The following is a 447,582-nucleotide window of genomic DNA, read 5'->3' on the forward strand; positions in this document are numbered from 1 at the left end:
GTGCACCGAGCCCCGTCATGCCCAACGCCAATCCGCCGGCGCCAGCCAGCAGCCGGCGGCGGCTCACTCGAAATCGTGCTGCCATGGGCAGACCCTCCTTTGCCTTATGCGTGTTTCTTCCCAATTTTCGTCGCCCGCATGTACATCGCACGCAGGCTGATCTTGTCGTTCAGGGCGTGAGGCGCTCGACGAGCCTGCGATCCTCGACCTCGAATCCGCCGCCATAGACGTCCGACACCATGAAATGCGCGCCGAGGATTTCCGGTTCGAGCTCGGCAATCGGATCGTACGCGCTGGCGTGCAGCGTCATTGAGGCACGGCCCGGCACTGGCTTGGAGTATTTCAGCGGCGTGCGGCGATAGGCGATGTCCGCATAGGCCGTGCCGAGCCGCTCGGGATGCGGCAGACGGCGCACATGGATCTCGCCGGCCGGCAGCTCGTCGCCGTCGACGATGCGGACGACCGGCGCAGACGGATCCGGCGTGAAGGCGAAATCGGCGAGCGGAATGCCGCGGCGGCGGACCCATCCAGTGATCGATCCATCGGCATGCTCGTCGAACGCGTAATGCGCATCCTTCTTGGTGTAGCCGAACACCTCGCGCCCGGCGCAGATCCCCATGGGATCGCTGCAATACATGAAGATGTGCGTCTCGGTGAACAGCCCCTTGTAGCGCACGGGCACCGAGATCATCAGGTCGAACATCTCGCCCGCGTGCACGGCGAGGGAATGGCCAGGCGAACGCATGAAACGAAAGGCCACGCGGTCGCTGGCGATCTCGAACGGCGTCTCTGCGAGCAAGGTCGCGACCTTGCCGGGCGCGACACGGGTCATGATCTCGACGGTGCGCAAGGTGCAGCCCCACTCCACCGGATAAGCCGGCGAATAGGGCGGATTGACCCCGCTATTCGGCTTGAGCTGGTACTGCCCGAACATGCGTCCGCGCGGGTCGTCGGGATCGGTGACCACAGCCATGGGGCCGCTTCCTCTGATTTATATATGATTTGTAAATTTCATATATGAAATTTAGGTCGAGTCAAGTTGCCTTCCAAGCTGCGGTTCCTTGGGTCTACCGAATCGATTGGCGCTGCGGCGCGAAAATCCTTAACGTCGGGCCTGACCCCGAAATGCCGAATCGTTTGCTATGCCGCCTGCGGAACAACTGCTCAACGCGCCTGAATTCACCGTCTCCGAACTGTCCCTGTCCCTGAAGCGGACGGTCGAGGACGCCTTCGGCCATGTCCGCGTCCGCGGCGAGATCTCCGGCTTCCGCGGGGCGCATTCCTCCGGCCATTGCTATTTCGCGCTCAAGGACGAGAGCGCCAAGATCGAGGCGGTGATCTGGAAGGGCGTGCACAGCCGCATGCGCTTCAAGCCCCAGGAGGGGCTCGAGGTGATCGCCACCGGCAAGCTGACGACCTATCCCGGCTCCTCGAAATACCAGATCGTGATCGAGGCGCTGGAGCCGGCCGGCATCGGCGCGCTGATGGCGCTGATGGAGGAGCGCAAAAAGAAGCTCGCCGCCGAGGGCCTGTTTGACGAGGCGCGCAAGCAGCTCCTGCCGTGGCTGCCGGAGGTGATCGGCGTCGTGACCTCGCCGACCGGCGCCGTCATCCGCGACATCCTGCATCGGCTGGAGGACCGTTTTCCCCGCCGCGTGCTGGTGTGGCCGGTCAAGGTGCAGGGCGACGGCTCGGCCGAGCAGGTCGCGGCCGCGATCCGCGGCTTCAACGCGCTCTCCGAGGGCGGCCGGATTCCGCGGCCCGATGTGCTCATCGTCGCGCGCGGCGGCGGCTCGCTGGAGGACCTCTGGTCGTTCAACGAGGAGATCGTGGTGCGCGCCGCCGCCGAGAGCATGATCCCGCTGATCTCGGCGGTGGGGCACGAGACCGACATCACGCTGATCGATTTCGTCGCCGACAAGCGCGCGCCGACGCCGACGGCGGCGGCCGAGATGGCGGTGCCGGTGCGCAGCGACCTGTTCGTCGAGGTGGGCGATCTCGGCCGCCGCACCCGCGCCTATTGGCAACGCGCCCAGGAGAGCCGCCGCAGCGAGCTGCGTGCCGCGGCGCGCGCGCTGCCGGCGGCTGGCGATCTCCTGGCGATCCCGCGGCAGCGGCTGGATTCGGCGGGCGCTTCCCTGCCCCGCTGCCTCAAGGCCAACACGCATGCGCATTTCCGCAGGTTCACCGCCGCAAGCGCGAAGCTGACGCTGCGGGTGCTGCACGGCCAGATCTCGCAGGCCGATCATCGCCTCACCGTGTGCGGCGAACGGCTTGGTCTCTCCACGCGCTCGCTGCTGCGGCAGCGGCGCGACCGCTTTGCGGGACTGGAGGTGCGGCTGCGGGCCTCAAAACTTGCGAATGCGCAGGCGCAGCGCAACGCGATTGCCCGCCAGCGCGAGCGCACGCATCGTCTGACTGAGCGGGCAGAGCGCGCGCTTGTCACGCTGCTGCACCGGCTCGAGGCGCGGGTCGAGAACAGCGGCAAGCTGCTCTCCGCGCTGTCCTATCGCAGCGTGCTCGCGCGCGGCTTTGCGCTGGTGCGCGACGAGGCCGGCCATCCCGTGCATGCGGCGGATGCGATCGGCCCCGGCGCACGGGTCGAGATCGAGTTCGCGGACGGCCGTGTCGGCGCAACGGCGGATGCGGATCGCCCGGCGCCCGCGGAGAGGCGCGCGCCGGCGCAGCCGAAGCCGGCTGCGGAGACCAAGCCGGCACTGAAGCGCGTGGCCAAGCCGGTGGATCAGGGCAGCTTGTTCTGAGGGGGGAGGACAGGCTCTATCCGCGTCATTGCGAGGAGCCCTTGCGACGAAGCAATCCAGACTGCTTCCGCGGAGGGATTCTGGATTGCTTCGCTGCGCTCGCAATGACGATGTGGCGACAGCGCGTCTCCCATTCAAATCTACTTCAGCGACACGACAATCCCGCCTCGATCGTGGTCCAGAAGCCGCAATGGTCCGGCGCGCGATGGGAGGCGTGGGCCTCGAACAGCAGGATCGCGACGGTGAAGACGACCAGGGCGGACGCGAAGAGCGTGATGCGGCCATGCATGTGAGATGCGTTTAATCGACATCGTGGTCGAATGATGGCGCGGCCATGCGCATCCGAGCCGCCATCACCGCGCCAGCCATTGCGCGACGTCCTTCTGCGAGGCGGCGCGGGCTTCGGCATCACCGTGCTCGGGCGCGGCAGCGGCGTGCAGCGGCGCGCCGGCGCGGTCGAAATCGTGATCGGCGCCGGGATAGACCACGATGCGCGCCAACGCGCTGCGGCCGCGCGCCCCGTCCACCATCTGGCGGCAGGCCGGGGGCGACGACACCTCGTCATCGGCGCCGATCAAGACCAGCGTCGGCACCCGCGTGCTCCAGCCGAGGCCCGCCGCGATCCGGCAATCCGGATAGAACGCGATGGCGGCGCGGAAATCCGGACCGGGATCGCGCCCCGCGCTCTGCGGACGCACGGCCCAGAGCAGCGCGCTCGCACCATTGGCCCAGCCGATCAGGCTGACGCGGTCCCGCGCCACGAAAGGCTGCTGCATCAGCCAGGCGCGCGCGGCCGCGATATCGGCGACGCGTTCGCGCCGCGCCTTGACGTGCATCTCCTTGACGCGGCATTGCGGGCCGAGCTCGCGCGAGCCGTAGCTGTCGGGCAGCAGCACGGCATTGCCGGCCTTGAGCAGGCGTTCAGCCCAATCGCGATAGCGCGGCAGCACGGGATCGGAATGGCTACCCAGCCCGCCGCAGCCGTGCAGCGCGATCACGGCCGGGAACGGCCCCTCGCCCGCGGGCTTGTAGAGCTGCGCATGGAGCACCCCGGAGGCGAGCGGAATTTCGACCGGCTGCGGCGCCGGGGCGGCGTGCGCGGCCGACATCAGCAGCGTCAGGAACAAAGCGGCGAGGCGAAGGCGCATCGGACCCTGCGGCAGGAGCTGCCGGAACCGGCGCCCCTTCGACCGAAGCCTTATCATGCGAAAACGGCGGCAAATCATCACGAACCGGTGGGTTTAACGGGCGGACAAGCCACCCCATCTATGCTACATCCCGTCCAACACATCGTGCCTTCCACGGCGTTCCTGGAGAGGCCCCCACGGAGACTTTCGACCGTGCTGAACAAGTTCGGCCCCTCGGGCCATGGCGAAGCGCAGGTGCAATATCTCGACGGCGATTTCCGCGTGATCTCGCCGGGGACTTTCGTGCGCTGCGCGATCACCGACGTCCGCATCCCGCTCGACGAGCTGAAGTACTGGAGCGTCGATCTGCAGGAGGCCTATGCCACGCCCACCGCGGTGCTGCAGCGGCATTTTCCCGGCGCGCTGAAACAGCCGTGATCCTTCGGCCCTCGCAACTCTCGTAAGGCGGGTAAAACCGGCAGACCTATAATGCTGGCGGTAACAATTGCAGGGTGCAATTCCATCTGACTTCTCCTGGATGCGGCTTCATTCAATAAGATTGCGGCCATGAATGCCGGCTGAATGTTCGCCGATATCTAAAATTGTCAGGCTTCCATTGGGGCCCATTTAAGCCGGCCTGCACCACACTGCCTCGGGATAAAGTGGCAATCGGGCAGGAAGCATGGACCTCCGGAGAACTTTCAGCCGCTCGTTCGGTGCACCTTCGAGCGCAAAGGATCATTTGCTCGAACAGTTCATCCGCGACGAGCAGGGCAGCTACGTGCTCATTTCTGCGCTGCTCATGCCGGTCCTGGTCGGCACCGCCGGCCTCGGAACGGAAGTGGGCTGGTGGTACTACAAGCACAAGAACATGCAGAGCGTTGCAGATTCCGGCGCCGTCAGCGCTGCGACGGCTGCCAGTGCAGGCGGCGACCCCCGGTCCGAAGCCAAGGCGGTCGCGGCAAATTATGGTTACACCGACGGCGCGAACGACGTCACTGTTACGGTGAACCAGCCACCGAAAACAGGCAGTCAGGCGTCGAACGCGCAGGCCATCGAAGTCATCGTCAGTCAACCGCAGCGTCGGCTGCTATCGGCCTTGTTCGGCTCGGACCGCGTACCAATCACCGCGCGCTCGGTCGCCCTGCCCAATTCCGGGACGGGCTGCGTCCTTGCGCTCAACAGGAGCGCAAGCCCCGCCGTCAACGTCAGCGGCGGCAACCAGCTCAACCTGATCAAGTGCAATCTCTACAGCAACTCGAGCGCAAGCCCCTCGCTCAACGTCGCCGGCAGCGCCTCGGTCGCGGCGAACCAGGTCGGCGTGGTTGGCGACGTCTCCGGCGCGAGCAGCATCACGGCGGCCAACGGCATCAAGACGCACATCACGCCTGTCGCCGATCCCTATGCCGACGTCTCTCCGCCGACGCGGCCGAGCTGCAGCAATGCCAAGATCACGGTCAACGCCAACGGAAAGACGAACTCGCTCGACCCCGGCTGCTACATGGGCAGCATCACGGTCAACGCCGGCGCAGTCCTGAACCTCAATCCAGGCATCTATTATCTGGATGGCGCCAGCTTGAGCGTCGCCGGAAATGCCACCATCACCGGCAGCGGCGTCACCCTGGTGTTCACGGGCTCCGGCAGCGACTGGGGCACCGCCTCGATCGGCAGCAACGCGACCGTCGACCTGACCGGGCCGACCAGCGGCCCGACAAAGGGCATCGTCATGTATGGCGACCGCAACATGCCGGCCGGGACTAATTTCAATCTCACCGGCGGTGCTACGCAGAATTTCGGCGGTGCCATCTACCTGCCAAAGGCCAATCTCAGCTTCAGCGGCGGCAACGGCACCAGCACATCCTGCACCAAGATCATCGCGGATACGCTGACGTTCAGCGGCACGTCGAACCTGCAGGTCAATTGCACCGCGCTCGGCACCGCGACGATCGGTTCGCAGACCGCGCAGCTCGTCGAATGAGGTTTGGAGCGATGCAGATCCGGAGTTTCTCATTTAAGCTTGGCCGTCGATTGCTCGGTTCTCTGGCGCGGCATGTGCGAATCGCTGCCGGCGATCAACGGGGCGTCGCGGCAGCCGAATTCGCCATCCTGGTTCCCCTGCTGTCCCTGATGGTCGTCTCGGTCACGGACATCGGGCTTGCCCTCTATCGCAAGATGCAGGTCGAAAATGCCGCGCAAGCGGGAGCCCAGTACGCGATTGCGCGCGGCTTCGACACGAGCGGCATCGCGAACGCCGTCGCAAGTGCCACCAGCGCGACGAACATCACCGCTTCACCTCCGCCGGTCCAGTTCTGCGGATGTCCGACGAGTGCGGGCGTGAGCGCCACCAGCTGCGGAACGGTCTGCACCGGCGGTGCGCCGGCCGGAACATATACTACGGTCTCGGCGCAAGCGACGTACTATACGATCATCGATTATCAGATCGTGGCGGCCACCTACACATACACCGCGCAGTCCACCACGAGGCTGCAGTGAAGCTCACCGCATTATGGCGGGACACGCGCGGCACCACAGCGCTGGAATTTGCGCTGACCGCTCCCGTGTTCTTCCTGTTCATATTCGGGATCATCGAATGCGGGCTGCTGTTCTGGACTCAGCTCGGAATCCAGCATGGCAGCGAAATGGCCGCGCGCTGCGCGAGCGTCAACAACACGCTCTGTCCGAGCAGCAGCGCGATCACGACCTACGCTGCCCAGCAGGCCTACGGCCTCACGCTCCCGCCGGGGACATTCACCTTTGCCACGGCCGCATGCGGCAACCAGGTCAGCGCGAGCTATTCATTCGAGTTTCCGCAGATCATCAACCTGTCTCCGATCACGCTGACCGCGCGAGCCTGCTTCCCGAGTTGAGGTCGCCGACAGAAAAATGGATTCTGCCATGCCAATCGCTTGCGTTCTACATTCCTTGCAGCCGTGGGTGAGTCGTTTCGCCCTGTGGTTGGATTCTTTGTTGCGATTCCGCGCCCTAGAGTTGTTTGATGAAGTTCTGCTGAAACAAAGCACTGCTATAGTGCAGGTTAGGTAATTGGCCCTGTTCTTTTTATCGCACAGACGATCAGGTCAACCAAACAGCCATCGAGCGTTGGAATTGGCGCGGTCTGTGAACGGGCTCATATCGAAGAGCCATCTGACGGGCGACGATCACCTTGAAAATTCGCGGTGGAATATCTGCAAATCGACAATCAAGCGATGGGGGTGATCATGCCCGCCATTTTCGACCTGCTCTATCGTGAATATTGCCGCGCCCGTCTCGCTGAGATGCGCAAACAGCTTCTGATCGCAGCTGAGCGCGCTGAAGCTGTCGCAGCGGATCATTATGCCGCGACGCTGAGTGACGATGAGAGAACGGACCCGCACCGCAAGACCGGTCTCGGCCTGCCGAATTGAAGCGGCTTCAAGACCGGCGATCACTCCCGCGTAGCAGTGACCAAGCAATTGGCAACAGTTTGGGAGACGGCAATGAATACACCCGAATGCTACACCGTCGTCGTCGCCTGCATGTCGTGCCTCACCATCATCGGATTGATGGCCGCCGGCGCGTGGTGAGCATGGCTCGTTGCAGACATGATTCCGACTTCGACATGAGTACAGCCGCCGCGTCGTCCGACGGCGGCGGCTGCACTTTGGATCCGCAGATCAGCTTCCCGGCGGCGAATACGACAGGTTTCGCGACCAGGGCAGAGACGTTGCCTCACGTTGCGCGATCAGCGCGCACTGAACCTTCGCTCGCGCGCTCTGTATAGATGATCGCTGATCAATTGCCGCAGCTTCGCCAGGTCATCGAACTCGAGCTGAACGGCGAACGGCACGATGCCGTCAGGCACGCCTGCGCGGCCGCGCAAGCGTGCAAGATCCTTTTCCGTGGTCACCAGCGTGAGCTGTTCGCGCTGCGCCTCGGCTGCGAGCGCTGCGATCTCGCCGTCCGAAAACATGTGGTGGTCGGCGAAGGCGCGCGTGCGAACGACGTCGATCCCGCTCGCACGCAGGGTGCGGAAGAAACGCTCGGGATCGCCGATGCCGGCGAAGGCGAACACCCGCTTGCCGAGCAGCTGCGCGAGCGAGGCCGCATCCGGCTTCAGGCGCGCGCGCAGCTCGGGCTTGTTCCGCTTCGCGATCTCCGCCGCGACATCGTTGGCGGCATTGCCGTCGCCGATCAGCACCAGCGCATCGGTGCGCGCGAGCTGCACCGCGAGCGGTGCGCGCAGGGGCCCTGCGGGAAACACCGCGCCGTTGCCAAGGCCGCGCTCACCGTCGATCACGATCAGCGAGGCGTCCTTGAACAGGCGCGGATTCTGGAAGCCGTCATCCATCAGGATCACGGTGGCGCCTTGCGACTTCGCCAGCGCGACGCCGTCGAGGCGGTCGCGCGCGACCACGACCGGGACGTCGCGCGCCATCATCATGGGTTCGTCGCCGACGTCGGACGCATCGTGACGCTCGCGGTCGACCATCACCGGCCCCTTCAGGCGCCCGCCATAGCCGCGGCTGAGCACGACCGGCGTCTCGCCGAGCTCGCGCAAGAGCTTGGTCAACACCAGCACCGTCGGCGTCTTGCCGGCACCGCCGACATGGTAGTTGCCGACACAGATCACGGGGATGCCGGCGTCCACGCCCTGGCGCAGCATGCGCCGTGCAGTGATCGCGCCGTAAAGCGCACCGAGCGGCCATAGCGCGTACGATTGAAGGGAGCGTGGCCGGTACCAAAAGGCCGGCTCACGCATTGGCGGCCCCCATCTCGATTCGCAATTGCAGCAGATACGGCTCGAGCGCGGTCATGGTGCGATCGAGCGCACCGCCAAGCTGCTCGACCACGCCCGCGCCTGCGCGCTGCATCTTGTCGCGCATGGTGGGATCGGCCAGCAACTGGCCGAGCTGCTTGACCAGCGCCTCCTGCGTGTCGGCTTGCCGCGCCCCGCCGCTGGTATCGAGCGCTTCATAGACGTCGGCGAAGTTGAACACGTGCGGACCGTGGACGATCGCGGCGCCCAGCTTGATCGCCTCGATCGGGTTCTGCCCGCCATGGTGGATCAGCGATCCGCCCATGAACACGATTCCCGAGAGCCGATAGAACAGGCCGAGCTCGCCCATGGTGTCGGCGACATAGACGTCGGTCGTCGCGGTCGGCAGCTCCTCGCGCGAGCGCAAGCTGGGCTTCAGGCCCGACGCCGTGACGAGGCCTGCAATCGATGAGCCGCGATCCGGGTGCCGCGGCACGATCACGGTGAGAAGCTGCGGGAAGAAGCCGACCAGGCTGCGATGCGCCGCGACCAGCATCTCGTCCTCGCCCGGATGGGTCGAGGCCGCGACGATGATCGGACGCCCGCGCGTCATCGCCATCAGCCGTTCGAGCTTGGCGGGGTCGGCCGGCGGCGCGGGCACGTCGAGCTTGAGATTGCCCGTCGTCGCGACGTCGCGGCCGCCGAGCGCGGCAAAGCGCTCGGCATCTTTCTTCGACTGCGCAAGACAGATGTCGAACCGCGACAGCAGCGCCGAGATGGTGCCGTGCATGCGGCGCCAGCGCGGGAAGGAACGCGGCGACATCCGCCCGTTGATCAGCACCATCGGCACCCGGCGCGCCGCGCCGGCGAGGATCAGGTTCGGCCACAAATCGGATTCAATGAACAGCGCCAGCGACGGCTTCCAATGATCGAGGAAGCGCGCGACGTAGCGAGGCGAGTCATACGGCACGTATTGATGGATGACGTCGGGGGGAAAGCGTTTTGCGACGACCGCGGCCGAGGTGACCGTGCCCGAGGTGAGCAGGATGCGCAGATTGAGATCGCGCAGGCGCTCGATCAGGGCGGCCGCCGCCAGGACCTCGCCGACGCTGGCACCATGAATCCAGACCAACGGGCCGTGCGGCCGCACGTCGGCGGACAGGCCGCGCCGCTCGCCGACGCGGGCGGGATCCTCCTTGCCCTGTTTCAGCCGCCGCTTGATCAGCGCCGGCGCGAGCGGCACCAGGCCGGCGGCCAGGCGCCGGTACATCCGCAGCGTGATCGGCAGCGCAATCGGCAGCGACTTAGGCATCTTCCGGTCCCGGGCGGCCGAGCTGCGCATGGGCGCGACGAGTCGCCTCGTTCAACGTGTCTTCCAGCTCCTGCCGCAACGTCTCCATCATAGCGGCGTCGGCATCTGCGGGAACGTGGATTTCCTTGATGCCGACCACTGCGCCTCGCCCGAACGGCAAATTGATCGTGGTGCGGTCCCAGTTCTTGAGCCGGACGAAGCGGCTGGTCGCCATCGCGAAAGGCATGATCGGCCGTCCCGATTCCCGTGCCAGCATGATAATGCCGAGCCCGGCCACGCGCGAGCGCTTGGGGACATCGGCGGTCAGCGCGACATTACAACCGGCCTGAAGGGTCCGCACCATTTCCTTGAAGGCGCCGACGCCACCTTTGCGGTGAAACGCGCCGCCATGGTCGCCGGAACCGCGGATTGTGCCGATCCCGAGCCGCTCGGCGGCGATCGCATTGAACTCGCCGTCGCGGTGCCGGGAGATCAGCACCTTGGCCTGATAGGAGACCTTGTTCCGGTCCTTGATGAAGGGCGTGAGGAAATGCTGGCCGTGCCAGAACGCGAAGATCGCAGGGAGCTGCGGCTCGACTCGCTCGTAAATGTCGGGCGGATCGAACGTGAAACTGTTGGTCCGCCAAACCAGACGCAGATATTCGGCCGCCAGGACCCCGACGGCACGCTGAAACCAGCTGCTTCGCAGCGTATTGCGAAGCAGTTTCTTCAACGCGCCGGTTCTTGATTCGGATCGAGCAGCCGATGCAGGTGGACGATGAAGTAGCGCATCTGCGCGTTGTCGACCGTGCTCTGCGCCTTGGCCCGCCAGGCGGCGTGGGCGGTGGCATAGTTCGGATACAGGCCAACGATGTCGACCTCGTCCAGATTCTTGAATGTGTTGTGCTCGAGATCGACGAGCTCGCCGCCGATGACGAGGTGGAGCAGTTGTTGCGGGGCACTATCTGGCATGAGTTCTGTTCCTAACGGGCTGCCCGGCAAAGCAGTGTTCGAGAAGCACCACGAATGCGCCTTAGGCTATCGGACGGTTGCGAAAATGCGCGACAATGCCCGCATGACGTTCGCGTCCCGCTGCCACCAGCACCCCGTGCGCCACTTCCCGGCGGTTATAGAGGATGGGTTCTCCGGAGAGGTCGCTCATCCTACCATCCGCTTCCTGCACGATCAAATCGGCCGCCGCAAGATCCCAATCATGGCTGTTGCCGCCCGCAAATGCCGCATCCAGCGCGCCATCGGCGACCCGGCACAGCCGCAGCGCCAGCGAGCCGATCCGCCGGTGCAGCTTGATCTCGCCGAGTGACGGCTTCAGCCGCTCGACCAGCGGCTTCGGGCCGGCGACGCGGGCGAAGTCGAGTTCGGATCCGCCTGTCGCGCGCACCGGTTTGTCGTTGAGCGTCGTGCCCTTGCCGCGCACCGCGAAGAAGAATTCGTCGCTGGCCGGGGCGAATACGGCGGCGAGCACCGGCGAAGCGTCCGCCACCAGCGCCACGCTGACGCACCATTCGTCATGGCCGCCGAGATAATTGCGCGTGCCGTCGATGGGATCGACGATCCAGGTCAGCCGCCGCGACAGCCGCGCCGCATCGTCGGCGCTCTCCTCGGACAGCCAGCCATATTCGGGCGTCGCAGCACGCAGGCGCGATTCGAGCAGATCGTTGACGGCGATGTCGGCCTCCGACACCGGCGAGGACGCGCCCTTGGTCCACTTCCTCAGCTCGGTGCGGAACATCGACTGCGCCAGCGCGCCCGCCTCCCGCACCGTGTCCTTCAGCAGCGCCGCGTCGCGGGTCAGGAGGGTGTGGTCGAGAGAATGCGCGTCAGCGTCCGCCAAGCGTCAAACCCTCGATGCGCACCGTCGGCGCATTGATGCCGTAGCGGAATTCGAGATTGTTCGCAGGCTGCATCGACCTGAAGATCTCGAACAGATGGCCGGCGATCGTCACCTCGCTGACGGGATAGGTGATCTCGCCGTTCTCGATCCAGAAGCCGGAGGCGCCGCGGCTGTAATCGCCGGTGACGCCGTTGACGCCGGAGCCGATCAGGTCGGTGACGTAGAAGCCCTGCTTGATGTCGGCGATCAGCTCGGCCGGCGTTGCAGAGCCGGGCTCGAGATGCAGATTGTACGGCCCCGGCGAAGGCGAGGAGGACACGCCGCGATGGGCGTGACCGGTGGTGGTGAGGCCGAGCTCGCGCGCGGTGGCACAGTCGAGCAGCCAAGTCGTCAACACGCCGTCGTCGACCAGCGCGGTCCGCTTCACCGCGACGCCTTCGGCATCGAAGGTCTGCGAGCGCAGCCCGCGCTTGCGCAGGGGATCGTCGATGATGCGGATGTTCTTCGCAAACAGCTGCTGGCCGAGCTTGTCCTTCAGGAAGCTGGTCTTGCGCGCGATCGAGGCGCCGTTGATGGCGCCGACGAGATGGCCGACCAGCGAGCCGGCGACGCGCGGATCGAACACCACCGGGACCTTGCAGGTCTCGACCTTGCGCGGATTGTAGCGCGCCACGGTGCGCTCGCCGGCGGAGCGGCCGACGACCTCCGGCGACAGCAGATCGGCGCCATGCGGCGCCGAGGTGAAGTCGTAGTCGCGCTCCATGCCGGTGCCTTCGCCCGATATGGCGGTGGCGGAGATGCCCTGGCTGGAGCGCAGATAGGAGCCGTGGAAGCCGGTCGAGGTGACGAGCACCATGCCGCCGATGCCGGATGAGGCCGAGGCGCCGCCGGACTTGGTCACGCCCTTGACGCCGAGCGCGGCAGCTTCGGCCGCGAGCGCGCGGCGCTCGAGCTCGGTCGTCGTGGGCACGGCGGGATCGAGCAGGTCGAGATCGGGAAAGTCGCGCGCGAGCAGCGCGGGATCGGCAAGGCCGACATATTTGTCGTCGGGCGCGACGCGCGCCATCGCAACCGCACGCTCGGCGAGCTTGGTGACGGCATCGCCGCTGACGTCGTTGGTGGAGACCACCGCCTGACGCTGACCGACCAGCACGCGCAGACCGACATCGTCGCCCTCGGACCGCTCGGATTCCTCGACGCGTCCGTCGCGGACCTCGACGCCCTGCGAGACACCGCGCACCGCAACCGCGTCGGCCGCATCCGCGCCGGCGCGCTTGGCCGCCTCGACCAGCCGCTGCGCGAGATCGGAGAGCGCGGACTGATCGAACAGGTCGCGATTGGCGGAAGGCGAAAGCGTCGGGCTTGGTGAAGAGTTCACGAACGAAATCCTGTTGGGGCGGGGTTCGGGACCGGAACCCACAGATGTGCCCTGATAGCGCGGACTTCAAGCATTTTCAGCCCGCCAAAAGCTCAGATTCGCGACGTCGGCGCAACGTCTCGTCAATCATGCACGCCAAGGTCTTGTCAATCATGAGGAGCGAGTGACGGTGGGTTAACCAGCCTTTTTAAGCGGTTTCGGACCGCCCGGCGCTAAGGTCCTCGCATCGACCGGGAACATAATCCTGGCGGGGAGAACGAAGCCGTGAGGCGTCAAACAGCAACATGCGGGGTCCACCCCGCCGGGTCGAGCCGCTCCCTGCGGCTCGACCCTCTTTCCCTTCCGGTCCGCTTCGATGCGCATGATCCGCGCGCCGACGGACATGTCAGGCAGATCGAGCTTCATCGCGAGCGTGTCGTGCTGCGCCGTGCCGTGCGCGGCATGCAGATGGCGATCAACGTGCGCGTCGCCGACTTCACCGGCGTTGCGCTCCGCGGCAATGACGAGACGCAGACGCTCGTCCTCGTGCATCGCGATCCTTCGCTGTCCATCCCGCTACTGATCAGCGCGGACGCGGACGAGATCGCGCAGGCCTGGGCGATCTGGAGCGAGATCTTTGCGCTGCCGCAGCTCGACGAAGGCGCGCGCAAACCCGCACCGCGCCGCCGCCGCGCCAATGCGATCCGCGCCCGCCGTCCGAAATTCTTGATGCGCCGGCGCACCGCAATGGCGCGCGAGCTGCCGGTTCATCAGGGCGAGCGCGAGATCATCGCGAGGAATTAGGCGGCAATCACAGGTGTCGTAGGGTGGGTTAGCCCGAAGGGCGTAACCCACCTATTGCTTTCCCCTCGGATAGAAGTTGGTGGATTACGCTTCGCTAATCCACCCTACGCATTTTCGCGTCACGCCGCTCGCATCATCGCGTCCGCGAGCAATCCCGCAAACAGCAACAGGCCCGCATGCTTGTTCGACTTGAACAGGCGAAGGCAGAGCGCGCCATCGGCGATATTTAGCCGCACGATCTGCCACACCAGATGCGCGGCGAAGGCGGCAAGCCCAAGCCAGGCCGGCCAGCGCGCTTCGCCAGATGCCAGCGCGACGCCGATCAGCATCACCGCGAGCCCGTAGAACAGGACCAGCGCCTGGCGCGTATGCGCGCCGAACAGGCGCGCGGTCGACTTGATGCCGATCAACGCGTCGTCCTCAGTGTCCTGATGCGCGTAGATGGTGTCATAGCCGATCACCCAGGAGATCGCGCCGGCATAGAGCACGAGCGCGGTGGCGTCGATGCGGCCGAAGGTGACGGCAAACCCCATCAACGCGCCCCAGGAGAAGGCGAGCCCGAGCACGATCTGCGGCCACCAGGTGATGCGCTTCATGAAGGGATAGATCGCGACGATCAGGAGTGAGGCGATGCCCGTTGCAATCGCGAAGCGGTTGAACTGCAGCAGCACCGCAAGACCGACCAGCGCCTGCGCGACCATGAAGACCAGCGCCTGCCTGGTGGTCACCTGCCCCGACGGCAGCGGCCGCGAGCGCGTGCGCTCGACCTTGCCGTCGAGGTCGCGATCGGTGATGTCGTTCCAGGTGCAGCCGGCCCCGCGCATGACGAAAGCGCCGATGAAGAACAGCACGATGGTGAGCGGCAGGCCGCGAACGTCATGCGCCATGCCGGCGGCCAGCGCCGCCGACCACCAGCATGGCATCAGGAGAAGCCAGGAGCCGATCGGGCGATCGAAGCGGGACAGGCGCAGGTAAGGCCGCGCCCAATGCGGCGCGAGCGTATCGACCCAGTTGCCGGTGGAATCGGCAACGCGGGCGGATGTATCGCTCATCGGGTCAGGACGTTGCCGTTGAGCGTATCGAAGGTGCTGCCGCCCTTCTTGCCGGCGTTAGCCTCGGGCGCGGAGCCAGAGCCCAGCACCTCGCTCAGCGACGGACCGGCCGGACCGCGCGGCTGGTTCTGCATCTGTTGCGCGACGTTGCAGACCTTCGTCGCCATGGCCTCGGTGTTCTTGTGACCTTCCTTCAGCTGCGCACCGATCTGGGGCGGGATTCCGCATTTGGCGGCATTGGTCTCGATGTACTTGATCATCTTGACTTCAGCCTGGCTGAAATTGCGGATCAGCTTGCAGGCCTCGTCCGGTTGCGCGCGACGATCGCTCGCGGCCTTGATCAGCTTGCCGCGCTTCTCGGCTTCCTCGCGCAGCGGAATGAATGCCTTCATGCAGTCCTCGCCGGGACCGGCCTGCGTCGGGGGAGCCGCGCTGAAGGCGCCGGCGCCACCGATCGGGGCAGCACCGTTCACGGGAAAGGACGATTGCGGCGCCGCACCGAGCGAAGCAGCGGGTGCCGAACCGTTAACCGGAGGAAATGGGGAATTGGCGGCAGGCTGGTTGGGCAGCGGCGCCGGGAACGCGCTTTGCGCAGACGCGCCCGCAGCACCCATGACCACCATGGCGGCAGTGATCGGAACCATCAAATGGCGGATCATCAAGACAGTCTCTCCGGCAGGAGCTTACGGGTTCAGGGCTTCCCAATTGAAGCGCGACCAGCATGTTCGCGTTTTTACGATTCCCGCCGGCGCTTAACAACCCGTGGAATAGGGCGAGAGCGCGGCGCTGGGACGCACCAGTTCGGCAATATTTACCCCCGAAATGGCGCCTTTCGGTTAAGAACGGCCGGTAATCGGATCCCAAGCGATGCCTTCCCACGATTTTCGCGCCCCCCGCCTGTTCGTCGATGCCCCCCTGGCCCAGGACGCCAGGGTGCCGCTCGACCGCGACCAGAGCAACTATCTCGGCAATGTGCTGCGGCTGGCGGCCGGGGCCGAGGTCCTGGCCTTCAACGGCAGGGATGGCGAGTGGCAGGCCGCCATCGAGGGCCGCAAGCGGCCGGACGGCCTCGTGATCCTGCAGCAGACCCGGCCCCAGGACCATCTCGCCGACCTCACTTACGTCTTTGCCCCGCTCAAACATGCCCGGCTGGACTACATGGTGCAGAAGGCCATCGAGATGGGCGCCGCCGCCCTGCAGCCGGTGCTGACCCGGTTCACCCAGGCGTCCCGGGTGAACACCGAGCGGATGCGCGCCAATGTGGTCGAGGCGGCCGAACAATGCGGCATCCTCAGCATCGCCAGCGTGGCCGAGCCGGTGCCGCTGGAGCGCTTCCTGAGCCAGCGGCCCGCCGACCGCCTGCTGATCTTCTGCGACGAGGCGGCGGAGGTCCAGAATCCCATTCAGAACCTGCAAGGCGCGCGCGAGGTCGGACGCGGTATCGACGTGCTGATCGGCCCCGAGGGCGGTTTTGCCGAGGAAGAGCGGGCGCTGTTGCTGCGCCAGCCCAAAATCCTGCGGCTGGCGCTCGGCCCCCGCATCATGCGGGCGGACACCGCCGCGGTCGCCGCCCTGGCGCTGGTGCAAGCGGTGCTGGGGGATTGGAGCGGAAAGGCCAGCTAACTTCGTCAGCGGTGCAAACGCATGGCGTCGTCATGCCCGGGCTTGTCCCGGGCATCCACGTCCTTTGCGCCGGAGGGCAAGGCGTGGACGGCCGGGACAAGCCCGGCCATGACGAATGAGCCACCCGTTAAGCGATTGATCCTTTGGAGGTCGAAACCGCTGTCGGGCCATGCTAAGGGCTGCGCCAATTCGCCTCCCCTTGCCTGCCCGGTTCCGCCGGGCGATGGACCGCAGAGATGACCGCGACTGCCACCTCAAATGCTGCCGGCTCCGCCGCCTGGGCGGATACGCTGCTCTTGTCGTTTGCGCAGGCCGGCTATGTGAGGGCCGAACCCGCCATCCTGCAGCCGGCCGAGCCGTTCCTGGACCTCTCCGGCGAGGACATCCGCAAGAGCCTGTACCTGACCACCGACCTCTCCGGCGAGGAGCTCTGCCTGCGCCCGGACCTGACCATTCCTGTCGCGCGCGACTATCTGGCCTCGGGGCGCGCCGGCCAGCCGGCGGGGTTCAGCTATCTCGGTCCGGTGTTCCGCTACCGTAGCGGCCAGGCCCGTGAATTCCTACAGGCCGGCATCGAATCGTTCGCCCGTCAGGATCGCGCCGCGGCCGATGCCGAGATGCTGGCGCTGGGGCTGGAGGCGACGGCCGCCTTCGGCGTCCGCGACGTCGAGATCCGCACGGGCGATGTCGCCTTGTTCAATGCGCTGCTCGACGCCCTCAATCTCTATCCGGTCTGGCGGCGCCGCCTGGTCAAGGATTTCAACCGCAAGATCAGCCTGGAGCAGGATCTGGAGCGGCTGGCGGCCGCGACCACCGCGACGCGCAGCGAGTATGAGGGCGTGCTGGCGGCCCTTGCCGGCTCCGACCGCAAGGCGGCGCTCGCCTTCGTCACCGATCTGATGTCGATCGCCGGTACCACCAACGTCGGCGGCCGCACCACGGCCGAGATCGCCGATCGCTTCCTTGAGCAATCGACGCTGAAGGGCGGCGCGCTGCCGCGCGAGGCCATTGCCGTGCTCAAGCGCTTCCTGTCGATATCGGGCAATCCAGACGACGCCATCGCCGAGCTGCGCGCACTCACGACGGACGCGAAGCTCGATCTCGCATCTGCTATCGATCAGTTCGAGAGCCGGGTCGGCTTCATGGCCGCGCGCGGCATCAACGTGAGGCAGATTCGTTTCTCGACCGCGTTCGGGCGCGGGCTCGATTATTACACCGGCTTCGAGTTCGAGCTGCATCAAAGCGGCAACGGCACCGAGCCGCTGGTCGCCGGCGGCCGCTACGACGGGCTGATGACCCAGCTCGGATCAGCTGAGCCGATTCCGGCGGTCGGCTTCTCGGTCTGGGTGGAGGCGCTGAACCGGATCGGCCGCAAGGTGGGAGCGTAAAATCATGAGCGCGCCATTCGTTCTGGCCGTTCCCTCCAAGGGCCGCCTGCAGGAGAACACTGAGGCCTTCTTTGCCCGTGCCGGCCTCAAACTGTCGAAGGCCGGCGGCGCCCGCGACTACCGCGGCACCATCGCAGGCCTCGACAATGTCGAGGTCGCCTATCTCTCGGCGAGCGAGATCGCCGCGCAATTGTCGCGCGGCTTCGCGCATCTCGGCGTCACCGGCGAAGACCTGGTGCGCGAGAACATCGCCGATGCCGACAAGCGCGTGTCGCTGATCGACGGGCTCGGCTTCGGCTATGCCGACGTCGTCGTCGCGGTGCCGCAGGCCTGGATCGACGTCCGCACCATGGCCGACCTTGACGACGTCACCACCGGCTTCCGCGAGCAGCATCACATGCGGATGCGGGTCGCGACCAAATTCGTCAACCTCACCCGCGGCTTCTTCCAGGCTCACGGCATCAGCGATTACCGCATCGTCGAGAGCGCGGGCGCCACCGAAGGGGCGCCCGCGGCCGGCAGCGCCGAGCTGATCGTCGACATCACCACGACCGGCGCGACGCTTGCGGCCAACGGCCTGCGGGTGCTCGACGACGGCGTGATCCTGCGCAGCCAGGCCAATCTGGTGGCCGCCAAGGAGGCCGACTGGTCGCCGCAGGCGCGCGAGACGGCGCGTGTCATCCTCGATCACATCGCAGCGCGGGCGCGGGCCAACAAGTACCGCGAAGTCCGCACCCGCTTCCGGCAATGCGATGCCGCCCTGCTCGGGGAAGCCCACAGCCGGTTCGGCGTGGAGGCCCCGTTCGGCGGTCCGACCTCGTCAGGCATGCTGACCCTGCACTGCCCACCGGGGCAGCTCTACGCGCTGGCGAGCTTCCTGCGCGAGCATGGCGCCGAGACCGTCTCGGTGGTGTCGCTCGACTACGTGTTCGACCGCGAGAATCCGCTGTTCGCCAGGCTGGAGGCGTTCCTGCGGCGGTGAGCCCAAGGTTTGTTCAGCTTTGCGACAGCAAACGGCAGCTACCATATGCGGTTGAGAAGACCTAAACACCTCTGGAACCTTGATCGATGACGCTGGGCTCTGACGTATCCGGCATGACGACCACCGCAGCCAGCGCCGCCGCGAAGGGGCTGTCGATCGTCATCCCCGTCTACAACGAGGCGGCTGGCCTTGCCGGCCTGCATCAGCGCATCTGCGAGCTCGCCAAGACCCTGCGGCAGCGCTATCGCCTGTCTTGCGAAGTCGTCTATGTCGACGACGGCAGCAAGGATGCGACGCTGTCGATCGCGCGGTCATTGCCGGCCGACGCCATCGACGTCCAGGTGGTGTCGCTGTCGCGCAATTTCGGCAAGGAGGCCGCGCTGATGGCGGGCCTCGACCATGCCCGCCTCGGCGCGGTGATGTTCATGGACGGCGACGGCCAGCATCCGCCGGCGCTGGTCGAACAGCTGGTGCGGCACTGGATCGATGACGGCTATGACGTCGTCTATACCGCCAAGGCGCATCGCGACAACGAGTCCTTCCTGCGCCGGGTCGCGGTGCACGGCTTCTACGCGCTGATCAATTGGGGCGCCCGTCAGAAGATTCCGGAGGACGCCGGCGATTTCCGCCTGCTGTCGCCGCGCGCGGTCGCGGCGCTGAGGCAGCTGCCGGAACGCAACCGCTTCTTCAAGGGCCTCGCCAGCTGGATCGGTTTCCGCCAGATCCGCGTCGACTACGAGCCCGCAGCGCGTGCCCATGGCGTCACCACTTTCAACGCCGCGAGCCTGCTTGGCCTGTCGATCGAGGGCCTGACGTCCTTTTCAGTGGCGCCCTTGCGCTTCGCCAGCCTGCTCGGCGTCATTCTCGCAGGAGGCGCCTTCCTGTTCGGCCTTTCGATCCTCTGGGAGGTGTTCACGACCGGCAAGCAGGTGCCCGGCTATCCTTCGCTCGTGATCGGACTGATGACGATCGGCGGCGTGCAGCTCATCATGATCGGCATCGTCGGCGAATATATCGGCAAGATCCTCTCCGAGCTGAAGGCGCGGCCGATCTACTTCGTCGCCGAGCACAGTGAGAAGCATTCCGAGGCTGATGATGCCGCGAGCAGGACGGCAGCCGAATGAGCGTGGCCGCGAGCCCGCGGCGGATCTGGCTCTGCGCCGACGATTACGGCATCAGCCCGGGCGTCAACCGCGCCATCCGCGACCTGATCGAACGCGGCCGCCTCAATGCGACCTCGGTGATGATGGTGGGACCCGCGATCGCGCGCGGCGACGTCGAGGCGCTGCAGGCTTCGGCAACGCAAAGCCCGCGATGCGCGATCGGATTGCACGTGACGCTGTCGGCGCCGTTCCGGCCGCTCACCATGCATTTCCGCCCCTTGGACGGCGACATGTTCTTCGCCTTTCCCAAGCTGCTGCGCGCCGGACTGATGCGCCGGCTCGACCGTGAATTCATCCGCAACGAGGTGAAGGCACAGCTGGCCGCCTTCATGGACGCGTTCGGACGCACCCCCGACTTCGTCGACGGTCACCAGCATGTGCAGCTCTTCCCGCAGGTGCGCGACGGCTTTGTCGATGCGGTCAGCGAAGTCGCGCCGAACTCCTGGGTGCGTCAGGGCGGCCGCGACCTGCCGCTGCGGCAGCGGCTGGCCTCCCCCAAGGCCATGGTGCTCGATATCCTCAGCGCGCAATTCCGCCGCCGCGCCGGCAGCGCCGGCCTCAGCTTCAACCCCGGCTTCGCCGGCGCCTATGATTTCACGCGCGCCGCCGATTTCGGCGCGCTGATGCGGCAATTCCTGGAAGGTCTCCCCGACGGCGGCCTCGTGATGTGCCATCCCGGCTTTGTCGATGATGTCCTTACCGGCCTCGATCCGATGACCGACGTCCGCGAGCGCGAGCACGCCTATCTCGCGGGCGATGCCTTCGCGCGCCTGCTGGCCGACAGCAACGTGACATTGGAGTGATATGTTGTCCTCATGGACAATCGAGACCGCCCTTTTCCAGAGCTACCAGGCTGGCGTTTCACGCTGACGGAGACGTCTTTCGGCGTTTACCGGGCCGAAGGCTTCCACGAGGACGGTCGCTCCGTTAGCCGCATGGGTCACGACGTCCCACTTCTGATGAAGGAAACCGCCGAAGACGCGAGGAATCTGCCGAAGCGGCGAGGCAGCTTGTCGCATACCGAAATTTAATCCGGCCGGCACTGTTGGGGCCATAATGGAACCCTACATCTCCTCTCGCGCTTGGTTTGGCGCGAAGGAGACAGATCATGACGCCGCAGGAACGCCAGCTCGTCGACGACCTTTTTGACCGGCTTTCTAAGCTGGAGAATGCACAGCGCGATCCCGATGCGATCGCCGCGATCTCCGACGGGCTGCGCAAGGCGCCCGGCGCCATCTACGCGCTGGTGCAGACCACGCTGGTCCAGGACGAAGCGCTGAAGCGCGCCAATGCCCGCATCCAGGAGCTGGAAGCGGCCCACGCGCCCGAGCAGGCGCAGTCCGGCGGCTTCCTCGACACCATGCGCGACACATTGTTTGGCGGCGGCCCGTCCCGCGGCTCGGTGCCGAATGTGCCGCAGCGTGAGCAGCGTCCGGCTTGGAACACCGGCCAGGCGATGCCGCAAGGCCAGCCGGGTTACGGCGCGCCGCCTTACGGACAGGCTTACGGCCAAGGTCCGGGTCAGGGCGCTCCGCCGATCGGCGGTGGCGGCGGCTCGTTCCTCGGCACGGCGGCGGCAGCCGCGGCCGGCGTCGTCGGCGGCTCGCTGCTGCTCTCGAGCATCCGCGGCATGATGGGCGGATCGCACCAGCAGGGTTTTGGCGACAGCAACGCGCTCGGCGACCGCAGCGCTGGTGGAAGTCCTTGGGGCGGCGGCGATCAGTCCGGCGGCTCGCTGGCGCGCGAGGCCGGCCTCGATGACATTGGCTCGAACCGGGAATCCCGCCAGGGCTTCTTCGACCAGGCGTCGAACGAGCGCGACAACTACGACCAGAACTACGGCAACGATCACGACGACAGCTTCGACACGGCCGACAACAGCGATTTCGGCGGCGACGACGACGGCGGCAGCGATTACGCGTAGGCCATTCGACCGACAGATGTGGAACGGCCGCCTCCGGGCGGCCGATTTCTGTTCAAGCAGAGCTCAACGCACTTCTGCTCTGCCACCACACGCCATGATGCCATTCGATATAATATGACTAGTGCGTGCGTTGTCGGACAGCACCGTGCAGAACGTCACGAGGTGCGCCTGACTTCACCATGCCGGGCGAAATCGTCCTCCGACACACGCCGCCGTAGACTCCCGGATTTCCAAATTTGGACATGGGTGTTCAATTGGAAGAACACACTGCTTATGCCACACATCGTGGCTGCCTCTCTTGGCTACAGTCGGGGGTTTTAAGAATGAGTTCACTTCAACAGCGCATCGCGACCCTGAGCGACGTCACGACCCATCTCATCACCGAATTGTACGAGTTGGAGGGACTGCACGAGCGCCTCAGGAAGGCAGAGCTGTCGGTGCGGCGGCTGAACCGCTCGGCTCGCGCACCGCATTCGGCTTCATCAGCTCGTCCTCGCCGCGCCGCTGTCCCTCGTCGCGGGTCGAGGCACCGTCAGCGGACGTAGGACTATTCAGGCACACGTTTGGCGGCGGCAGCGTCCCTTCGACGCCGCGCATTTCGAGCCGACGCGGCACCCGGACTTGATCGCTCCATCGAGCGCATGACGCTTCACATCACCACGACCTTGGTGCCGACATTGACGCGGCCGTAGAGGTCGATGACGTCCTCGTTGCGCATGCGGATGCAGCCGGAGGAGACGTTGGTGCCGATGGTCCAGGGCTCGTTGGAGCCGTGGATGCGATAGAGCGTCGATCCCAGATACATCGCACGGGCACCGAGCGGATTTTCTGGGCCGCCTTCCATGTGCCTGGGCAGATCGGGCCGGCGCGCGAGCATTTCCGCCGGCGGCGTCCAGTCCGGCCATTCGCGCTTGGCGGTGATCGATTTCACGCCGGACCAGGTGAAGCCGGGACGGCCGACGCCGATGCCGTAGCGCAATGCCCGGCCGTTGCCCTCGACGAGATAGAGGAACTTGTTCGGCGTATCGACCACGATCGTGCCGGGACTTTCCTTGCCGCTATAGTCAACGAGTTGTTTCTCGAATTTCGGATCGAACGGACGCTGCCGCGGATCGACCGCCTCCTGCTGCAGAGACGCGCCCTGCTGATATCCGCCTTGTTGATACCCACCTTGCATCTGCGGCTCGCCCATCGGCGGCAGGCGCCGCTGGTCGTAATAGCCCGGCTGCTGCTGATACACCGGCCGCTCCGGCGCGTAGGCCGGGCCGCGGCCGGGGCCATCGCCGAACAGGAATTCGATGAAGCCGCCGCCCATGTCGGAATGGGACGCCACGCGCACCGGCGCCGGCGGCACGCGCGGCTGGTACAGCACCGCGGGCGGATCGTTCGGCACGCTGTTGTCGAAGGCGCCCGCGTCGTTCGCGCCGGCCATGAAGGTGCAAGCGCTGCCGAGCAGCGCGACAGACATTTTCTTGAACATCGACGTACTCTGTACTGTTTCGTCTAGATCACATGCGTCGTGGAGAGCCGGTGGCTGATCCGCGCTCTTCGACGTGGTCAATAAAAAGCAAAAGCCGTTTTGTTTGGTAAACGGACAGCGCGTTTGGATTCACCACGTCGCGAGCGCGCCTGCAATTTGGCGATCAGCGTTTATTTTCGATGAACGCCGCGCGGTGATGGTTAATCGCTTCTTTGCGCCGCGTCGCGCGCGGCCGATCAGCAGTTCCTGCTGTGAACTTCGTGTTAAATCGCTTCTGCCTACAAAGACGCGTGAGTGAGGTGGGGGGAGTATCCTGATGGCTGTTCACCGCAAGCGTTTTCGCGTCGAAGATATCGTCGGTGGCGAGATGCCCATTGTAGACGTAACCGAAGAGGCACTCCCGATGCATAGCGAGATCATGGCCGAGCTGCGCGCGATCCGCGCCCAGATGGCGAAGGGCATCGTCGCGGCCCCGCTGTCCGGCAGCGCTGCCATGGCGGCGATCGACGCCTCGACCGCGCACGAGCTTGCCGAAGCGCGCACCATGCTCGATACCTACCGGGCGCAGATCGAGCAGTGCGAGAAGCTGAAGGTCGAGCTCGACCTCATCCACGACGCCATCGACCGCACCAAGCGCGAGATCGCGACGCTGCACGGCAAGAGCTTCGACGGCGGCGAGATGGCCAAGGTCAACGGCGAGCTCGGCGCGGTGGTCGGCGGCACCGAGCAGGCGACCCAGCAGATCCTCGAAGCCGCGGAATCGATCGACCAGGCCGCCAGCGCGATGTCGAAGGTGGACTCGATCGATCAGCAGAAGCGCCTTGCCGACGACATCCAGGAACGCGTCATCTCGATCTTCGAAGCCTGCAACTTCCAGGACCTGACCGGCCAGCGCATCAGCAAGGTCATGGGCACGATGAAGTTCATCGAGCAGCACATCAACGCGATGATGGAGATCTGGGGCGGCGTCGACGCGATCAAGTCCCATGTGCCCGCGCAGGTCGACAACCGCAGCGAGGACGAGAAGCTCCTCAACGGCCCCAAGCTCGCCGGCGACGTCGGCCACGCCTCGCAGGACGACATCGACGCGCTGTTCGACTGAGCGGCGACGACATCGGAATAACAAAACGCCGGCCTTGGGCCGGCGTTTTTTGTTTTGGCCGGTGCAGATCGTGAACTCTTCTTCCCTTCTCCCCTTGTGGGAGAAGGTGGCGCGAAGCGCCGGATGAGGGTTCTCTCGACTCGCAAGACCGTTCGTGAGGAGATAGACCCCTCACCCGTCTCGCCGCTACGCGGCGAGCCACCCTCTCCCAAGGGGAGAGGGTAAGAGACCGTCACGCCCTCGGCGCGCAGCGGACGTAGACCATGTTGCCGTAGCGGGTGCCGGCGTCCTTGTCGATGAAGCGGGTGATCATGACGCGACCGTCGAAGGAGACGATTTCGCGGTCCTGATCGCCGGGGGTCGGGCCGGCCGGCCCGATGTAGTTCTTGCCGCTCGGCGAGCCCTTCAGCCGCAGCTCCTGCGGCGTCGCCTGGTCGGCGAGATGCATGATCACGCCACCGGAGGAACCGGCGGTGATCACGTAGGGGTTCCTGCATTGCTCGCGCGCCATCTTCTCGGTGCGGGCGCGATCGGCCGGGTTCTGGAACGAGGCGAGGCCCCAGCGGCCGACGATCTCGTCGGCGCGGATGGTGGCGGGCATTTCCGGAGCGACGCCAGGTTCGGCATCGGGCGGCGGCGGGGACGACGTGAGGGACGGCAGGTTGAAGCCGCCGCCGCAGGCGCCCAGCAGCAGCGCCAGACAAGAGGCGGCCGCCAGATTGGCAACCGTGCGCGCGTGAGCCGAACTGATCATGGCATTCCCCCGAACAAGACCATGGCCGCACCCCTCCCGCAGCCAAGCGCAAAACCGCTGCCGGAGCAATGACGTCGTTCTTTACGCCGACGCCCCGAGCGAGTTTCCAATGCCACCATCCTATATCCGCCTCAACAATCGCTTAACCACCTTTGCTTGACAGGATCGCGGCCAAGCCATATTTCCGGACCCACTATTAGCACTCGGAAAGCCCGATTGCTAAGCGCGCCGTTTGATCCTCGACGAGAGGGGGACGGAAGCGCCGCCCCACCGACCCCACTACTTCCGAAGCGAGCCTCCAAAGGGAAACGTCATGGCTAAATCCAAATTTCGTCCGCTGCATGACCGTGTCGTGGTCAAACGTATCGACGCCGAGGAAAAGACCAAGGGCGGCATCATCATTCCGGACACGGCCAAGGAAAAGCCGTCCCAGGGCGAGATCGTCGCCGTCGGCCCCGGCGGCCGCGACGAGACCGGCAAGCTGATCCCGATCGACCTCAAGGTCGGCGACCGCGTGCTGTTCGGCAAGTGGTCGGGCACCGAGGTCAAGATCGACAACGAAGAGCTCCTGATCATGAAGGAGTCGGACATCATGGGCGTGCTGGCCTAAGGCCGTCCGCCTGAACAGCCGCTGAATGTCATGCCCGGATCCAGGCGATCCGGGCATCCATCGTTCCGCCGCACGGCACAAGACAACACACATCACATAACACGAGGGATTGCAGACCATGGCTGCCAAAGACGTCAAGTTTTCCGGAGACGCGCGCGATCGCATGCTGCGCGGCGTCGACGTTCTCGCCAACGCCGTCAAGGTGACGCTCGGCCCGAAGGGCCGCAACGTCGTCATCGAGAAGAGCTTCGGCGCCCCCCGCATCACCAAGGACGGCGTCACGGTCGCCAAGGAGATCGAGCTCGAGGACAAGTTCGAGAACATGGGCGCCCAGATGGTGCGTGAGGTCGCCTCCAAGACCAACGACCTCGCCGGCGACGGCACCACCACCGCGACCGTGCTGGCCCAGGCCATCGTGCGCGAAGGCGCCAAGGCGGTCGCCGCCGGCATGAACCCGATGGATCTCAAGCGCGGCATCGACACCGCGGTTGCCGCCGTCATCAAGGACATCGAGAAGCGCGCCAAGCCGGTCGCCGCCTCCTCCGAGGTCGCCCAGGTCGGCACCATCTCGGCCAACGGCGATGCCGCCATCGGCAAGATGATCGCCCAGGCGATGCAGAAGGTCGGCAACGAGGGCGTCATCACCGTCGAGGAGAACAAGTCGCTCGAGACCGAGGTTGATATCGTCGAGGGCATGAAGTTCGACCGCGGCTATCTCAGCCCCTACTTCGTCACCAATGCCGAGAAGATGACCGCCGAGCTCGAGGACGCCTACATCCTCCTGCACGAGAAGAAGCTCTCGGGCCTGCAGGCCATGCTGCCGGTGCTGGAAGCCGTGGTGCAGTCGGGCAAGCCGCTCGTCATCATCGCCGAGGACGTCGAGGGCGAGGCGCTGGCCACCCTGGTCGTCAACCGGCTCCGCGGCGGCCTCAAGGTCGCGGCCGTCAAGGCTCCGGGCTTCGGCGATCGCCGCAAGGCCATGCTGCAGGACATCGCGATCCTGACCGGCGGCCAGCTGATCTCCGAGGAGCTCGGCATCAAGCTCGAGAACGTCACGGTGAAGATGCTCGGCCGCGCCAAGAAGGTGGTGATCGACAAGGAGAACACCACGATCGTCAACGGCGCCGGCAAGAAGCCCGACATCGAGGCCCGCGTCGGCCAGATCAAGGCCCAGATCGAGGAGACCACCTCGGATTACGACCGCGAGAAGCTCCAGGAGCGCCTCGCCAAGCTCGCCGGCGGCGTCGCGGTGATCCGCGTCGGCGGCGCCACTGAGATCGAGGTCAAGGAGAAGAAGGACCGCGTCGAGGACGCGCTCAACGCCACCCGCGCCGCGGTTCAGGAAGGCATCGTCCCGGGCGGCGGCGTCGCGCTGCTCCGCGCCAAGAAGGCGGTCGGCCGTCTCACCAACGCCAATGACGACGTCCAGGCCGGCATCAACATCGTGCTGAAGGCGCTGGAAGCCCCGATCCGCCAGATCTCCGAGAACGCCGGCGTGGAAGGCTCGATCGTGGTCGGCAAGATCCTGGAGAACAAGTCCGAGACCTTCGGCTTCGACGCCCAGAACGAGGACTATGTCGACATGGTCGAGAAGGGCATCATCGATCCCGCCAAGGTGGTGCGCACCGCGCTGCAGGACGCCTCTTCCGTGGCCGGCCTCTTGGTGACTACCGAAGCCATGGTCGCCGAGATGCCGAAGAAGGAAGCTCCGCCCGCGATGCCCCCCGGCGGCGGCATGGGCGGCTTCTAAGCCTTCCGTTCCGTGACAGAGTTGCGAAGGCCGCCTCCGGGCGGCCTTCTTTTTTGCCGACCCTGCCCGTTTCGCTTTCCGATTCAACCAGCGGCCAAAACCCACTACGGTGGCGCGCCGATTCTGATTGTTTGGGCATGATCCTAGAGACCGCTTCACGCTTTCCGGATCATGGCCGTTGCGCGAGGATGTCATCGATGCGTGCGCTTCTGGTTTGCTCCACGGCCGTTCTGGCCCTGCTCGCCGTTCCGCCGCAGGCCTCCGCCCAGATGAAGCTGTCGCCGAAGGCGACCGCGCCGGGGGGAACCGAGACGCGCTATTTCACCGCGATGGACGGGCTGATGGACGGCAATGCCGACGTGATCCTGAAGGAGACGCGCCAGGGCAAGACGCTGACCGCGGCGGTGCTCGACGTCTGCTACCCCATCGCGAAGAACTCCGACCGCAAGGACCGCTTCGTCGTCAACCTCCAGGTCGCCGGCCAGACGCTGACCGGAACGACGCAGAGCATCAGTGAGAAGTCGCCGGTCAGCGTCAAGCTGACGCGCAAGCAGTCCGGCGACATGTTCGAATTCCGCGGCCAGATCGCGGTCGGCCAGGCGGTGACCGAAGTGACCTCGCCGGACAATTCCGATCTCAGCGAAAAGGAATTCCTGGACAGTCAGGCCTCCGACGACGGCATCACGCCGCAGCCGAAGGATTTCACCGACGTCTCGCCGGAAGCGATCGCGGTCAAGGTCAAGCTCGACGCCGCGACCGACTTCCTGAAGAGCCTGAAGGGCCAGGAGGTCGAGGTGACGCTGGCGAGCCTCAATGTCGGCTGCGACGCGCTGCGCGCGGGCGAGCAGACCATCACCATGTCGGTCGATCCCGAGCGCGCCGGCGCGCTGCTGGCGAAGTTCAAGGCAATGCCGGGCGTCACCGCCGCAGGCTGGACCGCGGGCATGACCGAGATGGACCGCACCATCCGCTTCCCTGCGGCCGACTGGCGCGAGGGCGACAAGATCAACAAGGGCAAGCTTGCAACGGCGGTGGCGAGCGTGCTGAGCAGGACGCTCGCGGCAAAGCCGGTCACGCAAAACTTCAACCCGGCCACCGGCAGGCTCAAGCTGGTGTTCAAGCGGCCGAACCAGGACTTCCCGGCGCTCGAGCTCACCGACACGATCGAGGTTGCAGGCCTGGTCTCGCCCGACAAGCCGGGCACCACCGACAAGCTCATGCTCTGGATCGGCAGCCCGGCGACCACGACGGCCGACGAGGGCAGCGGTGCCAGGCTCAATCTGTCCGACGATGCCAGCCTCGACGAAGAAGGCGATCTGCCCGACGACAACGGCTCGATCGAGGCGCTCGTCAAGGAGCTGAAGGGCCAGCGCTGGGACGCCGACAAGTCGGTGTGGAAGTAGGCTGAGACAGCCACCGCTGTCATCGCCCGGCTTGACCGGGCGATCCAGTACTCCGAGACAGCAGCGATGGAATCGATAGGCTGCGGCGTACTGGATTCCCCGCCTTCGCGGGGAATGACAGAGGCCTAATTCCCCGTCGTCCTGAAGCGCAGCGGCTTCGGGCCGATCAGCGTCAGCACGTCGCCCTGGCGCTTCCAGGTCTCGACGCTGCCGAGGGCTGCGACGAGCTCGTCGTCGGCCTGCGCTCTCGCCGGCGGACAGTTGCGGTTCTGGATCTGGCCGGGCACGAAGATCACGGTGTTGCCGGCGACCGAGAACTGGCCCTTGCCGCCCTTGCACCAGAGCTCCAGCACGACCTCGCCATTGTCGCCGATCTCGATGTTGGGAATCCGCTTCGAGCCTGCCTGCGGCAACGCCTCCAGCGTCATCTCGGTGCCGAACGGAAACCCCTCCTGAGCACGCGCGAGTGTGGACATCGCGAACATTGCAACCGCCGCACACACCAATCGCTGGAACGAAACCATGAGACCTCTCGACCGACCTGACTTGCCGCACCTTCTATGAGACGGCGGGGGCGTTGAGAAGGTTCGCGCATGGTCGATGCAGGCGCACCGGCATGGCGAAGCCCGGGGCGCCTTCGAAGACCACGCCGAACGAGAAAGCGATCGGCAGCCAGTTGCAGCCGCGGCGCGAAGTTCTCGCGCATCGGCGGTTCCCGTCCGCTCACAAGGTCGCGAAATCCCGGAGCACCCTGCCCCGCACCGGCGGGCACCATGCTAGGGTTGCTGGCTGCGACAATCCAACGCAAATTGCAGAACTTGCGACTTTCGTCTAAGCGCGCCCATTTCCGCCATCGCCTCAGCTATTTGGCTCTGGGCATCGTGCACATCCCCTGAGGAGATCCAGCTCTGTGAACAACATCCGCGCCACGCTCGCGATCGTCTGGCGAATCGCCATCCCTTATTTCCGATCAGAGGACAAATGGGCCGGCCGCGGCCTGCTCGCCGCGGTGATCGTGATCGAACTGCTGCTGGTCGCCATCGATGTGCTCGTGAACCAATGGTACAGCCGCTTCTACAATTATCTCCAGGAGCGCGACTGGAACGGCTTCGTCTGGGAGCTGGGCGTCTTCACACTGCTCGCGAGCGCCAGCGTCGCGCTTTCCGTCTACCAGCTCTATCTCAATCAGTGGCTCCAGATTCGCTGGCGGCAATGGCTGACGCGTCACTATCTGGGCGAATGGCTGAATAGCGCGACCCACTATCGGATGCAGCTCAAGGGCGATGCGGCCGACAACCCGGACCAACGCATCACCGACGACGTCAGGAGTTTCGTCGAGCAGACTCTCAATATCGGCATCGGGCTGCTCTCCTCGATCGTCACGCTGCTCTCGTTCGTGGTCATTCTGTGGGGGCTGTCGAACGCGGCACCGCTGCATATCTCCGGCCTCGACTTTCCCATCCCCGGCTATTTGGTGTGGGCGGCGCTCGTCTACGCGATCTTCGGCACCGCGCTCACGCACTGGATCGGTTCGCCTCTCGTCAATCTCAACTTCGAGCAGCAGCGCTACGAGGCCGACTTCCGCTTCAACCTCGTCCGCGTGCGCGAGAACTCCGAACAGATCGCACTGCTCAAGGGCGAAGGCGCCGAACGCGAACGACTGCTGCACCGCTACGGCTATGTCGTCGGCAATTGGTACGCGATCATGAGCCGGACCAAGCGTCTGACTGCTTTCACGGCGAGCTATTCCCAAGCCGCCGTGATCTTCCCCTTCATCCTCACCGCGCCTGCCTATTTTGCCGGTAAGATTCAACTTGGAGGGATGGTGCAGACCGGCTCCGCCTTCGGCAGCGTGCAGAAGGCCCTGTCCTTCTTCGTGAGCGCCTACCGATCCCTGGCCGAATGGCGTGCGGTGGTTGCCCGTCTCGATGGCTTCGAGATGTCGGTCGCCTCGGCGGTCAATCTGCCGGCGCATGAGCCTGCCATCGCGCTGGAAGTCGCTGGCCGCCATATCGACCTCGAGCAGCTCTGCGTGAACCTGCCCAACGGCACGCCGCTGGTGGCCGCCAAGGCCTTCACCATTCAGGCCTCGGAGCGCGTGCTGGTGACCGGACCGTCCGGCTCCGGCAAGTCCACGCTGTTCCGGGCCATCGCCGGCATCTGGCCGTTCGGCACCGGCACGGTTGTGGTCCCGGAAAAGGCAAAGCTGATGATGCTGCCGCAGCGGCCCTATTTCTCGGTCGGTGTGTTGCGCGATGCCGTGGTCTATCCGGCAGCGCCGGGCGCGTTCGACGCCGCGCAGGTCCGCGAGGCCCTGATCGCGGTCGGGCTGCCCGATCTCGCCGAGCGGCTGGACGAGGACGGCCACTGGAACAGGATGCTCTCGCTCGGCGAGCAGCAGCGTCTCGGGCTAGCGCGCGCGCTGCTGCATGCGCCGGACTATCTGTTCCTGGACGAAGCCACCGCCTCGCTCGACGAGCCGTCGGAAGCCCGGCTCTACCGGCTGCTGGCGGAGAGACTGCCGCAGGCCACCATCGTCTCGATCGGCCACCGCTCGACGCTGGATGCCTTCCACACCCGCAAGGTGGCGCTGGTGAAGGACGGTGCGATCCACGTCGTCGGCGGCGAGCGGACTGCGGCGGAGCCGAGCGCCGCGCGCTGAGGCGAGCGCTGGGTAGCCGCTGATCATTAAGTTCGAGTCGTCACTCCATACATGCGTCAAGCCCGGCCATGACGGCGTGGAGAAAAGCAAAAGGGCGGCAGGTTGCCCTGCCGCCCTCGCGAAGTCGTTTCGGAAAGAAGCTTACTTCAGATTGCTCATCGCCGTCAGGTCGAACGAGAGCTTGGCCACGCCGGCCGCGCTGCACCAGTTGGAGCCGAAGCCGCCCGGGTTGATGGGGGTGAAGCTTCCGGTGAACTTCGCGGTGTGATCGCTGGTCAAGGCGTTGCAGTCGCCCTTGTTCAGGTCGGTGTCGTGATAGCGCAGATCGAGCGTGAACACCTTGTAGGTGAAGCCGACGCCGACGTTCCAGGTATTATAGCTCGGCTCCTTGATGCCGTTCGCATAAACCGGATCGCCCGCGATGCCGTAGAAGATGTCGGAAGTGCCGAACCACTGCCGGCCGAACTCACCCGACACGTACATGCCGACGCCGCTGGCACCGAAGATTGTGCTCGGGGCGGTCCACTTGGCCGTGATCGAGGCGTAATTGCCCCAGGCGCCGAGGTTCAGGAAGTTCGGCGAGTAGTACTCGTTGAAGCCGACCGTCCACTGGTCGTTGATGACGACGTTCAGCTTGGCGTAGGCTTCGAAGAAGCTGGCGTCCTTCTTGGCGAAGTTGCCGTTGATCGGAAGGCCGATTGCGCCCTGCGAGTAGTCGATGTCGCCGCCACAATTGCCCTGAGCCAATGTGTACTGCGAGCCGAAGCATTGTCCGCCCGGATAGAGGTAGCCCCAGAGACCGAAGTCGAAGGCGAACATGCCGAAGGTCGGGCGGATACCGCCGTAGAAGTCGACTTCCGCCGCAGCGCGGTTCGGGAAGGAGATGCTCGAGGCGGACGTACCGACGTAGAGCTGCAAGTCCTTGGTGACGTTGTAGCGAGGCTCGAAATAGGCCGTGACGGCCGGCTTATGGTTCGACTGGGTGATGCCGCGGAAGACGTAATCGCTCATGATGCCGCCGCCGAAGGCGATATCCCAAGGATCGAACGCCGGGGGCGGCGGGGCCTTCAATGCCTTCACGCGCAGATCTGCCGCGAACGCCGAACCCGTCGTCACCATTGCCAGCGCCGTTGCCAACAAAGCCACTTTTTTCATTTCGATCCCCATCTACCCGTTCTTACTTAGCAGTCGCCCCCGGAAGCCCCCCGGGGCATGCGGCCTACCTGCAAAATTGCGTCACTGCGGCAATTTGGATCGATGGACAGGAACCGTGAAGCAAAAAGCACGGGCATCTGCCGACTTTTTAGGCGTTTTGACGAATTCACGAAAGGTTGTCAGGCTGTGTGGCTTCTCGATCACATTATTTGCATTCCAAGGTGCAGTGCAGACCCGTGTAAACCCGGGGATCGCCAGGCGGCGTGACACCTTCGCTACGAATCAGGGTGGGCCCGGAGCGCCAGCCGCCAAGGGCGGCTTCCGCGATGCAAAAAGGCCGCAGCACCGGGGGGTGCCGCGGCCTTCTCGTTACAATCCCAAGTAACAATCCCGAGTAACAGTCCCGAGTGACAGTCCGAAGGCGATGAGAGACCGCCTTCCTACCCCTGCCCCTCGGCCGGCGCCGCTTCCGCAGAAGACGAAGGCATCGCCCAGCTTGTCTCGGCGGGCGCGGGAGTCTCCGCCGGTGCCGACGGCTTCGGAGCAGGCGCTGCCTTCGCCTTCTTCGGTGCCGCCTTCTTCGCGGCCTTCTTCGGAGCAGCCTTCTTGGCCGCCGACTTCTTTGCAGTCGTCTTGGCAGCCTTCTTCGGGGCGGCCTTCTTGGCAGATTTCTTGGCAGACTTCTTGGCGGTCTTCTTGGCCGCCTTCTTCTTCGTCGCCTTCTTCGCGGACTTCTTCGCCGCTACGGCCTTCTTGGCCTTCTTGGCCTTCTTGGCCTTTTTGGCCTTCTTGCTTTTCTTCTTCTTCGCTTTCGCCATCGTGGTCCTCCTGTTGCCGCCGAACAATGCTTGATCGGGCGTCTTCAGTCGTCACCTCGGGAGGACAGTTCGGGCTCCTGAAAGCTCAAACCTGCGCGTTCAGTGCCGGCCGCGCCCCGCCCGTCGCCCAATCGAGAAGCTCAATCGTGTGTACGACCGGAACTGACGTGCCACTGGCAATCTGCACCATGCAGCCGATATTGCCCGCGGCAATCATGTCCGGCTTGACGCTCGCGATGTTGGCGACCTTACGATCACGCAACCGACCCGCAAGCTCGGGCTGGAGAATGTTGTAGGTCCCCGCCGAACCGCAACACAAATGGCTCTCGGGCACATCTTTCACCACGAATCCATTCTTGGAAAGCAATTCTTTCGGAAGCCCTGTGATTTTCTGTCCATGCTGCAACGAACACGCGGAGTGATAGGCGACGACGATGTCGTCCGCTCGCGCCGCGGTCGCAAGCTCGAGGCCGGCGACGTATTCGGTGATGTCCTTGGCGAGCGCCGAGACCCTCGCAGCATCGGCCGCGAACGCTGTGTCCTCGCGCAGGAGATAGCCGTAATCCTTGATCACCGTGCCGCAGCCGGAGGTCGTCACCAGGATGGCATCGAGCCCCTCGCCGGCCATTTCCTTCCGCCACGCCGCGACGTTGGCGCGAGCCCGCGCCAGCGCATCCTCGTCGTTGCCGAGGTGATGGGTCAGCGCGCCACAGCACTGCTCGTCCCTGACAAGGACGACCTCGATGCCGTGGCGGGTCAGGAGACTGATGGCGGCCTGGTTGATGCGCGGCGCCAGCACCTGCTGGGCGCAGCCCTGGAGCAGTGCCACACGGCCGCGCTTCTTGCCCAGCGCCGCGAACACGCTGCCGGCGGCGGGCCCTGCGGGCGGCAGCCGGTCCGGCGCCAGCGCCAGCATCGCCTTGATGCGCTGGATCAAGCCCGGCGTCGCCGCAGGCCGGGGTGTCGGCAGCAAGACGCCGAGCGGACGGACGAGCCGCGCCAGCCACATACTGACGCGAAAGCGCTGCGGGTCCGGCAGGACGAAGGCCAGCACCTGGCGCAGCAGCCGCTCGGTCAGCGGCCGCCGATAGCGCTGCTCGATTTGCACCCGGGCCTGATCGACCAGGTGCATGTAGTTCACGCCCGAGGGGCAGGTCGTCATGCAGGCAAGGCACGACAGGCAACGGTCGATATGCTTGACCACGTCGGCGGTCGGCGCCTGGTCCTTCTCCAGCATCTCCTTGATCAGATAGATGCGGCCGCGCGGGCTATCGAGCTCGTCGCCGAGCAGCACATAGGTCGGGCAGGTTGCGGTGCAGAAGCCGCAATGGACGCAGGCGCGCAGGATCTTGTCGGCTTCCGCGATATCGGGGTCGGCGAGCTGCGCGAGTGAGAATTCGGTCTTCATCAGCCAGCGCTCCGCGTGAGCCGCCCCCGGTTGAGAATGATCTTCGGATCGAAGCTGGCGCGCACCCGCTCGCTCAGCGCGGCAATCCCCGGCGCCTGCGGATGGAACACGTCGACCTCGCGCCTGACATCATCAGTCGCCCGGATCAGCGTGGCATGCCCGCCGGCCGCGTTCGCGTGCGCACGCACCGCCGGGGCATGCGCGTCCGGCTTCGGCGGGAGCGCCGCCCAGATCAGGCCGCCGCCCCAATCGTAGATCACATCGCCCCCCGTCTCGCGCGCCAGCTGCGTGCCCAGCGCCGCGCCCGAGGCCGGCGGGCAGACGATCCGCCAGACCGGCCAGGCGCCGAGCGCGCCGCTCGCCGCGAACGGCAGCACGTCGCGGATCGCGCTCCACAGGGCCGCGGATGCCACGTCCTCGATCAGCGTCGCGGTTCCAAACGGCGCCAGCAATTGGCGCAGCGAGCCGGCGCGGTGCGCAGCGGACGCGGTGATGCCCTCGAGCCGCAGCACGGTCAGCGCCTCGGCCTCGCCTTGGCCCGCAATGTCGCCCAGCCCCTCGGTCCCGGCCCGGAGTGCGGATTTCGGCAGATGCGCGGCGGCGGAGACGTCGAAGGGCGAGCCCAGCGCCGCAGTCATGGCCTTGTTGGCGGCGGCATCATCTAACCCGCGCAGCAACAGCGTCCGCTCGGCCTCGGGCTTGGGCATCACCTTGAGCGTGACCTCGGTCATCACCGACAGCGTGCCCCAGGACCCCGCCAGCAGCTTGCAGAGGTCGTAGCCGGTGACGTTCTTCACCACCTTGCCGCCGGTCTTGAAGCTGTCGCCGAAACCCGAGACGGCATGCGCGCCGAGCAGGTGGTCGCGCGCTCCGCCCGCCCGGATCCGCCGCGGCCCGGCGAGCCCTGCCGCGATCATGCCGCCGATGGTGCCTGTTGCCGTCGTGCCGAGCAGCGGGGCGGTGTTTACAGGCTCGAAGGCGAATTGCTGGTTCTTGGCGTCGATCAGCGCCAACACGTCGGCCAGCGGCGCGCCGGCCTGGAGCGTGATGATGAGCTCGTTCGGCTCGTAGGCGGTGACGGCATTGAGTGCGGAGACGTCGAGCACGGCGTTGGTCGCCATGGCGTGGCCGATGCCGCGCTTACCGCCATGGCCGATGATCTCGAGCGGCTGCTCGCTCGCGATCGCCGCGCGCACCACCTCTTCGACGTCTTTAGCGTCTCTGACCTTGAGCGTATCCACGGGAAAAGGCGGTAGCGAAATTCGCGCAGGAAATCAATTCGACCCGCGACGGAACGCTGGGCCGCGGCGACATTCGCACTACGATCTTCATCGAACCATTGCCGCCCAGAGCCGCGCTATCGAATGGAGCATTCTCAAGGAGCTCCATCATGACCGAACAGGCAATGAATCAAGAGGCCGGCCACCCGGCCATCGGCGGCGGACTTCTCGTCGTGGCGCAATGGGAAGCAAAGGCCGAAGAGGTCGACCGGGTTGCTGAAATCCTGCGCGGCTTCCTCCCTCAGGCGCAGCGCGAGCCAGGCGTCAAGCTGTTCCTGATCTCGCGCGCCAAGGACAATCCGGCCCAGTTCCTGTTCTACGAGTTGTTCCGCGACGAAGACGCCTTTAGGGCGCACCAGGAGAGCGCGCATTTCAAGAGCTACATCGCGGAACAGGCGCTGCCGCTGCTAACCAGGCGCGAACGCGCGCAATACGCCCTGCTGTGAATGATCTGCTTCCTCCTTGCGAGCCAGGGCGATCGCCTATGACTCGCAGCGGCGGGCTGCGTGCAAGCTGGGGCTGGATCAAGCCCCGGCCTTGCACGTGATCCCGCCGTCGACAACGAGCTCGATGCCCGTCACGTATTTCGACTCGTCCGAGGCCAGGAACAGCGCGGCGTTGGCGACGTCGAATGCATCGCCCATATGGCCCATCGGCACCTGGGCGTCGCGCGCGCGCCACATCGCCTCGACATCGCCCTTGGCGTAGCTGGCGGCGAGGCCGGCGGAGTGCTCGACCATCGGCGTCTTCATCAGGCCGGGCAGGATCGCGTTGACCCGGACGTGATGGCGCGCGAACTCGATCGCTGTGGTGCGCGTCATCTGGTTCATCGCCGCTTTCGAGGCGCCGTAGGTAACGTAGGAGATGCCCATGTGGCGGATCGAGGCGATCGAGGAGATGTTGATGATCGAACCGCCGCCCTGCTTCACCATGACGGGAACGACGTGCTTCATGGCGAGATAGGCGCTCTTGAGGTTGACGCTGAAGACGCGGTCCCAGCTGTCTTCGCTCACCTCGACGACACTGCCCATCTCGGCGATGCCGACATTGTTGTCGAGCACGTCGATGCGGCCATAGGCCTTGAGGCACGCCGCGACCATCGCCTCGATCTCGGCAGGCCGCGACACGTCGGCCGTGAACGCAATCGCCTTGCCGCCCTCGCCGCTGATGATCCTGGCGGTCTCCTCGGCCGCGGCACCGTTGCGATCGACGCAGAACACCTGCGCGCCCTCGCGCGCAAAGGTCACCGCGGTCGCCTTGCCGTTACCCCAGCCTGGACCGATCGAGCCGGCCCCCACCACCATCGCAACCTTGCCCTTGAGCCGATCCATCGCGTGTCTCCCGTGTTGTTGTTCTTGTAGCTCGGATGGAGCGCAGCGCAATCCGGGGCAGTGGTCCCGGATTACGCTTCCGCTCCATCCGGGCTACGGTTCTTTGCAGACGCTCAACGTGGTCACGTTAGCACCAATGGAATGCCCGACAATCGCCGACAATGTCCGGCACGTCCCGTCATGGCAGAGCAGCCATTCGCCGGCCGCGCCGGAATTGCCGAGCACCAATTCCGGCATCGGCGCACGCTGCGGCCGCCATCGAAACCAGCCGTCGACCAGCCGCGCTTCGGCCGGCGGCTCCATGCCGGGGCCGGTGCCCTTGACGCGGGCCTGCACCAGTTCGAGGCCGGCGGGCGTGAGGCGCCAGTCTTCCTGCCATTCGACCTTCGCGATCGAATGCGTCCAGACAAGCGTGAACGCGGACAGCGTCAGCGCCTTCACACCGCCCGCTGTCGCAAGACAGAGGCTCACACCGCCTCGACCGGCGCCGGCGGACGCTGCCGCCATTGCCACAGCACCAGCGCGGCGGCGAGCACGAAGCCCGCGCTGTCGCTGAAGGGGAATTCGCCGAGCAGGCAGAACGCGGCGCCGAGCGCGACCAGGCGCTCGATCAACGTCAGCCGCGTGAACAGGAAGCCGATCGCGGCCATGCCGAACAGGCCGATCGCCACCAGCGCCTTCAAGCTCGCCAGCGCCACCGCGCCGTAGAAGCCGAGCTTGGCCGCCATGGGATCGCCGGCCTGCAGCATCAAGGCCGGCGAATAGACGAAGATGAAGGGAATGACGTAGCCGGCGAGCGCGATGCGCATCGCCTCCCAGCCGATCTTGTCCGGGTTCTCCTTGGCGATCGGCGCCGCCGCAAGCGCGGCGAGCGCCACCGGCGGCGAGAGGTCGGCCATGATGCCGTAATAGAATGCGAACATGTGGCTCGCGATCAAGGGCACGCCGAGCTTGGCCAGCGCGGGAGCTGCGAGCGCGGCGGTGATGATGTAGGTCGGGATGGTCGGAATGCCGGTGCCGAGCAGGATCGACAGCAGCATGGTCATGACCAGCGCCAGGAACAGGCTCTTCTCGCCGAGCCCGATCACCCAGCCGCCGAAGATGGTGCCGACGCCGGTCTGCGACATCATGCCGATGATGACGCCGACGATCGCGCAGGCCATGCCGACGGTGATGGCGGATTTTGCGCTCTCGGCCAGCGCATCGCGGCAGGCGCGCAACGCCGCGAAGCCGCCGCGTACGAACGCCGTGATCACGATCAGGCCGACCACGACGGTCGCGACCGGCACGATCTGGAGGCCGTCGCGCGACAATGCCGCGACGACGAGCGCGAGCCCGACCCAGAAGATGGTCCGGATCACGTTCGAGGAGGCGCCCGTCGTGATGGCGGTGCCGAGGATCAGCGTCACCGTGAGCGCAAGGCCCATGCTGCCGGCATAGAGCGGCGTAAAACCCTCGAACAGCATGTAGACCAGCGCCGCGAGCGGCAGCACGAGGTACCAGCGCGTCACCAGCGCCTTCCAGGCGCTCGGGATCTCCGAGCGCTTCATGCCGACCAGGCCGTGCTTGCCGGCTTCCAAATGCACCATCCAGAACGCGGAGGCGAAATAGAGGATCGCGGGGATCGCGGCGGCCTTGACGATCTCCGAATATTGCACGCCGAGCGTCTCGGCCATGATGAAGGCGACCGCGCCCATCACCGGCGGCATGATCTGGCCGCCCATCGAGGCCGTCGCCTCGACGCCCGCCGCGAAGGCGCGGCGGTAGCCGAACCTGATCATCAGCGGGATCGTGAACTGGCCGACGGTGACGACGTTGGCGACGCCCGAGCCGGAGATGGTCCCCATCATGCCCGAGGCGAACACCGCGACCTTGGCAGGTCCGCCGCGGGTGCGGCCGAACAGGCCGAGCGAGACGTCGGTGAACAGCTGGATCATGCCGGCGCGCTCCAGGAACGAGCCGAACAGGATGAACAGGAAGATGTAGGTCGCGGAGACGTAGACCGGCACGCCGTAAAAGCCTTCGGTGCCGAACGACAAATGCGTGACGATCTGGTCGAAATCATAGCCGCGATGGTTGAGCGGCGACGGCAGGTACTGACCGAAGAACCAATAGACGAGACACGCACCGCACATCAGCGGCAGCGCCGCGCCCATCAGCCGCCGCGTGCCCTCGAAGATCAGCACCGCGAGTAGGGTGCCGACGGCGAGATCGAGCCTGGTCGGATCGCCATCGCGCGCGATCAGGTCGGCATAGAATATCCATTGGTAGAGACCGCAGTAGAAGCCGGCGGCGCCGATCGCCCAGCCCAGCGCACGGCCGAAATTGCTCTTCGCGGTGAAGTTGGCGATCAGGCCGAAGGTCAGCAGCAGCAGGAATCCGACATGGACGCCGCGCACCACCTGGCTCGGCAGATAGTTGAAGGCGGCGACGTAGAGCTGGAAGATTGCGAACGCGATGCCGATCCAGTAGGCGAGCCGGCCCCACCAGCCCGGGCCGAAGCCTTCTGGGAAGCCATGCTCGAAATTGTCGAACTCGACCTTGACCTTGTCTGGCGCGATCTCAGTCCCCTCTGCCTTTTCCAGCATCTCAGCCCATCCCCAATCGTCGAGCGCTTGTAGCATTGGCACGGTATGTCCCGAGCCGTCATGCCCGGGCTTGTCCCGGGCATCCACGAAACTTCCATGCACAGCCGCAGAACGTGGATGGCCGGGACAAGCCCGGCCATGACGTCCGACGACAGGAGCTGATTACTTGATCAGCCCCTTTTCCTTGTAATAGCGGATCGCGCCGGGGTGCAGCGGGACCGGGCTGCCGGTGGCGGCGGTCTCGAGCTTGATCTCCTTGCCGGCCGCGTGCGCAGTGACAAGTTCGGGCAGCGATTCATAGACCAGCTTGGTCATCTGATAGGCGAGATCGTCCGAGACGGCGGAGCTGGTGACCAGATAATTGATCACGGCCGCAGTCGGCACGTCCTTGTCCTGGCCGGTATAGGTGTTGGCCGGAATAGTCGCCGCCACGAAGGGCGGGCCGATCTTGTCGACGGTCTCCTTCGGCACCGACACCACCGTGATCGGGCTCGAGGTCGAGAGGTCCTTCAGCGAGGCGACACCGAGCCCGGCCGATTGCAGCGTGGCGTTGAGCTGCCGGTTCTTCATGAGATCGACGGATTCGGCGAACGGCAGATATTCGACCTTGCCGAGCTCCTTGTAGCTCATGCCGGCAGCGGCCAGGATCGCGCGGGAGTTCAGCTCGGTGCCCGACTTCGGTGCACCGACCGACAGGCTCTTGCCCTTGAGATCGGCGAGCGTCTTGATGCCGCTGTCGGCGGTCGCGACGATCTGGATGTAGTTCGGGTAGATCGCGCCGATGGTGCGGAGCTTGTCGAGTTTGGTCTTGAAGCCCGCCTCCTCCTCGCCCTCCCAGGCGGCTTTCAGCGAGTCGCCCAGCGTGAACGCCAGCTCGCCGCGGCCCTGCTGCAGCAGGATCAGGTTCTCGACCGACGCCTTGGTGGCCTGCACCTGCGTCTTCACGTTCGGAATCTTTTCGCCGTAGATCTTTCCGATCGCGACCCCGAGCGGATAGTAGACGCCGGAGGTGCCGCCGGTCAGCACGTTGATGAAGGATTGCGCCTGGGCGCAAGGTGCCGACGCCGCCAGAGCCAGAGCCGCGGCCGCGCCGAAAATCGTCCGTTTCATGGTTGTTGTTCTCCCCAAACCGGCGGCGAAATTGGCCGGACGAGGGATGCGGGTCAACCCATCCAAAAGGCAAAACAGGACTGCGGCAAAGGGCCGTTCCCGCTGGGTTTTTGGGAACCGGACGGTGCGGCGAGGTGGCGCAGCGGGACTGGAGTCGCGTTAGGTTCGAGTCGGAGCGGCTTGCTCGGTCACCTCTCCCGCTTGCGGGAGAGGTCGCGCCGAAGGCGCGGGTGAGGGTTTTCTCCTCTAGGGGATTGTCCCGATGCGGAGACACCTCTCCCCAGCCCTCCCCCGTAGGCGGGGCAGGGAGCGCACCGTCTACGCAGTGGCTATCGAGCGCTCGCTCACTGGAACGTCATGTCCAGGCATTTGGAGATGTCGGAGCCGAGGCCGGAGGAGATGGTGATGCAGCCGCGCACCTTCTGCGCGCCGACGTCGGCGGCCCAGACCGAATAGCCGCCGGGGCCGAAGAACGAATTGGTGTTCGGCGGCTCGGTCTCGGTGGCGTCGAAATCGTACTTGCCGTCGGTCTCGAAAATGCGCGGTTTCTTGGTGCAGCCGCCGTCGGTCTGGACGTTGATGACTTCCTTGTTGTCGCGGGTCAGCGCCAGGGAGACCTGGCAGCGGAAATATTCCGAGGTCCTGGTGTTGAAGAGATAGGTGTAGGACTTGCAGGTCGCCGTGTTCAGCTTGCCCGGGGCAAGGCCGCGGCTGCACGAAATCCGCTGGTTGTGGCTGAGCCGGTAGTCATCGGCTTGGGCGGCCGGCGCCAGCGCCGTGAGCAACAGCGCGGCAGCCGAGCAGGCTTTGACGACTAGGTTCATTCGAATCATCCCCACCAATATTTTTGTCGAGTTGCGTTCTAAACGGAAAGCGGAACATAGTCGCGAGGGGACGGAGGGAAAATCACAAACTGCTGGGCAAGACGTGATGCGCTGCGGCGCTATCGCAAGTTGACCGGGACGCATCGTTCGTGATTTGTTCAATCATGGAATGTCCCGATCTTGGGAGGATGGGATGACGGCATTTTCAATCAAGACATTTGCAATCGCAGCCGCCCTCGGCGCATTGGCAGCGCCCGCATTGGCGCAAACCGCAGCGACGCCCTGGGAGCTGAAGACCGACACCGGCTACGCCTACGACAGGGAAGGCAAGACCTATTCCTACAAGATGGGGACCAGCAACGCCGGCGAGCTCTTGAAGGGCGCCAAGAAGGTGCCCAAGGGCACGCTGTTCTTCATCGGCCAGAACGGCCAGCTCTACATGCGCACCGGCCCGTATCTGGAGGGTGACGGCAAGTTCAAGTTCGGGCCGGATCAGTAGGGGCCGCGCTCGCAGGCGACAGAGCGTAGGGTGGGCAAAGGCGCGTTAGCGCCGTGCCCACCATCTCATATCGTCGAATCAACAATGGTGGGCACGCTTCGCTTTGCCCACCTGCGCCAGCGTCCTAGAACGCCCCTGCCAATTCCCTTGCGCCGGCTTTGCCGCTGTTCACGTCCATGCGCTCGTCGGTGACGGCCAGCAGCTTCGCCACCGTGTTGTGGCGGATCGCGACCGGGTTGCGCTCATAGCCGCCGCGCTGGAAGAAATTCGAGGTCGGCACCCGCTCGCGCAGCGCCTGCGGCATCGTCACCATGTCAAGGCCGGTGCCGTCGCCGGTGAGGTTCATCATCTCGAGCTCGGCCGCCGACAGCGGGCGCGAGTGTCCCTTGGCGCGGGCGAAATGCACCGAAGTCAGCAGCTTGTGGGTCTGCAGCATCGGTCCGATGTCAACGTCGAGCACCATCGCATGCATGGCCCAGCCCTGCGGGGTGGCGCCCATCTTCTCGTGCTCCGACCAGGTATCGGGCACCGACTTCGCGTGCGCCACCATCTTCTTCAGGACAGTGAGCTTGTGCTCGAGCGCATGCCGCGCCGGTCCAGATGTGCGCGTCACCTTCTCGGACAGCGCGCGGATCAGTTCATGGCCCTGCTCGGCGAGCAGCTCGACGCTGTTGGTGGTGAGCAGCTGGTTGTAGCCCATCGCAGTCGAGATCGCGCGCTTGCCGCCATGCTCGATGCCCGCCTGCACGTCGTAACTGCCGGTGCCGCCGGTCTCGAACGAATAGACCCGCACCGCCTGCTCGCGCGTCAGGCCATGGGCCAGAGCGTAGCGCGCATAGGCGCGCTTGAACTCGAGCTCGCTGGACGGGCGTTGCGGCGTGAACTGGTAGAGTTCCTGCGCCGCACGCAGGAAATCGGCGACCACGGGGATCGGTCTTCTCGCGGGGCGATCCGGCGTTTCCTCCGGCTCCGGATTCACCGGCTTCTTCGGCCCGGTATAGAGCGGCGGATGCTCCAGCACGTAGTCATCGAGCGTGATCTGCTGCCCATTGCGCCGCTTGGCGTTGCGGGCCTTCCGCTTCTCCGAGATCTGGCTCCAATAGGCGCCGGCCTCGGCATCGAAGGCGGCGCGCGCGGCCTGATATTCCGCGAGCTTGCGGCGATATTCGAGCACGGCCGGCGAAGCCCCCGCGCCTTGCGCGAAAAACTGCGACAGCAGCTGGGCGTTGGCATTGCGAACGGCGGGCGACAGCGCGTCGGCCTCGGCGCCGCGCGCCGCAGGCGAGATCAGGACGAGCGCGAGCGGAACCAGCGCCAATTTATTTCGAATCGAATGATGCATGCTGCCTTCTTAGCAGGCATCCGGTAACCGTCGCGTTAACGCGCCGTTTACCATCGTCACGTCCAGGCGAATACCGGCTGTTCCAGGTCGGTGACGCGGGTGTGCCGCCCCGCCAGCACCTCGCGGAACTGGTAGATCAGCGCCGCGGTCGGGGCATGGATCAGGCTCATCTGGTGATGGAAGCGGATCACGCGGCGGCTGCTCTCGGGGATCTCAGTGAAATCGAAGGCATCGTCGCGCTCGATCGTGGCCAGCGCGATGCGATGAACGGAGGCGACCTCATCCGGGTTCGGGCGGATCGCAGCACTGTCGGCCGCCCAGACCACGACCGGCGTGATCAGATAGCCCGAGCGCGTCGGATAATCGTCGAGCAGGCCGAGCACCGCATCGGCTGACAGCGCGAGTGCGAGCTCTTCGTCGAGCTCGCGCAGCGCCGCCTCGACCGGCGTCTCGCCGGCATCGCAGCGTCCGCCGGGCAGCGCCCATTGGCCGCGATGGGCGCGCAGGTGCGAGGCGCGCCTGGTGAGCAGGAAGGCGGTGTCGCCACCGTCGTCGGATTCGGTCAGCGCCAGCACGACCGCGGCGCGCTTCAGCGCCGACGGCTCGGCTGTGACGGGCAGCCGCGCGAAGGCCGCGCAGGCCTCTGCGATATTCCGTCTGGTGGCATCGTCGAACGTTCTCATGATGCTTGACTACACCAGGACTGCATCTGATGAAACGAGGAGACATCGCGTTGCAAGGACGAACGACGACATGACCAGCAAGGCCGCCGCAAGGTTGAAATCAGAGGGCTGGAGCATCCTGGAGACCACGGGCTTCCTGCATCTGATCGGCCCGTTGTGGGAGCGCAAGGTCGACGGCCATTACGAGTTCGCGCTCGCGACCGAGGACAAGCACCACAACCGCCGCGGCATGGTCCAGGGCGGCGTGATGATGACGTTCGCCGATCGCACCTGCGGCATGACGGCCCGTTACGTCTCCGGCAAGGAGTACTTGGCGACGGTGCAGCTCGACACCCATTTCGTCGAGGCCGGCCAGATCGGCGACACCCTGATCTCCCGCCCGCGCGTGGTGCGCTCGACCCGCAGCCTGATCTTCATGAGCACCGAGGTGACCGTGGACGACCGCTGCATCGTGATGGCGAACGGCGTGTTCAAGATCTTGAAGGGGCCGGGGTAGCGGGCGATCAGGCCGGCGCTGCTGCGCGCCACACCCGCAGCCGTCATTCCCCGCGAAGGCGGGGAATCCAGTACGTCGCGGCCCCTCGATCGATCACGACTGTCTCGGCGTACTGGATCGCCCGCCTTCGCGGGCGATGACACTGAATGTGAGGCGCAAACGTGCCCCACCGTCATTGCGAGCGCAGCGAAGCAATCCAGCATCCCTCCGCGGACACATCTCTGGATTGCTTCGCTGCGCTCGCTATGACGGACTTTGCTGGCTATGCTGCCGTCCACCAACATCGAGGACTCGCCCATGCAATACCGCCAGCTCGGCCGCAGCGGCCTCAAGGTCTCGCCGATTTGCCTGGGCACCATGATGTTCGGCGGGCCGACCGATGAGGCCACGTCGAAGCGGATCATCGACAAGGCACGCGATTCCGGGATCAATTTCATCGACACAGCGGACGCTTATTCCAAAGGCGCCTCCGAGGAGGTCGTCGGCCGCGCCATCGCGCGCAATCGTGGTGCCTGGGTGCTTGCCACAAAGCTCGCAAACCCCATGGGGGACGATCCCAATCGCGGCGGGCTGTCGCGGCGCTGGGTGTTGCAGGCGGCGGACGAGAGCTTGATGCGGCTCGGCACCGATCACATCGACATCTACTATCTGCACAAGGAAGACCATGCCACGCCGTTGGAGGAGACGGTGCGCGCCATGAGCGACCTGATCCACGCCGGCAAGGTGCGCTATTTCGGCGTCTCCAACTACCGCGCCTGGCGCGTCGCCGAGATCTGCAACATCTGCGACCGGCTCGGCATCGACCGGCCCGCGGTGAGCCAGCCTTATTACAACGCCATGAACCGCATGCCGGAGGTCGAGCACTTTCCGGCCTGCGCCTATTACGGTCTCGGCATCGTGCCCTACAGCCCGCTTGCGCGCGGCGTGCTCACCGGCAAGTACAGGGTGGATGCAGCGCCCGACAAGGAGACGCGCGCGGGGCGCAACGACACCCGCATGATGCAGACCGAATGGCGGCCGGAATCGCTCCAGCTTGCGCAGGAGATCAAGGCTCACGCCGAGACGAAAGGCATCACCGCCGGCCAGTTCGCGGTCGGCTGGGTGCTCAACTCCGCCTTCGTCTCGTCGGTGATCGCCGGTCCCCGCACCGAGGAGCAATGGGACGGCTACATCAGCGCGCTCGATTATCGTTTCACCGCGGAGGACGAGGCGCTGATCGACCGCCTGGTGACGCCAGGCCATCCCTCGACGCCAGGCTACAATGATCCGGCCTATCCGATCGAAGGCCGCCGCGCGCGGACGGCGTGAGGGGGGCCTTCGATGGCGCTTCAAGACCGCTACGGCCTGCCGCTCTCCACCACCTCGCACGAGGCAGCATCCGCCTATCGCGACGGCGTCGACCTCATGCTCGCGGGCTGGACCGGCACGGCGGAGATGCTGGAGCGCGCGATCGCGGCCGACCCTGATTTCGCGCTGGCCCACATCGCCCGCGGCCGCGTTCATGCATTCTACCAGCAGGGCGATCTCGCGCGGCAAAAGGCGGCACGCGCGCGCGAGCTCGTGGCCGGGCGCGGCAGCGAGCGCGAGCGCTCGCATGTCGAGACGCTGGCGCTCGCGATCGAGGGCCGGCTGCCGGAGGCGATCGCATCGACGCTGAAGCATATCGACGCATGGCCCCGCGACGCATTGGTGCTGTCGCTGCCGCTTGGCGCGTTCGGCCTGTTCGCCTTCTCAGGCATGGCCGATCACGACCGCGCCCGGCACGAGCTCTGCGAACGCGTCGCCCCACATTACGGCGAGGACTGGTGGTTCCTCACCATGTCCGGCTGGGCGATGACGGAGAATGGCGACGTCGCGCGCGGCCGCGCCGTCACCGAGCGCGGCTTCCATCTGCGCCGGGAAAATGCCCACGCCGCGCACGCGGTGCTGCATGCGATGTTCGAGGATGGATCGACCGAGGACGCCGATCGTCTCGTCGACGAATGGCTGCCGGCTTATGACCGCTCCGGAATCCTCCACGGCCATATCCGTTGGCATCAGGCGCTCGGCGCGCTCGAGCATGGCGATGCGGCGCGGGCGCTCGCGATCTATGCCGACGTGCTTCGGCCCACTGCCACGCAGGCGCCGCCGCTCAACGTCATCACCGACAGCGCTTCGCTGCTGTGGCGCCTGTCGATGTACGGTCATGCGGTACCGAAGGCGCTGTGGCAGGAAGCCGACGCCGCCGCGCAAAAACTGTTTCCGAAATCGAGTCTGTCCTTTGCCGACGTCCACATGGCGCTATTCGCAGCCGCGACGCAGAATCGCGAAGCGCTCGCCGCCCGCCTTGCGGCGATCGAGCAGCGGCTGGCCGACGGCAAGCTGCCGGCGGGCCCTGTGGTGCCGGCGATCTTCCGCGCACTCGCGGCTTTCGCCGATGAGGATTACCGGACTTGCGTGCAGATGCTCGCGCCGGTGCTCGGCGCAGTCGTGCGCATCGGCGGCAGCCACGCCCAGCGCGAGCTGATCGAGGACACCTATATCGTCGCGCTCATGCGCAGCGGTGAGCTGCCCCGCGCCCGCGCCGTGCTGGACGCCCGCCTCCACCGCCGCCCCTCCTTCCGCGACAGGCGCTGGCAGGCGGCGATGGGTTAGGTTATTGTTTGAGCATGAGCCTTTCGGAAAACCGCTACGCACTTTTCCGGATCATGCCACGAAAAAAACACCGCCCTGATGGCATGTGCCCGCCGGGACGGATCGGGCGATTTGGACGAATCGCCCTCGGGGTTGACGCGGTGATATTCCAGACGGGATTTGCAGCACAAACGGGATCGCAACCAACTTGCGGTTCGATGGTTACGGTGCGGAACTCTTCCGCCATGGCCCCCTGGCTCATGAGCCCGACGACGCGCCTTCGCCGATTGGTCCTCGCCGCGTTGCTCGTGATCGCGGCAAGTCCTTGTTTTGCCGAGACTTCCAAACCCGTTCCGGTCAACAATCCGCCCGCGCAGCCGAACGCCTTCATCGATCTCCTGGCGCTGATGTCCGGCCACTGCAAGACGTTCAGAGTCGCCGGCCGCACCTTGCCGTGCAAGACGGTGGCCTATGCCCATGGCGACACGGGACGGGTCAATTTCGCGGTCGCGGTCGACGATCCCTCCGATGACAGCCACGTGGTGTCGTTCTCCGGCGAGAACGGCAAGCGCGCCGACGACAATTCCTACGAGCTGCGGATCGACCGCGTGCTGCTCAACTCCAAGAACCGCCCCAAGGTCGACGGCCTGCCCGTGCCCGCCGAGCAGACCTCGACCGGCATCTGCCGGCAGACCGGCAACTTCGCCGCCAGAAAGGTGAAAGACGTCACCTGCTCGGCGACCGATAGCGAGGGCCGCAAATACGAGCTGCTGTTCGTCTCCGACGGCACCCCGGTCAGCGTGCGCCGCATCCGTCAGTCGGCCCCGTCGATCCAGGACCCGTTCAAGTAGGTCCGTGTCCGCTGGCGTCAACGTGTACGATCGCGCTGATGCCACGGAGCCCTGGCACTGCGCTCAGCTATCACGGTCGTACATTCATCGCAGACAGGATGCGATCCTCGCTGCGCTCTCCGAGCGACACCGCTTTCCTAATCCGCATCCGTGCCAGTTGCGAAAATCTACATGCGCCACTCTCGTGTCCCGGACTCGCACCGCATCGTCGAAGAGAAGCTGCGCCGCGTTCGGGGCGCGAGTCGCAGGCCATGCCTCTTCATGCGACGATAGATCGCGCGGCCTTCGCTCGTTCACAAACGTTAACGTGCGTTCATCGGGGAACTGAAAATCTGCGTCGTTTCGACGCCCGCAGTGGCTGGAACGCGCGGGATACTCATGTGTTGTCACACGACCTTCAACTGGAGTGATGACATGAAATATCTCATTGCCGCGATCGCCCTTGGTGCTGCGGCGTTGGCCGGTGGATCGGCGAGCGCGGCCGGCAATACAAGTGCCAAGCAGACCGCGCAGGAAAGCCAGACCACCGACATCAGCGCGCACCGCAGGCATTACCGCCACCATCATCATTGGCGGCATCATCACGGCTATTACCGGCCGTATTACAGGAGCTACGGTTATTACCCGCGGCACCACGGCTATTACGGCGGCGGGCCCTACGGCTATTACGGCGGAGGCCCCGGCGTGACGTTCAGCTTCGGCGGCGGCCGCTGGTAAGATCTGGAGAGACACGCGACGAGAGGCCCGCATCAGATGCGGGCCTCTTTTCATTGTCCCCGAAGGATCATGTCCGCCGTCTCCAGGCCGCTCGCCAGTGCCGCCTCGACCGTGCCCATGTCGCGGCCGCGATAGAGCGCTTCACCGGAAAACAGCACCAAGCCGTCGCCGCGCGCGAGGATCGCCTGTGCCGCGCGCGTGCGCGGCGTCGCCCACGAATAGGCGCCGCGCGCGAACGGATCATGCGCCCAGTTAGTCGCGGCGGACGCCACCAGCTCGCGCACGATGTGATCGCGCGGCAGGCCGAAGATTGCGGCGAGCGAGCCGAGCCCGGCATCGATCAATGCTCGCGCGTCGAGGCTTTCCAGCTCGGCCGTGCGGGGGCCACCGAACCAGCCCGTCAGCACGGGATGCTGGTCCGGATAGCGCGTCCACCAGACCGGGATCGCCTCATCCGACAGCAGGAAGGTCATGTCCGCAAGGTCTTCCTTGCGCTCGCGCCACCATGGCCGCGCGAAGCGCAGCAGGATCTTGATGACGTTGCCAAAGCCGATGTCGTCGACAGCAGCCAGCTTGGCACGCGCGCCTGCCGGTAGCGCGATCTCGCGCAGCAGCGGCAGCGGCACGGTGAGGATCATGCGGTCGCAGGCGTGCACGTCGCCGCCGGCGCAGCGAACGATCACCGCGCCGCCCTCCTCCGCAATCGCCGACACAACGCTGCCGAGGCGGATGGTGACGCCCTGCCTGCGGCAGTCGGCCGCCAGGAAATCGATCATCGCGCCGTAGCCGCCTTCGATGCGCGCCTGCGGAGCGTGCCCGCCGTCCATCCATTCCGCGCGCAGCGCCAGCGTGGAGGCGCGTTCGGGATCGGCCGCGTCATAGCCTTCGACCATCCGCTCGATCGAATGGCGCAGCGGCGCGTAATTGTCGCCTGCAAAATGCCGGCGCAGGAAGTCGGCGACCGTGAGGTCGTCCTTCAAGTCCGCCAGCTTGGCCTGAAGCTCCGCTTCATGGGGATCGTCGCGCTCGCGCGTGAGCTTCGTCCCGTCAAAGCGCCACTGCTCGCCTTCCATCTCCTGAAGCGACAGGCCGGCTTCGCGCAGCAATGCGCGTGTGACCGGCGCCTCGCCATGGACGAACTCGGCGCCGCCGTCGGCGGCATAGCCGAACTGCGAGGCCGGCAGCGGATGAATGCGGCCGCCGCAGCGCTGGCGCGCCTCCAGGATCGTCACCTTGCTGCCGGCACGCGCCAGCTCGCGCGCCGCCATCAGGCCGGCCGCGCCGGCGCCGACGATGACGATGTGCTCGGACGGATCGGACATGGCCGCGCCTTACCGGCTCACGGCTTGCGGGTCGTTCTGGATCAGATAGCGCAGCAGCAGGACGCCGCCGCCGAGCTCGCGCGTGCTCTCCAGCGTCATCGCGGCGATCGGCGCGCGCCGGTCGCTGTCCGCCTCGGTGGAATCGAACACGAACGGGGCGCCCTTTGCGCCGTCGATCGCAGGGCTGAGGATCAGGTTGAATTCGTCGATGAGGCCGGCGCGCAGGAACGCGCCGTTGGCAACGCCGCCGCCCTCGACCAGCAGGCGCTTCACGCCGAGCTCGCGGCTGAGAATGTCCAGCGTCAGTGCGAGGTCGATCTCGGATTTGCCGGCAAAGATGTAGGACACGCCCTCGCTGCGGAGGCCAGCGAGATGCGAATCCGGGACGTTCTCGGTCAGCACGACGACGATCGGATCGCCGCCGATCTCCGCGCGCCCCCAGCCGATCTTGCCCTCTGCATCGAGCACGACGCCATAGGTCTTCGCGTCGCGCCGGGCGAACCAGTTTTCGCGCGGAAATTTCGCGTCTGTCGAGGGATAGGGCCTGCCCTTGGCGAACTCCGAACCCGTGACGCGGCCGATCACCCAAGCATCGCCGCCGAGCTCATCGTGGATCTTCTCGAACCAGTCCGTGCCCGCGCCCTTCGGACGCCAGCGGCTGGGATGCGTGCGCCCGTCGAGGCTGGAGTGCATCAGGCAGATGACATACGGTTTCATGCAATCCTCAGGGCAGCGCTCAGGCCGCGGGTCCACCGCGCGCGGCACGATCGTTCACGATCGCCGCCAGCGGGTTGAGCTTGGGTGGCGCTATGAGCTGGAGCGTGTTGGTGTCGTGGTGATTGAACGGCGCGCCGCGCACGAACAACTCGGTCTGAATCAGATAGGTCCAGCTGCCGTCCTCGTTGAAGGTGATGTCGCAGCGATAAGCATCGGTGCGAAAGGCCTGCTCCAGAAAATCGGTCGAGCAGATCCCGTAGGCGGTGTCGCCGCGCTTGGCAGTGACCGAGATCGTCTTGTCGTCGGGCCCGGCCTTGCCCGAGGCCAGCAGCACCTGCCCGCGCGGGATCGCCAGGGTCTGCATGATCAGCCCGGTCGCCGGCTCCCACAGCCAGTAGCCGACCTGGTCGTGGAAGGTAATGTCTTCCTCGGGCGTGTTGATGTGGATGTGGTACCGCAGCCCGTACAGCAGCTGCGGCCCGTTGGCCTGCGGATCGATCGGATCCATGCGGATGTGCTCGATGAAGGTCCGCCGCTCCGGCCCTTCGGCCTTCGGATTGATGTCGATGCCCTTGTCCGCCTGCCAGGTGCCGGCAAGACGCCGAAGCGGGCCGAGATTGGTCAGGCCGTCGGGCGAGACGTCCTCGGGTTCGGTGAAGATATCGGCGGGAATGGGGAGCATGGCGGCCTCGCGGGGGTGCAGAGACCAGCCATAACACGGGCAGGCGGCGGCCTGAATTCAACTGTTAGCGGCACAGCGTCGGAGGCATTCGAGCCATGCGAGGATGCGCATTGCATCCCGCGCCCGCCTCTGGCGCTGCAGCCGGGCCGGTTGACGAAGACGTCGAGGCTGGCGCGTCCCCGCGACCGCTTCAAGCCGCTTCCGACACCGATCTCGCACGCTGCTCGAGCACGCCGATCGTCGCGACCAGATTGTCGCGTCGGGCGCGAAGGTTGGCCGCGAGAAGCGGGTAGGTCGGCTGAACCGGGTCGAACACCCCGGCGCGCGCCTCTTCCTCGAGAATGTCGGTATTAATCAGCCGAACGCGCCACCATAAATCGGCGATCAACGCGTCGAGCCGGAGTTCGTCAGCAGCACCAGAACGGGACACTTCCTGCATCACTTGCCTCAACCTGAAACGGCCTCTCCACCGAGGCCCGGGCTTGGATCAGGACTGAGCAAGGGGAGTGCCAGGACGGGCGGGCGCAGCTTCCGAACCGGCAATTGAGGAACGCTCTTCGGCCCAAGGGGCTCTAGTGGCGGGGTATGATGAAAACGCCTGAGGCATTGACCTCACGCCACCCGCCGTTTCCGGCGCGCCGTGGGGGCTTGCCAGGAGAGGCTTGCAAGCGGCACGGGCTTGCTGAAGTGAAATCCCTGGCCGAGCGGGATGCCGAGTGATTGGAGCCGTCTGACCTGTTCGGAGGACTCGACCCCCTCGGCGACGATCGACAGCTTCAGCGTCTTTGCCAGCTGCACGATGGATTTCAGCACGGCGACGGTCTCGCAGCGATCGATCCTGTCGATGAAGGATTTGTCGATCTTGACCTTGTCGAAAGGAAACGCCGTCAAATAGGACAACGACGAGTATCCGACACCGAAATCGTCGAGGGCAATGGAGACGCCGAGCGCCTTGAGGCGCTGGAGCGTCCTGAGGTTCTCCTCGGTGTCGGCGAGAAAAACGCTCTCGGTGATCTCGAGCTCGAGCCGGGTCTGCGGAAGCCCGCTCTGCGTCAACGCAAAGGTCACGGTGTCGACGAGATTGGCGCTGGCAAATTGCAGGGCGGAGAGATTGACAGCGACCTTGATGTCGCCCGGCATGCTCATCGCATCGCGGCAGGCCCTGGCGAGCACCTGGTGGCCGAGCTCGACGATCAGTCCCCCCGCCTCGGCAACCGCAATGAACTCCGCCGGAGGGACGTAGCCCCTGGTGGCGTGATGCCAGCGCGCCAGGGCCTCGACCGATTTTACCCGACCAGTGCCGAGCTCGATCACAGGCTGATAAAACAGCTCTATCTCCTCACGCCAGATCGCTTCACGCAGCTCGATCTCGAGCACGTTGCGTTGATCCGCTTCCGCCTTGAGCTCCGGTGAATAGACGTGGAAGCAGTTTCTGCCGGCATTCTTTGACCTGTAGAGCGCAAGGTCGGCGTTGCGAAGGATCTCGTCGACCCGCGTGCCGTGCTCGGGCACGAGCGCAAGGCCAATGCTACAGCCGCTCACGACGGGGTGGCCATCGATGTGAAAGGGTTCGGCAATGGCCTCGACCAGCCGCGCGGCCAGGCTTTCAGCGCCGTCGCGCATCGCGGCCCCGCCGGGTGCGACGATGACGGCAAATTCATCGCCGCCGATTCGCGCCGCCGTATCGGCATCACGGATCTGCGCCTTGATCCGGTCGGCAACCTGCTTCAGCAACGCGTCGCCGCATTGGTGGCCGAGCGCATCATTGACCGACTTGAACTTGTCGAGATCGAGCAGGAGTACGGCGAACGCGGGCTCCGGCCGGCGCGGGCGGGCCAGCGCCTCGTCGATGCGCTCCTTGAACAGGTTGCGATTGGCAAGGCCGGTCAGGCTGTCGTAATGCGCGAGCCGCTCAATGCGGTCCGCCGACGCCTTGCGCTCGGTGATGTCCTCATGCGTGGCAACCCAGCCGCCGCCCTCGCGCCGGCCGTAAGAGATGTAGACGACCCGTCCGTCCGGAAACTGCACGGTGTTCGAGATCTGCTCCGACTGGGCGAGCCGGTTCTTCAAATCGACGAGGTACGCTTCGACGTCGAGCACGGCGGTCTGCTTCGCGAACACCTCCCGGAAGTCCATGCCGATCCGGATGTCTTCCGGCACGAGGTTGTAAAGTTCGAGCCATTGCCGGTTGAACGCGATCAGACGGTCGCGGCCATCGAACATGCTCAAGCCCTGGGGAAGGTTCCTGAGCGCATCCTCGAACTTGCTGGCAAGATCGCGCCGCTCACGGTGGGCGCGATCCAGCGCCTGCTGCCGCCGCCAATGGAATGTCGTCGCGGCGAGGATGATGAACGTGAGCAGCAGCGCGCCGCCGAGATAGACCTTCTGCCTGAAAGCGGAGCGGGAATAGATCTCCTGCTCCGAAATGCCGACGGTGAAGATGAGCGGAAATGCGCGCGACCTGCGCGCCGTGATCAGTCGGTCGCTGCGGTCCGGCCGGTTCTCGTTCCAATATTGCGCATGGAAGCCGTCGCCCAGTTCGCGCTCGACGCGGCTCGGCGCGCTTTGTCCCAGCACGGAGCCCTGGTCCACGCCCCGGGCGGCGAGCACGACGTAGCTCGCGTTCCTGAGCATCAGCGTTCCTCCGACGCCGAGCTTTGCAGTGTCGTAGAACCTGCCGACGACGTCGACGCTGATCGAGCCGACGACCACGCCGACCCGATTGCCGGCGAGGTCGAACAGCTTTCTCGCGAGCTGTATCGTCCACTTTTTGGACGCGCGGCCCAGCACCGGCTTCGCCACGTAAAGGCGATCGTCGACCTGAGACATGGTTTGAATGAAGTGTTCGCGATCACCGAGATAGAGCGGCGGACCGGAATAGCCCGCCGTCGTCTCGATCATGTATCCGTCCGATCCGATCAGAGCGAACTGGACCACATCGCCGGTGGCGATGCGGGCTTTGTCGGACCAGAACTTCAGGCGGAAGGCCCGCGGATCCTGAGCGTAAAGTGCCCGTACCACCAGCAACGACTGATCCACGCGCTCGAAGATGCGCTCGGTGTTCTCCTCGAACAATTCGGCGACGCTGTTGCCGTGCGACCGCGCCTGCTGCATCGCATCCATCCGCTCAGAGGCGGTGATTGCGAAATAGCCGATCCAGACTAGCGGCAGAAAGAACAATGCGATCTGCAGCGGACCATTCCGCAGGATCGCTCTTCCGGCTTTGCGGACTGCCCCTGCGGGAATCACGACGCGCACCCCCGCTTCGGCCGCCAGGGCAGAACTGCGTTCGCCCGCAGTATTGGCATCGCCTTGTCTCCGCCTCGACTGCACAGGGGCACCCGCGGCTCGAAGCCGGCGCGGTGCTGTTCATGGCGCAAAGCTAACTGAAACAGCCTTAAGCTTTTGTTGGGGCAAAGCTCAATTCTTCAGCTCAAAGCCTCCGTATCATCACGGAGGTCGGCTGGTATTGGGCGATCAGGCACATCGCCATGTCGCAAGCGGCACATTTTAACCGTCTTTGGACCGTTTTTCACATCGCGCGCGCAAGGACGATCGTGCCGGACAGGATGAGGAGCGCGCCTGCCGCATAACTCAACCGTTGGCCGAACGGCAGCAGCTTCTCGGCGGCGACATAGAGCGCGATGCCGATGATCCAGGCCAGGTTCATCACGCCGCCGACGAACAGCAATACCATCAGAAACCAGCAGCAGCCGACGCAGTAGCTGCCGTGGCGAAGTCCCATCCGGAATGCGCCGCGCGTGCCGGGCCGCCAATGCCGGCTGAGAAACAACAGCGGACTGTCGCAGTAACGGAGGCAGGCCTGTTTGAGCGGCGTGAACTGATAGAGCCCTGCCGCAATCAGCACGCCGCCGCCCAGAATCGCGCTGGTGCTTGCCATCGCCATCGACAGCAACCCGAAGCGTTCGAATGCTGCTTGCACCAGGACCGCAGCGAGACTGAACCCGGCCCACGTCACGAGATAACCGGCGAGAAAGATCCAGCTATCGATTGCGGCGCGGGAGGCAGTCTCCTGCCTTCGCTTGACCGTCGCATACAAGAGAACGGTGGGCACCGCACTCGGCGCCATCATCGCGACCATCATCACCCACCACATCACGAACAGCAGCGCGCCATAGAACGGCGTCCACGGCATCGACGCCATGTCCGGCATGTCGGCCATCATCTCGGTGTCCATGCCGGCGCCCGCAGCGAGATAGGCCCAGGCGAGCGCGACCACTGCGGCGGTCCCGATCGCGACGATCAGCCGGTCGCGGTGGAGCAAGTGTTCGAGTATCGAGCGCTCCTGCATCGACTTGTCCATGGCGACGAGGAGCTGACACCGAGATCTCGTGTCGGTGTCAGCGCCGCATCATGCCGCAACGCCCTTGGGCGTCTGCACGACATTGGCGAGCGAGCTATGCGTAGCGCGGGTCTCGAACCGGATCGCGCCGGTCGAGCGGATGTCGGCGGATGCGACCTCGGCCGCCCGATGTTCGAACCCTTCGGGCATGACCACCTGGATGCGGTGCGGATCACCGGTCACCGGATTCTTGATCGGCTCGACATCGGTCTCGAGCACGCCCTTGGCGACGAGTCTTGCGACGCGTCCGTCCTTGTCGAAGGAGAACTCGAACGGCACAAACACGGGATCATGGATCTTGGTGACGATCATGCTGACGATCTGGAACAGCGTGCCTTCGGCCGAATGCTTACCGGAGAAGATATCGAACAACGCCTGTCGCTGCTCCGCCGTGGCGCGTTCGTCGATGATGGGCTGGATTGTCCCGTTGCCCTCATGCAGCGGCCCGGGGAAATCGACCGTGATCGCAAAGCAGAGACCATCGAGCCTGGTCCCTTCGAAATGTCCCTTGGCGATCCGCATGGCGACCAATCCCTTGCAATAGCCTTGGGTCGGCCGTGCGTTGAAATCGCAGGGGCAGCCGAACGCACAGGTGCAGTTCTTCATCCATTCGCCTTCGAGACGCCAGTCCGATGCAGCCATGGCACATCTCCTGATGTGAGCGGGGACGCGGCAGCCGTTGGATTTGTTCAGCGTTCTTGTCGAAGCAATGCGAAAAGGCGCGAGCGGGATCGAGATCCGATCAGAAGGCCGGCATCGCAGAAATAGTCTGGTGGCGAGCTGCCGTTTACTGTCGGAGGATCATATCAGCGGCGGCCGGCTGCGTATAGCGGACGAGGGTCGTGGCTCGGGGGCAGCTACAGCTCGGGGGATGTCCGACGTCCGGGGCGTGGTGCGCAGGGGCGGGATGCGCTCTCCGACGCTCTTGTAATTGAAATATCGAGAGAATTTCTAGCAAGCAACAAGAACGTATTGGCATGAGTGAGCACGTCCGGCTTTCCCTTCGGATTCCAGAGGATGCCAAATTGGTGAAGCCGCGCCGTGAGGAACGAGAACTGCCGAAACCGATCGAGGCCGCCATGGGCTTCGATCGCCAGTTGCTGAAGATTGGCATCGATCTCTTCCCTCACTCGTCCAGGAAGGTTCGGCAATGGGCGACGAACCTCGCTGGATACTGGAACAGCGCGCCGTGGCCGGAGTCCGGATAGAGAACGAGCTGGGCGTTCTTCATAGCCTTGAACATGTTGTAGGCGTTGATGCTCGGAAACATCGTGTCGTCGCTGCCGTGCACGATGAGCGTAGGCTGCGCGATGGCGCCGAGCGTCGCTTCGCCTTCATGCTTCCTGGCGCACCAGCCAATGATTGCCTTCGCCTGCGCGTTGCTGACATCCTCGCCGCTGTCCGGATCACGATCCTCCTTGCGCATCGTTGCGCGGGCGACGAAAGCGCGGCCGGCGCGCTGACTTTCTTCGGAGGGTGTGAAGAACAGGGGCAACCGCACATCCGTCCCGCTTTGAGCGAAGGCTTCGTCGACTACGGCGAGCAGATGTTCCTCGCCCCCGCGCGGTGCAGCGCCGGCGATGATGAGCTTGCGGATCAAGCCGGGGTGCTGCACGGCAAGCACTTGGGTGAGCATGCCGCCGAGGGAGAAGCCGAGGAGGTCAACCTTTGGCAGATCAAGGCCTCGTATGAATGTCTCGGCATCCGAGGCCATCTGCTCCACCGTGTCGGGCGTCCGGCCGGTCGAGGTGCCTATGCCGAGATTGTTGAACGCAATGACGGGCCGCGTTTCAGCAAGGCTATTCACCACTGCCGGATCCCAGGCATCCATCGTCCCGGTGAAGTGCTGCAGCAGGATGAGCGGCGTCCCGGCCGTCGGGCCGAGCCGCCGGAAGGCGAAGCGCACATCGCCGACGTTCAAAGATTCTGTTCTAGCGGTTTCGAGCGACATGGTTGCTCCTTTGTGAGTTGCATTGCTTGATGCGGAGTCGATCCTGATGATTGGCGGCGCATCTACATGGTGAGGACGATGCGAAAGCGGGCTTCGCCCGCCATCATCTTGCGATACGCTTCGGGCGCGCGTTCTAGCGGCATCGTCTCGATCATGGCGGCAACGCCAGCGAGCGAGCTAAACCGCAAGGTGGCATCGGCGGTCGCTGGATCGCCGGTCAAGGCGCCTTCGATCGAACGCTCGCCGAACAGGAGGTCGGACGTCGCGATCTCCGCAGGTTCGGGAGATGCGCCGAGCGCGATGATCCGGCCGCGCGGCCGAAGCCCCTTCACCGCGTCTGCCACAGCTCTACCACCTGACGCGGTGATGACGACGAGCTGCGCGCCGCCGAGATCCTGCAGCGCGGAAGCAACCGCGACGCTCGAGCTGTCGACATAATGGTGGGCGCCAAGCTTTCCGGCGAGACCACCTTTGTCCGGTCCGCGCCCAATCGCCACGACCTCGAAGCCCATGCGCCGGGCGAACTGCACGGCGAGGTGCCCGAGGCCGCCAATGCCGATCACGGCGACCAGATCGCCGGCGCGAGCGGGAGAGTTGCGGAGCGCGCTGAAGGTCGTCAGTCCGGCGCAGAGCAGCGGAGCGGCGTCTTCCGAGGCGAGCCCATCGGGAATCGACACGAGGCCACTTGAGCGCGCGAGCATGTACTGCGCGTAGCCCCCGTCATGATGAACGCCGGTGAACTCCTGGTTCCGGCAATTGACGAGATCGCCGCCGCGGCACTCTGCACAGTGTCCGCAACTGCCTCCGAGGAAGCCGATGCCGACGCGCTGCCCGAGCGTCCAACCCTCGACGTTGCTGCCGACCGCGTCGATCACGCCTACAGCCTCGTGGCCCGGCACGCGCGGCCATTGGATCGGAAAAGCCCCTTCGACGGTCGCGGCGTCGGAGTGGCAGACACCGCAGGCCTCGACGCGAAGGCGGACCTGCCCGGGGCCGGGATCGACAAGCGGCTTTTGCGTCAGTTCGAGCTGTCCCGGCGCGACGGCCTGAACAGCGCTGTATGTCGTCGGATCGCTCGACATGAAAGCTCCAAGGTCTGAAAACCTGTCGGAGCGCTACCAGCGGCCTGCCCAAGCCGACAGGACGTAGATGCCATCATTCCGGCCATGCATGGCGAAACATCGCTGGAACGACCATCTAGGCGATTAGCAACCGTCGCGGAGAAAGCATGAAGATCGGCCTCGTCCTTTGCCCGAGTTTCCAACCCGTCTGCTTCGGAGCCGTCGCAGCGTTCGACGTGGCCAACAAGCAGGCCGGCGAGAAGGTCTATGACGTGCGCGTCCTCTCGGAGGAAGGAGGACTGGTCGCCTCGTCATCCGGCATGCAGGTCATGACGGACCCAATCGACGATGCTCGCTATGACACGCTGATCGTCGCCGCGGGCCTGGAGATACCGACCTCGTCGCCGGGATTGGTCCGGCTGCTTCGCGCTGCTGCTCGCGACGCGCGCCGCGTCGCCGCCATCTGCCTGAGCTCGTTCGTCCTGGGAGATGCGGGCTTGCTGAACGGCCGGCGCGCCACCACGCATTGGCGTTACGCGCAGGCGCTGCAGGACCGTTTCCCCAGCTGCGAGGTCGACATGGACAAGATCTTCATCGCGGACGGACCGATATGGACGTCAGCCGGCATGACCGCGGGAACGGACCTGGTCGTGGGCATGATCGAGCGCGACCACGGCTCCGATATTGCCCGTTCGGTCGCGAAGGGCATGGTCATGTACCATCGCCGCTCAGGCGGACAGTCCCAGCATTCCACTTTGCTGGACCTCGGCGCGAATGAAGATCGGGTCCAGCGCGTGCTGAACTACGCTCGTCAGAACCTTGCCGAAAACCTCACCGTTGACGAGCTTGCCGAGGCCGCGTGCCTCAGCCCCCGGCAGTTCACGCGGCTGTTTCGGGCGGAAACCGGCACCACGCCCGCAAAGGCGGTCGAAGCGTTGCGCGTCGAAGCCGCGAAGTTGATGCTGGAACAAAGCCGGTTGCCGATCGAGGTCATCGCTCGCGAGGTGGGATTCGCGAACCGGGAGCGGATGCGTCTGGCGTTTGCGCGCGTGCTTGGGGAGGTCCCCAGAGCCATCCGCAATGATGCCGGACCGCTGGCCGCACTATGATCGACGCGCGACCACGGCAATGCGTGTGAGAAGGCGGCCCATGTCGGATCAATCGTCAAAGGCCACCGGCTTCTCATGCCGTCGAGTTTGGATTCCAAAGGCTCATCGCTAGCTGAGACGGATGTTGGAGAGATCGATCGAAACGACGAGGGGCTCGGTGCTGAAGCTGCCGTCTGGCTGGCGGGAATAGATCCGGCGTTTCGTCGGGAATTTGATGCCCGAGACTTCCGTGTAGTCTTCGATGATATGCGCGCCGGGCGTGTTGCCGGAGATCTCGACGTTGTAGTCGTGGCGCTTCAGCAGCCCCTCACCGTCGAAATAGAGCGTCTGCACGGTGCTGTGCGTCGCGATCTCTGCCGGAAATCGCACCGCAAGGCGGCGCCAGTCTCCGCTGTCGGTCGGCCAGGGCTCCAGTTCCTCGGTCTCAAGTCTCGGCCAGGCAAGCAGGAACGGCATGTTCAGATAGGTCCACATCGCGCAGCCGGCGAAGTAGGCGAGTTGCAGTTCAGTCCACGGCGTTTGCAACTCATGGCCGGCAAAGCTCGCGCGCGGCTCAAGCAGCTCTTCGAGAACCGTTCCGTTGTCTGCTTCCAGAGCCACCCGGCTCGGCTCAAAGCGCGAGCGGCGATGGTCAGCGCCGAACGGAGCGTGTGACGCCCACTGCCTCTTCAGACCCACGGTGACGTTGGTCCGCTCGAGGGTGACTGCCTGTCCCTTCAAGGACCACAGGACGCCGCCCTGCACAAGATCGGCCGACACCTGCTCGAACTGCCGCCACCGATCGAGGCCTCCATGGGCTTCGATGGCTATATCCTTGAGTTGCTTCATGGTTGGGCTCCTGCGGAAGCCGCGCGGGATCGCGCAGCCTTTAGCGGGAGCCTAGGCGGTCGGCCAAGCCTGCCGAACGACTTAGATGCCTTGATTCCAGACGCCGCCGCGCGCCGGGTTTTCCAGATGCCTCTTGGCAAGCTCCAGGAAGAGAAAAGAAAAACGCGAGCGCGCTTCGCGCCGGTAATCTGGCAAGCGCTATCGTACGAGATCGTGCTTCAGTGTGGAAAAGCGTAGATTGGTGCCCAGGGGCGGAATCGAACCACCGACACTGCGATTTTCAGTCGCATGCTCTACCAACTGAGCTACCTGGGCGTGCTCCAAGAGAGGGGCCAAAGCCCATCGAGCGGGCGGTTTATAGTGGGCTCGGAGCGGCCTGTCCACCCGGCTTCGCGAAGTGGCTGCGCCGGGCGCGGCCCTTCTGTGCACAAGATCGGGCGGGGTTGCTGCGGCTGCTGCTCGGCGCTTCAGCGAGGCAATTAAAGCTTTGATACAGCTCGATTATTCGACGTCGTCGGTTTCGTCGTCGCGGCCGGGGATGACGTAGGAGCCCTTCAGCCAGCGGTTCAGGTCGACGTCGCGACAGCGCGAGGAGCAGAACGGACGGGTGGCCTGCGTCTGCGGCTTGCCGCAGATCGGGCAGGTTTTGAGCGGGCCGGTGGGCTTGTTGACCTGGTCGTCCATGGATGTCGGCAGCTTACACGGGGTGACGGGGTTCAAGAGCCTGCCCGGAAACGGGTTCCCGGTGCAGCTGCGCATGCGCCGCTGGTCGGACCCGGCGGGGCCATTCTACTGTGCATGGGGTTGTTTTCGAGGTTTTTGTCGGCGCGGCCCTTGGGCTCACTTGGGCTCACACCGCGATGGTATTGAGCCAGCCGAAGCGGATCGGAAAGCCCTCGCCGCCGAGCAGCGTCGTGGTCTCGTACAGCGGCAGGCCGACGACGTTGGTGTAGGACCCCACCATCTTGACCACGAAGGATCCGGCGATGCCCTGCACGGCGTAGCCGCCGGCTTTGCCGCGCCATTCGCCGGAGCCGATATAGGCCTGGATGTCGTCCTCGGACAGGCGCTTGAAGCGCACGCGCGTCTCGACCAGACGCTGGCGGAAAGCCTCGCGCGGCGTGACCAGGCAGATCGCGGTGTAGACGCGGTGGTTGCGGCCCGACAGCAGCCGCAGGCACTGCGCGGCCTCGTCGACCAGATTGGCCTTGGGCAGGATGCGGCGGCCGACCGCCACCACCGTGTCGGCGGCGAGGATGAAGGCGCCGCGCAACTCGTCGTCGAGCTGCACCGACTTCAGCGCAGCGTCGGCCTTGGCCCTCGCCAGCCGGTTGGCGCAGGCGCGCGGCAGCTCGCCCCGCCTCGGCGTCTCGTCGACGTCGGCCGGCCGGAGCGCATCCGGCTCGATGCCGGCCTGGTTGAGCAGCGACAGCCGACGCGGCGAGCCGGAGGCAAGTACGAATTTGGGGCGGCCAAGCATCAGGTGATTTGGAAGATGAGGCAGGGGTGAATTGCGCGCGGAACCTATCGGAAGGGGGCCGGTTTCACAACCCGGGAACCGGAGTTTGGTGATTCGAGGTATCCGCCACGGCTGTGCCTGCTCTCTGTGACGCGGGTGTTACGGCGGGCTGATGCTACCCGCTCGCCGCGCCGACCTTGGCGAAGCGCCGCCGGATGCGCATCAGGAGCTGATCGCAGACCTCGCGATAGGCAGCCAGCTTCTGGTCGCGGCTGCCTTCGATGGTGGTGGGATCCTGCGTCGGCCAGTATTCGACCTCGGCCGCGAGCGTTCGCGTCAGCTCCAGCGCCTTGTGATGCGCCTCGGGCGAGAGCGTGATGATGAGGTCGAAATTCAGTCCCTCCCAATCCTCCAGCTCCTCGAAGGTCTGCGGCTTGTGGCCGGAGATGTCCTGGCCGAGCTCGCCCATCACGGCCACGGCGAAGGGATCGAGCTCGCCCTTCTTGGTGCCGGCCGACTTCACATAGAGCCCTTGCGGAAACATGTGCTGCAACAGGCTCGCGGCCATCGGCGAGCGCACGCTGTTCATCGCACAGGCGAACAGCACCGACTGAGGATCGCGTGCGCGTGGCGGATCCGCCATCGCGCTCAGCCCTTCCAGTGCAGGACTGTAATGAGCGTGAACAGCCGGCGCGAGGTCTCGAAGTCGACCCGCACCTTGCCTTTCAGCCGCTCCTGGAGCGTGCGCGATCCCTCGTCGTGGATGCCGCGGCGGCCCATGTCGATGGCCTCGATCTTGTCGGGAGTCGCGGTGCGGATCGCCTGGTAATAGCTGTCGCAGATCATGAAATAGTCTTTCACGATCCGCCGGAACGGCGTCAGCGACAACAGATGCGCGACCACGGGCGTGCCGTCCTCGCGGCGGATGTCGAACATCAGCCGGTTGCCGGTGATGCCGATATGCAGCGTGAACGGGCCCTTGCCGTCCGCGCCCTCGGGCGCAAACAGGTTCTGCTCGATCAGATCGTAGATCGCGATCGCCCGCTCGTGCTCGATGTCGGGCCCGGAACGGCCAATCGATTCCTCGTCGAGCGTGACGCCGACGATGCGATTAGTTGAGTCGTCCTGTGCGGGCGGCTTTGTCATGACAGATTGAGGCGCAATCCAATCGAGCGGGAATGGGCGTCCAGCCCCTCCGCCTTGCCGAGCGTCATCGCGGCAGGTCCCAGCGCACGCAATTGGTCGGGCCCGCATTTCAGGATCGAGGTGCGCTTCATGAAGTCGTGCACCGAGAGGCCGGAGGAAAACCGCGCCGAGCGCGCCGTCGGCAGCACGTGATTGGAGCCGCCGACGTAATCGCCGATCGCTTCGGGCGTGTGCGGCCCGAGGAACACCGCGCCGGCATTGCGGATCTTCGCCGCGAGCGCGTCGGGATCGACGGTCATGATCTCGAGATGCTCGGCCGCGATGGCGTCCGCGAGCGGGATGGCCTCGCCCAGGTTCTTCACCATGATGACGGCGCCGAAATCGGCCCAGGACGCGCTGGCGATCGCGGCGCGTGGCAGCGTCTTCAGCTGCGCCTCGACCGCCTTTTCGACGTCGGCGGCAAGGCGCGCCGAGTCCGTGATCAGGATCGACTGCGCGCTGGAATCGTGCTCGGCCTGCGCCAAGAGGTCAGCGGCGATCCAATCGGCGTTGCCGGTGTCGTCGGCAATGACGAGCACCTCCGAGGGGCCGGCGATCATGTCGATGCCGACCTTGCCGAACACCAGCCGTTTCGCGGCAGCGACATAGGCATTGCCCGGGCCGACAATCTTGGCGACCGGCGCGATGGTCGCGGTGCCATGCGCCAGCGCGGCCACCGCCTGCGCACCGCCGACACGGTAGATCTCGGTGACGCCGCCGAGATGGGCGGCCGCCAGGACCAGCGGATTGAGCTTGCCGTCCGGCGAGGGCACCACCATCACGAGGCGCGACACGCCGGCGACTTTCGCCGGCACGGCATTCATCAGCACCGAGGACGGATAGGCCGCCGTGCCGCCGGGGACGTAGAGGCCGGCGGATTCGATCGCGGTGTAGCGCCAACCAAGCTCGACGCCGAGCGGGTCGGTGAAGCGCTCGTCTTTCGGCAGTTGACGGCGGTGATAGGTCTCGATGCGGTCGCGCGCGAGCTTGAGTGCATCCAGCGTCGCAGGCTCGCAGGCCTTCACGGCGGCCTCGATCTCGGCGGCGGAGACGCGCAAGGAGGATGCGTCCAGCTTCAGGCGGTCGAACTTGGCCGTCGCCTCGAGCAGGGCGGCATCGCCACGCTTGGCCACGTCGTCGACGATCGCGCGCGCGGCGGCCTCGACATCGGCCGAAGCCTCGCGCTTGGCGGCGAGGAAGGCTGCGAATCGCTGGTCGAAATCGGCGCTGCTGCGGTCGAGGCGAACGGGCATGTTTCGCTTGGCTTCCGGCTGGTCTTGAGGGGCGGATCGGCGCACCAGGTCCCCTGCTCAATGGCGCGGCGGGGAAGCTGCGTCAACCCTCGGCAGATGCCATCCCAGCCAGGGCCCATTCGGCTGGTATACGGCCTCTTCAGCCCTCCCCCTGGACTCCAGTGCCCAGCGTGTCGGCCCCGAGGTCGGTCAGCTCGCATTCCAGACACTCGACGTCCAGGCGGATGGCGCCGCCCTGGGCGAACAAAAGCAGGGCGCTGCCGCCGGGCTCCTCGGCGCGGCCGTCCCGGGGGTGAAATTCAATGCCGACGAGATTCAGGATCTTGTCCGGCGCGGCGAGGTCAATGTTGCGCGACTTGCAGGCGAGCACACGGTCGAAACGGAGCGCTGCGACCAGCCGGCGCGGCTCGGTCTCGCCCTCCAAGGTCTGCTCCCAGTCCAGCCGGCTCATTCCGACCACAAGCCGTTTCTCGCCCTGCCGCCAAATGATATCGGAAGCCTGGACGCGGGCGTCCTGGACATGGGTCGAGATCACGGCGAGGTCGTCGGCGTCGAGAGCGATCAGTTTGAGCTGGGGCGACATCGCCGCGCCTCTCCTTGAGTGGACGGGCTCAACGCGCACGAGCCCCGAAATTTCCACACACAAGTTAAGCCCTCGTCCGGCTCGCCGCTACGCGGCGAGCCACCCATTCCCACAACAAGGGAGGGTGAGAGTCGTGAAACCTCACTCCCTGAAGAACGCCAGGAGATCCGCGTTGATCGTCTCGGCATGCGTGGTCGGCATGCCGTGGGGGAATCCCTTATAGGTCTTCAGGACGCCTTTCTTGAGCAGCTTGGCCGAGAGCGGCGCCGAGTCCGCGTATGGCACGATCTGGTCGTCGTCGCCATGCATCACCAGAACCGGCACGTTGATCTTCTTCAGATCCTCAGTGAAATCGGTTTGCGAGAACGCGACGATGCCGTCGTAATGCGCTTTCGCGCCACCCATCATGCCCTGGCGCCACCAGTTCTCGATCACCGCTTCCAGCGGTTTTGCGCCGGGGCGGTTGTAGCCGTAGAACGGGCCGGCGGCGATGTCGCGGTAGAAGGCCGAGCGGCCGGCGGCAAGCTGGGCCTGGAAATCGTCGAACACGCTCTTCGGCAGGCCGCCGGGATTGGCTGCGGTCTGCACCATCAGCGGCGGCACCGCCGAGAGGATCGCGGCCTTCGCGACGCGACTCTCGCCGTGACGGGCGATGTAGTGCACGACCTCGCCGCCGCCGGTGGAATGGCCGACATGGAGGGCGTTCTTGAGGTCGAGATGCGCGGTGAGCGCGGCGAGATCGTCGGCATAATGATCCATGTCGTGGCCGTCGGCGACCTGCGCCGAGCGGCCGTGGCCGCGGCGGTCATGGGCGATGACGCGATAGCCGCGCGTGACGAAGTACATCATCTGCGCGTCCCAATCGTCCGAGGACAGCGGCCAGCCATGGCTGAACACGATCGGCTGGCCCGAGCCCCAGTCCTTGTAGAAGATCTCGACGCCGTCTTTGGTGGTGATGGTGGGCATGGTGGGGCTCCTTTCAATGAGAGACGTCATTCCGGGACGCGCGTCAGCGCGAACCCGGAATCTGGAGATTGATAAATCGGGATTCTCTGGTGCGCGATTGCGCACCAGAGTTTATCGCTGTGCGATGGCCGGAATGACGAGAGGGGCCAATCAGGCAAACGCCAGGGGCTTGTAGCGGCGCCAGGCGCCGATGGTCAGCACGACGAAGAACACCAGCACGATGCCCTGCACCACGGCGAAGACCGGCCCCGATGGCGGCGCCGGGGGCACGGCGGGCGCGAGCGCGGCAAGTGCGGGCACCTTGAGGAACGACTGGATCACCAGCACGAAGACGTTGAAATATAGCGAGATCATCGCGGTGACGATGTAGACCGGGCGCCAGACGCCGCCGAGCTTCATGCCGTAGAGCGCGAAACAGGCAATCGCGAGCAGCACCAGCGAGATGATGCCGATGATGTGCGAGGGCAGCAGCTCCTTGAATGGAAACAGGAAACCAGTCGCGCTGGTGAGAATGGTGAACAGCAGGAAGATCGCAGTCAGGCCCGGCATCGACTTCGAGCCAAGCAGGCCGAACATCACGACAAGCCCGGCGACGATGGCAATCAGGCTGATGATGACATGGATCAGCGTAAGGGCGGGCAGGCTTAGGCCAAGCACCATGACATCTCTCCTACTCTCGGCGTTGAGGTGACGAGAATAGTATTACGGTCCTCATCGGATTACCACCTGCGTTGTCGTCACATGCATGAGCGCAGCCATGCGTCATCGTGCGAAATCGAAAAACGCATGGCTGAACTTTTTGCAGCGCTGTCACAAACGACGGCAGGCTTTCGACGAAAGTTGAATCGAACTCACACGTTCTTGGTATCGAAGATCAGGATGTCGGCACCGCCGCTGGCGAATTTCGGCACGTCGGCGCCGGTCGCCTTGCCTTCCGGGCTGGCAAAGGCGGCCTGAACGTCGGCCACGCTGTCGAAGGTGAGGATGGCGACGAGATGGATTCCGGAAGGGCCTGCGGGAGATGCGACCGGCCCTTTGCTGACGGCGTAGTTCTTCAGGCCGGGAAGTTTCTTGGCGAGTGGAATGTGCGTCTCGGCATAGTACTTGTCGAAGGCGGCAGCATCCTTGGGTGTCTTGTAGAGCACGACGACTTCAGCCATTTGGTCCTCCCGTTGAATCGTTGTTTTTTCCGCGCGCGATTTGCCTCGCGACGAGGGGATAGTCACGCATTGCGCAGCAAGATGACAAGCCGGATTTGGCTTGCCATTGCCTTGCCTTGTCCTTGACTAAAGCGCCGGTTTTGCGGCGTCGCCGAGATAGCCATGCAGGGAGGCAACGACCTGCGCGCCCTCGCCGATGGCGCCGCCGACGCGCTTGACCGAGCCGGAGCGGACGTCGCCGACGGCGTAGACGCCGGGCACGGAGGTCTCCAGCGGCGCCACCAGCTTGCCCTGGTTCTGCTCCGACTGCGCGCCCGTGACGACGAAGCCGCCGCGATCGAGCGTCACGCCGCAACCGTCGAGCCAGGACGTGGCGGGATCGGCGCCGACGAACAGGAAGAGATTGCGGATGTCGGCGGAATCCTCGTCATCCGACAGCCGGCTCTTCCAGCGGATGCGCCGCAGCAGCGAGGCCTCGTCGCCCTCGAGCGCGGTGATCTCGGTGTTGAACATCAGTTCGATGTTCGGGGTCGCTTCGATGCGCTCGATGAGATAGCGCGACATGCTGGCGCCAAGGCCGCCGCCGCGGATGATCATCAGCACTTTTTTCGCATGGCCCGACAGGAACACGGCCGCTTGGCCGGCCGAATTGCCGGCGCCGACCAGAGCCACCTCCTCGCCGGCGCAGAGCCGCGCCTCCACGGGCGATGCCCAGTACCAGACGCCGCGGCCCTCGAACTTCTCGAGGTTGGCAATATCGGGACGGCGATAGCGCGCGCCGCTGGCGACCACCACCGAACGGGAGCGCAAGGTTTCGCCGCAATCCAGCGCCAGCGCGAAGGTGCCGTTGACGCGCGAGCAATCCAGCGAGCTCACCGACATCGGAATCATGATGTCGGCGCCGAACTTCTGCGCCTGCGTGAAGGCGCGGCCCGCCAGCGCCTGGCCGGAGATGCCGGTCGGGAAGCCCAGATAGTTCTCGATGCGCGCGCTGGCGCCGGCTTGGCCGCCGAAGGCGCGGGTGTCGACGACCGCGACCGACAGACCTTCGGACGCAGCGTAGACCGCAGTCGCGAGCCCCGCCGGCCCGCAGCCGACGATGGCGACATCGTAGATACGGTCGTCCTTAGCCCCGCCGATCATGCCGATGGCGCGGCCGAGCTCGGTCTCGCTGGGATTGCGCAGCACCGTGCCGCCGGCCGTGACGACGAGCGGCCAATCCTCCGGCTTCGGCGAATAGCGCGCGATCAGTTCGGCGGCGTCATGCTCGCTCTCGGGATCGAGCAGATGATGCGGCTGGCCATTGCGGGTGAGAAAGCCCTGCAGGCGCACCACGCCGGCGGAGTTCGAGGGCCCGATCAGCACGGGGCCGCCGATGCCGCCCTGGATCAGATTGACCCGGCGCAGGATCAGCGCGCGCATGATGCGCTCGCCAAGCTCGGCTTCGGCCACCAGCAGCGCGCGCAGCCGGTCCGGCGGGACGAGCAGCACCTCGACATTGCCTTCGGCGCGGCCGTCGACCAGCGCCGGCCTGCCCGAGAGCTGGCCAAGCTCGGCCAGGAATTGCCCCGGCCCCTGATCGATCACGGGCGTGACGTGGCCGAGACCATCGCGCTGGGTGATGGCGACGTGGCCCGCCAGCACCACGAACATGCCGGGCCCGGGCTTGCCGGTCTCGAACAGCAATTCGCCGTCCGCGTAGGTGCGGATTTCGCCGAAGTGCCTGATCCGTTCGATCTCGGCGGGCGTCAGCGCCGGAAAGGTCTGCTCGGGGCGCGTGAACCGCAACAGCTGCGCATCACGGTCGGTTCGTTGTGTTTCGTCCTGCCCCATGGCCACTGCATGCACTCCAAAATCTCCAGCCGCCGGCGTTCAACGAGAGGTCTTACCGGCGGCCCCCTCATTTAGGGAACCATCGTCGTTCTGCGAGGGGTCGGTGCTTGCGGCGCGTTCGCGCGCCTGCAACTTCCGCCGCTTCAGGTTTTCGCGCAGCGCCGATTTCAGCCGGTCGTCCCGGGACGCCCTCGGCTGCCTCGCGCTCTTGTCAGTCTCGTCGCCCATCGCGGCTCCATCACAGCAACCGGCCACAGGATGCCATCGAAGTGTGGCAGCTCAAGAGGGTGAGGCGATAGGACCCTTGCGAAACGCGAGATGGATCGAATCCGGCTCCCCGGCCAACTGACCAGTTGGGCAGGGATATCAGACCCCGAATCGGCATGAAGGCGGTCAGTCCGGACGAAAACGGGCATTTTGGCGCCGATATCGGCCCGATTTTCTCGTTTTGGCGGGGCTAGCAAGCTTGCGCAGGAGGGGGGCTTGTGGCAGATATCGGCCCGCTTGGTAGGCCCCTCGGGCGGCCGATTCTTGTCCCAGCACATGCTGCCGTAGCTCAGTGGTAGAGCACTCCATTGGTAATGGAGAGGTCGACAGTTCAATCCTGTCTGGCAGCACCAGCTTTCCTCACCGACGCGAGCCGCGTTGAACCAAGCCTTGTTGAACCAAGCCTTGTGCCTGGCCAGCGCGCCCGCAACACCCATGGATGCGATCGTGATCACACGCTCCCTGCCCTATGAAGGACTGCTCCACGAGATCGTCGAGCACAATGGCGTGCTCTATCTCGGCGGCATCGTCCCTGAAGATGCCGGGCTCGACATGGCCGGCCAGGCCGAGGATGTGCTGCGCCAGTTGAAGACCCTGCTCGAGGGGGCCGGCTCCGATCTGTCCTGCGTTCTGCAGGTGACGATCTTCGTGGCCGACCTCACTGAGAAGGCCGCGTTCAACCAGGTGTGGAAGCGCTATTTCACCGCGGAGCATCTGCCGGCGCGTGCCGCGATCGGCGTTGCGGATCTCGGCCCGGGCGTCAAGCTGGAGCTGACGGCGATCGCCGCGCGCCGCTGATCCTCACGGGCGAGAAGAGCAAGTTCGGTCGTTTCGTCAGTCTTCCACACATGGCTTGGCATTCTCGCGGCCCGAAACGCCCGAGTTTTGCTCGTTTCCTTGTCCCTCTTCTATGAAGAGGGCGCAGGGAAGGCCGGGTGCCGGCTGGCACCCACGGTCCGCTGTGCGACAGCACACGCAGAAAACTGCACAGCGGCATACAGGTGAAGCCCAACACACGGCCTTCCCTGCGCAGTGGTTTGACGGCTTATGCCTGCTCTCCCCGGAGCCGAGTTCCTTCTGGCCTCCGTCACCTCGCGAATTGACGATGCCTCAAGGCCCGGTTGAGCCCAGATGCATCTCCGCAAGGCTTGACCGTAGCAACGACGGTCAGGACCACACGGTTTTGCCGTACGCAGCTTCCGGCTCCGCCAAGAGGCTTCGCCGGATGTTGGCGCCGTCCGTTCCACACGCTGTGAGACCTCACGAGGTTCATCTCGCCCTGGTCCCGCCCCGCGTGCCCGACGCAGCCGCGTCCACCGCACCCTGGCCCTCGTTCGTGACGACGTACGATCGCCCCTCTCCCTGGGCGGGATGAGCGATGGATACTGCAATTCCGAATTTCGGTAAAGTGGAATATATTTGCGAGAAGGGATTGACGGGGGCTGCGCGGGAGAGGCGGTGTTTTGCCCGACGGGCCAGAAGCGTTGCGATCGGTGTCCTTCCGGTTGCGCCTCTTCGAAAGGTTGCGGCCACACGGCACGTTGACCCCTCATTTCATGGTGCTAGTCTTTTCGCTCGCGACCTGTCCGGGAGGACACGATGGGATGGTTCGACCGCCTGTTTGGAAGGATGTCGGAGCCGACGATTCCTCTTCTTGCGAGATTTCGGCGGAAATCAAAAGCACCGACCGATCCTGATCTTTTGAAAATCGCCAAGGACCGGAAGGGACATGTTTCCCGCAGAGCCGTCAGGGACGAGTATAATCGGCTGGTCCTGGAGAAGTACGCGCACGACAAGTCGTGATGCGCGTCGAGGATCTCAGTAGCCCGTAGGATGGGTAGAGCGAAGCGAAACCCATCTGCTCCTTGTCGAGCCACGAAACGTGATGGATTTCGCAAGGGCTCTACCCATCCTACGCACTGCGCACCATCAATGGTCGCCATTCATTTGCAGTGCTGCGAAGCGGTCGTCCGAACGGCGCAACCGCCGGCATAGCTCGCGATTGATGTTCTGCAGAACGATCACGTAGGCGTGGATGTCGGCCTTGTAGCAGGCATAGAGCTTTTGGGCCGTCAGCTCGTACAGCACGGTCGGCGCCTCCGCGATAACAGTGGCGGAGCGGTTCTGCATTTCGATCAGCGTCATCTCGCCGAAGAAATCGCCAGGCTCCAAACGCGATATCGGGATGACCCTGCCCGCATGCGTGCGTTTGCTCACCGCCAGCCGGCCGGACTTGACGATGAACATCGAACGTCCCGGCTCGCCCTCGGCCACAACGGTCGCGTCGGCTTCGAAGCGGCGCTCGACCAGCATCGAGATCAAGAGGTCGAGGCCTGCCTCCGAAAGCCCGCCGAAGAACGGCGTCGCCAGCAGAAACGCTTTCAGATCGGGGGACGTGACGAGCATTGCGCGAGGTTACGCCCGGTCGAAGGCTGCGGCAAGCTAAGCGGTGCAGCCAGGTTCCGTCATTGCGAGCGTAGCGAAGCAATCCAGGAATGTGTCCGCGGAAACAGTCTGGATTGCTTCGTCGCAAGGGCTCCTCGCAATGACGCGGCGAGAGATTTCACCTCTCGACTCTGGACCACTGCCGCGCGCAGCGAAACCCATCAGACTCGTGCGGTGGCGAAGATGATGGGTTTCGCAAGTGCTCTATCCATCCTACGGGCCGCACAGTGCGAGCTATTTGGGCCGGCGCCCCGTGATCGCGTGCGCGCGCGCAGTGCAGGTGATGCGACCGTCCGCATGCGCCGGCAGGCCCGCACGCACCCGCGCTATGAGCGTCTCGACGTCTGCGGGCCTCATGGCGGCAACGGAAGGCCGGAGCGCGGGGGACTTCAGACTGATTGCCCAGAAGTCGTCGAAACCTGAAAACGTCCGTTGCACCGTAATCTCTCGCGTTTGCACGTCCTCGAGACCTGCTCCTCGCCACAGGTCCCGCAACGCTTCCATGCGAGAGGCGTCCATCCGCGGCGGGCGCGTTGCCGGAATGCCCATCGCCTTCATCTCGTCGTAGATCGGGTCGAGCGGAAAGCCGCCGCCCAACATGTCCCACATATACGTCATGACCGCACCGCCGGGGACAACGACCCGCACCATTTCGCTGACGCCCCTGGCGGGATCCGGAACGAATACGAGAACCAACGCCATCACGGCCGCGTCGAAGCTGGCGTCGGCGAAAGGAAGTGCCATCGCATCGCCCTGGTGAAACTTTGCCACGCGCGCCGCAGGTCGTGTGCGCGCAAAAGCGAGCTGCTCTGCCGAGGGGTCAATGCCCTGGACCTCGGCGGGGCTGCAGCGCTCGACCAGGAGTTCAGTGAAGGCGCCGTTGCCGCAGCCGATGTCGATCCAACGCAAGCCTGCAGGAGGTGCCAGCCAATCAAGGAATATCTCGCCTGCGAACCGGCTCCAGATTCCCATCATCTGCTCGTAGGCGGCACCGTCGTCGAAGCGAATGGTCTGCTCTGCCATGTCGAGATCCTCCCGGCCCGATGACGATGCTTGGCGCGCGCCATTCTGCGCACAAGAGATGGGACTGGGGAAGTCCCCAGGTTATCGCAGATGACTCGTACCAGCGGCCAGCGCGCACGCCTCGTCCTTCGAGACGGCGCTGACGCGCCTCCTCAGGATGAGGCTAATCAGCATCAGTGCTCGTTGAAATTTGCTGCCGCGCACTCCACCCTCATCCTGAGGAGCCCGCCCAAAGCGGGCGTCTCGAAGGATGGCCGCGGGGAAAACTCCCAAATGCGATAGCCCCCTGGGGAAGTCCTGGAGCTGACCAGATCCGCCGGATTATTGCCGTGCGACATTCTCCCCGCGCGGCGCCTGTCGCTTCCGCCACACCTGCAGGTCAATCATGACTTTCACGGCCGCCGCGAGGACGAGCGCACAGAGTGCCACCTTGGAGATCGTCTCCATCGTCCCCTCGATCAGCAGGCAATGGACCACGCTGCCTGCGACGATGACGATGGCGAGGGGAATATGGATGATGCGCCAGGTTCGCGGCCGCAATCCCAACCGCCTTCGCAGCAGAGCCAGGAACGCAACCGCGAAGATGGCCCACATCGCGATCACGCCGAAGGGAGAGAACGGCGTCGGCGATGAGAAGGTCAGTGCGTCCACCATGTCGGGCGGGCTGGTGATCCAGAGGCCGGCGACGTGGATCAGAATCGCGACAGCAAGCGCGCCGCCGATCCAGTGATGGGCGCGCCTGCCGCGATAGGCCGACAATCGCGGCAGGTAGCCGCCGATCAGCAAGGGCTGCACGAGCACGAGACCGAGGGCGATGATCCCGGCGAAGCCGGCGATAATGTAGACAGGATCGCGCCATGCCAGCTGCTCGCTGGCCGCAGCAAGCGCAACCGGCACGCCGATCGCCAAGCCAAGGGCGCCCCAGATCAGGGGCGCCCGGGCCGATCTCCATCGCGTCATTTGCAAGTCGGGTTCAAGCCGGCTGCAGCACGAAGTGCGCCTCCAGGCTGGTCTCCTTGGCGCTCCGCATCACCGGCCGCAGGAAGACGGTCTTGAACTCGCCGCTGTCATAGGCGAGGTGGCCGTGCGGCTGGCCGAAGATCGGAATGATCTGCGGCATCTCCAGCCGGAACCTGCCGTCCTTGTCGGTGAGCGTTGCGCCGTGGCTCTGCGGCTCGTGCTCCCGCCCTTCGACGGTGTGCGCCCAGATCTGGATGCGCTGCCCGGCCAGCGGAGCCCCGTCGCCGGCGCGGCGCACGGTGCCGCTCATCCAGAAACCGCCCTTGCCGATCCGCTCCACGATCGCCGCGCCCTTGCGGTAATTGTTCGCGCCGCCCGACATCGACTCGGTCGGTGCGAGGCCGCTCGCACGGGCGGGCAGCAGGACGCCGGAAGCGCCGGTTGCCAGAAGGCCCGTTGCGAGGACGGAGCCGCCGGCAGCGAGGAGGTTGCGGCGGGTGAAGACGACCGTGGTCATGTCAGTTCCTCCTGGCAGCAGCGCAGCTGCTTCCCGCAAGCTACAATACCAGGTGTAAAACGCCCAGTTGGCGCGAGGGGCGCCAGGGCCTGCAATAACAGTGTTGTGAACGGCCGTCTTCGCGGCGTGCATCTCTCAGATGAACTGACAAGAGGGGCCCGCAAGTGCTCTACCTATTCGGCGCGCTGCCACTACATGTGTGTCCTGCAAGCGCGCACCGTCACGCGGCCCCTCCACACCGGCAGCCCTCCCATGATCCCCTTCTCCGTGCTCGACCTCGCCCCCATCTGCCAGGGCGGCGACGCGTCGCAGGCGTTCCGCAATTCGCTCGATCTGGCCCGGCATGCCGAGACGTGGGGCTTCAAGCGGTTCTGGCTGGCCGAGCATCACAACATGACGGGCATCGCCAGCGCGGCGACGTCGGTAGTGATTGGCCACATCGCGGGCGGAACGAAAACGATCCGCGTCGGCTCCGGCGGGATCATGCTGCCGAACCACTCGCCGCTCGTCATCGCCGAGCAGTTCGGCACGCTGGAATCGCTCTATCCCGGGCGGATCGATCTCGGGCTCGGCCGGGCGCCGGGCACCGACCAGTTCACCGCGCGGGCGCTGCGGCGCGACCTCGCCACCACGTCCGAGAACTTTCCGCATGACGTGCTGGAGCTGCAGGCGCTGCTCGGCGACGTGCAGCCGAACCAGGCGATCCGCGCCGTGCCCGGCATGGGGACCAAGGTACCGCTGTGGATCTTGGGATCGAGCACCTTTGGCGCGCAGCTCGCGGCAATGCTCGGCCTGCCCTTCGCGTTCGCCTCGCATTTCGCGCCGCAGATGATGATGCCGGCGCTGCGCGAATATCGTGCGCGCTTCGAGCCCTCGGCGCAGCTCGACAAGCCCTATGCGATGATCGGCGTCAACGTGTTCGCGGCCGACAGCGATGAAGAGGCACAGCGGATGTTCTCCTCGCTGCAGCAGCAATTCATCAACCTGCGCCGCGGCACGCCGGGGCCGCTGCCGCCGCCGGTGGAGGACATGGACGCGTTGTGGTCGCCGGCCGAGAAGGCCGGCGTTGCGCAAGCGCTGTCGTGCTCAGCGGTCGGGTCGCCCGATGTGGTCGAAGCGAAGCTGAAGGCGCTGATCACTGAAACCGGCGCGGACGAATTGATGACGACGGGGCAGATCTACGACCACACGGCACGGCTGCGCTCGTTCGAGATCGCCGCGGAGGTGCGGGATAGGCTCGCGAAGCAGCCGGTGGGGTGAGGGCCCGATTGTCGCGGCGATGAAGGTGCGCTCCCTTCCCCGCTTGCGGGGGAGGGTTGGGGAGAGGGTGTCTCCGCAATGGGACAATCCCCTAGAGGAAAGAGCCCTCACCCCGACCCTCTCCCGCACGCGGGAGAGGGAGCGCACCGCGCGCGTGGCGAGCTGCTCAGCCCAATCCTCTCATGCCCTAATCCGCAAAGCCGAACAGCTTGGCCGGATTGTGCACCAGGATCTTCTCCAGCTCCGCCTGGTCGGGCGCGTAACGGTACATCAGCTCTAACAGATCGGCATCGTTCGGCGGCTGCTTCACCGAGACCGGATGCGGCCAGTCGCTGGCCCAGACGCAGCGGTCGGGAGCGGCCTCGATATAGGCGCGCGCGATCGGGATCACGTCGTCGTAAGGCGCGCCGGTCTTCGAGGTCTTCTCGCCGAGCGAGAGCATCACCCAGAAATTGCCCTTGGCGAGCAGCTCCAGCATCTTGCGCAGATTCGGATCGTTCCTGCCGGTGTCGGGGTCGGGGCGCGCCATGTGGTCGATCAGCACGGGCACGTCGAGATCTTCGTATTTGGCGACGCTCGACATGATGCCGTCCTTCTCGGGCTGGATCTTGACGTACCAGCCGAGCTCGCGGATGCGGGCGATGGCGCGGGCGAAATCGGCGTCCGACAGCACGGCGCCGAGCTCCTGGCGGAAGCTGAAGCGCGCGCCGCGCACGCCGGCATCATGCAGTTTTGCGAGATAGGCGTCGCTGGCTTCCGCGAACACCAGCGCATTGGCGCAGCCGCGATAGTTCGGGCCCATCGCGGCAAGGCCGTCGAGCACGACGGCATGGTCCGCGCCGTAGGTCGTGGTCTGCACGATGATGCCGCGCTCGATGCCGAGCGTCTTGTGCATGCGCAGCGCCGCTTCCCAGGTCGCGGTCGGCATCCGATAGGCGGCGCCGGGACGCTCAGGATATTTCTCGATCGGCCCCAGCACGTGGAACTGGCTGTCGATGGTCTTCGGCGGCGGCGTCTTGCTTGGACGGCGCGGGTTGGGGTCGAACGGCAGATACATCGGCATGCAAGCGCTCCCTCAGTCGATCACGGCGGTGAAGTCGCACTGCACCAGCGCGCCGCCGTCCATGTTGTCCATCGGCAGCGCGTGGCGCGCGGGCCGCGAATGCTCGTCCGGAAACATTTTTAGCCATTCGACATTGACCGGGCCGCGCTGCGTGCGGTCCTTCAGCCACACCGTCATCTTGATGATGTCGGAGGTCGAGCCGCCGGCGGCCTCCACCGTCGCCTTCATATGCGCGAACATGTTGGCGCATTGGGCGTCGAGACTCTCGGGCATCGCATTGGTCGCGGGATCGCGGCCGAGGATGACGCCGGACATCACGAGATTGCCGATGCGGCAGGCGTTCGGAATCGGGTTGACGTGCTTGAAGCCGCCGATGTGGATGCTCTTGCGCCGCGTTTGACCACTCATGTTGCGCTCCCTTTTATTGTTGCTTCAGACGAACTGGCATGACACCGAGCCGAAGGCGCCGTAATCGGCATGGAAGGTGTCGCCGCGGCGGATGTCGACGGGCCGCGTGAACGATCCCGCCAGCACGACCTCGCCGGCCTTGAGATGCTCGTCATGCGGCGCGAGGCGGTTGGCGAGCCAGGCGATGCCGTTGGCGGGGTGATTGAGCACGCCGGCGGCAAGGCCGGTCTCCTCGACCTCGCCGTTGCGGAACAGCAATGCGCCGATCCAGCGCAGATCCGCATCCATCGGGCGGATCGGCCGGCCGCCGAGCACCAGCGCGGCATTGGCCGCGTTGTCCGAGATCGTGTCCATCACCTTGCGCGTCTTGCCGGTCTCCGGATCGACGCGGTGCATGCGCGTCTCCAGAATCTCCAGCGCCGGCGTGACGTAGTCGGTGGCGTTGAGCACGTCGAAAATGGTGCAATCGGGCCCGCGCAGCGGCGCCTTCAGCACGAAGGCGAGCTCGACCTCGATCCTCGGCGCGTGGAAGCGGTCGAACGGAACAGGCGTGGCATCAGCGTAGAACATATCGGCGAACAGCACGCCATAGTCGGGCTCGTTGATTCCGACCGCGTTCTGCATCGCCTTCGAGGTCAGGCCGATCTTGTGGCCCTTGATGATGCGGCCGCGGCCGAGCTGGAGTTTCGTCCAGGCGCGCTGGACCGCGTAGGCATCCTCGATGCTGAACTCCGGATAGTCCTTGGTGAACATCGGGATCAGCGTCTTGGTTCGCTCGGCTTCATCGAGCCGGGCGGCGAGGCGTTCGATCGTGGTGGAATCCAGCATCGTTTTACTGCTCCGCCGCCACGGTGTTGCGCAGCACGCCGATGCGGCTGGACTCGACCTCGACGACGTCGCCGTCCCTGAGCCAGCGTGGCGGATCGAACCGGGCGCCCGCGCCGGTCGGTGTGCCCGTCACGATCATGTCGCCAGGCTTGAGGGTCGCGAAGGTCGAGAGATAGGAAATCAGGAAATCGAACGGGAACATCAGCCGTTCCGTCGTGTCCTGCTGCCGCACCTCGCCGTTGACGCGCGTAGTGATGTCGTGAGGCCCGCGCGGGTCGAGCTCGTCAGACGTCACGATCCACGGGCCGATGCTGCCGGAGCGATCAAAATTCTTGCCCTGCGTGACGTTGAACTTGCCGTGGCGCAGCCAATCGCGGATCGTGCCCTCGTTGCACAGTGTCATGCCGAAGATGTGCGACCACGCTTTTTCGCGCGGAATGTGGCGGCCGCCCTGCCCGACCACGATGACGAGCTCGCCTTCATAGTCGAGCTGGTCCGAAACCTTCGGCTTCTCGATCGGCTGGCCGGAGCCCGTCATCGAGGACATGCTGCGCACGAACAGGCTGGGATATTTGGGCAGGTCGGAATTGTCTTTATACTCCGCATTGCGCTCGGCGTAATTGACGCCGATGCACCAGAGCTTCTCCGGCGCCAGCACCGGCGGCAACAGGACGAGCTTGTCCAGCGCATGATCCGGCTTTTGCCCCGCGACGGCCTCCTGCGCTTCGGCGAGTGCGTTGGCCGCGATCAGCGCCTTGACGTCCGAATAGTCGCGGCCGATGCGCCTGGTCAGATCGACCACGCCGCCGTCCACGGCCGCGCCGTAGCGCGCCTCGCCGTCCAGCAGATAGCTCAGCAGTCGCATTGTATGTCCTCCGATGATCTTGGGGCGGCGGCCGGCGATGAGGCCCGCACGCTCAGTCTTTCGACTTGGGAGTCTGGAACACGCTGCCCAGCGTCACGATCTCGCCGAGGCGGGCGTAGCGCGGCCCGCCGATGCGCGCGATCGGGTCGAGCGCCCTGGTCTCGACCTTACCGTCGTTGACGAGACCGTCGCGCAAATGGAACAGCACGACCTCGCCGACGATGAGCCGGCTCTTGGCGTCACCGAATTCGAGGCACTGCCGGAATCGGCACTCCATCGCGACCGGCGCGGCGGCAAGCCGCGGCACCTTGATGCGCTCGCTCGCGAGCGTCTCCAGGCCGAGATGCTCGACCTCGCTGATTTCAGGCGGATGCTCGACGGAGCTGTCGTGCACGGCATTCATCAGCGGCGTATCCGCGATGTGGATCACATATTCCTCGGTATCGAGGATGTTGTGCGCGGTGTCCTTGTAGTCGGCGCCCTTGCGGCCCACGCTGATGGCGAGCATCGGCGGCTTCTGCGAGACGAAGGTGAAGGCGCTGAACGGAGCGAGATTGAGCACGCCCGTAGCTGACAAGCTCGTCACCCAGGCGATCGGGCGCGGCACCACGATGCCGGTCATCAGGCGGTAGATGCGCTCGGCGCCGAGCTCGGTCGGATCGATCCGCATCGATCAGTCCGCCCTGATATTGGCCTTGCGCACCACCGGAATCCACTTGGCGTCCTCGCGCTCGAGATAGGCCCTGAATTCGGCCGGCGTCATCGGCGTGGCTTCGCCGCCGAGCTTTTCGAACTTGTCGACCACGGCGGGGTCTTTGAGAATCGCGACCAGCGTCTCGTGCAGCTTCTCGACGATGGGCGCAGGCGTGCCAGCGGGCGCGAACAGGCCGGTGAAGGTCTGGCCGTCGAAGTCCTTGTAGCCGAGCTCGGCGAAGGTCGGCACGTCGGGCAGCGATTTCAATCGATGCGGTGAGGTGACGGCGAGCGCGCGGAACAGGCCGGCCTTGATGTGCTGGAGGCTGACCGTGAGCTGGTCGAAGGCGAACTGCACCTGACCGCCCAGGAGATCGTTGATGGCCGGCGCATTGCCGCGATAATGCGCCGTGACCCATTGCAGGCCGAGATTCGACTGCATCAGCTCGCTGAGCAGATGGTTGGTGGTGCCGGGACCGGGCGAGGCCATGGTCAGCTTGCCGGGCTCGCGCTTGGCGAGGTCGAGAAACTCCTTGAGCGTGGTCGCCTGCACCGTGGGATGAACCTCGAGCACCAGCGGCGTCATCGAGATCGTCGAGATCGGGAGAAAGTCCTTCTTCCAATTGTAGGCGTCGCGCTTGTTGATCTCGGTCGCGAACAGCACCGGGCCGTTGGCGCCGACGAACAGCGTGTAGCCGTCGGGCGCCGATTTCGCGAAGGCTTCGCCCGCGATCATGCCGCCGGCGCCGGCCTTGTTCTCGATGACGAAGGGTTGGCCGAGCTTTTCCTGGAGCTTGTCGGCGACGATGCGCGCGGCGCTGTCGACATTGCCGCCGGCGGGATAGGGCACGATCAGCTTGACGTTGCGCGCCGGCCATTGCTGGCCGGAGGCGGGTCCCGCCAACATTGCGGCTGCTGCAGCGATGGCAATCCAGATTAATCTCATGTTAACCTCCCGGCGGCGCTTCCAATTCCATATCGGGCGCAGACTTTCGTGCATGGCATCCCGATCGGAGCGCAATCTCCAGATGCGCGCTTGCCCTGTCGAGCGAATTGTGGCGTTCTTGTCCATATTATGGACAAACGACGCGCAACGAAATCCACCCGCAGCGCCGTGGAGCCGCGACATGGCGCGCAGGCGATCCGGCGCGCGCTCGCGGTGCTGCGCATCCTGGCCGCAGGGCGCGAGGACGGTGTGCCATTGGCAGAGGTGGTCCGCACCACCGGCCTCACCCGCCCGACCGTGCATCGCATCGTCCACGTGCTGATCGAGGAAGGCATCGTCGAGCGGCACGGCAGGAGTGGCCGCTACGCGATCGGCAACCAGGTACCGGAACTGGCGCTGGCGCGTCCCCGGCCCTCGCGGCTGCTGGTCGCCGCAAATCCGTCGCTGCAGCGCGCGTCCGCCGCGATCGGCGACACGCTGTTCCTGACGGTGCGCACCGGCAACGACACGCTCTGCGTCGATCGCCGGATCGGCGTCTACCCGATCCAGGTGCTGTCGATCGAGGTCGGCGCGCGCCGGCCGCTCGGCGTCTCCAGCGCCGGCGTTGCCATTCTCGCCGCAATGCCGGCGCAGGAGGCGCGAAAGATCGTCGCGGCGAACGAGAAGCGGTTCGAGGCCTACCGGACCGACGTCGCGACCGTGCTCGGCGAGGTCACCGCCGCCAGGCGGCTGGGATATGGCATGAGAGAGATCGGACTGGTGCAGGGGACGAAATCGATCTCGACCTGGATCAAGACGCCGGACGGGCAACCGGCTGCAGCGATGACGGTCTCCGCCGTTCGCACGAGGCTCGGGCCAAGGCGCGAGCAGGAGGTCGCGGAGATCCTGCTGCGGGAGGCGCGGATGATCGAGCAGGCGATCGGGGGGTGAAGCGCGGACGGCGCCTCTTCGCCTCTCCCCGCTTGCGGGGAGAGGCCGGAATTTGCGCAGCAAATTCCGGGTGAGGGGGAGCCTCCGCGAGTCCAGCTGCCACCATCTTCGTGGAGAGAGCCCCTCACCCCAACCCTCTCCCCGTAAGAACGGGGCGAGGGAGCGCACCGCCGGCGCGGCTGGAGCTCGCTTCAAACCCAGCGCTGTCAATGGGCTGACGTACCGCTCCGTTTTGTGGCACAACGGCCGCCATCGCCGACCGATCAACGAGGCCACGCATGCCCGCGCCGAAACCGCCTGCCTTCGAGACCCTGAGCCTGCATGCGGGCCAGCATCCGGATCCCACGACCGGCGCCCGGGCGGTGCCGATCTACCAGACCACGTCCTACGTGTTCCAGGATTCCGATCACGCCGCCGCGCTGTTCAATCTGGAGCGCGCCGGCCACATCTATACGCGCATCTCCAATCCGACCACCGGCGTGCTGGAGGAGCGGCTTGCGGCGCTGGAAGGCGGCGTCGGCGCGATCTGCACGGCGAGCGGCCAGGCGGCGCTGCACCTCGCCATCGCCACGCTGCTCAATGCCGGCGACCACATCGTGGCGTCGAGCTCGCTCTATGGCGGCACCATCAATTTGTTGGCGCACACGCTGCCCCGCTTCGGCATCACCACGACGTTTGTGAAACCACGCGATCTCGACGCATTCCGCGCGGCGATCAAACCGAACACGAAGCTCGTGATCGGCGAGACCATCGGCAACCCCGGCCTCGAGGTGCTCGACATCCCGAAGGTTGCGGCGATCGCGCATGAGGCCAAGATTCCGCTTCTGATCGACAACACCTTCGCCACGCCCTATCTCAGCCGTCCGATCGAGCTCGGCGCCGACATCGTGATGCATTCGGCGACCAAATGGATCGGCGGCCACGGCATCGCGATCGGCGGCGCCATCGTCGACGGCGGCCGCTTCGACTGGCGCTCCTCCGGCAAGTTCGGCGTGCTGACCGAGCCCTATGGCGGCTATCACGGCATCGTCTTCGACGAGCAGTTCGGCACCGCCGCTTTCATCATGCGCGCCCGCACGGAAGGCCTGCGCGATTTCGGCGCCTGCCTGTCGCCGACCAACGCGTTTCAGCTGCTCCAGGGCGTCGAGACGCTCGGCGTGCGCATGGACCGGCATATGCAGAACACGCATCTGGTGCTGGAGGCGCTGAAGTCCAACAAGGCCGTGGACTGGGTGCTGCACCCGTCGCTCGAGGATCATACGGACTACCAGCTTGCCAAGACGCTGCTGCCGCGCGGTGCCGGCTCGATCGTCTCCTTCGGCATCAAGGGCGGCCGGCCTGCCGGACGCAAGTTCATCGAGAGCTTACGCATGATCAGCCATCTCGCCAATGTCGGCGACGCCAAGACGCTGGTGATCCATCCGGCCTCGACCACGCATCAGCAGATGGATGCCGAGCAGCTCAAGGCGGCCGGCATCGGCGAAGAGCTGGTGCGGCTCTCGGTCGGCATCGAGACCGCAAGCGACATCATCGACGACCTCAACCAAGCGCTGCGCATCTCGCAAAAGGCCTGACACCATGAAGCTCTCCGTCAACGGCACCGATGTGTTTGTCGCAACCGGCGGCCGCGACTTCGACAAGTCCCTGCCCGCGGTCGTCTTCATCCACGGCGCCGGCTTCGACCATTCGACCTGGGCGTTGCATACGCGCTGGTTCGCCCATCACGGCTTTGCCGTGCTGGCGCCCGACCTGCCCGGCCACGGCCGCTCTACTGGGCCTTCGCTCGGCAGCATCGCCGAGATGGCCGACTGGACGGCGGCGCTGCTCGATGCGGCGGGCGCCGCAAAGGCGCATCTGATCGGTCACTCCATGGGCTCGCTGATCTCGCTGGAGACCGCCGCGCGACATCCCGACAAGGTGTCAGCGCTGAGCCTGATCGGCACCGCCGCGACCATGACGGTGGGTCCGGATCTGTTGAAAGCCGCCGAAGCCAACTCGCAGGATGCCAACGACATGGTCTCGATCTGGGGCCTCGGCTTCAACGCGGAGCTCGGCGGCAGCCTGGCGCCGGGCCTGTGGATGCATGGCGGCGCGCAGGCGGTGCTCAGGGCATGCGAGCCGGGCGTGCTGTTCAGGGATCTGTCGGCCTGCAACTCCTATACGAATGCGCTTGCCGCTGCGGCGACCGTGAAGGTGCCGACGACGCTCATCCTCGGCGAGCGGGACATGATGACGCCGGCGAAGGCCGGCAAGGCGCTCGCCGCGGCGATCCCGCATGCAAAGACCGTCGTGGTGCCCGGCGCCGGCCACATGATCATGGCCGAGCGGCCGGACGAGCTGCTGGCGGCGCTGAGGAACTAAAGTTGTCTACGCATGATCTTTCCGGAAAACCGCTTCGCACTTTTCCGGATCATGCTTTAGGCGGATCAATCTTCCGTCTTGCGCGTTGCGGTCAGACATCCCTCTCACTCAAGAAGGGAACTGGACCATGCCGAGACAGGAAGTCATTCGCAAAGCCAGGCAAGACAAGCGCGCCGGCAAGTCGGCCAGCACGCAGGCCGGCGAATTCGTCAAGGACGAGATCGACAGGATCCGGAAAGGCAAGCACGGTGCACGCTCGACCAAGCAGGCCATCGCGATCGGCCTCTCCGAAGCGCGTCGCGCCGGTGTCGATCTGCCGCCACCGCGCAAGGGAAGCACTAAGAAGTCGACGCGCCGTAGTGCCAAGTACGCTTACGAAGTCGGCCAGGGCAAACGCACGCCGAAGCGGAGGCCAAAAGTATCGCGCGCCGCCACGAACGCTCTGAAGAAGGAACCGCGATCGACCGCATCGCGCAGTGCGCTGTCGAAACAGGCCAAGCGAGCCGCAAGCCGCCGAACCGCAGCGTCCCGTTCAGCCGCCGCGCGCAAGGCAAGCCACACCAAGGGCGCCAAGGTGCGCTCCGCCGCCGCGAAGAAGGCGGCGCGCACCAGGGCGCGCCGCCAGAGCTGATCAGCTCAGGCGGCGTCAGGCGGATTCATCTGGCGCGGTCAGAAGTGGTCGGCACCACACCGCGGGCGTCTGTGGGGTGGACAAAGCGAGGCGTGCCCACGATTTCTTCGCTGCGTTGGGCAGGTCGTGGGCACGGCGCAAATGCGCCTTTGCCCACCCTACGATTCCGTCGATCGTGGAAAGAGACGGCTCACTCACCACATCGTCGCGGCGGCGCGCTCCGGCCAGATGCGGTCGTATTCCGCGCCGCCGACTTTGTTGTCGCTCATCTCCGCAAGAATCTGCCCCGGTGTCGGCAGCGTCTTCGGATCGACGCGCTTGTCGGGATTCCAGAGATCGGCGCGGACGATGGCGCGGGCGCACTGGAAGTAGATCTCGTCCACGTTCATCACCATGACGCTACGCGGCGCCTTACCTTCGACCTTGAACGAGGCCAGCAGCTCCGGATCGATCGACAGATGCGCGCGGCCGTTGGCCCGCACCGCATTGCCCGAGCCGGGGATCAGGAACATCAGCGACACGCGCGGGTCGCGCACGATATTGCGCAAGGAATCGACCCGGTTGTTGCCACGGCGGTCGGGCAGCATCAGCGTCTTGGGGTCGTGGATGCGGACAAAGCCGGGCAGATCGCCGCGCGGCGAGCAGTCGATGCCTTCGGGCCCGATGGTGGCGAGCGCGGCGAACGGCGCCTTCTCGATGAAGATGCGGTAGAGCGGGGTGACGTGGTCGGCAACTTTGACGGTCGAGGCATCGTTCGTGACGCCGTAGATGGCCTCCAGCTGCTCGACCGTTTCAATCACCGTCATTCCACTCTCTCCGTGTTATTGCCCGCAACTAATCTTGCCAGCCTTGATTCCTGATCACGCGCACGAGCTGGCGGCTGTGATAGTCGGCGCTGCCGGCATTGAGGATGGTGACATCGGCGTGTGCCGAGGCGTCATCGACGCTGCGCGACAGCCGCTCGGCGATGTTGCCATCGCTTTTCCGGGCGCGCGCGGCAAGCCGCTGCGCCAATACGTCCGGCGGCGCCGTGATCGCGACCACCACGACGTTGGCATAGGCGCGGCGCAAGGCAGCGATCACGGTGCGTGAGACGTTGGCAACGATGGTGCGGCCCGCGCGGACGTCGTCGTTGATCTCGAGCGGCAGTGCATAGGAATGCCCATGCGCCTCCCAGTGCACGGCAAAGTCGCCGTGCTCGCACGCGCGGCGGAATTCGTCGGGACTGACCGCGATATTGTCTTCATCGGCCGAGGACGCACGCGTCACGATGCGGCGCGGGAAGACGATGTCGGGATCGTCGCTGCAAGCCGCCTGGGCCAGCCGCAGCAAGGTATCCTTGCCGGCGCCGCTGGGGCCGACCACGAGCACGAGCCGGCCGGGGCCGATCGCACCCGTCTCGCCTTCGCCCGTGGCCGCCATCTCGCTCATGCGACGCGGTGTCCTTCGCGCCAGACGCTGCGGACCACGGGAACGTGGCCTGCGACATGGACGCGGATCAGATCGGCGCGCTTGCCGGTCGCGACCTCGCCGCGGTCGGTGAGGCCGACCGCTTCGGCGGGCGCTTTCGTCACGGTGCGGACCGCGGCCGGAAGGCTGATCGCGGGCACATGCTCGGGCAATTGCAACGCGGCCATCAAAAGGCTCGACGGGATGTAGTCCGACGACAGGATGTCGAGCAGGCCCTCGCGGGCGAGATCGACCGCGGCGATGTTGCCGGAGTGCGAGCCGCCGCGCACCACGTTCGGCGCGCCCATCAGGATGTCGATGCCGGCCTGGTGCAGGCCGCGCGCGGCCTCAAGCGTGGTCGGGAATTCCGCGACGGAGACGCGGTCGCGCACGGCGTCCGCGACGTTCTCCTCGGTGGTGTCGTCGTGGCTCGCCAGCGGAATGTTGTACTCATGCGCCAGCGCTACGATCTCGCGCATGTTGGCCGCGGCGTAGAGCCTCTGATACTCGAAGCGCTTTGCGAATAATTCGTCGAGCTCGGCATCGGTCTTGCCGCCGCCCTTGCCGCGGTAATAGTCGCGCAGCTTGACCTCGTCGCGAAACTGGCGTTGGCCCGGCGTGTGGTCCATCAGCGACATCAGCTTGACGTCGGGACGGTCGATCAGCTCCTTGGCCTCCTCGACCACGCTTGGCATCGGGATCTCGCAGCGCAGATGCAGGAAGTGATCGGCGCGCAGCAGGTTGGCCTCGCGCGCGGTGGTGATCGCGGCGGCGAGCACGCCGGCGCGGCCATCGACCTCCTCGGCGCCGTCCTCGCGCCAGACCCGGAGCGAATCGAACACGGTGGTGATGCCCGAGGTCGCGAGCTGGCCGTCATAGGAGATGACGGCGGCGACAGGATTCCAGAACACTTTTGGCCGCGGTACGTAATGCGCCTCGAGATGGTCGGTGTGGAGTTCGATCAGGCCGGGCATGATCAGATCGCCGCCGGCATCCTCGGCACCCGCGGGCGCCCTCCCCTCGCCGATCTCCGCAATGCGGCCGTCGGCAAGCGCGAGCCAGCCCTGCTCGATCACCCGGTCAGCCAGCACGATCCTGGCGTTGGCGATCACGGATTCCTTCTTCATTTCCCCATTCCTTCAGGCCGCGGCGGCAAAGCCGGTGACGTCGACGATGCGGTCGGCAATCAAATGACGGATTTCGTCGTCATGGACAATGGCGACCATGGCGACGCCCTGACGTTTCTTTTCAGCGACCAGCTCGACCACCACGGCGCGATTGGCCGCATCGAGCGAGGCGGTCGGCTCGTCCAGCAGAAGGATCGGCAGGTCGGAGATGAAGCCACGGGCGATGTTCACGCGCTGCTGCTCGCCGCCGGAGAAGGTCGCGGGGGGAAGCTGCCAGAGCCGTTCGGGGATGTTGAGACGATGCAGCAGCTCGCCGGCGCGCGCCTGTGCGTCTGCCCGGCTCATGCCATTCGCGATCAGCGGCTCCCCGACGACGTCGATGGTGGCGACGCGCGGCACCGCGCGCAGGAACTGGCTGACATAGCCGATGGTGGAGCGGCGGATGTTGAGCACCTGGCGTGGCTCGGCGGTGGCAAGATCGACCACTTTGCCGCGATGGCGGATGCCGATGCAGCCGCTATCGCAGCGATAATTGCCGAAGATCATCTTCAGGATCGACGACTTGCCGGCGCCCGACGGCCCCGACAGCACGACGCACTCGCCTGGATTGACCTGGAAGGTCACGCCACGCACGACAGGCAGCTCGATGCCGCCCTGCAGGTGCATCGTAAAGGTCTTGCCGGCGTCAGTGATGTCGATCATGGCGGTCATTGGAAAGCTCATATCGTAAAGTTCATGGCGGCAGGATCGAGGAGACGAGGAGCTGGGTATAGGGCTCGCGCGGGTCGTCGAGCACCTGGTCCGTGAGACCGGTCTCGATGACGCGGCCGCCTTTCATCACCATCACGCGGTGCGACAAGAGGCGCGCCACCGCGAGATCGTGGGTGACGATGATGACGGCGAGGTTCAGCTCGGCGACGAGGCTGCGCAAGAGATCGAGCAGGCGCGCCTGCACCGATACGTCAAGGCCGCCGGTCGGCTCGTCCATGAACACGAGCCGCGGCTCGGTAACGAGGTTGCGGGCGATCTGGAGGCGCTGGCGCATGCCGCCGGAATAGGTGCGCGGCGCATCGTCGATGCGCGCGACGTCGATCTCGACGCGCGTCAGCCAATCCGACGCGGTCTCACGGATGCGGCCGTAGTGATTCCACCCCACCGCCATCAGCCGCTCGCCGACATTGGCGCCGGCCGAGACTGCCATGCGCAGGCCCTGCGCGGGGTCTTGATGCACAAAGCCCCAATCGGTGCGGAACAGGAAGCGGCGCTCGGCCTCGCCGAGCGTCGTGAGATCGCGGGTGACGCCATCACGCATCCGATAGGACACATGGCCTGCACTCGGCGCGAGCTGGCCCGACAGCATTTGCAGCAGCGTCGACTTGCCCGAGCCGGATTCGCCGACGATCGCCAACACCTCGCCGGGATAGAGCGAGAACGACACGTCGCGACAGGCATTGATGCGGCCGAACGACTTGCTGAGGGATTTTGCGACCAGCAGCGGCTCGTCGTTCTCGACCAGATTCTGATCAGCCATTCGCGGCCTCCTGCGCCTTATCCTTGTACGGCGCGGCACTGAGGCTGCCGTGATGGCCGGCGGCCTGGCGGCCCTCGCAATAATCGGTATCCGAGCACACGAACATGCGCCCGCCCTTGTCGTCGGTCACGATCTCGTCGAGATAGGAATTCTCCGCGCCACAGAGCGCGCAGGGCGCGTTGAAGCGGTAGGGCTCGAACGGGTGATCCTCGAAATCGAGCGACACCACCTGGGTGTAGGGCGGGATGGCGTAGATGCGCTTCTCGCGGCCGGCGCCGAACAATTGCAGCGCCGGGGAATTGTCCATCTTGGGATTGTCGAATTTCGGCGTCGGCGACGGGTCCATCACATAGCGCGCGTTGACCTTCACCGGGTAGGCATAGGCCGTGGCGATGTGGCCGAAGCGTGCGATGTCCTCGTAGAGCTTCACATGCATCAGGCCGTATTCGGCGAGCGCGTGCATGCGCCGCGTCTCGGTCTCGCGCGGCTCGAGAAAGCGCAACGGCTCGGGGATCGGCACCTGATAGACCAGCACCTGGTTCTCGTTCAGCGCCGTCTCGGGGATGCGGTGACGGGTCTGGATCACGGTTGCCTCGTCCGTCGCCGTCGTGGTCGCAACGCCCGCGGTCTTGGCGAAGAATTTGCGGATCGAGATCGCGTTGGTGGTGTCGTCGGAGCCCTGGTCGATCACCTTCAGCACGTCCTGCGGCCCCAGGATCGCGGCCGTGACCTGCACGCCGCCGGTGCCCCAGCCATAGGGCATCGGCATTTCCCGGCTGGCGAACGGCACCTGATAGCCGGGGATGGCGATCGCCTTCAGGATCGCGCGGCGGATCATGCGCTTGGTCTGCTCGTCGAGATAGGCGAAATTGTAGGCGGGCGCGTTCATTCCGCGGCCTCCTTCATGGCATCGGGCGCATTGGCATCGGCGAACTCCTGACGCAGCTTTCGGAGCAGGCCGAGCTCGGACTGGAAGTCGACATAGTGCGGCAGCTTCAGGTGCTCGACGAAGCCGGTCGCCTGGACGTTGTCCGAATGCGACATCACGAACTCCTCGTCCTGCGCCGGTGCGAGCGCCTCCTCGCCGAGCTCACGGGCGCGCAATGCGCGGTCGACCAGCGCCATCGACATGGTCTTGCGTTCGCTCTGGCCGAAGGCGAGGCCATAGCCGCGGGTGAAGCACGGCGCCTCGGTCGCCGAGCCCTTGAACTGGTTGACCATCTGGCACTCGGTGAGCTCGATCGCACCGAGCGGCACGGCGAAGCCGACGTCTTCCGCGACGAATTCGACCTCGACCTCGCCGAAGCGGATCTCGCCGACGAAGGGATGGTTGCGGCCGTAGCCGCGCTGGGTGGAATAGCCCATCGCGAGCAGAAAGCCTTCGTCACCGCGCGCGAGGTTTTGCAGGCGCAAATCACGGTCCGCGGGGAAATTCAGCGGCTCGCGGGTGAGATCGCCGACGCTGGCGCCGTCCTCGGCTTCCGGCGATGATTCGATCAGCCCGTCGCGCCCGAGAATGTCTGTCACGCGCGGCGTCGGCGCGGTGGAGGCTTCGGCCGCAGCCGGCCTCTCCGGCACAAAACCTTGGGCGAGCGATGGATCGAGCAGGCGGTGCGTGTAGTCGAAGGTCGGCCCCAGGATCTGGCCGCCGGGAATGTCCTTGAAGGTCGCCGACACCCGCCGCTGCACCCGCATGGTGCCGGTGTCGACCGGCTCGCTGGCACCAAGCCGCGGCAGCGTGGCCCGGAAGGCGCGAACCAGGAAGATCGCCTCGATTAAATCGCCGCGCGCCTGCTTGATCGCAAGCGACGCGAGCTCGCGGTCATAGAGCGAGCCTTCGCTCATGACGCGATCGACGGCCAGGCCGAGCTGCTCCGAGATCTGCTCGAGCGTGATTTCCGCAACGCTCTGGTCGCCGCGCCGCTTATGCGCGAGCAGGCGATGGGCGTTCTCGATGGCGCGTTCGCCGCCTTTGACTGCGACATACATGCTTCTAGCTTCCCTTGCTCACGACGCGCGTGGTGCGGGGGATCGCGACCACAGCGTCATCGGCGACCAGCACCACATCGATGCCGCGCGGAAACAGCGCCTCGTTGATATGCAGGCGCTCGAACAGGTCGAAAGGCTTGATCGACGCCTGCAGCGTGGCGACACCGTCAATGCCGGGGCCGCGCAGTTCGAAGCTGCGCCCGGCGGCGAGGCTGTCGACCTGGATGACCACCGTGGTCGAACGGTCCGGATACTCGCTGGTGCCGAACGCGAAGCGCTCGAGCGCAGGCAAGGCGCCGCCGTCACTGATGAGCGCGAAGGAAGCGATCGACGAATCCTGCACGACCGGCGCGCCGGTGTGGAACTTCAGCCACTTCGTCACGTCCGAGCTTTCCGCCATCCGCGCATCGAGCCAGAGCGGCGTGTCGTGATCGAACAGCGTCAGCGCGATCGCTGCGGTGCCGCGCATCATCGGCCCTGGCGCCCCCGCCATCGGCACGATGCGCTGGACCGAGCCCGGCCGCGCCATGGCGTCCATGACCGAGCGAAAGGTCGATTGCGCCGACAGCACCTTGTCGGCGAAACCGGGCGGCAGCTCCGCAATCGTGGTCATGATCTCACCCCTCACCGCGCACCATGGTGTAGAAATCAACCTTCGTCGCGGCGGCCGCTGCCGCCGCCTGCTTGCGCCTGACCATAAGCTGCTCGCGCAACGGCGCGATAACGTCGCGCTCCACCGCTCCGCCGAAATCGCGGGACTGCACCAGCGCATCGCACAGCGCGATCAGCCGCGCCTTCTCACCGTCGCGGCCGAGCGTGTAGCCGAACCCGACCTCGCCGCTCGCAAGCCGCACCGCGGCGCGCGACACCGTCGCTTCGCCGAGATTGAACGGCGCGCCGTCGCCGCCGACCCGGCCGCGCAGCATGACGAGGCCGTTCTCCGGCGAGCGCAGATCGTGGTGATCCGGGAGAGACAAGTTGCGGAGGCGAGCGGCGATCTCGCCCGCCTCCGCGTGCGCCAGCACCGCCATTGCGGCCTTGCGCTGGGCTTGCTGGTCGTTGTGCTGGGTCACCTGGTCCACCGAGCTTTTTGACAGAACTTGCCGCGTCGAAGTTGTCTATGATAATAGACAACTTCATACGGACGCGCCATGACTGTTTCGTGACAATGCTGTGATTTCTGGAGTAGGTTTCCCGCGACATGAGCATGCAGGACACAGCCTCCTCGGGCGTCGCGCTATGGCGCCTCGTGGCCGATGGCATCGAGCGCGGCATCGCCGACGGCCGCTTTGCGGCCGGCGACAAATTGCCGGGCGAGATGGAGATCGCCGAAACCTATCGCGTCAACCGCCACACCGTGCGGCGCGCGTTGGCAGCCCTCGCCGAGCGCGGCCTGGTGCGCGCCGAGCGCGGCAGCGGAACCTATGTCGAGGCGCAAAAGCTCGCTTATCCCTTGCGCTCGCGCACGCGCTTCTCCGAGATCGTCGGCGCCGATGGCCGCGAACCGCATGGCCGGCTGATCGAGGCGACCGATGACGTTGCGACGCGCGAGCTCGCACGAGAGCTGGGAGTGAAGACCGGCGCGCCGCTGGTGCGGATCGAGGCGATTCGCCTCGCCGACCGCACGCCGATCTGTGTTTCCACCACCTGGCTATCGGCGGAGCGGTTTCCGGAGGCGGGCGCCGTGTTCGCGGCAACGCGCTCGATGACGAAGCTGCTGGAGCATTTTGGCGTGCGCGACTATCGCCGCGGTGCGACGCGAATCACCGCGGGGATCGTCGACGCGAGCGACGCCGCACGGCTCGACCTGGCGCTGGGGCGGCCGATCCTGGTGGTCGACGCCACCGACCATGATCTCATGGGCAAGCCGCTGGTGACGAAGCACTCGCGCTTTGCGGCAGAGCGGGTGGAGTTTTTGGTGGAGAACGCTTAGATCAGAGCGTTTTCCAGCGAAGCCTGCCCTCGGACTTGATCCGGGGTGGAAACGATTTGCGTCGAGAAAACGCGTCAAAACAAAAATCAGAGCTCCGTTCCGATCCAATCGGAACGGATAAGACTGCAGCACGACGTTAGGCGACCGTCCGCTTGCCGATGATCGCGAAGCGCAGCTTGCCGGAAATCCAGTCGATCGACGATACAGTTACCAGGATCAGCAGGATCAGAAACGATACCTTCTGCCATTCCAGCACCCGGATCTGTTCGGCAAGCTGAAGGCCAATGCCGCCAGCGCCAACGATTCCGATGATCGTCGCCGATCGCGTATTCGACTCGAAATAGTAGAGCACCTGGCTCAGCAAGACCGGGAATACCTGCGGCAGCAATCCGAAGCGGACGCTGTGGAGATGGTTGCCGCCCGATGACCGAACGCCTTCCGCGGGGTTCTTGTCGGCGACCTCGATCGCTTCCGAGAACAGCTTGCCGAACGTTCCGAAATCGCTGCAGATCACGGCCAGGATGCCGGCAAACGGCCCCAGCCCCACGACGCCGACCCAGATCAGTGCCCAGATCAAAGTGTCGACTCCCCGGATGGTATCGAGGCCACGACGCGTCAATAGGCGGATGATCCGGTTTGCAACCACGTTGCGCGCCGCCAGCAGGGATACCGGCAGCGCGAGCAGCGCGCCGCCAAGGGTGCCGAGAAACGCGATCGACACCGTCTCTCCGAGCGCATGCAGATATTTCAGAACCTCCGCCCAAGAACCCGGGCTGGGCGGCAACATGAGCTGGACGAATTCGCCCAGCCTGACCATGCCCTGGGAGAGCCGATTAAAGGGAATATCGAGCTGGACGATCCCGAACAGGAACAGCCCGACCGTCCCGCCGACGAGTATTGCGATCCTTCCCCGCTGCCACCAATCGGTCCGGAAGACGTCGGGATACCGTTCGGCAATGCCGGCCCGGTTTTCAAAACTGAAGGAGCTCATCGGGTGCTTCCCTCCAGCCCGAGCAGGCGGTGTCGCAACCGTTCCGTCAGGAAGTCGATCAACATGACGGTAAGGACGATGAGCAGCAGGATGGCGCTGACGTCGGTGAAGTAGAACTTGCGAACCGCCTCGATCAGATCCTGGCCGATCCCGCCGGCGCCGACGAAGCCCATCACGGCCGCGCCACGCACGTTGATCTCGAACCTGAGCAAGGCATAGCTCACGAAGTTCGAGAGGACCTGAGGCAACGCGCCGAACCGAACAACCTGAACCCAGCTGCCCCCGCTTGCCGCCACCCCTTCGACCGGCTTGCTGTCGATGTTCTCGACAACCTCGGCGAATTGCTTGCCCAACGCTCCGGCCGTATGGATTGCAATCGCCAGAACGCCCGGCAGCGGCCCGAGACCAAAGGCCAGCACGAAGATCAGGGCAAACACGATCTCCGGCACGGTCCTGAAAAACTCCAGAACGCGCCGGGTGACGAAAACAGTCGTTCCTGATTTCACGAGATTGGCCGAGGCGAGGAAGCAAAGCGCGAAACCGCACAGCGCACCCGAGAGGGTGCCCATATAGGCTATCAGCAACGTATCCCCGAGAAGCCGTGCCCAGCGCGGCAATCCCCACAGCCAGTCCGCCAAATCGCTCCATGCGGTCGCGAACGAAAATTTGGGTGCGATGCTGACGAAATAGGCCGGGAAGCGCCAGAAGTTCTCGACAAAATTTCCGAGACTGACCTCGCCCATCCAGCCCGCGGCAATGGCAACGGCGATCAGGACGGCGGCACCGAGCCATACGCGCCGGCGCTTGGCGGCAATTGCAGCCGCATAGCGATCGGCAAGCTCACGCAGCCTGGCTTCCGGAAATTCGGGAACTGCTGTTCGCATGGGATGTTCGGAAGAGCCGACGGGCAGATCTTGCAATCTGCCCGCCTTGTCCAACCCTTCGTTTCCCTCAGGATTTCTGCTTACGAATGCTGTCGACAAACTTGGTCAGTTCGATCACGGCCTCATACGCCTTGTGGTCGACCTCGACGTAGGGCAATTGCTTCCCCTCATAGATCTTGTCGAAAGCCGCCTTGTCCTTCACCGCAATTTCCAGCACGGCTTTCTTGATCGCCGCCTTGAGGTCGTCAGGCAGGCTGCTGAGATAGGCCATCGGCGAGTTCACAATCTGCTCGGACTTCATGATGATCTTGAAATCAGCGGCCTTCGCCATGCCCTTCCGTTCCATCCGGAGCAGGTTCGATTCCTTCTCGTCGTTCCACCAGTTGAACGCCGCGTCGCAGGTGCCCTGGGAAAGCCCGATCACCGCGTTTTCATGGCTCCCCGAATAGACCACCTTGGCGAAGAACTTTTCCGGGTCGATGCCCATCTTGTTCATCGCGAAACGCGGCACGTTGTTGCCGGAAGTCGAATTGGGATCGACGAGGCAGAGGTTCTTGCCTTGCAGGTCCTTAATGTCCTTGTAGCTCGAATCGCTTTTGACATAGAGAACCGAGTAATAGCCTTTGGTGCCGTCGCCGTTCACCTCGATCGCGAACGGTTCGACCTTCGCGCCAATGATGTAGGCACGCGCGTAGGACGCCGGGCCGTACATCGCAATGTGAATGTTTCCTGCACGCTGACCTTCGATCACCGCGGCGTAGTCATTGGCGATGCGCAGCGTGACCTTCGTTCCAAGCTCGCGGGACAGGTACTCCGTCAAAGGCGTCCAGCGGTTGGTGGTGCCGGAGGCATTCTCGTCGGGGACTTTTGCGAAGATCAACTCAGGATATCTCGCCTTCCAGTCCTGCGCCGCAGCGGCTGAAACTGAAAATGCCAGGGCCGCCGCAGCGGCAACGATCGTACGACGGTCTATCATGACGTCTCCCATTTCAAGGTTGTGAAACTGTCGAGTTCCGGCTCTGCGCTAGGCTCGATTTAAAGAAGCAGCGATCAGGCCACGGCAACCGTGCGGAGGGCAGGAACTGCTGTGCCGACCGATGCATCCGCGGGCGCAACATCCATGACTTCATTCGCCTCGAGATCGTACAGCTCGCGCGCGATATGATCGGTCAAGGCCGCCGGCGCGCCGTCGAACACCACGCGTCCGGCCGCCATGCCGATCAGGCGGTCGCAATAGCTGCGGGCGAGATCGAGCGAATGCAGGTTGCAGAGCACGGTGATACCGAAATGCTTGTTGATGCGCAGAAGCGCATCCATCACGATCTTGGTGTTGCGGGGATCGAGCGAGGCGATCGGCTCGTCGGCAAGGATAATGTCGGGCTGCTGAACCAGCGCCCGCGCGATCGCCACGCGCTGCTGCTGACCGCCCGAGAGCTGGTCGGCGCGCTGGGCCGCGATGGCAGCCATGTCGAACTGCTCGAGCGCCGACATCGCGATGGCCTTGTCTTCTTCGGGCCAAAGCTGCAGCAGCGACCGCCATGTCGGCACCGTCGACAGCCGCCCCATCAGCACATTGGTGAGGACGTCGAGCCGGCCGACGAGGTTGAACTGCTGAAAAATCATCGCCGACCGCGCACGCCACTGCCGCAGCTCCTTGCCGCGCAGCGCGGTGACGTCGACGCCTTCGAACAGGATGCGGCCTTCGGAGGGCTCGGTGAGGCGGTTGATGGACCGCAGCAATGTCGACTTGCCGGCGCCGGATCGCCCGATCACCCCGACGAAGCCGCCAGGGGAAACTTGAAACGAAGCATCGTCCACAGCGGCCTTCGCGCCGAAGCGACACGTCAGGCCTTCAACCACCAGCATCGAGGGGCTCCAGAGTAGCTGGAGCCAACCGCTAACGCCCGTGGTTAACACTTGTGTGACAAGGCTGCTGCAGTGCGGCCATCCTACGCACGTCATCCCCTGTCATCTCATTGTCACGACACCGTCATCCGGTCGCTCGAAGAAAGACTCCCGCCCTCGCACTTCGGATGCAACATGGCCAAAGCTCTTTCGGTTCAGCCGACCGTCGATCCCTCGGCCAAGCTGCATGAGACCAGGCTTGGCGCCTACACCGAAGTCGGCGCGCGCACGATCCTGCATGAAGTCGCGATGGGCGATTATTCCTATGTCGTGAACGATGCGCAGATCACCTACGCCACCATCGGAAAGTTCTGCTCGATCGCGGCGATGACCCGCATCAATCCCGGCAACCATCCGATGCATCGCGCCACTCAGGCGCATTTCACTTACCGATCCAGCGCCTATTTCGAAGGTGAGAGCGACGATCTCGAGTTCTTCGACTGGCGCCGCCGGCATCACGTTCATATCGGCCATGACGTCTGGATCGGCCATGGCGCGATCGTGCTGCCGGGCCGCAACATCGGCACCGGCGCGGTGATCGCCGCCGGCGCGATCGTCACCAAGGACGTGCCGGCCTACAGCATCGTCGCCGGCAATCCGGCCCGCATCGTGCGGCGGCGATTCTCGGAGGAGATCGCCGGACGGCTCGCAAGGCTTGCCTGGTGGGACTGGGATCACGACAAGTTGCGCGAGGCGCTGCCCAATTTCCGCAAGCTCGGGATTGAAGATTTCCTCTCAGCATACGAAGCAAAAGCGAGCTCACTCGCCAATTCTCCTGCCAGCAAACGAAGCGCGGTCGCGTGACAGACATATTCATCGAAGGCGGCCGGGCCCTGATCGGCGCCGAGCTCGTCGAAACCTCCCTTCTCGTCTCCGGAACAGACATTGCAGAGGTCGATGCTTCTCGCGGCCGGGCGCGGCTGGCACTGGATGCCCGTGACCTGCTGGTGCTGCCCGGCATCGTCGATCTGCATGGCGATGCCTTCGAGCGGCAGATGATGCCGCGCGCCGGCGTCGACTTTCCGATCGACGTCGCGCTCGCCGACAGCGACCGCCAGGCGATCAGCAACGGCATCACCACCGTGTTTCACGCCACGACCTGCTCGTGGGAGCCGGGCCTGCGAAGCGCCGACAATGCGCGCGGCCTGATGGAGGCGATCGAGCGGCAGCGTCCGCAGTTCGCTGCCGACACCCGCTTCCACCTGCGGCACGAGACCTTCAATCTCGATGCCGAAGCGGAGATCGCAGAGTGGCTCAGCGAGGGCCGCGTCGACCTGTTCGCCTTCAACGATCATATGGACGGCGTCGTTGCCGACATCTCCAACCCACGCAAGCGCAACCGCATGGTGGAGCGCACCGGTCTGTCGAGCGAAGAATTCGACCGGCTGGTCGAGCGCGTGGTCTCGCGCGCCGACGAGGTGCCCGCCTCGGTGTCACGCCTGGCCGCCGCGGCCCGCGGGGCCGAGGTGCGGATGCTCTCGCACGACGATTCGAGCCCGGCGATGCGCCGGGACTTTCGCGAGCTCGGCGCCTTGATCGCGGAGTTTCCGATCAACGAGGAGACGGCGCAGGCTGCGGCCAGCCACGGCGATGCCATCGTCTATGGCGCGCCGAACGTCGTGCGCGGCGGCAGCCACACCGGCTGGACCAGGGCCTCCGACATGATCGCCAAGGGGCTCTGCTCGGTGCTGGCGTCTGACTATTATTATCCCGCGCAGCTGCTCGCCGCGTTCCGCCTGGCCGCCGATGGCGTGGTGCCTCTGGCTCAGGCCTGGGATCTGGTCTCCGCCGGCCCGGCGCGGGCAACCGGCCTCACCGATCGCGGCCTGCTCGCGGAGGGACGCCGCGCTGACATTCTCCTCGTCGACGACAACGTGAAGCTGCGGCCGCGGCTGATCGCGGTGATCTCAGGCGGCAGGCTCGTGCATCTCACCGACGCGACGCGGCTGCTCACCGCAGTGGCGGCGCCGCGCGAGACTGTCGTCGCGGCGTAAATTGGTTATGCTGAGGCAATGACAGGTTTCCCCCGCTACGCGATCTATCATGCCGCAGGCCGCGACAGCGCCCTCTCCCGCTTCGGCGCCGAGCTGCTCGGCTATGACGCCTACAGCGGCGGCGAGATTTCGTTTCCAGAGCAGGCGCTGCACGCCGCGCCCGACTGGCGCGAGGTCAGCGCCGATCCTCGCAAATACGGCTTTCACGCCACGCTGAAGGCGCCGATGGCGCTGGCGCCTGGCAAGACCGAAGCCGAGCTGCTGGCCGCCTGCGCGGCCTTCGCGGGCAGGACACGTCCGATCCCGGCGATCCGACCAGTGGTCGATGCCATCAGCGGCTTCATTGCCGTTATTCCGGCCGAGCCGATGGAAGCGCTCCAGCAACTTGCCGCTGATTGCGTTCGCGAGTTCGACCCGTTTCGCGCCGCGCTGACGGCGGAAGATCGCGCTCGGCGCAAGCCGGAGAAGCTCAGCGAGCGGCAGCGCGATTATCTCGACCGCTGGGGCTATCCTTACGTGATGGAAGAATTCCGCTTCCACATGACGCTGACGGGGCGGCTGGATGCGGAGCGGCGCGGGCCGATCCTTCAGATGCTGCGAACACGGTTTGCGGCGCTGGGGATCGAGACGCTCGCGATCGATCGCATTGCGCTGTTCAGGCAGGATGATGCCAAGGCGCGGTTTCGCATCATCGGCGAGTGGGCTTTGGTGCGGTAGACCTCAGCGCGAGGCCGCAAGATTGAAAGCGAGCGCCACTGCGCCAACCAGAACGAGGCTGGTCGCCCAGACTGCATCCAGGTTGAACCAGCTTCGCGAGACGAACCTCAGTCCCAGATGGCGGTAGACCAGCCACGCCAGACATCCGCCGGCGCCGACCATGGCGGCAACGTGCACCAGCGACACCAGCACCGCCATCCCGAGATTTGCCGTCATCAGCGCGCCCGCCGCCTGATGGCCGGCATCGAGCTCGAAGGCCTGGCAGAGCCCGAGATAGATCGGCACGAGCATCAGGGCAGCGCCGTGAGCGATGGCGACGGCAAATGACCAGAGCACCAATTGCGTCGGCGGAATTCGTGCCAGCGCGCGCGGATGACGCCGGTCGATCAGCCGGTAGACGCCAAAGCCGATGACGAGAAGACTCGCACCGATCTGGATTGGACGCTGCCATTCGGCCAGTACGAGCAGGAAGGCGAACGGCAGCAGCACGAGAAGTGTTGCCAGGAGGTGCCCGGCCGCCAGAGCCCACAATGCACGGAAGAGCGCGAGGGGGCTCTTGTCCATGAGCCCGGCCGAAACGGCGAGCGGCCATCCCATTCCCGGATTGACCCCGTGGTAGAGACCGCTCGCAACAAGCGCGAGCCACAGCCAGCCAAGGGCCGGGCTCGCCTGCGTCCCATCTAGACCGACGGGTAGCAAAATGAGTCCGTCGAACAATCGCCGCCCTCGAGCCTGATCTGGTGCGCACGATATCCGTCGGGGAAGCTCACGAAATAGTCCTTGTCGAGTTCGAGGCCGCCGTTCCGACCGACATTGGCCATGACTTCCACACCCGGAACCCCGTCGGGATAGAACTGGTCGTCCCAGGTGGAATAGAGCGAATTGGTCCAGTACACGCGCCGGCCGTCGCGGCTGATCTCGACCATCTGCGGACCCGCCGCAAAGGGCTTGCCGTTCGGATGGGGCGTGCGGCGCGCGATGCCGCCGATGTGGACCGAGCCCGCAAGCTTCGGCTTTCTGGGATCGCTGACGTCGTACTGGCGCATCTCACCCGTGCCCCAGCACGAGACATAGAGAAACCGGTCGTCCATCGACAGGTCGATGTCCGTCACCAGCGGCGGCACGGCGCCAAATCCCTGCAGCAGCGGCGGCAGCTTCTCCTTGGGCGCGGGTTCGGGAGGGATCGTCGCCGTTTTCTCGGCATGGAATTTTCCGCCCTCGCGCCACCAGGTCCAGATCGACGCTTCGAGGTTGGTGGTGTCGACCACGACACCGACGAAGCCGTACTCGCGAACCGGATCGTGCGCGGGGCGCACCTCCAGCGCCATCTGATGATTGGCGCCGAGGTCGATGGTCTGGACGTTGCGACGGGCGCGAAGGTCCCAGAAGTGGAGGCGATGGCCATATTTGTTCGCAAGCAGATCTTCCGGGACGATCCCGTTCTCGAACTGCGGCGGTAACGCCCATTCGCTCGTCACCATGTAATCGCGCGGCAGATTCCACCAGAAATCATAATGCAGCGTTTGCGGGCCACGGTCGATCTCCCATCGTCCAAGAACTTCGAACGTCTCGCAATCCATGATGAAGACGCCCGGAGGTCCGTTGGTGCCGTCCTTGCCGCCGCCACCCAGCGTGCTCACGTAAATGCCGTCCGGCCCGCAATGGATCGTGTGCGGTCGCGAGTAGCCGGTCTTCTTGAAGACCTCCTCTGGCTCGATGATCTTGTGGATCTTGGCCTTCGTCGGATCGGGCTTGGTATCGATCACGTAGATCCGCGACGAGCGCAGCCCCGGGATGATGAGATAGCGCCGCTCGATGAAGGCGTGTCCGGCGAGCGGCGACAGGGCGGAGGAGCAAGCATTCCAGCCGAAATGGTGAAACTCATCACCCTTGTTGGGCATCGTTACGGTGTGGACGATCTGGCTATAGGTCGGCGATCCCGGCTTGACGTCGATGACCGCGAGAGCATCCGGCTTTGAGAAATCCGGACTGAGCAGCAAGGTGTAAGCAAAATTCTCCGCAGGCGCTTCCATCGCAAGCTTGGGCGATGCGTGAAAGGTAGGATCCGGCCTCATCGTCATGGCACTGCCTCCCTGTTCTGTCGGTTTGCACCAACCTGGCTCGGGATAGTGGCAAAAGAAGAGCTGTTGCGAGATGTCCTGGGAATCTCCGCACGGCCGGTTGGCGCGCGTACATTATGCCATCGCGGGGCCATGGGGAACGGCCCGGCACGCGCTAATTCGACGCCTTCAGGCGAAATGGGCATCCCTCGTTCATTTCGAGCGAGGGCGCACAAGTCGCTCCTCGCAGCCTTCGTAGGGTGGGCAAAGGCGCAAAGCGCCGTGCCCACCGCTCTTCCCGCGGGCGCGCAAGTTGGTGGGTACGCTTCGCTTTGCCCACCCTACGACAGGTTCACGCAATGACGGGGGAGAGAATTACTTCCCCCACCTGAGCGCCAACGCGTCGCGCTCCTTGGCGAGCTCCAATAGCCCGGCGCGCGTCGCCGGATGCAGCGGCTGCAGCGGATGGCGCACCGCCTCCGACTTGATCACGCCGCCGGCCTGCATCATCACCTTGCAGGCGATCAGGCCGCATTGGCGGTTCTCGTAATTGATCAGCGGCAGCCAGCGCTCATAGGCGGCCTTCGCCTTTTCGCGATCGCCCGCGAAATAGGGATCGATGATCTGGCGGATGCCGTCGGGATAGCCGCCGCCGGTCATGGCGCCGGTGGCGCCGGCGTCGAGATCGGCGAGCAGCGTGATCGCCTCCTCGCCGTCCCAGGGGCCCTCGATGTCCTTGCCGCCCGCCTCGATCAGGCTGCGGAGCTTCGAGGCCGCGCCCGGCACCTCGATCTTGAAATAGCGGATGTTGGAAAACTCGCGCGACAGCCGCGCGAGCAACTCGACCGACAGCGGCGTGCCGGCAACCGGCGCGTCCTGGATCATGATCGGGATGTTGATCGCGCCGGAGAGCACCTTGAAGAATTCGACGATGCCTTTCTCGGGGACGCGGAAGGTCGCGCCGTGATAGGGCGGCATCACCATCACCATGGCGGCGCCGGCCGCCTCCGCCTGCTTGCTGCGCGCGGCGCATACGGCCGAGCTGAAATGGGTGGTGGTGACGATCACGGGAACCCGGCCGGCCACATGGTCCAGCACCGCATGCATCACCGTGTCGCGCTCGGCATCGGTGAGCACGAACTGCTCGGAGAAATTGGCGAGGATGCAAATGCCGTGCGAGCCGGCGTCGATCATGAAATCGATGCAGCGGCGCTGACCCTCGAGGTCGAGCTCGCCGCGCTCGTCGAAGATGGTGGGCGCGACCGGGAACACGCCGCGATAGGGGCGTTGGGCCTTGTGTGGGGTGACCGGCATCGAACTCTCCATCCCTGATGTGTCTTGCGTCTGCCGCCGCGCCCGTGGGAGCGAGGCGGCACAGATGTACCCGCAGTGCCGAGCTGCGGCAATGCCCGCGCGACGTCCGATGGAAAGAGTACGAAAATCAGGCGCTCTTCACGGCGCCCAGGAAACCCTCGACCGCGACGCGAAGACGATCGGCATCCGCCGACATCTTCTTGACGGACTCCGACAGCACCGTGCCGGCGTTGCCGGTCTCCTGGTTGAGCCTGGCGACGCTGCCGATGGTATCGGTGACCTCGCGGGTGCCCTGGGCCGCCTGCTGGAAGTTGCGCGAGATCTCCGTCGTGGCCGCGCGCTGCTGTTCGACCGCGGCGGCAATCGCCGTCATCTTCTCGTCGATGCCGCCGATGGCGCCGCCGATCAACCGGATCGCGGCGACCGCCTGGCCGGTCGCGCCTTGGATCTCCTCGACCTGGCGCGAGATCTCTTCCGTCGCCGTCGCGGTCTGCGCCGCAAGGCTCTTGACCTCGCCTGCAACCACCGCGAAGCCGCGGCCGGCCTCGCCGGCGCGCGCGGCTTCGATGGTGGCGTTCAATGCCAGCAGATTGGTCTGGGCCGCGATCGCGTTGATCATCTTCACGACCTCGCCGATGCGACTGGCCGTCTGATCGAGAATCTCGACCGTCGCGTTGGTCTGCTCGGCCTGCGCCACGGCCTCGCGGGCCTCGCGCGCGCTCGACTGCACCTGCGCGGAGATCTCGCCCACGGATGCGGAGAGCTCCTCGGTCGCGGCGGCGATGGTCTCGAGATTGTTGGTGGCCTGCTCGGCTGCCGAGGAGACCGCCGCGGTCTGGCTGCTCGATTCCGAGACCAGCGAGCGCACGCCGCTCGCGGTGGCGTCGAGCTCCCGCGTCGAGGCCGCGACGCTCTGGATGACCGCCTGCACCGTGTCGTCGAAGCTGCGGCAGGCGGCGTCGACGGTGCCGGAGCGGGCGAGCTGAAGCGCCTGCTGCGATTCGCGTTCCTTACCCAGCCGCTCCGCGGTCGCCGCGCTCTCGCGCAGGCTTTCGAGCGCAGCCGCCATGGTGCCGAACTCGTCGGGATGTCGCGATTGCGGCACCGGCGTCGCATAGTCGCGGGCGCCGATGCGGGCGATGGCGTCGAGGATGGCGCGCACCGGGCGCATCAGCCGGTTGCGCACCACAAACACGCCCGCGACAGTCACGGCCAGTGCAAGCAGGAAGCCGAAGGATTGCACGATGAGATTGGTGAGGGCCTTAGCCTGAACCGCCTCCGCGTGCGCGATCGACAGGTCGAGCGCCTTGCTCGCGACCGCGACGATGGAGGCGAACGGAGCCTGGCACAACGCGTTCCATTCCGCGGCGGGCATCGCGGGCCGGCCGCTGCCGTCGAAGCCCTTGGTGATCTCGCCGATCTGCTTGAGGGCGCCGTCAGTCTTGGCCCTCGCCTCCTTGGCCGTGTTGACGAGGTCGGCCGGCACGTCAGGCGCAGCCAGCAGCTCCTCCATGCCGGTCCAGCCGGCGGTGACGACGCCGTTCCATCCGGCCACGGTCTGCTTCTGGGCATCGTCGAGCGGCTTGCTGGCGTTGACGTTCGGCCGCAGGGTCGAGCACTGGATGCCGTAGCGGTCGCGCACCTGCCAGGCGAGGCGGCGGGCCTGGATCATGCGGGCGATGTAAGGATCGTTCATCCAGGCGCGGTTCGACACCGCGGTGGATGCGAGATTGGCGGTCTCGATCACCTTGGTGACCGCATCGTACCAGGGCGCGGTCCGCTCCAGCTTGCGCTCGGCGCGCGGCAGCTTGGCCTCGTCGTAGAACAACTGGAATTTTGGCGCGGCCTCGCTCCAGCGCTGCTTCAGCGTGCTGGCGAGTTCGTCGCGGCGGGCGAATTCGACGGTGGGGAGCGCCGCGCTGATGGCGTCGAAGCCGGCCTGTTCCGCCTTCTCGGCAATGCCGAGCTTGGCGCGCGGGTCGTCCTCGCCGAGCAGGGCGCTCTGGGCATCGCCACGGTTGCTGCGCAGGGCAACCACGCCATGGAAGATCGACTTGTCGGCATTCGCGAGCCGCTCGGTCTCCAGACTGTCGCTATAGCGGCCGAAAGCCCCGACCATCTGGATGGCCGTGCTGGTCAGCGCGCCGGCCGCCAGCAGCGTCATCAGGACCAGGAGGAGCGTGCTTACCGATTTCTTAAAAATGGACATGGGTCGAGGGATCTAACTCTCAGGAGAGGCCCACCTTGCACCGCCACGTGCCAATGTTTCGTTAAGGTTTGAGTTGAATCGAAGCGATCCAACCTGCACGCATTCGGAATACTATCCTATTCTGGTGAAATCCGGCGGGCGGCGCTCCGCAAACGCCGTAAACGCCTCGCGCGCTTCGGCGGTGCGCAGGCGCTGCGCAAACTGCTCGCCTTCGGCCTGCATCTGCGCGACCAGCGCCTCGCCGTTGCGCATCAGCCGCTTGGTCGCGATGAGGGCCCCGGCCGGCTGGCGGGCGAGACGCTGCGCCAGCGCAAGCGCTTCGGCATCGAGCCTATCGAGCGGCACCACACGGTTGGCGAGTCCCCATTCCAGCGCCGACCTGGCCGGCACGGTTTCGCCAAGCGCGAACATCTCGTAGGCGCGGGCATAGCCGATGCGCGCCGGCATCAACAGGCTGGAGGCGGCTTCAGGCACCAGCGCGAGGCTGACGAACGGCGTCGACAATTGCGCGTTGTCGGCGAGCACGACGAGGTCGCAATGCAGCAGCATCGTGGTGCCGACGCCGACGGCACGGCCCTGCACGGCCGCGACCAGCGGCCGGGTGCAACGCGCCAGCGACTGGATAAAGCGCACCACGTTGCGGCTGCCTTCGGACTTGCCGGCCGCGACCGCCGCAAACTCGCCGACGTCGTTGCCGGCGGTGAACATGTCGCCCTCGCCGCGGATCAGAATCACGCGGGCGGACGGGTCGAACTCGGCGGATTCGATCGCGTCGGCGAGCTTGCCGTACATCGCATCCGTCAGCGCGTTCTTCTTGTCGGGACGTGCCAGCGTGAGGGTGAGGATTCCGCCGCTATTCTCGATCCGGACGTGCTCGGTCATTAGTCTGCTCCGTGTTATTCGTCTGAACGTCTTGGAAACTTGTCCTGAATGCTCGTCAGCCAGCGTGCGACGATGTCGATTTCCGCGGCCGTGAAACCTTCCGTCAGCGCCGCATTGACCTCCGCCGCGCTAGTCTTGGCCTGCGCCAGCGCGGTGCGCCCCTTCGGCGTCAGCCAGATGCGAAAGGCGCGGCCGTCCTCGCGATCGGCCCGCCGCTCGACCAGCTTCGCAGCCACCGTCCGGTCGACGAGACCCGAAATGCCGGCCGGTCCCATGTCGAGCGCCGCCCCAGCCTCGCCCATCAGCGCGCCATCCTGCTTGCCGAGAATGAACAGCAACCCCGCCTGCGCCGGCGTCACCGCGCTCTCGGGCCGCGCCGCCATCCAGCGCTGCAGCCGGCGCTGGGCGACACTCAGCAAGTAGATCAGCCGATGGTGCTGCGCGCCGGCGCCGTTATTTCGCATGCGAAATAGATAGTGAAACGCAGGCGCGTTGTCAAACGGGCCCTCTTGGTTACGGCGCGCAGGTGAAGCTCGCCGCTTCCGTCACCGGGCCGCTCTTGTAGTGCGGCCAGGCCGGCCAGCGGCACAGCGGCAGCGCGCGCGTCGCGGCAAACGACGGCGCCTCGACCTTCTGCTCCCTGACCTCTAAGTCGCCGGGCGCTTTGCCATTCTCGACCCAGTCGACCAGAACGCTCAGCATATCGACATTGGCGGGCGCGCCGGAGCCGACATGGTCGACGCCGGGCGCGGTGTAGAGGCGCGCGAACTCCGCGGTCTCGGCCTTGCCCATCTTGCGCTCGACGCTCTCGAAGTAGCGGATGCCGGCATAGGGGCTTTGGGCGTAGTCGGCCATGTGCTCGAGCACGATCAGCCGGCCGCCCCGCGCCCGGAACCGACTGAGATCGGGATCGGTGGAATCCATCAGGCTGGACACTTCGAGCAGCCGCGCCTTGTGCTCTTCCACCTTGTAGGTGGTGACGTCGAGCTTCGGATCGCGCGCGAAGACATATTGGATGCCGCCGGCGCCGTAGATCCAGGCGATGCCGTTGTTCGGCGCGGGCGGCTGCGCCGGCGGCGCGGTGCCGAGCCACCAGGAGACCCAGCCGCCGGTCGGCCCGACCGCGGGGATGTCCTCGCCGGAGACGCCCCAGCCCGGATAATCGTCGAGGCCATTGGCGAGCGCGAAGGGGAATTTATAGGTGGAGTGCAGCGTGTTCACCGCCTTGATCTGTGCATCGGTGAGACACTGGTCACCGCTCTTGCCGGCCGCGCAGCGCAGCGTCTCGACCTTGAAGGCGGCCTTGCAGCCGACGGGATCCTGCACCAGCGCATCGTCGGAGCCGTCGGGCTTGTCGCAAGCCGCGCGCACGGCCTCGCCTACGAGCTTGACCTGCGCCGGGTTGATCCAGCCCTCGCCCATGGTGACGAGACCCGAGCGCGTACCGGCATGCTGCAGTCCGACCCAGTTGATCACGGGCACGCGGGCGAAGATTCCGTCGAAATCATCGGGATAGCGCTGCGCCATGGCGAGGCCTTCGCGGCCGCCCTCTGACGAGCCCATGAAGTACAGCTTCTCCGGCTTCCTGCCGTAGGCACGCTGCATCAGCCCGACCGCAGCGTCGCGCACCTTCTTGTAGGCGCGATGGGCGAAATTCTCGAACGCTTCGTCGTTGAGCGCAAAGACCTGCGGCGGCTCGCCCTGATTGGTCTCGTGGCCAGAGTCGGTGCCGTAGGTGACGAAGCCGCGCGCCAGCGGCGAGGGCCTGTCGAAGGGATAGGCCGGCGGCAGGGCAAGGCCCGTGATCAGCACACCGTTGAAGCCGCCGCCGCCATATTGCAGCGAGCGCCCGTTCCATTCGACGGGGAGGTTGACCTGGAATTTGATCGGGGGCGCCTTGGGATCGGTGGGATCGATATGGCCGAGCACCTTGCAGAAGCGCGGATTGGCCGGCGTGATGCGTGCCGATGGCGTCGGCCCGCGCTCGGCCACGGCCAATTGCGACGGCGCCTGCAGGGTCGCGGAATCGATCTTCACGGCGTCAGCGCCGCCGACGAGGCCTTTGCAGACGGTCTCGGCGTCTTCGGCCAGCGTTGCCGCTGAGGCACCACTCGCGCTCATTGCGGCCGCAGTGCCCACCAGCCATGCACACAGCTTCGCTCTGTTGCGCTTCATCGTTTCCACCCGGCTTGTCCTGTTGCGTTCGGCACTTGGCCGCATTCAATGCAACCTTCGCCCGTCCGTCAATCGCTGACGCCGGCTTTCCGTCAGAACGAGCCCAGCGCAGTGCCCAGGGCGATCACCGCCAGCAGCGCCAGGAGCGAGGTCACGATACCGACCATGACGATATCGAAATAGCTGTCGCGATGGGTCAGGCCGCAGATCGCGAGCAGGCTGACCACCGCACCGTTATGCGGCAGGATGTCCAGCGTTCCCGCGCCGATCACCGCCACGCGATGCATCAGCGCAAGGTCGATGCCGTGGCGCGCGGCAAGTTCGACATAGGTCGGGCCGAGAGCATCGAGGGCGATGGTCAGGCCGCCCGACGCCGACCCGGTCAGCGCGGCCAGGATGTTGGTCGCGACGGCGAGCGAGACCAGCGGTCCCCCTTCGATCGCCAGCACCCAGTCGCGCACGATCGTGAACGCCGGCAGCGAGGCCACGACGGCGCCGAAGCCGACGAGGCTGGCGACGCTGAACGCAGGCAGGACCGACGCATTGGCCCCGGCGTCCATGGTCCGGCGCAGCACCGGCAGGCGCGCCCAGTTCAGCGCGATGGTCGTGACGATGGCGGCAGCCAGCGCCACCGCGACCGACCACACGCCTGCGACCGCCGCAAGCGTCGTGTCGCCAAAGCGCCGCTCGGCGAGATAGCTGACATCGAGCCGCGGCAGCACCACCAGCGACATCAACAGGTTGACGGTCACGACAACGACGAGCGGCGCCATGGCGTTCAGCACGGGCGACGGCCGCTCGCTGCGATGACCGTGCTGTAGCTCCGCCGGATCGAACTCGCGGGCAGTCGTCGCGCGCTCGCGCACGAGCTCGTCAGCAGCGGCCTGCTCGATCGCGCCCTCGGCGTCGTCGCCATAGCCTTCCCCGGCGCGGCGCGCCGCAGCTTCGGCGCGATGCAGCCACCACAATCCCGCGCCGAGCATGATGAGCGAGCCGACGATGCCGAGGCCCGGCGCGGCAAACGGCGTCGTGCCGAAGAACGGCATCGGAATCGCATTCTGGATCGACGGCGTGCCAGGTAGGGCCGACATGGTGAAGGTCGACGTTCCCAGCACGATCGCGGCCGGGATCAGACGACGCGGAATCGAAGCGCCACGAAACAGCGAGCGGGCCATTGGAACGATGACGAAGAACGCAACGAACAGGCTGACACCACCATAGGTGACCAGCGCGCCGGCGAGCACGACCGCCGGGATCACGCGGCGTTCGCCGAGGCGTTCCGCCATGAAGCCGGCGACCGACGTCACCGCGCCACTGTCGTCCATCAACTTGCCGAAGACGGCACCAAGCAGAAAGATCGGAAAGAACTGCGCCAGAAATTCCGCCGCGTTCACCATGAACACCTGGGTCAGGTTCGCGAGCAGCGGCTCACCGCCGAACAACGCAGCAATGAGTGCGGCGAACGGCGCGAGCAGCAGGACGCTCCAACCGCGGAAGGCGAATAGGACGAGCAGACCGAGTCCGACGAGGAGGCCGAGGAGACCCATGCCTCAGCACTCCGACAGCAGGACATCGAGATCGGCGGTCGAGCGGCGGCCGATCTCCGCGCCGTGCTCGGCGAGGAAGTTGTCCGCGGCCATGCGTCCCTCGGCGCGCAGCATCGAGACGAACTCCCACTCCGCGTTGAGCTTCGAGGAGGCCCCGAACTTCGCCAGCATGTCGCTCTTGATCCGGTGCGTGCGCATCTTCGCCCAGCGCGCGCCCTCGCCGCTGCCCGGATCGGCCGCCTGGCGCAGCAGCGCGATCATGCGCAGCTCCTTCATCAGCGGCGAGTTGAAGGAGATTTCGTTGAGACGGTTGAGGATCTCCGCAGCCGTCCGCGGTTGCTCCGGCCGCTCGGTCGGATTGATCTGGACGAGAATGGTGTCATGCGCGTCGCTTTCGCGGACCAGCGGCGTGATGGTCGGGTTGCCGGCATAGCCGCCGTCCCAATAGGGCTCGCCGTCGATCTCGATCGCGCGGAACATGGTTGGAAGACAGGCCGATGCCAGCAGCACGTCGGCCGTGATCTCCGCGTTGCGGAAGATACGTCCGCGCCCGGTGCGTACCCGGGTCGCGGTGATGAATAGCTGGATCGGCGAGCGCACGAGCCGTTCGAAATCGATGCTCTCGGCCAGCACCGCGCGCAGCGGATTGTAACCGGTAGGATTGAGGTCGTAGGGCGAGAGCACACGCGACATCAAATCGGTGAGGATGTAGAACGGCGACGTATCGAGGGTCCAGCGCCCCATCAAGCGGTCGAGCGGAGAGCGCTGTAGCGGGCTGAAGGCCGCGGCCTTCGAGATACGACGCCAGTATCGGTCGAGCGCCTCACGCGCCCCCTCGGCGCCGCCGGCCGTCCACCCGTCCGCCAGGACCGCCGCATTCATCGCGCCTGCGGAGGTTCCGGAGATCGCGGCGATCTCCAGCCATTTCTCTTCCAGAAGACGGTCGAGCACACCCCAGGAGAAGGCGCCATGCGAACCGCCGCCCTGCAGCGCGAGATCAATCAGTACGGCGTCCCGTTCCATGGCGGACACTCACGCAACTGAAGCTCAAATTCGACGTGATTGGAACACGTCGAATTCGACCGCAGTGTGGGAGCACCGGCCGCAAGATGCAACCGGAACGTGGGCGGTTTAGTGCTCAAATACCAGCCGTGCCCCGACCGTTCCCTCGAGGCCGCGGATCTGCCGCAGCAGCTCGCCGGAATCCTGACCGCCGAGATCGGCGTCGAGCACGACGTAGCCGAGGTCGCCGGCGGTCTCCAGATATTGCGCGGCGATGTTGATGTCGCGCTGAAGGAAGACCTCGTTCAGCCGCCGCAACATGCCGGGCACGTTGCGATGGACATGGCTGAAGCGTGCACCGGAGGGACGAAGATGCAGCTGCACCTCCGGGAAGTTGACCGCGCCCATCGTCGAGCCGGTAATGAAATAGTCGACCAGTTTTCGCGCGACCTCGCCGCCGATGCGCTCCTGCGCCTCCTCAGTCGACCCACCGATATGGGGGGTGAGGATGACGTTCTCGATGCCCTGAATGGGACTATTGAAACGATCGGCATTCGACGAAGGCTCGACGGGAAAGACGTCGACGGCCGCACCGGCGAGATGACCGTCGCGCAAGGCACGCGCCAGCGCATCGAGATCGACCACGGTGCCGCGGCTGTTGTTGATCAGAAACGAGCCCGGCTTCATCGCCCGCAGCTCCCTCTCGCCGATCATGCCCGCAGTCTCCGGCGTCTCCGGCACGTGCAGGCTGACGACGTCGCTCTGCGCCAGCAGATCTTCCAGCTTCTCGACCGGCTCGGTGTTGCCGTGGCGAAGCTTGTCGGTGCGGTCGAAATAGATCACGCGCATGCCCATGGCTTCGGCCAACGTCGAAAGCTGCGAGCCGATATTGCCGTAGCCGACGATGCCGAGCGTGCGGCCGCGCACCTCACGGCTGCCCGCCGCCGACTTGTCCCAGCCCCCCGCGTGGGCCGACACCGAACGCGGAAAGATCCGCCGCAGCAGCATCACGATCTCGCCGATGACGAGCTCGGCGACGCTGCGCGTGTTGGAGAACGGGGCGTTGAAGACGGGAATACCGCGCTTGCGCGCCGCCGAAAGATCGACCTGGTTGGTGCCGACGCTGAAGCAGCCGACCGCGAGAAGCTGGCCGGCCGCCCCCAGCACCTCATTGGTGATCTGCGTGCGCGAACGGATGCCGAGCAGCGACACGCCTTCGAGCGCGCGCCGCAGATCCGCGCCGTCCAGCGCCTTGGTCAGCCGCTCGACATTGGTGAAGCCCGCGCCCCTAAAAAGGTCGACAGCGCTATCATTGACGCCTTCGAGCAGCAGCGCCTTGGCGCTTCGCTCAGGGCTTTGGCCTGGGGCGGACATGGCATCTCCGTAGATGGCAGCTTTGCCTTCGCACATAGACCGCGGGCGGTGCGCAGCACAATAGGGAACGGATACGGGGAGAAGACGGCCGGAGCTGAGGATGCGCTTGGCATCCCAGAGCTCGGTCAAATCACATAGAACCCGTGCGTGCCGTCGCGGCGGAGCTGCTCGACGAGGCCGTATTCCCAATCGAGATAGGCCTGCATCGCGGATTCGGCCACATCGGTGCCTTCATAGGGCCGGCGATAGCGGTGGGCCGGGTCGGGCTTCGGCAAGACCTGCGGTGGACCGATTTCCAGCGCGCAATCATAGCCGCCCTCGAGCACATAGACTTCCCAACCCATCTGCGCCAGCCAGGACGCCGTCATGTCGGCGCGGACGCATCTGTCATCGGTCAGGACGATGCGCGCGCCGCGCACGGGCGCGGCCATGTCGGTTTCCTGCACGAGCTGGCCGCCGGGATAATGGCGGAAGCCGGGAAGATGCCCGGCCGCATAGTCCTCGGCACCGCGCACGTCGAAGCGATACAGCGTGCGATGGGTTTCTGCGACCAGCGCCGCCATCTCGTTCGCTCCGATATGGCGGACACCGGCGCGATAGGCGACGTCGCGGGCATTGGCCGGGCCGCCCTCGAACGGGCCGATCGCGCCGCGCCTGTCGGCGCCGTGATTGAGCCCGTGCCGCGCCAGGGTCCAGCCGATGGTGCCGTTGCGCAGCGCCCGCACCTTGTTGGGCACGCCGGCATTGATCAGCGACTGGGTGCCGATGATGGAGCGGGTGCGGCCGGCGCAATTGACGATGATCGTGGTTTCAGGGTCGGGCGCGGCCTGGCCTGCCCGCAGCACCAGCTCCGCGCCGGGCACGCTGACCGAGCCCGGGATGTTCATGGTCGCATATTCGTCGAAGCGGCGGACGTCGAAGATGGCGATGTTGGCCTTCTCCGCGATCAGCTTTGCCACCTCGTCGGCGCTGAGCGAAGGCGTGTGGCGACGCGACTCGACCAGCTCACCGAAGGCCTTGGAATACGAGTTGACGTCCTCGAAAACCTCGAAGCCCGCATCGCGCCACGCCTTCAGCCCGCCCTCGAGTGCGCTGACATTGCTATAGCCGAGTGCAGCCAGACGCTCGGCGCCGGTCGCAACCAGCCCCTCGCCGTCATCATAAAGCACGATCGCAACGTCCTTGCGCGGCAGCCGCACCTCGGCCTCGATCGCGATCCGGTCGGCGGCCATGTTGGCGGCGAACAGCGGATGGCCGGTGGCAAAGGCAGCCTCGTATCTGAGATCGAGCAGCGCGATCTCTTCGCGCAGGAGCAGGGCGCGGCGGATATCGGCGGGGGTGACGGTCGGAAGCTTCATGGCGAAAACCTGACAAGGACGTGCCACGGGCTTTTGAACGATTGTCGAGGTGTTGGCTAGCCTCTTCGGCTGCAACTCACTCGCCCGGAACGAGCCGCCCAAGCGGCGGCTGCGCCGGGCGCCGCAGCTTGCGGCGCGACAGATAGAGCAAAATGCCGGTGACCGAGAACAGCGGCATCAGTGCCGCAGCAATCATGAAGGCGAGCTTGCCGGGCCAGCCCAGGACCGCGCCGCGATGGATATCGAGCACGTTGGCGATGATCTTCTCGCCGAACGTCTTGTCGGCGTAACGTTCGGCGGAGGCGACCTGACCGGTGACGGCATCGATGCGGAATTCATCGCGCTTGGTGTCGAGCGTCGAATCCTTCCCCCACGACCGGATCCGTATCACCGTGCCGGGGCTGGGCGGCAGCGTCAGCAGAGCCCTGGCAAAGCGGTCGCCCTCCTCACGCCGGAACGTCGTCCATGCCAGGTCGAACCCGATCGGCTGAGCCGGCTCGGAACGAGCCGCCGCACGCGGCGCCTTCGCGGACATTCTTGGCTGCATCTTCGCGGCAGAGACTTCTGGACGCGACAGCAGCCAGACGACGCCGTCCTTGTACCAGTCGAACGAATACCACAGGCCCGTGAGCGTCATCACCAGATAGACCGGAAGAACCCAGGTGCCGATCACCGCATGCAGCGAGCGATGCAGCCCGCGTCCGCCGAGACCGAGATTGGGCTTGAGCCACATCTTCACGCTGCGCACGCGGCGGGGCCAGCGCAGCACGAGGCCCGAGACCAGCATGACGATCAGGCCGAGCGCGGCCACACCGGTGATCTGGCGTCCCCAGCCCTTGGCATCGCCAGGGATCAGCAGCCAGCGATGCAGCTTCCGAACCGTCGCGAAGAACGCCTCGCCGCGCGGCGCACCCAGCACGCGCGCATCATAGGGGTCGACATAGAGCGAATTCGGCCGCTCGCCCTGCTCGTCGCGCGCGAAGCGGACCCGCACGGCCGCAGTCGGATCGCTCGACAACATGACGGCCGAGACCTGACTGAAATTTTGCCCCGCCCCCAGCCGCGCGACCAGCTCGTCCGGCATCAGCGCCGGCATCTCGCGTGGCACGACATGCATGATGCCCTCGTTGAGATGATCGACGATCTCGTCCTCGAAACTCATGATCGCGCCGGTCAGCGCGATCAAGGCTAGCAGCAGCGCGAGCACCAGGCCTGCGATGGAATGGACCTGGAGCAGGACAGTTTTGATCATGTGCCCCAGCCGCGCGGCCATGGCTAGAACTTCACCGTCGCCGAGAGAGACACCCGGCGCGCGTCGCCGATAGCGACGTTTAAATTATTCACGGCTGAGGGATAGTAGACCGTGTCGAACAGGTTCTTGACGTTCACCTGGTACACCACCGGAAACTGCTCGTGTTTCGTCTCGTAAGTCGCAAAGAGGTCTGCGACGACATAGGACGGCAGGAAGAAGCTGTTGATCGAATCGCCGGGGCGGTCGCCAACATAGCGCGCCCCGCCGCCGAGACGGAGCTGGCCGGGCAATGCGGTGCCGAAGTCGTAGACCAGATAGAGCGAAGCGGTGTTCAAGGCGACGTTTTGCAGCTTCTTGCCGAGCAACGTCAGATCCTCGGAGGCCGTCACGCGGGCGTCGGTATAGCCATAGCTCCCAATCAATGCCCAATCGTCGGTGAGCCTGCCGGTGACGTCGATTTCGAGGCCGCGCGAATGAGCGCGGCCGACGGTGTGAAGCTCCACCACGCCCGCGCTGTTCGTCTTCGTCGTTTGCACATTCTTCTTGTCGAGGTCGTAGAATGCGACGGTCCCGGAGATCCGCTGGTTGATGTCGAACTTCACGCCGGTCTCGTACGACACACCCTCCTCGGGCGCGACCCTGGAGTCGATCACCACGCCGATCGGCGCAATCGTCGAATTCGGCTTCAGCGATTCGGTGTAGCTCGCATAAAGCGAGATCTGGTCGGTCAGCTTGAAAATCGCGCCGCCAAGCGGGAGCACCTTGTCTTGCGACACGTTTGTGTTGGTGTTGAACGGCTTTCCGCGTCCGGCGATCTGATCGTAGTCCATATAGCGCACACCACCGACCAGTGCGAACCGCTCGGTCAGATGCAGCGTGTCCTGGAAGAACAGCGACCACTGGCCAAGCTTGTCGGTCTGGGCGCTGTCGGGGTTCGACACCCTGGTTCCAGGCCCGATCAGCCCATAGACAGGATCGTAGACGTTGAAGGCGGGAGTTGTCTGCCGGATTAAGACGTCGCGATAGATCGTGCGATACTGACCGTCGCCGCCGAATAGCACCTCGTTGCGCATGTCGCCGAGCCAGAAGCCGCCCGAGACATAGGATGTCCCATAGCTGACATTGCTCAGCGAGCTTCCCGTGCCGTCGTTGCTGCGCGTCTCGACGCCGGTCGTGAAATTGATGCCGGTGATGCGGAGCTGGTTGGCGCTGAAGGTTTCGGTGTTGTAGCTGTAGCCTGCGTAGAGCTTCCAATCCTGGTTGAAGCGGTGCTCGACCGAAGCCTGGATCAGATCGGACGTGCCCCAGGTGTTGTTGAAAGGCTCATCCAGTCGGCGCGTAGCGGGCACGGCCAGCGGCGCCTTCGTCACCGGATTGAACGCGGTGCCGCGGTCGAACGGATAGATGAACTCGCGGTGCTCGTAGTTCAGCTGCACCGTGGTGTCCTGGCCGTACCACGCGAGCGAGGGCGCAACCAGCATCTCGCGGTGACGACCGAAACTCCGCCAATAATCCTCGCTGACGCCGTAGCCGATGAAACGATAGGCGAGCCCCTGGTCGCCGATCGGGCCGGTGACGTCGAGCAGGCCGTCGGCGCCGGTCTTGGAGGCACTGAAGGCCGAGCCGAGCAGCGTGACCGAGCCGTGCTGATAGAGCTCGGGCCGCTTGCTGATGGTGTTGACGATGCCGCCGGGATCCATGATGCCGTAGAGCAGCGAGGCCGGACCTTTCAGCACCTCGACGCTTTCGACCGCAGGATTGAGACTGCGGCCCTGCACCAGCGGCATGCCGTTGCGCATGATCGAGCCGTCGCGGTTGTCGCCGAAGCCACGGCGGATCACCGCGTCCTGGCTGCCGGCGAGCGTGTTGGTCTGGGTGAGGCCGGAGACGTTGCTCAGCGCGTCGTCGATGTTGCGCGGGAGCTGGTCCTTCAGCACCTGCGCGGGCACGACGTTGACGGCCTGCGAGGTGTCGAGCGGCGAGGCGCCGCTGCGCAGCGTGGTCGCGCTCGGCATCGCGCGGTAGCCGAGCTTTGCGGCTTCCTGTGCGGCGGCTACGGCAGCGGCGCGCTCCGACAGCGTCGGCGCCGCGGGTGCGGGATTGCGGCTGGGCTGGCGGCGCGCCGCCGTTTGCGCGCGGCGTGACGACTGCTCCGATGCACGTGCCGGCTTCGGTCGTGGCGCCGGCGCCTCCACCGTCACCGGCGGCAGAGCCGATTGCGCCTGTGCGCTCGTCGTGATGGAGGGATATTCGATGAGCAGCACCGCTGCTCCCATGAGAAGACCTGCACGGCTCTTGCCGGCACGAGTTCGATGGCCGTTGTCACGTTGGCCATCCACGAAGGCACGCACTTTCATTCCACTTCAAGTCAGGAGCATTGAAGTGTGCGCCTGTAACAGCCGCCGCGATCGAGGAGAACCGTAGCCGGGCTTGAATCGCTCTAGTGTTGAATTGTTCTAAGAGGAGGCGGATGCTGAACATCAATCATGAATTGCCGGTGCACCGCGCATGACACGCTGCACGCGAAATCGTGGCCCGATATTTCACGATCACGCGATGGCGGGAGCGATCAACTCGTCGAGCTTCCGCTTGAACGCACTGCCGTCCGACAAAGCGCGGAGCGGCGGACGCACGCGCAACCAACCTGCATCGCCAGTCTGCGCCGCAAGGATCGCCTTCAGCGTTGCGACAAGGGAGGGCGTCTTCAGCACGACGTCGACCGCCGCCTGCATGCGCGCTTCGACGTTCTTGCCGTCAACCATCGCCTTGACCAGCTCCGGCGCAATGTTGGCCATGCCGCAGATGGTGCCGGCGCCGCCCGCAGCGATCGCGCGGGCGATGTCGGGTTCGTTGCCGACGGTGATGGCGAGCTCGGGCGCGGCGGCACGGAATGCCTGGAACTGCTTGAAGTCGCCGCTGGAGTCCTTCAGACCGGCAACCACTTGGCCGTAGCGCTTGCGCAGGCTTGCGGCGACTGTCGTCGGGATCGCAACGCCCGAGACTTGCGGAATGTGGTAGAGCGAGGCGCGCAGGCGATCGTCGGCAACACCGTCGATGACGGCCGCAAAGGCGTCCTCGATGCCTTCATGCGTGACACTCCGATCGAAATAGGGCGGCAGCAGCAACACGTGGCGCAGGCCGAGGCCGAGCACGGCGCGCGTCAGCGAAATGCTGTCGGTGATGGCCGGAAAGCCGCCGCCGATTCCGATGCGCTCCGCCGCGACCCCGGCCTTGAGCATCGCTTCGATCGTCGCAATCCGTTCGGCGGCGTTGAATGAGGTCCCCTCGCCGGTGGTGCCGAACAGCACGACGCCGTCGACGCCCTTGCCGAAGAGGTGCTTGGCGTGAGAGGCGAGCTTGGCGGCGTCCACACTGCCGTCCGTCGCCAGCGGCGTCGCCGACGCCACCCAGAACCCGCAAATTGCCTCGGCCATCACACCACCTTTTGCTGCCGCACCCGGCCAAGCCGCTGATCTCCAACGATCTTTCGCGCTTGCCGAGACCTTGTTTTCACTTTACTGTTGCTCTTGTACCTTACATACAACATTGGTGCAAATCCTCCGCGCCATGTGCGCGGCCAGATCTTGAGGAGGTCTCGCATGGACATGGTGACCCCCACCGGACGCCCCGACCAATTGCTCGGCGCGTTGCGCGACAGGCTCGGCGCGGCGGCGGTGCTTGTTGGCACAGATGTGCCGGCGCGCAATTGCAAGGACTGGAGCGCGAGCCTGCCGCAGAAGCCGCGCGCGGTGATCCGCCCCGTCGATGCGCAGGGCGTTGCCGACGCGATTACGACTTGCCGGCAGGCGCATTTGCCGTTCGTGCCGCAGGGCGGACTGACCGGACTGTGCCGCGGCGCTTCGCCCGAAGCGGGCTGGGTCGCGATCTCGCTGGAGCGCATGACCGGCATCGAGGAGATCGATCGCGCCTCGATGACGATGACGGTGAAAGCCGGCACGCCGCTGGAGACGATCCAGAAGACGGCCGACGAAGCCGGCTTCTTCTTTCCGCTCGATCTCGGCTCGCGCGGCTCCTGCGCGATCGGCGGCAATCTCTCGACCAACGCCGGCGGCAACCGCGTGATCCGTTACGGCATGACGCGCGAGCTGGTGCTTGGTCTCGAAGTGGTGCTGCCGGACGGCACCATCATCACCAGCCTCAACAAGCTGATGAAGAACAATGCAGGCTATGATCTGAAGCATCTGTTCATCGGCTCGGAAGGCACCCTCGGCATCATCACCCGCGTGGTGCTAAAACTCTTCCCGAAGCCGCGCTCGACCATGGCCGCGCTGTGCGCGTTGAAGGATTATGCCGCGGTGATGGCGCTGCTCGACGCGGCGCGCTCAGGGCTCGGCCCGCTGCTGTCCGCCTTCGAGGTGATGTGGCCGGATTATTGGGATGTGATCACGAATCGCGCCGGCGTGAAGCCGCCGGTCGCCCCAGGCCATGGTCTCTACGTGCTGGTGGAAGCGCAGGGCACCGACGAGAGCATCGATGCGCCGCGTTTCCAGAGCTGGCTCGAGGAGCTGATGGAGCGCGGGCTGCTGGCGGATGCCGCTGTCGCGCAATCGCTGGCGCAGACGCAGAGCTTCTGGCGCGTGCGCGACATCTGCGCCGAATTCGGTCAGGTTCTGGGGCCGCACATCTCCTACGACATCGGCCTTGCGGTGGCACGGATGGACGAGTTCGTCACACGCTGCAAGGCGGCGCTCGCTTCAGGCATCAAGGGTTGCGAGAGTGTCTATTACGGCCATATCGGCGACGGCAATCTGCATCTCGTCGCCTGGGTCACCGGCCTTTCCGTCGCGCAGCAGCCGAAGGAGGAGATGGACGCGATCATCTACGGTCTGGTCCGCGAGCTCGGCGGCAGCGTCTCCGCCGAGCACGGCATCGGCACGTTGAAGAAGCAATGGCTGGGCCATGCGAGGAGCGAGGCCGAGATCGCGCTGATGCGCACGCTCAAGGCTGCGCTCGACCCCGATCACCTGCTCAATCCCGGCAAGGTGATCTGAACGCACCATGCGATCGCTCAAGCTCGATACGCCGAAGTCGCTGTCGCAGCGGGTGATGCTGCGGCTGCGCCAGGCCATCATCGACGGCGAGTTCGCGTTAGGCGCTGCCATCTCCGAGGAGATGGTGGCCAATTCCTTCGGCGTCAGCCGCACACCGGTGCGCGAGGCCATGGGCCAGCTGCAGGCGCAGGGACTCGTGGTGATCCGACCCCAGGTCGGCAGCTTCGTCTTCACGCCGAGCGCGGACGACATCCATGCGCTCTGCACCTTCCGCATTGCGCTCGAGCCCAAGGCCGCCGAGCTCGCCTTCCGCAATGACCGCGACGGCGCGATTGCGTCCATGAGCGCGGCGATCGCGGCGATGGAGCCGGCCGTCGCGGCAAAGGACAACATCGCCTATGGCCGCGCCGACACCGCTTTTCACGAGGCGCTGTTCGCCCATTGCGGCAACCGCTATCTCGCCGAATCCTATCAGCTCGTCTCCGGCCGCGTCGCCGCGCTGCGCACCAATCTGACCTCGCCGATCGACGTGCGCACCCGCACGTCCTTCGACGAGCACCGCAAGCTGCTCGATCTGTTCGCGCGCGGCGAGTTCGCCGCCTTCGAAGGCCTGATGACGACGCACATCACGAATTCGGGAATGGTCTATGCCACGGCGCTGAAGGTGGATTGAGCGCGTCTACCGCTCCTCCTTCGATCCCGGCCTGTCCAGAAAATCCAGCGCGGTGTTGATCTGCTCGAGCTGGTGCTCGATTCGGTCGCGATCCTCCACCGATGGCGCCTGTTCGAGCTGTTCCACCAGCTTCTGCTTCCGCATCAGCAAGTTCTCTATGACCGTACCCACGATTCCCCCATCGCCAGAGGCGACGTCACGGACGCCGAGACGATGGAGGCGCGCGCAACCCGGGCCCGCGTCGAACCCTCCATTTGAATGTTGCTGGGAGCGATTGGTTCCTCCGGCGCCGTGCCGGATCGCACTACTTCTTGGTGATGTTCCAGTAGACCGGGACCGCTCCCTTTACGAGGCCGTCAACGTTGCTGCGTACCGCCCGCACCAGATAGAGCTGTGCAGCCGGCCAATACGGCACATAGTCGACGGCGCGGAGCTGGAGGTCGGCTGCGATCTTCTTTTTCTGCTCGGGATCTGTCGCCAACGCGAATTCGTTGCGCAGCTTTTCGATCTGCTCGTCGCAAGGCCAGCCGAACCAGGCCTTGTCGCAGTTTGCGCGCAGCCCAAGGTGGCCGACCGGCTCGAACATGTCGGCGCCCGTCGGTCCCGACATGAACAGTGACCAGCCGCCCTTGTCGACGGTTTCCTTGGACGCGCGCCGTCCAACCAGCGTGCCCCAGTCCATCGCCTGAGGTTCGACCTTGAGGCCGATCTGACGCATCAACTGCTCGGCAACGAGGCTGAACGTATTCGTGGGCCCGCTTTCGGTCGCATGCAGCACCACGACCGGCGTACCGTCATAACCGCTCTCGGCAATCAGCTTCTTGGCCTTTTCGATATCGGGCTTGGTCCAGCCGGCGGCCGTGAAATAGGGTGACGAGCACATGTAGAAGCTCGGGCAGCTCTTGTAGAGCTTGGGGTCGCTGACATAGGCTCGCGCGAACTTGTCCTGGTCGATCATGTAGCTGATCGCCTGCCGGACCTTTGGATTGTTGAACGGCGGGACCGAAATGTTCATGCGGAACACCATCTGCATGCCGAGCGTGTCCTGCGGCATCGTCTTGATGTCGGGATTGCCGGCAAGCGTCGGCAGGAAGTCCGGCGGCACCTCCTCGAAAATGTCGATCTCGCCGGCCTGGAGTGCATTGAGCGCGGTCTGCGCATCCGGGATGTAATGCCATTCGACCCGGTCGACCTTGGCGAGCTTGCCGCCGGCAAGCCCGCTCGCCGGCTCCGCGCGCGACTTGTAGGACGGGCTCTTGACGTAAACGACCTTGGAGCCCGGAACCCACTCGTCCTTCTTCATGATGAAGGGACCCGAGCCGGTCGCATCCGTGATGGCGGTGTCCGCCGGCGTCGCGGCGATCCCCTTCGGCATGATGAAGGGCACATTGGAGCTCGGCTTGGAGAGCGCCTCGATCACCAGCCCCCACGGGCGCTTGAGCTTCAGTTCGAAGGATTTTTCGTCCTTGACCGTCAGGCTGTCGCTGACGGAGGCAAGCTGTTGGCCAAGGCCATCGCGCTGCCACCAGCGCTTCAGCGATACGACCGCATCCTCCGCGGTGACCGGCTGGCCGTTGCTGAAGGTCAGGCCGCCGCGCAGCGTGAAGGTGTAGGTGAGTTGATCGCTGCCGACCGCAAAGGACTCCAGCATCTGCGGCTGCGCGACGAGCTTCTCGTCCAGTGAGAACAGCGTGTCGTACACCATATAGCCGTGGTTACGAACCATATAGTCGGACGTGATCACGGGATCGATCTGCTTGAGATCGCCGAAGGGGCGGATCTTGAGCACCGTCTCCGCAACGGCAGGCGATATTGCACCCAGCCAGCCTGCCGCCATCATGACCGCAAATATTCCGTTCGGCGATCTCATTTGATACTCCTCCCGTTTTCTGTTTCTAGGCAACTGCGTCGGGGGCTACGGCCGGGCCCGGACCCGGCGCGCCGAAGCGTGGCAGCGATCCTGCGTGATGACAGGCGACGGCATGGCCGGGCGTGACTTCAGTCATCGCCGGCGCCGCTTGCGCGCAAATGTCCGTCGCGAACGGACAGCGCGTGCGAAAGCGGCATCCGGACGGCAGCGAAGCGGCACTCGGCACCTCGCCTTCGAGAGCCGCGCGGCGGCGCCGGTTGCGCGGGTGGACCGCAGGGACGGAATCGATCAACGCCCGCGTATACGGATGCGCCGGTGCAGCGAATACGGCCTTCGCCGGCCCCTGCTCGACGATGGCGCCGAGATACATCACCGCCACGTCGTCCGCGAGATAGCGCACCACGGCGAGATCATGCGAGATGAACAGATAGGAGATCCCGATCTCGCGCTGGACATCCTTCAGGAGATTCAGGATCTGGGCGCGGATCGACACGTCCAGCGCCGCGACCGCCTCGTCCGCGACGATCAGCGCGGGATCCGCCGCGAGCGCCCGCGCGATGCCGAGGCGCTGCCGCTGTCCGCCCGACAGATGATGCGGCAGACGTGCGCGAAAATGTTGGGGCAGTCCGACCTGGTCGAACAGACGCGCGACCTTCCGCCGTCGCGACACCGCATCGCCGATGCCGAAATTCTGCAAGGGCTCTTCGACGATCTCCGCCGCGGTCATGCGCGAGTTGAGGCAGGCGAAGGGATCCTGGAACACCATCTGCACCTGCTGGCGCTTCCTGCGCAGCGTCTCGCCGGAGAGATTGCCGAAGTCCTCGCCATTGATGTGGACCGAGCCGGCCGTCGGCCGCAACAGGCGCACGACCATGCGGCCGATCGTGGTCTTGCCGCAGCCGCTTTCACCAACGAGGCAGAAGGTACGTCCGCGCGCGACGACGAAGCTGACGTCGTCGACGGCGCGAAGATCGCGCCGGCCGAACAATCCGAACGGCCCCTGCCGTGAGGTGAAGATCTGGGTCAGACCTGAGACCTCGAGGACGGCGCTCATGCCGGCACCATCGCGCCGGCCTTGCCCAGCCAGCATGCCGTCAGGTGCTCGTCAGCGCCCGACAACAACGGCGGCTCCGAGTGACACACCGGCATCGCCGCGCCGCAGCGCTGGCGAAAGGCGCAGCCCGTGCCGAGCGAGACCGGGCTCGGCACGCTGCCGGGAATCTCGACGAGACGATCGCGGATGCCGCTGTTGAGCTGGCCGATCGCCCCAAGCAGGCCGCGCGTATAGGGATGGGCCGCGGCATCGAAGATGCCGTTGACGCCGGCCTGCTCGACGATGCTGCCGGCGTAGAGCACGACGACCCGGTCGGCCATTTCCGCGACGACCCCGAGATCGTGCGTGATCAGGAGCACGGACGTGCCGAACTCGCGACGCAGATCGTCGATCAGGGTCAAGACCTGGGCCTGGATGGTGACGTCGAGCGCGGTGGTCGGCTCGTCGGCGATCAGCAATGCAGGGCGCAGGGCGAGCGCCATCGCGATCATCACGCGCTGCCGCATGCCACCGGAAAGCTGGTGCGGAAATTCGGAGGCCCGCCGCCGCGCATCCGGAATGCGGACGAGATCGAGCAATCCGACCGCCTGCCGCCGCGCGTCCGCCTCGGACACGCCACGATGCTCGACGATCACCTCCGCGATCTGCTCGCCTACCCGCAGCAGCGGATTGAGCGACGTCATCGGCTCCTGAAACACCATGGCGAGACGGTCGCCCCGGAGCTTGCGCAGTTCCTCGGCGCCGAGCGTGACGAGATCGCGCCCCTCGAAGAGGATGCGGCCGGAAGCGACCTGCATGACGCTTTGGTCGAGCAGGCCGATGATGGAGAGCGCGGTCAGGCTCTTGCCACAGCCGCTCTCGCCGACGAGGCACAGCGTTTCACCGGGGTCGATTGCAAACGAGACGTTGCGGACGAGCGGGACCGGGGCGCCCCGCGTGTTGAGCGTGATGGAAAGGTTCTCGACGCAGAGCAGCGGCGCGCTCATCGCATCTCGCCTCCCACAAAGCTCGGATCGAGCAGGTCGCGAAGCACATCTCCGAGCAGGTTGGCGGCGAGCACCGTCATCGCCAGCATCAAGGCTGGGAAGCCGAGAATCCACGGCGCGATCTGCAGGAACTGCCGTCCCTCCGACATCATGTTGCCCCAGCTCGGCACGTCGGGCGGCGTGCCTGCACCGAGAAACGACAGGATCGATTCCAGGATCATCGCGGAGGCAAAGACGTAGGTCGACTGCACCATGATCGGCCCGGCAGCGCCGGGCAGGATGTGACGATGCAGGATGGTCACGGTACGCCCGCCACAAGTGATGGCGGCCTCGACATAGACGCGTTCGCGCAAGCTGAGAACGCTGGCGCGCACCACGCGCGCCATGCGGGGAATTTCCGGGAGGCTGATCGCCGTGACGATCACGATGGGCGAAGCGCCAATCAGCGCCACGAGTGCGATCGCGAGCAGGATCGCGGGGATCGCCATCACCGCATCCATCGCGCGCATTACGATCTTGTCGACGCTGCGGAAATAACCGGCGATGACACCGATGCACACGCCGATCAGCGTGGTGAGAACCGCAACGGCAATGCCGACCGACAGCGAAACCCGCGTTCCCACCAGCGCGCGGGCAAACACGGAACGTCCGACTTGATCGGTGCCGAAGGGCTCCGCCGGCGACGGCGGCTGAAGCCGGTTCAGCGGGTCCAGCGCAGCGGGATCCGCGGTGATCCACGGGCTCACGACGGCCGTCACGCCAAAGGCGAGCAGCAGAACGCAACTCAGAGCCAGTATGGGCTGGCGAACCGGCAGGCTCGCGATCTGCGCAAACCGGTTGACACCGATGTGCGGCGCATCGAGCCCTTCAGCTGCGTGGGTCATCGCCATCGGCTCGTCCTGCATCAGTACCGGATCCGCGGATCGACGACAGCGTAGAGAATGTCGACCACGAGATTGACGACGACATAGACGAAGGCGAACAGCAGGATCAGGGCTTGCACCACCGGATAGTCGCGCCGGAGAATGGAGTCTGCGGTCAGCCGGCCGAGGCCGGGAATGGAAAACACGGTCTCGGTAACGACGACGCCGCCAAGCAGCGCGGCAAATCCGATGCCGACGACCGTGATGATCGGGACTGCGGCATTGCTGAGCACGTGCCGTACGATGATTTTGCGGGCCGCGAGCCCCTTGGCATGGGCGGTGCGGACATAATCTTCGCGCAGCACCTCCAGCACCGCAGCGCGCGTCACCCTCGCGATCAAGGCGATATAGAGGAAGCTCAGCGAGATCGCGGGCAGCACGAGCGAATGCAGGCAGGCCAGCACGCCCTGCGACAGCGGCTTATAGCCCTGCACCGGAAACCAGTGCAGGCCGAGTGCGAGCGTATAGACAAGCGCGAAAGCGACGACGAAGACCGGCAATGAGAAGCCGAGCACCGCCCCCGCCATGGTCAGGCGCGCGACGAGCCCCCTCGGACGATAGGCGGCGACGAGGCCGAGCGGCACGGCGACGACGACCGCGATCGTGATCGTCATGAGAGAGAGAAGCAGCGTCGGCTCGATCCGCTGGGCGACGAGCTGCGAGACCGGGATGCGGCTGAACAGCGACAGGCCGAAATCGCCGCTCAGGATGCGGCCGGCCCATGCGAGGAAACGCGGCAGCAGCGGCAGATTGAGTCCGAGCGCCTGGCGCACCGCCTCCACCTGTGGCGGCGAGGCGAAGTCACCGGCGATCAGCACGGCGGGATCACCCGGCACGAGGCTGAGCAGCAGAAAGACGAATACCGCGACGGCGAGCAGCACGGGGATGGCCGCGAACAGCCGACCGACCACATAGCCGGTCATGCCGAGCGCCTGCAAATGCAGACCGGCGATCGCCGGACGCCATCCAGCCCACGCACCATTGCCTCCCTAGTCTTAGTTAAACGTTTTTCTAATGAAGCACGGAAGCTGGTCTATCGCAACGGTATTGTACTCTTCTCATGCTCTTTTGGCTTGCCTCCAGTCAATCCAACCAATACAAAAACGTTTAACAGGAGAATGGTTGATGCCGGCAGGGCCATTGCCCACTATCCACGAGGTCGCCCGGCTCGCCGGTGTCTCCGTGGCCACCGTGTCGAAGACGCTCAACCGGTCGGGCAAGGTCAGCGAGCTCCTCCAGGCGCGCGTCAATGCGGCAGCACGCAAGCTTGGCTATGCACCGCATGCCAGCGCCCGCAGCCTGCGCAGCGGCGCCACGCGCATCCTCGGGCTGCTCGTGGCGGATCTCGCCAATCCCTACTTCCTGAAGCTCGTCGAAAGCATCGAGTGGCTGTCGAGCGCCGCGGGCTATTCCGTCATTCTCTGCAACAGTGCCGAAGACCCCGGGCGCGAAGAGCGGCATCTTGCCATGCTGCTGTCGCAGCGCGCCGACGGCGTCATCGTCATCCCAACCCGGCGCGGCTGGAGCGGACGCCAGGCCGCGCTGGCGGACTTGCCGATGCCGGGCATTCTGGTGGACCGACGCATCGAGGGGCTCGACCTCGATTCGGTCACGACCGACAACGTTGCGCTGGGACGGCTCGCGGCCGAACATCTCGACGATCTCGGCCATCGCCGCATCGCCGTGATCATGGGATCGCCCGAGCATCAGATCGCGCGCCACCGCCTCGATGGCCTCAGAAGCGGCCTGGCCTCGCGCGGCACCACCCTCGACGAACGGCTGATCGAGAAGGACAATTTCTCCGAGGCCGCCGGCCATGCCGCCGCAATGCGGCTCCTGCGGCATGCGCAGCGACCGACCGCGATCTTCGCCACCAACAATCATCTTTCGCTCGGACTGCTTCGTGCCATTGCCGAGAGCGGGCTCACCATTCCCGACGACCTCTCCGTCATCGCGGTTGACGAGCCTCCGTGGGCCGGCCTGGTGCGGCCGGGCATGACCATCGTGACGCAGCCGTCCGAGGCGATTGCCCAAACCACGGTCTCGACCCTGCTGTCGCGAGTTTCGGAGGGACGTTCCGGCGTCGAGGGAGAGGCGAGATCGATCCAGCTTCAGCCGGCGCTGGTGGTGCGCGGGTCCACCGCCGCGATCCGGACATAGAGATGAGTGATGCGCCCGGCCTTGCGCCTTCCACCGGCATTCTTGCGCTGTCCGCCGTCGACGCCATTGCCGAGATTCGCAAAGGCCATCTGTCGCCGCTCGACGTGGTCGATGCCGCGATCGACAGGATCGAAGCGACGGATGCGGGAATCAACGCGATTCCGGTTCGCTGCTTCGAGGCCGCACGGGGTGAAGCACGGCGGCTTATGCAGAAAAAGGCGGCCGGTGAGGACTGGCCCCTGCTCTGCGGACTTCCGCTCGCGGTCAAGGACAACACCGATGTCGCAGGCGTGCCGACCAGCGGCGGCAGCGCGCTGACGGCCCGCGGCGCCCCCGAGATATCGACTCCCGCGATCGATCGTCTCCAGCGCAATGGCGCCATCGTCGTGGGCAAGAGCAATCTGTCGGAGCTCGGCGGCGCCAACACCACCAACGCGCTGTTCGGCGCGACGCGCAATCCGTTCTTTCCTGCGCTGACCGCGGGCGGCTCCTCCGGCGGATCGGCAGCGGCGCTGGCCGCGCATCAGGTCTATCTCGCCCATGGCAACGATGTCGGCGGCAGCCTGCGCACGCCGGCCGCATTTTGCGGTGTTGCGGGGCTGAGGCCCACACCGGGCCTCGTGCCGAGAAAGCCGCTCTCCGATCCGTTCGACACCGTTTTCGTCGAGGGACCGATGGCGCGGACGATTCCCGATCTTGCCTTGATGCTGGATGCGATGGCCGGCTTCCATCCGCCCGATCTGTTGTCGCGCGAGCATCCCGCATCGTTCCGCAACGCCGCCGCACGACCCGGATGGGCGGGGCGCATAGCGGTGTCCGAGGATCTCGGCCTGCTGCCGGTCGATCACGACATTCGTTCCGCCTTCCGCGGCGCGATCGACCGGCTCCAACCCGCAGGCTGCAGGATGAGCGAGACCGCCCCTGATCTCGCCGGGCTGCCGCGCGTGATCCGCGCGCTACGTGGTCTCGCCTATCTTGCCACCTGGAGCAGACTTTGGCCGCAATCGCGCGCGGCCTTCACGCCCGAGGTGGCAGGCGACATCGCCCATGGTGAAAGCCTCTCCGCAACAGACATCGCGGCCGCGATAGAGCAGCGCGCGGCCATCTATCAGCGCATGCAGGACTTCTTCGGCGACATCGACGTCCTGATCTGCCCGACCGTGCAGGTCGCGCCCTTTCCGGTCGAGATCATGTGGCCGGCCGAGATCGAGGGGACCGCGTCGAAGATCTACATCGACTGGATCATGATCACCTATGTCTGGTCGATCCTCGGCTGCCCTGCGCTGGCGGTGCCCGCCGGCCGCGATGGAGCCGGCATGCCCGTCTCCTTGCAGATCGTCGGCCCACCGCACAGCGAGGAGCGCCTGATCTCCTTCGCGGCGCGGATCGAGCAGGCGTTTTCCTCGCCATCCTGAGGGAAAGGCGATGTCCCGCGGAACCTGATCTTTCACGCGCCCGTCGGTTGAATTCATCGCCTCGGAGCCCTATGCGTAGGCGCCATGGACACCCAGATGATCACCGCCGAAAAGCCGCTGATGGCCCAGGCGCGCCCGCGCAAGCCGGCGCCGTTCCTCCCCATGAGCCGCGCCGAGATGAACGCGCTCGGCTGGGACGCCTGCGACATCGTGCTGGTGACTGGGGATGCCTATGTCGACCATCCGAGCTTCGGCATGGCGATCATCGGCCGGCTGCTGGAGGCGCAAGGCTTTCGGGTCGGCATCATCGCGCAGCCGGACTGGCATTCGGCGGAGCCGTTCAAGGCGCTCGGCAAGCCAAGAGTGTTCTTCGGCGTCACCGGCGGCAACATGGATTCCATGGTGAACCGCTACACCGCCGACCGGCGCATCCGCAGCGATGACGCCTATACGGCGGGCGGCGAAGGCGGCAAGCGGCCGGACCGCTGCACCATCGTCTACGCCCAGCGCTGCCGCGAGGCGTTCAAGGACACCCCGATCGTGCTCGGCGGCATCGAGGCCTCGCTGCGCCGGATCGCGCATTACGATTACTGGTCCGACAAGGTGCGCCGCTCGGTGCTGGCGGACGCCAAGGCGGACTTGCTGCTCTACGGCAACGCCGAGCGTGCCGTGGTCGAAGTGGCGCACCGGCTCGCGGCTGGCGAAGCGCCGCGCGAGCTCGACGACATCAGGGGCGTGGGGCTGTTCCGCAAGGTCCCGGACGATTACGCCGAGCTGCACGCCGACGATCTCGAGTCCGCCGACGAGGGCGCATCGCGCCAGAAGGGCTTAACCGTGATCCGCCTGCCGGCGCTGGAGCAGGTCGAGCAGGACAAGGAAGCCTATGCGCGCGCCTCGCGCGTGCTGCATCGGGAGAGCAATCCCGGCAATGCGCGGCCGCTGGTGCAGCGCCATGGCGACCGCGACCTCTGGCTCAATCCGCCGCCGATCCCGCTCACGACGGAAGAGATGGACGCGGTCTACGATCTGCCTTACGCGCGCGCGCCGCACCCGTCCTATGGCGATGCCCGCATCCCCGCCTGGGAGATGATCAAGTTCTCGGTGACGATCATGCGCGGCTGCTTCGGCGGCTGCACCTTCTGCTCGATCACCGAGCATGAGGGCCGCATCATCCAGAACCGCTCGGAAGGCTCGATCCTGCGCGAGATCGAGCGCATCCGCGACAAGACGCCGGGCTTCACCGGCGTCATCTCGGACATCGGCGGCCCCACCGCCAACATGTACCGGATGGCGTGCAAGGACCCGAAGGTCGAGGCGGCATGCCGCCGGCCGTCCTGCGTCTTCCCCGAGATCTGCCCGAACCTCAACACCTCGCATGACGATCTGATCCGGCTCTATCGCAAGGTGCGCGAGACCAAAGGCATCAAGAAGGTGATGGTCGCCTCCGGCGTGCGCTACGACCTCGCCGTCGAGAGCCCCGAATACATCAAGGAGCTCGTCACCCATCACGTCGGCGGTTACCTGAAGATCGCCCCTGAACATACCGAGCGCGGCCCGCTCGACAAGATGATGAAGCCGGGCATCGGCGCCTACAACAAGTTCAAGCGCATGTTCGACGAGGCGGCCGAGCGCGCCGGCAAGAAATATTATCTGATCCCCTATTTCATCGCGGCACATCCGGGCACGACCGACGAGGACATGATGAACCTCGCGCTGTGGCTGAAGAAGAACCGCTACCGCGCCGACCAGGTGCAGACCTTCCTGCCTTCGCCGATGGCGACCGCGACCGCGATGTACCACACGGGCGTCAACCCCTTGCGCGGCGTGCGCCACGGCGGCAGCGACAAGGTCGAGGCGATCAAGGGCCTGCGCCAGCGGCGCCTGCACAAGGCATTCCTGCGCTACCACGACCCCGACAATTGGCCGCTGCTGCGCGAAGCCTTGATCGAGATGGGCCGCCGCGACCTGATCGGCTCGCAGCCGCACCAGCTCGTGCCTGCGCACCAGCCTCCCGGCACCGGCAAGGCCGCCGGCACCAAGCGGCCAATGCGGCCCGGCGGCAAGACGCAGCGGTTCACGACCAAGGGCCTGCGGGTGATGAAGTAGCGGGCGTGAGCCGGATCTGGCACGGTTTGGTGTGGCGTCTTCGCGTCGGCAAGACGAAAGCTCGAAAACAACCCCATGCACAGTAGCCGGGGGTAGCAAGATCAACGGCTTACGAGCGCGATGAGATCGGCGCGAACATCGACCGCAAATCGAGGCATGATCGGCCCGGGGAAACGGTCAATTTCCGTTTTTGCGAAATTCGCTTGATCGTCGGGCAAAACAGGCGTATGATGCCACCATCGCGGAACGTGGATGAGACGAACCCGTCCTGCTGCTCCGTATCGATAGCTTGAGCTCACCGCGCCGCGCCCGAATTTCTCCGGCTTGGCTTGCAGGTTCGCCACGAGCGCCCTGTTGCCCGTCCTCAACGCGCTGACGACGCAGCGGCCGCTGTGGCACAGCCTGACGCAAGGCGACTGGGTGTTCGCCGGCATCGACGTGACGTGCTGGGCACTCGCACTGCTCCATGTTGTTCTGGCTGTTCGCACCGCCCGGAACCGATCAATTGTGCAATCGAAGCGCATGCCGCAGGTGCCGGTCGCCATTGCTTCCAGCGGTGCGGCGGAATGATCCATCTACTTGCCCTTGGGCTGTGTCTGGCGGGCTTTGCTGCGCTGGCTTTCGCCACGCACCGCCAGCAGCGCAATATTTTCGGCACGGCGCTGCCGCGGGTGACGACCTATGGACTTCGCGCTGCCGGTGCAGGGGTGCTGCTGCTGTCGCTCGGCATCCTCGTGGCCGCAAAGAGCTGGAGCGTGGGCCTCGTGATGTTCAGCGGTCATACCATGATGGCTGCCGCCATCGTGTTTTGTGCGCTGATCGGGTGGGGAAGACTGGCTGCCCGCACGGCGCGACGTCGACAGAATGATGCTCGCGCCCGCTCCATCACTCGACGTTGAAGGTATTCGTTTCGTGATCAAGCTGGCCAGAAACGGTCGTGGATGCGGCAAATAGATGGTCGTGACTTTGTCTGCTTCTGGTCCAAGCTGACCTTGCCGCGCTGCCCGCCTAGCGTCAGCTTTTGACCCGAAGCGGACATCCGCATCGCCCTGTATCATGCTCTTCTTTACCGGCACACGAGCGAAAGCGTAATTTCCTAGGGGCTTGCGCATTCATTGAGTGTCCCCGCTTTGGGGATTCATCGTTAATCAACCCGAAAGTGTCGCTTGCTTGTTTACCGGTCGCGATTAGACTTTTCCGCCATGACGCCCCGCCGCTGGATCATTGTCATCGCTGCGTTCATTCTCATGATGGTGATATCTGCGGGCATTCTGCGTACTGCCCTGCATTTTTGGCATCAGTGGCAACTCGCAAGCCTCGTGAATGGACCTCCGCCTAGCGACGAGGTCCTGACGACTGACGATTCGCTGACGGCCCTTAACAAGCGCGCCAGTCAGGCCGAGCGCTCACATGAGTACCAGCGTGCGGTTGACCTTTACACTCAAGGATTGGAGGAGAGCTCGTATGGCGCCGACGCTCGCCGCGCCCTGCTGCGCCAGCGGGCCTTCGCCTATGAGAATTTGAAACAGTACGACCGCGCTGAGGCCGACTACAACGCGTCCTTGCAGATCGAGCCGCTTGATCCCTCCTTCTATGCCAAGCGCGGCTTCTATCTTATCAGGCGCGGACGTTACGACGATGCGCTAGCCGATTTCCGCCAGGGTGGGGAACTTGTTCCTAGCGACGGCACCTTCCCGTTCGGCGAAGGCGAAGTCTATGCAAAGCTCGGGCAGCATGAAAAATCGGTCGAACGGTACAGCGAAGCGATACGATGGACACCTCAAGCCGGGCGCTATTATCGCGAGCGCGGAAGTGCCTACAACCGTCTCGGCAAGTTCAAGGAGGCCAAGACCGACTATGACAAGGCTCTGGCTCTCGCTCGCGGCTATATCCAGCGCGAAGCTGCCGACTCCAATCTTGGACGCGGCTACGCGTCGTTGCGTCTCGGTCACTATCAAGACGCGATCGCCGATTTCGACGCGGTGTTGAGGGTCATGCCGCGATCGAGCGCTGCGCTGGCGTGGCGCGGTACAGCTTACCAGAGCCTTGGCAAGAGCAATGAAGCGGTTGCCGACTTCAAGGCGGCGCTGGCGATTGATCCAAAGAACGCGAATGCAATGGACGGACTCAAGTCGTTCGGCGTGCCGGCGCCCTAGGCTTCATATCGGCGCCGGTTTGGCTCGCTCTCGTCGGACATATGTCCGGCTTTGGCCCGTAGCCGTCCTCCCGAGCGTCGCCCTCCGAGGACCGCTTTTGACCCGGAGCGGAAGTCGGCCCTCTTGGCCTATTCAATGGCATAAGGGTTGAGCTTCGGAACGCCCTGCTTCCAATTCACCCATTCTTCCGCGTCACGGAGGGACACAAAGTCGGCAACACGTCTCCTTGTGGCCCATCGGCGAAGATGCGCGTCGGCCCACGGAGGTCCGCTCGTTGCGGCAGAGCGGACGAGATTTGCTGAACTTCAGTTCTTCATGTTTCGGCCCGAAGCGGAAGGTAGCGAGCGGTCGCCAATGGCGTGGCATTCCCCGAACTTGTCGTCCTTACTGTCCATCAGGTCCCGGCCTGGAATCTTCTATCCGGGCCTTGAGCCGAAAGAAACTCTCGGCCAGGATCCTGTTTTCCGCCGTCTGCAGTCCTTGATTGAGGTAGGACATATGATCCTCGCCCTCGAGCGATTTCGGATCGCTGGTAAATCCCCGCGCGTGGGGACGCGCGAGAGCCGGCGGACGCATGACTTACTATCATCAAGCTTTGGCGTGCTCGCGAGACTGGGTGTTGTTCTCCAAGGAGTTGGGAGCGAAGTCAGCTTGCAGTGAGACCGATAGCTCGGCCTGAAGATAAGGCTCGGCGTTCTCCTGCCGAGCCTTCTTCCTATTTGTCTATCCGTCGATTCCGCTCTCGAAAAAGACAAGACGATCTTTACCTATTTAGCGGCTATCACACGGCAAACGGCCCGTGTTTCTCGGTCGTAGTGACCCGGCTGTTTCAGGACAGCTGCACAGCGCCGCAACACCCGCTGCTGCTCTGCGACCTCCAATGTCGCGAAGGCTGTGCCGACGTTGGCAGGATTGAGGCCTGCCAATCCAGAGCTGTTGTTTGCATTGGCAACGCCACTATTTGAAATGCCCACGGCTCCCGCGGCACCAGGACCAATGCCAACAGTGCCAAGCCCGCCGGTGCCGATCCCCCCAGTACCTACGCTGCCAGAACCGACACCAACTCCCGCGCCTGCCCCACCAACTCCTGCAACACTCGCACCTGCGCCAGCTCCCGCCGCGCCTCCGCCGACACCCAGGCCCCCCGTAGCGCCAATTCCGCCAACTCCGGCGCCCGCTCCAGCACCGACGCCAGCACTGCCCACTCCGACGCCAGCACCCGCGCCGACACCACCAACTCCGGCGCCAACGCCGGCACCCACGCCACCATCGCCCACTCCGGCGCCGGCACCCGCGCCAACGCCGCCAACCCCGGCACCAACACCGGCGCCGACGCCACCGCTACCCACTCCCGCACCAGCACCTGCACCGACACCTCCAACACCGGCGCCAACACCCGCGCCCACCTGGGCTTGCACGAGTGGTGCTGCTGCGGACAATGCAACGCAGAGCGTGGCCGCATAGAAAAGCTTCATTCGCATACACGCCTCCATGAATTCCCGGCGCCCGCAAAGGGACGCCTGCAACAAGATTCTTGTCCAGGAGGAAGCGATGATTTGTCGGCCCGTTCCTCAACCGGCTCCAAGTAGGTTAACGGGACGAAAAGAGCATTCTGAGAATTTTGCGATTGCGGAATCAGCGCGCAGTCGCGAGGCTATCGAGTTCGCAATTCATCTCGTCGCTTGTGGGGAAGCGTTCGGTGGCTTACGCGCGGTTTCGTAAGCTCCGCTTTATGGCCCGTGTTAGACCACAGCTCGGGCGCCGCGAGGTCAGCTGTCGGGCGTTGACCCGCCAAAGTTATGACCGGTCAAGGCAGCCTTTGACCCAAAGCAGACACCAAGGTCATTCGATTCATCATTGAACAACCATCTACTAAAACTCTGTGGGCTCGTAGTGGATGATGCTAAAACGCTCAGCACTTATCCTGCCTTTCAAGGGCGGATGAGAGCAATGTATAGGCGGCTTTGGATTATCTTGTTGCTGATGATCGGGATGACCTTATTCGCGGGGTATGTCGGCCTCATCTTTCTGCCGTCCCTGTTGTATGTGTGGCTGGTTGCCGCATGGGCGTTCGCCTCGCCTGTAGTTGTTGTCGCGCCTGTATTGGTTGGGGCGCAAATCGCATGGCCAGCGACTTGCGTTGCGCTTCCGGTAGCTGCGATGGTCATTCGGCCCGCAAGAGCGTGGGCGCCCGCCCTTCTTTCTGTCATTGGTGCAGGATCAGGGTTGATCTGCGGAAAATTATTAGGGCGCACGGTGGGCTACGGGAGGACGGAAGACTTGCTTTGGGCCTGCGTCTTTTCAGGCGCCTTCTTGGGAGCCCTATTTGGATATGTAATGTGGAGGCTCGATCGGCTAAGCCCGATCGAAGTTGAGGCGGGGGGAAGCTTGCAGACGACAATAAGAGCAAACTGGCTAAATATAGCTCTGCCCGTTGTCTTTATAGTGGTCGCCCTAAGTTACTTGGTGCTCAGCGAGCCGACCGTCCAACCATTTTTAGACAGCAACGGTATAAAACGCTGCACCGAAGAAGGAGGGAAATTATCGCCGCGTGAAGCTGGCCTGGGCTTTAGATGCGTTCATCCTCAAAGAAACGGGTCAACGAATGCCTCGAACTAATTCACTGACGCTTTTGCTTGCGTTGGCAGCAGTCCTTGATCCGCTCATCGCTTCTGCGCAGGAGCAGGGCTGTCTCGGAATCGAGTGCCGCCGACATGCCCATTTTCTCACCTGCGATAGGCCGCGGGATGGAGCTACCGGACTTTCGGCGCGTGTGGTCGCGGTATCAAGAGAATGCTCGAACCAAATACTCTCGATGCAGATCGATGATGCGAAAGCGCAGGCTCTGCCGCCGATCATCGAAGTCGATCTTGGCGGTTGCATTTCCTTTACTGGTCAAGTCGGCGATTTAATCCAGGTCGCCTTATATGAGCGACCTAGTCCCGATAGGAAGCGGTATCACTTCGCCTGCAAGGTTTGGTAGGTCAGCTTCTGGCCCTAAGCGGCGGTTGAAAGATGTCTGCTAGTCCGCCGCTGTCGGGATACAAGCGGACATCTCAAGTCCGGGCCGAAAATGGTGCGATTGACCCGAAGCCGACTCTTCGTGATCATCGCCTCCAGTTCGCTTGGAAATGCCTGCGTCAGTCGATCGATACATTTAGAATGGAAGCGGTTAGCCTTTACGAGATCTGGCGTCGCGTATAGGTTGTGCAAATCCAACATTTAGCGGGATTCGGATGTGCGTGCCTTGTGGTCTTCGGCTTTGATGGCACTGATTGTCGCAGAAATTCTTCTTTTCGCAGCCCAGCCCGATTGCGGCGACGGGCATGTGCCCGTGCCTGGATTGTCGGGATGGCATTGTAGGCTGAAAGGCGATGGTCCGAGACCCTGAGGTCGTGAACCACCTAGTCTCCCAAAGGCGGACCGAACGTCCGCCACGGTGGTCGACTTCGTTAGGCTTTGACCCAAAGCGCTCTCGGTCGAGAGGTGGATAACCACCTTACGCAACCACATAAGTCACACATCCGCAGCGCGAGACCAGATGCCGAAAGGTAAGAAGAAGTTCTGACCATGCACATGCACCTGCGCTTTTCGTCAGCAACTGAATTGCATCAGGTTCAAATTGGGCGAATGCGACCAGAAGCGATTCCGGGGACATTTACTGACCCTAACGCCAGATTTGGACATATCAGGCGCCCATTGCCCGTAGCGAAAAAGAAGCCGCCGCGCACTCAGGACGACGATCCAGCCTAGGTGATCTCTGCCCGATAGAGGATTACCCGAGTCGATTATTGACCCGAACCGGACATCGACCTGAGCGGGATGTCTACATCGAACGACAAACACTGCACCCTCGGCTAAATTATCATCCCTTACCGGCACTTCAGGTCGTGATATTGAGACCACGGGCGCCGTGAGGCGGCGGCTGTTTGAAAGGAAAGCTATGTATAGTCCTTCTCAACAACTCATTCACCTGGGCCTTGGCTTCATGGTCTCCCAAGCCTTGCGCGTTGCGACAGATCTCAACGTTGCGGATCGCTTGGTCGCCGGAGAGCGGAGCGTCGACGATCTGGCGGAGGAAACGCATTGTCACTGCGATGCGCTCTATAGGATTATGCGGCTTCTCGCCGCCGAGGGGGTCTTTAGCGAAACCTCGGCCCGCCGTTTCCAACTCACCGAATTGGGCGCAGCCTTGCTTTCCGACGCGCCCTCAAGTCCCCGCGACCTGATCCGAATGATGAACAGGGAGCCCTATCTCGCCTTCGCTCAGCTCACTCATTCAGTGCAAACGGGTTTGCCGACGTTCGAAACCGTATTTGGAAAGCCCAGGTTCGATTGGCTGGCGGACCATCCGGACGCGGCTTCGCTATTCCAGCAGGCGATGATCGCGCTTAGCCAAGGCGCCAATGAAGCTGTAGCAGAGGCGTGTGATTTTGGTGCGTTTTCTCAGATTGTCGATGTCGGCGGCGGCCATGGACAGCTGCTTTCGGAGATCCTAAAGAGACACCCTCACCTTTCCGGCATATTATTTGACCTACCGGCCGGGGTTGAGGCAGCGCGGGCTGAGCGGCAAGTTTCCCGCCCCAGACCTCGTTCGTGGCCGGCAATTTCTTCAACGCCGTTCCAGCCGGTGCGGACGTCTATATCATGAAAAAGGTCATTCACGATTGGAATGACGAGCAAGCGGTACGCATCCTGCGCAATTGCCGAGAGGTAATGAAACCCCACGGACGAGTGTTAATTGCGGAGACTATTATTCCCCCGGGAAACGAACGAAATACGATCAAGCTAATCGATGCGAACATGCTTGTCGTTACGGGGGGCGTCGAGCGAACCGAGAGCGAATTTGCCGCTTTGCTTGCCGCCGCAGGTCTGCGGCTTGAGCGGGTCATTTCGACCGCCCGGGCGATCTCAGTTCTTGAGGCAAGCCGAGCCTGAAGTCTTCGAAAAAGCATCGGGTCATACATGCGCAACGAACCTTTAGATCGTCGAAACCTCTGCATGTCAGCTTTTGCCCCATCGCTGCGGCATCCCGCGACCGAGGATATGTCGGCTGTCAAGGGTAGACCGGGCCTAACCTAAGCCGGGCCAGATCGCCGCGATTGACCCATCGCGGCCTCCGTGTTGCCAAGGAGGGGATTTGCCATCGGCAGCGTTGGAGAAGATGAGCTGGCCGGTGCCAGCCGGCCCGGAACCCTTTCAATAGTATTTTCTTGAACAGATGGATCGAGGCTCGATCGTCGGTGGAATCCGACAAAAAATGAGCTCCGTAGACGTCGTTGTTCCCTGCTTCAGGTATGGGCACTTCCTGCGAGAGTGCGTCGAGAGCGTTTTGACGCAATCCGGTCCCGAATTGCGCGTGCTCATCATCGATGATGCGTCACCTGACAATACCGCGGAAGTTGCGCAAGAGTTACGGTCCGATTCCCGCGTCGATTACCGCAGGCACATCTCGAATCAAGGTCTCATCGCGACCGCCAACGAAGGCATTGCCTGGGCGAGCGCCGACTATATGCTTCTGCTGTCTGCGGACGACTACCTGCTGCCCGGTGCCCTGTCGAGATCGGTCGATCTGATGGACAATCACCCTTCTGTCGCTTTCACCTTCGGAGGCGCGGTTGTTCTAGACCAGCGCGGGGATCATCCATTCTACAGAAGCTATTATGGAACGGAAGTGGATCTCCGAACGCGCATCTTGTCCGGACTCGAGTTCATCACTCTTAGTCGTGCACAATGTATTGTGGTGTCACCGACCGTCGTAGTTCGCACGAGCCTGCAGAAAAAACTGGGCGGGTATCTAGCAGACTTGCCCTACGCCTCCGACATGGAAATGTGGTTGCGGCTCGCCGCACATGGCGACGTCGGATTCATTGGTGCGGACCAGGCCGTGTATCGATACCACTCACTCAACATGTCGAGTGAGCCTTCACCGGAGCTAAACCTGCTCCAACGCAAGGCGGCTATCGAACATTTCCTGAATGGCGGCGCCGCGATGCTGACAAACGATCTCAGGAACTGGTTGACCCGCCAATTGGCACTTGACGCGATCGTCCGCGCAAGCATTGCCTTCAACGAAGGAGCGATAGACACCTCAGCACGCCTTGCCGAACTTGCGTTGAGTATTGACCCAAGCGTTCAACATTCACGTCGTTGGTGGTTTCTTGCCTGCAAGAAGGTGCTTGGATTGCGAGGATGGCAGCTGGTGCGGCCTTCAGTTGAGTTGTTCAGATCCATCTTCCGGAACGAGCGGCGCTGAGTAGCCGAGCTCGCCGCGACGCATAGGCTGCCCGCTAGAGCCATTGGCGCATTTTCCGCTTCTGGCCCGTAGCCGAAGGTTCCGGTGGCTGTCGGCGCGTCGGTTGCGGGGTGTAGCGCGGAAGCCGCTGAGATCGGATCCCATTGCCAGCATGTGCGCCCATGGCCGACCCACGAGCGTCCTCCGCCAGGAGCCGCTTGTGGCCCAAGAGGGACATATCGGGTTGCGAAGCAGAATGCCTGCTCTCGTTCACCACATTTAAACCTTAAGATGGTACGAAGAGTGCTCACCCACAGGTCGCAGGAACATGCGAACAGCCTTCCTACAGAAGCCGTCATTGGACTTCGGGCAATGAAGGCCTGGCAGACCAGCTGCATCGTGGCTGTTCTCGCATCCGCGGGACTTTATCTGGCCGCGGGTAACAGACCGGCCGCGACGTTGCCCGATGTTCTGCCGGAAGCGGCAGCGAGCATACCGGCTGGGGCGAGCATGGCGGCTCCTGCGAGCGTGGTGACGCCTGCCATGTACGCAGAGGCAGCCGCCAGACTTTCGGCAGCGCTTCGGGAAGAAAGAGCAGAGCCGGGCGCGGTGATGTCAACAGCTCCGGCGCCGCCACGCACCGAAGCCGAGATCGTCGATCAACCCGTCGCGCCGAAATTGGCGTCGTTGGGACAGGATGTCGTCCAATCGCTGCCGCCGGAACGCGATGCGTCCAACATTGCGCCGAAAGCGGCGCCGACGCAGGATTTCCGTCATCTGGCCTACTACGTCTGGTCCGAACTGCCGCCTGCCGAGAAACCGGCGGAGATCGTCCTGCGTGCGTTCAGGGACATTCCGCTGGGAACGCCGACCGAAGAAATCAAGCGCGCTGCCGACGCGTTTGGTCTCGATTTCAATTTCATGATGGCGGTTGCCAAGATCGAATCCGGTTTCAACCCCAATCAACGCACCGGGTCCTATATCGGGCTGTTTCAGCTGAGCTATTATGAGTTCGGAAAGTTCGGCTTCGGGCAAATTCGCAGTCCGCGGGATAACGCCGTCGCCGCCGCCTACAAGATCATTACCGAGGGCGTCCTGTTCGAGTGGATCACCCACCGTAAGCCGGACATGAGCGATCTCTACCTGATTCATCAGCAGGGCTGGGAAGGGGCCGCCGAGCACATCAGCCGGCCCGCTCGCGCCGCGTGGAAATCGATGTGCGCCACCAGCGAAGGCAAGGAGAAGGGTGAGCGGTGGTGCAAACGCGCGATTTGGGGCAATGCACTTCCGGCCTTCAAGCGCACCTGGAAATCGGTCGACAACGTGACGTCAGAAGCGTTCGTCGGCATGTGGCGCGGCCGGGTCGCCGAATTCTACACGAAATATGTGGCGACTGCTGCGGCGGCGGCAAACCAATAAGTCGGTCGTCGGCAGCGCCGCGCATGCTTGCTTGTCTTTAGCGCAACTCGCCGGCCGTCGGCCTTTACCCAGGGTGTGTTGGGCCCTCACCTGAACGGGCTATTGAGCCGTGTAAACGCAACGAAACCCGATATAGACCGCGTGAAAGTCGGCCGATTTCCACTGTACGGCTGACGCTTTTGTCTTGTCCGCACCATACCACCACGACCCGCCGGCCGTCAGTGCCTCATCGCCCCGCCGATCCGCGAGCCATTCCCAGACATTGCCACCCATGTCGTACAGACCGTTGACACCCCGCTTGGTGGTACCCACGGCTGCATGCCGCGGCCAGCGATCTCTACCGGATGTGTTCATGCCGTCAGGTCTGTCGCCGACAGGATAAGGATAGGTGCGTCCATTTACGAAATCGTCGGTAGGATTCGCACGCGTTTCGGTATAGGCGGCTCTTTCCCATTCTTCCAGGGTCGGCAAGCGTCCGCCCACGGCTAAGCAGTAGTCACGAGCTTCGTTCCACGACACATGCACCGCCGGCTCATCTTCGCCGCCTGGTTCTCCGAACGGAGTCGCCCATGTCCAGCCGCTGCGACGGATCCAGCCGTCCGCGAATTCGTGTCCGCCTCCTTCCTGTTCGGCCGCGGTCTTCAGAGCTTTGTCAGCAGCGAAATTGCGAAACTGGCCGATCGTGACCTCGGTCCGGTCGATGGCAAACTTGCCCAGATTCTCGCGTTGGGCAGGCTCGGCGAATGCAACGCCGGTAACGGCCATCAAGCCACATCGCAAAGCAATCGAGCGCCATTTCATGTATGAACTTCTCCTGTATTGCTAGGTGAGAAGGGCAGGCGTCGACCCTGCGCGCCTGCCATTCATCGATCAACTCATGCGCTGACGCAATGCCGCCTGCGAACGGCGGATGACGCCCTGGTACATGCTCTGCTTGTCAGGATACCATTGCATCGACGAGAGATTGGCGAAGCCGGGAATGCTTTCCATATGCCGTGCCATCCGCTGCCGCATGGATTGATCCGGCTGAGGACCGCGCAGCGCGCCGACATTCTCGGCCGCGTGATCCGGGTTCGATGTCGCGGCAAGAACGGTCGTCACCGCCGGATGGCCCATGACCCATTTGATGAAGAACTGCGACCAGTTCTCCGCAGCGATATCGCGGGCAAAATCGGGCAGCGGCCGGCCCTCGACGATCTTGTGCAAGCGGCCTTTTTCCAGCGGCATATTTGTGAGCACGCCGACGCCCTTGTCGCTCGCCGCGCGAAGGACGCGCTCCTCGGCGTGACGATTGAAGATCGAATAGTTGACCTGGATGATGTCCACCAGATCCTTGTCGATCAAGCCTGCGAGAATGTTGTGATAGTCATTCTCGTGGACCGAGGCGCCGACATAGCGAATCCTGCCCTCTCTCTTCCATACGCGCAGCAGTGGCACGATCGCGTCGACATTGACCAGGCTGTGGCAGTGGAGCACGTCGATCTTGTCGCGCCACAGCCGAAGCCTCGATTGCTCCATGCTGGCCAGGGCGTGGCTTTCGTCGGCCAGGTAGTCGCCGGTCGACCAGATCTTGTTGCTGATGAACATCTGGTCCGTCACGCCCATCGCGCTGAGAAATCCACCGACGCTGACCTCGCCGGTACCGTAGAGCGGCGATGTATCGATCACCCGGACGCCGGCATCGATATATTTCCTGGTGACCTCTCGCAGCGCGTCGCGATTGCTGCCGGGCAGCAGGTCAAAAGTCAGAAACGTTCCCAGTCCGAGCGCGGGCAGACTTTCGTTGGTGCGGCCGATCGTTCGGGTGAGTACCGGCCCCGCCGCAGGCGCACGCGATGCAGTGCCGGCTGGCGCTTGCGCACTGGCGCTCGAAACGCCGACTGCAGTTGCGTGAACAGCTGTCGCCGCGACGGCGCCCATCGCGGTGGCGGCGCCGAGAAACTGGCGGCGGTCGGTCGCCGTCGGCCAATCCTGTGGTGTATCCATTGCAAATCTCCGTGATTTCGCCTGCCGCACTTGGCAGGTCGCCTGCCAATAGAAAGGATCGACCTCTCGCTTTGTCGCGCGGGATTCTGATCAAATCACCCCGATCCTGACGCGACGATGCTCCCTTTCCGGCCTGCAAGGAATTGCGGTTCCAAGCTTGAATGTGTATTCAGGCGACATCGCTTCGCAGGAAGTCGCGATGCACCGTGTCATTGAGAATGCGTCGACAATCGATCGGTTGAGCTCCCGGCCGGATGGCTGGCGGCGCACCCAATGGGCGAACGGCGCATTCGAAACGGCGTACCGGCCGATGACCTCCATCGTCGAAGGACGCATCCTGTCGCCAAATCACCTCATCATGGCGACCCTGTCCGGCGGCGCCGAGCGACATGAAATTTCGGCCGATGGCGGGCATCGCTATGACGGGCCCGATTTGCCGTCGACCGTTTCATTTCTCCCGGCTGGCTGCGAACGACGGCTTCGGCTTCACAATGTGGGTTGGCGATGGGCAGCGATCGCCCTCGACCCCGCCAAGATTTCAGGAATCGCCGGTGCATCGATCGAAGGACTGGGCCCCCTCTCGGGTTCGGAAGACAGCTTTGTCTGGAACATGCTCGCGGAGTTCGAACGAGTTGACGCGCTGGAGGGAGGTCTCGACGCGATCTATTGCGACACGATGAGCCTTGCTCTCATTGTATACCTTGCACGCCGATACGGTGGTGCAAGAGTGAAGGATACATCGATCAAGCTGCCGGCGTGGAGGTTACGGCGCGTCACCGAATTCATCGACGCGCATTTAAGCGCGACAATTCGGATTGCCGATCTCGCTGATCTTGCGCAGCTCTCGGAAGGCCATTTCCATCGCGCATTCAGGGCAGCGACGGGGCAGACGCCGCTGGCATTCGTCCATGCGCGGCGAGTCGCAATGGCAAAACAACTGCTGGCGAGCAGCAAGCTTTCGGTCGCGCAGATGGCGCTACGCGTCGGTTTTATCAGTCCCGCGCATTTTGCCCGCGTCTTCCGGTCAATGACCGGCCAGAGCCCATCCCAATATCGACGCTCATTCCATCTTTGACGGGGGAAAGTAGCGCCTGACGGCCAATGGCGGACAACGGCAGTCGGCAAATAGCTGACGACACGCCTCAACCCTGCGTCATTTTCCGACGAGCCTGCGGCCCCGGCGTCAAGACGCAGCGGTTCACGACCAAGGACCCCTGCGGGTGATGAAGTCGCGGCACTGCCCGCGCTACAGCGCGAGCACGACCTCGCCCGACACCGCGTCCGTCACGCCGCGTCCGTTGCCCTGGTCCTCGAGCACCGGCCTGAAACTGTCGAGGGTCTTGATCATCGCCGAGCGTGCCGCCACCAGCGCGTCCTGGCTGGACCACGTGCCGATGAGGCAGAAGGTCTGATCGCCGGTCCTGATGATGACGCCGTGCTCCAGTCCCGGCCATTTGGCCTTGCCGTCTCGGTGCGCATCGAGAAAGGCGCCCTCCTGGCCCGGCTTCACCTTGAACTTGACGACGTTGTAAACCTGCATGACGCGCCTCCGGAAAATGATTGGATGAAAATGCGAGCGCCGTACCAGATCGGGTTCGGACCGATATCTTTGCACCCCCGCAACAAAAAGTCGAAAACAACCCCACGCACGGTAGGCGCGGGCAACAAAATCAGCGACTTAGAGCGCGGCGAGCCGGGATAGATCTCCGCGGCGGACCCGGCTGCTTCAGCAAGCACGATCTTTCGAATGACCGCAGCGCACTCTGCTCATTTTACGAAAGCGTTGCACCGTCGGGCAAAACAGGAACAGGATGGCGCATCGGAAGAATCAAGATGGGCCGACCCCATCCGCTGCTCCGTACTGACATCCCTGGGCTTCACACCTCTGGAACCAACGAGGGTGTCGCGCGTTGCCGCGCTGCTCTTGAAGGTGACGCGGCTGAGGCCGGGTCGCATTGCTGGGCCAATCAAGACGGGAAAGCCGGGCGAGCCAAACCAGATGCGTCGTATCCGACTCGTGATCGCAGATCGCCGTCCGATCGTTTTGCAGGGTTTTGCCACGCTATTTGCGACCGAACGTGACTTCGAGATCGTTGCGTCCTGCATCAATGGAGCCGATTGCCTCGAAGCCGTCCGGACGTTGGCGCCGGACGTCGCGCTTGTCGAGGATGGATTTCCCGATCTGACGGCCTCAGCCATGCTGGCCGCCGTCAACGCCGAAAGCCTTCGCACACGGCTGGTCTTCTACACCGCATCGATCGCACGCGGCGATCTCGCTGCGGCCGTCGCAGCGGGTGCCTGCACCGCCATACCGATGCGCGAGGAGCCCGAAAACCTGTTGCAGTCGCTGCGGCTGGTGGCGCCGAACGCGCACCCGGCGGCCCGCAAGACAGGCAATGGCGCGTCTGGCGAAAATGGCCTGGCAGCGCTGACGGACCAGGAGCGCAGGATCATGCGTCTGGTCGCCAGCGGCATGTCGAACAAGGAGATTGCGCGCGAGCTCAAGGTCGCCCCAGGCACCATTCAGGCGCGGATCGATCACATATCCGCGCGGCTCGACATCAAGGGCCGGACGGAGCTCGCAAGCTTCGCCCTGACGCGCCTTTACGGCGGGGTCGGCGCGCTTGCAGCTCTGATTTGGGCGGCGCTCGAGGACGTTCGATCCGCCGGCGCGACCGAAGTCGATACTGTGGATGCCGACACTGTCACGGTCATGACCGCAGATGGCACCGGCGCGATCGTGACCATCAAGATCACCTCCGCAAAAACGACTCCTGCTCCGGGCAAGATGGCCAGAGCCGTCCGTATCGAGAACTCCCCGACGGACATGCCGACGCGGGCCGCCAAGCTCATCGAATCCCGAGCCGATATTGCTGGCAGCACGATCACAGTGCCGCCACTCAACCCTGCAAGGCCGGGCTTGAGCAGCGCCGGCACGTTCATGATGACGGCAGTCGGAGTCTCGCTCCTGAGCAGTCACGCCCAGGCGTTCACTGCTTGGGAAAGACCGAGCGATGTCTTTGCGTGGGCTGACGCGAACGCCCCCCGCGAGTTGGTCGCCCTCGATAGTCCCGGCAGGCCCGATCTCGACGGCTTCGACAAGCTGCCCTGGCTCGATCCCGACACACACCATGAATCATTCGCGTTGGAAGCTGCCCGAGGCGACGCCATGGCCAGAGCCGACGAGGTTCAGATCATCGATGCGGCCGCGCGCGAGGACGGCTTCGGCGACAACGGCAACCCTCATATCGGATCCGGCGCCATCGACGCTCTGAGGGATCATGGCGGCTTGGAACAGGCGGCCGCAACGGGCGCGAGGAATGCCGAACGCGGCACGACACAGGCAGCGGCGATCGACGCACGCGATCATGGACAAGCGCAGCGCGATTTGCACGCTTCGGAAGACGGCGCAGCAGCCGGCAAGCCGGAGACCGAGCACGGGCCACCCGACCACGCATCAAGCCAGGGAAAATCGCACGCTTCGGAGAAGGATGCAGCAGCCGGCAACAAGCATGCCGAGCTCGGCCCGCCGGAGGGCGATTCCGCTCGTGGACAATCGCAGCGTGATTTGCATGGTTCGGAAAACGGTGCAGCGGCCGGAAAGCATCAGGACAAGCAGGGCTCGACCGGGCACGACCCCCATCATGGACAATCGTATCACGCTTCGGAACCCGGTTCCGCAGCTGCCAAGCAGCTTGCCGACGATGACGGCCCCGCAAGCCATGCCAATTCCGGCCAATCGCAGCGTGACTTGCACCAGGCGCATCCAAACGCTTCTCAAAATCCGCATGCAGAGCCGGGCCAAAAGGCTGACGGCCACGACCCGGCGAACCACGGCGCCGGTGCAGCACAAGCGGCTGCCGCGCCCGGGGCCGGAGATTCCTTTCATTTCAGGAACGATATGCCATCGGCCAAGGGTTCGGATCATCGCGAGAGTGGCTATGGCACCGACACGGCAGAACACGGCCCGCACCGCGCCGGACATCCCGAACTGTCGCTGATCCCAGATGCAGACCTGATTGGCCATTCGCACGCGGAGCAAAGCGCCGTTGATCACGCGAGGGGCGTTGAGCATCATCCAGTGCATGATTGGTTTGTGTAGCTGACCAAGCAGAAGCTGCCAAAGCAAGAGGACGAATGACGCCGCTTCGCTCGACGGTCTCCCGCGCGGCCGCCACGGGCTCAGCCGGCGTTAACCATGATCGACGGTTCCGGTCCCAGCGAAATCGCTTCGAAGTTTCTTAAACCTTGCTGGGTACTCCCCTGGGCGTGGCGACCTGGGAGAAGACATGAGCAAGCGGGCCAAACGCCGGAAGGTCGAGACGATCGCACTGCCGATGGCAGCGAGAGTCGGAATTGGCGCCGTGGCCATCGCAGCATTGGGGTATGGCCTGCTGGCTCGCCCGGGAAACGTGCAACCGGTGCGGAAGCCGTCCGCGCCCCAGGCCATGGCATCGTCAACGCCGGTCTACGTGGCACCGCAGGTTCACGCAGCAGCGCCCGCGCCGCCCCCGGTTCCTACTCCGGCGCCGCTGGTCGAACCGCCCAAAGCCGACGCCGAAATTCCCGGAGCCTTGGTCCGGCAGGTGGTCGACTATGCCAGCCGCCAGACGCCGGGCACCGTGATCATCGATACCAACAACACGTTCCTCTATCTCGTCCTGAGCGACACGCAGGCGATGCGCTACGGCATCGGTGTGGGCCGCGAAGGTTTTGCGTGGTCCGGTGAGCAAACCGTGGCGCGCAAGGCAGAATGGCCGGATTGGCGCCCGCCTGCGGAGATGGTCTCGCGTCAGCCTTATCTACCGCGTTTCATGGCGGGCGGCCCCGGCAATCCGCTCGGCGCCCGGGCGATGTATCTCGGCGAGACCGAATATCGCATTCACGGCACCAACAAGCCCGAGACGATCGGCAAGCGGGTGTCGTCCGGCTGCATCCGCCTGACCAACGAGGACGTCGTCGACCTCTATGAGCGGGTGAAAGTCGGTGCGAAGGTGATCGTGCTTCCGACGAATGCGGCCCGTCGACCGTCCCAGGGTACGCCGCCCGATGCCGCATCCCGAGCTCCGGACCCGGCCTCGCCGTCGAACCGGCCGTCGGCAACGAGCGCACAGGTGCCATCACCCGGACCGAAGATCGCCGAGGTGCAGTAGTTCGGTCCTTCCTCCTGGCTCTGCCCCGAGGACAAAGAGCAATTCAAGTCGTCACTTCACGTCGATAGCCACGGCCGAACAGACCATCTTGCGCGACCAAAGCCGGTCTGCGTTGGCAAGATGCGGCACCGAATTAACCCTATCGACAAATGATTGCCGTTGGGCGGCGGCCGCCGGCAAAGTTGCCTCATTGACGCGCAGAATTTTCAGCGGCGCTAACTTGGGTCAGAGGCGCGTTATGCTGAGAATGGCGTTGTTGGGCCTCCTCATCCTGTTGAGTGTGGGAATGCTGTCGGCCATGGAGCTGAGCGCTCCACCGCGTCGCATCGCCGCCACGGTCCAGCCGCCTGCCGAGCAGAACGCAAGCATCCCCGCTTCGCACGATGCGCTGGCGAAGGCCGATCGCCTCGAGGTTGCCGCTGAGAGCCGCGCGATGCCGACACAGACCGCTTCGGTGGATAACCCGGTTGCTCCGCAGGACGTGCATGTCCGTTCATTCGCGCCGACGCCGATCGTCCGTCCGCGAAGCAAACCGAAACGGATCGCGACCGCTGAACCTCCCAAGCCGAAGCCAAAGGCATTTGTCGTCAAACGAGCCGCCACTGTTCAGCGCGAAAAGGCGGCCAACGAGACCGAGCAGTGTCGCCTCAAGGCGTTCGGCGGCCTGCTCAAGGCTTTGAACTTGACCGGCTGCGAAATCTGAGGCCGCCTCCAGGAACGTCTCGCAAACTCTTCCGATCAGCCATATGTTGCCCGCATGAAGAAGATCGGATTTCTCTCCTTCGGGCACTGGACGCCCTCGCCGCAATCCCGGACGCGCTCGGCGGCGGATACGCTGCTGCAATCGATCGAGCTGGCGGTCGCGGCCGAACAGCTCGGGGCCGACGGCGCCTATTTCCGCGTGCATCATTTCGCGCGGCAGCTGGCCTCGCCGTTTCCGCTGCTCGCGGCCGTCGGCGCCAAGACCAGCCGAATCGAGATCGGCACGGCCGTGATCGACATGCGCTACGAGAACCCGCTCTACATGGTGGAGGACGCCGGCAGCGCCGATCTCATCGCCGGCGGACGGCTGCAGCTCGGCATCAGCCGCGGCTCGCCAGAGCAGGTGATCGACGGCTGGCGTTATTTCGGCTATCGGCCGGCCGAGGGCCAGAGCGATGCCGACATGGGGCGGCGCCATGCGGAGGTCTTCCTCGATCTCCTGCGCGGCGAAGGTTTTGCCGAGCCCAACCCGCAGCCGATGTTCCCCAATCCTCCCGGGCTGTTGCGCCTGGAGCCGCATGCGCCGGGCCTGCGCGAGCGGATCTGGTGGGGCGCCGGCTCGAACGCCACCGCGGTGTGGGCGGCGCAGCTCGGCATGAACCTGCAGAGCTCGACGCTGAAGAACGACGAGACCGGCGAGGCCTTTCACGTGCAGCAGGCGGCACAAATTCGCGCCTATCGCGCGGCGTGGAAGGAAGCCGGCCACAGCCGCGAGCCCCGCGTCTCCGTCAGCCGCAGCATCTTCGCGCTGATGGACGAGCGTGACCGCGCCTATTTCGGCGACGAGCGCGGCAGCGAAGACCAGATCGGCTTCATCGACCCGCGCACGCGCGCGATCTTCGGGCGGAGTTATGCGGCCGAGCCGGACGTTCTGATCGAACAGCTGCGCCAGGACGAGGCGATCACCGAAGCCGATACGCTGCTGCTGACGATCCCGAACCAGCTCGGCGTGGATTATTGCGCGCATGCGATCGAGGCGATCCTCACGCAGGTGGCGCCGGCGCTGGGGTGGCGGTGACCTGAAAGGCGTGACACGACCGCAAGTCGTGATTGACTTCATGCACCACCGACGCCAATGATCCCTCGGGGCATTGTTGGACTGATCGGGGGTTGAATGGGCTTGCGTCCAGGAATTTTCGTTGCAGCATTCTTGCTAGCGGGGTGTGCGTCAGGGCCGATGGGCAGCTCGGCGCTGACAGAGAACGTCAAGGCCAACACTGCGCGGCTTGTCATCTATCGCTCGTCCGCCCTCGGTTTTGCGATCCAGCCAAATTATGCGGTCGATGGAAACGTCGTTGGAGGCAGCCAGGCTGCAGGGTTCGTCGCCTGCGAGCTGCCTCCGGGCCGCCACGAGGTTGCGGTCAACAATCTTCCACTGAGTACCAACCTGTTCGGGCAGGGAAGCGAGAAAGTGAGCCTCGATCTGCGCGCCGGCAGCACCACCTACCTCTCCGCCCAGCCACAGGTGGGAATCATCACGCCCGGTGCGATCACGTTGGTTCAGGTCACGGAAAGCCAGGGTCGTGCCGACGTCGCCAGCTTGCATCAGAGCAACAGCTCATGTGGCAAGGCGTGATCTGAGGCTCTCCGCGGCCGAAACGCGGATGAAACGCCTTATTCTGCAAATCGTCTTGCGCCTTGGTCGCTATGCGGTGCTTCCCGTCGTCGCGCTGGCATGCACGATTCTCGCCATCTGGCTGATGATCATGGACCGCTACACGATTGCGGCGCTGGCCACGGCACCGATTGTGTTCACAAGCTCCATGGCCACCATAGCACTCGCAATTGGGCTCCTGTTCCTGCCTTCGCGCAAGCATGGCGGTTTCGAAGCCGACGAACAGACCGCCCCGGGGCTTTGGGCCGCATGGAGGGAGCTCGATCGCAGTTTTGTCAGATCGAACCGCACTCTGCTGGTCGACACCGATTTCAACGCTTCGATCTCGGAAGAAAGCCGGTATGCGGGCGTGTTCGGGCAGCATGTCACGATGACCATTGGTCTGCCATTGTTGATGATCCTGGACCAGCGATCGGTTCGTGCCGTTATCGCTCATGAAGTGGCGCACGCCCGGCTTCGGCACACTTCGGGAGGCACCAACCTCGCCGATTTCATGGCGGCCGCGGAGAACGTTTTCTTCTACGCTGATCCGGAGCACACGATTACCGGATACATTGCTCGCATCCTACTCCATTCCCTGCTCGAAAGGCTGGAGAAGGAATACAAGGCATTGTCACGGGAGAACGAGCTTGCCGCCGATCTGGAAGCGGCCGAGCAGGTTGGACGCGAGGAGATGGCACGCGCGCTGGTGATGATGGAGGTTTGTGGAGCACGTCTGGCCGATCTCGTCTTCGCTCCCCTGCAGAAGGAGGTGCTCGGCGCAATCAAGGCGCCATCGCCGCCATTCGCGCGAATCTTAGATCAGATTCCAGCTATAAGAGCGCCCGGATTCATGACCGCCGCCGTCGCCAGTCTGAGCCGCCAGCACGATCCCGATTCGACACATCCGCCTTTTGGCCAGCGGTTGGCCAGCCTCGGATACATCGACGTACCTGACGTTGGCGAGATACAAATGTCCGCGGTTGACCAACTTCTCTCACCGGACGCTGCCAACCAACTCACCTTACGATTCGATGAGGAATGGCGGAAGAAGGTCCAGGAGTGGGTCAGCGTCGGCAGATGAACGTGCGGGCTCTGGCCGAGCGAACAATTGCTCGACGATCTTCGTGTGTCCGTGCTAGCTCTTGGGACCGGCGGCAGGATCACGCGAGCTGGACAGTGTTATGCTATCCTGTCTCCTCCACAGCGAGCTTGCCGCCATTCGCCGGGTCGCGCGATGAATCAGCGTCTGTCACTCGTCAGTCTCGTGGTCGCCGACTATGATGAAGCGATCGCCTTCTTCACGCGCGCTCTGGATTTCGAGCTTTGCGAGGACACGCCGCTCGGCGGCGGCAAGCGCTGGGTGGTGGTGCGGCCGCGGGGCAATCCTGGTTCTGGCCTGCTCCTGGCGCGAGCAGACGGGCCGGCGCAGACGGCGCGCATCGGCGACCAGACCGGCGGGCGCGTCTTCCTCTTCCTGGAAACAGACGACTTCGAGCGCGATCATGCGCGCATGACGGCGGCGGGCGTGCGTTTCGTCCGGCCGCCACGGCACGAGGCCTATGGCGTCGTGGCGGTTTTCGAGGATCTGTGCGGCAACCGTTGGGACCTGATCCAATCGTCAAGCCGCAATTGATGCTGTCGCCGCCGGTTCCGCCAGCCTCATGCCTATTTCGACTTGAGGGGCATCGCCGATTGTGGGCGCATCACGTCCCGCAGCCGAGGTCCTCAGACCATAGAAGCGACTTTCGGAAAGAGCTGGCTGAGCGCATCGGCATCGATGCCATCCGCGCCGCGCCACCAGATGGCCGGGTAGGCCCAATCATTGGTGTGATCGGGAGGCCGGTCCCGGAACTCATCCGGCGTAAAGGCCTGCAGGAAGCCGCTGCGGCCCGCCGGCTTCAGGACGCCGCAATAACCGAGAATCTGGATGAGAACGCACCGCTCGGCTCGGTTCGACTTGAGCACTTTGCCGATGCGCTTCTCCAGCTCATTCGGCCTTGCGTCCGGAGGGAGGCCAGAGGCGATGCCGACGATCTCCGTCAGAATCGAGCAATCTTCCTCCGTCGGCTCGACCAAATCAGCTTTTTCGAACTGTGCGAGGTCGAACCAGCAGTACAGGGGATCGGCGTGACGAACGCCGCCCCATTTCCATCTCTGGAAGCTCAGCAGGTTGAGATCCTCTTGCGCCGGGCTCCCGTCACCGTAGCGCCCGCAGATGCGGCAGGGCAGCCGGCGGCCGAGCGCTCGAGAGGCCTGTTTCCGAAGCCCATGAAGAGGGAAATGTGCGGCACAGGAGAAGCTGCCCAGCGCCGAGCGCAAATCGAGTCGGCGGGTGCTGAGGCTGGCAAGGAAGGCGTTGGCGACCTGTTCCAGATTCACCCGGGCACGGATAGAGACGAGCCGCGCGACGATGTCGTCATGCGTCACGACGAGGGGATCGAACATGTAACCGGCTTGACGGGCATACTCGAAATCCGCCTGATCAGTCGCCGCGCTTTGCTTCCAGCCCTTTGGCGACCAGTAGGCATTGAAAAGGATCTGAAGGGCTTTCCTGTCGTGAGGCACGAGCCGTCTCCTACCCATGCCGTCGCGGCTCAGGCGCATCGGCGACCGCTGGATCGCCTGCGCTTGTAACCTACTCACCGCCCCCATCGGAACAGAATTGCGAAGCCGTGCACGGCAGAGCCCGCCCGACCGGCGTGCGACCTCTGGCGATCGCGCGCCGTGTCATGCCAGCCTCACCCCGTCTTCGTCCCCGTGATGACGGCCAGCGCCTCGACGAGGCGGTCGAGATCGGCCTCGTCGGTGAAGAGCGCCGGAGTCACGCGGATGCACTGGCCTTTGGCGACGCCGGCGCGGCGCACCGTCATGATCCGGTAGCTGTCCCGAAGCTTCGCAACGATGGCCTCGTTGTCGGTCTTGCCGGTCTTGCCGGCGAGGCGGAACGACGTGATCGCGCCATATGAGCCGGCCTCATCCGGCGTCAGGATCTCGATGTCCTTGAAGCCGCGGACGCGGCTCACCCAATAATCGCGCAAGTGGCGCAGGCGCGCTTGCTTCGCCGCCGCGCCGATCTCTTGATGCAGCGCCAGCGCCGTGGGCACCGTCAGCATCGTGGCGAAATTGACCGTGCCGGTATGCACCCGCGAGCGGATATCGCTTTCCGGAAAATCCTCGTCGCACATGTTGCGGTCGATGGCGGCGAGGCGATCCTTCCTGATGTAGAGGAAGCCGACGCCGAGCGGCGCGCCGATCCATTTGTGCAGATTGAAGCCGACGAAATCGGCCTCGAGCTCGCTCACCCGGAAATCGAGCTGCCCCCAGGAATGGGCGGCATCGACGATCGTGTCGATGCCTTTGGCCTTGGCCATGCGGGCGATCTCGGCGACCGGCATGACGAAGCCGGTGCGGTGGCTGACATGGGTCAGGAGCAAAAGCCTCGTCTTCGGGTTCGCCTCGATGGCGCGGGCATAGGCGTCGAGCACAGCCTGGCGGGTGGCGGGCTCCGGCACGTCGAACTTGACCACTTCGACGCCACGGCGCGCCTTCAGCGCGTTCATCGCATATTGCATCGAATCATAATCGAGATCGGCATAGAGCACGCTGTCGCCCGGCTTCAGCCTGTTGTAGCCGCCGATGAGGAGCTGGAGCGCTTCGGTGGCGCCGCGGGTGAGCGCGATCTCAGCTGGAAGCGCGCCGACCGCCTCCGCCACCTTGGTGCGCACCGCCTCGAAATCCGCACCCGCACGCAGCCGCGCGTAATAGGTGTTCTGATAATTGACCATGTCGGACTGGCGGATGAACTCGCGCCGCACGGGCTCGGCCATGATGCCCCAATAGCCGTTCTCGAAATTGACGATGTCCGGCGTCACGGCATAGAGCCCTTTCACGGCCGCCCAATAGGACTTGTCGGTGGCGATGGCAGCCACTGAGCCGGTCGGCTGCGGCGGAAGTCCCTCGGCGGCAAAGGCCGGCCCCGCAAGCGGCGCCACGGCTGCTGCCGCGAGGCCCTTGAGCATCGCGCGGCGGTCCGCTGAAAACGTCCTGATCAGTTGCATGTCAGCTCTCCCCAGAGCGTTCGAGCGAAGCGGCGTCGGGATCGCATCGCGAAAACGCCAAACGACGATCCAGAGCTCCGTTCCGACGTCACCGGACGAAGCAGGCTCTGGCGCGCGGGACAAGAGCAACGGACGATGCAGCGGAGATGACCGGAGCGTGACAATGCGATGATCGGAAGCCGATGGCGACGGCGCGGCCGGAGCACCGGCCTCGACGCGCGCGAGCGGATGTGGGGTCCGGTTTCTTCCTTTGTCCGGAAACCGGAACCTTCACATTCATTGCAGGTAGCCGATGAGATAGATGCCGCCGCCCAGGACGATGAGCGCGGGCACCGCCCAAAGAATCAACACAGGCATTTTCCTCTCCTCCAGTTGAGTGCTCCCCGTGAGAGAACGGGAAAAAACGGCAAACGTTCCGGGTTTTGCCGGAACGGCGCAGCTGATGGCGAGTTCATTGCAGCGCCGCATGCAGCGGCGAGGGAGAACGCAATGAAGAAGCTCATGTTGATTTCGGCCGCCGCTCTGCTCGTGTCGACGGGCGCGATGGCACAAACCACCGTCACCACCACGACCGGAGCCGGGCACGGCGCGGCCGTGCAGATCGAACCGGAGTACCGCACCAAGATCCGGTCCTACGTCACCGAGCGCAAGATCCGTCCGGTCGAAACGCGCGAAAAGATCGTCGTCGGTTCGCCCGTGCCGAGCGACGTCGAGCTCGCAGCCGTGCCGAGTGACTGGGGTCCCTCGCTCACCAAGTACCGCTACGTCTACTCGGGCAACCGCGTGATGTTGGTCGATCCCGGCAGCCGCATGGTCGTCCAGGAGATTGACTAAACCGCCGCACGGCGGGTCGTCGAGGCGGCCCGCCCGTGCATTCTTTCGACAGCTCGTTTGCGGTAGCGCCTGATGCCGATCGTTCGATATTTCGTGTTTGCAAGCAGTTTCGTCGTGGCGCTGCTCTTGTTGCTGGATCGCTCTCTGCCGCAGCCCGCGGAGCGTGCTGCCGGCCCGGAGGCCGCTCGGGCCACCATTCGCATCCACTCCGCACGGGCGCTGCCTGAAAAAATCATCTTCGACACATCCACTCGGATCGCCGCCACCGTCTCCACTCCCCTGCTCGCCGCCGACGCGCCTGATCGCGGTACGAGCGGCGCATTGACGATGCTTGAAACGCGAACGCCGGACGTCGCGGCATCTCGGCGCGAGACGGCGCGCGCAGCCGGTCTGCATTCGAATCGGAATGGCCGCGCGGCTTCCTCTCGCCTCTCCACGCGTCAGGTGACGGCCGGAGCATTCTGAGAGCCGGCGATCGTAGCGAACGCGACTCCATGGCCGCAGCACCAGATGAACGCTGAATGAATAAAAGCTGTGCGCTTCGCGTCGCGGAACTGTCTCAGGCTGAATCGAAGCGTCAACGTGTCCGACACAAGGAACGTTTCCGCGATTGCCAATTTATCCCGGGCCTGATTGGCGATTTGATTTTTGGAAACCTGGAGGAAATGCACATGAGGATCCTGAAGCTCTCTGCGGCTGCGGCCGCGCTGCTGGCCGGCACGGCGCTCGCCGTTGCGCAATCGAGCTCGACGGTCGGCACCGGCGGTTCATCGGCCGGCGGCGGCACCAGCTCTTCGACGGTGGGCACCGGTGGCTCTTCGGCTGGCGGCAGCGGGTCAGGCTCTGCTTCGACACTCGGCACCGGCGGCTCTTCGGCCGGCGGCGGCACCAGCTCTTCGACCGTCGGCACCGGCGGATCGGCGGCCGGCAGTGGCTCGGGCAGCGGCTCGGCCTCGACGCTCGGCACCGGTGGTTCATCGGCGGGCGATGGCAAGAGCTCATCCAGCGTCGGCACTGGCGGCTCGGCTGCGGGCGGCTCGACCGTTGGCCAGTCCGGTTCGTCGAAATCGCCCGGCATGGGCGACGGCAAGTCCGGTAGCCACGCCAGCGACATGGGCCTCGAAAAGGGCAAGGGCCATAACAAGGACGAGTGGAAGAAGGACAAGAACTAGTGCCTTGACCAGGAGCGGCAGCGATGCCGCTCCTTCGTCTTTGTTGGAGGAGAACTCGCATGAACAGATCAATCATTGCGATCGCAGCGTTGGCACTGACGTTTAGCGCAGCTCAGGCGGCTACCATGGAAAAGACCGGCAAGACGGCGTCGGGCGAGACGTGCAAGGTGACGGTGGTGAAGCATGCGGACGGCAGCATCACGGCCGCGGGCGCATCGGGTTCAGGCACGACGGGCTCGACCGCATCGAGCGGCTCGCTGTCGAGCTCGAGCTCTGCCGGCGGATCGTCGGTCAATGTGCAAGCGGGCGGCGGCCACGTCTCGAGCTCCTCGTCGACGGCGGGTGGGCCCGGCTCCACCAGCGCCAGCACCATCACCGTCAACGGCTGCACAATCTCGACCTCGTCGCCTTAGGGTACAGAAAGGATTGAATCATGAGAACGCTCGTTACGACCTCGGCGGTCGCGCTTCTGCTTGCCGCCACTTCACCATTGCTGGCGCAGACCAGCATCACCGGCGGCAGCGGCGGCTCGGCTGCAGCAGGCGGCACCTCCGCCTCCACCGTCGGCACCGGCGGAACGTCCACCTCGGCGACGGGCCGCACGGGCTCTTCGATCGCGGCCGGCGGAAGCGCCGCTACCGTCGACGGCAAGACCAAGACCGGCGTCAGCATGAACAAGGGCAACGGTCCGGTACTGAACTCCAACGCCCGCGCGCAAGCCCATGATGGCGGCACGTTCAGCCGCTCGCACACCCGCACCAAGGTCAAGGCCGGCGAGCAGGTCGGCTCGACCACCAAGACGATGTCGCATGTGCCGGGCTCGAAGCCGACAATGTCGAGGACGACGACGACGGCCCGCTAGCATCGCGCGGCTCTATTCCTCACCACCTGCTGCCCGGCTTGGCCCGGGCAGCTTTTCCGTTTGCGACTTTCCGTCTTGCGAGCCGGCTCAGCCACCACGCAGGCTGTGGCTGATCCGGGTGACGACGGCATCCCATCGCCGCTTCTGGGCGGCCGGGTAGTTGATCAGAACGCAGTGCACGTAGCCGCGCCCGAAATTGCAGCGGTTGTACCAGATCTTGTCGCGCTTGATGCTCGAGACCACGAAGAAGTTCGAGCTGATCCGTTTGTAGATGATCCCCGTCGGCGGATTCTTGCTGGCGAGGAATTCGGCCGGCGACAGACCTTGCCGGTTCTCGACGGCCTGAACGGTGAAGTCGGCATTGCCGTCGGAGCTGCGGAAATGCTGCCCATATCCGTCAGGCTTGCCGGCCGGTTCGGTGAAGATCGCGGCGGGAATGTCGACCGACGTTCCGGATTCCGGGATGCGGTAAGTCCTCCAGCCGCTTGCCGAGGCGATCGAGGATGTCGCACAGAGCGCGATGATTGCGGCAAGCAATGTCTTCATGTCCGCCTCGTCATTTGCGCGGCGCCAGTTGCAGCTCCATCAAGGCCATCCTTTGCAGGTTGGAGACGTCCCGCTCGCCAGCGCCGGCGGTGCGCAGGATGGATTCGGCGAGCGCGTTGACATGCGAGGAATGCACGGGATCCGGCAGGGTCGCAACCGCAGCTTCCAGCGCGGTCGTCATGATCTCGATCACCTCGGGAGAAAATTCGGCGTTGGAAAAATTCTTCATCGCGTGCGTCGGCCGCTTGTGCGGGTCGTGTTCAACGCCGGGAAAAACCGGAAGTTCCTGGATGGGCACGGTCCCGAGTACTGGGACCGTCGGCAGGTCGGCAGCTCACGCAGCCGGCTGGTAGCCGGTGAGCCGAGCGGGCTCGGCCTCCTCGTTTGCAACGCTCTGCACCCTCGCATGGCTGCCGATGACGAGACCGGCGAGCGAGAGCATCAGGCCCAGCGCGAGCGGCGCGAACAGGGCCTCTTCCTGAAATAATCCGTTGAGCAGAACGACGAGCACGCCGAAGCCGGCGAGGCCCTGCGTCAGATATCCCGACGACGCGTAGAGGCGCCAAGCCTTGAGCGCCATCGCGAAATAGAAGGCCAGCGGCACGAAGGCCGCGATGCCCATCTGGTACAAGAGGACGCCGATCGCGCTTTCGACCGCGCCGTCGATCGTGCCGGCCGCCTGCGCAGCGCTCCAATCGATCGAAAAGTAGCTGTCCGACAAATTGCCGCCGATGCCGAGGCCCCGGCCGTAAGGTCTCTGCACGAATCCGTCGAGGCCGCCCATCAGGCCGATGACGTGATAGTCGCCGATCTGCAGGCCGATGCGGATCGCCAGGATCGCAAAGGCGATCATGCCGGCGAACCCCAGCAACAATGTCGCTACGGCACCGATGAGGCGAGTCCCGATCCAGCCCGCAGCCACGAAGACGACGGTGATGAGCGCTCCCTTCACGCTGCAGAAGACCAGCAGCGGCAGGGCTGCCAGGGCGAGCAGCGGGCGTCCGACCGAGAACAGGAACAAGGCGAGAAAGCCGATCCCGTAGGCGAAGCTGATCGGGTGCATGTTCGGGCCGTGAATGCGCAGCATCTTCGACAGGCCGAAGCCTTCGAGCAAGGGCGTGTTCAGGAAGTCGAAGCTGAAACGATCCTTGAGTGTGACGGGCACGTTGCCGGTCTGCCGCATCTGGGTTTCCCAGACGCCGGAATGGGTCGCCTTGAGCTCGTCGAAGCCCCAGAACGTATGGCCGTTGGTGACGGCCAGCCAGACATCGCGCAAGACGAGCTCGACATAGCCGCACAGCATGAGGATGACCGCTAGCGCGACCAGGAACGGCGTGATGCGCACCTCAAAGGTTGCCGCGGTCAGGAGCGACAGCTGAAACAGAAACAGCGGCAGAACGATGTTGCGCAAATAGACCGCCGCCGGCTGTCCGTCCTGGACGAAGCCGATCGCGAAATAGAGCGAGACGACGGCGAGGGTGACGACGCCCCAGCGCATGATCTGATTGATTTCCCTCGACTGATTCCTCTGGCCCAGCACGTAGAGCGCAAACGTCGCCAGCCACATCACGGAGCAAATCAGGAAATTGTAGCCCTTGATGAAGTCGAGATCGGAGGGGAGCGGGACCAGCGGCGACAGGATGGAGACGAACAGGTTCTGGAAGAACAGGACGAAGATCGCGACCGCCGGGGCCCAGGTCGGGACCGCAACGACGATGGCGATACCGATCAGGACCTCGATGATGATGGCCAGCGCGGGATTGGCGAGGTGCAGAACCGGCGCAGAGCTGATCGTCGCGATGGCGATGCAGAAGGTCGCGGTCAACTCGCGCCAAGCCGGAGGTGGCGGCGCGGCCTGCACGCTCTGGCCTTGCGGTGAGTACCCGGCGCTCATCAATCGTCCTTTGCCATCGCGCCGGACACGATAGCCGCGCGAGGGGTAAGGATCCGTTAACGATCACGGCGCGTGGCGCGAGCCCCTTCAGGCCGGACGGGCGCGCCGAGCAGCGCTTCCATCACGTCGGGATCGGGCTTGCCGGTCGCGGCATCGACAAGGCCAAAGCCTTGCGCCAATTCCCAATGCGCCCAGCCCCAGCAATGCGCGCGGGCATATGCTGTGACCTCCGCCAGCCAGCGCAACCGGCTCTGCCTGGGCGCGCCGGCTTTCAACACGCCGAACTCATTGACGACGATCGGCCGCGAAAATTGCTGCTGCCATGCGAGCGCGGGCGCGAGCCAGCGATCGGCCCCCGGCTTGTCCCTGGCGGCGGCAATCGCGGTATCGAGCATGGCGAGCGCCTTGACGGCGGCCCTGTCCTGCAAATCCTGCAGAAGCGCCTGAACCTTGGGATCGCCGGCATTGATCGGATAAGGCAGATCCATGATGTCGTGCAGCGGATCGCGCGCGTCCCAGTGACCCTGATGGGTGAACACCATCGGATCGTAGAAATGGATGGCATAGACGACGTCAGGGTCCGCCAGCGGACGAAACCGCGGCAGCGAGTCCGCGCGCTGCCAGTTGACCGGGCCGACGATGAGCGTGGTGGCGGGCAGCAACCGGCGAACGAAGGCGGCGAGCGCCTCGACCTCCTTTTGCCATCGGTCCGCTTCGATATCGGGTTCGTTGAGCAACTCGGCGAAGACTAGATCGGCTGGATATGACCGAATGACCCCAGCAAGCGCGCGCCAGGCCTCCTGCATCTCGCCCATCGCTGCATCCGGATCATCCTTGTGCAGGCGATTGAAGCGCTCGCCCGGATGAAGGTCGACGGAGCTGGAATAGCCGAGCGAGGTCAGCTGCTTCAACGCGCCGTCTAGCACGCGCAGCGTCGCCTCGCGCTCGTCCTTTGCGGCAAAGCGCGGCATCACGCGTTCCGCCGGCACCGGCAGGCGGACATGGCTCATGCCCGCCTTGCGCAGCTGCTGCAGCAGCGCGCGGCTCGGTGGCGCACCGTTGATCCAACCGTCGGCGTTGAAGCCGCGCGAGAGGGCGGCCAGCCGCCCGGGCGAAACCGTCGACGGCAGTGGCACGCAATCCTCGGCGAATACCGGACGGCCGAACGAGATCGACAACAGCATCGCCGCAGCCAGCAGACGGCAGCGCAAGGCTGTCATCGTCACACCGCAAGGCCCAAAGCGCCACCGTCGGGCTGAGCCACCATTGAATCAGCGGGCACGTGATTGACGACGAGGCCGGTCGGCACCGCCGCGTATCTTGCCAGCGCCGCGGTCACCCTGCGCATCGCCGACGAACCAAGCTCGCCGGCGCGCGCCACCAGAACGATCAGGTCGGCATGCGCGGCCAGCGCAATGGCGTCGGGCTGCAAGGCGAGATTGCCTGCGTGGACGACAATCAGGTCGAACTCGGAACGGATATCGTCCTCGGGCCGAGCATCGGGCTTCCGGCCGGCACTCAGCAACTCGTCGATCGACTGAAGTCCCGCCGTGGTCGAGCCGTCCTGCCATTCGGTCACCGGCGGCTGGGAGCCTGCAAATTCCGGCTGGAGCCGGATCAGCACGCTCATCATGCCGCGGTTGACGGCGGCGCGATTGAGGGAGCGCGCCACCGTGTTGCCGCCGGCGCTCTTACCGACCGACAAGACCAGCGCGACCTTGCAGCCGCGCACCGGCACGCGGTCGATGCGTTCGAGCAGCGGCCGTAAGTGGGGGCCGAGATCGAGCTCGGCCGACGCGCTGACCGGTCTTTGCCAGACCGTGTTGATCCCGCCTCCTGGCGCCAGCTCGGGGATGCGGGCCCAGACAGGAAGGCGGGGCATCGCCTCGGCTGGGCGCGCGGCGGCGGCAGGAGGGGAAACTTGCCGGTTGGGCGTCTCCTCCGCTTCACGTGAGACAGGCGCCTCAACGGATTCGGGCTTGTCGGCGGACAGGCTGGTCGTCACCGCAACGGCGGCGGTCGACGTCAGCAGCGAGCCGATCGCCAGCGCCGCGAGCAGCAAGGCGAGCGGCGGACGCGTCGAGCGCAACGGCGGAATGGCAACCGATGCGATCTTGGTCTGGGACGCCTGCAGCTGACGCTGCTCATTGGTGGTCTTGAACCGCGACAGGAACTGCTCGTAGATGTTGCGGTTGGCATCGGCGTCGCGCTGCAGCTCCTGCAGCTTCACCAGCGCCTGGCCGTCGCGCAGCATCTTGGTCTCGACCGCCTTGAGCTGCTTTTCCAGCGCGTTCTGCTGCTCCAGCTGCGCCTCATATTCGGACTTGGCCGTATCGATGTTCTTCTTCCGCTCGATCTCGATCTGCCGGTTGATATCCGCCAGCTGGCTGTAGGAGATCGCAAGGTCGGGATGGCGGTCGCCATAGACCGCCTTCTTCTGCGCGATCTGGTCGTTCAGCGCCGAGCGCTGCGCGCGCAGCATGCTGAGGAGATCCTGCTTCACCGGCCCTTCGACATTGGCCTTGACGTCGCGCTGCACCTGCTCGTAGCGCGCCTTGGCCTCCTCGGTGCGGGCGCGGGCGGCGGAGACCTGCTGGGTCAGATCGGTCACCCGCAATTGCTGCGTGGTGGATTCCTTGCCGGCATTGACGATGTTGTGCTCGAGCCGGAAGGCGGCGACGGCGTCTTCCGACGCGCGCAGGCGCTCGCTCAGCGTTTTCAGCCGGTCCTGGAGCCAGCCGGCCGCCTCGTCCGTCGCCTCGGTGCGGACGCGGCCCTGGCTGGCGACGAAGGCCTCGGCGATGGCATTGGCGTAGTAGGCGGCGCGATCCGGCCGGTTGGAGGTGAAGGAAATCGCGATGACGTAGGTCAGCCCGCGCCGGGTGATCTCGAGGCGGTTGCGGAATCTTTCGAGCAGGCGCGTCATGTCGGTATAACCGCCCGCGATGTCCTCGTCGTCCGCGATCTTGAGCTGCTCGATCAGGGGGCGGAGGAAGCCGTCGGATTTGGCGATCTCGATCTGGCTCTGCAGCGCCGCGGCATCCTGGCCGATGCCGGGCAGCACGTCCTGCTCCGAGGTCACGCGCAGCTCGCGCGGATCGAGCACGACCAGGGCCGTCGCGGCATAGCGGACCGGAAGCACCATCAGGGCGACGACGCCGAGGGCGAACAGCGCCAGCGCCAGCGTCAGAATGCGCCGGCCGTTCTCGCGCAGAAAGGACAGCGTCCCGGAGACGGTCAACGATCCCTTGGTCAGTCCCGGCGAGGCGCCGTCAAGCTTCGCCTTCCCAGCGCGCGGCGCTTCCCACGAAGCCGCTTGCTCCGTCGGGGCGATGCTTCGCGGAGATGCGCGGCTACCGAACGCCATGGGTTGGACTCGAAATCAACTGACAGTCATAGCTCAGAGGCTTGCTACACCGTAAATATCCATGGTTAACCGCCGGTTACGGCTCGGCTGGGCTGGGATGATCTTGGGCGGTGAACGATTCGTTAACGCGACGCGGCCAGCCATTCAGGCGCGGCGCACATCGGCGGCGCTGCCTGCGCTCGCCTCGATGTGCGACCGCTCACAAGCCGATGACATACCCGTCCCGCCTCGGATCGGCGGCACCCGTCATCACGCCGGTTACCGGATCGAGCGCGACGGCCTGCATGCCGCCGCAGAGCATGGTCCATTCGGTGTCCAAGATCTCGATCTCGTGGCCGCGGCGCTTCAGTTCGGCGATGGTCTCCGGCGCGATGCGGTTCTCCGCCTGAATGAAGCGGCCGTCCCACAGCCGTGAACGCGGCGCCTCGATCGCCTGCTGCAGCGGAAGGCCGAACTCGATGTGCTGCACATAAGCCTGGGCCTGGGTTTGCGGGATGCCGTAGCTGCCGGGCGTCCCCAGCGCGAGCACCGGGCGGCTACCGCGCGTCGCAATCGACGGTGCCAGCGTCACCGGCAACGCATCGCCCGGCTTGGCGAGGTTCGGGCTTCCCGGCTGCACGTCGGCCCAATGCAGATGATTGTTGAGGCAAACGCCGGTCCCCGGCACCACGACGCCGCTGCCGAACGGGCTGCCGAGACTTTGCGTCATGCAGACCAGATTGCCTTCGGTGTCGGCGATTGAGAACGAGGTGGTGTGGCCGGGATCGGCACGATCCTGCGGCATCCATTGCTCTGTCGGGCCCGTGATCGGGCGGCCGTCGCTCACACGCTGGCGAAGCCGCGCGATCGTCGCCTCGGACATTGCTCCAGCGGCTTGATCCGGTCCCAGATTGCCATGGGCGATGCGCTCGCCGGCGGCGAGACGGATCGCGCGATAGACCGTGTCGAGATGATCGGCGCCGTCCTTCGGCAGACGCCCGAGGTCAAAGCCTTCAAGGATCTTGAGGGTCAGGGCGAACTGGAAGCCGCCGCATTGCTGCGCCGGGACGTGAAGCTCGAGCCCCCGATAGGACACGGTCAGGGGATCGAACCAATGCGGCTTGACGGCGATGACATCGTCCAGCGTCAGGCTGCCGCCGAGCGTGGCGAGATAGTCCACGATCCGCCGGCCGAGCTTGCCGCCATACAGATGCTCGGGCCCCAAGTCGGAGATCTCGGCAAGAGTCTGCGCAAGATCAGGCTGCGCGACGATGCTGCCGAGCTTCACCGGCATTCCATCCGGGAGATAGTTCCTGACCAGTGCGGCGTGCAGCTCCGGCCAGGGTTCGAGCAGCGGCACCTGCTCGTTGATCTCATCAACACCGAAGTCCGAGAGCGCAAAGCCGCCCTGCGCCAGCGTGATCGCCGGCGCAAAGACGTCTGGAAGCGATTTGCGTCCATAGCGCGAGAGCAGCTCGCACCAGCCCGCGAGATTGCCGGGCGTCGAGGCCGCCTGCGCACCGCGCTCGAGCTCGAATCTGCTGGTGTATCTGCCGACCGGGAAGCTTGCGGGCACCGGCGGAGCGAAGTCGAGCACGCGAATGCGCTGCTCGATCGCCACCCAGATCGTGGCCAGTCCAAACCCGGCAAGCCCCGACATGAACGGCTCGACCACGTTGAGGGCGGCCGCCGTGGCGACGGCCGCATCGAACGCATTGCCGCCCTGCATCAGGATTCGTGCACCGGCCTGTGCCGCGAGCGGATGCGCGGCGGCGACCATGCCGTGCCGCGAGAACAGCGTCGGACGCCCATATGTCCTGGCGAGTTGCATCCGGAAAAGGCCTTCCCCGATCAGTGCGTCGTCGCAGCAGCCTGGATCGCCTCCGACATGATCTCGAGACCGCGATCGATTTCGGCCTCGGACACCGTGAGCGGCGGCGCGATGCGGAATACGCCGCCCATGCTGGGCAACTTGACGATGTTCATGCTGAGACCGCGACGCATGGTCTCCTCCATGATCCGCGCGCCGAGTTCAAACCCCGGCGTCTTGGACTGCCGGTCGACGACGATTTCAAGACCAAGCAGAAGCCCGCGGCCCCTGACGTCACCGACGCATTCGAACTTTTGCTGCAGCGACAGCAATCCATCCCGGAGCCTGTTGCCCCTGGCGGTTGCCTGCGCCACCAACCCGTCGCGCGCGACAACGTCGAGCACCGTGACGCCGATCGCGGCGGGCAAGGGATCGGAGACATGCGTGGTGTAGAACAGGAAGCCGCGCTCGAACGCGGTCTGCTCGATGGCCTTTGTCGTCATGACCGCGGCGAGCGGCAGACCGGCGCCGAGCGTCTTCGACAGCGTGAGAATATCAGGCACCACGCCGTCACGCTCGAAGGCAAACATGTGCCCGGTGCGGCCGATTCCGGTCTGAGCTTCGTCGAGGATCAGCAGCATGCCGCGCTGCTCGCATTTTTGCTTCAAAGCCGCGAGATAGCCGAGCGGCAGTTCCAGAATGCCGCCGCTGGAGAGGATCGGCTCGGCGATGAAGGCCGCCAGACTACCGGTCGACTGGCTGTCGATCAGTGCGAACGCATCGTCGAGCTCGGTCTGCCAGTCGTTGCTGCCGTCGACGTTCCTGAAGCGCGGCCTATAGGCGTTCGGCGCGGGAATGACGAACGATCCGACCGCGGCCGGCCCATAACCGCGCCGGCCCGCGCTGTAGGTCGCCGACGCCGCCGCGCCGGTCATGCCGTGCCAGCTTTGCGCGAAGGCGACGATTTCGTGCCGGCCGGTGACGAGCTTGGCCATCCGGATCGCCGCTTCATTGGCTTCCGCGCCTGTCGTCAGCAGCTGCACGCGGTCGAGACCGGGCGCAAGCGCAGCGAGACGCTCGGCCAACGTCACCACCGGACGCGAGAGCATGCCGCTGAAGAGATGAGCGACCGCACCCATTTGCCGTGCGACCGTGGCGACGATGTCGGGATGCGTGTGCCCCAGCACAGCGCTCATCTGACCCGAGGTGAAATCGAGGATGGCGCGTCCGTCGGCGTCGTAGACGAAACTGCCGGCCGCACGCTCGATGATGACGGGTTCGAAACTCGGCCCATAGCGGGTCAGATGCGTGTTGGCGGACGCCCAGAAATCGGGATCGGCATTTAAGGTCATGACAGCCACCTCTCGCTTGGGGGACGTCCGACCTCTAGGCAAGAATTTGACTTCAGGCTAATTGATATAATTCAATCTGGATATCAATCTTCCTGATGTCGATGCTGGATCTCACCCTTCTGAGGAATTTCGTCGTCGTGGCCCGCACCGGCTCGATCAGCCTGGCGGCCTTGCAGATTGGCCGGACACAGTCCGCGCTCAGCATGCAGATGCAACGGCTGGAACAGACGATCACGCAGCCGCTGTTTCACCGCAGCGGATCCGGCATGAGGCTGACCGCGGCCGGCGAGAAACTGCTCGCCCACGCCGAGACGCTGCTGGCGCAGCACGACGAGATTCTCGCCGACATGAGCGGCGAGAGTCTCAAAGGGACGCTGAGCCTGGGCTGCCCGGAGGACTATTCGATCGCTTTCCTGCCGGCGCTGCTGAAGGGGTTCTGCGCGCTGCATCCCAATGTCGAGCTGCGCATGGTCTGCGCACCGACCTCCGAGCTGCGCCCGATGCTGGCGCGGCGCCAGATCGACATGGCGCTGGTCTCGCTGTCCGATGCCGGAGCGCGCGAGGTGATCCGGGAGGAGCGCTTCGTCTGGGTCGCGAACGAGGCCGAACCGAAAATACTGACGCAGGATGTGCTGCCGCTGGCGCTGGCGGCGCCGATGAGCCTGGACTACCGCGCCGCCTGCGCCGCGATGGACGCGGTCAATCGGCGCTACAGGGTCGCCTACGCGAGCAACAGCCTCGCCGGCCTGATCGCGATAGCGCGGTCCGGTCATGCGATCAGCGTCCTGACACGAACCGCCGTTCCGTTCGATCTTCACGTCGTCTCGGCCGGACTGCCCCTGCTTCCGACCATCGGCATCGCGCTCGAATTCTCGGAGGCGAGGCCCTCGCTGCTGGCGACGACGCTGGCCGAGCACGTCCGCACCGTGTTGCCCGGACTGAAGACCAAGGCGGAGATCGATTAGTGACCTGCGCGTGTGCGGCGAGCGCAGCGCTCAGCTGATGTTCAGGAGAATCCGTCCCGATGTGCCGCTGCGCATCAGATCCAGGGCGTCGTTGATGTCGTCGAGCGCGAACTCGTGGGTGACGATGCCGCGGTAGCTCACCTTGCCGGCGTCGCTGAGTCGCACCAGGCGCGGGATATCGCGCGCGGGCTGGCATTGCCCGCCTTCCGAGCCCTTCAGCACCTTCTCGAAGTGCAACGGCAGGGTATAGATCTCGGCCTTCTCGCGGGGCACGCCGACCAGGATGCAGCGGCCTTTCTTGGCCGTGATCTCGTAGGCGAGCTCGATCAGGTTCTTGACGCCGGTGGTCTCGACGACCTTGTCGGGGCCGTCGGCCCCCGTGACGGACCGGACCTCGGCGGCCACATCCTTCACGGTCTCGGAATTGACGATGTGGGTGGCGCCGAAATCCTTCGCCATGGCCAGCTTGTTGTCGAGGCGATCGATCGCAATGACCGGCCATGCGCCGACCATCGCGGCGAATTGCACGATGTTCAATCCGACGCCGCCGACACCGAATACGACGACGGCTTCGCCGATGGCGATCTGCGCATCGTTGTTGACGACGCCGAGCGCGGTCGTCACCGCGCAGCCGAGCAGCGGCGCACTGGTGCGGTCGATCGTATCAGGAACGGGCGTGACGCGATTCTCCGACACCACGGCATATTCGTTGAAGGTGGTGACCCAGCCCGCATTGAGGCGCTTGCCGCGCCAGGAATAGACCGGCGTGTTGGACTGGATGCCCTTGCCCGGCCGCCAATGCATGACGACGGTATCGCCCTGCTTGCAGGAGACGACGCCGGGTCCGGTTTCGACGATGGTCGCCAGCGCCTCGTGCCCCAACAGGTGCGGCAGGAACTTGTCGACGCCCTTGACGGCGTCGATCTCGTTGATCTGCGCGCCGCAAATGCTCGACGTGTGCACATGGGCGAGCACCTGACCGTGCTCGAGCCTGTCGGGCAGATTGAACTCGTCGACGATCAGCGGCTTGCCGGATTCGACGAGGATCGCGGCCTTTGCAGTCTTGATGTCCATGGGTCGCGCGCCCGGTCACTCGAAATAGATGAATTCGTAATCGCCGGTGTAGCCGAGCTTGCCGTAGAGCCAGATCCATTCCGAGGTGTGCAGGATGGATTCTGCCGTTAGCGCCCAGCATTCGAGGTTGTGCAGCTCGGTGACGTTCCGGTAGCCCTCGACCATGACGTATTTGTTCTTGCCGACCCGCTCGATCTCCTTGAGCGCGGCCTCGAGCTCGTAGAGCCTGAGATTGTGCAGGGTGCCGAGCGAGATGACGAGGTCGAAGCTGTCGTCGCCATAGGGATAGACGTCCTGGGCGCGATAGTTGAACAGATACGGCTTCACCTGCTCGTGCGCATTGGCAAGACCATGCTTGGAGATGTCGAAGCCGGTGACCTTCAGGCCCGGCAGGATCTTCTGCATCTCGTACAACAGAAAACCCTTGCCGCAGCCGACGTCGAGCACGCTCGACCCGTCCTTCAGGCCATAGGTCTCGATCAGCGCCTTGGCGACCGGGGCCCAGCGCCCCTCGATGAAGCGGTAGCCGCCATAACCGAAACGGCGATCGCCGTCCCAGTAATCGGCCTCGTACTCCCGCGCCTTCAGCGAGCAGCCGATCTTGTCGTCGTTCATGCGGCCCATGTAGTCGCGCTTGGTCGCAGTGTGCAGCGGCGTTACGATATTCAGCAGTCGTCCCATTGAGCCCTCGGATTTCATCACGCGCGGAGATTGTCTTGACCGGCCTGGGGAGCCTCGCACGTGACCTGCGACTGGCCCTAGCATTTGTGGCGAAGACCATCATTGTTTCAGATCAATGATGTGGAAATGCTGCCGCGGCGCCGGTCAAGATCCGGCCGATGATTCGCCAGTGCCGACCAAGCGCCAGGTTCCAGCCGCGGCTGCCGGCGGCCGTGACATGGCGACGCTGGAACGAGATGCGCCGCACGGCGTTCGGCAGCGAGGAGAATCCTGCCATGCCGACCAAGCCGACCATCGCCCGCGTCTGGCGCGGCCGTACCCGCCGCGACCTCGCCGACGCCTACCAGGCCTATCTGCAAGCCGAGGGCATCCCGCCGCTGCGAAAGACCGCGCTCGGTGTGCAGCAATTGCGGGAGGACCGCGACGAGGAGACGTGGTTCACCACCATTTCCTATTGGGCGGACATCGCAGCCATGACGGCTTTCACCAAGGGCGAGCCGACCAAGGTCCATCATCTCGCGCGCGACGCGGAGTTCCTGATCGAGCTGCCGGAGCGTATCGAGATCCACCGCATCCTGATCGACGAGCAGGGCCTGCGGTGAAGGCCTCGCCCATCCGCTTGTCCGTGTCTTGATTCCGCGCTCCGCCGCGCTATACGTTCCCGCCATGATGTTCATCTCCACATTCTTCCCGCTGATCTGAACGGCCGAACGTCGTTCCGGCGCTCCTGCGCCACTCAGATCAAACGGCTACGCGCGCTGCGGTAGCCGAACGGAGAGATGTGCAATGCCCAAGACCGAACAGGTTGGCCTGACGCCCCGTCAGGTCCAGACCTTCATCGACGACGGTTTCGTCAAACTCGAGAATGCCTTCAGCACCGACCTTGCCAAGCAATGCAGGGACGAGCTGTGGGCGGATATCGGCCTGTCGCCGGACGAGCCCGAACATTGGACCCAGCCCGTTGTCCGGGTCGGCGCCAAAGCGACGCCCCGCTTCATTGAAGCCGCGAACACGCCGCGTCTGCACAAGGCCTATGATCAGCTCGCCGGCGAAGGACGCTGGCTTGCGCCCAGGGGTCTCGGAACCTTTCCGATCCGCTTCCCGTCATCGCAATCGCCAGGCGACGATGGCTGGCATGTGGACATGAGCTTTGGCACAGCCCATGCCGACTTCATGGAATGGCGTGCCAATGTGAAGAGCAGCGGCCGTGCGCTGCTGATGCTCTTCCTGTTCTCAGACGTCGGAAACGATGATGCGCCCACGCGAATCCGGAAAGGCTCGCATGCGGCCATCGCGCGGGAGCTACTGCCCCATGGCGAGGCGGGCGCAACGCTCCGGCAACTTGCTGCCGGCGACTGGGCGTCGACAAGGGATCGCGAGGTTGAACTTGCGACCGGCAAGCCAGGCACCGTCTATCTGTGCCACCCGTTCCTGGTTCATGCCGCGCAACCCCACCGCGGGAAAGAGCCGCGCTTCATGGCACAGCCTCCGCTGCTGCCGAAGCGCGAATTCGATCCGGCGCTGCCACCTTCGCCGATTCAGATCGCGATCCGGCGGGCTTGCGGGCTGACGGTGTAGGCGGATGGCATCCGGGGCCGCTGGGCGGTCCCGGATGTTGCTGTCGCCTTGTGTCGTTTGCGAAACCGCATCACGCCGGCAGCGGCACGCTCAAAGGCACGGATTTTTCACCGGTGGTCGCTTGACGGACAAGAGCGTGTTCAAAGTTGAAACTCGCAAGTCGTGCGAAGCGGACCGCAATGCAATGCTCATGGGACGAATAGGGTTGGCTTCGCACAGCTTGCGGCGATCGTCGTCGGATTGCCCGCGCACCACGTCCCCGACGTGCTGCTTACGTTGCCGAATGGCATCCTGAAGCTCCGATTTGGTCACGGGAACGATGCTGTTCTCAACGATGAACTCGTTCATGCGAGCTATCGCATCGTCCAGATCGGCTTCAAAGGCTTGATCTTCGCTCGGCTGGCAAACTTCGGTGTAGGCTCGAACCCCGACATAAATCTCCCAACTGCATTGCACGGCTCCGCGTCCGCTATTGTCGAACCCGGTACTCATGATCCGGTCGCCATCGCGCTCCAAAAAGAAGGACACCCCCGAGGAGAGATCTATACGTCGCGTCGCCTTGCCCTTGTCATTGACGCCATCAACCACCTTTGCGTCGGACCGCTTCGTCAAGGCATCCCACAACGGAGACCACTGTGCCTCCTGGGCATCGGCGGTGAGGGCTGATAGCAGCAGCGCGGCAGCGACACAGATCAAGTCACTGGCTGCGGACCATGTGCGACGCTTAGACATCAAGGGCTTTCCAGCAGACCGTGCGGTGTGGGACGATAGCTGCGCCCGCGGCAAACGCAATCCAGAATTGCGCGACGCAAGTGTGACTCCGACCACCGTCGTCACAGTTTCCCATACACCCGCGCGGCAACCGCCTTCAGGCGCTCGACCGAGCCGGACTGCGGATGCGGCTTGACCGGGGCGAACAGGATCGAAGCCTGGCGGCCGTTCTTCCAGACATGGATGTGGACGGCGTTGCCGTTGCCCTTGGTGCAGGAATGCTCGCCGAAGGCTTCGCGGCCGAGCTCGGGGATCGCCACGTGCGTGCATGGCCCTGCACGCTTCATCATGCCGATGGCGGTATCGCGCGAGGTCGTGATCACCGCGACGGTCATGGTGTTGGCCTCACGATCGAACATCATGCAGCTGCCTGCCCCGGTCCGCTGCACCGTCAGCGTGCCGTTGTCGAGAAAGCCGTCGGCATCGGCGGCCGTGAGCCACTCGCAATTGCCGAACCGCTCGCTGCTCCTGCTCACATTGCCGACGGCAACGCGCGCGGCCTCAGTGATCGGCGCGAGCAGCGCATCATCGGCACGCCGGCCGATCGGATAGACGCTGATCTGCAGGATGTAATCGCCGGACAGGGCGACGACCGAGGCCTCCTGGCGTTCCGCGCCCGCCGCGCTCGTTCCACCCTGGCCCTCGTCGCCGATTCCGGACACTGCGCTCAGCGGCATGCGTTCGCCAAGCGTCTTGACGAAGGTCGCGTACAATTCCCTGGCGCGGTCCTTGTCGGGATTGCGGAACACGGAGAGCATCATCGTGTCGCCGCGCCCGGCCTGGTAGATGCAGCCGCGGCCGTCCTGGTTCGAAATCAGCGACCATTTCAGCGCCGGCATCGCCCGGGCGAGCTCCTGGGCGCTGATGAACGGGCAGGTTTCGGCCGCGCGCGCGGGAAGCACCGGGGCGGCTGCGATGGCAAGGAATAAAACGAAGCGGGAGAATAGATGATCGATCGTGCGCATCGGACGAACTTACTATCGAAACGGTGCGCCCGACGAGATGAAACTGAACAAAAATCCTATTACGCAGCCCCCGGTGCCTTCGCCACCGTCAGGTCCTTCAGGAACTGCTCCATGAGCGGCTTGTTGCCAAACCGGCGATAAGAGCGCTCTGCCTCCAACGAAAATGTCGGTTGGGCCCCTACCAAGCTTGCCATCGTCAGCTGCGCCGCTTCTATATCACCGCGCCGCCCTTGCAGCGCAGCCTGGATGAGCAGGCAGTTGGCATCGCGCGGCGCCCTTACAAGGCATTCGGAGATCACGGTAGCCGACTCATCGCGACGATCAGCGGCGTAAAGAGCCTGGCCATGCACATAGGCGTAATATTCCGGTGCCATGGGATGAAGGCGACGTGCCCGTTCGGCATTGGCAACGGCGTCCGCGTAGTCCCCGAAACGGACTTGTGCTTTTGCCAATGCCATCATGCTATCCGGGTCATTGGGATTCAGTTCGACGGCGCGCTTGGCGGCCTGCAAGCCGCCCGCATAATCGCCCTGCACCGCCAGCCCGAAGCTGATCACCTGATAGCCGAGCGAGAGATTGGGATCGAGGCGCACAGCCTGGCGCGCTTCGCTAAGACCTAGTTCCAGCTCATGCGCTGTCGCCCGACCACTCGACCTCTTGGCCACATCCGCGATGTAAGTGAGGGCCAAGCCCGCACGGGCGACGGCATAGGCCGGGTCCATTTCCAGCGCGCGCTGATATAGGCCGCGTGCCTCCATAAGTGCTTCCGCATCCTGGACGCCATGCCGGTATCGATGACGGGCCCGCAGGAGAAGATCGTAAGCCTGAAGGTTGTCGGTCGGACGTTGCGCGGCAGCGATGGCTTCACTTCGGCCGATATACGGCGCGAGCTGGGCGACGATTTCCGTGGTCAGCTCGCTTTGTACGGTGAAGACGTCGGCAACCTGCCTGTCGAAGCTGCGCGACCAAAGGTGCGCGCCCGATTTCACGTCGATCAGCTGCGCCGAGACGCGAAGCCGGTCCCCCTCGCGGCGCGCGCTGCCTTCCACCACGTAGGAAACGCCCAGCTTTGCCCCGAGCTTGCGCATATCGCTTTCCTGCCCGCGCACGGCATAGGTGGAGTCGCGCGCGATGATCTGAAGCTCGGAATTCCTTGCGAGCGCCGTGGTCACATCCTCGGTCAGCCCGTCTGCAAAGTACGACTGGTCCCCGCCCATGGTCGCAAAGGGCATGACCGCAACTGACGGGCGCGGGTCGGCGCGGGTCTGGTCGAAAGATAGCGCGGCCGGGAGCCGGCTGACCATCGCCGCCAGGGAAAGCGGTTGGATTTGGGTGCCGATGAGGACAAGGGCTACGGCGGCGACGCCATACGACCAGCGCGCAGCGGTACCGCGTAGAACGCGCGGGACTTTTCGCCAGCGAGACCACGAGGATTGCGCGCGTCGGACCCGGTAGACGTTAAGACGGTCGGGAATGTTTTTGGCGCGCCTGCGGCCCACACGCGCGAACACATCGCCGCGATTGCGGTCTGCGGCCATGACGACAGCGCCGCTAACAAAGATGCTGCCGGGATCGGCCATCGTCTCAAGCCGTGTGGCGACATTAACGCCGTCGCCGTACATGTCGCCCTTGTCCTCGATGACATCACCGAGGTTGATGCCTATGCGCAGCTCAAACGGGGCGTTGTCGAACCCTTGCTGGATGGCAGAGCCCGCATCAACGGCTTCGTTGACGCTGGGAAACATCGCCAGAAACCCGTCCCCGGTCTTCTTGAAGATGCGTCCACCATGCTGCGCGACTGTGGGCTCGATCAGATTGTCGAAGACCGTGCGCAGCTCTTTATAGGTGGAGGCCTCGTTTTCGGCCATCATCAGGCTGTAGCTGACGATGTCGGCGGCCATGATCGCGGCGAGCTTGCGTTCCATCAACAGTTTCCCTGTACAGGGGCCAGGCACAACTGGCATTGCGGACATTCTACGCCAGCTTGAAATTAAACCTTCCAACCCGCATGCGGTTATCAACACAGCTCATATATTCGTGAGTAATGAGACCCGTCCGGCGGCGCGCAAGCAGCACCACTCCGCTCGTACGGCTGATCCTGAGTTTCCCTGCGGGTTCCCATATGGCGACGGTGAGGCCGGCGCTGGGTCAGCGGGCCGTCGTCACCGCCCCTGATATTCGGCCCAGCAATCCGTCGTTTCATAAACGCGGACCGCCCACAGCTGCGGCAGGCTGGGCTTCAAGCGGTCCCAGATCCAGACCGCGATATTCTCGGCGGTCGGGTTCGCGAGGCCGTCGACCTCGTTCAGGCACTGGTGGTCCAGCGCCGCCATGATGCCGGCGAAGCTTTTCTCGATATCGAAGAAATCAGCGACGAAGCCGGTGTGCGGGTCGACCGGCCCATCCAGCTGGACCTCGACCCGATAGGAATGACCATGCAGCCGGCTGCACCTGTGAGTCTCGGGCACGTTTGGCAGCCGATGCGCCGCCTCAAACTTGAACGCCTGCGATATCCTCATCCAGCTCCCCACACGGCATGGCCATCCGGTCTCGGGCCGGTCTGGCGACCAGATGCTGTCCTGTCCTGACCTTTCGGCAAAGAATGGCGCGCCCGGAACGATTCGAACGTCCGACCCTCAGATTCGTAGTCTGATGCTCTATCCAGCTGAGCTACGGGCGCGTGTTTCGCAAACAGCGCGGGCAGGGCCCGCAAGCAGCCCCCGGCGGAGCCGGAGGGGGTGCGAAAGAGCGCTCTGACTAACCGCTCTTGTCCCGATTGGCAAGGTCCGGCTCGCCGGTATTTTGGGGCATTTCCGCACTTCTCTTCGTCATTCCGGGGCGCGACGAAGTCGCGAGCCCGGAATCCATAACCACCAGCCGGGGTTATGGATTCCGGGCCCGACCCTTCGGGTCGTCCCGGAATGACGGAAGGAATGGCGATGGCCCAGCTCGTTTCAGTCGGCCGCTGGCCTAGCCTTAAGCCCTCTGGCGCTCGTTGCGGATGGAGAGCAGTTCCACGGGACGGTCGGGGATGACGATGCGGAACGTGGCGCCGATGGTGCCCTCGACCAGGTGGATCTCGCCGCCATGGGCGCGGACCAGCTCGGCGGCGATGGCGAGGCCAAGGCCGCTGCCGCCGGGGCGGCCCGAGGTCTGGAAGGCCTCGAACAGGCGCTCCCGGGTCTTCGGGGGAACGCCGGGGCCGGTGTCGGAGACCTCGAGAATGGCGACGGCGCCTTCGCGCTTTCCGGTGATCCGGATCTGCTGCACGCGCCCCTCACCCGCCGCATGGCTTTCGAGCGCCTGGGCGGCGTTGCGGACGAGGTTGAGCAAGACGCGGAACAGCTGGTCGGGGTCGGCGTCGACCGCGAGCCCGCGCTCGATCGCGGCGACCCAGGCGATCGAGGCGTCGTTGGCGAGACCTGCGGTCTCCCGCACCTCCATCACAACAGGCTCGATCAGGATCATGCGGCGGTCGGGCGCGGCCTCCTGGGCGCGGCCGTAGGACAATGTCGACTGGCAGAAGGCGATGGCGCGCTCGAGCGAGCGCACGAGCTTGGGCGCAAAGCGCTGCACGCGCGGATCCGGCACGCTGGCGAGCTGATCCGACAGCAGCTGGGCCGAGGCGAGCAGATTGCGCAGATCGTGGTTGATCTTGGAGACCGCGAGGCCGAGGGCAGCGAGCCGGCTCTTCTGATTCAGCATCGACATCAGGTCGCGCTGCATGTCGGACAATTCGCGCTCGGCGACCCCGATCTCGTCGCTGCGCTGGCTCGGCACGATGATGCCGGCCGAGCTCTCGGGATTCTCGTGGAAGCCGACCAGGCTCGCGGTCAGCCGCCGCATCGGGCGCACGAAGAGATAATGAAGCGCGAGATAGACGAGGCCCGCGGTCAGCACCGCGATGATCAACGCGACCACGACGAGGTTGCGGGAGAAGCGGTACATCTGCTTCCGCAGCGGCAGCTCGTCGGTGACGATCTCGATGAACTGGGCATTGCCGACCCCGGGGCCGACGATGCGGATGGCCTGGTTGCCGGTCTCCAGCATCATCCGGAACGAGCCGGTGATGGCCTCCCAGGCCGTCATGTCGCGCAGGTCGATGTCGTGCTCGATGGCGGCCGGAATGTTGTCGCTGGCGAGCAGCCGGCGCTGCTGGCCCATCTTGATGGCAACAGCACGGGCGTTGATGCTCTTCAGGATCTGCCGCGACAGCGAATCGGGGACCATGCCGAGCGGCGCCGCATCCAGCACCAGCGCCGCGGTGTTGGCCGCCGCGACGCGATCATTCAGCCGGTTGACCCAGAAATTCGCGATGGCTGGCACGTAGAGCAGCACCGCGGCGATCATCACCAAGGGAATGGTGAGCAGCAGCAGCTTGCCGGACAACCCGAGCCCGCGCGAGCCGCGGGGCCGCGTCGCCGGCTGGTCTGGCTGATCCAGATCCTGGATCGGCTGGCGATCTGTGGCTGGCACGAAACTCGCCCCTGTTGGCCTTGGCTGATGGAGGATGCGACCCGACCGATGTCCGGTCAAATTACGGATCGCTAATCTGCCGAGGTGTGATGTAAGCGCTGATAGCGCGAGTCGCCACCTCAAGGGTTAAAAACGCCGCGCAAACAGCGATATTCACCACAATCGCGCGCTTGTGCGGCGTTGACGAAGACAAGGCGCTCCCTTATAAGCCGCGCGAATTGTCCGCGATGATCCGGTGCGACACCGGGAGCGGCTCTCTTGGGGCCGAAAAAGGGCCCGTTTTGGGCCGCATCTTCCGGACTTTACCATCAATTCTACAGGCAAATTGCCCGGTCAGCGGAGAAAAACCCGTGAAGCGGACTTATCAACCCAGCAAACTGGTGCGCAAGCGCCGTCACGGCTTCCGCGCCCGTCTCGCCACTGCCGGCGGCCGCAAGGTTCTCGCCGCCCGCCGCGCCCGCGGCCGCAAGCGTCTGAGCGCCTGAGCCGGACCCCCTTTTTGGGATTTCATCATGGATCGGCTGAGGCAGCGGGCGGATTTCCTCGCCGTTGCCAATGGCGCGCGGGTGAATAGTCCCGCGTTCGTCCTGCAAAGCCGCCGCCGCGATGATTCCGGCCCTGTCAGGATCGGCTTCACCGTCACCAAGAAGAACGGCAACGCCCCCGAGCGCAATCGCATCCGGCGCCGGTTGCGCGAACTGGTGAAGCGGCTCGATCCGACATCGATGCAGCCCCACCATGATTATGTCCTGGTCGGACGAAAGGACGCGCTCTCGCGCGACTTCGCCACCATGCTCGACGATCTGCGCATAGCGTTCACGAAGCCCGCGGGGCATACGGCCAAAGCGCGCGGCCACAGGCCGGGTCACGCCGCAGCGACCAGCCGCAAACCGGAATGATGACGAGACAATCGAGATGACCGACAATCGCAATACTATCCTCGCCGTCATTCTGTCCGGCCTGGTGCTGATCGCCTGGCAGTACTTCTACAATGTGCCGCAGATGGAGAAGCAGCGCGCGCAGCAGCAGGCGCAGTCCGAGCTCCAGAAGGGCAGCACGCCGCAGCCGGGCGTGTCCCCGACGCCGGGCAGCGCGCCGCAGCCCGGCGCGGCCCAGCCGTCGACGCCGGCCGCGAGCCCGCCCCAAGCGGTCGTTTCGCGCGAGACTGCCATTGCAGCGAGCCCGCGCGTCAAGATCGAGACGCCGCGGATCGCCGGCAGCATCTCGCTGAAGGGCGGCCGCATCGACGACATCGCGCTGGTGCAATATCGCGAGACGGTCGATCCGAAATCGCCGCCGATCGTCCTCTATTCGCCGTCGGGCACGGCGGAGCCCTATTACGCCGAGTTCGGCTGGGTTGCAGCGACGGGCGTGACGGCAAAGATGCCGGATGCCCAGACCGTCTGGCAGCAGGAGGGCAGCGGCAGCCTGACGCCGTCGACGCCCGTGGTGCTGAAATGGGACAATGGCGACGGCCTGACTTTCCGCCGCACCATCGCCGTCGACGACCATTATCTCTTCACCATCAAGGACGAGGTGAGCAATGTCGGCAACGCGCCCGTCACGCTCTATCCGTTCGCGCTGATCTCGCGCCACGGCGCGCCGCATGTCTCCGGCTACTATATCCTGCATGAGGGCCTGATCGGCTATCTCGGCGAACACAGGCTGCAGGAATATGCCTACAGCAAGATCGACGAAGCCAAGCAGGTGAACTTCAAGGCCACCAATGGCTGGCTCGGCATCACCGACAAATACTGGGCCTCCGCGCTGCTGCCGGATACCAACGCCCAGCTCCAGGCACGTTTCTCGTCGAACCCGGTCGGCAAGGTCCATACCTACCAGACCGACTATCTGCTCGACCCCGTCACCGTCGCGATCGGCGGCACCGCGACGGCCAACGCGCGGCTGTTCGCAGGTGCCAAGGAAGCCGGCGTGGTCGGCATCAACTTCCCGCTCGCGGGCCTCGGCGGCTACAACAAGGCGCTCGGCCTCAATCAGTTCGACCTGCTGATCGACTGGGGCTGGTTCTATTTCCTCACCAAGCCGATGTTCCTCGGCCTCGACTTCTTCTTCCGCTTCTTCGGCAATTTCGGCGTCTCGATCCTGCTCGTCACGGTGATCGTGAAGCTGTTGTTCTTCCCGCTGGCGAACAAGTCCTACGCCTCGATGGCGAAGATGAAGTCGATCCAGCCGCAGCTGCTGGCACTGAAGGAGCGCTATCCCGACGACAAGGTGAAGCAGCAGCAGGAGATGATGGAGATCTACCGCAAGGAGAAGATCAATCCGGTCGCCGGCTGTCTGCCCGTGCTGATCCAGATTCCGGTGTTCTTCGCGCTCTACAAGGTGCTGTTCGTCACCATCGAGATGCGGCACGCGCCGTTCTTCGGCTGGATCAAGGACCTCTCCGCGCCGGACCCGACCAACCTCTTCAACCTGTTCGGGCTGCTCCCGTTCGATCCGACCACGATTCCGGTGTTCGGCTATTACCTCGCGCTCGGCATCTGGCCGATCATCATGGGCATCACGATGTGGATCCAGATGAAGCTGAATCCGACGCCGCCGGATCCGACCCAGCAGATCATCTTCAACTGGATGCCGCTGATCTTCACCTTCATGCTGGCGGGATTCCCGGCGGGCCTCGTGATCTACTGGGCCTGGAACAACCTGCTCTCGGTGGTCCAGCAGGGCTACATCATGCGCCGCAACGGCGTGAAGGTGGAATTACTCGACAATCTCAAGGCAACGTTCGCGAGGAAGGCGACGTAAGCGTCGTCATTGCGAGGAGCCCTTGCGACGAAGCAATCCAGAGTCCCTCGGCGGATACATTTCTGGATTGCTTCGCTTCGCTCGCAATGACGCAAGGAAACAGCGAGGCTTCGCATGACCGACGACAAAGATGCGAAGCTGATCGAGGCCGGGCGAAAACTGTTCGCTCGTGACTGGCAGTTCATCTGGGCCTCGCCTTCGATCGAAACGCTGCCGCCGATGGCGGGGCTGGAGATCGCCTTTGCCGGGCGCTCCAATGTCGGCAAGTCGAGCCTGATCAACGCGCTCACGGGCCGCAACGCGCTGGCGCGCACCTCGCATACGCCGGGCCGCACCCAGGAGCTGATCTTCTTCGAGGTCCCCGGCAAGAACGACCTGCGCCTCGTCGACATGCCCGGCTACGGCTATGCCAAGGCGCCGAAGAGCCAGGTCGCGTCCTGGACCGAGCTGATCCACAAATTCCTGCTGGGACGCGCCAGTCTCGCGCGCGTCTACGTGCTGATCGATGCGCGGCACGGGATCAAGGATGTCGATCTCGAGGTGCTGAAGACGCTCGACCGCTCCGCCGTCAGCTACCAGATCGTGCTGACCAAGGCCGACCAGGTGAAAGTCGCCGAGCTGCAAGCACGCATCGCCGAGACCGAGGCCGTGCTCGCCAAGCATCCGGCCGCGTTCCCGACCGTGCTCGCGACCTCGTCGCGCAGCGCGACCGGCATGGCCGAGCTTCGCGCCGCGATGGCGAAGCTCCTGGAAGAGCGGGCCTCGTGATGGCAGCGCACCGCCTGCTGATCGGGCTTGCCGGCTTGATGGGCGCCGCCGGCGTCGCGCTGGCCGCCGCGTCCGCCCATGGTGCCGACGCGAGCCGTCTTGCCTCCGCCAGCGCCATGCTGCTGTTTCATGTAAGTGCCATACTTGCGACCATCGCCTTGCTCACGCGCGGCCTTCTGCACGGCGGAATTGGAATCGTGGCGACGTTCGGCTTCGCGATCGGTGCCGCGCTGTTCGCAGGCGACCTCACCTTGCGGCAGTATGCCGGGCACGCGCTGTTTCCGATGGCGGCGCCGACGGGCGGAATGGTGATGATTGCGAGCTGGCTGGCGGTAAGCGTGGCGGCGGTGGCGGCGAAGCGCTGAATCCGTAGCCCGGATGGAGCGAAGCGCAATCCGGGGCCGGTGTCTGCGGCGACGAATCCCGGATTACGCTGCGCTCCATCCGGGCTACATAGCTGCCACACCTTTGCGCTGTCCCCGCCAATCGGATAGAACGCGCACCATTCGACCCGCCAGCGAGACCGCGACATGACCGACATCTCTCCGCTCGACCAGGCCCGCATCCTGTCCGAAGCGCTGCCGCACATGCAGCAATATGACGAGGAAACCATCGTCATCAAATATGGCGGCCATGCCATGGGCGACGAGGAGACCGCGAAGAACTTTGCCCGCGACATCGTGCTCTTGGAGCAGACCGCGATCAATCCGGTGGTGGTGCATGGCGGCGGGCCGCAGATCGCGACCATGCTCAAGCGTCTTGGGATCGTCTCGGAATTCGCCGCGGGCCTGCGCATCACCGATGCCGCGACCATCGAGATCGTCGAGATGGTGCTCGCCGGCTCCGTCAACAAGCAGATCGTCGGCTACATCAACGAGGCCGGCGGCAAGGCGGTGGGCCTGTCCGGCAAGGACGGCAACATGGTGAAGGCGACCAAGACGACGCGCACCATCGTCGATCCCGACTCGAACATCGAGAAGGCGATCGATCTCGGCTTCGTCGGCGACCCCGAGAAGGTCGACCTCACTTTGCTCAACCAGCTGATCGGCTACGAGCTGATCCCGGTGCTGGCGCCGCTCGCAACCTCGAAAGAGGGCCAGACGCTGAACATCAACGCCGACACCTTTGCAGGGGCCGTCGCCGGCGCGCTGAAAGCCAAGCGCCTGCTGCTGCTCACCGACGTGCCCGGCGTGCTCGACAAGTCGAAGAAGCTGATCCCGCAATTGTCGGTGAAGGACGCGCGAAAACTGATCGCCGACGGCACCATCTCCGGCGGCATGATCCCGAAGGTCGAGACCTGCATCTACGCGCTGGAGCAGGGCGTCGAGGGCGTCGTCATCATCGACGGCAAGATGCAGCACGCGGTGCTGCTCGAGCTCTTCACCAACCAGGGCACGGGCACGCTGATCCACAAGTGATGCGGGAACGCGAGCAGCGGAAGAAGGTCGTCATGCCCGGGCTTGTCCCGGGCATCCACGACCTTTCTTCTCGCGGCAAAGACGTGGATGGCCGGGTCAAGCCCGGCCATGACGATTTGAGAGAGCGTCATCCACGCCGCTCCCCCCTCACCCGCTTCCTGATGACGCTGCCTGCCGCAACTGTCTCCTTCTTCTTCTCCTCGGCGCCGGCGATCGCCGACCTCAAGATCTGCAACCGCATGTCCTATGTGGTCGAGGCCGCGATCGGCATCGACGACAAGGCGGCCACCGCGACGCGCGGCTGGTTCAGGATCGATCCCGCCGCCTGCCGCGTGGTGGTGCAGGGCACGCTGACCGCCGACCGCATCCTGCTCAACGCGCGCGCGCTCGGCGTCTACGGCGCGTCCCCGATCCCGCAAAGCGGCAACGACATGCTGTGCGTCGCGCAGGACAATTTCGTCATCGCGGCGGCGCGGCAGTGCCGCAGCGGCCAGACGCAGGTTCCCTTCACGCAGGTGACGCCGACGCAAAGCCCGGACGGCAACCTCGTCGCTTATCTCGCTGAGGATTCCGAATATGACGACGAGCAGGCGCGCCTCGCCGGCATCCAGCGGCTCCTGGTGATCGCAGGCTACGACGCCGCGCCGATCGATGGCGTCGACGGGCCAAAGACGCAGAGCGCGCTGGCCGCATTCCTGAAGAGCCGGGGCTTGTCGTCCGACATCGTGGGCTCGCAGAACTTCTTCAAGACCATGGTCGATGCCGTGCAGACGCCGTCCGCGACCGGCCTCACCTGGTGCAACGACACGCCGCACAAGGTGATGGCGGCGATCGCGACCGACGACGGCAAGGCCGTGACCAGCCGCGGCTGGTATCGCATCGATCCCAAGACCTGCCTGCACCCCGATGTATCAGGCCAGCCGAAGCAGATCTTCAGCTTCGCGGAAGCGGTCGACGCCGACAACCGAATCGTCAAGCTGAAGGACAAGCCGCTGAATTGGGGCGGCGACAGGCAGCTCTGCACACGCGAGACCAAGTTCGAGACCAGCGAGCAGACCGATTGCGGCGCGCGCGGCTTTGCGCCAACGGGCTTCGGCGCGGTAGACATGTCGAGCGGCGGCAAGACGCTGCGCTTTGCCGTGCCGTGAGATTGGCGCAATGATCAGCACGCAAGCATCCACAAGCTCCGCCGTCGTCCCCGCGAAGGCGGGGACCCATAACCCCAAGGAGTGGTTGCGGAGGGAAGCTGGTCACCCCGAGTCTTCGCAAAACTCCTCCCTGGGGTTATGGGTCCCGGGCTCGCGCTTCGCGCGCCCCGGGACGACAAGTTGAGAATGCCGATATGACCTTCCCCCGCAGCTTCAACCATGTCGACACCTGGGTGTTCGACCTCGACAACACGCTCTATCCGCATCACGTCAATCTGTGGCAGCAGGTCGATGCGCGGATCGGGGAGTTCGTCTGCAACTGGCTGAATGTCGGCCCGGAGGAAGCGCGGGCGATCCAGAAAGACTATTATCGCCGCTTCGGCACCACGATGCGCGGCATGATGACCCTGCACGGCGTTTCCGCCGACGACTACCTCGCCTATGTCCACAAGATCGACCACTCTCCGCTGGAGCCGAATCCGGCGCTTGGCGCGGCCATCGCAAAGCTGCCGGGCCGCAAGCTGATCCTCACCAACGGCTCGGTCGACCATGTCGATGCCGTGCTGGCGCGGCTCGGCTTCGCCGACCATTTCGACGGCGTGTTCGACATCATCGCCGCCGAGTTCGAACCGAAGCCGGCGGAGCAGACCTACCGCAAGTTCCTCGGCCAGCATGCGGTCGATCCGACCCGCGCCGCCATGTTCGAGGACCTCGCCCGCAACCTCACCGTCCCCTACCGGCTCGGCATGACCACCGTGCTGGTGGTGCCCGACGGCACCAAGGAGGTGGTGCGCGAGGACTGGGAGCTGGAAGGCCGCGACGCCGCCCATGTCGACCACGTCACGGATGATCTGGCGGGGTTTTTGGCAAAGTTGTCGGGGTGATTTCGTAGCCTGGATGGAGCGTAGCGTAATCCGGGGCTGGCGTAGCTGCGGAGAGACTGTCCCGGATTGCGCTTCGCTCCATCCGGGCTACGGGTCTTCCCGGGTGGTGATCCAGAACGCAGCCTTGACTCCGCTCCGCCAAATCCCGAAAAAGCGCTCCAATTCTCGCGAAACCACGCGCTTCCCAGAGGAAATCACGATGTCCCTTGCAGCCCTCGAATCCACCATCAACAGCGCCTTCGAGGCGCGTGAAGGCATCTCGACCACGACCAAGGGCGAGGTGCGCGAGGCCGTCGACCAGTCGCTGGAGATCCTTGACAAGGGCGAGGCGCGCGTTGCCGAGCGCGGCAGCGACGGCAAGTGGAAGGTCAATCAATGGCTGAAGAAGGCCGTGCTGCTGTCGTTCCGCCTCAACGACATGGACGTCATTGGCGGCGGCCCCGGCAAGGCAAGCTGGTGGGACAAGGTGCCCTCGAAGTTCGAAGGCTGGGGCCCGAACCGCTTCCGCGATGCCGGTTTTCGCGCGGTGCCCGGCGCGATCGTCCGCCGCTCGGCCTTCATCGCCAAGAACGTCGTCTTGATGCCGTCCTTCGTCAATCTCGGCGCCTATGTCGATGAGAGCACGATGGTCGACACCTGGGCCACCGTCGGCTCCTGCGCGCAGATCGGCAAGCGCGTGCACATCTCGGGCGGCGCCGGCATCGGCGGCGTGCTCGAGCCGCTGCAGGCCGAGCCGGTCATCATCGAGGACGATTGCTTCATCGGCGCGCGCTCGGAAGTCGCCGAAGGCGTGATCGTGCGCAAGGGCGCGGTGCTGGCGATGGGCGTGTTCCTGGGAGCCTCGACCAAGATCGTCGACCGCGAGACCGGCGAGGTCTTCATGGGCGAAGTGCCCGAATATTCCGTCGTGGTGCCCGGCGCGCTGCCCGGCAAGCCGATGAAGAACGGCCAGATCGGCCCGAGCACCGCTTGCGCCGTGATCGTCAAGCGCGTCGACGAGCGCACGCGGTCGAAGACCAGCATCAACGAGCTGCTACGGGATTGATGCAAGGCGAGTAGCGAATGGCCAGTGGCGAATAGGGCGCCAATCCTACTTGCCATTCACCATTCACCATTCGCTGCTAGGATCGAACCCACCCTCCCTCCATCGCGACCAATTTCCGGGCGGCCATTCCGCCCGGAGCCACTCGCATGGACTGGATCTGGTACCTATTCCGCTTCGACGGCCGCATCAATCGCGCCCTGCTGTGGCAGGCGCTGCTGATCGTTGCGCTGCTGGCAGGCTTGCTGGAGGTGATCGGTCAGATCATTCATCTGCCCAATGCCGACGGATCGTTGCAGCTCTCGCTCAAGCTCGATTTCGGCCTTGGCGATCTGTTCAAGCTGGCCGATCCCCGGGAACACCCTTCACTCGCGTCTACCGACCGCGCGCCCCTGATCCTGAGGGCATTCGGCATGTCGCTGTTCCTGTGGGTCTATCTGGCAACGGCGATCAAGCGGCTGCACGACCGTGACAGGAGCGGCTGGTGGCTCGTTCCGTTTTTCCTCGTGCCCGGCCTGTTCAACCAGTTCTCGGACCTGCTCCCCGACACCAGCGTGATGCTTCTTTTCAACCTCGCCGCTTCGATGCTGTGGCTGTGGGGTCTCGTCGAGATGCTCTGCGTGCCCGGCACTGTCGGCGATAACCGGTTCGGGCCTGATCCGCTGGCCGGGATCGCGTATGAGTCCACGCCCGCCTCGCCGCCTGCGAAGAGCTGGGACCAGGGCCGCGAGATCGAAATTGTTCCGCCCAGCGCTAGCCCACCCGGCGGCATGCATGTTAAGCGGGGCGCATGACCGATGCCCTCTCGATCGCCCGCGACCTGATCCGTTGCCCTTCAGTCACTCCGGCCGATGCCGGCGCGCTCGGGGTGCTCGAAAAAATCCTGGGCGCTGCCGGCTTCGCCTGTGACCGCGTGACCTTCAGCGAGGAAGGCACCGCCGACGTCGACAATCTCTACGCTCGGATCGGCACCGACGGTCCGCACATCACCTTCGCAGGCCACACCGATGTGGTGCCGCCCGGCGACGAGAGCGCCTGGAGCGTCGGCGCGTTCTCCGGAGAGGTGAAGGACGGCGTGCTGCATGGCCGCGGCGCGGTCGACATGAAAGGCGGCATCGCCTGCTCGGTCGCCGCGGTGCTGGAGCATCTCGCCGCCAACGGCGGCAAGCCGCGCGAGGACGGTGCGGGCTCGATCTCGTTCCTGATCACCGGCGACGAGGAAGACGTCTCGATCAACGGCACCATCAAGCTGCTGAAATGGGTCGCCGAGCGCGGCGAGAAATTCGACCATTGCGTGCTCGGCGAGCCCTCCAACGTCGAGGCGCTCGGCGACACCATCAAGATCGGCCGGCGCGGCTCGCAATCCGGCACGCTCGTCGTCGACGGCGTGCAGGGCCACGTCGCCTATCCGCACCGCGCCTCCAATCCGGTGCCTGATATCTCGCGGCTGATCGTCGCGATCTCCGACGAGCCGCTCGACCATGGCAGCGCGCAATTCCAGGCGTCCAATCTCGAATTCGTCTCGGTCGACGTCGGCAACAAGGCCTTCAACGTCATCCCCGGCGAGGCCCGCGCAAGATTCAACATCCGCTACAACGACAACCACACCCAGGCGAGCTTGCGTGAATTGGTGGAGACGCGTCTCGCCAAAGCCTGCGGCAACCGCATCAAGGCCCGCATCGTGTGGGAGCCCTCCAACTCGAACGTGTTCGTGACCAAGCCGGGTCCGTTCACCGATCTCGCGGTCTCCGCGATCGAGGAGGTGACGGGACGCAAGCCCGAGCTGTCGACGTCAGGCGGCACGTCGGATGCGCGGTTTATTTCAAGCTATTGCCCCGTGATCGAGTTCGGCCTGGTCGGGCAGACCATGCACCAGATCGACGAGCGCGTGCCGGTGGCGGATCTGGAGAGGCTGACGAAAGTGTATCGCGGGATTTTGGCGCGGTATTTTGCTTGAGGCAGTGTTGCCTCCATAAACACGACCGTCATCGCCCGGCTTGACCGGGCGATCCAGTATTCCAGAGACGGCAGTGATTGAGCCGAGAGGCCGCGGCGTACTGGACGCCCCGGTCAAGCCGGGGCATGACACCGAGGTTTGGCGAGAGCGTGCCCGCTCTCTGCGCCGCTCGCCTAATAATCCACCTTCATCAAATACAGCCCCTCAGGCGGGGCGACGATGCCGCAGGCGGTGCGGTTGCGGGCTTTGAGTGCGGCGGAGAGATCGTCGGCGGTCCAGCGGCCCTCGCCGACCCAGACCAGGGATCCCACCATCGAGCGCACCTGGCTGTGCAGGAACGAGCGCGCCGAGGTGATGACGTTGATCTCGCGGCCATCGCGGATCACGTCCAGCTGGTCGAGTGTCTTCTCCGGCGATTTGGCCTGGCACTCGGTGTCGCGAAAGGTGGTGAAATCGTGCTTGCCGAGCAGGCGCTGCGCCGCCGCGTGCATTGCGTCGGCATCGAGCTTGCGCGGCACGCGCCAGGCGTGGCCGACATCGAGCGCGAGATTGGCGCGAGTGTTGACGATGCGATAGCGGTAGTGGCGCTTGACCGCCGAGAAGCGCGCCTCGAAATCGTCGGGCACGATCTCGGCCTCGAGCACCGCGATCGGATGCGGGCGCAGATGCGCGTTGAGCCCGTCGCGAAAACGGCCCGGCGGAAACTGCTTGTCGACGTCGACATGCGCGACCTGGCCGCGCGCATGCACGCCGGCATCGGTGCGGCCGGCACCGTGCACGCGCAGATCCGCCCCGGTCATCGCCTTCACGGCCGCCTCGAGCGCGCCCTGCACCGACGGCAGCGTGTCCTGCACCTGCCAGCCGAAGAACGGCGCGCCGTCATATTCGATGGTGAGCTTGTAGCGGGGCATCGTGTCCAGTTTCGTCGTCATTGCCCGCCTTGTGCGCTGTTGCGCACTGGGGCGGGCAACCAGTACTCCGCAGCTTATCCGATTGACCGAGAAGCCTCGGCGTACTGGATACCCCGCCTTCGCGGGGTATGACAGTGTCAGGTGAATTTGGATCCCGCCTTTAACGGCACGCCGCGCAGGAAGTCCGCGGCCTGCATGCGGGCCTTGCCCTCGCGCTGCAGCTCGATGATGCGGATGGCACCGTCGCCGCAGGCGACGGTAAGCTGATCGTCGAGCATTTCGCCAGGCGCGCCGGAGCCTTTCGCCAATTCGCAGCGCAGGATTTTGACGCGGGCATCGTCAAGCTCGCTCCAGGCGCCGGGGAACGGCGAGAGGCCATGGACGTGGCGCAGCACTGCGCGCGCCGGCTTTGTCCAGTCGATCCGCGCCTCCGCCTTCTCGATCTTGGCGGCGTAGGTGACGCCGTCCGCGCTCTGCGCCTTGAGCTGGAGCCCGCCGCGTTCGAGCGCGGCCATCGCGCGCACCATCAGGTCGGCCCCCAACCGGGACAGGCGATCGTGCAGGTCGAGCGCGGTCATGCCGTCGGTGATCGCGATGCGCTCGGCCATGGCGACGTCGCCGGTATCGAGGCCGACATCCATCTTCATCACCATCACGCCGCTCTCGGCGTCACCTGCCATGATGGCGCGGTTGATCGGCGCAGCGCCGCGCCAGCGCGGCAACAGCGAGGCATGCAGATTGTAGCAGCCGAGTTTTGGCGCATCGAGGATCGCCTGCGGCAGGATCATGCCGTAGGCGACGACAACGGCCGCGTCGACATCGAACGCGCGGAACTCCGCCAGCGCCTGCTCGGACTTCAGCGTCTTCGGCGTCAGCACGGGAATGCCGAGCTTTCGCGCGGCCTCCTCGACCGGCGTCGGCTGCAATTGCAGGCCGCGCCGGCCGCCCGGCTTGGGCGCGCGGGTGTAGACCGCCGCGATCTCGTGCCCATGCGCGACCAGCTCGAGCAGCGTCGGCACGGAGAAATCGGGCGTGCCCATGAAGATGAGGCGAAGGGGCATTTGACGAGACAATCCTTGAAACGAGCAAGGTACTCGTCATGGCCGGGCTTGTCCCGGCCATCCACGTTCGTCCTGCTCGCGGCGGCAAAGAACGTGGATGCCCGGGACAAGCCCGGGCATGACGGCGGAGGAATTATCACTCCGCCGCGCGCTTGGCGGCTTTCTCGAACTTCTTCATGACGCGGTCGCGCTTGAGCTTGGACAGATAGTCGACGAACAGCACGCCGTTGAGATGGTCGATCTCGTGCTGGATGCAGGTGGCGTAGAGGCCTTCGGCATCCTCCTCGTGCACCTTGCCGTCGAGATCGGTGAAGCGCACGCGCACCTTCGCGGGACGCTCGACCTCCTCGTAATATTCCGGGATCGACAGGCAGCCTTCCTCGTAGACCGACAGTTCCTCGGACGAGGCGATGATTTCAGGATTGATGAAGACGCGCGGCACGTGCTTGGTCTCGCCGCTCTCGTCACGCTTGGCGAGATCCATGGTGATGAGACGCAAGGGTTGCGCGACCTGGATCGCCGCCAGCCCGATGCCGGGCGCGTCGTACATGGTCTCGAACATGTCGTCGGCAAGCTTGCGGATCTCCGCCGTGACCTTCTCGATCGGCTTGGAGACCAGGCGCAGCTGCTTGTCGGGCAGGATGATGATTTCTCTGAGGGCCATGGCCGCGATTTAAGCCGCGCGCCGGATGCGGTCAATGCGGCCCGGAACCCGTTAACCCCTCGCTAACCATAAAACTTCACCTTTCATTAACCATGAAATTTAGGGGGCGGTTAACCCAGAATGTTCCCTCTTCGTTCGCGAGAGCGCAGCGAATCGGCTACAAGGCGGCATGAACGAGATCATTGTCATGCTGGGCGACTGGCCGGTGCGCATCGTCGATGCGCTGATCGGCTTCGGTGCGCTCGTCCTCATCCTGCTGGTTGTGATTGCGGTTGTGATCGCGCGCTCGGGGCGGCGTGGCGCGGAACTCGCCATGGCGAACGCAATCCGTGCCGACGAGCTCGAGGAGCGGCTCGCCCAGGTGCTGCACGCCCAGAGCGAGGCCTCGGGGCGGGTCGACGCCATGACCCAGGCGCTGGCGGGACGCCAGGCCGAGATGGCGCGCGCGGTCAACGAGCGGCTTGATTCGGTGACGCATCGGGTCGGCCAGTCCATGGAACATTCGACCCGCAACACCATGGAGAGCCTGCGCGCGCTGCATGAACGGCTCGGCATCATCGACAACGCGCACAAGAACCTCACCGACCTCACCACGCAGGTGACCACTCTGCGCGACGTACTCGCCAACAAGCAGTCGCGCGGCGCCTTCGGCCAGGCGCGGATGGAGGCGATCGTCCAGGACGGTCTGCCCAAAGGCTCCTACGAGTTCCAGTTCACGCTTTCGACCGGCAAGCGACCGGACTGCGTCGTGTTCCTGCCCGACCAGCGCCCGCTCTGCATCGACGCGAAGTTTCCGCTGGAGGCGATGACGGCGCTGCACGACGCCCGCACCGACGAGGAGCGGCGCGTTGCCACGCAGCGGCTGCGCGGCGACGTGATGAAGCATGTCAGCGACATCGCGGAAAAATACCTCGTCACCGGCGAGACCCAGGAGATGGCGCTGATGTTCGTGCCGTCGGAATCGGTCTACGCCGAGATCCATGACGGCTTCGACGACGTGATCCAGAAGGCCTATCGCGCCCGCGTCGTGCTGGTATCGCCGTCGCTGCTGATGCTCGCGATCCAGGTGATGCAGCAGATCATGAAAGATGCGCGCATGCGCGACGCCGCCGACCAGATCCGCACCGAAGTGATCAAGCTCGGCGACGATCTGGGGCGCCTGCGCGACCGCGTGCTCAAGCTGCAAAAGCATTTTGCCGACGTGAACGAGGACGTCCGCCAGGTGCTGATCTCCGCCGACAAGATCGAAAAGCGCGCAGGGCGAATCGAGGAGCTCGATTTCAGCAAGAGCGATGCGCCGGAGGCGCCGCGCCTGGTGGCGACGGGAGCGGCAGAGCTGTTTCCGCGCAAGCTCCAGGCGGGGGAGTGAGACTAGGGCACACTGTCGTGCCCCGCGAAGGCGGGGCACCCAGTACGCCGTGACGATCGTTGTTAAGCCGACGTGCCGGTGTTTACTGGATCGCCCGCCTTCGCGGACGATGACGGCGGAATGGAAGGCGAAGATGGATCCACGCCAGTACTACGTGTACATTCTCGCCAGCCGAATTGGCGGCACGCTCTATATCGGCGTGACGAACGATCTCATCCGCCGGTGGCGCAGCACAGGTTGAAGGTCATCGAAAGCTTCACGGAAAAGTACGACGTCGCCCGACTTGTCTACTTCGAGCAGTTCGACGATCCCGAGAATGCGATCAAGCGGGAGAGGCGGTTGAAGAAGTGGAATAGGGCCTGGAAGGTCCGCTTGATCGAGCAGCATAACCCAAACTGGGATGACCTCTATCCTGGGATAGCCGGACCATCATGATGGCGTCATGCTCAATGTCATGCCCCGCGAAGGCGGGGCATCCAGTATTCCGCAGCCCGTGTGGTTGAACCGAGACGCCGCGGAGTACTGGATCGTCCGCCTTCGCGGACGATGACACCGAGCGTGTTGGAAGCTCTCCCGTCTCACCAGCTACCGCGAGAGTCTTTTCCCCCAGAATCTGCTAACACGCCCCCCATGACCGCACCCGACGCGACCTCCCCCGCCGCGACTTCCACCGCCTCGCCGTCCTGGCGCGACAGCCTTGCTGTTTACCTGCAGCCGCGGGTGCTGATCGTGCTGTTTCTCGGCTTCTCCTCGGGGCTGCCGCTGGCGCTGTCGGGCTCGACGCTGCTGGTGTGGATGGCCGAGGCCGGGGTCGATCTTGGAACGATCGGGCTGTTTGCGCTGGTTGGAACGCCATACACGCTCAAATTCCTGTGGGCGCCGCTGGTCGATGCGCTGCATGTGCCGTTCTTCACGCATGCCTTCGGACGTCGCCGTGGGTGGCTGGTGTTTGCGCAGCTGCTGCTGATCGGCGCGATCCTGCTGTTGGCGCTGACCGATCCGGCACGTTCGCCACTGCTTGTCGCGCTCGGCGCGCTGCTGGTCGCGACGATGTCCTCGACGCAGGACATCGTGGTCGACGCGTTCCGCGTCGAGAGCCTGCCCGAAAGCGAGCAGGCCGCCGGCATGGCCGCCTATGTCGCGGCCTATCGCATCGGCATGTTGGTCTCGACTGCAGGCGCCCTGTTCATCGTCACCGGCTTCGAGGCGATCGTCCCGCGTGGCGCCGCCTGGATGTGGGGCTATGTGGTGATGGCGGCTCTGGTGCTGATCGGCACGGCGACTGCGCTCGCCGCCACCGAGCCCGCACAATCCGCGCGCGCCGAGGCCGCCACGCAGGACGAGGGCGCGCTCACGCGGGTGTTCCATGCGGCGCTGGGCGCGTTCTCGGAATTCCTGCGACGCAAGGAAGCATGGGTCGTGCTCGCCTTCGTCGTGCTGTTCAAGTTCACCGACGCGTTCTCCGGCAACATGACCGTGCCGTTCGTCATCGACATCGGCTTCACGCGGAACGACTATGCCGTGATCGTCAAGGGCGTCGGCATCATCGCGACCCTGGCCGGCGGCTTTGCCGGCGGCTTCGTGGCCCGACGCTATTCGCTCGCGACCAGCCTGTGGATCGGCGGCATCGTGCAGGCGATGTCCAATTTGTCGTTCTCGTGGCTTGCGATTGTCGGCGTCAACGAATGGGCGCTGACCCTCGCGATCACCTCCGACAATTTCTGCAACGCCATCGGCACCGTGATCTTCGTCGCCTATCTCTCGGCGCTGTGCCAGAACCCGCTGCACACGGCGACCCAATATGCACTGCTGACGGCGCTCGCCGCCGTAGGACGGACCTATTTGTCGTCGGGCGCAGGCTATCTGGCGAAAGCGACGGGCTGGCCGATGTTCTTCGCGATCTCCGTCCTCGTCGCCATCCCGAGCCTGATGTTGCTGGCGTACTTGCAGAAGCGCGGGCATTTCGAGGCACTGGGGCCGGTGCGGGTGTAGGCACCCCTGTCATGCCCCGCGAAGGCGGGGCATCCAGTACTCCGAGACAGTCGTGATCGACCGAGAAGCTGCGGCGTACTGGATCGCCCGCCTTCGCGGGCGATGACACCGGAATCGGGGAGACGACTCCACCCCTACTGCTTCTTGATAAGGCTCCACTTCGTGATCACGGCCTCGCTCATCTGGCCGGGATCGCTGGCGCAGGCGACCTCGTCCACCTTCACGGAGATCTCCTTGCCGACGAAGGATTTCAGCTGGGCGGCCTGCGCCTCGCTGGAGGTGACGAGCTGGAACGTCTCAGGGCCGGTTTCGAGATTGCACAGCCCGTTCGGCGGCGGCAGGCGGCGCGGCTCGGACGTGATCTGGTAGGTCGCGACGCGCTTGCCGTTCTTGGCGTCGCGCACCTTCATCGCGTTGAGCTCGCCGGAGAGCACGTCCCCAGTGTTGATCGGCTTGCCGGGCTTGGACGGCGGCAGCGCCGCGTCGCCCTGCTGCGCGGAGATGGCCGGGGTCACCAGCATCAGCATCGTCGCGACCAAAGCCCATCGCGTGGCGAAAAGTTTCGTCATGTCGTCCGTTCCGTAAAGTCTGGATGGAGATTCCTGTTTTGACGCGTTTTCTTCACGCGAACCGGTATCCACTTCGCTCGAAAACGCTCTAGAACAGGGTGCGCTGCCGCATCGCAGCCGATAGCGTACCTTCATCGAGATAATCAAGCTCGCCGCCGACGGGAACCCCGTGGGCGAGCCGCGTCACCTTCACATTGGCGTCCTGAAGCAGGTCGGTGATGTAATGCGCCGTGGTCTGGCCGTCCACCGTCGCATTCAGCGCTAGGATGATTTCATGCACTTGCGAATCATGCGCGCGCGCCACCAGCGCGTCGATGGTGAGGTCCTGCGGGCCGACGCCGTCGAGCGGCGACAATGTCGCGCCCAGCACGTGATAGCGCCCCTGGGTGGCATTGGCGCGCTCCAGCGCCCAGAGGTCGGCGACATCGGCGACGACGACGATGATCGCAGGATCGCGCTTCGGATCGGTGCAGACGGTGCAGGGATTTTGCGTGTCGATGTTGCCGCAGGTCTTGCAGACCTGGACCTTGTCCAGCGCCACCTGCAAGGCGCTCGACAACGGCATCATCAGTGCTTCGCGCTTCTTGATCAGATGCAGGGCCGCGCGCCGCGCCGAGCGCGGACCGAGGCCCGGCAGCCGCGCGAGCAGCTGGACCAGCCGCTCGATCTCGGGACCTGCAACAGCGCCCATTTTATTGGCCGAACAGCCCCGGCGGCAGGCCGAGCCCGCCGGTGAGGGCCTGCATCTTCTCCTGCATGGCGGTCTCGGCCTTGCGGCGCGCATCAGCGAGGGCGGTGACGAGCAGGTCTTCCAGCACCTCGCGCTCCTCGGCCTTCATCAGCGAAGGATCGATCTTGATGCTCTTGACGTCCATCTTCGCGGTCATGCGCACGGCGACGAGACCGCCGCCGGAAATGCCTTCGACCTCGACGTTGGCGAGCTGGTCCTGCATCTCCTGCATCTTGGATTGCAGCTGCGCCGCCTGTTTCATCATGCCGAGAAAATCAGCCATGGGTGCGTGTCCTTGGAAAGAATGGTTCAGAGATCGTCGCCGTCGGAACCGTCGGGCGGATCGTCGCTGCCATAGTCGGCGTTAATATCGGTTTCCGGCGTCTCGGGAGCAAGCCTGCGGACCTCGACGACCTTGGCGCCGGGGAAACGCGACAGCACCTCCTGCACGCGCGGATCGGCTTCCGCGGTACGGGCATGCTCCTGCTTGGCCGCCTGGTTCACCGAACGCAAAGTCGGCTGGCCCTGCTCGTTGGAGACGATCACGGTCCAGCGGCGGCCGGTCCACAGCTCGAACTTCTTCGCAAGTTCCGAGATCATGGTCTTGGAAGCGTTGGGCTCGAGCGCGACTTCCAGCCGCCCCTCCTCGAAACGGACGAGGCGCATGTCGCCTTCGAGCGCGCTCTTGGTCATGATGTCGCGCTTCTGCCCTGCGAGCGCAACCAGCTGGGTGAAGCTCGCGATGCGCAGCTGGGGCGCCGCCCCTTGCGTATCCGGCGCGGGGGCCGCCATCTGCGGCCGGGCGCCACCGCCAAACGCTGGAGCCGAGGCTGTCGGCATGCGCACGGGCGCAGCTGACATCGGCGCTGCGGAGGCAACCGGCGCGGCCGGCGCGCCGTTGCGCGCGCTACTTCCGCCGTTCACGACCGGCGAGCCGCCGCCGTTCTGCTCGAGCATTCTGATCGCTTCGTCGGGCGTCGGCAGGTCGGCGACATAGGCGATGCGCACCAGAACCATTTCGGCCGCGGCTGCGGGACGCGTTGCGGCCTGCACCTCGGCGATGCCCTTAAGCAGCATCTGCCACATCCGCGACAGCACGCGCATCGAGATCTTGGAGGCGAACTCCTTGGCGCGCACCCGCTCGGTCTCGCCATAGGCGACGTTGTCGGCGGTCGCCGGGATGACCTTCACACGGGTGACGAAATTGACGAACTCGGCGAGGTCCGAGAGCACGACGATGGGATCGGCGCCGACATCGTATTGGTCGCGGAACTCCTTGAAGGCGGACGCGATGTCGCCGCGCGCCAGCGACTCGAACAGGTCGATGACCCGGGTGCGGTCGGCAAGGCCCAGCATCTGCCTGACGGCATCGGCCTTCACCTGCCCCGCCGCATGCGCGATCGCCTGGTCGAGCAGCGACAGCGAATCGCGCACCGAGCCCTCCGCGGCGCGCGCAATGATGCCGAGCGCTTCCGGCTCGATCTCGACGTTTTCCTTCGCCGCAATGCTGGCGAGGTGCTTCATCAGCACGTCGGCCTCGACGCGGCGCAGGTCGAAGCGCTGGCAGCGCGACAGCACGGTGACCGGAACCTTGCGGATCTCGGTGGTCGCGAACACGAACTTGGCGTGCTCCGGCGGCTCCTCCAGCGTCTTCAGGAAGGCGTTGAACGCCGCCGTCGACAGCATGTGGACTTCGTCGATGATGTAGACCTTGTAGCGGGCGCTGGCCGGGGCATAGCGCACGCTGTCATTGATCTGGCGGACGTCGTCGACGCCGGTATGCGAGGCCGCGTCCATCTCCAGCACGTCCATGTGCCGGCTTTCCATGATCGCCTGGCAATGCACGCCCAAGGACGGCATGTGGATGGTCGGCCCCTTCACCGATCCATCCGGCATCTCGTAGTTGAGTGCGCGGGCGAGAATGCGCGCGGTGGTGGTCTTACCGACCCCGCGGACGCCGGTGAGAATCCAGGCCTGCGGAATGCGGCCGGTCTCGAACGCATTGGAGACGGTACGGACCACGGCCTCCTGGCCGATCAGGTCGTCGAACGAGGATGGGCGGTATTTGCGCGCCAGCACCCGGTAGGGCGCATTGCCGGCCTGGCCGGCGCTATCGGGATCGGGAGGGGCGCCAGCGTCGGTCATCGGTCGATCCGCAATGAAATGTCTCTTGGCCGGCTTTTGCGGAAAGGAGCGCGCTGGCGGCTGGTGCCGCCGGCGCTGGTTCGCTCGAAAAACAGGTAGGAGACTGACGAGCGACCCGATCCGGACCTCGTTAGGGCTGCTTCCTTCCGGACCTGACCCGGTTGGCGAGTGGCTCGTCCACCGCCAATCTCCCGGTCCCTATTTGGGGCCAAAGGGAGCGGAAAGCAAGCGGGGTCTGGGGCTGTTCCGACGGCGCTTGGGGACTTCCGGCGCCGAATTCGCCCTCATTCGGCCTGCCCCACCGGGTCCGACGCATAAGGACCACGGCGCATACGGATGTTGTCTGGGGGCGTGGTCTCTGCGACGGTAAGAATCAATCCAGAGAAGCCTTCATGCCCGAACCCGCCTGGTCGCTGCACTCCCGCCTGAAAGAGGACACCATCGATATCGGCGACCTGCCGCTGTCGAAGGTGCTGGTCATCAAGGACGCGCATTATCCCTGGCTGCTGCTGGTGCCGCGGCGCGCCGACACGGTCGAGATCATCGATCTCGACGAGGTGCAGCAGGCGCAGCTGATGACGGAGATCTCCCGCGTCTCGCGCGCGCTGAAGGAGATCAGCAAATGCGACAAGCTCAACATCGCCGCGCTCGGCAACCTCGTGCCGCAGCTGCATGTCCACATCATCGCACGCCGCACCAGTGACGCCGCCTGGCCGCGGCCGGTGTGGGGCGTGATGCCGCCGCTGGCACACGACGCCGCGGAGGTTCAGAATTTCATCAGCGCGCTTCGCCGCAAGATCTGGTTGGGTTGAAAGAACAATAATGTCAGCATTCAACGCGTTTCCGCTGGGGCAGCCGGCCTTCGTCACCAACGTCCTCGACCGCGCCGCGCATCTGCGCCGCGACGACGAAAAGCTGTTCGCGCTGGAGCAGAAGCCGTCCTCGCGCGCCTACGTGGTCTATCGCGACTCGCTGCTGGTAAAGCGCGAGGGCGACAAGGTGCGCGCGCTGCTCGGAATCGACGAAGCGCTGAAATGCGGCGCCAATCCCGGCACGGTGTTCCTCGGGCTTCGCGACGGTGCGGCCGTGTTCGGCATGGGCCTGTCGCAGGCCGCCGCCGAGAAGCTGGTCGGCCGCGAGGATTATACCGTGACCGAGCTGCGCGGCATGGCGATGCAGGGCGCGATCCCGCCCGAGGAGCTCTCGGCCGTCGCGATGGCGAAGTCGATGGTGGGATGGCATCAGCGCCACGGCTATTGCGCCAATTGCGGCGTACGCACCAGCATGAAGGAAGGCGGCTGGAAGCGCGACTGCCCGAGTTGCAAGGCCGAGCATTTTCCGCGCACCGATCCGGTCGTGATCATGCTGGTGGCGTCCGGCGACAAGTGCCTGCTCGGACGCCAGAAGCAGTTTCCGGCAGGGATGTATTCCTGCCTCGCCGGCTTCGTCGAGGCGGCCGAGACCATCGAGGACGCGGTGCGCCGCGAGATCTTTGAGGAGTCCGGGATCCGCTGCACCGACGTGCAATACTACATGACCCAGCCCTGGCCCTATCCGTCGTCGCTGATGATCGGCTGCAGCGCGCGGGCGTTGAACGAGGACATCGTCGTCGATCGGATGGAGCTGGAAGACGCGCGCTGGTTCACGCGCGAGGAGGCGGCGAAGATGCTGACGCGGACGCATCCTGACGGGCTCGCCGGTCCGCATCCCTTCGCCATCGCCCATCATCTGCTCGGCCGCTGGGTGCACGACAAGAGCAGCGCCTGAGCCGAGCCGACGATGGCCGGGATCGCGCCGCGCATCCTCTGCATCGGCATGCCGGTGCGCGACCTCATCCTGCGCGTCGAGGCCTTGCCCGAACGCGGCGGCAAGGCGAACGCCAGCCATCTCGCCGAGATCTGCGGCGGCAACGCGCTCAACGCCGCGATCGCGATGGCGCGGCTCGGCGGCCGCGTCGCCTTCGCAGGGCCGATGGGTGATGCGCGGGAGACGTCGAGCGCTTTCATTCTCGCGCAGATGGCGCAAGAGAGCATCGAGACCAGGCACATCGTGCGCATGCCTGGCCTGAGCACGCCGGTCTCGGCGATCATGATCGAGCCCTCCGGCGAGCGGACGCTCACCATCTATCGCGATCCCGCGCTGTGGACCGTGAGGCTGCCCGAGGCCGATGCGCTTGTCGCCGATTGTCAGGCGGTGCTCGTCGAGAGCCGCTGCGCGGCGTTCGCCACCTCGCTTTGCGCCGAGGCACGCCGGCGCGGCATTCCCGTCATCGTCGGCGTCGACCGCGCGATGGCGCTGGAGGACGGCCTGCTCACGGCCGCCTCGCATCTGCTGTTCGCCAGCGCCCAGCTGCAGGAGACGGCCGGCATCGCTGACGACGGCGCGGCCTTGAAGCGCCTGGCGGAGCTGACGCCCGCCTTCCTCGCGGCCACAAGGGGCCCGCGCGGCGCGATCTGGCTGAACCAGGCGGGCACGCTGGAGGAAACACCAGCCTTCCCGGTCCAGGCGGTCGATACGCTCGGCGCCGGCGACGTCTTCCATGGCGCATTCGCTCTCGGCCTCGCCGAGGGCAAGGGGTTGCGGGAAGCGATGCGATTCGCCGCAGCCGCCGCGGCGCTGAAATGCACTCGCCATGGCGGCGGGCTGGCCGCCCCGCAACGCGCTGAAGTTGAAGAGCTTTTACAAGGCAAGCTCTAGAGCGATTCCACTGACGCGCCGAGATTATGGGCTTGCCGTGGAAAGATTTTCTCTATATCAGGGAAATCTGCCCCTGAAATGAAACAAAGTTCTTCAAATGACTGATGTCGCCGTCCAGATTCCCGAGACCAGCCGCCGCCTCGACGCCATCGACCGCAAGATCCTGATGGTGCTCCAGGAAGACGCCTCCCTCTCCGTCGCCGAGATCGGCGACCGAGTCGGCCTGTCCTCGACCCCCTGCTGGAAGCGCATCCAGCGCCTGGAGGCCGACGGCGTGATCATCAAGCGCGTCGCCCTCGTCGACCAGAACAAGATCGGGCTCGGCATCTCCGTGTTCGTGTCGGTCGAGAGCTCCGACCATTCGGATGCTTGGCTGAAGCGATTCGCCGAGGCCGTCAGCGCGATGCCGGAGGTGATGGAGTTCTATCGCATGGCCGGCGACGTCGATTACATGCTGCGCGTCGTGGTCGCGGACATGCAGGCCTATGACGTGTTCTACAAGAAGCTGATCAGCGCCGTGCCGCTGAAGAACGTCACCTCGCGCTTCGCGATGGAGAAGATCAAGTCGGTGACGGCGCTACCGATCCCGGCGGTGGTGGCGGCTTAATTTACGCCACACGGAAAGTGTCATCGCCCGATTTAATCGGGCGATCCAGTATTCCAGAGACGCCGGTGATAGAATCGAGAAGCCGCGGGGTACTGGATGCCCCGGTCAAGCCGGGGCATGACAGCGGAGCGAGAGGGACGGATCGCCTCTCTCAGGTGCTCCTCAAATCTTCTGATTGTACTCGCCGACTTCGGGATGCGTGCGCAGCACGCTGTTCACCATCTCGAACATGTCGTGCATGCGCTGCTCCGAGACCGGGCTTTCGACCACGACGACGAGCTCGGGCTTGTTGGACGAGGCGCGCACCAGGCCCCAGCTGCCGTCCTCGACCGTGACGCGCACGCCGTTGACGGTGACGAGATCGCGGATCGCCTGCCCCCCGATCTTCGCACCCTTTGCTTGCAGGCCTTCGAAGTGCTTCACCACCTTGTCGATGACGCCGTATTTGGTCTCGTCGGCGCAATGCGGCGACATGGTCGGCGACGACCAGGTCTTCGGCAGCGCGTTCTTCAGATCGGCCATCGACTTGCCGGGCGCGCGGTCGAGCATGTCGCAGATCGCGAGCGCCGAGACCAGGCCGTCGTCATAGCCGCGGCCATAGGGCTTGTTGAAGAAGAAGTGGCCGGACTTCTCGAAGCCCGCGAGCGCGCCGGTCTCGTTGGTGCGGCGCTTCATGTAGGAATGACCGGTCTTCCAATAGGCGGTCTTTGCGCCCTGCTTCTGCAGCACGGGATCGGTGATGAACAGGCCGGTGGACTTCACGTCGACGATGAACTGCGCGTCCTTGTGGATCGCCGACATGTCTCGCGCCAGCATCACGCCGACCTTGTCGGCAAAGATCTCCTCACCGGTGTTGTCGACCACGCCGCAGCGGTCGCCGTCACCGTCGAAACCAAGGCCGACATCGGCCTTGTGCTGCAACACCGCGTCGCGGATCGCGTGCAGCATCTCCATGTCTTCCGGATTCGGATTGTATTTCGGGAAGGTGTGGTCGAGCTCGGTGTCGAGCGGGATCACCTCGCAGCCGATCGCTTCCAGCACCTGCGGCGCGAACGCACCGGCGGTGCCGTTGCCGCAGGCCGCGACCACCTTGAGCTTGCGCTTGAGCTTCGGACGAGAGGTGAGGTCGGCGATGTAGCGCGCCGGATAGTTCTCGTGGAACTGGTAGGAGCCCCCGGCCTTGTTCTTGAATTCCGCGTTCAGGACGATCTCCTTCAGCCGCGTCATCTCGTCAGGGCCGAAGGTCAGCGGGCGGTTGGCGCCCATCTTCACGCCGGTCCAGCCATTGTCGTTGTGGGAGGCCGTAACCATCGCAACGGCGGGCACGTCGAGATCGAACTGCGCGAAATAGGCCATCGGCGTCACCGCAAGACCGATATCGTGCACCTTGCAGCCCGCCGCCATCAGGCCGGAGATCAGCGCGTATTTGATCGAGGCCGAGTAGCCGCGGAAATCGTGGCCGGTGATGATCTCCTGTTTGACGCCGAGCTCGGCGATCAGCGCGCCGAGCCCCATGCCGAGCGCCTGCACACCCATCAGGTTGATTTCCTTCTGGAACAACCAGCGCGCGTCGTATTCGCGAAAGCCCGTCGGCTTCACCATCGGCTCGGATTCGAAGGCGTAGGTGTTGGGCAACAATACGGATTTCGGCTTCGGGAACATTGAGTCGGTCTCGTGAAAGGGGGGCGGGAGTTGCTGCAGGCTTAGCGAATGCCAAACCGCAGCGAAAGGCGGGAATGAAGGCTTATGGCCGATAATTGCGGCAGTTTGGTAACGAAGAAACGTTACCGGGAGGGCGGCCGGAGCAAGGATATCATCTTCTTGAAATTGGCGACCGCGCGATCGCGCGGGAGGCGCGCCTCTACTGCTCCAGCACCATCTGCCCGTTGGCGTACTCAAAACGCTTCAGGCGGGACAGAAAGGAGAGGCCAAGCAGGTTCTCCGACAGCGCCTCGTCTGGCAGGACCATGGCATCGACGTCGCGCACGATGAGACCGCCGACGTCGAGCATGGCGATGCGGGTGCGCGCGGCCTTGATGGTGCCGTTGGCGGTGGAGACGGTGGCGTTGTACTCGCCGCGCGAGGGACGGAGACCAAACCGGGCGGCCGAGGTCTCGTTCAGCGCAACGACGGAGGCGCCGGTATCGATCATGAAGCCGATGCGCTGGCCGTCAATCCGGCCCTCGGTCTGGAAATGACCGCGGGCGTCACGGGCAATGGCCAGGCTGCGGCCGCCGGCCGGCGCTGTGGCCGCGACTGCGACCGTCGTGCGCGGCACTGACGTGGCGGAAGCCGAGCTCATCTTGTCCGCCATCTGCGCCATGAAGGTGCCGAGGCCGATCATGACGGCCGCGATGATCATAATGTTACGCATCACACCACTTCCGAGCCGAAAGCTCGATTTCATCACGCGACGAGGCCGGCGGCGAGCGAAGGCACGCCGGGGCTCCTGTCATTTTGACGAAAAGGATGAGCGGAGGGTTAATGCCGGTTGCGAGTTCTCACGTCCCGCGCGGCTTCGCCCGCCTTGTCGGCACGGCGCTCGCGGGATCGTCGGGCCAGGGGTGACGCGGGTAGCGGCCGCGCAGGTCGGAGCGGACGGCGGCGTAGCTGCCGCGCCAGAAGCCGGGCAGATCGCGCGTCACCTGCACCGGACGCTGGGCCGGCGACAGCAATTCCAGCACCAGCGGCACCTTGCCGGCGGCGATCGAGGGATGGGTGTTGAGGCCGAACAATTCCTGCAGCCGCACCGCGATGGTCGGTCCCTGCTCGGCCTCGTAGTCGATCGCGAGCATAGTGCCGGTCGGCGCCTCGAAATGCGTCGGCGCCTCGCGGTCGAGCCGCGTGCGCATCTCCCAGGGCAAGAGCGCCATCAGGGCGTCGGAGAGATCGCCCGCGGAGATGTCCTTGAGCGCGATCTTGTCGGAGAGCGCCGGCACCAGCCAGTCGTCGCGCCGCGCGATCAGACCGTCGTCGGACAAATCGGGCCAGCTGTCGCCCTCGGCCTTGCGCAGGAACATCACGCGATCACGCCATTGCTTGGCGGCTTTCGACCAGGGCAGCCGGTCGAGGCCGGCCGCAATCAGTCCGTCGGCAAAGATGCGCGCGGTCTCCTCCGAGGGCGATACTGAAAGCGTTGCCTCAGACAGAGTGATCGCGTGCAGCACGCGCTTGCGCCGCGCCCGCAGCGCCATCGCGCCGCGATCAAAGGAGATCTCGTCGGCGGTCTCGATATGCTCGGCGAAATGTTGCTCGATCTCGTCCTCGGTGATTTGTGCAGCGAGCAGGATGCGTCCGCTCGCCGCCGTCCCGGTCATCTCACCGATCGCGATGTAGGGCGCACGGGCGAGCGAGGAGGTCTGCTCGACAGAGGCGCCGCGACCGTTGGCCAGCACGAAGCTGCCATTGCCGCGAGTGCGCGCGACGCGGTCCGGGAACGCATAGGCGAGCATCAGGCCGGTCGACAGATCCTCCTGCTGCGCCACCTTCTCCGACGCCGCGACCTGCGAAGCCCAGCGGTGCGCGAGATCGCGCGCGCTTGCCGCGCGTGGTGAGCGGTCGCGGTGGAACTGGTCGCGGCGGTGCTCGAGATCGACGCTGTCGCCGCCAAGGCCGCGCTCGGTGATGATGGCCGCGATCTCGGCGGCGGCCTGGCCCTCGCCGGCGCGATGCGAATCCACGATCATGCGCGCCAGCCGAGGCGGCAGCGCCAGCGCACGCAAACTCTTGCCTTCGGCGGTGATGCGGCCGTCGCCGTCGAGCGCGTTGAGCTCGCTCAGCAGGCTCTTGGCTTCCTTCCAGGCCGGCTGCGGCGGCGGATCGAGGAACGATAGAGCCGCGGGATCGCTGACGCCCCATTGCGCCAGATCGAGCACCAGCGAGGACAGGTCGGCGCTGAGGATTTCCGGCTGGGTGTACGGCGCGAGCGATGCGGTCTGCGGCTCGTCCCAGAGCCGGTAGCAGACGCCGGGCTCGGTGCGGCCGGCACGGCCGCGGCGCTGGTCCACCGCCGCGCGCGAGGCGCGCACGGTCTCGAGCCGGGTCAGGCCGATATCGGGCTCATAGCGCGGCACGCGGGCAAGACCGCTATCGACGACGATACGCACGCCCTCGATGGTGAGCGAGGTCTCCGCGATCGAGGTTGCCAGCACCACCTTGCGCGTGCCCTTGGGTGCCGGCGCGATGGCGCGATCCTGCACGGCGGCATCGAGCGCGCCGAACAGCGGCACGATCTCGACGGAGGCGTCCTGCACGCGCTCGGAGAGGAAATTCTGCGTGCGGCGGATCTCGGCGGCGCCTGGCAGGAAGGCCAGCACCGAGCCGCTATCGGCGCGCAGCGCAGATGCGATCGCATCCGCCATCTGCCGCTCGATCGGCGCGTCCGCCTTGCGGCCGAGATAGCGTGTCTCGACCGGAAACGCACGGCCCTCGCTCTCGACGACGGGGGCATCGCCGAGCAGCCTTGCCACCCGCGCACCGTCGAGCGTCGCCGACATCACCAGGATGCGCAAATCCTCGCGCAAGCCGGTTTGCGCATCACGCGCCAGCGCGAGGCCCATGTCGGCGTCGAGCGAGCGTTCATGGAATTCGTCGAACAGGATCGCGGCAACGCCTGTTAGTTCGGGATCGTCGAGGATCTGGCGGGTGAAGATGCCCTCGGTCACCACCTCGATGCGCGTCGCGCGCGAGATCTTCGAGCCGAAGCGGACCCGATAGCCGACGGTTTCGCCGGCGCGCTCGCCGAGCGATTTGGCCATGCGGTCGGCACTGGCGCGCGCGGCGATGCGGCGCGGCTCCAGCACGATGATCTTCTTGTCCTTGGCCCAGGGCGCATCGAGCAAGGCCAGCGGCACGCGCGTGGTCTTGCCGGCGCCGGGAGGGGCCACCAGCACTGCGGCGTTGCTAGCCTCCAGCGTACGCGACAAATCGTCGAGCACGGCATCGATCGGGAGGGGCGTGTCGAAACTGCGGGGCAAGATCTATCCACTCGTCATGCCCGGGCTTGTCCCGGGCATCCACGTCCTCGACCAGAAAACAGACGTGGATGGCCGGGACAAGCCCGGCCATGACGAATTTATGTGGAGCTGGGAACGATCAGCCCTGCACCGCCGGCCGACCGACGCTCTCGTAGACGAAGCCGGCGGCTTCCATGTCTTCGGGGCGGTAGATGTTGCGGAGGTCGACGACGACCGGCTGCGCCATGGTCGCCTTCAACCGGTCGAGATCGAGCGCGCGGAACTGGACCCATTCGGTGACGATGACGAGAGCGTCGGCGCCTTGCGCGCAGGCATAGGCGTCCTCGCAATAGGTGATATCGGGCAATTCGCCCTTGGCCTGCTCCATGCCGACGGGATCGAACGCCTTCACCTTCGCGCCCATGTCGATCAGGCCCGTTACCAGCGGGATCGACGGCGCATCGCGCATGTCGTCGGTGTCGGGCTTGAAGGTGAGGCCGAGCACCGCGACGGTCTTGCCGCGCAGATTGCCGCCGAGCGCCTGGCTCACCTTGCGCGCCATCGCGCGCTTGCGGTTCTCGTTGACCGCCAGTACCGATTCGACGATGCGCAGGGAGACGTCGTAGTCCTGCGCGATCTTGATCAGGGCCTTCGTGTCCTTCGGGAAGCACGAGCCGCCGAAACCGGGACCGGCATGCAGGAATTTGGTGCCGATGCGGTTGTCGAGACCGATGCCGCGCGCGACCTCCTGCACGTTGGCGCCGGCCTTCTCGGACAGGTCGGCGATCTCGTTGATGAAGGTGATCTTGGTCGCGAGGAACGCGTTGGCGGCATATTTGATCATCTCGGCGGTCCGGCGCGCGGTGAACATCAGCGGCGCCTGGTTCAGCGACAGCGGACGGTAGATGTCGCCCATCACCTTGCGGCCGCGCTCGTCGGAGGTGCCGACCACGATGCGATCCGGGAATTTGAAATCGCGGATCGCCGCGCCCTCGCGAAGGAACTCAGGGTTCGAGGCGACAACCACGTCGGCCTTGGGATTGGCCTCGCGGATGATGCGCTCGACCTCATCGCCGGTGCCGACCGGCACGGTCGATTTCGTCACCACCACGGTGAAGCCCTGCAGCGACTGCGCGATCTCTTTCGCGGCGGCATAGACGTAAGACAGGTCGGCGTGTCCGTCGCCGCGGCGCGAGGGCGTGCCGACCGCGATGAACACGGCATCAGCATCGGCGACCGGCTGCTTCAGGTCGGTGGTGAAGTCGAGCCGCTTGGCTTTCACGTTGTTCGCGACCAGCTCGTCGAGCCCGGGCTCGTAGATCGGGATCTCGCCGCGATGGAGTGCCGCGATCTTCCTCTCGTCCTTGTCGACGCAGGTGACGTCGTGGCCGAAATCCGCAAAGCAGGCGCCGGACACCAATCCCACATAGCCCGTGCCGATCATCGCAATTCGCATGAAAAATCCTGTTCCAGCTTGGTTAACGGACGTCCAACTCGGCCCAATCCGGGGCGGTTTAGCATTTTCCCGAGGCCATGGAACAGTCCGCATGCAAAAACCGGCCCGCGATTTGAACCGGTAAAGAAGTCGGAAACTACTGGGCTCCAAACTGCCCCAGGCCCGCACAGGCACGGGCGGAACGCGCCTCGAAAAGGGACACCATGGCACGATCAGGCACAATCGCGGCGGCCAGCCCCTCCACGGCCGCTTCGGGCGCGCGTATCGACTGGGTCGACTACGCCAAGGGTATCTGCATCGTCATGGTGGTGATGATGCATTCGGTGCTGGGGGTGGAGCTTGCCGCCGGGCAGACCGGGTTCATGCACGTGCTCGTAGCCTTCGCAAAGCCGTTCCGGATGCCGGATTTCTTCCTGATTTCGGGCTTGTTCCTGTCTCTGGTGATCGATCGGGACTGGCGAACCTATCTCGACCGCAAGGTGGTGCATTTCGCCTATTTTTATGTCGTCTGGGTGACAATCCAATTCGGCTTCAAGGCCCCGGCCTTTGCGGCCGAGACCAGCTGGCAGCATGTTGGCCTGCTGTATCTCGAATCCTTCATCGAGCCGTTCGGCACGCTGTGGTTCATCTATCTGTTGCCGGTCTTCTTCGTCGTCACGAAACTGACACGCAAGGTCCCATCGCTCGCGGTCTGGCTCGTCGCCGCCGCGCTGGAGACCGCGCACATCACGACCGGCTGGACCGCCATCGACGAGTTCTGCGCACGCTTCGTCTATTTCTATTCGGGCTATTTGTTCGCGCCCTACGTGTTCGCCCTGTCGGATCAGGCGCGGAAGCATCCGGCGCTGGCGCTTGCAGCGCTCGCTGCCTGGGCGCTGATCAATGCCGGCCTCGTCGCAGCGGGCGCCAGCGAGTGGGCGATCGTCTCGCTCGCGCTCGGCTTCGCCGGCGCCTGCGCCATCATCGCGGCGGGCACGCTGCTCGCGCGGGCGCACTGGCTCAACTTCCTCCGCTTCTGCGGCGAGCATTCGATCGTGATCTATCTCGCCTTCTTCCTGCCGATGGCGGCGACGCGAACGCTGCTGCTGCGCACGGGCATCATTCCTGATATCGGCACGGTGTCGCTGCTCGTCACTATCGCCGGCGTGCTTGGATCGCTTGTGATCTGGCAGGCCGCGTTGCGACTTAATGCGCGCTTCCTGTTCGAGCGGCCGGAGGCATTCTGGATCGCGCCGAAGAAGCCTGGCGTGCGATTGCAGGCGGCCGAGTAGCGCTCCCTCCCCGAGGCCATCCCCATAGTGTGCAATTGCGCACGGGGCGGGGATCCATAACCCCAGGAAGCGGTTATGGCGGGAGATGGCAACCCCGAGTCTTCGCAAAACTACATCCTGTGGCTATGGGTCCCGGATCTGCGCGCGCTTAGGGCGCGCTTGTCCGGGACGACGATGGTGTGGGAATCGCGCCAAAAATCCGCTGCCCAAGGCTGTCAAAGCCCGCAAAAATTCATACATTGCGGCCCATGCCCAAAACCTCGCCGAAGACATCTCCGAAGACCAGCGCCAAAGCCGACACCACAGCCGCGCCCAAGGCGGCCACTGACACCAAGCCTGTTGCCAAAGCTGCGACAGCTGCTGCCAAACCGGTCGCGGCAAAGGCGGCCGGAAAGGGCGACCACGTCTTCCTGGTCGATGGTTCCTCCTACATCTTCCGCGCCTATCACGCGCTGCCGCCGCTGAACCGCAAATCCGACGGGCTCCAGGTCAACGCCGTGCTCGGCTTCTGCAACATGCTGTGGAAGCTGCTCCGCGAGATGCCCGAGGACAATCGGCCGACGCATCTGGCCATCATCTTCGATAAGTCGGAGATCACCTTCCGCAACAAGATCTATCCGGACTACAAGGCGCACCGGCCGCCGGCCCCCGACGATCTCATTCCGCAATTCGCGCTGATCCGCGAAGCCGTGCGCGCCTTCGACCTGCCCTGCCTGGAACAGATCGGCTTCGAGGCCGACGATCTCATCGCGACCTATGTGCGCCAAGCCTGCGAGCGCGGCGCCAGCGCCACCATCGTGTCGTCAGATAAGGACCTGATGCAGCTCGTCACCGATTGCGTCACGATGTACGACACCATGAAGGACCGCCGCATCGGCATATCAGAGGTGATCGAGAAGTTCGGCGTGCCGCCGAACAAGGTGGTCGAGGTGCAGGCGCTCGCGGGCGATTCCACCGACAACGTGCCGGGCGTACCCGGCATCGGCATCAAGACCGCGGCGCAACTGATCACCGAATATGGCGATCTCGACCAATTGCTGTTCCGCGCCGGCGAGATCAAGCAGCCCAAGCGGCGCGAGGCGCTGCTCGAGAACGCGGAGAAGGCGCGCATCTCGCGGCAGCTCGTGCTGCTCGACGACAAGGTCGAGCTGGAGGTGCCGCTGGACGACCTCGCCGTCCACGAGCCCGACGCGCGCAAGCTGATCGCCTTCCTCAAGGCGATGGAGTTCACGACGCTGACGCGGCGCGTCGCCGAATATGCGCAGATCGATCCCGCCAATATCGATGCCGATCCCGGCTATGCCAGCGGCGCCAGCGTATTCACGACGTTGCCGCCCTCGGACGTGGTGCCCACACCGGGCACGGGAACTCCGGCGCCGGCCCGGCCGAACCAGCCCAACAAGTCGGCAGGCAAGGAGGACAAGGCTGCGAGCCCGAAGGGGGCACCGATCTCCCTCGCCGCCGCGCGCGAAGAGGCGCTGCGCAAGCTTCCGGTCGATCGAGGCAAATACCAGACCATCAAGACGCTGAAGGAGCTCGACGCCTTCATTGCGCGCATCCATGACGCCGGCCATGTCGCGATCGAGACAAGAGCGAGCTCGATCGATCCGATGCAGGCCGATCTCTGCGGCATCGCGCTGGCACTGGCGCCGAACGAGGCCTGCTACGTGCCGCTGGCGCACAAGCAATCCGGCGGCGGCGCCGGCCTGTTCGATGCCGGCCTCGCGCCGGACCAGGTCAAGCATGACGACGCGCTGCAAGCGCTGCGGCCGGTGCTGGAATCGGCGGGCATCCTCAAGATCGGCTTCGACGTCAAGTTCACGGCCGTGATGCTGGCGCAGCACGGCATCACCCTGCGCAACATCGACGATGCGCTGCTGATCTCCTACGTGCTCGATGCCGGCCGCGGCTCGCATGCGCTGGAATCGTTGTCGGAGCGCTGGTTCGGCCATGCCATGCTGAAGGACAGCGAGCTGCTCGGCAGCGGCAAGGGCAAGATCACCTTCGACCAGGTGCCGATCGACAAGGCCGCACCGCTGTCAGCCGAAAGCGTCGACATCGCGTTGCGGGTGTGGCGCGTGCTGAAGCCGCGCCTGGTTTCCGAGCACATGAGTGCGGTCTACGAGACGCTGGAGCGGCCGCTGGTCTCCGTGCTTGCGCGTATGGAGCGGCGCGGCATCTCGATCGATCGCCAGGTGCTGTCGCGTCTGTCCGGCGACTTCGCCCAGACCGCAGCGCGCGTCGAGGCCGAGATCCAGGAGATCGCGGGCGAGCCGGTCAATGTCGGCAGCCCCAAGCAGATCGGCGACATCCTGTTCGGTAAGATGGGATTGCCTGGCGGCACCAAGACCAAGACCGGCGCGTGGTCGACCACCGCACAGGTGCTCGACGAGCTCGCCGAGCAGGGCCACGACTTCCCGAAGAAGATTCTGGAGTGGCGCCAGGTCTCCAAGCTGAAATCGACCTACACCGACGCGCTGCCGACCTACGTCAACCCGCAGACCCACCGCGTGCACACCACCTACGCGCTGGCTGCGACCACGACGGGGCGCTTGTCGTCGAACGAGCCGAACCTGCAGAACATTCCGGTGCGTACCGAGGACGGCCGCAAGATCCGCCGCGCCTTCATCGCCACGCCCGGGCACAAGCTGGTCTCGGCCGATTATTCACAGATCGAGCTGCGGCTGCTGGCCGAGATCGCCGACATTCCGGTGCTGAAGCAGGCGTTCCGCGATGGGCTCGACATTCACGCCATGACCGCGTCGGAAATGTTCGGTGTGCCGATCAAGGGCATGCCGAGCGAGATCCGCCGCCGCGCGAAAGCGATCAATTTTGGCATCATCTACGGCATCTCCGCCTTCGGCCTCGCCAACCAGCTCGGCATCGCGCGCGAGGAAGCCTCCGCCTACATCAAGAAGTATTTCGAGCGGTTCCCCGGCATCCGCGCCTATATGGACGAGACGCGCGATTTCTGCCGCAACCACGGCTACGTCACCACGCTGTTCGGCCGCAAGTGCCACTACCCCGACATCAAGGCTTCGAATGCCTCGGTGCGCGCCTTCAACGAGCGCGCCGCGATCAACGCGCGGCTTCAGGGCACCGCCGCCGACATCATCCGCCGCGCCATGACGCGCGTGGAGGATGCGCTCACCGAGAAGAAGCTCTCGGCGCAAATGCTGCTCCAGGTGCACGACGAATTGATCTTCGAGGTGCCGGACGACGAGGTCGAGGCAACGCTCCCCGTCGTGCAGAAGGTGATGCAGGATGCGCCGTTCCCGGCCGTGCTGCTCTCGGTGCCGCTGCATGTCGACGCCCGCGCCGCGAACAATTGGGACGAGGCGCATTAGCGCACTTCCTTACCTCTCCCCGCTTGCGGGGAGAGGTCGGATCGCCCTTCCGATCCGGGTGAGGGGGTGCAGGTCTATCGACGACCGCCCGTGTGGAGAAAGCCCCTCACCCCAACCCTCTCAGGGCGAGCGAAGCTCGTCCCGGCCCCGTAAGAACCGGGGCGAGGGAGCACACCGGCGCAAGACCTCGATTGTCCTCCGAGCAATTGCGCGATGGCAGCGCGATCCCGCGCGTATTAGAACCTTTGCATCTCCCGCACCGGTTCAACCATGCCCCACACCTACGCCTTGCTCGGCTTCGCCCTCGTCAGCCTCGGCCTCGTGCTCACGCCGGGACCGAACATGATCTACCTGATCTCGCGCTCGATCACGCAAGGCGGCGCGGCCGGCATCGTCTCGCTCGGCGGCGTGGCGCTCGGCTTCGTGTTCTACATGCTGTGCGCGGCGTTCGGTATCACGGCGCTGTTGCTCGCCATTCCTTTCGCCTATGACGCGCTGCGCTTTGCCGGTGCCGGCTATTTGCTGTGGCTCGCCTGGCAGGCGGTGAAGCCGGGCGGACGCTCGCCGTTCCAGGTGAGGAAGCTCGCGGTCGACAGCCCGCGCAAATTGTTCGTGATGGGCTTCATCACCAACCTGCTCAACCCGAAGATCGCGATGCTGTATCTGGCGCTGCTGCCGCAGTTCATCGATCCCACAGCGGGCAGCGTGCTCACGCAGTCGGTGGTGCTGGGCGCGATCCAGATCGCGATCAGCGTCAGCGTCAACGCGATGATCGCGCTCGCGGCCGGATCGATCGCGCTGTTCCTGGCGAACCGGCCGAGCTGGATGCTGGTGCAACGCTGGCTGATGGGCACCGTGCTGGCCGGGCTCGCGGTGCGGATGGCGGTCGAAGCGAAGAGGGTGTGAGGATGGTCTTCACCTCTCCCCGCCTGCGGGGAGAGGTCGAATTCGATCGCAGATCGAATTCGGGTGAGGGGGTACAGGTCTCTCGACCATCTCGCATGGGGAGAGAGGCCCCTCACCCCAACCCTCTCCCCGTAAGAACGGGGAGAGGGAGAAGAGAGCTCAATCCAGCTTCGCCTCCATCCCCCGCTTCACGGCCGGGCGCGCCATCAGGGCCTCGTACCAGCGCTTGACGTTGGGGAAGTCGGCCAGATCAACCTTGTGGCGAGGATGGCGCCAGGCCCAGCCCAGGATGGCAAAATCGGCAACCGAGAGCTCGCCGGCGACGAAGTCGCGCCCCTCCAGGCGGCGGTCGAGCACGCCGTAGAGCCGGCGGGTCTCGGCCATGAAGCGCTTCAGGCCGTAGGCCCGGTCCTGCTCGTTCTCGAGTGCGATGAAATGGTGTACCTGGCCGGGCATCGGGCCGAAGCCGCCCATCTGCCACATCAGCCATTCGTAGACCGGAATGCGCTGGATAAGCGATTTCGGCAGGAATTTGCCGGTCTTTTCGCCGAGATAGAGCAGGATCGCGCCGGATTCGAAGATGCTGACGGGCTTGCCCTCAGGCCCCTCGGGGTCGACGATCGCGGGGATCTTGTTGTTGGGCGAGAGGTTGAGGAACTCGGGCGCCATCTGCTCGCCCTTGGTGATGTTCACCGGGATCACCTTATAGGGCAGCCCCATCTCCTCCAGCGCGACCGAGATCTTGCGGCCGTTCGGCGTGTTCCAGGTATAGAGCTCGATGGTCATTCCGTGTCCTTCCCCAAGAGGCTTGCCCGAAGGCTTGCCCCCTCACCTACTCCAGAAGGTTGCGCCCTCACAACCTTTGGGCCGGGATGGCCGATCCCTGTTGACGGGAGACGCCCCCTCTGGAATGTCGCGTCGGTCGCGGATAAATTCCGCCCCCACCAAAAACGCTGTTTGAGGGACCGCCGTGTCGAAATCCGCCTCCCGCGCCCGCCTGTTCGAGATCATCCGCCGGCGCTCATTCGGCCGCGGCGAGGTGACGCTCGCGTCGGGCCGCAAGAGCGATTTCTACTTCAACCTCAAGCCGACCATGCTCGACCCCGAGGGCGCAACGCTGCTCGCCGAGCTGACTTACGAGGCGCTCAAGGACGACCAGCTCGATTTCATCGGCGGTCTCGAGATGGGCGCGGTGCCGCTCGCCGGCGCGCTGGCGCAGATCTCCTGGATCAAGGGTCATCCGATCGCGGCCTTCTTCGTGCGCAAGAAGCCGAAGGAGCACGGCGCGAAGCTCGCGATCGAGGGCCTGCCCAAGGGCGAGACGCTGGCGGGCAAGCGCGTCGTGATCGTCGAGGACGTCACCACCACGGGCGGCTCGGCGATGAAGGCGGTGGAATCGGTGCGCGAGGCCGGGGCCAATGTCGTGCTGGTGCTGACCATGGTCGATCGCGAGGAAGGCGCCACCGACACGTTCGGTGCGGCTGGCCTGCCGTTCCGCTCGCTGTACAAGGCGTCGGAATTCTTGAAGGGGTGAAGTGGCGGAAATTTCTCCGCCGTCATGCCTCAATGTGTCCCGGTAGCAACCACCCGTCCAAAGCTGCGCCCAGCCTTAAAGAGGCCACCGCCTCGTCTTGAAACCGCCTACGCTCAACTGCTCATTTACCATCCCGCTTTATGGTGAATCGTGTGCTGAGATCGCTCGGTCCCAGCCGATTCAGTAGCGTCGGGTGGAGTAAGCATTGCGTACAGTCATGTCCCATGCGCGCCGGCGGCGTCGCGCTTCGCTTGTGGCCGCCATGCTGGCAGCGCCGCTGCTGGCGGCGCCGACCTCGGTTGCAGCCGAAGGCCTGTTCGATTTCCTCTTCGGCGGAATGCAGCAGCGGCCGCAGCGCGAGGTGCCGCCGGCGAACTCCCACGTCGATCCCTTCAGCAGCCAGCAGAATGGCGCCACGCCGCAATATGTGCCGCCGACCCGCTCGGCCGCGGCCGGTGGCTCGGGACCGGCCTTCTGCGTACGCAGTTGCGACGGGAAATACTTTCCGCTGATGCGCGGTCTCGTCTCACCCGCGCAGATGTGTCAGGCGTTCTGTCCTGCCAGCGCGACCAAGGTCTATTTCGGCTCGTCGATCGACGGTGCCTATTCACAGACCGGCGAGCGCTACGCCGACAGCGAGAACGCGTTCGCCTACCGCAAGGCGCTGCGCGCCGACTGCACCTGCAACGGCCGTGAACCCGTCGGTCTTGCCCCGGTCGACCTTGCGCTGGATTCCTCCCTGAAGGCCGGCGACGTGATCGCCACCAGCGACGGCCTCGTCGCCTATACCGGCGTCCGCGTCGGCAACGACCAGGCTGCGGATTTCACCCCGGTTGCCTCCTATCCCGGCCTCACCGCGCAGGTTCGAGCGCGGCTCGGCGAGATGAAGGTGGCGCCGGTGCGCGCCGAGACGGTGTCGGCAGATGCGCCAGCGTCAAACGAGATCGTGCGCGAGCCGCTGCCGGACGTGACAGTGCCGAAGACCGCCGCGAAGCCGGCGAAGCGGGCGGGGTTGGATTAAGCCTCACCTGTAACCACACCGTCATTGCGAGCGTAGCGAAGCAATGACGGAATTTGCGGCACTACCTCCCGATGATCACGCCGATCACATTCGGCGCCGCCAGATATTTCTCCTCGATCGCGGCGCGCGCGGAGGCGCGGTTCTCCGGCGTCAGGAGGCCGCGCTTCTCGGCCAGGATCATCCAGCAGAAGCCCCACCAATCGGTCAGCATGCCCTGATCGCCGACGAGGTCATAGCCCTGCTCCGCCGCGAAGATGCGCGCATGCGCTTCGTCCAGCGTGTCGAGAAACAGATGATCCTCGGACGAGAACAGATCGTCGCTGACATCGTCGATGGTGTAGCCCCAGATCGACTGGCACACCGCGTTGAACTCGCGGTCGAACTGGTCGTCATCGACCCTCTGGCGCCGCGCGGCCTGATGCAGCCGTGACAGCGAGCGCGCGAAATCGGCGATCCGGGTGAGGGCAAACTGGTCGAAGGCAATGGTGGACATGTAGTCCTCGCAAAGTCGGACAGACGCTAGATATTGTATCGGCGAGACGCCGAATCACAATGATATATCAAAGACTTGCTAAAGTGTTCTTAATTTGTTCTGGGCGCGCGTGGAATCGAAAGGGGCCGCCCGAGGCGACCCCTTTGCCGGTTGCAATCTTGTTCGGGATGAAATCCAGCCCCGGCAAGCGCGGACGTTAATACCGACAGCGGGCTTTGCGCGATTCCGGAAAAATACCGGTCGTAGTGCTGTCCTAATGCAGCCGGCGCCTCAATGGCAGCGCGAGGCCGCAATGGCGTGGACGCGGCGGTCGCCGAGGAGATGGGCGACAAAGCCATTCGCCGGAAAGATCTTTGCGAAGGCTGGATCGCGGACGCTGAGGCCCCCCGCGTAAGCACCGAATGCCGGCATCACCGCCCGCATCCCGTCGCTGGCGAAGCAGCGGCGCTCCATCGAGCGGCCACGCGCCGAGACACGCGCCTTCGGATGCAGATGGCCGGCGATCTCGCCGTGGGCGCCGGTCGGCTCGTGGCGGAAGGTGATCGGGCCGATTGCGACTTCGTCCGCGATGGTGCCGCCGAGATCGCGCGGCAGCATGGGGTCGTGATTGCCGGAAATCCAGATCCAGTCGCGGCCGGTCTGGAGTGCGGCCAAGGCGTCGCGGTCCTCGGCGGACAGGCGCTCATGCGCGCTGCGGTCGTGAAAACTGTCGCCGAGCGCGATGACCACTCGCGGATCATGGCGGGAGATGACAGCAGCGAGCCGGCCGAGCGTCGCAATGGTATCGTAAGGCGGCAGCAATACGCCGCGCGTAGCGAAGCTCGAGCCTTTCTCGAGATGCAGGTCGGAGACGACGAGCAGGCGCTGCTCGTCCCAGAACAGCGCGCCGGAGAGATCGGCCGCAAAGGTCACATCGCTGATCGTGACTCTGGAAACGCGCATGTCCTCGACATCTCCCGAAATCAGCGCGCCTGCCGTCACGTCTTACCCGCTTCGATCCATCGCCTCTTTGACGAGCTCGTCGGCGGCTTCCGCCAAAAGCTCGTCTGCAGCTTCGCCATAAACTGACTCGCGGCCGATTTCCAGCATCACGGGCACGGCGAGCGGGGAGACGCGGTCGAGTTCCCGGTGCGTGATGCGGCCGTGGATGCGCATCAGCATGTCGCCGAGCCGGCGCAAATCGAGCAGGCCGGTGGCGGCATCGGCGCGCGCAGCGCGGAGCAGGACGTGATCGGCCTGGTGCTTGCGCAACACGTCGTAGACGAGATCTGTCGAGAACAGCACCTGACGGCGGCTCTTCTCTTCGCCGGTGTGACGGCGCGCGATCAGGCCGGAGATGATGGCGCAGTTGCGGAAGGTTCGCTTCATCAGCGCGGATTCGGCGAGCCAGGCTTCGAGATCATCGCCGAGCATGTCAGGATCGAACAGCGCGTTGAGGTCGACCCGCCCATCGCGGATCATGAAGGAGAGATCACCGAGCCCCCAGATCGCCACGGCATATTCATTGGCGACGAAGCCGAGCGGACGCGCGCGAGCGCGCTCCAGCCGGCGCGTCAGCAGCATGCCCAAGGTCTGATGCGCGAGACGGCCCTCGAAGGGGTAGCAAACGAGATAATGCTTGTTGGCCCGCGGAAAGCTCTCGACCAGCAGCTCGCGGACCGCCGGCACTCTGCTGACATCCTTCTGCAGCGACAGCCAGTCGCGCACCTGCTCCGGCAAGCCGCCCCAGGCGCGGCCATCATCGAGCAGGCGGCGCACGCGCTCGGCGAGATAGGTCGAAAGCGGAAACTTGCCGCCCATGTAGGACGGCACCTTCGGGTCCTTGTCATGCGCGCGCGAGACATAGACCTGGTCCTCGACCAGGGTCTCGTAGCGCACCACTTCGCCCGAGAACACGAATGTGTCGCCGGGGGAGAGGCCCTCGATGAAGGCTTCCTCGATCTCGCCGAGCAGTCGGCCGCCGCGTGCGATCACGCCTGTGGATCCTGCACCGCTGCCGCGCGAACGCACCAGCCGCACCTTCAGCATGTCGTCCTCGACGATGGTGCCGACATTCATGCGGTAGCTCTGCCGCACCTTGGGATTGGCGACGCGCCAGCGTCCCTCCTTGTCCTGCTTGATGCGAGCAAAGCGCTCATAGGTCTTCAGCGCATAGCCGCCGGAGGCGACGAAATCGACGACGTCGTCGAAATCCTGCCGCGACAGGCTTGCGTAGGGCGCGGCGGTGCGAACCTCGCCATAGAGCTCGTCGCTGAAGAACGGCTCGCCACAGGCACAGCCCAGAACATGCTGAGCCAGCACGTCGAGCGCGCCAGTGCGCAAGGGCGGCGTATCCTGCGCATTCTCGGCGATGGCGTCGATGGCGACGCGGCACTCCAGCACTTCAAAACGGTTGGCGGGCACCAGCACCGCGCGGGAAGCCTCGTCGAGGCGGTGATTGGCGCGGCCGATGCGCTGCATCAGACGCGAGGAGCCTTTTGGCGCGCCGATATTGACGACGAGATCGACGTCACCCCAGTCGACGCCGAGGTCGAGCGAGGAGGTGCAGACCACGCCGCGCAGCCGGCCCGCCGACATGGCGTCTTCGACCTTGCGGCGCTGGGCGACGTCGAGCGAGCCGTGATGCAGCGCGATGGCAAGGCCATCGTCGTTCATGCTCCAGAGATTCTGGAACAGCATCTCGGCCTGGCTGCGGGTGTTGACGAAGACCAGCGTGGTCTTGTTGGCCTTGATCAGCTCGTAGATTTCAGGGAGCGCGTGACGCGCGCTGTGACCGGCCCAGGGCAGCCGCTCGCGCGTATCGAGCATCTCGACCACGGGCGGCGCGGCGCCGCCGGCGACGACGATGTCGGCTGCCCGCTCCTTGCCGTCGGGCTGCGGCACCAGGAAGCGCGCGAGCTGCTCTGGCTCGGCTACGGTCGCGGACAAGCCGATCGCGCGCATCTGCGGCGCGAGGCGCCACAATCGCGCCAGCCCGAGGGAGAGCAGATCGCCCCGCTTGGACGTGACCAGCGCGTGCAGCTCGTCGAGCACGATGCGCTTGAGAGAGGAAAACAGGAACGGTGCGTCGTCGGAGGAGAGCAGCAGCGCGAGCTGCTCGGGCGTCGTCAGCAACACGTCGGGCGGATAGCGCCGCTGCCGCTGACGGCGCGACACCGGCGTATCGCCGGTGCGGGTCTCGACCTTGATGGGCAAGTCCATCTCGGCGATCGGACGCTCGAGATTGCGCGCGATGTCGATGGCGAGCGCCTTGAGCGGCGAGATGTAGAGGGTGTGCAGGCCGCCGCTGCGTTGCACGCTGCGGCCGGTGGAGACGAGGTTCTTCTTCGCGCCCGCGTCGCGCGTCAGCGGCTGCGTCGACAGCTCGACCAGCGTCGGCAGAAATCCGGCCAGCGTCTTGCCGGCGCCGGTCGGCGCAATCAGCAGCGCCGACCGGTCCTCGCGCGCCTTCTCCAGCAGCGCCAATTGATGCGCGCGCGGCGACCAGCCGCGGGCTGCGAACCAGGCCTGGAAGCGATCCGGCAGCAGCGCGGCCGGCTCGGTCGATGTTTGGAGGATACGGGGCGGCACGGCATGACAGGTAAGCCGTAGGGATGGCTTCGTCGAGGGGGGCTATGGCCTGCGACAGGGCGATCGCACACGCGCTGTCCATTTGAGGCACGATAGACTCGACATCGTCATGGCCGGGCTTGTCCCGGCCATCCACGTCTTACCCGCGGCACGAAGAACGTGGATGCCCGGGACAAGCCCGGGCATGACGACCGCTTGTGAGGTCCAAATTTCGGTCCTCTCCTCGCCTGCGCGACGAGGGCCAGCGCTCTCACGCCCCGGCCGGGACCTGATCGAGAAATCCGGTCACGCTTCTGATCCGGCCGTCCTTCAGCACGGCGAAATCGGTGCCCTTGATCGGGCTGTCGGCGCCGTCAGGGCCAAGTCCCCACGAGAAGCGGATGTGATCGCCGTAGCCGTTGGGCTCGCCGATCAGCTTGAATGTGAAATCGGGAAAGCGCTGCTGCACACCTGCGATCAGCGCCTCGATGCCGTCCTGGCCGTCGCCCTTCATCACGGGGTCGACGTAGCTCGCATCCGTCGTCCAGCTTTCGCTCAGCAGCTCGCGGCGGCGGCCGGCGGTGCGCTCGTTCCAGAGCTCGATGTAGCGACGGGCGATGGTGACGGGGTCGGTCATGGTTCTCTCCTTCGATGGCGCCGTGTTGTCCGGCTGACCGTGACTATCGAAGGTTCACGCGCGTTGATCGATTACCTCGGAGGTCATCAACGCGCGTGAGGTTTTCGCAAAAATTACTTCGCCGCCGTCACCATGATCTCGACGGTGTATTGCGGGGCGGCCAGCTTGGCTTCGACGGTGGCGCGCGCAGGCGTATTGCCGGGCGAGACCCAGGCGTCCCACACAGCGTTCATCTCTGCGAAGGTCTTCATGTCGGTGATGTAGATCGTGGCCGAGAGCAGCTTCGACTTGTCGGTGCCGGCCTTGGCGAGGTGACCGTCGATGGTCGCCAGGATGTCCTGGGTCTGCTTCGTCACGCTTTCGCCGGCCGCCTTGTTGGCGACGACACCGGCGAGATAGACGGTGTTGCCGTGCACGACGACCTGGCTCATGCGCGGGCCGGTTTCAAAACGCTGAATGCTCATCTGGATCTCCTGGCTGGAATGGCGGCCCTGTCTAGCCCAGCGGTTTGCACTGTGCCACCCCTTGGCACGCGTGCGTTGCCTGCCACGCATGCGTTGCCCGGCACGCATGCGTGGGGCAGCAACGCCGTTCACGGAAACCGGCTGAAGAACGTCCAGATCGTTTCGGCGCCGTCGATGTCGCCGTTCTGCGGTCCCAGCAGGTTCCTGGCGACCTTCGGGAATCGGGCATCCGGAGCAAAGCCTGGCATGCGGTGGCCGCCGTGGTTGATGCGATAGAGCACGACGTCGTGCCCAGCCGGACAGCGCGAGCTGATACGCGTGACCGTGGACTGGTCCGCGGGCGCCGCGTCGGGCATGTCGGTGATCCCGGCGTCGTCGGTCTCGCAGCCATTGAGCCTGCGCCAGAACGCCAGCGTCTCGTCCGTCGACCAGAATCCCTCTGCGGCAAAATAGCTCGATCCGCGCCCGCCCTCATAAGGGACCAGCGGATCTTCCGTCCCGTTCATGAGCAGCATCGGCAGCGGCCGCGACGGATGACAGGTGACGGCGGCTTCATCGTTGAGGTTCATGATCACACTCGCAGCCGCCGCAAACAGATCGGCCCGCGCGCAGGCCATGGTCATCGCCATGGCACCGCCATTGGAGACGCCGGCGACGTAGACGCGCTTCGCATCGGCCGTGCCGTCGGCCACCAGCTTCTCGACCAGCCTTGCGATGAAGGCGACGTCATCGGTGCCGACCGGTGGTCCGCGCAGGGCCGGCCCCGCCTTGGTGCGCGCGTCCGCCCATGCGTTGTTGAGCCCGTCCGGAAACACCACGGCGAGGCCCTCGCGCTTGGCGACCTGCGGCCAGGCCGTCCGTGTGACCATGTCGGCGCCGCGCTGGGTCTTGCCATGCAGCACGATGACGAGCGGTGCGGGCCGCTTGGCCGGCAGTTGCGCGGTGTAGGAGCGCTTCACCCCGTTGACATCGACCGTATCGGCGGACGCAGCCGAAGCTGCCGTCAAAGCAGCGATCAGCGTGGCGATGCGCATCCGCCGCCGCATGGTCTAGCCCACTGCCTTGGCGGCGGCACGGCCCGCATTGCGGCCCGAGAACAGGCAGCCGCCCAGAAAGGTGCCTTCCAGCGAGCGATAGCCATGCACGCCGCCGCCACCGAAGCCGGCGGCCTCGCCGACGGCGTAAAGGCCGGGAATGACGCGGCCCTCCTCCCCGAACACGCGGGAGTCGAGATCGGTCTCGAAGCCGCCCAGCGTCTTGCGGGTGAGGATGTTGAGCTTCACCGCGATCAGCGGTCCATGCGCGGGATCGAGGATGCGGTGCGGGGAAGCGGTGCGGATCAACTTGTCGCCGATATAGCGGCGCGCATTGTGGATGTTCATGACCTGCGCATCCTTGACGTAGGGATTGGCGATCTCGCGGTCACGCGCCTCGATCTGCATCCTGATGTGCTCGAGCTTGAGGAGATCGCTGCCGGCGAGCTTGTTCATGGCCGCAACGAGCTCATCGAGCTTGTCGCGGACAATGAAGTCGACACCATGGCTCTTGAACGCCTCCACCGGCGCCGGCGCGCCCTTGTTGGTGGCGCGGCGAAGCGTCATGCGCCAGCTCTTGCCGGTCAGGTCCGGGTTCTGCTCCGAGCCCGACAGCGCAAACTCTTTCTTGATGATGCTCTGGGTCAGGATGAACCAGGAATAGTCGTAGCCGGTCGACATGATGTATTTGAGCTGGCCGAGCGTGTCCGAGCCCGGGAATAGCGGCGCCGGCAGCCGCGTGCCTGTCGCGTCGAACCACATCGAGGAAGGACCCGGCAGGATGCGGATGCCGTGGCGCGGCCAGATCGGGTTCCAGTTCTGGATGCCCTCGACGTAGTGCCACATGCGGTCGCGGTTGATCAGCCGTGCGCCGGTCTTTTCCGTGATGCCTATCATGCGCCCGTCGACATGCTCGGGCACGCCGGAGATCATGAACTTCGGGGGCTCACCGAGCCGCTCCGGCCAGTTCTGCCGCACCAGCTCGTGGTTGCCGCCGATGCCGCCGGAGGCGACGATCACGGCCTGCGCCTTCAACGCGAAGTCACCAACCACGTTGCGCGAGGAGCTCTTACCGCGCTCTGCATCATCAGGCGCAAGAACGACGCCGCTGACGCCATCCACCGTGCCATTGGTGACCGAGAGCGCATCGACGCGATGGCGGAATCGGAAGATCAATCGGCCGGTCTTCATCGCCTCGCGCGCGCGGCGCTCGAACGGCTCGACGATGCCCGGGCCGGTGCCCCAGGTGACGTGGAAGCGCGGCACCGAATTGCCGTGGCCCATCGCATCATATCCGCCGCGCTCGGCCCAGCCGACCACGGGAAAGAAGCGATGGCCCATCGCGCGCAGCCAGCCGCGCTTCTCGCCGGCCGCGAAGGCCACATAGGCTTCGGCCCATTGGCGCGGCCAGAAATCCTCGTCGCGGTCGAAGCCGGCGGTGCCGAGCCAGTCCTGCATGGCAAGCTCGTAGGAGTCCTTGATGCCGAGCCGGCGCTGCTCCGGCGAATCGACCAGGAACAATCCGCCGAACGACCAGAACGCCTGGCCCCCCAGCGACTGCTCGCCTTCCTGGTCGATAACGATCACGCGCTTGCCCGCATCAGCGATCTCAGTGGCGGCAACGAGGCCCGACAGTCCCGCACCGACGACGATGACATCCGTTTCTTCAACCATGCGCTTCCCCCTCCAAGTTCTTCTCCTCCTCAAGGGTTCCCCCCTGTAGTTGCCCGGATTGAAGCCAGCGGTTGCAACTGAGATCAAGGGTATGGCGCGCAAGACCTCGTTAACTTGTTCCACTTTGGGATGGAGACCGGCCGGGTGCAGCGCGGACGCAACACTGGATTTAATTTGTTTTGAGCCAGCAGGCCTGCCTAGACAAAGCCTCGGTTACGACCGACGCTAGCCGTGCATCATCACCTGACACACAGATTCGAATTCGACTGGGGCGGGGGAAAATGAATTTTCTGACGGGGTTGCTTGCGGCGGTTCTCTTGATCGCAGGCATGGGGGCTTCTCACGCGGTGGTTCGGATCGCGGATGACCGCGGCGGCCGGATCGGAACCTACGTCGACAAGTACCAGGACCTCAGGCAATCGGGCGAGACGGTCATCATCGATGGCCTCTGCGCCTCGGCCTGTACCATCGTTCTCGGTGCTATCCCGCACGACCGCATCTGCGTGACCTCGCATGCGACGCTGGGCTTCCACGCCGCCTGGGATTTCGGCGCCAACGGCCGCGCCATCACCAATCCCGAAGCGACCCAGATGCTGTACGCGATGTATCCCTCGCAGATCAGGCGCTGGATCGGCCAGCGGGGCGGCCTCACCCCGCGGATGCTCTTCCTGAGGGGCAAGCAGCTCCAGGCCATGTACAAGCCGTGCTACCTGGACGCGCAGGCCTCGACGACCAGGCCGTCGCGCCGGTCGCTCCCGCAAGCGGAGCCGCTCGAATCCGCCCGGGGCCAGCTCCTCCACTGACATCCACAGGCTGGCGGCGTCCTTTGGCGCCGCCGCGGCGTCTTGCCAGCTGGCGGAGCCTTGCCTGCTGGCGGCGCCTTGCCGGCAGCCGGCGCAAAGCCTATCTGAAAGCCAGGGAACCGGGGCCTTCGTCCCGATCGTTGTCATGGCTCAACCGCTACACCCGGCACATCGGCTATCGGACAATTCGCCCACTGCCGGGCGGATGCCATCCGTGCTGCTGTGGGCGGGCGCTGCAATCGGCGGTCTCGCCGTGATCGGCGCGCTGGCGCTCTGGTTCCACTATGGCAGCCAGGTGTTCTTCGAAATGATCAGGACCGGCTTTGCCGCCTGCTTCTGACCTGCGACAGGAAGTTTTCCGCCCATGAGCTCCGCCACCCGTCCGCTGGTGATCGCGACCGCCTTCGCTACAAGCCTCGTCGTCGGCCTCCTGATCATGTTCTGGGCGATGGGCGGGGTCGGCAAGGTGGCACAGCCGGCCGCGATCGGCGGCCCGTTCCAGCTGACCGACCAGAACGGCAAGGCCGTCACCGACAAGAGCCTGAAGGGCAAGCCGACCCTGATCTTCTTCGGCTACACCCATTGCCCCGACGTCTGCCCGACCTCGCTGTTCGAGATCTCGGAAGTGCTGCGCGCGCTGGGCAAGGACGCCGACAAGGTCAATGCCATCTTCATTTCGGTCGATCCCGAGCGCGACACGCCGGCGACGATGAAGGATTACCTGTCGAGCTTCGATCCGCACCTCCAGGGCCTGTCCGGCGACCCCGCCGAGACCGCCAAGGTGATCTCCTCCTACCGGGTCTATGCCAAAAAGGTCCCGACCAAGGACGGCGATTACACGATGGACCACACCGCGCTGATCTACCTGATGGACCGCGAGGGCAGGTTCGTCTCGCCGTTCAATTTGAAGCGGACGCCGGAAGAGGCAGCGGTTGATTTGAAGCGGTATCTCTGAGCTTCACGCTGGCCACAATCGGCGCTCGCGTTCCCGGCGGGATGGTCTATAAGGCCCTCCGATCCCGACGAAATTCATTCCTTCGGCCGATGGCTCCATCGCAACAGGCGAAATCGCTCAAATCTGTCCGTGGCTTGCTGGCAGGGCTGGCTGCTGGCCTTTGCCTGCTCGGCGGCCTCACCGAGGCGAACGCGCAAGCTCCCGCCAAGCGGCCTCCGGCTGCGCCACAGACCACCCCTCAGGCGGCGCCCCAGGCCGCCCCGCAGGCGGTGCCCGGGTTCTGGGACCCGCGCCGGCGCCCCGAACGGCCGGACCTGTCCCGCCTGACCGTGATCCGCTTCCTGACCGAGACCGACTATCCGCCGTTCAACTACACCGGTGCGGACGGCAATCCGGCCGGCTTCAACGTCGATTTCGCCCGCGCCCTGTGCGAGGAGATCAAGGTCACCTGCACGGTGCAGATGCGGCGTTTCGAGACGCTGGTCGATGCGCTCACCTCCAACCGGGGCGATGCCATCATCGCCTCCATGGCGGTGAGCCCGCAGCTGCGCGCCCGCGTCGACTTCACCGATCCCTATTACCGCGTGCCGGCGCGCTTCGTCTCGCGCAAGGATGCGGTGATGCCGGAGATCCGCCCCGAATATCTCGAGGGCAAGAAGGTCGGCGCCATCGCCGGCTCGGCGCACGAGGCGTATCTCAAGGCGATGTTCACCGACGCCGAGCTGCACGCCTACCCCAATGACGATGCGATGCGCGCAGCTCTGCGCAGGGGCGAGGTCGACTTCATCTTCGGCGACGCCATCTCGCTGGCGTTCTGGATCAACGGCACGGATTCGGCCGATTGCTGCGCCTTCTCCGGCGGTCCGTTCGTCGAGAGCCGTTTCTTCGGCGAGGGCATCGGCATCGCCGTGCGCAAGGGCAACGACGTGCTGCGCCAGGCCCTGAACTGGGCGATGTTCCGGATCTGGGAAAAAGGCCGCTACACCGATCTCTGGCTACGGTATTTCTCGGTCAGTCCGTTCTGACCTTTCGCCTCTCCGCCTGCAGCGGGAGTGCGGACGATCGCAGAGATCATCACGCGCGCGTCATACCCATTCACCACGCCTGAAATTCCCGGTCCCGCCCGCCCGCGAATTCCGCTATTGAAGGACGCGGCAATCGTTCCGTCCTCTCCGCGAGCATTCCGCGTTCGTCGATCCGTCTCGCCGGTGCGCAGGTTCAATGCAGCTTTACCTCCCGATCGCCGATCTTCCGGTCAACGTCTTCCTGGTGCTCGCCATGGGCGCGGCGGTCGGCTTCGTCTCCGGCATGTTCGGCATCGGCGGCGGCTTCTTGATGACGCCGCTTTTGATCTTCATCGGCATCACGCCGGCGGTCGCGGTGGCCTCCGTGGCGAGCCACATCGCGGCCTCCTCCTTTTCCGGCGCCCTCTCCTATTGGCGGCGGCGCGCGATCGATCCGGCGCTGGCGAGTGTGTTGTTATGCGGCGGCGTGACCGGCACGACGCTCGGCGTCTGGACCTTCACCCAGCTGCGGGCGCTCGGCCAGCTCGACCTGATGATCGCGCTCTCCTACGTCGTGCTGCTCACCACGGTCGGCAGCCTGATGTTCTCGGAAGGATTGCGCGCCTTGATGCGGACCCGGCGCGGGGCGCTGCCGCCGCGCCGCACCCACAACTGGATCCACGGCCTGCCGCTGAAGATGCGGTTCAAGCGCTCGAAGATCTATCTCTCGGTCATCCCCGTGGTGATCGTCGGCATCGTGATCGGCTTCATCGGCGCCATCATGGGTATAGGCGGCGGCTTCATCCTGGTGCCGATCATGATCTATCTCTTGAGGGTGCCGACCTCGACGGTGATCGGGACCTCGATGGTTCTCACCGTCGTCACCATGCTGTTCGCGACCATGCTGCACGCGGCGACCAATCACCTCGTCGATGCCGTGCTGGCGCTGATCCTGATGGTCGGCGGCGTCACCGGCGCGCAGTTCGGCGCCCGTGCCGGCCAGAAGATCCGCGGCGAGCAGCTGCGGCTGCTGCTGGGCTTGCTCATCCTCTCGGTCGGAATCCGCTTCGCGATCGAGCTGGTGATCCAGCCCTCCGATCTCTTCACCATCCGTGAGCTCGGAGTGAGCCGATGAGGCGCATGCTTCTCGCCATCGTCCTCGTCCTGCTGCTCGGCGGCGCTGCGCGGGCCGAGCGGCTGATTGTGTCGGTCTCGAATCACCGGGTCACGGTGACGCCGAACTATTCCGGCGAGGAGCTGGTGCTGTTCGGCTCGGTCGAGAAGGATACGACGACTCCCGCGGACCGCACGGCCTACGACCTCGTCGTCACCGTGATGGGCCCGCGCGCCGACATGGTGACGCGGCGGAAGGAGCGCACCTTCGGCATCTGGATCAACACCGACTACCGCCAATTCCTGCAGGTGCCGAGCTATCTCGCGCTGTTCGCCAACCGCCCGCTCGACGCCATCACCTCGCCCGAGATCGCGCGGCGGCAGCAGATCGGGCTCAACAACGTGCTGCTGACGCAGCGGGTCAGCGGCGACTTTGCCGACGTGGTGCCCAACGATGCGTTCCGCTCGGCCTTCATTCGCCTGCGCACCCAGCGCGGGCTCTACCGCGAAGACGGAAGCGCGGTCACGTTCCTGACGCCGACGCTGTTCCGCACCGGCATTCCGCTGCCCGCGGAGGTGCCGATCGGCACCTATGAGATCGAGATCAAGTTGTTCGCCAACGGCGCGTTCATCGGCAAGACCGAGACCGCGTTCGAGATCGTCAAGGTCGGCTTCGAGCAGTTCGTCGCCACCACTGCCCGCCAGAATGGCCTGATCTACGGCCTCGCCACCGTTGCGATGGCGCTGATGACGGGGTGGATGGCCTCGATCGTGTTCAGGAAGGACTAGCCCCCCGTCATTGCGAGCGCAGCGAAGCAATCCAGACTGCCTCCGCTGCGGCAGTCTGGATTGCTTCGTCGCAAGAGCTCCTCGCAATGACGATAGTGAACAGCGGGGCCTCCACCTACACCACCGCCTTCGCCGGCCGCGTCACCAGATAGATGCCGAGCGCGACCGGAATGATGCCAAGCAGGTCGCGCGCCTCGATGTGCTCGCCGAGGACGAGGAATGCGAACAGCATGCCGAGCGGCGGCATCAGGAAATGATAGGCGCTGGCGGCGGTGGCGCCACACGTCTTCAAGAGACGAAACCAGAGCCAAGAAGCGATGATCGAGCCGCCGAGCACGAGAAAGGCGAAGGCGCTGATCAGGCTCGGCGTATAGTCGATCGCGTCGACATCGGCGAAGGTGAGCGCGACCGGTGTCAGCACGATGCCGGCCGCGAGGTTCTGCACGCCATTGCCGATCCACAGGGATCCCTTCGGCGCCAGCAGCTTGAACAGGATGGTGCCGGCCACGATGGAAGCGAGCGAGGCCAGCGTGAAGACGATGCCGTGCAGCGAATCGGTGCCGACCGACAGGCGGTGCCAGACGATTGCGGTCACGCCGATGATGCCGAGCAAGAGGCCGCTCGCCTTGCGCCAGGTCATGCCTTCGCCGAGCAGAAGCGCGGCGAGCGCCGCCGTGAACACCGGATTGGCTGACACGATCAGGCCGCCGAGCCCGGCGGAGACCGATTGCAGGCCGGTGTAGCCGAGGCCGAGATAAAGCGCGTTGTTGGCGATGCCGAGCACGGCGAAGATCGCGACATCGCGCCACGACAACGACCAGGCTTCGCCGCGGATCAACGTGGCGCTCAGGATCAAGATGCCCGCGAGCGAGAAGCGCGCCGCGAGCAGGATCAGCGGCGGGCAATGGGTGACGCCGATCTTGCCGGCGATGAAGGCGTAGCTCCAGAGCAGGCAGAACAGGCCGATCGCGAGCGGCAATGTGTTGAAGCGGCTGCGGGGGGCGGGAAGCGAGGTCGCGAGCGACATGAGGGGCATTCTCGGATGTTTTTTTCTGCCCTCGATCTAGGGAGGCCGCTTGCCATTTGGAAATTAAATGATTAACTCGCGTCCAGTGGATTTCTTAATGGAGGCGGCCGTGCTCGATCTCGAGCTGCTGCGCAGCTTCGTCTCGGTGGTCGAGGCCGGCGGCTTCACCCGCGCCGGCGAGCGCGTCCACCGCACGCAATCGACCGTGAGTCAGCAGATCAAGCGGCTGGAGGAGGATGTCGGTCAGGTGCTGCTGCACCGCGACGGCAAGGACGTGCGCCCGACCGAGGCCGGCGAGCGGCTGCTGTCCTATGCGCGGCGATTGCTCTCGCTGGCCGAGGAGGCGCGCGACGTGCTACGCCAGCCTGATAGCGATGGCGCGATCCGGCTCGGCATCCCCGAGGACTTTGCCGCGTACCGGCTGGCAAAACTGCTGGGCGCGTTCTCGCGCTCGCATCCGGGATTGCGGCTGGACGTGCGCGCCGACCAGAGCAAGCATCTCGCCCGCGATCTCCAACGCGGCGAGCTCGACCTTGCGCTCTACAAGCGCGAGGCTGGCGCGAAGGACGCGATCGCGGTGTGGCCGGAGCGGGTGCACTGGGTCACCAGCAAGAGCCACCCGGTCGACGTCAACGTGCCGTCGGTGCCGCTGATCGGCTTTCCGCTCGGCTGCATCTACCGCGCCGGCGCCATCCACGCGCTGGAAACGGCCGGCCGCGCTTGGCACACCGCCTACACCTCATCGAGCCTCGCCGGCATTCAGGCCGCGGTCGCCGCCGGCATGGGCCTCAGCATCCTGTCGGAGATGGCGATCCAGACCGACCACCGCGTGCTGACGGCGAAGGACGGCTTTGCGCCGATCAACAAGACCGAGGTCGCACTGATGGCTTCGCCGGATGCGAGCCCGGCGACGCTGCGGCTTGCGGACCGCCTCGCGGAGTTTTGCGATGCGGTGCAGAGCAAGGCGGCTTGAGCTCGCCAAAGCTCCTACGGCTCTCAATTCGCTGCGGATATCAGCTTGTCGCCGCACGCGCTTGCGTAAAACTTGCCGCCGCATTGGCGCTTGATCGCAGCGCAGCGGGCTGCGGGCGACGCCTTCTGCGGCACTGTGAAGCCGCAGCTGAGGCCATCGGCGCTGCGACCGGTCGTGCCGGCGGCAAACGCCGCACTGGTGGCGCTGATGCAGACGACGAGCAGGGCCGCAGTGGCGATTTCGATCAGCAGTCTCACGGTCCGCTTCTCCACACTGATGGCTGAATCTTTCGTAATCTAGCACCGAATCTGGGTTTCTCCGTGCTCCTCCGGGTTCCCAATTCGGCCCATTCCTTGCATAAATTTGCGCCAGCGCAGTGCACGACCTCGCGGGCGACAGTTCCGGTGCAAGGGCAGGACGCGTAGAGTTAAGAGTTGTTTCGACCTAGGAAGTAACGGCTTTGCAGGATTCATCGTTCCAGCCCAGTTATCCGGCCCCCGGGCAGCCCATCGACGAACTCGCGCTGGCCGAGATCAAGGGCGCAATCCTGGCGAAGCTGCGCCTTGCCATCGGCAAGGACGCTGGCATGGCGACCAGGCACGATTGGTACCAGGCCGCGGCGCTCGCGCTGCGCGACCGCATCGTGCATCGCTGGCTCACGGCCGAGAAGCACAGCTACGACGCCGGCCGCAAGCGGGTTTACTATCTCTCGCTCGAATTCCTGATCGGCCGGCTCTTCACCGACGCGCTCAACAACATGGGCCTGCTCAAGATCTTTGAGGTCGCGCTCGGCGATCTCGGCGTCTCGCTGCCGGAGCTGCGCAAATGCGAGCCGGATGCGGCGCTCGGCAATGGCGGCCTCGGCCGGCTCGCCGCCTGCTTCATGGAGAGCATGGCGACGCTGTCGATCCCCGCGATCGGCTACGGCATCCGCTACGATTACGGCCTGTTCCGTCAGATCATCAATCAGGGCTGGCAGCAGGAATATCCTGACGAATGGCTGAGCTTCGGCAACCCCTGGGAATTGCAGCGACCCGAGGTGATCTACGACGTCAATTTCGGCGGCGGCGTCGAGCATGTCGACGACAAGGGCCGCGACCGCTCGATCTGGCATCCTGCTGAAACCGTGCAGGCAATCGCCTATGACACGCCAATCGTCGGCTGGCGCGGCCACCACGTCAACGCGCTGCGGCTGTGGTCGGCGCGCTCGCCCGATCCGCTCAAGTTAGATGCCTTCAACAAAGGCGATTACGTCAGCGCCAGCGCCGAGCAGGCGCGCGCGGAGGCGATCTGCAAGTTCCTCTATCCGAACGACGAGAGCCCGGCGGGCCGCGAGCTGCGGCTGCGCCAGGAATATTTCTTCGTCTCCGCCTCGCTCCAGGACCTGGTGAAGCGGCATCTCGCCTCCGACGGCCAGCTGCGCAACCTCGCCGGCAAGGTCGCGGTGCAGCTCAACGACACCCATCCGAGCCTTGCCGTCACCGAGCTGATGCGCATCCTCGTCGACCTCCACAATTTCCGCTGGGACGAGGCCTGGAAGATCACGGTCGCCACCCTCTCCTACACCAACCACACGCTGCTGCCGGAGGCGCTGGAGACCTGGCCGGTCGAGCTGTTCGAGCGGCTGCTGCCGCGGCATCTGGAGATCATCTACCGCATCAACGTGCAGCATCTGGCGCTCGCCGAGGCGCGCTGCCCCGGCGACATCGACTTCCGCGCCTCGGTGTCGCTGATCGACGAGAAGAGCGGCCGCCGCGTGCGCATGGGCCAACTCGCCTTCGTCGGCTCGCATCGCATCAACGGGGTCTCGGCGATGCATTCGGACCTGATGCGCGAGACCGTGTTCCACGACCTCAACCATCTCTATCCCGGACGCATCACCAACAAGACCAACGGCATCACCTTCCGACGCTGGCTGATGCTGGCGAACCCGAAGCTGACCGATTTGTTGCGCGAGAGCTGCGGCGATGCCGTGCTTGACGATCCGACCCAGCTCTCGCTGATCGAGGCGCGCGCTAGCGACGTCGAGTTCCAGAAAAAGTTCCGCAGCGTCAAGCACCACAACAAGGCCCAGCTCGCCCGCCTGATCGGCGAACGGCTCGGCATCAGGGTCGACCCGGGCGCATTGTTCGACGTGCAGATCAAGCGCATCCACGAATACAAGCGCCAGCTGCTCAACGTCATCGAAACGGTCGCGCTGTACCAGGCCATCAAGGACGAGCCCAACGGCAATTGGGTGCCGCGGGTGAAGATCTTCGCCGGCAAGGCGGCCGCGAGCTATCGCTACGCCAAGCTGATCATCAAGCTGATCAACGACGTCGCCGAAATCGTCAACAACGATCCCGCGATCGGCGGCAAGCTCAAGGTCGTGTTCCTGCCCGACTACAATGTCAGCCTCGCCGAGGTGATCATTCCCGCCGCCGATCTGTCCGAGCAGATCTCGACCGCGGGCATGGAAGCCTCCGGCACCGGCAACATGAAGCTGGCGCTGAACGGGGCCATCACCATCGGCACGCTCGACGGCGCCAATATCGAGATCCGCGACCATGTCGGCACCGAGAACATCGCGATCTTCGGCATGGAGGCCGGCGACGTGATGATCCGGCGCAAGCAGGGCCTGGATGCCTCCGACGTGATCCGCAGGTCGCCGAAGCTGCAGCGTGCTATCAACGCGATCGGCGCTGGCGAGTTCTCGCCCGGCGACCCCGGCCGCTTCGAATCCATCGCGCACGCGCTGCGCTATCTCGACCATTACATGGTCAGCGCCGATTTCGATTCCTACTACGAGGCGCAGCGCGCGGTCGATGCGCGCTGGCAGGTGACGCCAGCCTGGACCCGCGCCTCGATCCTCAATGTCGCGCGCATGGCCTGGTTCTCGTCCGACCGCACCATCCGCGAATATGCCGAGGAAATCTGGAACGTGCCGGTCAATCCGACCACGCCGTTGCTGCCGAACCTGCGCGACGCCGCAGGCTGATTTTTCCGCGGCGTGGAAGCGGCCTTACCTGCGAGGTTATTGCTTTAGCAGGATAGCCATCATATCACGGCTTGAGATTTTTCTGGCCGGAGTTGATCGTGCCTGTCGGCGAGTATGTCACCCCGGATGGGCAGTTTCGATTCCTCGTCATCTGTCCCGATGGGGACTGGACGTTGGGTTTCGACGGCTTCCCCTGGCACACGCACGGCAGCATCCTCGCCAGTCTCTCCGGGAAGGACGAGGAAACTGCCATCGACGACTTCGTCGCCCACCTGACGAGCGGCAAGAGCATCATCGCTGTAAAGCGCATAGGAGGCTCGATCACAGACGTCTGGGTTACAGACGATCCAGCGGATGATGCCCTGAGTTCGCGGCAATATGGCCCCGATGACGAGACGATGGAGTTTCGTCGTTGGGACGGAAGCTCAGTAGAGGTCTAACCCATGCACGCCAAGCTCCCGCACCCGTTCGACGATGCCACGCGCGTCACCGCCGGTGACTCTAGCTGGCAGGGACACACCAGCGACGATTACTGGGCCTTTGTCGGCCCGTTCGGCGGCGCCACCGCCGCGACCATTTTGCGGGCGCTGATCGAGCACCCGCAAGCCGCCGGCGATCCGCTCGCCGTCACCGTCAATTATTGCGCGCCGATCGCCAATGGTCCGTTCGATCTCGACGTGCGCCTCGTCAAGGCCAACCGCTCCAGCCAGCACTGGAGCGTCGAGCTCAGCCAGGGCGGCGGCGAGGTCGCAACGCTCGCCACCGCGGTGTTCGCCGAGCGCCGTCCGTCCTGGGAGCACAGGGTGGCGCAATATCCGGATGCCAAGCCGTTCGAGCAGACGCTGCCATTCCCGAAGATCTCGGCATCCTGGGCCAACCAGTACGAATTCCGCTTCGTCGAGGGCGAGATGCGGATCGGCCCGCCGCAGGCCGAGCCCGCCAGCACCTACTCGAAGATCTGGATCAGCGACCGCACGCCGCGCAAGCTCGACATGCTATCGCTGATGTCGATGTCGGACGCCTTCTTCGGCCGCATTTTCCACGCCCGGCGCGAGCTGGTGCCGTTCGGCACGGTGTCGCTGACGACCTATTTCCACACCGACGCCGAGGAGCTCGCGGCTGAAGACATCACGCGCGTGCTGGCGACGGCGGATTCGAAGATCATGCACAAGAGCTACGCCGACCAGAACGCCGAGCTGTGGTCGCCGAACGGGCGGCTGCTCGCGACCACGACGCAGATCGCGTATTTCAAGGCGTAGCTTTCTCCTCCCCTCTCCCCTTGTGGGAGAGGGTGGATCGCCGCGTAGCGGCGAGACCGGCGAGGGGTTCTCTCCGCGGGCACTTCCCTCGCACTTGAGTTTGCGGATAGAACCCCTCATCCGGCGCTTCGCGCCACCTTCTCCCGCAAGGGGAGAAGGAAAGAAAAAGGGCGGCCTTTCGGCCGCCCTTTCGCAATTCAAACAATGCGACCTTACTCCGCGGCCAGCTTCACGTCCGGGGCAGCCGCGCGCACCTCGGCGTCCACCTGTGCTTCGAACTTGGCAAAATTCTTCTGGAACATGCCGACCAGCGCGCGGGCGGTCTTGTCGAACTCGTCCTTGTCCTTCCAGGTGTTGACCGGGTTGAGGATCTCGGCCGGCACGCCCGGCAGCGCGGTCGGGACCGCAAAGCCGAAATACTTGTCGGTGCGGAATTCGACGTTGCGAAGCGAGCCGTCGAGCGCGGCGGTGAGCAGCGCGCGCGTCACCTTGATCGGCATGCGCGAGCCGACACCATACTTGCCGCCGGTCCACCCGGTGTTGACCAGCCAGCAATCGACATTGTGCTGGGCGATGAGGTCGCGCAGCATGTTGCCGTAGACGGATGGATCGAGCGGCAGGAAGGGCGAGCCGAAGCAGGTCGAGAATTCCGGCTGCGGCTCGTTGCCGAGGCCGCGCTCGGTGCCGGCGACCTTGGCGGTGTAGCCGGACAGGAAGTGATACATCGCCTGCGCTGGCGAGAGCTTGGCGATCGGCGGCAGCACGCCGAAGGCGTCGGCGGCCAGCATCACCACGTTCTTCGGCTGCGGCGCGCGGCCGGTGCGCGAGGCGTTCGGGATGAAGTCGAGCGGATAGGCCGAACGCGTGTTCTCGGTCTTGGAGCCGTCGTCGAAATCGACGACGCGGGTGTCCTCATCGAGCACGCAGTTCTCGAGCACCGCGCCGAAGCGGGTCGAGGCGGCATAGATCTCCGGTTCGGCTTCCTTCGACAGCTTGATGCACTTGGCGTAGCAGCCGCCTTCGAAATTGAAGACGCCGTTCGGGCCCCAGCCGTGCTCGTCGTCGCCGATCAGCGTGCGGTTGGGATCGGCCGACAGCGTCGTCTTGCCGGTGCCCGACAGGCCGAAGAAGATCGCGGTGTCGCCCTTGGCGCCGACATTCGCCGAGCAGTGCATCGGCATCACACCGCGCTCGGGCAGATAATAATTCAGCGTCGTGAAGACCGACTTCTTCATCTCGCCGGCATAATAAGACCCGCCGATCAGGACGATCTTGCGGGCGAAATCGATCGCGACCACGTTCTCCGAGCGGCAGCCATGGCGTTTAGGATCGGCGCGGAAGCTCGGCATGTCGATGATGGTGAGCTCCGGCACGAAGGTCGGCAGCTCGATCGCCTCGGGGCGGATCAGCAGCGTGCGGATGAACAGCGAGTGCCAGGCAAGCTCGGTGAAGACGCGCGTCTTGATCCGGTAGGCCGGGTCGGCGCCGCCATAGAGGTCCTGCGCGAACAGGCGCTTGCCTTCGGCGTGCTTGAGGAAGTCCTGGTAGAGCGTCTCGAATTGCTCTGCGGTGATCGACTGGTTGCCGGCCCACCACATCCTCTTGTCGGTGGTGGCGTCGCGCACCGTGAACTTGTCCTTCGGGCTGCGCCCGGTGAACTCGCCGGTGTCGGCGCAGAGCGCGCCGTCGGCGGAGAGCACCGCCTCACCCGCTGCCAGCGAGTATTGATAGAGTTGTGGCGCACCCAGATTCCAGTGAACCTGCTTGAGATTCTTTAAGCCGAATTTGTCGGCGCCGAAGGCACCGTTGCGCACGCCCGTCTCTTGCACGAAAAATCCCTCCTAGAACCCGCGACATCAAGCGCGGCCAAGTTTGGCGCCGTCGCGATCACCGTGAATATGGGCCGTTCGGCCTCGGCTGAACGACCTAATAATGATGAACGCCGGCGTTGCCAAGCTGATCCCGCAGGATTTGGTTTATTCAAGGACCGCGCCAAACGCCGCGCATGTCAGCTCTGAAAGGCCGCATCGAGAAAGTGCGGATGATCGCGCAACCAAATGCACATCTGCGCGTTATGTCCGGTTATTGCGACGCACAATCACTGCGTCAACACCCCTATCTTACCTCGCCCTCTCCGATCAACGCGAACGGTCCCCACATCGCGGGATAAGCGTTGCGCGGCGACGAGGCGTCGTCGAGATAGGTTAACATCGCGCGGCGCAAGGCTTCGGCGCGGCCGAGCTTTGGCTCGTTCTTCAGCAGCTCGAACGTCGACGTGGTCAAGCGGGTCGCAGCCTCCGAATCCACGGCCCAATGCGACACCAGGAGCGCGCGAGCACCTGCGTAGAAGAACGAGCGCGCCAATCCGGACAACGCCTCGGCACCGGGCTTGTCGCCCGCGATGGTGTTGCAGGCAGACAGCACAACCCAATCGGCATTGAGCTTGAGCTGGGCCACTTCGCTCGCGGTGAGAAGACCATCGTCGAGCTCCGTCGGCTGGTCGGGGATGGAGAGCGCCAGCGAGGGCTCCCCCAATCCCTTGACGTCGCCGGCGACAAGGCCGTGGGTGGCAAAGTAGATGATGCCGTATTGGGCAAGCGCTGCACGCTTGAGCGTCGTTTCGCTGGCGTCGCGGCCGAGATGGATGTCAGCCTCGGCAGCGCCGACGTCCCTCGCCACCGCGTTCAATTCGTCGGCGGTATCGGGCAGCTGCGGCAGCGCCTGGGCCAGCCGCGCACGATCCACGCCTGCGCCGCGCCAGAAGTCGGCATAGGCGATCGTCGCGATGCTGCGTGCGGCGACCTTGCCGTTCGCGGCACGCCGGTCGGCAGGCCCTTCGGCTGCAGGGTTGAACACGGGATCGCCGAAACCGGTCATCGGCTTGACGCTTTGATCCCTGCGGGCAAAGGCGCGCAGCGATTTCAGGCTGATCACTGACGGCAGGACCGAAACGGCCTGACGCCGCAGCAGCCAGGCAGCACTGCGATAGCCCTCGAGCCGGTCCGGGATCGCAGCCTGTGGCTTCTCCGTGACCAGCAGATGAAACGGCATTGCGGTCAATGCCGCCGACGGCACGACCAGCAGGTTGCGCTTGTCCTTGGTCAGCGCCTCAACCGGGCCGAGCAGCGCGACATAGAGCTCGTTGGCAAGACCGAGGTCGAACAATCCCGATTTGCCGGATGCATCGCGCGCCTTGCCGACATCGAGCCCCCTGCGGAAAGCCGTGACCTTCTGTGCGACCGCGTCCGCTCCGAGCGGAATCTCCTTCCAGTCGACGCTCTCGCGCGTGATCGCGACGACATAGCTCCGCCTGTCGACGACGGAATAGACCACCATCGCCTCGTCGGACGCCAGCAGCGGCTGGATGTCCTTGACGGTCAGCGGCAGCGGGTTCGAGAGCGAGGCATAGTCGGGAAACTCGACGGCGAGCGTCTTCTGCAATCCATTGCGCGCGCTTGCGATCGCCGCGATCCGCGCGCGGCTGCGCTGCTCGGCCGCGACGTCGCGCTGGGCCGACGGCTTCGACACTGCAGCGATGATCGCCTTGTCGAGCGCTTCGGACTCGGCCGCGAGATCCTGATCCTTGCGCACGAGCTCGGCGAGCCGGTCGCTGCCGGCGGCGAGCCGCACCGCGAGCTTGTTCACGGCAGAAGCGGCAGAGGATTGCGTGCCGCGCTGGATCGCAGCGAGCGCATCGTCGAGCGCCTTCTCGCTCGCCAGCAGCGATTGCTGCCGTGCCGCGAACAGGATCGGCAGCACGACGCGCAGCTGCGCACGATTGGCCGCGAGCGTCTTCTGCGCCAACGGCAAGGCATCCGCCGTCCGCCCCGTCGCCTGCAGGAAATCGGCAAGATTGCTCGTCGAAGTCGCAACATCAGGGTGATCCGGCCCGAGCGCGCGTTCGCGGATCGCCAGCGCGCGACGATACAGCGGCTCGGCATCGGCAAAACGCTGCTGGTGCTGGTAGAGCCCGGCGAGATTATTGAGCGAGCGCGCGACGTCGGGGTGTTCAGGCCCCAGCACCTTTTCGCGGATCGCGAGCGAGCGCTTGATCGGCGCTTCGGCACCGGCGTCGCGATTGAGGTCGCGCTCGACCTGTCCGATGTTGTTCAGGACCGTGGCGACCGCGGGATGCTCGGGACCGGCAGCCTTCTGATAGATCGCGAGCGCACGGCGGAACAGTGGCTCGGCATCGGCCGGACGCTGCTGCTTGGCGTAGAGCGTGGCGATATTGTTGAGGGATTGACCGATGTCGGGATGCTCGCGCGGCAGCGCCTTCTCGCGCACGGCAAGTGCACGCTTGAACAGCGGCTCGGCCTCTGCGAAGCGACCCTGCCGCTGATAGAGCGCGGCAAGATTGGTCAGCTCGGCCGCAACCAGGGCGTTGTCGGAGCCGAGCGATTTTTCCATGAGTGCGATCGCGCGCTTGTAGAGCGGCTCAGCCAGATCGTCCCGTCCCTGACCGGCATGGACCTGGCCGAGATTGTTCAACGCGCCCGAGAGATCGCGGCCGTTGTCCTTCTCCAGGCTGGCGACCATCGCCTGCGCCAACGGCAGCGCTTCCGAATATTTTCCGGCACCGATGAGCGCGGTGAGCCGCGCGCTCTCGGCGGCGAGACCTTTCTGCGCAAGGGCTGGCGTGGCGAGCAAGGTGGTGATGGCGAGCGCGAGAGCCGCCGTCCATGCCAAACGTTGACGCGTCATGACCCCTCTCGCTGCGAGCCCGAAAACCATCACGGTCATGGGTCGCGGCGATCGGTAGCCGCGTTCAAGCGGTTGCGCCCTGGTCCACCTTCGTGCGCGCTTCGCCAGCGAGACGGACCAGCATCTTGCGAAGCGCCGTGCCATCCGTCACCCGCTCCGGGAAGTCCAGCCGCAGCGTTGCCTGGCCGACCTGCATGTCGAGGCCTTCAGGATCACAGCCGGTACAGCGCCAGTCGCCCTCGGTGGCGCCGAGCAGCTTCGTGGCATAAAGATTGAGGGCGTCGCGATGGTCGGCGTTCATGTGCTCGACGGCGCCCTCCTCCGCCGCCAGCAGGTCCTCGGCGCCGGTGAGGTCCGTCAGGAATTGCTCCGGCTTGAGGTCGACGATCCGGCCAAAGCCGGCGACCAGATGTGTTCCCGTGGGCCGGATCCGGAAGAAGGAGAAATCCTTAAAAGAAACAAAGCCTTCTGCCGAGGGATGAGCACTCAGATACCGTCGCTGGAGCAGATCCTTGTTGGAATCGGCCTCCTCGGCCCGGCCGGACAGCATGATCCGGGCGCCTTCCAGGGGATCCCCGGCCGCGCGCTCGTCCAGCATCAGCGAGACCCTGGAGTCCGCGAGGACGTTCTTGGTGTGCACGGCGAGGCGCGAGATCAGCAGGATCGGCGAGCCGTCGGGATGGCTGGCCAGATTGACCAGGGAACAATAGGGATCGCCGTTGCCGACCATCAGCGTCGCCAGAGCCCCCTGCCGGGACCGCCTCAGCAGCGATTTGGCGAGCTTTGCGGGGTCGAAATTGGGGGTCGGTTGCATTGGCTTTCTCGGCTCAGGTGGTTGCAAGGAGGGCCTTTTTTCGGGTAAACGGGGGCCCGGTTATGGGTCGAGATGCGGCGAATCTGCCGTGTTTCGTGGAACTTGGTCACACTTCAGCCCAGCTTGCATTGCTCGGTGACAAGGTTCGAACGCCACTTCGGCACCCATGTATGCGGCGCATCACTGATTGCTCGCCGTTTCAAGCCACGACCCAAACGGAAAGCAGAAAGCAGAGAGGCTCATGCCCACAATCGCTTTGGTCGACGACGACCGCAACATTCTCACATCCGTCTCGATCGCGCTGGAAGCCGAAGGCTACCGTATCATGACCTACACCGACGGCGCTTCCGCGCTCGACGGTTTCCGCACCACCCAGCCCGATCTCGCCATCCTCGACATCAAGATGCCGCGCATGGACGGCATGGAGACGCTGCGCCGTCTCAGGCAAAAGTCCGACCTGCCGGTGATCTTCCTCACCTCCAAGGACGAGGAGATCGACGAACTGTTCGGCCTCAAGATGGGCGCCGACGACTTCATCCGCAAACCGTTCTCGCAGCGTTTGCTGGTCGAGCGCGTCAAGGCGGTGCTGCGGCGCTCGGCGCCGAAGGATCCGACCGTCGCGCCGAAGGAGAACGACGCCAAGGCGCTCGACCGCGGTCTGCTGCGCATGGACCCCGAGCGCCATACCTGCACCTGGAAGAACGAGCCGGTGACGCTCACCGTGACCGAATTCCTCATCCTGCAGGCGCTCGCGACCCGGCCCGGCGTGGTGAAGAGCCGCAACGCGCTGATGGACGCCGCCTATGACGACCAGGTCTATGTCGACGACCGCACCATCGACAGCCACATCAAGCGGCTGCGCAAGAAGTTCAAGGTGGTCGACAACGAGTTCGAGATGATCGAGACGCTCTACGGCGTCGGCTACCGTTTCAAGGAAGCCTGAGGGCGCCTCCTCCACGGCGATCGAGAGCATCTCCGGTTCTCGTTCCATCGGGACGAGGATCGCTCTAGGATGCGGGGACCTTCGCACGGGCCGTCCTAACGCGGGCGTAAGCATTGCTTGACCGAACGCAGCCTGACCCTAACCAGAGCGCCGGGGATATCGCATCCGCCGGCGTTCAGGAGCACGTTGCCGACAACAAGCCGCAGGGCTTCCGGCCGCTGAACTGGTTGAAACGCGCCGGGCAGTTCTTCTTCGCGCTGTCCTTCTCGAGCCTGACCCGCCGCATCGTCTCGCTCAACCTCGCCGGCCTCGTCGCACTGGTGGCGAGCATCCTGTACCTGTCGCAATTCCGTGCCGGCCTGATCGATGCGCGCGCGCAGAGCCTGCTGGTGCAGGCCGAGATCATCGCCGGGGCGATCGCGGCCTCCGCGACGGTGCAGACCAACGCCATTACCATCGACCCCGACAGGCTGCTCGACCTCAAGCCGGGCGAGACCTATGGCGGCTCGGATGAGTATTCGCCGCTGGACTTCCCGATCAATCCGGAGCGCGTCGCGCCGGTGCTGCGCACCTTGATCTCGCCAACCAAGACGCGCGCCCGCATCTACGATCCGAACGGCAGCCTGCTGCTCGACAGCCGCAACCTGGAAAACGTGCTGCGCTTTCCTCTGCCGCCGCCGGCCGAGCAACCCGGCATCATCGAGCGCGGCAAGGTCGCGGTGCGGACCTGGCTGAACCGCGGCGACCTGCCGCTCTATCGCGAGCTCGGGCCCGAGAACGGCAATGGCTATGCCGAAGTGGGCGACGCCCTCCAGGGCCAGAAACGCTCGATGGTGCGGGTCAACGCACGCGGCGAGGTGATCGTCTCGGTCGCGGTCCCCGTGCTGCGCTCGCGTGCGATCCACGGCGCCTTGATGCTGTCGACGCAAGGCGACGACATCGACCAGATGGTCACCGCCGAGCGCCTCGCCATCCTGAAGGTCGGCGGCGTTGCCGCCGCCGTCATGATCATGCTGTCACTGCTGCTGGCGAGCACGATCGCAGGTCCAGTGCGCCGGCTCGCCGACAGCGCCGAACGCGTCCGCCGCCGCATCAAGGCCCGCATCGAGATTCCCGATTTCACCCGCCGCCGCGACGAGATCGGCCACCTCTCCGGCGCGCTGCGCGACATGACCAGCGCGCTCTACAGCCGCATCGAGGCGATCGAGATGTTCGCCGCCGACGTTGCCCATGAATTGAAGAACCCGCTGACCTCGCTGCGCTCGGCGGTCGAGACGCTGCCGCTGGCGCGCAACGAGAACAGCCGCGCCCGCCTGCTCGAGGTGATCGAGCACGACGTCAAGCGGCTCGACCGGCTGATCTCCGACATCTCCGACGCCAGCCGCCTCGATGCCGAGCTGCAGCGCCAGGATGCGATCCCGGTCGATTTGCGCCGGCTGCTGACGACGCTGGTGTCCGTCGCCAACGAAACCAAGCTCGGCCACGACGTCGCGGTCGAAACGCGCTTCGAGGGCCGCAGCCCGACCGACACCTTCGCCGTGAGCGGCCACGATTCCCGGCTCGGACAGGTCGTCTCCAACCTGCTCTCCAACGCGCAATCCTTCTCCGATCGCGGCAGCAAGGTGCGCCTCACCTGCCGCCGCGTTCGCTCCGAGATCGAGATCGTGGTCGACGACGACGGCCCCGGCATTCGCGAGGACGCGCTCGAGCGCATCTTCGAGCGCTTCTACACCGACCGCCCGCATCAGGGCTTTGGCCAGAACTCCGGCCTCGGCCTGTCGATCTCCAAGCAGATCGTCGACGCCCATGGCGGACGGATCTGGGCAGAGAACCGCCCTGGCCCGCCGGACGCCGACGGCACTCCGACAATTGCCGGTGCGCGCTTCGTGGTGAGGCTGCCGGCGCTATGAACGAAGGCGGGCCCAGCGTTCACGCCTCTGCCGTCAAGGTCGGGCCTTACGCCGTGCTGATCCGCGGGCCCTCGGGGTCCGGCAAGTCGCGGCTTGCCTTCGATCTGATCATGGCGGGGCGCTCGGGCGTTGTGGAAAGGGCCGTTCTGGTCGGTGACGACCGTGTCCATCTGGCGACACTCGGCCACGAAATTGAGGTCCGCCCCGCGCCTCGCTTGGCGGGCTTGATCGAGATCCGGGGCCTCGGAATCCGCCGCTGCGACTTCGTGGAGCATGCGACCGTCGGTCTCGTGGTCGATCTGGCTGCAGCCGACGCGGAGCGCCTGCCGCCGGCTGAAGCCCTGAAAACCAGCATTTTTGGTGTCGAAATACCGCGAATCCCTGTTGCCCGCGACTATTCGCCCCTTCCCCTGGTTGTTGCGGCCTTGACCACTACCAAGAGTTCATCTTCCGTTAACCCATCAGGCGATTGTTTGAAGGGAAATGGTAACCATATGAACCCCACTATCGCGACCGAATAGACCGGCGCAGCTCCCCTCATCCATCCGTCTAGATTCAGGGAGATACGCAACATCCCCTCTTGCGCGGGGGCTCTGGATGGTCAAAGTGGCGCGTTCGTGCGGTGCACCAAAAGCGCCCGCGAGGAGTTTTCCGATGATTGGTCTAGTACTTGTGACCCACGGGCGCCTTGCCGACGAATTCAAGGCAGCGCTTGAGCATGTCATGGGCCCACAAAAGCAAATCGAAGCGATCACGATCGGCGCCGAAGATGATTCCGATCTCTGCCGAAGCGACATCATCGAGGCGGTCAACCGCGTCGATTCCGGCGACGGCGTTGCGATCCTCACCGACATGTTCGGCGGCACGCCGTCGAACCTGGCAATATCCTGCATGAGCCGGCCCAAGGTCGAAGTGCTCGCGGGCATCAACCTGCCCATGCTGGTCAAGCTTGCCAAGGTGCGCGAGGAGCGACCGCTGCCCGACGCGATCGCGATGGCGCAGGAAGCTGGCCGCAAATACGTCACCATCGCCAGCCGGGTGCTCGCCGGCAAATGAGCGAGGAGGCGCCACAAGCCGCGACCGGCGTGCCCGCGGGCGCGATCTCCAAGGATCTCCTGATCATTAACAAGCGCGGCCTGCACGCCCGCGCCTCGGCGAAATTCGTCCAGGCGGTCGAGCGCTTCGATGCGCAGGTGTGGGTGACACGCGGCGGCGAGACCGTCGGCGGCACCTCGATCATGGGCTTGATGATGCTCGCCGCGGGTCCCGGCACGACGATCACGGTGGCGGCGGCAGGGACCGACGCCGAAGCCGCGCTCGCGGCGATCACGGAGCTCGTTGAAAGCAAGTTCAACGAGGAAGGGGTTTAGGCCCTTCTCTCACCACGCGGCCAGGAGCGCTCCCTCGCCCCGTACTTGCGGGAGAGGTGAAGAAATCATTTCCCCGGCGGCGCGAAGTAGATGTTCCAGCTCATCGACGGGCCGGCCTTGCCGTTGGTGAAGCGGCGCGTTGTCATCACGATGCGCTCGGCGTTGGGCGCAACCTCCGCCACCCATTTCTCGAACGCGGGCAGGCGGCCGTCGGTCGGATCGAACACGCCGATGAAGCCGTACTTCTTGGCGTCGTCGCGCGAGGTCAGTCCGGAATCCCAGGCCTCCAACGGCAGCAGCGCGGACGGATGATCCGGGCTGTAGAACACCAGCGGCTGGATCTGCTCCATCGTGCCGGCAACGACGGCCCAGCGCGAGCCGAAGCGGGTGTGCCAGGCCTGGGTCAATTCGCGCGCGAGCTCCGAGCGCGCGCCATAGATCTGGCCATTGCCGGCATTGGCCGCCATCTCGCGCGCGGCGATCCAGGGCGAAGCGGCGAGCGTCGCGGCGCTGAGCACGAGCCAGATCGCAGCGATGTTGAACAGCGCGGCGCTCTGCACGCGCAGCGTCGGGATCGCGACCAGAGCGAGCGGCACCAGGAAGAACAGCGAGATGCCCCAATCCGTCTTCATGTAGATGCTGAAGGCGAGCGCGCCGAGCGGCGGGCCGACTGCGACGATGACCTGGACGATCCAGACATTCAGCGCCTGCGAGACATTGACCCCTGCATTGGCGCCGCGCGCCCAGGCGCGCGTGACGATGCGCAACGGCGCACGCAGCAGCAATTTGCCCCATGGCGGCACCAGCGCCATGGCCAGCGCCGCGAGCGCCACCGGCAATGCCAGCAGCGCGAAGTTGTGCAGCACATAGCCCGCGACGAGCTGATGCACCTGGGCCTTGTCCTGAAGGCTGTAGGTGTCGCCGGCATAGGTCAGCGGTACGAAATGCGCATCCGCCAGCCAGACGAGGTGCGGGATCATCGCCGCGACCATCGTGGCAATCGCGACCCACGGCGCGGGCGACGACAGGAAGCGCAACCGGTCGGGATGGATCAGCGCGGCGAGGCCGATCGCGCCGATCATGGTCAGCACCCAATATTTGGTCATCAGCGCCAGCGCGCCGGCAAGCCCGAGCAGGATTCCGGATTGCCAGCTCCGCTTCTCGAAGGCGTTGAGATAAGCGAGCACCAGGAGCGGCAGCGTGACGAGCTGCAGCAGGTCCGGGTTGTACTTGAAGCCCTTGAAATTGAAGATCGGGTAGAGCGCGATCATCACCACGACCAGGAACGCGCGGCGCGCATCCACCGCGCGCAAGGCGATCAGCCAGCAGATCACCATGCCGACGCTCACCGTCGTCATCGCCAGCGCATAGGTCGCCCAGTCCGCCGCCGGGAGCGCCTTGAACCAGAGGCCGGCCACCCAGCCCGACAACGGCGGGTGCTTGCCATAGCCCCAGAGGAATTTCTGGCCCCAGCCCCAGGCTTCTGCGACGTCCATATGAACGTCCTGCGCCGCCTTAAGATTGATCAGGATGAAGGTCCAGAGCACTGCATGCAGGATGGCAAATTGGATCACCAGCCACAGGCGCGCCTCGGGGCGGACCGCACAGGCAACCAGGAAGGCCCGGAAGCGGTTGTAACTCAAGCGGGCCTTTGCCCGCGCTCCGGCAGTGGGAAGAGAGGTCGTGGACATGGCCGTGCGTAGCGCGTTTTGGCCCGTCATGGAATCAGCTTGGCGTGAACAAAGGCCCTGAAAATACAGCAATATGGTTGCCGCACGGGGATGTGAGTGGTATCCCGCGCCCATGACGACCGTCCCCATTTCCAACATCCGCAATTTCTCCATCGTCGCCCATATCGACCATGGCAAATCGACGCTGGCCGACCGCCTGATCCAGATGACCGGCGGCCTCTCCGACCGCGAGATGGCGGGCAAGGAACAGGTGCTCGATTCCATGGACATCGAGCGCGAGCGCGGCATCACGATCAAGGCGCAGACGGTGCGCCTCGCCTACCGCGCCAAGGACGGCAAGGACTACATCTTCAACCTGATGGACACGCCCGGCCATGTCGACTTCGCTTACGAGGTCTCGCGGTCGCTGGCGGCCTGCGAGGGTTCCCTGCTCGTGGTCGACGCCAGCCAGGGCGTCGAGGCGCAGACGCTCGCCAACGTCTACCAGGCGCTCGACAACAATCACGAGATCGTCCCGGTCCTGAACAAGGTCGACCTGCCCGCGGCGGAGCCCGAGAAGGTCAAGCAGCAGATCGAGGACGTCATCGGCATCGACGCCTCGGATGCGGTGATGATCTCGGCCAAGACCGGCCTCGGCGTGCCGGACGTGCTGGAAGCCATCGTCACCCGCCTGCCGCCGCCGAAGGGCGACCGCGACGCGACCTTGAAGGCGCTCTTGGTCGACAGCTGGTACGACGTCTATCTCGGCGTCGTCGTGCTGGTGCGCATCGTCGATGGCACGATGAAGAAGGGCCAGCGCGTGCGCATGATGGGCACGGGCGCGGCCTATGACGTCGAGCGCGTCGGCTTCTTCACGCCGAAGATGCAGCAGGTCGAGGAGCTCGGCCCCGGCGAGATCGGCTTCATCACCGCCGCGATCAAGGAGGTCGCCGACACCCGCGTCGGCGACACCATCACCGACGACAGGAAGCCGGTCGCCGAGATGCTGCCGGGCTTCAAGCCGGCGATCCCGGTGGTGTTCTGCGGCCTGTTCCCGGTCGACGCCGACGATTTCGAGACGCTGCGCGCGGCGATGGGCAAGCTGCGCCTCAACGACGCCAGCTTCTCGTTCGAGATGGAGACGTCGGCCGCGCTCGGCTTCGGATTCCGCTGCGGCTTCCTCGGGCTGCTGCACCTCGAGATCATCCAGGAGCGGCTGTCGCGCGAATTCGATCTCAACCTGATCGCGACCGCGCCGAGCGTGATCTACAAGATGAAGCTCACCGACGGCCAGGAGATCGAGATCCACAATCCCGTCGACATGCCCGACGTGGTCAAGATCGCCGAGATCGACGAGCCCTGGATCGAGGCGACGATCCTAACGCCCGACGAATATCTCGGCAGCGTCTTGAAGCTGTGCCAGGACCGCCGCGGCGCGCAGAAGGAGCTCACTTACGTCGGCTCCCGCGCCATGGTGAAGTACGACCTGCCGCTCAACGAGGTCGTGTTCGACTTCTACGACCGCCTCAAATCGGTCTCCAAGGGCTACGCCTCGTTCGACTATCATCTCACTGACTACAAGCCGGCCGATCTCGTCAAGATGCAGATCCTGGTCAATGCCGAGCCGGTCGATGCGCTCTCGATGCTGGTCCACCGCACCCGCGCGGAGGGGCGCGGCCGTGCCATGGTCGAGAAGATGAAGGAGCTGATCCCGCCGCATATGTTCCAGATCCCGATCCAGGCGGCGATCGGCGGCAAGGTGATCGCGCGCGAGACGGTGCGCGCGCTGCGCAAGGACGTCACCGCGAAATGCTACGGCGGCGACATCACGCGTAAACGAAAACTTCTGGAGAAGCAGAAGGAGGGCAAGAAGAAGATGCGGCAGTTCGGCAAGGTCGACATCCCGCAGGAAGCTTTTATTGCCGCGCTGAAGGTCGACAGCTGAGGCGAGGCTCAGGACGGGCCAGCCGGGTCGCCGGGGCCGGCTAACAGGCGCTCTCCCGACGGCAAACAAAAAAGTGCGAAAACAACCCCATGCACAGTAGCCGCCCTCTTGGCGGCATTGTGCTTTTTCGATTTTACGAAGTCGGTTTGACCCGTCGGGCAAAACAGGGGTATGGTGGCATCATCGAACGCTTGCCTCTCAGCCGTGTATCTATTCCTCGCCCCTCTTCGCGATCCTGATGCCCTCGATGATCCGGTCGCTCGGGTGCAACACGACGCGATCACCTGCAGCTAGTCCGGAGAGAACTTCGGCCACGCGGTTATTCCGGTGGCCGATGCGGACCGGGACGGTTCTTGCACGGCCGTTCTCGTCGGCGAAAACCGCCCATTGGTCGCCTTTTCGGAACAAAGCGCTCACCGGCACGGTCAGCGACTCGGTCGCGCTCCATGTCGTCACGTGAACGATAACACGATAGTCGTGCCCGAGCGTGCCCCACTTCTCGGGCGGGTCGGTGAAATCGATGGTCACGCGGACCCGCTGCTCCTCGGTGCCGAGTGCGGAGACTTTCAGGAAACCGGCCGGGTCGACCCGGACCACCTTTCCCGCGATGGGCTGACCGCCCCAGCCATCGATCCGGACCGGCGCGCCGACCTTGATCTGGACCGCGTCAGTCGAGAGCAGGTCGGCCACGACCTCGAGATCGAACGGGTCGCCGATATCAACCAGCGGCGTCCCGGGCAGAACCGTCGTCTCGCTGTCCTGGATGATCTTCAATACCCGTCCGCTTGTCGGCGCCAGCACACGGATGCAGCAGGTCGGCTCCGCGGGAGGGATAGCGCTTGCCGGGTCCATCAGCCGGGCCGCCAGGCTGGTCCGCACTGCGCGGCGCATCTCGACCTGGGCCTTGGCACCTCTCAGGGCGGCCTCGTTGGTGGCGACCTCGAATTTCGCCTTGTCGTAGGCCTGGGCCGAGGTGGATTGCGTCCGCAACAGCGTCTGCACCCGCTGGAACTCGGTCCGCGAAAAATCCAGCGCGGCTTCGATCCGCTGCACTTCAGCTTCCTGCTGCTGGATCGCGGCGTCTGCGGCCAGGACCTCCGCCTGCAGCTGATCGCGCGATCGCGCATCGATGAAGCCGGGCAGCGTCGGTTGCATCAGGGCGACGGTCTGGTTAGCGACGACGTCGTCGCCGACATGGAGCGAAGGCCCCTGCTCGCCGAGCGGATGCGAGATTCTCAAGACCTTGCCCGCGATCGGCGCCGACACCGTGTAGACGTGGCGCACGCGGGTCTTGCCGTCGTCGTCCGCCGTGACCTCGATCGGCCCCTTCGCGACGGTCGCGAGATCGACCAGAACCGGTCGGGGCCAGGCGAACCAAGCGAGCCCTGCGAGGATCGCAGCAGCGAGCGCGGCGCCGATGATGCGTTTGGTCCAGTTGGCGGGCATGGCTAATCTCGCGTCTTGAGGACCGCAACAAGGTCCAATCTGTCGATGCGTTCTCGGATCACGGCGGCGGAAACGATGGCGGCCAGCACCACGACGGACGTGGCGATCACGTAAGTCGAGTGCTCGACGACGAGGCGGACGCGCATCAACTCGCCGGCAAGGTTCGTTTTCATTACCCAGGCGAGGCCGTAGCCCATCAGCCAACCGGGCGGTTGGGCGATCAGGGTGAGGATGGCGAGCTCAAGCAGCAGGATGCGCAGCACCTCGCCGCGCGTGAAGCCGAGCACGCGCAGGCTGGCCAGTTCGCGCGCCCGTTCGGACAGCGAAATGCGCGCATTGTTGTAGACGACGCCGAACGCGATCACGCCGGCAAGGCCCGTGTAGATACTCGCCATCGTGGTGACGAGCAGCGCGACGGTCTTGCGGAAGTTCGCCAGGAAACGCGCTGCAGCGCCACGCCGCCGACCGTCGGTATGGACTTCACCGCCGTGTAGAAGTCCTCCGTCCGGTTCTCGTCGAGGCTGAGATTGACGCTAGTGACGACGGGCGCCTCGCGCATCAGCTTGTGCAACGCCTCGATCTCCATCATGCCCCTAATCCCGAAGTAGTCCTCGACGGTCGCGACGACCGGCACCGTCACGGATCGCCTGGCGCCCTCCAACAGATCGACCTCGACGCTATCGCCTGGTCCGACGCCGAGGATATGCGCGAGCATGCCGGAGATGGCGAGGCCCGTCTCCGGCAGGATGACCGGCCGAAGCTCGACGTCGATGATGCGCCTGAGGTGGGCAGCAGCCGGTCGGCCGCTGATGACGATGCGCCGTTCGACGTTGCCGTGGCGGATCCGGACCGGCACCTCGCGGAACGGCTCGGCGGCGAGAACGCCCGGAAGCCGGCTCACCTGCTCCACGACATTTGCGATCCGCTTCTCGGCAAAGCCGATGGTTGCGTCCTGCCGGTCGGCGAGGAAGTAGGTCACATCGGTCAGATGCTCCATGCTGTCCCGCGTGAACAGCGAGACGACTAGGATCGCGGTGGCCAGCGCCATGCCGAGCGCCGTGAAGAAGGCCCGTACCGGATGCCGGGCGATGTTGCGGATCATCATCAGCGTCGGCTGCGACACGATCCGGTCGAGCTGGATGCGCGCCGAAAGCAGCCGGCGATAGACCGGCGGGGCCGGCGCCTGCATGGCGACGGCCGGGGGCAGCTTCACCACCTCGCGCAACGCACGGAATGCGCCGATCGCCGCAGCCGCCGCGCTAAGCGCACCTGCCGTGAGATAAACGTCCGGTGCCTTCGCGAACACCAGGAACGGAAAGTGGAAGAAGTCGCCGAACAGCGCGGTGACGTGCAAACCGAGCCAGGTGCCCACGATGCCGCCCAACACGATGCCGACCACGACGATGAAGGCAACGAACTTGAAATAGTGCAGCACGATGCTGCCGTCTGAATAACCCAGCGCCTTCAGCAGGCCGATCTGCTCGCGCTCGAGCGCGACCAGCCGGGTCAAGGTGAGATTGACGAGGAAGGCCGCGACCAGCAGGAAGATCGGCGGCAACGTGCGGCTCATGTTGTTGAGCATGTCGAGTTCATGATCGAGCCAGGCGTGCGAGGTCTGGTCCTTGCGGCCATGCGCCGCCTGCCCGCCATAAGGATCGAGCAGGGCGTCCAGTCGCCGGACCACATCGCGCTCGGATGCGCCGGGCTGCAGCTTGACCGCGACCGCCGAGAAGGCGCCGTCGAGATCGTAGGCAGCGCTAAGCACCTTCTCCGACATCCAGACGATGGCATAGCGGCGATCGTCCGGCATCAGGTCGCCCGGTCCGACCGTGTAAACGAACTCGGGCGACAGCGCGATGCCGACGATGACGAGCTCGCGCTTCCTGCCGTTGAGGATGGCGGAGAACCGCGCCCCCTCGACGAAACCGTGCGCCCGAGCGAACGGCTCGTTGACGACGACCTCTTCAGTCCGTCCCGGCGCCGGGAACCGCCCGGAGCGCATGTAGAGCCGGTTGAGATGCTGCTCACCCGTGTCGGCCAGCGAAACGAACTGCGCGCTGGCCGGCGCGGAGAAACCGGGAATGTCGAGTAGCGCCGGCTTGGCGATACGGGTGTCGATGGCGGCGACTCCTGGGATCTCGCCGATCCTGTCGGTGAGCGCCTTCGGTGCCCGCTTCGCCTGCGCGAACACATCGGCAAAGCCGTAACGCTCGTAATAAGCGATCCGGGTCTCCTCCAGCGATCGGTGCGAGCCCACCGCGAGCACCAGCGTCGCAACCCCGCCGCCGACGACCAGCGCGACCGCGAGCACCTGCGCCCAGAGCCGTCTGACGTCACGAAGCAGCTTGATGTCTAGCACCTTCATGTCGTCACCAGGTGAGCTCGGCGGCCTCCCGCCGGGCCTCGTTGGTCCGGATGCGGGAGATGCGACCGTCGGCGAAGAACAGCACTCGGTCGGCGACCTCCTGGATGCTGGCGTTGTGGGTGATGATGACTGTAGTGGTCCCGAGCTGCCGGTTGACGCCAAGCAGCGCCTCGATGACGCGGATGCCGGTCTTCGAATCCAACGCCCCGGTCGGCTCGTCGCAGAGCAGCACCGCCGGCCGCTTCGCGATCGCGCGGGCGATGGCGACGCGCTGCTGCTCGCCGCCGGAGAGCTGGGCGGGAAAGTGATGCATCCTCGCTTCGAGTCCGACCAGCGCGAGGGCGTCGGCCGGCCGCATCGGATTCTTGGCGACTTCGGTGACCAGCGCGACGTTTTCGTAGGCCGTGAGGCTGGGCACCAGATTGTAGAACTGGAAGACGAAGCCGACGTGATCGCGGCGGTACTTCGTGAGTTCGCGGTCCTCCAGATCCGTTAGGTCCAGATCGCGGAAGAACAGCCGGCCGCTGGTCGGACGGTCGAGGCCGCCCATGATGTTGAGCAACGTCGTCTTGCCGCTGCCGGAGGGGCCGAGCAGCACGACCACTTCCTTCTCGGGAATGTCGAGGTCGACCTCGTTGAGGGCATGCACCATCACCTCGCCGGAGACATAGATCTTAGTCAGCGCCTTTGCGGTGAAGACGGGAACGCTCATTGACGTCCTTTAAAGCTAGCGCCGTTTGCAGGCATCTCCTCGCGAAGGTCAGCCGTGACGATAGCCGCCAGAAGAGCTATGACCGGATCGCCGGTTGAGATGGGGAATGAAGGCCGGCACCTGCGCGGCATACCGGGCATAGGCCTCGCCGAACTCGCTCCGGGCCTCACGCTCCTCGTCCCCGGCGAGCTTCACGTACATGACGGTCAACACCGGAAACATCGCCAAGGTCAGAATCGTCGGCCATTGCAACAGGAAGCCGAACATCACCAGCACGAAGCCGACATATTGCGGATGCCGGACGTAGCTGTAAGGACCGGTGGCGGCGAGGCTCCGGGTCTGCTGCGCCTCGTACAGCGTCCTCCAGGCGAGGGAGATCAGGATGAACCCGGCGCCGATGAAGATGAAGCTGACGACATGGAACGGCCCCGTGTGGGGATTGGTCTTCCAGCCGAACATCATCTCGAGCAGATGACCGGCGTCGTGCGAGAACCAGTCGACGTTCGGGTAGCGCGACTGCAGCCAACCCGACAGGAAATAGATGGTGAGCGGAAAACCGTACATCTCCGCGAACAGCGCCACCAGGAACGCGCTGAAGGCGCCGAAGGAGCGCCAGTCGCGCGAGGTCTGCGGCTTGAAGAAGCTGTAGGAAAACAGGATGAACACCGCCGAGTTGACGGTGACGAGGCTCCAGAGGCCGTAAGCAGGCGGAATGTCGTGCATCACGCGCTCCTCGAATCGTTTGGCCGGCCGCCACCGTGACGGTGACCATGGCCGCCATGCATGAAGAAATGCATCAGCGGACAGGCAAGGAGCGGCAGCCAGACCAGGAGCCCCAGCACGTGAGCCCTGTGCTCGCTGAACAGCAGCACGCCGGCGATGGCCAGGAACCCGATCAGGACCAGGCCAGCCTTGGCTCTCATGGACATGCCCGCGGCATGCCGCTGTCGATAAGCGGAATGATCCTGCACCGGCATGGGCGCGCTCCTCTCGATCCCCGCAGCATAGGAGCACCGCCGCCATCGCTTTTGACGCAGATCAAAGGCTCGCGGGAGCTGAGCGCGCGAGACAATTAGCAACCGATCGTACCTTGAGATTCGTCAAGACCGACATTGCGCCGATGCGTATCGTGGACCTTCGCAACCTGGAGGACCGAACATGATCACCAAGACGCTTCTCGCCACAATCGGCGTTGTTTCCCTGCTGGCCGTACCCGCCACGGCTCAATCCACCGACAAGGAAAAGAACGGCCATCACTACAGCGGCGGACCCAAGACAGAAGTTCCGCACCACATGGGCAAGAAAGAAAAGACCGGCACCTCTGCCAACGCTCAATCAGGCGGTCATCACTACACGGGCGGCCCCGGCACGTCGTCGCCTCATCACATGGGCAACAAGAAATAGTTCGATCTTAGCGGCACGCGAAGGCAAGAAGAAGATGCGGCAATTCGGCAAGGTCGACATGCCGCAGGAAGCTTCATGGCCGCGCTGAAGCATGGCACCTGCATCGCAGCGTGTGCGATGCAGGCATCCACGTTCGCTGCTAATCGATCACGATTTCCTCTTTGCCTCGACGTATCGCGCAAAATTGTCGAGGATCGCCTGCCAGCCGCCCTGCTGCTGTTCGACCGAGTGCGTGGTTTCGGCGTCGAAGACGACACGGACGACAACACTCTTCGGGCCGGGCACGAACTCGACCTCGGCCTTTCGATCGCCGAACGCGTATTCGATCCGCTTGTGCTCGACGATCTTGGTGTAGGTGCCGGCGAAGTCGAAGCCCATGCTGCCGTCCTTGGCCTCCATCCGCGACGAGAAGGCGCCGCCGTCCCGCAGGTCGACCGTCGCACTGGTCGTATGCCAGTCGTCGGACGCGGCATTCCACTTCACGATGTCGGCTGGCGTCGTATAGGCACGCCAGACCTGATCGATCGGGGCGGCTACGCTGGTTTCGACGGTGATCCTCATGGGCATTGCTCCAGTTGCGACTTTGACGCTCGAATTGACGGAATTCTCGCCACGTGTGCCGGGTCCATTTCCAGCACGTCCGGGACGTGTCGACCCGAGGACGATCGAGACCGGCCCATGCCGACATGGTCCGGCGTCAATGTGCCAAAAAAATTGGAGAAGTTGTGGTGTGGGCAAGCGAAGTGTGCCTGCGCGCACGCCTCGTCCTTCGAGACGACGCTGACGCGTCTCCTCAGGATGAGGCTCATTGGGCGTCGGTGCCTGTTGAAACTGCTGCCGCGGACTCCGCCCTCATCCTGAGGAGCCCGCTCAAGCGGGCGTCTCGAAGGATGGCGCAGGGAAAAAACTCTCTAATGCGATAGCCCTGACCGCCAGCTTCGCTCTTCGAGCTGTGGCGGCCAAGTCGCACTACCGTTCCGCGCTGGTCTTCAGATCGGCCTGGTCTTCCCTCGAATGGCCATCGACCGTTTCAGGACCTGCTGGGCATCGGCATAGCGGCCTTGATACTTGTAGAGACCGGCGAGGTTTTCCAGAACGCCGGCGAGATCCGGATGGTCAGGGCCGAGGGTTTTCTCGAAAGTGGCCGCCGACCGCTTGAACAGCCGCTCGGCCTCCGCGTTACGGCCCTGACGCCCGTAGAGCGCAGCCAGATTGTTCTGTGCCTGCGCGATGTCGGGATGATCCGGGCCGAACGCCTTCTCGGTCACCGCCATCGACCGCTTCAGCAGCCGCTCGGCATCGGCATAGCGATTGCGATTGATATAGGCGTCGGCCAAATTGTTCATCAGCACCGTGGCTTCGGGGTCGTCGGGACCGAGCGCCTTCTGCAGCACGGCGAGGCCTCGCTTGAACAGCGGTATAGCCTCATCGTATCGGCCCTGATGGCTGTAGACAGCGCCCAGATTGCTCAACGCCATCACGATCGATGGATCACCGCTTTTCTCGTGAATGGCGATCGACCGCTTGAGCACCGGCTCCGCTTCGGCGTAACGCTCTTCCGCACGGTAGAGATCGCCGAGATTGTTCAGCACCATCGCGACTTCGGCATGATTCGGACCGAGTGTCTTCTCGTCAATGGCCAGCGCGCGCTTGTACAGCGGTTCGGCAACGGCGTATTGGCCGAGATTGTAATGGATCGTGCCGAGGTCGTTCAGCGGCATCGCGACGTGCGCATCATCGGGGCCGAACTCCTTCTCGCGAAGGGCCAGCGACTTCTGGGCCAGAGGCAGCGCTTCCATGTACTTCCCGGCCCGATAGAGCTGCTTCATCTGCCGGGCCAGCGTGCCCGCCTCGTCCTCTTCGGCATGGGACGGCACGCCGAACGACAGGCTCAAGGCGAGCGCTGTGACTGCAACACAGATCGATGCTTTCAGAGCCTTCATCGCGCCTTCCCTCGTCGCTGACATCAGGGACCTACGCGCCGTTGGTGCTCCCGGAAGCCGGACAGGTTCAATGCAACCGCGGCTTTCCGACGCGACCGACCGCGCCAGCGCGGCTGGATGCCATTGGCAGGCGTCAGCAATTCGTCATTGCCCGAGCTGCTGCAGCACAGCAGACCATAACGCGAGCGGCTCCCTGAAGGCTCCGGGTTCGTTCGGCTTTTGACGAACGGCCGTGTGCACCATGACGAGCTTGGAGGCTGGATCGACCAGGATGAGCTGACCGCGAATGCCGATGAGGGCAAATCGGCGCTGCTCGCCGGGGAGGAGCCACACCTGATAGCCGTAGCCGAAATAGCGCGTGGCCACGCGCGGAGCGAGATGACCGTCCTCTGGCCTGACGGTCGTGGCATCCAGCAGCCACTGCCGGGGGATCAGCTGCCGGCCTTCCCAGGCGCCGTCATGGGCGAGCAACCGGGCCAAGCGCGCATAATCGCGCAAGGTCGCGTTGAAGCAGCAATAGGCGATCTCCTGCCCGCTGCCGTCGATCACCCAGGAGGCGTCCGCCTCGGTGCCGATGGGGTCCCAGATCCGGTCGCGGAGATAGTCGGCGACCGGCGTGCCCGTGGCGGCGCGCAGGACCAAGCCGAGTATCTCCGTTTCAACGCTGGCATAGTGGAATTTGGTGCCTGGCGGCGCGGTCCGCGTGTTGAACTGCGCGACGATGGCGGCGGGATCTTTCGGCGGGCCGGCGAACAAGGCCCGCCCAAGCCGGGCGATGTCGTCGTTCCCGTCATAGACTTCCGAGAATTCGACGCCCGACGACATGTTCAACAAGGCGCGGATGGACGTGTTGCCATATTCCGTGCCTGCAAGGCCGTCGACATAGGTCGCGACGAGGTCGTCGATCGACTTGATCCGTCCCTCCGAGACCGCGATCCCGACCAGCATGGCTACCAGAGTCTTGGCCATGGACATCGAAACAAAGCGGTGGTGGTCGGTCCGTGCATATTGATAGTGCTCGTACAGGATGGTGTCGTCCCTGGCGATCAGGAGGCCCGTCGCCGGGTTGCGCTTGAGGTAGTCCGCAATGCCGAGCTTTTCGGTGCCAAGACTGTAGGTGACCTGTGGCTCCGGCGCGCGCTTGAATTGCCAGAGCGTCGTCGCGCGAGCGACCCGGCGCGAGGGATAGATCTCGCCGAAATGGCTGTAGCTGCCGACGAGCTTGTCGAGCGGGGGAGCGGCGCCGCGCGTGCCGACCGGATAGCCTTCAGCCGCGCCGTAGAGCTCGGCATCGGGACCGCTATCCGAAAAGACCGGCCCCGGCGCGGCGGGCGCGCTTCGGACGTCCTGCGCGCACGCCAGGGGCGACCAGATCGCGGAAACAAAAATGACGGGCAGGAAAAGCCGGCGGCACCCGCGCGGCCTAAACGACGCTCCCCAGTTCATTGCACTTGCCTCCCCGCACGTTGGTGGGTGTGCGCTTCACGAGAACAACATCGCAGGCTGGTGACGCGCGGCATGCTATCATTGCGGGCGGGCCGTGTCAGCCTGCGGTGGCAACCCGCCTTGCTCTCGCCCCGCGGATCAGTCACCATCCCTGCCGCGCACCATCAACAAGAGCAAAAGCGCCAAGGAAACGCATGAGCAAGCCGTCACGTTTCGACTATGGCTGGGTCGTTGTCGCCGCGGGCGCGCTGATGACCTGCATCGGGTTCGGCACGATGCTGTCGCTGGCGGTGTTCCTGCAGCCGATCTCGGAGGCGATGGGCTGGTCGCGCGCCGGGGTGTCGGCTGCCGCGACGCTGGATTTCCTCTTTATGGGATTCGCCGCATTCCTATGGGGCACGCTGTCGGACCGGTTCGGCACCCGCATCGTGGTGCTCTCGGGAAGCGTTCTGCTGGGACTAGGTCTCGTCACAGCGAGCCAGGCAGCAAGCCTGTGGCAATTCCAGCTTTGCTTCGGCGTGCTGATCGGGATCGCCGTGGGCAGCTTCTACGCACCGATGATGGCGCTCGCGAGCGCCTGGATCGAAAAGAACCGCAGCCTCGCGGTGGCGCTGGTCTCGGCCGGCATGGGCGTGTCCCCGGTGACGGTCGCGCCGGCCGCGAGCTGGCTGATCACGGCCTATGATTGGCGCACCGCGATGCTGACGATCGGCATCGCTTCGTGGGCGCTGTTGATCCCCGCCTGCTTCCTGGTACGTCCGGCGCCGCCAGCCGCTGGCTCCGCAACGACGGACGCGGCGCCAGAGGTCGAGATGGGCGCGGCGCAGGCGCTGCGCACGCCGCAATTCATCGCGCTCGCAGCGGCGCATTTCGCCTGCTGCGCGGCGCATTCCGGCCCGATCTTCCACATGGTGTCCTATGCGATGGTCTGCGGCATCGCTCCGCTCACGGCAGTGACGGTCTATAGCGTCGCCGGCGTCTCAGGCCTCGGCGGACGCCTGCTGCTGGGCGCGCTGGCCGATCGCATCGGCGCGAAACCCGTCCTTGTCGGCGGGCTGTTCGTGCAGGCGATGTGCATTGCGACCTATCTGGCGGTGGCGCAGCTCGGCGAGTTCTACGCGCTCTCGGTCGTGTTCGGCCTCGCCTATGGTGGGGTGATGCCGCTCTATGCGGTGCTGGTCCGCGAGTTCTTCGGCGCGCGCATTATGGGCACGGTGTTCGGTGCCGTGTCGGCCTTCGCCAGCCTCGGCATGGCGCTCGGGCCCTGGGCCGGCGGGATCGTGTTCGATACTTTCCAGCAATACACCTGGCTGCACGCCGGCTCCTTCGCGATCGGGCTTGCGGCGGTCGCGGTGGCGCTGAGTTTTCCGACGCGGCGCAGGCCATCGCTCGATCTTAGCCGCGCGACGGCGTGACACCGGACAGTGGCGAATACCGGATCTGACTTTGCATAAATGTAAGTTTGATGGATTTCGCCTCCCTCGGTCATCCTACTTCCTGCCTTCTGGCACCGATTATCTTCGTGTACCATTGCCCTTGTGATCAGATCGTTCTGGCATCGCGAGAGGCCAAATGAGGCGGCGGACGTTTCTGAGCTTCTTGGGAATGACGGCGATATCGGCGCGCGAAGCCTTGGCCCAAAAGCGCGTTCCGGTCGTGGGATTCGTCGGATTTGCCACGCCGGAAATCGACAATGCGGTGCTCGTTCCGTTCCGGAAGGCGCTGGCCGAGCTGGGTTACGTGGAGGGCCGCACCATCGTCATCGAGGCCCACTCGACGGCCGGCGATGTGTCGCGGGGCCTTGCATTGATCGACGACCTCGTGGCCAGACAGGTGGACGTGCTGCTTTCGCCCGGCCCGGCCGCAGCACGCGCGATCATCAGGAAAACCAATATTCCCGTCGTCGCCGTGGCGCTGCCTGCGGTGCAAAGCGACCCTGAATTGTTTCAGAGCCTCGCGCGGCCGGGCGGCAGCCTCACCGGCTTCGCCGCGTTCGGCGAGGAGATGTCGGCCAAGCGCATCGAGATGATCCGGGAGATCCTGCCCTCGCTGAAGCGGATCGGCGTCTTGAACAATGCGACGGACCCGACCTTCAGCGCCTGGGGCGCGCAAACCATCGAGGAAGCACGACGCGCCGGGCTCGAACCGGTGCGCCTCGGACTGACGAGCGCATCGCCGGCGGCGGTTGCCGAGCAATTCAACGTGCTCGCGGGCGCCGGCGGCAACGCCGTGATTGTCATTCGCGACTACATGACCGCCGCGATGCAGGACGCAATTTGCCGTATCGGCATCGACATGAAGATCGCCGTCATCGGCCAGCAGAAGGAGTTCGCGCATGCCGGCGCTCTGATCAGCTATGGCGCCGACATCGGCGACCTGTTTCGTCGCGCCGCGGGCTATGTTGATCTGATCCTGAAGGGACAAAAGCCGGCAAATATGCCAATCCAGCTGCCAACCAAATTCGAACTGGCCGTCAATCTCAAGACCGCGCGGGCGCTTGGCGTGACGATCCCGCCCACCATCCTCGTGCTGACGGACGACGTGATCGAGTGACGGGTCGTTGAAAATCCGCCGATTGCCGCGCCGTGAGGCGGGCTCAAATCCAGTCATTCGCGAAGCTTCGGCGGAGCAGTTCATGGAATGCAGCATCCGGCCCGCGCTCGACGATGACGCCGCGGCCATCAGCGCGGTCATCTTGCGTGCGCTGCGCGAAACGAATGCAAGGGACTATACGGCGGAGATCATCGCGCGGATCGAGCCCAGCTTCGGCCCGGATGCCGTGCGCCGGCTGATCGGGCAGCGCACCGTTTTCGTCGCCACGATCGGCGGCCGCCTGGTCGGAACGGCAAGCCTCGACGGAAGCGTCGTCCGCACAGTCTTCGTTTCTCCGGACGTTCAGGCTCGCGGGATCGGCAAGCTACTGATGGCCGAGATCAAGCGCACGGCGCGCGAGCGGAACATTCCGTCCTTGACGGTCCCTTCATCGGTCACTGCAGAGACCTTCTATGCGCGACTGGGGTTCAATGCCGTGCGCGACAGCTATTATGGGGACGAACGCACGATCATCATGGAGCGGGTGCTCATCGAGCGGACCTAGACCTGGTCCACACCATGGCAATCGCCGCGGAGAGCCCGACGCGTGGTGGTAGTTCGAGCTCTTGCGGAACCCATCGCCGACGGACGGGCGCGAGTATCTCGCCGTTCTTGCCAGTTCTGATTAGTAAGCGCGAAGCCTGATGGTCCGGTCTCGATCTACCGATACGAGCTGAATTGCGCCAGTTGTGTTCGATGCACGATTTGTAGCCGCAACGAAAGTCGAGTCGCGCTTCGAAAAGTGGAAATTAGTTTTGCGACATAATCGTAATGACTCCGACGCAAAAAAAGAAAATAGGGTGCAATCAACAAGAATATAATGGGAGGAGCAGATGGATACTGCGGGTCGCCTGCGCGCGATGGCATTATTGTGCCGTCAGACAGCCGCGCGTCATCCGGATCGAGGTTGGAAACTACTCGCGGAAGCTGAATATTGGGAGCACTTGGCCAATGATTCGCCGCTCGAGCATGTCGACCATTGCTCGGTTCGCTCACCGCTTCACCGTGAGCACGCTATGATACAATCGGCCACGGCCGACGCGAGGTGAGAGCGAAACAGAATAATTTGTTAGCTTCTGTGTGCCTAACCTGAAGAGTGCCGCCCACCGCCGATGCGGCACATTGGAATGGGAATGCCGGCCCCGGCTGTTACCCCATCCTGCGGCTGGGGCCGTTTTGAACTTTCGCAGCATCGTTCAAACCCGATCCACAACCATGCTCAGAAGCATCGCTATAGCGCTCTTCGGAAAAGGCATCTTGTCTCGGCTCGATCGAGCGCTCTCCCATGGTCGCAATACTGAGGCTGCGCCCAGCCTTGTGCGGGACATCGGCCGAGGCTTCGGGCTGTAGGGCGCCGTCCACGCGCCTCGTCGATCAGGCAGCGCCTGCCCTACCGGCGACTATTTCTTCAACAATATTCCTTTCGCTCGCGCCATTCGCCTGACTGATCCGGCGTGGCGGCCCAGTTCGGCGGCAATCTTCGATACCCCAATGCCCTGCCGGGCCAGCGTGACCAGCCGTCGAACCTCCTGCTCGGCCCATTGCTTCGGCTTCGGTGTCTTCATGGTGCGACCCCACGACCGCACGACTTAACGACGGCAGCTGACGGTCCGCACTTGGGAAATTTACGGGTGGCGCGCCCGGGCCATTATCCATCCGAACCTCCAAACGGAAATTGACCGACGCCGCGCTGTCATGCGCCCCGGCCTTTGGCCTCGTTGTTGAGGCTGGTCAAGGCTGCTGGCGCCGGGCAAGGCGGGAGAGGCCGATGGGCGAAGCGCTGCGTTCTTAGATATCGTGGAGGCGAGCGGTCACGCCACCAGCGCGGCGTCCTCGTCGCGGTCGATGCCGCGCTGTGCGGCCAGCAGGCTGACGATCTCCGCATGCGGCCGGGCCTTGCTGAACAGGAAGCCCTGGCCCTCATGGCAGCCTTCGGCGCGGAGGCAGCTGAACTCGGCTTCGGTCTCGACGCCTTCGGCGGTGATGGTGACGCCGAGGCCCTTGCCGAGGCTGACGATGGACCGGATGATCGCCTGGGCCTCGCGGTTGGCCGCGAGATCGCGCACGAAGGACTGGTCGATCTTGATCTTGTCGAACGGGAAGCTGCGTAGGTAGCTGAGGCTGGAATAGCCGGTGCCGAAATCGTCCATGGAGATGCGCACGCCGAGCGCGCGCAGCGCATGCAGCGTCGCCAGCACCTGCGCGCTCTTCTCAAGGAGCAGCGTCTCGGTGATCTCGAGCTCGAGCCGGCGCGGCGCCAGGCCGGAATGTTTCAGCGCGTCAGTGACCATCGAGAGCAGATTGCCGCTGCGGAACTGAAGCGGCGACAGGTTGACCGCGACGCGGACGTCGTCGGGCCAGGCCGCTGCGTCGAGGCAGGCCCGGCGCAGCATCAGCCCGCCGAGCGGATTGATCAGGCCGGTGTCCTCGGCGACCGGAATGAACTCGGCCGGCGACACCATGCCGCGCTCGGCATGGGGCCAGCGCACCAGCGCCTCGAAGCCGGTGATGCGGCCGCTCGAGAGATCGATCAGGGGCTGGTAGTACGGCCGCAGCACGTCGTTCTGGATCGCGTCGCGCAGCTCGACCTCGATCTTGCGGCGGCTCTGCGCCTTCGCATCGAGCGCGGCCTCGAAGAAGGCGAAGCTGCCACGCGCATCCAGCTTGGCGCGCGACAGCGCCATGTCGGCGCTCTTGAGCAGCTTTTCGGAATCCTCGCCGTCGCCCGGCGCCATCGCAATGCCGATCGAGGCACCGATCACCACGGAGTGACCGTCGAGCAGATAGGGATCGGCAATGGCCGCAAGGAGGCGTTTTGCGAGACCCACCGCATCTTCCGGCCGAGCCAATCCGCTCTGCAGAACCGCGAACTCATCGGAATTGAGCCGGGCCAGCCCATCCTCGTCGCGCAAGGTGGAACGCAGCCGCTTGGCGACGCCGCGCAGCAGCTTGTCGCCGACCGCGTGCCCCAGCGTGTCGTTGACCGCCTTGAAATTGTCGAGCCCTAGTATCAGCAGCGCGACCTTCTCGGAGCCGCGGCGCGTGTGCAGCAGCATCTCGTCCATCTGCTGCCGCAGCAGGCTGCGATTGGGCAGACCGGTCAGCCCGTCATGCTGGGCCATGAAGGCGAGTCGCGCCTCGGCGCGCTTGCGCTCGGTGATGTCCATCAGCGCGAGCAGCACCGCGGGCCGCTCGGCATAAGTCAATTCGCGGGAATAGATCGCAAGGTCGATCAGCGCGCCGTCGGCCTTGACGTGCTTCCAGGTGCGGCCGGCCTGATCCTCGCCGGTCCCATCGACGGTCCAGGGCGGCACGCTTTCGAATGCCTGCAAGGACCGGATCTTCAATCGCTCGAACTCGGCGCGGCTGTAGCCATAATGCGCGACCGCGGCATCGTTGACGCCGAGGATGCGCTCGTCGTCCAGCGCGCAGACGATCATGGGCACGGGATTGCCGTCGAACAGCAGGCGGAACGAGGCCTCGCGCTGCTTGAGCTCGGTGATATCGACGCGCAGGCCGACGACGCCGCCGTCATCGGTCAAGCGCTCGTCGATCAGGATGACGCGGCCGTCCGACAGCTTCTGCTCGTGGCGCGCGCCGGGCTTGTAGAGTTTTTGCAGGCGCTCTGCGATCCAGGCTTCTTCATTGCCGATGGCCTCGGGATAGTCGCCGCGGGCGACGCCGATGCGCAGCGTGTCCTCGAGCCGCGCGCCCTCCTCGAACAGATCGGCGGTCTTGCTGTAGATCTCGGCGTATTTCCTGTTCCGGAGGACGTAGCGGCCTTCGGCGTCGAGAAACACGATGCCCTGCGGCAGGATGTCGATGGCCTGGCGCAGGCGCTCATGCGACTTGCGCGCCTCCGCGATCGCGGCTTCCGCCTCGGCACGGCTGCGCAGGATTTCGTCGTGTTCGGAAAGGGCACGGTGCGCGCGCGCGAAGCGCGGCTTGCGCGCCTTTTGGCCGGCGCGGGCAAGCATGCTTTGCTTTCGCTTTCTTGTTCTTCGAGACCCCAAACTCAACTTCACTCGTCCCAGTCGCGTCCAGCGGCCGCAAGTTTTGAGGCAAGTGTCTGAAAAAAAAGTAATCTTAGCCCGCCGCGGTCCGCGCGCGGCGCGCTTACTGCCTGTTTGCGCGGCGTGGCGAGCGGCGGCAGGCGCCATCAGACTGAGTGTGGCGCCGCAATCAATGAGCGATCTGGCGCAAAATTGCGCGCGCGCCTGAATCGGTTCCGAAATTGCGCGCGATTGCATGCGAACCGCAAAATTTTCTGCGCGCTGCGCACGAATTTTGGTCAATGCAGGATACGGTTATTACACCCTTAAGAAACGGCGGGTCGAGACGCGATTCGGGGCGCGCTGCGATGAGCCGGCGGCGGGCTCGTCGCCTCGTTCTTAACCCTGGTGCAGCATTGGGTTATAAGAGCGTCAGCATGAGTCGCCGCGGCATCACCCTCCTCCTGCTCTCGTTCGTCTGCCTGGGCGCCGGTGGCGCGCTGGCCCAGGACCGTGGCAGCATCAACCCGAAGCCGCTGCCGCCGCTCGCCAATCCCAACGACCCCGATCTCGCCGCCAAGGAATTGTTCGCGCGCAAGCTGCTGCCATCGAAGGGGCCGGCCCACGTCATCGGCTCCTACACCAGGGGCTGCATCGGCGGCGCCGCGCAGATGCCGGTCAACGGCGACAATTGGCAGGTGATGCGGCTGTCGCGCAATCGCAGCTACGGTCATCCCGACATGATCGCGCTGATCAGGCGGCTTGCCGCGAAGGCGCACAAGGACGCAGGCTGGCCCGGCATCCTGGTCGGCGACATCGCCCAGCCGCGCGGCGGGCCGGCGCTGTCAGGCCATGCCAGCCACCAGATCGGTCTCGACGCCGACATCTGGCTGACGCCGATGCCGGACCGCCGGCTCTCGCGCGAGGAGCGCGAGGAAATGTCGGCGGTGATGATGGTGCGCCAGGACCGGCTCGACATCGACCCAAAAGTGTTCACACCAAGCCATGTGCTGGTGCTGCGCGCTGCGGCGCGAGAACCCGCCGTGCAGCGCATCTTCGTCAATGCCGCGATCAAGAAGGCGCTGTGCCGCGAGGCCAAGGGCGACCGCGCCTGGCTGTCGAAGATCCGCCCCTGGTGGGGCCACGACTACCACTTCCACATCCGCATGCACTGCCCGGCGGGCGCCGGCGAATGCGAGGGCCAGCCGTCACAGCCAGAGGACGAAGGCTGCAAGCCCGCCGATCTCGCCTACTGGTTCTCCGATGCGGTGCTGCACCCCAAGCCGCCGCCCGAGCCGCCCAAGCCGAAACCGCCGATGACGCTCGCGCAGATGCCGGCAACCTGCAAGGCGGTGCTGCATGCAGGGGATGCGAAGCCGTAAGGTTCGTCCGCGGACGTCGTCCCGGGGCGCGCAGCGAGCCCGGCACCCATAACCACAGGGAGTGATACTTGCGCGAAGCAGGTCACTCCGAGTCTTCGCCCGACGCAATCCTGTGATCCCGGGCTCGCGCTACGCGCGCCCCGGGATGACGAACTCGCCGGCCCGATAGAAGCTGGCCGACAAACGGCCGGCTTTGACCTGCGGCTACGGCCTGCTATGTTTGCACTGCGATATCCTCGCCGGCCGTAAGCCGTCGCTAGGGACCGTGGAACAGCGCGTCCGCCCGTCGCATCTGACCAGCCAACGCCAGATTTCGCGCGTGCAACCTTGCGCGCGCGAGCCCGCACGGAGCGCATCCATGTTTCGTCTATCAGGACTTTTCACCGCCTTCGTCATTCTCGCCGGCACGGCCGTCGCGCCCGCCGCGGCCGAGGACAAGACCATCACCGTGTTCGCCGCCGCCTCGATGAAGAACGCGCTGGACGAGATCGACGCCGCCTACACCGCCAGGACCGGCGTCAAGTTCAGCGTCAGCTACGCCGCTAGCTCGGTGCTGGCCAAGCAGATCGAGCAGGGTGCGCCGGCCGACGTGTTCGTCTCGGCCGACACCGACTGGATGGACTACGCGATCGCCAAGAAGACCATCAACGAGCCTTCCAGAGTGAATCTGCTCGGCAACAGCATCGTGCTGATCGCGCCGAAGGATTCCAAGATCGACAGCGTGACGATCGCGCCAGGTTTCGATCTCGCCAAGCTCGCCGGCGACGGCAGGATCGCGACCGGTGACGTCAGGTCGGTACCGGCAGGCAAATACGCCAAGGCAGCGCTGGAAAAGCTCGGGGCCTGGCAGGCCGCGGAGCCGAAATTCGCCATGGCCGAGAGCGTGCGCGCCGCGCTGACGCTGGTCGCCCGCGGCGAGGCTGTGCTCGGCATCGTCTATTCCACCGACGCCAAGGTCGAGCCGGGCGTGAAGATCGTCGGCACCTTCCCGGCGGATTCGCATCCTGCGATCGTCTATCCGGTCGCGGCGACCAGCACTGCCAAGCCGGAGGCGAACGGCTATCTCGCCTTCCTGCGCTCGGCGGCGGCCAAGGCCATCTTGGAAAAATACGGCTTCAAGTTCCTGATCAGCCCCACAACCTGATTGTTGCGACCTGATTCCTGCAAACCTGATTTTGCAACCTGTTTCTGCGACCTGATATGACGGCTTGATGTTCGACATCTCTCCCGCCGAATGGACGGCGATCCTGCTTTCGCTCAGGGTCGCCGTCATTGCCACGCTGGTCGCGACGCCGTTCGGCATTGCGCTGGCGTGGCTGCTCGCGCGGCGTGATTTCTGGGGCAAGTCGGTGCTCGACGCACTCGTGCACCTGCCCCTGGTGCTACCGCCCGTCGTCACCGGTTATCTGCTGCTGCTCAGCTTCGGTCGCAAAGGCCTCATTGGCAGCTTTCTCGCCGACCATCTCGGCATCGTTTTCGCGTTCCGCTGGACCGGTGCTGCGCTCGCCTGCGGCGTGATGGCGTTTCCGCTGCTGGTGCGGCCGATGCGACTGTCGATCGAGGCGATCGACCGCCGGCTTGAGCAGGCTGCGGAGACCCTCGGCGCAGCGCCGTGGAAAGTGTTCTTCACGGTGACGCTGCCGCTGGCGCTGCCGGGCGTGCTCGCCGGCATGGTGCTGGGCTTTGCCAAGGCGATCGGCGAGTTCGGCGCCACCATCACCTTCGTCTCCAACATTCCAGGAGAGACCCAGACGATTTCGTCCGCGATCTATTCGCTGATCCAGACGCCGGACGGCGATGCCGCTGCGGGAAGGCTCGTGATCGTCTCGATCGTGCTCGCGATCGGTGCGCTGATCGCGGCCGAATGGTTCGCCCACCGCGCCACGCAGCGGCTGCACGGGAATTGACCATGCTGCGCGTCGACGTCGAAAAACAGCTCGGTGAATTCTCGCTGTCCGCTTCCTTCAGCAGCGAGGGGCGCGTCATCGGGCTGTTCGGCGCCTCGGGCGCCGGCAAGAGCTCCCTGGTCAACATGATCGCCGGCCTGCTGCGGCCTGATCGCGGCACCATCGCGATCGACGGCGAGATCGTCGACGACACCGCGGCCGGCATTCACGTGCCCACTTACCGCCGCCGCATCGGCTACGTGTTCCAGGATGCGCGGCTGTTTCCGCATCTGAGCGTGGCGCAGAACCTCGACTACGGACGGCGAATGAACGGGCTTGCGCCCGATCCGGCGCAGCACAAGCGCATCATCGACCTGCTCGACATCGGCGCGCTCAGGGATCGCCGTCCCGGGAAGCTGTCCGGCGGCGAGCGCCAGCGCGTCGCGCTCGGCCGCGCGCTGCTGTCGAAGCCGCGCCTCCTGCTGCTCGACGAGCCGCTCGGCGCGCTCGACGAGGGCCGCAAGCTCGAGATCCTGCCCTACCTGGTGCGACTGCGCGACGAGGCCAATGTGCCGATGGTCTATGTCAGCCACGACGTCGCCGAGCTGCGCCAACTCGCGACGCAGATCGTGATGCTGAAGCAGGGACGGGTGACGTCGTTCGGCGGGGTGAAGGTGCTGACGTGATCGGGCCAACCCCCGCTACCAGCCGCGGTCGACGTTTCGCACTTCGCCGGTCCGGGCATCCACATCGACCTCGATCCAGCGGCCGGCGCGGTCGCGGCCCTCAATCTGCCATTCGTCGCCGAGGAAGTTCGTGTGCGACACCGTCGCAACGCCAAGATCGGTCGCGACGTCAAGCGCAACCTGCATCGAGATCTGATCGCCGGTGTCGTAGGCCATAGCCGGCGCCGCTGCGCCCAGCACGAGGACAGTCGCGATCGGAAGGACGAACTTTCGCATTGGCGTACTCCTGTCAGTCCAAACTTCTATACAGCTTAGAACGAGAGGCAATGCGGAGCGTTCCGGATCCGGATGTCACGAAGCCGCGCAAAACTTCGGCGGCTGCGGCGATTTGGTGGCAGTTCCTCTTCGCAAGTCAAACTCCGGCGACCGAAGTCCAGACATCGGCGAGCTTCTTTCTCACCGCCTGCGCGCGGGTCAGCGGCGGCGGCGTTTCGTCTTCTTCCGGCAGACGCAGGCCGACGACGTTGACGCGGCCGCCGGAGATTGATCGTGCGACCAGCACGATCTCGTCCAGCGGCAGCTCGGCGCCCTCTTTCGGCGCGTGGTCGAGATGGACGTCGAAATAATCTGCCAGGGTCAGCTTGCCGTCGTCCTCGCCGACCTTCACACCATAGATCGCGGCGAGCTCGGCGAGCGTGTGCTCGCCGGAGACCATGAAGTCGCCGAGCAGATGCGGATCGGGCGCGGTGCTCGGCTGCATGTCGACGAAGAAACGGTCGAGCGCTTCGGCCTTTTCCGGCGGCGCCAGCAGATAGATGTAGTCGCCCGGTGCGATCGGATCGGCCTCCGTCGGCGTCAGGATGTGCTCGTTGCGGATCACCAGTGTCGGCTTGGACCAGGACGGGATCAGGCCGCGACGGAAATACAGGCTCTTGGGCCGCACCGGATAGCCGACCAGCTGCTGCTCGAGCTGGCCGGGCAGATCGAGCTCGACGCGGCGGGGGCCGCGGTCGGCGCGGGGCAGCGCCACGTGCAGCTTGCGCGCGGCCGGCGCCAGGGTCCAGCCTTGCAGCAGAAGCGAGATGATGACGACGACAAAGGCCACGTCGAAATAGAGATAGGCCTTGGGCAGCCCGACCAGCATCGGGATCGAGGCCAGGAAGATCGCGACCGCACCGCGGAGGCCCGTCCAGGCGATGAAAATCTTCTCACGCCAGTTGAAGCGGAACGGCGACAGGCACACGAACACCGCGAGCGGGCGCGCCACCAGCATCAAGACCAGCGCGACGGCGACCGCTGGCAGCACGCTGGAACCCAACCGGCTCGGCGAGACCAGAAGGCCGAGCAGCACGAACATCACGATCTGCGCCAGCCAGGTCGCGGCGTCGAGGAACGTCACCACCGAATTATGCGCGCGGGTCGGCCGGTTGCCGATGATGATGCCGGCGAGATAGACCGCGAGGAAGCCGGAGGCGTGCATGATCTGCGAGCCGCCGAAGATCACGAGCGCGGCCGTGGTCACGAAGGGCGCATGCAGGCCCTGCGGTAGGGCGACCTTGTTGAGCGCGATGACGACGAGGCGGCCGCCGATGACGCCGACGACGGCGCCCAGCACCGCCTCCTGGATGAACTCCATCAGCACATGGCCGGGCGAGCTGGTACCGACCGAGATGTATTCCACCAGCATCAAGGTGAGGAAGATCGCGAAGGGATCGTTGGTGCCGGATTCCGCCTCCAGCGTCGCGCCGACGCGCGGGCGTAGACGCAGGCCCTGGGTGTGCACCAGGAGGAACACGGCCGCAGCGTCGGTCGAGGCCACCACCGCCCCGACCAGCAGCGACTCCGACCAGTTGAGGTCGAGCGCGTATTTGGCGAACGGCGCCGTGACCAGCGCGGTCAGCAGCACGCCTGCGGTCGCGAGCACCACGGACGGCGCAAGCACGGTGCGGATGCTGGCAAAGCGCGTGCGCAGGCCGCCGTCGAACAGGATCAAAGCGAGCGCGACGGAGCCGACCAGATAGGTGGTGCGGACGTCGTCGAACTGAAGCTGACCTGGGCCGGAATCGCCGGCGAGCATGCCGATGATGAGGAAGACGAGCAGCAAGGGCGCGCCGAAGCGCAGCGCCAGCAAGCTGGAGAGGATGCCGGCCATGACGAGGACGGCGCCGAGCAATATGGCGAGACTGACGGAATCGAGAGAGGCCATCCACCTTCCGGGTAAAAAATCGCTGGAATTTCATCCTTATCGTCGGTGGACTCGCGCGCCAACCCATTTTCGCGCTTCGCGGCAATCTGCCCGTGTTTTACGGCCTTAACGCGCTTCACTTCACGGTGTATCGATGGCCCGGCCGCGTCCTTTGTGGGATTGTCCGGCGCCCTCGAATCAATTCCTCCCCGCTTGCCGACGAGACCCGATGGACATGGACCTCAAAGACTTCATGGAGTTCGTGCAGACCACCGCACGCAGCGTCGGGGCAGAATTCTCCTCACCCTGGTTCTACCTGCAATTCGGCCTCATCCTGGCCGCCGCCGGCATCGCCTATGCCGCGGAGGCCGCCATTCGCAGCCGTGTCGACCTGACCTCGCTGGCGATGCGCTGGCCGCTGCCGCTCCGGCATTTCGTCCGGGTCATGGTCGCCAGCGCCTCGACGGCGGTGTTCACGCTGCTCGTGATCGTCTCGCGCGTGGTGATGTATCACGCGACCTGGCCGAGCCGTTCCTATCTCCTGATGGTCGCAGCCAAGCTTGGTTTCGCCTGGCTCGTGATCCGGCTCGTGACCTCGGTGCTGCGCAACGCCTTCATCGTCAAGCTGGTGTCGATCACGGCATGGTTCATCGCCGCGCTCTCCATCGTCGGCCAGCTCGATGCGACGGTCGACCTATTGGATTCCTTCGCGATCGTGCTCGGCGGCCTCAGGCTGACCCCCCTCCTGGCGCTGAAGGCCGGCGCGCTGCTGCTGATCGCGCTCTGGCTCACCAACATCGCCAGCAATTTCGCCGAGAGCCGGATCAATTCGACCACCGACCTGACGCCGTCGGTGCAGGTGCTGCTGGTCAAGATCATCCGCATCGGGCTGCTCACGGTCGCCATCGTGATCGCGCTCGGCGCGGTCGGAATCGACCTGTCGGCGCTCGCGGTGTTCTCGGGCGCGGTCGGCGTCGGCATCGGTATCGGCCTGCAGAAGATCGTCGCCAATTTCATCTCGGGCATCATCCTGCTCGCCGACAAGTCGGTGAAGCCCGGCGATCTCGTCACCATCGGCGACAATACCGGCCGCATCAGCGCGATGAAGACGCGCTATATTTCCGTCGCTGCCGGAGACGGGCGCGAATTCCTGGTCCCGAACGAGGATCTGGTGACGCAGAAGGTCGTCAACTGGACCTATACCGACAAGAACACGCTGGTGAAGATCGCCTTCGGCACCAATTACGACGCCGACCCCAAGCTGGTTTGTACGCTCGCCGCCGAGACCGCCGCCGCTCATCCGCGCGCGCAGAAGGGCAAGCCGCCGACCTGTCTCCTGACCGAGTTCGCGGAAGCCGGGATGAAGTTCTCGCTGACCTTCTGGATCGCCGACCCCGACGGCATGGACAAGGTCAAGAGCGACGTGATGCTGGAGCTATGGGACGCCTTCAAGCGCGAGGGCATCCGGGTTCCCTATCCCGTCCGCGAAATCCGTATCCGCGGCGGCGCCCTGCCGGTGGAAACCGCCGTGGAAGTCCCGAATTAAGACGCTTTCGTAAGCCAAGGCTGGTAGGGCTCTTGTTTTGACGCGTTTTCTTCACGCGAACCGGTAGCCACTTCGCTCGAAAACGCTTGGCTCGGCTTGCATGAAGGCCGCCAATCATTAAATTGGGGCGTGAAATCAAGCCTTTCCGCCGATATCGAGATCAGCCCGAGAAGACCTGACACGCATGAGCTACGTCGACGCCACCGAGACCTCCCTGCGCAAGACCGGTCAGATCAAGCTGCACGGGCCTGCCGCCTTTGCCGGCATGCGCAAGGCGGGCGCGCTGGTGGCCAGGTGCCTGGACGAGCTCACCGACATCGTCGAGCCGGGCGTGCCGACCTCCAGAATCGACGAATTCGTCCGCGACTTCGCCTTCAGCCATGGTGCCTATCCGGCGACGCTGATGTATCGCGGCTACCGCTACTCGACCTGCACCTCGCTCAACCATGTTGTCTGCCACGGCATGCCCGGCGACCGTCCGCTGAAGGAGGGTGACATCGTCAACATCGACGTCACCTTCATCGTCGACGGCTGGTATGGCGATTCCAGCCGGATGTATGCGATCGGCCCAATCGCCCGCAAGGCGGAGCGGCTGATCGAGGTGACCTATGAAGCCATGATGCGCGGCATCGCCGCGGTGAAGCCCGGCGCCACCACCGGCGACATCGGCCATGCCATCCAGAGCTTCGTCGAGCCGCAGGGCATGAGCGTGGTGCGCGATTTCTGCGGCCATGGCCTCGGCCGCATGTTCCACGACGAGCCGAACATCATCCATATCGGCCGGCCCGGCGAGGGCGTGCAGCTCAAGCCCGGCATGTTCTTCACCATCGAGCCGATGATCAATCTCGGCAAGCCGCATGTGAAGATCCTGTCCGACGGCTGGACCGCGGTGACCCGCGACCGCTCGCTGTCGGCGCAGTTCGAGCACTCCGTCGGCGTCACGGCGACCGGCGTGGAGATCTTCACGCTGTCGGCGCGGCACGGCGAGAAGCAGATCGGGTGAGCCCGGTGCGTCAGCTATTGCTAGCGGCGGCCCCCTTTGGCGGGTGGCGATTCTGCCTTTGCGCACCAACGCGTCGAGGACGCGCTTACTGACCTAGGCCCGAGTCCGGGTCTCGGTTGATCGTCCCAGATCTTGCCTTCGCCAGAAGGCCCCCCACAACAGCGCTGAGACGCACGCGACGGGCAACAGGCGGCCGACGTCGAGGTGAAAGCACGTGCATGATAGGAAAAGCATGACCACAATCACGTCGGTTTCGCTGACTGCGCAGGGAGTCGCACCTTTCCATGATCCGCCTCCGGTGTTCTAATGCAGGCGTCTTGACTGGGCATGGAGATATGGTCATGGCGGGTTCTGTCGATCGGTGGCGGACGACATGAAGATCTACCTGCCGGACAACGAGCAGGCGCGGCAGCAAGCCCTCGAAACCTATCGCATTCTCGATACGCCGCCGGAGATCGCCTATGATGAACTGGCGGACTTGGCGGCGCAGATCTGCGGCTGCAGCGCCGGGCTGCTGACCTTCCTCGACGACAAGCGACAATGGCTCAAGGCCAAGTGCGGCCTGCCGCCTGACCTTACGCACGTGCCCAAGGAGATCTCGATCTGCCAGGCGACGATCTGCCATGACGATCTCATGTATGTGCCTGACCTCACGAAGGATCCGAGGTTCAGCGATTCGCCGTTGGTCGCCGGCGAGTTCGGGCTGCGCTTCTATTGCGGCATGCCGCTGATCAGCGAGGAGGGATACGCGCTCGGAACGCTGTGCGTCATCGATTTCGAGCCGCGCGAGCTCAGCTTCGAGCAGCAAGAAGCAGTGCGGCGGATCTCGCGTCAGGCCGTGGCTCAGCTCGAGCTCAGACGTAGACTCCGCGAGCGCGACGAGATGCTGGCCGAGCTCGACAAGGCGCGCGCAATGGCGGAGGCGGAGCGGAGCAAATCAGATGCGCTCCTGCTCAACATCCTCCCCCCTGCGATCGCCGAGGAGCTCAAGGCCAACGCGAAGGTGCGGCCGCGCTTCTACCAGTCGGTCAGCATCCTCTTCGTCGATTTCGCCGACTTCACCCGGCACGTCGAGGCGATCGAGCCGGCGCAGGTCGTGCACCAGCTCGACGAGTACTACAGCACGTTCGACGAGATCATTGCGCGCCATCGGCTCGAAAAGATAAAGACCATCGGCGATGCCTATCTCTGTGCCGGCGGCCTGCCCGAGATCAACCGGACGCACGCTGTCGATGCCGCGCTGGCGGCGCTCGAGATTCAGGACCTGCTCGCCAAGGCGAACCGTCAGCGCGAACGGCTGAGGCTGCCGCTCTGGATGGCGCGAATCGGCATCAACACCGGCCCGGTCATCGCTGGCGTCGTCGGAACGCGCAAGTTCAGCTACGATATCTGGGGCAACGCGGTGAACGTCGCCGCGCGTCTGCAGGCGGCCGCCGATCCCGGACGGATCAACATTGCCGAGGCGACCTGGAACCAGGTCAAAGCGCGCTTCACCTGCGAACCGCGCGGCAGCATCGAGGTGAAGGGCAAGGGGCCCACCCCGATGTACTTCCTCGATCGTATCAGGCCGGACCTGGCTGCCGATCCCGCAGGCGTCGTGCCCAACGATAGCTTCTGGCGTCACCAGGGCCCATGATCGCCAGCTGAGACGAAGGGCGGGAAAAACGGTCGGCTGATCATCATCCGCTTCATGCCGGAAGCGCACCTATGCAAGGCGCGCGCAATTGACGGTTGCAAAAACCACCATCCCCGGCAATGCTGGCGGCCGATGCCCGCGAAGCCTGACCACGACAAAAGCAAGCCTGACGAGACGCCGCATTATCTCGGTCATCGCGAGCGGCTGCGCGAGCGCTTCTATAGCGCGGGCGCGGATGCGCTCAGCGATTACGAGCTGCTCGAGATGGCGCTGTTTGCCGCGCTGCCGCGGCGCGACACCAAGCCGCTGGCGAAGACGCTGATCAAGACCTTCGGCTCGTTCGCCGAGGTCGTGCATGCGCCAGTGGCGCGCTTGCGCGAGGTCGAGGGGGTCGGCGAGTCCGCGATCAACCAGCTCAAGCTGATCGCCGCGGCCGCGCATCGCGTTGCCAAGGGCGAGGTCAACAGCCGCAACGCGCTGTCATCCTGGAACGAGGTGATCGCCTATTGCCGCACAAGCATGGCGTTTGCCGACAAGGAGCAATTCCGCCTGCTGTTCCTGGACAAGCGCAACCAGCTGATCGCCGACGAGGTGCAGCAGACCGGCACGGTCGACCACACCCCGGTCTATCCGCGCGAGGTTATCAAGCGCGCGCTGGAACTATCGGCGACCGCGCTGATCCTAGTGCACAACCACCCCTCCGGCGATCCCTCGCCCTCGCAGGCCGACATCCAGATGACCAAGGCGATCATCGACATCGCAAAACCGCTCGGGATTGCCGTGCACGACCACATCATCGTGGGCAAGAGCGGGCATGCGAGCCTGCGCGGAATGCGGTTGATCTAAGCCAATCAGAACGCCTGGTTCTTGGCGGCTTTCAAGTGGTTTTCCGCGGCTGTGATGCCGGCGAATGCCTTCAGCGTCAGAGCGGTCGGTTGCGGCTTCCATTCCGCAACCAGTTTCTCGGCCTTCTCGAGCTCAGGCTTCGATAACATCGAAGCCATCTCGTTGACATTCTTGGCCGGCGCCACCTTCGACAGCTTGAAATAGGCATACGACAGGGACACGTCCCTCGGCGTGCCCTTTCCTGCGGAATATGCGCGGGACAGGCTGAAGAGGGCGCTAGGGAGCCCCTGGTCGCCGGCCATCTTCCACCACTTCAGCGCTTCTTCCCTATTCCCTTGCCGGTCATACATGAGAGCGACATCGTGCTGGGCACGCGCGTAGCCGGCCTTGGCGGACACAAGCTTGTACTTCAATGCCTGATCCGGATCCGTTGCGACGACGCCCACGCCTTGCCCGTCATAATAGCAGCCGAGCTTATAGGCTCCGAGCGGATCGTTGGCCGCGGCCGATTTTTGAAACCACTCGAATGCCTGGCTGCGATCCTGCTGTGTGCCGATGCCGTTATTGTGCATCATGCCGACATGATATTGCGCCTCCGCATCTCCGCGATTGGCCAACGCGACCATCGCATTGAAGGTGCGGCTGTCATTCGCGCTGGCGGGCGTCGCGACAAGCAGAAGGCACGAAAAGGCCAGGGCAACGAATTTCATGTCAAAGCCCGATCGAGTTTGAACGATTCCTTGTCTTGGTCTCTCCAGACGCGAGAAAAGTTCGAGCCGGCAATATTCCGGGGTCAAGGCGATTTTTGGCCCATCCGAGTTCGTCCCGTCAGGGCACGACCAAAGGCCGCGCGGCCTTAGCGGTCTCGGCCGACGCCTTACTGCCGCAGCATGATCAGGGGATCGGCGGTGTCGGGGACGCGGCGCCACTGCGCGTTGTCGTCGGCCTCGAATTGCCAGGCTTCGCCCGATTTCGACATCAGGATGATCTGGCCGCGCTCGAGGCGCCATTGCGTCGGGTTGAACTGCGCGATCGTGGCGTCGCATCTCGGCTTGAGGAAAACCTGGAAATTGTCCGCATCAGCCTCGGTGTTGGTCAGCGTCAGCCCGCACACCGGCTGGCCGTTGCGGCGCACCATCGACCAATCGCCGATCATCTGGTCCATTGACTTCGCCATCGAGCGCGCGGCGGCGAGATCCTGCAGAATGTAGACGCCCTCACCCTGGCGCAGGCCCTCGAAGATGCCGGCCTCGACCTCGGTGAAGTCGATCACGGCTTCGCCGGTCGCATCCTGCAGGCGCACGATGTCGAGGCCCCTCACGCTCCAGGCCACGATGTCCTTGGTGAAGGGCAGCGCGGTCTTGCAGGACGGCTCCAGCTCCAGCTTGAAACCCTGGCCTGCGGCGTCAGCCTTCAGCGTGACGACGCAGGTCTTGCTGCGCTCGGTGGTCGAGAGCTCCCATTGTCCGGGCATCTGCTTCTTCAGGCTCGCCGCATCCTGCGCATGCGCGATGCCGATCGCGGCCAAGGAGGCCGCGACGGCGCCGATCGCGGCCAGGCAGGCCGCAACGACATATGCGAGAAGGCGACGAGCGATCATCAGCGTCCCTTGACCGGCGTTTCCGCAACCGGCGTCAGCGGCGCCTTGCCGGCGAACCAGGCCTTGAGATTGTCGACCACGAGCTGGTCCATGGCGTTGCGCGTCACCACCGAGGCCGAGCCGATATGCGGCAGCAGCACGACGTTCTGCATGGTCTTGAGCTCGTCGGGCACGTTCGGCTCGGCCGCAAACACGTCGAGCCCGGCGGCGAGAATGGTGCCGGATTTCAGCGCCTGGATCAGCGCCGGCTCGTCGATCACCGAGCCGCGGGCGACGTTGACCAGCACGCCGCGCGGGCCGAGCGCCTTGAGCACCTCTTCATTGATCATCTTGTTGGTGCTGGCACCGCCGGGCACGATCACAACAAGCGTGTCGACCGCTTTCGCCATCTCGATCAGGTCAGGATAGTGCTTGTACGAGACGTCCTTGGAGGGATTGCGGGAGTGGTAGACCACCGGCACCAGCGAGGCATCTAACCGGCGCGCGATGGCCTGGCCGATCCGGCCCATGCCGACGATGCCGACCTTGCGGTCGCGCAGCGAGCCGACGCTGAGCGGATAGTTCTGGGTCTGCCAGAGCCCGGAGCGGACATAGCGGTCGGCCTTGATGAACTCGCGCAAGGTGGAGATCAGAAGGCCCATCGCGACGTCGGCGACCTCCTCGGTCAAGACGTCGGGCGTGTTGGTCACGATAATGCCGTGCTCGGCCGCATATTTGGCGTCGACGTGGTCGTAGCCGACGCCGAAGCTCGCCACCATCTCCAGCTTCGGCAGCTGCGACAGCGAGTCCTTGTCCGCGCGCACGGTGTGGTAGGTCACCGCGACGCCGCGGATCTTGTCGCGCACCGCGGGCGTCAGCCGCTCGAGATCGCCGCGCGTCTCTGCCTTGTGCACGACGAAATGATCGGAAAACCCGTTCTCGAGGATCGGCCGCACCGGCCCATAGATCAGAAGGTCGATCTTTTCGGACGAAATCGAACCGGCAGCCATCAGTTTTCCTTTCCAAGCGCGCTCTCATGCCAGCGCCGTAAAACGAGGTGGGAAACTAGCGCCAGCACCCCATAGATGACAATCCCGGCCAGCGACAACAGAAGCAGCGCGGCAAACATGCGGGGTATGTTCAAGCGATAGCCTGACTCGGCGATCCTGTAGGCGAGCCCGGAGCCGGCGCCGGCCGTTCCGGCCGCGATCTCGGCCACGACCGCGCCGATCAGCGACAGCCCGCCGGCGATGCGCAGGCCGCCGAGAATGTAGGGCAGCGCCGCCGGCAGCTTGAGGAAGCGCAGGGTTTGCGGCTTCGATGCGCCATAGAGCTGGAACAGGCCGGCGAGGTTGCGGTCCACCGAGTTCAGCCCGAGCGTGGTGTTCGACAGCACCGGGAAGAAGGCGACGATGAAGGCGCAGACGACCACCGCGGTCTGCTGCTCCAGATAGATCAGCAAGAGCGGCGCGATCGCGATGACAGGCGTCACCTGCAGCACGATTGCATAGGGGAACAGCGAATATTCCACCCATTTCGACTGGTTGAACAGCAGCGCCAGTGCGATGCCGCCGATGCTGGCGGCGACAAAACCTTCGAGCGTGGTGACAAGCGTGGTCGCCAGCGATTGTGACAGCACCGCCCTGTCCTTGATCAGTGTCAGCACGATGACGGAGGGCGCCGGCAGCACGTAAGGCGGGATCTCCCTGATGCGGACCACGAGTTCCCAGGCAAAGAGGCCGGCTGCGAAGACGATGACGGGCAGCACGAAGCGCATCGCGCGTTGCGCGCCGGACGATTTTGCGGGCACGGGAGCTTGAGCGTTCATAGCGTCGACTGCCCCGAATAGGACGGCGCCAGCGCGGCCGACACGCGTCGGCAATAATCGGAATAGGCCGTCGAGGTGCGAAACTCCTCGCCCCGCGGCTCGACCGTCTCGATGCGGATGTCGGCCTGGATGCGGCCGGGGCGCGCCGTCATGACGACGACGCGCTGCGACAGATAGACGGATTCGAACACCGAATGGGTGACGAAGATGACGGTCTTGCGTAAGCCTCGCCACAGCGCCAGCAGATCGTTGTTGAGGCGGAAGCGCGTGATCTCGTCGAGCGCGGCGAACGGCTCGTCCATCAGGAGGATATCGGGATCGGTGACAAGCGCACGCGCCAGCGACACCCGCATCTTCATGCCGCCGGAGAGCTCGCGCGGAAAGCTATCTGCAAAATCGGCAAGGCCGACGCTCGCCAGTGCCGCGTCGGCACGCGCGCGCCCCTCCGCTTTCGGCACACCGCCGAGCTTCAGCGGCAGGCGCACGTTCTCACGGACGTTGGCCCAGGGCATCAGGGTGGGCTCCTGGAACACGAAACCGATACCGTGGCCCGGCTGCGGCACGCCCTCTTGCCGTGCCACCCGCACCGTGCCCGACGACGGCGCGCTGAGCTCGGCGATCAGCCGCAACACTGTCGACTTGCCACAGCCGGAGGGGCCCAGCAGCGAGATGAACTCGCCCTTGCGAACGGCAAGGTCGAACGGGCCGAGCGCCATCACGCCGTTGTCGTAAACCTTCGTCACGCCGCGCAGGCTGACGGCGAGAGCCGTCAGGCCGGCCTCGACGGTAGATGAGGCCTTGTGCTCGATCATCGATGGCCGGCAGCTGTGGGTATCGGTCGAGCAGCGTCCCTCACCTCTTCCCGACGGGGAGAGGTCGGCGCGTAGCGCCGGGTGAGGGGCCTCAGGTCCCACGAGAGAGCGTAACCCCTCACCTGCATCGCATCTTGTGATGCGATGCGACCTCTCCCGTCGGGAGAGGTGTAGAATGCCGAGCCACCTACGCCTGACCTCACCATGCGTTAGGGCTTGTTCGGGCGCAGCTCGACGCCGACGCCCTTGTTGACGAAGCGCAGCGTGTAGGATTTGCGGTAGTCGAGATCCGCCTTCACGACCCCAGCCTTGACCATCTTGTTGAAGAAGGAGGCATAGCGCTCGTCGCTCATTGCGCCGATGCCGTTCTTCAAGCTGTCGCCGGAATCGACGATGCCGTGCTCCTTCATCTTGACGACGGAATAGGCCAGGAGATCGTCGGTCATCTCCGGGTTGAGCTGCTTGATCAGGGCGTTGCCGGCGGAATTGTCCCGGTAGAGGTAATTGTACCAGCCGATCATGGAGGCATCGACGAAGCGCTGCACGAGGTCAGGCTTCTTCTCGACGATCTCGCGGCGGGTTTCGATCAGCGTCGAATAGGTGTTGAAGCCGTAATCAGCGAGCAGCAGCACATTGGGCTTGAAGCCGGCGGCCTTCTCCACCGCAAACGGCTCGGAGGTGACGTAACCCTGCATCGCGCTCTTCGGGTTGGCGATGAAGGGCTGCGGATTGAAATTATAGGGGCGGACGTTCTTGTCGCTGAAGCCGTATTCGGATTTCAGCCACTGGAAGTAGCTGGTCATGCCTTCCTTGGAGACGAACAGCGTCAGCGGCTTGAGGTCCTCGATCTTGGCGACCTTGGCGTCGGGCTGCGTCAGCATCACCTGCGGATCCTTCTGGAAAATCGCGGCGATGGTGATGACGGGAACGTTGTTGGCGACGGCATCGAACGACATCAGCGTGTTCGCGGCCATGAAGAAATCGATCTTGCCGGCGATCAGCAGCATCCGGTTGTTCTCGTTCGGGCCGCCAGGGACGATGGTGACGTCGAGGCCGTATTTCTTGTAGGTGCCGTCGGCGACCGCCTGGAAGAAGCCGCCATGCTCGGCCTCGGCGACCCAGTTGGTGCCGAAGGTGACCTTGTCGAGCGTTTGGGCGCGCGCCGGCGCAAAGGAGGCAAGAGCGGCCAACAAGCCCGCAATTAACGCTCGCCGCAGATGAAAGGGGGTCATATTGGCACTCCGTCGATCGTGGCTGGCCCAATCGCGACTGGTCCGGGTGAAGGCAACGCGATAGAACCGCATGACATCAGGGGATGCGAGCCGCCCGGGCCCGCATCCCCTCAAACCGCAAATTACGTGACAAATTCGGGCAAGGAAACCTCGATGACGCCCTCCCGCGACTGGATCGACATCGACTGGGCTGATGCGAGCCCGGGCGAGGTGTCGCGCTGGATCGCGGTTTTGCCGCTGGCGGCAACCGAGCAGCACGGTCCGCATCTGCCGCTGACGACGGACGTGCTGATCGCGGACGCCTACCTCGCACGTGTGCGCGAACTGTTGCCCGCCAGCGTTGCGGCGACCTTCCTTCCGGTCGAACGGGTCGGGATCTCCACCGAACATATCGACTATCCCGGCACGCAGACGCTGCCGACTGAAATCGCGCTGAGGAAATGGGCAGCGATCGGCGCGGACGTTGCACGCCGCGGCGTTAGGAAGCTCGTCATCGTCACCAGCCATGGTGGCAATAGCGCAGCCATGATGCTGGTTGCGCAGGACCTGCGCGCGCATCACAAGCTGTTCGTGGTGACGACGTCGTGGTCGCGGCTCTCGGGCGCGGACAAATTGTTCCCGGCCGATGAAGTGCGGCACGGCATTCACGGCGGCGCGGTCGAGACCTCGATCATGCTGGCGCGCTATCCGGATCAGGTGCGCAAGGATGCGATCGCCGATTTTCCCGCGAGCAGCATCGCGATCGAGCAGCAATATCGCTGGCTGTCGACGCAGCGGCCGGCGCCGTTCGCCTGGCAGGCGCAGGATCTCAACACCAGCGGTGCCGTCGGCAACGCGACGCTGGCGCAGCCAGAGAAGGGCGAGCAGCTGCTCGATCAGGGCGCGACGGCGTTCTGCGAGCTGCTGGGTGAGGTCGATAACTTCGACGTGAACAGGCTTGCCAAGGGTCCCCTCGGCTAGGGGGCATCTTCCTGGATTCATTCAGGAAAGATCTATTCTTCGCGAGCACGTTTGCGGTCTTCGAACCGGACGCGAGCAGCCTCCGTCCAACTGGGCACGCGGGCCACAACGGACCGCCTCAACCCCGGATGGAGTTTCACATGTCGATCAAGACCAAGATTGCCGCCGCAGCTCTCGCTGCTCTCACTGTTGCCGGCAGCATCGCATCCACCACCACCTCGGCCGAAGCCAAGCAGCCCGGCTGGGTCTGGGGCGTCGGTGCCGGCATCGCCACCGCCGCCGTCGTCGGCTCCGCGATCGCCGCCAGCAACGATCCCTATTACCACGGCTATCACCGCTGCGGCTGGGTCGCCCAGTACAACGCCTTCGGCCAGTACGTCGGCCGCGTTCGCACCTGCTACTGATCTGAGTATCTGAGGCCGATCTCCACGTGGATCCCGCGTCCGACACGGGCGCCTCATCCACCCCGTGTCGTGCCCCCGACCCCGCCCGGCTGTCCCCCCGGGCGGGGTCATTCCGTTTTGGATTCCGGGATTTTGTTGCACCCGCGTCACACAGCAGTGCGAACTCTCCTCCGCGACACCGCAACGTGAGTTGCTCTTGCGAATTATTCGCAATAAGGCTTGTCGCAGATTCAGGAGCTTGGGACGAAGTCGAGGCGAATCGAGACCATCCCGGCCGGTCGCCTCGAACGCGGAGGCATGGTGACAGAATCGCCGCGACCCGGCAGGGATATCGCGGCGGGTGGGACACATTCGCGTTTGCGGGGGCGTGCGTTTGAGGTTGAGGGGTCACAGACACCGGTGCTTGCGAACGGCCGCGGCGATTGCCACGGGCGTGCTGGCTTTTCCGACCGCCGGCCGCGCGGCCGATCTGCCGCTGAAGGAGCCGGCCTTGAGAGCGGTCTATGACTGGACCGGTCTCTATATCGGCGCGCATGCCGGCTACAGCCGCGGCTCGTCGCGCTTCGCGCTGAACGACGGCACCGCACTCGGCGACAGCGGCGTCTTCAGCGGCATGATCGGCGGCGTGCAGGCGGGCTACAATTACCGCCTCAACTCCGGCTGGCTGGTCGGCGTCGAAGGCGATTTTACGTTTCCCAACTACATCACCTCGAACTCGATCGTCTCGTTCCTGGCAACGCCCGCCAACACCGTCACCCAGCAATGGGACTACGCCGCGAGCGTGCGCGGCCGCGTCGGCTACACCAGCGGTCCCTGGCTCATCTATGCCACCGGCGGCTTCGCCTGGATGGGCGAGCGCTATTTCGACGCGCCGGCCTCCGGCGCCGAAATCCCGAAGATCCTGAACACGCGGCCCGGCTGGGTCGCAGGCGCCGGCCTCGAATACGCCTTCGCGCCGCATTGGAGCGCGCGGCTCGAATATCTCTACAGCCGCTTCGACGGCGCCAACGTCGCCTTCTCCACGGGCGCGCAATACACGTCCTCGTCGCTCGACTTCCAGCAGGTCAGGCTCGGCCTCAACCGCAAGCTCGATTGGCCGGGCCTGCCTAGCTATGATCCGAAGAGCTCACTGATCGACACCGAATCGGACCGCTGGGAGATCCACGGCCAGACCACCTATCTGCCGCAAGGCTATCCATCCTTTCCCGCGCTCTATACCGGGCCGAACTCGCTGTCGCCGTCGCGACAGGCCAAAGCCACCTGGAGCAACAGCCTGTTCCTGAACGCGCGGCTGTGGGACGGCGGCGAGGTCTATTACAATCCCGAATTGCTGCAGGGATTTGGACTGAACGACACGGTCGGTGCGGCCGGATTTCCGAACGGCGAAGCGCAGAAGTCGAACTTCCCCTATCCGCACTACAACACCTCGCGCCTGTTCGTGCGCCAGACCTTCGGCTTCGGCGGCGAGCAGGAAGAGCTCGCGAGCGGTCAGCTCCAGCTGGGGCAGAAGGTCGACGTGTCACGCCTCACGATTCAGGCCGGCAAGTTTCCGGTGATCGACGTGTTCGACGGCAATGCCTACGCCAAGGATACGCGCCGGGATTTCATGAACTGGTCGATCTGGGCGCCCGGCGCCTTCGACTATTCCGCCGACAAGGTCGGTCTCACCTACGGCGTCACCGCCGAGCTCAACCAGAAGCAATGGGCGCTACGCGGCGGCTATTTCCTGATGGTCTCCGAGTCCAACGCCAATCACTTCGACACCAGGGTCGGGGAGCGCGGTCAATATTTGCTCGAGCTCGAGACGCGCTTCTCGCTGTTCGGCCGGCCGGGCAAGCTCAGGACCATCGGCTGGCTCGATAGCGCCAACATGGGCAGCTTCCGCGAGACGCTGGACAATCCCGCGCTCAATCTCGACATCGCGCAGACCCGGCGCGGCCGCCTGAAGTACGGCTACGTGCTCAACCTCGAGCAGGCGATCACCGACGATGTCGGCCTGTTCGGCCGCTGGAGCTGGAACGACGGCAAGACAGAAACGCTGGCCTTCACCGACATTCATCGCAGCCTGTCCGGCGGCGTTTCGATCAAAGGCACGACTTGGGGCCGACCCGACGACGTGATCGGCGTCGGCGGCGCGATCAATGCGATCTCGCAGGATTATCGCGAATTCCTCGCCGCCGGCGGCCTCGGCGTGCTGGTCGGCGACGGCGCGCTGAACTACCGCAAGGAACGTATCCTTGAAACCTATTACGCCTATGCGGTGAACAAGAACATCACCCTCACCACCGACTACCAGCTCATCGTCAACCCCGCCTACAATGCCGACCGCGGACCGATATCGGTGTTTTCGGGGCGGTTGCACGGGGAGTTCTGAGCTGCGGCTCGGGCGCGATGAAATCAGGTGATGGCCGTTTCACCTCTCCCGCTTGCGGGAGAGGTCGGCGCGAAGCGCCGGGTGAGGGCTTTCTCCTCTTGGGGTTGTCCCATTGTGGAAACACCCTCTCCCCGACCCTCTCCCGCAAGCGGGAGAGGGAGCGCACTTCCTTTGCAGCGATCAGCTCTGATATCGCGACGTTCTACGCCGCGCGGATCGCGTCCAGGAATTTTCCGACCTCGACCTTGAGCCGGCTGCTCTCGCCGGACAGCGATCTCGCCGATGCGAGCACGTTGGAGGAGGCCGATCCGGTCTGGCTGGCACCGCGCTGCACGTCGACGATGCTGGCGGAGACCTGCTGGGTGCCGCGCGCGGCCTGCTGCACATTGCGTGAGATCTCGCGCGTCGCTGCGCCCTGCTCCTCGACCGCCGCGGCGATGGCGGACGCGATCTCGGACATGCGGGAGATTGTGTCGCCGATCGACTTGATGGCGCCGACGGAGTCCTCCGTCGCCGCCTGGATGCCCGAGATCTGCTGGCTGATCTCGCCGGTGGCCTTGGCGGTTTGCTCGGCCAGCGCCTTGACCTCGGACGCGACGACGGCGAAGCCGCGACCGGCCTCGCCGGCGCGCGCCGCCTCGATGGTGGCATTGAGCGCCAAAAGGTTGGTCTGGCCGGCGATTTGGCTGATGAGCTCGACGACGTCGCCGATCCGCCCCGCAGCCCTGGCGAGCTCGCCGACATGCTCGTTGGTCCGCCCGGCCTGCTGCACGGCCTCGCCGGCGATACGCGCGGAATCCTGAACCTGACGGCTGATCTCGTCGACCGACGAGGCCATCTCCTCGGCCGCGGCGGCAACGGTCTGCACGTTGGTGGAGGCCTGCTCGGATGCGGCGGCAACGGTCGCCGTGACCTTTTCCGATTGCTCGGCCGTGCTCGTCAGCGTTCCCGCAGAGGCTTCCAGCTCCGAGGATGCCGACGAGACGGTGTTGATGACGTCGCCGATCATGGCTTCGAACTCGCGCGCGATCTGATCCATGCGCTGGCTGCGCTTCAGCTTCGCTTCCGCTTCGATCGCGGCTGCCTCGTCGGCGGACTTCTTGGCGAGCAGCGAATCCTTGAAATGCTGGAGCGAGCCGGCGACCTGGCCGATCTCGTCGCTGCGGCCCGTCGCCGGAATCTCGACCTCGTGCTGCCCGGCGGCGAGCGCGCCGATCACATCGGCGATCCGGCCGAGCGGCGTCACCACGCGCCTGCGCAGCATGATGGTTACGCCACCGAGCGTGCCGAGCAGGGCCAGCACGGCGACACCGGCCAGTGCGAGCATCGCCAGCGCGCCGTCGCGCGCGGCCGAGGCACGCTCGGCGGCTTCCGCCAGCGCGGCGTCGCGCACGCCGTAGAACATCTGGATGGCCGGCACGATGACCTTCGCCAGTTCGTCGGCGGTGGCAGCATATTTGCCGTCGCTCCGGGCCGCAGGAAGCTCCTTGTCCACAGCAACTGCAGCTTTTCCGAAATATGATTCCGTCGCAGCCTTCAGCGCGGTGGCGATGCGGACGGGATTTCCGAGTTGCTCGAGACCGGCCTCGATGCGCTCGCGATCGACCTCCACGCGTCCCTGCATGCGGTCCATCAGCGACAATTCGGCCGCGGTGAGCGGACGGCGCGCGGAGAGCGCTGGGGACAGCGTGGCCGCACGGCTGCCGGCCGAAACACGCAGGTCCTGCGCCGTCCGCGCCAGGTTCAACAGCGCCGCAAGCGAGGAATCGGCGTTGATCACCTTGGCCTCGAGCTTGTTCATGACAGGCTCGAGATTGGCGAGGACCTCGGCAACACCGGGCAGGAAGCCCTTTGTCACGGCGCTGTCGCGCGTCGCGAGGGGAACGCTCATCGCACGATCGGCCGCGGCGGTGATGTCTTTCAGCCGCCGCGCTGCACGGTCGAGATTCTCGGCAATCGCGCCGCCGTCATCCAGCACCATGACGGCGCGCGTTGCGGCCTCGAAGCCCGCCTCGGCCGTTTTCGTGGCCTTCGTCGCAGCTTCGAGCTGCGCCTGCGTTGCGGCGCCCTCCTGGAAGATCGGTCCGATATAGGGAGCGCGAAGGCTGGCGACGTGCTGGCTGGCCATCAGCGTCGCGCCAAAGGCATCGACCGTCTTGATCGCGTCGGAGCGGTTCGTGAAGATGCGGGCCTGCGGTATCAGCACCTCGGCGCCGAGAATGACTGCAAATACCGTCACCGTCAGCATCGACAGCGCAAAAAGCTTCCCGATCCGCATCCTCAGGTTCCCCGACTTTACTTCTGCAATGTCGAAAACCTAGCCGGCGGGCCACTAAGGGCTCGTTAAGCAACGATCCGTAGTTCCGCGGGGTGTCAAGTCGTCGCGGACGCCCTTGGGAACGCCGTCGCGCGCGGGTTCCCTTTCGGCATGAACAAGCAGAATCGCCAGCACTTCCGCACTGAATACCTATATCAGTGGCTTGCCGGCATCCCGGCCACACTTGCTTACCTCCGGAACGTCAATGCTTTCGCTCGAACTCGCCATCGTCGTCGTCCTGATCGTCATCAACGGCCTGCTCTCCATGTCGGAGCTGGCCGTGGTGTCATCGCGCCCAGCGCGGCTGTCGCTGCTCGCGGCCAAGGGCGTGCGCGGCGCCGAGCGGGCGCTGACGCTGGCGGCCGATCCCGGCAAGTTCCTCTCGACGGTGCAGATCGGCATCACGCTGGTCGGTGTGCTCTCCGGAGCGTTCTCGGGCGCGACGCTCGGGCAGCGGCTGACGCAATGGCTGCTCGAGCTCGGCCTGTCCCCAGGTATTGCCGACATCGTCGGCGTCGGCATCGTGGTCACGCTCATCACCTACGGCACTCTGATCGTCGGCGAGCTGGTGCCGAAGCAGGTGGCGCTGCGCGACCCCGAGAGCATCGCGGTGCGGGTCGCGCCGGCGATGCACGCGCTCGCGAAAATATCGCTGCCGCTCGTGTTTCTGCTCGACGTCTCCGGCAAGCTGATCCTCACGCTGCTCGGCCGCGGCGGCAAGGCCGAGGAGAAGGTCTCGGAGGACGAGATCCATCACCTCGTCAGCGAGGCCGAGAGCGCAGGCGTGCTCGAGCCGGGCGAGAAGGAGATGATCGCCGGCGTGATGCGGCTAGGCGACCGGCCGGTCGGCGCGGTCATGACGCCGCGCACCGAGGTCGACGAGATCGACTTGAACGACGATCCCGCCGCCATCCAGGACATCATCGCCAAGAGCCCGCATTCGCGCTTTCCCGTCTCCGACGGCGACCGCGACAAGCCGATCGGCGTGCTGCAGGCCAAGGATTTGCTGATCGCCTATATGAACGAACGCAGCCCGGACCTGCGCGCGCTCGTGCGCGAGGCGCCCGGCATCCCGGTGTCGGCAGATGCGCGCGACGTGCTGACCATCCTGAAAGCGGCCCCAGTTCACGTCGGGCTCGTCTACGACGAATACGGCGCCTTCGAGGGCATGGTGACCGCCGCCGATATCCTCTACTCGATCGTCGGCGCCTTTCATTCCGAGGAGGGACCGCCCGAGCCGGCCTTCATCAGGCGCGACGACGATTCGCTGCTGGTCTCCGGCTGGATGCCGGTCGACGAGTTCGGCGAACTGCTCGGCATCGAGCTGCCGCCGCATCGCTACAACACGGTCGCAGGCCTCGTGCTGCAACAATTCAACATGCTGCCCGATGTCGGCGATGCCTTCGATTTCGGCGGCTGGCACATCGAGGTGGTCGATCTCGACGGGCGAAGGATCGACAAGATATTGGCGAGCCGATTGACTGAGGTCGAGACGGGGTAGCAGGTGACGGCGCACCCGCTTTTCCTTCTCCCCTTGTGGGAGAAGGTGGCGCGAAGCGCCGGATGAGGGGTTGTCTCCGCACATTCAATCGAAAATTGGATTCGCGGATAGAACCCCTCACCCGTCTCGCCGCTACGCGGCGAGCCACCCTCTCCCACAAGGGGAGAGGGAAACATCATCACCCGAACCTGACCCCGATCCGCTTTTCCTTGCGCCAGACCACCGTGCAGGTCCGATGCGTGCCGTCGGGCTGGACGAACAGGGTGAAATGATCGGGAATGCCGACGGGGCTGGCGACGTCGAGTGCGGCGCCGGTATCGGAGAGATTGCGGACGGTGCAGTCGATCGCGCCGCCGCCGAACTCGATCGTTCCGGCCTTCAGCACGCGATGTCGGGCCTTGTCGCGTCGCTCGTCCATGGGGCGAATCTACACCCAAAGTTGAACCAGCCGTTAAACCCTACCCTCCGCTCTCGGCAATTTGAGGTCCCTGGCCTACGGCAGCCGCAGCCCGCATCTTACAACGCCGGCTGGAACGTCTCGGCGCGCGCCATCTGCCAGGCGTCGCGGAACCGCGGGTCTTCCGTGCCTTCGAGCAGCTCGCCCGGACGCAGCGCCGGATAGAGCTGCGCGAACGACTTCACCTGGGTCGTCGACGTCCGTTGGCTGAAATGGATCGGCCGCAGCTGCTGCGGATGTTCGAGCCCGGCCGCGGCGATCAGCTCGGTCAGCGAGTGCAGCGTGGCGTGGTGATAATTGTGCACGCGGTCGATCTTGAGCGGCACGTAGAGCGCGCGCGCCCGCGTCGGGTCCTGCGTCGCCACGCCGGTCGGGCAGCGGTCGGTGTGGCAGCTCAACGACTGGATGCAGCCGAGCGAGAACATGAAGCCGCGCGCCGAATTGCACCAATCGGCGCCGATCGCCATGGCGCGCGCCATGTCGAAGGCGGTCGCGATCTTGCCGGAGGCGCCGATCTTGATGCGGTCGCGCGCATTGATGCCGACCAGCGCGTTGTGGACGAAATTGACGCCCTCGCGCATCGGCATCCCCAGATGATCCATGAACTCAAGCGGCGCGGCACCGGTGCCGCCCTCATTGCCGTCGACGACGATGAAATCAGGATAGATTCCGGTCTGCAGCATCGCCTTGCAGATCGCCAGGAACTCCCAGGGATGGCCGATGCAGAGCTTGAAGCCGGCCGGCTTGCCGCCCGAAAGGCGGCGCATCTCGGCGATGAACTGCATCATGCCCACGGGCGTCGAGAAGGCGCGGTGCGAGGCCGGCGAGATGCAGTCCTCGCCCATGGCGACGCCGCGGATCTTGGAGATCTCCTCGGAGACCTTGGCCGCCGGCAGCACGCCGCCATGGCCGGGCTTGGCACCCTGGCTGACCTTGAGCTCGACCATCTTGATCTGGTCGTCGCCGGCGACGCGCGCGAACGCTTCGGGATCGAAGCTGCCGTCGAGATGACGGCAGCCGAAATAGCCCGAGCCGATCTCCCAGATGATGTCGCCGCCCATCTCGCGGTGATAGGGGCTGACGCCGCCCTCGCCGGTGTCGTGGGCGAAACCACCCTTTTTGGCGCCGGCATTCAGCGCGCGCACGGCGTTGGGGCTGAGCGCGCCAAAACTCATCGCCGAGATGTTGAACACCGAGGCCGAATAGGGCTTTGCGCAGTCCGGCCCACCGATCACCACACGGAATTTCTCCGTGGCATGCGCCTTCGGCGAGACCGAGTGATGCATCCACTCATAGCCCTCGCGATAGACGTCCTCCTGTGTGCCGAAAGGACGCTTGTCGAGCTCCATCTTGGCGCGCTGATAGACCACCGCGCGGGTGTCGCGCGAGAACGGCATGCCGTCCTTCTCGCTCTCGAAGAAATATTGCCGCATCTCGGGGCGAATCTCTTCGAGCAGGAAGCGGATATGCGCCGAAATCGGGTAGTTGCGCAGCACCGCGTGGCTCTTCTGCAGAAGATCGCGGACGCCGAGCAGGGTCAGCGCGCCGAAGATCAGGATCGGAATCAGCAGGATGTCGAAGATCTTGCCGTCGGAGATGCCGATGCCGATCAGGAGCGCGGTGACCACCGCGCAGATCGTCAGCACGATGAAGCGCGGCGAGAAGGGCAGCAGCAGGGTTTCCATGATCCCCTCCTCCGCCAGCGGCAGGCGTTTCGGGGATGCATGCGTCTTGTTGTCGTCGGCCACGATTCCGATCCTCTCGCCAGCAGAAGGCGTCACGATACGCCCGCGCCTGTCATACGGATATGACGCCGCCCTTGTTTCAGGCTAGCGAATTCGGCCGAGACAAATCAATCAGCCGGATGGACGGATTTTGCGGTGCAGCAGAGGGAGGAGGCGACAGCCGCCACTGAAACTCAGTTGTCGTCCCGGGCAAGCGTCAGCGCAGACCCGGGATCCATAACCACGGGATTACGTGGTGAAAGAAAGCTGTCACTCCGAGCCGTCGCATAACCACGTCCTGTGGCTATGGGTCCCGGATCGGCGCGCGCTTGGGGCGCGCTTGTCCGGGAGGACGAGTGAGTGTGGCGCGCGATCGCGCCACTTCCTCAGCAAAACTCAGCGCTCGACGAAGGCCTTCTCGATCACGAAATGGCCGGGCTTGTTGCCGCTTCCTTCGACGAAGTCGCGGCTCTCGAACATCTGCTTCAGCTCTTCCAGCATCGCCGGGCTGCCGCACATCATGATGCGGTCGGTTGCGATGTCGAGCGGGCCCTGCCCGATGTCGTTGAAGATCTGCTCGGAGCTGATGAGGTCGGTGATGCGGCCGCGATTCCGGAACGGCTCGCGGGTCACGGTCGGATAATAGACGAGCTTATCCGCGAGCAGCTCGCCGAACAGCTCATCCTCGCGCAGGGTCGCGACCAGCTTCTCGCCATAGGCGAGCTCGGAGACCTGGCGGCAGCCATGCACGAGCACGATGGACTCGAACTGGTCGTAGACCTCGGGGTCCTTGATCAGGCTGGCGAAGGGCGCAAGGCCGGTGCCGGTCGAGAGCAGCATCAGCCGCTTGCCGGGAAGCAGGTTGTCGGTGATCAGCGTGCCGGTCGCCTTGCGGCCGACCAGGATGGTGTCGCCTTCCTTGATCTTCTGCAGGCGCGAGGTCAACGGACCGTCCTGCACCTTGATCGAGAAGAACTCGAGTTCTTCCTCGTGGTTGGCGCTCGCCATGCTGTAGGCCCGCAGCAGCGGCCGGCCATCGACCTCGAGGCCGATCATGGCGAACTGGCCGTTCTGGAACCGGAAGCCGGTATCGCGGGTGGCGCGGAAGCTGAACAGCGTGTCGGTCCAGTGGTGGACGGAAAGAACCTTCTCTCGGTAAAACGCGCTCATGATTCTCGATATTCCGAATAACTGCGGTTTTAGGGCAAAAGCGTTGCCCGGCCCTGAAATCGGGGCGGCACCATTTGCCATGGCGGAGGATTTCGCGTGTGTGATCTACGCCATTGAGACCAATAATCAACCTCGTTTCGGATGCAATTGATGCCGGTCAAACGGCATTTGCGGCAGAACTGGTCACATCATTAAGGAATCTGCTGCCTGGCGCGCGTGGAGGATAATTTCTTTTCCCTCCCGGCCTTCATTGCAGCACTTAATTTCCGGCGCGCTCGCAAGAATTTCATTAAGAATAGCTCTGATTTTCAGCCGGTTTGGCGCCGATGCCCGCATTTTTGCGGCTTTTGGCGACAGGAATGACGAAACACCATGGCAAGCGGCGAGCGGATCTTCGTTCAGGCGATCAGGCGGTATTGCGCCGAGAGGGGCATCGCGGTCGATGTCCGCTCCGACGGCTGGCTGATCGCAATGCGCCGGGGGCCGCGGCGCCGTTTCGCCTTCGGCTACGACATCGGCCTCAACAGCGCCATCGCCCATCGCCTCGCCAATGACAAATCGGCCACCGCCGAGGCGCTGACGCTGGCGGAGGTGCCCTGCGTTCCGCATCGGCTGTTCCTCAACCCGAAGCTGGGCGTGCATGTCGCCGGCGCCGATTGGCGCGAGGGGATGCTGGCGCAGCTTGCCCAAAACCCGCAGGGCGTGGTGGTGAAGCCGAACGAGGGGACATCAGGGCGATCGGTGTTCAAGGTGACGACGGAGGCGGAGCTCAACCGGGCGGCCAGCGAGGTCTTTTCGATGAGTACGGGGCTCGTGATCTCGCCCTTTGTCGCGATCGAGGAGGAGGTCCGCGTGGTCCTGCTCGATGACATGCCGCTCGTCGTCTACAGCAAGCAGCGCGGCTCGGATTGGCGGCACAATCTCGATGCCGGCGCAAAGCCGGTGTTGCTGGAGGACGGCGAAGTCCGCGCGGCCTGCGCAAAGCTCGCGATCGATGCCGCGTGCGCCATCAGCATCGTCTTTGCTTCGATCGACGTGGTTCGCGTGAACGGCGAATGGAAGGTGCTCGAGATCAATTCCGGCGTGATGATGGAGGCGCTGGGCAAGCTGCACCCGGAGCTGGTGCAGGCGACGTATGACGCGGCGCTCGACCGGGTGTTTGCGTGACGCTCTGAGCGCCAAGCGCAAGCTGCAACCCCTTCTGCGTGCGGCCGCGTTTTCAGGATGTTCCCGTTGTGAAATGGAAAGCGGCGATCTAGCCTTCATGCAGCGCACGACGCATGCGGCTTGCACGCTTTCCTTGCGGCGGCTGCATCAATGATCGTCAAGCAACTGAAAAGGGAAACGCCATGAGCGGCAACATCAATCGCCAGATCCTGCTGGTGGAGAAGCCCAGCGGCAAGCTCGGTCCCGAACATTTCAGGATGGTCGAGGGCGCGATGCCGGAGCCGAAGGACGGCGAGGCCTTGCTGCGTGTGCGCTATATCTCGCTCGACGCAGCCAACCGCGCCTGGATGCACGGCGCGACCTATCGTTCCGCCGTCGAAGCCAACAGTGTCATGGCCGGCGGCGCCATCGCCGAGGTCGTCAACTCGAAGGCAGCGGGGCTTGCGCCCGGCGATATCGTATTCGGCGACACCGGCTGGCAGGAATTTGCCGCCGTGCCGGCGAAGCATCTGACCAAGATGCCGAAGCTCGAGCCGATGACGCACCTGCTCAGCGTGTTCGGCATCGCCGGCCTCACCGCTTATTTCGGCCTGCTTGAGATCGGCAAGCCCAAAGAGGGCGAGACGGTCGTGGTCTCCGCAGCCGCAGGCTCGGTCGGCTCGATCGTCGGACAGATCGCCAAGATCAGGGGATGCCGCGTCGTCGGCATCGCCGGCGGCGCCGACAAGTGCAACTGGCTGACCTCCGAGCTCGGCTTCGATGCCGCCGTGGACTACAAGGATGGCGCGGTGTTCAAGACGCTGCGCGCAGCGGCGCCTGATGGCATCGACGTCTATTTCGACAATGTCGGCGGCGACATCCTCGAAGCCTGCCTGCCGCAGATGAACAATTACGGCCGCATCGCCTGTTGTGGCGCGATCTCGCAATATGACGGCGCGCCTGCCGCACATGGCCCGCGCGGCGTGCCCGGCCTGATCGTGGTGAAGCGGCTGACCATGCAGGGCTTCATCGTGATGGACTACATGAAGGACAGCGAGCGCGCGCTCGCCGATCTCCAGGCTTGGGTGAAATCCGGCAAGCTCAAGGTGCAGGAGGACATTCTCGATGGACTTGAGACCACGCCGAAAGCGCTGATTGGATTGCTCGCAGGCGAGAACCGCGGCAAGCGCATGGTGAGACTGACGACGTAGTCGCGCCCCAATTGCGCCGCCATAATTGACTTGCGGTAGAGGCCGAAGCGGCCAAAGATGCCGCTCGCGAGCTGACCCTCGCGACGATTGCGCTTGCATATTTTTTCAGGATGGTCGGCGTTCCCGATCGGGCAGGAATTCATTCAAATGTTCAAAAGGTTGAAGCATGCATCGACGCGCGCGGCGTTGCTGGCGACAGCACTCTTCGCAACTGCAACAGGAGCGTTCGCGCAGACCGAGGCCCAGAAAAGCACGATCCGGTCCGCATGCCGCTCGGACTTCATGGCGCATTGCTCGAGCGTGACGCCTGGCGGAGTGGAGGCGTATCAATGCCTCGCCAAGAACATGTCGAGCCTGTCGTCGGGCTGCCAGGCTGCGGTTCGCGCGGTCGAACCGGCCGCCGCGCCGAAGACCGAAGCAGCGCCCGCCAAATCTGAACCGGCCAAATCTGAACCGGCCAAGTCTGAACCGGCCAAAACGGAAGCGGCGCCGGCTGCCGCGCCAGCTTCCAAGCCGGGAGCGGCGGCCGCGCCGAAGGCAGCAGCAGCAAAGCAGCCGAGCCCCGCGCAGGTTTCCGCGATCAAGAGCGCCTGCCGCGGCGATTATCCCAAGGTCTGCGCCAGCGTGCCGCCCGGCGGCGCGCCCGCGCTCGAATGCCTGGAGAAGAACAAGGCGAAGGTGTCGGCCGGTTGCGCCAAGGCGGTGAATGCGGCTTTCGGTGGCGGAGCGGCCGCGCCTGCTTCCGCTGCTGCACCGGCCGCAGAGGCGGCGCCTGCCGCGGCTCCGGCCGCCATCGTGCTGCGGCCATTGCTGCCGCGCGAAGAGCTGTTCATCGTGCGGTCAGCTTGCGGCGCCGATATCCGCACGCTCTGCGCCGGCGTGGCGCCCGGCGGCGGCCGGATCATCCAATGCATTTCCAACCGGGCGGCATCGCTCTCGCCGGCCTGCAAGGAGGTGCTCGCGCCTTTCGCGGCGCGATGAGACCGAGCGAGCTTAATTCGTCCGCGGCATGAATTGCGGTGCGTGACGCAAAGGTTTTCGCGTGCTGAGGCGTAAACTAACCGATCCTTGTTTGAAAGGCCGCTACGACCACGACAAGCCCCGGGAGGACAACATGCGTTCATTGCTGCTCGTTGCTTCTGCGCTTCTGGCTTTCGCCGCCACCATGACCTTCGAGACCACCGACGCCAACGCGGTGGTATGCGCGCGCGGCGTCGTTCGCGCCGGCTGCGCCGGCCCGAATGCAGCCGTGGTCGTCCGCAAGCCGGTGCCGGCGGTCCGCTGCACCAGGGTTCTTGTGAACGGGGTCTATGTGAAGCGCTGCGTCTGACGCTCCGGTGGCCAATCCGCCCCGGTTTGGCTATGATTCGCACCTGACAGTTTCGGACGCGCACGAGCGTGTCCGGACATGTGCTTTGGCGTGCCGCGCGCTGGCAATAATTCCGCTGGCGCCGGACACCGGAGCACATTAGTCTACCCCTAGATAGTAAGTATACTGTCAATTAGGGAGGCAGACGTTGCGGATCGCCGTGATTGGCGGGGGGCCCGGTGGGCTCTACTTCGCCTATCTCTGGAAGAAGCGTCACCCCGAGGATCAGGTCGACCTGTTCGAACAGAACCCGGCCGACGCGACCTGGGGCTTTGGCGTCGTGTTCTCCGACCAGGCGCTGGAGTTCCTGCGCACGGACGACCCCGATACGGTCGATGCGATCGCCCCGCACATGGAGAGCTGGGAGAACATCACGCTGCACCTGCATGGCGACAGCGTCGCCATCGACGGCGTCGGCTTCTCATCGATCGGGCGACTGGATCTGCTCAGATTCCTGCAGCAGCGCGCGCTCGATGTCGGCGTGACCCCGCGCTTCGACACGCAGATCCAGGCGATCGACCAGCTCAACGGCCACGATCTGATCGTCGCCGCCGACGGGCTGAACTCGCTGGTGCGCCGCGCCTATGAGGGCGATTTCGGGACGTCGCTGTCCTACTCATCCAACAAGTTCGTCTGGTACGGCACCTCGAAACGCTTCGACACGCTGTCGCAGACTTTCGTGAAGACCGAACGCGGCGCCTTCAACGCCCATCACTACCGCTATTCGCCGACCATGAGCACCTTCCTGGTCGAATGCGATTACGCCACCTGGCAGGCCTATGGGTTCGCCTACAAGGACGTCGAGCAGTCCAAGGGCGTCTGCGAGGAGGTGTTCGCCGACACGCTCGGCGGCCATTGCCTCGTCTCCAACAAATCGGTCTGGCGCAATTTTCCCTGGATCTGGAACGAGCACTGGTCGTTCAAGAACATGGTGCTGCTCGGCGACGCCCTGCATTCGGCGCATTTCTCGATCGGCTCGGGCACACGGCTCGCGATCGAGGACGCCATCGCCCTCGTCAAGGCGCTGGAGTCGGATGCGCATCTTGCGACCGCGCTGCATCGCTATCAGGCCGCGCGCAAGCCCATCGTGCAGAAGCTCGTCAACGCGGCGCGCACCAGTGCGTTCTGGTACGAACATTTCGCCGAGCACATGAAGCTTCCCCTGATGGACTTCGCCTACAGCTACATCACCCGCTCCGGCCGCATCGACGATTCCCGGCTGCGTGCGATGTCGCCGGCCTTCATGGCTCGCTACGAGGCGGCCAGGAACGCCGGAGACGGCGCCGAAGACAAGGGCGGAGATGCGGCATGAGCCATGACATCCGTGACCAGGTGCCAGCGGACAGCGATGGCGCGCGCGAGATCGGCTTTGCCGTTCCCGACATCTACAATGCCGGCCGCGTGCTGTTCGACAATCTCGGCAAGGGCCGCGGCGACAAGCTCGCGCTCCTGGGGCCAGCAGGCACGCGCACTTATGCCGAGCTCTGCGCGGAGGCCTGCCGCTGGGGCAACGGTTTCGCCTCGCTTGGCCTGAAGCGCGGCGATCGCGTGCTGTTGTTTCTCGACGACACGCCGGCGAACCCCGCCGCCTTCTTCGGCGCCGTGCGCGCCGGCTTCGTGCCGCTGCTGATCAACACGTTGACGCCGCCGGACCTCTTGCAATTCTACCTCGCCGATTCCGGCGCGACCGTCGCGGTGGCGGATGCAGAATTCGTAACTCGCTTCAATGCCGAGGCCTGCAGGGAGACCAAGCTGCATACGCTGATCGTCGCCAACGGCGCGGCCGGCGAGCACGCGGCGCCGCGGACGCTCGCGGCGGCGAGCTGGCTCGCGCAATTTTCTGCTGAGCTGGCGGAAGCGCCGACGCGGCGCGACGAAATGGCGTTCTGGATGTACTCCTCCGGCTCGACCGGACGGCCCAAAGGCATCGTGCACCTGCAGCACGACATGGCCTACACGGATGCCGCCTTTGCGCGGAACGTACTGAAGCTGACGCCTGACGACATCTGCTTCTCGGTGCCGAAGATTTTCTTCGCCTATGGCTTCGGCAATTCCGTCACCTTCCCGTTCTCGGCCGGCGCGGCAACATTGCTGCTGCCGGGCCAGCCGAAGCCGGCAGCGATCTTCGCGGCGATCGAGCAGTACAAGCCGACAATCTTCTTCGGCCTTCCGACGCTGTACACCGCGCTAACCAAGGCCGAGGGCGCGGACAAGACGGACTTCTCGTCGCTGCGCATGGCACTCTCCGCCGCCGAGGTGCTTTCGGCCGAGGTCTTCAACGGCTGGAAGACGCTCACGGGGCTCGAAATCGTCGAAGGCCTCGGCTCGACCGAGGTGCTGCACATCTATCTCTCCAACCGGCCCGAGCAGAAGAAGCTCGGTGCTGCGGGCCTGCGCGTTCCCGGCTACGAGGTCGCGCTGCGCGACAAGGACGGCCGCGACGTCGGCGACAACGAGGAAGGGATTCTGTGGGTCCGCGGTGATTCCAACACGCCGCTGTACTGGAACCGGCCGGACAAATCCGCCGAGACCATCCGCGAGGGCGGCTGGATCTACACCGGTGATCGCTTCGTGCGGGATGCCGACGGTTTCCACTTCTTCCGTGGCCGCGCCGACGATCTCATCAAGATCTCCGGCCAGTGGGTCTACCCGCTCGAGGTCGAGCTGTGCCTCGCCGATCACCCCGACATCCGCGAATGCGCAGTGTTCGCCGCCGAGCTGCCGGACCGTCGCATGACGCTGAAGGCGGTGGTGGTGATGAACAACCGTGCGGTCGACCAGAGTGAGGCGACGCGCAGGCTGCAGGACTATGTCAAGGGCAGGCTGCTGCCGTACAAATATCCGCGCGAGGTGATCTTCATCGACGAGTTGCCGAAGACGGGGACGGGGAAGATCGATCGGCAGGCGTTGCTGCGGATGTGAGGCGAGGACGGACTTCCGCGCATCGCAATCGTAGGGTGGGCAAAGCGGAGCGTGCCCACCATTCCCCAACAGAAGAGAGATCGTCGGCACGGCGCTTCGCGCCTTTGCCCACCCTACGAGATCGCGCTCCGGGCCGGCCGGGGCGCCCTCACCCAGCCTTCCCAAGATGCTCCAGCGCGTCCTCCGCGCGCAGCGGCACGCGGGAGGCTTCGTTGTTGAGATCGACCAGCTGCGCCAGCAGGCCCATCAGCGCCTTGCGGTCGGCGGGCTTGAGCGGCTCCAGCATCCGGGCCTGGGCGCGCTCGACGGCGGGGATGATCTCGCGCAGGATCGCAGCGCCCGACTTGGTCAGATAGAGCAGCTTGATCCGCTTGTCCTCGGGTGCCGGCTTGCGCTCGATATAGGCCTTGGCCTGGAGACGTTCGATCACGCTGCCGAGCGTGGAGCGGTCGAAAGCGATCACCGCCGAGAGCCGGGTCGCATCAATGCCGGGATGGGTGTGGATCGCGATTAGCGCGGCATATTGCACCGGCGTAAGGTCGAAGGTCTTGCACTCCTCCATGAAGATGGAGACCGCGATCTGCTGCATGCGCCGGAACAGATAACCCGGCGCGGCATAGACCGCGTCCATCGTGATCGGAGGGGGCGGCTTACTCGGCATCGGGCTGCTTCTCCGGCGCGGCATCGGCAAATGCCGGCAGTGCCTTGGCGGCGGCCTCGGCCTGGAGCAGGCGCGGATAGGCGGAGACCTCGACGCCGAAGCGGCGCGCATTGCCGAGCTGCGGCACGAGGCAGAGATCGGCCAGCGTCGGCGCATTGCCGAAGCAGAATGGGCCCTTCTCGTCCTTGATCAGCGTCTCGCAGGCCGACAGGCCCTCGCGGTTGACCCAGGCGGCCCAATCCTGGACCTTCTCCTCGGGCAGGCCGAGCTCACGCAGCCGCGCCAGCACTTTCAGGTTCTGCACCGGATGGGTGTCGCAGGCGATCGCCAGCGCAAACGCCCGCACCTTGGCGCGGCGCAGCGGATCCTTCGGCAACAGCGGCGGATTGGGATGGGTCTCGTCGAGCCATTCGATGATGGCGACCGATTGCGTCAGCACTCCGCCCGCATCGTCCTCCAGCGCCGGCACCAGGCCCTGCGGGTTGATGGCGAGATAGCTGGGGGCGCATTGCTCGCCCTTCCGCAAATGATGCGGCAGATGCTCGGCGCCGAGCCCCTTGAGGTTCAGCGCGATCCGCACGCGATAGGCGGCGCTGGAGCGGAAATAGCCGTGCAGCTTCATTGAGACCTCCCTGCTTTTGTCATTCCGGGGCGACGCGCCAGCGTCGAGCCCGGAATCCATACTCCCGATCGTGGTTATGGATTCCGGGCTCGCCGGGCCACGCGTTGCGCGGCCCTTCGCCCCGGAATGACAACCTTGTATGTCATCCGTCACGTTGACGCTACCTAGATCCTCAGTATACTGTCAATCAACAAACGATCGGGAGCAGCAACCATGAAAGCCGTGACCAAGACGCCGGAACGCGAGGCGTTCTACCGGAAGATCGACGGCGAGAATCTCACCGCACTGTGGACGGTGATGAGCGACCTGATCACGCCGGAGCCGAAAAGCGCGTGCCGGCCTCACCTCTGGAAGTTCGACGTCATCCGCGACTACATGGTTGAAGCCGGCAAGCTCATCACCGCCAAGGAAGCCGAGCGGCGCGTGCTGGTGCTGGAGAACCCGGGACTGCGCGGGCAATCCAAAATTACGACCTCGCTCTATGCCGGCGTGCAGATGGTGGTGCCCGGCGACGTCGCGCCTGCGCACCGGCATAGCCAGTCGGCGCTGCGCTTCGTGCTCGAAGGCAGGGGCGCCCACACCGCGGTGGACGGCGAGCGCACTGCGATGCAGCCCGGGGACTTCATCATCACGCCGTCGATGACCTGGCACGATCATTCCAACGAGACCGATCAGCCGATGTTCTGGCTCGACGGCCTCGACATTCCACTGGTGCAATTCTTCGACTGCTCCTTTGCCGAAGGCGCGAAGGAAGACCAGCAGAGGATCACCAAGCCCGCGGGCGACAGCTTTGCCCGCTACGGCCACAACCTCTTGCCCGTTGATGTGAAGCGGAGCTCGAAGACTTCGCCGATCTTCAGCTATCCCTATGCCTACACCCGCGAGGCGCTGGAGAAGGCCAGGACGAGCCAGGAATGGGACGCCTGCCACGGCCTCAAGCTGAAGTTCAGCAACCCCGAGACCGGCGATTTCGCGATGCCGACGATTGGCACCTTCATCCAGCTGCTGCCGAAGGGTTTCAACACCGCGCGCTATCGTTCGACCGATGCGACGGTGTTCTGCCCGATCGAGGGTAAGGGTCGGAGCCACGTCGGCGATACAATGTTCGAATGGGGCCCGCGCGACCTGTTCGTGGTGCCGAGCTGGCATTGGGTGACGCACGAGGCGGATGAGGATGCCGTGCTGTTCAGCTTCTCGGATCGGCCGGTGCAGCAGAAGCTGGATCTGTTCAGGGAAGACCGCGGGAACGCGTGACGGTCGCCGGTCTCGTAGGGTGGGCAAAGGCGCCCTTGCGCCGTGCCCACGTCTTCGCGACTCATGAAGGAATGGTGGGCACGCTTCGCTTTGCCCACCCTACGGCGCCGGTGATCGTATCTAGCGCCAGTGCAACAGCCGCATCTCCAGCCAGCCGATCACCTTCCCGACCGCCAGCCCAAACACCGACAGGATCACGACGCCCGCGAGCAGCTGATCGGTCTGCATCAGGTTGCCGGCCTGCAGCACGAAGGCGCCGATGCCGTATTGGGCGCCGATCATCTCGGCGCTGACGACCAGCAGCAGCGCGACGGAGGCGGTGATGCGGAAGCCGGCAAGGATCGCCGGCAGCGCGCCCGGCCAGATCACCTTGCGCACGATGGTGGCGAACGGAACGTTGAAGCTCTGCGCCATGCGGATCAGGTTGCGCGGCACGGCATCGACGCCGCTATAGACCGAGATCGCGGTCGAGAAGAATACCCCGAGCGCAATGGTCGCGATCTTCGGCTCTTCGCCGATGCCGAGCCAGAGAATGAGCAGCGGCAGCAACGCGATCTTCGGAATCGGAAACAGCGCCGAGATGAAGGTGATGCCGACGCTGCGCGCAAGGCGCGACAGGCCGATGGCGAAGCCGACGGCGATGCCAGCCGCCGTTCCCAACAGCCAGCCGACGCCGATCCGCAGCAGCGAGGCCGAAACATGCTGCCAGAGTGCGCCGGAAACGGCGAGCTGATAGATCGCGCGAACAATTGCGGAAGGAGTCGGCAGAAACAGCGCATTGACGAGGCCGGCGCTGCCGGCGGCCTGCCAGATCGCGATAAGCAGGCCGAGCGCGATCCAGCCGCCGTACCGGCTCGAGGCAGGCACGAAACCGGCGCCGCGGAAGCGGACGGGCCGCGTCGCTTCGTTCTTGGCCGTGTCCGTTGCCGCGCGATCAAGCATGCTGGACCTCGCGCTCGGCATCGATCGCCTCGTTGCGGATCAGCGACCAGATCTGGTTCTGCAGCACCAGGAGCTTTTCGCGCGCCGCCGCTTCGCCGCGCGTCGCCCGCGCCATCGGCACGGTGACGACCTCGCGGATGCGGCCAGGACGGCGCGACAGCACCACGATGCGGTCGGCGAGCCGCACGGCCTCTTTGAGATTGTGGGTCACATAGACCGCGCCCATGCCGCCATCTGCGAGCAGGCGGATGAAATCCTCCATCAAGAGCTCGCGGGTCTGCGAATCCAGCGCCGAGAGCGGTTCGTCCATCAAGAGGATCGCGGGCCTCACCGCAAGCGCGCGCGAGATGCCGACGCGCTGGCGCATGCCGCCGGAGAGCTGCTTGGGATAGGTCTGGCGAAAATCGGTGAGGCCGGTGCGGCGCAGCGCATCCTCGACCAGCGCGCGGCGCTGCGCGGCCGAGAGCTGGGTGTGCAGCAGCGGGAATCCAACATTCTCCTCCACCGTCGCCCAGGGCAGCAGCGCAAAATCCTGGAACACGAAGGTCAGCGGATTGAGACTGTCCGCCGGCGGCGCGCCGCGCAGCTCGGGCGCGCCGGAGGTCGGCTGCAGCAGCCCGCCGAGGATCGACAGCAGCGTGCTCTTGCCGCAGCCGGACGGCCCGACGATCGCCACCACCTCGCCGGCCCCGACGGTGAACGAGACGTCGTCGAGCACGGCGAGATCGCCGAAGCGATGGGAGATGTGGCTGGCGATCAGGTCCATGCGATCTCGTCTATCCCTGCGTCATTCCGGGATGGCCCGACCGACCAGACCCGGAACCTCGAGATTCCGGGTTCGATGCTTCGCATCGCCCCGGAAGGACAGCAAACATCAATCCGCCTTTACGAATTCCTTCGCGATGATCGCTTCCGCATCAAAGCCCTTGTCGACGAAGCCCTGCTCCTGCAGCCATTTGATCTGGTTGTCGACGTTCTTCACGTCGAGCTTGCCGTCGGGATCGATATAGGCGCAGTTGCCGACCACCTGCTCGACCGGCAGGTTGGTGTACTTTGCGATGATCTCCAGCAGCGGTTTTGTCCGTTCGTTGATGGGGGCAACGCCATCCTTCATCGAAGCCAGAATGACGTCGTGATATTCGCGGTCGGCTTTCGCGAGCACGCCGAGGAATTTCGTCACCATCGCCTTGTTGGCCAGCGTCTTCGGCGCGGCGAATACCGCCCCCAGCTGCCACGGCGTCTCGTCGCCGACCCAGCCCAGGAATTTCGCGCCGCCCTCGTCCATCAGCTTTCGCGCCGTCGAGATCGGGAGCAAGGCGGCATCGACGGTCTCGCCCTTGAGCGCAGCGGCGGCATTCGACAGCGATTGCAGCGGCACGATCTTCACGTCCGCGAGCTTGAAGCCGTATTTGTCGGCGAGCAGGCCGAGCGAATAGTGGAAGCTCGATCCGACCTGCGTCATCGCCACGCGCTTGCCCGCGAGGTCCTTCGGCGTCTTCAAGCCGCTCGCATAGGCATTGTTGCTGGCGAAATAGCCGATCAGGGGATAGCCGGGCTTCTCGCGGCTCATGCCGCCGATCACCTTCAGCACCCCCTTGCCGCCGAGATTGTAGAGCCCGGCGGTGAAGGCGGTGACGCCGAAATCGACGTCGCCCGAGGTGGTGGCTACCGCAATCGGCTGCGCTGCGTCGAAGAACTTCAGCTCGACCTCCAACCCGGCCTCACGGAAATAGCCCTTGTCCTGCGCGATGAAGACCGGCGCCGACGAAGACAGGCGGAGCACGCCGATCCTGGCTTTCAGCGGATCCTCGGCCCATGCCGTGCCCATAGCCATGATCGCCATCAGGCCCCCTACCGCGAGCCGCGCAATCCCGATCATCCCGTTTCCTCCGCTTTGTCTTGCAGTGCGTTACAGGCCTTCGGGCACCGCCTGGTCCCGTCCGATGAAGGCGCCCTGTTGTTTCAACGTTTCCTGCAACTTTTCAATGGGGATTTCGCGTGGAATCCGGTTTCCGGACAGCGCCAGCGCGGCGGCGGAACCGGCGGCCTCACCCATCGCGAAGCAGGCACCGGAGACCCGGGCGGCCGACTGGCCCTCGTGGGTCATCGAGGCGCAGCGGCCGGCGACCAGGAGATTGTCGACGCCCTCAGGGACCAGCATCCGGTAAGGCAGCTCATTATAGCCGCGCGATTCCGGGATCGGCGGGAAGGTGAAGACGACGTCGCCGGGCACATGGGCCTCGATCGGCCAGCCGTTGACGCCGATGGAGTCCGCGAACGAGGCACAGCCGAGCACGTCGTCACCGCTGAGCTGGTAGCCACCCTTGATGCGGCGGGTCTCGCGGAGACCGAGCTGCGGCGGCAGGTCGACGATATAGGACTTTTCAAATCCGGGCACCGCGCTGCGCAGGAATTCGTACGCAGCGAGCGCCTGCTTGCGGCCCTCGATCTCGCCGCGGGTGAGATCGTCGGGCTCGACGCCGTTGATGGCATGGCCGTCCTCGCGCGCGACCTGGGTGAAGTTCACCCGCCATTCGATGCCGGACTTTTGCGGCCGCACGATCGCGCTTCTGCGCGGGAATGCGTGGGTGCCGGCCGCGACGGCCTTTTCCATCAATTGCGGAATGGTGCGCCAGGCCTCGCCGGCCTTGGCGGGATCGATGCCGTTGAGACGGAGCATCATCGAGGGGTAGAGCGGATGGCCATGCTCGTCGCCGATCTCGAACGGCGCGCCGGCCCACACGGCGAGATCGCCGTCGCCGGAGCAGTCGACGAAGATCTCCGCGCGCACCGCCTGCCGGCCAGCCTTGGTCTCGATCAGCATCGCGTCGATGCGGCGCTCATCGGCCATCACGACGCCGGCGCCGAGGGCGTGGAAGAGCATATTCACCTTATGGCTGGCGAGCAGCTGGTCGGCCGCGATCTTGTAGGCGGCGGTGTCATAGGCCTGGGCAAAAACCTTGCCGAGGATCAGATGCGGCGCGTTGAGGCCGTTCAAGCGATCGATCCGCGCCAGCAGCTCCGAGGCCAGCCCCTGCACCAGCCGCCGGTGCTCGCCATGGACATTGCCGTGCAGGCCGCAGAAATTGGTGACGCCGGCCGCTGTGCCCATGCCGCCGAGAAAGCCGTAACGTTCGATCAGCAGCGTCTTCCGCCCCGCGCGCGCCGCTGCGGCTGCCGCCACGATGCCGGCCGGCCCGCCGCCGAGCACGACGACTTCATATTCGCCATAGAGCGGCACTTTGCGCGCTGGTTCGTCGATCGTCGTGGCCCACATGGCGCGTTCCTTCCCGGAATCTGGTTCGAACTGGATCACGGCTTAGCCGGCGGTCCTCATGCCCGCAAGATCGCGGTTGCTCGCTAACGGTGGACCTGAGACAAGTGCAGGCATGGATTCGATCATCGTCAGATACTGCTTCGCCGCTTCTATCGCCCTCGCGATCTCGGCCGTTCCCGCCTCGGCCGTGGAGCAAAACTGCCGCTTCATCCCCGCCAAGCCCGATCGCGAGGCCTGCTACAAGCGGCAGGAGGAAGACCTGTCGGCTAAGCGCAAGCCGGCCACGCTGGCGGCTGAGAGCACGACGCTCGACACGCTGCGCCAGTTGCGGCAGGACGATGACGCGGTCTATCGCAGCATCAACAACATCTGCCGCGGCTGCTGACCACGATGGCAGGATCCAAGGACGGACAAGAGGAAGCATAGGGATGCAGATCGATGGAGTTGATGCTCTAAGGAACGCAATCAGTTCTGGATGGGCTCCCGAGTTCGTCTTCTTCTGGGGACACACTCCGAAGGATCACAGGATCGGCAAGCACGTGCTCAGCCAGTGGTGGCCGGCGACCTTCGTCATTGATGGCCAAACCTATAGTACAGCCGAGCACTATATGATGGCCCAGAAGGCTGAACTATTTGGGGATCAGGACACGCTCGCCGCCATCCTTTCTGCGCCCGGTCCTTCGGAAGCGAAGAAGCTCGGTCGGCGAGTCAAGGGCTTCGACGAGGAGCGCTGGATAGTCCATCGCTTCGACGTCGCGGTACGCGGCAATTTGGCGAAGTTTGGCCAGAACCCGGAGCTCGGAGACTGGCTGCTCGCGACCCGTGATGCTGTGCTTGTAGAAGCCAGCCCCGTTGATAGCGTCTGGGGGATCGGTGTTGCCGCAGACGACAAGCGAGCCAGTGACCCGCATAACTGGCCGGGCCTCAACCTGCTGGGTTTTGCGCTGATGAAAGCCCGCCATTCACTGAAATCAGGATCGTCGGCGCCCTAGCTGCCACTACCCCAGTTCGCCGCCCGCTTCTCGGCGAAGGAGGCCAGTCCCTCCGCCGCCTCGGCGCTCTGGCGCTTGAGCGAGTGCAATCGCACGAGCCGGGTGTAAGCGGCATCGTTCACGGCCATGCCGCCGAACGAGCTCTCCAGCGCAAGCCGCTTGGTCTCGGCCATGGCCTCCGGTCCGTTGGCGAGCAGCTGCTCGACCACCTTGGCGCCTGCGGCCTCGAGATCGGCGAGCGGCACCACCTCGTGGACGAGGCCGATGCGGCGGGCGTCCTCGGCGCCGAAGCGCTCGCCGGTCAGCGCGTAACGGCGGACTTGCCGTACACTAATGGCATCGCAGAGCTGCGGGATGATGATCGCCGCGGTCAGGCCCCAGCGCACCTCGGTGATCGAGAACAGGGCGTTGTCCGCTGCAATCACGACATCGCAGGCCGCGATGACGCCGGTGCCGCCCCCGAAGCAGCCGCCCTGCACCAGCGCGACGGTCGGAAGCGGCAAAGTGTTGAGCCGCTGCACGGCCTCGAACGTCGCCCGCGAGGCTGCCTCGTTCGCCTCGCGCGATTGCGGCCGCACGCTGTTGATCCATTTGAGATCGGCGCCGGCCTGGAAGTGCTTGCCGTTGCCCCGGAGCACGACGACGCGCAAATTGGGCTTGCTGCCGAGGTCGTCCATGGCCGCAAGCACGCCTGAGATCAGCGCGCCGTCATAGGCGTTGTTGACCTCCGGCCGGTTCAACGTGACGGTCGCAACCCCGCGTTCATCGAGGCTCCACAGGACGGGGCTGGTACTCATCGGCGGTCCTCCGGTTGTTTGCCGCACACTATGGCTGAGCGCGCCTGCCCTGATCCATATCTTTCCGGCGTAGGGTGGCCGCGTCCATCGCATGGCGGCTTGTGTCATGCTGGCGCCGGGCGACACCACGGGATGGACACGGGATATCAACATGCGCATCTGCATTTTCGGCGCAGGCGCCGTCGGCAGCCACATTGCGGTACGGCTGGCGCGCGCCGGCCATGAGGTCAGTTGCGTGATGCGGGGGGCGCATCTGGAGGCGGCCCGCGCCAACGGCCTCAAGCTGCGCGTCGGCGATTCCGAGGTCGGCGCCAAGGTGAACGCGTCAGGCGATCCGGCTCAGCTCGGCCCGCAGGACGTCGTGATCTCGACCTTGAAGGCGACGGCGCTTCAGGGGCTGGTTTCCAGCATCAAGCCGCTGCTCCAGGACGACACCGCGATCGTGTTCGCGCAGAACGGCATTCCCTGGTGGTACGGTATCGGCCTGCCGCCGCGGCACCCGACACCGCCCGACATTTCATTCCTCGATCCCGGCGGGCGCCTGCGCGCCTGCATCCCGAAGGAGCGGATCATCGGCGGCGTGATCTTCTCCTCCAACGAGGTGATCGCGCCCGGCGTGGTGCAGAACCTGACGCCGGACCGCAACCGCCTCCTGATCGGCGAATGCGACGACCGCAATTGCGAGCGGATCACGAAACTGCGCGGCGTCTTCAACGATGCGCGGCTGGAATCGCCGCCGGTCGCCGAGATCCGCGAGGCGATCTGGTCAAAGCTGCTGACCAACATGTCGCTGTCGGTGCTGTGCCTGCTTACAGGCCAGACCGCGCGCGGCGTGCGCGACGACCCCGCCTTCACGGAGGTAATTCCGCGCATGCTGAACGAGGCCAACGAAATCGCCCAATACTTCATTCCCGAGGTCAAGCGTGCCAGCCGCAGCGGCCCCGCCCCCAACCACAAGCCGTCGCTGCTGCAGGATTACGAGCTCGGCCGCGCCATGGAAGTCGACGTGCTGGTGAAGGCGCCCCAGGCCTTCGCGCGCACCGCCGGCCTGTCCACGCCGACGCTCGACCTGATCGCCGCGCTCGCGATCCAGAAGGCGCGTGACAAGGGGCTTTATTCGGCGTGAGGCTCAGGCGAGCGCGTCGATCCAGGCCGCGAGCGCGTCCAGCACCTCGGTGAGCGCCTCGTCATTGCTACGGCCGGATTTCTTGAGCACCGCAAAGGAATGGTCGCCGCCTGCGACCTCATGCAGCGTCGCCTTACGCCCGAGCCGCTCGATGACGGGCTCGAGATGGGCAAGATCGGCAAGCTCATCGCGTGTGCCTTGCAGGAACAGCATGGGAATCGCGATTGCAGCGAGGTGCTCGGCGCGCTCGCTCGACGGCTTCTTGGCAGCATGGAGGGGAAAGCCGAGGAAGGCCAGCCCTTTGACATCGGGGAGCGGCGACTTCGACTGCGCCTGCGAGGTCATGCGGCCGCCGAATGATTTTCCACCGGCAACGAGCTTCAGCCCGGGGCAGAGCCGCCCCGCCTCCGCGACCGCGGCGCGCACGCTCGCGTGTGCGATTGCGGGCGGGTCAGGACGTCCCTTCTTCGCTTCCATGTAGGGAAAATTGAAGCGGAACGTCGCAATGCCGCGTTCGGCAAGGCCGGCTGCAACCTTCTCCATGAAGGAATGCCGCATGTCTGCGCCGGCGCCGTGCGCCAGGACGTAGCAGGCGCGCGCGTGGGTCGGCTGCGTCAGGATCGCCGAGATCGTGCCGATGCGCTCGATGTCGAACTTGAGCTCTGTCGTCTTGCCCGTCATGACCGCCTCGATTTGCATCTAAAGCGCGATGAGATCTGGATGAACGTCATCGCGCTTCAGGTTGTTGTTCGCGCATGATCTTTCCGGAAAACCGCTTCGCACTTTTCCGGATCATGCTCTATTGGCGCGTGCCGCTCGCGGGCCAGAGATAGTTCAGGACCTGATCGAGCGTCATCATGATCTCGCGGCGTCCGGCCTCGTTGTTCACAGAGCCGAATTTCTCCTCGAGCGCAAGCTTGGCGAAGCCGTGAACGGTGGACCAGGCTGCCGCAGCCGCCGTCTTCGCCTCCTTCGCGGTGCCGCCGGTCAGCTCGGCGACGACGACCTCGAACGCATGGCCGGCGGCCCTGCTCGCCTGCTTCAGGCGCGCATCGTCGGCAACCAGCCGCTTGTTGGCAAACATCGTCTGGAAACGGCCGGGATGCCTCAACGCATAATCGACATAGGCAAGTCCCTGGGCGTGGAGCTTGTCGCGGACGCCCTGCTTGCCGGAGGCCGCCTCGCGCAAGGCGCCGGCAAGCGCGTCGTAGCCGCGGATCGCCACTTCGGTGAGAAGGCCCTGGGCGTTGCCGAAATGATGCGATGGCGCGGCCGGCGAAACGCCGGCGCGGCGTGCGGCTTCGCGCAGCGTGAAGGCTTCCGCGCCCTGCTCGGCGAGAATGGCTTCGCTCGCGGCGATCAGCGCCTCTTGCAATTCGCCGTGATGGTATCCGACCTCCGGCCTTGGCCGGGTCGGAGCGGTGCTGCGCTTGGCGGCGGGGGCCCGTTTCTTCATGTAACTTGACACTGTTCAGATTGCAGCATATCTATCTTAACACTGTTCAGATTGAGCGGATCGGAGTTCGAAATGACCGAAATGCAGAATATCACCGCGAGCAATTCCGTAAAGCGGCGTCATCTGGTTGGGGGCGCGGCCCTCGGCATGCTCGCAGGTGCCGTCGGCGGCCTTGCCGGCGGCGTGGCGCTCGGCCAGGGTGCAGCGCTGCCGCAGCAGAAGCCGAGCGGCAAGCAAAGATTCGCGGGCAAGGTCGTCATCGTCACGGGCGGCACCTCCGGAATCGGGCGGGCCGCAACGCTGATGTTCGCCGCCGAGGGCGGCCGCGTCGCCTTTTGCGGGCGCAACGCCGACCGTGGCAGGCAGGTGGAGACCGAGGTGCGCGAGTCCGGCGGCGAGGCCGTCTTCGTTCGCGCCGACCTGCGCCACGAATCCGAGGTGAAGGCGCTGGTCGATACGACCATCGCGCGCTACGGGCGGCTCGACGTCGCCTTCAACAATGCCGGCATCTCAATCGAGAAGCCGCTGCATGAATTCAGCGCGGCCGAATTCGACGACGTGATCGGCACGGATCTGCGCGGCGTGTTCCTGTCGATGAAATATCAAATCCCGCACATGCTGGAGAAAGGCGGATCGATCGTCGTCACCTCCTCGTCCAACGCCATTGCGACGTCAGCCAAGCGCTCGGCCTATTCGGCTGCCAAGCGGGGGCTGGTCGGCCTGGTGCAGGCCGCGGCACTCGACTACGCAAAGCATGGCATCCGCATCAACACCTTGATCCCCGGCACCACGGACACCCCGATGATCCGCCGGCTCGCCGGCATGGAGGGCCTGCCCGATGCGGCCTGGCATATCGGCATCGCGCAATGGGCCAAATCCAACGTCCCGGGGTTACAGCGCGTGGCAGCGCCTGAGGAGATCGCGGCTTTTGCGCTGGTGCTGGCCTCCGACGATCATCCCTACACGACCGGCGGCCAGTTCGTGATCGACGGAGGCAAGACGGCTCATGGCTAGATCGGACGCAGCCTGAAAACACAGTTCATGGCGATCCCGGTGGGCGTATCCGCGCGACCACGATCTGGAAAACATCAATCTTCGCGCGTCCTCGGCGCGCAGGCCGTAACGCGCGGGAGCCGTCAGCTGACCCGCCGTTCCCGCCCCTCCCAGAACGGCCTGCGCAGCTCGCGCTTCAGCACCTTGCCGGCACCGGACAACGGCAACGGCGTCTCGGTGATCTCGATGCTGCGCGGACATTTGTAGCCGGCAATCAACGTCTTCGTGAACTCGATCAGCTCGCCGGTCGAAACCTCTACGCCGCTGCGTTTGACCACGACGGCATGGACCTGCTCTCCCCATTGCTCATTGGGAATTCCGATCACGGCGCATTGCAGCACCGACGGATGCTGCGCCAGCGCGTTCTCGACCTCGACCGAATACACATTCTCCCCGCCCGAGATGATCATGTCTTTCACCCGGTCGACGACATAGATGAACCCGTCCTCGTCCATGTAGCCGCCATCGCCCGTGTGCATCCAGCCGTCGACGACGGCGCGCGCGGTCTCCTCCGGCCGCTCCCAATAGCCCATCATCACGGTGTCGCCGCGCACCACGATCTCGCCGACCGCGCCCGCCGGCAGCGGCTGGTCGTTCTCGTCGACGATCCGCACCTCGCAACCGAGCGTGGCGCGGCCCGCACCGCGATGACGTCCCTTTCTGCGCCCCTCCGCGACATGCTCGTTCGCATGTAGCAGCGTCGCGATCGGCGACAATTCGGTCATGCCATAGGCCTGGGTGAAGCGCACATGCGGCAGTGCGCGCGCGGCACGATCGAGCACCGCCTCGCTGATCGGCGAGGCCCCGTAGATGATGTTCTTCAGGGACGACAGGTCGTATTTGCCGATCGCGGAGTGATCGACGAACATCTGGATCATCGTGGGCACCAGCAGCACGTCTGTGACGCGCTCGTTCTGCATCGCAGCCATCACGCCTTCGGGCGTGAAGCCCTGAACGATCACGTTCGAGCCGCCGGAGAGCAGCAGCGAATACATCGCCGCCCCGTTGGCAAGGTGAAACATCGGAGCCGCATGCAGATAGATCGCGCTTGCCGGAAACAGGCCTTCGCCGAGTGCGTTGAGCGCATTGGCCATCAGATTCTGGTGACTGAGCATCACGCCTTTGGAACCGCCGGTGGTGCCGCCGGTGTAAAAGATGCCGGCGAGATCGTCGCTTTTGCGCATGGCGTCGGGCACCCGAGCGCTGCCCGCAACCAAAGCCTCATAGCTCTCCATCCCCGCCGGCGCCTCGCCATCGTCGGCATAGATCAGCTTCAGCCCCGGAATGGCGCCGGCGAGCTGCGCGCCGACCTGCGCAAAGGCCTTGTCGACCAGCAGAACGGACGCGCGGCAGTCGCGCAGCGCATCCTCGTTCTCCAGCGCGCTCCAGCGGATGTTGAGCGGCACGATCACGCCTCCCGCCCAGCCGGTCGCCAGATAGAGCTCGAGATAGCGGTCCGAGTTGAAGGACAGCACCGCAACACGGTCGCCGTCCCTGACGCCGCGCGTGCGCAGGCCGCCGGCCAGCCTTGTAACGCGCTCGCTGAGCTCGCCCCAGCTGCGCCGCCGCTGGCCATAAACGGTCGCCAGCCCATTCGGATTGATCTGCAGCGCCCTGCGCAGGCCGTGCGTGATGTTCATCCCGTCTCTCCTCCCGTGCGTTTCTTCCCTGTTGCTTTGCGTCCTGAGTTGCGCCCTTGCGGCGCCCTCGGCGTCTTCTTTGTCATTTGCAGCCGAACCTCGGCCGCCAGGCCGTCCGTCAGCCGCACCGTGAACTCGTCGGCGATCGCGGTCGGCGACAGCTTGCCCTCCCGTCGATACCAATGGCCGATCCAATTGAGCGAACCCGCGATCGCGAAGGCTGCAAGCTTTGGATCGCAAGGCCTGATCGAACCGTCAGCAATGCCTGCAGTAATGTATCGCCGGAAGGTGGCGTCGATCCGCCTCTTGGCGGCGCGTGCGACACCGGCGTTCCGCTCGGCCAGATCGCGCAAGTCGAAACGCACCAGGCTCGCGCCGAAATCGGTTGCCATCAGCGTGGCATAGGCGTGAACCAGCTTGCGCAGCTTGGCGAGACCCGAACCGCCGCCGGCGTTGATCTCCGTGATCACGCCGTCAACGAGTTCGGCGCCCATCGACCAGCATTCGAACAGGATCTCGTCCTTGCCCCGGAAGTAATTGTACAGCGCGGGCTTGGTGATGTTCAGCCGGTCCGCAACCTCGTTCAGCGTTGCGCGATGATAGCCCTGCTCCAGGAACAGCTGCACGGCGGCGCGCAGCACCGCCTCGCGCTTCTCGTCGCGGGCGCGGCGCCGGCTCTCGAACGGCAGCCAGGGCGAAGGCGATGACGGCGGAGCGGGCGGCGCTGAATCCATGGTCGGTCGGTTGACTCTGGTGGAGATCGGACGATATGTTACCCACGGGTAAGAAAAAGTCCAACGGGTAATTTATTGGGAGGAAGCGATGTCTGACGTCGTCGTCGCCGGGGTCGGCATGATTCCGTTCGCCAAGCCGGGCGCCAGCGCCCCCTATCACGAGATGGGAACGGAAGCGGTCAAGCTCGCGCTCGCCGATGCCGGCCTCGGCTACGAGAAGATCGAGCAGGCCTATGTCGGATACGTCTATGGCGATTCCACCTGCGGGCAGCGCGCGCTCTACCCCGTCGGGATGACCGGCATCCCCATCGTCAACGTCAACAACAATTGCTCGACCGGATCGACCGCGCTGTTCATGGCGCGGCAAATGATCGCAAGCGGGGCGCTGGATTGCGTGCTGGCGGTCGGCTTCGAGCAGATGAAGCCCGGCGCGCTCGGCAGCGTCTATGCCGATCGCCCGAGCGCGTTCGAGGAGTTCGACGCGGCTGTGGACCAGCTGATCGACGCTCCCGGCATTCCGCTGGCGTTGCGCTATTTCGGCGGCGCCGGGCTCAGCCACATGAAGAAATACGGCACGCCGCTCGACGCCTTCGCCAAGGTGCGCGCCAAGGCGAGCCGACATGCGAAGAACAATCCGCTCGCGCTTTTCCGCAAGGAAGTCACGGCGGACGACGTGATGAACGACCAGGTGATCTGGCCCGGCGTCATGACGCGCCTGATGGCGTGCCCGCCGACCTGCGGCGGCGCCGCCGCCGTGCTGGTCTCCGAGCGGTTTGCGGACAAGCATGGCATCGGCAAAGAAGTACGCATCGCGGCGCAGGCCATGACCACCGATACGCCCTCGACCTTCAAGGCCGGCGACATGATGCAGCTGGTCGGCTACGACATGGCAAAAGAGGCGGCCAGCCGGGTTTATGAGAGCGCCGGCATCGGCCCCGGCGATCTCGACGTGGTGGAGCTGCACGACTGCTTTGCTCATAACGAGCTCATCACCTACGAGGCGCTCGGCCTCTGCGGCGAGGGTGAAGCCGGCAAGTTCATCAATGACGGCGACAATACCTATGGCGGCCGGATCGTGACCAATCCGTCCGGCGGATTGCTGTCCAAGGGACATCCGCTCGGCGCCACCGGGCTTGCGCAGTGCTACGAGCTAACGCGGCAGCTGCGCGGCACCGCCGGCGCCACGCAGGTCGAGGGTGCGAAGGTCGCGCTCCAGCACAATCTGGGCCTCGGCGGGGCCTGCGTCGTCACGCTCTACAAGCGGCACTGATATCGGCCATGGTCGACCAGTCCGCCGTAGGGCGCAGCTTCACGCCCGTCACCGCGCGCGTAGAGCCCGGCCGTCTCCGCTACTTCCTCAACACGCTGGGTGAAGAGAATCCGGTCTACCGCAACGCGGATGCCGCGCGAGCGGCCGGATTCGCTGGCACCCCAGTGCCGCCGACCTATCTGTTCTGCCTGGAGATGATGGACGTCGACGACCCCTTCGAAATGTTCGCCGCGCTCGGCATCAATCTGTCCCGCGTGCTGCATGGTGAGCAAAGCTTCGCCTATCACGCCCCGGTTCTGGTCGGCGACACCCTGACGTTTCGACCGCTGGTGACCAGCGTTGTGGACAAGAAGGGCGGCGCGATGACGCTGATCGGCATCCGATGCGAGGTGACCAACCAGGACGGCGTGCGTGTCGCCGATACCGCGCGCACCATCGTCGTCCGCAACGAGGCGGCGTCATGACGGCATCCGGAGACATAAAGGCCGGCGACCGCATCGTCCACAAAGTCTTTCCGCCGATCACCCGCCACACGCTCGCGCTCTATTGCGGCGCATCGGGCGATCATAATCCGATCCACGTCGACATCGACTTCGCCAAGGCGGCCGGATTTCCCGATGTGTTCGCCCACGGCATGCTGGTGATGGCCTCTCTTGGGCAGGCGCTGACGGATGTGGTGCCGCCGTCGAAGCTCCGCAGCTTTGCGACCCGGTTCGTCTCGATCACTCAGCTCGGCGCCAAGCTCACTTGCGAAGGCACCGTGACCGAGCTCTTCGTCGAGGACGGCGAGCGTCGCGCAAGGCTCGCGCTCACCACCAAGGACGATCGCGGCGAGGTCAAGCTCGAAGGCAGCGCCGTCGTCGCGCTGTGACAGCAAGAGGACTCATTCAAATGACAAGACTGCAGGGAAAGGTCGCGCTCGTCACCGGCTCAGGCCGGGGCATCGGGCGCGCGATCGCGCTCAAGCTGGCGCGCGAAGGCGCCAGGGTGGTCGTCAACGACCTCGATGTCGAGCCCGGCAACGCCGTGGTCGCGGAGATCGAGGCACTCGGCGGCAATGCCACTGCCGTGAACGGCAGCGTCGCCGAGGCGGGCTTCGCCGATCGCTTCGTCGGCGCCGCGCTGGACAAGTTCGGCGGGCTCGACATCATCGTCAACAATGCCGGCTATACCTGGGACTCCACCATCCAGAAGATGACCGACGAGCAGTTCCAGGCCATGCTCGACGTCCACCTCGTCGCGCCGTTCCGGATCCTGCGCGCGGCCGCCGAGCCGATCCGCGTCTTCTCCAGGAAGGAGGCCGAAGAGGGACGCGAGGTGTTCCGCAAGGTCGTGAACATCTCCTCCATCGCAGGTCTCTACGGCAATGCCGGGCAGGCCAGCTATTCCTCGGCCAAGGCCTCGCTAATCGGCTTGACCCGAACCATGTGTAAGGAGTGGGGCCGCTACAAGGTCAACGTCAATTGCGTCGCCTTCGGCCTCATCAACACCCGCCTGACCCAGCCGATCGAGGCGCAGCAGAAGACCATCGACGTCGCCGGCAGGGACATCAAGGTCGGCGTGCAGCCGCACATGCTGGAAGCCATGTCGCGCATGATCCCGCTCGGCCGCGGCGGTACGCCGGAAGAGGCGGCCGACGCCGTCTATCTGTTCTGCAGTCCGGAATCCAATTATATCAGTGGTCAGGTGGTCGTCGCCGGCGGCGGCCTGATTGTCTGAGAGCGAGGCGCTGATGCATTATCGATCCTCCTGGATGACCGAAGAGCTCGACGTCTTCCGCGACCAGTTCCGCAAATATCTCGCCAAGGACCTGGCGCCGCATGCCGAGAAATGGCGCGAGCAGAAAATGGTCGACCGCTTCGCCTGGCGCGGGCTCGGCGAGATGGGAGCGCTGCTGGCGAGCGTGCCGGAGGAATATGGCGGTCTCGGCGCCACCTTCGCCTATGACGCCGCCGTGCTCGACGATCTCGAGAGCACGGTGCCAGAGCTGACCACCGGCGTCTCCGTGCACAGCGCCATCGTCGCGCATTACATCCTCAATTACGGTTCGGAGGAGCAGAAGAAACGCTGGCTGCCGAAGATGGCGTCCGGCGAGATGGTCGGCGCCATCGCCATGACCGAGCCCGGCACCGGCTCGGACTTGCAAGCTGTCAAGACCACGGCGAAGAAGCAGGGCAATTCCTACGTCATCAACGGCCAGAAGACCTTCATCACCAACGGCCAGGCCGCCGATCTCGTCATCGTGGTCGCGCGCACCGGCGAGCTAGGTGCCAAAGGCATTTCGCTGATCGTGGTCGAGACCGCGGGCGCGGACGGCTACAAGCGTGGGCGCAACCTCGACAAGATCGGCCTGCACGCCTCCGACACCTCGGAGCTGTTTTTCGACAACGTGACCGTGCCGCCGGAAAACCTGCTCGGCAAGGAGGAGGGCCAGGGTTTTGTCCAGTTGATGCAGCAATTGCCGCAGGAACGCCTTGCGCTCGCGGTCGGCGCCGTCGCCTCGATGGAGCGCGCGGTCAAGCTCACCACCGACTACACCAAGGAGCGCAAGGCGTTCGGCAAGCCGCTGATGGATTTCCAGAACACCGCCTTTACGCTGGCCGAGCGCAAGACCGAGGCGATGATCGCGCGCGTCTTCGTCGACTGGTGCATCGAGCGCCTGATCGCCAAGGACCTCGACACGGTGACGGCCTCGATGGCGAAATATTGGTGCTCGGAGAAGCAGGTCGAGACCGCCGACGAATGCCTGCAGCTATTCGGCGGCTACGGCTACATGCAGGAATACCCGATCTCGCGCATCTTCATCGATTCCCGCATCCAGAAGATCTATGGCGGCACCAACGAGATCATGAAGCTGCTAATCGCGCGGTCGCTGTGAGGCGCTCCACCTCGCCCCGCTTGCGGGGAGAGGTCGATCGCGTAGCGATCGGGTGAGGGGGACTCTCCACAGGTCCGTCTCTCACCGTATTCGCGGAAGCAGCCCCTCACCCCAACCCTCTCCCCGTAAGAACGGGGAGAGGGGGCTCATCGAGCGGGTCGCCGCGCAGTTTCTCTCACCGCGCGCGCCAGTCGCGCGGCCGGCAGCCGAAGCGCTGCTTGAAGCGGCGGGTGAAGTGGGAGAGGTCCGAAAAACCCCAATCGAACGCGATGGCGCCGATCGCGCGCTCCGCCATCGCGGGAGTCCTGAGATCCCTGGCCGCGCCGTCGAGACGATGGTCGATGACGTAGTCGGTGAAGCTGGAGCCCGATCGCGCCAGCAGCTTGTGCACGTAGCGCTCGCTGATGCCGACGGCGGCGGCGACGTCTGCGACCGCAAGTCCCGGCTGGCGGAGCCGCCGGTGGATGGCACGTTTCACCGCCAGCGTGGTTGCATCGGCGAGACTCTCGGCTTCAGCTGCGTGCAGGCGGCTGCTTCGCGACAGGCTCACGGCAACCAATTCGATCAGCGCCCGGAACAGCCGCACACCTTCGTCCTCGCCCATCTGCAGCGCGCCCTCGCTGAGCGTGCGCGCGGTCTCGACAATGAGGTGGCCGACGACGGGATCGTCCGAGAGGCGTGCCGCAACGACGTCGAACGAAGCCGGCAGCCGTTCACGCAAGGCTTCTGCCGGCACCCAGAACGAGGCGACGCGCAGCTGCGGACCACGATCGTGCAGGAGCGCGAACTGGCGGTCGCTGTCGAAGATGCCGACCTGTCCGGGCGACAGGCTGATCTCGCGACCGTCCTGCTGGATGCGGCAGCGGCCGGCCAGCTTCAGGTTGAGGTAGAAGCAGCTGCGATCGGACGCCGCAATGTCGGCCGCGGAACGGCGCACCAAATGCTCAGGGAAGCTGACGCGGTTGATCGCGGCATCACCGAGACGGACATGCTCGACGCTGGCGGGAAAGGCGGCGGCGGCCGCCGGCTCCGGCGTCAGATTCATGAAAGCCTGGCAGATTGCCTCGCGATAATAGGCGAATTGCTCGTGAGGCCGTACGCCCACCGTATTCCAGGCCGAGTGGCGTGACGGAACGGGACGCTCGATCTGCTGCATCGGTTCACTCCGAGACCAATACGGTTCACTTCCAGCCAAGCGGCAAATCGGTCGCCGGTCCACACTTGCCGTACGGCGACGCTGCGCCGATCTAACCACACCCTCGGGAGGAGCCACAATATGTCGACCTACGTTCTCGTCCATGGCGCCTGGCATACAGGCGCCGAGCTCGAGCCGGTCGCCGCGCCGATCCGCGCCGCCGGCCATCAGGTCCATACCCCCACCATCAAGGGCAACCGTCCGGGCGATGCCAAGACGACCGGGTTGAAGGAAGCGATCCAATCGATCGCGGACTACCTGGCCGAGAATAATCTGAAGGACGTCATCCTGCTCGGCCATTCCTATGGCGGCATGGTCATCACTGGCGTTGCCGACCTCGCGCCGGAGCGCATCCGCCGCCTGGTCTACTGGAATGCCTTCGTGCCCAATGACGGCGAATGCCTCAACGACATGGTGCCGCCGCATTATATCGGACTGTTCGACGCCATCGCGGCCGAGCGCGGCGACGGCTCGGTGGTGCTGCCCTTCCCGATCTGGCGCGAGGCCTTCATCAACGATGCCGATCTGGAGACGGCGCAGCGCGCTTATGACGTGCTCAACTCGCATCCGCTGGCGACCTTCAGCGACAAGATCACGCTCAAGAGCAATCCGGCCGAGATGCCGCTGGCCAAATCCTACATCAACTGCACCGAGGATACCGCGATGCCGCACAGCCATGGCTGGCATCCGCGCCTGTCGGAGAAGCTCGGCCTGTTCCGCCTGGTGCAGGTGCCGGGAAGCCACGAGCTGTGCTTCTCCGATCCGGCGCGGCTCGCCAAGGCGATCATGGAGGCGGGGCGCGACTGATCAGTGCGTCATGCGAGCACGTGGTCACGATCCGCGCGCGCCGCTCAATTCGGATGCCACCAGCGGCCGCCGATGACGACGCCTTCGGACACGATCTTGCGATCGCCGATCAGGTGCTCGCCGACGACGTCTTCATAGTCGAACTGGCCCTGCCGCACCGAGATCAACGTGGCGTCGCCGACGCTGCCCGGCTTGAGGCTGCCGAGCTCAGGACGCCGCAGCGCCATCGCCGCATTCACCGTCGATGCCGCGATCACATCCGGCAGCTCCATGCCCATGCACAGGAACTTCGACATGGTCGTCACTTGGTCATAGGCCGGTCCGTCGATGCAGAGCTGATGGATGTCCGAGGAAATCGTGTCCGGATGGAAACCATTGGCCAGCATGGCGCGCGCGGTCTTGAACGCGAACGAACCCTTGCCGTGGCCGATATCGAACAGCACGCCGCGCTCGCGCGCTTCCAGCACCGCCTTCTTCACGGTGCCTTGCGCCGTCGCCGGCGTGTTCGGGAAGGGGCGGAACGCGTGGGTCAGCACGTCGCCGGGACGCAGCCGCGCCAACACGTCCTCATAGCTCGGGGGCGGATGATCGATGTGCGCCATCAGCGGCATGCCGACCTCGTTCGCGACCTCGAGCGCGATGTCGAGCGGCACCGCGCCCGAGGTGCCCGAGGAATGCAGGCCCACGCGCACCTTGATGCCGACGATGAGATCGCGGTTGGCATCGGCCACTTCGGCCGCCTCGATCGGATTCATCAGGCGCAGCTCCTCGCTCTCGCCGACCATGATCCGGTGCGAGAAGCCGAAGATGCCGGCATGCGAGACGTGCAAATAGGCGAGGATGCGGACCTGGCTCGGCTCGATCACATGCTTGCGGAAGCCGGCGAAATTGCCGGGACCAGCGCTGCCGGTATCGACCGCCGTGGTGACGCCGGAGAGGCGGCAGAACTCCTCGGCATCAATGCCGAGCGAGGTGCCGCCCCAATAGACATGGGTGTGCAGATCGATGAGTCCGGGCGTCACGATGAACTGCGAGACGTCGCGGACATCGGTGCCCGGATCCGCCTTGAGCCCTGTGCCAACAGCGGCGACCTTGCCGTTCGAAAATGCGACATCCGTCACGGCATCGAGCTTCTGCGAGGGGTCAATGACCCTTCCGCCGCGAAGGATCAAGTCAAAAGGCATCATGGTCTCCGGGTATGGCAACGGACAGGCATGGACCGGGCTGGAAGGTGCCCCTTCCGGCCCGGCCGCTTCTGTTAGCAATTTTTGCACCAGCCGAGCAAATCAGCGGGCATCCTGTCCGCTCGGCTTGCGGGCCGCCGGATGCATGACGGCTTACTCCGTGAACGTATTCGCGACTCTACGGGAGCGAAGGACGTAGGTTATCCAAATCGCGGCACTGATCGCACCGACGACCATTCGTGCGACTTGAAGAGGTTCGATAGTGAAAAAATCACCGAACGGACGGTTCAAGCCAATGGAAAAGATCGATGCAACCCAAACCAGATCGATCAACGGCATCAGTACCGCACAGATCATCTGCACAATGAAGAACGCTCGAAATCTACGGGAATGCATGAACAGGAGCACCGCCGTCCAGATTGCGAGACCGATCAGCGCGGCGTTCATCGCTATCTCGCCCCAAAATACGATTGAGAATTGCACCCAGGTCTCGCTTGAGATCGACTGCACATATTGCGCGGTATTGACGACTAGGCGCACGATGCCGATCATTTGGCCGAACGCCAGAAGCCCGAGCCAGCCGCTGATGCCGGTCATCTCTGGCTGGACGTCCTTGAATGAAGCGGCTTCTTCTGCGGGAGCGGCCGCCTCGCGAATGACCTCAACCGGCGGGGATGCTGGGCTTGGCGGCGGCGATTGAAGGAGCTGCTCCGTGATCTCGTGCACCTCCCCGGCCGGCTTCCAATTCTCGAAGCCGTGCCGCCAGACCAGCACACGCCGAGGATCGGCGATACTAGCAAGGAGCGGAAGGAGTTCAGAAATCGAGAACGGGCCGCGCCGCTGCCCGCCCTCAGCGTAGTACCATGAGTCCGCCATGCAAGGCCCCCTGCACCCGCCGTATTTTAGCCGGCTGTCGGCACACGTCACGATGGAATAACGCTTGGGGGGAATACCGGCGTTGCGTGCCCTTGGCGCGGCGCAAACGCGCGGAAAATGGCGATCCCGGGAAGACTCGAACTTCCGACCTACGGTTTAGGAAACCGCCGCTCTATCCGGCTGAGCTACGGGACCGCGGAACCCGTGGGTGCGGGCTCGGCCCCCTCATAGCAGAGCAAAATGCGGTTCGCCAGCCGTCAGGCGGGCGAGATCGATCGTCAGCCTGAACGGGGCGGCTATACTTCCAGGCCCCTCCCAACGGAGCAGCTCACATGATCGAAAGCATCAGCGCCATCACGCTCGGCACGCATGACATGGGGCGCGCCGTGCACTTCTACCGGTCGCTGGGGTTCGAGCTCTTGTATGGTGGCGAAGCCGCCGCATTCACGAGCTTTCGCGTCGGCCCCGGTTATCTCAACCTGACGGCACAGCCGGATGACAAGCGCTGGTCCTGGTGGGGCCGCGTCATCTTCCATGTCGCCGATGTCGACGCAACCTATGAGCAGGCGCGCGCCGCCGGATGGCAGCCGTCAACCACGCCGCGCGACGCCGAATGGGGCGAGCGCTACTTCCATCTCACCGACCCCGATGGCCATGAGCTCAGTTTCGCACGTCCCCTTCGTCGGGCATGACGGGGCCTCACGCCTTGATATTGTTGTCCTTCACGACCTTGCCCCAGGTGGCGACCTGCTTGTCGAAGAAGGTCTTGAAGGCGGCGCCGTCCTGGAGCAGCAGCGTCATGTGTTGCGTCTCCTTCAGCTGGGCGGCGGTCGCGGGCTCGCTCAGGATCTCCTTGGACGCCGCCGCGAAGGCCGCGACGACGTCCGGCGGCGTGCCCGTGGGCGCGAAGATGCCCCACCAGGCCAGCGTCTCGAAGTCCGGGAAGCCGGCCTCGATCGCGGTCTGAGTATCAGGCAGGGCCGGCAGCCGCTCGCGGCCGAGCTGCAGGATCGGTCGCAGCATATTGGTGCCGAGCTGGGCGGCGACCAGCGCCGCCGATCCCGCGATGAGATCGACGTGGCCGCCGAGCACGTCGTTCATGGCCGGCCCGCCGCCGCGATAAGGCACGTGCATGATCTCGACACCGGCCTTGCTGCCGAGCACGGTCATGGCGAGATGGCCGAGCGTGCCGATGCCGACCGAGGCGTATTTCACCGCGCCGGGGCTTGCCTTGCAGGCGGCGACCACGTCGGCAAAGCTCTTGTAGGGGCGGCCGGCGCCGGCCGCGATCACGTAAGGCGCGGTGCCGATCAGCAGCACCGGCATCAGCTCGCGCTCGACATCGACCGGCGGCTTGTCGAGAATCGACGGGATCACCGCGTGGGAATCGAAGGTGACCAGGAAGGTCGAGCCGTCGGCCGGACTCTTGGCGACCTGCGCAGCGCCGAGCGCACCGGCCGCGCCCGACTTGTTCTCGACCACCACGATGCGACCAAGCTTGGTCTGCAGGTTCGTCTGCAGCAGCCGCGCCATGGCGTCGGTCGATCCGCCCGGCGGGAACGGCACCACCAGCGTGATTTTGCCGGCCTGCGCCATCGCCGGCGTCAATGCGAGAATAGCCGGCGCGGCCAGCAGCGCCCGTCGTGTGATCGTCATGGTCCCCTCCCTTTATGTGTAGCGCTTTGCTTTTTTGCTTTTGAGCGCTAGGTCGTGCCGAAGCCTGATCCTGCTTTTCTGTATTCTGGCCGAGGCGGACTGAAGATGTCCAGCACGCGGGCGCCGTCCGGCCCGGCGCGCATGGTGTGCGGCACGTTCCCGGGCGTGCGCCAGAAATCGCCCTTCTTCACCGGGATTTCCTCCTCGCCCTGGACGCGGATGGCGGAGCCGTCGAGCAGCACGCCCCACTGCTCCTCGGGGTGATGATGCAGCGTGCCTTGCGCATGCGGGGCCAGCGTCACCACCGACAGCATCGCCTGCTCGCCGGAGAAGATGCGCGTGGTCACGCCGGCGGCAAGCTCGCGGAAGAGTCCGTCGCTGGCATCATCGAGATTGTGAAATTCTTCCTTCTGGCTCACGCCATCCTCCCTTCACGCTCCTCTGATCAGGACTTGCCGTAGGCGCCCTGGTAACGGCCCTCGCGGATCGCCTTCAGCGTCTCCTCCTCGCGCGCGACCTGGACACGCACCGCTTCCAACAGGGCGGCCGCGCCGGCAGCGGGAAACGACACCACGCCGTCCTCGTCGCCGACGACGATGTCGCCGGGCGCAATCACGCTGCCGCCGATCGTCACCGGCACGTTGATCTCGCCGGGGCCGTTCTTGTAGGGACCGCGATGGATCACTGCGCGGGCGTAGCAGGGGAAGTCGTCGGCCGCGAATGCTGCGACGTCGCGGATCGCGCCGTCGATTACGTAGCCTTCGGCTTTGCGCCATTGCGCGATGTTCTTCATGATCTCGCCGATCAGCGCGCGCGTCTCGTCCCCGCCGCCGTCGACCACGATGACGTCGCCGGGCCCGACCAGATCCAGCGCGCGGTGGATCGCGAGATTGTCGCCGGGACGGGTGCGCACGGTGAAGGCCGTGCCCACCAGCTTGCCGCCGCGGTGATAGGGCCTCAGCCCCACTGCACCGGGCAGCCGGGCGAGATTGTCCGAGATCACCGAGGTCGGCGCGTCCCTGAAACCTTCGATGATATTTGCCGGCGGCTTCGGCACGCTGCTCGCTACGATGGTGATCGTCATGTCAGTCCTTCCTTGCTTGTCTCATTCGGCATGCGCCCGCGCCTTCGAAGGCAAGATCCGGAACGCGCGCCCCTCCTTCATCCACGTCGCACGCTCATCGCGCAACAGGGTGCGCCGGACTTTTCCGGAATCGTCGCGCGGCGGGGCGCTGACGAATTCGAAGCTTTCGGGATGCTTATAGCGGCTGAGCCGGTCCTTGAGGAAATCCGCCATGCCGTCGGCAATGGCCTGCCCGTCCGCATCGGGCTCCGGCTCGATGATGGCATGCACACGCTGGCCCAATTCCGGATCGGGCAGGCCCACCACGACGCAGGAGCGCACACCGGGAGCCTCGGACACCGCGGCCTCGACCTCGGCCGGATAGATGTTGGCGCCGCCGCGCAGCACCATGTCGGCGAGGCGGTCGCCGAGATAGAGATAACCTTCGGCGTCCAGCCGGCCGATATCGCCGAGCGATTCCCAGCCGTCGGCGCGGCGCTTCGGCTCGGCGCCGAGATAATGGTAGGTGGCGTCCTTGCCGTCATTGTTGAGGAAATAGATCTCGCCGGTCTCGCCGGGCGCAACGTCCTTGCCGTCCTCGCCGACGATGCGAAGCTTCGCCATGTCGCCGATCTTGCCAACCGAGCCCTTGTGCGTCAGCCATTCAGTGCCGGAGATGATGCAGGCGCCCTGCCGCTCGGTGCCACCATAGAGCTCCCAAATCCGCTCGGGTCCGAGCCAGCCGATCCAGTTCTCCTTTAGCCACGGCGGCATCGGCGCAGCCATGTGGAAGACCGTCTGCAGGCTCGACAGATCATAAGAGTTGCGCACGCTCGCAGACAGCGCCCAGATCCGGTGCATCATGGTCGGCACGAAATTGACCCATTGCACGCGCTCGCGTTCGATCTGCCGCAGCGTCTCCTCGGCGTCGAACTTGGTCAGCCCCGTGAGCTTGCCGCCGACGAACAGCGCGTAATGCGACACGATGAACGGCGCGTTGTGGTAGAGCGGACCGGGATTGAGCAGCGATACGCCGAAGGGAATATTGAGCGCCGGCGCAGCCGCGGTATCGGTCACCGCCGGCTGATGATCCAGAATCACCTTGGGACGGCCGGTCGAGCCGCCTGAGGTCATCGCCTTCCAGTATCGCGCCACCGGCGGCGCCAGCGGCCCATCCGAAAATCCTTCCGGCACGAAGTCGGCAGGCAACCGGTTCGGCGCATTCCAGTCCGCCTCGCCTCCGACCACCAGCGCAGGCTTGAGAATGTCGAGCACGGCGGCGGCTTCGCCGCGCGGCAGCCGCCACGACAGCGAGGTCGGCGTCGCGCCGCATTTCCACACCGCAAAGGAGGTCTCGAAGAACGCGTTGCCGTTCGGCAATCCGATCGCGACGAAATCCCCGGGCTTGACGCCCTTGGCCATGAACGCCCGCGCGCGGCGGTTGGCGCCGTGCTCGAGCTCGTCCCAGGTCAGCGTGTCCTGCCCGTGACGGATCGCAATCGTGCCATGTGGTTTGCGTTCAGCGTACCAGCGCGGCACATCTGAGAGCGGCAGCAACATCAGGCGTTTCCACTTCGTGTTCTTGGCGTCGCCGCGGAGCAAGGCGCTCGCAGCACGAGTGTACCAGCCCGCGGTCCGGGCGCTGTGACTCTCGCGCCACGTCAAGCATAAAATGTCAGCATCGCAGCCCTGAATTTCCTGGGTTCCATGGGTGACAAGCCGGCAAGAAAGAGGCAAAAATCCGGCTCGACTCAGTTCGGGTTGAGTTGCGCAAGGAATGCTCTCGTAGAATGTCGTCGGTCGTTACATCGCGTCGTGCGGCGCTGCTCGCCGTAGGTACAGCAGGTTTTTTCCTGCTGACGCACGGGCATGCCGAGGCGCAATGGTGGAAGCGGGCTCCGGTTGATTTCGAGGAATGCGCCGACGCCGCCGAGAAGGCCGCAACCAAGGCGGAGAAGACGGCCGCCCTTGCCGATTGTAACGCCAAGTTTGCCGGCCGCCGCAAGCCGGGCGGCGGCTACTCCTATTACGATTTCCTCCAGGATCGCACCTTCGACATCGCCGGCCCCAATCCGACGCCGGAGGAGCAGAAGAAGATCGACGAAGCCTATACGGCCTATCTCGCCAACCAGCGCCGCAGCAACGAAGCGGCCCAGGCTATCGCCCGGCAGCAGCGCGAACAGCAGGAGCAGCAGTTGCAGCAGCTGCAGCAGGTCGCGCTGCGGACCGAAGTCGCGCGCGTGCCGGTGCCGGTCGAGCGGCCGAAGGTGCAGCAAGCCGCGGGCGCGAAGCCGAAGGCTGCATCTTGCGCCAAGGGCTCGTTCTCCTGCGAATGGCCGCGGCTGTCGGAGAGCTTGAACGACCTGAAGAAGCTGTTCAACCCGACCCCGAGCAAGCCCGCGAAGAAGGGGTGAGTTGCACCCATAACCGTCATTGCGAGGAGCCCTTGCGACGAAGCAATCCAGGGTCTTTCCGCGGTGGGATTCTGGATTGCTTCGCGGAGCCTGTCATCGGGCGGCGCTTTGCGCCGACCCGGTGGCTCGCAATGACGAGTTGGATGCAGATCAGCTCCCACCCTCAGTTCGTGCGCTTCTTCTTGCCCTGCTTCGGTTTCGCCAACGGCGCAGTCGCCGGCTCCGTCACCATCGGCGAAGCACCCAACTGCGACCGGCTCTCCTGCAATCGCCTGTCATATCCAGGTGAGTTCATCACCGTCGGCGGCCTCGCATAGGCGAGCGTCGATGTGCCGCAGAAGGCGGTCAGCGCGAGCCCGATCACAAGACCACGTTTCATCGCGCTCCTCCTTTCGGGCGCTACCCCCGAATCTGCTGCGGCGTCATACGGAGCGGACCGTTGCCGGCCGCCTCGGCTTCCTTGATCAGCGCAACAATGCGGCGCATCAGCGGCACGGCGACATGGTTCCGCTCGGCGAGCGCGATCACCGCGCCCTGCAGATAGTCGATCTCGGTCTTGCGGCCCTGCTTCAGATCCTGCCACATCGAGGAGCGCGCCTCGGGATCGATCTTCATGGTCCGGCCCAGGATTGCACCGAAGATCGCATCCGGCAGCCGCAGCAGGGTTGGAGACCAGCTCATCGGGATCGGCGTCGACGACACCGGCACGATGTGGGCGGCCTTCAGCACGGCCAGCCCTTCGGCCATCTGGTCGGCGAACAGCCTGCGCCAGTCGCGGCTGGCCAGTTGCGCGGCAAGCGGCATGTCCGACAGCGCGCTGAGCGCGTTGTTCAGGTTGATGATCAGCTTGCCCCATTGCACGCCGGTGATCTCGCCGCTCGCGCGCATCCTGAGGCCGGCGACCGAGAGCTTCCCGGCCGTGTTCTCCGCATCCTCGCCAACATGAATGTCGCCGGAGGTCGAGCGGTGGAAGCGGCCCTCGCCCATCGCGATCACGTTGAACGGCACCATGCCGGCCAGCACGCGGCGGCCGCCCAGCCGCTCGCGCAGCGCAGCGACATTGCCGACGCCGTTCTGAAGCGAGACGATGACGGCATCCTCAGGCGCATGCTGCGCGATCTGCTCGGCGACAGCAGCGGTATCGGCGCTTTTCACCGTCACCAGCACGATGCCGGCGTTGTGGAAGATCGAGGGATCCTCCGACAGCGCCAGTTGACCCGCGCCGAGCTTGTTCTCGGAGCCGTCCAAATCAGTCAGAAGCAAGCCGAACCGCTCGATCTCGGTCTTTACCCGCGGCCGCACCAGGAGCGCGACGCGGCGGCCGCTGGCGGCCAGCATGCCGCCGACGAAACAGCCGATGGCGCCGGCGCCGGCCACAACGATCGGTCGATCCGCAATCACCGAGCTCACTCCCTGAATGACCGGCCTTCGATAGCAGAGCCGAGCCCGACAACCAATCGCGGCGCATCCGACTTGTAACGGTCATGAGCGCCCCATATCTTCTCGCCCCGGGGGCAGTCAGCGGCGAGCGCTCGCCGAACGAGACGCCAAAGGAGAGCACCATGGGTCTACTCGACGTCCTCAACGGCATGCAGAACGGCCCGCGCGGCCAGAGCACACCGAGCTCCGAGAAATCCTCCGGCGGCATGTCGCCGATGACCATGGCGCTGCTCGGCCTGCTCGCCTGGAAGGCATTCAAGCATTTCACCGGCAACCAGTCCGGCTCAGCGCCCCAACCGTTGCCGACACCCGCGCCTCCGCCGGTGAACGTAGGTCGGGGCGGCGGTCTGAACGACATGCTCAAGGGCGGCCTCGGCGGCCTGCTCGCCGGCGGTGCGGCCGGCAGCATTCTGAGCGGCGGGCTTGGCGATCTCCTCAACCAGCTCCAGCAGAGCGGACACGGTGATGCCGCCAATTCCTGGGTCGGCAAGGGCGAGAACAAGCCAATCGCGCCGGGCGATCTCGCCAGCGCGCTCGGCGCCGACCAGATCGATAGCCTGTCCGCCCAGAGCGGCCTGTCGCGCGAAGAGCTGCTCTCCGGCCTCAGCCAGTATCTGCCGCAGGTGGTCGACCATTTGACGCCGGACGGACGGCTGCCGACCGAGAATGAACTCTCGGATCGGGTCTGATCGGTTCAAAGAGAGGGGAGCACTGTCATGAGCATGGGCGGCCTGTTTTGGATCATCCTGGTCGGCTTCATTGCCGGCCTCATCGCGCGCTGGCTGTCGCCGGGGCCGAACAATCCGAGCGGCTTCATCCTCACCACCATCCTCGGCATTGCCGGCGCGTTTCTGGCCACCTGGATCGGCCAGGCCATCGGCCATTACAGCCCCGACCAGGGCGCCGGCTTCATCACCGCGACCATCGGCGCGGTGGTGGTGCTGTTCATCTGGAATCGGCTGGTAGCGAGCGGCGTGATCAAGGGGTAGCGCTTAGAAGCGGTAACGACGAGAGCACGCCACCTCCTCATCGTCATGCCCGGGCTTGACCCGGGCATCCACGTCCTTCGACCCGAGCGGCCTCACGTGGATGGCCGGGTCAAGCCCGGCCATGACGCGGAGAGGGCGTATCGGGTCTCACGCAATCAAATGCATCCCCGCATCCATGCGCACGACCTCGCCGGTCATGTTGCTGGAGGCCGGCGTCGCCAGGAAGCAGACGAGCTGGGCGATGTCCTCCGCGGATGATGCGACCTTCAGCGGCACTTTCGCCACGACGCTGTCGCGCACCTGCTTGGCCTGCGCCTCGCCGCGGCCCTTGGTGAACCAGGGCGTGTCGATATAGCCAGGGCAGACCGTGTTGACGCGGATCAGCGGCGCCAGCGCGCGCGACAGCGACAGCGTCATGGTGTTGAGCGCACCCTTGCTCGCGGCGTACGCAATCGACGAGCCGACGCCGCTGATGCCGGCGACCGAGGACACGTTCACGACCGCAGATGGCCGCCCCGAAGCCTTGGCGGCGGCTTCGAGCAGGCTGCGCGCCGCGCGCACCATCTGGAACGGGCCGATGGTGTTGACGCCATAGACCCGCTGGAAATCTTCCGCCGACAGACCGTCGAGATCGGCGTGAGCCACATGCTTGGTGGTGCCGGCATTGTTGACGAGGATGTCGAGCCGGCCCCAGCCGCTGGCCGCCGCGACGATCTTGCGACAATCCTCATCCTTGGAGACGTCGCCCTGTGCGACCAAAACCTCCGCGGCGCCGGCCTTGCGGCAGGTCTCGGCCGTCGCCTCGGCTTCCTTCTGGCTCGACGAATAGTTGATGACGAGCCGCGCCCCGCTGCGGGCGAGAATCTCCGCAGTCGCTGCACCCAGCCCGGATGCGGACCCCGTCACGATTGCGCACAAGCCGTCTTTTGCCATCCGGATTTCCTTCCCCTGTCTCTGGTGTGGCGTCCTGTTTAGCGAGTTTGCCGCGCCCTGCAAATCGAGCAAACTCCGCTAAGCGGAATTAGCATTTCCTGAAGCCTGGCCCCATGCCCACGCCGCAGATGGACCTGCGATCAACGCTTGTCAGGGCCATGGCTTTTTCCGATCATCGGGCGCAAGAAGAGACTGCGCACTGGCCGATCTGACCGGACGCGCCAATGGCAAGATACGGGGAACGCTGTGGCGGAGAGTGACATTATCGTCGTCGAGACCGCGGAGAAGATCTTCGCCGATCTCGCCGACCCGCAAACCATCAACAACGACAAGAACAATTCCTGGCAGGCGCCGCTGTGGCAGGCGCTGAGCGAAGCCGGCCTGCCGCTGTCCTGGGTGCCGGACGATCTCGGCGGCTCGGGCGCGAGCCTCGCCGACGGCTTTGCGCTGCTGAACGCCGCCGGCCGTTTCGCAGTCGCGGTGCCGCTGGCCGAGACCATGCTGGCGGGATGGCTGCTGGCACAGGCCAAGATCGCTTCCCCCGAAGGCGAGATGACGATCGTGCCGGCGTCCCCGAAGGACCGTATCACCCTCGATGCCGACGGTGCGCTCTCCGGTCGCGCGCGCGGCGTGCCCTTTGCCAAGACGGCGAAGCATTTTGCGGTGCTGGCACACGGCAAGGACGGTGCTTCCATTGCGCTGATCGACGCGGCCAAGGCGCGGATCGAGGCCGGGCTCAATGTCGGCTACGACCACAGCGATACCGTCACGCTTGACAAGGTCCAGCCCGTCGCCATCAAGCCCGCGCCGAACGGCTTTGAGCAGACCCATCTGATGCTGATGGGCGGCGTCGCGCGCAGCCTCCAGATCGCCGGCGCGCTGGAATCCATGCTCGACATCTCCGTGCGCTATTCCAACGAGCGTGTCGCCTTCGAGAAGAAGATCTCGAAATTCCAGGCCGTGCAGCACAATCTCGCCCGCCTTGCCGGCGAATCCGCCGCGGCGCTCGCGGCGGCGACGTCCGCCGCCGACGCCATCGCCAATGCAAGATCGTTCAACGACGAGATCTATCTCGAAGCCGCCTCCGCAAAGATCCGCTGCGCGGAAGCTGCCGAGAAGGGCGGCGGCATCGCGCATCAGGTCCATGGCGCGATCGGCTTCACCATGGAGCACATCCTGCACCGCTATTCGCTGCGCGCGCTGGCCTGGCGCGACGATTTTGGCTCGGAAAGCTACTGGGCCGTCGAGCTCGGCAAGCTCGTCGCAAACCGCGGCGCCGACGAATTGTGGCCGCTCGTGGCATCGCGCTGATCCGGGAGAGAGACACAATGACTGCTGCCCTCCGTTTCGATCCGATCCGCCTGCCGGAGAAATGCGAGCAATTGCGCAAGGAAGTCCGCGCCTTTCTCGCCGAGGAGATCGCCGCCGGCACTTTCGATCCGCACAAGCCCAATCGCGAGGACACCGACGCGCCGGAATTTTCCCGCCGGGTCGGCGCCAAGGGCTGGCTCGGCATGACCTGGCCGAAAAAGTATGGCGGCCAGGAACGCTCCTTCCTCGAGCGTTACGTGGTGACCGAGGAGATGCGCGTCGCCAATGCGCCGACGCGGCGCTTCTTCGTCGCCGACCGCCAGAGCGGGCCGGTGCTTTTGAAATACGCGCCCGAGCACATCAAGATGGAGATCCTGCCGAGGATCTGCCGCGGCGAGATCTGCTTTGCCATCGGCATGAGCGAGCCGAACTCGGGCTCCGATTTGTTCGCGGCGAAGACGCGCGCGACCAAGACCGACGGCGGCTATCTCATTAACGGCACCAAGATCTGGACCTCGTCGGCGCATATCGCCGACTACATGATCGCGATCTTCCGGACCTCGCCGCCGACCAAGGAGAACCGCCGCCACGGCCTGACCCAGTTCCTGGTCAAGATGAAGCAGCCGGGCATCAAGGTGAATCCGATCGGCCAGATCACTGGGCAATACGAGTTCAACGAGGTGGTCTTCACCGATCACTTCATTCCCGATGACCATGTGCTCGGCGAGGTCGACGGCGCCTGGAAACAGGCGACGAGCGAGCTCGCCTATGAACGCTCGGGCCCTGAGCGTTTCCTCGAGACCTATTACGTCCTCACCGAGCTGGTCCGCGCTGTCGGTCCCAATCCCGATACGCGCAGCGCCGAGGGCATCGGCCGCCTGGTCGCGCAGCTCCACACCATGCGGCGGATGTCGGTCTCGGTGGCCGGCATGCTCGAAGCCGGCAAGGAGCCGGTGGTCGAAGCGTCCATTGTCAAGGACATCGGCACGGTCTGGGAGCAGCAGCTGCCGAATCGCGTGCGCGATCTCGCCGCCTTCGTCGAGGAGACCGCGAGCAACCGCGAGACCTTGGAGCGGCAGCTCGACTTCGCGATCAAGACCGCGCCGAAACTCACCATCCAGGGCGGCACCACCGAGGTGCTGCGCGGTATCATCGCCCGCGGATTGGGTTTGCGTTAAGTCAATCGAGGATCATCATGAGCACCTATCAAGATATCGGCGTCGAGAAGGTCGGGCATGTCGGCAGCATCGAGATCCGCCGTCCGCCGCTCAACTTCTTCGATATCTCGCTGATCAACCAGATCGCGGACGCGCTCGACGAGTTCGACCGCGACATCGAGATCCGTGCCTCCGTGCTCTCCGCGCAGGGCAAGGCGTTCTGCGCCGGCGCCAATTTCGGCGATCCGGCGCGGCAGGCCCAGGAGGCGCGCGAGGCCGAGAAAAAGGGCGATCCGGCCGACAGTCTCGGCCCGATCAACCATCTCTACATCCAGGCCGTGCGCATCTTCCGCGCCAAGAAGCCGATCGTTGCCGCCGTGCAGGGCGCGGCCATCGGTGGCGGTCTCGGGCTTGCAGTGTCGGCCGATTTCCGCGTCACCTGTCCCGAAGCGCGCTTCTCCGCAAACTTCACCAAGCTCGGCTTCCATCCCGGCTTCGGCCTGACCGTGACGCTGCCGGAGCTGATCGGCAAGAACAACGCCGAGCTGATGTTCTATACCAGCCGCCGCGTCACGGGCGAGGAAGCCTACAAATGGGGCCTCGCCAACGAGCTGGTGCCGCAGGACCAGGTGAAGGTGGCCGCGATGAAGCTCGCCGGCGAGATCGCCGAATGCTCCCCGCTCGGCCTGCTCTCCACCCGCGCCACGATGCGCAATGGCCTCGCCGACCGCGTGATGGCCGCGACCAATCACGAGCTCGCCGAGCAGACGCGGCTGCGCGCGACGGACGATTTCAAGGAAGGCGTGAAGGCCACGGAAGAGCGGCGGGTGGCGAATTTCAAGGGAAGGTAGTTTATTACAAAGCGATCGCTTCTTTCTTCCTTCTCCCCTTGTGGGAGAAGGTGGCGCGAAGCGCCGGATGAGGGGCTGCTTCAGCGCATTCAAACGCAAGTGATTCGCTCGCGGAGAGAGACCCCTCACCCGTCTCGCCGCTCGCGGCGAGCCACCCTCTCCCACAGGGGGAGAGGGTTTGCCCGCTCAACTCACGCGGAACGTCACTCCGCCCAGCAGAAACTCGTTGCCCTCAACCGCGAGCCCTTTTGCCTTGGCGGTATGCAGCACCTGCGCCACGTCAGTCACCCGAAACTCCAGCGCACTCATGATCTCGCTGGCGCCCTTGACGAAGCGGAAGGTCGCGTTGGGTAGCTTCAGTTCGGCGCCTTCAGGCGCAATTCCGATGATCCTGCCCCAGTGCTCGGCCAGCCCTTGCGGATCCGGGCTCTGCATCTCCACCGCCGTCAGCGCCTCGGTCACATCCTTGCGAATGAATTTCTGCCAGTCCGGTCCCGCCGGAGGATACGGCCCGAGGATGTCGTCGCTGCCTTCGGTGTGATTGAACTCGATGAAGGCGGCGCGGCAGTCGCGGGGGTGGAGCTGGACGCCGTGATACGGCGCGTGGTCGATGACATTGGCGGTGCGCACGCCGAGCGCATTGGCGTTGCGGCCGCGCTCGTCCGGGTCGTCGCAGCAGAAGATCGCCATGTAACCGCCGCGGCCGCCGGTCTTCTCGATGAAGCGACCGGCCGTGGTGCCGTCCTTGAACGGCGCGACCACCTCCAGCAGGATCGTGTCGACCGGGAGCAGCGCGTTCTCGAGGCCGTATTTGGCGACATTGCCGTCGCGATAGCAGACGGCGAGGCCCATGATCCGACCGATATCCGTGATGACGGGCTCGAGCTGCGGCGCGACCAGGCAGATCTGACGCAGCCGGATATAGGGCGCCATGGTCATGCGCCCCTAAAGGTCGGCTTGCGCTTCTCGACGAAGGCCTTGGCCGCCTCCTTGTGATCCTCGGTGTCGCCGCAACGGGTGTGATGGATCGCCTCGCCGTCGAAGCAATCCTCCAGCGCCAGGTGCTCGGCGTTGTTGATGTTGCGCTTGATGAAGCCGAGCGCGATCGACGGCCCTTGCGCCAGCGACAGCGCGAGCTCGTGCGCGGCCGCGTCGATCTCGGCGTCGGGCACGACCTTCGTCACCATGCCGATCGCATGTGCCTCCTTCGCGGTGAGCACCGGCGACATCAGATAGAGCTCGCGCGCCCGCGCACTGCCGAGCAGCTGGGTCAGGAAATAGGTGCCGCCGTAATCACCGGAGAACCCGACTTTGGCGAAGGCGGTGGTGATCTTGCAGGATTCGGAGGCGATGCGCAGGTCGCAGGACAGCGCCATGGACAGGCCGGCGCCCGCCGCCGCGCCATCGAGCTGGGCCACCACGGGCTTTGGCATCTGATGCAGGATGCGCGAGACCTCCATGCCGCGGCGCAGATTTGCGAGCTTCTGCTCGAACGGCAGCGGCGCGCGACCAGCTGCCATCGATTTGACGTCGCCGCCGACGCAGAAGGAGCCGCCGGCGCCCTTGAACAGCACCGCCCGCACCTCGGGATCATCAGCCGCGCGCCGCGCCGCCTCGACCAGCCCGGCGACCATCTCGGGATTGAGCGCGTTCTTCCGCTCCGGCCGATTCATCGTGATGGTGAGCAGCCCGCCTTCGAGCTTTTGCAGGACCATGTCGTTCATGGATGTTGGCCTCATTCTGTGGTGCCACTCTCTCACTTTATCATTCCGGGGCGCGACGAAGTCGCGAACCCGGAATCCATCTCTCAACCGTCAATGCCGCCCAATGGATCCCGGGCTCTCGCTTTCGCGAGCCCCGGGATGACGACCTATTGTTTGGCGCGCCCCGGGATGACGGCGTGCCCTTACGTCACGCCGTCACTTCTTCACCAGCGGGCAGCGCGACAGCTCCAATGACTGGAACGCCTCGTTGCCGGGGACGGTGGCGAGCAGCTTGTAATCGTCCCAGCGGCCCTTGGACTCCGACGGCTTCTTCACCTCGAACAGGTACATGTCGTGGATCATGCGGCCGTCCTCGCGGATCTTGCCGTTCTTGGCGAAGAAGTCGTTGATCGGCGTCTCCTTCATCAGCTTGATCACCGCCGCGGCGTCGGTCGTGCCGGCTGCCTTCACCGCTTTCAGATAATGGGTGACGGAGGAATAGACGCCGGCTTGTGCCGAGGTCGGCACGCGCTTGGTGCGCTCCATGAAGCGCTTCGAGAATGCACGCGTGTCGTCGTTGAGATCCCAGTAGAACGCTTCCGCGAGCAGCAGCCCCTGCGCGGTCTCGAGCCCGATCGAGTCGATATCGGTGACGAACGCGAGCAGCGGCGAGACCTTCTGGCCGCCCTTGGTGATGCCGAACTCCGCCGCCTGCTTGATGGCGTTGATGGTGTCGCCGCCGGCATTCGCGAGCCCGATCACCTTGGCCTTGGAGGCCTGAGCCTGGAGCAGGAAGGACGAGAAATCCGACGTGTTGAGCGGGTGGCGGACGGCACCGAGCACCTTGCCGCCGGTCTTGGTCACGACCGCGCTGGTGTCCTTCTCCAGATCCTGGCCGAAGGCGTAGTCGGCAGTGAGGAAGAACCAGCTGTCGAGACCCGACTTCACCGCCGCAAGACCGGTCACGTTGGCCTGGCCGTAGGTGTCGAACACGTAGTGGATGGTGTAGGGACCGCAGGCCTCGTTGCTGAGACGGATCGAGCCCGGCCCGTTGAACATGATGATCTTGTTGCGCGCTTTCGCGATCTCGCCGGCGGCAAGCGCGGTCGCGGAGGCCGCGACGTCGTAGATCATCTCGACGCCCTGATTGTCGAGCATGTCGCGGGCAATGTTGGCGGAGAGATCGGCCTTGTTGAGATGGTCGGCCGCCAGCACCTGGATCTTGCGTCCCAGCACCTCGCCGCCGAAATCCTCGACCGCCATCTTCGCCGCAGTCTCGCTGCCGGAGCCGGTGATATCTGCATAAAGGCTCGACATGTCGAGGATGCCGCCGATCTTCAGCGGCGGCTTGTCCTGAGCCTGTGCGGCGCTCGCATTGAGGGCAAACGCGGCGGCAAAAATGCCGGACAAAATAGTCTTCATCGAAAACGACCTCCCTTATCGCGCCGTGCTCTGATGGCGGCTTGGTTATTGCTCTTGGGTTATTGCTCTTGGCTATTCGCTGTTGCCGCAATCATGCCGCATGCGCAAGAGCGCAGCAAGCGCAGGTGCGATGCAGATGAATGATCAATGCGCGCTTTCCGCAAAGCGGAATGCCGCGAGGACGGAAGCTGTCCCCGCATTGTCATTGCGAGCCAACGGGTCCGCGCGAAGCGCGGCCGGATGACAGGCTCCGCGAAGCAATCCAGAAATGCGTCCGCGGAAACAGTCTGGATTGCTTCGTCGCGAAGAGCTCCTCGCAATGAAGGGTGTGAGAAAGCCCCTTCGCGTCTCACCACGCATGAGTTAAGGTCCGGCCGCAATGCAACCTCTCCGGATCACGTGACGCAACGGCTTCGCTTCATCGTCGCATGTCTTCTCGTCGCAAGTAGCTCGGCATTCGCGGGCCCCTGCCAGTTCGAGTCCCAAGGCGAAGGCCGCGTCGCTGCCATCGTCGATGCGCGCAGCGTGCGGCTCGATGACGGGCGCGAGATCCGCCTCAGCGGCATCGCGCCGACCGCGACCACGAAGCAGGCGCTGACCTCGCTGCTCGCCGGCCACGACGTGATGCTGCGGAGCGCTGACGACACGCCTGATCGCTACGGCCGCCAGAGTGCGCTTGTCTTCATCGGCGAAGGCGACATCTCGGTGCAGGCCATGCTGCTCGCTCGGGGCGATGCCATCGCCTCCGCCGAGATCCTGGACAAGGACTGCGCGGCCGCCCTGATGGCGTCCGAAGCTGCGGCGCGGCGCCAAAAAATGGGCAGCTGGGCTGACCCGTCGGCCATAAAAAACGCGGAAAGTCCGGACGATATTTTGGCGGAGATCGGGCGCTTTACGGTGGTCGAAGGCAAAGTCCTGTCGGTCCGGCAAGCTGGGGCAACGACCTACCTCAACTTCGGACGAAACTGGACACGCGGCTTTGCCGTGACTATTTCAAAGCGCACGCTAGCGGCGTTCGAAAGCGCTGGTATGGCCCTTAAGTCCCTGGAGAATCGGCGTATTCGCGTTCGGGGCTGGGTTGAGGGGAATACGGGGCCACGCATCGATGTACGCCTCGTGGGGCAGATCGAGTTGCTGGGCGCAAACGAGCCGACAGGGGTAAGGCCTTAAGACAGGCCGGGCACGGGTTAAACGACGTGAATGGGGTGCTAGAACGGCACGGACTGGGCGATTGCCGCCGCCTGCGGGCTGCGCCGGCCGCGCTTTGCCTTGCGCTGGGCGGACTTCTCGCTGGCTGCGGCGATATGGGCCGGTTCCAGACTGCGGCGACCCCGGCAGCCGTCGCGATGCCGAAGCCGAAGCCTGCCGTCGCCCAAACCCCGGCCACCGAGAAGGAGCACGAGCGCATCCTGGCGAGCTATGGCGGGACCTATGACGATCCCAAGCTCGAGGCGCTCGTCAGCAAGACCGTCGACCGGCTGGTCGCGGCCTCCGAGCGGCCCGACCAGGGCTACAAGGTCACCATCCTCAATTCCGGGGCGGTGAACGCCTTCGCGCTGCCCAACGGCCAGCTCTATGTCACGCGCGGCCTGCTCGCGCTCGCCAGCGACACCTCCGAATTGTCCTCCGTGCTCAGCCACGAGATGGCGCATGTGCTGTCCAAGCACGCGGCGATGCGCGAGGACCAGGCCCGCCAGGCCGCGATCGTCACCCGCGTTGTCACCGACATGAGCAACGATCCCGACCTCACCGCGCTGGCGCTGGCCAAGACCAAGCTCACCATGGCGAGCTTCTCGCGCAAGCAGGAGTTCGAGGCCGACGGCATCGGCGTCGGCATCTCCGCCAAGGCGCATTTCGACCCGTACGGCGCGGCGCGCTTCCTGTCCGCGATGGAGCGAAATGCCGAGCTGAAGGCCGGCAAGAGCTCGCTCGATCCGCGCGCGCAGGATTTCACCTCGTCGCATCCGGCAACTCCGGAACGCGTCCAGAACGCGCAGAACATTGCCCGCCAATACACCGCGCCTGAAGGCGCCGAGCGCGATCGCGAAAGCTATCTCGCCGCGATCGACAACCTCGTCTATGGCGAAGACCCGAGCGAAGGTTTTGTCCGCGGCCGGCGCTTCCTGCATCCGAAGCTCGGCTTCACCTTCCAGGCGCCGGACAATTTCACGCTCGACAACACCGCGCAGGCCGTGATCGGCGTCCGCGAGGGCGGCGCGCAGGCGATGCGCTTCGACGTCGTGCGCGTGCCGGCCGAACAGTCGCTCGGCGACTACCTCAATTCCGGCTGGATGGAAGGCGTCGAGAAGGCTTCGACCGAGGATCTCACCGTCAACGGTTTTCCAGCGGCGTCCGCCACCGCCAAGGGCGACCAATGGCAGTTCAAGGTCTATGCGCTGCGCTTCGGCAGCGACGTCTATCGCTTCATCTTCGCGGCACGGCAGAAATCGACCGAGAGCGAGCGGAATGCGCGCGAGACCGTCAACTCGTTCCGCCGGCTGACGCTGGAGGAAATCCAGGCCGCGCGCCCGCTGCGCATCAAGGTCATCACTGTGCAGCCCGGCGATACCGTGGAGTCGCTCTCCCACCGCATGGCCGGCGTCGACCATCCCGCCGAGCGCTTCCGCGTGCTGAATGGCCTCGATCGCACCGCGCAGGTGAAGGTGCGCGACCGCGTCAAGATCGTCGCGGACTAATTTGTTTGAGCATGATCGTATCGGAAAACCGCTACACACTTTCCGGATCATGCTCTAACGCCGCTCCAAGCGCGTCTCATCCCACTGAAGAGAACTTTGCCCGCGGCTTCCCCCGCACCATGATCAGCGCCGCCGCCATCACCTCCAGCGCGATGCAGAGATAGAAGGGCAGCGTATAGCCGCCGGAGAGATCGCGCAGGAAACCGACCACGCCGGGACCGAACGCGTAGGTCACCTGGTTGATCGCGGTGTTGAGGCTGATCAGCACGCCGAAGGCGGCGGAGTCGAACTCCTGCTGCACGATAAGCGAGGGCAGCGTGATGAGATTGCCGACCGAAAAGCCGAACACGGCGCAGGCCGCGATCAGCACGTAATCGTTGTGCAGGTTGACGACGACGAGAAGCGCGGCGGCCTGGCTGAGGAACGACAGCGCGGACGCGAGGCGCTGATTGATGCGGTCGATCACCAGCGAGAACAGCACGCGGCCGACCACCGCCATCGCGGTGAGCACCGCGACGGCCACGGCGGCGCGCTCGCGTCCGATCACGGGATCGAGGAACGAGATCAGATGCACGATGAAGCCGACCTGGGCGAACAGCACCAGGGCGAAGGCGATCGTCACCGTGAGGAAGCCGGCGTCCCGCAGCGCCCAGGCGCGGATCTCAGTCGATGATTGCGGCTTCGCCTTCGCCGCCGCCTGCCACCCGTGGCGATCGGGCGGGCGGCCGACGAGAAGGAGGATGACCGGCACGAGCAGCACCAGCATGGCGCCGGCGGCGGCGTACATCGCACCGGCAAAGCCGATATGGCCGATCAACGCCACCAGCAGCGGCACGCCGGCGATGCCGCCGAAGCTGGCGCCATTGAGCGCGAGACTGATCGCCATGCCGCGCTTCTCGTCGAACCACAGGCTGATCGTATTGGTGATCATGGCAAGACTGGTGCCGGCCCAGCCGAAGGCGAGCACGGCATTAGCGAGATAGAGCTGCCAGGGCTCGCGCACCGCGCCGATCGCGACCGCAGCCGCCGCCATCGCCAGCGTCCCGGCGATCAGGCTCAGCCGCGGACCGTATTTCCGCACGGCCTCGCCGACGAAGACGACCAACAGCGCGCCGAACAGGTAGAAGAACGTGGTGCCGGAGGAGATCAGCGAGGCCGGCCAGCCCCGCGCGCGCTGCAGCTCGGCGACGTAGACGCTCTGGCCGTAGAAGCCGAGGCCCCAGCCGAAGGTCGCGAGCAGGAAGCAGACCGCGACGATGCGCCAGCCTTCATAGCGGAGCGAGGATTCGTCGATTGGCACAGCGTGGCGGGGACTGTCGAGCATTTGCGCTTCTCCTTCGCATCCCCCGCAAGCGCCTGGCTCTGCGCTCGCTTCTTCATGACGAGCATCATGTAACAACGCGGCCCTCGAAAATCACTTCGACCTGCATCGAAGTATTAACGCTGCTGACAGCCTCTTGCCAAACTAGACCGCGTCGGGGAATTCGCCCATGGCTGCCTCCAGCCGCGCCTTGCGGCGCTTCGCCCAGGAGACCAGCGAGAGCACCGCAAGACCCAGCACCACCGGCGGGAACACCACGAGGTTCACCGCGGACCAGCCGTAATTGGCGAGCAGCTGGCCCGACGAGAACGAGCCGATCGCCATCATGCCGAACACCAGGAAATCGTTGAAGGCCTGCACCTTGTTGCGTTCCTGCGGGCGATGTGTCTCCAACACCAGCGCGGAGGCGCCGATGAAGGAGAAATTCCAGCCTACGCCAAGCACGATCAGCGTCGCCCAGAAATGCATCGCCGTGAGGCCGGAGAGACCGATGATGGCGGCGCCCGCTTCCAGCAGCAGGCCGGCGGCGACGATCTTCGGAGCGCCGAAGCGCGCGATCAGCGTGCCCGTGAAGAAGCTCGGCCCGTACATCGCAACGATGTGCCATTGCAGGCCGAAATTGGAATCGGACACGGACAGGCCGCACAGCTTCATCGCAAGCGGCGCCGAGGTCATGACCAGGTTCATCATGGGATAGGAGATGACGCCGCACAGCGCTGCCGCGATGAAGCGCGGCTGCGCCACGATCGTGAGCAGCGGCCGGCCGCCGTGCAGATCGGCCGGCGCGGGCTTCGGCATATCGACGCCAGCGACGATGCCCATCGCGATCAGCGCGACGGCGGCCTGCACCAGGAAGCTGAAGGCGAACAGATAAGGCTGCCAGACATCCATGGTCCATTGCACGAGCTGCGGACCGAGCACGCCGGCGAACACGCCGCCCGCCATCACCCAGGACACGGCCTTCGGCCGGTAGGCCGCACTGGCGCCATCCGCGGCGGCGAAGCGATAGGATTGCGCCACCGCGCCGTAGAGGCCGCCGAGGAAGGTCGCGAGACAAAACAGCGCGAACGAGCCGCGCAGGATTGCGAGCGAGCCGAGCAGTCCGGTGAGCGTGCCGAGACCCGTGCCGATGACGAAGGCGGCGCGGCGGCCGAAGCGGCGCGAGATCGCGCCGGTCGGCAGCGTCCCGGCGGCGAGCCCGACCACATACATCGAGATCGGCACGGTCGCGAACGACATGTCGGGCGCGAGCGTGGCGCCGACGATCGCTCCGGTGGCGAAGATCACGGCCGAGTTGGCGCCGGTCAGCGCCTGCGCGGCGGCGAGGCGCACCACGTTGGCGCGCACGCGGGCATCGTCGGCGATCTCATTGGCGGCAGTCACGTCCAGCATCGGCATTTCCGCCCGAAGGGCTCTGTTGATTCGCGGCACTATGGAGGGGTGAGTGAGGGCCGGCAACCGGCGCAAACGGGCGCGGGCCATGCCCCTGACGCAATCGCTGGGATGATAACGCTGCACGCCCTTGACGGCTTGCGCTCGATCAAATCCTATCCGCCGCGATCTTCCCGGGAGTTACCTTCATGTCCGTCGACGACAGGCCCACGCTTCAAGCGCCCGACGACGATCCCTGGCTGTGGCTGGAGGAGATCGAGGGCCGGCAGGCGCTCGATTTTGTCGAGCGGCAGAACAGCCTGACGCTCGCCGCGTTCGGCGGCAAGGCCTTCGAGCACGATCGCGACATCCTCGCGGCGATCTATGACCGACCTGACAACATTCCCTATGTCAGCCGGCGCGGCAACGACCTGCACAATCTCTGGAAAGACGCCGCCAACCCGCGCGGCCTGTGGCGGCGGACTTCGCTTGCGGAATTTCGCAAAGCCGATCCGGCATGGGAGACCATGCTGGACATCGACCAGCTCGCGAGAAGCGAAGACGAGGACTGGTTGCTTAGCGGTATCGCCACGATGCCGGGAAGCTCGCGGGCGATCTTGAGCCTGTCGCGCGGCGGCAGCGATGCCGTCACCTTGCGGGAATTCGACCTCGCCACGAAAAGTTTCGTGGCGAACGGCTTTGCGCTGCCGGAAGCGAAAGGCGGCGTCGACTGGCTCGATGCCGACACGCTGCTGCTGTCAAGCGCGCATGGCGAGGACATGGCGACGAGCTCGGGCTATGCGCGCACCGTCCGCCTGTGGCGGCGCGGCCAACCGGTCGATCAGGCACAGATGGTCATCGAGACCACCGCCGATCACATGGTAATCTATGGCATGGCCGACGACACCGGAGCGGCGCCCCGGGTCTGGATCGTCGACCAGATCGACTTCTTCAACCACGCCATCTGGCTGCGCGATGCGGCCGGCACGACGACGAAGCTCGATCTGCCGACCGGGATTTGGATGCAGGCGCATGGCGACTGGTTCGCGATGAAGCTACGCAAGGACTGGCAGGTCGATGGCCGGACCTATGCCACCGACACCGTGCTCGGCATCTCGCTCTCGGCCTTCCTCGCCGGCAGCCGCGATTTTGTCGTCCTGTTCGAGCCCGCACCGCGGCGCGCGCTGCAAGGGTTGTTCTGGGCGGAAGGAAAGCTGGTGATGTCGATTCTCGACGAGCTCAAACATCGCTTCGAGATCTGCACACCGTCTGCCACTAGCTGGAGCCGCGAGACACTTGGCGGCCTGCCGCAGATCGGCGTCGTCGATGTCTGGCCGCTCGACCGCCATGCATCGGAGAGCAATGGCGATCTGCTCGCCAATGTGCAGGACCCGCTGACGCCGCCGGCGCTGCTGCTGATCGAGCGCGGCGTCGCAAGCCCGATCGTGCTGAAGCAGGCGCCGAAGACGTTCACCGCCGATGGCCTCGTGGTGACGCAGCACGAGGCGATCTCCGTTGACGGCGAGCGTATCCCCTATGTGCAGACGGGCCCTGCCGGCGAGACCGGCGATGCGCCGGTCTATCTGAGCGCCTATGGCGGCTTTGGTCACTCGGTGAAGCCGTACTACAATTCCTCGCTCGGCAAGTTGTGGCTGGAGCGCGGCGGCACGATTGTGCAGGCGAATCTGCGCGGCGGCGGCGAGTTCGGCACGCGCTGGCACGATGCCGGACGGCTTGCCGGCAAGAAGCTTTCACACGACGATTTCGCCGCGGTCGCGGCCGATCTCGTCCGCCGCGGTGTGACGAGCGCAAAACGCATCGCCGCGCAGGGCGGATCGAACGGCGGCATCCTCATCACCAACATGCTGGTACGCTACCCCGAGCGTTTCGGCGCATTGTTCTGTACCATCCCGCTGATCGACATGCGCCGCTACACCAAGCTGCTCGCCGGCGCGAGCTGGATCGCGGAATATGGCGATCCCGACAAGCCCGACGAATGGGAGTGGCTGAAGACCTACTCCGCCTATCACAACGTCAGGGACGGCCAGTCGTACCCGCCGATCCTGATTGCGACCACGCGGCGCGACGACCGCGTCCATCCCGGCCATGCCCGCAAGATGGCGGCAAAGCTGCAGGCCATGGGCTATGAGGCCTGGTTCTACGAGCCGCCCGCAGGCGGCCACGGCTACGGCAAGGACAACAAGGAGCGCGCCGGTTTCGAGGTGCTGGGCTATCGGTTCTTGAAGGAGAAGATCGGGTGGCGGGATGAAGGCTAGAGTTGGGTGCGCTGACGTCTCCACATCGTCATGGCCGGGCTTGGCCCCGCCATCCACGCCTTGCCTTACCGCCCGAAGAACGTGGATGCCCGGGACAAGCCCGGGCATGACGACCTCCTAGCCTCTTGCAAACACCAGCGTCAGATTGTTCGCGGGCATCTCGATCGTGTCGACGAGGCCGAGGCCTGCCGCCTTCGCCAGCTTCTCGACGTCGACGACGTCGCGCACGCCCCATTCGGGATTGCCCTCGCGCAAGGAGGTGTCGAACACCGCATTGCTGAGCGCGGTATGCTTGCCGTCGCGCTTGAAGGGGCCGTAGAGGAACAGCTTGCCGTCGCGGCGCAGATAACGCCCGGCGCCGGCGAACAGGCCTTCGGCCACGGCCCAGGGCGCGATGTGAATGACATTGGCGCAGAACACGGCCGCGAGGCTGGTCGGCCCCTGCCCGCTTTTCATTTCCGGGCACCAGTCGGGATCGGTGAGATCGATGCGCAGGGGTGGGCGGATGTTCGGCAGGCCGGCATGCACGCGCCAGGCTTCGATGCTCTTGAGGTGGCGCTGGTTGAGATCGCTCGGCCACCAGATCAGGCCCGGCGTGTGGCGGGCGAAATGCACCACGTGCTGCCCGGTTCCACTGCCGAGTTCCACGACGCTGCCGGTCGCATCCGCGAGATGCTTTTCCAGCGCCGCCCAGATCGGTTCGTGATTGCGATGGAAGGCCGGCGCATCGAGCCGGCCATCCGGCTCGACCCGTCCGCCATCCCTGCCAAATTCGACCACATATTCAGCCAAGTGACGTCCCCAAAAAATGCGAACCGGAAAAGGCGGCCAAACGTCCGAGAATAATCTGCTAGTTCACGCCCATCCGAATGAACGAACTATCTCGTCAGTTGCAATGCGCAGGATATTAACTCCATTTCACCGCGTGCATAGTCTTGATTGTCAGGCGATGGCCTTTGTGCTTTTGAACAATTCCGCAAACGAGATCATCGAGATAACGCCGGGACGATGCCTTGACCGCCTTTCCTCGCAAGCCCGCTCTGCTTGCTGCGCTGGCCCTCCTCGCCGGCGCGGCAATGGCCCCGGCGGGGGCGCAATCCACCGTGACGGAAGGCCAGAAGCTCGCCTTCGACCGCGGCAAGGGCAATTGCCTCACCTGCCACGTCATCAAAGGCGGCGACCTGCCGGGGACGATCGGACCGGAGCTGAAGGACATCAAGGCCAAATACCCCGATCGCAACGAGCTCACCGCGATCATCTTCGACGAGACCAAGCGCAATCCGCAAACCATGATGCCGCCGTTCGGCCGGAACCGGATTTTGACCGAGCAGGAGATCAACGCGATTGTTGATTTCCTGCAGACCCTGTAACCGCCGGCGGCCCCTAGGAGACTTGAGATGACCACGACCCCCAAGCCTCATTGGAGGCCTCATCCGACGCGGCGCCTGATCCTTCAGGGCGCTACCTCCGTGGCGCTGCTCGGCCTCGGCAATCTGCCGTTCGCGCCCGCGCGCGCCGCGGCGAACGACAAATATCCGGAAGAGGCCTTCAGGCAGAAGAGCGAGGCGGATGCGATCAAGGCGCTCTACGGCAAGGCCGCCGAGCCGTCGGACAAGGTCAAGCTGGATGCGCCGGAGATCGCCGAGAACGGCGGCGTCGTGCCGATCTCGGTGACGACGACGCTGGACAAGGTCACCTCGATCTCGTTCTTCGTGGCGGAGAACCCGAGCGCGCTGGCGGCCAGCTACAGGATTCCCGATGGCACGATCCCTGCCGTCGCCAACCGGCTCAAGATGGCCAGGACCACCAAATTGACCGCGATCGTAGAGGCCGACGGCAAGCTCTACAGCGCGACCAAGGAGGTCAAGGTCACCGTCGGCGGTTGCGGCGGCTAAGCGAGGCAGTTCGACATGGCATCCAGCATTCGCGTGCGCGCAACATCGACCGGCGACATCACCGAGGTGCAGACGCTGATCCAGCACCCCATGGACACCGGCCTCGTCAAGGACTCCAAGGGCGAGTTGATCCCGGCGCATTTCATCCAGCAGCTGAAGTTCGAATGTAACGGCAAGGACGTGTTCGTCGCCGATTGGGGCACAGCGGTCTCCAAGGACCCCTACGTCAAGTTCAGCTTCAAGGGCGCCAAGAAGGGCGACGAGCTCAAGATCTCCTGGACCGACAACAAGGGCGGCTCGGATACGACCACCGCGAAGATCGCGTGATGAAGGCCCGCATCCACCTCCTGCTGGGCTCGCTCAGCGCTGCGCTCGTCGCGTTCGCGCTCGCCGCGCCGCGCGTGATCGCTGCCGACAAGGTCGATCCCGTCGCCGACGCCAAGGCGTTCCAGAACTTCTTCTTCCAGAAATTTCCGAACGTGAAGCACGAGGATTTCGTCAACGGTCCGTATTCCATGAACGAGGACATGAAGCGGCAGTGGCAGGAGAAGGAGGAATTCCCTCCTTACGAGTTCGCGCTCGAGGCCGGCAAGGAGATGTTCTCGACCCCGTTCAAGAACGGCAAGACCTATGCCGACTGCTTTCCGAACGGCGGCATCGGCATCCGCCAGAACTATCCGTACTTCGACAGCGGCGAAGGCAAGGTCATCACGCTGGAGCTCGCGCTCAACCGCTGCCGCGAGGCCAATGGCGAGGGGCCCTATTCCTACGTCAAGGACGAGATGGCCTCGCTCACCGCCTACATGGCCTACACCTCGCGCGGCAAGCTGATGGACATCAAGATCCCCGACGATCCCCGCGCGCTGGCGGCGTACGAGAACGGCAAGCGCTATTTCTACACGCGGCGCGGCCAGATGAATTTCTCCTGCGCGAGCTGCCACGTGCAGAGCCCGGGCGAGCGCATCCGCGCCGAGACCCTCGCCCCAGCGCTCGGCATCCTCAACGCGATGCCGATCTACCGCTCCGAATGGAGCGGCATGGGCACGACCAGCCGCCGCTTCGTTACCTGCAACAGCCAGACCCGCGCGGTTTCACTGGAGCCGCAGTCGGATGAATATCGAGACGTCGAATATTTCCTGTCCTACGTCGCCAACGGCCTGCCGATCTCGGGACCGGGAGCACGGCCATGAAGCTGTCACTTGGCTTGGCCATGCTGCTCGCCTTGAGCCTTGCGCCATCCGCGCGCGCGGCGAGTGAGGCGGACTACAAGGCGGCCTATGCGGCCGCCGAAGCCGCCTCCAAGGAGGCGGCGGGCATGCGCAACCAGTGGACGGTGACCGTATCTGCGCTGGCGGCCGCGAAAAGGGCTGCCGATGGCGGCGATTTCGGCCGTGCGGTGGCCGCGGCCAGGGAAGCCGAAGCGCTGGCGAGGGCGTCGATCTTCCAGGCTGTTTCCGAAAAAGAAGCCTGGAAGGCGATGGAAATCCGCTAGACTGCCCCGCGGTGAACGCAGTCCCCACGAGAGGCGCGGAGAATTCTTGAATGGCGATCCGCCGCCGCGATTTCCTGAAAGGTGCAGGCCTTGCCGTGGCAACGATTGGCCTGCCGCGGCTCGCCCGCGGCGCTGACGCCGCCAGCATCTACGACCTCGAACGGTTCGGCAATGCGCGCATCCTGCACATCACCGACACGCATGCGCAGCTCAATCCGGTCTATTTCCGCGAGCCCAGCGTCAATATCGGCATCGGCGAGATGGCGGGACGGCCGCCGCATCTGGTCGGCCGGGCCTTTCTCGAGCGCTTCGGCATCCGCTCCGACAGCGCCGATGCCTATGCCTTCACCTGCTTCGAGTTCGAGAAGTCCGCAGGCCGCTTCGGCAAGCTCGGTGGCTTTGCCCATCTGAAGACACTGGTCGATCGCCTGCGCGCCGATGTCGGCGAGCGGCGTTCGCTGCTCGTCGACGGCGGCGATCTCTGGCAGGGCACGGGGCTGGCCAACCTGATGCAGGGCCGCGACATGGTCGAGGTCGCCAATCTGCTCGGCATCGAGGCGATGACGGGCCATTGGGAATTCACCTATGGCGAGCAGGCGCTGCGCGACAATCTCGAGCGTTTCAAGGGCGAGTTCCTGGCGCAGAACGTGTTCCTGACCGAAGAGGCCGCGTTCAACGACGCGCCCGCCTTCGACAAGGCCACTGGGCGCGTGTTCAAGCCTTCCGTCATCAAGGAGCTCGGCGGGCATCGCATCGCGATCGTCGGCCAGGCCTTCCCCTACACTCCGATCGCGCATCCCAGGAGGTTCACACCGGACTGGAGCTTCGGCATCCGCGAGGAGGAGCTGCAGAAGCATGTCGATGCCTTGCGCGGCACCGACAAGGTCGACGCCGTCGTGCTGCTGTCGCACAACGGCATGGACGTGGATCTCAAGCTCGCCAGCCGGGTCACCGGCATCGACGTCATTCTCGGCGGCCACTCCCATGATGCCGTGCCGCAGCCCATGCCGGTGAAGAACGCAGGTGGTACGACGCTCGTCACCAATGCCGGCTCCAACGGGAAATTTCTGGGTGTGCTCGATCTCGCGCTCGACAGCGGCAAGGTCAGCGATGCCAGATATCGTCTACTGCCGGTCTATTCGGAGCTGCTGAAGCCCGATCCGGCGATGGCCGAGCTGATAGGCCGGGTCCGTGCACCGCACGTGGCCGATTGGTCAGAAAAGATCGCAACACCCGACCGGCTGCTTTATCGCCGCGGCAATTTCTCCGGCCCCATGGACGAATTGATCTGCACCGCGCTGCGCACCGAGCTCGATGCCGAGATCGCGCTGTCGCCGGGCTTCCGCTGGGGCGTCACCGCGCTGTCCGGCCAGGCCATGACCATGGAGGATCTGCTCGCGGAAACCGCGATCACCTATCCCGAGACCTATGTGCAGGAGATGACGGGGGCCCAGATCAAGGACCTGCTCGAGGACGTCTGCGACAACCTCTTCAACGCCGATCCCTACTACCAGCAGGGCGGCGACATGGTCCGTGCCGGCGGGCTCAGCTACACCTGCACGCCGGACGCTGCGATCGGCAGCCGCATCTCGGAGCTGAAGATCAGTAGCGGCAAGGCGCTCAGCGCCAGCCACCGCTACAAGGTCGCGGGCTGGGCCTCAGTCAACGGCCAGCAGGGCGCGCCGGTGTGGGACGTGGTCGGCAAATATCTGCGCTCGGGCCGGATGATGCCCGAACGGCTCGGCTCCGGCGTGACGCTGAAAGGCGTCGAAGGCAATCCAGGCATTGCAGGACTGGGATGATGTGTTTTGTCCGCGATCATGCGGCCATAATAATAATCTTCTAAATTTTTCTGCTCATGCAGTGAATTACTTCTCTTTCCGACCCGTATTGTAGTAGAATCTTGGAAGTCAATTCCAAGCCGGGTCCTGCCATGATCTTCCGACAGCTCTTCGACAGCGTTTCGGGCACCTACAGCTACGTCCTCGCCAGCCGCCCCGGCGGCGAGGCGCTGATTCTCGACCCCGTGCTGGAGAAGGTCGACCGCTACTGCCAATTGCTGCGCGAGCTCGACCTCAAGCTGGTCAAGGCGCTGGACACGCATCTGCATGCCGACCACGTCACCGGCCTCGGCGAGCTGCGCGATCGCACCCATTGCATGACCGTGATGGGCGACCAGACCAAGGCCGACGTCGTCGCCATGCGGGTGGCCGACGGCGACAAGGTGACGATCGAGGGCCTGTCGCTCGACGTGATGTACACGCCGGGCCACACCGACGATTCCTATTCTTATTTGATGGGCGACCGCGTCTTCACCGGTGACACGCTGCTGATCCGCGGCACCGGCCGCACCGATTTCCAGAACGGCTCGGCGCGCGCGCAATACGATTCGATCTTCAACCGCCTCTTGAAGCTGCCGGACGAGACGATGGTGTTTCCGGCCCACGACTACAAGGGCGACACCGTCTCCACCATCGGCGAGGAAAGACGCTACAATCCGCGGCTCCAGGTGCGCTCGGTCGACGAATATGTCGAGCTGATGGCCAATCTGAAGCTGCCCAATCCGAAGATGATGGACGTGGCGATCCCCGCCAACATGCATGTCGGCCTGCATCAGGAAGAGCTGGAGAAGGAAGGCCGCGCGCTCAGCGCGATCGAGGCGATCCGCAGCCTCGGCCGGCCCGACATCCTGCTGGTCGACTTGCGCGAGACCAATGAGCGGATGAAGCACGGCATGCTCGAAGGCGCGCTGCACACGCCCTACCCTTCCGTCGAGGAGAGCCTGAAGCCCGGCGGCATGCTGCGCGAGGTCGCGGCCGCTAGCGGCCGCCGCGTGGTGTTCTTCTGCGCTTTCGGCGAACGCTCGGCGATGGCCGTTGCGGCTGCAAAGGAGGCGGGGCTTCTCAACACCGCACATATCGCCGGCGGCCTCGATGCCTGGAAGAAGGCGGGCGGGCCGGTGGTGCACTGACGGCCTCGTCGCCCCTTGAGATAAATCAGGTACCGCACATATTTGGCAGGTACATTCGGATGCAGCATCACCATCCGGGACCAGCCATGGCCAAGACCGGCAAGCCGAGCGAGCCGCCCAAGACCACCGAGAACAAGCCCGCGGACAACAAGGCGAAGAGAGCCCCGCGCCGGCCCCAGACCGATGACGACGATTACGAAGACGGCGACATCGCAACGCCGAAGCGCGACCGCTATGGCCCGGACGACGAGCCGTTCTGAGGGGGACGTTGATTTTGATCGCGCGCTAGCGGGATGGAGCCCTACCCGCACTACCTGCCATGCGCCTGCGTTCATGGACAAATAACCGCCAGCCCCGATAGTTTGCCGGTCCATCGGGAGTGAAACGGAACTGCAATGGTCGACGTTCTCGCCGCACCGCAACAAGGCAAGACGGACAGTGCGCTGCGCACGCTGACGGGGATCTCGATCGCGCATTGGGTCAGCCATTTCCATCTGCTGGTCCTGCCGATGCTGTTTCCGTTCCTGAAGGAGAAGCTCGGCGTCGGCTATGTCGAGCTCGGCTTCGCCCTCACCGTGTTCGCGGTGGTATCGGGGTTAACCCAGGCGCCGACCGGCTACCTCGTCGACCATTTTGGCGCGCGGCGCATTCTCTTGGCCGGGCTCGCGCTCGGCGGCGCCGCGCTGATCCTGCTCGGTCTGCATCTCAGCTACGCCTCGCTGATCGCCTGCGCAGTGCTGCTGGGACTTGCCAACAGCGTCTATCATCCCGCCGATTACGCGATTCTTGCGGAGCACATGGACGAGGGGCGGATGGGCCGCGCCTTCTCGATCCATACCTTTGCCGGCTTTCTCGGCGGCGCCGTCGCACCGGCGATCGTGGCCGCGCTCGTAACGCTGTCCGGCGGCACCGGCGCGCTGATCGCCTCGGGCGCGATCGGCATTGCGGTGGCGCTGCTGCTGATCATCATGAACATACCCGATGCCGGTGCGCACAAGAAGAAGCCCGGCAGCGAGAGCGCGCCAAAGCAGGCCATCATCACGCCGGCGCTGATCACGCTGACTGCGCTGTTCATGCTGCTGAGCCTGTCGGTTGCCGGCATCAACAATTTCGGCGTGGTGGCGCTGATGAGCGGCTACGGCACGTCCTATTCGATCGCCAATGTCGCGCTGACGGCGTTTCTCGCCGCAAGCGCCGCGGGCGTACTCGCCGGCGGCTTCCTCGCCGACCGCACCGAGCGCCACGGCTATGTCGCGGCGGCCTGCTTCGCCGCGAATGCGGCCATCGTGCTGCTGATCGCGCTGGTGACGCTGCCGGGCTGGGCCTTGACGGCGACGATGGCGACCGCAGGTTTCCTCTCCGGCGTGATCGCGCCTTCGCGCGACATGCTGGTGCGCAATGCCGCGCCTCCGGGTGCCGCGGGGCGCGCTTTCGGCATCGCCTCTACCGGCTTCAACCTCGGTGGCATCGTCTCACCGCTGCTGTTCGGCTGGATCATGGATCAAAGCGCGCCGCACTGGGTGTTCGGCGCGTCCGTGATCTTCATGGTGGCGACGGTGGTGCTGTCGCCGTTCACGGAGCGCCGGCCGGCGAAAGCAAATTGAGCCGTCGGCATCGACACAAATTCAACTGTCGTTCCTGCGAAGGCTAACGAGGCAGCCGCTTACCCTCCCCTGGAGGGGTCCGGGACGAGCGAAGCTCGCCCGTGGTCGATCGCGCGCAGCGCGAGCGGGGTGGGGTGATCTCTCCTCTCGGGCACTGCCGGATGGGAAACACCGTCACCCCACCCCGCTACGCATTCCGCTTCGCTACATGCGCAGCGAGCCTCCCCCTCCAGGGGAGGGTAAGAGAGAGCCGCGACTTACGTCGGCGACACTGCGCCCTTCAGCGCCGTGCCCTGCGCCGCCGCACCACGTGTCAGCCTGGCTTTCTCCGTGTTCGGCCACAACAGCAGCAGGCCAATGACGCCGGAGCCGATCATGACCACCGCGTTGATGGTGAAGCCCGTCAGGTAGCCGTCGAGCATGCTGCTGGCGCGCTGGATCACGGTGCCCATCACGCTCGGCGCGATGATGCCTGAAAGCGTGTAGAGCGCGCCGTAGATCGCGAGCACTGCACCGCGCTGCGAGGCCGGCGTGAACTCGCCGAGCATCGGCGGGCAGACCACGTAGATCGCGCCGCAGAGTCCGGAGCCGACGACGAGCAGCGCGATCTGCAGGCCGGCGCCCTCGACATGCGCCATCGCGGTGAGGATCAGGCCGCCGACGATGAGCGGCACCGAGCCGAGCACGCCGCGCGAGACGCGCGTGGTGTAGCCGCGGGCCATCATCACCTGCGAGATCCAGCCGGTGAGGAGAACGATGGTGGCGCCGAACACCCAGGGCAGGATCGAGATGAAGCCGGCCTGGCTCTGCGAGAAGCCGAGCCCCTTGACGATGAACGGCGTGAACCAGGTGAGGCCGAGCGACAGCGCCCAATAAGCGCCGAAGGTCGCGATCACGCAGCCGAGAAAGGTGCGTGAGGTCAGCAGCTGCACGTACGCAATCTTCGGCTCGGTGACGGCTAGGACCTCGGTATCCTCCAGCGGGCCTTCCTTGCCGAGCGCGAGCCAGGCTGCGACCCAGATCAGGCCGACGACGCCGAGCGCGCCGAAGGCGTAGTGCCAGGAATGGTTGACAATGATCCAGTTCAGCGCCGGCACCGCTAGAATGACGCCGAAGGCCGAGCCCTGTGACAGGATTGCAGTCGGCAGCGTGCGCTTCTCGTCGGGGAACCATTTGTAGATGGCGTGCGCGGCGACCGAGAAGGCCGGCCCTTCGCCCGCCCCCAGCACGATGCGGCAGATCAAGAGCGTGGTGAAGGAGACTGTGCCGACCATCGGGAACTGCGACACCGCCCAGATCACCGCCAGCGTCAACAACACCCAGCGCGTCGGCACCTTGTTGACGATGAAGCCGACCACGATGGCCGAGATCGAGAACAGGAAGAAGAACGAGGACCCGAGCAGGCCGAACTGCTCGGCGCTGAGCTTCATGTCGGTCATGATCGGCACGCCGGCGAGACCGACCACAATCTTGTCCGCGAAGTTCACCACCATGAAAAGAAAGAGGAGAAATGTAACAGTCCAGGCGCCCTTTGGCGTTTTGGTCGTCTTGGCCGCCACATTCGGCGTTTCCTGAGCGCTCATCATTCTCCCCGTATGTCTCTTTCGGCACTTTCTTGATTTGGCCGTTTTGAAAGCTAACAGCGGCTTCAGGGCCAACGCAACCCCGGCATTTCCGCATCAGGTGTGCTAGGCAGCAATTCCGTTAATTCCGTCCGGCGCCGTCATCGTGCTGAGCATCCGAAACCTCTCAAAGACCTTCTCTTCGGCCGGCGAGCCCGTCCATGTTCTGCGCGGCGTCGACCTCGACCTCGGGGCTGGCGAGCGCGTCGCGCTGACCGGTGAATCCGGCAGCGGCAAGAGCACCCTGCTGCACCTGATCGCCGGCCTCGACGCCGCCGATGGCGGCTCGATCCGGCTGGGTGACGCCGAGGTCACCACGCTATCGGATGCCGGACGCGCCAGCTTGCGGCGGAATCGCGTTGGCCTGGTCTTTCAGCAGTTCAACCTGATCCCGAGCCTCTCCGTCGCGGACAATCTCGCCTTCCAGGCGCGGATCGCCGGCCGGCATGATGCGGCCTGGACGAAAGAGCTTGTCGAGCGCCTCGGACTCGGCAGCCTGCTCAAACGGTATCCAGAGCAGATATCAGGCGGCCAGCAGCAGCGGGTCGCGATCGGCCGGGCGCTGGCGACAAAGCCCGCGCTGCTGCTGGCGGACGAGCCGACCGGCAATCTCGACGAAGCTACCGCCGAGGAGGTGCTGGCGCTGGCGCGCGACCTCGTCGCGCGCACCGGCTGCGGCTTCCTGATGGTGACGCACAGCCTGCATCTCGCCGCCACGCTCGACCGTCATCTCACGTTGCATGCGGGGCGCATTTCATGAAGCGCGCGCTCTGGGTTCTCGCCGTGCTGCTCAGCCATTGGCGGCGCCACAAGATGCAGTTCGCGACGCTCCTGATTGGCCTGATTGCGGCGACCGCGCTGTGGAGCGGGGTGCAGGCCATCAATCAGCAGGCCCGCAATGCCTATGACCGCGCTGCAGCGACGTTCGGCGGCGTGCGCACCGCGATGCTGGTCGCTCCCAATGCGGCGACTTTCCCGCAGGAGCTGTTCATAAAGCTCCGCCGCGCCGGCTGGCCGGTGTCGCCGGTGCTGGAGGGACGCGTCCAGATCAACGGGCATTCGGTACGGCTGCTCGGCATCGAGCCGGTCACGCTGCCGGTCGATGTCGGCAACGCGCCACGCCTGGGTGCCACGGATCTCAGCAGCTTCGTTGCTCCGCCCGGCCAGACGTTGGTGGCCCGGGAGACGCTGAGGGGCTTGCAGCAAGCAGAGGGCACGGCCCCGGCGATCAGCAGCGGCGCAAGGCTGCCGCCGCTGCGGGTCCAGCCGCAGCTCGCACCCGATGTGCTCGTGGTCGATATCGGCGTGGCACAGCGGCTGCTGAGCAAGCCCGACCAGGTCTCGCGGCTGCTGATCGGCAAGCCGAGGGGCAAGCCCGCACCGCTCGCGAGCGTGGTCGGCGAGCAGTTAGAGCGAGTCGAGCCCAATGCGGAGACGGAGCTGGAGCGTCTCACCGACAGTTTTCATCTCAACCTCACCGCCTTCGGCCTGCTGTCGTTCTTCGTCGGCCTGTTCATCGTCAATTCGGCCGTCGGCCTTGCGTTCGAGCAGCGGCTGCCAATGCTGCGCACTTTGCGGGCCTGTGGCGCCTCGGCGCGGCTGGTCAATACGGTGCTGGTGGTCGAGCTGGTGGCGCTGGCGCTGGTCGCAGGCCTGATCGGGCTCGCGTGCGGCTATTTCATCGCAGCCGCCCTGCTGCCCGATGTCGCGGCCTCGCTGCGCGGACTCTATGGCGCGCAGATCCCTGGGCAGCTCAGCCTGCGGCCTGAATGGTGGCTCGCCGGCATCGGGATCAGCGTTGCGGGTGCGCTTGTGGCGGCGGCGACCAGCCTGATCAAGGCGATCAGGATGCCAGTGCTGGCGACGGGGCAGCCGGGCGCCTGGCAGCAGCGCCAACGCCGCTGGCTGATCCTGCAGAGCTGTGCGGCCTGCGGCGCGTTCGCCGTCGCGCTGCTGCTGCTCCACTACGGGCAATCACTGATCGCAGGGTTCGGCGTGCTGGCCGCGTTGATGTTCGGTGCGGCACTGATCCTGCCGGCCTTCCTCGACATCATCCTGCTCGTAGGCCAGCGCTTCGCGCGAGGCCCGCTCGTGCTGTGGTTCTGGGCGGACAGCCGGCAGCAGCTCTCCGGATTGTCGCTGGCGCTAATGGCGCTTTTGCTCGCGCTTGCCGTCAACGTCGGGGTCTCCACCATGGTGGAGACCTTCAGCCGCACCTTCATCGGCTGGCTCAACGGGCGGCTCGCCGCCGACGTCTACGTCAGCGCGTCCGACAATGCGCAAGGCGTCGCGATCCGGAACTGGCTGAAGGATCGCAGCGATGTTCAGGCGATCCTCTCGGGCGGGCGCGCGGAGGCGCAGTTTCAGGGCCAGCCGGTCGAGTTGCTCGGCCTGCCCGATCACGCGCTCTATCGTGAGCGCTGGCCGCTGATCGAGACCGCGCCGCGCGCCTGGACCCGGCTGGTGCCGGGCAATGCCGCTTTCATCAGCGAGCAATTGAGCCGGCGGCTGAACGTGCAGATCGGCGACGTCGTCGAGGTGCCGGCGCCGGGCGGGACCTGGGAGCTCGACATCGTCGGCATCTATGCCGATTACGGCAACCCCAAGGGGCAGCTTACTGTGAACGTCGCCGCATTGATCCGGCAGTTTCCGCAGACGCCGCAGACGCGGATCGGCCTGATCGTCGCGAGAGAGAATATCCCCGGCCTGATTGCGGCTTTGCAGAAGCAGTTCGGGCTCGACGACCGCAGAATCGCCGACCAGGCGACGGTGAAGGCGGAATCGATCCGCATCTTCAACCGCACCTTCGCGGTGACGTCGGCGCTGAACGCCTTCACGCTCGGCGTCGCCGGAATCGCATTGCTCACGAGCCTGCTGACCCTGGCGAACTCCCGACTGCCGCAGCTTGCACCGCTATGGGCGATCGGCCTGACCCGGCCACGCCTTGCCACAATCGAGCTGACCAAGACGCTCTCGGTCGCGCTGTTCACGGCACTGCTGGCCGTGCCGCTCGGACTGCTGGTCGCGTGGTGCCTGATTGCAATCGTGAACGTGAAAGCTTTCGGCTGGCGGCTGCCGTTCCACGTCTTTCCGTTGCATCTGGTGGAGCTGGTCGCGGTGGCGCTCTTCGCCTCGCTGCTTGCGGCGCTGCTCCCGATGGTGCGGCTGGCGCGGATGCAGCCGGCGAATCTCGTCAAGGTGTTTGCCAATGAGCGCTGAAGCCATCACGCGGCGCGCCTTCGCCGGTGGCATCGTCGCCCTCGCCCTCCCGCGCCGCGCCGGCGCGCAGGGCTATGCCGGACTCGCCGAGACCGCCGATGGGTTTACAAAGGTAACGCCGGGAAAGACATTCACCTTCCCCGAAGATCACGGACCGCATCCGCAGTTTCGTATCGAGTGGTGGTATCTCACGGCAAACCTCGTCGACGCGCGCGGCGCGGCGTGCGGCCTGCAATGGACGCTGTTCCGCCAGGCGGCGCAGCCAGGTCCGCAAGGCGAGGGCTGGGCCAATCAACAGGTGTGGATGGCGCATGCCGCGGTGACGCGCGCCGACACTCACCGCTTCTCTGAAACGTTTTCACGGGGTGGCGTCGGACAAGCCGGCGTGACGGCAAAACCGTTCGATGCCTGGATTGACGATTGGGAGATGAAGAGTTTTGACCGCACCGATGACCGCGCTTTGGCGCCGCTGTCGCTGAAGGCAGCTGGCGCCGATTTCAGCTACGCACTGACGCTCGAGGCCGACCGGCCGGTCGTGCTGCAGGGCGATCGCGGCTTCAGCCGAAAGTCGGAGCGTGGGCAGGCCTCGTACTACTACAGCCAGCCGTTCTACCGCGCGCGCGGTATGCTCAGCATCGACGACAAGCCGGTCGATGTCTCGGGCCAGGCCTGGATGGACCGGGAATGGAGCAGCCAGCCGCTCGACGCCGACCAGACCGGCTGGGACTGGCTGTCGCTGCATCTGTCATCCGGAGACAAGCTGATGCTGTACCGGCTGAGGCAGAAGGACGGCAGAAATTATCCGTTCGGCAATTGGATCAGCGCGGCCGGCGAGACGCAGATGATTGCAGGCAGCGACATACAGATGATGCCGAGGGCGACGGCTGAGGTTGCGGGACGCAAGCTGCCGGTGCAATGGCAGATCGCGATCCCCGCGCGATCATTCTCGATCCTCTGCAAGCCGCTCAATCCGAACGCCTGGATGGGGACCGGCTTCTCGTACTGGGAAGGGCCGATCAGCTTTGCCGGCACACATGACGGCGTTGGCTATCTCGAGCTGACCGGCTATTGAAGCGCGATCTCTTCGAAGGAACCGACGATGTATCATCTCACCGCCCTCGTCACGCTGCTGGCGATCGCGTTTTATTTCTTCACCTCCATCAACGTCTCCCGCTCGCGCACCAAGACCGGCGTCAAGGTACCTGCGATGTCGGGGCATCCGGATTTCGAACGGGCCTTCCGCATCCAGATGAACACGTTGGAATGGATGCCGATCGTCCTGCCAGCCCTTTGGCTGTTCGCGATCTATATCAGCGACGCCATCGCGGCGGCGATTGGCGTGATCTGGATCATCGGCCGGATCGTCTATTTCATCGGCTATTCGCAAGCCGTGGCCAAGCGCGGCACCGGCTTTGCGATCCAGGCGCTCGCAGCAATGGCGCTGTGGGTCGGGGCGCTCGGGGCGGTGGTGCTGCGGTTGGTGTGAGGCAATCCGCCGCCACACATTCCGCTGCCGTCCCGGACAAGCGTAAGCGCCGATCCGGGACCCATAACCGCAGGAAGATGTCGTGATGCGAGCTGATCACTCCGAGTCCCCGTAACCACGCGTGCCTGTGGTTATGGGTCCATGATCGGCGCGCGCTTGAGGCGCGCTTGTCCGGGACGACAGCGCGGGTGTGGCGCTCGCTGTGCCACTTCCCTACTTCGTCAGCGGACAGCCGCTCTCCTTGGCCGTGAAGAAGGCCTTGTCGCCGGGGACGGTGGCGAGCAGCTTGTAATAATCCCAGGGCTTCTTCGATTCCGAGGGCTTCTTGACCTCGAACAGATACATGTCGTGGATCATGCGGCCATTCTCGAGCACCTTGCCGCCTTGCGCGAAGTCGTCGTCGACCGGCAGCTCCTTCAGCTTCTTGGCGACGGCATCCGGATCCTTGGTGCCGGCAGCCTTGACGGCCTTGAGATAGCTCAGCGTCGCCGAATAGGTACCGGCGTGGATCATGCTCGGCATCCGCCCGGTGCGCTTGAGGAAGCGCTCGCCGAGATTGCGCGTCCTGTCGTTGAGATCCCAGTAATAACCTTCGGTCAGCACCAGGCCTTGCGCGGCCTGCAAGCCGAGGCCGTTCACCTCGGCAAGCGTCATCAGGAGGCCCGCGAGCTTCTGGCCACTCGCGACGATGCCGAACTCGGACGCCTGCTTGATCGAATTGGTGGTGTCGAGGCCGGCGTTGGCGAGGCCGACGATCTTCGCCTTCGAGCTCTGCGCCTGCAGCAGGAAGGAGGAGAAGTCCGACGAATTGAGCGGAACGCGCACCGAGCCGAGCACCTTGCCGCCATTGGCGGTGACGATCTCGCTGGTGTCCTTCTCCAGCGCGTAGCCGAAGGCGTAGTCCGCGGTGAGGAAGAACCAGGTGTCGCCGCCGGCTTTGGTCAGCGCGCCGCCGGTGCCGACGCCGAGCGCGCGGGTGTCGTAGGCCCAGTGGAAGCCGTAGGGCTGGCAGGCATCGCCGGTGAGGCGCGATGTCGCGGCGCCGACGACGATGTCGATCTTCTTCTTTTCCTTGGAGAGCTCGTGGATCGCGAGCGCGACCGAGGAGGTCGTCAGCTCCGTGATCATGTCGACGTTCTCGACGTCATACCAGCGCCGCGCGATCGAGCTTGCGAGGTCAGGCTTGTTCTGGTGGTCTGCAGTGACGAGCTCGATCTTCTGGCCGAGTACTTCGCCGCCGAAATCCTCGATCGCCATCCTGGCCGCTTCGACCGACCATTTGCCGCCGTAATCGGCATAGACGCCGGACTGGTCGTTGAGGATGCCGATCTTGACGCCTTGCGCGGAGGCGGGAACCGCAATCAAGAGGGCCGAGGCCGCTGCGGCCCAAAGTGCTGATTTCATATGTTTAACTCCCGGCATTCTTCTGTGAAATCGCGCGGATAGTAGTGAAGAACCGCGCTTCCGCCCATCCATTTCATGTTGGTCGTTAGTATGGGATTCTGCGTGCCACATTCTCCACCGTCGTCCCGGGGCGTGCGCAGCGCGAGCCCGGGACCCATAACCACAGGATGGTGTTGGCGAAGACTCGCCGCTGTCGCGCTAAACTCCTCCCTGTGGTTATGGATCCCCGCGTTCGCGAGGATGACAGCGGAGGATGTGGCGGAGTCTTTGGCCATCGAGACAGACGTCAGGCCATCGCCTCCGGCTTCTTGTCGCGCCGCCCTTCCGCCAGGTTCCGCACCACGACGTAGAAGATCGGCGTGAACAGAAGGCCGAACAGGGTGACGCCGATCATGCCGAAGAACACGGCGACGCCGACGGCCTGGCGCATCTCCGAGCCAGAGCCGGTCGAGATCACCAGCGGCAAGACGCCGAGGATGAACGCGAACGAGGTCATCAGGATCGGCCGCAAGCGCAGGCGGCAGGCATCGATGACGGCCTCCAGCCGCGGCTTGCCTTCGTTCTCGATATCGCGCGCGAATTCGACGATTAGGATCGCGTTCTTCGCCGCCAGTCCCACCAGCACGACGAAGCCAATCTGGGTCAGAATGTTGACGTCCTGGCCCATGACGCGAACGCCGATGGTGGCGGCGAGCAGGCACATCGGCACGATCAGAATCACCGCGAACGGCAGCGTCCAGCTGCCATATTGCGCGGCGAGGACGAGATAGACGAACAGCACGCAGATCGGAAATACGTAGAGACCGGCATTGCCGCCGGTGACCTGCTGATAGGACAGGTCGGTCCATTCGAAGGTGAAGCCGCTCGGTAAAGTATCGTTCGCGAGCTGCTTGATGGCGTTGAGCGCGGTGGTCGAGCTCGTGCCCGGCGCCGGCTCGCCCTGGAGTTCGGACGCCGCATAGAGATTGTAGCGAGCGACGCGGTCGGGTCCCGAGACGTCCTTGAACTCGACCACGCTGCCGAGCATCACCATGTCGCCGGAAGCGTTGCGCGTGCGCAGGCGCGCAAGGTCGCTCGGTTCTTTCCGGAAAGGGAAGTCGGCCTGCGCGGTGACGTGGTAGGTGCGGCCAAACAGGTTGAAGTCGTTGACATAGGTCGACCCGAAATAGGTCTGGATCGTCTCGTTGATGTTGGAGATGGGCACGCCCAGCTTCTGCGCCTTGGTGCGGTCGATGTCGACGAAGAGCTGCGGCGTGTTGGCCGTGAACGGCGAGAACACCGAGGGGGCGAGCAGCGAGGGCGATTTGCGCGCGGCGGCGACAAGCTCGTCGGTGGCGGCTGCGAGCATTTCAGGCCCGCGGCCCTGGCGGTCCTGGATGCGGATGGCAAAGCCGCCGCCGGTGCCGATGCCGGGCACGGCCGGCGGCGGAATCACGATGATGAAAGCGCCCTGGATCGCGGACAGGCGCTTGCGCAGCTCGGCGGTGATGGCATTCGCGGACAGGCCCTTCTTCAGCCGCGCCTCGGGCTCGTCGAACACCGGGAACAGCGCCGCCGCATTGCCGGCCTGCGTGCGGGTGGCGCCGGAGAAACCGGCAAAGGCGGCGACTCGAACGATGCCCGGCGTTTCCAGCGAGATCCGCTCGATCTCGCGAACGACCTCGGTGGTACGCGCCAGCGACGCCGCGCCCGGCAATTGCACGGATATGATGACGTAGCCGCGATCCTGCGCCGGGATGAAGCCCTGCGGCGTGGTCACGATCAACCAGCCGGCGCCGCCGATCAGCACGACGTAGATCAGCAGCATCACCACCGAATGGCGAATCGCGAAATTGGCGAGGCCGGCATAGCCATGCGCCAGCCGGTCGAACACGCGATTGAACACGCCGGTGAACGCATTCCAGCCGCGCGCGATGATGTTCCAGGCGGCCGGCGGCCGCTTTTCTTCGTGTGGTGTGAGGATCTGCGAGGCCAGCGCGGGCGAGAGCGTCAGCGAGCAGAAGCAGGAGATCGCCGTCGCAACGGCGATGGTGACGGCGAATTGCTGGAAGAACTGCCCGGAGATGCCGCCGAGGAACGCGGTCGGCACGAACACCGCGCATAGCACCAGGGCGATCGAGACCAGTGCGCCGCCGACCTCCTCCATTGTCTTCAGCGCGGCATCGCGACGACTGAGGCCGTGCTCGAGATGGCGTTCGACATTCTCGACCACGACGATGGCGTCGTCGACCACGATGCCGACCGCGAGGACGAGCCCGAACAGGGTGAGATTGTTGATGGAGAAGCCGAGCGCCGCCATCACCGCGAACGTGCCGACCAGCGAGACCGGAATCGCGATGATCGGAATGATCGCGGGCCGCCATCCCTGCAGGAACACCAGCACGACGACGACCACGAGCAGCATGGCCTCGTAAATGGTCTTGATCAGCTCGTGGACCGACTGGGCGATGAACTCGGTCGGGTTGTAGCCGATATTGAAGTCGAGCCCCCTGGGAAAGCTCTCCTTGAGCCTCGTCATGGTGTCGGAGATGTTCTTTGCGGTCGCGAGCGCGTTCGAGCCCGGCCGCTGCGTCACCAGCATCGCGACCGCCGACTTGCGCAGCAGGAAGCTGTTGGTGCTGTAGGCCAGCGCCCCGAGCTCGATGCGGGCGACGTCGCGCAGCCGCACCGTGCGGCCGTCAGGGCCGGCCTTGATCAAGATATCCTCGAACTGCTTCTGGTCCTTCAAACGTCCGGTGAAGGTGAGATTGGGCTGGAAGGCCCGATCGGTGATCGGCGGCTCGGCGATCTGGCCGCCGGCGATCTGCACGTTCTGGGCGCGGATGGCCGCGAGCACCTCGGCCGAGGTCAGGCCGAGATTGGCGATTCTGTCAGGATCGAGCCACAGCCGCATCGAATAGTCGCGGGCGCCGAAGATCTGGATGTCGCCGACGCCGTCGATGCGCAAGAGCTGGTCGCGGACCTGGAGCAGCGCATAATTGGAGATGTAGAGCTGGTCGAACGTGTCGTCCGGCGACAGCATGAACACGACCATTAGGATGTCGGGCGAGTTCTTGCGGGTGGTGACGCCGTTGCGCTGCACTTCCTCTGGAAGGCGCGGCTGCGCGATGGCGACGCGATTCTGCACCAGCACCTGGGCCTTGTCGAGATCGGTGCCGAGCTTGAAGGTGACGGTGATGGTGAGCTGGCCGTTCGAGGTCGCCTGGCTGTAGAGATACAGCATGTCCTCGACGCCGTTGATCTCCTGCTCGATGGGAGCTGCGACCGTGTCGGACACGGTCTGGGCGGAGGCGCCGGGATATTGCGTCGTGACGACGACGGTCGGCGGCACCACTTGCGGATATTCGGAGACCGGCAGCGTGGTGTAGGCGAGTGCACCGACGATCAGGAGCACGATCGACAGCACCATCGCCAAAATGGGCTGGTTGATGGAGAGGCGGCCAAGATTCATGACTTGCCACCGGCCGGCGCTTGCGCGGTCTGGGGAGCGACCTTGGCGCCGACGCGGGCGCGCTGGATGCCGTTGACGATGACGCGATCGTCCGGCTTCAGCCCTTCACGGATCACGCGCAGGCCGTCGTCGAGCGGACCGAGCACGACGGGGCGTGCCTCGACCGTATCATCAGGCTTGACCACGAACACGATCTTGCGGGACTGGTCGGTTGCGATCGCAGCGTCCGGAATCAGCAGCGCCTCGTAAGGCGCGCTGCCGATCAGGCGGACGCGGCCGAACTGGCCGGGCAGGATCGAAAGATCCGTGTTCTTCACCACCGCGCGGCTGCGCAGCGTGCCGGTCGACACGTCCAGCCGATTGTCGAGGAAATTGACGGTGCCCTCGCGCGAGGGCTTGGTCTCGCCGGCCAGCGTCACTTGCACCGGGTTCGCGGTATCGCGCGAACTTGGCCGCCGTCCTTCGAACCACAATTTGCTGTATTTGATGAACGTCGCCTCATCCATGTCGAAATAGATGTAGATCGGATCGAGCGCGACGATCGAAGTCAGCAGCGTCGAGGTGCCGGTGTCGCTGCCCTGCACGAGATTGCCGGGGCTGACGAGATGGCGGCTGACGCGGCCGGTCAAGGGCGCTGCCACATGCGTGAACTCGATGTTGAGCTTGGCGGCCTTCAGCGCGCCCTCGGCCTGCATCTCGGCGGCGTGCGCAGCCTGCAAGGCCTGGCGGCGCTGATCGACGACCTGTTCGGAGACCGCGCTGGTCTGCACGAGGCTGAGACCACGGTCGAGCTCGCGCTTGGCGAGCTCCACTCGCGCCCGTGCGTCTGACAGCTGGCCCTCCGCCTGAGTGGCCACCGCCTCGAACGGGCGCGGATCGATCACGTAGAGCAGGTCACCCTGACGCACGATGGCGCCGTCCTGGAATTCGACCGAGTTGACGAAGCCGCCGACCCGCGGCCGCACCTGGACCTCCTCCACCGCCTCGAAGCGGCCGGTGAACTCGTCCCAATCGGTGACTGTGCGCTTGACCGGCTGGGCGACCGTCACCGCCGGCGCCGGCGGAGCCGCAGCCTGCGATGCCGGCTTGTCGCAGCCGGACAGGGCGAACGCGGCGGCGAGAAGCCCGGCGATTGCGCTGACCTGAACGAAATCGTGCTTTTTGATCAACTGCCTGCTTCCGTCCGGTCCGCTCATCCCCAGGTCCTCGCATCAAAGCCGCAGAAGATGCAGGGTACGCCTCTACCTGCGGGCGCCACAAGATGTGTTGCAAAGATGAACTCTTCAAGACCAATGCGCGCGCAATGCTCCGAACGGCGCCCTGACCGGATGACGGGTTGACAGAGAGAGAGAGAGAGAGAGACGGTGCCGGGCAAGGCAGTTGCGGCAAGCCGAACCCTGCCGTGAACGACGGGCACTCGGAATTGCGAGCTTTTCCCGGCGGCTGTCCTTCGAGACGCCCGCTTCAGGCGGGCCCATCCTGACAAAGAGAGCTACTTACGCAGCCTGGCCTTGGCGCCGGCGACGATCTGCATGGTGACGCCGGCAATCCAGCCGACCAAGACGAGCCAGGTCCAGGCCATGTGCGGATCGAGCCGGAGCACGATCACGGCGACCGAGGCGAAGGCGGTGAGCGTAGCGGAGAGCGTGCCGGCGGCGCTCATGAGCTCGGCGGCGTCGATCTGGCTGTGCGCATCGTCGAAAGGCATCTGCGGCGTGTCGATGCCGAGATAGAAGCCGATGCCGCCGAGCAGCATCATCAGCAGCAGGAAGCCCTGCGTGGTGAGGGTGGGGATCGCCGAGCCGACATAGGCGCCGACGAACAATCCGCACGCGGCCCCCGCCATGGCAAGGCCAACGCGCTCGAACACATGGGCAGTTTTACGAAAACGAAAGCGCATGGCCAGCCTCCGCGAGGCGTTGAGTATGGAGAGGTTAGGCCAGTTTTGGGGGGCATGGAAGGTGAGGAGGTTTACGGATGCGTGAGGGATCTAACTCCCTCTCCCCGTTCTTACGGGGAGAGGGTTGGGGTGAGGGGCTTCTCTCCACACATGAGATTTTCGCCGCACCTGTACCCCCTCACCCGGATTGCGCTCGCGCGCAATCCGACCTCTCCCCGCAAGCGGGAAGAGGTGAAGAGAGTCACCTCGCCCCGAACGTGGTCTTGCCGAACAGCGCCTTTTGCGTGGACGGCTGCGAGCGCCAGTATTGCGGCGGCGCCTCGACCACGCCGCCGAGCTCGGCGGCAGCGTGCCAGCCCCAGCGCGGATCGTAGAGCAGGCCGCGGGCGAGCGCGACCATGTCGGCCTTGCCCGACGCGACGATCTCCTCCGCGTGCTTCGACTCGGTGATCAGGCCGACGGCGATGGTGGGCAGGCCGGTCTCGCGCTTGATCGCCTCTGCAAACTGCACCTGATAGCCGGGGCCGAGCGGAATCTTCTGCAGCGGCGAGACGCCGCCGGACGATGCATCGATCCAGTCGACGCCGCGCGCCTTCAGCGCGTTCGCGAATTCGATGGTCTGTGCCAGATCCCAGCCGCCCTCGACCCAATCGGTCGACGACACCCGCATGCCGACCGGCTTGTCGGCGGGGAACGCGGCGCGCACCACGTCGAACACCTCCAGCGGAAAGCGCATGCGGTTCGCGAGGCTACCGCCATATTCGTCGGTGCGCTTGTTGGAGATCGGCGACAGGAATTGATGCAAGAGATAACCATGCGCGCCATGGACCTCGATGGCGTCGATACCGAGCCGCGCGGCGCGCTCGGTCGAATGGACGAAGGCCTCGCGGATGCGCTTCAGGCCTGCCGCATCCAGCGCCAGCGGGGCGGCCTCGCCCTCCTTGTGCGGCACCGCCGACGGCCCGACCGTCTGCCAGCCGCCCTGCCCTTCCGGAATCAATTGGCCGCCGTCCCAGGGGCGCGCGCTCGAGGCCTTGCGGCCGGCATGGGCGAGTTGCATCGCGATCGCGGTGGAGGAATGCTTGCGCACCGAATGCAGGATCGGCTTCAGCGCGGCCTCGCAGGCGTCGCTGTAGAGCCCGAGGCAGCCCGGCGTGATACGGCCGATCGCCTCGACATGCGTCGCCTCGATGCAGAACATCGCCGCGCCCGACAGGCTGAGATTGTTGATGTGGGTGAAGTGCCAGTCGGTGGCGACGCCGTCATCGGCCGAATATTGGCACATCGGCGACACCACGAGGCGGTTCTTCAACGTCAGGCCGCGCAGCTTGATCGGGGAAAACAGGGCGCTCATGCGAGGGTCCGGGGCTGGAGAAATGGAAGCGATTGCATGAAGTTTAGTGGGTGGGCGGCGAATTGCCAGCCGCACGGGCAGCATGGCGACCAGCAGCGGCATGCATTGCGCTGGAGATGCCGCGGCGAACATGTCTCCCTATTGTCGTCCCGGATCCGCGCTTCGCTTGTCCGGGACGATGGAGGAATGCGGGCGTAACCCGCCCCTACGGCTTGATGCCGGCGGCCTTGATCAGCTCCTGATTGGCCGCCAGCTCGCGCTTGACGAGGTCGTCCATCTCGGCGGGCTTCATCGGCCTCGGTTCGAGCCCGAGCTTTGTCAGGCTCACCTGCGTCGCCGACGTGGCCAGGACTTTCTCGGCGGCCGCGTGCAGCTTGTCGACGACCTCGCGCGGGGTCTTCGCCGGCACGAACACGCCGAACCAGATCTCGCTGTCGGCGTCCTTCAAGCCGATCTCGGCCGGCGTCGGCACATCGGGCAGCTCGGCAACGCGCTTCGATGTCGAGACCACCAGCGCGCGCACTTGGCCCTCGCGGATCAGCGGCAACGCGGTCGCCAGCGGGCAGAAATACAGATCGATGCGCCCACCGAGAATGTCGGCGATCACTTCCGGGCCGGCGCGATACGGCACATGAATAGCCTCGATGCCGGCGGCGTAGCGGAACTTCTCGCTCGAGATGTGCACGGCGCTGCCGATGCCGACCGAGCCGAACGAGATCGAACCGGGCTTTGCCTTGGCAGCGGCGATGAAGTCCTGGATGGTTCTCCAAGGGCGCTCCTTCGGCACGATCATCACATTGGCACCGGATCCGATCATGAACACCGAGGCGAGATCGCGGCTGGGGTCGAAGCTCGCATTCGGGAACATCAGGGGCGCAATGGTCAGCGCCGACGACTGGGCGAGCAGGCTGTAACCATCGGGATCGGACTTCGCGACCGCCGCCGAACCGACCACACCGCCGCCGCCGGCGCGGTTTTCGATCACGATCGGCTGACCGAGTTCGGCGGAGAGATGCTCGAACACCAGCCGCGGCACCACGTCCGCCGCGCTGCCCGGACCGAACGGAATGGTCGCCTTGATCAGTCGCGCCGGCCAGTCTTGTGCCTGGACTTGTGTTGCAGCGGCGATCCAGAAGGACGCATATAGACAAAACACGCGAAGGAACCTGGTCATCGAAATCTCCGGTCGACTCTCGCGATCGCTGCAAGAACCGTTCCGGCGCGATCTCTACTCCGCCAGCGTGAATTGCAGCAGCAAAGTCCGCTGCAGCATCGAGAAATTGTCGTCGGAGATCAGGGTCAGCACCGTCTCGCCGTCGGCGGTGACGTGGGCGTCGATGCCTTCCATGTTGTCGATCTCGTGGCCGAGATCGGCGGCGAACAGCGTCAGGCCGTCGACGACGGCGCCCGGCGCGATTCCCTTCAGCGGGATCGCGCGGATGCGGATGTTGACGCCGGTGAACCAGGAAAATTTACGTTCGAGGATGAGCAGATCGCCCGAGGGCAGCAGCACCGCGTCGCTGATGTCGAAATTCTCCGAGCGCCGCACGCTGAATTGGCCGGGCGTCGAGCCGCCGATCAGGAAAGCGAGGAGGTTGCCGTCGGCATCGAGCCCGCGCTCGGAAAAGGCAATCAGCGTGCCCGCGAGCGGCTGGGCCTGGCTCTTGCCCGCTCCCTGCGCTTTGGGCACGACGACCATCGCCTCCAGCCCCTTGTTGTAGGGCAGCTTGCGCAGGGCCGGTGGGACGGCGATCACTTCGCCGCGGGCGCCCGTGGCGCCCTTGGCGAAATCATAACGCAGGATCTGATTGACGCGTTCGAGCCCGACATAGACGAGGTTGCCGTCGCGCGCGAGCGACTCGGTATCGTACCAGAGCCGCTTCTCGGTGATCGGCCGCCCGTCGGCGCCCAGCACCGGCGCGGCCTCGACGTCGGCGAGCCCAATCATCTCACGGCCGGAATAGCGGATGCTGCCGGTGAACCAGCCGCCCTGATCGGAGATCGCGAGAAAGCGCTCGCCCTTGCCGTCGAGGAAGCGGAGGCCCGACAGCCCGCCGAAGCCGCGATAGGGCGAGGTCAGCACCAGGCCGCTGCGAAAATCCAGCGAGCCGAAGCGCGTGCGCGAGCGGTCGCGCGGCTCGAAATTGGGGATGGTGCGCGCGTTGACCTCGACGCTGACCGGCGCGGTGACGGCATGCTCGAGCTGGAGCGCGCGCGGCGGCGGCTCGGTCTTGGGCTGCAGCTGCGCCTGCGCCAAGCGCGGCAGCGCGAGAGTGGAAAATCCCGCCGCCGCGAGGCTGACGAAGCTGCGGCGGGATGGATGCGTGCTCACGAATGCAATTTGCGTCGCGGGCGACCGGCCGCTTGCGTTGGCGCCGTGTTGGTCTCGCTGAAGAGCTCGGCAAGCTTTTCGGTGATCGCGCCGCCGAGTTCTTCCGCGTCCACGATCGTTACCGCGCGGCGATAATAGCGCGTCACGTCATGGCCGATGCCGATCGCGATCAGCTCGACCGGCGAGCGGGTCTCGATCTCCTCGATGATGTGGCGCAGATGCCGCTCGAGGTAATTGCCGGGATTAACCGACAGCGTGGAATCGTCGACCGGCGCGCCGTCCGAGATCATCATCAGGATCTTGCGCTGCTCGGGCCGGCCGAGCAGGCGCTTGTGCGCCCAGTCCAGCGCCTCGCCGTCGATGTTCTCCTTCAAGAGGCCCTCGCGCATCATCAGGCCCAAGTTTTTCCGCGCACGACGCCACGGGGCGTCGGCAGACTTGTAGATGATGTGGCGGAGATCGTTGAGGCGGCCGGGATTGGCCGGCTTGCCGGCGGCAAGCCATGCCTCGCGCGATTGCCCGCCCTTCCAGGCCCGCGTGGTGAAGCCGAGAATCTCGACCTTAACGCCGCAACGCTCCAGCGTGCGCGCGAGGATGTCGGCACAGGTCGCGGCGACCGTGATCGGGCGGCCGCGCATGGAGCCGGAATTGTCGAGCAGCAGCGTCACTACGGTGTCGCGGAACGTCGCCTCCTTCTCGTGCATGAAGGACAGCGGGTGATAGGGATCGGTGACGACGCGCGACAGCCGCGCAGGGTCGAGGATGCCCTCCTCGAGATCGAACTCCCAGGCGCGATTCTGCTGCGCCATCAGGCGGCGCTGCAGCCGGTTGGCGAGACGGGCGACGATGCCCTGCAGATGTGCGAGCTGCTTGTCGAGATAGGCGCGCAGCCGCTCCAGCTCGTCATGGTCGCAGAGATCCTCGGCGGCGATGACCTCATCGAACTTGGGCGCGAAGGCGTGATATTCCGGCCCACGCGGCTCGTTCCTGCCGTGCTGGTTCGGGCGCGTCGCCTCGCCCGGCGTCTCGTCATCACCGAGCTCGCCATCGTCGAAGGTGTCGGAGGTGGAGGCCTGCGCGCTTTCCATCGCGCTCTCGCTCATCTCCTCGCTGGTTGCCTGCGCCTGGTCGGCGCTCATTTCCTGCGCGGCGTCGGAATCGGGCGAGCCTTCGGCGCCGGACTGGTCGTTGTCGCCGTCCTGGTTCTCCTCGTTCTCGTCATTGTCTTCGCTGTCGGCGTTGCGCTCGTCGCCGAGCTCGAGTGCCGACAGCAGGTCATGCACGGCATCGCCGAACTTGGTCTGATCCTCGAGCACGCCGTCGAGCCGATCGAGCCGCTTGCCGATCTTGTCTTCGAGGATCGGTCGCCAGAGATCGACCATCTTCTTGGCCGCCGTCGGCGGCGCCATGCCGGTGAGGCGCTCGCGCACCAGCATCGCCAGCGCGTCCGCCAGCGGCGCGTCGGCGCGGTCGGTGATCTCGTCGAACTTGCCGCGGTGGAAATGGTCGTCGAGCATCGCGGTGAGGTTCTTGGCAACGCCCGCCATGCGGCGCGCGCCGATCGCCTCGACGCGGGCCTGCTCCACCGCCTCGAACACGCCGCGCGCCTGCGGATTGCCGGGCATCAGCTTGCGGTGAACCTTGGGATCGTGACAGGCGATCTTGAGCGCGATGGAATCGGCATGGCCGCGCACGATCGCGGCGTCACGCTTCGTCATCTTGCGCGCGGGCTCGGGCAGCCGCGCCTTGCCGGGCGCAAGTCCCGGGCGCTCGGCCGCGAAGGAGACGTCGAGCTCGGGCGCCTTTGCGATCGCCTTCAGACAGGAGGCGACCGAGCGCTTGAACGGCTCGGTCGGTGCTTCCTTGTTGCTGCGGAATTTGGAGTTGGAGGTGGTCATCTGACCCTATCTGTCGTCCCGGCGAAGGCCGGGACCCATAACCACCGGCCGCTCTTGTGTCAGGAAACTATCAGCGTCGCTTCAATCGAGACATCACGCGGTATGGGTCCCGGCCTTCGCCGGGACGACACACCGTGAGAGATCAGCTCAGCGCGACGTTGACTGCCGATTCCGGCAGCTCCGCATTGAAGCAGCGCTGGTAGAACTCGGCGACCAAGGGCCGTTCGAGCTCGTCGCATTTGTTGAGGAAGGTGACGCGGAACGCAAAGCCGATATCGCCGAAGATGTCGGAGTTTTCCGCCCAGGTGATCACCGTGCGCGGGCTCATCACCGTCGACAGATCGCCATTGGCGAAGGCGTTGCGGGTGAGATCGGCGAGGCGCACCATCTTGTTGACGATGTCGCGGCCCTCCTGCGTGCGATAGTGCTTGGCCTTGGCCAGCACGATCTCGACTTCCTCGTCGTGGCTGAGATAGTTCAGCGTGGTGACGATCGACCAGCGGTCCATCTGGCCCTGGTTGATCTGCTGGGTGCCGTGATAGAGGCCCGAGGTGTCGCCGAGGCCGACGGTGTTGGCGGTGGCGAACAGCCGGAACGCCGGATGCGGCTTGATCACCTTGTTCTGGTCCAAGAGCGTCAGGCGGCCCGAAACCTCCAGCACGCGCTGGATCACGAACATCACGTCCGGGCGGCCGGCATCGTATTCGTCGAACACCAGCGCGACGTTGTTCTGCAGCGCCCAGGGCAGGATGCCGTCGCGAAATTCAGTGACCTGCTTGCCGTCGCGGACCACGATGGAGTCCTTGCCGACGAGGTCGATACGGCTGATGTGGCTGTCGAGGTTGACGCGCACGCAGGGCCAGTTCAGGCGTGCCGCGACCTGCTCGATATGGGTGGATTTGCCGGTGCCGTGATAGCCGGTCACCATCACGCGGCGGTTCCTGGCAAAGCCCGCGAGAATGGCCAGCGTGGTGGCGCGGTCGAAGCGGTAATCGGAATCCACTTCGGGAACATGAGGATCGACTTCGGAATAGGCCGGGACTTCGAGATCGCTGTCGATCCCGAACACCTGGCGCACCGACACCTTCATGTCGGGCAGGCCGGAAACTTCCTCAACTTTGGACAGGGCGGCGGTCGTCATCAATCCTCCGAGGTCCCGGGCGGTCCCGAAACCGGTTATTCGCACGTTGGCTGCGGCTGGGTGCTGAAAATCAACCTATCAGAGACAACGAGCCGGCAGAAGCCCGCCCACCAATCAAAGTTCCGTTGTCTTTTCATTTAGATAGGCAAGGAACGCAGTTTTTGGAGGGCTGCCTTGCGAATCACGCCGAAATTCGGGCGGGTCGGCCCCAATCCGTGCGAATGGTACTTTGGCCGTATGCAGTTACTTATGTAGGGTCCGAAGCCCTCATGCTCCAGCCCTTCAAGAGACGACGTGACGTCCTTCCTCGATCCCCTCATCGCCTTCGTTTCCGCCCATGCGTGGCTGGCCTATCTGACCCTGTTCCTGGCGGCGCTGCTCGAAGCCGTTCCGGTGGTGGGATCGGTGATCCCCGGCTCGACCATCATCCTGGCGCTGAGCGCCCTGATTCCCGGCGGCGAATTGCAGCTGCCATGGGTGCTCTTGGCGGCCGCAACTGGTGCCGTACTCGGCGACGGGGCGGCCTATTGGATCGGGCACAGGCGGCAGCGCGAGATCCTCAACACCTGGCCGCTGACCAATTATCCACGCGTGGTCGCGGAGAGCGAAAACTTCTTCAACCGCTTCGGCACCTGGGCCGTGTTCTTCGCCCGCTTCGTGCCGCCGATCCGCGCCTTCGTGCCCGTGACCGCCGGCGCGCTGGGCATGGCGCCCACGAAATTCTATGCCGTGAACATCCCGGCGATCCTGGCCTGGGCGCCCGCCCATGTGCTGCCGGGCGTCTTGGCCGTGTCGGCCCTGCATGAATATGCCGGGCTGCATCATCATGCGCATGTCGGCAAGCACATCTGGATGCTGACCGTTGCAGGGGTTGCGATCGTGCTGGGCGTGGGGATGTGGATCTATCGCCGACGGTATGGCGGCGCGACGGCCAAGCCGCAGGTTTAGGCAGACGCCACATCACAACCGTCGTCCCTGCGTTCGCAGGCACCGAGTTTGTGCGAGAGCATCGCACCCATGACATCCGTGTGATTGACCTGCTCCACCGCTAGCGGCACGTTGGCCCGGATCCTCGCGCCCGCCACCCCATGTTCACCATCGCCAGCCTCTGGATTCCCTTCACCATCGTTGCCGCGCTCGGGCAGGTCGCGCGCAATGCGATGCAGCGGTCGTTGACGAAGCCGCTGGGGACCTGGGGCGCGACCAATATCCGCTTCCTGTTCGGCTTTCCGTTCTCGCTGCTGTTCCTGGGGCTGGTGCTGCTCGCGACCGGCGATCATCTGAGCCCGCCGCCAGCCGTGTTCTGGCCATGGCTGCTGTTGGGCGCGCTCAGCCAGATCGTCGCCACCGGGCTGATGCTGCTCGCGATGAACGACCGCTCGTTTGTCGTGACGACGGCCTACCTGAAGACCGAGGCGATCCAGACCGCGATATTCGGCTTCGTCTTCCTCGGCGATCACCTGACCTGGCTGAAGGTGCTCGCGATCATGATCGCCACCGTCGGCGTCGTCATCACCGCGCTCCGCCCCGGCGGCGACAAGAGCTTTGCCGAGCTGAAGCCGACCATCACCGGCCTCGTTGCCGCGGCGGCCTTCGCGCTGTCAGCGGTCGGCTTTCGCGGCGCCATCATCAATGTGCCCGACGTGTCCTTCGTGACCGCGGCGTCAATTACGCTGGCGCTCGGCCTGTTCGTGCAGACGCTGGTGCTGACGATCTACCTGCTCTGGCGCGCGCCGGACGTGCTCCGAGGAATCCTCAGGTTATGGCGACCGTCGATGCTCGCGGGCTTCATCGGCGCCTTCGCTTCGCAATTCTGGTTCCTCGCCTTTGCACTGACGGCGGCCGCCAACGTCCGCACACTCGCCTTGATCGAGGTGCTGTTCGCGCAAGCCGTGGCGTATTACTCGTTCAAGCAGCCGATCGCGCCGCGCGAGCTTGCAGGCATTGCGCTGATTGTCCTGGGCGTCGCTGTGCTGGTGGGAGCTTAATTCCGGTCTTCCGGCAGCGTCGGTAGCGGTGAGACCTCGATGCCTTCGTCGATCAGCGACTTCGCCTCTTCGGGCGAGGCTTCGCCATAGATTGGGCGGTGCTCCTTGTCGCCGTAATGCATGGCGCGGGCTTCGTTGGCGAAGCGCTCGCCGACATTGTCGGCATTCTTAACGATGTGGTCGCGCAGCTCTTTCAGCTTGGCGCGCAGCTCGCGCTCCTGCGCCATCAGCAGCGAGGTCGGCCCTGACGGCGCAGCCTCGGGTGTGGTCGCGGCCACGGGCTCCGGCGGCGGCGTGGCGCGGCCGCGCCCCTTCTTGCCGACGATGCGCGGCGCCATGATCGCCTTGTCGACCTTGGCTGAGCCGCAGATCGGGCAGGTCACGAGCTTGCGCTTCACCTGCGAATCATAGGCCGACGAGCTCTGGAACCAACTTTCGAAGGCGTGATTGCGGTCGCAGTGGAGCGCGTAGCGGATCATGCCGAGCCCCGCACGAGGTGCAAATGGTCCGGCCCGGCCTTGGGATCGGAGACGCCGAAGCGGCGGCCGTGCTGGAGCGAGGGAATCGCCCGGCGCGCGGTCTCGACCTTGGCCGGGTCGATCCTGGCCATGATGATGCCCGGCTCGACATCGCCTTCGGCGAGGATCTCTCCCCAAGGATCGACGATCAGCGAATGCCCGTAGGTCTCGCGCTTGTTCTCGTGGGTGCCGGCCTGCGCCGCGGCGAAGACGAAGCAGCCGGTCTCGATCGCACGGGCTCGCAGCAGCACGTGCCAATGCGCTTCACCGGTCTTGCGGGTGAAGGCGGACGGCACGGTGATGAAATAGGCGCCGCTTTCTGCGAGCGCACGGTACAGCGCCGGGAAGCGCACATCGTAGCAGATCGTCAAGCCGATGCGGCCCCAGGGCAGATCCGAGATCACGGCGGTCTCGCCCGGCTGGTAATTGGCGGATTCGCGATAGCTCTCGCCGTCCGGCAGCTCGATGTCGAACATGTGGATCTTGTCGTAGCTCGCGAGCACATTGCCCTCGGGCCCGATCAGGAAGGAGCGGTTGACCGCCTTCTCCGGCGAGAAGCGCAGCGCCAGCGAGCCGACATGGAGGTGAATCTTCAGCTCCGCCGCGAGCGCCCGGTAGGCCTTCAGCGAGGCGTCGTCCTCTTCGCTCTGGAGATGCTCGAACAGCGCCTTGCGGTTCAGCTGCATCATGTTGCTGACTTCGGGTGTCTGCACGTAATCGGCGCCATCGGCCGCAGCCTGCCGGATCAGCTTCGTAGCCTGCTCGAGGCTCGGCCCGGGCATCAGGCCGGTGCGCATCTGCACCATGGCGGCCGTGAACGTGCGGTTCTCGCTCATGATACCGCCTTCACGCTTTCGAGCATGCCATCGAGCTTGCCTTCGCGATCGAGCGCATAGAGGTCGTCACAGCCGCCGACATGGGTGCCGCCGATCCAGATCTGCGGGAAGGTCGAGCCCTGGCCGGCGCGGCCGTACATTTCCTGGCGCCAGGACGGGTTCTTGGCGACGTCGAATTCGGTGAAGGTCGCCTTCTTGCGGGTCAGCAGTGACTTGGCGGCGGAACAATAGCCGCAGCCCGGCCGGGTGTAGATCTCGACAGCAGCAGTCATTCGTCTGGCGCTCTCATGTCATGAATTCATTGAATTATATGGGACGGGGCCCGCTCTCGACAACCCGGGCAAAGACCAGCACGTCGACCTGGGCCGCCTTGGCGCGGAGCAGGGCCCGCGCGCAGGTGTCGAGCGTAGCCCCTGACGTCAGGACATCGTCGATCAGGACAACGCGGCGGCCCTGGATCTCGGCCTGACGGTGGGGAGATACCTGGAATGCGCCTTGCACATTGGTGGCGCGCTGGGCCCGCGACAGGCCGATCTGCTGCTCGGTGGCGCGCACCCGCCGCAGCACGTCGCCCCGCACCTTGATCCCGCTCTGCCGCTCGATGACGCGCGCGAGCGCGCCGGACTGGTTGTAACGGCGCCGCCAGGCCCGCCGCCAATGCAGGGGCACGGGCACCAGCATGTCGGCGCCGGTCAGCAACTCGCCGCCCGCGCGCGCCATCCAGCGGCCCATGGCCGGCGCCAGATCGGTACGGTCCTGATATTTCAGCGCATGCACCAGCGTGCGCGCGACGTCGTCGTAGCGCACCGCCGCGCGGGCGCGCTGGTAAGCCGGCGGGCTCGCGATCGCCTCCATCGACAGCATCTCCGGGCCGGGGTCGTAAACGAAGGGAATGCCGAGCCGCGGGCAATAGGGCCGCTCGATGAACGACAGCCGCGCCCAGCAGGAAGCGCAAACGCCTTCGCCATCGACCGGCTCCTGGCAGGATACGCACTGTGTCGGCAGCGCGATGTCGAGCGCCAGCCGCGCCGCCCGCGCCAGCACGTGGCGGCCGGCCGTCCACGCGGCGCGGAGGGGTGCGGCGATGGAACGGATGGGGGGAGCGTCGGCTTCCATGTGGGGAGGCTAACGCTGCGCGCAGCGGATTGCCAGAACTGTGGAGATCGGCGTAACCAGCGGCATGGTCCAGACCGCTCAAATCCCGCCCGCCTTGTTTGATCGTGCCTTGCTGCAGAGGCGGCAGCAGCGCGCCCAGGCCGAAGGCGCGGTCACATTCCTGCTCGACCGGGTCGCCGAGGACATGTCCGATCGGCTGGCCGCAGTGATGCGAGAATTTCAAGCACCGGCCGATCTCTGGACGCCCGGCGGTGGGCTCGCGGCGCTACGCGCTCGGCTACCGTCCATCGAACGGATCGCGCTCGATGCGGCGGGTAGCGAGAAGTTGCCCCTCGCGCCGGAAAGCCTCGATCTCGTCGTCTCGGCGCTGGCGCTGCAATTCGTCAACGACCTGCCGGGCGTGCTCGCGCAAATCCGTCGGGCGCTGAAGCCCGACGGCCTGCTGCTTGCTGCCATGATCGGCGGCGACAGCTTGACCGAGCTGCGCCAGGCGTTTGCCGCGGCGGAAGCCGAATGCGAGGGCGGTGTGTCGCCGCGCGTGGCGCCGTTCGCTGACCTTCGCGACATCGGTGCGCTATTGCAGCGGGCGGGCTTTGCGCTGCCGGTGACCGACGTCGACCGGGTCGTGGTGCGCTATGCCAATGCGTTCGCGCTGATGCAGGATATCAGGCGCATGGGCGCGGCCAATGTGCTGATCGAGCGGCGGCGGACACCGACGCGCCGCGCGACGCTGCTGCGCATGGCCGAAATCTATGCCGAACGCTTTGCCGATGCCGATGGCCGCATCCGTGCGACCTTCGACATCGTCTGGCTCTCCGGCTGGGCCCCGCATGCGAGCCAGCAGCAGCCACTCAAGCCGGGATCGGCGAAAGCGAGCCTGGCGGAGGCGGTGAAGAAGGCGGGTAAGGAGTGACGTGTGTCCCGGCTCTGCCGCGCTCCGCGCTGCGTCCGGGGCACGGTTCAATCACATCAACAAATCGATCAGATGCGGGATCAGCGGAATGTCCGCGGGCGGCATCGGGCAGTCGCGCAGCTTGTTGGCGCGGACCCAGGCAAGGTTCTGGCCCTCGCGTGCGGTGACCATCCCCTCCCAGCGCCGGCAGATATAGAGCGGCATCAGCAGATGGAAGGTGTCGTAACCGTAGCTGGCGAAGGTCAGCGGCGCGAGGCACGGCTCGGCGACTTCGATGCCGAGCTCCTCATGAAGCTCCCGGATCAGGCTCTGCTCCGGCCGTTCGCCCGGCTCGAGCTTGCCGCCGGGGAATTCCCACAGGCCGGCCAGGGGCTTTCCTTCCGGGCGCTGCGCGATCAGGACGCGCTTGTCGGCGTCGACGAGCGCGCAGGCCACCACCAGTGTCAGTTTGAGATCGGCCATGCGTTCTGTCGCTCGCTGAGATCGTTTGCAACGGTTTGTTAACCTCGTTGCGGTCCAAGTTTCCAAAGTCACCATAAGTCATATTTAATCCGCAGTTCCTAGAGTGGGAACTCTTTAAACCACTCCAGGCCAACCCATGCGCGCTGCGCTTTCGGCTCTCCTCCGCCGGTTCGTTCACGACCGGCGCGGCAATATCGCGGTGATTTTCGCGCTCGCCTGCGTTCCCCTGATCAGTGCGGTCGGCTGCGCCATCGACTATTCGCGCGCGACGATGATCCGGTCCAAGCTTCAGGCCGCGGCGGATGCCGCCAGTGTCGGCTCGATCGCCAAGGCCTCGCCCGCCTTCAAGGCGGCCGGCAACATGACTGCGGACGGCTCGATTTCGGTCGGCGTCACGGACGCCACGAACATCTTCAATGCCAATCGCGCCAGTCAGTCCGGCTACACGCTGACCAGCCTTACGCCGACCGTGGTCAAGTCCAGCTCGACCGTCACCGCGACGGTTTCGTTCACGGCAACTTTGAACACCATGTTCCTCGGCGTGATCGGCAAGTCGGTGCTGACGTTGAGTGGCACGTCGAAGGCGACGGCCAGCATGCCGCTCTATATCGATTTCTATCTGCTGCTGGACAATTCGCCGTCGATGGGCGTCGGCGCGACCCCCGCCGACGTGCAGAAGATGGTCAACAACACGTCGGACAAGTGCGCTTTCGCCTGCCACGATCTCAAGGACAAGAACAACTATTACGACCTTGCCAAGAAGCTTGGCGTGACCACCCGGATCGACGTGCTTCGGAGCGCCACCGAGTCCTTGATGGATACGGCAAACGCCACCGAGACCTATTCAAACCAGTTCAGAATGGCGATCTATGATTTCGGCGGCTCTGCAAGCTCGCTCGGCCTGCGCAGTCTGTTTTCGTTGTCGGCCTCTCTCTCCAGCGCCAAGTCGGCGGCCGGCAAGATCGACTTGATGTCGGTGAACGGCCAGAACGAAAATCACGATCAGGATACCCCATTCACCGCGGTCTTTCCCGCGATCAACGGCGAGATCAGCTCCCCCGGAAGCGGCACGTCGGCCAGTCCGCTCAAATACCTGTTCTTCGTGTCCGACGGCGTAGCCGACGAGAGCAACACCGGATGCCTGAAACCGCTCTCGGGCAGCACGCGGTGCCAGTCGCCGCTGAACCCTGCGCTTTGCAAGACGATCAAGGATCGCGGCGTCAAGGTCGCGGTGTTGTACACGACGTATCTCGCGCTGCCGACCAACCCCTGGTACATGAAGTGGATCGATCCGTTCAATGCCGGCCCCTATGGCCCGTCGCCGAACAGCCAGATCGCACAGAACATGCAGAGCTGCGCTTCGCCGGGCCTGTATTTCGAGGTCAGCCCGACGCAAGGCATCGCGGACGCCATGAACGCGCTGTTCAAGAAGGCGGTCGCGGACGCGCGGATCTCGGGGTGATGGCGCTCACCTCTCCCCGTAAGAACGGGGAAGACCTACGACCTGTAGTCCCCGTTGATCGCCACATATTCCTTGGTGAGGTCGCAGGTCATGACGCGGTCGCGGCCTTTGCCGAGGCCGAGCGAGACCAGAATCGCGATCTCCGGCGCCTTCATCGCTTCCGACACCTGCGCTTCGTCATAATCGGGATCGCGCGCCCCGCGCTTGGCGACGCGGATGCCGTTGAACGAGATCGAGAGCTTGTCGCGATCGGCCGGCTCGCCGGCCTTGCCGACGGCCATCACCACGCGGCCCCAATTGGCATCCTCGCCGGCGATCGCGGTCTTCACCAGCGGCGAGTTCGCGATCGACATCGCGATCTTGCGAGCCGAGGCCTTGGTCTTGGCGCCCTCCACGGTGATCTCGACCAGCTTGCGCGCGCCTTCGCCGTCGCGGGCGACCTGCTCGGCGAGATTGGCGAGCACCTGGTTGAACGCCTTGACGAAGCCCTTCAGGCGCGGGTCGCTGGCGCGGCTGATCTTCGGCGCGCCGTGCTCGGCGGCGGCGCCGGTGGCGAAGGCCAGCAGCGTATCCGAGGTCGAGGTGTCGCCGTCGATGGTCACGGCGTTGAACGTGTCCTCGACGCCGCTCTTGAGCATCGCCTGCAGCGCGGCGGGCGCGATCGGCGCGTCGGTGAAGATGAAGGACAGCATCGTCGCCATGTCGGGCGCGATCATGCCGGCGCCCTTGGCCATGCCGTTGATGGTGACCTTGGCCTTGCCGAGCTTGACGGTCGCGGTCGCCACTTTCGGGAAGGTGTCGGTGGTCATGATCGCCTTGGCCGCAGCCAGGTAATCGCCGGGATCGGCGGCTTCGGCGAGGCGGCCGAGCACGCCGTCGAACTTGGTGGCATCCAGCGGCTCGCCGATCACCCCGGTCGAGGCCAGGAAGACCTCGCTCTCGCTGCAGCCGACCGCCTTGGCCGCGATCTTCGCCGTCAGCGCGGTGGAGGCGCGGCCGGTCTTGCCGGTGAAGGCATTGGCATTGCCGGAATTGACCACCAGCGCGCGCGCCTTGCCACCCTTCAGCTTGGCACGGCACCATTCCACCGGGGCCGAGGGGCACTTCGACCTGGTGAAAACGCCGGCGACGGCAGTGCCCTTGTCCATCACCGCGAGCAGCACGTCGGTGCGGTTCTTGTAGCGGATGCCGGCTTCGGCCGTCGCAAGACGGATGCCCGCGATCACGGGCATATCAGGAACGGTTTTGGGGGCGAGCGGAGAGACGGAGGAGGACATCGCGGGCGCCTTGGTCGGGTCTGGACATGCAGATGGCCGGGGGAGCCCCCGGCCATTGCGACGTTAGATACCCTTGGCGTCCGCGAAGTGACAGCGAATTCTTACTTCTTCGCCGGCGGCGCCATCTTGCTGTCGGACGGCTTCGCATCGGACTTGGCGTCCTTCGACGCATCCGCCGCCGGCTGGTCCAGCCGCTCGACCTTGGCTTCGGTGCGCAGCTTGGCGACATACTCGGCCTGGGCCTTGCGGGTCACGTACTGCTCGATCTGAGCCTTGACCTGCTCGAAATCGGGCGCCTTGCGGTTGCGCTTTTCCTCGACCTTGATGATGTGCCAGCCGAACTGCGACTTCACGGGGTCGGAGATCTTGCCGGGCTCCAGCGAGAAGGCCACGGCCGAGAATTCCGGCACCATCTGCTCCTTGGTGAAGAAGCCGAGGTCGCCGCCATCGGCGGAGCCGGGGTCCTTGGACTTCTTCTTGGCGAGCTCGGCGAAATCGGCCCCCTTCCCGAGCTCGGCCTTTACCGCCTTGGCCTCGTCCTCGGTCTCGACCAGGATGTGGCGGGCGCGCACCTCCTGCTCGCCGGTGATCTGCTTGGCGGCCTCCTCATAGACCTTCTTCATGGCGTCCGGCGTGGTCGCGGCCTTGCCCTCGCTGGCGAGCAGGCTGTCCATCAGAAGCCGGTTGCGGGCGAAGGCCAGGCGCTTCTTGAACTCCTCGCCGTCGGCGATCTTCTTGTCTTCGGCAGCCTTGCTGACGATCTTCATGTCGATCAGGAAGGACAGGACGTTTTCGTCCTTGGTGGCCGGGTCCATCTGGGCAAGGCTCGGCCCGAGTTCCTCCTCGGCCATGGTGACGTCGCTCTTCTTGATCTCCGCACCATTGACCTTCGCCAGCACCGGATCATCGGCAGCCCGGAGCGGGCCCGCAAACGCCAGGGACAGCGCCAGAGCGAGGCTGCCAGCCAGGGCGGACGCGGAGCGGAAGCGCTGGGTTGCCGGGAACGAGGTGGTCATGGAAAATCCTTATGTTGAAGCAGGGGGCTGCTCGAGCGGGGCGGACACTCGCCCAATCAGGGGGGCTTGGCAACGCGAAAAGTCTGTCAAAATGATGAATTAGCCGCACTGCGCCCGCCGTTGACAAGGCCCCGACCGGGCCATATCTCTGCGCGGTCGCGACCATGGCGATGGCGTTTATTTTGCTGCGTTTTTGGCCGTTGAACCCAGACTTGCCCAATTCCCACCCATATGGCGGATGACCCCCGCAGGCCGGGCTCTGACGCCGCGAAGCGTCACGGTGAGTTGATAGGCGGGCGGGTGACAACTTCTTAGGCCCAACGCGGTTGAATCGCGAACACAGGAACCAGGCATGATCGGCGCGCTCGCCCGCAAGTTTTTCGGCTCCGCCAACGACCGGCGGGTGAAGGGATATCAGTCCCGCGTCAACGCGATCAACGCGCTGGAGCCCGAGGTCTCGAAGCTCTCCGACGAGGCGCTCAAGGCCCGCACCGCGGAATTCAAGCAGCAGCTCGCGAACGGCAAGACGCTGGACGATCTCCTCGTCCCGGCCTTCGCCACCGTGCGCGAGGCCGCCAAGCGCACGCTCGGCCAGCGCCATTTCGACGTCCAGCTGATCGGCGGCATGGTGCTGCACGAGGGCGACATCGCCGAGATGAAGACCGGCGAAGGCAAGACGCTGGTCGCAACGCTCGCGGTCTATCTGAACGCACTCGCCGGCAAGGGCGTCCACGTCGTCACCGTCAACGACTACCTCGCCCGCCGCGACTCCGGCTGGATGGGCCAGATCTACAGCTTCCTCGGCATGACCACCGGCGTGATCGTGCACGGCCTCGACGATGCCGAGCGCAAGGCGGCCTATGCCTGCGACATCACCTACGGCACCAACAACGAATACGGCTTCGACTATCTGCGCGACAACATGAAGTACCGGCTCGAGGACATGGTCCAGCGGCCGCACTTCTTCGCCATCGTCGACGAGGTCGACTCGATCCTGATCGACGAAGCGCGCACGCCGCTGATCATCTCCGGCCCGCTCGACGACCGCTCCGACTTCTACAACACCATCGACGGCTTCCTGCCCAAGCTCGACAAAGCTGACTACGAGGTCGACGAGAAGCAGCGCACGGTGACGCTGACCGAAGGCGGCATGGAGAAGATCGAGACGCTGCTGCGCGATGCCGGCCAGCTCAAGGGCGAATCACTCTACGACGTCGAGAACGTCTCCGTCGTGCACCACATCAACCAGGCCCTGCGCGCGCACACGCTGTTCACGCGCGACAAGGACTACATCGTCCGCGACGACGAAGTCGTCATCATCGACGAGTTCACCGGCCGCATGATGCCGGGCCGCCGCTATTCGGAAGGCCTGCACCAGGCGCTGGAAGCCAAGGAGCACGTCCAGGTCCAGCCCGAGAACCAGACGCTGGCCTCGATCACCTTCCAGAACTACTTCCGCATGTACGAGAAGCTGGCGGGCATGACCGGCACCGCCGCGACCGAAGCGGACGAATTGTTCGACATCTACAAGCTCGAGGTCGTGGAGATCCCGACCAATCTGTCGATCGCGCGCCTCGACGAGGACGATGAGGTCTATCGGACCCAGAAGGAAAAATACCAGGCCATCCTCGCCGAGATCGAGCGCGCCAATGCGCGCCTGCAGCCGGTGCTGGTCGGTACCGCCTCGATCGAGAAGTCGGAAGTGCTCGCCGAATTCCTCAAGAAGAACGGCTACAAGCAGATCGATTTCGGCAAGGAGGGTGCGCTCGACAAGCTCTATGCCGCCGCCCGCGCCGGCAAGCCGGCAAAGCTGTTCGCGGTGCTGAACGCGCGCTTCCACGAGCAGGAAGCCTACATCGTGGCGGAGGCCGGCGTGCCCGGCGCGATCACGATCGCCACCAACATGGCCGGCCGCGGCACCGACATCAAGCTCGGCGGCTCGCTGGAGATGCGCATCCAGCAGGAGACTGCCGGCATCACCGACGAGGCCGAGAAGGCCAAGAAGATCGAGCAGATCAAGGCCGATATCGAGCACTTCCGCGACATCGTGCTGAAGGCCGAGGAGACCGTCGAGGTCGAGCCGGCCAAGGGAAGCAAGCCCGCCAAGTCCGTGAAGAAGCCCGGCGGCCTCTACATCATCGGCTCCGAACGCCACGAATCCCGCCGCATCGACAACCAGCTGCGCGGTCGTTCCGGCCGTCAGGGCGATCCCGGCCGCTCGAAGTTCTTCCTGTCGCTGGAAGACGATTTGATGCGCATCTTCGGCTCGGACCGTCTCGACAGCATGCTGCAGCGTCTCGGCCTGCAAGAGGGCGAGGCCATCATCCATCCCTGGATCAACAAGGCGCTGGAGAAGGCGCAGCAGAAGGTCGAGGCGCGCAACTTCGACATCCGCAAGAACCTGCTCAAGTTCGACAACGTCCAGAACGACCAGCGCAAGGTGATCTTCGACCAGCGCGTCGAGCTGATGAAGGACGAGAGCGTCGCCGAGACCGTGGCCGACATGCGCCACGCCTTCATCGACGACCTCGTCGCCAAGCACGTGCCCGAGCATGCCTATGCCGAGCAGTGGGACGTCGCCGGGCTCAAGGACGAATTGAAGCGCGTGCTCGATCTCGACCTGCCGGTCGATGAATGGGCCAAGGAAGAGGGCATCGCCGACGAGGAGCTGCTCACGCGCATCGAGACCAAGGCCGACGAGCACATGGCGGCCAAGGTCGCGCAATGGGGTCCCGACGTGATGCGTTACGTCGAGAAGACCATCCTCCTGCAGACGCTCGACCATCTCTGGCGCGAGCACCTGATCATGCTCGACCATCTGCGCCAAGTCATCGGCCTGCGCGGCTATGGCCAGCGCGATCCGTTGCAGGAATACAAGACCGAAGCCTTCAATCTCTTCCAGGAGATGAGCGCTCACCTGCGCGAAGCGGTCACGGCGCAGCTGATGCGCGTCGAGATCGTCCCGCCGGAGCAGGAAGCCCCGGTGCTGCCGCCGATGGAAGCGCACAAGTTCGATCCGAACACCGGCGAGGACGAGATGGCCCTCGCCAGCGTCACCCTCGGCGCCCAGGCCACCGATGCGTCGATGCGCGATCCGAAGAACCCGACCAGCTGGGGCAAGGTCGGCCGCAACGAGGACTGCCCGTGCGGCTCCGGCAAGAAGTACAAGCACTGCCACGGGCGGTATGCTTGATCGATGACCTCAAAACCCGGCGAACTCGCGGTGTTGTCTTGGCCCACGAGTTCGCCAGGCGTCGAATGCTTTCGATCCATATGATGCCTGCTGGTCTTCCGTTGCATCACGAATGGTAGGCGCACGCCATTGAGGATGGCTGGCGCACAGTAGTCAGACGGTCCTTTATCCGTCACGCGCGGCTGAGCACGCTTCAGCCAGCTGGCAACCCGCCTCACCGCCTGTTCCTGTGATCACTCCGGAGTGCTGCTGCTTCTGCAGATGGTCGGCGGCCACTCGCTCGCGCGGCTGCGTCGCTGAAGAACTCTTCGCCCGGAGAGCCAATGGTCAAAGCGCGGCATCGCGTCTCGGCGAACGCCCTCGGGTAGACCATCCAATTTTTTACCACTGCTCATTGTGATCTGGATCACCGCTACAGAGCTCAATCCGTGGTTTGATTGAATCACGAGACGTGGCCTGAAAATTGGGAGCCAGACAATGTCCAAACGCGCGCTGCCAACCGCCTTTTGTGTCCTTGCCCTGAGTTTTTACGCCTGCGGTTCCGCCCCTGCGAGCCAAGTGGGCGGATGGTGGGGCGGAACATGGTCGTGCAACATCGACGGCCGCCCCGCCCGGATGAAATGGGCCGCCGTCGATGACAGTCAGACAACCTGCAACGGCAACACTTGCACCAGCACTTCGGGAGCACGCTGGTCAGGCCGCTTCTCAGATAATGGCTCGCGATGGGTGAAGTTGACAAATCCACGCACCGGAACCCAGGGCGGCGTGTACTTCAACCATGCCGACGGCAACAAATGGTATCTAGCCAAGCCGGTCAGCAACAAGGCCGTGGGCTGGACGACATGGAATGGCCAACGCTATCGCCTCTCGTGCTGGCGATGATGCGCGAGTGCTTTCCTCTGGCTATGCATTGAAACGGCAGATGTGTGTGTGCGCTTCGCAAGGCGCCACGCTCCACTTCACGAGGTCTAATTCGAGCTGTCGATCAAGCTCTCCAGCAGCCGCTTGAGCTCGCTCGTCGACTTGTCGCCGTAGCTCTCCAGGATGTGCTCCTCCTGGTCGACCGCGAGCGAGTTGAGCTTCTTGCACAGCACCTTGCCGCGGTCGGAGATGAACATCAGCACCTTGCGGCGGTCGTTCGGGTCCTGCACGCGGTAGACCAGCGTGTCGGAGACCATGCGGTCGATCATCTTCGTGAGCGTCGGATGGTTGAGCAGCACGGCGTCCGCGAGCTCGCCCATCGAATGGCCCTCGCCGTCCGACAGCACTTTCAGGATGCGCCATTGCTCGACCGGCACGCCCTCCTTGCTCAACCTCAATTCGAGCTGCCGGTTGATTTCCCGGTTGGCTTGCGCGAGCAGGTAAGCGAGGTGTTCGGTGATCGGGGAATTTTGTTTCGGCGGTTTTGCCACGGCTGAGACTTCGCCTTGACCCAAATGAGTGAATGTCTTGCAATCGATGCTGCATCTATATGCACTTCAATTCTTGAATATTCAATATTTTCAAAATAAGATCATTGCCCAACAAAAGGGCGGAAGCCGCGGCCGCCTGCTCAATGTGCTTTCAGGTCTGGTCTCAGACAGGAGTTGGCGTGCGCGCGACGGTGAACTTCCCGGCTCACGGCGGCTCGGCGTTACCGCCGTCCTTGCTGTTCAGGAATCTGTCGTCTTCGGCAGCTGGCGGTGCCTTGTCGCCGCACGGTGACGCCTTGTTCAAGCGCCGCGGCGTCAACAAGCTGCGCGTCGGCGGCTTCATCTGCTGCACCGGCTCGCCTGGCGTGTGGGGCCCGTGTGCCACGAACAGCGCGCAGCTTGCCGTCGCCGAGATCAACAAGCGCGGCGGCATTCTCGGCCGCGAGCTCGAGCTGTCGATCTACGATGCCGGCGGGCCGCTGGATGAGGTTCTGGACCGCGCCGAGCAGGCAATCGCATTCGACGAGGTCGATCTGATCGTCGGATTGCACACCAGCGCGGTTCGCGTGGGCCTCCGCGACGTCACCACACGCCACCGCATTCCCTATATCTACACGCCGGTCTACGAGGGCGGCGAGCGCACGCCCGGCGTGATGGCGATCGGCGAGACGCCGCGCTGGCAGAGCCGCCCCGCCATCCATTGGCTCGCGGACGTCAAGAAGGCCAAACGCTGGTACCTGATCGGCAGCGACTACGTTTGGCCCTGGCAATCGCATCGCGCGGTGAAGAACTACATCAAGGAAACCGGCGGCCGCGTCGTCGGCGAAGAGTTCGTCCCGCTCGGCGAAGACAATCACGGGCCGCATCTGGCGCGGATCCGCGCCGCCAAGCCCGATGTCGTGTTGATCTCGCTGATCGGTACCGACAGCATCACCTTCAACCGGGCCTTCGGCGAATGTGGGCTAGGCGCCACGACGCTGCGGCTCGCGGGCGCGATGGACGATACCGTGCTACTCGGCATCGGCGCCGACAACAGCGAGAACATGTTCTGCGCTTCCGGCTACTTCACCGGCACCGGCGCGCGCGCCAATGACGACTTCCAGAGCCGTTATCACGCGATGTTCGGGCCGAATGCGCCGCCGATCGGCTCGGTGGGGCAATCGAGTTACGAAGGCCTGCGCTTCCTCGAAGCCGTTGCAAACAAGGCTGGTTCGCTGGCGATGCGGCCGCTGCTCGCGGCCGGCCGCAACATCGTCTACAGCGGCGCCCGCGGTCGGGTTACCGTCTGCAACGGGCACGTGCGGATGCCGATGCATCTCGCCGAGGCCGACGGTCTCGATTTCAAGCTGATCAAGCCGCTCTGACCGCCTCGCGGCTAGACCGGCCGGCGCATTTGCAAAATAATACTTGAAAAGGAAAATATTTCCGTTTTGAATGTTTCGGCGAGGCCGCGGGTGCGTGCGTCGCGCCGGGGCGGCCACGCCCAACGTTGCAAAGAACTTCAAGGAGAGCGCCGTGACAGTTGCCCTTCCCACGCCAGCCCAACTTCGCAGTGTCGCCGAGCAATGCGGTCTTTCGCTCACCGATGACGACGTCGCCTCGTTCCGCGGTCTCATGCAGGGCTCGATCGAAGCCTACAATCTCGTTGCCGCGATGCCGGACGAATTGCCCGAAGTGAAATATCCGCGCACGCCGGGCTATCGGCCCTCGGCGGAGGAGAACCCGCGCAATGCCTGGTATCGCAAGTCGACAGTGAAGGGCGCCGCCAGCGGCAAGCTCAAGGGCAAGACCATCGCGCTGAAGGACAACATCATGCTGGCCGGCGTGCCCATGACCAACGGCTCGTCGACCTTGGAAGGCTATGTGCCCGATTTCGACGCCACCATCGTCACGCGCATGCTGGATGCCGGCGCCGAGATCAAGGGCAAGGTGCATTGCGAGCATTTCTGCCTGTCCGGCGGCAGCCACACCGGCTCCTACGGGCCGGTGCATAATCCGCACAAGATGGGCTACTCGGCCGGCGGCTCGTCGTCGGGATCGGGCGTCGTGGTCGCGCTTGGCGAGGTCGACATGGCCATTGGCGGCGACCAGGGCGGCTCGATCCGCATGCCGTCGTCGTTCTGCGGCATCTACGGCATGAAGCCGACCTGGGGCCTCGTCCCCTACACCGGCATCATGCCGATCGAGATCTATGTCGATCACACCGGTCCGATGACGGCAACGGTCGAAGACAATGCGCTGCTGCTCGAGGTGCTCGCCGGGGACGACGGCTACGATCCGCGCATCAAGGCTCCGAAGGTCGAGGAATACACCAAGGCGCTAGGCCAGGGCGTCAAGGGCATGAAGATCGGCATCGTCAAGGAAGGCTTCGAGCAGCCGACCGCCGAGTCCGCCGTGAACGAAAGCGTGCGCGAAGCCGCAAAGCGCTTTAGGGATCTCGGCGCCACGGTCGAGACCGTCTCGATCCCGATGCACCTGATGGGCGGGGCGATCTGGACGCCGATCGGCACGGAAGGCCTGACCCAGACCATGATGTTCGGCGACGGCTACGGCCTCAGCCGCGGCGATCTCTATTCGACCTCGCTGATGGATTTCCATCGCGGCTGGCGTCGGCAGGCCGACTCGCTGTCCGAGACCACGAAGCTGTTCATGATGCTCGGCACCTACATCAACAACAATTTCGGCCCGCGCTTCTACGGCAAGGCCCTCAACATCTCGCGCCGGCTGACCGCGGCCTACGACAAGGCGTTTGGGGATTACGATCTGCTCCTGATGCCGACGACGCCGATGAAGGCGACCAAGCTGCCGGAGCCCAATGCCAGCCGCGAGGACTATGTCGCCCGCGCGCTCGAGATGATCTCCAACACCGCGCCGTTCGACATCACCCACCATCCGGCGATGTCGCTGCCCTGCGGCATGGTCGACGGCCTGCCCGTCGGCCTGATGCTGGTCGGCCGCATGTTCGAGGAATCCACGATCTACCGCGCCGCCCATGCCTTCGAGCAGATCGGCGACTGGAAGAAGATGTGAGGAAACCTTTGCTTCAACTCGGCGGAAACGCAACGCATGGCTAACGCGTTCGTCGCGGCGTTCGAGATCCTGAGCTTCGGCGCGATCATCGTCCTGATCGTGCTGGGGCTCGGGATCATCGCCAGCATGATGGGCATCTTCAACTTCGCGCAGGGCGAGTTCGTCCTGCTCGGCGCCTACATCACCTATCTCGCTTATGCCAAGGGCCTGCCGATCTGGGCGGGCATGGTTGCAGCGCCTTTCGTCGTCGGTGCGCTCGGCTTCGTGCTGGAGGCGCTGATCATCCGGCGATTCTACGCCGCGCCGATCGTTGCCATGCTCGGCACCTATGCGCTCGGCCTGATCATCCGCGAAGCCGTTCGCGGGCTGATCGGCGGCTTCTATCTCACCGTGCCGGAGCCGATCGGCGGATCGATCGACATCGGCGCCATGCATATCTCGGCGTGGCGCTTCACCATCATCGTCATCACGCTGCTGGTGATGGGCCTCTGCTATCTCTTGCTGTCGCGCACCAGCTTCGGCCTGCGCGTGCGGGCGACGTTGGAGAACCCGTCGCTGGCGCGTGCGTCAGGCATCTCGACGCCGCTGATCTACGGCGCCACCTTTGCCTTTGGCGCTGCACTCGCCGGCCTTGCCGGCGCGCTGATCGTGCCGGTGTTCAGCCTGTTTGCCGATCTCGGCCTGCGCTTCCTGATCCAGGGTTTTGTCGCGGTCATGGTCGGCGGGGTCGGCTCCTTCATCGGCCCGGTCGCGGGCGCCGGCGTCATCGGCACGCTGAGCGCGGCGCTGCCCTGGGTAATGGCACCCGTCGTCGCCGACGTGCTCGTCTTCGTGCTCGCCATCGTCTTCATCAAATTCCGTCCGCAAGGTCTCATCGCTGGAAAAGGGGTTTAATCACATGCTCGATCGTACTCAGCTCACGCGACGTCGTTTCCTGTCCAATTTCGCCTTTGCATCCGGCGCGGTCGCAACCGGCGTCGGCAGCTGGGTGATTCCGGCGCCCTGGGCCAATGCGGCCGAGGCGCCGATCAAGGTCGGCATCGCCACCGACCTCACCGGCCCGATTGCGTACGCCGGCAACGCCGATGCCAACGTCGCGAAAATGGTGATCAAGGAGATCAACGCGGCCGGCGGCCTGCTCGGCCGTCCGCTCGAGCTCTATATCGAGGACACCGCGTCCAACGAATCCGTCGCCGTCGGAAACGTTCGCAAGCTGATCCAGCGCGACAAGGTCGATATGGTGCTCGGCGGCATCACCTCCTCGATGCGCAACGCGATCAAGGACCCGATCGTTTCGCGCGGCAAGACGCTCTACATCTATCCGCAGCTCTACGAGGGCAAGGAGTGCACGCCGTACCTGTTCTGCACCGGCCCGACGCCGGCGCAGCAATGCGACGAGTTCATTCCCTGGCTGATCAAGAACGGCGGCAAGAAGTTCGCGCTGCCCAGCGCCAACTACGTCTGGCCGCACACGCTCAACGTCTACGCCCGCAAGGTGATCGAATCGAATGGTGGCGAGGTCGTGTTCGAGGAGTACTACCCGCTCGACCAGGTCGACTTCTCCGCAACCGTCAACCGCATCATCTCCAACAAGGTCGACGTCGTCTTCAACACCGTCATCCCGCCCGGCGTCGGCCCGTTCTTCAAGCAGCTCTATGAAGCAGGCTTCCTCAAGAACGGCGGGCGCCTGGCCTGCGTCTACTACGACGAGAACACGCTCAACATCAACCAGGCCGCCGAGATCGAAGGCCTCGCCAGCTGCCTCGACTATTTCAAGGTGCTGACCAAGGAGAACCCGTTCGACGCCAAGATCCAGGCGGCCTATGAAAAGGATTTCCCGGGCAACTTCCTGTTCGCCGCCGGCAGCGCTGCCACAGGCACCTATCGCGGCCTCAAGCTGTGGGAAGCCGCAGTCAAGGAAGCCGGCAAGATCGACCGCGAGTCCGTGGCCGCCGCGCTCGACCATGCCAAGATCGCCGAAGGTCCGGGCGGACCCGCCGAGATGGTGCCGGGCAAGCGGCACTGCAAGATGAAGATGTACACCGCCGTCGCCAAGAGCGGAAACTACGAGATCGTCGGGCGCAGCAACGGCCTCGTCGATCCCAAGGAATGCTGATTCTTCGCCTCTCCCCTCTTGGGGAGAGGCGAACCCCGCCGTGATTGACACGGCTGCCTCTGACGATGTTGAACTCGAAATGCTGAAGTCGATGAGTGTGGTAAGAGAGGCCATCGTCGCCGACGCGGACGACGAAGTGGACGGTGCGATGGCTGAGGGCGCAGCGGCGAAACGGGCAAATGACGAGGTCAAGGCAAGACGAAAAATCCTGCCTGTCATCGAGGGCCTCGTGCTCCTCGCGGCGCTACTCGCGCCGCTGGTGCTGCAGGACTATCTCACGGTCTTCGCGACGCGCGTGATCATCCTCGCGCTGTTTGCGCTGTCCTTCGACCTGGTCTGGGGCTATGCCGGCATCATGAGCTTCGGCCAGGCGCTGTTCTTCGGCTCGGCCGGTTACGGCGTCGCCCTGCTCGCGCGCGACCTCGACATCACCAACATCTTCCTGGTGTTGCCGGCAGGCACGCTGATCGGCCTCACCTTCGCGCTGCTGCTCGGCGGCTTCCTGCTGCTGGGACGGCATCCCTCCAGCGTGATCTTCGTCTCGCTCGGCACGCTGACCGGCTCCTACGCCGCCGATCGGCTCGCGCGCGGCTGGTACTATCTCGGCGGCCAGAACGGCATCCCCTCGATCGCGCCGATGTCGCTTGGGTCATACGACTTCACGGAAGGCCCAGCGTTCTATTATCTCGTGCTCGGCATCCTCGTCGTGGTCTATCTGCTCTGCCGCTTCCTGGTGCGCTCGCAATTCGGCCTTGCGCTCGCAGGCCTGCGCGAGAACGAGCAGCGCATCGCCTTCTTCGGCTACAAGGCGCAGCATCTCAAAGCCATTATCTTCACCATCGGCGGCGCCGTCGCAGGCCTCGCCGGCAGCCTCTATGCCTTCCACGAAGGCTTCGTCTGGCCCAACATGGTGGGCGTCGTGGTTTCGACCCAGGTCGTGCTCTATGTGCTGTTCGGCGGCTCCGGCACGCTGATCGGTGCCGTCGTCGGCGCTGTCATCGTCGAGGGCGTCAGCTTCTGGCTCTCGGACAATTACCGCGAGATCTGGCCGATCATCCTCGGCCTGCTGCTCCTGCTCGTGATCTTGTTCCGGCCGCTCGGCCTGATCAGTTTTGTGCTCGGCGAGCGCGAACGCGTCGGCAGCTTTGGTGCCAAGCAAAAGGAGAGGCGCAATGCTCCTTGAAGCGGCCGGCATCAAGAAGGTCTTCGGCAAGCTCACCGCGCTCGACGGCGCAGCCCTCACGGTCGGCGAGAATGAGTTTCACGGCCTGATCGGCCCGAACGGCTCGGGCAAGAGCACGCTGATGAAGTGCATCGCCGGCGCCGAAGTGCCGACCCAAGGCAAGGTCTCCTTCGTCAACACCGACATCACCGCGTTCGCGCCGACCGAACGTGCGCGCGCCGGCATGAGCCTGAAATTCCAGATCACATCCGTGCTGCCGTCGCTCACGCTCTACGACAACATCCTGCTCGCGCTGCAGGCGCAGTCCTCGCTGTTCGACCTCGTGTTCTCGCGCACGCGCGGTGCGTTGCACGACCAGGTCATGTCCATGCTGACGCAGTTCCGTCTCGCCGACCGCGCCTTCGATGCGGCCGCTGCGCTGTCGCACGGCCAGCAGCAATGGCTGGAGATCGCGATGGCGCTCGCCGGCAAGCCGAAGCTCCTATTGCTCGACGAGCCCACCGGCGGCATGAGCCTGGAAGAGCGCCGCGTCACCGGCGAGCTGCTGCAGCCGATCAAAAACCATTGCTCGCTGGTCATCGTCGAGCACGACCTCGATTTCATTCGCGACATCTGCGATCGCCTCACCGTGCTCGACCAGGGCAAGGTGCTGGCAACAGGCACGGTGTCCGAGATCCAGGCCAACACATCCGTCCAGGAGATCTATCTGCGCCGTGCCTGAATTTTTGGACATCAAGCATCTCGACGCCGGCTATGGCCGCAGCCAGGTCCTGTTCGACGTCAGCCTCGGCATTCCCTGGCGCGGCGGTGTTGCCGTGCTCGGCCGCAACGGCGCCGGCAAGACCACGCTGATGAAGACCATCGTCGGCGAGCTGCCGGCATGGAAGGGCGAGGTCGCCTTCGACGGCCGCGACATCAGTCGCCGCGCCACCCAGGAGCGCGTCCGCGCCGGCATCGGCTATGTGCCACAGGAGCATTCGGTGTTCGCGCGCCTGTCGGTGCGCGACAATCTCGCCGTCGGCTCGCTGGCTAAGAAGGATTCCTCCGCCATCGACCGCGTGCTGGCGATCTTCCCAAAGCTCGGCCAGCGCCTCGACCAGCCCGCCGGCACGCTTTCCGGCGGCGAGCGCAAGATGCTCGCGATCGGCCGCGCCATGCTCGGGGATCCAAAACTGCTGCTGCTGGATGAGCCCACCGAGGGCGTCTGGATCGGCGTCATCGAGGAGATCACCGAGCGCCTGATCGAGCTTGCCAAGAGCATCGCCGTCATCATCGTCGAGCAGCACCTCGACCTCGCTTTGCGAGTCGCCGACTACGCCTATGTGCTCGACCGCGGCCGCGTCGCGCTGCAGGGCGACGCTGGCGAGGTGAAAGGCAGTCCGGAGCTGATGCGGTATCTGGCGCCTTAGCGCGCGGCGCCCCTCGCACTGCGAAATATTCGGGTTGTTCAAGAGCTTCGCGGCATTCCATCGATTTTATTTCAGATCGGAACTAATCTGTCGGGCCGCGTTGAATCCCGCATGTGTGCCGTTGCGTTGCGTCAGTCGGGACTATCGCGCCTAGCCGGCGCGCGGAAGATTCCGATTCCATCATACATCGTGCCATGCGATCCCACGCTACGCGAGAACCCGCCGCAAGGCAGCGGCTGGGTGTTCGAGATAAAAGCCGACGGCTATCGCGCGCAACTTCACCTGCAGGCGGGCGCGGCGACGGTCTATTCGCGCGCCGGATACGATTGGACCGAGCAGTTCTCGTCAATTGCAGCCAGCGCGCGAAAGCTCAGAGCCGGGAGTGCGATCATTGATGGCGAGGCCGTTGTCTACGGCAGTAATGGCCGGCCGGACTTCCAGCAGCTGCGGCGCGAGCTCGGCGCCAGGCAGAGCCGCCGCATTCGCTATCACGCGTTCGATCTGTTGTACCTTGACGGATACGATTTGCGCGCCGTCGCCTTTGTCGAGCGCAAGCAGCTGCTGCGGCGGCTTCTGAAAGAAGCGCCCGAGACTTTCATCTACGTCGAGCACGTCGAAGCCGACGGCGAGCAAATCCTTCGCCATGCTTGCAAGCTTGGCCTCGAAGGGCTGCTGGCCAAGCGCGCCGACGCACCTTATCGCTCCGGACGGCAGGAAGCCTGGCTCAAGCTGAAATGCAAGAAGAGCGAGACGTTTCCGATCGTCGCATTCGTCGAAAAGCTGGGCGCGTACCCGCGCAAGGTGGCTTCGCTTTACGTCGGGCATCACGAGGATGGGCGCCTGCTTTATGCCGGCAAGGTCCGCACCGGATACACCGAGGCGACCGCGCGTGAATTGCGTGAACGGCTTGACCCACTGATCCGGCGCGATTCTCCGCTCGATCTGCCGGTAAAGAAGCCCAAGGCTACATGGGTTGAGCCCGTGGTGAATGCCGAGGTGGAATATGGCGCCCTGACCGACGATGGCCTGCTGCGTGAAGCCGTATTCAAGGGCCTGCGCGACGATCTTGCGCCGCGGAAGGTCAGGGCGCCCCGGTTGGTGCCTTCATCGGTCAGACGGCCGAAGCTCGGCGTTCCCAAAGAGAATATCCTGCAGCTGCTGCCCGATGCGATCGTGCCGTCCAAGGAAGAGCTCGCGCGTTACTGGAAGCGCGTCTGGAAGAAGGCGCTGCTGCATCTAGGACATCGACCGCTCAAGCTGGTGCGGCACGTGCACGGCACGACGTTCTATCACAAGGGGCCGCTGCCGAAGGACATTCCGCAAGCGGTGCACCAGCTACGCATCCGAAAGCGCGAAGGCGGCGAAGGCACGCGGCTTTGGGTGGACAGCCTTGACGGTTTCCTGGGACTCGTCGAGATCGGCGCAGTCGAATTGCATCCCTGGAATTCGACTGTTGAGGATTTCGAGCACGCCGATCGCATCGTGATCGACCTTGATCCCGGCGAGGGCGTCGAATGGGATGCTGTGATCGAGACCGCCCTGGAACTTCGCGCGCTAATGAGCCGTGAGGGGTTTGCGACCTGGCCCAAGCTGACCGGCGGCAAGGGCATTCATCTGACGGCGCCGCTTGACCGCCCAATGCTGCACGATCAGGCGCACCGGGCGGCCCGCAACCTCATGGCCGATTTCGCATTGCGTCGGCCGGACCGCTACGTCCTCTCCGCCCAGGCCAGGCGCAGCGGCCGCATTTTTCTCGACTATTTGCGCAACGGCCGCGGTACCACCGCGATCGGCACCTTCTCGCCGCGGGCACGCGAGAACTTTCCCATTGCTGCACAGGTGACATGGAAGCGGATCGAAAGCGGCATAGTGCCCGACGCGTTCACGATTCACAGTCCCTACCGTGCGGTGCGGAGGAAAGAGCGATAATTGCGCGCTCGGGCGCTAGCCTACTTCACCGCCGAGAAGCGGCTGTCGAACGAGTTCGACTGCACCACCGGCGCGGCGCCTGATATCATCGGGGTGCTGTCGCCCGCGCCTTCGCTCACCGATGGCTTCAGCGCCGGACGCGTCGCGGCGAGGCGGGTGTCGGGCTTCGGCGGCTCGGCCGGCTTGGCGGCTGCTACGGCCGGCTTCGGCGTATCCTTCGCCGCCTCCTTGACTGAATCCTTGGACTTGTCATGTCCCGGCACGAAGCGGGTCACGGCGGCCTTGAGTCGCGAGGCGGCCGTGGCCGGCGTCGTGGACGTCTGGGCGGCCGGGGCCACGGACGCGGTGGCTTGCGGCGCAGGCGTCGCGGTCGCGGTGGTGTCGGCGGTGCCGAGCCCCATCTTGCGGCCGAGATTGGAGAAGAAGCCGCCGCTTTCAGACTTCGCAGCGGGCGACGCCGCGGCAACGCGGGTGCTCGCGGCAGGCGCGCTGACGGCGACCACCGGCTCTTCCCGCGGCGCCGGCGCACTTGCCACCGCATCGAGGTTCGGCTTGGGCGGGTTGACGTGGCCGGGGATCGTGCCCGGCGCCTTCGCCATGGCCAGCATCTGCAGCGTGGTGCCTTCGGCGCTCTCGGACAGGCCGGTCGAGCCTTCTGGAATCTTGGCGGCGAACACCTTGTGCATGCCGCCGTCAATGCCAGTGTTCATCCGCGCCACCGGCGTGCCCTTGGCGACGAGCCTTGCGTATTCGGTTTCGTCCTTGGCCTGCTTCTCGCGGACCGCGCTGGCGATCTCTTCGGGGATCACATAGGCCGGACATCTGGCAGAGGCGTCGAACACCAGATCGCGCTTGGCGTCCGCCGGCTTGGCGGCGTCGAACACGTATCTCTTCTCGCAGAAATCGACCTTCGGCTCCTGCCGCGTCACCTCGAAATGATCATAGCCTTCTTTGATCATCTTCCAGAACGGCATGTTCGGATTGTTCCGGTGCCTGGCCATGTTCACCGGCGTCATCTTGAACGGATAGGCCTGCAGCTGGAACGCCTTCTGGCCGCCGAAGAAGGACTCGCGGCCGAGCGAATAAATCTCCGCGATCTGCTCGTCCGTCATCGCGTAGCAGCCGCGCGACGAACAATCGCCATGCACCATCAGCTGCGAGCCGGTGCGGCCCAGCGCCTTGTCGAACGCGTTCGGGTAGCCGGTGTTGAACGAGAGGTAATAGGACGATTGCGGATTCATCTGGCTCGGATTGATCGAGTAGAATCCCTCCGGCGCCTGGCGGTCGCCTTCGCGCACCTTGGGGCCGAGATCGCCCGACCAGCGGCAGATCGGATAGGTCTTGAGCAGCGCGAACTGGCCCGAGCGGGTCTGCTTCCAGACCTCGAGCTCGGCCTCCTGCTTGAACAGGCGGACCAGGATCGGCGATTGCAGGTCCATGTCCTTCTCAGCCATCGCGGCGATCAGCTTCGGCGGCACCGGCTGATTGGCCTTGGCGTTGGTCGCAAGCGAGACCTGATCGGTGTTGCAGCCGGCGAGCAGACCGCCGGCCGTCATCAGCGCAACCGAAACCAAGAGCGCGCGAGCAAGCGAACGAGAAATCAAGATGGACCCCACACCGTGCCGGGCATTGAAGCGCGAACCCCAATTATTCCGAAGCGCAATCCGACCGGTAAACCGACCCGCCGAGACGGGCCCGCTCAGACCCCGCTCCAGCGCTTATGCCCTGAAGCCATTGATTAAAATTCTAACCTCTGGGTCATGCGGTCGCAACCCGAGCGGGGATCACGAGGGCGTTGGCCCAGTGGCATGGTCAACGAAGACTAAATGGACGCGACTTGGGACGGAACTTGGGCTTTCGGGCCGAGGGGACTCAGATCGCCGATTTGGGCAAAAAAAGGGTTAAGGCGGGGTTACCGGGGGCTGCTCGAAAGGCCTGGTAGGGTGGGCAAAGGCGCGAAGCGCCGTGCCCACGAGCCGTTCGTACAGCCGGGATTGGTGGGCACGCTTCGCTTTGCCCACCCTACGAGAGCGGAATCGAGGCGAATCAGCCCAGTTTGCGGCCGATATCGAGGAATTTCTGCCGCCGCTGCTTGCGGATGGCATCCCCATCAAAGTTCCGGAGCTCGTCGAACGCCTTGGCGATGGCCTCGCCCGTGGTGGCGATCATGGCGGCGGGGTCGCGGTGGGCGCCGCCGACCGGCTCCTTCAGGATGGCGTCGATCACGCCGAAGCGGAGCATATCCTGGGCGGTGATCTTCATGTTGTTGGCGGCTTCCTGCGCCTTGGTGCCGTCGCGCCAGAGGATCGAGGACGCCGCCTCCGGCGAGATCACGCTGTAGATCGCGTGCTCGAGCATCAGGACCTTGTTGGCCGTGGTGATGGCGATGGCGCCGCCCGACATGCCCTCGCCGGTGATGATCGCGACGTTGGGCACGGTCAGCGCCAGGCACGCATCGGTCGAGCGCGCGATGGCTTCCGCCTGGCCGCGCTCCTCGGCGCCGATGCCGGGATAGGCGCCGGCCGAATCGGCGAGCGACAGTACCGGCAGGCCGAACCGCTCGGCCATCTCCATCAGCCGCACGCATTTGCGATACCCTTCCGGCCGCGCCATGCCGAAATTGTGCCGGATGCGGCTCTCGGTGGAATCGCCCTTTTCCTGGCCCATCACGCAGATCGGCTCACCGCGGAAGCGGCCGAAGCCGGCGACCAGCGCCTCGTCCTCGCCGAACTTGCGGTCGCCGGCGAGCGGGGTGAATTCGGTGATCAGGCCCTTGATGAAGTCGTTGAAATGCGGCCGCTGCGGATGCCGCGCCACAAGCGTCTTCTGCCACGGCGTCAGGTTCGCATAGAGGTCGGCCAGCGCCTGCGCCGCCTTGTCCTCGATCCGCCCGACCTCGTCGCTGATGTCGGTGCCGGTGGCGGCGAGCGCGCGCAATTCGTCGACCTTGGAGTCGAGCTCGGCGACGGGCTTTTCGAAGTCGAGATAGCTGCGCATCTGGTCTAGCATCAACTCAATATAGGGGGACGGGGCGCGAGAAGCGAAGTAAGTTGGGGCGGCGGAAAGAAGTGTAGCGTCTTCAATGGTTTGGCTTGTGTGCTGGTGCAGTCGGCCAAATCAGCCGTGAGGCCCCGGCTCTTTCCGCGGAGATGTGGCCGAAGTCAAGGCGGTTTCACCCTTTACCCGTAGCCCGGATGGAGCGCAGCGCAATCCGGGAAGGTCTGGCCGCGAGGAGGCGGCCCCGGATTACGCGTCGCTCCATCCGGGCTACCAGCAGCAACTACTTCTCCGCCAGCGGGTGCAGGTCGCGCACCAAGCTCTTCAGCCGCTCCTCGACCACATGGGTATAGATCTGGGTGGTCGAGATGTCGGTGTGACCGAGCAGGGTCTGCACAATGCGCAGGTCCGCGCCGTTGTGCAGCAGATGGCTGGCAAAGGCGTGGCGCAGCACGTGCGGGGAGACCAGGCGGGCCTGCAAGCCGGACGCAACCGCGAGCTCCTTGAGGTCGCGGGCAAAATGCTGGCGCGTCAGATGTCCGCTCTCGCCGAACGAGGGGAACAGCCATTTCGACGCGGCCACGCTGTTCTTCCTGTCGGCCTTTGCCGCTTCCGTGGCGGCGAGATAGTCCGCCATCGCCTGCCGCGAGGCGTCGTTGAGCGGTACCAGCCGTTCCTTGTTGCCCTTGCCGCGCACCACGATCATGCGGGCGTCGCGCTTGGCCGCCGAGCGCGGCAGCGCCACCAGCTCGGAGACGCGCAGGCCCGTGGCGTAGAGCACCTCGAGCAGGCAATAGAGCCGCAGCGCCCGCAATCGCCTGGAGGGCGAGGCATCTTCGGCCTCGCTCAATTCCTTGGCGCGGCGGAGCATGCGGTCGACGTCGGCGATCGACAGCACTTTCGGCAGGCCGCGGCCGCGCTTCGGACCTGACAGGATCGCCGCGGGATCGTCGCCGCGGATGCGCTCGTTCAGCAGGAAACGGTAGAGGTGCCGCATCGCGGACAGCCGGCGGGCCACACTGGTGGATTTGAAGCCGCGGGTGTCGAGATCGACGAGATAGTCGCGCAGCGTCTGGGTCTCGGCATCCACGAATGTATGGCCGATGCGGCCCAGAAATTCCGAGAAATCGCTGAGGTCGCGGCGGTAGGCATCGAGCGTGTTGGGGCCGGCGCCCTGTTCCGCGGCGAGCATGTCGAGGAACAGGCCGATGAGCCTGGTGTCTGAGGGTTTGGCGGGCATGCCCGGGAGACTAGCTCCTATTTCTTGAGAAACTTGTCCGGCGGGATCGTCACCGTCATTTCCCGCGGCTTCGGGTTGACGAAGTTCGCCAGCGCGAAGACCACGCCATAGACGATGCCGCCGATCACGGCGACGACCGTCAGGAAGCGGAACAGGCTCGGCATCGTTCTGGGGTCTCGGGTCGGGGCGCGGCAGCCAAATTAACCAATGAAATCATCCAACATGTTCGCCGTTTCGTGGCAAGAGTCCTCTGGCGAGGGCCCCCATGGGGTCGTATAGGTGGCCAAAGCCATGCCGCATCTGGCGGCAGTTCGAGCGAGATCCAGTCGAGCGAGACGATGTCCGACGCCGCGTTGCCGCTTCCTGCTTCGCCCGAGGCCGACATCCTGTCGGCGCTCGGGGCGCGCTCGATCGTGCTCGTCGGCATGATGGGGGTGGGCAAATCCACCATCGGCCGCCGCCTCGCGGCCCGGCTCAGGCTGCCCTTCATCGATGCCGACACCGAAATCGAGATGGCCCATGCCGGCATGACCATCCCGGAGATCTTTGCGGCCCATGGCGAGCCCTATTTCCGCGACGGCGAGGCCCGTGTGATCGCGCGGCTGCTCGAGGGCGGGCCGATCGTGCTGGCGACCGGTGGCGGCGCTTTCATGCGCGAGGAGACGCGCGCACGCATCGCGGCGAAGGCCATCTCGATCTGGCTGAGGGCGGACCATGACGTCATCATGCGCCGCGTGCGGCGCCGTGCCGACCGTCCGCTGCTTCAGACCGCCGATCCCGAAGGAACCGTGACGCGCCTTCTCGCCCAGCGCGAGCCGATCTATGCCAATGCCGACCTCACCATCGCCTCGCGCGACGTGCCGCACGACAGAATCGTCGAGGAATGCATCGAGGCGCTGCACGCCCGTCTCTGCGGCGGAGAGCCAGCCCAACCGCCTGCCGACATTGCGAGTGCGTCAAGATGACTGCGCCGTTGAAACATTCCGATCCCATCAAGGTCGACGTCGCACTCGGTGACCGCGCCTATGACATCGTCATCGGCCGCGGCGTGCTGGCCTCGCTCGGCGAGCGTGTCGCCGCTCTGCGTCCCGGCGTGCGCACGGCCATCGTGACCGACCGCACCGTCGCGAAATACTGGCTCGAGCCCACTGAGGCGTCGCTCGCAGCCAGCGGTATTCCGACCTCGCGCATCGTCGTCGAGGAAGGCGAGATCTCGAAAACCTATGCCGGGCTCGAAAAGGTCAGCGAGGCCCTGATCGCAGCGAAGATCGAGCGCAACGATCTCGTCATCGCGCTCGGCGGCGGCGTGGTCGGCGATCTCGCCGGCTTTGCCGCGGCGATCCTGCGCCGCGGCGTCGATTTCGTGCAGGTGCCGACCTCGCTTCTCGCGCAGGTCGATTCCAGCGTCGGCGGCAAGACCGGCATCAACTCGCCGCAGGGCAAGAATCTGCTCGGGGCCTTCCACCAGCCGGTGCTCGTCATCGCCGACACCGCCGTGCTCGACACGCTGTCGCCGCGCCAGTTCCGGGCCGGCTATGCCGAGGTCGCCAAATACGGCGTGCTGGGCGACGAGGCCTTCTTCAGCTGGCTGGAGAAGAACCATGCCGACATCTCGAGGGGCGGATCGGCCCGCGAGCATGCGATCGCGACCTCCTGCCGGGCCAAGGCCGCAATCGTCGCGCGCGACGAGCGCGAGACCGGCGAGCGCGCGCTGCTCAATCTCGGCCACACCTTCGGCCACGCGCTGGAGGCTGTGACCGGCTTCTCCGACCGCCTGTTCCACGGCGAGGGCGTCGCCATCGGCATGACGCTGGCAGCGCAGTTCTCCGCGAAGCTCGGCATGATCGGCGAGCGTGAGGCGGCGCGCATCGAGCGCCACCTGATCGAGGCAGGCCTGCCGACGCGCCTGCAGGACATCGCCGGCTTTGCGCAGGAAGGGCTCGCCGATGCCGACGCGCTGATGGCGCTGATGGCGCAGGACAAGAAGGTCAAGCGCGGCAAGCTCACCTTCATCCTACTGGAGGCCGTGGGCCGCGCGGTGATCGCAAAGGACGTCGAGCCGGCGCCGGTGCGCGACTTCCTGAAAGAGAAGCTCGCGCAGTGATAACGGGACCGTTCAGATCGGCCGCCCGCGAAACGGCGAGGAACGCCGGGGCGGTCGCGAGGCAAACATGAGTTCGATCTCGATCAATCTGCTGCTTGCGGCCCTCCTGCTCGCCGCCAACGCGTTTTACGTGGCGGCGGAATTTGCGCTGGTGAAGAGCCGCGGCTTCCGCGTCAAGGCCATGGTCGAGCAGAACCGCTTCGGCGCGCGCCTGCTGCAGACGATGATGGGGAACATCGAATCCTATCTCGCCTGCTGCCAGCTCGGCATCACCATGGCCTCGCTCGGTCTCGGCTGGATCGGTGAGCCGACGGTGTCTGCGCTGCTGAGCCCCGTCCTCAGCCCGCTCGGAATGTCGGAGGCCACGCTGCACTTCACCTCGTTCGTGGCGGGTTTTCTGGTCTTCTCTTCGCTGCACATCGTCATCGGCGAGCAGGTGCCGAAGACGCTTGCGATCAGGGAGCCGATGCCAGTGTCGCAGTGGATTGCCTATCCGCTGCATTTTTCCTACCTCCTGTTCTACCCGCTGAGCTGGTGCCTCAACACGGCGTCGAGCGCGATCCTCCGTCTGATGGGGGTGCAGGAGTTCTCGCAACACGAAATCCTGACGGATTCGGAGATCGAGGGCCTGGTCGAGGAATCGGCCGTGCACGGCAAGATCGAGAGCGGCGAGGCCGAGTACATTCACAACGTCTTCCGTCTCGGCGAGCTGACGGTGTCTGACGTGATGGTCCACCGCACGGCCATGGTGATGATCAACGCCGACCTGCCGCCGGAGGAGCTGGTGCGGGAGGTGCTGGCCACCGAATACACCCGCATTCCGCTGTGGCGGGACAAGTCGGAGAACATCATCGGCATTCTGCACGCCAAGGATCTGTTGCGCGCGATCCGCGCATCGGAGGGCGACACGTCGCGCATCGACGTCACCACCATCATGCTGCCGCCCTGGTTCGTGCCGGAGATGCGGCCGATATCCCAGCAGCTCAAGGCGTTCCGCCGCCGCAAGACCCATTTCGCACTCGTCGTCGACGAGTATGGTGAGGTCGAAGGCCTCGTGACGCTGGAAGACATTCTGGAGGAGATCGTCGGCGACATCTCCGACGAGCATGACGTGGTGGTCGCCGGCGTGCGCCGTCAGCCGGACGGCTCCGTCGTGGTCGACGGGTCGGTGCCGATCCGCGACCTCAACCGCGCCATGGACTGGCATCTGCCCGATGAAGAGGCAACCACGGTCGCCGGTCTCGTCATTCACGAGGCGCGCTCGATCCCCGACCGCGGCCAGAGCTTCACCTTCCACGGTTTCCGCTTCCGCGTCCTCCGCCGCGAGCGCAACCGCATCACCGCGCTCCGTATTTCACCGGTGACGCGCGAGGCCGAGCTCGAAGAGGCAAAGCCGAGACGGGCCGGGACGTCGTTCTAATTTTTCCCTTACCCTCCCCTGGAGGGGTCCGGGACGAGCGTAGCTCGCCCGTGGGTCGCTACGCATGAAGAGCAGCGCAATGCGTAGCGGGTTGGGGTGACGGTCTTCCCACATCCAACAGTACCCGAGTGGAGAGATCACCCCACCCCGCTCGCGCTGCGCGCGATCGACCCTCCCCCTCCAGGGCAGGGTCAGAGAATTCAACCTTCCCCCGGCGCCTGCGCATTGATCGCCAGCGCGTGCACGCTGCCGGCGAGTTCCGCGGCGAGCGCTGAATTTATCATGCGATGGCGGTCGATCCGGCTCTTCCCTTTGAAGGCGGCAGACACGATATACACACGGAAGTGCGTCTCGCCGCCTGCTCGGTGGCCGGCGTGGCCCTCATGCAAATGTGACTCGTCGACGACTTGCAGGCTTTCCGGCGTGAAAGCTTCCTGCAACTTGTTGCTGATAGTGTCTTTCATAGCCATGTGTGCCATTAAGGTGCGCGCTCGCATCCCGTCAATACCCGGACGTCCAAGCTCGTCGCGACCGGGTGCTCAGCGAATTGCAATGTCAAGACTTGAAGGTTTTTGCATTGCGTAGTCAAAGTCAGCCATGCCGATCGATTCATCAAAATTCTTCGACTCCATCCGCGTGAAGCCGCGGGGCAAGCAGCCGGAAGTGAAGCCGCGCGACACCGCGGTCAATTGCGAATGGGCGGGCTGCGCCAACAAGGGCTCGCACCGGGCGCCGAAGGGCCGCGAGAACCAGCGCGAGTACTGGCACTTCTGCCTCGACCACGTGCGCGAGTACAACCAGAACTACAATTTCTTTTCCGGCATGAATGCCGAAGCCGTCGCGCGCTATCAGAAGGATGCGCTGACCGGTCACCGTCCGACCTGGAAGATGGGCGCCAATGGCGGCAAGAAGGGCGCGGAAGAGATCGACATGGCGGCCGATCCTTTCAGCATGTTCAGCGAGATCAACGGCCGCGCCAGCTGGCGCAAGGGCCCCGAAGCGGAGCCCAAGGCCGAGACGCGCAAAGTGATGAACGCCGAGCGCAAGGCGCTTCAGGTCATGGGCCTCGGCCCCAGCGCGACGCTTGCCGACGTCAAGACCAAGTACAAGGCGCTGGTGAAGCAGCACCACCCCGACGCCAATGGCGGCGACCGCTCGACCGAGGACCGCCTGATCGAGATCATCAAGGCGTATAATTATCTGAAGACGGTCGTGCGCGAGGCGTAGGGGCCCGCGGTCTTCTCCGCTGTTTTCCGCGCTCTTGCGGCGACGACAGTGTCGTAGGGTGGGCAAAGCAAAGCGTGCCCACCTTTTTTTCGATCGAGAGAGATGGTGGGCACGGCGCAAGTGCGCCTTTGGCTACCCTACGATTCCGGTCTCGCGGAGGCATCCGCTCTCAAACTTCCGACATCGCCCCGACATATGACGAACTCGGCCTGATTAACCGCCCCGTCCGCTGCTGCTCGCGGGCATGCGCGGTCCAGCCCGCGCTGCGCGCGATCGCGAAGATCGGCGTGAACGCCTGCCGCGGAATCGCCAGCGCATCGAGCAGGATCGCGGTGAAGAACTCGACGTTCGTCTCCAGCGGCCGCTCCGGATTCTTCTTGCGCAAGGCGCTGCGGATATAAGCCTCGACCTCGCCGGCAAACGGCAAATCGGTGCCATTGGACGCAAGCGCCTCGACCGCGGTCTTGAGCACGTCGGCGCGCGGATCGCGGACGCGATAGACGCGGTGACCGAAACCCATCATGCGCTCGCCGCGCGCCAGCGCCGCGTCGACCCAGGACTGAATGCGCTCGCGCGAGCCGATCGCGTCCAGCATTTCCAGCACCGGCTCCGGCGCGCCGCCATGCAGCGGACCGGTCAGCGCGCAATAGCCGGCGGTGACGGCCGCGAACAGGTCGGCCTGCGTCGAGGCCACCACGCGCGCGGCGAAGGTCGATGCGTTCATGCCGTGGTCGCTGGCGGTGACGAGATAGGCGTCGAGCGCCGTGACCTCGCGCGTTGCAGGCGAACGGCCGTGCAACATGCGCAGCGTGTCGGCGGCATGGCTCACGGTAGGATCGGGCGCGACCGGCTCGAGCCCCTTGGCGCGCCTGACCAGCGCGCCCGCGATCACCGGAAACGCGCCGACGATCGTCGCCTCGTGCTCCAGCCCGTGCTCGGCGCGAAGTCCGGCGACGGCGGCACGAAACCCGTCGATGATGCCCATGCCGCGCGTCGCCGGCAGCAGGTCCGGCAGCCGCGCGAAGGCGCGCTCGCGCGCCACGCCCAGGTTTGAGCGCACATTGGCTTCGGTGAGGGTGGTCTTGCTGGCGCCATTCCAGAGCCGGGCGGTAACGCCTTCGAAGCTCGAGATGGCGGCGAGCCGCCCGACGTGCTCCCCGGCGATGATGAGCTCGCCGCGCTCGCCGTCGACATGGCTCAGCACGGTCTCGGCCGCGGGAACGCCGTCCAGCCCGATCTGGCTTTTGGTGAGGTGGATGTTCATGACCCAAATCTCCTGTTCACGGAGAACAAGGTCAGGCCTCTCGACACATTGATCAATCTTGATTACATAAATCCATATGAAAAATTCTGATGGGCTGTACCTCTCCGCTCGGGAAGCCGCCGCCGAGCTCGCGATCTCTCCGGCCACCCTCTACGCCTATGTCAGCCGCGGCCTGATCCGCTCCGAGCCGACGCCGGACTCGCGAAAGAACCGCTATCGCGCCGAGGACGTTCGGGCGCTGAAGGAGCGCCGTGTGCCATCGCCGGAGCCGCGCGGCCTGCGCAGCTTCGATGCCGATCTGCCGGTGATGGACACGGAGATCTCGACCATCACCGAGGAGGGCGCCATCTATCGCGGCGTCAATTGCGTCGATCTTTCCGAGAGTGACACGCTGGAGCACGCCGCGACGCTGCTGTGGGATGTCGCCGACGTCGATCCGTTTGCCCCCGACAATCAACCGGAACTCTCCGAGGAAATGCGCGTGATCGCGAAGGCCGCGCGCCGGGCCGCACCGATCGACCGCGCCATCGCCGTGCTCGCACTGGCCGCCAGCGTCGATCCCCGCGCCTTCACCCGGGCACCCGATGGCCGCGCTATGGTCGGCGCGCGCATCGTCCGCCTGCTGGTTGCGACCATGCTCAATGCGGACGCCTCGGCCGAGCCGCTGCATCAGCAGGTCGCGCGCGCCTGGGCGGCGGACAACAAGCACGCGCCCGACCTGATCCGCCGCGCGCTGGTACTGCTCGCCGATCACGAGCTGAACGCGTCGACCTTCACCGCGCGCTGCGCTGCCTCGACCGGCCTCAACCTTTATGACTCCGTCATCGCCGGGCTCGCCGCGTTGAAAGGGCCGAAGCATGGCGGCGCCGGCGTCCTGGCCTCACAGCTCGTCAAGACGCTGGTCGACCGCGACGTCGAGCCTGTCGTGCGCGAGCGTGTCGCCCTCGGTGAACGCTTTGCCGGCTTTGGCCACGGCGTCTACAAGCACGGCGACCCCCGCGCGCAGTCGCTGCTGAACGCGCTGTCGCGCTCCGGCGCGCCGCGCAAATTCACCAGGGAAGTGCCAGAGCGGATCGCGGAAGCCACCGGCGAGTTCGTCAATATCGACTACGCGCTCGCCGTGCTGGTCCACGCACTGCGCCTGCCCGCCGGCAGCGAGCTGGCGCTGTTCGCGATGGCCCGCAGCGTCGGCTGGATCGCGCATGCCAGCGAGCAATTGCAGTTCGGCAAGCTGATCAGACCGAGGGCAAGATATGTGGGGCCTGCGCCGGGACGCAGGGCGGGGGCTGCCGGTTAGAACCTCTGTCAGTGCGGCAATCTCCGCTGTCGTCGCTGCGAACGCAGGAGGACAGCGTTCCTGGAATGACGGCTCGCACTCACCCTGGGCAGTTCACACCATCGCTTCCGCGACCACCATATAGTTCACGTCCATATCCGACGACAGAGACCATTTGTCGGCGAAGGGCGAGTAGACGACGCCGGTCTGCTCGGTGATGACAAGACGGTTGTCGAGCAGGTATTTCGTCAGTTCGTCGGGCGTGACGAACTTGTTCCATTCATGCGTGCCGCGCGGTAGCCAGCGCAGGACGTATTCGGCACCGACGATGGCGAGGGCAAAGCTCTTCCAGTTGCGGTTCAGCGTCGAGACCACCATCAGGCCGTTCGGCTTCAGCATCGCGGCGCAGCGCTTCAGGAACATGCCGACGTCGGTGACGTGCTCGACCACCTCCATCGCCAGCACGATGTCGAAGCGCTCGCGCGGGTCGATCTCCTCCACCGTGGTGCAGCGATAGTCGATCGCCAGATGGCTCTTGTCGGCGTGCAGCTTCGCCGCCGCGATGTTGCTCGCGGAGGGATCGATGCCGATGACCTGCGCTCCGAGGCGCGACAGCGGCTCGCAGAGCAGGCCGGCGCCGCAGCCGATGTCGAGCACGCGCAAGGACCCAAGACAATTGAGGCTGCGCACGTTGCGCTCGAACTTGCGGCAGGCGGCGTCGCGGATATAGCCGAGCCGCAACGGGTTGATCCGGTGCAGCGGCGCCATCTTGCCCTTGGGATCCCACCATTCCGCCGAGAGTTTCGAGAATTTCGCGATCTCGGCGGCGTCGACGCTCGAGCCGAGCTGGGCGGAAAGAGAAGTATTTTGCTGCATGCTCATGGTTGGGCGCGGTCCTACCGCGTGGTGATCGAACTACGGAAGGCGAGCGGCGAGGCGATGGTCTTGATCGTCTCGATACCCTCGCCGACGCCGCGAATCGTCACGTCGCCGTAGTTGAGAATACGTCCAAGAATGGTCTGGTCGACATCGACGCTCTCGACCTTGTCCAGCGCCATCTCGAAGGTTCGGCGCTTGATGAAGCCGGTCTTGTGCACGACCCTGAGGTTGGTGACGTCGGTCTCGGTGGTGAAACGATGGAACCAGCCCTTCACGGTCCAATACAGGGCCGCCAGAGCCGCGAGACCCGCGGCCCCGAGGCAAAGCAGAACGAGCCAGTCGACGGTCGCCTGCCGCGACAGGATGAGCAGGGCCAGCGCCGCGATCCAGGCCACGATGGCCGGAAAGTAGAAGATCCAGTGCGCATTGGTCGAATACAGCACGCGCTCGCCGGGCTGCAGGATCTCGTCGATGTAACGCGCCATGATCTAGCTTAACCCACTACCCCACCCTGCCCCCGCAGGAACCCGCTTGCCCCCGGCCCCGCCGCTCTGTATACGCGCGGTCGGTGTCCCCGAGGCACCCGTCCAGTGCGGGCCACCATACTGATCCTTATGAAGGAATGCACGCGTCGTCATGAGCCGCCTCGTGATGAAATTCGGCGGCACGTCCGTCGCCAACATCGAACGTATCCGCAACGTCGCACGCCATGTGAAGCGTGAGGTCGATGCCGGCCACGAAGTGGCCGTGGTCGTCTCGGCGATGGCCGGCAAGACCAACGAGTTGGTCGCCTGGTGCACCGAGGCCTCGCCGATGCACGACGCGCGCGAATATGACGCCGTGGTCGCCTCGGGCGAACAGGTGACGTCCGGCCTTCTTGCCATCGTGCTCCAGGGCATGGGCATCCAAGCCCGCTCGTGGCAGGGCTGGCAGATCCCGATCAAGACCAGCGACGCCCATGCCTCGGCCCGGATCGAGGACATCGACGGCAGCGAGATCATCAAGCGCTTCAAGGACCGAAAGGAGGTCGCGGTCATCGCCGGCTTCCAGGGCATCAACCCCGAGACGGGTCGCATCACCACGCTCGGCCGTGGCGGCTCCGACACCTCGGCCGTGGCGATCGCCGCCGCCGTCAAGGCCGACCGCTGCGACATCTACACCGACGTCGACGGCGTCTACACCACCGACCCGCGAATCGTGCCGAAGGCCAAGAGGCTCGACAAGATCGCATTCGAAGACATGCTGGAACTGGCCTCGCAGGGCGCCAAGGTGCTCCAGGTCCGCTCGGTGGAACTCGGCATGGTCCACAACATGCCGATCTTCGTCCGCTCGAGCTTCGATAAGCCCGAGGATATCGACCCGCATGCCAACCAGCCGCCCGGCACGCTGATCTGCAGCGAGGAGGAGATCATGGAAAGCCACGTCGTCACCGGTATCGCCTTCTCCAAGGACGAGGCTCAGATCTCGGTGCGCCAGATCGAGGACAAGCCCGGCGTTGCGGCCTCGATCTTCGGCCCGCTGGCTGATGCCAATATCAACGTCGACATGATCGTGCAGAATGTGTCCGAGGACGGCAAGACCACCGACCTCACCTTCACCGTGCCGGCCGCCGACTTCACCCGCGCCAAGGATACGATTACCGCAGCCAAGGCCAAGATCGGCTATGCGCGGCTCGATACCGCCACCGATGTCGCCAAGATCTCGGTGATCGGCAGCGGCATGCGCAGCCATGCCGGCGTCGCCGCCCAGGCGTTCTCGGCGCTCGCCGGGCGGAACATCAACATTCGGGCCATTACAACCTCCGAGATCAAATTTTCGGTCTTGATCGATACCGCCTATACCGAGCTTGCGGTGCGCACCTTGCATACGCTCTACGGTCTCGATCAGACCTGACGGTCTTTCCGGAAAACCGCTTCGCACTTTTCCGGACAGTGCCAAAAGGCTAATTTTCTCTTAGCGGTCGCAGCAAACGCGAAGGTGTACACACCTTCGCGTTTGGCAGGCGTTTTGCTTGGCAAAACAAGCCTCAATTCGCTATACGGCGGACAGGGTGGGCTGCCGCAGACTGTGTCCCAGTTCAGGCGGCGCTGATTCGGTACGAGCACTCAATCTCCCGTGGATTTGGGCTTGTGCCTGCGCCGGACAAACAATTTGATTGTTTTTCTGGAATTTTGGTCCAGCCGCCGGCCGATATCGCCGGGCCCGGCCGATGGAGGAGATTGACGGTTCATGCGGAGCGCGTCGGGAGGTCCCCGCGTCTTGTTGAGACGGCTCCGCGAGACCATGGCGGAGCAGGTCTCGGCCCAGGAGCGGCTGGACAAGATCGTGGTGCTGATCGCCGCCAACATGGTGGCCGAGGTGTGCTCGGTCTATGTGCTGCGCATCGACAATACGCTCGAGCTCTACGCCACCGAAGGTCTCAACCGCGAGGCGGTGCACCACACCGTGCTCAGCGCCCATGAGGGCCTGGTCGGCCTCGTCGCCAGCGAGGCGACGCCGCTCAATTTGAGCGACGCGCAGAGCCACCCGGCGTTCTCGTTCCGGCCCGAGACCGGCGAAGAAATCTACCATTCCTTCCTCGGCGTGCCGATCCTGCGCGCCGGCAACACGCTCGGCGTGCTGGTGGTGCAGAATCGCGCCAAGCGCAATTATGTCGAGGAGGAGCTCGAGGCGCTCCAGACCACCGCGATGGTGCTGGCCGAGCTGATCGCCTCCGGCGAACTCTCCGCGCTGGCGCAGCCGGGCCAGGAGCCGGCGGCGCGCCATTCGGCGCAGAAAGTCGGTGCCATCCTGTCGGAGGGCATCGCGCTCGGCCATGTCGTGCTGCACGAGCCGCGCGTCGTCATCAAGGACTACATCGCCGAAGACCTGCCGAAGGAGATCAAGCGGCTCGATACTGCGCTCGCCAAGCTGCGTGCCGATCTCGACCGCATGCTGGAGCGCGGCGACGTCGCCGAAGGCGGCGAGCACCGTGAGGTGCTTGAAGCCTATCGCATGTTCGCCAACGACCAGGGCTGGTCGCACAAGCTGCACGAGGCGGTCGCGACCGGCCTCACCGCGGAAGCCGCGGTCGAGCGCGTCCAGTCGGACACCCGCGCGCGCATGCTGCGCTCGACCGACCCCTATTTGCGCGACCGGCTGCACGATCTGGAAGACCTCGGCTACCGCCTGATGCGGCAGCTGGTCGGCCAGGATCATGCGCCCTCGCGCGAGCAGCTGCCCGACAACGCCATCGTCATCGCCCGCGCGATGGGCCCGGCGGCGCTGCTCGACTACGACCGCAAGCGCCTGCGCGGCATCGTGCTGGAGGAAGGCACCGCGAACTCGCACGTCTCGATCGTGGCGCGGGCGCTGGGCATCCCTGCGGTCGGCGAGGTGCCGAACGCGCCTGGAATCGCCGATCCCGGCGACGCCATCATCGTCGACGGCACCTCGGGCTCGATCTATGTGCGCCCGTCGCAGGAGATCGAGGCGGCCTTCGCCGAGCGCGTGCGCTTCCGCGCCCGCCGCCAGGCGCAGTACCTGGCGCTGCGCGACCGGCCCTGCGTCACCAGGGACGGCCAGAAGGTCGAGCTGATGATCAACGCAGGTCTTGCGATCGACCTGCCGCATATCGAGGACACCGGCAGTGCCGGCATCGGCCTGTTCCGCACCGAGCTGCAATTCATGGTCGGTCAGAGCCTGCCGCGCACCAGCGACCAGCTCGCGCTCTATCGCACCGTGCTCGATGCCGCCGGACCTAAGCCCGTCACCTTCCGCACGCTCGATATCGGCGGCGACAAGGCGCTGCCCTATATGGAAGCGGTGATCGAGGAAAACCCCGCGCTCGGCTGGCGCGCGATCCGGCTCGGGCTCGATCGTCCCGGCCTGTTGCGCGGCCAAATCCGCGCGCTGCTGCGCGCCGGCGGCGGCCGCGCGCTGCGCATCATGTTCCCGATGATCTCGGAGGTCGCCGAATTCGACTCGGCCAAGGCGCTGGTCGAGCGCGAGCTCACATACCTCCGCCAGCACGGCCACACGCTGCCTGAACGAATCGACATCGGCACCATGGTCGAGGTGCCCGCCCTGCTCTACCAGCTCGACGAGCTATTGAAGAAGGTCGATTTCATCTCGGTCGGCTCCAACGATCTGTTCCAGTTCCTGTTCGCGGTCGACCGCGGCAACGCCAAGGTCTCCGAGCGCTTCGACACCATGTCGGCGCCGATCATGCGCGCCTTGCGTGACATCGCGCGCAAGGCGCACGCGGCGCAGAAGTCGCTCTCGCTGTGCGGCGAGATGGCCTCCAAGCCGATCGGCGCACTGGCGCTGATTGCGCTGGGCTACCGCTCGCTCTCGCTCTCGGCGACCGCGCTCGGCCCGGTCAAGGCGATGGTGCTCGACCTCGACGCCAAGAAGGCCGAAGCGATGCTGGGCCCTCTGCTGGATGCGCCTGCGGGCAGCGTCTCGATCCGGCAGAAGCTGACGGAATTTGCCGAGGCCGAGGGCCTTGCGTTGTAGCGGGCCTGTCGCCAGCTTCCCGCCGCCCTCGCCTCCTTCCGCACTTTGAGACAGAACCGATGTCGTCACTTCCCGAAGCCAAACTGGACGTCCTGCTCGCGCATCACGCTTCGCTCGAGGCCGAATCGCTCGGACAGCTCGCCTCCGAGCGTTACGTGCAGATCACGCGCGAGCTCGCCGAGCTCACGCCCCTGATCGAGGCGGTGAAGTCCTATCGCGCCGCCGTCAAGGAGCTCGCCGACACCGACGCGTTGATCGCCGATGCCGCCACCGATGCCGAGATGCGCGGCATGGCGGAAGCCGAACGCGACGAGCTCGCGCCGAAAATCGAGGAACTGGTCCAGAAGATCCGCGTCGCGCTCCTGCCCAAGGACGCCATGGACGACCGCAACGTCGTGCTGGAAATCCGCGCCGGCACCGGCGGCGACGAGGCTTCGCTGTTCGCCGGCGACCTGTTCCGGATGTACGAGCGCTTCGCCAGCTTGCAGGGCTGGAAGGTCGAGGTGATCTCCGCCAGTGAAGGCACCGTCGGCGGCTACAAGGAAATCATCGCCGAGATCCAGGGCCGCGGCGCATTCTCCAAGCTGAAATTCGAATCCGGCGTGCACCGCGTGCAGCGCGTGCCCGACACCGAGACGCAGGGGCGCATCCACACCTCCGCCGCGACGGTCGCCGTGCTGCCCGAGGTCGAGGACGTCGACGTGGACATCAAGAACGACGACCTGCGCATCGAAACCATGCGCGCAGGGGGCGCCGGTGGCCAGCACGTCAACAAGACGGAATCGGCGATCCGCATCACCCACATCCCGACCGGCATCGTGGTGATGATGCAGGACAGCCGCTCGCAGCACAAGAATCGCGCCTCCGCCATGAACATCCTGCGCTCGCGCATCTATGACGCCGAGCGGCAACGCGTCGAGGCGGCGCGCTCGGCCGAGCGCAAGGAGAAGGTCGGCTCCGGCGACCGCTCCGAGCGCATCCGCACCTACAATTTTCCGCAAGGACGCGTCACCGATCATCGCATCAACCTCACGCTCTACAAGCTGCCGCAGGTGATCGCGGGTGAAGCGCTCGGCGAACTGATCGACGCACTGACGACGGAGCACCAGGCCGCACAGCTCGCTGCGCAAGGCGCGGCGGCCTGAGGCGTGAGCAACCCCTTCACCGGACAATCCATCGAGAGCGCGCGGCGGGCGCTGGCTGCGCAACTGAGATCGGCACGGCTCGACGAAGCCGAGCTCGACGCGCGCATCCTGATCAGTGCGGCACTCGGCCTCGACCTCACCGGCCTGGTCACGCAGGCGGCCCGTCTCCTGACCGCGGCCGAAGCATCGCGGCTCACGCAACATGCACAGCGCCGCATCGCCGGCGAGCCGGTGTCGCGCATTCTCGGGACGCGCGAATTCTGGGGCTTGCCGTTCCGCCTGTCGGAAGCAACCCTGGTGCCGCGCCCCGATACCGAGACCGTGGTTGAGCTTGCGCTCGAGATTCTCCGCGAGCGGGAGGCATCTCACCCGCCGCGGATCGCCGACATCGGCACCGGCTCGGGCGCGATCCTGCTCGCGCTGTTGCACGAAATCCCCGATGCGTTCGGCGTCGGTACCGATCTCAGCCAGAACGCGCTCATGACCGCCAGGGACAATGCCGCGGCGCTGGGACTCGCCGACCGCGCCGCCTTCGTCGCCTGTTCCTACGCCGCGGCGCTCGGTGGCCCGTTCGACCTCATCGTGTCGAATCCGCCCTATATTCCCTCGGCTGAAATTCCGAAATTGAGCGTCGAGGTGCGCGAGCACGACCCGCATCTGGCGCTCGACGGCGGCAATGATGGATACGACGCCTATCGCGCCCTGATCCCGCAGGCGAGCGAGCGGCTCGCCCCCGGCGGCGCCCTGGTCGTCGAGGCTGGACAGGGCCAGGCCCAAAATATTGAAACCTTGATGAGGGCCGCCGCGTTATCGCTGGACAGGTCACCCAAGGCCGACTTGGCGGGCATTCCGCGGGCCGTTTCGGCCCGAAAAATGCCCCCATAAAAGCCGGATTGGCCTGCAAAAACCACTTGGAATATCCCGTGGGAACGACTACGTTCCGGTCAACACATCGGTGCCGGCCCCGTAGACCTACGGGCGAAAGCCGGGCTCTCGGGCGAGAGCTTTACTGATTGAAGGTTCCAAGCCGCAGGTCCTGTTGAGCGCGATGGCCAGTGGAGCTGCGCTGCTCTCTCCGACCGCAAGTGAACGAAAGCCTGATATTGCGCTTGAACACTTACGCAAGAAAGCTGGGCTTGTTTCGGCAGGCGAAATGAATGGGTTCGCTGGCAATGGATGCTGGCGGGTGGGGAACGCGTCTTGTTGAACGCGACGGTCGACGAACATCGGCAGGGTTGGATCCGCTTTTGCGCGGTGCGCGCAAGACATGTGAGCCACTGTCACCAGGTCACTCCTAGCAATCAGTAATGCGTGCAACCTTTAGGGCTGGAATTAAAGGCAGGACATGAGAAACGGTCAGAACAAGCAGCGGATGCGCAACCGCAACAACAATAACAACAACAACCGGCGCGGCCAGAACCCGATGACCCGGGTCTACGAATCCAACGGACCCGACATCAAGATTCGCGGCACTGCTTCGCACATCGCCGAAAAGTATCTCCAGCTTGCACGTGACGCGCGCTCCTCCGGCGATCCCGTTGCAGCCGAGAACTACTACCAGCACGCCGAGCATTATTTCCGCCTGATCGCGGCGGCTCAGGAGCAGTTCCGTCAGAACCAGCAGCCGCGCGGCGATGAGCCCATCGCCAGCAGCGACGAGGGCGAGGACGACGGTGAGAATTTCTCGGCCTTCGGCCAGGAGCCCGGCTTCGTCCCGCAGCCCCAGCCGCAGCCCTTCATGCGCGACCGCGACGGCCAACGCGATCATCACCAGCGTGATCACCAGCCGCGCGACAACCAGCCGCCCTATCAGCGCGACAATCAGCAGCCGCGCGAGCACCGCGAACGCGATCACCGTCCGCAGCCGCAATATCAGCCGCAACCCGCCAACCAGCCGCAGCCTGTCATCGCCGATGGCGGCGTCGACCGCCTACCCTCCTTCATCACCGGCGCGCAGCCGCAGGTGAACGGCAATCAGGGCGGCTTCGAGGGCGGCGGTGGCGGCGAGCGCTATCCGCGTCGGCGGCGCCGGCCGCATGGCCCGCGCCCGGAGCGTGAAGCCGCTCCGGTTGCTTCCAGCGACGAAGTCGCCCCCGGCGAGTAAGCTCTTCTGACTTTCCGACTCGAATCGTCCCGGCCTCGCCGGGACGATTTGCTTTTGACGCTGTGCGTTGGCCGGACACAGACCCACCTCTCCGGAAGGGAGAGGTGAAGCTAACTGCGCGTCACCGTCGTCGAGGATGGCACCAGCACGGGCTTGGCGAGCGAGGGAATCAGCCGCGCCCGCTCGCGCTTGGCGGGGATCGCGCGGTAGACCTGCTTGGTCGCCTCCACGATGTGGACGCCGGCAAAAGGCAGTGACAGCGCCGCACCGGCACGTTCCCACATCTGGGCCGATTTCAACACCCAGCCGCCGGCATAGGGCGGCATGAACAGCGCCTCGCCCCAAGCGGTCGGCGTGAACCAGGTCTGGCGCAACAGCTCGGTGATCTGCGAGCGCGAATAGGGCCGGCCATGGCCGAACGGCGTGCTGTCGGTGCGGGTCCACACCCCACGCCGGTTCGGGATCACGGCGATGACGCGCCCAGAGGGCGACAGCACGCGCCACACCTCGCGCAGCAATGCGGCCGGATCGTCCGACATCTCCAGCGCGTGCACCAGGAGAATGCGGTCGACCGCGGCGTCGGGAAGCGGCAGCGAGAACTCATCCACCAGCGAGGCCAGCGCGGGCCGTCCCGTCGGCCATTTCAGGACACCCTGCGCCGCCGGCATGAAGGCGAGGCAGCGCTCGGCGTCCTCGCGGAACAACCCCAGATAGGGTGTGGGATAGCCGACGCCGAGCACGCGCTGGCCCTCGGCGCTGGGCCAACGCTCCCTGATGCCGCGATTGATCATTTGCCGCGCCACGATGCCGAGTCGGCGGGAATAGAACTCGCGGAGGTCGACGACGTCGATGGTCATGACCGCAATGTAACATGCGCCAGGGCGCCGCTGCGCGCGGAATATTGCATTGCCTGCGCAACGTTAACGCCATATTTGTCTGGCGGGGCTGAGCGCGATGGAGATGACATGGCCGCCGAAATTCGTACTTTCAACTGTTTAAACGACAATTTCGGTTATCTGATCCACGATTTGGAAACCAAAGCGACGGCCTCGATCGACGCGCCGGAGGCCGGCCCGATCCTCAAGGCCCTGGAGCGCGAGGGCTGGCAGCTCACCGACATCCTGATCACCCATCATCATGGCGATCATGTCGGCGGGGTCGCCGAGCTCAAGCAGAAATACAATTGCCGCGTCGTCGCGCCGCACGACAAGACCACGAAGATCGCCAACGTCGACCAGCGCGTCGCCAATGCCGACGTGGTCAAGATCGGCAATCTGCTGGCGCGTGTCGTGGAGACGCCCGGCCACACGCTCGACCACATCTCCTACGTGTTCGACAATGAGAAGACGGTGTTCGCCGCCGACACGCTGTTCTCGATCGGCTGCGGCCGCGTGTTCGAGGGCACCTATCCGATGATGTGGGATTCGCTGCTGAAGCTGCGCGCCCTGCCCGACGACTTCAAGCTCTATTGCGGCCACGAATACACGGCGTCCAACGTCAAGTTCGCGCTCACCATCGAGCCGGACAACGCGGCGCTGCAGGCGCGCGCCGCGGAGGTGACAAAGCTGCGCGCCGAGAACAAGCCGACCATTCCCTCGCTGCTCGGCGAGGAGAAGCGCGCCAACGTGTTCCTGCGCGCCGATGAGCCGGCGGTCGCGGCCAAGCTGCATATGAAGGGCGCGGATCCCGCTGCGGTGTTCGGCGAGCTGCGCGAGCGCAAGAATAAATCCTGACGCACAAGTCCTGAAGCACACATCCCGACGAGGATCGATGCCGACCGCAGCCGAGATCATCGCACGCCTCGAGCTCCGCCCGCATCCGGAAGGCGGACATTATCGCGAGACGTTTCGCGACCAGAGCACGGACGCCAACGGGCGTTCGCGCTCGACGCTGATCTACTTCCTGCTCGCGCGCGGCGAGCGTTCGCACTGGCATCGCGTCGATGCGGTGGAGACGTGGCACTATTATTCCGGCAGCCCCTTGACGCTGCGCATCGCCCATGACGGCTGCTCGCAGCACGAGGTGCGGCTCGGCGCCGACCTCGGCGGCGGTGAGCGGCCGCAGGCGATCGTGCCTGCGCTGGCCTGGCAGATGGCGGAAACCACCGGCGAGTGGACGCTGGTCGGGTGCACCGTGGCACCCGCGTTCGAGTTCGCGGGCTTCGAGCTCGCGCCGCCCGGCTGGGAGCCGTAGCTCCGCTCCAATCATCGCTTCCGCAGCACCATGTCCTTGGCCGCGATCAGGCCGCCTCCGGCAATGAGGATCGCAGCAAGGGCGATGTTGGCGCTGGCCTTGGCGAAACCGGCAGCGATGAGGAATCCCGTCGAGAGCAATGGCGTCGCGTAGGAGGCGGCGCCGAGCACACGGATGTCGCCGCGCTTCATGCCGATGTCCCAGGCGTAGAACGCGGCACCGACCGGGCCGATGCCGAGTGCGATGACCGAGAGCCATTGCACCGCGGTCTCCGGCCAGACCGTGGTTTCAAGCAGGCCATGCATCAGCGCGGCCAATATTGCCGTGGCAAGACAGAAGCCCGCGACCGCATCGGTCGGCACCGCTTTCAACCGGCGCGACAGCACCGAATAGGTCGCCCAGACGAACGCCGCGATGAAGGCCGCGATGAGACCCGGCACAGCTCCAGGCGCAAAACCGCTGGTGTTGCCGGCGAACAGCAGCACCGTGCCGACGAGGCCGAGCACGGCGCCGATGATGTGGTGCGCCGCCAGCCGCTCGCCCGGCAGGAAGGACGAGAACAGCACGATCAAGAGCGGCCACAGGTAATTCAGAAGGCCGGCTTCGGCCGGCGGGGCGAAGCGCAGCGCGAGGAAATACAGCGCGTGATAGCCAAACAGGCCGCCGACGCCGACGATCCAGACGGCGAGCGGTTGCCGCAAGCTTCTCGCCGCCTCGCTCCGCCCGATCCAGGTGAGCAGGCCGACGACACCGCCGATCGCGAAGGTCATCGCAGCGAGCTGAAACGCCGGGATCTTTCCGGTCGCCACCGTCATCACCGACAGCAGCGACCACATCAGGATCGCGGTCAGACCGATCAGCGTGGCAGTACGGGGAGTCATTGGCCCAATGTTTCCGTCATGGCCGGGCTTGTCCCGGCCATCCACGTTCTTCCGTGGCGACGGCTGTTGTAAGGCCGTGGATGCCCGGGACAAGCCCGGGCATGACGATGTGGACAATATCAGCCTGCGTGATGCGATCGCATCACACCATGTACTGGCCGCCGTTGACCGACAGCGTCGAGCCGGTGATGGCGCCGGCCTCATCCGCGGCGAGGAACACGACGGCCCGCGCGATCTCTTCGGGCTCGCCGAGACGGCCGATCGGAATCAGCGGCAGGATCGCCTTCTCCAGCACGTCCTTCGGCACTGCCTGCACCATCTCGGTATTGATGTAGCCGGGACAGATCGCATTCACGGTGATGCCGCCCTTGGCGTTCTCCAGCGCCAGGGCCTTGGTGAAACCGATCTCGCCGGCTTTCGCTGCGGAGTAGTTGACCTGTCCGAACTGCCCCTTCTGGCCGTTGATCGAGGAAATGTTGATGATGCGACCGAACTTGCGCCCGCGCATGCCTTCGATCACCTGGCGCGACATGTTGAACAGCGAGCCGAGATTGGTGTTGATGACGGCGTTCCACTGCTCAAGCGTCATCTTGTGGAAGGCACCGTCCTTGGTGATGCCGGCATTGTTGACCAGCACGTCGACCGGGCCGACCTCGGCCTCGACCTTCTTCACGCCCTCGGCGCAGGCCTCGAAACTGCTGACGTCCCACTTGTAAACCGCAATGCCGGTCTCGGCCTTGAATTTCTCCGCGGCAGCGTCGTTGCCGGCATAGCTCGCCGCAACCTTGTAGCCGGCGGCCTTCAGCGCCTTGCTGATCGCAGCACCGATGCCCCGCGTACCACCCGTCACCAATGCAACACGTGCCATGTCGTATTCCTTCCCTCTTCCTTGGACGCTTCGGACTTTTCTGACGTGATCGCTTTTTAGCTACGGATTATGCGGTTGGTTTGACGGACATCAAGAACAAAACGCCCGGCATCGAGCCGGGCGTTTTTCTTTAGTCGAGGCTTGTCGGGTTGCGAAGAATATTTGATTTGCAACCGCTGCCTTTTTAGTCGCGTGCAACGCACGCGCTGACGTGTGCGGCGCACCCGTCAGCTGCGCGTAAGATCAGTCGCGCGCCACACACATGGCGATACCCATGCCGCCGCCGATGCACAGCGTGGCCAAGCCCTTCTTCGAATCGCGCTTCTGCATTTCGTGCAGCAGCGTCACCAGCACGCGTGCGCCGGACGCGCCGACCGGATGGCCGATCGCGATCGCACCGCCGTTGACGTTGACCTTGGAGGTATCCCAGCCGAGGTCCTTGTTGACCGCGCAGGCCTGTGCCGCGAAGGCTTCGTTGGCCTCGATCAAATCGAGATCGCCGACGCTCCAGCCGGCCTTCTTCAGCGCGGCGCGCGAGGCCGGGATCGGGCCCGAGCCCATGATCTTCGGATCGACGCCGGCCTGCGCCCAGGACACGATCCGCGCCAGCGGCTTCTTGCCTTCCTTGGCGGCCTGCTTGGCGGTCATCAGCACCACGGCGGCAGCGCCGTCGTTGATGCCCGAGGCCGAGCCCGCGGTCACCGTGCCATCCTTCTCGAAGGCGGGCTTGAGCTTGGCCATCGCGTCGAGCGTGGCGCCATGGCGCGGATATTCGTCGGCGCTGACGACGACGTCGCCCTTGCGGGTCTTGATGGTGACGGGGACGATCTCGTCGTTGAACTTGCCGGCCTTCTGCGCCGCCTCGGCCTTCTGCTGCGAGGCCACGGCGAACTCGTCCTGCTGGGCACGGGTGATCTGCCATTGCCGCGCGACGTTCTCGGCGGTGTTGCCCATGTGGTAGCCGTTGAAGGCATCCCACAGGCCGTCCTTGATCATGGTGTCCACCAGCTCCAGGCCGCCCATCTTCACGCCGCCGCGCAGATGCTGGGCGTGCGGGGCCATGCTCATCGATTCCTGCCCGCCGGCGACCACGATCTCGGAATCGCCGTTGAGCAGCGCCTGGTAGCCGAGCGCAACCGTGCGCAGGCCCGAGCCGCACAGCTGATTGACGCCCCAAGCCGGGCTCTCCACCGGAATGCCGGCGCCGATCGACGCCTGGCGGGCCGGGTTCTGGCCTTGGGCGGCGGTCAGGATCTGACCCATGATCACTTCGGAGACCCGGCCGGGCTCGATGCCGGCGCGCTCCAGCGCGGCCTTGATGGCAACGGCGCCGAGGTCATGGGCGGGAAGGGTCGCGAACGCTCCGTTGAAGCTTCCGACCGGGGTGCGGGCGGCGCTGACGATGACGACATCGTCTGACATGGGCATCTCCTGGGGCTTGAGGTTCTTGTGAAGGGGGCAGGCGGGCTGGAAAGCGATCGCCAGTCTCGTCAGCCATCCTGTTAACGTCGTTGAGGCATGTCAATCGGCCGGGGCCCGAATTCATACCGCAGCGCATTCAAAAATAGCGTTCTTGGCGTTTTCGCAAGCAGGATTTTGCTCTGCAATTAACCGTGCCGCACAAAACGGTAGCGTGAGCCCTTTGAAAATGCTTATTTTGTTGCGTTGCGTACTCTTCCCGCCCTGCGGCATTGCCCGACAGGTTCCCGTTCTCCGCGTTTGCAAGTGAGAGCCCATGGCGAAATCAGACCAACCCACCACAATCAAGAAATACGCGAACCGCCGGCTCTATAACACCGGAACGAGCACCTATGTGACGCTCGAAGACCTCGCCGCGATGGTCAAGGACGGCGAAGACTTCCTGGTCTATGACGCCAAGACCGGCGACGACATCACCCGCTCCGTGCTCGCCCAGATCATCTTCGAGCAGGAGAACAAGGCCGGCCAGAACCTGTTGCCGACCACCTTCCTTCGCCAGCTGATCCGCTTCTATGGCGACAGCATGCAGATGGTGGTGCCGAAATATCTGGAGCAGTCGATCGCAACCCTGACCCAGGAGCAGGAGAAGTTCCGCAAGCAGATCGCCAATACGCTGTCCGGCACTCCTTTTGCTCCGTTGGAAGAGCAAGTCCGCCGCAACATGGAGCTGTTCCAGCAGACCTTCTCGATGTTCAAGCCGTTCGCTGCGCCCCGTCCGGCGGCCAGCCCCGAGCCGGAGCCCGATGCGAATGCCGAGGCGCCGAAGGACAGCAACATCGACGAGCTGCGCCAGCAGATGAAGGAAATGCAGGAGCGCCTCGAGCGGATGTCGAAGAAGGACGAATAGTCTTTCGTTCGCGCCGGCCCCTGTACGCGGGAGGGCGAGCCACGTCTGACCGAAGCAACCATTGGGACCATGTCTACGCCACCAAGGGCGAGGCCGAGGTCAGCTGGTATCAGGATAGCCCCGCGATCTCGCTCGCGATGATTCGCGCAGCCGGCTCCGATCGCGACACGACCATCATCGATGTCGGCGGCGGCGCATCGCGCCTGGTCGATGCGCTGTTGCAGGACGGCTATCGCGACATCGCCGTGCTGGATCTTTCTGCCAATGCGCTCGCGGCGGCGAAGAAGCGCATCGGTCCGGCCGCTTCGACGGTCGACTGGATCGTTGCCGATGCCACGACGTGGCGTCCGACCAGGACCTACGATGTCTGGCACGATCGCGCAGCGTTTCACTTCCTGACTGACCCGCGCGACAGGGTCGCTTACGTGGAGCGCCTGCGGTCGGCGGTCAGACCTGGCGGCCACGTCATCATTGCGACGTTTGCACCCGACGGTCCCGAGAAATGCAGCGGCCTGCCGGTGCAGCGCCATGACAGCGCCAGCCTTGCAGCGGAGCTCGGGCCGGAATTTAAACTGGTCGAGACGCGCAGCGAGACGCACCACACGCCGTGGCATTCGACGCAGGCGTTTCAGTTCAGCCGGTTTCGGCGGCAGAAATAGTTCTCGTCATGGCCGGGCTTGACCCGGCCATCCACGTCTTGACGCGCGACGCGAAGAACGTGGATCCCCGGGGACAAGCCCGGGCATGACGACAGAGACTCCGGATCAAGCCGCCATCTTCACAGCATGCGCAAAGTCCCAGTAGAGCTTGCGCGCCTTGGCGTAGAACGGGCCCGGCTTCAGCTCGCGCTCGTCGATGCGGATCACGGGCGCGACCTTGGCGAAATTGCCGGTCGAAAAGATCTCGTCGGCGGTCAGGAAATCGGCGTAGCGCAGCGTCTTCTCGACCACGGTGACGCCGTCGGCGCGAAGCAGGCTGATGACGCGCTGGCGCGTGATGCCGTTGAGGAAGGTGCCGTTCGGCACCGGCGTGAACACCACGCCATCCCTGGCCATGAACACGTTGGAATTGCCGAACTCGGCGACGTTGCCGAGCATGTCGAGCATCAGCGCGTTCTGGAAGCCGCGCGACGCAGCTTCGGCGAGTGCGCGCGAATTGTTCGGGTAGAGGCAGGCGGCCTTGGCTTCGACCGGCGCGCATTCGGCCGTCGGCCTACGAAACGGCGACAAGGTGATCGCGTTGCCGACGGGCTTTGGCATCGGCGCTTCGTAGATGCACAGGCACCAATTGGTGGTCTCGGGGTCGAACAGCACGCCGCCGCCGCTTCCGTTCTGCGCCCAGTACATCGGACGGATATAGAGCTCGGCATTTCCGGCAAAGCGCGCGATGCCTTCGTTCGCGAGCGTCAGCCAGGTGTCGGTATCGACCACCGGCTTCAGGCCGAAACTGATCGCGGATTGATTGGCGCGGGCGACGTGACGATCGAGATCCGGTGCGACGCCCTCGAAAGCGCGAGCGCCGTCGAACACGATCGAGCCGAGCCAGGCCGCATGCGTGCGCGGCCCCATGATCGGCACGTTGCCCTCGTGCCATTTGCCCTCGAAGAAGGTCCAGCTCGGCGAGTAGTCGATGGGCTTCTTGATCTCGGCCATGACCGGCCTCCTTTTCGAACGATCCGGCACTATTGTCCCAATTTCTAAACGATTTGCTGCGGGGAAATGGTGAGTTACCCTCTCCCCTTGTGGGAGAGGGTGGCTCGCCGCGTAGCGGCGAGACGGGTGAGGGGTATCCATCCGCGAACTCACCTGCGGAGAAAACCCCTCATCCGGCGCTGCGCGCCACCTTCTCCCACAAGGGGAGAAGGAAGAATCCATGCCGCTGGATCCGCTCGCAAAGCGTTTGTTGACCATGATGGCTGCGGCTGCGCCGCAGGCGCGGAGCCGGCCGAGTGTGGAGGTGCGGCGGCAATCGCTGGCAAAGCTGATGCAGTTCGCCCGGGCCGAGGCGCCGGATGTGACGATATCCGACGGTAAGCTGCCCGGTCCCGGCGGCGAGCTGCCCTATCGCCTCTACACGCCGGCAGGCACTGAAGCGCCCGCACCGGGCTTCGTGTTCTTTCATGGCGGCGGGCTCGTCGCCGGCAGCATTGCGACGCACGAGCGCATCGCGGCCGCGTTGGCGCATGCCACCGGCTGCCGCCTCGTGTCGGTCGACTACCGGCTCGCGCCGGAGCACCGATTCCCCGCTGCGGTCGAAGATGCGATCGCCGCCACCGAATGGGTGGCGCGCGAGGCCGCATCGCTCGGCATCGACGCCAATCGCCTGGTGATCGGCGGCGATTCCGCCGGCGCCACACTCGCAGCCATCGTGTGCCAGGAGGCGGCGCAGACCGCCGGCCTCTCCATCGCCGCGCAGTGCCTGATCTGCCCGGTGCTGGATTTCGAGGAGACCTCGCCTTCGCGCGAGGCCTTTGCCGAGGGCCATCTGATCGATCGCGTCACGATCGAAGCCGATCTTTCCGATTATCTGCCCGATGGCATCGATCCTGCCGATCCCCGCGTCTCTCCGTTGCGCGCGACGCGCCTCACGGGCCTGCCGACCGCGATCATCCACACCGCCGAATACGACCCGATGCGTGACGAGGGCAATGCCTATGCCCGCAAGCTGCTCGCCGCGGGGGTCGCGGTCGAGCATGTCTGCCACGATGGCATGGTTCACAATTTCCACGCCATGGGCGCAATCCTGCCGCAGGCACAGCTCGTGCTGTCGCAAATCGGCGAACAGGTGCGGCGCGCGGTGAAGACCTGACAGCGTCAATCATACGCGCGCGCCGATCACCGCGCGCGCCGCCGCGACATATTCCGGCCAGTGCGCTTCCGCATAATGCTCTGCCTGCCATGCGCAGGTGCTGTCGGGCGCATGCGCCGCCGCAATCGTGCGCGCGAAACGTTCCTCCGCAACCGTCGCCTTGCCGGGCTCGGCTGTGGGTGCAGCAGCCACCGCAGCACCGGGAGTAACGGCAAGCCCCGCCAGACCGGTGAGCAGGATGCGGCGTGACGTGTTCATGGCTGTCTCCTCCATTCTTCGGCCTGCACTGTGGCGGGCGAGTGTGTCAGTGCGATCACGCTAGGGTAACCGCGCACATCCGCGCCGTCCATCGCTTGCGGATAGCGCTTGACCAAGCGAGCGATCACGTTCCATCTAACAACGGTTCCACCTTCAGATCGCCACGCGTCGGATCGTCACGTGCCTTTTCGCAGCCAATCCCGTCGTGCGTTGCGCGCTGCCGCAGCGGGACTCCTGTGTCTGGCGGTCCCCGCCGGCGGCGCCTTCGCTGCCGACGATGAGGAGGAAAAGCCGGCGGTCCCGAACATCTATCTCGATCTCCGCACCATCTATGCGACGATCCCCGCTGGCACGCTCGCGCTCGGCTTCGGCAACACCTCGCTGTCAGCCGCATTCCAAGCCCTGGCGGCGCAACGAGGCACGTCGCTGCCGAATGGACTGCCGGCCGCGAAATCGATTGCGATCGACCTGCCGCTGACCGTCGACGTCAGCGACCGCGTTTCGCTCTACGGCGGCGTATCCGGCACGACGACGGATATCGGCGGCGGCTGGTCGTCCTTCGACATCACGAGCTGGAACATCGGCGTGCAGGCCGATCTCTACCAGCAGAATGGCGGGAAGATCCCGACCATCACGCTGCAATCGACCCTGACGCAGTCGGTGCCCAACGAGCAGGGCATGACGAATTCCTTCAACAACATCGTGGAATTCGACTACGCGGTCGACGAGGACGAGACACGGGGCTGGCTCGCCGGCCTGCAATACACCACCGTCACCATCGCCAGCCCGTTCGCCACGATCCGGCCGAACACGATCCTCTATGCCGGCGGCTACTATCAATGGCCGAGCAACTGGAAGTTCACCGGGCGCCTCGGCATGCAGTCGTTCGGCGGCGCGCTGCTCGCGGGCCGGACGCTCGCGGAATCCTTCACCCAGCCGGTCCTGCGGCTCGACCTCGATCGCATGGACGACAACGACAACCGCCTGTTCGGCATCACCGCGCAGATCGCCTGGATGCCGAAGCCGTCCTATCAGGTCACGTTGCGCACACCGCTCTACGCCGTGCGCAACTAGTCAGGCACCGGCACGTCGAAGGTGTTGAGCGTGACCGAGACCATGCAGTAGACGCCGACGAGATAGGACAGCTCGGCCGCGCCGTGCTCGCCGAATTCCTTCACGGCCGCACGCCAAGTCAGCTCCGGCAGCACGCCGCCGCTGACCAGAGCCGAAGCCATGTCGTAGGCGATGGCTTCCTGCTTGGTGAGGTCCACCGGCCGCTGGCCGGCAACGATGGTCGCGAGCTTCTCGTCGGAGAGGCCACGCTGCTCGGCCGCCAGCACATGAGCGTAGAGCTCGTAACCGGAGCGGAAATGCGAGCCGGTGACGAGGATCGCGACCTCGCGTACGGCCGCGGGCAGCAGCGGGTTCGATGCAATCGCCTTGACTAGCTCCCACACCGGCTTGCCGAAGCGCGGCTCGCGGATCCAGGGATTCCAGGGCCCGAGCAGCGCGCCGTCCTCGCGCATGTTCACGAAGCCCTTGAAGTGGTCCTGCATGCCGGCCCGCATGTCGTCGTAGAGCGGCTTCTGTTCGTCGGTCAGCTCTTTCGGATCGAGAATGGGAAGGCGCACGGTAGGGTCTCCTCGTTGAGAAGACGCAACCGTCACCTGCATGCCTGCGCAAGGCAAGTGAAGTTGCCGTGACGACCGTGCGATTTCGCAAATGCCAGGCAGATCTCGCTATGACGCCGTGGGGTTTTGCAGGCTTTGAGGATTGACCACGTCGTCGACGTCCAGCGCCAGTGGCTCACCTGTGGCGAGGAACGACGACAGCGCCGCCTCGAACGGCGCCGGATCGAGGCCGCGCGCGGCGAGCCAAGCGGGCTCGTAATAGGTCTGCCGGTAGCGCTCGCCGGAATCGCAGATCAGCGTCACCAGCGATCCCGTGACGCTCGCCTGGCGCATCTCCGAGGCGAGCCGGCACAGCGCCAGGAAGTTGGTGCCGGTGGAGCCGCCGACCGCACGGCGCAGCCGTCGCGACAGCACGTTCATCGCCGCGACCGTTGCCGCATCCGGGATCTTCATCATGCGATCGACCACGCCGGGCACGAAGGACGGCTCGCAGCGGGGACGACCGACGCCCTCGATCAGCGACGGGCGGTCGCAAACACGGGAGCGGTCCTGCGTGCGGAAGCAATCGAAGAACGCGGAATGCTCGACATCGGCGACGCACAGCCGGGTCGGATATTGCCGATACCGCAGATAACGTCCGATGGTGGCCGACGTGCCACCGGTGCCGGCGCCCATCACGATCCAGTCCGGAATCGGCCGCGGCTCGCCTCCCAATTGCGTGAAGATCGATTCGGCAATGTTGTTGTTGCCGCGCCAATCGGTGGCGCGCTCGGCGAAGGTGAACTGGTCTATGTAATGGCCGTTCAGGCGGCCGGCGAGCGCGGCGGCTTCCGCATAGAGCGCGCGGCCGTCGTCGATCAAATGGCAATGGCCGCCATAATGCTCGATCGCGGCGATCTTCTCCGCCGAGGTCGTGCGCGGCATCACGGCGTAGAAGGGCACGCCGATCATCTCTGCGAAATAAGCCTCCGACACCGCGGTCGATCCCGACGAGGCCTCGACCACGGGCGTGCCTTCGCGGATGTGGCCGTTGCAGAGCGCATAGAGGAACAGCGAGCGCGCGAGGCGATGCTTCAGGCTGCCGGTCGGATGCGTGGACTCATCCTTCAGATAGATGTCGATGCCCGATAGCGCCGGCACGATCAGCCGGATCAGATGCGTGTCGGCGGTGCGGCACTGGTCGGCCTCGATCGCGGCCACGGCCTCGTCGACCCAGCCGCGCCGATAGGCCGGCCCGGCCGGATTGTGCTGGCGGAAGGGGAATGTCTGCATCGGGCGAATCTCTCATGATGCGGATAGCGCATCAATAGCTGCGCCTAAAATTCCAGCGGCGCGTTATCGACGACTTCCTTCATCACGAAGAAGGTCCGGGTCTGGCGCACGCCGGGGAGCGCGATCAGCTGCTCGCCGTGGATGCGGTTGAAATCCTCCATGTCGCCGACGCGGATCTTGAGGAAGTAATCGAAATCGCCGGCGACGAGATGGCAGTCGAGCACGAATTTCAGCTTTGCAACGGCCTGCTCGAAGGTGGCAAAGCTTTCCGGCGTCGAGCGGTCGAGCACGACCCCGACCATCACCAGCGTGCCCTTGGCCACCTTCTTCGGCGCGACCATGGCGCGGACAGTGGCGATGAAGCCGTCCTCGAACAGGCGCTGGGTGCGACGGTGGCAGGTGGCGGGGCTGATCGCGACCGTTTCGGCCAGCTCGGCGTTGCTGAGCCGACCGTTATTCTGGAGCAATCTCAATATCTTGAGGTCGGTGCGGTCGAGTCGGGCAGCCATGAAAGAAACTTCCGAAAATAGGTGCTATTCTGGAAGGAATGTTAGCAATTATCACAACTTTCGCAAGAAGCCGTGCAACATGGCCGCAATATTCGAGAGCACATTTTCCCGACGTGATGCTAGGGAGCCGCCAACACCAACGCCAATCGAGATGACCCATGAAGCTGGACAAATTTCCGCGCTATCCTTTGACCTTCGGCCCGACGCCCATCGAGAAGCTGGAGCGCTTGTCAAAACATCTCGGCGGCCAAGTCGAGGTCTATGCCAAGCGCGAGGACTGCAATTCCGGCCTCGCCTATGGCGGCAACAAGCTGCGCAAGCTCGAATACATTATCCCCGATGCGATCGCCTCCAATGCCGATACGCTGGTCTCGATCGGCGGCGTGCAATCCAACCACACCCGCATGATCGCGGCCGTCGCGGCCAAGCTCGGCATGAAATGCCGCCTGGTGCAGGAAGCCTGGGTGCCGCACGAAGACGCAGTCTATGATCGCGTCGGCAACATCATGCTCTCGCGCATCATGGGCGCCGACGTGCGCCTGGTCGACGACGGCTTCGATATCGGCATCCGCAAGAGCTGGGAGCAGGCGATCGAGGAAGTGAAGGCCGCGGGCGGCAAGCCCTACGCTATTCCCGCCGGTGCCTCCGTGCATAAGTTCGGCGGCCTTGGCTATGTCGGCTTTGCCGAGGAGGTGCGCAAGCAGGAAGCCGAGCTCGGCTTCAAGTTCGACTACATCGTCGTCTGCACCGTCACCGGCTCCACCCATGCCGGCATGCTGGTCGGCTTCGCCGCCGACGGCCGCGCCCGCAAGGTGATCGGCATCGATGCCTCCTTCACCCCGGCGCAGACCAAGGCCCAGGTGCTCGAGATCGCGCAGAACACGGCGAACCTCGTCGAGCTCGGCAAGGACCTCGTCGCTGACGACGTCGTGCTGATCGAGGACTACGCCTATCCCGCCTATGGCGTGCCGTCGGAGGAGACCAAGGAGGCGATCCGCCTAACCGCCCGGCTCGAAGGCATGATCACCGACCCCGTCTACGAGGGCAAGTCGATGCAGGGCCTGATCGATCTCGCCAAGAAGGGCTATTTCGAGAAGGGCGCGAAGATCCTCTACGCCCATCTCGGCGGCGCGCCCGCGCTGAACGGGTACGCGTATGCGTTTAGGAATGGGTGAGTCATAAGGGAGGCGAGACGACTCTCGCCTCTCTTCGTAGCCCGGATGGAGCGAAGCGTAATCCGGGATTCCCACCATACGAAGTGACTGTCCCGGATTGCGCTTCGCTCCATCCGGGCTACAGCAGCTGCGATCGTGGCTACCGCGTCCTGACGATCTGCAGCAGCTCATCGCCGTAGTGCTCGAGCTTCTTGTCGCCGATCCCCGGCACGTTGCGAAGCTCGTCCAGCGTCGTCGGCCAGGCCCGGACGATGCCGTCGATGGTGGCATCGTGCAGCACCACATAGGCCGGCACGCCGCGTTCGCGCGCGATTTCTGACCGCCAGGCGCGCAGCCGCGCGCGCAATTCGGGATCGACGTCGCCTCGCGGCGCGCTCGCCGCGGGCGCGAGGTCACCGCGGCGTGACGTGGCCCGGCTGGCGCGAACCCGCGTGCCGGGCGCCTCCTCGCGCAGCCAGACCTCGGTCTCGCCGCGCAGCACGCCGCGCGAAGACTCCGTCAGCTTGAGCGCGCCGTAGGCTTCGCTGTCGCTGCGCAAATGGCCCATCGCCACCACTTGCCGCAGCACCGTGCGCCACTGCTTCTCGTTGAGCTCGCGGCCAATGCCGAACACCGACAGCTTGTCGTGACCGAACTGTGTGACCTTCTCGGTCAGGCGTCCGACCAGCACGTCGATCAAATGCATGGCGCCGAAACGCTGCCCGGTGCGATAGACGCAGGACAGCAGCTTCTGCGCCAGCACCTTGCCGTCGCGCATCTTCGGCGGCGTCAGGCAATTGTCGCAATTGCCGCAGCTCTCGCCCATCACGATCTCGCCGAAATAGGCGAGCAGGCGCCGGCGCCGGCAATGCGGCGTCTCGGCGAGGCCGACCAGCGCATCGAGCTTGCCGATCGAGACCCGCTTGAAATCCTCCGATCCGGCCGATTCGTCGATCATGCGGCGCTGCTGCACGATGTCGGAGAGGCCGTAGGTCATCCACGCCGCCGACGGCTTGCCGTCACGGCCGGCGCGTCCGGTCTCCTGGTAATAGGCCTCGATGCTCTTGGGCAGGTCGAGATGGGCGACGAAGCGCACGTCGGGCTTGTCGATGCCCATGCCGAAGGCGATGGTCGCGACGATAACGATGCCGTCCTCGTTGAGGAAGCGATCCTGGTTGCGCGAGCGCACCGCCCCGTCGAGCCCGGCGTGGTAGGGCAGCGCCGCAATGCCGGCCTCGGCAAGCGCGGCGGCGACCTCCTCGACGCGGTTGCGCGAGAGGCAATAGACCACGCCGGCATCGCCCATGTGGCGCTCGCGGATGAATTCTTTCAGCTGCGACACCGCATTGCGCTTTTCGACGATCTCATAGCGGATGTTGGGCCGGTCGAAGCTGGAGACGAACTGCGGCGCGCCCGTCAGCTGCAGCCGCTCGACGATCTCCTTGCGCGTCAGCTCGTCGGCGGTCGCGGTCAGCGCGATGCGCGGCACGTCGGGAAAGCGCTCGGCGATGACGGAAAGGCCGACATATTCGGGCCGGAAATCGTGGCCCCATTGCGAGACGCAATGCGCCTCGTCGATCGCGAACAGCGCCACTTTCGCCTGCGCCAGCAGCGACAGGCAGCGCGGCGTGACCAGCCGTTCCGGCGCGACATAGAGCAGGTCGAGATCGCCGGCGAGCAGGCGGCGTTCGATGTCGGACGCCTCCTGCGGCGTCAGCGACGAGTTCAGCGCGGCGGCATTGACACCGGCCTCGATCAGGCCGGCGACCTGGTCGCGCATCAAGGCGATCAACGGCGAGACCACGATGCCGCAGCCTTCGCGCAGCAAGGACGGAAGCTGATAGCACAGCGACTTGCCACCGCCGGTCGGCATCAAGACCAGGCAATTGCCGCCGTCCGTGACGTGGCGGACGATCTCGCCCTGGGCGCCGCGAAAGCCCGGCAGGCCGAACACCGAATGCAGCACCGACAGCGCGTCGCGGCCGTTGGCCGGCGCAGGCAGTGGGGCGTTGGAGGGAGCGGACATGGGCGGAGCAGATCAGGCCGTGGGATTCGTCACAAGGCCAGTCGCATGCTGGTGTGGCTGTGGCAAGACTGTTTGGAGGCGAGGCACGACTCTTCCCTCTCCCCTTGTGGGAGAGGGTGCCTCGCGAAGCGAGGTGGGTGAGGGGTTCTATCCGCGAACGCAGATATGAGCTTGTGGAGACATACTCCTCATCCGGCGCTTCGCGCCACCTTTCTCCCACAAGGGGAGAAGGGAAGAAGAGGCTACGCCCCGATCCGTCGCAGCGCTTCTGCGACCGTCACGATCGGCATGTTGCGCTTGGCGGCGGCTTCAAGCGCATGACGCATCAGATGCGGCGTGCAGCCATAGGGGCTCGGCCTGTCGCTGACGTCGTGGCCGTAGAAGATCAGCCAGCCGCCGCTCGCGACCGCCTCGTCGAAATAGCGATCGACGCCCGCCTCGTCGATCTCGCAATCGACCAAGGGGGAGGCGCGCAGGAATTGGAGGTCGATGACGCCGCTGTTGACGCCGGGAAGAATGCCGCGCGCGGAACGGAAGGCCTTTGTCAGCTGCGGCTTGCGCCACACCGAGGCGATGCCATAGGGATAGGCGAAATTCTCCAGCGTGATCGAGCCATCGATGCCGCGGAGATGGCTGCGGTTCCGGTCGATCTCGCGCGCCATGGCGGCTTCGTCGAGCGTCGCCGAGCTCTGATGCGAGAAGGTGTGGCAGGCGATCTCGTGCCCGGCGCGGTGAAGCCGGACGATCGCATCATCCGAGAGGCCGTGCCAATGCTCCGACGGCCGACCGATCAGGCTGCCGGCGAGGTAATAGGTGCCGCGGCCGCCATGCCGCTCCAGTAGCTCGGCGCCCTCGCCCGCGGCGCTATCGGGGGCATCGTCGAACGTGAAGCTCACCATCGCCGCATGCGCGGCCAGCCGGTGCGGCGCGGCGCGGAAATGCCGGGCCAACCGATTGCTCACGCGTCCCTGGAGTGCCGACCACACGACTGCGTTTCCTGTGATGCCTTCTTGCTCTACTGAAACATTCGTGCGCAGGTCGAGGCAAGCCTAACGCCCGGGTAATCCTAACGCCGAACCAAGAGCGCTTCGGCTAGCGCACCGACATTGACGCGTCGGCGTCCGCGCCGAGATAACGCAACCAATTGCGGAAGAGCACCGCCGCCGCGTCGCCAGCGCCGATATCGGCGCGCAGGTTCAGCGCGGGCAGCTCGTTGCTGAGCGCCGGATGGCGCTGGTGCGCCGCCTTCTTCTCGAACCGAGCCAGCTTCTCTTCAGTCGCTGCGTCAAAATAACTCACCGGCAGGCGCGGATAGGTCTCCCGCTCCCGCGCGAGATAGCGGCCGATGTCACGCAGATATTCGCGCTGCAGCGACAGCGCGTCATATTCGGGGTGACCCTGGAAGAACACGAAGCGGCTGGCATATTGGCGAACGAAGACGTCGACGCCAGCCTCCTGTGAGCGTGTCAGCACCTGATAACCGGCGTGCACGAGGTCGCTCTCGGCGATCTCGTTCAGACGTGAATGCGAGACCTTGAGCGGTGCGGGCGCAGAGCGGGTCAGCAAATCGTCCGTCACGACGCCGCAATCGAAAATGCCGTGACATTTGGCCGGCAGCCGCCGCCGTTCAATATTGTCGAGATGCAGCACCGCGGCATGCGCGGCAAGGCACGACCAGATCGTCGAACGCGTGTTGGCCTTGGCCCAGTCGATCAGGTTGGTGAGGTCGCGCCAGTACGGCTCCCCGTCGAGCTCGGGCGCGATCGGCTCTGCGCCCGTCACGATCAGCCCATCGAACTTGCCGCGCTCGAGATCGGAAAGGTTGGAATACTCGCTCTCGACATGCCATTTCGCTTCCGGCGACCGCTTCACGCTGGGAAGCGAGAAGCAGTGGAAGCGGATACGGCGCGAGCCCGCCGCGGCCTGAAGCAGCTTCATGAACTGCCGCTCGGTCGCCTTCAACGCGGCATCCGGCATGTTGTTGACGAGGCCGATGGTGAGCTCGGCGCCAGCATCGCGCGCGAGATCGTGCGCGGCCGGCACCAGCGTCGGGCCCGCGATGACCTGATCCTTGTCGATCAAGATCGTCATGGCCGGCGCCGCCTACTCCGCGGCCTCGCGGCGCGCCGACGGGCAGGCATTTTCCAGCGCCTGGTCGATGTCCTCGATGATATCAGAGACATGCTCGATGCCGACCGACAGACGGATCGTCTCTGGCAGCACGCCGGCGGCGCGCTGCTGCTCCGCCGACATCTGGCGATGGGTGGTCGATGCCGGATGGCAGGCGAGCGACTTGGCATCGCCGATATTGACGAGCCGCGTGATCAGCTTCAGCGCATCGTAAAACGTCTTGCCGGCCTCCATGCCGCCCTTGATGCCGAAGGTGAACAGCGAGGAGGCGTTGCCGTTCAGGTACTTCTGCACCAGGGGATAATAGGGGCTGTCCGGGAAGCCGGTGTAATTGACCCAGGCCACGCGCGGATCGCCGCGCAGGAATTCGGCGACCTTGCGGGCGTTCTCGACATGGCGCTCCATGCGCAGCGCCACGGTCTCGATGCCCTGAAGCAGCAGGAAGGCGTTGAACGGCGACAACACCGAGCCCATGGTGCGCTGATAGACGCTGCGCGCGCGCTCGATATAGGCGGTCTTGCCGAAGCGCTCGGCATAGACCAGGCCGTGATAGGAGGCGTCGGGCTTGTTGTAGGCCGGGAAGCGATCGGCGTACTCGGCCCAGGGAAAGTTTCCGGAATCGACGATGGCGCCGCCGAGCGTGGTGCCGTGACCGCCCAAGAACTTGGTCAGCGAATGCACCGCGATATCGGCCCCATAGTCGAACGGCTTGAAGAGGATCGGGGTGGCGACGGTGTTGTCGACGATCAGCGGCACGCCATGCGCATGGGCGATCTTCGCCAGCGCCTCGATGTCGCAGACATTGCCGGCGGGATTGCCGATGGTCTCGGCGAACACCGCACGGGTGTTCTCGTCGATCAGCTTCTCGACCGCCTCGGGCTTGTCGCTCTCGGCGAAACGGCCGGTAATGCCTTGGCGCGGCAGGATGTGGGAGAGCAGCGTATGCGTGGTGCCGTAGAGTTGCGGCACGGAGACGATGTTGCCGCCGTGATCGGCGACGTTGACGAAGGCGAAATGCAGCGCTGCCTGCCCGGTCGCGACCGCGAGCGCGCCGACGCCGCCTTCGAGCTGGGCGATGCGTTTCTCCAGCACTGCGCTGGTCGGATTGGCGATGCGGCTGTAACGAAAGCCTTCGGTCTCCAGATTGAACAGGGCGGCGCCATGATCGGCGCTGTCGAAGGCGTAGGCCGCGGTCTGGTAGATCGGCACGGCCACTGCGTGCGTGGTGGCTTCAGGCTCGTAGCCGGCGTGAATAGCGATCGTCTCGTTGCGCATCGTGCCACCTCCGCGTGGAGCGGGCCGCACTTATTGGCCTAGAATGAGGCATGTGCGTTGTCCGCCGCTTCTCTGTTAGAGGCGGGTGGTAAAGCGGACAATAATTCGCTTAGAGATCGAGGAAGTAACCCTAATGCTTGCTCGCGGATTGGCTGAAATCCGGGTTAAGGCGGATTAACGAACGCGCTCTCGCCGTGGCGCTCCTTCTCCCCTTGTGGGAGAAGGTGGCGCGAAGCGCCGGATGTGGGGTGTCTATCCACACGCGAACTCGTGGAGGGATACCCCTCACCCGTCTCGCCGCTCTGCGGCGAGCCACCCTCTCCCACAAGGGGAGAGGGTGAAATTACCCGCCGCTACGCCATTCTTTCCCACAGCCGGTGCGCGAGCACGCCGACGCGTTTCTCGATGGCGGCTGCGGCATCGAGGGCGAGATCCTCGCGATAGCGGCCGGCAATCAATTGCACGCCGATCGGCTTGCCGTCATGCAGCGCCACCGGCACCACCGCGCCGGGCAGGCCCAGCACGTTGATGGCGGAGATGAAGCGGATCTCGCCCCAGAAGATCTCGCGCACGCGCTCGGAGCTGATGGTGTCCTCGCGCGGGCCCGGCGTCGGCTTCACCGTGGTCGGCGCCAGCACCACCGGATACTCCTCGAAGAACAATTGCCAGGCGCGGATGTGGCCGTTGCGCGCGGCGGTCGCCTGCATCCAGCCCTTGAGATCGAGCACGTTGGCCTTGGCCTTCATGCCGCCCCAGGACTTGTGAAAATCCTCGGATGTGACCTTCAGCATGGCGGCCTCCTGCATCATCACGGTCTCGTTGGTGATGATGTCGCACCAGGTCTGCCAGACCCCGTTGATGTCGGGCACCTCGACCTCGCTGACGCGATAGCCGGACCGCTCGAGATGATCGGCAGCCTGGCGCAGCGCCGCGGCGACAGAGGGATCGACGTCCATGTCCTCGGGGATCTTCGCCAGTGCAACCTTGATCGGCCGCTTCGGCCGCTCGCCGACCAGCGGCGCGGGCACCCACCAGGGATCGCGCGGATCGCGCTGGCTCATCACCTCCAAAGCCAGGCGCACGTCGGCGACATGGCGCGCGAGCGGCCCCTGCGCCGACATCAGATGCGCCAGCATCGGCCGCTCCGACGTTGCGCTTCCGTTGAAGGCGGGGATGCGGCCCTGCGTCGGCTTGATGGTGGCAACGCCGTTGCAATGCGCCGGCCAGCGCAGCGAGCCGCCGATGTCGTTGCCGTGGGCGATGGTGCCGATGCCCGCAGCAACCGCCGAGCCTGCGCCCCCGGAGGAGCCGCCGCAGGTGATGTCGGGATCCCAGGGGTTGAGCGTCAGCCCATGCAGGGGATTGTCGGTGAAGCCGCGAAAGGAGAATTCGGGCGTGTTGGTGAGACCGATGACGATCGCGCCTGATCTCTTCAGGTTGCGCACCACGGGCGCATCCGATGGTGCAATGAGGTCCTTGTTGGCGGGCACGCCGTTGAAATTCGGCCGGCCCTCGTAGTCGACATTTTCCTTGATCGTAATCGGCACACCGTGCAGGAGACCGAGCTCGCCGCCTTTGGCGCGCTGCTTGTCGGCCGCCTGCGCCGCTTTGAGTGCTTCCTCCGAGAGATCGACGACGACCGCATTCAGCTTCGGATTGACGGTGCGCATTCGTTCGAGATGCGCTTCCACCGCCTCGACCGCGGAGATGGCGCCGGAGCGGATCGCAGCCGCGGTCTCGACCGCCGACCATTGCCAGGCCGGCCCGTTCGGGCGCCGCGGCTTCGCCGATTTGCCGGCAGCGGCCTTTCCGGCCGGCTTGGCCACGGCGCTCTTGCGGCCGGAGCCCTTCTTCAAAGCCTTCGCCGTCTTCTTCAACACACTTTTCTTCTTGGTCGCCGTCTTCTTCGCCACGCCGCATCTCCTAAAATTGCGCGGCGGAGGTTAGGGACGACGCGCGACCCTGTACAGGTGCGATTCTGCATGGCGCATTGTCGCGACGCTCTGTCGCAATCGCAGCCTTCCATGAGCAAGCTCCTACACCAACGGTGGATTGAGCCGCGCAAAGCCCTCCTGGACGCGATAGGGATAGTACGGATAAGGCGGCATCACCCCGCTGACCTCATCGAGCCGCTTGATCTGGTCCGCGCTCAGCGACCAGCCGACGGCACCGAGATTGTCGCGCAGCTGCGCTTCGTCGCGCGCCCCGATGATCACGGAAGAGACCGTGGGACGCGACAGCAGCCAGGCAATCGCGACCTGCGGCACGGTCCGAGCGGCCTCCACAGCAATCGCATCGAGCACGTCAACGACGGCGTAGAGGCGCGCATCGTCCACGGGCGGACCGAACTGTGCGGTGGCATGCAGACGGCTTCCTTGCGGCAGCGGCTGGCCGCGCCGGATCTTTCCGGTGAGCCTGCCCCAGCCCAGCGGGCTCCAGACCAGAGCGCCGACGCCCTGATCGCGCGCGAGCGGCATCAGCTCCCATTCATAGTCGCGCCCGAGCAGCGAGTAATAGACCTGGTGCGCGACATAGCGCGGCCAGCCATGCCGGTCCGCGATCGCGAGCGACTTCATCAGCTGCCAGCCGGCGAAATTCGAGACGCCGACATAGCGCAGCTTACCGGCGCGCACGAGCATATCGAGCGTGGACAGCACCTCCTCGATCGGCGTGAACACGTCGAAGGCGTGGAGCTGAAGCAGATCGATATGGTCAGTGCCGAGCCGTCGCAGCGCCGCATCGACCGAGGCAAGCAGCCGCTGCCGCGACGAGCCGGCATCGAGCGGACCGTCGCCCATCGGCAGGCTTATCTTGGTCGAGATCAGCACCTTGTCGCGGCGCCCCTTGATCGCGGCACCGAGGATCTCCTCGGAGGCGCCGTTCGAATAGACATCGGCGCTGTCGAACAGATTGACGCCGGCATCGAGACAGATATCGACGAGCCTGCGGGCTTCATCAGTGCCGCTGCGGCCCCAGGCGGAGAACAGCGGACCTTGTCCGCCGAACGTGCCGGTGCCGAAGCTGAGGACGGGGACTCTGAGCCCGGAAGCGCCGAGATTGCGGTATTCCATAATCGTTCTCCTATTCCGCCGGGCACGCCGCGACGGTGGCCGGCGCGCGATCGAGCCGGAGACTCCACAGCGCCAGAACGAGGCCAATGACGGTGATGCCGGCCGCGACCAGCGGCAGCGCCGAAAGGCCGAGCCCGCGGGCGATGGTGACGCCGCCTACCCAGGCGCCGAGCGCGTTGCCGAGATTGAACGCGGCGATGTTGAGGCTGGAGGCGAGCGTCCGGCCGCTGGGACCTGCGGCTTCCAGCACGCGAAGCTGAAGCGGCGCGACGGTCGCGAAGGCGGCGGTGCCGAGTAGCAGGATCAGCGCGACGGACAGGATCTTGATCGACAGCACGGCCGCCAGGCCGAGCAGCACGATCGCAAGCGCGGCAAGCGTGCCGGTCAGGGCCCGTGCGAGGCCGCGGTCCGCAAGCTTGCCGCCGGCGATATTGCCGATCCCAAGGCCGACGCCGAACACCAGCAGGATCGGCGAGACGGCAGCCTCCGAAAAGCCGGTGAAGCGCGTCAGGATCGGCTGGATATAGGTGAAGACGACGAACAGGCCGGCGAAGCCGAACACGGTCATGGCAAGTCCGAGCAGCACCTGCGGACGGCCGAGCACGGCCACTTCCTCGGCAAGCGAGATCGGCTTGTCGCCATCGCCGACACGGCCGGGGACGAGCGCGGCGACGACCGCAAACGCGATCACGCCGATGACAGTCACCGCCCAGAACGCCGCGCGCCAGCCGAGCATCAGGCCGAGCCAGGCACCGAAGGGCACGCCGAGGAGCGTCGCGACCGTCAGGCCGATGAACATGGTGGCGATCGCAGACGCACGCTTGTCCTCGGCGACGAGGCTGGTGGCCACCACCGAGCCGACGCCGAAGAACGTGCCGTGGGCGAGGGAGGTCAGCACCCGCGCGGCCATCAGCAATTCGTAAGTGGGCGCGAGCGCGCAGGCCGCATTGCCGAGCGTGAAGATCGCCATCAACGCCAGCAGCACGGTTTTCCGCGGCAGCCGCCGCGTCGCCAGCGTCAGCACCGGCGCGCCGACGAACACGCCGAGCGCATAGCCTGATATCAGCAGGCCCGCGACCGGGACCGAGACGTGCATGTCGGCGGCGACCTGCAGCAGCAGGCCCATGATGATGAATTCGGTGGTGCCGATGCCGAAGGCACCGGCGGTGAGCGCGAGGACGGCAGGAGGCATGCGTTGCTCCAAGGGATGAGGCGAGCCACGCAGATAGCGGCGCTGCCGCCAAACCATTAGAATGTCCGCAATCCAATCATTTGTGACGTGAATTCAACATGGCCCGTTTCGACACCAACCGCTCCGCCGAGATGGAGGTCTTCGTCCGCGTCGTGGACCTCAGCGGCTTCACCCAGGCCGCGCGAAAGCTGCGCCTGACGCCATCGGGCGTCAGCAAGCTGATCTCGCGTCTGGAGGCGCGCCTCGGCGCGCGGCTCGTCAACCGCACCACGCGCAAGCTGACGCTGACGGCGGAAGGCCAGGCCTTCTACGAGCGATCGTTGCGCATCCTCGCCGAGATGGAGGAGGCCGAGCGCGAGGCGGCCTCGGGCGCGGCGCCGCGCGGCCGCCTCACGGTCAACTGCAACATCCCCTTCGGCATGCTGCATGTGATGCCTTTGATCCCGCGGTTTCTGGCGCAGCATCCCGACGTCACGCTCGATCTCGTGCTGACCGATACGGTGATCGACCTGATGCAGGAGCGCGCGGACGTCGCCATCCGCGTCGGTCCGCTGCGCGCCTCGCGGCTGGTCGCGCGAAAGCTCGGCACCAGCCGCATGGTCGTGGTCGGCGCGCCGGATTATCTCGCCCGTTGCGGCATGCCGAAGATTCCGGCCGATCTCGCCGACCACCGCGGCATCGGCTGGACCTTTCCACGCAGCATCCGCGGCTGGCCGTTCAGGCGTGGCGACCACGCCGAGGAGGCCCTGCCCCCGCCGGTCGCGCGCGCCAGCGACGGCGAAGCCGCCCGCCGCCTCTGCCTCGGCAGTGTCGGTCTCGCGCGCCTCGCGCTCTTCCACATCGGCCCCGACATCGAATCCGGCCGCCTCGTCCCGGTGCTGCAAGGCTACAATCCCGGCGACCGCGAAGACATCCACGCCGTCTATGTCGGCCACACCGCCCCACTCCCGGCACGCGTGCGCGCGTTCATCGATTTCCTCGCCGAGCACGTGCGGGTGAGCGACCCCGCGTTGAAGCGGACCGGGGATGGGAAGTGGAAGCTGGTGGGGTGAAGCGGCGGCGAGCGCAGGAGAAGCTTGCCCCCCGGCAGGCTTGCCGAGTCCACCTTCGCCCTGCGGGCTCGGCGCGCCAGCCTTGCGCAAACGTCGTTTGCGAAGGCTGGCGAGGAGAGTGTCAGTCCAGGGATGCCGGGCGAGCCAACGCCGGCGAAATTGCTTCTGCATTGCGGCCGCGCTTCCTAGGGTCGGCCTGTGCTTGGCCAATTCCAGCGTCCTCACGAGCACGGTCAAGTGTGCGATTCCGAAAAAGAGGCGACCACGATCATGAGCAATGCCACTGCCACCGGAGAGAAGCCGCTGACTCCAGCCATGCTGCGCGAATTGTCGGTGCGGTCCGATTGGCAGGGTCTGATCCGCGCGGCCAGCCACTACGGCGTGATCGTCGTTGTCGGCGCGCTGATCTGGCTGGTCTCATCGCAATACGGAATCGTCTGGGCGTTGCCGCTGGTGGTCGTCCAAGGCTACTTTGTCGCATTCCTGTTCATGGTGGTCCACGAGACCGCCCACAAGACGGCATTTCGCAGCCGGGCGCTTAATCTCGCCTTCGGTCATCTCTCCTCGTTCGCGGTCGGCTTGCCTTACGAATATTACTGTTTATTCCACTGGGATCATCATCGGTATACGCAGGATCCAAAGAGGGATCCGGAACTGCTGTCGGTTCCGATCCCGACCTCGGACGCGCAATTGGTGATCGTCTACAGCGGCTTGCGGCAGGTTGCCTTCCGGGTGGGGCTGATGCTTCGCCATGCGTTGACCGGCAACGCCACGTCACCATGGATTCCTGAAAATAAACGCCACATCGTCGTGACAGAGGCGCGTCTCCATCTGGCAGGCTACGTCGCGCTGTTGCTGGCATCGATCGCGTTGCACACCTTGATCCTGTTGTGGGTCTGGGTCGTCCCCGTGATCGTCGGTCAATTGTTTCTGCGTCCGTATCTGCTTGCCGAACACACCGGCTGCGATCGCACGCGCAGCGCCTTCCAGAACACCCGCACCACCTATACCGCCAGGTTCGTGCGCTGGTTCGCATGGAATATGCCCTATCATGTCGAGCACCATGCCTATCCTTCGATTCCTTTCCATGCGCTGCCGAAACTGAACCGGATCGTCGCCGATCAGATCGTCTATCGGGGCCCGGGCTACATCGCAGTGACGCGGCAGACGTGGGCCTGGTTTCGCCGCGCACGCAACGGTACCGAACGCCCGATTGGTTCTGATTGAGTCGAGATCAGGACTTGGCGGAAGCCAGCAGAGTGCCGTTGCCGCAGGCCATGCTGCGCCCAAGGTGTGAGCAGCTTGATGAATTTATTGCCCCGACCGCGGTTGGAAGCTGTTTTGCTTGCGCAAAAAGTGGACAGCAGGGCCTTGTCGATTAATTGCTTCATGATCTTCGATCTTCAGACGATCCTGTCGTCAAGGTCGATCACCTCCGATCGCCGGCATCACAGGGGTTTGGCATGCGATCAACAACTGCTCTTCGCTTCGCCGTGTTCGTGCTATCTGCGTCCTTCCTGTTTGCGCCGTCCGAGCGCGCGACGGCCGAGGAATTGCTGAAGGCGCGGCTCGCCCAGAATCTTGGGCCGATCTCGGGACTGGCGATCGTTGCCAATGCGAAGGGCCTTTTCGCCAAGCACGGGCTCGACATCTCGGTCTCCAACTTCACCAGCGGGAAGCAGTGCCTCGATACGGTGCTTGGGGGAGGGGCGGATTTCGCGACAACAGCCGAGGCGCCGGTCACGGCGGCCGCGATGGCGCAACAGCCGATCGCCTTCGTGGCGGGGATGGAATATTCGGATCTGAAGACCATGACCGCAGCTTCTGCCGGGATCAAGACGAAGGCCGATCTGCGTGGAAAGCGAATCGCCTTCACGGCAGGAACCGGCAGCGAAGTCTACACCTCGGTTCTGTTGAAAGCGGCGGGCCTGACGTCGAAGGACGTGACGCTCGTCAACCTGCGACCGCAGGAGATGCTCCCTGCGATGGCGGCCGGCAGCATCGACGCATTCGACACCTGGGAGCCGCACGTCGCGAATGCGAAGAAGGCTCTCGGCGAAGGCGCGATCCCGCTTGATACCAAAGGTCTCTACTCGGAGACCTTCAATATCGTCGTGACGCAGTCTTACCTCGCCGCCAACCCGGCGATCGTCAGCAAGTTCCTGGCGTCCCTCATCGAAGCCGAGGGCTGGCTCAAGGCGAATCCGGGTGAAGCAATCGACGTCATCGCAGCGGCGACTGGGATGAAACGCGATGAATTGGCGTCGATCTGGACGGACTACGTCTACCATGTGCGCCTCGACGACAGGATTCTCACGACTCTGAAAACCCATGCCGCCTGGCGGCTCGAGACCGGCAATCATCCCCCTGGAGCGAGCATGCCCGATTTCACGAAAGTCCTGGTGACGGCGCCGCTGAAGGCGCTCGATTCAGCTCGCGTCACGCTGGGGGCACGCCCGTGAGCGTCGGCAGACGCAGCAGCGCGACCGAACGGCTGAGCGTACTGGTCGCCGTCCTCTCCGTGCCCGCCTTCACAGGCATGTGGGAACTGGTTGCGCGCTCCGGCATCGTGAACACCGTGCTGTTTCCGCCGCCATCGACCGTCGCCGTTGCCGTTCTCGAATGGATTCGCAGCGGACAATTCTTCGCCGACCTGATGGCGAGCCTCGCGCGCGTGGCCGCGGGATTTGCCATCGGGGCCGCGGGCGGAATCGTGCTCGGCATCCTGACCGGCCGATTTCGACTGGTGTCCAGCCTGCTTTCGCCCTTGTTTCACATCCTTCGTCCAATTCCTCCCATCGCCTTCGTGCCGATCGTCATCCTTTGGTTTGGCCTCTCGGAAACAGGCAAGCTTTTCCTGGTCGTTTGGGGCGTGTTCTTCACGGTATGGCTCGCGACCCACATCGGGGTGCAGAAAGTCGACCACGGACTTATCCGAGCCGCCCAGATGCTCGGCACGCCGCAATCGCAGATGCTGTGGGAGATCGTCCTTCTTGGCGCGCTGCCCTATATCACGGTCGGTCTTCGAACCGCGGTGAGCATCTCCTTCTACACGCTGGTCGCCGCCGAGTTGGCGGGAGCGTTCGCCGGTATCGTTTATCGTATCGAAATTGCGCAACAGAACATGCAAACGGGTCAGGTCATGGGCGGGCTGGCGGCTCTCGGACTGCTTTCCTTCGTCGCCGACCGTTCCTTCGCGATTCTTGCCGAACGTGCCGTGTGGTGGCGATGACCCCTAGACTGCTTCGTCCAGACCAGCCGCTCAGGCTCGTGGATACGTACCCGCCGTCCGCCGCGGCGCGTCAGGCGATCATCCGGGTCGAGGATTTGAGCATCGTCTTCGATGCGCCGAGCGGGCAGGTCATCGCGGTCGACCGCGTATCCCTGGCAGTAGCCCAGGGAGAATTCGTCTCGATCGTCGGTCCATCCGGCTGCGGCAAGTCCACGCTGCTGAATGCAATGGCCGGCCTCGAGCGGCCGTTCGGAGGCCAGGTGCTCATGGCCGGCGAAGCAATGCGCAAGCCACGACCCGAGATCGGAATGGTCTTCCAGCAGCCACATCTGTTTCCGTGGAAATCGGTGCGCAGGAATATCGCGCACGGGCCCCGCGCTCTCGGCAAGCCGAAAGCGGAGGCGCTGCGGATTGCCGACGGCCTCATCGAGATGATCGGCCTGACCAGATTTGCGTCGGCATATCCGCACACGCTATCCGGGGGCATGCAGCAGCGGGTTGCGATTGCCCGTGCCCTCGCCAATCAGCCGAGTGTCCTTTTGATGGACGAGCCGTTCGGAGCGCTGGATGCGCAGACCCGGGCGGTCATGCAGGACAATCTGCTCGAACTCCGCGAGCGGATCAACGCAACAATCGTCTTCGTCACACACGACATCGATGAAGCGATCCTTCTCTCTGACCGTGTGCTGATCATGAGCGCCGGACCTGGCCGCATCCTCAGGGATCTTCAGGTGAGCCTGCCGCGGCCGCGCTCCAGCGCCATTGTCGCGGAGGCCGCCTATCTCGCCCTCAAGCGGGATTGCCTTGACCTGATCCGCTCGGAAGGCCGCAGGGCCTTCGAGCAGATGGAAATCAAGACGTAGGCGCCTGACGATATGTTCTGGCATGGCTCTTGAATAGCTTTCCCCTGCGGCGGCAGGGGAGCGAGCAGATGTCAGCGGCAAGTCTCAGGAATGCGACCGGCATCATGCTGGCGGGATCGGATGCTCTGGTCGGGTCCCTGCCGAGCTTGTTGGATCCGTTGTGTGAGGCTGACCGGCGCCGTGTCCTCGCCATCGGACGCGAGGAGGTTCTGCAGGCAGGCAAGCATGTCTGGCGTCAGGGCGATCTGCAGAACGGCATATATCTGATCGAAGAGGGGCGTATTCGCAGCTACTACGCGGCGCCTTCCGGACGCGAGGTGACGCTGGCCTACTGGTTTGCCGGCAACTTCGTCGGCGGCCCCGATCTGTTCGGTGCTGGTGCCCACGTATGGTCTTCGGTTGCAGTGGAACGAAGCCGAGTGACGTTCTTGCCCGGCCCAGCCCTGCGTGCGCTGGCGCTTCAATCGGCAAGTATCGCAGTCGCGCTGCTGGATGCGCTCGCCTTCAAGGCACGGTGCTACTCGGCCATGGCGCAAATGCTGGGGACCCGCTCGGTGACCGAGCGGCTGCATCGTCTGTTGGTCTTCCTCTCGAAGATCTACGGTTCGCAGCAGGGCCGCGAGATCGTGATCGGGATCCCGTTCACGCATGGTGATCTCGCCAATCTGATCGGCTCAACCCGCCAATGGGTGACGGTGCAGCTTTCCCGCATGCAGGCAAGAGGCGTCATCCGTTATCACCGGGGCCTGATTGTGATCCTCAATCTGCGCGCCCTCGATCTCGAAGTGGTCTAGGAGGCGGCCTTCGGATATTCCTTTAGATCGAACAGTCTGGCCTTCGCATCGGGCAGCCATCGTTCGGCAAGGTCGAGAACAACATGGTCGCGCCACGCAGGTGCCAGCAAAGTGATACCCATCGGCATGCCGTTGCCGAGCGTTGCATTGGGAACCGACACCGCGCACAAGTCCACGAGATTGGCAAAATAGGAGTAGTAACCGAGGCGGTTGTTGAGCGTGATGGGATCTTCCATCATCTCCGCAATCGTGAAGGGGCGTGGCGCGGTCGGTACCACCAGAACATCGATCTCCTCGAAAAGCGTTTGGATCTGGCGTCGCAGCTTCCAAAGTCGATGTTGCGCGGCGAATGCATCTGTTGCGGAAAACCGGGCAGCTCCGCTCAGCACGTTGCGGATGACGTCAAGCAGGTCTCCATGATCGATGTTCATGAGCTTGCTGATCGCCGCATGACGTTCGGCAATCCAAGGCCCTGAAAAGAGCATTTCACCGGCTTCGGCGAAAGGCGCGAAGTCAATGTTCCTGGCTTGACCTCCCAATCCCGAAAGCCTCGTGCAGGCCTGCCTGTAGAGGTCATCGCATTCCGGCATGCCGAATGAATTGAGATGACCGACAGGGACCTGGCCGAACCGGAATTTGCGAGGAGGTGGGAAGGACGAGGCAATCCGTTGGCGGCTAAAGGGATCACTGTCGTCGAATCCTTCGATCAACCCGAGCAGAATTCGACCTTCGGCAATGGAATTGCAGAAGATCGAGGGACAATCGAGCGTCGGACAGTTCGGCACAAGTCCCCGGGACGAGACGAGGCCGACGGTTGGCTTGATCCCGATGATTCCGTTGAAACCTGCGGGAATCCGGCCTGAGCCGCCGGTATCTGTGCCGAGAGCGAAGGCAACATGGCCGGATGCTACGGCAGCAGCCGAGCCGGAGCTCGAACCGCCGGAGACATACAGATCGTCCGCCGCACTGGAACAGGCGCCGTAGGGGGAGCGGGCGCCAGACAGTCCGGTTGCGAACTGATCCAGGTTGGTTTTGCCAAGACAGATCGCACCCGCGGCCGCCAATTTCTCGACGCATCTAGCCGATTGCGCAGCCCTATATTCGAATGACGGGCAGGCTGCTGTCGTTGGCATGGCCTCAACGTCAATATTGTCCTTGACGCCGAATGGCACGCCAAGGAGCGGCAGGACTTCACCCTCTTCCGCTCGTTGCACAAGGGCATCAACCTCAGCCAGCGCTTCTTCCATGGGCCGCACATAGATCCAGCAATTGCGGTGCCGGTCCCGCTCGATGCGCTCATAGGCGCTTATGATGATGGAGGCTAACTCGGCACGGGAACGGAGGGGTCGGCTCTGCGCGGATAGGATCGCTTGCGGCACGGAATAAGCTCCTGAGGGCATGACCCCACGAATATGAAGCCGCTGCCCAGCAATGAAAGCAACTAAGCGCCTCAACCGCACCGGCGGGACTCGAGCCTGCAACCAAACCGTTATGAGCGGCAGCAAATGGCGGAGAGAGTGTCAGTCAATCCTGATTGACGTATAAGCTGTTTTCATTCCGAAGGGCGGCAATCAACGGTCCTGGCTACTGGGCGCTTAGACACGCCTCGTAACATGACGAGGTAATGAAGATGGCGACGAAACGGCTCTTTGACGACTTTGACTTCGAAGGCTTCTGGAATGACTGTCCGTATTCCCTGGAGAACTATGTCGAGCCTCCGCCGACCGACGAGCTGATCGCCTCCATTGAGCATGAAATCGGAGGGTATCGGCTGCCGGCGGCCTATGTCGACCTCGCACGGCGCCACAATGGCGGAATGGTCAAGCGCAACTGCCATCCAATGAAGGAGCGTACAGGCTGGGCGGAGGACCACGTGGCTATCGAGGGGCTCTTCGCTCTTGGCCGTACGTCCACCTATTCACTCGCCGGGAAGTTTGGCGCCAAGTTCATGATCGAGGAATGGGGCTACCCGCCGATTGGCGTCGGAATCGCCGACACGCCGGCCGGCGGCCACGAACTGATCATGCTGGACTACCGGAGCTGCGGAAAGCGGGGCGAGCCGCAGGTCGTGTACGTCGACCAGGAGGATGACTGCCGTATCGTCGTCGTCGCGCCGGACTTCGAGACCTTCATTCGCGGCTTGGTCGAGGAGTCCGAGTACGACACTGCTGAGGAGGATCGGGCCGCTGCGATCGCGACCGTCGAGCGGGGAACGTTATCGCCAATCGTGGTGCGAGCCTTGGCCGCCGTCGGCGACCGTCTGCCGCACGGCGAGCGAATGTTGCGCACCTTGGCCCGGCAGATCGTGGACGAGAAAGGCTTCTTTGCCCTGCACGACGACGAGCGCTCACATCTGATGTATGGACTGATGTTCTGGCTTTATTCGAGCCTTCGTACGGCCAGATCCTTCGAAGCTTTCTTGGGCCGGTCCGAGACCGGCACCTCCTACGACTCGCCTTGTTACGAGCTGATGATCGCTTTCGACCTTGTCACCGAACCTTACGGCTTCAACACGCGCGGGTACGCCGAGGGCTTCGTGAGGGATTGGTGGGACGGATGCGTCGCCCGCGGCGACATCGTCGAGATGGCGGAAGGCTACCGTCTGACTTCCAGGGCCGAGGCGGCCCTGCTCGGACGCTTGGCGACGATTGCTGGCCCCGAAGGCAAATAAGCCGGCGCGATTGATTTGAGCGGATGGCGGAGAGAGTGGGATTCGAACCCACGGTACGGTTTCCCGCACACACGCTTTCCAAGCGTGCGCCTTAAGCCACTCGGCCATCTCTCCGGAGCGCCCTCTCTTGAAGGGGCGCCGACGATTTTGCAAGGGATCGCGGAGATATCGGGCGATTTTTCCGCAACTTACTGTATTTGCAGCACAATATCCGGCTCCGCGCGCACCCGAAGCGGCCGCGGGGCTGAACCGCGGGCGGCCCTGGCGCGACGATTCACGGCAAGCCGCCACACACGACCGGGGACGCCATGACCATCCGCAAGACCATCGCCGCCTTGAGCCTGGTTTCGACCCTCGGCTCCGCCCTTGCCGCGCCGGCCCTGGCACAGGTCTGCACCCGGCAGGGGGTCGACGTCAGCTGCGACGACGGCCGGCGCGGGGTGCTTTCAGGCGATACCATCCTCTGGCCGGACGGAACCCGCTCCAGCTCGACGCCGCATCAGAGCGTGATCATCGGCAACAAGAGCTCGGTGCGTGTCGGGACCGGCGTGTTTGTCGGTCAGGGCAAGGGCGTGGTGCCGCTGGACGATCCGAACGCGCCGAACAAGCGGCAATGCGCGATCCTGGACGGCGTGTCGTATTGCTATTGAGGGGCGCTCTTGCCTTCTCCCCCTTGCGGGAGAAGGTGGCGCGAAGCGCCGGATGAGGGGTTGCATCCACGAATCTTGCTGCGAGACGTTCACGCGTGGAGAGACACCCCTCACCCGTCTCGCCGCTGTCGCCATAGCAGATGCAAAGCATCGGCGTTCTTAAGAACGGCGGCCAGAGGCCCCCTATGCCACCCTCTCCCACAACAAGGGGAGAGGGTGAGATCGAGCCAAGCTGAGATTAGATCAACCGCACGCCTGAGATCGCCGACTTCAACCAGCGCAGCGCCTGCGGCGGCTGGGCCGCGAGCGGCGCCACGGCGGCCTTCTCGGTGCGGCACTTCTCGAGCTCGGCGACGAAATCGGCGGACCATTGCTGGATGGTGTGGCCGCGCAGCTTCTTCATCATCGCATCCCAGCGCATCTTGCGCTCGGTGAGCGGCATGGATGCCGCGACCGCGACCGCGCGGGCCATGCCGTCGATATCGTGCGGATTGACCAGCAGCGCAGCGTCGAGCTCGTTGGCGGCGCCGGCGAACTTCGACAGCACCAGCACGCCGGGATCGGCGGGATTTTGCGCGGCGACGTATTCCTTGGCGACGAGGTTCATGCCGTCGTGCAGGGGCGTCACCACGCCGACCTGCGCGGTGCGGTAGAGACCGGCGAGCACGGCCTGGCTGAAGCCTTTGTTCAAATAGCGGATCGGCGTCCAGTCGACCTCGCCGTGGCGGCCGTTGACGTCGGTGACGAGGCGCGCGACCTCGTTCTGGAGATTGCCATAGGCCTCGATGCCGCCGCGCGAGGGATTGGCGATCTGGAGCAGCGAGATGCTGCGCGCAAACTGCGGCTGCTCGGTCCAGAGCCGGTCGAATGCGCTGATTCGGTTGACGAGACCCTTGGAATAGTCGAGCCGGTCGACGCCGATCGCGAGGCGCTCGCCGTTGAGGCTGCGGCGCAGGCGCGACACATCCGGATGCGCGGCCGACTTCGCGGCATAGGCGGCGAACTTCTCCGCATCGATGCCGATCGGGAAAACTTCACAGCGCGTGCGCCCATGCTGCGAGACCACGACCCCGTCCTCGATGGTGAGGCCGAGCTCGGCGCCGACATAGCCGAGGAAGTTCTGCCGATCTTCCTCGGTCTGGAAGCCGAGCAGATCATAGGCCAGCATCGCGGTGATCAGCTCGCGATGGTTGGGTACGCCCTGCATCACAGCAGTGACGGGCCACGGCGTATGCAGGAAGAAGCCGATGGGATCATCGACGCCGAGCTCGCGCAGCTCGGCACCAAGCGCGAGGAAGTGATAGTCCTGAACCCAGAACGCAGTCCGGGCTTTGCGGAAACGCATCAAGGCGCGCGCCATGAAGGCGTTGACCTCGCGATAGCTGAC

The 447,582-nt window shown here is 64.9% G+C and carries 432 protein-coding genes, 5 tRNA genes, 1 other RNA gene and 1 pseudogene (2 of these 439 running past the window's edge); 203 read left to right on the forward strand and 236 right to left on the reverse strand.

Annotated features, from left to right (window positions below; translation table 11 throughout):
* On the reverse strand, window positions 1-85 hold the start of the coding sequence (locus GA0061099_RS22110) for an ABC transporter substrate-binding protein (RefSeq protein ID WP_036027078.1). It extends 1,157 nt beyond the left edge of the window; only the first 85 of its 1,242 coding nucleotides appear in the window; the start codon lies at window positions 83-85; its stop codon lies off the left edge, out of view.
* A gap of 84 nt (window positions 86-169) precedes the next feature.
* Complete coding sequence (locus tag GA0061099_RS22115) at window positions 170-973, reverse strand: acetoacetate decarboxylase family protein (RefSeq protein WP_199751045.1); 804 nt, start codon at window positions 971-973, stop codon at window positions 170-172.
* 169 nt (window positions 974-1,142) lie between these two features.
* On the opposite strand from GA0061099_RS22115, the gene xseA reads away from it, so the two are divergent.
* Window positions 1,143-2,762 (forward strand): exodeoxyribonuclease VII large subunit, encoded by a 1,620-nt coding sequence (gene xseA / locus GA0061099_RS22120; RefSeq protein WP_036027077.1) that lies wholly within the window; start codon window positions 1,143-1,145, stop codon window positions 2,760-2,762.
* Window positions 2,763-2,907: 145 nt separating this feature from the next.
* On the opposite strand, the gene GA0061099_RS40190 is transcribed toward xseA, so the two are convergent.
* Both GA0061099_RS40190 and GA0061099_RS22125 read right to left on the reverse strand, forming a co-directional pair.
* Window positions 2,908-3,051, reverse strand: coding sequence for a hypothetical protein (locus GA0061099_RS40190; protein ID WP_167361668.1), 144 nt, complete (start codon window positions 3,049-3,051; stop codon window positions 2,908-2,910).
* A 64-nt stretch (window positions 3,052-3,115) separates the two neighbouring features.
* On the reverse strand, window positions 3,116-3,910 hold the full coding sequence (locus GA0061099_RS22125) for a dienelactone hydrolase family protein (RefSeq protein WP_036027151.1): 795 nt from the start codon (window positions 3,908-3,910) through the stop codon (window positions 3,116-3,118).
* Window positions 3,911-4,102: 192 nt separating this feature from the next.
* Between GA0061099_RS22125 and GA0061099_RS22130 the strand changes: the two genes are divergently transcribed.
* The 5 genes from GA0061099_RS22130 (at window position 4,103) to GA0061099_RS22150 (ending at window position 7,293) form a co-directional block, all read left to right on the forward strand.
* The gene (locus GA0061099_RS22130; protein ID WP_036009228.1) at window positions 4,103-4,327 is read left to right on the forward strand and encodes a DUF2093 domain-containing protein; all 225 of its coding nucleotides are present in this window, start codon (window positions 4,103-4,105) and stop codon (window positions 4,325-4,327) included.
* Window positions 4,328-4,571: 244 nt separating this feature from the next.
* Window positions 4,572-5,867 (forward strand): pilus assembly protein TadG-related protein, encoded by a 1,296-nt coding sequence (locus GA0061099_RS22135; RefSeq protein ID WP_081492962.1) that lies wholly within the window; start codon window positions 4,572-4,574, stop codon window positions 5,865-5,867.
* A gap of 74 nt (window positions 5,868-5,941) precedes the next feature.
* Window positions 5,942-6,382 (forward strand): TadE/TadG family type IV pilus assembly protein, encoded by a 441-nt coding sequence (locus GA0061099_RS22140; RefSeq protein WP_036027076.1) that lies wholly within the window; start codon window positions 5,942-5,944, stop codon window positions 6,380-6,382.
* The gene (locus GA0061099_RS22145; RefSeq protein ID WP_225113339.1) at window positions 6,379-6,756 is read left to right on the forward strand and encodes a TadE/TadG family type IV pilus assembly protein; all 378 of its coding nucleotides are present in this window, start codon (window positions 6,379-6,381) and stop codon (window positions 6,754-6,756) included. Before GA0061099_RS22140 ends, GA0061099_RS22145 begins: the two co-directional genes overlap by 4 nt.
* A 309-nt stretch (window positions 6,757-7,065) precedes the next feature.
* On the forward strand, window positions 7,066-7,293 hold the full coding sequence (locus tag GA0061099_RS22150) for a hypothetical protein (protein WP_244620991.1): 228 nt from the start codon (window positions 7,066-7,068) through the stop codon (window positions 7,291-7,293).
* Between the two features lie 317 nt (window positions 7,294-7,610).
* Here the strand turns inward: GA0061099_RS22150 and lpxK are convergent, their stop codons facing one another.
* The 6 genes from lpxK to GA0061099_RS22180 all read right to left on the reverse strand — a co-directional run bounded on the left by lpxK (window position 7,611) and on the right by GA0061099_RS22180 (window position 13,145).
* Complete coding sequence (lpxK, locus tag GA0061099_RS22155) at window positions 7,611-8,627, reverse strand: tetraacyldisaccharide 4'-kinase (RefSeq protein ID WP_036027075.1); 1,017 nt, start codon at window positions 8,625-8,627, stop codon at window positions 7,611-7,613.
* Window positions 8,620-9,966 carry a 3-deoxy-D-manno-octulosonic acid transferase gene (locus tag GA0061099_RS22160; protein WP_085972262.1) on the reverse strand — a complete coding sequence of 449 codons (1,347 nt, stop codon included), beginning with the start codon at window positions 9,964-9,966 and terminating at the stop codon, window positions 8,620-8,622. The genes lpxK and GA0061099_RS22160 overlap by 8 nt, the downstream gene beginning before the upstream one ends.
* Window positions 9,929-10,648, reverse strand: coding sequence for a lysophospholipid acyltransferase family protein (locus GA0061099_RS22165; RefSeq protein ID WP_036027074.1), 720 nt, complete (start codon window positions 10,646-10,648; stop codon window positions 9,929-9,931). The genes GA0061099_RS22160 and GA0061099_RS22165 overlap by 38 nt, the downstream gene beginning before the upstream one ends.
* Window positions 10,645-10,887, reverse strand: a complete 243-nt coding sequence (locus GA0061099_RS22170) for a DUF4170 domain-containing protein (protein WP_036009212.1) — start codon at window positions 10,885-10,887, stop codon at window positions 10,645-10,647. The genes GA0061099_RS22165 and GA0061099_RS22170 overlap by 4 nt, the downstream gene beginning before the upstream one ends.
* A 61-nt stretch (window positions 10,888-10,948) precedes the next feature.
* On the reverse strand, window positions 10,949-11,767 hold the full coding sequence (locus GA0061099_RS22175) for an inositol monophosphatase family protein (protein WP_036009209.1): 819 nt from the start codon (window positions 11,765-11,767) through the stop codon (window positions 10,949-10,951).
* Window positions 11,754-13,145, reverse strand: coding sequence for a TldD/PmbA family protein (locus GA0061099_RS22180; protein ID WP_036027073.1), 1,392 nt, complete (start codon window positions 13,143-13,145; stop codon window positions 11,754-11,756). The genes GA0061099_RS22175 and GA0061099_RS22180 overlap by 14 nt, the downstream gene beginning before the upstream one ends.
* Before the next feature lie 264 nt (window positions 13,146-13,409).
* On the opposite strand from GA0061099_RS22180, the gene GA0061099_RS22185 reads away from it, so the two are divergent.
* Entirely contained in the window at window positions 13,410-13,928 is a 519-nt protein-coding gene (locus GA0061099_RS22185; RefSeq protein ID WP_074448043.1) for a DUF6101 family protein, read from the forward strand.
* A gap of 119 nt (window positions 13,929-14,047) precedes the next feature.
* Here GA0061099_RS22185 and ubiA read toward each other — a convergent pair whose 3' ends face one another.
* Window positions 14,048-14,980: a 4-hydroxybenzoate octaprenyltransferase gene (ubiA, locus tag GA0061099_RS22190; RefSeq protein WP_036027071.1), complete on the reverse strand. Its 933-nt coding sequence runs from the start codon at window positions 14,978-14,980 to the stop codon at window positions 14,048-14,050.
* A complete protein-coding gene (locus tag GA0061099_RS22195; RefSeq protein ID WP_036027070.1) occupies window positions 14,977-15,639 on the reverse strand; it encodes a hypothetical protein in 663 nt (220 codons plus the stop codon). Before GA0061099_RS22195 ends, ubiA begins: the two co-directional genes overlap by 4 nt.
* A gap of 208 nt (window positions 15,640-15,847) precedes the next feature.
* Here GA0061099_RS22195 and GA0061099_RS22200 point away from each other — a divergent pair, with 208 nt between their 5' ends.
* The 6 genes from GA0061099_RS22200 (at window position 15,848) to GA0061099_RS22235 (ending at window position 22,060) form a co-directional block, all read left to right on the forward strand.
* Window positions 15,848-16,603 (forward strand): 16S rRNA (uracil(1498)-N(3))-methyltransferase, encoded by a 756-nt coding sequence (locus tag GA0061099_RS22200; RefSeq protein WP_036014268.1) that lies wholly within the window; start codon window positions 15,848-15,850, stop codon window positions 16,601-16,603.
* 236 nt (window positions 16,604-16,839) lie between these two features.
* Window positions 16,840-17,991, forward strand: coding sequence for an ATP phosphoribosyltransferase regulatory subunit (locus GA0061099_RS22210; protein WP_036027068.1), 1,152 nt, complete (start codon window positions 16,840-16,842; stop codon window positions 17,989-17,991).
* 4 nt (window positions 17,992-17,995) lie between these two features.
* Entirely contained in the window at window positions 17,996-18,973 is a 978-nt protein-coding gene (hisG, locus tag GA0061099_RS22215; protein WP_036014272.1) for an ATP phosphoribosyltransferase, read from the forward strand.
* 86 nt (window positions 18,974-19,059) lie between these two features.
* Window positions 19,060-20,097: a glycosyltransferase family 2 protein gene (locus GA0061099_RS22220; RefSeq protein WP_036014274.1), complete on the forward strand. Its 1,038-nt coding sequence runs from the start codon at window positions 19,060-19,062 to the stop codon at window positions 20,095-20,097.
* Window positions 20,094-20,939, forward strand: coding sequence for a ChbG/HpnK family deacetylase (locus tag GA0061099_RS22225; RefSeq protein ID WP_036027067.1), 846 nt, complete (start codon window positions 20,094-20,096; stop codon window positions 20,937-20,939). Before GA0061099_RS22220 ends, GA0061099_RS22225 begins: the two co-directional genes overlap by 4 nt.
* Window positions 20,940-21,244: 305 nt before the next feature.
* Window positions 21,245-22,060, forward strand: a complete 816-nt coding sequence (locus GA0061099_RS22235) for a DUF2076 domain-containing protein (RefSeq protein WP_036014279.1) — start codon at window positions 21,245-21,247, stop codon at window positions 22,058-22,060.
* A 649-nt stretch (window positions 22,061-22,709) separates the two neighbouring features.
* On the opposite strand, the gene GA0061099_RS22245 is transcribed toward GA0061099_RS22235, so the two are convergent.
* Complete coding sequence (locus GA0061099_RS22245) at window positions 22,710-23,540, reverse strand: L,D-transpeptidase (protein WP_036027057.1); 831 nt, start codon at window positions 23,538-23,540, stop codon at window positions 22,710-22,712.
* A 316-nt stretch (window positions 23,541-23,856) separates the two neighbouring features.
* Here GA0061099_RS22245 and GA0061099_RS22250 point away from each other — a divergent pair, with 316 nt between their 5' ends.
* On the forward strand, window positions 23,857-24,642 hold the full coding sequence (locus GA0061099_RS22250) for a protein phosphatase CheZ (protein ID WP_036014285.1): 786 nt from the start codon (window positions 23,857-23,859) through the stop codon (window positions 24,640-24,642).
* 232 nt (window positions 24,643-24,874) lie between these two features.
* Here GA0061099_RS22250 and GA0061099_RS22255 read toward each other — a convergent pair whose 3' ends face one another.
* Entirely contained in the window at window positions 24,875-25,396 is a 522-nt protein-coding gene (locus GA0061099_RS22255; RefSeq protein ID WP_036027056.1) for a hypothetical protein, read from the reverse strand.
* 313 nt (window positions 25,397-25,709) lie between these two features.
* On the opposite strand from GA0061099_RS22255, the gene GA0061099_RS22260 reads away from it, so the two are divergent.
* The 3 genes from GA0061099_RS22260 (at window position 25,710) to GA0061099_RS22270 (ending at window position 29,159) form a co-directional block, all read left to right on the forward strand.
* Entirely contained in the window at window positions 25,710-26,006 is a 297-nt protein-coding gene (locus GA0061099_RS22260) for a co-chaperone GroES (protein ID WP_008544107.1), read from the forward strand.
* A 118-nt stretch (window positions 26,007-26,124) separates the two neighbouring features.
* The gene (gene groL / locus GA0061099_RS22265) at window positions 26,125-27,756 is read left to right on the forward strand and encodes a chaperonin GroEL (protein ID WP_074448045.1); all 1,632 of its coding nucleotides are present in this window, start codon (window positions 26,125-26,127) and stop codon (window positions 27,754-27,756) included.
* Window positions 27,757-27,953: 197 nt separating this feature from the next.
* On the forward strand, window positions 27,954-29,159 hold the full coding sequence (locus GA0061099_RS22270) for a hypothetical protein (RefSeq protein WP_036027054.1): 1,206 nt from the start codon (window positions 27,954-27,956) through the stop codon (window positions 29,157-29,159).
* 125 nt (window positions 29,160-29,284) lie between these two features.
* On the opposite strand, the gene GA0061099_RS22275 is transcribed toward GA0061099_RS22270, so the two are convergent.
* Window positions 29,285-29,683, reverse strand: a complete 399-nt coding sequence (locus GA0061099_RS22275; protein ID WP_036014293.1) for an META domain-containing protein — start codon at window positions 29,681-29,683, stop codon at window positions 29,285-29,287.
* Window positions 29,684-30,069: 386 nt separating this feature from the next.
* Here GA0061099_RS22275 and GA0061099_RS22280 point away from each other — a divergent pair, with 386 nt between their 5' ends.
* A complete protein-coding gene (locus GA0061099_RS22280) occupies window positions 30,070-31,821 on the forward strand; it encodes an ABC transporter ATP-binding protein/permease (RefSeq protein WP_036027052.1) in 1,752 nt (583 codons plus the stop codon).
* Between the two features lie 141 nt (window positions 31,822-31,962).
* Here the strand turns inward: GA0061099_RS22280 and GA0061099_RS22285 are convergent, their stop codons facing one another.
* The 4 genes from GA0061099_RS22285 to GA0061099_RS22300 form a co-directional block, all read right to left on the reverse strand.
* Entirely contained in the window at window positions 31,963-32,976 is a 1,014-nt protein-coding gene (locus tag GA0061099_RS22285; protein WP_036027050.1) for a TorF family putative porin, read from the reverse strand.
* Window positions 32,977-33,416: 440 nt separating this feature from the next.
* Window positions 33,417-33,794 carry a hypothetical protein gene (locus GA0061099_RS22290; protein ID WP_036027048.1) on the reverse strand — a complete coding sequence of 126 codons (378 nt, stop codon included), beginning with the start codon at window positions 33,792-33,794 and terminating at the stop codon, window positions 33,417-33,419.
* A gap of 85 nt (window positions 33,795-33,879) precedes the next feature.
* Window positions 33,880-35,202 (reverse strand): glycolate oxidase subunit GlcF, encoded by a 1,323-nt coding sequence (gene glcF, locus GA0061099_RS22295; protein WP_074448046.1) that lies wholly within the window; start codon window positions 35,200-35,202, stop codon window positions 33,880-33,882.
* Window positions 35,202-36,443 carry an FAD-binding protein gene (locus GA0061099_RS22300; RefSeq protein WP_036014306.1) on the reverse strand — a complete coding sequence of 414 codons (1,242 nt, stop codon included), beginning with the start codon at window positions 36,441-36,443 and terminating at the stop codon, window positions 35,202-35,204. The genes glcF and GA0061099_RS22300 overlap by 1 nt, the downstream gene beginning before the upstream one ends.
* Before the next feature lie 149 nt (window positions 36,444-36,592).
* Here GA0061099_RS22300 and GA0061099_RS22305 point away from each other — a divergent pair, with 149 nt between their 5' ends.
* On the forward strand, window positions 36,593-36,928 hold the full coding sequence (locus tag GA0061099_RS22305; protein WP_050996005.1) for a putative quinol monooxygenase: 336 nt from the start codon (window positions 36,593-36,595) through the stop codon (window positions 36,926-36,928).
* 78 nt (window positions 36,929-37,006) lie between these two features.
* On the opposite strand, the gene GA0061099_RS22310 is transcribed toward GA0061099_RS22305, so the two are convergent.
* From GA0061099_RS22310 to GA0061099_RS22330, 5 genes are all read right to left on the reverse strand, one after another.
* Complete coding sequence (locus tag GA0061099_RS22310) at window positions 37,007-37,813, reverse strand: SDR family NAD(P)-dependent oxidoreductase (protein WP_036027040.1); 807 nt, start codon at window positions 37,811-37,813, stop codon at window positions 37,007-37,009.
* A 93-nt stretch (window positions 37,814-37,906) separates the two neighbouring features.
* Window positions 37,907-38,320, reverse strand: coding sequence for a DUF1850 domain-containing protein (locus GA0061099_RS22315; protein ID WP_036027039.1), 414 nt, complete (start codon window positions 38,318-38,320; stop codon window positions 37,907-37,909).
* Window positions 38,281-40,401, reverse strand: coding sequence for a TRAP transporter permease (locus GA0061099_RS22320; protein WP_036027038.1), 2,121 nt, complete (start codon window positions 40,399-40,401; stop codon window positions 38,281-38,283). Before GA0061099_RS22320 ends, GA0061099_RS22315 begins: the two co-directional genes overlap by 40 nt.
* Before the next feature lie 162 nt (window positions 40,402-40,563).
* Window positions 40,564-41,511, reverse strand: a complete 948-nt coding sequence (locus tag GA0061099_RS22325; RefSeq protein WP_036027036.1) for a TAXI family TRAP transporter solute-binding subunit — start codon at window positions 41,509-41,511, stop codon at window positions 40,564-40,566.
* Between the two features lie 344 nt (window positions 41,512-41,855).
* Window positions 41,856-42,335, reverse strand: coding sequence for a hypothetical protein (locus tag GA0061099_RS22330; RefSeq protein ID WP_036014322.1), 480 nt, complete (start codon window positions 42,333-42,335; stop codon window positions 41,856-41,858).
* A gap of 193 nt (window positions 42,336-42,528) precedes the next feature.
* Between GA0061099_RS22330 and GA0061099_RS22335 the strand changes: the two genes are divergently transcribed.
* Window positions 42,529-42,834 carry a hypothetical protein gene (locus GA0061099_RS22335; protein WP_036027034.1) on the forward strand — a complete coding sequence of 102 codons (306 nt, stop codon included), beginning with the start codon at window positions 42,529-42,531 and terminating at the stop codon, window positions 42,832-42,834.
* A 124-nt stretch (window positions 42,835-42,958) separates the two neighbouring features.
* Here GA0061099_RS22335 and GA0061099_RS22340 read toward each other — a convergent pair whose 3' ends face one another.
* Entirely contained in the window at window positions 42,959-44,176 is a 1,218-nt protein-coding gene (locus GA0061099_RS22340) for a hypothetical protein (RefSeq protein WP_036027032.1), read from the reverse strand.
* Between the two features lie 56 nt (window positions 44,177-44,232).
* Window positions 44,233-44,862 (reverse strand): NUDIX hydrolase, encoded by a 630-nt coding sequence (locus tag GA0061099_RS22345; RefSeq protein ID WP_085969228.1) that lies wholly within the window; start codon window positions 44,860-44,862, stop codon window positions 44,233-44,235.
* Window positions 44,863-44,929: 67 nt separating this feature from the next.
* On the opposite strand from GA0061099_RS22345, the gene GA0061099_RS22350 reads away from it, so the two are divergent.
* From GA0061099_RS22350 to GA0061099_RS22370, 5 genes are all read left to right on the forward strand, one after another.
* On the forward strand, window positions 44,930-45,355 hold the full coding sequence (locus GA0061099_RS22350; RefSeq protein ID WP_036014328.1) for a PaaI family thioesterase: 426 nt from the start codon (window positions 44,930-44,932) through the stop codon (window positions 45,353-45,355).
* 297 nt (window positions 45,356-45,652) lie between these two features.
* Entirely contained in the window at window positions 45,653-46,663 is a 1,011-nt protein-coding gene (locus tag GA0061099_RS22355) for an aldo/keto reductase (RefSeq protein WP_036027041.1), read from the forward strand.
* A gap of 12 nt (window positions 46,664-46,675) precedes the next feature.
* Window positions 46,676-47,989, forward strand: coding sequence for a tetratricopeptide repeat protein (locus tag GA0061099_RS22360; protein ID WP_074448047.1), 1,314 nt, complete (start codon window positions 46,676-46,678; stop codon window positions 47,987-47,989).
* A gap of 224 nt (window positions 47,990-48,213) precedes the next feature.
* On the forward strand, window positions 48,214-48,819 hold the full coding sequence (locus tag GA0061099_RS22365) for a hypothetical protein (protein WP_244429358.1): 606 nt from the start codon (window positions 48,214-48,216) through the stop codon (window positions 48,817-48,819).
* A 414-nt stretch (window positions 48,820-49,233) separates the two neighbouring features.
* Window positions 49,234-49,536, forward strand: coding sequence for a hypothetical protein (locus tag GA0061099_RS22370; RefSeq protein ID WP_036027019.1), 303 nt, complete (start codon window positions 49,234-49,236; stop codon window positions 49,534-49,536).
* Between the two features lie 50 nt (window positions 49,537-49,586).
* On the opposite strand, the gene GA0061099_RS22375 is transcribed toward GA0061099_RS22370, so the two are convergent.
* The 9 genes from GA0061099_RS22375 to GA0061099_RS22420 form a co-directional block, all read right to left on the reverse strand.
* Window positions 49,587-50,858 carry a flavin monoamine oxidase family protein gene (locus GA0061099_RS22375; RefSeq protein WP_036027018.1) on the reverse strand — a complete coding sequence of 424 codons (1,272 nt, stop codon included), beginning with the start codon at window positions 50,856-50,858 and terminating at the stop codon, window positions 49,587-49,589.
* A gap of 9 nt (window positions 50,859-50,867) precedes the next feature.
* A complete protein-coding gene (locus GA0061099_RS22380) occupies window positions 50,868-51,575 on the reverse strand; it encodes a RibD family protein (RefSeq protein ID WP_036027015.1) in 708 nt (235 codons plus the stop codon).
* A 19-nt stretch (window positions 51,576-51,594) separates the two neighbouring features.
* Window positions 51,595-52,257, reverse strand: a complete 663-nt coding sequence (locus tag GA0061099_RS22385; RefSeq protein WP_036027012.1) for an FABP family protein — start codon at window positions 52,255-52,257, stop codon at window positions 51,595-51,597.
* A gap of 190 nt (window positions 52,258-52,447) precedes the next feature.
* Window positions 52,448-52,696: a hypothetical protein gene (locus GA0061099_RS22390; protein ID WP_025032359.1), complete on the reverse strand. Its 249-nt coding sequence runs from the start codon at window positions 52,694-52,696 to the stop codon at window positions 52,448-52,450.
* A 173-nt stretch (window positions 52,697-52,869) separates the two neighbouring features.
* Window positions 52,870-55,437 carry a bifunctional diguanylate cyclase/phosphodiesterase gene (locus tag GA0061099_RS22395; protein WP_141697655.1) on the reverse strand — a complete coding sequence of 856 codons (2,568 nt, stop codon included), beginning with the start codon at window positions 55,435-55,437 and terminating at the stop codon, window positions 52,870-52,872.
* A 352-nt stretch (window positions 55,438-55,789) separates the two neighbouring features.
* Entirely contained in the window at window positions 55,790-56,569 is a 780-nt protein-coding gene (locus GA0061099_RS22400) for a DUF2182 domain-containing protein (protein ID WP_244429357.1), read from the reverse strand.
* Window positions 56,570-56,629: 60 nt separating this feature from the next.
* Complete coding sequence (locus GA0061099_RS22405; protein WP_036014350.1) at window positions 56,630-57,262, reverse strand: DUF1326 domain-containing protein; 633 nt, start codon at window positions 57,260-57,262, stop codon at window positions 56,630-56,632.
* A gap of 484 nt (window positions 57,263-57,746) precedes the next feature.
* Window positions 57,747-58,571: an alpha/beta fold hydrolase gene (locus GA0061099_RS22415; protein ID WP_050996003.1), complete on the reverse strand. Its 825-nt coding sequence runs from the start codon at window positions 58,569-58,571 to the stop codon at window positions 57,747-57,749.
* Window positions 58,572-58,633: 62 nt separating this feature from the next.
* On the reverse strand, window positions 58,634-59,653 hold the full coding sequence (locus GA0061099_RS22420; protein ID WP_036027006.1) for an alcohol dehydrogenase: 1,020 nt from the start codon (window positions 59,651-59,653) through the stop codon (window positions 58,634-58,636).
* 146 nt (window positions 59,654-59,799) lie between these two features.
* On the opposite strand from GA0061099_RS22420, the gene GA0061099_RS22425 reads away from it, so the two are divergent.
* Window positions 59,800-60,741, forward strand: a complete 942-nt coding sequence (locus GA0061099_RS22425) for a GlxA family transcriptional regulator (RefSeq protein WP_036027004.1) — start codon at window positions 59,800-59,802, stop codon at window positions 60,739-60,741.
* A 108-nt stretch (window positions 60,742-60,849) separates the two neighbouring features.
* Here GA0061099_RS22425 and GA0061099_RS22430 read toward each other — a convergent pair whose 3' ends face one another.
* The 13 genes from GA0061099_RS22430 to GA0061099_RS22490 all read right to left on the reverse strand — a co-directional run bounded on the left by GA0061099_RS22430 (window position 60,850) and on the right by GA0061099_RS22490 (window position 70,236).
* Complete coding sequence (locus tag GA0061099_RS22430; protein WP_036027003.1) at window positions 60,850-61,569, reverse strand: hypothetical protein; 720 nt, start codon at window positions 61,567-61,569, stop codon at window positions 60,850-60,852.
* Window positions 61,570-61,808: 239 nt separating this feature from the next.
* A tRNA-Phe gene (locus GA0061099_RS22435) sits at window positions 61,809-61,884 on the reverse strand.
* Window positions 61,885-62,070: 186 nt separating this feature from the next.
* Entirely contained in the window at window positions 62,071-62,253 is a 183-nt protein-coding gene (yacG, locus tag GA0061099_RS22440) for a DNA gyrase inhibitor YacG (RefSeq protein WP_036027000.1), read from the reverse strand.
* 166 nt (window positions 62,254-62,419) lie between these two features.
* Window positions 62,420-63,049, reverse strand: coding sequence for a Maf-like protein (locus GA0061099_RS22445; protein ID WP_074448049.1), 630 nt, complete (start codon window positions 63,047-63,049; stop codon window positions 62,420-62,422).
* 154 nt (window positions 63,050-63,203) lie between these two features.
* On the reverse strand, window positions 63,204-63,671 hold the full coding sequence (locus GA0061099_RS22450) for an arsenate-mycothiol transferase ArsC (RefSeq protein WP_036026992.1): 468 nt from the start codon (window positions 63,669-63,671) through the stop codon (window positions 63,204-63,206).
* Between the two features lie 5 nt (window positions 63,672-63,676).
* A complete protein-coding gene (locus tag GA0061099_RS22455) occupies window positions 63,677-64,174 on the reverse strand; it encodes a UPF0262 family protein (protein ID WP_025032375.1) in 498 nt (165 codons plus the stop codon).
* On the reverse strand, window positions 64,171-65,466 hold the full coding sequence (gene hisD / locus GA0061099_RS22460) for a histidinol dehydrogenase (protein WP_036026990.1): 1,296 nt from the start codon (window positions 65,464-65,466) through the stop codon (window positions 64,171-64,173). Before hisD ends, GA0061099_RS22455 begins: the two co-directional genes overlap by 4 nt.
* Before the next feature lie 139 nt (window positions 65,467-65,605).
* Window positions 65,606-66,049 (reverse strand): DUF2948 family protein, encoded by a 444-nt coding sequence (locus tag GA0061099_RS22465; protein ID WP_036026988.1) that lies wholly within the window; start codon window positions 66,047-66,049, stop codon window positions 65,606-65,608.
* Window positions 66,050-66,190: 141 nt separating this feature from the next.
* A complete protein-coding gene (locus tag GA0061099_RS22470) occupies window positions 66,191-67,015 on the reverse strand; it encodes an alpha/beta fold hydrolase (RefSeq protein WP_036026985.1) in 825 nt (274 codons plus the stop codon).
* A gap of 150 nt (window positions 67,016-67,165) precedes the next feature.
* On the reverse strand, window positions 67,166-67,675 hold the full coding sequence (locus GA0061099_RS22475) for a hypothetical protein (protein ID WP_036014365.1): 510 nt from the start codon (window positions 67,673-67,675) through the stop codon (window positions 67,166-67,168).
* 191 nt (window positions 67,676-67,866) lie between these two features.
* Entirely contained in the window at window positions 67,867-68,175 is a 309-nt protein-coding gene (locus GA0061099_RS22480; RefSeq protein ID WP_036014366.1) for an EthD family reductase, read from the reverse strand.
* A 126-nt stretch (window positions 68,176-68,301) separates the two neighbouring features.
* Complete coding sequence (locus tag GA0061099_RS22485; RefSeq protein ID WP_036026983.1) at window positions 68,302-70,008, reverse strand: FAD-dependent oxidoreductase; 1,707 nt, start codon at window positions 70,006-70,008, stop codon at window positions 68,302-68,304.
* A 39-nt stretch (window positions 70,009-70,047) separates the two neighbouring features.
* Window positions 70,048-70,236 carry a hypothetical protein gene (locus GA0061099_RS22490; RefSeq protein ID WP_036014369.1) on the reverse strand — a complete coding sequence of 63 codons (189 nt, stop codon included), beginning with the start codon at window positions 70,234-70,236 and terminating at the stop codon, window positions 70,048-70,050.
* Between the two features lie 317 nt (window positions 70,237-70,553).
* On the opposite strand from GA0061099_RS22490, the gene GA0061099_RS22495 reads away from it, so the two are divergent.
* The 3 genes from GA0061099_RS22495 (at window position 70,554) to GA0061099_RS40215 (ending at window position 72,078) form a co-directional block, all read left to right on the forward strand.
* Window positions 70,554-70,628: transfer RNA gene (locus tag GA0061099_RS22495), tRNA-Thr, on the forward strand.
* 94 nt (window positions 70,629-70,722) lie between these two features.
* On the forward strand, window positions 70,723-71,073 hold the full coding sequence (locus GA0061099_RS22500; RefSeq protein ID WP_085969234.1) for a RidA family protein: 351 nt from the start codon (window positions 70,723-70,725) through the stop codon (window positions 71,071-71,073).
* Window positions 71,074-71,874: 801 nt separating this feature from the next.
* On the forward strand, window positions 71,875-72,078 hold the full coding sequence (locus GA0061099_RS40215) for a hypothetical protein (RefSeq protein ID WP_036026980.1): 204 nt from the start codon (window positions 71,875-71,877) through the stop codon (window positions 72,076-72,078).
* A gap of 126 nt (window positions 72,079-72,204) precedes the next feature.
* On the opposite strand, the gene GA0061099_RS22505 is transcribed toward GA0061099_RS40215, so the two are convergent.
* The 4 genes from GA0061099_RS22505 to GA0061099_RS22520 form a co-directional block, all read right to left on the reverse strand.
* Window positions 72,205-72,681 (reverse strand): cyclic nucleotide-binding domain-containing protein, encoded by a 477-nt coding sequence (locus tag GA0061099_RS22505; RefSeq protein ID WP_036014373.1) that lies wholly within the window; start codon window positions 72,679-72,681, stop codon window positions 72,205-72,207.
* 273 nt (window positions 72,682-72,954) lie between these two features.
* Window positions 72,955-73,743, reverse strand: coding sequence for a class I SAM-dependent methyltransferase (locus tag GA0061099_RS22510; RefSeq protein ID WP_036026978.1), 789 nt, complete (start codon window positions 73,741-73,743; stop codon window positions 72,955-72,957).
* 321 nt (window positions 73,744-74,064) lie between these two features.
* Window positions 74,065-74,703 carry a ferric reductase-like transmembrane domain-containing protein gene (locus GA0061099_RS22515; protein WP_036026976.1) on the reverse strand — a complete coding sequence of 213 codons (639 nt, stop codon included), beginning with the start codon at window positions 74,701-74,703 and terminating at the stop codon, window positions 74,065-74,067.
* Between the two features lie 13 nt (window positions 74,704-74,716).
* Window positions 74,717-75,220 carry a peptidase associated/transthyretin-like domain-containing protein gene (locus GA0061099_RS22520; protein ID WP_036014379.1) on the reverse strand — a complete coding sequence of 168 codons (504 nt, stop codon included), beginning with the start codon at window positions 75,218-75,220 and terminating at the stop codon, window positions 74,717-74,719.
* A gap of 252 nt (window positions 75,221-75,472) precedes the next feature.
* Between GA0061099_RS22520 and GA0061099_RS22525 the strand changes: the two genes are divergently transcribed.
* The gene (locus tag GA0061099_RS22525; RefSeq protein WP_036026975.1) at window positions 75,473-76,480 is read left to right on the forward strand and encodes an LLM class flavin-dependent oxidoreductase; all 1,008 of its coding nucleotides are present in this window, start codon (window positions 75,473-75,475) and stop codon (window positions 76,478-76,480) included.
* A gap of 187 nt (window positions 76,481-76,667) precedes the next feature.
* Here GA0061099_RS22525 and GA0061099_RS22530 read toward each other — a convergent pair whose 3' ends face one another.
* The 6 genes from GA0061099_RS22530 to GA0061099_RS22555 are packed head-to-tail and all read right to left on the reverse strand — an operon-like array spanning window position 76,668 to window position 81,283.
* Window positions 76,668-77,543, reverse strand: a complete 876-nt coding sequence (locus tag GA0061099_RS22530; protein WP_036026973.1) for an amidohydrolase family protein — start codon at window positions 77,541-77,543, stop codon at window positions 76,668-76,670.
* A 12-nt stretch (window positions 77,544-77,555) separates the two neighbouring features.
* A complete protein-coding gene (locus GA0061099_RS22535; protein ID WP_036026970.1) occupies window positions 77,556-77,951 on the reverse strand; it encodes a RidA family protein in 396 nt (131 codons plus the stop codon).
* 24 nt (window positions 77,952-77,975) lie between these two features.
* Entirely contained in the window at window positions 77,976-78,779 is an 804-nt protein-coding gene (gene hpaH / locus GA0061099_RS22540; protein WP_036026968.1) for a 2-oxo-hept-4-ene-1,7-dioate hydratase, read from the reverse strand.
* A 4-nt stretch (window positions 78,780-78,783) separates the two neighbouring features.
* Window positions 78,784-79,644 (reverse strand): fumarylacetoacetate hydrolase family protein, encoded by an 861-nt coding sequence (locus GA0061099_RS22545; protein ID WP_036026966.1) that lies wholly within the window; start codon window positions 79,642-79,644, stop codon window positions 78,784-78,786.
* Window positions 79,645-79,696: 52 nt separating this feature from the next.
* Entirely contained in the window at window positions 79,697-80,314 is a 618-nt protein-coding gene (locus tag GA0061099_RS22550; protein ID WP_036026965.1) for a flavin reductase family protein, read from the reverse strand.
* 3 nt (window positions 80,315-80,317) lie between these two features.
* A complete protein-coding gene (locus tag GA0061099_RS22555; RefSeq protein ID WP_036026998.1) occupies window positions 80,318-81,283 on the reverse strand; it encodes a Bug family tripartite tricarboxylate transporter substrate binding protein in 966 nt (321 codons plus the stop codon).
* A 129-nt stretch (window positions 81,284-81,412) separates the two neighbouring features.
* Between GA0061099_RS22555 and GA0061099_RS22560 the strand changes: the two genes are divergently transcribed.
* The 4 genes from GA0061099_RS22560 (at window position 81,413) to GA0061099_RS22575 (ending at window position 85,205) form a co-directional block, all read left to right on the forward strand.
* Complete coding sequence (locus GA0061099_RS22560; RefSeq protein WP_036026964.1) at window positions 81,413-82,213, forward strand: IclR family transcriptional regulator; 801 nt, start codon at window positions 81,413-81,415, stop codon at window positions 82,211-82,213.
* Between the two features lie 278 nt (window positions 82,214-82,491).
* On the forward strand, window positions 82,492-83,787 hold the full coding sequence (locus GA0061099_RS22565) for an O-acetylhomoserine aminocarboxypropyltransferase (protein WP_036014390.1): 1,296 nt from the start codon (window positions 82,492-82,494) through the stop codon (window positions 83,785-83,787).
* Window positions 83,788-83,791: 4 nt separating this feature from the next.
* Window positions 83,792-84,574 carry an alpha/beta fold hydrolase gene (locus GA0061099_RS22570; protein ID WP_036026951.1) on the forward strand — a complete coding sequence of 261 codons (783 nt, stop codon included), beginning with the start codon at window positions 83,792-83,794 and terminating at the stop codon, window positions 84,572-84,574.
* A gap of 127 nt (window positions 84,575-84,701) precedes the next feature.
* Window positions 84,702-85,205: a DUF6496 domain-containing protein gene (locus tag GA0061099_RS22575; protein WP_036026948.1), complete on the forward strand. Its 504-nt coding sequence runs from the start codon at window positions 84,702-84,704 to the stop codon at window positions 85,203-85,205.
* A 194-nt stretch (window positions 85,206-85,399) separates the two neighbouring features.
* Here the strand turns inward: GA0061099_RS22575 and GA0061099_RS22580 are convergent, their stop codons facing one another.
* Genes GA0061099_RS22580 through phnG form a run of 9 tightly spaced genes read right to left on the reverse strand, consistent with a single transcriptional unit; the run spans window position 85,400 to window position 92,383 of the window.
* On the reverse strand, window positions 85,400-86,011 hold the full coding sequence (locus GA0061099_RS22580; protein ID WP_036026947.1) for a pyridoxamine 5'-phosphate oxidase family protein: 612 nt from the start codon (window positions 86,009-86,011) through the stop codon (window positions 85,400-85,402).
* Window positions 86,012-86,039: 28 nt separating this feature from the next.
* Window positions 86,040-86,636 carry a phosphonate metabolism protein/1,5-bisphosphokinase (PRPP-forming) PhnN gene (phnN, locus tag GA0061099_RS22585; protein WP_036026943.1) on the reverse strand — a complete coding sequence of 199 codons (597 nt, stop codon included), beginning with the start codon at window positions 86,634-86,636 and terminating at the stop codon, window positions 86,040-86,042.
* Window positions 86,633-87,781, reverse strand: coding sequence for an alpha-D-ribose 1-methylphosphonate 5-triphosphate diphosphatase (locus GA0061099_RS22590; RefSeq protein WP_036026941.1), 1,149 nt, complete (start codon window positions 87,779-87,781; stop codon window positions 86,633-86,635). The genes phnN and GA0061099_RS22590 overlap by 4 nt, the downstream gene beginning before the upstream one ends.
* Before the next feature lie 12 nt (window positions 87,782-87,793).
* Window positions 87,794-88,492: a phosphonate C-P lyase system protein PhnL gene (gene phnL, locus GA0061099_RS22595; protein WP_036026938.1), complete on the reverse strand. Its 699-nt coding sequence runs from the start codon at window positions 88,490-88,492 to the stop codon at window positions 87,794-87,796.
* Window positions 88,493-88,514: 22 nt separating this feature from the next.
* The gene (gene phnK, locus GA0061099_RS22600; protein WP_036014398.1) at window positions 88,515-89,312 is read right to left on the reverse strand and encodes a phosphonate C-P lyase system protein PhnK; all 798 of its coding nucleotides are present in this window, start codon (window positions 89,310-89,312) and stop codon (window positions 88,515-88,517) included.
* The gene (locus tag GA0061099_RS22605; RefSeq protein WP_036014400.1) at window positions 89,305-90,201 is read right to left on the reverse strand and encodes an alpha-D-ribose 1-methylphosphonate 5-phosphate C-P-lyase PhnJ; all 897 of its coding nucleotides are present in this window, start codon (window positions 90,199-90,201) and stop codon (window positions 89,305-89,307) included. Before GA0061099_RS22605 ends, phnK begins: the two co-directional genes overlap by 8 nt.
* Window positions 90,198-91,301: a carbon-phosphorus lyase complex subunit gene (locus GA0061099_RS22610; RefSeq protein ID WP_036026935.1), complete on the reverse strand. Its 1,104-nt coding sequence runs from the start codon at window positions 91,299-91,301 to the stop codon at window positions 90,198-90,200. The genes GA0061099_RS22605 and GA0061099_RS22610 overlap by 4 nt, the downstream gene beginning before the upstream one ends.
* A 4-nt stretch (window positions 91,302-91,305) precedes the next feature.
* Window positions 91,306-91,914, reverse strand: coding sequence for a phosphonate C-P lyase system protein PhnH (gene phnH / locus GA0061099_RS22615; RefSeq protein ID WP_036026934.1), 609 nt, complete (start codon window positions 91,912-91,914; stop codon window positions 91,306-91,308).
* A 4-nt stretch (window positions 91,915-91,918) separates the two neighbouring features.
* Window positions 91,919-92,383, reverse strand: coding sequence for a phosphonate C-P lyase system protein PhnG (phnG, locus tag GA0061099_RS22620; RefSeq protein WP_036026932.1), 465 nt, complete (start codon window positions 92,381-92,383; stop codon window positions 91,919-91,921).
* Between the two features lie 119 nt (window positions 92,384-92,502).
* On the opposite strand from phnG, the gene phnF reads away from it, so the two are divergent.
* Entirely contained in the window at window positions 92,503-93,234 is a 732-nt protein-coding gene (gene phnF, locus GA0061099_RS22625; protein WP_036026930.1) for a phosphonate metabolism transcriptional regulator PhnF, read from the forward strand.
* Window positions 93,235-93,370: 136 nt separating this feature from the next.
* On the opposite strand, the gene phnE (GA0061099_RS22630) is transcribed toward phnF, so the two are convergent.
* The 4 genes from phnE (GA0061099_RS22630) to phnC all read right to left on the reverse strand — a co-directional run bounded on the left by phnE (GA0061099_RS22630) (window position 93,371) and on the right by phnC (window position 96,975).
* Complete coding sequence (phnE, locus tag GA0061099_RS22630; protein WP_050996001.1) at window positions 93,371-94,225, reverse strand: phosphonate ABC transporter, permease protein PhnE; 855 nt, start codon at window positions 94,223-94,225, stop codon at window positions 93,371-93,373.
* Window positions 94,222-95,109: a phosphonate ABC transporter, permease protein PhnE gene (gene phnE, locus GA0061099_RS22635; RefSeq protein WP_036026925.1), complete on the reverse strand. Its 888-nt coding sequence runs from the start codon at window positions 95,107-95,109 to the stop codon at window positions 94,222-94,224. The genes phnE (GA0061099_RS22630) and phnE (GA0061099_RS22635) overlap by 4 nt, the downstream gene beginning before the upstream one ends.
* 67 nt (window positions 95,110-95,176) lie before the next feature.
* Window positions 95,177-96,085, reverse strand: a complete 909-nt coding sequence (phnD, locus tag GA0061099_RS22640; protein WP_036026956.1) for a phosphonate ABC transporter substrate-binding protein — start codon at window positions 96,083-96,085, stop codon at window positions 95,177-95,179.
* Window positions 96,086-96,159: 74 nt separating this feature from the next.
* A complete protein-coding gene (gene phnC, locus GA0061099_RS22645; RefSeq protein WP_036026922.1) occupies window positions 96,160-96,975 on the reverse strand; it encodes a phosphonate ABC transporter ATP-binding protein in 816 nt (271 codons plus the stop codon).
* Between the two features lie 174 nt (window positions 96,976-97,149).
* Between phnC and GA0061099_RS22650 the strand changes: the two genes are divergently transcribed.
* The 3 genes from GA0061099_RS22650 to GA0061099_RS22660 are packed head-to-tail and all read left to right on the forward strand — an operon-like array spanning window position 97,150 to window position 99,725.
* Complete coding sequence (locus tag GA0061099_RS22650) at window positions 97,150-97,818, forward strand: LbetaH domain-containing protein (RefSeq protein WP_036026920.1); 669 nt, start codon at window positions 97,150-97,152, stop codon at window positions 97,816-97,818.
* A complete protein-coding gene (locus GA0061099_RS22655) occupies window positions 97,815-99,008 on the forward strand; it encodes an alpha-D-ribose 1-methylphosphonate 5-triphosphate diphosphatase (protein ID WP_074448050.1) in 1,194 nt (397 codons plus the stop codon). Before GA0061099_RS22650 ends, GA0061099_RS22655 begins: the two co-directional genes overlap by 4 nt.
* An 18-nt stretch (window positions 99,009-99,026) precedes the next feature.
* Window positions 99,027-99,725 (forward strand): DUF1045 domain-containing protein, encoded by a 699-nt coding sequence (locus tag GA0061099_RS22660; protein WP_036026875.1) that lies wholly within the window; start codon window positions 99,027-99,029, stop codon window positions 99,723-99,725.
* A gap of 3 nt (window positions 99,726-99,728) precedes the next feature.
* Here the strand turns inward: GA0061099_RS22660 and GA0061099_RS22665 are convergent, their stop codons facing one another.
* From GA0061099_RS22665 to GA0061099_RS22730, 14 genes are all read right to left on the reverse strand, one after another.
* A complete protein-coding gene (locus GA0061099_RS22665) occupies window positions 99,729-100,322 on the reverse strand; it encodes a hypothetical protein (RefSeq protein WP_085972252.1) in 594 nt (197 codons plus the stop codon).
* Window positions 100,323-100,405: 83 nt separating this feature from the next.
* Window positions 100,406-101,806, reverse strand: a complete 1,401-nt coding sequence (locus tag GA0061099_RS22670; RefSeq protein WP_036026873.1) for a selenium-binding protein SBP56-related protein — start codon at window positions 101,804-101,806, stop codon at window positions 100,406-100,408.
* Window positions 101,807-102,160: 354 nt separating this feature from the next.
* Window positions 102,161-103,099 carry a dihydrodipicolinate synthase family protein gene (locus tag GA0061099_RS22675; RefSeq protein ID WP_036026912.1) on the reverse strand — a complete coding sequence of 313 codons (939 nt, stop codon included), beginning with the start codon at window positions 103,097-103,099 and terminating at the stop codon, window positions 102,161-102,163.
* A gap of 127 nt (window positions 103,100-103,226) precedes the next feature.
* Window positions 103,227-105,308, reverse strand: coding sequence for a methyl-accepting chemotaxis protein (locus GA0061099_RS22680; protein WP_036026871.1), 2,082 nt, complete (start codon window positions 105,306-105,308; stop codon window positions 103,227-103,229).
* Window positions 105,309-105,419: 111 nt separating this feature from the next.
* On the reverse strand, window positions 105,420-106,190 hold the full coding sequence (locus GA0061099_RS22685) for an enoyl-CoA hydratase (protein WP_036026870.1): 771 nt from the start codon (window positions 106,188-106,190) through the stop codon (window positions 105,420-105,422).
* A gap of 14 nt (window positions 106,191-106,204) precedes the next feature.
* On the reverse strand, window positions 106,205-106,654 hold the full coding sequence (locus GA0061099_RS22690) for a MarR family winged helix-turn-helix transcriptional regulator (protein WP_036026867.1): 450 nt from the start codon (window positions 106,652-106,654) through the stop codon (window positions 106,205-106,207).
* 49 nt (window positions 106,655-106,703) lie between these two features.
* Window positions 106,704-108,365, reverse strand: a complete 1,662-nt coding sequence (locus tag GA0061099_RS22695; RefSeq protein ID WP_074448051.1) for a tannase/feruloyl esterase family alpha/beta hydrolase — start codon at window positions 108,363-108,365, stop codon at window positions 106,704-106,706.
* 92 nt (window positions 108,366-108,457) lie between these two features.
* A complete protein-coding gene (locus GA0061099_RS22700; RefSeq protein ID WP_074448052.1) occupies window positions 108,458-109,912 on the reverse strand; it encodes a GntP family permease in 1,455 nt (484 codons plus the stop codon).
* Window positions 109,913-109,915: 3 nt separating this feature from the next.
* Complete coding sequence (locus tag GA0061099_RS22705; RefSeq protein ID WP_036026863.1) at window positions 109,916-110,935, reverse strand: patatin-like phospholipase family protein; 1,020 nt, start codon at window positions 110,933-110,935, stop codon at window positions 109,916-109,918.
* Window positions 110,936-111,043: 108 nt separating this feature from the next.
* Window positions 111,044-112,288, reverse strand: a complete 1,245-nt coding sequence (serA, locus tag GA0061099_RS22710) for a phosphoglycerate dehydrogenase (protein ID WP_036026910.1) — start codon at window positions 112,286-112,288, stop codon at window positions 111,044-111,046.
* A 125-nt stretch (window positions 112,289-112,413) separates the two neighbouring features.
* Entirely contained in the window at window positions 112,414-113,646 is a 1,233-nt protein-coding gene (locus tag GA0061099_RS22715) for a rhodanese-like domain-containing protein (protein WP_036026862.1), read from the reverse strand.
* A 76-nt stretch (window positions 113,647-113,722) separates the two neighbouring features.
* On the reverse strand, window positions 113,723-114,919 hold the full coding sequence (locus tag GA0061099_RS22720) for a PepSY-associated TM helix domain-containing protein (RefSeq protein ID WP_036026861.1): 1,197 nt from the start codon (window positions 114,917-114,919) through the stop codon (window positions 113,723-113,725).
* 2 nt (window positions 114,920-114,921) lie between these two features.
* Complete coding sequence (locus GA0061099_RS22725) at window positions 114,922-117,255, reverse strand: TonB-dependent siderophore receptor (protein WP_036026860.1); 2,334 nt, start codon at window positions 117,253-117,255, stop codon at window positions 114,922-114,924.
* 192 nt (window positions 117,256-117,447) lie between these two features.
* Window positions 117,448-118,332, reverse strand: a complete 885-nt coding sequence (locus GA0061099_RS22730) for a dihydrodipicolinate synthase family protein (protein WP_036026859.1) — start codon at window positions 118,330-118,332, stop codon at window positions 117,448-117,450.
* Window positions 118,333-118,497: 165 nt separating this feature from the next.
* On the opposite strand from GA0061099_RS22730, the gene GA0061099_RS22735 reads away from it, so the two are divergent.
* Both GA0061099_RS22735 and GA0061099_RS22740 read left to right on the forward strand, forming a co-directional pair.
* Window positions 118,498-119,910, forward strand: coding sequence for an FAD-binding oxidoreductase (locus GA0061099_RS22735; RefSeq protein WP_036026858.1), 1,413 nt, complete (start codon window positions 118,498-118,500; stop codon window positions 119,908-119,910).
* 7 nt (window positions 119,911-119,917) lie between these two features.
* A complete protein-coding gene (locus tag GA0061099_RS22740; RefSeq protein ID WP_036014455.1) occupies window positions 119,918-120,583 on the forward strand; it encodes a GntR family transcriptional regulator in 666 nt (221 codons plus the stop codon).
* 6 nt (window positions 120,584-120,589) lie between these two features.
* Here the strand turns inward: GA0061099_RS22740 and GA0061099_RS41300 are convergent, their stop codons facing one another.
* The 6 genes from GA0061099_RS41300 to GA0061099_RS22765 all read right to left on the reverse strand — a co-directional run bounded on the left by GA0061099_RS41300 (window position 120,590) and on the right by GA0061099_RS22765 (window position 126,339).
* Entirely contained in the window at window positions 120,590-120,727 is a 138-nt protein-coding gene (locus tag GA0061099_RS41300) for a hypothetical protein (protein WP_162130853.1), read from the reverse strand.
* 160 nt (window positions 120,728-120,887) lie between these two features.
* The gene (locus tag GA0061099_RS22745) at window positions 120,888-122,453 is read right to left on the reverse strand and encodes an ABC transporter substrate-binding protein (protein WP_036026857.1); all 1,566 of its coding nucleotides are present in this window, start codon (window positions 122,451-122,453) and stop codon (window positions 120,888-120,890) included.
* A 25-nt stretch (window positions 122,454-122,478) separates the two neighbouring features.
* Window positions 122,479-123,507, reverse strand: coding sequence for an ABC transporter ATP-binding protein (locus GA0061099_RS22750; protein WP_050996000.1), 1,029 nt, complete (start codon window positions 123,505-123,507; stop codon window positions 122,479-122,481).
* Window positions 123,504-124,493, reverse strand: a complete 990-nt coding sequence (locus GA0061099_RS22755; RefSeq protein ID WP_036026855.1) for an ABC transporter ATP-binding protein — start codon at window positions 124,491-124,493, stop codon at window positions 123,504-123,506. The genes GA0061099_RS22750 and GA0061099_RS22755 overlap by 4 nt, the downstream gene beginning before the upstream one ends.
* Window positions 124,490-125,398: an ABC transporter permease gene (locus tag GA0061099_RS22760; protein WP_244429356.1), complete on the reverse strand. Its 909-nt coding sequence runs from the start codon at window positions 125,396-125,398 to the stop codon at window positions 124,490-124,492. Before GA0061099_RS22760 ends, GA0061099_RS22755 begins: the two co-directional genes overlap by 4 nt.
* Window positions 125,398-126,339 (reverse strand): ABC transporter permease, encoded by a 942-nt coding sequence (locus GA0061099_RS22765; protein WP_036014490.1) that lies wholly within the window; start codon window positions 126,337-126,339, stop codon window positions 125,398-125,400. The genes GA0061099_RS22760 and GA0061099_RS22765 overlap by 1 nt, the downstream gene beginning before the upstream one ends.
* Window positions 126,340-126,541: 202 nt before the next feature.
* Here GA0061099_RS22765 and GA0061099_RS22770 point away from each other — a divergent pair, with 202 nt between their 5' ends.
* From GA0061099_RS22770 to GA0061099_RS22780, 3 genes are all read left to right on the forward strand, one after another.
* Window positions 126,542-127,576 carry a LacI family DNA-binding transcriptional regulator gene (locus GA0061099_RS22770; protein ID WP_158644886.1) on the forward strand — a complete coding sequence of 345 codons (1,035 nt, stop codon included), beginning with the start codon at window positions 126,542-126,544 and terminating at the stop codon, window positions 127,574-127,576.
* 2 nt (window positions 127,577-127,578) lie between these two features.
* Window positions 127,579-128,991 (forward strand): amidase, encoded by a 1,413-nt coding sequence (locus tag GA0061099_RS22775; RefSeq protein WP_050995997.1) that lies wholly within the window; start codon window positions 127,579-127,581, stop codon window positions 128,989-128,991.
* A gap of 84 nt (window positions 128,992-129,075) precedes the next feature.
* On the forward strand, window positions 129,076-131,097 hold the full coding sequence (locus tag GA0061099_RS22780) for a YgiQ family radical SAM protein (RefSeq protein ID WP_036026851.1): 2,022 nt from the start codon (window positions 129,076-129,078) through the stop codon (window positions 131,095-131,097).
* 101 nt (window positions 131,098-131,198) lie between these two features.
* Here the strand turns inward: GA0061099_RS22780 and GA0061099_RS40220 are convergent, their stop codons facing one another.
* On the reverse strand, window positions 131,199-131,441 hold the full coding sequence (locus GA0061099_RS40220) for a hypothetical protein (protein ID WP_141697657.1): 243 nt from the start codon (window positions 131,439-131,441) through the stop codon (window positions 131,199-131,201).
* A gap of 10 nt (window positions 131,442-131,451) precedes the next feature.
* On the opposite strand from GA0061099_RS40220, the gene GA0061099_RS22785 reads away from it, so the two are divergent.
* The 3 genes from GA0061099_RS22785 (at window position 131,452) to GA0061099_RS22795 (ending at window position 133,253) form a co-directional block, all read left to right on the forward strand.
* Window positions 131,452-131,667 carry a hypothetical protein gene (locus tag GA0061099_RS22785; RefSeq protein ID WP_225157285.1) on the forward strand — a complete coding sequence of 72 codons (216 nt, stop codon included), beginning with the start codon at window positions 131,452-131,454 and terminating at the stop codon, window positions 131,665-131,667.
* Window positions 131,664-131,996 (forward strand): DUF3325 family protein, encoded by a 333-nt coding sequence (locus GA0061099_RS22790; protein WP_050995996.1) that lies wholly within the window; start codon window positions 131,664-131,666, stop codon window positions 131,994-131,996. The genes GA0061099_RS22785 and GA0061099_RS22790 overlap by 4 nt, the downstream gene beginning before the upstream one ends.
* A 303-nt stretch (window positions 131,997-132,299) precedes the next feature.
* Window positions 132,300-133,253 carry a tetratricopeptide repeat protein gene (locus GA0061099_RS22795; RefSeq protein WP_036026848.1) on the forward strand — a complete coding sequence of 318 codons (954 nt, stop codon included), beginning with the start codon at window positions 132,300-132,302 and terminating at the stop codon, window positions 133,251-133,253.
* A gap of 1,039 nt (window positions 133,254-134,292) precedes the next feature.
* On the opposite strand, the gene GA0061099_RS41305 is transcribed toward GA0061099_RS22795, so the two are convergent.
* A complete protein-coding gene (locus GA0061099_RS41305) occupies window positions 134,293-134,622 on the reverse strand; it encodes a hypothetical protein (RefSeq protein WP_162130854.1) in 330 nt (109 codons plus the stop codon).
* Window positions 134,623-135,804: 1,182 nt separating this feature from the next.
* Between GA0061099_RS41305 and GA0061099_RS40225 the strand changes: the two genes are divergently transcribed.
* From GA0061099_RS40225 to GA0061099_RS22815, 5 genes are all read left to right on the forward strand, one after another.
* Window positions 135,805-136,236 carry a hypothetical protein gene (locus GA0061099_RS40225; protein ID WP_141697658.1) on the forward strand — a complete coding sequence of 144 codons (432 nt, stop codon included), beginning with the start codon at window positions 135,805-135,807 and terminating at the stop codon, window positions 136,234-136,236.
* Window positions 136,237-137,196: 960 nt separating this feature from the next.
* A complete protein-coding gene (locus GA0061099_RS42780) occupies window positions 137,197-137,904 on the forward strand; it encodes a methyltransferase (RefSeq protein ID WP_276325015.1) in 708 nt (235 codons plus the stop codon).
* A complete protein-coding gene (locus GA0061099_RS42785; protein WP_276325014.1) occupies window positions 137,850-138,191 on the forward strand; it encodes a methyltransferase in 342 nt (113 codons plus the stop codon). Before GA0061099_RS42780 ends, GA0061099_RS42785 begins: the two co-directional genes overlap by 55 nt.
* A gap of 322 nt (window positions 138,192-138,513) precedes the next feature.
* Window positions 138,514-139,509: a glycosyltransferase gene (locus tag GA0061099_RS22810; protein WP_036026842.1), complete on the forward strand. Its 996-nt coding sequence runs from the start codon at window positions 138,514-138,516 to the stop codon at window positions 139,507-139,509.
* Window positions 139,510-139,860: 351 nt separating this feature from the next.
* Complete coding sequence (locus GA0061099_RS22815) at window positions 139,861-140,907, forward strand: transglycosylase (RefSeq protein WP_036026840.1); 1,047 nt, start codon at window positions 139,861-139,863, stop codon at window positions 140,905-140,907.
* Between the two features lie 99 nt (window positions 140,908-141,006).
* On the opposite strand, the gene GA0061099_RS22820 is transcribed toward GA0061099_RS22815, so the two are convergent.
* Together GA0061099_RS22820 and GA0061099_RS22825 are read right to left on the reverse strand one after the other, a co-directional pair.
* Window positions 141,007-141,708, reverse strand: coding sequence for a formylglycine-generating enzyme family protein (locus tag GA0061099_RS22820; protein WP_036026837.1), 702 nt, complete (start codon window positions 141,706-141,708; stop codon window positions 141,007-141,009).
* A gap of 69 nt (window positions 141,709-141,777) precedes the next feature.
* Complete coding sequence (locus GA0061099_RS22825; protein WP_074448053.1) at window positions 141,778-142,893, reverse strand: aldo/keto reductase; 1,116 nt, start codon at window positions 142,891-142,893, stop codon at window positions 141,778-141,780.
* A gap of 199 nt (window positions 142,894-143,092) precedes the next feature.
* Between GA0061099_RS22825 and GA0061099_RS22830 the strand changes: the two genes are divergently transcribed.
* The gene (locus GA0061099_RS22830) at window positions 143,093-143,968 is read left to right on the forward strand and encodes an AraC family transcriptional regulator (RefSeq protein ID WP_141697659.1); all 876 of its coding nucleotides are present in this window, start codon (window positions 143,093-143,095) and stop codon (window positions 143,966-143,968) included.
* Window positions 143,969-144,139: 171 nt separating this feature from the next.
* On the opposite strand, the gene GA0061099_RS22835 is transcribed toward GA0061099_RS22830, so the two are convergent.
* Complete coding sequence (locus GA0061099_RS22835; protein WP_036014479.1) at window positions 144,140-144,433, reverse strand: antibiotic biosynthesis monooxygenase family protein; 294 nt, start codon at window positions 144,431-144,433, stop codon at window positions 144,140-144,142.
* Window positions 144,434-144,640: 207 nt separating this feature from the next.
* Between GA0061099_RS22835 and GA0061099_RS22840 the strand changes: the two genes are divergently transcribed.
* The 7 genes from GA0061099_RS22840 to GA0061099_RS22870 all read left to right on the forward strand — a co-directional run bounded on the left by GA0061099_RS22840 (window position 144,641) and on the right by GA0061099_RS22870 (window position 152,038).
* A complete protein-coding gene (locus GA0061099_RS22840; protein WP_083235131.1) occupies window positions 144,641-146,995 on the forward strand; it encodes a LuxR C-terminal-related transcriptional regulator in 2,355 nt (784 codons plus the stop codon).
* A 187-nt stretch (window positions 146,996-147,182) separates the two neighbouring features.
* Complete coding sequence (locus GA0061099_RS22845) at window positions 147,183-148,046, forward strand: L,D-transpeptidase (RefSeq protein ID WP_036026836.1); 864 nt, start codon at window positions 147,183-147,185, stop codon at window positions 148,044-148,046.
* 238 nt (window positions 148,047-148,284) lie between these two features.
* Window positions 148,285-148,749 (forward strand): hypothetical protein, encoded by a 465-nt coding sequence (locus GA0061099_RS22850; RefSeq protein WP_036026835.1) that lies wholly within the window; start codon window positions 148,285-148,287, stop codon window positions 148,747-148,749.
* 54 nt (window positions 148,750-148,803) lie between these two features.
* On the forward strand, window positions 148,804-149,826 hold the full coding sequence (locus GA0061099_RS22855; protein WP_036026834.1) for an LLM class flavin-dependent oxidoreductase: 1,023 nt from the start codon (window positions 148,804-148,806) through the stop codon (window positions 149,824-149,826).
* A 159-nt stretch (window positions 149,827-149,985) separates the two neighbouring features.
* Window positions 149,986-150,384: a DUF2846 domain-containing protein gene (locus tag GA0061099_RS22860; protein ID WP_225114314.1), complete on the forward strand. Its 399-nt coding sequence runs from the start codon at window positions 149,986-149,988 to the stop codon at window positions 150,382-150,384.
* Between the two features lie 28 nt (window positions 150,385-150,412).
* Window positions 150,413-151,486, forward strand: a complete 1,074-nt coding sequence (locus tag GA0061099_RS22865; RefSeq protein WP_050995992.1) for a M48 family metallopeptidase — start codon at window positions 150,413-150,415, stop codon at window positions 151,484-151,486.
* A gap of 153 nt (window positions 151,487-151,639) precedes the next feature.
* Complete coding sequence (locus tag GA0061099_RS22870) at window positions 151,640-152,038, forward strand: VOC family protein (RefSeq protein WP_036026832.1); 399 nt, start codon at window positions 151,640-151,642, stop codon at window positions 152,036-152,038.
* A 92-nt stretch (window positions 152,039-152,130) separates the two neighbouring features.
* Here GA0061099_RS22870 and GA0061099_RS22875 read toward each other — a convergent pair whose 3' ends face one another.
* Both GA0061099_RS22875 and GA0061099_RS22880 read right to left on the reverse strand, forming a co-directional pair.
* Window positions 152,131-152,970, reverse strand: a complete 840-nt coding sequence (locus tag GA0061099_RS22875) for a hypothetical protein (protein ID WP_141697660.1) — start codon at window positions 152,968-152,970, stop codon at window positions 152,131-152,133.
* A gap of 173 nt (window positions 152,971-153,143) precedes the next feature.
* Complete coding sequence (locus GA0061099_RS22880; RefSeq protein WP_036026831.1) at window positions 153,144-154,463, reverse strand: aminotransferase class V-fold PLP-dependent enzyme; 1,320 nt, start codon at window positions 154,461-154,463, stop codon at window positions 153,144-153,146.
* Window positions 154,464-154,952: 489 nt separating this feature from the next.
* On the opposite strand from GA0061099_RS22880, the gene GA0061099_RS22885 reads away from it, so the two are divergent.
* The 5 genes from GA0061099_RS22885 to GA0061099_RS22905 all read left to right on the forward strand — a co-directional run bounded on the left by GA0061099_RS22885 (window position 154,953) and on the right by GA0061099_RS22905 (window position 157,331).
* The gene (locus tag GA0061099_RS22885) at window positions 154,953-155,297 is read left to right on the forward strand and encodes a DUF1236 domain-containing protein (RefSeq protein WP_036026829.1); all 345 of its coding nucleotides are present in this window, start codon (window positions 154,953-154,955) and stop codon (window positions 155,295-155,297) included.
* Window positions 155,298-155,369: 72 nt separating this feature from the next.
* A complete protein-coding gene (locus tag GA0061099_RS22890; RefSeq protein WP_036026827.1) occupies window positions 155,370-155,762 on the forward strand; it encodes a hypothetical protein in 393 nt (130 codons plus the stop codon).
* A gap of 206 nt (window positions 155,763-155,968) precedes the next feature.
* The gene (locus GA0061099_RS22895) at window positions 155,969-156,469 is read left to right on the forward strand and encodes a hypothetical protein (protein ID WP_057027814.1); all 501 of its coding nucleotides are present in this window, start codon (window positions 155,969-155,971) and stop codon (window positions 156,467-156,469) included.
* Window positions 156,470-156,528: 59 nt separating this feature from the next.
* Window positions 156,529-156,882, forward strand: coding sequence for a hypothetical protein (locus GA0061099_RS22900; protein ID WP_074448055.1), 354 nt, complete (start codon window positions 156,529-156,531; stop codon window positions 156,880-156,882).
* Window positions 156,883-156,902: 20 nt separating this feature from the next.
* The gene (locus tag GA0061099_RS22905; RefSeq protein ID WP_036026530.1) at window positions 156,903-157,331 is read left to right on the forward strand and encodes a hypothetical protein; all 429 of its coding nucleotides are present in this window, start codon (window positions 156,903-156,905) and stop codon (window positions 157,329-157,331) included.
* 87 nt (window positions 157,332-157,418) lie between these two features.
* Here the strand turns inward: GA0061099_RS22905 and GA0061099_RS22910 are convergent, their stop codons facing one another.
* The 7 genes from GA0061099_RS22910 to GA0061099_RS22940 form a co-directional block, all read right to left on the reverse strand.
* Window positions 157,419-157,877: a hypothetical protein gene (locus GA0061099_RS22910; protein WP_036026529.1), complete on the reverse strand. Its 459-nt coding sequence runs from the start codon at window positions 157,875-157,877 to the stop codon at window positions 157,419-157,421.
* Window positions 157,878-157,887: 10 nt separating this feature from the next.
* Window positions 157,888-158,106 carry a hypothetical protein gene (locus tag GA0061099_RS22915; RefSeq protein ID WP_036026528.1) on the reverse strand — a complete coding sequence of 73 codons (219 nt, stop codon included), beginning with the start codon at window positions 158,104-158,106 and terminating at the stop codon, window positions 157,888-157,890.
* Between the two features lie 105 nt (window positions 158,107-158,211).
* The gene (locus tag GA0061099_RS22920; protein ID WP_036026527.1) at window positions 158,212-159,771 is read right to left on the reverse strand and encodes a hypothetical protein; all 1,560 of its coding nucleotides are present in this window, start codon (window positions 159,769-159,771) and stop codon (window positions 158,212-158,214) included.
* 56 nt (window positions 159,772-159,827) lie between these two features.
* Window positions 159,828-160,991: a glycoside hydrolase family 5 protein gene (locus GA0061099_RS22925; RefSeq protein WP_050995976.1), complete on the reverse strand. Its 1,164-nt coding sequence runs from the start codon at window positions 160,989-160,991 to the stop codon at window positions 159,828-159,830.
* 2 nt (window positions 160,992-160,993) lie between these two features.
* Window positions 160,994-163,138, reverse strand: a complete 2,145-nt coding sequence (locus GA0061099_RS22930; protein WP_036026526.1) for a GumC family protein — start codon at window positions 163,136-163,138, stop codon at window positions 160,994-160,996.
* A 199-nt stretch (window positions 163,139-163,337) separates the two neighbouring features.
* On the reverse strand, window positions 163,338-164,948 hold the full coding sequence (locus GA0061099_RS22935) for a gamma-glutamyltransferase family protein (protein ID WP_036026525.1): 1,611 nt from the start codon (window positions 164,946-164,948) through the stop codon (window positions 163,338-163,340).
* A 20-nt stretch (window positions 164,949-164,968) separates the two neighbouring features.
* On the reverse strand, window positions 164,969-166,279 hold the full coding sequence (locus tag GA0061099_RS22940) for an aspartate aminotransferase family protein (protein ID WP_050995977.1): 1,311 nt from the start codon (window positions 166,277-166,279) through the stop codon (window positions 164,969-164,971).
* Window positions 166,280-166,380: 101 nt separating this feature from the next.
* On the opposite strand from GA0061099_RS22940, the gene GA0061099_RS22945 reads away from it, so the two are divergent.
* Window positions 166,381-167,244: a LysR family transcriptional regulator gene (locus GA0061099_RS22945; RefSeq protein WP_085972235.1), complete on the forward strand. Its 864-nt coding sequence runs from the start codon at window positions 166,381-166,383 to the stop codon at window positions 167,242-167,244.
* Window positions 167,245-167,274: 30 nt separating this feature from the next.
* Here GA0061099_RS22945 and GA0061099_RS22950 read toward each other — a convergent pair whose 3' ends face one another.
* The 3 genes from GA0061099_RS22950 to GA0061099_RS41310 all read right to left on the reverse strand — a co-directional run bounded on the left by GA0061099_RS22950 (window position 167,275) and on the right by GA0061099_RS41310 (window position 169,285).
* Window positions 167,275-168,318 carry a zinc-binding dehydrogenase gene (locus tag GA0061099_RS22950; RefSeq protein ID WP_036026523.1) on the reverse strand — a complete coding sequence of 348 codons (1,044 nt, stop codon included), beginning with the start codon at window positions 168,316-168,318 and terminating at the stop codon, window positions 167,275-167,277.
* Between the two features lie 15 nt (window positions 168,319-168,333).
* A complete protein-coding gene (locus GA0061099_RS22955) occupies window positions 168,334-168,999 on the reverse strand; it encodes a class I SAM-dependent methyltransferase (protein WP_036014038.1) in 666 nt (221 codons plus the stop codon).
* Between the two features lie 112 nt (window positions 169,000-169,111).
* A complete protein-coding gene (locus GA0061099_RS41310) occupies window positions 169,112-169,285 on the reverse strand; it encodes a hypothetical protein (protein WP_158644885.1) in 174 nt (57 codons plus the stop codon).
* Between GA0061099_RS41310 and GA0061099_RS22960 the strand changes: the two genes are divergently transcribed.
* Window positions 169,275-169,601 carry a hypothetical protein gene (locus GA0061099_RS22960; RefSeq protein WP_036014049.1) on the forward strand — a complete coding sequence of 109 codons (327 nt, stop codon included), beginning with the start codon at window positions 169,275-169,277 and terminating at the stop codon, window positions 169,599-169,601. The genes GA0061099_RS41310 and GA0061099_RS22960 overlap by 11 nt on opposite strands.
* 184 nt (window positions 169,602-169,785) lie before the next feature.
* On the forward strand, window positions 169,786-170,577 hold the full coding sequence (locus GA0061099_RS22965; protein WP_036026521.1) for a phytanoyl-CoA dioxygenase family protein: 792 nt from the start codon (window positions 169,786-169,788) through the stop codon (window positions 170,575-170,577).
* Between the two features lie 90 nt (window positions 170,578-170,667).
* Here the strand turns inward: GA0061099_RS22965 and GA0061099_RS22970 are convergent, their stop codons facing one another.
* The 6 genes from GA0061099_RS22970 to GA0061099_RS22995 all read right to left on the reverse strand — a co-directional run bounded on the left by GA0061099_RS22970 (window position 170,668) and on the right by GA0061099_RS22995 (window position 176,789).
* A complete protein-coding gene (locus GA0061099_RS22970; RefSeq protein ID WP_036041747.1) occupies window positions 170,668-171,309 on the reverse strand; it encodes a hypothetical protein in 642 nt (213 codons plus the stop codon).
* Between the two features lie 101 nt (window positions 171,310-171,410).
* On the reverse strand, window positions 171,411-172,313 hold the full coding sequence (locus GA0061099_RS22975) for a hypothetical protein (protein ID WP_057027534.1): 903 nt from the start codon (window positions 172,311-172,313) through the stop codon (window positions 171,411-171,413).
* A gap of 59 nt (window positions 172,314-172,372) precedes the next feature.
* Window positions 172,373-174,238, reverse strand: a complete 1,866-nt coding sequence (locus GA0061099_RS22980) for an adenylate/guanylate cyclase domain-containing protein (RefSeq protein WP_036026518.1) — start codon at window positions 174,236-174,238, stop codon at window positions 172,373-172,375.
* Window positions 174,239-174,475: 237 nt separating this feature from the next.
* A complete protein-coding gene (gene queD / locus GA0061099_RS22985; RefSeq protein WP_036014055.1) occupies window positions 174,476-174,832 on the reverse strand; it encodes a 6-carboxytetrahydropterin synthase QueD in 357 nt (118 codons plus the stop codon).
* A gap of 84 nt (window positions 174,833-174,916) precedes the next feature.
* A tRNA-Arg gene (locus GA0061099_RS22990) sits at window positions 174,917-174,993 on the reverse strand.
* 296 nt (window positions 174,994-175,289) lie between these two features.
* Entirely contained in the window at window positions 175,290-176,789 is a 1,500-nt protein-coding gene (locus tag GA0061099_RS22995; protein WP_036014057.1) for a sensor histidine kinase, read from the reverse strand.
* A gap of 350 nt (window positions 176,790-177,139) precedes the next feature.
* Here GA0061099_RS22995 and rpmH point away from each other — a divergent pair, with 350 nt between their 5' ends.
* The 11 genes from rpmH to dapE all read left to right on the forward strand — a co-directional run bounded on the left by rpmH (window position 177,140) and on the right by dapE (window position 186,772).
* Entirely contained in the window at window positions 177,140-177,274 is a 135-nt protein-coding gene (rpmH, locus tag GA0061099_RS23000) for a 50S ribosomal protein L34 (RefSeq protein ID WP_008542748.1), read from the forward strand.
* Between the two features lie 27 nt (window positions 177,275-177,301).
* Window positions 177,302-177,688 carry a ribonuclease P protein component gene (gene rnpA, locus GA0061099_RS23005; protein ID WP_036026514.1) on the forward strand — a complete coding sequence of 129 codons (387 nt, stop codon included), beginning with the start codon at window positions 177,302-177,304 and terminating at the stop codon, window positions 177,686-177,688.
* 16 nt (window positions 177,689-177,704) lie between these two features.
* Window positions 177,705-179,555 (forward strand): membrane protein insertase YidC, encoded by a 1,851-nt coding sequence (gene yidC / locus GA0061099_RS23010; RefSeq protein WP_036026513.1) that lies wholly within the window; start codon window positions 177,705-177,707, stop codon window positions 179,553-179,555.
* Between the two features lie 114 nt (window positions 179,556-179,669).
* Window positions 179,670-180,323, forward strand: coding sequence for a ribosome biogenesis GTP-binding protein YihA/YsxC (gene yihA, locus GA0061099_RS23015; RefSeq protein WP_036026511.1), 654 nt, complete (start codon window positions 179,670-179,672; stop codon window positions 180,321-180,323).
* On the forward strand, window positions 180,323-180,688 hold the full coding sequence (locus tag GA0061099_RS23020; RefSeq protein ID WP_036026509.1) for a DUF423 domain-containing protein: 366 nt from the start codon (window positions 180,323-180,325) through the stop codon (window positions 180,686-180,688). Before yihA ends, GA0061099_RS23020 begins: the two co-directional genes overlap by 1 nt.
* Window positions 180,689-180,853: 165 nt before the next feature.
* Window positions 180,854-181,741 carry an acetylglutamate kinase gene (argB, locus tag GA0061099_RS23025; protein ID WP_036014067.1) on the forward strand — a complete coding sequence of 296 codons (888 nt, stop codon included), beginning with the start codon at window positions 180,854-180,856 and terminating at the stop codon, window positions 181,739-181,741.
* A gap of 161 nt (window positions 181,742-181,902) precedes the next feature.
* Entirely contained in the window at window positions 181,903-182,889 is a 987-nt protein-coding gene (locus GA0061099_RS23030) for a DUF1036 domain-containing protein (RefSeq protein WP_036026517.1), read from the forward strand.
* A 194-nt stretch (window positions 182,890-183,083) separates the two neighbouring features.
* Window positions 183,084-183,773: a pyrimidine 5'-nucleotidase gene (locus GA0061099_RS23035; protein WP_036014081.1), complete on the forward strand. Its 690-nt coding sequence runs from the start codon at window positions 183,084-183,086 to the stop codon at window positions 183,771-183,773.
* Between the two features lie 199 nt (window positions 183,774-183,972).
* Window positions 183,973-184,818: a 2,3,4,5-tetrahydropyridine-2,6-dicarboxylate N-succinyltransferase gene (dapD, locus tag GA0061099_RS23040; RefSeq protein WP_074448081.1), complete on the forward strand. Its 846-nt coding sequence runs from the start codon at window positions 183,973-183,975 to the stop codon at window positions 184,816-184,818.
* 146 nt (window positions 184,819-184,964) lie between these two features.
* Window positions 184,965-185,609, forward strand: a complete 645-nt coding sequence (locus tag GA0061099_RS23045) for a DUF805 domain-containing protein (protein WP_036026507.1) — start codon at window positions 184,965-184,967, stop codon at window positions 185,607-185,609.
* The gene (gene dapE / locus GA0061099_RS23050) at window positions 185,606-186,772 is read left to right on the forward strand and encodes a succinyl-diaminopimelate desuccinylase (protein ID WP_036026506.1); all 1,167 of its coding nucleotides are present in this window, start codon (window positions 185,606-185,608) and stop codon (window positions 186,770-186,772) included. Before GA0061099_RS23045 ends, dapE begins: the two co-directional genes overlap by 4 nt.
* Window positions 186,773-186,945: 173 nt before the next feature.
* On the opposite strand, the gene truA is transcribed toward dapE, so the two are convergent.
* From truA to def, 3 genes are all read right to left on the reverse strand, one after another.
* The gene (gene truA, locus GA0061099_RS23055; protein WP_036014097.1) at window positions 186,946-187,683 is read right to left on the reverse strand and encodes a tRNA pseudouridine(38-40) synthase TruA; all 738 of its coding nucleotides are present in this window, start codon (window positions 187,681-187,683) and stop codon (window positions 186,946-186,948) included.
* 137 nt (window positions 187,684-187,820) lie between these two features.
* A complete protein-coding gene (gene fmt / locus GA0061099_RS23060; protein WP_036026504.1) occupies window positions 187,821-188,744 on the reverse strand; it encodes a methionyl-tRNA formyltransferase in 924 nt (307 codons plus the stop codon).
* Window positions 188,745-188,880: 136 nt separating this feature from the next.
* Window positions 188,881-189,408, reverse strand: a complete 528-nt coding sequence (gene def, locus GA0061099_RS23065) for a peptide deformylase (protein ID WP_036026503.1) — start codon at window positions 189,406-189,408, stop codon at window positions 188,881-188,883.
* A gap of 169 nt (window positions 189,409-189,577) precedes the next feature.
* On the opposite strand from def, the gene GA0061099_RS23070 reads away from it, so the two are divergent.
* The 3 genes and pseudogenes from GA0061099_RS23070 to GA0061099_RS23080 all read left to right on the forward strand — a co-directional run bounded on the left by GA0061099_RS23070 (window position 189,578) and on the right by GA0061099_RS23080 (window position 192,769).
* Window positions 189,578-190,777, forward strand: coding sequence for a DNA recombination protein RmuC (locus tag GA0061099_RS23070; RefSeq protein WP_036026501.1), 1,200 nt, complete (start codon window positions 189,578-189,580; stop codon window positions 190,775-190,777).
* A gap of 133 nt (window positions 190,778-190,910) precedes the next feature.
* Window positions 190,911-191,212: pseudogene (locus GA0061099_RS23075) on the forward strand (GIY-YIG nuclease family protein).
* Window positions 191,213-191,407: 195 nt separating this feature from the next.
* A complete protein-coding gene (locus GA0061099_RS23080) occupies window positions 191,408-192,769 on the forward strand; it encodes an AmpG family muropeptide MFS transporter (protein WP_036026499.1) in 1,362 nt (453 codons plus the stop codon).
* 134 nt (window positions 192,770-192,903) lie between these two features.
* Here GA0061099_RS23080 and GA0061099_RS23085 read toward each other — a convergent pair whose 3' ends face one another.
* The 5 genes from GA0061099_RS23085 to ffs all read right to left on the reverse strand — a co-directional run bounded on the left by GA0061099_RS23085 (window position 192,904) and on the right by ffs (window position 196,405).
* Window positions 192,904-193,338, reverse strand: a complete 435-nt coding sequence (locus GA0061099_RS23085) for a hypothetical protein (RefSeq protein ID WP_036014102.1) — start codon at window positions 193,336-193,338, stop codon at window positions 192,904-192,906.
* An 88-nt stretch (window positions 193,339-193,426) separates the two neighbouring features.
* Window positions 193,427-194,029 carry a recombination mediator RecR gene (recR, locus tag GA0061099_RS23090; protein WP_036026497.1) on the reverse strand — a complete coding sequence of 201 codons (603 nt, stop codon included), beginning with the start codon at window positions 194,027-194,029 and terminating at the stop codon, window positions 193,427-193,429.
* Window position 194,030: 1 nt separating this feature from the next.
* Window positions 194,031-194,351, reverse strand: a complete 321-nt coding sequence (locus tag GA0061099_RS23095; protein ID WP_036014105.1) for a YbaB/EbfC family nucleoid-associated protein — start codon at window positions 194,349-194,351, stop codon at window positions 194,031-194,033.
* A gap of 26 nt (window positions 194,352-194,377) precedes the next feature.
* On the reverse strand, window positions 194,378-196,213 hold the full coding sequence (locus GA0061099_RS23100; RefSeq protein ID WP_074448056.1) for a DNA polymerase III subunit gamma/tau: 1,836 nt from the start codon (window positions 196,211-196,213) through the stop codon (window positions 194,378-194,380).
* 95 nt (window positions 196,214-196,308) lie between these two features.
* An RNA gene (gene ffs, locus GA0061099_RS23105) (signal recognition particle sRNA small type) lies at window positions 196,309-196,405 on the reverse strand.
* A 200-nt stretch (window positions 196,406-196,605) separates the two neighbouring features.
* Between ffs and GA0061099_RS23110 the strand changes: the two genes are divergently transcribed.
* The 4 genes from GA0061099_RS23110 (at window position 196,606) to GA0061099_RS23125 (ending at window position 199,517) form a co-directional block, all read left to right on the forward strand.
* Window positions 196,606-197,025, forward strand: coding sequence for an HIT domain-containing protein (locus GA0061099_RS23110; RefSeq protein WP_036026489.1), 420 nt, complete (start codon window positions 196,606-196,608; stop codon window positions 197,023-197,025).
* Window positions 197,026-197,035: 10 nt separating this feature from the next.
* Window positions 197,036-197,980 carry an NAD(+) diphosphatase gene (gene nudC / locus GA0061099_RS23115; protein WP_036026487.1) on the forward strand — a complete coding sequence of 315 codons (945 nt, stop codon included), beginning with the start codon at window positions 197,036-197,038 and terminating at the stop codon, window positions 197,978-197,980.
* Between the two features lie 12 nt (window positions 197,981-197,992).
* Window positions 197,993-198,910 (forward strand): sugar kinase, encoded by a 918-nt coding sequence (locus GA0061099_RS23120; RefSeq protein WP_036026485.1) that lies wholly within the window; start codon window positions 197,993-197,995, stop codon window positions 198,908-198,910.
* A gap of 97 nt (window positions 198,911-199,007) precedes the next feature.
* On the forward strand, window positions 199,008-199,517 hold the full coding sequence (locus GA0061099_RS23125; protein ID WP_025032510.1) for an Lrp/AsnC family transcriptional regulator: 510 nt from the start codon (window positions 199,008-199,010) through the stop codon (window positions 199,515-199,517).
* Window positions 199,518-199,679: 162 nt separating this feature from the next.
* Here GA0061099_RS23125 and GA0061099_RS23130 read toward each other — a convergent pair whose 3' ends face one another.
* From GA0061099_RS23130 to GA0061099_RS23145, 4 genes are all read right to left on the reverse strand, one after another.
* Window positions 199,680-201,179, reverse strand: a complete 1,500-nt coding sequence (locus GA0061099_RS23130; RefSeq protein WP_036026482.1) for a phosphomannomutase/phosphoglucomutase — start codon at window positions 201,177-201,179, stop codon at window positions 199,680-199,682.
* Window positions 201,180-201,378: 199 nt separating this feature from the next.
* Complete coding sequence (locus GA0061099_RS23135) at window positions 201,379-201,891, reverse strand: TIGR02281 family clan AA aspartic protease (protein ID WP_036026480.1); 513 nt, start codon at window positions 201,889-201,891, stop codon at window positions 201,379-201,381.
* 127 nt (window positions 201,892-202,018) lie between these two features.
* Window positions 202,019-204,493, reverse strand: coding sequence for an ATP-dependent helicase HrpB (gene hrpB, locus GA0061099_RS23140; RefSeq protein ID WP_036026479.1), 2,475 nt, complete (start codon window positions 204,491-204,493; stop codon window positions 202,019-202,021).
* A 118-nt stretch (window positions 204,494-204,611) separates the two neighbouring features.
* Window positions 204,612-205,928 carry a UDP-glucose dehydrogenase family protein gene (locus GA0061099_RS23145; RefSeq protein ID WP_036026478.1) on the reverse strand — a complete coding sequence of 439 codons (1,317 nt, stop codon included), beginning with the start codon at window positions 205,926-205,928 and terminating at the stop codon, window positions 204,612-204,614.
* Between the two features lie 203 nt (window positions 205,929-206,131).
* Here GA0061099_RS23145 and GA0061099_RS23150 point away from each other — a divergent pair, with 203 nt between their 5' ends.
* From GA0061099_RS23150 to GA0061099_RS23160, 3 genes are all read left to right on the forward strand, one after another.
* On the forward strand, window positions 206,132-207,199 hold the full coding sequence (locus tag GA0061099_RS23150) for an acyltransferase family protein (RefSeq protein ID WP_036026477.1): 1,068 nt from the start codon (window positions 206,132-206,134) through the stop codon (window positions 207,197-207,199).
* 248 nt (window positions 207,200-207,447) lie between these two features.
* Window positions 207,448-210,546: a DNA polymerase I gene (polA, locus tag GA0061099_RS23155; RefSeq protein ID WP_036026476.1), complete on the forward strand. Its 3,099-nt coding sequence runs from the start codon at window positions 207,448-207,450 to the stop codon at window positions 210,544-210,546.
* A 270-nt stretch (window positions 210,547-210,816) separates the two neighbouring features.
* Window positions 210,817-211,452, forward strand: coding sequence for a LysE family translocator (locus GA0061099_RS23160; protein WP_036026474.1), 636 nt, complete (start codon window positions 210,817-210,819; stop codon window positions 211,450-211,452).
* 159 nt (window positions 211,453-211,611) lie between these two features.
* Here the strand turns inward: GA0061099_RS23160 and GA0061099_RS23165 are convergent, their stop codons facing one another.
* Window positions 211,612-212,238, reverse strand: a complete 627-nt coding sequence (locus tag GA0061099_RS23165; protein WP_036026473.1) for a glutathione S-transferase family protein — start codon at window positions 212,236-212,238, stop codon at window positions 211,612-211,614.
* 184 nt (window positions 212,239-212,422) lie between these two features.
* On the opposite strand from GA0061099_RS23165, the gene pyrE reads away from it, so the two are divergent.
* On the forward strand, window positions 212,423-212,986 hold the full coding sequence (pyrE, locus tag GA0061099_RS23170) for an orotate phosphoribosyltransferase (RefSeq protein ID WP_036014130.1): 564 nt from the start codon (window positions 212,423-212,425) through the stop codon (window positions 212,984-212,986).
* Window positions 212,987-213,203: 217 nt separating this feature from the next.
* Window positions 213,204-214,007, forward strand: a complete 804-nt coding sequence (locus GA0061099_RS23175) for a DUF2865 domain-containing protein (RefSeq protein WP_036026471.1) — start codon at window positions 213,204-213,206, stop codon at window positions 214,005-214,007.
* A 61-nt stretch (window positions 214,008-214,068) separates the two neighbouring features.
* Here GA0061099_RS23175 and GA0061099_RS23180 read toward each other — a convergent pair whose 3' ends face one another.
* From GA0061099_RS23180 to GA0061099_RS23210, 7 genes are all read right to left on the reverse strand, one after another.
* Window positions 214,069-214,500: a hypothetical protein gene (locus GA0061099_RS23180; RefSeq protein ID WP_036026470.1), complete on the reverse strand. Its 432-nt coding sequence runs from the start codon at window positions 214,498-214,500 to the stop codon at window positions 214,069-214,071.
* 270 nt (window positions 214,501-214,770) lie between these two features.
* On the reverse strand, window positions 214,771-215,442 hold the full coding sequence (pdeM, locus tag GA0061099_RS23185) for a ligase-associated DNA damage response endonuclease PdeM (RefSeq protein ID WP_050995974.1): 672 nt from the start codon (window positions 215,440-215,442) through the stop codon (window positions 214,771-214,773).
* Between the two features lie 42 nt (window positions 215,443-215,484).
* Window positions 215,485-218,070 (reverse strand): ligase-associated DNA damage response DEXH box helicase, encoded by a 2,586-nt coding sequence (locus tag GA0061099_RS23190; RefSeq protein ID WP_074448057.1) that lies wholly within the window; start codon window positions 218,068-218,070, stop codon window positions 215,485-215,487.
* Between the two features lie 250 nt (window positions 218,071-218,320).
* Window positions 218,321-218,686 carry a nuclear transport factor 2 family protein gene (locus tag GA0061099_RS23195; RefSeq protein WP_036026464.1) on the reverse strand — a complete coding sequence of 122 codons (366 nt, stop codon included), beginning with the start codon at window positions 218,684-218,686 and terminating at the stop codon, window positions 218,321-218,323.
* A gap of 113 nt (window positions 218,687-218,799) precedes the next feature.
* Window positions 218,800-219,150, reverse strand: coding sequence for a RidA family protein (locus tag GA0061099_RS23200; RefSeq protein ID WP_025032572.1), 351 nt, complete (start codon window positions 219,148-219,150; stop codon window positions 218,800-218,802).
* A gap of 128 nt (window positions 219,151-219,278) precedes the next feature.
* Window positions 219,279-220,196 carry a CE1 family esterase gene (locus GA0061099_RS23205; RefSeq protein WP_036014144.1) on the reverse strand — a complete coding sequence of 306 codons (918 nt, stop codon included), beginning with the start codon at window positions 220,194-220,196 and terminating at the stop codon, window positions 219,279-219,281.
* Window positions 220,197-220,199: 3 nt separating this feature from the next.
* On the reverse strand, window positions 220,200-221,858 hold the full coding sequence (locus GA0061099_RS23210; RefSeq protein WP_036026461.1) for an FAD-binding dehydrogenase: 1,659 nt from the start codon (window positions 221,856-221,858) through the stop codon (window positions 220,200-220,202).
* Between the two features lie 281 nt (window positions 221,859-222,139).
* On the opposite strand from GA0061099_RS23210, the gene GA0061099_RS23215 reads away from it, so the two are divergent.
* From GA0061099_RS23215 to GA0061099_RS23240, 6 genes are all read left to right on the forward strand, one after another.
* Window positions 222,140-222,661, forward strand: coding sequence for a Clp protease/crotonase-like domain-containing protein (locus GA0061099_RS23215; protein WP_036014153.1), 522 nt, complete (start codon window positions 222,140-222,142; stop codon window positions 222,659-222,661).
* 145 nt (window positions 222,662-222,806) lie between these two features.
* Window positions 222,807-223,001, forward strand: a complete 195-nt coding sequence (locus tag GA0061099_RS23220; RefSeq protein ID WP_036014155.1) for a hypothetical protein — start codon at window positions 222,807-222,809, stop codon at window positions 222,999-223,001.
* Window positions 223,002-223,025: 24 nt separating this feature from the next.
* Window positions 223,026-223,616 carry an SCO family protein gene (locus tag GA0061099_RS23225; RefSeq protein WP_036014156.1) on the forward strand — a complete coding sequence of 197 codons (591 nt, stop codon included), beginning with the start codon at window positions 223,026-223,028 and terminating at the stop codon, window positions 223,614-223,616.
* Between the two features lie 89 nt (window positions 223,617-223,705).
* Entirely contained in the window at window positions 223,706-224,641 is a 936-nt protein-coding gene (locus tag GA0061099_RS23230; protein WP_036014158.1) for a transporter substrate-binding domain-containing protein, read from the forward strand.
* A gap of 196 nt (window positions 224,642-224,837) precedes the next feature.
* Window positions 224,838-225,755 carry a sulfite exporter TauE/SafE family protein gene (locus tag GA0061099_RS23235; protein ID WP_074448058.1) on the forward strand — a complete coding sequence of 306 codons (918 nt, stop codon included), beginning with the start codon at window positions 224,838-224,840 and terminating at the stop codon, window positions 225,753-225,755.
* Window positions 225,752-226,522, forward strand: a complete 771-nt coding sequence (locus GA0061099_RS23240; protein WP_036014162.1) for a TIGR02186 family protein — start codon at window positions 225,752-225,754, stop codon at window positions 226,520-226,522. The genes GA0061099_RS23235 and GA0061099_RS23240 overlap by 4 nt, the downstream gene beginning before the upstream one ends.
* A gap of 115 nt (window positions 226,523-226,637) precedes the next feature.
* Here the strand turns inward: GA0061099_RS23240 and GA0061099_RS23245 are convergent, their stop codons facing one another.
* Window positions 226,638-227,549, reverse strand: coding sequence for a DMT family transporter (locus GA0061099_RS23245; RefSeq protein ID WP_036026457.1), 912 nt, complete (start codon window positions 227,547-227,549; stop codon window positions 226,638-226,640).
* Window positions 227,550-227,658: 109 nt separating this feature from the next.
* On the opposite strand from GA0061099_RS23245, the gene GA0061099_RS23250 reads away from it, so the two are divergent.
* Window positions 227,659-228,522, forward strand: coding sequence for a LysR family transcriptional regulator (locus GA0061099_RS23250; protein ID WP_036026460.1), 864 nt, complete (start codon window positions 227,659-227,661; stop codon window positions 228,520-228,522).
* Window positions 228,523-228,545: 23 nt separating this feature from the next.
* Here GA0061099_RS23250 and GA0061099_RS23255 read toward each other — a convergent pair whose 3' ends face one another.
* Window positions 228,546-228,779, reverse strand: a complete 234-nt coding sequence (locus GA0061099_RS23255; protein ID WP_036014169.1) for a hypothetical protein — start codon at window positions 228,777-228,779, stop codon at window positions 228,546-228,548.
* A 203-nt stretch (window positions 228,780-228,982) separates the two neighbouring features.
* Between GA0061099_RS23255 and GA0061099_RS23260 the strand changes: the two genes are divergently transcribed.
* The 3 genes from GA0061099_RS23260 to GA0061099_RS23270 all read left to right on the forward strand — a co-directional run bounded on the left by GA0061099_RS23260 (window position 228,983) and on the right by GA0061099_RS23270 (window position 232,758).
* Window positions 228,983-231,499 carry a glycogen/starch/alpha-glucan phosphorylase gene (locus GA0061099_RS23260; RefSeq protein ID WP_074448059.1) on the forward strand — a complete coding sequence of 839 codons (2,517 nt, stop codon included), beginning with the start codon at window positions 228,983-228,985 and terminating at the stop codon, window positions 231,497-231,499.
* A gap of 98 nt (window positions 231,500-231,597) precedes the next feature.
* The gene (locus tag GA0061099_RS23265) at window positions 231,598-231,939 is read left to right on the forward strand and encodes a hypothetical protein (RefSeq protein WP_036014232.1); all 342 of its coding nucleotides are present in this window, start codon (window positions 231,598-231,600) and stop codon (window positions 231,937-231,939) included.
* Between the two features lie 3 nt (window positions 231,940-231,942).
* The gene (locus tag GA0061099_RS23270; RefSeq protein ID WP_036026444.1) at window positions 231,943-232,758 is read left to right on the forward strand and encodes an acyl-CoA thioesterase; all 816 of its coding nucleotides are present in this window, start codon (window positions 231,943-231,945) and stop codon (window positions 232,756-232,758) included.
* A gap of 212 nt (window positions 232,759-232,970) precedes the next feature.
* On the opposite strand, the gene GA0061099_RS23275 is transcribed toward GA0061099_RS23270, so the two are convergent.
* The 3 genes from GA0061099_RS23275 to GA0061099_RS23285 form a co-directional block, all read right to left on the reverse strand.
* On the reverse strand, window positions 232,971-234,587 hold the full coding sequence (locus GA0061099_RS23275; RefSeq protein ID WP_036026443.1) for a phosphoenolpyruvate carboxykinase: 1,617 nt from the start codon (window positions 234,585-234,587) through the stop codon (window positions 232,971-232,973).
* A gap of 286 nt (window positions 234,588-234,873) precedes the next feature.
* The gene (locus tag GA0061099_RS23280; protein WP_036026453.1) at window positions 234,874-237,462 is read right to left on the reverse strand and encodes a CHAT domain-containing tetratricopeptide repeat protein; all 2,589 of its coding nucleotides are present in this window, start codon (window positions 237,460-237,462) and stop codon (window positions 234,874-234,876) included.
* Window positions 237,463-237,526: 64 nt separating this feature from the next.
* Window positions 237,527-238,276, reverse strand: coding sequence for a HugZ family pyridoxamine 5'-phosphate oxidase (locus GA0061099_RS23285; protein ID WP_036026441.1), 750 nt, complete (start codon window positions 238,274-238,276; stop codon window positions 237,527-237,529).
* A gap of 241 nt (window positions 238,277-238,517) precedes the next feature.
* Here GA0061099_RS23285 and GA0061099_RS23290 point away from each other — a divergent pair, with 241 nt between their 5' ends.
* The 5 genes from GA0061099_RS23290 (at window position 238,518) to GA0061099_RS23310 (ending at window position 242,499) form a co-directional block, all read left to right on the forward strand.
* Window positions 238,518-239,219, forward strand: a complete 702-nt coding sequence (locus GA0061099_RS23290) for a response regulator transcription factor (RefSeq protein WP_008542552.1) — start codon at window positions 238,518-238,520, stop codon at window positions 239,217-239,219.
* Between the two features lie 113 nt (window positions 239,220-239,332).
* Window positions 239,333-241,129: a sensor histidine kinase gene (locus tag GA0061099_RS23295; RefSeq protein WP_036026440.1), complete on the forward strand. Its 1,797-nt coding sequence runs from the start codon at window positions 239,333-239,335 to the stop codon at window positions 241,127-241,129.
* A complete protein-coding gene (locus tag GA0061099_RS23300; protein ID WP_036026439.1) occupies window positions 241,126-241,650 on the forward strand; it encodes an HPr kinase/phosphorylase in 525 nt (174 codons plus the stop codon). The genes GA0061099_RS23295 and GA0061099_RS23300 overlap by 4 nt, the downstream gene beginning before the upstream one ends.
* A gap of 133 nt (window positions 241,651-241,783) precedes the next feature.
* Window positions 241,784-242,185 carry a PTS sugar transporter subunit IIA gene (locus GA0061099_RS23305; protein WP_007597752.1) on the forward strand — a complete coding sequence of 134 codons (402 nt, stop codon included), beginning with the start codon at window positions 241,784-241,786 and terminating at the stop codon, window positions 242,183-242,185.
* Window positions 242,182-242,499, forward strand: a complete 318-nt coding sequence (locus GA0061099_RS23310) for an HPr family phosphocarrier protein (RefSeq protein ID WP_036014186.1) — start codon at window positions 242,182-242,184, stop codon at window positions 242,497-242,499. The genes GA0061099_RS23305 and GA0061099_RS23310 overlap by 4 nt, the downstream gene beginning before the upstream one ends.
* Window positions 242,500-242,564: 65 nt before the next feature.
* On the opposite strand, the gene GA0061099_RS23315 is transcribed toward GA0061099_RS23310, so the two are convergent.
* Window positions 242,565-244,190, reverse strand: a complete 1,626-nt coding sequence (locus tag GA0061099_RS23315) for a glycosyltransferase family 39 protein (protein ID WP_036026437.1) — start codon at window positions 244,188-244,190, stop codon at window positions 242,565-242,567.
* Between the two features lie 112 nt (window positions 244,191-244,302).
* Here GA0061099_RS23315 and lepA point away from each other — a divergent pair, with 112 nt between their 5' ends.
* On the forward strand, window positions 244,303-246,114 hold the full coding sequence (lepA, locus tag GA0061099_RS23320) for a translation elongation factor 4 (protein WP_036014191.1): 1,812 nt from the start codon (window positions 244,303-244,305) through the stop codon (window positions 246,112-246,114).
* A gap of 210 nt (window positions 246,115-246,324) precedes the next feature.
* Here the strand turns inward: lepA and GA0061099_RS23325 are convergent, their stop codons facing one another.
* From GA0061099_RS23325 to GA0061099_RS23345, 6 genes are read right to left on the reverse strand one after another with little or no spacing between them, the layout of a single operon-like run.
* The gene (locus GA0061099_RS23325) at window positions 246,325-247,560 is read right to left on the reverse strand and encodes an efflux RND transporter periplasmic adaptor subunit (protein WP_036026436.1); all 1,236 of its coding nucleotides are present in this window, start codon (window positions 247,558-247,560) and stop codon (window positions 246,325-246,327) included.
* 2 nt (window positions 247,561-247,562) lie between these two features.
* Window positions 247,563-247,925: an FtsX-like permease family protein gene (locus GA0061099_RS42140; RefSeq protein WP_244620990.1), complete on the reverse strand. Its 363-nt coding sequence runs from the start codon at window positions 247,923-247,925 to the stop codon at window positions 247,563-247,565.
* Window positions 247,922-249,925, reverse strand: a complete 2,004-nt coding sequence (locus GA0061099_RS23330) for an ABC transporter permease (RefSeq protein ID WP_244620989.1) — start codon at window positions 249,923-249,925, stop codon at window positions 247,922-247,924. Before GA0061099_RS23330 ends, GA0061099_RS42140 begins: the two co-directional genes overlap by 4 nt.
* Before the next feature lie 4 nt (window positions 249,926-249,929).
* Window positions 249,930-250,637, reverse strand: a complete 708-nt coding sequence (locus tag GA0061099_RS23335) for an ABC transporter ATP-binding protein (protein ID WP_036026433.1) — start codon at window positions 250,635-250,637, stop codon at window positions 249,930-249,932.
* A 48-nt stretch (window positions 250,638-250,685) separates the two neighbouring features.
* Window positions 250,686-251,360: a methyltransferase family protein gene (locus tag GA0061099_RS23340; protein WP_036026430.1), complete on the reverse strand. Its 675-nt coding sequence runs from the start codon at window positions 251,358-251,360 to the stop codon at window positions 250,686-250,688.
* Window positions 251,360-251,614 carry a DUF2933 domain-containing protein gene (locus tag GA0061099_RS23345; RefSeq protein ID WP_036026429.1) on the reverse strand — a complete coding sequence of 85 codons (255 nt, stop codon included), beginning with the start codon at window positions 251,612-251,614 and terminating at the stop codon, window positions 251,360-251,362. The genes GA0061099_RS23340 and GA0061099_RS23345 overlap by 1 nt, the downstream gene beginning before the upstream one ends.
* Before the next feature lie 181 nt (window positions 251,615-251,795).
* On the opposite strand from GA0061099_RS23345, the gene GA0061099_RS23350 reads away from it, so the two are divergent.
* On the forward strand, window positions 251,796-252,041 hold the full coding sequence (locus GA0061099_RS23350) for a hypothetical protein (RefSeq protein ID WP_036026427.1): 246 nt from the start codon (window positions 251,796-251,798) through the stop codon (window positions 252,039-252,041).
* Window positions 252,042-252,188: 147 nt separating this feature from the next.
* Here GA0061099_RS23350 and GA0061099_RS23355 read toward each other — a convergent pair whose 3' ends face one another.
* The 3 genes from GA0061099_RS23355 to GA0061099_RS23365 all read right to left on the reverse strand — a co-directional run bounded on the left by GA0061099_RS23355 (window position 252,189) and on the right by GA0061099_RS23365 (window position 255,430).
* A complete protein-coding gene (locus tag GA0061099_RS23355; RefSeq protein ID WP_036026452.1) occupies window positions 252,189-252,602 on the reverse strand; it encodes an SRPBCC family protein in 414 nt (137 codons plus the stop codon).
* A gap of 428 nt (window positions 252,603-253,030) precedes the next feature.
* Complete coding sequence (locus GA0061099_RS23360; RefSeq protein ID WP_036026425.1) at window positions 253,031-253,984, reverse strand: tetratricopeptide repeat protein; 954 nt, start codon at window positions 253,982-253,984, stop codon at window positions 253,031-253,033.
* A gap of 144 nt (window positions 253,985-254,128) precedes the next feature.
* Entirely contained in the window at window positions 254,129-255,430 is a 1,302-nt protein-coding gene (locus GA0061099_RS23365) for a serine hydrolase domain-containing protein (protein WP_050995973.1), read from the reverse strand.
* 194 nt (window positions 255,431-255,624) lie between these two features.
* On the opposite strand from GA0061099_RS23365, the gene GA0061099_RS23370 reads away from it, so the two are divergent.
* From GA0061099_RS23370 to GA0061099_RS23380, 3 genes are all read left to right on the forward strand, one after another.
* Window positions 255,625-256,845 carry an MFS transporter gene (locus tag GA0061099_RS23370; RefSeq protein WP_036026423.1) on the forward strand — a complete coding sequence of 407 codons (1,221 nt, stop codon included), beginning with the start codon at window positions 255,625-255,627 and terminating at the stop codon, window positions 256,843-256,845.
* Window positions 256,846-257,035: 190 nt separating this feature from the next.
* Window positions 257,036-257,983, forward strand: coding sequence for an ABC transporter substrate-binding protein (locus GA0061099_RS23375; RefSeq protein ID WP_036014208.1), 948 nt, complete (start codon window positions 257,036-257,038; stop codon window positions 257,981-257,983).
* A gap of 82 nt (window positions 257,984-258,065) precedes the next feature.
* Window positions 258,066-258,527, forward strand: coding sequence for a GNAT family N-acetyltransferase (locus tag GA0061099_RS23380; protein ID WP_036026450.1), 462 nt, complete (start codon window positions 258,066-258,068; stop codon window positions 258,525-258,527).
* 895 nt (window positions 258,528-259,422) lie between these two features.
* Here GA0061099_RS23380 and GA0061099_RS40235 read toward each other — a convergent pair.
* Window positions 259,423-259,587, reverse strand: a complete 165-nt coding sequence (locus GA0061099_RS40235) for a helix-turn-helix domain-containing protein (protein WP_162130849.1) — start codon at window positions 259,585-259,587, stop codon at window positions 259,423-259,425.
* 246 nt (window positions 259,588-259,833) lie between these two features.
* Window positions 259,834-261,999: a putative bifunctional diguanylate cyclase/phosphodiesterase gene (locus tag GA0061099_RS23390; protein ID WP_036026421.1), complete on the reverse strand. Its 2,166-nt coding sequence runs from the start codon at window positions 261,997-261,999 to the stop codon at window positions 259,834-259,836.
* 452 nt (window positions 262,000-262,451) lie between these two features.
* On the opposite strand from GA0061099_RS23390, the gene mepA reads away from it, so the two are divergent.
* The 4 genes from mepA (at window position 262,452) to modC (ending at window position 265,968) form a co-directional block, all read left to right on the forward strand.
* Entirely contained in the window at window positions 262,452-263,396 is a 945-nt protein-coding gene (mepA, locus tag GA0061099_RS23395) for a penicillin-insensitive murein endopeptidase (protein ID WP_036026420.1), read from the forward strand.
* A 358-nt stretch (window positions 263,397-263,754) separates the two neighbouring features.
* Window positions 263,755-264,540: a molybdate ABC transporter substrate-binding protein gene (modA, locus tag GA0061099_RS23400; protein WP_036026419.1), complete on the forward strand. Its 786-nt coding sequence runs from the start codon at window positions 263,755-263,757 to the stop codon at window positions 264,538-264,540.
* 67 nt (window positions 264,541-264,607) lie between these two features.
* The gene (gene modB, locus GA0061099_RS23405) at window positions 264,608-265,303 is read left to right on the forward strand and encodes a molybdate ABC transporter permease subunit (RefSeq protein WP_036026417.1); all 696 of its coding nucleotides are present in this window, start codon (window positions 264,608-264,610) and stop codon (window positions 265,301-265,303) included.
* Between the two features lie 2 nt (window positions 265,304-265,305).
* Entirely contained in the window at window positions 265,306-265,968 is a 663-nt protein-coding gene (modC, locus tag GA0061099_RS23410) for a molybdenum ABC transporter ATP-binding protein (RefSeq protein ID WP_036014214.1), read from the forward strand.
* Between the two features lie 15 nt (window positions 265,969-265,983).
* Here modC and GA0061099_RS23415 read toward each other — a convergent pair whose 3' ends face one another.
* On the reverse strand, window positions 265,984-266,244 hold the full coding sequence (locus tag GA0061099_RS23415) for a PepSY domain-containing protein (RefSeq protein WP_036026416.1): 261 nt from the start codon (window positions 266,242-266,244) through the stop codon (window positions 265,984-265,986).
* 136 nt (window positions 266,245-266,380) lie between these two features.
* Entirely contained in the window at window positions 266,381-268,174 is a 1,794-nt protein-coding gene (locus GA0061099_RS23420) for a potassium/proton antiporter (protein WP_036026415.1), read from the reverse strand.
* 208 nt (window positions 268,175-268,382) lie between these two features.
* Between GA0061099_RS23420 and GA0061099_RS23425 the strand changes: the two genes are divergently transcribed.
* From GA0061099_RS23425 to radC, 4 genes are all read left to right on the forward strand, one after another.
* On the forward strand, window positions 268,383-269,699 hold the full coding sequence (locus tag GA0061099_RS23425) for a mechanosensitive ion channel family protein (protein ID WP_036026414.1): 1,317 nt from the start codon (window positions 268,383-268,385) through the stop codon (window positions 269,697-269,699).
* A gap of 184 nt (window positions 269,700-269,883) precedes the next feature.
* Entirely contained in the window at window positions 269,884-270,702 is an 819-nt protein-coding gene (gene map, locus GA0061099_RS23430; protein ID WP_036026413.1) for a type I methionyl aminopeptidase, read from the forward strand.
* Between the two features lie 373 nt (window positions 270,703-271,075).
* On the forward strand, window positions 271,076-272,338 hold the full coding sequence (locus GA0061099_RS23435; protein ID WP_050995972.1) for an adenylate/guanylate cyclase domain-containing protein: 1,263 nt from the start codon (window positions 271,076-271,078) through the stop codon (window positions 272,336-272,338).
* A gap of 132 nt (window positions 272,339-272,470) precedes the next feature.
* Window positions 272,471-273,184: a RadC family protein gene (gene radC, locus GA0061099_RS23440; protein WP_036026412.1), complete on the forward strand. Its 714-nt coding sequence runs from the start codon at window positions 272,471-272,473 to the stop codon at window positions 273,182-273,184.
* Window positions 273,185-273,189: 5 nt separating this feature from the next.
* Here radC and GA0061099_RS23445 read toward each other — a convergent pair whose 3' ends face one another.
* The 6 genes from GA0061099_RS23445 to GA0061099_RS23470 all read right to left on the reverse strand — a co-directional run bounded on the left by GA0061099_RS23445 (window position 273,190) and on the right by GA0061099_RS23470 (window position 278,635).
* A complete protein-coding gene (locus GA0061099_RS23445; RefSeq protein ID WP_036026411.1) occupies window positions 273,190-273,894 on the reverse strand; it encodes a tetratricopeptide repeat protein in 705 nt (234 codons plus the stop codon).
* Between the two features lie 167 nt (window positions 273,895-274,061).
* Window positions 274,062-274,784 carry an AprI/Inh family metalloprotease inhibitor gene (locus GA0061099_RS23450; protein WP_036014220.1) on the reverse strand — a complete coding sequence of 241 codons (723 nt, stop codon included), beginning with the start codon at window positions 274,782-274,784 and terminating at the stop codon, window positions 274,062-274,064.
* Complete coding sequence (locus GA0061099_RS23455; RefSeq protein WP_036014221.1) at window positions 274,784-275,773, reverse strand: 2-hydroxyacid dehydrogenase; 990 nt, start codon at window positions 275,771-275,773, stop codon at window positions 274,784-274,786. The genes GA0061099_RS23450 and GA0061099_RS23455 overlap by 1 nt, the downstream gene beginning before the upstream one ends.
* Window positions 275,773-276,591 (reverse strand): ABC transporter permease, encoded by an 819-nt coding sequence (locus GA0061099_RS23460; protein ID WP_036026410.1) that lies wholly within the window; start codon window positions 276,589-276,591, stop codon window positions 275,773-275,775. Before GA0061099_RS23460 ends, GA0061099_RS23455 begins: the two co-directional genes overlap by 1 nt.
* Window positions 276,588-277,403: an ABC transporter ATP-binding protein gene (locus GA0061099_RS23465; RefSeq protein WP_036026409.1), complete on the reverse strand. Its 816-nt coding sequence runs from the start codon at window positions 277,401-277,403 to the stop codon at window positions 276,588-276,590. Before GA0061099_RS23465 ends, GA0061099_RS23460 begins: the two co-directional genes overlap by 4 nt.
* A 209-nt stretch (window positions 277,404-277,612) precedes the next feature.
* On the reverse strand, window positions 277,613-278,635 hold the full coding sequence (locus tag GA0061099_RS23470) for an ABC transporter substrate-binding protein (RefSeq protein WP_036026408.1): 1,023 nt from the start codon (window positions 278,633-278,635) through the stop codon (window positions 277,613-277,615).
* 153 nt (window positions 278,636-278,788) lie between these two features.
* Here GA0061099_RS23470 and GA0061099_RS23475 point away from each other — a divergent pair, with 153 nt between their 5' ends.
* The 3 genes from GA0061099_RS23475 (at window position 278,789) to GA0061099_RS23485 (ending at window position 282,373) form a co-directional block, all read left to right on the forward strand.
* The gene (locus tag GA0061099_RS23475) at window positions 278,789-279,595 is read left to right on the forward strand and encodes a creatininase family protein (RefSeq protein ID WP_036026447.1); all 807 of its coding nucleotides are present in this window, start codon (window positions 278,789-278,791) and stop codon (window positions 279,593-279,595) included.
* A 140-nt stretch (window positions 279,596-279,735) separates the two neighbouring features.
* Complete coding sequence (locus GA0061099_RS23480) at window positions 279,736-279,999, forward strand: hypothetical protein (RefSeq protein WP_036014244.1); 264 nt, start codon at window positions 279,736-279,738, stop codon at window positions 279,997-279,999.
* Window positions 280,000-280,402: 403 nt separating this feature from the next.
* Entirely contained in the window at window positions 280,403-282,373 is a 1,971-nt protein-coding gene (locus GA0061099_RS23485) for a carbohydrate porin (protein ID WP_036026407.1), read from the forward strand.
* Between the two features lie 202 nt (window positions 282,374-282,575).
* Here GA0061099_RS23485 and GA0061099_RS23490 read toward each other — a convergent pair whose 3' ends face one another.
* Window positions 282,576-284,651, reverse strand: a complete 2,076-nt coding sequence (locus tag GA0061099_RS23490; protein WP_074448061.1) for a methyl-accepting chemotaxis protein — start codon at window positions 284,649-284,651, stop codon at window positions 282,576-282,578.
* 244 nt (window positions 284,652-284,895) lie between these two features.
* Between GA0061099_RS23490 and GA0061099_RS23495 the strand changes: the two genes are divergently transcribed.
* Window positions 284,896-286,191 carry a hemolysin family protein gene (locus GA0061099_RS23495; protein ID WP_036026403.1) on the forward strand — a complete coding sequence of 432 codons (1,296 nt, stop codon included), beginning with the start codon at window positions 284,896-284,898 and terminating at the stop codon, window positions 286,189-286,191.
* Between the two features lie 178 nt (window positions 286,192-286,369).
* Here the strand turns inward: GA0061099_RS23495 and GA0061099_RS23500 are convergent, their stop codons facing one another.
* From GA0061099_RS23500 to GA0061099_RS23510, 3 genes are all read right to left on the reverse strand, one after another.
* On the reverse strand, window positions 286,370-286,609 hold the full coding sequence (locus GA0061099_RS23500) for a PilZ domain-containing protein (protein WP_036026401.1): 240 nt from the start codon (window positions 286,607-286,609) through the stop codon (window positions 286,370-286,372).
* 98 nt (window positions 286,610-286,707) lie between these two features.
* Complete coding sequence (locus GA0061099_RS23505) at window positions 286,708-288,396, reverse strand: FMN-binding glutamate synthase family protein (RefSeq protein WP_370129210.1); 1,689 nt, start codon at window positions 288,394-288,396, stop codon at window positions 286,708-286,710.
* 372 nt (window positions 288,397-288,768) lie between these two features.
* On the reverse strand, window positions 288,769-289,542 hold the full coding sequence (locus tag GA0061099_RS23510; RefSeq protein ID WP_036014229.1) for a ferredoxin--NADP reductase: 774 nt from the start codon (window positions 289,540-289,542) through the stop codon (window positions 288,769-288,771).
* On the opposite strand from GA0061099_RS23510, the gene GA0061099_RS41315 reads away from it, so the two are divergent.
* The 7 genes from GA0061099_RS41315 to GA0061099_RS23540 all read left to right on the forward strand — a co-directional run bounded on the left by GA0061099_RS41315 (window position 289,541) and on the right by GA0061099_RS23540 (window position 296,190).
* Entirely contained in the window at window positions 289,541-289,693 is a 153-nt protein-coding gene (locus GA0061099_RS41315; protein ID WP_167361669.1) for a hypothetical protein, read from the forward strand. The genes GA0061099_RS23510 and GA0061099_RS41315 overlap by 2 nt on opposite strands.
* Window positions 289,694-289,914: 221 nt before the next feature.
* Window positions 289,915-290,709: an ATP-grasp domain-containing protein gene (locus GA0061099_RS23515; protein WP_036026399.1), complete on the forward strand. Its 795-nt coding sequence runs from the start codon at window positions 289,915-289,917 to the stop codon at window positions 290,707-290,709.
* Between the two features lie 182 nt (window positions 290,710-290,891).
* Window positions 290,892-291,899, forward strand: a complete 1,008-nt coding sequence (locus tag GA0061099_RS23520) for an NADP-dependent oxidoreductase (protein WP_036026397.1) — start codon at window positions 290,892-290,894, stop codon at window positions 291,897-291,899.
* 147 nt (window positions 291,900-292,046) lie between these two features.
* Complete coding sequence (locus GA0061099_RS23525; protein WP_074448062.1) at window positions 292,047-292,880, forward strand: hypothetical protein; 834 nt, start codon at window positions 292,047-292,049, stop codon at window positions 292,878-292,880.
* Between the two features lie 133 nt (window positions 292,881-293,013).
* Window positions 293,014-293,229 carry a hypothetical protein gene (locus GA0061099_RS23530; protein WP_036026389.1) on the forward strand — a complete coding sequence of 72 codons (216 nt, stop codon included), beginning with the start codon at window positions 293,014-293,016 and terminating at the stop codon, window positions 293,227-293,229.
* A gap of 187 nt (window positions 293,230-293,416) precedes the next feature.
* Window positions 293,417-294,580: an FAD-dependent monooxygenase gene (locus GA0061099_RS23535; protein ID WP_036026387.1), complete on the forward strand. Its 1,164-nt coding sequence runs from the start codon at window positions 293,417-293,419 to the stop codon at window positions 294,578-294,580.
* The gene (locus GA0061099_RS23540; RefSeq protein WP_036026385.1) at window positions 294,577-296,190 is read left to right on the forward strand and encodes a benzoate-CoA ligase family protein; all 1,614 of its coding nucleotides are present in this window, start codon (window positions 294,577-294,579) and stop codon (window positions 296,188-296,190) included. Before GA0061099_RS23535 ends, GA0061099_RS23540 begins: the two co-directional genes overlap by 4 nt.
* 148 nt (window positions 296,191-296,338) lie before the next feature.
* On the opposite strand, the gene GA0061099_RS23545 is transcribed toward GA0061099_RS23540, so the two are convergent.
* Together GA0061099_RS23545 and maiA are read right to left on the reverse strand one after the other, a co-directional pair.
* Entirely contained in the window at window positions 296,339-296,851 is a 513-nt protein-coding gene (locus tag GA0061099_RS23545) for a MarR family winged helix-turn-helix transcriptional regulator (protein ID WP_036026384.1), read from the reverse strand.
* A complete protein-coding gene (maiA, locus tag GA0061099_RS23550) occupies window positions 296,841-297,473 on the reverse strand; it encodes a maleylacetoacetate isomerase (RefSeq protein WP_036026383.1) in 633 nt (210 codons plus the stop codon). The genes GA0061099_RS23545 and maiA overlap by 11 nt, the downstream gene beginning before the upstream one ends.
* 213 nt (window positions 297,474-297,686) lie before the next feature.
* Between maiA and gtdA the strand changes: the two genes are divergently transcribed.
* Window positions 297,687-298,727, forward strand: a complete 1,041-nt coding sequence (gene gtdA, locus GA0061099_RS23555; protein ID WP_036026380.1) for a gentisate 1,2-dioxygenase — start codon at window positions 297,687-297,689, stop codon at window positions 298,725-298,727.
* Window positions 298,728-298,847: 120 nt separating this feature from the next.
* Here gtdA and GA0061099_RS23560 read toward each other — a convergent pair whose 3' ends face one another.
* From GA0061099_RS23560 to GA0061099_RS23575, 4 genes are all read right to left on the reverse strand, one after another.
* Window positions 298,848-299,669 carry an ABC transporter permease gene (locus GA0061099_RS23560; protein WP_036026379.1) on the reverse strand — a complete coding sequence of 274 codons (822 nt, stop codon included), beginning with the start codon at window positions 299,667-299,669 and terminating at the stop codon, window positions 298,848-298,850.
* Window positions 299,662-300,435 carry an ABC transporter ATP-binding protein gene (locus tag GA0061099_RS23565; protein WP_074448063.1) on the reverse strand — a complete coding sequence of 258 codons (774 nt, stop codon included), beginning with the start codon at window positions 300,433-300,435 and terminating at the stop codon, window positions 299,662-299,664. Before GA0061099_RS23565 ends, GA0061099_RS23560 begins: the two co-directional genes overlap by 8 nt.
* 108 nt (window positions 300,436-300,543) lie before the next feature.
* The gene (locus GA0061099_RS23570; protein ID WP_036026376.1) at window positions 300,544-301,548 is read right to left on the reverse strand and encodes an ABC transporter substrate-binding protein; all 1,005 of its coding nucleotides are present in this window, start codon (window positions 301,546-301,548) and stop codon (window positions 300,544-300,546) included.
* A gap of 30 nt (window positions 301,549-301,578) precedes the next feature.
* The gene (locus GA0061099_RS23575; RefSeq protein WP_074448064.1) at window positions 301,579-302,946 is read right to left on the reverse strand and encodes an FAD-dependent oxidoreductase; all 1,368 of its coding nucleotides are present in this window, start codon (window positions 302,944-302,946) and stop codon (window positions 301,579-301,581) included.
* A 112-nt stretch (window positions 302,947-303,058) separates the two neighbouring features.
* On the opposite strand from GA0061099_RS23575, the gene GA0061099_RS23580 reads away from it, so the two are divergent.
* Window positions 303,059-303,331, forward strand: a complete 273-nt coding sequence (locus GA0061099_RS23580) for a hypothetical protein (protein WP_050995971.1) — start codon at window positions 303,059-303,061, stop codon at window positions 303,329-303,331.
* A gap of 43 nt (window positions 303,332-303,374) precedes the next feature.
* Window positions 303,375-303,938 carry an NADAR family protein gene (locus GA0061099_RS23585; protein ID WP_036026370.1) on the forward strand — a complete coding sequence of 188 codons (564 nt, stop codon included), beginning with the start codon at window positions 303,375-303,377 and terminating at the stop codon, window positions 303,936-303,938.
* Here the strand turns inward: GA0061099_RS23585 and GA0061099_RS23590 are convergent.
* The gene (locus tag GA0061099_RS23590; protein ID WP_036026369.1) at window positions 303,935-304,735 is read right to left on the reverse strand and encodes an enoyl-CoA hydratase-related protein; all 801 of its coding nucleotides are present in this window, start codon (window positions 304,733-304,735) and stop codon (window positions 303,935-303,937) included. The two genes, GA0061099_RS23585 and GA0061099_RS23590, sit on opposite strands and share 4 nt — an antisense overlap.
* Window positions 304,736-304,886: 151 nt before the next feature.
* On the opposite strand from GA0061099_RS23590, the gene GA0061099_RS23595 reads away from it, so the two are divergent.
* Window positions 304,887-305,861 (forward strand): ketopantoate reductase family protein, encoded by a 975-nt coding sequence (locus tag GA0061099_RS23595; RefSeq protein ID WP_074448082.1) that lies wholly within the window; start codon window positions 304,887-304,889, stop codon window positions 305,859-305,861.
* A 3-nt stretch (window positions 305,862-305,864) separates the two neighbouring features.
* Here GA0061099_RS23595 and GA0061099_RS23600 read toward each other — a convergent pair whose 3' ends face one another.
* On the reverse strand, window positions 305,865-306,542 hold the full coding sequence (locus tag GA0061099_RS23600) for an alpha/beta hydrolase family protein (protein WP_036026365.1): 678 nt from the start codon (window positions 306,540-306,542) through the stop codon (window positions 305,865-305,867).
* A gap of 118 nt (window positions 306,543-306,660) precedes the next feature.
* Window positions 306,661-307,317: a TetR/AcrR family transcriptional regulator gene (locus GA0061099_RS23605; protein WP_050995970.1), complete on the reverse strand. Its 657-nt coding sequence runs from the start codon at window positions 307,315-307,317 to the stop codon at window positions 306,661-306,663.
* Window positions 307,318-307,389: 72 nt separating this feature from the next.
* On the opposite strand from GA0061099_RS23605, the gene GA0061099_RS23610 reads away from it, so the two are divergent.
* Window positions 307,390-308,331, forward strand: a complete 942-nt coding sequence (locus GA0061099_RS23610; protein ID WP_244429346.1) for an SDR family NAD(P)-dependent oxidoreductase — start codon at window positions 307,390-307,392, stop codon at window positions 308,329-308,331.
* A 122-nt stretch (window positions 308,332-308,453) separates the two neighbouring features.
* Here the strand turns inward: GA0061099_RS23610 and GA0061099_RS23615 are convergent, their stop codons facing one another.
* Together GA0061099_RS23615 and GA0061099_RS23620 are read right to left on the reverse strand one after the other, a co-directional pair.
* Window positions 308,454-310,010, reverse strand: a complete 1,557-nt coding sequence (locus tag GA0061099_RS23615; RefSeq protein ID WP_074448065.1) for an acyl-CoA synthetase — start codon at window positions 310,008-310,010, stop codon at window positions 308,454-308,456.
* On the reverse strand, window positions 310,007-310,744 hold the full coding sequence (locus GA0061099_RS23620; RefSeq protein ID WP_036026353.1) for a TetR/AcrR family transcriptional regulator: 738 nt from the start codon (window positions 310,742-310,744) through the stop codon (window positions 310,007-310,009). Before GA0061099_RS23620 ends, GA0061099_RS23615 begins: the two co-directional genes overlap by 4 nt.
* An 88-nt stretch (window positions 310,745-310,832) precedes the next feature.
* Here GA0061099_RS23620 and GA0061099_RS23625 point away from each other — a divergent pair, with 88 nt between their 5' ends.
* The 5 genes from GA0061099_RS23625 to GA0061099_RS23645 are packed head-to-tail and all read left to right on the forward strand — an operon-like array spanning window position 310,833 to window position 314,892.
* Complete coding sequence (locus GA0061099_RS23625) at window positions 310,833-312,014, forward strand: lipid-transfer protein (protein WP_036026352.1); 1,182 nt, start codon at window positions 310,833-310,835, stop codon at window positions 312,012-312,014.
* Window positions 312,015-312,022: 8 nt separating this feature from the next.
* Window positions 312,023-312,478 carry a MaoC family dehydratase N-terminal domain-containing protein gene (locus GA0061099_RS23630; RefSeq protein ID WP_036026351.1) on the forward strand — a complete coding sequence of 152 codons (456 nt, stop codon included), beginning with the start codon at window positions 312,023-312,025 and terminating at the stop codon, window positions 312,476-312,478.
* The gene (locus tag GA0061099_RS23635) at window positions 312,475-312,885 is read left to right on the forward strand and encodes a MaoC family dehydratase (protein ID WP_036026350.1); all 411 of its coding nucleotides are present in this window, start codon (window positions 312,475-312,477) and stop codon (window positions 312,883-312,885) included. Before GA0061099_RS23630 ends, GA0061099_RS23635 begins: the two co-directional genes overlap by 4 nt.
* Before the next feature lie 20 nt (window positions 312,886-312,905).
* Window positions 312,906-313,733: an SDR family NAD(P)-dependent oxidoreductase gene (locus GA0061099_RS23640; protein ID WP_036026348.1), complete on the forward strand. Its 828-nt coding sequence runs from the start codon at window positions 312,906-312,908 to the stop codon at window positions 313,731-313,733.
* Between the two features lie 13 nt (window positions 313,734-313,746).
* Window positions 313,747-314,892, forward strand: coding sequence for an acyl-CoA dehydrogenase family protein (locus GA0061099_RS23645; RefSeq protein ID WP_036014520.1), 1,146 nt, complete (start codon window positions 313,747-313,749; stop codon window positions 314,890-314,892).
* A gap of 175 nt (window positions 314,893-315,067) precedes the next feature.
* Here the strand turns inward: GA0061099_RS23645 and GA0061099_RS23650 are convergent, their stop codons facing one another.
* Window positions 315,068-316,048 (reverse strand): helix-turn-helix domain-containing protein, encoded by a 981-nt coding sequence (locus GA0061099_RS23650; protein ID WP_074448066.1) that lies wholly within the window; start codon window positions 316,046-316,048, stop codon window positions 315,068-315,070.
* Between the two features lie 120 nt (window positions 316,049-316,168).
* Here GA0061099_RS23650 and GA0061099_RS23655 point away from each other — a divergent pair, with 120 nt between their 5' ends.
* Window positions 316,169-316,894: an alpha/beta fold hydrolase gene (locus GA0061099_RS23655; RefSeq protein WP_036026340.1), complete on the forward strand. Its 726-nt coding sequence runs from the start codon at window positions 316,169-316,171 to the stop codon at window positions 316,892-316,894.
* Between the two features lie 44 nt (window positions 316,895-316,938).
* On the opposite strand, the gene GA0061099_RS23660 is transcribed toward GA0061099_RS23655, so the two are convergent.
* The 3 genes from GA0061099_RS23660 to GA0061099_RS23670 all read right to left on the reverse strand — a co-directional run bounded on the left by GA0061099_RS23660 (window position 316,939) and on the right by GA0061099_RS23670 (window position 319,149).
* Window positions 316,939-318,078 carry an amidohydrolase/deacetylase family metallohydrolase gene (locus GA0061099_RS23660; protein WP_036026341.1) on the reverse strand — a complete coding sequence of 380 codons (1,140 nt, stop codon included), beginning with the start codon at window positions 318,076-318,078 and terminating at the stop codon, window positions 316,939-316,941.
* Window positions 318,079-318,231: 153 nt separating this feature from the next.
* Window positions 318,232-318,954, reverse strand: coding sequence for a DUF2569 family protein (locus GA0061099_RS23665; RefSeq protein WP_036026339.1), 723 nt, complete (start codon window positions 318,952-318,954; stop codon window positions 318,232-318,234).
* 118 nt (window positions 318,955-319,072) lie between these two features.
* A tRNA-Arg gene (locus tag GA0061099_RS23670) sits at window positions 319,073-319,149 on the reverse strand.
* Between the two features lie 137 nt (window positions 319,150-319,286).
* Here GA0061099_RS23670 and GA0061099_RS23675 point away from each other — a divergent pair.
* Complete coding sequence (locus GA0061099_RS23675) at window positions 319,287-319,646, forward strand: VOC family protein (RefSeq protein ID WP_036014526.1); 360 nt, start codon at window positions 319,287-319,289, stop codon at window positions 319,644-319,646.
* A gap of 7 nt (window positions 319,647-319,653) precedes the next feature.
* Here the strand turns inward: GA0061099_RS23675 and GA0061099_RS23680 are convergent, their stop codons facing one another.
* The 4 genes from GA0061099_RS23680 to GA0061099_RS23695 are packed head-to-tail and all read right to left on the reverse strand — an operon-like array spanning window position 319,654 to window position 323,233.
* Window positions 319,654-320,610, reverse strand: coding sequence for a tripartite tricarboxylate transporter substrate-binding protein (locus tag GA0061099_RS23680; protein WP_074448067.1), 957 nt, complete (start codon window positions 320,608-320,610; stop codon window positions 319,654-319,656).
* 47 nt (window positions 320,611-320,657) lie between these two features.
* Window positions 320,658-321,029, reverse strand: a complete 372-nt coding sequence (locus GA0061099_RS23685; protein WP_036014542.1) for a dimethylsulfonioproprionate lyase family protein — start codon at window positions 321,027-321,029, stop codon at window positions 320,658-320,660.
* Between the two features lie 26 nt (window positions 321,030-321,055).
* Entirely contained in the window at window positions 321,056-321,694 is a 639-nt protein-coding gene (locus tag GA0061099_RS23690; RefSeq protein WP_036026331.1) for an RraA family protein, read from the reverse strand.
* A 21-nt stretch (window positions 321,695-321,715) separates the two neighbouring features.
* Window positions 321,716-323,233, reverse strand: a complete 1,518-nt coding sequence (locus GA0061099_RS23695) for an AMP-binding protein (RefSeq protein ID WP_074448083.1) — start codon at window positions 323,231-323,233, stop codon at window positions 321,716-321,718.
* Window positions 323,234-323,463: 230 nt separating this feature from the next.
* Between GA0061099_RS23695 and GA0061099_RS23700 the strand changes: the two genes are divergently transcribed.
* Complete coding sequence (locus GA0061099_RS23700) at window positions 323,464-324,087, forward strand: hypothetical protein (RefSeq protein WP_036026327.1); 624 nt, start codon at window positions 323,464-323,466, stop codon at window positions 324,085-324,087.
* Window positions 324,088-324,250: 163 nt separating this feature from the next.
* On the opposite strand, the gene GA0061099_RS23705 is transcribed toward GA0061099_RS23700, so the two are convergent.
* Window positions 324,251-324,466 carry a hypothetical protein gene (locus GA0061099_RS23705; RefSeq protein WP_074448068.1) on the reverse strand — a complete coding sequence of 72 codons (216 nt, stop codon included), beginning with the start codon at window positions 324,464-324,466 and terminating at the stop codon, window positions 324,251-324,253.
* A gap of 20 nt (window positions 324,467-324,486) precedes the next feature.
* The gene (locus tag GA0061099_RS23710; RefSeq protein WP_074448084.1) at window positions 324,487-325,488 is read right to left on the reverse strand and encodes a 2-dehydropantoate 2-reductase; all 1,002 of its coding nucleotides are present in this window, start codon (window positions 325,486-325,488) and stop codon (window positions 324,487-324,489) included.
* A gap of 161 nt (window positions 325,489-325,649) precedes the next feature.
* Here GA0061099_RS23710 and GA0061099_RS23715 point away from each other — a divergent pair, with 161 nt between their 5' ends.
* Together GA0061099_RS23715 and GA0061099_RS23720 are read left to right on the forward strand one after the other, a co-directional pair.
* Entirely contained in the window at window positions 325,650-326,216 is a 567-nt protein-coding gene (locus tag GA0061099_RS23715; protein ID WP_036026322.1) for a YidB family protein, read from the forward strand.
* A 27-nt stretch (window positions 326,217-326,243) separates the two neighbouring features.
* Entirely contained in the window at window positions 326,244-326,516 is a 273-nt protein-coding gene (locus GA0061099_RS23720) for a GlsB/YeaQ/YmgE family stress response membrane protein (protein ID WP_370103030.1), read from the forward strand.
* Window positions 326,517-326,663: 147 nt separating this feature from the next.
* Here GA0061099_RS23720 and GA0061099_RS23725 read toward each other — a convergent pair whose 3' ends face one another.
* Complete coding sequence (locus tag GA0061099_RS23725) at window positions 326,664-327,449, reverse strand: SDR family NAD(P)-dependent oxidoreductase (RefSeq protein WP_036026320.1); 786 nt, start codon at window positions 327,447-327,449, stop codon at window positions 326,664-326,666.
* Between the two features lie 246 nt (window positions 327,450-327,695).
* Here GA0061099_RS23725 and GA0061099_RS23730 point away from each other — a divergent pair, with 246 nt between their 5' ends.
* The 3 genes from GA0061099_RS23730 to GA0061099_RS23740 are packed head-to-tail and all read left to right on the forward strand — an operon-like array spanning window position 327,696 to window position 330,768.
* Entirely contained in the window at window positions 327,696-328,760 is a 1,065-nt protein-coding gene (locus GA0061099_RS23730; protein ID WP_036026318.1) for an acyl-CoA dehydrogenase family protein, read from the forward strand.
* A 17-nt stretch (window positions 328,761-328,777) separates the two neighbouring features.
* Entirely contained in the window at window positions 328,778-329,938 is a 1,161-nt protein-coding gene (locus tag GA0061099_RS23735) for an acyl-CoA dehydrogenase family protein (protein ID WP_036026316.1), read from the forward strand.
* Window positions 329,939-329,955: 17 nt separating this feature from the next.
* On the forward strand, window positions 329,956-330,768 hold the full coding sequence (locus GA0061099_RS23740) for an enoyl-CoA hydratase/isomerase family protein (protein ID WP_036026314.1): 813 nt from the start codon (window positions 329,956-329,958) through the stop codon (window positions 330,766-330,768).
* Window positions 330,769-330,954: 186 nt separating this feature from the next.
* Here the strand turns inward: GA0061099_RS23740 and GA0061099_RS23745 are convergent, their stop codons facing one another.
* The 3 genes from GA0061099_RS23745 to GA0061099_RS23755 form a co-directional block, all read right to left on the reverse strand.
* Window positions 330,955-331,701, reverse strand: a complete 747-nt coding sequence (locus GA0061099_RS23745; RefSeq protein WP_036026313.1) for a VOC family protein — start codon at window positions 331,699-331,701, stop codon at window positions 330,955-330,957.
* A gap of 2 nt (window positions 331,702-331,703) precedes the next feature.
* Window positions 331,704-332,492, reverse strand: a complete 789-nt coding sequence (locus GA0061099_RS23750; protein WP_036026312.1) for an enoyl-CoA hydratase — start codon at window positions 332,490-332,492, stop codon at window positions 331,704-331,706.
* 195 nt (window positions 332,493-332,687) lie between these two features.
* Window positions 332,688-333,893: an ABC transporter substrate-binding protein gene (locus GA0061099_RS23755; RefSeq protein ID WP_074448069.1), complete on the reverse strand. Its 1,206-nt coding sequence runs from the start codon at window positions 333,891-333,893 to the stop codon at window positions 332,688-332,690.
* Window positions 333,894-334,292: 399 nt separating this feature from the next.
* Between GA0061099_RS23755 and GA0061099_RS23760 the strand changes: the two genes are divergently transcribed.
* Both GA0061099_RS23760 and GA0061099_RS23765 read left to right on the forward strand, forming a co-directional pair.
* Window positions 334,293-335,063 carry a thermonuclease family protein gene (locus tag GA0061099_RS23760; RefSeq protein ID WP_225113658.1) on the forward strand — a complete coding sequence of 257 codons (771 nt, stop codon included), beginning with the start codon at window positions 334,293-334,295 and terminating at the stop codon, window positions 335,061-335,063.
* A gap of 35 nt (window positions 335,064-335,098) precedes the next feature.
* Entirely contained in the window at window positions 335,099-336,589 is a 1,491-nt protein-coding gene (locus GA0061099_RS23765; protein ID WP_036014583.1) for a M48 family metalloprotease, read from the forward strand.
* 76 nt (window positions 336,590-336,665) lie between these two features.
* Here GA0061099_RS23765 and GA0061099_RS23770 read toward each other — a convergent pair whose 3' ends face one another.
* Both GA0061099_RS23770 and GA0061099_RS23775 read right to left on the reverse strand, forming a co-directional pair.
* Window positions 336,666-337,913, reverse strand: a complete 1,248-nt coding sequence (locus GA0061099_RS23770; RefSeq protein WP_036026305.1) for an MFS transporter — start codon at window positions 337,911-337,913, stop codon at window positions 336,666-336,668.
* Between the two features lie 141 nt (window positions 337,914-338,054).
* Window positions 338,055-339,302, reverse strand: a complete 1,248-nt coding sequence (locus tag GA0061099_RS23775; RefSeq protein ID WP_074448085.1) for an MFS transporter — start codon at window positions 339,300-339,302, stop codon at window positions 338,055-338,057.
* Window positions 339,303-339,490: 188 nt separating this feature from the next.
* Between GA0061099_RS23775 and GA0061099_RS23780 the strand changes: the two genes are divergently transcribed.
* Window positions 339,491-341,557, forward strand: coding sequence for a prolyl oligopeptidase family serine peptidase (locus tag GA0061099_RS23780; RefSeq protein WP_074448071.1), 2,067 nt, complete (start codon window positions 339,491-339,493; stop codon window positions 341,555-341,557).
* A 117-nt stretch (window positions 341,558-341,674) separates the two neighbouring features.
* Here the strand turns inward: GA0061099_RS23780 and GA0061099_RS23785 are convergent, their stop codons facing one another.
* On the reverse strand, window positions 341,675-342,349 hold the full coding sequence (locus GA0061099_RS23785; protein WP_036026286.1) for a DUF938 domain-containing protein: 675 nt from the start codon (window positions 342,347-342,349) through the stop codon (window positions 341,675-341,677).
* A gap of 221 nt (window positions 342,350-342,570) precedes the next feature.
* On the opposite strand from GA0061099_RS23785, the gene soxX reads away from it, so the two are divergent.
* The 9 genes from soxX (at window position 342,571) to GA0061099_RS23825 (ending at window position 349,519) form a co-directional block, all read left to right on the forward strand.
* On the forward strand, window positions 342,571-342,927 hold the full coding sequence (soxX, locus tag GA0061099_RS23790) for a sulfur oxidation c-type cytochrome SoxX (RefSeq protein WP_036014593.1): 357 nt from the start codon (window positions 342,571-342,573) through the stop codon (window positions 342,925-342,927).
* A gap of 27 nt (window positions 342,928-342,954) precedes the next feature.
* Window positions 342,955-343,452 (forward strand): thiosulfate oxidation carrier protein SoxY, encoded by a 498-nt coding sequence (soxY, locus tag GA0061099_RS23795; protein ID WP_036026285.1) that lies wholly within the window; start codon window positions 342,955-342,957, stop codon window positions 343,450-343,452.
* A 15-nt stretch (window positions 343,453-343,467) separates the two neighbouring features.
* The gene (soxZ, locus tag GA0061099_RS23800) at window positions 343,468-343,779 is read left to right on the forward strand and encodes a thiosulfate oxidation carrier complex protein SoxZ (RefSeq protein WP_036014600.1); all 312 of its coding nucleotides are present in this window, start codon (window positions 343,468-343,470) and stop codon (window positions 343,777-343,779) included.
* Window positions 343,779-344,642 carry a sulfur oxidation c-type cytochrome SoxA gene (gene soxA / locus GA0061099_RS23805; RefSeq protein ID WP_036026282.1) on the forward strand — a complete coding sequence of 288 codons (864 nt, stop codon included), beginning with the start codon at window positions 343,779-343,781 and terminating at the stop codon, window positions 344,640-344,642. Before soxZ ends, soxA begins: the two co-directional genes overlap by 1 nt.
* Window positions 344,639-344,944, forward strand: a complete 306-nt coding sequence (locus tag GA0061099_RS23810; RefSeq protein WP_036014604.1) for a hypothetical protein — start codon at window positions 344,639-344,641, stop codon at window positions 344,942-344,944. Before soxA ends, GA0061099_RS23810 begins: the two co-directional genes overlap by 4 nt.
* 50 nt (window positions 344,945-344,994) lie before the next feature.
* The gene (gene soxB / locus GA0061099_RS23815; protein ID WP_036026279.1) at window positions 344,995-346,746 is read left to right on the forward strand and encodes a thiosulfohydrolase SoxB; all 1,752 of its coding nucleotides are present in this window, start codon (window positions 344,995-344,997) and stop codon (window positions 346,744-346,746) included.
* Between the two features lie 131 nt (window positions 346,747-346,877).
* Window positions 346,878-347,915, forward strand: coding sequence for an MBL fold metallo-hydrolase (locus GA0061099_RS23820; protein ID WP_036026298.1), 1,038 nt, complete (start codon window positions 346,878-346,880; stop codon window positions 347,913-347,915).
* 86 nt (window positions 347,916-348,001) lie between these two features.
* Window positions 348,002-348,175, forward strand: coding sequence for a hypothetical protein (locus GA0061099_RS40240; protein ID WP_036026278.1), 174 nt, complete (start codon window positions 348,002-348,004; stop codon window positions 348,173-348,175).
* Between the two features lie 135 nt (window positions 348,176-348,310).
* Entirely contained in the window at window positions 348,311-349,519 is a 1,209-nt protein-coding gene (locus GA0061099_RS23825) for an MFS transporter (RefSeq protein ID WP_036026276.1), read from the forward strand.
* A 257-nt stretch (window positions 349,520-349,776) separates the two neighbouring features.
* Here the strand turns inward: GA0061099_RS23825 and GA0061099_RS23830 are convergent, their stop codons facing one another.
* Window positions 349,777-351,102 (reverse strand): MFS transporter, encoded by a 1,326-nt coding sequence (locus tag GA0061099_RS23830; RefSeq protein WP_036026296.1) that lies wholly within the window; start codon window positions 351,100-351,102, stop codon window positions 349,777-349,779.
* Window positions 351,103-351,247: 145 nt separating this feature from the next.
* On the opposite strand from GA0061099_RS23830, the gene GA0061099_RS23835 reads away from it, so the two are divergent.
* Genes GA0061099_RS23835 through GA0061099_RS23850 form a run of 4 tightly spaced genes read left to right on the forward strand, consistent with a single transcriptional unit; the run spans window position 351,248 to window position 355,846 of the window.
* A complete protein-coding gene (locus tag GA0061099_RS23835) occupies window positions 351,248-351,901 on the forward strand; it encodes an ABC transporter ATP-binding protein (protein WP_036014611.1) in 654 nt (217 codons plus the stop codon).
* A complete protein-coding gene (locus GA0061099_RS23840; protein ID WP_036026274.1) occupies window positions 351,898-354,360 on the forward strand; it encodes an FtsX-like permease family protein in 2,463 nt (820 codons plus the stop codon). The genes GA0061099_RS23835 and GA0061099_RS23840 overlap by 4 nt, the downstream gene beginning before the upstream one ends.
* Window positions 354,350-355,432: a lipocalin-like domain-containing protein gene (locus GA0061099_RS23845; protein WP_036026271.1), complete on the forward strand. Its 1,083-nt coding sequence runs from the start codon at window positions 354,350-354,352 to the stop codon at window positions 355,430-355,432. Before GA0061099_RS23840 ends, GA0061099_RS23845 begins: the two co-directional genes overlap by 11 nt.
* 27 nt (window positions 355,433-355,459) lie before the next feature.
* Window positions 355,460-355,846, forward strand: coding sequence for an MAPEG family protein (locus GA0061099_RS23850; RefSeq protein WP_057027794.1), 387 nt, complete (start codon window positions 355,460-355,462; stop codon window positions 355,844-355,846).
* Window positions 355,847-356,059: 213 nt separating this feature from the next.
* On the opposite strand, the gene GA0061099_RS23855 is transcribed toward GA0061099_RS23850, so the two are convergent.
* From GA0061099_RS23855 to cobS, 9 genes are all read right to left on the reverse strand, one after another.
* Window positions 356,060-357,250, reverse strand: a complete 1,191-nt coding sequence (locus GA0061099_RS23855) for an ABC transporter substrate-binding protein (RefSeq protein WP_036014626.1) — start codon at window positions 357,248-357,250, stop codon at window positions 356,060-356,062.
* Window positions 357,251-357,536: 286 nt separating this feature from the next.
* Window positions 357,537-360,701 (reverse strand): efflux RND transporter permease subunit, encoded by a 3,165-nt coding sequence (locus GA0061099_RS23860; protein WP_036026267.1) that lies wholly within the window; start codon window positions 360,699-360,701, stop codon window positions 357,537-357,539.
* Window positions 360,698-361,897, reverse strand: coding sequence for an efflux RND transporter periplasmic adaptor subunit (locus GA0061099_RS23865; RefSeq protein ID WP_036026265.1), 1,200 nt, complete (start codon window positions 361,895-361,897; stop codon window positions 360,698-360,700). The genes GA0061099_RS23860 and GA0061099_RS23865 overlap by 4 nt, the downstream gene beginning before the upstream one ends.
* A 296-nt stretch (window positions 361,898-362,193) precedes the next feature.
* Window positions 362,194-362,601, reverse strand: coding sequence for a hypothetical protein (locus tag GA0061099_RS23870; protein WP_036026263.1), 408 nt, complete (start codon window positions 362,599-362,601; stop codon window positions 362,194-362,196).
* Window positions 362,602-362,842: 241 nt separating this feature from the next.
* Window positions 362,843-363,955: an NADH:flavin oxidoreductase/NADH oxidase gene (locus GA0061099_RS23875; protein ID WP_036026261.1), complete on the reverse strand. Its 1,113-nt coding sequence runs from the start codon at window positions 363,953-363,955 to the stop codon at window positions 362,843-362,845.
* 205 nt (window positions 363,956-364,160) lie between these two features.
* The gene (locus GA0061099_RS23880; RefSeq protein WP_036026258.1) at window positions 364,161-365,129 is read right to left on the reverse strand and encodes a Bug family tripartite tricarboxylate transporter substrate binding protein; all 969 of its coding nucleotides are present in this window, start codon (window positions 365,127-365,129) and stop codon (window positions 364,161-364,163) included.
* 54 nt (window positions 365,130-365,183) lie between these two features.
* Window positions 365,184-366,287, reverse strand: coding sequence for an esterase-like activity of phytase family protein (locus GA0061099_RS23885; protein WP_036026255.1), 1,104 nt, complete (start codon window positions 366,285-366,287; stop codon window positions 365,184-365,186).
* Window positions 366,284-368,185 carry a cobaltochelatase subunit CobT gene (cobT, locus tag GA0061099_RS23890; RefSeq protein ID WP_036026252.1) on the reverse strand — a complete coding sequence of 634 codons (1,902 nt, stop codon included), beginning with the start codon at window positions 368,183-368,185 and terminating at the stop codon, window positions 366,284-366,286. Before cobT ends, GA0061099_RS23885 begins: the two co-directional genes overlap by 4 nt.
* Window positions 368,186-368,327: 142 nt before the next feature.
* Complete coding sequence (gene cobS, locus GA0061099_RS23895; protein ID WP_025032652.1) at window positions 368,328-369,326, reverse strand: cobaltochelatase subunit CobS; 999 nt, start codon at window positions 369,324-369,326, stop codon at window positions 368,328-368,330.
* 294 nt (window positions 369,327-369,620) lie between these two features.
* Between cobS and GA0061099_RS23900 the strand changes: the two genes are divergently transcribed.
* The gene (locus GA0061099_RS23900) at window positions 369,621-370,274 is read left to right on the forward strand and encodes a DedA family protein (RefSeq protein ID WP_036026250.1); all 654 of its coding nucleotides are present in this window, start codon (window positions 369,621-369,623) and stop codon (window positions 370,272-370,274) included.
* Window positions 370,275-370,414: 140 nt separating this feature from the next.
* Complete coding sequence (locus GA0061099_RS23905) at window positions 370,415-371,314, forward strand: EamA family transporter (RefSeq protein WP_036026248.1); 900 nt, start codon at window positions 370,415-370,417, stop codon at window positions 371,312-371,314.
* Here the strand turns inward: GA0061099_RS23905 and GA0061099_RS23910 are convergent.
* From GA0061099_RS23910 to GA0061099_RS23925, 4 genes are read right to left on the reverse strand one after another with little or no spacing between them, the layout of a single operon-like run.
* Entirely contained in the window at window positions 371,311-371,793 is a 483-nt protein-coding gene (locus tag GA0061099_RS23910) for a DUF1178 family protein (RefSeq protein WP_036014648.1), read from the reverse strand. The genes GA0061099_RS23905 and GA0061099_RS23910 overlap by 4 nt on opposite strands.
* Window positions 371,790-372,668, reverse strand: a complete 879-nt coding sequence (locus tag GA0061099_RS23915; RefSeq protein WP_036014649.1) for a carbon-nitrogen hydrolase family protein — start codon at window positions 372,666-372,668, stop codon at window positions 371,790-371,792. Before GA0061099_RS23915 ends, GA0061099_RS23910 begins: the two co-directional genes overlap by 4 nt.
* On the reverse strand, window positions 372,665-372,940 hold the full coding sequence (grxC, locus tag GA0061099_RS23920; RefSeq protein WP_036026245.1) for a glutaredoxin 3: 276 nt from the start codon (window positions 372,938-372,940) through the stop codon (window positions 372,665-372,667). The genes GA0061099_RS23915 and grxC overlap by 4 nt, the downstream gene beginning before the upstream one ends.
* Before the next feature lie 34 nt (window positions 372,941-372,974).
* Window positions 372,975-373,784: a ComF family protein gene (locus GA0061099_RS23925; protein ID WP_036026244.1), complete on the reverse strand. Its 810-nt coding sequence runs from the start codon at window positions 373,782-373,784 to the stop codon at window positions 372,975-372,977.
* Window positions 373,785-373,848: 64 nt separating this feature from the next.
* Between GA0061099_RS23925 and GA0061099_RS23930 the strand changes: the two genes are divergently transcribed.
* Window positions 373,849-374,697, forward strand: coding sequence for a methyltransferase domain-containing protein (locus GA0061099_RS23930; RefSeq protein ID WP_036026294.1), 849 nt, complete (start codon window positions 373,849-373,851; stop codon window positions 374,695-374,697).
* A gap of 51 nt (window positions 374,698-374,748) precedes the next feature.
* Here GA0061099_RS23930 and GA0061099_RS23935 read toward each other — a convergent pair whose 3' ends face one another.
* Window positions 374,749-375,159, reverse strand: a complete 411-nt coding sequence (locus GA0061099_RS23935; protein WP_036026243.1) for a (deoxy)nucleoside triphosphate pyrophosphohydrolase — start codon at window positions 375,157-375,159, stop codon at window positions 374,749-374,751.
* Window positions 375,160-375,295: 136 nt separating this feature from the next.
* Here GA0061099_RS23935 and GA0061099_RS23940 point away from each other — a divergent pair, with 136 nt between their 5' ends.
* Window positions 375,296-376,621, forward strand: a complete 1,326-nt coding sequence (locus GA0061099_RS23940) for a TadE/TadG family type IV pilus assembly protein (protein ID WP_036026241.1) — start codon at window positions 375,296-375,298, stop codon at window positions 376,619-376,621.
* Between the two features lie 35 nt (window positions 376,622-376,656).
* Here GA0061099_RS23940 and argJ read toward each other — a convergent pair whose 3' ends face one another.
* Both argJ and GA0061099_RS23950 read right to left on the reverse strand, forming a co-directional pair.
* Window positions 376,657-377,898, reverse strand: coding sequence for a bifunctional glutamate N-acetyltransferase/amino-acid acetyltransferase ArgJ (argJ, locus tag GA0061099_RS23945; RefSeq protein ID WP_036026240.1), 1,242 nt, complete (start codon window positions 377,896-377,898; stop codon window positions 376,657-376,659).
* A gap of 101 nt (window positions 377,899-377,999) precedes the next feature.
* Window positions 378,000-378,914: a peptidylprolyl isomerase gene (locus GA0061099_RS23950; RefSeq protein WP_036026238.1), complete on the reverse strand. Its 915-nt coding sequence runs from the start codon at window positions 378,912-378,914 to the stop codon at window positions 378,000-378,002.
* A 352-nt stretch (window positions 378,915-379,266) separates the two neighbouring features.
* Here GA0061099_RS23950 and secA point away from each other — a divergent pair, with 352 nt between their 5' ends.
* Both secA and GA0061099_RS40245 read left to right on the forward strand, forming a co-directional pair.
* Window positions 379,267-382,107 (forward strand): preprotein translocase subunit SecA, encoded by a 2,841-nt coding sequence (secA, locus tag GA0061099_RS23955; protein WP_036026237.1) that lies wholly within the window; start codon window positions 379,267-379,269, stop codon window positions 382,105-382,107.
* A 477-nt stretch (window positions 382,108-382,584) separates the two neighbouring features.
* Window positions 382,585-382,989 (forward strand): DUF6006 family protein, encoded by a 405-nt coding sequence (locus GA0061099_RS40245; RefSeq protein WP_074448072.1) that lies wholly within the window; start codon window positions 382,585-382,587, stop codon window positions 382,987-382,989.
* An 86-nt stretch (window positions 382,990-383,075) separates the two neighbouring features.
* On the opposite strand, the gene GA0061099_RS23965 is transcribed toward GA0061099_RS40245, so the two are convergent.
* A complete protein-coding gene (locus GA0061099_RS23965; protein WP_025032676.1) occupies window positions 383,076-383,519 on the reverse strand; it encodes a MarR family winged helix-turn-helix transcriptional regulator in 444 nt (147 codons plus the stop codon).
* Between the two features lie 37 nt (window positions 383,520-383,556).
* Between GA0061099_RS23965 and GA0061099_RS42145 the strand changes: the two genes are divergently transcribed.
* The 9 genes from GA0061099_RS42145 to ligD all read left to right on the forward strand — a co-directional run bounded on the left by GA0061099_RS42145 (window position 383,557) and on the right by ligD (window position 393,186).
* Window positions 383,557-383,811 carry a hypothetical protein gene (locus GA0061099_RS42145; protein WP_162130848.1) on the forward strand — a complete coding sequence of 85 codons (255 nt, stop codon included), beginning with the start codon at window positions 383,557-383,559 and terminating at the stop codon, window positions 383,809-383,811.
* The gene (locus tag GA0061099_RS23970; RefSeq protein ID WP_036026234.1) at window positions 383,699-384,883 is read left to right on the forward strand and encodes a substrate-binding domain-containing protein; all 1,185 of its coding nucleotides are present in this window, start codon (window positions 383,699-383,701) and stop codon (window positions 384,881-384,883) included. Before GA0061099_RS42145 ends, GA0061099_RS23970 begins: the two co-directional genes overlap by 113 nt.
* A 151-nt stretch (window positions 384,884-385,034) precedes the next feature.
* Complete coding sequence (locus GA0061099_RS23975) at window positions 385,035-386,549, forward strand: amidase (RefSeq protein ID WP_036026291.1); 1,515 nt, start codon at window positions 385,035-385,037, stop codon at window positions 386,547-386,549.
* A 36-nt stretch (window positions 386,550-386,585) separates the two neighbouring features.
* Window positions 386,586-387,443 carry a branched-chain amino acid ABC transporter permease gene (locus GA0061099_RS23980; RefSeq protein ID WP_025032673.1) on the forward strand — a complete coding sequence of 286 codons (858 nt, stop codon included), beginning with the start codon at window positions 386,586-386,588 and terminating at the stop codon, window positions 387,441-387,443.
* A gap of 4 nt (window positions 387,444-387,447) precedes the next feature.
* Window positions 387,448-388,665 (forward strand): substrate-binding protein, encoded by a 1,218-nt coding sequence (locus tag GA0061099_RS23985; protein WP_036026233.1) that lies wholly within the window; start codon window positions 387,448-387,450, stop codon window positions 388,663-388,665.
* Between the two features lie 79 nt (window positions 388,666-388,744).
* On the forward strand, window positions 388,745-389,848 hold the full coding sequence (locus tag GA0061099_RS23990; protein WP_036026230.1) for a branched-chain amino acid ABC transporter permease: 1,104 nt from the start codon (window positions 388,745-388,747) through the stop codon (window positions 389,846-389,848).
* A complete protein-coding gene (locus GA0061099_RS23995) occupies window positions 389,838-390,569 on the forward strand; it encodes an ABC transporter ATP-binding protein (protein ID WP_036026228.1) in 732 nt (243 codons plus the stop codon). Before GA0061099_RS23990 ends, GA0061099_RS23995 begins: the two co-directional genes overlap by 11 nt.
* Window positions 390,562-391,257: a branched-chain amino acid ABC transporter ATP-binding protein gene (locus GA0061099_RS24000; RefSeq protein WP_036014686.1), complete on the forward strand. Its 696-nt coding sequence runs from the start codon at window positions 390,562-390,564 to the stop codon at window positions 391,255-391,257. Before GA0061099_RS23995 ends, GA0061099_RS24000 begins: the two co-directional genes overlap by 8 nt.
* A 111-nt stretch (window positions 391,258-391,368) precedes the next feature.
* Complete coding sequence (ligD, locus tag GA0061099_RS24005; protein WP_036026225.1) at window positions 391,369-393,186, forward strand: DNA ligase D; 1,818 nt, start codon at window positions 391,369-391,371, stop codon at window positions 393,184-393,186.
* A gap of 20 nt (window positions 393,187-393,206) precedes the next feature.
* Here ligD and GA0061099_RS24010 read toward each other — a convergent pair whose 3' ends face one another.
* The 4 genes from GA0061099_RS24010 to GA0061099_RS24025 form a co-directional block, all read right to left on the reverse strand.
* Window positions 393,207-394,742, reverse strand: coding sequence for a L,D-transpeptidase family protein (locus GA0061099_RS24010; RefSeq protein WP_050995969.1), 1,536 nt, complete (start codon window positions 394,740-394,742; stop codon window positions 393,207-393,209).
* 490 nt (window positions 394,743-395,232) lie between these two features.
* Entirely contained in the window at window positions 395,233-396,195 is a 963-nt protein-coding gene (locus GA0061099_RS24015; protein WP_036014693.1) for an acetyl-CoA carboxylase carboxyltransferase subunit alpha, read from the reverse strand.
* Between the two features lie 271 nt (window positions 396,196-396,466).
* Window positions 396,467-397,423 carry a site-specific tyrosine recombinase XerD gene (gene xerD / locus GA0061099_RS24020; RefSeq protein ID WP_036026220.1) on the reverse strand — a complete coding sequence of 319 codons (957 nt, stop codon included), beginning with the start codon at window positions 397,421-397,423 and terminating at the stop codon, window positions 396,467-396,469.
* Window positions 397,424-397,440: 17 nt separating this feature from the next.
* Entirely contained in the window at window positions 397,441-397,587 is a 147-nt protein-coding gene (locus tag GA0061099_RS24025) for a hypothetical protein (RefSeq protein WP_036026218.1), read from the reverse strand.
* A 174-nt stretch (window positions 397,588-397,761) separates the two neighbouring features.
* Between GA0061099_RS24025 and GA0061099_RS24030 the strand changes: the two genes are divergently transcribed.
* From GA0061099_RS24030 to GA0061099_RS24040, 3 genes are all read left to right on the forward strand, one after another.
* Complete coding sequence (locus tag GA0061099_RS24030) at window positions 397,762-398,388, forward strand: shikimate kinase (protein ID WP_036026215.1); 627 nt, start codon at window positions 397,762-397,764, stop codon at window positions 398,386-398,388.
* Window positions 398,385-399,527 carry a 3-dehydroquinate synthase gene (gene aroB / locus GA0061099_RS24035; protein ID WP_036014703.1) on the forward strand — a complete coding sequence of 381 codons (1,143 nt, stop codon included), beginning with the start codon at window positions 398,385-398,387 and terminating at the stop codon, window positions 399,525-399,527. The genes GA0061099_RS24030 and aroB overlap by 4 nt, the downstream gene beginning before the upstream one ends.
* 67 nt (window positions 399,528-399,594) lie before the next feature.
* Window positions 399,595-400,947, forward strand: a complete 1,353-nt coding sequence (locus GA0061099_RS24040) for a hemolysin family protein (RefSeq protein WP_036014704.1) — start codon at window positions 399,595-399,597, stop codon at window positions 400,945-400,947.
* Window positions 400,948-401,147: 200 nt separating this feature from the next.
* On the opposite strand, the gene GA0061099_RS24045 is transcribed toward GA0061099_RS24040, so the two are convergent.
* Window positions 401,148-401,417, reverse strand: a complete 270-nt coding sequence (locus GA0061099_RS24045; protein WP_050995968.1) for a BolA family protein — start codon at window positions 401,415-401,417, stop codon at window positions 401,148-401,150.
* Window positions 401,418-401,544: 127 nt separating this feature from the next.
* Here GA0061099_RS24045 and GA0061099_RS24050 point away from each other — a divergent pair, with 127 nt between their 5' ends.
* Window positions 401,545-402,174, forward strand: coding sequence for a J domain-containing protein (locus GA0061099_RS24050; protein WP_036014711.1), 630 nt, complete (start codon window positions 401,545-401,547; stop codon window positions 402,172-402,174).
* 169 nt (window positions 402,175-402,343) lie between these two features.
* Here GA0061099_RS24050 and GA0061099_RS24055 read toward each other — a convergent pair whose 3' ends face one another.
* The gene (locus GA0061099_RS24055; RefSeq protein ID WP_036026213.1) at window positions 402,344-403,438 is read right to left on the reverse strand and encodes a citrate synthase/methylcitrate synthase; all 1,095 of its coding nucleotides are present in this window, start codon (window positions 403,436-403,438) and stop codon (window positions 402,344-402,346) included.
* Between the two features lie 76 nt (window positions 403,439-403,514).
* Between GA0061099_RS24055 and GA0061099_RS24060 the strand changes: the two genes are divergently transcribed.
* Complete coding sequence (locus GA0061099_RS24060; protein ID WP_036014714.1) at window positions 403,515-404,735, forward strand: citrate/2-methylcitrate synthase; 1,221 nt, start codon at window positions 403,515-403,517, stop codon at window positions 404,733-404,735.
* Between the two features lie 93 nt (window positions 404,736-404,828).
* On the opposite strand, the gene ubiG is transcribed toward GA0061099_RS24060, so the two are convergent.
* Together ubiG and GA0061099_RS24070 are read right to left on the reverse strand one after the other, a co-directional pair.
* Entirely contained in the window at window positions 404,829-405,596 is a 768-nt protein-coding gene (gene ubiG / locus GA0061099_RS24065; RefSeq protein ID WP_036026212.1) for a bifunctional 2-polyprenyl-6-hydroxyphenol methylase/3-demethylubiquinol 3-O-methyltransferase UbiG, read from the reverse strand.
* Between the two features lie 14 nt (window positions 405,597-405,610).
* Entirely contained in the window at window positions 405,611-406,078 is a 468-nt protein-coding gene (locus tag GA0061099_RS24070; RefSeq protein WP_036014717.1) for a PH domain-containing protein, read from the reverse strand.
* Window positions 406,079-406,229: 151 nt separating this feature from the next.
* Between GA0061099_RS24070 and GA0061099_RS24075 the strand changes: the two genes are divergently transcribed.
* The 5 genes from GA0061099_RS24075 to GA0061099_RS24095 all read left to right on the forward strand — a co-directional run bounded on the left by GA0061099_RS24075 (window position 406,230) and on the right by GA0061099_RS24095 (window position 413,339).
* Window positions 406,230-407,486, forward strand: a complete 1,257-nt coding sequence (locus GA0061099_RS24075; protein ID WP_036014718.1) for an aspartate kinase — start codon at window positions 406,230-406,232, stop codon at window positions 407,484-407,486.
* Window positions 407,487-407,822: 336 nt separating this feature from the next.
* Window positions 407,823-410,090 (forward strand): phosphoenolpyruvate--protein phosphotransferase, encoded by a 2,268-nt coding sequence (gene ptsP, locus GA0061099_RS24080; RefSeq protein ID WP_036014720.1) that lies wholly within the window; start codon window positions 407,823-407,825, stop codon window positions 410,088-410,090.
* A gap of 59 nt (window positions 410,091-410,149) precedes the next feature.
* Window positions 410,150-411,235, forward strand: coding sequence for a peptide chain release factor 1 (gene prfA, locus GA0061099_RS24085; protein ID WP_036026209.1), 1,086 nt, complete (start codon window positions 410,150-410,152; stop codon window positions 411,233-411,235).
* Between the two features lie 3 nt (window positions 411,236-411,238).
* On the forward strand, window positions 411,239-412,120 hold the full coding sequence (prmC, locus tag GA0061099_RS24090) for a peptide chain release factor N(5)-glutamine methyltransferase (protein WP_036026207.1): 882 nt from the start codon (window positions 411,239-411,241) through the stop codon (window positions 412,118-412,120).
* Window positions 412,121-412,580: 460 nt separating this feature from the next.
* Complete coding sequence (locus GA0061099_RS24095) at window positions 412,581-413,339, forward strand: DUF4167 domain-containing protein (RefSeq protein ID WP_036042629.1); 759 nt, start codon at window positions 412,581-412,583, stop codon at window positions 413,337-413,339.
* Between the two features lie 110 nt (window positions 413,340-413,449).
* On the opposite strand, the gene GA0061099_RS24100 is transcribed toward GA0061099_RS24095, so the two are convergent.
* Window positions 413,450-414,196, reverse strand: coding sequence for a methyltransferase domain-containing protein (locus GA0061099_RS24100; RefSeq protein WP_036014737.1), 747 nt, complete (start codon window positions 414,194-414,196; stop codon window positions 413,450-413,452).
* Window positions 414,197-414,304: 108 nt separating this feature from the next.
* Here GA0061099_RS24100 and gloB point away from each other — a divergent pair, with 108 nt between their 5' ends.
* Together gloB and GA0061099_RS24110 are read left to right on the forward strand one after the other, a co-directional pair.
* On the forward strand, window positions 414,305-415,072 hold the full coding sequence (gloB, locus tag GA0061099_RS24105; RefSeq protein WP_036026196.1) for a hydroxyacylglutathione hydrolase: 768 nt from the start codon (window positions 414,305-414,307) through the stop codon (window positions 415,070-415,072).
* A 37-nt stretch (window positions 415,073-415,109) separates the two neighbouring features.
* Window positions 415,110-415,532 carry a cupin domain-containing protein gene (locus GA0061099_RS24110; RefSeq protein WP_036014741.1) on the forward strand — a complete coding sequence of 141 codons (423 nt, stop codon included), beginning with the start codon at window positions 415,110-415,112 and terminating at the stop codon, window positions 415,530-415,532.
* Window positions 415,533-415,543: 11 nt separating this feature from the next.
* Here the strand turns inward: GA0061099_RS24110 and yddG are convergent, their stop codons facing one another.
* The 3 genes from yddG to GA0061099_RS24125 all read right to left on the reverse strand — a co-directional run bounded on the left by yddG (window position 415,544) and on the right by GA0061099_RS24125 (window position 418,703).
* Window positions 415,544-416,413: an aromatic amino acid exporter YddG gene (gene yddG / locus GA0061099_RS24115; RefSeq protein WP_036014743.1), complete on the reverse strand. Its 870-nt coding sequence runs from the start codon at window positions 416,411-416,413 to the stop codon at window positions 415,544-415,546.
* Between the two features lie 142 nt (window positions 416,414-416,555).
* Window positions 416,556-417,281: an acetoacetyl-CoA reductase gene (gene phbB, locus GA0061099_RS24120; RefSeq protein ID WP_036014745.1), complete on the reverse strand. Its 726-nt coding sequence runs from the start codon at window positions 417,279-417,281 to the stop codon at window positions 416,556-416,558.
* Between the two features lie 243 nt (window positions 417,282-417,524).
* The gene (locus GA0061099_RS24125; RefSeq protein WP_036026194.1) at window positions 417,525-418,703 is read right to left on the reverse strand and encodes an acetyl-CoA C-acetyltransferase; all 1,179 of its coding nucleotides are present in this window, start codon (window positions 418,701-418,703) and stop codon (window positions 417,525-417,527) included.
* 313 nt (window positions 418,704-419,016) lie between these two features.
* Between GA0061099_RS24125 and phaR the strand changes: the two genes are divergently transcribed.
* Both phaR and GA0061099_RS24135 read left to right on the forward strand, forming a co-directional pair.
* Window positions 419,017-419,607: a polyhydroxyalkanoate synthesis repressor PhaR gene (phaR, locus tag GA0061099_RS24130; RefSeq protein ID WP_036014750.1), complete on the forward strand. Its 591-nt coding sequence runs from the start codon at window positions 419,017-419,019 to the stop codon at window positions 419,605-419,607.
* Window positions 419,608-419,744: 137 nt separating this feature from the next.
* A complete protein-coding gene (locus tag GA0061099_RS24135; protein ID WP_225137168.1) occupies window positions 419,745-420,266 on the forward strand; it encodes a class I SAM-dependent methyltransferase in 522 nt (173 codons plus the stop codon).
* Window positions 420,267-420,371: 105 nt separating this feature from the next.
* Here the strand turns inward: GA0061099_RS24135 and GA0061099_RS24140 are convergent, their stop codons facing one another.
* Complete coding sequence (locus GA0061099_RS24140; protein ID WP_036026190.1) at window positions 420,372-421,259, reverse strand: branched-chain amino acid aminotransferase; 888 nt, start codon at window positions 421,257-421,259, stop codon at window positions 420,372-420,374.
* 220 nt (window positions 421,260-421,479) lie between these two features.
* On the opposite strand from GA0061099_RS24140, the gene GA0061099_RS24145 reads away from it, so the two are divergent.
* The gene (locus GA0061099_RS24145; RefSeq protein ID WP_036026187.1) at window positions 421,480-422,415 is read left to right on the forward strand and encodes an alpha/beta hydrolase; all 936 of its coding nucleotides are present in this window, start codon (window positions 421,480-421,482) and stop codon (window positions 422,413-422,415) included.
* 9 nt (window positions 422,416-422,424) lie between these two features.
* Here GA0061099_RS24145 and GA0061099_RS24150 read toward each other — a convergent pair whose 3' ends face one another.
* Window positions 422,425-422,673, reverse strand: a complete 249-nt coding sequence (locus tag GA0061099_RS24150) for a hypothetical protein (protein ID WP_036026186.1) — start codon at window positions 422,671-422,673, stop codon at window positions 422,425-422,427.
* A gap of 210 nt (window positions 422,674-422,883) precedes the next feature.
* Between GA0061099_RS24150 and GA0061099_RS24155 the strand changes: the two genes are divergently transcribed.
* Entirely contained in the window at window positions 422,884-423,747 is an 864-nt protein-coding gene (locus GA0061099_RS24155) for a hypothetical protein (RefSeq protein WP_036026185.1), read from the forward strand.
* Here GA0061099_RS24155 and GA0061099_RS24160 read toward each other — a convergent pair.
* From GA0061099_RS24160 to GA0061099_RS24170, 3 genes are all read right to left on the reverse strand, one after another.
* The gene (locus tag GA0061099_RS24160; RefSeq protein WP_036026183.1) at window positions 423,744-424,304 is read right to left on the reverse strand and encodes a carboxymuconolactone decarboxylase family protein; all 561 of its coding nucleotides are present in this window, start codon (window positions 424,302-424,304) and stop codon (window positions 423,744-423,746) included. The genes GA0061099_RS24155 and GA0061099_RS24160 overlap by 4 nt on opposite strands.
* Before the next feature lie 108 nt (window positions 424,305-424,412).
* Window positions 424,413-425,576 carry a PLP-dependent cysteine synthase family protein gene (locus GA0061099_RS24165; protein WP_036026182.1) on the reverse strand — a complete coding sequence of 388 codons (1,164 nt, stop codon included), beginning with the start codon at window positions 425,574-425,576 and terminating at the stop codon, window positions 424,413-424,415.
* Between the two features lie 44 nt (window positions 425,577-425,620).
* A complete protein-coding gene (locus GA0061099_RS24170) occupies window positions 425,621-426,085 on the reverse strand; it encodes an Lrp/AsnC family transcriptional regulator (protein WP_036014765.1) in 465 nt (154 codons plus the stop codon).
* A gap of 158 nt (window positions 426,086-426,243) precedes the next feature.
* Between GA0061099_RS24170 and GA0061099_RS24175 the strand changes: the two genes are divergently transcribed.
* Window positions 426,244-427,260, forward strand: a complete 1,017-nt coding sequence (locus tag GA0061099_RS24175) for a 1-aminocyclopropane-1-carboxylate deaminase (protein ID WP_036026180.1) — start codon at window positions 426,244-426,246, stop codon at window positions 427,258-427,260.
* Between the two features lie 139 nt (window positions 427,261-427,399).
* Here the strand turns inward: GA0061099_RS24175 and recQ are convergent, their stop codons facing one another.
* The 7 genes from recQ to GA0061099_RS24210 form a co-directional block, all read right to left on the reverse strand.
* Window positions 427,400-429,265, reverse strand: a complete 1,866-nt coding sequence (gene recQ, locus GA0061099_RS24180) for a DNA helicase RecQ (protein ID WP_036026179.1) — start codon at window positions 429,263-429,265, stop codon at window positions 427,400-427,402.
* Window positions 429,266-429,507: 242 nt separating this feature from the next.
* A complete protein-coding gene (locus tag GA0061099_RS24185) occupies window positions 429,508-430,251 on the reverse strand; it encodes a polysaccharide deacetylase family protein (RefSeq protein ID WP_036026177.1) in 744 nt (247 codons plus the stop codon).
* Between the two features lie 106 nt (window positions 430,252-430,357).
* On the reverse strand, window positions 430,358-431,356 hold the full coding sequence (gene metA, locus GA0061099_RS24190) for a homoserine O-succinyltransferase MetA (RefSeq protein WP_036026175.1): 999 nt from the start codon (window positions 431,354-431,356) through the stop codon (window positions 430,358-430,360).
* 12 nt (window positions 431,357-431,368) lie between these two features.
* Window positions 431,369-432,670 carry an O-acetylhomoserine aminocarboxypropyltransferase/cysteine synthase family protein gene (locus tag GA0061099_RS24195; protein WP_036026174.1) on the reverse strand — a complete coding sequence of 434 codons (1,302 nt, stop codon included), beginning with the start codon at window positions 432,668-432,670 and terminating at the stop codon, window positions 431,369-431,371.
* Window positions 432,671-433,023: 353 nt separating this feature from the next.
* Window positions 433,024-434,583 carry an amidase family protein gene (locus GA0061099_RS24200; RefSeq protein WP_036026171.1) on the reverse strand — a complete coding sequence of 520 codons (1,560 nt, stop codon included), beginning with the start codon at window positions 434,581-434,583 and terminating at the stop codon, window positions 433,024-433,026.
* 123 nt (window positions 434,584-434,706) lie between these two features.
* Window positions 434,707-435,741, reverse strand: coding sequence for an aldo/keto reductase (locus GA0061099_RS24205; RefSeq protein ID WP_036026169.1), 1,035 nt, complete (start codon window positions 435,739-435,741; stop codon window positions 434,707-434,709).
* 10 nt (window positions 435,742-435,751) lie between these two features.
* Window positions 435,752-436,933 carry an MFS transporter gene (locus GA0061099_RS24210; protein ID WP_036026203.1) on the reverse strand — a complete coding sequence of 394 codons (1,182 nt, stop codon included), beginning with the start codon at window positions 436,931-436,933 and terminating at the stop codon, window positions 435,752-435,754.
* Window positions 436,934-437,031: 98 nt separating this feature from the next.
* Between GA0061099_RS24210 and GA0061099_RS24215 the strand changes: the two genes are divergently transcribed.
* The 6 genes from GA0061099_RS24215 (at window position 437,032) to GA0061099_RS24240 (ending at window position 442,874) form a co-directional block, all read left to right on the forward strand.
* A complete protein-coding gene (locus tag GA0061099_RS24215) occupies window positions 437,032-437,985 on the forward strand; it encodes a LysR family transcriptional regulator (RefSeq protein WP_036026167.1) in 954 nt (317 codons plus the stop codon).
* 270 nt (window positions 437,986-438,255) lie between these two features.
* Entirely contained in the window at window positions 438,256-439,212 is a 957-nt protein-coding gene (locus GA0061099_RS24220; protein ID WP_036026200.1) for a fatty acid desaturase, read from the forward strand.
* Window positions 439,213-439,448: 236 nt separating this feature from the next.
* Window positions 439,449-440,447, forward strand: coding sequence for an ABC transporter substrate-binding protein (locus tag GA0061099_RS24225; RefSeq protein WP_225148647.1), 999 nt, complete (start codon window positions 439,449-439,451; stop codon window positions 440,445-440,447).
* Window positions 440,448-440,554: 107 nt separating this feature from the next.
* Window positions 440,555-441,217 (forward strand): ABC transporter permease, encoded by a 663-nt coding sequence (locus tag GA0061099_RS24230; RefSeq protein WP_225152596.1) that lies wholly within the window; start codon window positions 440,555-440,557, stop codon window positions 441,215-441,217.
* Window positions 441,205-442,080 carry an ABC transporter ATP-binding protein gene (locus GA0061099_RS24235; RefSeq protein ID WP_081492950.1) on the forward strand — a complete coding sequence of 292 codons (876 nt, stop codon included), beginning with the start codon at window positions 441,205-441,207 and terminating at the stop codon, window positions 442,078-442,080. The genes GA0061099_RS24230 and GA0061099_RS24235 overlap by 13 nt, the downstream gene beginning before the upstream one ends.
* A gap of 68 nt (window positions 442,081-442,148) precedes the next feature.
* Window positions 442,149-442,874 carry a Crp/Fnr family transcriptional regulator gene (locus GA0061099_RS24240; RefSeq protein WP_036026163.1) on the forward strand — a complete coding sequence of 242 codons (726 nt, stop codon included), beginning with the start codon at window positions 442,149-442,151 and terminating at the stop codon, window positions 442,872-442,874.
* Here the strand turns inward: GA0061099_RS24240 and atzF are convergent.
* On the reverse strand, window positions 442,871-444,253 hold the full coding sequence (atzF, locus tag GA0061099_RS24245; RefSeq protein WP_225152594.1) for an allophanate hydrolase: 1,383 nt from the start codon (window positions 444,251-444,253) through the stop codon (window positions 442,871-442,873). The two genes, GA0061099_RS24240 and atzF, sit on opposite strands and share 4 nt — an antisense overlap.
* Window positions 444,254-444,498: 245 nt before the next feature.
* Between atzF and GA0061099_RS24250 the strand changes: the two genes are divergently transcribed.
* Window positions 444,499-445,545, forward strand: coding sequence for an SMI1/KNR4 family protein (locus GA0061099_RS24250; RefSeq protein WP_050995967.1), 1,047 nt, complete (start codon window positions 444,499-444,501; stop codon window positions 445,543-445,545).
* A 24-nt stretch (window positions 445,546-445,569) separates the two neighbouring features.
* Here the strand turns inward: GA0061099_RS24250 and GA0061099_RS24255 are convergent.
* Window positions 445,570-445,659 (reverse strand) — tRNA-Ser (locus GA0061099_RS24255).
* A gap of 194 nt (window positions 445,660-445,853) precedes the next feature.
* On the opposite strand from GA0061099_RS24255, the gene GA0061099_RS24260 reads away from it, so the two are divergent.
* Entirely contained in the window at window positions 445,854-446,195 is a 342-nt protein-coding gene (locus GA0061099_RS24260; RefSeq protein ID WP_036026150.1) for a hypothetical protein, read from the forward strand.
* A gap of 238 nt (window positions 446,196-446,433) precedes the next feature.
* Here GA0061099_RS24260 and GA0061099_RS24265 read toward each other — a convergent pair whose 3' ends face one another.
* Window positions 446,434-447,582, reverse strand: partial view of a trehalose-6-phosphate synthase gene (locus tag GA0061099_RS24265; protein ID WP_036016051.1) — the 3' portion only. The gene runs 315 nt beyond the window's last position; 1,149 of the gene's 1,464 nt are visible here — the last part of the coding sequence; the start codon falls outside the window, past its right edge; the stop codon is at window positions 446,434-446,436.

It is taken from the genome of Bradyrhizobium yuanmingense, from assembly GCF_900094575.1.
In the GTDB taxonomy this organism is placed as follows: Bacteria; Pseudomonadota; Alphaproteobacteria; order Rhizobiales; family Xanthobacteraceae; genus Bradyrhizobium; species Bradyrhizobium yuanmingense.

Bases quoted from the DNA above. Each gene is read 5' to 3' on its own strand.
- GA0061099_RS22115 (WP_199751045.1), bottom strand. From the start codon at position 973: ATGGCTGTGGTCACCGATCCCGACGACCCGCGCGGACGCATGTTCGGG.
- xseA (WP_036027077.1), top strand. From the start codon at position 1,143: ATGCCGCCTGCGGAACAACTGCTCAACGCGCCTGAATTCACCGTCTCC.
- GA0061099_RS40190 (WP_167361668.1), bottom strand. From the start codon at position 3,051: ATGCATGGCCGCATCACGCTCTTCGCGTCCGCCCTGGTCGTCTTCACC.
- GA0061099_RS22125 (WP_036027151.1), bottom strand. From the start codon at position 3,910: ATGCGCCTTCGCCTCGCCGCTTTGTTCCTGACGCTGCTGATGTCGGCC.
- GA0061099_RS22135 (WP_081492962.1), top strand. From the start codon at position 4,572: ATGGACCTCCGGAGAACTTTCAGCCGCTCGTTCGGTGCACCTTCGAGC.
- lpxK (WP_036027075.1), bottom strand. From the start codon at position 8,627: ATGCGTGAGCCGGCCTTTTGGTACCGGCCACGCTCCCTTCAATCGTAC.
- GA0061099_RS22160 (WP_085972262.1), bottom strand. From the start codon at position 9,966: ATGCGCAGCTCGGCCGCCCGGGACCGGAAGATGCCTAAGTCGCTGCCG.
- GA0061099_RS22170 (WP_036009212.1), bottom strand. From the start codon at position 10,887: ATGCCAGATAGTGCCCCGCAACAACTGCTCCACCTCGTCATCGGCGGC.
- ubiA (WP_036027071.1), bottom strand. From the start codon at position 14,980: ATGAGCGATACATCCGCCCGCGTTGCCGATTCCACCGGCAACTGGGTC.
- GA0061099_RS22195 (WP_036027070.1), bottom strand. From the start codon at position 15,639: ATGATCCGCCATTTGATGGTTCCGATCACTGCCGCCATGGTGGTCATG.
- GA0061099_RS22200 (WP_036014268.1), top strand. From the start codon at position 15,848: ATGCCTTCCCACGATTTTCGCGCCCCCCGCCTGTTCGTCGATGCCCCC.
- GA0061099_RS22210 (WP_036027068.1), top strand. From the start codon at position 16,840: ATGACCGCGACTGCCACCTCAAATGCTGCCGGCTCCGCCGCCTGGGCG.
- hisG (WP_036014272.1), top strand. From the start codon at position 17,996: ATGAGCGCGCCATTCGTTCTGGCCGTTCCCTCCAAGGGCCGCCTGCAG.
- GA0061099_RS22220 (WP_036014274.1), top strand. From the start codon at position 19,060: ATGACGCTGGGCTCTGACGTATCCGGCATGACGACCACCGCAGCCAGC.
- GA0061099_RS22225 (WP_036027067.1), top strand. From the start codon at position 20,094: ATGAGCGTGGCCGCGAGCCCGCGGCGGATCTGGCTCTGCGCCGACGAT.
- GA0061099_RS22235 (WP_036014279.1), top strand. From the start codon at position 21,245: ATGACGCCGCAGGAACGCCAGCTCGTCGACGACCTTTTTGACCGGCTT.
- GA0061099_RS22245 (WP_036027057.1), bottom strand. From the start codon at position 23,540: ATGTTCAAGAAAATGTCTGTCGCGCTGCTCGGCAGCGCTTGCACCTTC.
- GA0061099_RS22250 (WP_036014285.1), top strand. From the start codon at position 23,857: ATGGCTGTTCACCGCAAGCGTTTTCGCGTCGAAGATATCGTCGGTGGC.
- GA0061099_RS22255 (WP_036027056.1), bottom strand. From the start codon at position 25,396: ATGATCAGTTCGGCTCACGCGCGCACGGTTGCCAATCTGGCGGCCGCC.
- GA0061099_RS22260 (WP_008544107.1), top strand. From the start codon at position 25,710: ATGGCTAAATCCAAATTTCGTCCGCTGCATGACCGTGTCGTGGTCAAA.
- groL (WP_074448045.1), top strand. From the start codon at position 26,125: ATGGCTGCCAAAGACGTCAAGTTTTCCGGAGACGCGCGCGATCGCATG.
- GA0061099_RS22270 (WP_036027054.1), top strand. From the start codon at position 27,954: ATGCGTGCGCTTCTGGTTTGCTCCACGGCCGTTCTGGCCCTGCTCGCC.
- GA0061099_RS22275 (WP_036014293.1), bottom strand. From the start codon at position 29,683: ATGGTTTCGTTCCAGCGATTGGTGTGTGCGGCGGTTGCAATGTTCGCG.
- GA0061099_RS22285 (WP_036027050.1), bottom strand. From the start codon at position 32,976: ATGAAAAAAGTGGCTTTGTTGGCAACGGCGCTGGCAATGGTGACGACG.
- GA0061099_RS22290 (WP_036027048.1), bottom strand. From the start codon at position 33,794: ATGGCGAAAGCGAAGAAGAAGAAAAGCAAGAAGGCCAAAAAGGCCAAG.
- glcF (WP_074448046.1), bottom strand. From the start codon at position 35,202: ATGAAGACCGAATTCTCACTCGCGCAGCTCGCCGACCCCGATATCGCG.
- GA0061099_RS22305 (WP_050996005.1), top strand. From the start codon at position 36,593: ATGACCGAACAGGCAATGAATCAAGAGGCCGGCCACCCGGCCATCGGC.
- GA0061099_RS22310 (WP_036027040.1), bottom strand. From the start codon at position 37,813: ATGGATCGGCTCAAGGGCAAGGTTGCGATGGTGGTGGGGGCCGGCTCG.
- GA0061099_RS22315 (WP_036027039.1), bottom strand. From the start codon at position 38,320: ATGGCGGCAGCGTCCGCCGGCGCCGGTCGAGGCGGTGTGAGCCTCTGT.
- GA0061099_RS22320 (WP_036027038.1), bottom strand. From the start codon at position 40,401: ATGCTGGAAAAGGCAGAGGGGACTGAGATCGCGCCAGACAAGGTCAAG.
- GA0061099_RS22325 (WP_036027036.1), bottom strand. From the start codon at position 41,511: ATGAAACGGACGATTTTCGGCGCGGCCGCGGCTCTGGCTCTGGCGGCG.
- GA0061099_RS22330 (WP_036014322.1), bottom strand. From the start codon at position 42,335: ATGAACCTAGTCGTCAAAGCCTGCTCGGCTGCCGCGCTGTTGCTCACG.
- GA0061099_RS22335 (WP_036027034.1), top strand. From the start codon at position 42,529: ATGACGGCATTTTCAATCAAGACATTTGCAATCGCAGCCGCCCTCGGC.
- GA0061099_RS22340 (WP_036027032.1), bottom strand. From the start codon at position 44,176: ATGCATCATTCGATTCGAAATAAATTGGCGCTGGTTCCGCTCGCGCTC.
- GA0061099_RS22350 (WP_036014328.1), top strand. From the start codon at position 44,930: ATGACCAGCAAGGCCGCCGCAAGGTTGAAATCAGAGGGCTGGAGCATC.
- GA0061099_RS22355 (WP_036027041.1), top strand. From the start codon at position 45,653: ATGCAATACCGCCAGCTCGGCCGCAGCGGCCTCAAGGTCTCGCCGATT.
- GA0061099_RS22360 (WP_074448047.1), top strand. From the start codon at position 46,676: ATGGCGCTTCAAGACCGCTACGGCCTGCCGCTCTCCACCACCTCGCAC.
- GA0061099_RS22365 (WP_244429358.1), top strand. From the start codon at position 48,214: ATGGCCCCCTGGCTCATGAGCCCGACGACGCGCCTTCGCCGATTGGTC.
- GA0061099_RS22370 (WP_036027019.1), top strand. From the start codon at position 49,234: ATGAAATATCTCATTGCCGCGATCGCCCTTGGTGCTGCGGCGTTGGCC.
- GA0061099_RS22375 (WP_036027018.1), bottom strand. From the start codon at position 50,858: ATGTCCGATCCGTCCGAGCACATCGTCATCGTCGGCGCCGGCGCGGCC.
- GA0061099_RS22380 (WP_036027015.1), bottom strand. From the start codon at position 51,575: ATGAAACCGTATGTCATCTGCCTGATGCACTCCAGCCTCGACGGGCGC.
- GA0061099_RS22385 (WP_036027012.1), bottom strand. From the start codon at position 52,257: ATGCTCCCCATTCCCGCCGATATCTTCACCGAACCCGAGGACGTCTCG.
- GA0061099_RS22390 (WP_025032359.1), bottom strand. From the start codon at position 52,696: ATGCAGGAAGTGTCCCGTTCTGGTGCTGCTGACGAACTCCGGCTCGAC.
- GA0061099_RS22400 (WP_244429357.1), bottom strand. From the start codon at position 56,569: ATGCAGGAGCGCTCGATACTCGAACACTTGCTCCACCGCGACCGGCTG.
- GA0061099_RS22405 (WP_036014350.1), bottom strand. From the start codon at position 57,262: ATGGCTGCATCGGACTGGCGTCTCGAAGGCGAATGGATGAAGAACTGC.
- GA0061099_RS22415 (WP_050996003.1), bottom strand. From the start codon at position 58,571: ATGTCGCTCGAAACCGCTAGAACAGAATCTTTGAACGTCGGCGATGTG.
- GA0061099_RS22420 (WP_036027006.1), bottom strand. From the start codon at position 59,653: ATGTCGAGCGATCCGACGACATACAGCGCTGTTCAGGCCGTCGCGCCG.
- GA0061099_RS22425 (WP_036027004.1), top strand. From the start codon at position 59,800: ATGAAGATCGGCCTCGTCCTTTGCCCGAGTTTCCAACCCGTCTGCTTC.
- GA0061099_RS22430 (WP_036027003.1), bottom strand. From the start codon at position 61,569: ATGAAGCAACTCAAGGATATAGCCATCGAAGCCCATGGAGGCCTCGAT.
- yacG (WP_036027000.1), bottom strand. From the start codon at position 62,253: ATGGACGACCAGGTCAACAAGCCCACCGGCCCGCTCAAAACCTGCCCG.
- GA0061099_RS22445 (WP_074448049.1), bottom strand. From the start codon at position 63,049: ATGCTTGGCCGCCCCAAATTCGTACTTGCCTCCGGCTCGCCGCGTCGG.
- GA0061099_RS22450 (WP_036026992.1), bottom strand. From the start codon at position 63,671: ATGGCGGATCCGCCACGCGCACGCGATCCTCAGTCGGTGCTGTTCGCC.
- GA0061099_RS22455 (WP_025032375.1), bottom strand. From the start codon at position 64,174: ATGACAAAGCCGCCCGCACAGGACGACTCAACTAATCGCATCGTCGGC.
- hisD (WP_036026990.1), bottom strand. From the start codon at position 65,466: ATGCCCGTTCGCCTCGACCGCAGCAGCGCCGATTTCGACCAGCGATTC.
- GA0061099_RS22465 (WP_036026988.1), bottom strand. From the start codon at position 66,049: ATGTCGCCCCAGCTCAAACTGATCGCTCTCGACGCCGACGACCTCGCC.
- GA0061099_RS22470 (WP_036026985.1), bottom strand. From the start codon at position 67,015: ATGCCCACCATCACCACCAAAGACGGCGTCGAGATCTTCTACAAGGAC.
- GA0061099_RS22475 (WP_036014365.1), bottom strand. From the start codon at position 67,675: ATGGTGCTTGGCCTAAGCCTGCCCGCCCTTACGCTGATCCATGTCATC.
- GA0061099_RS22480 (WP_036014366.1), bottom strand. From the start codon at position 68,175: ATGGCTGAAGTCGTCGTGCTCTACAAGACACCCAAGGATGCTGCCGCC.
- GA0061099_RS22485 (WP_036026983.1), bottom strand. From the start codon at position 70,008: ATGGGGCAGGACGAAACACAACGAACCGACCGTGATGCGCAGCTGTTG.
- GA0061099_RS22490 (WP_036014369.1), bottom strand. From the start codon at position 70,236: ATGGGCGACGAGACTGACAAGAGCGCGAGGCAGCCGAGGGCGTCCCGG.
- GA0061099_RS40215 (WP_036026980.1), top strand. From the start codon at position 71,875: ATGGGATGGTTCGACCGCCTGTTTGGAAGGATGTCGGAGCCGACGATT.
- GA0061099_RS22505 (WP_036014373.1), bottom strand. From the start codon at position 72,681: ATGCTCGTCACGTCCCCCGATCTGAAAGCGTTTCTGCTGGCGACGCCG.
- GA0061099_RS22510 (WP_036026978.1), bottom strand. From the start codon at position 73,743: ATGGCAGAGCAGACCATTCGCTTCGACGACGGTGCCGCCTACGAGCAG.
- GA0061099_RS22515 (WP_036026976.1), bottom strand. From the start codon at position 74,703: ATGACGCGATGGAGATCGGCCCGGGCGCCCCTGATCTGGGGCGCCCTT.
- GA0061099_RS22520 (WP_036014379.1), bottom strand. From the start codon at position 75,220: ATGACCACGGTCGTCTTCACCCGCCGCAACCTCCTCGCTGCCGGCGGC.
- GA0061099_RS22525 (WP_036026975.1), top strand. From the start codon at position 75,473: ATGATCCCCTTCTCCGTGCTCGACCTCGCCCCCATCTGCCAGGGCGGC.
- GA0061099_RS22530 (WP_036026973.1), bottom strand. From the start codon at position 77,543: ATGCCGATGTATCTGCCGTTCGACCCCAACCCGCGCCGTCCAAGCAAG.
- GA0061099_RS22535 (WP_036026970.1), bottom strand. From the start codon at position 77,951: ATGAGTGGTCAAACGCGGCGCAAGAGCATCCACATCGGCGGCTTCAAG.
- hpaH (WP_036026968.1), bottom strand. From the start codon at position 78,779: ATGCTGGATTCCACCACGATCGAACGCCTCGCCGCCCGGCTCGATGAA.
- GA0061099_RS22545 (WP_036026966.1), bottom strand. From the start codon at position 79,644: ATGCGACTGCTGAGCTATCTGCTGGACGGCGAGGCGCGCTACGGCGCG.
- GA0061099_RS22550 (WP_036026965.1), bottom strand. From the start codon at position 80,314: ATGCGGATCGATCCGACCGAGCTCGGCGCCGAGCGCATCTACCGCCTG.
- GA0061099_RS22555 (WP_036026998.1), bottom strand. From the start codon at position 81,283: ATGAGATTAATCTGGATTGCCATCGCTGCAGCAGCCGCAATGTTGGCG.
- GA0061099_RS22560 (WP_036026964.1), top strand. From the start codon at position 81,413: ATGGACAAACGACGCGCAACGAAATCCACCCGCAGCGCCGTGGAGCCG.
- GA0061099_RS22565 (WP_036014390.1), top strand. From the start codon at position 82,492: ATGCCCGCGCCGAAACCGCCTGCCTTCGAGACCCTGAGCCTGCATGCG.
- GA0061099_RS22570 (WP_036026951.1), top strand. From the start codon at position 83,792: ATGAAGCTCTCCGTCAACGGCACCGATGTGTTTGTCGCAACCGGCGGC.
- GA0061099_RS22575 (WP_036026948.1), top strand. From the start codon at position 84,702: ATGCCGAGACAGGAAGTCATTCGCAAAGCCAGGCAAGACAAGCGCGCC.
- GA0061099_RS22580 (WP_036026947.1), bottom strand. From the start codon at position 86,011: ATGACGGTGATTGAAACGGTCGAGCAGCTGGAGGCCATCTACGGCGTC.
- phnN (WP_036026943.1), bottom strand. From the start codon at position 86,636: ATGAGCGAGATGGCGGCCACGGGCGAAGGCGAGACGGGTGCGATCGGC.
- GA0061099_RS22590 (WP_036026941.1), bottom strand. From the start codon at position 87,781: ATGAAGAAGGAATCCGTGATCGCCAACGCCAGGATCGTGCTGGCTGAC.
- phnL (WP_036026938.1), bottom strand. From the start codon at position 88,492: ATGACCGCCATGATCGACATCACTGACGCCGGCAAGACCTTTACGATG.
- phnK (WP_036014398.1), bottom strand. From the start codon at position 89,312: ATGGCTGATCAGAATCTGGTCGAGAACGACGAGCCGCTGCTGGTCGCA.
- GA0061099_RS22605 (WP_036014400.1), bottom strand. From the start codon at position 90,201: ATGAACGCGCCCGCCTACAATTTCGCCTATCTCGACGAGCAGACCAAG.
- GA0061099_RS22610 (WP_036026935.1), bottom strand. From the start codon at position 91,301: ATGTATGTCGCAGTCAAAGGCGGCGAACGCGCCATCGAGAACGCCCAT.
- phnH (WP_036026934.1), bottom strand. From the start codon at position 91,914: ATGACCACGATTGCGGAGCTGCCGCCCGGTTTCGCCGACAAGGTGCTG.
- phnF (WP_036026930.1), top strand. From the start codon at position 92,503: ATGAGCATGCAGGACACAGCCTCCTCGGGCGTCGCGCTATGGCGCCTC.
- phnE (WP_050996001.1), bottom strand. From the start codon at position 94,225: ATGAGCTCCTTCAGTTTTGAAAACCGGGCCGGCATTGCCGAACGGTAT.
- phnE (WP_036026925.1), bottom strand. From the start codon at position 95,109: ATGCGAACAGCAGTTCCCGAATTTCCGGAAGCCAGGCTGCGTGAGCTT.
- phnD (WP_036026956.1), bottom strand. From the start codon at position 96,085: ATGATAGACCGTCGTACGATCGTTGCCGCTGCGGCGGCCCTGGCATTT.
- phnC (WP_036026922.1), bottom strand. From the start codon at position 96,975: ATGCTGGTGGTTGAAGGCCTGACGTGTCGCTTCGGCGCGAAGGCCGCT.
- GA0061099_RS22650 (WP_036026920.1), top strand. From the start codon at position 97,150: ATGGCCAAAGCTCTTTCGGTTCAGCCGACCGTCGATCCCTCGGCCAAG.
- GA0061099_RS22660 (WP_036026875.1), top strand. From the start codon at position 99,027: ATGACAGGTTTCCCCCGCTACGCGATCTATCATGCCGCAGGCCGCGAC.
- GA0061099_RS22665 (WP_085972252.1), bottom strand. From the start codon at position 100,322: ATGGGATGGCCGCTCGCCGTTTCGGCCGGGCTCATGGACAAGAGCCCC.
- GA0061099_RS22670 (WP_036026873.1), bottom strand. From the start codon at position 101,806: ATGACGATGAGGCCGGATCCTACCTTTCACGCATCGCCCAAGCTTGCG.
- GA0061099_RS22675 (WP_036026912.1), bottom strand. From the start codon at position 103,099: ATGCCGGTCACCCCACACAAGGCCCAACGCCCCTATCGCGGCGTGTTC.
- GA0061099_RS22680 (WP_036026871.1), bottom strand. From the start codon at position 105,308: ATGTCCATTTTTAAGAAATCGGTAAGCACGCTCCTCCTGGTCCTGATG.
- GA0061099_RS22685 (WP_036026870.1), bottom strand. From the start codon at position 106,190: ATGACCGAGCACGTCCGGATCGAGAATAGCGGCGGAATCCTCACCCTC.
- GA0061099_RS22690 (WP_036026867.1), bottom strand. From the start codon at position 106,654: ATGCGAAATAACGGCGCCGGCGCGCAGCACCATCGGCTGATCTACTTG.
- GA0061099_RS22695 (WP_074448051.1), bottom strand. From the start codon at position 108,365: ATGAAGCGCAACAGAGCGAAGCTGTGTGCATGGCTGGTGGGCACTGCG.
- GA0061099_RS22700 (WP_074448052.1), bottom strand. From the start codon at position 109,912: ATGGGTCTCCTCGGCCTCCTCGTCGGACTCGGTCTGCTCGTCCTATTC.
- GA0061099_RS22705 (WP_036026863.1), bottom strand. From the start codon at position 110,935: ATGGAACGGGACGCCGTACTGATTGATCTCGCGCTGCAGGGCGGCGGT.
- serA (WP_036026910.1), bottom strand. From the start codon at position 112,288: ATGTCCGCCCCAGGCCAAAGCCCTGAGCGAAGCGCCAAGGCGCTGCTG.
- GA0061099_RS22715 (WP_036026862.1), bottom strand. From the start codon at position 113,646: ATGAAGCTTCCGACCGTCACCCCCGCCGATATCCGCCGCGCCCTGCTC.
- GA0061099_RS22720 (WP_036026861.1), bottom strand. From the start codon at position 114,919: ATGGCCGCGCGGCTGGGGCACATGATCAAAACTGTCCTGCTCCAGGTC.
- GA0061099_RS22725 (WP_036026860.1), bottom strand. From the start codon at position 117,255: ATGAAAGTGCGTGCCTTCGTGGATGGCCAACGTGACAACGGCCATCGA.
- GA0061099_RS22730 (WP_036026859.1), bottom strand. From the start codon at position 118,332: ATGGCCGAGGCAATTTGCGGGTTCTGGGTGGCGTCGGCGACGCCGCTG.
- GA0061099_RS22735 (WP_036026858.1), top strand. From the start codon at position 118,498: ATGGACATGGTGACCCCCACCGGACGCCCCGACCAATTGCTCGGCGCG.
- GA0061099_RS22740 (WP_036014455.1), top strand. From the start codon at position 119,918: ATGCGATCGCTCAAGCTCGATACGCCGAAGTCGCTGTCGCAGCGGGTG.
- GA0061099_RS41300 (WP_162130853.1), bottom strand. From the start codon at position 120,727: ATGCGGAAGCAGAAGCTGGTGGAACAGCTCGAACAGGCGCCATCGGTG.
- GA0061099_RS22745 (WP_036026857.1), bottom strand. From the start codon at position 122,453: ATGAGATCGCCGAACGGAATATTTGCGGTCATGATGGCGGCAGGCTGG.
- GA0061099_RS22750 (WP_050996000.1), bottom strand. From the start codon at position 123,507: ATGAGCGCCGTCCTCGAGGTCTCAGGTCTGACCCAGATCTTCACCTCA.
- GA0061099_RS22755 (WP_036026855.1), bottom strand. From the start codon at position 124,493: ATGAGCGCGCCGCTGCTCTGCGTCGAGAACCTTTCCATCACGCTCAAC.
- GA0061099_RS22760 (WP_244429356.1), bottom strand. From the start codon at position 125,398: ATGCAGGACGAGCCGATGGCGATGACCCACGCAGCTGAAGGGCTCGAT.
- GA0061099_RS22765 (WP_036014490.1), bottom strand. From the start codon at position 126,339: ATGACCGGCTATGTGGTCGGTCGGCTGTTCGCGGCCATCCCCGTGCTG.
- GA0061099_RS22770 (WP_158644886.1), top strand. From the start codon at position 126,542: ATGCCGGCAGGGCCATTGCCCACTATCCACGAGGTCGCCCGGCTCGCC.
- GA0061099_RS22775 (WP_050995997.1), top strand. From the start codon at position 127,579: ATGAGTGATGCGCCCGGCCTTGCGCCTTCCACCGGCATTCTTGCGCTG.
- GA0061099_RS22780 (WP_036026851.1), top strand. From the start codon at position 129,076: ATGGACACCCAGATGATCACCGCCGAAAAGCCGCTGATGGCCCAGGCG.
- GA0061099_RS22790 (WP_050995996.1), top strand. From the start codon at position 131,664: ATGATCCATCTACTTGCCCTTGGGCTGTGTCTGGCGGGCTTTGCTGCG.
- GA0061099_RS22795 (WP_036026848.1), top strand. From the start codon at position 132,300: ATGACGCCCCGCCGCTGGATCATTGTCATCGCTGCGTTCATTCTCATG.
- GA0061099_RS42780 (WP_276325015.1), top strand. From the start codon at position 137,197: ATGTATAGTCCTTCTCAACAACTCATTCACCTGGGCCTTGGCTTCATG.
- GA0061099_RS22810 (WP_036026842.1), top strand. From the start codon at position 138,514: ATGAGCTCCGTAGACGTCGTTGTTCCCTGCTTCAGGTATGGGCACTTC.
- GA0061099_RS22815 (WP_036026840.1), top strand. From the start codon at position 139,861: ATGAAGGCCTGGCAGACCAGCTGCATCGTGGCTGTTCTCGCATCCGCG.
- GA0061099_RS22820 (WP_036026837.1), bottom strand. From the start codon at position 141,708: ATGAAATGGCGCTCGATTGCTTTGCGATGTGGCTTGATGGCCGTTACC.
- GA0061099_RS22825 (WP_074448053.1), bottom strand. From the start codon at position 142,893: ATGGATACACCACAGGATTGGCCGACGGCGACCGACCGCCGCCAGTTT.
- GA0061099_RS22830 (WP_141697659.1), top strand. From the start codon at position 143,093: ATGCACCGTGTCATTGAGAATGCGTCGACAATCGATCGGTTGAGCTCC.
- GA0061099_RS22835 (WP_036014479.1), bottom strand. From the start codon at position 144,433: ATGCAGGTTTACAACGTCGTCAAGTTCAAGGTGAAGCCGGGCCAGGAG.
- GA0061099_RS22840 (WP_083235131.1), top strand. From the start codon at position 144,641: ATGACCGCAGCGCACTCTGCTCATTTTACGAAAGCGTTGCACCGTCGG.
- GA0061099_RS22845 (WP_036026836.1), top strand. From the start codon at position 147,183: ATGAGCAAGCGGGCCAAACGCCGGAAGGTCGAGACGATCGCACTGCCG.
- GA0061099_RS22850 (WP_036026835.1), top strand. From the start codon at position 148,285: ATGCTGAGAATGGCGTTGTTGGGCCTCCTCATCCTGTTGAGTGTGGGA.
- GA0061099_RS22855 (WP_036026834.1), top strand. From the start codon at position 148,804: ATGAAGAAGATCGGATTTCTCTCCTTCGGGCACTGGACGCCCTCGCCG.
- GA0061099_RS22860 (WP_225114314.1), top strand. From the start codon at position 149,986: ATGGGCAGCTCGGCGCTGACAGAGAACGTCAAGGCCAACACTGCGCGG.
- GA0061099_RS22865 (WP_050995992.1), top strand. From the start codon at position 150,413: ATGAAACGCCTTATTCTGCAAATCGTCTTGCGCCTTGGTCGCTATGCG.
- GA0061099_RS22870 (WP_036026832.1), top strand. From the start codon at position 151,640: ATGAATCAGCGTCTGTCACTCGTCAGTCTCGTGGTCGCCGACTATGAT.
- GA0061099_RS22880 (WP_036026831.1), bottom strand. From the start codon at position 154,463: ATGCAACTGATCAGGACGTTTTCAGCGGACCGCCGCGCGATGCTCAAG.
- GA0061099_RS22885 (WP_036026829.1), top strand. From the start codon at position 154,953: ATGAAGAAGCTCATGTTGATTTCGGCCGCCGCTCTGCTCGTGTCGACG.
- GA0061099_RS22890 (WP_036026827.1), top strand. From the start codon at position 155,370: ATGCCGATCGTTCGATATTTCGTGTTTGCAAGCAGTTTCGTCGTGGCG.
- GA0061099_RS22895 (WP_057027814.1), top strand. From the start codon at position 155,969: ATGAGGATCCTGAAGCTCTCTGCGGCTGCGGCCGCGCTGCTGGCCGGC.
- GA0061099_RS22900 (WP_074448055.1), top strand. From the start codon at position 156,529: ATGAACAGATCAATCATTGCGATCGCAGCGTTGGCACTGACGTTTAGC.
- GA0061099_RS22905 (WP_036026530.1), top strand. From the start codon at position 156,903: ATGAGAACGCTCGTTACGACCTCGGCGGTCGCGCTTCTGCTTGCCGCC.
- GA0061099_RS22910 (WP_036026529.1), bottom strand. From the start codon at position 157,877: ATGAAGACATTGCTTGCCGCAATCATCGCGCTCTGTGCGACATCCTCG.
- GA0061099_RS22915 (WP_036026528.1), bottom strand. From the start codon at position 158,106: ATGAAGAATTTTTCCAACGCCGAATTTTCTCCCGAGGTGATCGAGATC.
- GA0061099_RS22920 (WP_036026527.1), bottom strand. From the start codon at position 159,771: ATGAGCGCCGGGTACTCACCGCAAGGCCAGAGCGTGCAGGCCGCGCCG.
- GA0061099_RS22925 (WP_050995976.1), bottom strand. From the start codon at position 160,991: ATGACAGCCTTGCGCTGCCGTCTGCTGGCTGCGGCGATGCTGTTGTCG.
- GA0061099_RS22930 (WP_036026526.1), bottom strand. From the start codon at position 163,138: ATGGCGTTCGGTAGCCGCGCATCTCCGCGAAGCATCGCCCCGACGGAG.
- GA0061099_RS22935 (WP_036026525.1), bottom strand. From the start codon at position 164,948: ATGCAACTCGCCAGGACATATGGGCGTCCGACGCTGTTCTCGCGGCAC.
- GA0061099_RS22940 (WP_050995977.1), bottom strand. From the start codon at position 166,279: ATGACCTTAAATGCCGATCCCGATTTCTGGGCGTCCGCCAACACGCAT.
- GA0061099_RS22945 (WP_085972235.1), top strand. From the start codon at position 166,381: ATGCTGGATCTCACCCTTCTGAGGAATTTCGTCGTCGTGGCCCGCACC.
- GA0061099_RS22950 (WP_036026523.1), bottom strand. From the start codon at position 168,318: ATGGACATCAAGACTGCAAAGGCCGCGATCCTCGTCGAATCCGGCAAG.
- GA0061099_RS22955 (WP_036014038.1), bottom strand. From the start codon at position 168,999: ATGGGACGACTGCTGAATATCGTAACGCCGCTGCACACTGCGACCAAG.
- GA0061099_RS22960 (WP_036014049.1), top strand. From the start codon at position 169,275: ATGCCGACCAAGCCGACCATCGCCCGCGTCTGGCGCGGCCGTACCCGC.
- GA0061099_RS22965 (WP_036026521.1), top strand. From the start codon at position 169,786: ATGCCCAAGACCGAACAGGTTGGCCTGACGCCCCGTCAGGTCCAGACC.
- GA0061099_RS22970 (WP_036041747.1), bottom strand. From the start codon at position 171,309: ATGTCTAAGCGTCGCACATGGTCCGCAGCCAGTGACTTGATCTGTGTC.
- GA0061099_RS22975 (WP_057027534.1), bottom strand. From the start codon at position 172,313: ATGCGCACGATCGATCATCTATTCTCCCGCTTCGTTTTATTCCTTGCC.
- GA0061099_RS22980 (WP_036026518.1), bottom strand. From the start codon at position 174,238: ATGGAACGCAAGCTCGCCGCGATCATGGCCGCCGACATCGTCAGCTAC.
- queD (WP_036014055.1), bottom strand. From the start codon at position 174,832: ATGAGGATATCGCAGGCGTTCAAGTTTGAGGCGGCGCATCGGCTGCCA.
- rnpA (WP_036026514.1), top strand. From the start codon at position 177,302: ATGGATCGGCTGAGGCAGCGGGCGGATTTCCTCGCCGTTGCCAATGGC.
- yidC (WP_036026513.1), top strand. From the start codon at position 177,705: ATGACCGACAATCGCAATACTATCCTCGCCGTCATTCTGTCCGGCCTG.
- yihA (WP_036026511.1), top strand. From the start codon at position 179,670: ATGACCGACGACAAAGATGCGAAGCTGATCGAGGCCGGGCGAAAACTG.
- GA0061099_RS23020 (WP_036026509.1), top strand. From the start codon at position 180,323: ATGGCAGCGCACCGCCTGCTGATCGGGCTTGCCGGCTTGATGGGCGCC.
- argB (WP_036014067.1), top strand. From the start codon at position 180,854: ATGACCGACATCTCTCCGCTCGACCAGGCCCGCATCCTGTCCGAAGCG.
- GA0061099_RS23030 (WP_036026517.1), top strand. From the start codon at position 181,903: ATGACGCTGCCTGCCGCAACTGTCTCCTTCTTCTTCTCCTCGGCGCCG.
- GA0061099_RS23035 (WP_036014081.1), top strand. From the start codon at position 183,084: ATGACCTTCCCCCGCAGCTTCAACCATGTCGACACCTGGGTGTTCGAC.
- dapD (WP_074448081.1), top strand. From the start codon at position 183,973: ATGTCCCTTGCAGCCCTCGAATCCACCATCAACAGCGCCTTCGAGGCG.
- GA0061099_RS23045 (WP_036026507.1), top strand. From the start codon at position 184,965: ATGGACTGGATCTGGTACCTATTCCGCTTCGACGGCCGCATCAATCGC.
- dapE (WP_036026506.1), top strand. From the start codon at position 185,606: ATGACCGATGCCCTCTCGATCGCCCGCGACCTGATCCGTTGCCCTTCA.
- truA (WP_036014097.1), bottom strand. From the start codon at position 187,683: ATGCCCCGCTACAAGCTCACCATCGAATATGACGGCGCGCCGTTCTTC.
- fmt (WP_036026504.1), bottom strand. From the start codon at position 188,744: ATGCCCCTTCGCCTCATCTTCATGGGCACGCCCGATTTCTCCGTGCCG.
- def (WP_036026503.1), bottom strand. From the start codon at position 189,408: ATGGCCCTCAGAGAAATCATCATCCTGCCCGACAAGCAGCTGCGCCTG.
- GA0061099_RS23070 (WP_036026501.1), top strand. From the start codon at position 189,578: ATGAACGAGATCATTGTCATGCTGGGCGACTGGCCGGTGCGCATCGTC.
- GA0061099_RS23080 (WP_036026499.1), top strand. From the start codon at position 191,408: ATGACCGCACCCGACGCGACCTCCCCCGCCGCGACTTCCACCGCCTCG.
- GA0061099_RS23085 (WP_036014102.1), bottom strand. From the start codon at position 193,338: ATGACGAAACTTTTCGCCACGCGATGGGCTTTGGTCGCGACGATGCTG.
- recR (WP_036026497.1), bottom strand. From the start codon at position 194,029: ATGGGCGCTGTTGCAGGTCCCGAGATCGAGCGGCTGGTCCAGCTGCTC.
- GA0061099_RS23095 (WP_036014105.1), bottom strand. From the start codon at position 194,351: ATGGCTGATTTTCTCGGCATGATGAAACAGGCGGCGCAGCTGCAATCC.
- GA0061099_RS23100 (WP_074448056.1), bottom strand. From the start codon at position 196,213: ATGACCGACGCTGGCGCCCCTCCCGATCCCGATAGCGCCGGCCAGGCC.
- GA0061099_RS23110 (WP_036026489.1), top strand. From the start codon at position 196,606: ATGCCCGAACCCGCCTGGTCGCTGCACTCCCGCCTGAAAGAGGACACC.
- nudC (WP_036026487.1), top strand. From the start codon at position 197,036: ATGTCAGCATTCAACGCGTTTCCGCTGGGGCAGCCGGCCTTCGTCACC.
- GA0061099_RS23120 (WP_036026485.1), top strand. From the start codon at position 197,993: ATGGCCGGGATCGCGCCGCGCATCCTCTGCATCGGCATGCCGGTGCGC.
- GA0061099_RS23125 (WP_025032510.1), top strand. From the start codon at position 199,008: ATGACTGATGTCGCCGTCCAGATTCCCGAGACCAGCCGCCGCCTCGAC.
- GA0061099_RS23130 (WP_036026482.1), bottom strand. From the start codon at position 201,179: ATGTTCCCGAAGCCGAAATCCGTATTGTTGCCCAACACCTACGCCTTC.
- GA0061099_RS23135 (WP_036026480.1), bottom strand. From the start codon at position 201,891: ATGCGTAACATTATGATCATCGCGGCCGTCATGATCGGCCTCGGCACC.
- GA0061099_RS23145 (WP_036026478.1), bottom strand. From the start codon at position 205,928: ATGCGAATTGCGATGATCGGCACGGGCTATGTGGGATTGGTGTCCGGC.
- GA0061099_RS23150 (WP_036026477.1), top strand. From the start codon at position 206,132: ATGGCACGATCAGGCACAATCGCGGCGGCCAGCCCCTCCACGGCCGCT.
- polA (WP_036026476.1), top strand. From the start codon at position 207,448: ATGCCCAAAACCTCGCCGAAGACATCTCCGAAGACCAGCGCCAAAGCC.
- GA0061099_RS23160 (WP_036026474.1), top strand. From the start codon at position 210,817: ATGCCCCACACCTACGCCTTGCTCGGCTTCGCCCTCGTCAGCCTCGGC.
- GA0061099_RS23165 (WP_036026473.1), bottom strand. From the start codon at position 212,238: ATGACCATCGAGCTCTATACCTGGAACACGCCGAACGGCCGCAAGATC.
- GA0061099_RS23175 (WP_036026471.1), top strand. From the start codon at position 213,204: ATGTCCCATGCGCGCCGGCGGCGTCGCGCTTCGCTTGTGGCCGCCATG.
- GA0061099_RS23180 (WP_036026470.1), bottom strand. From the start codon at position 214,500: ATGTCCACCATTGCCTTCGACCAGTTTGCCCTCACCCGGATCGCCGAT.
- pdeM (WP_050995974.1), bottom strand. From the start codon at position 215,442: ATGCGCGTTTCCAGAGTCACGATCAGCGATGTGACCTTTGCGGCCGAT.
- GA0061099_RS23195 (WP_036026464.1), bottom strand. From the start codon at position 218,686: ATGACCGACCCCGTCACCATCGCCCGTCGCTACATCGAGCTCTGGAAC.
- GA0061099_RS23200 (WP_025032572.1), bottom strand. From the start codon at position 219,150: ATGAGCATTCAGCGTTTTGAAACCGGCCCGCGCATGAGCCAGGTCGTC.
- GA0061099_RS23205 (WP_036014144.1), bottom strand. From the start codon at position 220,196: ATGCGGCGGCGGATGCGCATCGCCACGCTGATCGCTGCTTTGACGGCA.
- GA0061099_RS23210 (WP_036026461.1), bottom strand. From the start codon at position 221,858: ATGGTTGAAGAAACGGATGTCATCGTCGTCGGTGCGGGACTGTCGGGC.
- GA0061099_RS23215 (WP_036014153.1), top strand. From the start codon at position 222,140: ATGAATTTTCTGACGGGGTTGCTTGCGGCGGTTCTCTTGATCGCAGGC.
- GA0061099_RS23220 (WP_036014155.1), top strand. From the start codon at position 222,807: ATGGCTCAACCGCTACACCCGGCACATCGGCTATCGGACAATTCGCCC.
- GA0061099_RS23225 (WP_036014156.1), top strand. From the start codon at position 223,026: ATGAGCTCCGCCACCCGTCCGCTGGTGATCGCGACCGCCTTCGCTACA.
- GA0061099_RS23230 (WP_036014158.1), top strand. From the start codon at position 223,706: ATGGCTCCATCGCAACAGGCGAAATCGCTCAAATCTGTCCGTGGCTTG.
- GA0061099_RS23235 (WP_074448058.1), top strand. From the start codon at position 224,838: ATGCAGCTTTACCTCCCGATCGCCGATCTTCCGGTCAACGTCTTCCTG.
- GA0061099_RS23240 (WP_036014162.1), top strand. From the start codon at position 225,752: ATGAGGCGCATGCTTCTCGCCATCGTCCTCGTCCTGCTGCTCGGCGGC.
- GA0061099_RS23245 (WP_036026457.1), bottom strand. From the start codon at position 227,549: ATGTCGCTCGCGACCTCGCTTCCCGCCCCCCGCAGCCGCTTCAACACA.
- GA0061099_RS23270 (WP_036026444.1), top strand. From the start codon at position 231,943: ATGCACGCCAAGCTCCCGCACCCGTTCGACGATGCCACGCGCGTCACC.
- GA0061099_RS23280 (WP_036026453.1), bottom strand. From the start codon at position 237,462: ATGACGCGTCAACGTTTGGCATGGACGGCGGCTCTCGCGCTCGCCATC.
- GA0061099_RS23285 (WP_036026441.1), bottom strand. From the start codon at position 238,276: ATGCAACCGACCCCCAATTTCGACCCCGCAAAGCTCGCCAAATCGCTG.
- GA0061099_RS23290 (WP_008542552.1), top strand. From the start codon at position 238,518: ATGCCCACAATCGCTTTGGTCGACGACGACCGCAACATTCTCACATCC.
- GA0061099_RS23300 (WP_036026439.1), top strand. From the start codon at position 241,126: ATGAACGAAGGCGGGCCCAGCGTTCACGCCTCTGCCGTCAAGGTCGGG.
- GA0061099_RS23305 (WP_007597752.1), top strand. From the start codon at position 241,784: ATGATTGGTCTAGTACTTGTGACCCACGGGCGCCTTGCCGACGAATTC.
- GA0061099_RS23310 (WP_036014186.1), top strand. From the start codon at position 242,182: ATGAGCGAGGAGGCGCCACAAGCCGCGACCGGCGTGCCCGCGGGCGCG.
- GA0061099_RS23315 (WP_036026437.1), bottom strand. From the start codon at position 244,190: ATGTCCACGACCTCTCTTCCCACTGCCGGAGCGCGGGCAAAGGCCCGC.
- lepA (WP_036014191.1), top strand. From the start codon at position 244,303: ATGACGACCGTCCCCATTTCCAACATCCGCAATTTCTCCATCGTCGCC.
- GA0061099_RS23325 (WP_036026436.1), bottom strand. From the start codon at position 247,560: ATGCCCGCCAACTGGACCAAACGCATCATCGGCGCCGCGCTCGCTGCT.
- GA0061099_RS23330 (WP_244620989.1), bottom strand. From the start codon at position 249,925: ATGAAGGTGCTAGACATCAAGCTGCTTCGTGACGTCAGACGGCTCTGG.
- GA0061099_RS23335 (WP_036026433.1), bottom strand. From the start codon at position 250,637: ATGAGCGTTCCCGTCTTCACCGCAAAGGCGCTGACTAAGATCTATGTC.
- GA0061099_RS23340 (WP_036026430.1), bottom strand. From the start codon at position 251,360: ATGCACGACATTCCGCCTGCTTACGGCCTCTGGAGCCTCGTCACCGTC.
- GA0061099_RS23345 (WP_036026429.1), bottom strand. From the start codon at position 251,614: ATGCCGGTGCAGGATCATTCCGCTTATCGACAGCGGCATGCCGCGGGC.
- GA0061099_RS23350 (WP_036026427.1), top strand. From the start codon at position 251,796: ATGATCACCAAGACGCTTCTCGCCACAATCGGCGTTGTTTCCCTGCTG.
- GA0061099_RS23355 (WP_036026452.1), bottom strand. From the start codon at position 252,602: ATGAGGATCACCGTCGAAACCAGCGTAGCCGCCCCGATCGATCAGGTC.
- GA0061099_RS23360 (WP_036026425.1), bottom strand. From the start codon at position 253,984: ATGAAGGCTCTGAAAGCATCGATCTGTGTTGCAGTCACAGCGCTCGCC.
- GA0061099_RS23365 (WP_050995973.1), bottom strand. From the start codon at position 255,430: ATGAACTGGGGAGCGTCGTTTAGGCCGCGCGGGTGCCGCCGGCTTTTC.
- GA0061099_RS23370 (WP_036026423.1), top strand. From the start codon at position 255,625: ATGAGCAAGCCGTCACGTTTCGACTATGGCTGGGTCGTTGTCGCCGCG.
- GA0061099_RS23375 (WP_036014208.1), top strand. From the start codon at position 257,036: ATGACGGCGATATCGGCGCGCGAAGCCTTGGCCCAAAAGCGCGTTCCG.
- GA0061099_RS23380 (WP_036026450.1), top strand. From the start codon at position 258,066: ATGGAATGCAGCATCCGGCCCGCGCTCGACGATGACGCCGCGGCCATC.
- GA0061099_RS40235 (WP_162130849.1), bottom strand. From the start codon at position 259,587: ATGAAGACACCGAAGCCGAAGCAATGGGCCGAGCAGGAGGTTCGACGG.
- GA0061099_RS23390 (WP_036026421.1), bottom strand. From the start codon at position 261,999: ATGCTTGCCCGCGCCGGCCAAAAGGCGCGCAAGCCGCGCTTCGCGCGC.
- mepA (WP_036026420.1), top strand. From the start codon at position 262,452: ATGAGTCGCCGCGGCATCACCCTCCTCCTGCTCTCGTTCGTCTGCCTG.
- modA (WP_036026419.1), top strand. From the start codon at position 263,755: ATGTTTCGTCTATCAGGACTTTTCACCGCCTTCGTCATTCTCGCCGGC.
- modB (WP_036026417.1), top strand. From the start codon at position 264,608: ATGTTCGACATCTCTCCCGCCGAATGGACGGCGATCCTGCTTTCGCTC.
- modC (WP_036014214.1), top strand. From the start codon at position 265,306: ATGCTGCGCGTCGACGTCGAAAAACAGCTCGGTGAATTCTCGCTGTCC.
- GA0061099_RS23415 (WP_036026416.1), bottom strand. From the start codon at position 266,244: ATGCGAAAGTTCGTCCTTCCGATCGCGACTGTCCTCGTGCTGGGCGCA.
- GA0061099_RS23420 (WP_036026415.1), bottom strand. From the start codon at position 268,174: ATGGCCTCTCTCGATTCCGTCAGTCTCGCCATATTGCTCGGCGCCGTC.
- GA0061099_RS23425 (WP_036026414.1), top strand. From the start codon at position 268,383: ATGGACATGGACCTCAAAGACTTCATGGAGTTCGTGCAGACCACCGCA.
- map (WP_036026413.1), top strand. From the start codon at position 269,884: ATGAGCTACGTCGACGCCACCGAGACCTCCCTGCGCAAGACCGGTCAG.
- GA0061099_RS23435 (WP_050995972.1), top strand. From the start codon at position 271,076: ATGAAGATCTACCTGCCGGACAACGAGCAGGCGCGGCAGCAAGCCCTC.
- radC (WP_036026412.1), top strand. From the start codon at position 272,471: ATGCCCGCGAAGCCTGACCACGACAAAAGCAAGCCTGACGAGACGCCG.
- GA0061099_RS23445 (WP_036026411.1), bottom strand. From the start codon at position 273,894: ATGAAATTCGTTGCCCTGGCCTTTTCGTGCCTTCTGCTTGTCGCGACG.
- GA0061099_RS23450 (WP_036014220.1), bottom strand. From the start codon at position 274,784: ATGATCGCTCGTCGCCTTCTCGCATATGTCGTTGCGGCCTGCCTGGCC.
- GA0061099_RS23455 (WP_036014221.1), bottom strand. From the start codon at position 275,773: ATGGCTGCCGGTTCGATTTCGTCCGAAAAGATCGACCTTCTGATCTAT.
- GA0061099_RS23460 (WP_036026410.1), bottom strand. From the start codon at position 276,591: ATGAACGCTCAAGCTCCCGTGCCCGCAAAATCGTCCGGCGCGCAACGC.
- GA0061099_RS23465 (WP_036026409.1), bottom strand. From the start codon at position 277,403: ATGATCGAGCACAAGGCCTCATCTACCGTCGAGGCCGGCCTGACGGCT.
- GA0061099_RS23470 (WP_036026408.1), bottom strand. From the start codon at position 278,635: ATGACCCCCTTTCATCTGCGGCGAGCGTTAATTGCGGGCTTGTTGGCC.
- GA0061099_RS23475 (WP_036026447.1), top strand. From the start codon at position 278,789: ATGACGCCCTCCCGCGACTGGATCGACATCGACTGGGCTGATGCGAGC.
- GA0061099_RS23480 (WP_036014244.1), top strand. From the start codon at position 279,736: ATGTCGATCAAGACCAAGATTGCCGCCGCAGCTCTCGCTGCTCTCACT.
- GA0061099_RS23490 (WP_074448061.1), bottom strand. From the start codon at position 284,651: ATGCGGATCGGGAAGCTTTTTGCGCTGTCGATGCTGACGGTGACGGTA.
- GA0061099_RS23495 (WP_036026403.1), top strand. From the start codon at position 284,896: ATGCTTTCGCTCGAACTCGCCATCGTCGTCGTCCTGATCGTCATCAAC.
- GA0061099_RS23500 (WP_036026401.1), bottom strand. From the start codon at position 286,609: ATGGACGAGCGACGCGACAAGGCCCGACATCGCGTGCTGAAGGCCGGA.
- GA0061099_RS41315 (WP_167361669.1), top strand. From the start codon at position 289,541: ATGATTCTCGATATTCCGAATAACTGCGGTTTTAGGGCAAAAGCGTTG.
- GA0061099_RS23510 (WP_036014229.1), bottom strand. From the start codon at position 289,542: ATGAGCGCGTTTTACCGAGAGAAGGTTCTTTCCGTCCACCACTGGACC.
- GA0061099_RS23515 (WP_036026399.1), top strand. From the start codon at position 289,915: ATGGCAAGCGGCGAGCGGATCTTCGTTCAGGCGATCAGGCGGTATTGC.
- GA0061099_RS23520 (WP_036026397.1), top strand. From the start codon at position 290,892: ATGAGCGGCAACATCAATCGCCAGATCCTGCTGGTGGAGAAGCCCAGC.
- GA0061099_RS23525 (WP_074448062.1), top strand. From the start codon at position 292,047: ATGTTCAAAAGGTTGAAGCATGCATCGACGCGCGCGGCGTTGCTGGCG.
- GA0061099_RS23530 (WP_036026389.1), top strand. From the start codon at position 293,014: ATGCGTTCATTGCTGCTCGTTGCTTCTGCGCTTCTGGCTTTCGCCGCC.
- GA0061099_RS23540 (WP_036026385.1), top strand. From the start codon at position 294,577: ATGAGCCATGACATCCGTGACCAGGTGCCAGCGGACAGCGATGGCGCG.
- GA0061099_RS23545 (WP_036026384.1), bottom strand. From the start codon at position 296,851: ATGCCGAGTAAGCCGCCCCCTCCGATCACGATGGACGCGGTCTATGCC.
- maiA (WP_036026383.1), bottom strand. From the start codon at position 297,473: ATGAAGCTGCACGGCTATTTCCGCTCCAGCGCCGCCTATCGCGTGCGG.
- gtdA (WP_036026380.1), top strand. From the start codon at position 297,687: ATGAAAGCCGTGACCAAGACGCCGGAACGCGAGGCGTTCTACCGGAAG.
- GA0061099_RS23560 (WP_036026379.1), bottom strand. From the start codon at position 299,669: ATGCTTGATCGCGCGGCAACGGACACGGCCAAGAACGAAGCGACGCGG.
- GA0061099_RS23565 (WP_074448063.1), bottom strand. From the start codon at position 300,435: ATGGACCTGATCGCCAGCCACATCTCCCATCGCTTCGGCGATCTCGCC.
- GA0061099_RS23570 (WP_036026376.1), bottom strand. From the start codon at position 301,548: ATGATCGGGATTGCGCGGCTCGCGGTAGGGGGCCTGATGGCGATCATG.
- GA0061099_RS23575 (WP_074448064.1), bottom strand. From the start codon at position 302,946: ATGTGGGCCACGACGATCGACGAACCAGCGCGCAAAGTGCCGCTCTAT.
- GA0061099_RS23580 (WP_050995971.1), top strand. From the start codon at position 303,059: ATGGATTCGATCATCGTCAGATACTGCTTCGCCGCTTCTATCGCCCTC.
- GA0061099_RS23585 (WP_036026370.1), top strand. From the start codon at position 303,375: ATGCAGATCGATGGAGTTGATGCTCTAAGGAACGCAATCAGTTCTGGA.
- GA0061099_RS23590 (WP_036026369.1), bottom strand. From the start codon at position 304,735: ATGAGTACCAGCCCCGTCCTGTGGAGCCTCGATGAACGCGGGGTTGCG.
- GA0061099_RS23595 (WP_074448082.1), top strand. From the start codon at position 304,887: ATGCGCATCTGCATTTTCGGCGCAGGCGCCGTCGGCAGCCACATTGCG.
- GA0061099_RS23600 (WP_036026365.1), bottom strand. From the start codon at position 306,542: ATGACGGGCAAGACGACAGAGCTCAAGTTCGACATCGAGCGCATCGGC.
- GA0061099_RS23605 (WP_050995970.1), bottom strand. From the start codon at position 307,317: ATGAAGAAACGGGCCCCCGCCGCCAAGCGCAGCACCGCTCCGACCCGG.
- GA0061099_RS23610 (WP_244429346.1), top strand. From the start codon at position 307,390: ATGACCGAAATGCAGAATATCACCGCGAGCAATTCCGTAAAGCGGCGT.
- GA0061099_RS23615 (WP_074448065.1), bottom strand. From the start codon at position 310,010: ATGAACATCACGCACGGCCTGCGCAGGGCGCTGCAGATCAATCCGAAT.
- GA0061099_RS23620 (WP_036026353.1), bottom strand. From the start codon at position 310,744: ATGGATTCAGCGCCGCCCGCTCCGCCGTCATCGCCTTCGCCCTGGCTG.
- GA0061099_RS23625 (WP_036026352.1), top strand. From the start codon at position 310,833: ATGTCTGACGTCGTCGTCGCCGGGGTCGGCATGATTCCGTTCGCCAAG.
- GA0061099_RS23630 (WP_036026351.1), top strand. From the start codon at position 312,023: ATGGTCGACCAGTCCGCCGTAGGGCGCAGCTTCACGCCCGTCACCGCG.
- GA0061099_RS23635 (WP_036026350.1), top strand. From the start codon at position 312,475: ATGACGGCATCCGGAGACATAAAGGCCGGCGACCGCATCGTCCACAAA.
- GA0061099_RS23640 (WP_036026348.1), top strand. From the start codon at position 312,906: ATGACAAGACTGCAGGGAAAGGTCGCGCTCGTCACCGGCTCAGGCCGG.
- GA0061099_RS23645 (WP_036014520.1), top strand. From the start codon at position 313,747: ATGCATTATCGATCCTCCTGGATGACCGAAGAGCTCGACGTCTTCCGC.
- GA0061099_RS23650 (WP_074448066.1), bottom strand. From the start codon at position 316,048: ATGCAGCAGATCGAGCGTCCCGTTCCGTCACGCCACTCGGCCTGGAAT.
- GA0061099_RS23655 (WP_036026340.1), top strand. From the start codon at position 316,169: ATGTCGACCTACGTTCTCGTCCATGGCGCCTGGCATACAGGCGCCGAG.
- GA0061099_RS23660 (WP_036026341.1), bottom strand. From the start codon at position 318,078: ATGCCTTTTGACTTGATCCTTCGCGGCGGAAGGGTCATTGACCCCTCG.
- GA0061099_RS23665 (WP_036026339.1), bottom strand. From the start codon at position 318,954: ATGGCGGACTCATGGTACTACGCTGAGGGCGGGCAGCGGCGCGGCCCG.
- GA0061099_RS23675 (WP_036014526.1), top strand. From the start codon at position 319,287: ATGATCGAAAGCATCAGCGCCATCACGCTCGGCACGCATGACATGGGG.
- GA0061099_RS23680 (WP_074448067.1), bottom strand. From the start codon at position 320,610: ATGACGATCACACGACGGGCGCTGCTGGCCGCGCCGGCTATTCTCGCA.
- GA0061099_RS23690 (WP_036026331.1), bottom strand. From the start codon at position 321,694: ATGACGATCACCATCGTAGCGAGCAGCGTGCCGAAGCCGCCGGCAAAT.
- GA0061099_RS23695 (WP_074448083.1), bottom strand. From the start codon at position 323,233: ATGTTGCTGCCGCTCTCAGATGTGCCGCGCTGGTACGCTGAACGCAAA.
- GA0061099_RS23700 (WP_036026327.1), top strand. From the start codon at position 323,464: ATGTCGTCGGTCGTTACATCGCGTCGTGCGGCGCTGCTCGCCGTAGGT.
- GA0061099_RS23705 (WP_074448068.1), bottom strand. From the start codon at position 324,466: ATGAAACGTGGTCTTGTGATCGGGCTCGCGCTGACCGCCTTCTGCGGC.
- GA0061099_RS23715 (WP_036026322.1), top strand. From the start codon at position 325,650: ATGGGTCTACTCGACGTCCTCAACGGCATGCAGAACGGCCCGCGCGGC.
- GA0061099_RS23720 (WP_370103030.1), top strand. From the start codon at position 326,244: ATGAGCATGGGCGGCCTGTTTTGGATCATCCTGGTCGGCTTCATTGCC.
- GA0061099_RS23725 (WP_036026320.1), bottom strand. From the start codon at position 327,449: ATGGCAAAAGACGGCTTGTGCGCAATCGTGACGGGGTCCGCATCCGGG.
- GA0061099_RS23735 (WP_036026316.1), top strand. From the start codon at position 328,778: ATGACTGCTGCCCTCCGTTTCGATCCGATCCGCCTGCCGGAGAAATGC.
- GA0061099_RS23740 (WP_036026314.1), top strand. From the start codon at position 329,956: ATGAGCACCTATCAAGATATCGGCGTCGAGAAGGTCGGGCATGTCGGC.
- GA0061099_RS23745 (WP_036026313.1), bottom strand. From the start codon at position 331,701: ATGGCGCCCTATATCCGGCTGCGTCAGATCTGCCTGGTCGCGCCGCAG.
- GA0061099_RS23750 (WP_036026312.1), bottom strand. From the start codon at position 332,492: ATGAACGACATGGTCCTGCAAAAGCTCGAAGGCGGGCTGCTCACCATC.
- GA0061099_RS23755 (WP_074448069.1), bottom strand. From the start codon at position 333,893: ATGAAGACTATTTTGTCCGGCATTTTTGCCGCCGCGTTTGCCCTCAAT.
- GA0061099_RS23770 (WP_036026305.1), bottom strand. From the start codon at position 337,913: ATGCTCGACAGTCCCCGCCACGCTGTGCCAATCGACGAATCCTCGCTC.
- GA0061099_RS23775 (WP_074448085.1), bottom strand. From the start codon at position 339,302: ATGCTGGACGTGACTGCCGCCAATGAGATCGCCGACGATGCCCGCGTG.
- GA0061099_RS23780 (WP_074448071.1), top strand. From the start codon at position 339,491: ATGTCCGTCGACGACAGGCCCACGCTTCAAGCGCCCGACGACGATCCC.
- soxY (WP_036026285.1), top strand. From the start codon at position 342,955: ATGACCACGACCCCCAAGCCTCATTGGAGGCCTCATCCGACGCGGCGC.
- soxZ (WP_036014600.1), top strand. From the start codon at position 343,468: ATGGCATCCAGCATTCGCGTGCGCGCAACATCGACCGGCGACATCACC.
- soxA (WP_036026282.1), top strand. From the start codon at position 343,779: ATGAAGGCCCGCATCCACCTCCTGCTGGGCTCGCTCAGCGCTGCGCTC.
- GA0061099_RS23810 (WP_036014604.1), top strand. From the start codon at position 344,639: ATGAAGCTGTCACTTGGCTTGGCCATGCTGCTCGCCTTGAGCCTTGCG.
- soxB (WP_036026279.1), top strand. From the start codon at position 344,995: ATGGCGATCCGCCGCCGCGATTTCCTGAAAGGTGCAGGCCTTGCCGTG.
- GA0061099_RS23820 (WP_036026298.1), top strand. From the start codon at position 346,878: ATGATCTTCCGACAGCTCTTCGACAGCGTTTCGGGCACCTACAGCTAC.
- GA0061099_RS40240 (WP_036026278.1), top strand. From the start codon at position 348,002: ATGGCCAAGACCGGCAAGCCGAGCGAGCCGCCCAAGACCACCGAGAAC.
- GA0061099_RS23825 (WP_036026276.1), top strand. From the start codon at position 348,311: ATGGTCGACGTTCTCGCCGCACCGCAACAAGGCAAGACGGACAGTGCG.
- GA0061099_RS23830 (WP_036026296.1), bottom strand. From the start codon at position 351,102: ATGAGCGCTCAGGAAACGCCGAATGTGGCGGCCAAGACGACCAAAACG.
- GA0061099_RS23840 (WP_036026274.1), top strand. From the start codon at position 351,898: ATGAAGCGCGCGCTCTGGGTTCTCGCCGTGCTGCTCAGCCATTGGCGG.
- GA0061099_RS23845 (WP_036026271.1), top strand. From the start codon at position 354,350: ATGAGCGCTGAAGCCATCACGCGGCGCGCCTTCGCCGGTGGCATCGTC.
- GA0061099_RS23850 (WP_057027794.1), top strand. From the start codon at position 355,460: ATGTATCATCTCACCGCCCTCGTCACGCTGCTGGCGATCGCGTTTTAT.
- GA0061099_RS23855 (WP_036014626.1), bottom strand. From the start codon at position 357,250: ATGAAATCAGCACTTTGGGCCGCAGCGGCCTCGGCCCTCTTGATTGCG.
- GA0061099_RS23860 (WP_036026267.1), bottom strand. From the start codon at position 360,701: ATGAATCTTGGCCGCCTCTCCATCAACCAGCCCATTTTGGCGATGGTG.
- GA0061099_RS23865 (WP_036026265.1), bottom strand. From the start codon at position 361,897: ATGAGCGGACCGGACGGAAGCAGGCAGTTGATCAAAAAGCACGATTTC.
- GA0061099_RS23870 (WP_036026263.1), bottom strand. From the start codon at position 362,601: ATGCGCTTTCGTTTTCGTAAAACTGCCCATGTGTTCGAGCGCGTTGGC.
- GA0061099_RS23875 (WP_036026261.1), bottom strand. From the start codon at position 363,955: ATGAGCGCCCTGTTTTCCCCGATCAAGCTGCGCGGCCTGACGTTGAAG.
- GA0061099_RS23880 (WP_036026258.1), bottom strand. From the start codon at position 365,129: ATGACCAGGTTCCTTCGCGTGTTTTGTCTATATGCGTCCTTCTGGATC.
- cobT (WP_036026252.1), bottom strand. From the start codon at position 368,185: ATGACCACCTCCAACTCCAAATTCCGCAGCAACAAGGAAGCACCGACC.
- cobS (WP_025032652.1), bottom strand. From the start codon at position 369,326: ATGACGACCGCCGCCCTGTCCAAAGTTGAGGAAGTTTCCGGCCTGCCC.
- GA0061099_RS23905 (WP_036026248.1), top strand. From the start codon at position 370,415: ATGTTCACCATCGCCAGCCTCTGGATTCCCTTCACCATCGTTGCCGCG.
- GA0061099_RS23910 (WP_036014648.1), bottom strand. From the start codon at position 371,793: ATGATCCGCTACGCGCTCCACTGCGACCGCAATCACGCCTTCGAAAGT.
- GA0061099_RS23915 (WP_036014649.1), bottom strand. From the start codon at position 372,668: ATGAGCGAGAACCGCACGTTCACGGCCGCCATGGTGCAGATGCGCACC.
- grxC (WP_036026245.1), bottom strand. From the start codon at position 372,940: ATGACTGCTGCTGTCGAGATCTACACCCGGCCGGGCTGCGGCTATTGT.
- GA0061099_RS23925 (WP_036026244.1), bottom strand. From the start codon at position 373,784: ATGGAAGCCGACGCTCCCCCCATCCGTTCCATCGCCGCACCCCTCCGC.
- GA0061099_RS23930 (WP_036026294.1), top strand. From the start codon at position 373,849: ATGGTCCAGACCGCTCAAATCCCGCCCGCCTTGTTTGATCGTGCCTTG.
- GA0061099_RS23935 (WP_036026243.1), bottom strand. From the start codon at position 375,159: ATGGCCGATCTCAAACTGACACTGGTGGTGGCCTGCGCGCTCGTCGAC.
- GA0061099_RS23940 (WP_036026241.1), top strand. From the start codon at position 375,296: ATGCGCGCTGCGCTTTCGGCTCTCCTCCGCCGGTTCGTTCACGACCGG.
- argJ (WP_036026240.1), bottom strand. From the start codon at position 377,898: ATGTCCTCCTCCGTCTCTCCGCTCGCCCCCAAAACCGTTCCTGATATG.
- GA0061099_RS23950 (WP_036026238.1), bottom strand. From the start codon at position 378,914: ATGACCACCTCGTTCCCGGCAACCCAGCGCTTCCGCTCCGCGTCCGCC.
- secA (WP_036026237.1), top strand. From the start codon at position 379,267: ATGATCGGCGCGCTCGCCCGCAAGTTTTTCGGCTCCGCCAACGACCGG.
- GA0061099_RS40245 (WP_074448072.1), top strand. From the start codon at position 382,585: ATGTCCAAACGCGCGCTGCCAACCGCCTTTTGTGTCCTTGCCCTGAGT.
- GA0061099_RS23980 (WP_025032673.1), top strand. From the start codon at position 386,586: ATGGCTAACGCGTTCGTCGCGGCGTTCGAGATCCTGAGCTTCGGCGCG.
- GA0061099_RS23985 (WP_036026233.1), top strand. From the start codon at position 387,448: ATGCTCGATCGTACTCAGCTCACGCGACGTCGTTTCCTGTCCAATTTC.
- GA0061099_RS23990 (WP_036026230.1), top strand. From the start codon at position 388,745: ATGCTGAAGTCGATGAGTGTGGTAAGAGAGGCCATCGTCGCCGACGCG.
- GA0061099_RS23995 (WP_036026228.1), top strand. From the start codon at position 389,838: ATGCTCCTTGAAGCGGCCGGCATCAAGAAGGTCTTCGGCAAGCTCACC.
- ligD (WP_036026225.1), top strand. From the start codon at position 391,369: ATGTGTGCCGTTGCGTTGCGTCAGTCGGGACTATCGCGCCTAGCCGGC.
- GA0061099_RS24010 (WP_050995969.1), bottom strand. From the start codon at position 394,742: ATGACGGCCGGCGGTCTGCTCGCCGGCTGCAACACCGATCAGGTCTCG.
- GA0061099_RS24015 (WP_036014693.1), bottom strand. From the start codon at position 396,195: ATGCTAGACCAGATGCGCAGCTATCTCGACTTCGAAAAGCCCGTCGCC.
- xerD (WP_036026220.1), bottom strand. From the start codon at position 397,423: ATGCCCGCCAAACCCTCAGACACCAGGCTCATCGGCCTGTTCCTCGAC.
- GA0061099_RS24025 (WP_036026218.1), bottom strand. From the start codon at position 397,587: ATGCCGAGCCTGTTCCGCTTCCTGACGGTCGTCGCCGTGATCGGCGGC.
- GA0061099_RS24030 (WP_036026215.1), top strand. From the start codon at position 397,762: ATGTCCGACGCCGCGTTGCCGCTTCCTGCTTCGCCCGAGGCCGACATC.
- aroB (WP_036014703.1), top strand. From the start codon at position 398,385: ATGACTGCGCCGTTGAAACATTCCGATCCCATCAAGGTCGACGTCGCA.
- GA0061099_RS24040 (WP_036014704.1), top strand. From the start codon at position 399,595: ATGAGTTCGATCTCGATCAATCTGCTGCTTGCGGCCCTCCTGCTCGCC.
- GA0061099_RS24045 (WP_050995968.1), bottom strand. From the start codon at position 401,417: ATGGCTATGAAAGACACTATCAGCAACAAGTTGCAGGAAGCTTTCACG.
- GA0061099_RS24050 (WP_036014711.1), top strand. From the start codon at position 401,545: ATGCCGATCGATTCATCAAAATTCTTCGACTCCATCCGCGTGAAGCCG.
- GA0061099_RS24055 (WP_036026213.1), bottom strand. From the start codon at position 403,438: ATGAACATCCACCTCACCAAAAGCCAGATCGGGCTGGACGGCGTTCCC.
- GA0061099_RS24060 (WP_036014714.1), top strand. From the start codon at position 403,515: ATGAAAAATTCTGATGGGCTGTACCTCTCCGCTCGGGAAGCCGCCGCC.
- ubiG (WP_036026212.1), bottom strand. From the start codon at position 405,596: ATGAGCATGCAGCAAAATACTTCTCTTTCCGCCCAGCTCGGCTCGAGC.
- GA0061099_RS24070 (WP_036014717.1), bottom strand. From the start codon at position 406,078: ATGGCGCGTTACATCGACGAGATCCTGCAGCCCGGCGAGCGCGTGCTG.
- GA0061099_RS24075 (WP_036014718.1), top strand. From the start codon at position 406,230: ATGAGCCGCCTCGTGATGAAATTCGGCGGCACGTCCGTCGCCAACATC.
- ptsP (WP_036014720.1), top strand. From the start codon at position 407,823: ATGCGGAGCGCGTCGGGAGGTCCCCGCGTCTTGTTGAGACGGCTCCGC.
- prfA (WP_036026209.1), top strand. From the start codon at position 410,150: ATGTCGTCACTTCCCGAAGCCAAACTGGACGTCCTGCTCGCGCATCAC.
- GA0061099_RS24095 (WP_036042629.1), top strand. From the start codon at position 412,581: ATGAGAAACGGTCAGAACAAGCAGCGGATGCGCAACCGCAACAACAAT.
- GA0061099_RS24100 (WP_036014737.1), bottom strand. From the start codon at position 414,196: ATGACCATCGACGTCGTCGACCTCCGCGAGTTCTATTCCCGCCGACTC.
- gloB (WP_036026196.1), top strand. From the start codon at position 414,305: ATGGCCGCCGAAATTCGTACTTTCAACTGTTTAAACGACAATTTCGGT.
- GA0061099_RS24110 (WP_036014741.1), top strand. From the start codon at position 415,110: ATGCCGACCGCAGCCGAGATCATCGCACGCCTCGAGCTCCGCCCGCAT.
- yddG (WP_036014743.1), bottom strand. From the start codon at position 416,413: ATGACTCCCCGTACTGCCACGCTGATCGGTCTGACCGCGATCCTGATG.
- phbB (WP_036014745.1), bottom strand. From the start codon at position 417,281: ATGGCACGTGTTGCATTGGTGACGGGTGGTACGCGGGGCATCGGTGCT.
- GA0061099_RS24125 (WP_036026194.1), bottom strand. From the start codon at position 418,703: ATGTCAGACGATGTCGTCATCGTCAGCGCCGCCCGCACCCCGGTCGGA.
- phaR (WP_036014750.1), top strand. From the start codon at position 419,017: ATGGCGAAATCAGACCAACCCACCACAATCAAGAAATACGCGAACCGC.
- GA0061099_RS24135 (WP_225137168.1), top strand. From the start codon at position 419,745: ATGATTCGCGCAGCCGGCTCCGATCGCGACACGACCATCATCGATGTC.
- GA0061099_RS24140 (WP_036026190.1), bottom strand. From the start codon at position 421,259: ATGGCCGAGATCAAGAAGCCCATCGACTACTCGCCGAGCTGGACCTTC.
- GA0061099_RS24145 (WP_036026187.1), top strand. From the start codon at position 421,480: ATGCCGCTGGATCCGCTCGCAAAGCGTTTGTTGACCATGATGGCTGCG.
- GA0061099_RS24150 (WP_036026186.1), bottom strand. From the start codon at position 422,673: ATGAACACGTCACGCCGCATCCTGCTCACCGGTCTGGCGGGGCTTGCC.
- GA0061099_RS24165 (WP_036026182.1), bottom strand. From the start codon at position 425,576: ATGCAGACATTCCCCTTCCGCCAGCACAATCCGGCCGGGCCGGCCTAT.
- GA0061099_RS24170 (WP_036014765.1), bottom strand. From the start codon at position 426,085: ATGGCTGCCCGACTCGACCGCACCGACCTCAAGATATTGAGATTGCTC.
- GA0061099_RS24175 (WP_036026180.1), top strand. From the start codon at position 426,244: ATGAAGCTGGACAAATTTCCGCGCTATCCTTTGACCTTCGGCCCGACG.
- recQ (WP_036026179.1), bottom strand. From the start codon at position 429,265: ATGTCCGCTCCCTCCAACGCCCCACTGCCTGCGCCGGCCAACGGCCGC.
- metA (WP_036026175.1), bottom strand. From the start codon at position 431,356: ATGACGATCTTGATCGACAAGGATCAGGTCATCGCGGGCCCGACGCTG.
- GA0061099_RS24195 (WP_036026174.1), bottom strand. From the start codon at position 432,670: ATGCGCAACGAGACGATCGCTATTCACGCCGGCTACGAGCCTGAAGCC.
- GA0061099_RS24205 (WP_036026169.1), bottom strand. From the start codon at position 435,741: ATGGAATACCGCAATCTCGGCGCTTCCGGGCTCAGAGTCCCCGTCCTC.
- GA0061099_RS24210 (WP_036026203.1), bottom strand. From the start codon at position 436,933: ATGCCTCCTGCCGTCCTCGCGCTCACCGCCGGTGCCTTCGGCATCGGC.
- GA0061099_RS24215 (WP_036026167.1), top strand. From the start codon at position 437,032: ATGGCCCGTTTCGACACCAACCGCTCCGCCGAGATGGAGGTCTTCGTC.
- GA0061099_RS24220 (WP_036026200.1), top strand. From the start codon at position 438,256: ATGAGCAATGCCACTGCCACCGGAGAGAAGCCGCTGACTCCAGCCATG.
- GA0061099_RS24225 (WP_225148647.1), top strand. From the start codon at position 439,449: ATGCGATCAACAACTGCTCTTCGCTTCGCCGTGTTCGTGCTATCTGCG.
- GA0061099_RS24240 (WP_036026163.1), top strand. From the start codon at position 442,149: ATGTCAGCGGCAAGTCTCAGGAATGCGACCGGCATCATGCTGGCGGGA.
- GA0061099_RS24250 (WP_050995967.1), top strand. From the start codon at position 444,499: ATGAAGATGGCGACGAAACGGCTCTTTGACGACTTTGACTTCGAAGGC.
- GA0061099_RS24260 (WP_036026150.1), top strand. From the start codon at position 445,854: ATGACCATCCGCAAGACCATCGCCGCCTTGAGCCTGGTTTCGACCCTC.